422 protein-coding genes, 5 tRNA genes and 5 pseudogenes (2 of these 432 only partly in view) are annotated in these 450,376 nt (G+C 62.1%); 232 read left to right on the forward strand and 200 right to left on the reverse strand.

Translation table 11 applies throughout. The features are described 5' to 3' along the window. From cysI to OEG81_RS04870, 5 genes are all read right to left on the reverse strand, one after another. Positions 1–442, reverse strand: the start of a protein-coding gene (gene cysI / locus OEG81_RS04850) for an assimilatory sulfite reductase (NADPH) hemoprotein subunit (protein ID WP_264131592.1). It extends 1,259 nt beyond the left edge of the window; only the first 442 of its 1,701 coding nucleotides appear in the window; its start codon is at positions 440–442; its stop codon lies beyond the left edge, outside the window. 12 nt (positions 443–454) lie between these two features. Beyond that, entirely contained in the window at positions 455–2,251 is a 1,797-nt protein-coding gene (locus tag OEG81_RS04855; protein ID WP_264131593.1) for an assimilatory sulfite reductase (NADPH) flavoprotein subunit, read from the reverse strand. A gap of 157 nt (positions 2,252–2,408) precedes the next feature. Continuing rightward, on the reverse strand, positions 2,409–3,596 hold the full coding sequence (locus OEG81_RS04860) for a cupin domain-containing protein (RefSeq protein ID WP_264131594.1): 1,188 nt from the start codon (positions 3,594–3,596) through the stop codon (positions 2,409–2,411). Next, positions 3,593–6,214 (reverse strand): DNA mismatch repair protein MutS, encoded by a 2,622-nt coding sequence (mutS, locus tag OEG81_RS04865; protein ID WP_412034110.1) that lies wholly within the window; start codon positions 6,212–6,214, stop codon positions 3,593–3,595. The genes OEG81_RS04860 and mutS overlap by 4 nt, the downstream gene beginning before the upstream one ends. Before the next feature lie 226 nt (positions 6,215–6,440). Next, positions 6,441–7,010, reverse strand: coding sequence for a disulfide bond formation protein B (locus OEG81_RS04870; RefSeq protein WP_264131595.1), 570 nt, complete (start codon positions 7,008–7,010; stop codon positions 6,441–6,443). A 383-nt stretch (positions 7,011–7,393) separates the two neighbouring features. Between OEG81_RS04870 and OEG81_RS04875 the strand changes: the two genes are divergently transcribed. Together OEG81_RS04875 and OEG81_RS04880 are read left to right on the forward strand one after the other, a co-directional pair. Beyond that, complete coding sequence (locus tag OEG81_RS04875) at positions 7,394–7,822, forward strand: DUF2231 domain-containing protein (RefSeq protein ID WP_264131596.1); 429 nt, start codon at positions 7,394–7,396, stop codon at positions 7,820–7,822. Continuing rightward, positions 7,819–9,114, forward strand: coding sequence for a PQQ-dependent sugar dehydrogenase (locus OEG81_RS04880; RefSeq protein WP_264131597.1), 1,296 nt, complete (start codon positions 7,819–7,821; stop codon positions 9,112–9,114). Before OEG81_RS04875 ends, OEG81_RS04880 begins: the two co-directional genes overlap by 4 nt. Before the next feature lie 54 nt (positions 9,115–9,168). On the opposite strand, the gene OEG81_RS04885 is transcribed toward OEG81_RS04880, so the two are convergent. From OEG81_RS04885 to OEG81_RS04910, 6 genes are all read right to left on the reverse strand, one after another. Continuing rightward, positions 9,169–9,915: a YggS family pyridoxal phosphate-dependent enzyme gene (locus tag OEG81_RS04885; RefSeq protein ID WP_264131598.1), complete on the reverse strand. Its 747-nt coding sequence runs from the start codon at positions 9,913–9,915 to the stop codon at positions 9,169–9,171. Further along, positions 9,912–10,898, reverse strand: a complete 987-nt coding sequence (locus OEG81_RS04890) for an LLM class flavin-dependent oxidoreductase (protein WP_264131599.1) — start codon at positions 10,896–10,898, stop codon at positions 9,912–9,914. Before OEG81_RS04890 ends, OEG81_RS04885 begins: the two co-directional genes overlap by 4 nt. A gap of 99 nt (positions 10,899–10,997) precedes the next feature. Then, complete coding sequence (locus OEG81_RS04895; protein ID WP_264131600.1) at positions 10,998–11,756, reverse strand: alpha/beta hydrolase family protein; 759 nt, start codon at positions 11,754–11,756, stop codon at positions 10,998–11,000. After that, positions 11,746–12,876: a DUF3182 family protein gene (locus OEG81_RS04900; RefSeq protein ID WP_264131601.1), complete on the reverse strand. Its 1,131-nt coding sequence runs from the start codon at positions 12,874–12,876 to the stop codon at positions 11,746–11,748. Before OEG81_RS04900 ends, OEG81_RS04895 begins: the two co-directional genes overlap by 11 nt. After that, positions 12,877–13,182, reverse strand: coding sequence for a hypothetical protein (locus OEG81_RS04905; RefSeq protein WP_264131602.1), 306 nt, complete (start codon positions 13,180–13,182; stop codon positions 12,877–12,879). Positions 13,183–13,255: 73 nt separating this feature from the next. Continuing rightward, entirely contained in the window at positions 13,256–13,729 is a 474-nt protein-coding gene (locus OEG81_RS04910; RefSeq protein WP_264131603.1) for a PRC-barrel domain-containing protein, read from the reverse strand. A 152-nt stretch (positions 13,730–13,881) separates the two neighbouring features. Between OEG81_RS04910 and OEG81_RS04915 the strand changes: the two genes are divergently transcribed. The 3 genes from OEG81_RS04915 (at position 13,882) to OEG81_RS04925 (ending at position 15,353) form a co-directional block, all read left to right on the forward strand. After that, complete coding sequence (locus OEG81_RS04915; protein ID WP_264131604.1) at positions 13,882–14,097, forward strand: glycine zipper 2TM domain-containing protein; 216 nt, start codon at positions 13,882–13,884, stop codon at positions 14,095–14,097. A gap of 35 nt (positions 14,098–14,132) precedes the next feature. Next, the gene (locus OEG81_RS04920) at positions 14,133–14,279 is read left to right on the forward strand and encodes a lmo0937 family membrane protein (protein ID WP_264131605.1); all 147 of its coding nucleotides are present in this window, start codon (positions 14,133–14,135) and stop codon (positions 14,277–14,279) included. Between the two features lie 237 nt (positions 14,280–14,516). Continuing rightward, a complete protein-coding gene (locus OEG81_RS04925) occupies positions 14,517–15,353 on the forward strand; it encodes a mechanosensitive ion channel family protein (RefSeq protein ID WP_264131606.1) in 837 nt (278 codons plus the stop codon). A gap of 66 nt (positions 15,354–15,419) precedes the next feature. Here OEG81_RS04925 and OEG81_RS04930 read toward each other — a convergent pair whose 3' ends face one another. Further along, on the reverse strand, positions 15,420–16,187 hold the full coding sequence (locus OEG81_RS04930; RefSeq protein ID WP_264131607.1) for an IclR family transcriptional regulator: 768 nt from the start codon (positions 16,185–16,187) through the stop codon (positions 15,420–15,422). A 149-nt stretch (positions 16,188–16,336) separates the two neighbouring features. On the opposite strand from OEG81_RS04930, the gene OEG81_RS04935 reads away from it, so the two are divergent. From OEG81_RS04935 to OEG81_RS04945, 3 genes are all read left to right on the forward strand, one after another. After that, the gene (locus OEG81_RS04935) at positions 16,337–17,278 is read left to right on the forward strand and encodes a Bug family tripartite tricarboxylate transporter substrate binding protein (RefSeq protein ID WP_264132471.1); all 942 of its coding nucleotides are present in this window, start codon (positions 16,337–16,339) and stop codon (positions 17,276–17,278) included. A gap of 82 nt (positions 17,279–17,360) precedes the next feature. Further along, positions 17,361–18,032, forward strand: coding sequence for a 3-oxoacid CoA-transferase subunit A (locus OEG81_RS04940; protein WP_264131608.1), 672 nt, complete (start codon positions 17,361–17,363; stop codon positions 18,030–18,032). Then, entirely contained in the window at positions 18,029–18,667 is a 639-nt protein-coding gene (locus OEG81_RS04945) for a 3-oxoacid CoA-transferase subunit B (protein WP_317135364.1), read from the forward strand. Before OEG81_RS04940 ends, OEG81_RS04945 begins: the two co-directional genes overlap by 4 nt. 4 nt (positions 18,668–18,671) lie before the next feature. On the opposite strand, the gene OEG81_RS04950 is transcribed toward OEG81_RS04945, so the two are convergent. After that, the gene (locus OEG81_RS04950) at positions 18,672–19,415 is read right to left on the reverse strand and encodes an RNA methyltransferase (RefSeq protein ID WP_264132473.1); all 744 of its coding nucleotides are present in this window, start codon (positions 19,413–19,415) and stop codon (positions 18,672–18,674) included. A gap of 206 nt (positions 19,416–19,621) precedes the next feature. Here OEG81_RS04950 and OEG81_RS04955 point away from each other — a divergent pair, with 206 nt between their 5' ends. The 5 genes from OEG81_RS04955 (at position 19,622) to OEG81_RS04975 (ending at position 25,463) form a co-directional block, all read left to right on the forward strand. Then, positions 19,622–20,413 (forward strand): inositol monophosphatase family protein, encoded by a 792-nt coding sequence (locus tag OEG81_RS04955; RefSeq protein ID WP_264131609.1) that lies wholly within the window; start codon positions 19,622–19,624, stop codon positions 20,411–20,413. A 25-nt stretch (positions 20,414–20,438) separates the two neighbouring features. Continuing rightward, positions 20,439–22,010 (forward strand): TerC family protein, encoded by a 1,572-nt coding sequence (locus OEG81_RS04960; protein WP_264131610.1) that lies wholly within the window; start codon positions 20,439–20,441, stop codon positions 22,008–22,010. Beyond that, the gene (locus OEG81_RS04965; protein WP_264131611.1) at positions 22,007–22,879 is read left to right on the forward strand and encodes an undecaprenyl-diphosphate phosphatase; all 873 of its coding nucleotides are present in this window, start codon (positions 22,007–22,009) and stop codon (positions 22,877–22,879) included. Before OEG81_RS04960 ends, OEG81_RS04965 begins: the two co-directional genes overlap by 4 nt. A gap of 117 nt (positions 22,880–22,996) precedes the next feature. Then, entirely contained in the window at positions 22,997–23,686 is a 690-nt protein-coding gene (locus OEG81_RS04970) for a carbonic anhydrase (protein WP_264131612.1), read from the forward strand. 55 nt (positions 23,687–23,741) lie between these two features. Then, entirely contained in the window at positions 23,742–25,463 is a 1,722-nt protein-coding gene (locus tag OEG81_RS04975; protein ID WP_264131613.1) for a solute carrier family 23 protein, read from the forward strand. On the opposite strand, the gene OEG81_RS04980 is transcribed toward OEG81_RS04975, so the two are convergent. The 3 genes from OEG81_RS04980 to OEG81_RS04990 form a co-directional block, all read right to left on the reverse strand. Next, entirely contained in the window at positions 25,442–26,218 is a 777-nt protein-coding gene (locus OEG81_RS04980; RefSeq protein ID WP_264131614.1) for a UDP-2,3-diacylglucosamine diphosphatase, read from the reverse strand. The two genes, OEG81_RS04975 and OEG81_RS04980, sit on opposite strands and share 22 nt — an antisense overlap. Further along, on the reverse strand, positions 26,211–26,720 hold the full coding sequence (locus tag OEG81_RS04985; RefSeq protein ID WP_264131615.1) for a peptidylprolyl isomerase: 510 nt from the start codon (positions 26,718–26,720) through the stop codon (positions 26,211–26,213). The genes OEG81_RS04980 and OEG81_RS04985 overlap by 8 nt, the downstream gene beginning before the upstream one ends. Before the next feature lie 178 nt (positions 26,721–26,898). Then, positions 26,899–27,609: a tetratricopeptide repeat protein gene (locus tag OEG81_RS04990; RefSeq protein ID WP_264131616.1), complete on the reverse strand. Its 711-nt coding sequence runs from the start codon at positions 27,607–27,609 to the stop codon at positions 26,899–26,901. A 213-nt stretch (positions 27,610–27,822) separates the two neighbouring features. On the opposite strand from OEG81_RS04990, the gene cysS reads away from it, so the two are divergent. From cysS to OEG81_RS05015, 5 genes are all read left to right on the forward strand, one after another. Beyond that, complete coding sequence (gene cysS / locus OEG81_RS04995) at positions 27,823–29,271, forward strand: cysteine--tRNA ligase (protein WP_264131617.1); 1,449 nt, start codon at positions 27,823–27,825, stop codon at positions 29,269–29,271. Between the two features lie 14 nt (positions 29,272–29,285). After that, entirely contained in the window at positions 29,286–29,933 is a 648-nt protein-coding gene (locus tag OEG81_RS05000; protein ID WP_264131618.1) for a DNA-3-methyladenine glycosylase family protein, read from the forward strand. 37 nt (positions 29,934–29,970) lie between these two features. Then, positions 29,971–30,933 (forward strand): acetyl-CoA carboxylase carboxyltransferase subunit alpha, encoded by a 963-nt coding sequence (locus OEG81_RS05005; protein ID WP_264131619.1) that lies wholly within the window; start codon positions 29,971–29,973, stop codon positions 30,931–30,933. 7 nt (positions 30,934–30,940) lie between these two features. Further along, a complete protein-coding gene (tilS, locus tag OEG81_RS05010) occupies positions 30,941–31,975 on the forward strand; it encodes a tRNA lysidine(34) synthetase TilS (RefSeq protein ID WP_412034111.1) in 1,035 nt (344 codons plus the stop codon). 117 nt (positions 31,976–32,092) lie between these two features. Continuing rightward, the gene (locus tag OEG81_RS05015; protein ID WP_264131620.1) at positions 32,093–33,355 is read left to right on the forward strand and encodes an aspartate kinase; all 1,263 of its coding nucleotides are present in this window, start codon (positions 32,093–32,095) and stop codon (positions 33,353–33,355) included. A 42-nt stretch (positions 33,356–33,397) separates the two neighbouring features. Here the strand turns inward: OEG81_RS05015 and OEG81_RS05020 are convergent, their stop codons facing one another. Next, complete coding sequence (locus OEG81_RS05020; RefSeq protein WP_264131621.1) at positions 33,398–34,060, reverse strand: GntR family transcriptional regulator; 663 nt, start codon at positions 34,058–34,060, stop codon at positions 33,398–33,400. Positions 34,061–34,140: 80 nt separating this feature from the next. Between OEG81_RS05020 and OEG81_RS05025 the strand changes: the two genes are divergently transcribed. From OEG81_RS05025 to OEG81_RS05035, 3 genes are all read left to right on the forward strand, one after another. Then, positions 34,141–35,106, forward strand: coding sequence for a Bug family tripartite tricarboxylate transporter substrate binding protein (locus tag OEG81_RS05025; protein WP_264131622.1), 966 nt, complete (start codon positions 34,141–34,143; stop codon positions 35,104–35,106). Positions 35,107–35,180: 74 nt separating this feature from the next. Next, positions 35,181–35,852: an RraA family protein gene (locus OEG81_RS05030; RefSeq protein WP_264131623.1), complete on the forward strand. Its 672-nt coding sequence runs from the start codon at positions 35,181–35,183 to the stop codon at positions 35,850–35,852. 84 nt (positions 35,853–35,936) lie between these two features. Next, positions 35,937–36,029: transfer RNA gene (locus OEG81_RS05035), tRNA-Ser, on the forward strand. Positions 36,030–36,052: 23 nt separating this feature from the next. Here OEG81_RS05035 and OEG81_RS05040 read toward each other — a convergent pair. Then, the gene (locus OEG81_RS05040; protein ID WP_264131624.1) at positions 36,053–36,589 is read right to left on the reverse strand and encodes a tyrosine-type recombinase/integrase; all 537 of its coding nucleotides are present in this window, start codon (positions 36,587–36,589) and stop codon (positions 36,053–36,055) included. On the opposite strand from OEG81_RS05040, the gene OEG81_RS05045 reads away from it, so the two are divergent. The 4 genes from OEG81_RS05045 (at position 36,572) to OEG81_RS05060 (ending at position 42,582) form a co-directional block, all read left to right on the forward strand. Continuing rightward, positions 36,572–37,015 carry a hypothetical protein gene (locus OEG81_RS05045; RefSeq protein ID WP_264131625.1) on the forward strand — a complete coding sequence of 148 codons (444 nt, stop codon included), beginning with the start codon at positions 36,572–36,574 and terminating at the stop codon, positions 37,013–37,015. The genes OEG81_RS05040 and OEG81_RS05045 overlap by 18 nt on opposite strands. A gap of 230 nt (positions 37,016–37,245) precedes the next feature. Beyond that, on the forward strand, positions 37,246–38,892 hold the full coding sequence (locus OEG81_RS18130; protein ID WP_264131626.1) for a site-specific DNA-methyltransferase: 1,647 nt from the start codon (positions 37,246–37,248) through the stop codon (positions 38,890–38,892). After that, positions 38,889–41,369, forward strand: coding sequence for a DEAD/DEAH box helicase (locus tag OEG81_RS05055; protein WP_264131627.1), 2,481 nt, complete (start codon positions 38,889–38,891; stop codon positions 41,367–41,369). Before OEG81_RS18130 ends, OEG81_RS05055 begins: the two co-directional genes overlap by 4 nt. A gap of 289 nt (positions 41,370–41,658) precedes the next feature. Then, the gene (locus OEG81_RS05060; RefSeq protein ID WP_264131628.1) at positions 41,659–42,582 is read left to right on the forward strand and encodes a plasmid replication initiator TrfA; all 924 of its coding nucleotides are present in this window, start codon (positions 41,659–41,661) and stop codon (positions 42,580–42,582) included. A gap of 42 nt (positions 42,583–42,624) precedes the next feature. Here the strand turns inward: OEG81_RS05060 and OEG81_RS05065 are convergent, their stop codons facing one another. After that, positions 42,625–43,158 carry a JAB domain-containing protein gene (locus tag OEG81_RS05065; protein WP_264131629.1) on the reverse strand — a complete coding sequence of 178 codons (534 nt, stop codon included), beginning with the start codon at positions 43,156–43,158 and terminating at the stop codon, positions 42,625–42,627. A 541-nt stretch (positions 43,159–43,699) separates the two neighbouring features. Between OEG81_RS05065 and OEG81_RS05070 the strand changes: the two genes are divergently transcribed. Both OEG81_RS05070 and OEG81_RS05075 read left to right on the forward strand, forming a co-directional pair. Then, positions 43,700–45,802: an ATP-binding protein gene (locus OEG81_RS05070; RefSeq protein WP_264131630.1), complete on the forward strand. Its 2,103-nt coding sequence runs from the start codon at positions 43,700–43,702 to the stop codon at positions 45,800–45,802. Continuing rightward, the gene (locus OEG81_RS05075; RefSeq protein WP_264131631.1) at positions 45,774–46,211 is read left to right on the forward strand and encodes a very short patch repair endonuclease; all 438 of its coding nucleotides are present in this window, start codon (positions 45,774–45,776) and stop codon (positions 46,209–46,211) included. The genes OEG81_RS05070 and OEG81_RS05075 overlap by 29 nt, the downstream gene beginning before the upstream one ends. Here the strand turns inward: OEG81_RS05075 and OEG81_RS05080 are convergent. Continuing rightward, positions 46,208–47,269, reverse strand: a complete 1,062-nt coding sequence (locus tag OEG81_RS05080) for a DNA cytosine methyltransferase (RefSeq protein ID WP_264131632.1) — start codon at positions 47,267–47,269, stop codon at positions 46,208–46,210. The genes OEG81_RS05075 and OEG81_RS05080 overlap by 4 nt on opposite strands. Before the next feature lie 135 nt (positions 47,270–47,404). Beyond that, complete coding sequence (locus tag OEG81_RS05085) at positions 47,405–48,181, reverse strand: DUF3427 domain-containing protein (RefSeq protein WP_264131633.1); 777 nt, start codon at positions 48,179–48,181, stop codon at positions 47,405–47,407. A 724-nt stretch (positions 48,182–48,905) separates the two neighbouring features. Here OEG81_RS05085 and OEG81_RS05090 point away from each other — a divergent pair. The 10 genes from OEG81_RS05090 (at position 48,906) to OEG81_RS05135 (ending at position 60,974) form a co-directional block, all read left to right on the forward strand. Beyond that, on the forward strand, positions 48,906–49,139 hold the full coding sequence (locus tag OEG81_RS05090; RefSeq protein ID WP_264131634.1) for a hypothetical protein: 234 nt from the start codon (positions 48,906–48,908) through the stop codon (positions 49,137–49,139). A 79-nt stretch (positions 49,140–49,218) separates the two neighbouring features. Then, a complete protein-coding gene (locus OEG81_RS05095; RefSeq protein ID WP_264131635.1) occupies positions 49,219–50,166 on the forward strand; it encodes a helix-turn-helix transcriptional regulator in 948 nt (315 codons plus the stop codon). 125 nt (positions 50,167–50,291) lie between these two features. Continuing rightward, positions 50,292–51,014 (forward strand): fumarylacetoacetate hydrolase family protein, encoded by a 723-nt coding sequence (locus OEG81_RS05100; RefSeq protein ID WP_264131636.1) that lies wholly within the window; start codon positions 50,292–50,294, stop codon positions 51,012–51,014. A 68-nt stretch (positions 51,015–51,082) separates the two neighbouring features. Next, positions 51,083–52,078, forward strand: coding sequence for a Bug family tripartite tricarboxylate transporter substrate binding protein (locus tag OEG81_RS05105; RefSeq protein WP_264131637.1), 996 nt, complete (start codon positions 51,083–51,085; stop codon positions 52,076–52,078). 128 nt (positions 52,079–52,206) lie between these two features. Next, complete coding sequence (locus OEG81_RS05110; protein WP_264131638.1) at positions 52,207–52,716, forward strand: sigma-70 family RNA polymerase sigma factor; 510 nt, start codon at positions 52,207–52,209, stop codon at positions 52,714–52,716. After that, positions 52,685–53,707 (forward strand): FecR family protein, encoded by a 1,023-nt coding sequence (locus OEG81_RS05115; protein WP_264131639.1) that lies wholly within the window; start codon positions 52,685–52,687, stop codon positions 53,705–53,707. Before OEG81_RS05110 ends, OEG81_RS05115 begins: the two co-directional genes overlap by 32 nt. A gap of 226 nt (positions 53,708–53,933) precedes the next feature. Continuing rightward, positions 53,934–56,387: a TonB-dependent siderophore receptor gene (locus OEG81_RS05120; RefSeq protein ID WP_264131640.1), complete on the forward strand. Its 2,454-nt coding sequence runs from the start codon at positions 53,934–53,936 to the stop codon at positions 56,385–56,387. A 47-nt stretch (positions 56,388–56,434) separates the two neighbouring features. Continuing rightward, positions 56,435–57,616, forward strand: a complete 1,182-nt coding sequence (locus OEG81_RS05125) for an efflux RND transporter periplasmic adaptor subunit (protein ID WP_264131641.1) — start codon at positions 56,435–56,437, stop codon at positions 57,614–57,616. A 5-nt stretch (positions 57,617–57,621) separates the two neighbouring features. Next, on the forward strand, positions 57,622–59,604 hold the full coding sequence (locus OEG81_RS05130; RefSeq protein WP_264132476.1) for an ABC transporter permease: 1,983 nt from the start codon (positions 57,622–57,624) through the stop codon (positions 59,602–59,604). A gap of 2 nt (positions 59,605–59,606) precedes the next feature. After that, positions 59,607–60,974 (forward strand): efflux transporter outer membrane subunit, encoded by a 1,368-nt coding sequence (locus tag OEG81_RS05135; RefSeq protein ID WP_264131642.1) that lies wholly within the window; start codon positions 59,607–59,609, stop codon positions 60,972–60,974. 26 nt (positions 60,975–61,000) lie between these two features. Here the strand turns inward: OEG81_RS05135 and OEG81_RS05140 are convergent, their stop codons facing one another. Further along, the gene (locus tag OEG81_RS05140; RefSeq protein WP_264131643.1) at positions 61,001–61,723 is read right to left on the reverse strand and encodes an SDR family oxidoreductase; all 723 of its coding nucleotides are present in this window, start codon (positions 61,721–61,723) and stop codon (positions 61,001–61,003) included. A gap of 185 nt (positions 61,724–61,908) precedes the next feature. Here OEG81_RS05140 and OEG81_RS05145 point away from each other — a divergent pair, with 185 nt between their 5' ends. Both OEG81_RS05145 and OEG81_RS05150 read left to right on the forward strand, forming a co-directional pair. Then, positions 61,909–62,883, forward strand: coding sequence for a D-2-hydroxyacid dehydrogenase family protein (locus OEG81_RS05145; RefSeq protein WP_412034129.1), 975 nt, complete (start codon positions 61,909–61,911; stop codon positions 62,881–62,883). 94 nt (positions 62,884–62,977) lie between these two features. Continuing rightward, positions 62,978–63,568, forward strand: a complete 591-nt coding sequence (locus OEG81_RS05150) for a phenylacetic acid degradation protein PaaY (RefSeq protein WP_264131645.1) — start codon at positions 62,978–62,980, stop codon at positions 63,566–63,568. Positions 63,569–63,594: 26 nt separating this feature from the next. Here the strand turns inward: OEG81_RS05150 and OEG81_RS05155 are convergent, their stop codons facing one another. From OEG81_RS05155 to OEG81_RS05175, 5 genes are all read right to left on the reverse strand, one after another. Continuing rightward, positions 63,595–64,536 carry a 3-hydroxyacyl-CoA dehydrogenase family protein gene (locus tag OEG81_RS05155; RefSeq protein ID WP_264131646.1) on the reverse strand — a complete coding sequence of 314 codons (942 nt, stop codon included), beginning with the start codon at positions 64,534–64,536 and terminating at the stop codon, positions 63,595–63,597. After that, positions 64,536–65,678 carry an alpha-hydroxy acid oxidase gene (locus tag OEG81_RS05160; protein WP_264132477.1) on the reverse strand — a complete coding sequence of 381 codons (1,143 nt, stop codon included), beginning with the start codon at positions 65,676–65,678 and terminating at the stop codon, positions 64,536–64,538. The genes OEG81_RS05155 and OEG81_RS05160 overlap by 1 nt, the downstream gene beginning before the upstream one ends. A gap of 148 nt (positions 65,679–65,826) precedes the next feature. Continuing rightward, positions 65,827–66,771 carry a phosphoribosyltransferase gene (locus tag OEG81_RS05165; protein WP_264131647.1) on the reverse strand — a complete coding sequence of 315 codons (945 nt, stop codon included), beginning with the start codon at positions 66,769–66,771 and terminating at the stop codon, positions 65,827–65,829. 196 nt (positions 66,772–66,967) lie between these two features. Beyond that, positions 66,968–67,044 (reverse strand) — tRNA-Arg (locus OEG81_RS05170). 51 nt (positions 67,045–67,095) lie between these two features. Beyond that, the gene (locus OEG81_RS05175; RefSeq protein ID WP_264131648.1) at positions 67,096–67,647 is read right to left on the reverse strand and encodes a DNA-3-methyladenine glycosylase; all 552 of its coding nucleotides are present in this window, start codon (positions 67,645–67,647) and stop codon (positions 67,096–67,098) included. A gap of 236 nt (positions 67,648–67,883) precedes the next feature. Here OEG81_RS05175 and OEG81_RS05180 point away from each other — a divergent pair, with 236 nt between their 5' ends. Beyond that, positions 67,884–68,093, forward strand: a complete 210-nt coding sequence (locus OEG81_RS05180) for a cold-shock protein (RefSeq protein ID WP_013741470.1) — start codon at positions 67,884–67,886, stop codon at positions 68,091–68,093. 13 nt (positions 68,094–68,106) lie between these two features. On the opposite strand, the gene OEG81_RS05185 is transcribed toward OEG81_RS05180, so the two are convergent. Both OEG81_RS05185 and OEG81_RS05190 read right to left on the reverse strand, forming a co-directional pair. Continuing rightward, a complete protein-coding gene (locus OEG81_RS05185) occupies positions 68,107–69,216 on the reverse strand; it encodes an adenosine deaminase (RefSeq protein ID WP_264131649.1) in 1,110 nt (369 codons plus the stop codon). Positions 69,217–69,224: 8 nt separating this feature from the next. Further along, on the reverse strand, positions 69,225–69,908 hold the full coding sequence (locus tag OEG81_RS05190; protein WP_412034112.1) for a GntR family transcriptional regulator: 684 nt from the start codon (positions 69,906–69,908) through the stop codon (positions 69,225–69,227). A 98-nt stretch (positions 69,909–70,006) separates the two neighbouring features. Between OEG81_RS05190 and OEG81_RS05195 the strand changes: the two genes are divergently transcribed. From OEG81_RS05195 to OEG81_RS05225, 7 genes are read left to right on the forward strand one after another with little or no spacing between them, the layout of a single operon-like run. Beyond that, positions 70,007–71,263 carry an ABC transporter substrate-binding protein gene (locus tag OEG81_RS05195; RefSeq protein WP_264131651.1) on the forward strand — a complete coding sequence of 419 codons (1,257 nt, stop codon included), beginning with the start codon at positions 70,007–70,009 and terminating at the stop codon, positions 71,261–71,263. 60 nt (positions 71,264–71,323) lie between these two features. Then, entirely contained in the window at positions 71,324–72,205 is an 882-nt protein-coding gene (locus OEG81_RS05200) for a branched-chain amino acid ABC transporter permease (protein ID WP_264131652.1), read from the forward strand. A gap of 6 nt (positions 72,206–72,211) precedes the next feature. Further along, entirely contained in the window at positions 72,212–74,728 is a 2,517-nt protein-coding gene (locus OEG81_RS05205) for a branched-chain amino acid ABC transporter ATP-binding protein/permease (RefSeq protein WP_317135366.1), read from the forward strand. A 13-nt stretch (positions 74,729–74,741) separates the two neighbouring features. Continuing rightward, entirely contained in the window at positions 74,742–75,524 is a 783-nt protein-coding gene (locus tag OEG81_RS05210) for an SDR family oxidoreductase (protein WP_264131653.1), read from the forward strand. Positions 75,525–75,543: 19 nt separating this feature from the next. After that, the gene (locus OEG81_RS05215; protein WP_264131654.1) at positions 75,544–76,497 is read left to right on the forward strand and encodes a 3-hydroxyacyl-CoA dehydrogenase; all 954 of its coding nucleotides are present in this window, start codon (positions 75,544–75,546) and stop codon (positions 76,495–76,497) included. A gap of 9 nt (positions 76,498–76,506) precedes the next feature. Further along, positions 76,507–77,439 (forward strand): 3-keto-5-aminohexanoate cleavage protein, encoded by a 933-nt coding sequence (locus OEG81_RS05220; RefSeq protein WP_264131655.1) that lies wholly within the window; start codon positions 76,507–76,509, stop codon positions 77,437–77,439. 16 nt (positions 77,440–77,455) lie between these two features. Continuing rightward, positions 77,456–78,211, forward strand: coding sequence for an SDR family NAD(P)-dependent oxidoreductase (locus OEG81_RS05225; RefSeq protein ID WP_264131656.1), 756 nt, complete (start codon positions 77,456–77,458; stop codon positions 78,209–78,211). A 15-nt stretch (positions 78,212–78,226) separates the two neighbouring features. Here the strand turns inward: OEG81_RS05225 and hexR are convergent, their stop codons facing one another. Genes hexR through zwf form a run of 4 tightly spaced genes read right to left on the reverse strand, consistent with a single transcriptional unit; the run spans position 78,227 to position 82,160 of the window. Then, a complete protein-coding gene (gene hexR / locus OEG81_RS05230; RefSeq protein ID WP_264132479.1) occupies positions 78,227–79,060 on the reverse strand; it encodes a transcriptional regulator HexR in 834 nt (277 codons plus the stop codon). 4 nt (positions 79,061–79,064) lie between these two features. Then, complete coding sequence (locus OEG81_RS05235; RefSeq protein ID WP_264131657.1) at positions 79,065–80,045, reverse strand: glucokinase; 981 nt, start codon at positions 80,043–80,045, stop codon at positions 79,065–79,067. Then, positions 80,026–80,703 (reverse strand): 6-phosphogluconolactonase, encoded by a 678-nt coding sequence (gene pgl / locus OEG81_RS05240; RefSeq protein ID WP_264131658.1) that lies wholly within the window; start codon positions 80,701–80,703, stop codon positions 80,026–80,028. The genes OEG81_RS05235 and pgl overlap by 20 nt, the downstream gene beginning before the upstream one ends. Continuing rightward, the gene (gene zwf / locus OEG81_RS05245; RefSeq protein WP_264131659.1) at positions 80,700–82,160 is read right to left on the reverse strand and encodes a glucose-6-phosphate dehydrogenase; all 1,461 of its coding nucleotides are present in this window, start codon (positions 82,158–82,160) and stop codon (positions 80,700–80,702) included. Before zwf ends, pgl begins: the two co-directional genes overlap by 4 nt. A gap of 183 nt (positions 82,161–82,343) precedes the next feature. Here zwf and OEG81_RS05250 point away from each other — a divergent pair, with 183 nt between their 5' ends. The 14 genes from OEG81_RS05250 (at position 82,344) to OEG81_RS05315 (ending at position 96,380) form a co-directional block, all read left to right on the forward strand. After that, positions 82,344–83,381 carry a LacI family DNA-binding transcriptional regulator gene (locus OEG81_RS05250; RefSeq protein ID WP_264131660.1) on the forward strand — a complete coding sequence of 346 codons (1,038 nt, stop codon included), beginning with the start codon at positions 82,344–82,346 and terminating at the stop codon, positions 83,379–83,381. Continuing rightward, complete coding sequence (locus tag OEG81_RS05255) at positions 83,381–84,877, forward strand: sugar ABC transporter ATP-binding protein (protein ID WP_264131661.1); 1,497 nt, start codon at positions 83,381–83,383, stop codon at positions 84,875–84,877. Before OEG81_RS05250 ends, OEG81_RS05255 begins: the two co-directional genes overlap by 1 nt. Then, complete coding sequence (locus OEG81_RS05260; RefSeq protein ID WP_264131662.1) at positions 84,849–85,883, forward strand: ABC transporter permease; 1,035 nt, start codon at positions 84,849–84,851, stop codon at positions 85,881–85,883. Before OEG81_RS05255 ends, OEG81_RS05260 begins: the two co-directional genes overlap by 29 nt. Positions 85,884–85,970: 87 nt before the next feature. After that, complete coding sequence (locus OEG81_RS05265) at positions 85,971–86,894, forward strand: substrate-binding domain-containing protein (protein WP_412034130.1); 924 nt, start codon at positions 85,971–85,973, stop codon at positions 86,892–86,894. An 81-nt stretch (positions 86,895–86,975) separates the two neighbouring features. Beyond that, on the forward strand, positions 86,976–88,034 hold the full coding sequence (locus tag OEG81_RS05270; RefSeq protein ID WP_264131664.1) for a sugar phosphate isomerase/epimerase family protein: 1,059 nt from the start codon (positions 86,976–86,978) through the stop codon (positions 88,032–88,034). Further along, positions 88,031–89,209 carry a Gfo/Idh/MocA family protein gene (locus OEG81_RS05275; RefSeq protein ID WP_412034113.1) on the forward strand — a complete coding sequence of 393 codons (1,179 nt, stop codon included), beginning with the start codon at positions 88,031–88,033 and terminating at the stop codon, positions 89,207–89,209. The genes OEG81_RS05270 and OEG81_RS05275 overlap by 4 nt, the downstream gene beginning before the upstream one ends. 64 nt (positions 89,210–89,273) lie before the next feature. Then, positions 89,274–90,296: a LacI family DNA-binding transcriptional regulator gene (locus tag OEG81_RS05280; RefSeq protein ID WP_264131665.1), complete on the forward strand. Its 1,023-nt coding sequence runs from the start codon at positions 89,274–89,276 to the stop codon at positions 90,294–90,296. Positions 90,297–90,548: 252 nt separating this feature from the next. Next, positions 90,549–91,220: an amino acid ABC transporter permease gene (locus OEG81_RS05285; protein ID WP_264131666.1), complete on the forward strand. Its 672-nt coding sequence runs from the start codon at positions 90,549–90,551 to the stop codon at positions 91,218–91,220. Continuing rightward, the gene (locus OEG81_RS05290) at positions 91,220–91,873 is read left to right on the forward strand and encodes an amino acid ABC transporter permease (protein ID WP_264131667.1); all 654 of its coding nucleotides are present in this window, start codon (positions 91,220–91,222) and stop codon (positions 91,871–91,873) included. Before OEG81_RS05285 ends, OEG81_RS05290 begins: the two co-directional genes overlap by 1 nt. 75 nt (positions 91,874–91,948) lie before the next feature. Further along, the gene (locus OEG81_RS05295) at positions 91,949–92,746 is read left to right on the forward strand and encodes a transporter substrate-binding domain-containing protein (protein ID WP_264132483.1); all 798 of its coding nucleotides are present in this window, start codon (positions 91,949–91,951) and stop codon (positions 92,744–92,746) included. Between the two features lie 17 nt (positions 92,747–92,763). After that, positions 92,764–93,552, forward strand: coding sequence for an amino acid ABC transporter ATP-binding protein (locus OEG81_RS05300; protein WP_317135368.1), 789 nt, complete (start codon positions 92,764–92,766; stop codon positions 93,550–93,552). Between the two features lie 93 nt (positions 93,553–93,645). Continuing rightward, complete coding sequence (locus OEG81_RS05305; RefSeq protein ID WP_264131668.1) at positions 93,646–94,419, forward strand: sugar phosphate isomerase/epimerase family protein; 774 nt, start codon at positions 93,646–93,648, stop codon at positions 94,417–94,419. Next, entirely contained in the window at positions 94,416–95,360 is a 945-nt protein-coding gene (locus OEG81_RS05310) for a sugar kinase (RefSeq protein ID WP_264131669.1), read from the forward strand. The genes OEG81_RS05305 and OEG81_RS05310 overlap by 4 nt, the downstream gene beginning before the upstream one ends. A 42-nt stretch (positions 95,361–95,402) precedes the next feature. Next, a complete protein-coding gene (locus OEG81_RS05315; protein ID WP_264131670.1) occupies positions 95,403–96,380 on the forward strand; it encodes a 2-hydroxyacid dehydrogenase in 978 nt (325 codons plus the stop codon). 39 nt (positions 96,381–96,419) lie between these two features. Here the strand turns inward: OEG81_RS05315 and eda are convergent, their stop codons facing one another. The 3 genes from eda to OEG81_RS05330 form a co-directional block, all read right to left on the reverse strand. Beyond that, complete coding sequence (eda, locus tag OEG81_RS05320) at positions 96,420–97,040, reverse strand: bifunctional 4-hydroxy-2-oxoglutarate aldolase/2-dehydro-3-deoxy-phosphogluconate aldolase (protein ID WP_264131671.1); 621 nt, start codon at positions 97,038–97,040, stop codon at positions 96,420–96,422. Positions 97,041–97,043: 3 nt separating this feature from the next. Continuing rightward, positions 97,044–98,939 carry a phosphogluconate dehydratase gene (gene edd / locus OEG81_RS05325; protein ID WP_264131672.1) on the reverse strand — a complete coding sequence of 632 codons (1,896 nt, stop codon included), beginning with the start codon at positions 98,937–98,939 and terminating at the stop codon, positions 97,044–97,046. Positions 98,940–99,776: 837 nt separating this feature from the next. Continuing rightward, positions 99,777–100,538 carry an IclR family transcriptional regulator gene (locus tag OEG81_RS05330; RefSeq protein ID WP_264131673.1) on the reverse strand — a complete coding sequence of 254 codons (762 nt, stop codon included), beginning with the start codon at positions 100,536–100,538 and terminating at the stop codon, positions 99,777–99,779. Between the two features lie 146 nt (positions 100,539–100,684). Here OEG81_RS05330 and OEG81_RS05335 point away from each other — a divergent pair, with 146 nt between their 5' ends. Genes OEG81_RS05335 through OEG81_RS05345 form a run of 3 tightly spaced genes read left to right on the forward strand, consistent with a single transcriptional unit; the run spans position 100,685 to position 103,637 of the window. Further along, complete coding sequence (locus tag OEG81_RS05335) at positions 100,685–101,707, forward strand: Bug family tripartite tricarboxylate transporter substrate binding protein (RefSeq protein WP_264131674.1); 1,023 nt, start codon at positions 100,685–100,687, stop codon at positions 101,705–101,707. Positions 101,708–101,764: 57 nt separating this feature from the next. Next, positions 101,765–102,928 carry a CaiB/BaiF CoA transferase family protein gene (locus tag OEG81_RS05340; RefSeq protein ID WP_264131675.1) on the forward strand — a complete coding sequence of 388 codons (1,164 nt, stop codon included), beginning with the start codon at positions 101,765–101,767 and terminating at the stop codon, positions 102,926–102,928. Then, positions 102,921–103,637 carry an enoyl-CoA hydratase/isomerase family protein gene (locus tag OEG81_RS05345; protein WP_264131676.1) on the forward strand — a complete coding sequence of 239 codons (717 nt, stop codon included), beginning with the start codon at positions 102,921–102,923 and terminating at the stop codon, positions 103,635–103,637. Before OEG81_RS05340 ends, OEG81_RS05345 begins: the two co-directional genes overlap by 8 nt. A 1,009-nt stretch (positions 103,638–104,646) precedes the next feature. Here OEG81_RS05345 and OEG81_RS05350 read toward each other — a convergent pair. Genes OEG81_RS05350 through msrB form a run of 4 tightly spaced genes read right to left on the reverse strand, consistent with a single transcriptional unit; the run spans position 104,647 to position 106,673 of the window. Further along, positions 104,647–105,423 (reverse strand): peptidylprolyl isomerase, encoded by a 777-nt coding sequence (locus OEG81_RS05350; RefSeq protein ID WP_264131677.1) that lies wholly within the window; start codon positions 105,421–105,423, stop codon positions 104,647–104,649. Positions 105,424–105,432: 9 nt separating this feature from the next. After that, positions 105,433–105,696 (reverse strand): BolA family protein, encoded by a 264-nt coding sequence (locus tag OEG81_RS05355; protein WP_264131678.1) that lies wholly within the window; start codon positions 105,694–105,696, stop codon positions 105,433–105,435. Next, complete coding sequence (locus OEG81_RS05360; RefSeq protein ID WP_264131679.1) at positions 105,696–106,280, reverse strand: septation protein A; 585 nt, start codon at positions 106,278–106,280, stop codon at positions 105,696–105,698. Before OEG81_RS05360 ends, OEG81_RS05355 begins: the two co-directional genes overlap by 1 nt. Then, positions 106,281–106,673, reverse strand: a complete 393-nt coding sequence (msrB, locus tag OEG81_RS05365; RefSeq protein WP_264131680.1) for a peptide-methionine (R)-S-oxide reductase MsrB — start codon at positions 106,671–106,673, stop codon at positions 106,281–106,283. It lies immediately after the preceding gene. A gap of 324 nt (positions 106,674–106,997) precedes the next feature. Between msrB and OEG81_RS05370 the strand changes: the two genes are divergently transcribed. The 4 genes from OEG81_RS05370 (at position 106,998) to OEG81_RS05385 (ending at position 111,960) form a co-directional block, all read left to right on the forward strand. Next, positions 106,998–108,167, forward strand: a complete 1,170-nt coding sequence (locus OEG81_RS05370) for an ABC transporter substrate-binding protein (protein ID WP_264131681.1) — start codon at positions 106,998–107,000, stop codon at positions 108,165–108,167. Between the two features lie 118 nt (positions 108,168–108,285). Next, positions 108,286–109,323: a branched-chain amino acid ABC transporter permease gene (locus OEG81_RS05375; RefSeq protein WP_264131682.1), complete on the forward strand. Its 1,038-nt coding sequence runs from the start codon at positions 108,286–108,288 to the stop codon at positions 109,321–109,323. 4 nt (positions 109,324–109,327) lie between these two features. Continuing rightward, positions 109,328–111,184: an ABC transporter permease subunit gene (locus OEG81_RS05380; RefSeq protein WP_264131683.1), complete on the forward strand. Its 1,857-nt coding sequence runs from the start codon at positions 109,328–109,330 to the stop codon at positions 111,182–111,184. Then, positions 111,181–111,960: an ABC transporter ATP-binding protein gene (locus OEG81_RS05385; RefSeq protein ID WP_264131684.1), complete on the forward strand. Its 780-nt coding sequence runs from the start codon at positions 111,181–111,183 to the stop codon at positions 111,958–111,960. Before OEG81_RS05380 ends, OEG81_RS05385 begins: the two co-directional genes overlap by 4 nt. Before the next feature lie 983 nt (positions 111,961–112,943). Here the strand turns inward: OEG81_RS05385 and OEG81_RS05390 are convergent. From OEG81_RS05390 to fdxA, 9 genes are all read right to left on the reverse strand, one after another. Beyond that, complete coding sequence (locus OEG81_RS05390) at positions 112,944–113,909, reverse strand: branched-chain amino acid ABC transporter permease (RefSeq protein WP_264131685.1); 966 nt, start codon at positions 113,907–113,909, stop codon at positions 112,944–112,946. After that, the gene (locus OEG81_RS05395; RefSeq protein WP_264131686.1) at positions 113,906–114,793 is read right to left on the reverse strand and encodes a branched-chain amino acid ABC transporter permease; all 888 of its coding nucleotides are present in this window, start codon (positions 114,791–114,793) and stop codon (positions 113,906–113,908) included. Before OEG81_RS05395 ends, OEG81_RS05390 begins: the two co-directional genes overlap by 4 nt. Before the next feature lie 91 nt (positions 114,794–114,884). Further along, positions 114,885–116,096 carry an ABC transporter substrate-binding protein gene (locus OEG81_RS05400; protein ID WP_264131687.1) on the reverse strand — a complete coding sequence of 404 codons (1,212 nt, stop codon included), beginning with the start codon at positions 116,094–116,096 and terminating at the stop codon, positions 114,885–114,887. A 56-nt stretch (positions 116,097–116,152) separates the two neighbouring features. Further along, entirely contained in the window at positions 116,153–116,866 is a 714-nt protein-coding gene (locus tag OEG81_RS05405; protein WP_264131688.1) for an ABC transporter ATP-binding protein, read from the reverse strand. Then, positions 116,863–117,636 carry an ABC transporter ATP-binding protein gene (locus OEG81_RS05410; protein ID WP_264130809.1) on the reverse strand — a complete coding sequence of 258 codons (774 nt, stop codon included), beginning with the start codon at positions 117,634–117,636 and terminating at the stop codon, positions 116,863–116,865. The genes OEG81_RS05405 and OEG81_RS05410 overlap by 4 nt, the downstream gene beginning before the upstream one ends. 102 nt (positions 117,637–117,738) lie before the next feature. Further along, on the reverse strand, positions 117,739–118,371 hold the full coding sequence (nth, locus tag OEG81_RS05415) for an endonuclease III (RefSeq protein ID WP_264131689.1): 633 nt from the start codon (positions 118,369–118,371) through the stop codon (positions 117,739–117,741). Next, positions 118,368–118,997 (reverse strand): electron transport complex subunit RsxB, encoded by a 630-nt coding sequence (gene rsxB / locus OEG81_RS05420; RefSeq protein ID WP_412034114.1) that lies wholly within the window; start codon positions 118,995–118,997, stop codon positions 118,368–118,370. Before rsxB ends, nth begins: the two co-directional genes overlap by 4 nt. Before the next feature lie 53 nt (positions 118,998–119,050). Further along, entirely contained in the window at positions 119,051–120,274 is a 1,224-nt protein-coding gene (locus OEG81_RS05425) for a polyhydroxyalkanoate depolymerase (RefSeq protein WP_264131690.1), read from the reverse strand. A 271-nt stretch (positions 120,275–120,545) separates the two neighbouring features. Then, positions 120,546–120,869, reverse strand: coding sequence for a ferredoxin FdxA (gene fdxA, locus OEG81_RS05430; protein ID WP_264131691.1), 324 nt, complete (start codon positions 120,867–120,869; stop codon positions 120,546–120,548). Between the two features lie 173 nt (positions 120,870–121,042). Here fdxA and pncB point away from each other — a divergent pair, with 173 nt between their 5' ends. Both pncB and OEG81_RS05440 read left to right on the forward strand, forming a co-directional pair. Further along, entirely contained in the window at positions 121,043–122,218 is a 1,176-nt protein-coding gene (pncB, locus tag OEG81_RS05435) for a nicotinate phosphoribosyltransferase (RefSeq protein WP_264131692.1), read from the forward strand. Between the two features lie 126 nt (positions 122,219–122,344). Beyond that, complete coding sequence (locus OEG81_RS05440) at positions 122,345–122,698, forward strand: RidA family protein (RefSeq protein WP_264131693.1); 354 nt, start codon at positions 122,345–122,347, stop codon at positions 122,696–122,698. Between the two features lie 19 nt (positions 122,699–122,717). On the opposite strand, the gene OEG81_RS05445 is transcribed toward OEG81_RS05440, so the two are convergent. Beyond that, positions 122,718–123,236 carry a flavodoxin family protein gene (locus OEG81_RS05445; RefSeq protein WP_264131694.1) on the reverse strand — a complete coding sequence of 173 codons (519 nt, stop codon included), beginning with the start codon at positions 123,234–123,236 and terminating at the stop codon, positions 122,718–122,720. A gap of 84 nt (positions 123,237–123,320) precedes the next feature. Here OEG81_RS05445 and OEG81_RS05450 point away from each other — a divergent pair, with 84 nt between their 5' ends. From OEG81_RS05450 to accD, 4 genes are all read left to right on the forward strand, one after another. Further along, positions 123,321–125,612: a RelA/SpoT family protein gene (locus OEG81_RS05450; protein WP_412034131.1), complete on the forward strand. Its 2,292-nt coding sequence runs from the start codon at positions 123,321–123,323 to the stop codon at positions 125,610–125,612. Positions 125,613–125,723: 111 nt separating this feature from the next. Next, positions 125,724–126,923, forward strand: coding sequence for a tryptophan synthase subunit beta (gene trpB, locus OEG81_RS05455; protein ID WP_264131696.1), 1,200 nt, complete (start codon positions 125,724–125,726; stop codon positions 126,921–126,923). A gap of 18 nt (positions 126,924–126,941) precedes the next feature. Further along, positions 126,942–127,790 (forward strand): tryptophan synthase subunit alpha, encoded by an 849-nt coding sequence (gene trpA / locus OEG81_RS05460; RefSeq protein ID WP_264131697.1) that lies wholly within the window; start codon positions 126,942–126,944, stop codon positions 127,788–127,790. A 91-nt stretch (positions 127,791–127,881) separates the two neighbouring features. Beyond that, positions 127,882–128,757, forward strand: a complete 876-nt coding sequence (accD, locus tag OEG81_RS05465; protein WP_264131698.1) for an acetyl-CoA carboxylase, carboxyltransferase subunit beta — start codon at positions 127,882–127,884, stop codon at positions 128,755–128,757. A gap of 1 nt (position 128,758) precedes the next feature. Here accD and OEG81_RS05470 read toward each other — a convergent pair whose 3' ends face one another. Then, the gene (locus OEG81_RS05470; protein WP_264131699.1) at positions 128,759–131,125 is read right to left on the reverse strand and encodes an autotransporter domain-containing protein; all 2,367 of its coding nucleotides are present in this window, start codon (positions 131,123–131,125) and stop codon (positions 128,759–128,761) included. Positions 131,126–131,384: 259 nt separating this feature from the next. Next, on the reverse strand, positions 131,385–134,390 hold the full coding sequence (locus OEG81_RS05475) for an Rne/Rng family ribonuclease (RefSeq protein ID WP_264131700.1): 3,006 nt from the start codon (positions 134,388–134,390) through the stop codon (positions 131,385–131,387). 496 nt (positions 134,391–134,886) lie between these two features. Between OEG81_RS05475 and OEG81_RS05480 the strand changes: the two genes are divergently transcribed. The 4 genes from OEG81_RS05480 (at position 134,887) to OEG81_RS05495 (ending at position 138,216) form a co-directional block, all read left to right on the forward strand. Continuing rightward, positions 134,887–135,840 (forward strand): RluA family pseudouridine synthase, encoded by a 954-nt coding sequence (locus tag OEG81_RS05480; protein ID WP_264131701.1) that lies wholly within the window; start codon positions 134,887–134,889, stop codon positions 135,838–135,840. Continuing rightward, positions 135,837–136,490 (forward strand): HAD-IA family hydrolase, encoded by a 654-nt coding sequence (locus OEG81_RS05485; RefSeq protein WP_264131702.1) that lies wholly within the window; start codon positions 135,837–135,839, stop codon positions 136,488–136,490. The genes OEG81_RS05480 and OEG81_RS05485 overlap by 4 nt, the downstream gene beginning before the upstream one ends. A gap of 135 nt (positions 136,491–136,625) precedes the next feature. Further along, positions 136,626–137,588, forward strand: coding sequence for a protein-methionine-sulfoxide reductase catalytic subunit MsrP (gene msrP / locus OEG81_RS05490; RefSeq protein WP_264131703.1), 963 nt, complete (start codon positions 136,626–136,628; stop codon positions 137,586–137,588). 7 nt (positions 137,589–137,595) lie between these two features. After that, positions 137,596–138,216 (forward strand): sulfite oxidase heme-binding subunit YedZ, encoded by a 621-nt coding sequence (locus OEG81_RS05495; protein ID WP_264131704.1) that lies wholly within the window; start codon positions 137,596–137,598, stop codon positions 138,214–138,216. Between the two features lie 616 nt (positions 138,217–138,832). Here OEG81_RS05495 and OEG81_RS05500 read toward each other — a convergent pair. From OEG81_RS05500 to OEG81_RS05510, 3 genes are all read right to left on the reverse strand, one after another. Continuing rightward, positions 138,833–139,615: an N-acetylmuramoyl-L-alanine amidase gene (locus OEG81_RS05500; RefSeq protein ID WP_412034132.1), complete on the reverse strand. Its 783-nt coding sequence runs from the start codon at positions 139,613–139,615 to the stop codon at positions 138,833–138,835. A 72-nt stretch (positions 139,616–139,687) separates the two neighbouring features. Continuing rightward, positions 139,688–140,374, reverse strand: a complete 687-nt coding sequence (locus tag OEG81_RS05505; RefSeq protein ID WP_264132488.1) for an SAM-dependent methyltransferase — start codon at positions 140,372–140,374, stop codon at positions 139,688–139,690. Between the two features lie 103 nt (positions 140,375–140,477). Beyond that, positions 140,478–141,056 carry a Maf-like protein gene (locus OEG81_RS05510; RefSeq protein WP_264131705.1) on the reverse strand — a complete coding sequence of 193 codons (579 nt, stop codon included), beginning with the start codon at positions 141,054–141,056 and terminating at the stop codon, positions 140,478–140,480. Positions 141,057–141,250: 194 nt separating this feature from the next. On the opposite strand from OEG81_RS05510, the gene OEG81_RS05515 reads away from it, so the two are divergent. The 20 genes from OEG81_RS05515 to rarD all read left to right on the forward strand — a co-directional run bounded on the left by OEG81_RS05515 (position 141,251) and on the right by rarD (position 158,279). Next, positions 141,251–141,787 carry a YceD family protein gene (locus tag OEG81_RS05515; RefSeq protein WP_264131706.1) on the forward strand — a complete coding sequence of 179 codons (537 nt, stop codon included), beginning with the start codon at positions 141,251–141,253 and terminating at the stop codon, positions 141,785–141,787. 61 nt (positions 141,788–141,848) lie between these two features. Next, positions 141,849–142,031: a 50S ribosomal protein L32 gene (rpmF, locus tag OEG81_RS05520; RefSeq protein ID WP_264131707.1), complete on the forward strand. Its 183-nt coding sequence runs from the start codon at positions 141,849–141,851 to the stop codon at positions 142,029–142,031. Between the two features lie 47 nt (positions 142,032–142,078). Beyond that, on the forward strand, positions 142,079–143,161 hold the full coding sequence (plsX, locus tag OEG81_RS05525; RefSeq protein ID WP_264131708.1) for a phosphate acyltransferase PlsX: 1,083 nt from the start codon (positions 142,079–142,081) through the stop codon (positions 143,159–143,161). A 20-nt stretch (positions 143,162–143,181) separates the two neighbouring features. Beyond that, the gene (locus OEG81_RS05530; RefSeq protein WP_264131709.1) at positions 143,182–144,156 is read left to right on the forward strand and encodes a beta-ketoacyl-ACP synthase III; all 975 of its coding nucleotides are present in this window, start codon (positions 143,182–143,184) and stop codon (positions 144,154–144,156) included. Positions 144,157–144,222: 66 nt separating this feature from the next. Continuing rightward, positions 144,223–145,155, forward strand: coding sequence for an ACP S-malonyltransferase (fabD, locus tag OEG81_RS05535; RefSeq protein WP_264131710.1), 933 nt, complete (start codon positions 144,223–144,225; stop codon positions 145,153–145,155). Positions 145,156–145,160: 5 nt separating this feature from the next. Then, the gene (gene fabG / locus OEG81_RS05540; RefSeq protein WP_264131711.1) at positions 145,161–145,904 is read left to right on the forward strand and encodes a 3-oxoacyl-ACP reductase FabG; all 744 of its coding nucleotides are present in this window, start codon (positions 145,161–145,163) and stop codon (positions 145,902–145,904) included. 185 nt (positions 145,905–146,089) lie between these two features. After that, the gene (gene acpP, locus OEG81_RS05545) at positions 146,090–146,329 is read left to right on the forward strand and encodes an acyl carrier protein (RefSeq protein WP_043680887.1); all 240 of its coding nucleotides are present in this window, start codon (positions 146,090–146,092) and stop codon (positions 146,327–146,329) included. A gap of 153 nt (positions 146,330–146,482) precedes the next feature. After that, the gene (gene fabF, locus OEG81_RS05550; protein ID WP_264131712.1) at positions 146,483–147,712 is read left to right on the forward strand and encodes a beta-ketoacyl-ACP synthase II; all 1,230 of its coding nucleotides are present in this window, start codon (positions 146,483–146,485) and stop codon (positions 147,710–147,712) included. A gap of 13 nt (positions 147,713–147,725) precedes the next feature. Beyond that, positions 147,726–148,079, forward strand: a complete 354-nt coding sequence (locus OEG81_RS05555) for a hypothetical protein (RefSeq protein WP_264131713.1) — start codon at positions 147,726–147,728, stop codon at positions 148,077–148,079. Then, complete coding sequence (gene rpoE, locus OEG81_RS05560) at positions 148,076–148,675, forward strand: RNA polymerase sigma factor RpoE (RefSeq protein WP_264131714.1); 600 nt, start codon at positions 148,076–148,078, stop codon at positions 148,673–148,675. The genes OEG81_RS05555 and rpoE overlap by 4 nt, the downstream gene beginning before the upstream one ends. Before the next feature lie 14 nt (positions 148,676–148,689). Next, the gene (locus OEG81_RS05565; protein WP_264131715.1) at positions 148,690–149,193 is read left to right on the forward strand and encodes a sigma-E factor negative regulatory protein; all 504 of its coding nucleotides are present in this window, start codon (positions 148,690–148,692) and stop codon (positions 149,191–149,193) included. Further along, complete coding sequence (locus OEG81_RS05570) at positions 149,193–150,248, forward strand: MucB/RseB C-terminal domain-containing protein (protein WP_264131716.1); 1,056 nt, start codon at positions 149,193–149,195, stop codon at positions 150,246–150,248. The genes OEG81_RS05565 and OEG81_RS05570 overlap by 1 nt, the downstream gene beginning before the upstream one ends. Before the next feature lie 32 nt (positions 150,249–150,280). Continuing rightward, positions 150,281–151,771 (forward strand): Do family serine endopeptidase, encoded by a 1,491-nt coding sequence (locus OEG81_RS05575; protein WP_264132489.1) that lies wholly within the window; start codon positions 150,281–150,283, stop codon positions 151,769–151,771. A gap of 121 nt (positions 151,772–151,892) precedes the next feature. Next, positions 151,893–153,686 (forward strand): translation elongation factor 4, encoded by a 1,794-nt coding sequence (gene lepA / locus OEG81_RS05580; RefSeq protein WP_264131717.1) that lies wholly within the window; start codon positions 151,893–151,895, stop codon positions 153,684–153,686. 27 nt (positions 153,687–153,713) lie between these two features. After that, complete coding sequence (lepB, locus tag OEG81_RS05585) at positions 153,714–154,601, forward strand: signal peptidase I (protein ID WP_264131718.1); 888 nt, start codon at positions 153,714–153,716, stop codon at positions 154,599–154,601. Beyond that, the gene (gene rnc, locus OEG81_RS05590) at positions 154,601–155,359 is read left to right on the forward strand and encodes a ribonuclease III (RefSeq protein ID WP_264131719.1); all 759 of its coding nucleotides are present in this window, start codon (positions 154,601–154,603) and stop codon (positions 155,357–155,359) included. The genes lepB and rnc overlap by 1 nt, the downstream gene beginning before the upstream one ends. Beyond that, positions 155,356–156,243 (forward strand): GTPase Era, encoded by an 888-nt coding sequence (gene era, locus OEG81_RS05595; RefSeq protein WP_264131720.1) that lies wholly within the window; start codon positions 155,356–155,358, stop codon positions 156,241–156,243. The genes rnc and era overlap by 4 nt, the downstream gene beginning before the upstream one ends. Further along, positions 156,236–156,820 carry a DNA repair protein RecO gene (gene recO, locus OEG81_RS05600; protein WP_264131721.1) on the forward strand — a complete coding sequence of 195 codons (585 nt, stop codon included), beginning with the start codon at positions 156,236–156,238 and terminating at the stop codon, positions 156,818–156,820. Before era ends, recO begins: the two co-directional genes overlap by 8 nt. Then, the gene (locus tag OEG81_RS05605; RefSeq protein WP_264131722.1) at positions 156,817–157,398 is read left to right on the forward strand and encodes a PIN domain-containing protein; all 582 of its coding nucleotides are present in this window, start codon (positions 156,817–156,819) and stop codon (positions 157,396–157,398) included. The genes recO and OEG81_RS05605 overlap by 4 nt, the downstream gene beginning before the upstream one ends. After that, the gene (rarD, locus tag OEG81_RS05610; protein WP_317135370.1) at positions 157,386–158,279 is read left to right on the forward strand and encodes an EamA family transporter RarD; all 894 of its coding nucleotides are present in this window, start codon (positions 157,386–157,388) and stop codon (positions 158,277–158,279) included. The genes OEG81_RS05605 and rarD overlap by 13 nt, the downstream gene beginning before the upstream one ends. 167 nt (positions 158,280–158,446) lie before the next feature. Here rarD and OEG81_RS05615 read toward each other — a convergent pair whose 3' ends face one another. The 3 genes from OEG81_RS05615 to OEG81_RS05625 all read right to left on the reverse strand — a co-directional run bounded on the left by OEG81_RS05615 (position 158,447) and on the right by OEG81_RS05625 (position 161,312). After that, positions 158,447–159,154 (reverse strand): Bax inhibitor-1/YccA family protein, encoded by a 708-nt coding sequence (locus tag OEG81_RS05615; RefSeq protein WP_264131723.1) that lies wholly within the window; start codon positions 159,152–159,154, stop codon positions 158,447–158,449. Positions 159,155–159,286: 132 nt separating this feature from the next. Next, positions 159,287–159,739, reverse strand: coding sequence for a DNA polymerase III subunit chi (locus OEG81_RS05620; RefSeq protein ID WP_264131724.1), 453 nt, complete (start codon positions 159,737–159,739; stop codon positions 159,287–159,289). Positions 159,740–159,809: 70 nt separating this feature from the next. Further along, positions 159,810–161,312, reverse strand: coding sequence for a leucyl aminopeptidase (locus tag OEG81_RS05625; RefSeq protein ID WP_264131725.1), 1,503 nt, complete (start codon positions 161,310–161,312; stop codon positions 159,810–159,812). Between the two features lie 55 nt (positions 161,313–161,367). Here OEG81_RS05625 and lptF point away from each other — a divergent pair, with 55 nt between their 5' ends. Together lptF and OEG81_RS05635 are read left to right on the forward strand one after the other, a co-directional pair. Then, entirely contained in the window at positions 161,368–162,492 is a 1,125-nt protein-coding gene (lptF, locus tag OEG81_RS05630; RefSeq protein WP_264131726.1) for an LPS export ABC transporter permease LptF, read from the forward strand. A 406-nt stretch (positions 162,493–162,898) separates the two neighbouring features. Continuing rightward, on the forward strand, positions 162,899–163,846 hold the full coding sequence (locus OEG81_RS05635; RefSeq protein ID WP_264131727.1) for a sensor domain-containing diguanylate cyclase: 948 nt from the start codon (positions 162,899–162,901) through the stop codon (positions 163,844–163,846). A 10-nt stretch (positions 163,847–163,856) separates the two neighbouring features. Here the strand turns inward: OEG81_RS05635 and OEG81_RS18135 are convergent, their stop codons facing one another. The 4 genes from OEG81_RS18135 to OEG81_RS05650 form a co-directional block, all read right to left on the reverse strand. Further along, a complete protein-coding gene (locus OEG81_RS18135; protein WP_412034115.1) occupies positions 163,857–164,318 on the reverse strand; it encodes a DMT family transporter in 462 nt (153 codons plus the stop codon). Positions 164,319–164,320: 2 nt separating this feature from the next. Further along, positions 164,321–165,265: an alpha/beta fold hydrolase gene (locus OEG81_RS05640; protein WP_264131728.1), complete on the reverse strand. Its 945-nt coding sequence runs from the start codon at positions 165,263–165,265 to the stop codon at positions 164,321–164,323. Between the two features lie 48 nt (positions 165,266–165,313). Continuing rightward, entirely contained in the window at positions 165,314–165,946 is a 633-nt protein-coding gene (locus tag OEG81_RS05645) for a TetR/AcrR family transcriptional regulator (protein WP_264131729.1), read from the reverse strand. Positions 165,947–166,010: 64 nt separating this feature from the next. Beyond that, positions 166,011–166,931 carry a LysR family transcriptional regulator gene (locus OEG81_RS05650; RefSeq protein ID WP_264131730.1) on the reverse strand — a complete coding sequence of 307 codons (921 nt, stop codon included), beginning with the start codon at positions 166,929–166,931 and terminating at the stop codon, positions 166,011–166,013. A gap of 234 nt (positions 166,932–167,165) precedes the next feature. On the opposite strand from OEG81_RS05650, the gene OEG81_RS05655 reads away from it, so the two are divergent. The 4 genes from OEG81_RS05655 (at position 167,166) to OEG81_RS05670 (ending at position 171,578) form a co-directional block, all read left to right on the forward strand. Next, on the forward strand, positions 167,166–168,377 hold the full coding sequence (locus tag OEG81_RS05655) for an ABC transporter substrate-binding protein (protein WP_412034116.1): 1,212 nt from the start codon (positions 167,166–167,168) through the stop codon (positions 168,375–168,377). Positions 168,378–168,516: 139 nt separating this feature from the next. Then, positions 168,517–170,010, forward strand: coding sequence for a CoA-acylating methylmalonate-semialdehyde dehydrogenase (locus tag OEG81_RS05660; protein ID WP_264131731.1), 1,494 nt, complete (start codon positions 168,517–168,519; stop codon positions 170,008–170,010). Positions 170,011–170,082: 72 nt separating this feature from the next. Continuing rightward, positions 170,083–171,033 carry a CysB family HTH-type transcriptional regulator gene (locus OEG81_RS05665; protein WP_264131732.1) on the forward strand — a complete coding sequence of 317 codons (951 nt, stop codon included), beginning with the start codon at positions 170,083–170,085 and terminating at the stop codon, positions 171,031–171,033. 125 nt (positions 171,034–171,158) lie between these two features. Next, positions 171,159–171,578, forward strand: a complete 420-nt coding sequence (locus OEG81_RS05670) for a DUF2325 domain-containing protein (RefSeq protein ID WP_264131733.1) — start codon at positions 171,159–171,161, stop codon at positions 171,576–171,578. Between the two features lie 141 nt (positions 171,579–171,719). Here OEG81_RS05670 and OEG81_RS05675 read toward each other — a convergent pair whose 3' ends face one another. Beyond that, positions 171,720–172,295: a C40 family peptidase gene (locus tag OEG81_RS05675; RefSeq protein WP_264131734.1), complete on the reverse strand. Its 576-nt coding sequence runs from the start codon at positions 172,293–172,295 to the stop codon at positions 171,720–171,722. Between the two features lie 365 nt (positions 172,296–172,660). On the opposite strand from OEG81_RS05675, the gene OEG81_RS05680 reads away from it, so the two are divergent. The 4 genes from OEG81_RS05680 (at position 172,661) to OEG81_RS05695 (ending at position 177,607) form a co-directional block, all read left to right on the forward strand. Further along, the gene (locus OEG81_RS05680) at positions 172,661–173,068 is read left to right on the forward strand and encodes a GlcG/HbpS family heme-binding protein (RefSeq protein ID WP_264131735.1); all 408 of its coding nucleotides are present in this window, start codon (positions 172,661–172,663) and stop codon (positions 173,066–173,068) included. Continuing rightward, positions 173,065–174,408, forward strand: a complete 1,344-nt coding sequence (locus tag OEG81_RS05685) for an MFS transporter (protein ID WP_264131736.1) — start codon at positions 173,065–173,067, stop codon at positions 174,406–174,408. Before OEG81_RS05680 ends, OEG81_RS05685 begins: the two co-directional genes overlap by 4 nt. Before the next feature lie 126 nt (positions 174,409–174,534). Further along, positions 174,535–176,514, forward strand: a complete 1,980-nt coding sequence (acs, locus tag OEG81_RS05690; protein ID WP_264131737.1) for an acetate--CoA ligase — start codon at positions 174,535–174,537, stop codon at positions 176,512–176,514. Positions 176,515–176,707: 193 nt separating this feature from the next. Then, on the forward strand, positions 176,708–177,607 hold the full coding sequence (locus OEG81_RS05695) for a DMT family transporter (protein ID WP_412034117.1): 900 nt from the start codon (positions 176,708–176,710) through the stop codon (positions 177,605–177,607). Between the two features lie 28 nt (positions 177,608–177,635). Here OEG81_RS05695 and OEG81_RS05700 read toward each other — a convergent pair whose 3' ends face one another. Beyond that, entirely contained in the window at positions 177,636–179,282 is a 1,647-nt protein-coding gene (locus OEG81_RS05700) for an electron transfer flavoprotein-ubiquinone oxidoreductase (protein ID WP_264131738.1), read from the reverse strand. 181 nt (positions 179,283–179,463) lie between these two features. Between OEG81_RS05700 and OEG81_RS05705 the strand changes: the two genes are divergently transcribed. From OEG81_RS05705 to OEG81_RS05720, 4 genes are all read left to right on the forward strand, one after another. Further along, positions 179,464–179,907, forward strand: coding sequence for an acyl-CoA thioesterase (locus OEG81_RS05705; protein WP_264131739.1), 444 nt, complete (start codon positions 179,464–179,466; stop codon positions 179,905–179,907). A gap of 127 nt (positions 179,908–180,034) precedes the next feature. Beyond that, complete coding sequence (locus tag OEG81_RS05710) at positions 180,035–180,745, forward strand: CoA transferase subunit A (RefSeq protein ID WP_264131740.1); 711 nt, start codon at positions 180,035–180,037, stop codon at positions 180,743–180,745. After that, positions 180,745–181,398, forward strand: a complete 654-nt coding sequence (locus tag OEG81_RS05715; RefSeq protein WP_264131741.1) for a CoA transferase subunit B — start codon at positions 180,745–180,747, stop codon at positions 181,396–181,398. The genes OEG81_RS05710 and OEG81_RS05715 overlap by 1 nt, the downstream gene beginning before the upstream one ends. Positions 181,399–181,585: 187 nt before the next feature. Beyond that, the gene (locus OEG81_RS05720; protein ID WP_264131742.1) at positions 181,586–183,379 is read left to right on the forward strand and encodes an aminopeptidase P family protein; all 1,794 of its coding nucleotides are present in this window, start codon (positions 181,586–181,588) and stop codon (positions 183,377–183,379) included. Between the two features lie 31 nt (positions 183,380–183,410). On the opposite strand, the gene OEG81_RS05725 is transcribed toward OEG81_RS05720, so the two are convergent. Next, the gene (locus OEG81_RS05725) at positions 183,411–184,442 is read right to left on the reverse strand and encodes a LacI family DNA-binding transcriptional regulator (protein ID WP_264131743.1); all 1,032 of its coding nucleotides are present in this window, start codon (positions 184,440–184,442) and stop codon (positions 183,411–183,413) included. Between the two features lie 251 nt (positions 184,443–184,693). Between OEG81_RS05725 and OEG81_RS05730 the strand changes: the two genes are divergently transcribed. The 9 genes from OEG81_RS05730 (at position 184,694) to OEG81_RS05770 (ending at position 192,877) form a co-directional block, all read left to right on the forward strand. Then, positions 184,694–185,596 (forward strand): MBL fold metallo-hydrolase, encoded by a 903-nt coding sequence (locus OEG81_RS05730; RefSeq protein ID WP_264131744.1) that lies wholly within the window; start codon positions 184,694–184,696, stop codon positions 185,594–185,596. A 78-nt stretch (positions 185,597–185,674) separates the two neighbouring features. Continuing rightward, the gene (locus tag OEG81_RS05735; protein ID WP_264131745.1) at positions 185,675–186,457 is read left to right on the forward strand and encodes an SDR family NAD(P)-dependent oxidoreductase; all 783 of its coding nucleotides are present in this window, start codon (positions 185,675–185,677) and stop codon (positions 186,455–186,457) included. Between the two features lie 27 nt (positions 186,458–186,484). Then, positions 186,485–187,495 (forward strand): Bug family tripartite tricarboxylate transporter substrate binding protein, encoded by a 1,011-nt coding sequence (locus tag OEG81_RS05740; protein ID WP_264131746.1) that lies wholly within the window; start codon positions 186,485–186,487, stop codon positions 187,493–187,495. 80 nt (positions 187,496–187,575) lie between these two features. Beyond that, on the forward strand, positions 187,576–188,373 hold the full coding sequence (locus OEG81_RS05745) for an SDR family NAD(P)-dependent oxidoreductase (RefSeq protein ID WP_264131747.1): 798 nt from the start codon (positions 187,576–187,578) through the stop codon (positions 188,371–188,373). A 24-nt stretch (positions 188,374–188,397) separates the two neighbouring features. Next, complete coding sequence (locus OEG81_RS05750) at positions 188,398–189,270, forward strand: branched-chain amino acid ABC transporter permease (protein WP_264131748.1); 873 nt, start codon at positions 188,398–188,400, stop codon at positions 189,268–189,270. A gap of 1 nt (position 189,271) precedes the next feature. Next, positions 189,272–190,201 (forward strand): branched-chain amino acid ABC transporter permease, encoded by a 930-nt coding sequence (locus OEG81_RS05755; RefSeq protein ID WP_264131749.1) that lies wholly within the window; start codon positions 189,272–189,274, stop codon positions 190,199–190,201. Further along, a complete protein-coding gene (locus tag OEG81_RS05760; protein ID WP_264131750.1) occupies positions 190,198–190,968 on the forward strand; it encodes an ABC transporter ATP-binding protein in 771 nt (256 codons plus the stop codon). The genes OEG81_RS05755 and OEG81_RS05760 overlap by 4 nt, the downstream gene beginning before the upstream one ends. Continuing rightward, positions 190,968–191,681 carry an ABC transporter ATP-binding protein gene (locus OEG81_RS05765; RefSeq protein ID WP_264131751.1) on the forward strand — a complete coding sequence of 238 codons (714 nt, stop codon included), beginning with the start codon at positions 190,968–190,970 and terminating at the stop codon, positions 191,679–191,681. The genes OEG81_RS05760 and OEG81_RS05765 overlap by 1 nt, the downstream gene beginning before the upstream one ends. A 35-nt stretch (positions 191,682–191,716) precedes the next feature. Further along, the gene (locus OEG81_RS05770) at positions 191,717–192,877 is read left to right on the forward strand and encodes an ABC transporter substrate-binding protein (protein WP_264131752.1); all 1,161 of its coding nucleotides are present in this window, start codon (positions 191,717–191,719) and stop codon (positions 192,875–192,877) included. A 43-nt stretch (positions 192,878–192,920) separates the two neighbouring features. Here OEG81_RS05770 and OEG81_RS05775 read toward each other — a convergent pair whose 3' ends face one another. Further along, a complete protein-coding gene (locus OEG81_RS05775) occupies positions 192,921–193,790 on the reverse strand; it encodes an alpha/beta hydrolase (protein ID WP_264131753.1) in 870 nt (289 codons plus the stop codon). A gap of 129 nt (positions 193,791–193,919) precedes the next feature. Here OEG81_RS05775 and OEG81_RS05780 point away from each other — a divergent pair, with 129 nt between their 5' ends. Continuing rightward, a complete protein-coding gene (locus OEG81_RS05780; protein ID WP_264131754.1) occupies positions 193,920–195,050 on the forward strand; it encodes a cupin domain-containing protein in 1,131 nt (376 codons plus the stop codon). A gap of 94 nt (positions 195,051–195,144) precedes the next feature. Beyond that, entirely contained in the window at positions 195,145–196,095 is a 951-nt protein-coding gene (locus tag OEG81_RS05785) for a LysR family transcriptional regulator (RefSeq protein WP_264131755.1), read from the forward strand. On the opposite strand, the gene OEG81_RS05790 is transcribed toward OEG81_RS05785, so the two are convergent. The 3 genes from OEG81_RS05790 to OEG81_RS05800 form a co-directional block, all read right to left on the reverse strand. Next, positions 196,068–196,313, reverse strand: a complete 246-nt coding sequence (locus tag OEG81_RS05790; protein ID WP_264131756.1) for a hypothetical protein — start codon at positions 196,311–196,313, stop codon at positions 196,068–196,070. The two genes, OEG81_RS05785 and OEG81_RS05790, sit on opposite strands and share 28 nt — an antisense overlap. A 70-nt stretch (positions 196,314–196,383) precedes the next feature. Then, positions 196,384–196,686 (reverse strand): addiction module antidote protein, encoded by a 303-nt coding sequence (locus tag OEG81_RS05795; protein WP_264131757.1) that lies wholly within the window; start codon positions 196,684–196,686, stop codon positions 196,384–196,386. 12 nt (positions 196,687–196,698) lie between these two features. Beyond that, on the reverse strand, positions 196,699–196,989 hold the full coding sequence (locus OEG81_RS05800) for a type II toxin-antitoxin system RelE/ParE family toxin (RefSeq protein ID WP_264131758.1): 291 nt from the start codon (positions 196,987–196,989) through the stop codon (positions 196,699–196,701). 151 nt (positions 196,990–197,140) lie between these two features. On the opposite strand from OEG81_RS05800, the pseudogene OEG81_RS05805 reads away from it, so the two are divergent. Together OEG81_RS05805 and OEG81_RS05810 are read left to right on the forward strand one after the other, a co-directional pair. Next, a pseudogene (locus OEG81_RS05805) lies at positions 197,141–197,443 on the forward strand (transposase); the annotation flags it as partial. Positions 197,444–197,949: 506 nt separating this feature from the next. Then, the gene (locus OEG81_RS05810) at positions 197,950–198,642 is read left to right on the forward strand and encodes an HAD family hydrolase (RefSeq protein ID WP_264131759.1); all 693 of its coding nucleotides are present in this window, start codon (positions 197,950–197,952) and stop codon (positions 198,640–198,642) included. A 97-nt stretch (positions 198,643–198,739) separates the two neighbouring features. Here OEG81_RS05810 and OEG81_RS05815 read toward each other — a convergent pair whose 3' ends face one another. Then, positions 198,740–199,552, reverse strand: coding sequence for an arylamine N-acetyltransferase family protein (locus OEG81_RS05815; protein WP_264131760.1), 813 nt, complete (start codon positions 199,550–199,552; stop codon positions 198,740–198,742). Between the two features lie 326 nt (positions 199,553–199,878). On the opposite strand from OEG81_RS05815, the gene OEG81_RS05820 reads away from it, so the two are divergent. Together OEG81_RS05820 and kdsA are read left to right on the forward strand one after the other, a co-directional pair. Continuing rightward, a complete protein-coding gene (locus OEG81_RS05820) occupies positions 199,879–201,540 on the forward strand; it encodes a CTP synthase (RefSeq protein ID WP_264131761.1) in 1,662 nt (553 codons plus the stop codon). Between the two features lie 2 nt (positions 201,541–201,542). Beyond that, positions 201,543–202,385: a 3-deoxy-8-phosphooctulonate synthase gene (gene kdsA, locus OEG81_RS05825; RefSeq protein WP_264131762.1), complete on the forward strand. Its 843-nt coding sequence runs from the start codon at positions 201,543–201,545 to the stop codon at positions 202,383–202,385. Between the two features lie 88 nt (positions 202,386–202,473). Here the strand turns inward: kdsA and OEG81_RS05830 are convergent, their stop codons facing one another. The 4 genes from OEG81_RS05830 to OEG81_RS05845 form a co-directional block, all read right to left on the reverse strand. Beyond that, positions 202,474–202,887: a RidA family protein gene (locus OEG81_RS05830; protein WP_264131763.1), complete on the reverse strand. Its 414-nt coding sequence runs from the start codon at positions 202,885–202,887 to the stop codon at positions 202,474–202,476. Positions 202,888–202,939: 52 nt separating this feature from the next. Then, complete coding sequence (locus OEG81_RS05835) at positions 202,940–203,941, reverse strand: Bug family tripartite tricarboxylate transporter substrate binding protein (protein WP_264131764.1); 1,002 nt, start codon at positions 203,939–203,941, stop codon at positions 202,940–202,942. After that, on the reverse strand, positions 203,938–204,816 hold the full coding sequence (locus OEG81_RS05840; protein WP_264131765.1) for an alpha/beta hydrolase: 879 nt from the start codon (positions 204,814–204,816) through the stop codon (positions 203,938–203,940). The genes OEG81_RS05835 and OEG81_RS05840 overlap by 4 nt, the downstream gene beginning before the upstream one ends. 74 nt (positions 204,817–204,890) lie before the next feature. Then, positions 204,891–205,523 carry a transcriptional regulator gene (locus tag OEG81_RS05845; RefSeq protein ID WP_264131766.1) on the reverse strand — a complete coding sequence of 211 codons (633 nt, stop codon included), beginning with the start codon at positions 205,521–205,523 and terminating at the stop codon, positions 204,891–204,893. Positions 205,524–205,679: 156 nt separating this feature from the next. On the opposite strand from OEG81_RS05845, the gene OEG81_RS05850 reads away from it, so the two are divergent. The 5 genes from OEG81_RS05850 to ftsB all read left to right on the forward strand — a co-directional run bounded on the left by OEG81_RS05850 (position 205,680) and on the right by ftsB (position 209,970). Beyond that, positions 205,680–205,964, forward strand: coding sequence for a DUF1330 domain-containing protein (locus OEG81_RS05850; protein ID WP_264131767.1), 285 nt, complete (start codon positions 205,680–205,682; stop codon positions 205,962–205,964). Between the two features lie 162 nt (positions 205,965–206,126). Next, the gene (locus OEG81_RS05855; protein WP_264131768.1) at positions 206,127–207,743 is read left to right on the forward strand and encodes an MDR family MFS transporter; all 1,617 of its coding nucleotides are present in this window, start codon (positions 206,127–206,129) and stop codon (positions 207,741–207,743) included. Next, positions 207,736–208,161 carry a MarR family winged helix-turn-helix transcriptional regulator gene (locus tag OEG81_RS05860; RefSeq protein WP_264131769.1) on the forward strand — a complete coding sequence of 142 codons (426 nt, stop codon included), beginning with the start codon at positions 207,736–207,738 and terminating at the stop codon, positions 208,159–208,161. The genes OEG81_RS05855 and OEG81_RS05860 overlap by 8 nt, the downstream gene beginning before the upstream one ends. Before the next feature lie 153 nt (positions 208,162–208,314). After that, on the forward strand, positions 208,315–209,601 hold the full coding sequence (gene eno, locus OEG81_RS05865; RefSeq protein ID WP_264131770.1) for a phosphopyruvate hydratase: 1,287 nt from the start codon (positions 208,315–208,317) through the stop codon (positions 209,599–209,601). A 42-nt stretch (positions 209,602–209,643) separates the two neighbouring features. Further along, the gene (gene ftsB, locus OEG81_RS05870; RefSeq protein ID WP_264131771.1) at positions 209,644–209,970 is read left to right on the forward strand and encodes a cell division protein FtsB; all 327 of its coding nucleotides are present in this window, start codon (positions 209,644–209,646) and stop codon (positions 209,968–209,970) included. A gap of 45 nt (positions 209,971–210,015) precedes the next feature. Here ftsB and OEG81_RS05875 read toward each other — a convergent pair whose 3' ends face one another. The 14 genes from OEG81_RS05875 to OEG81_RS05940 form a co-directional block, all read right to left on the reverse strand. Then, positions 210,016–211,017, reverse strand: coding sequence for a TadE/TadG family type IV pilus assembly protein (locus OEG81_RS05875; protein ID WP_264131772.1), 1,002 nt, complete (start codon positions 211,015–211,017; stop codon positions 210,016–210,018). Between the two features lie 47 nt (positions 211,018–211,064). Continuing rightward, positions 211,065–211,988: an Hsp33 family molecular chaperone HslO gene (locus OEG81_RS05880; protein ID WP_264131773.1), complete on the reverse strand. Its 924-nt coding sequence runs from the start codon at positions 211,986–211,988 to the stop codon at positions 211,065–211,067. Between the two features lie 59 nt (positions 211,989–212,047). Beyond that, entirely contained in the window at positions 212,048–213,721 is a 1,674-nt protein-coding gene (locus OEG81_RS05885; RefSeq protein WP_264131774.1) for an acyl-CoA synthetase, read from the reverse strand. Between the two features lie 131 nt (positions 213,722–213,852). Beyond that, on the reverse strand, positions 213,853–214,365 hold the full coding sequence (locus OEG81_RS05890) for an RDD family protein (protein ID WP_264131775.1): 513 nt from the start codon (positions 214,363–214,365) through the stop codon (positions 213,853–213,855). A 183-nt stretch (positions 214,366–214,548) separates the two neighbouring features. Next, a complete protein-coding gene (locus OEG81_RS05895; protein ID WP_264131776.1) occupies positions 214,549–214,779 on the reverse strand; it encodes a hypothetical protein in 231 nt (76 codons plus the stop codon). A gap of 82 nt (positions 214,780–214,861) precedes the next feature. After that, a complete protein-coding gene (locus OEG81_RS05900; RefSeq protein ID WP_264131777.1) occupies positions 214,862–216,370 on the reverse strand; it encodes a THUMP domain-containing class I SAM-dependent RNA methyltransferase in 1,509 nt (502 codons plus the stop codon). Positions 216,371–216,381: 11 nt separating this feature from the next. Then, positions 216,382–216,798: a CopD family protein gene (locus OEG81_RS05905; RefSeq protein ID WP_264131778.1), complete on the reverse strand. Its 417-nt coding sequence runs from the start codon at positions 216,796–216,798 to the stop codon at positions 216,382–216,384. 10 nt (positions 216,799–216,808) lie between these two features. After that, positions 216,809–218,107: a glutamate-5-semialdehyde dehydrogenase gene (locus tag OEG81_RS05910; RefSeq protein WP_264131779.1), complete on the reverse strand. Its 1,299-nt coding sequence runs from the start codon at positions 218,105–218,107 to the stop codon at positions 216,809–216,811. Positions 218,108–218,180: 73 nt separating this feature from the next. Further along, entirely contained in the window at positions 218,181–219,245 is a 1,065-nt protein-coding gene (gene holA, locus OEG81_RS05915) for a DNA polymerase III subunit delta (protein WP_264131780.1), read from the reverse strand. Positions 219,246–219,260: 15 nt separating this feature from the next. Further along, positions 219,261–219,917 (reverse strand): LPS assembly lipoprotein LptE, encoded by a 657-nt coding sequence (lptE, locus tag OEG81_RS05920; RefSeq protein WP_264131781.1) that lies wholly within the window; start codon positions 219,915–219,917, stop codon positions 219,261–219,263. 20 nt (positions 219,918–219,937) lie between these two features. Next, positions 219,938–222,595, reverse strand: coding sequence for a leucine--tRNA ligase (gene leuS, locus OEG81_RS05925; protein ID WP_264131782.1), 2,658 nt, complete (start codon positions 222,593–222,595; stop codon positions 219,938–219,940). A gap of 223 nt (positions 222,596–222,818) precedes the next feature. Continuing rightward, positions 222,819–222,986: a 50S ribosomal protein L33 gene (rpmG, locus tag OEG81_RS05930; RefSeq protein ID WP_003810296.1), complete on the reverse strand. Its 168-nt coding sequence runs from the start codon at positions 222,984–222,986 to the stop codon at positions 222,819–222,821. Positions 222,987–223,031: 45 nt separating this feature from the next. Then, positions 223,032–223,268 carry a 50S ribosomal protein L28 gene (gene rpmB / locus OEG81_RS05935; RefSeq protein WP_264131784.1) on the reverse strand — a complete coding sequence of 79 codons (237 nt, stop codon included), beginning with the start codon at positions 223,266–223,268 and terminating at the stop codon, positions 223,032–223,034. A 133-nt stretch (positions 223,269–223,401) separates the two neighbouring features. After that, positions 223,402–224,547, reverse strand: coding sequence for a multidrug effflux MFS transporter (locus OEG81_RS05940; protein WP_264132495.1), 1,146 nt, complete (start codon positions 224,545–224,547; stop codon positions 223,402–223,404). A 163-nt stretch (positions 224,548–224,710) separates the two neighbouring features. Here OEG81_RS05940 and OEG81_RS05945 point away from each other — a divergent pair, with 163 nt between their 5' ends. The 4 genes from OEG81_RS05945 to OEG81_RS05960 all read left to right on the forward strand — a co-directional run bounded on the left by OEG81_RS05945 (position 224,711) and on the right by OEG81_RS05960 (position 229,571). Next, on the forward strand, positions 224,711–226,009 hold the full coding sequence (locus OEG81_RS05945; protein WP_412034118.1) for a class I SAM-dependent methyltransferase: 1,299 nt from the start codon (positions 224,711–224,713) through the stop codon (positions 226,007–226,009). Between the two features lie 453 nt (positions 226,010–226,462). Continuing rightward, positions 226,463–227,413, forward strand: coding sequence for an ABC transporter substrate-binding protein (locus tag OEG81_RS05950; protein ID WP_264132497.1), 951 nt, complete (start codon positions 226,463–226,465; stop codon positions 227,411–227,413). Positions 227,414–227,524: 111 nt separating this feature from the next. Next, complete coding sequence (locus tag OEG81_RS05955; RefSeq protein ID WP_264131786.1) at positions 227,525–228,376, forward strand: ABC transporter permease; 852 nt, start codon at positions 227,525–227,527, stop codon at positions 228,374–228,376. 1 nt (position 228,377) lies between these two features. Continuing rightward, positions 228,378–229,571, forward strand: a complete 1,194-nt coding sequence (locus OEG81_RS05960; protein WP_264131787.1) for a quaternary amine ABC transporter ATP-binding protein — start codon at positions 228,378–228,380, stop codon at positions 229,569–229,571. A gap of 7 nt (positions 229,572–229,578) precedes the next feature. Here OEG81_RS05960 and OEG81_RS05965 read toward each other — a convergent pair whose 3' ends face one another. The 6 genes from OEG81_RS05965 to radC form a co-directional block, all read right to left on the reverse strand. Then, a complete protein-coding gene (locus tag OEG81_RS05965; protein WP_264131789.1) occupies positions 229,579–230,991 on the reverse strand; it encodes an MATE family efflux transporter in 1,413 nt (470 codons plus the stop codon). Then, the gene (locus OEG81_RS05970) at positions 230,988–232,742 is read right to left on the reverse strand and encodes an ArnT family glycosyltransferase (RefSeq protein WP_264131790.1); all 1,755 of its coding nucleotides are present in this window, start codon (positions 232,740–232,742) and stop codon (positions 230,988–230,990) included. The genes OEG81_RS05965 and OEG81_RS05970 overlap by 4 nt, the downstream gene beginning before the upstream one ends. A 92-nt stretch (positions 232,743–232,834) precedes the next feature. Continuing rightward, positions 232,835–233,101 (reverse strand): type B 50S ribosomal protein L31, encoded by a 267-nt coding sequence (locus tag OEG81_RS05975; protein WP_264131791.1) that lies wholly within the window; start codon positions 233,099–233,101, stop codon positions 232,835–232,837. A 116-nt stretch (positions 233,102–233,217) separates the two neighbouring features. Further along, on the reverse strand, positions 233,218–234,075 hold the full coding sequence (gene kynA, locus OEG81_RS05980; protein WP_264131792.1) for a tryptophan 2,3-dioxygenase: 858 nt from the start codon (positions 234,073–234,075) through the stop codon (positions 233,218–233,220). A 12-nt stretch (positions 234,076–234,087) separates the two neighbouring features. Further along, positions 234,088–234,726, reverse strand: coding sequence for an arylformamidase (gene kynB, locus OEG81_RS05985; RefSeq protein ID WP_264131793.1), 639 nt, complete (start codon positions 234,724–234,726; stop codon positions 234,088–234,090). Positions 234,727–234,842: 116 nt separating this feature from the next. Beyond that, positions 234,843–235,520 (reverse strand): RadC family protein, encoded by a 678-nt coding sequence (gene radC, locus OEG81_RS05990; RefSeq protein WP_264131794.1) that lies wholly within the window; start codon positions 235,518–235,520, stop codon positions 234,843–234,845. Between the two features lie 245 nt (positions 235,521–235,765). Here radC and OEG81_RS05995 point away from each other — a divergent pair, with 245 nt between their 5' ends. The 3 genes from OEG81_RS05995 to maiA are packed head-to-tail and all read left to right on the forward strand — an operon-like array spanning position 235,766 to position 237,851. Further along, positions 235,766–236,242: an FKBP-type peptidyl-prolyl cis-trans isomerase gene (locus OEG81_RS05995; protein WP_264131795.1), complete on the forward strand. Its 477-nt coding sequence runs from the start codon at positions 235,766–235,768 to the stop codon at positions 236,240–236,242. Next, positions 236,242–237,210, forward strand: a complete 969-nt coding sequence (gene ispH / locus OEG81_RS06000) for a 4-hydroxy-3-methylbut-2-enyl diphosphate reductase (RefSeq protein WP_264131796.1) — start codon at positions 236,242–236,244, stop codon at positions 237,208–237,210. Before OEG81_RS05995 ends, ispH begins: the two co-directional genes overlap by 1 nt. After that, a complete protein-coding gene (gene maiA / locus OEG81_RS06005; protein ID WP_264131797.1) occupies positions 237,207–237,851 on the forward strand; it encodes a maleylacetoacetate isomerase in 645 nt (214 codons plus the stop codon). Before ispH ends, maiA begins: the two co-directional genes overlap by 4 nt. An 84-nt stretch (positions 237,852–237,935) precedes the next feature. Here maiA and OEG81_RS06010 read toward each other — a convergent pair whose 3' ends face one another. Continuing rightward, complete coding sequence (locus OEG81_RS06010) at positions 237,936–238,535, reverse strand: 2-hydroxychromene-2-carboxylate isomerase (RefSeq protein WP_264131798.1); 600 nt, start codon at positions 238,533–238,535, stop codon at positions 237,936–237,938. 205 nt (positions 238,536–238,740) lie between these two features. Here OEG81_RS06010 and OEG81_RS06015 point away from each other — a divergent pair, with 205 nt between their 5' ends. Beyond that, positions 238,741–240,174 (forward strand): YdgA family protein, encoded by a 1,434-nt coding sequence (locus OEG81_RS06015; RefSeq protein WP_264131799.1) that lies wholly within the window; start codon positions 238,741–238,743, stop codon positions 240,172–240,174. A gap of 292 nt (positions 240,175–240,466) precedes the next feature. Continuing rightward, entirely contained in the window at positions 240,467–242,596 is a 2,130-nt protein-coding gene (locus OEG81_RS06020; RefSeq protein ID WP_317135371.1) for a methyl-accepting chemotaxis protein, read from the forward strand. 32 nt (positions 242,597–242,628) lie between these two features. Here OEG81_RS06020 and OEG81_RS06025 read toward each other — a convergent pair whose 3' ends face one another. The 12 genes from OEG81_RS06025 to OEG81_RS06080 form a co-directional block, all read right to left on the reverse strand. Next, positions 242,629–243,006: a DUF4168 domain-containing protein gene (locus tag OEG81_RS06025; RefSeq protein WP_264131800.1), complete on the reverse strand. Its 378-nt coding sequence runs from the start codon at positions 243,004–243,006 to the stop codon at positions 242,629–242,631. A 252-nt stretch (positions 243,007–243,258) separates the two neighbouring features. Beyond that, complete coding sequence (locus OEG81_RS06030; protein ID WP_264131801.1) at positions 243,259–243,801, reverse strand: hypothetical protein; 543 nt, start codon at positions 243,799–243,801, stop codon at positions 243,259–243,261. A gap of 85 nt (positions 243,802–243,886) precedes the next feature. Then, on the reverse strand, positions 243,887–244,330 hold the full coding sequence (locus OEG81_RS06035) for a YkgJ family cysteine cluster protein (protein WP_264132500.1): 444 nt from the start codon (positions 244,328–244,330) through the stop codon (positions 243,887–243,889). A gap of 200 nt (positions 244,331–244,530) precedes the next feature. Further along, positions 244,531–245,025 carry a hypothetical protein gene (locus tag OEG81_RS06040; RefSeq protein WP_264131802.1) on the reverse strand — a complete coding sequence of 165 codons (495 nt, stop codon included), beginning with the start codon at positions 245,023–245,025 and terminating at the stop codon, positions 244,531–244,533. A gap of 125 nt (positions 245,026–245,150) precedes the next feature. Further along, the gene (gene acnA / locus OEG81_RS06045) at positions 245,151–247,775 is read right to left on the reverse strand and encodes an aconitate hydratase AcnA (protein ID WP_264131803.1); all 2,625 of its coding nucleotides are present in this window, start codon (positions 247,773–247,775) and stop codon (positions 245,151–245,153) included. A gap of 48 nt (positions 247,776–247,823) precedes the next feature. Then, positions 247,824–248,825 carry a Bug family tripartite tricarboxylate transporter substrate binding protein gene (locus OEG81_RS06050; RefSeq protein ID WP_264131804.1) on the reverse strand — a complete coding sequence of 334 codons (1,002 nt, stop codon included), beginning with the start codon at positions 248,823–248,825 and terminating at the stop codon, positions 247,824–247,826. A gap of 49 nt (positions 248,826–248,874) precedes the next feature. Beyond that, positions 248,875–249,792 (reverse strand): SMP-30/gluconolactonase/LRE family protein, encoded by a 918-nt coding sequence (locus OEG81_RS06055; RefSeq protein WP_264131805.1) that lies wholly within the window; start codon positions 249,790–249,792, stop codon positions 248,875–248,877. Positions 249,793–249,851: 59 nt separating this feature from the next. Continuing rightward, the gene (locus tag OEG81_RS06060; protein ID WP_264131806.1) at positions 249,852–250,586 is read right to left on the reverse strand and encodes an ABC transporter substrate-binding protein; all 735 of its coding nucleotides are present in this window, start codon (positions 250,584–250,586) and stop codon (positions 249,852–249,854) included. Between the two features lie 37 nt (positions 250,587–250,623). Further along, a complete protein-coding gene (locus OEG81_RS06065) occupies positions 250,624–251,271 on the reverse strand; it encodes a GntR family transcriptional regulator (protein ID WP_264131807.1) in 648 nt (215 codons plus the stop codon). A gap of 33 nt (positions 251,272–251,304) precedes the next feature. Then, positions 251,305–252,333, reverse strand: coding sequence for an Ldh family oxidoreductase (locus tag OEG81_RS06070; RefSeq protein WP_264131808.1), 1,029 nt, complete (start codon positions 252,331–252,333; stop codon positions 251,305–251,307). 159 nt (positions 252,334–252,492) lie between these two features. Continuing rightward, positions 252,493–253,422, reverse strand: coding sequence for a quinone oxidoreductase family protein (locus OEG81_RS06075; protein ID WP_264132501.1), 930 nt, complete (start codon positions 253,420–253,422; stop codon positions 252,493–252,495). Positions 253,423–253,614: 192 nt separating this feature from the next. Next, positions 253,615–254,064: an Hsp20/alpha crystallin family protein gene (locus OEG81_RS06080; RefSeq protein WP_264131809.1), complete on the reverse strand. Its 450-nt coding sequence runs from the start codon at positions 254,062–254,064 to the stop codon at positions 253,615–253,617. 156 nt (positions 254,065–254,220) lie between these two features. Between OEG81_RS06080 and OEG81_RS06085 the strand changes: the two genes are divergently transcribed. Beyond that, positions 254,221–255,012 (forward strand): alpha/beta fold hydrolase, encoded by a 792-nt coding sequence (locus tag OEG81_RS06085; RefSeq protein WP_264131811.1) that lies wholly within the window; start codon positions 254,221–254,223, stop codon positions 255,010–255,012. A gap of 20 nt (positions 255,013–255,032) precedes the next feature. Here the strand turns inward: OEG81_RS06085 and OEG81_RS06090 are convergent, their stop codons facing one another. Beyond that, on the reverse strand, positions 255,033–255,884 hold the full coding sequence (locus OEG81_RS06090; RefSeq protein WP_264131812.1) for a putative RNA methyltransferase: 852 nt from the start codon (positions 255,882–255,884) through the stop codon (positions 255,033–255,035). Between the two features lie 267 nt (positions 255,885–256,151). Here OEG81_RS06090 and OEG81_RS06095 point away from each other — a divergent pair. Further along, a tRNA-Thr gene (locus OEG81_RS06095) sits at positions 256,152–256,227 on the forward strand. Positions 256,228–256,327: 100 nt separating this feature from the next. Here OEG81_RS06095 and OEG81_RS06100 read toward each other — a convergent pair. Next, complete coding sequence (locus tag OEG81_RS06100; RefSeq protein ID WP_264131813.1) at positions 256,328–256,765, reverse strand: MarR family winged helix-turn-helix transcriptional regulator; 438 nt, start codon at positions 256,763–256,765, stop codon at positions 256,328–256,330. A 74-nt stretch (positions 256,766–256,839) separates the two neighbouring features. Between OEG81_RS06100 and OEG81_RS06105 the strand changes: the two genes are divergently transcribed. The 3 genes from OEG81_RS06105 to OEG81_RS06115 all read left to right on the forward strand — a co-directional run bounded on the left by OEG81_RS06105 (position 256,840) and on the right by OEG81_RS06115 (position 259,632). Further along, positions 256,840–257,631: a siderophore-interacting protein gene (locus OEG81_RS06105; RefSeq protein ID WP_264131814.1), complete on the forward strand. Its 792-nt coding sequence runs from the start codon at positions 256,840–256,842 to the stop codon at positions 257,629–257,631. Positions 257,632–257,773: 142 nt separating this feature from the next. Continuing rightward, positions 257,774–259,204 carry a carotenoid oxygenase family protein gene (locus OEG81_RS06110; RefSeq protein ID WP_264131815.1) on the forward strand — a complete coding sequence of 477 codons (1,431 nt, stop codon included), beginning with the start codon at positions 257,774–257,776 and terminating at the stop codon, positions 259,202–259,204. 53 nt (positions 259,205–259,257) lie between these two features. Further along, the gene (locus OEG81_RS06115) at positions 259,258–259,632 is read left to right on the forward strand and encodes an MAPEG family protein (RefSeq protein ID WP_264131816.1); all 375 of its coding nucleotides are present in this window, start codon (positions 259,258–259,260) and stop codon (positions 259,630–259,632) included. A 34-nt stretch (positions 259,633–259,666) separates the two neighbouring features. Here the strand turns inward: OEG81_RS06115 and OEG81_RS06120 are convergent, their stop codons facing one another. From OEG81_RS06120 to OEG81_RS06150, 7 genes are all read right to left on the reverse strand, one after another. After that, positions 259,667–260,728, reverse strand: a complete 1,062-nt coding sequence (locus OEG81_RS06120) for an AI-2E family transporter (protein ID WP_264131817.1) — start codon at positions 260,726–260,728, stop codon at positions 259,667–259,669. 67 nt (positions 260,729–260,795) lie between these two features. Next, positions 260,796–262,019, reverse strand: coding sequence for an AI-2E family transporter (locus OEG81_RS06125; protein WP_264131819.1), 1,224 nt, complete (start codon positions 262,017–262,019; stop codon positions 260,796–260,798). Positions 262,020–262,181: 162 nt separating this feature from the next. Further along, a complete protein-coding gene (locus OEG81_RS06130; protein ID WP_264131820.1) occupies positions 262,182–262,454 on the reverse strand; it encodes a hypothetical protein in 273 nt (90 codons plus the stop codon). A gap of 80 nt (positions 262,455–262,534) precedes the next feature. Continuing rightward, positions 262,535–263,095, reverse strand: a complete 561-nt coding sequence (locus OEG81_RS06135; protein ID WP_264131822.1) for a DUF2569 domain-containing protein — start codon at positions 263,093–263,095, stop codon at positions 262,535–262,537. Between the two features lie 61 nt (positions 263,096–263,156). Further along, a complete protein-coding gene (locus tag OEG81_RS06140; RefSeq protein WP_264131824.1) occupies positions 263,157–274,109 on the reverse strand; it encodes a type I polyketide synthase in 10,953 nt (3,650 codons plus the stop codon). 16 nt (positions 274,110–274,125) lie between these two features. Then, positions 274,126–276,918 carry an ATP-binding cassette domain-containing protein gene (locus OEG81_RS06145; protein ID WP_264131825.1) on the reverse strand — a complete coding sequence of 931 codons (2,793 nt, stop codon included), beginning with the start codon at positions 276,916–276,918 and terminating at the stop codon, positions 274,126–274,128. A 16-nt stretch (positions 276,919–276,934) separates the two neighbouring features. Further along, entirely contained in the window at positions 276,935–277,726 is a 792-nt protein-coding gene (locus OEG81_RS06150; protein ID WP_264131826.1) for a thioesterase II family protein, read from the reverse strand. 162 nt (positions 277,727–277,888) lie between these two features. Between OEG81_RS06150 and OEG81_RS06155 the strand changes: the two genes are divergently transcribed. The 4 genes from OEG81_RS06155 (at position 277,889) to OEG81_RS06170 (ending at position 289,527) form a co-directional block, all read left to right on the forward strand. Then, a complete protein-coding gene (locus tag OEG81_RS06155; protein WP_264131827.1) occupies positions 277,889–278,740 on the forward strand; it encodes a phytanoyl-CoA dioxygenase family protein in 852 nt (283 codons plus the stop codon). Positions 278,741–278,899: 159 nt separating this feature from the next. Next, positions 278,900–279,226, forward strand: coding sequence for an antibiotic biosynthesis monooxygenase family protein (locus OEG81_RS06160; RefSeq protein ID WP_264131828.1), 327 nt, complete (start codon positions 278,900–278,902; stop codon positions 279,224–279,226). Positions 279,227–279,277: 51 nt separating this feature from the next. Then, complete coding sequence (locus tag OEG81_RS06165; protein WP_264131829.1) at positions 279,278–282,514, forward strand: amino acid adenylation domain-containing protein; 3,237 nt, start codon at positions 279,278–279,280, stop codon at positions 282,512–282,514. After that, complete coding sequence (locus tag OEG81_RS06170; protein WP_264131830.1) at positions 282,511–289,527, forward strand: non-ribosomal peptide synthetase; 7,017 nt, start codon at positions 282,511–282,513, stop codon at positions 289,525–289,527. Before OEG81_RS06165 ends, OEG81_RS06170 begins: the two co-directional genes overlap by 4 nt. Here OEG81_RS06170 and OEG81_RS06175 read toward each other — a convergent pair. The 12 genes from OEG81_RS06175 to OEG81_RS06230 all read right to left on the reverse strand — a co-directional run bounded on the left by OEG81_RS06175 (position 289,491) and on the right by OEG81_RS06230 (position 301,423). Beyond that, complete coding sequence (locus tag OEG81_RS06175) at positions 289,491–290,285, reverse strand: 4'-phosphopantetheinyl transferase family protein (protein WP_264131832.1); 795 nt, start codon at positions 290,283–290,285, stop codon at positions 289,491–289,493. The two genes, OEG81_RS06170 and OEG81_RS06175, sit on opposite strands and share 37 nt — an antisense overlap. A gap of 181 nt (positions 290,286–290,466) precedes the next feature. Then, positions 290,467–290,832 carry a hypothetical protein gene (locus tag OEG81_RS06180; protein WP_264131833.1) on the reverse strand — a complete coding sequence of 122 codons (366 nt, stop codon included), beginning with the start codon at positions 290,830–290,832 and terminating at the stop codon, positions 290,467–290,469. Positions 290,833–291,572: 740 nt separating this feature from the next. Beyond that, a tRNA-Asn gene (locus OEG81_RS06185) sits at positions 291,573–291,648 on the reverse strand. A 97-nt stretch (positions 291,649–291,745) separates the two neighbouring features. Beyond that, positions 291,746–292,288: a ferritin-like domain-containing protein gene (locus OEG81_RS06190; protein ID WP_264131834.1), complete on the reverse strand. Its 543-nt coding sequence runs from the start codon at positions 292,286–292,288 to the stop codon at positions 291,746–291,748. A gap of 168 nt (positions 292,289–292,456) precedes the next feature. Beyond that, on the reverse strand, positions 292,457–294,028 hold the full coding sequence (locus OEG81_RS06195) for a DHA2 family efflux MFS transporter permease subunit (RefSeq protein ID WP_264131835.1): 1,572 nt from the start codon (positions 294,026–294,028) through the stop codon (positions 292,457–292,459). Next, a complete protein-coding gene (locus OEG81_RS06200) occupies positions 294,025–295,206 on the reverse strand; it encodes an HlyD family efflux transporter periplasmic adaptor subunit (protein WP_264131836.1) in 1,182 nt (393 codons plus the stop codon). Before OEG81_RS06200 ends, OEG81_RS06195 begins: the two co-directional genes overlap by 4 nt. Before the next feature lie 14 nt (positions 295,207–295,220). Continuing rightward, the gene (locus OEG81_RS06205; RefSeq protein WP_264131837.1) at positions 295,221–296,621 is read right to left on the reverse strand and encodes an efflux transporter outer membrane subunit; all 1,401 of its coding nucleotides are present in this window, start codon (positions 296,619–296,621) and stop codon (positions 295,221–295,223) included. Between the two features lie 160 nt (positions 296,622–296,781). Beyond that, positions 296,782–297,300, reverse strand: coding sequence for a MarR family winged helix-turn-helix transcriptional regulator (locus tag OEG81_RS06210; RefSeq protein ID WP_264131838.1), 519 nt, complete (start codon positions 297,298–297,300; stop codon positions 296,782–296,784). A gap of 105 nt (positions 297,301–297,405) precedes the next feature. Then, positions 297,406–298,377, reverse strand: a complete 972-nt coding sequence (locus tag OEG81_RS06215) for a tripartite tricarboxylate transporter substrate binding protein (protein ID WP_264131839.1) — start codon at positions 298,375–298,377, stop codon at positions 297,406–297,408. 39 nt (positions 298,378–298,416) lie between these two features. Continuing rightward, positions 298,417–299,400, reverse strand: a complete 984-nt coding sequence (locus OEG81_RS06220) for a quinone oxidoreductase family protein (protein WP_264131840.1) — start codon at positions 299,398–299,400, stop codon at positions 298,417–298,419. Positions 299,401–299,423: 23 nt separating this feature from the next. Further along, on the reverse strand, positions 299,424–300,233 hold the full coding sequence (locus OEG81_RS06225; RefSeq protein ID WP_264131841.1) for an enoyl-CoA hydratase: 810 nt from the start codon (positions 300,231–300,233) through the stop codon (positions 299,424–299,426). Beyond that, positions 300,233–301,423 (reverse strand): CaiB/BaiF CoA transferase family protein, encoded by a 1,191-nt coding sequence (locus OEG81_RS06230; protein ID WP_264131842.1) that lies wholly within the window; start codon positions 301,421–301,423, stop codon positions 300,233–300,235. The genes OEG81_RS06225 and OEG81_RS06230 overlap by 1 nt, the downstream gene beginning before the upstream one ends. Positions 301,424–301,576: 153 nt before the next feature. Here OEG81_RS06230 and OEG81_RS06235 point away from each other — a divergent pair, with 153 nt between their 5' ends. Together OEG81_RS06235 and OEG81_RS06240 are read left to right on the forward strand one after the other, a co-directional pair. After that, the gene (locus OEG81_RS06235; RefSeq protein WP_264131843.1) at positions 301,577–302,251 is read left to right on the forward strand and encodes a GntR family transcriptional regulator; all 675 of its coding nucleotides are present in this window, start codon (positions 301,577–301,579) and stop codon (positions 302,249–302,251) included. Between the two features lie 121 nt (positions 302,252–302,372). Then, the gene (locus OEG81_RS06240) at positions 302,373–303,308 is read left to right on the forward strand and encodes a DMT family transporter (RefSeq protein WP_264131845.1); all 936 of its coding nucleotides are present in this window, start codon (positions 302,373–302,375) and stop codon (positions 303,306–303,308) included. Positions 303,309–303,348: 40 nt separating this feature from the next. Here OEG81_RS06240 and OEG81_RS06245 read toward each other — a convergent pair whose 3' ends face one another. After that, positions 303,349–304,698: a patatin-like phospholipase family protein gene (locus OEG81_RS06245; RefSeq protein WP_264131846.1), complete on the reverse strand. Its 1,350-nt coding sequence runs from the start codon at positions 304,696–304,698 to the stop codon at positions 303,349–303,351. Next, entirely contained in the window at positions 304,695–305,639 is a 945-nt protein-coding gene (locus tag OEG81_RS06250) for a LysR family transcriptional regulator (protein ID WP_264131847.1), read from the reverse strand. Before OEG81_RS06250 ends, OEG81_RS06245 begins: the two co-directional genes overlap by 4 nt. Positions 305,640–305,795: 156 nt before the next feature. On the opposite strand from OEG81_RS06250, the gene OEG81_RS06255 reads away from it, so the two are divergent. Continuing rightward, positions 305,796–306,836 (forward strand): YeiH family protein, encoded by a 1,041-nt coding sequence (locus tag OEG81_RS06255; protein ID WP_264132503.1) that lies wholly within the window; start codon positions 305,796–305,798, stop codon positions 306,834–306,836. A gap of 46 nt (positions 306,837–306,882) precedes the next feature. Here the strand turns inward: OEG81_RS06255 and OEG81_RS06260 are convergent, their stop codons facing one another. From OEG81_RS06260 to OEG81_RS06270, 3 genes are all read right to left on the reverse strand, one after another. Beyond that, entirely contained in the window at positions 306,883–307,257 is a 375-nt protein-coding gene (locus OEG81_RS06260) for a SirB2 family protein (protein ID WP_264131848.1), read from the reverse strand. Positions 307,258–307,327: 70 nt separating this feature from the next. Beyond that, on the reverse strand, positions 307,328–309,136 hold the full coding sequence (locus OEG81_RS06265; RefSeq protein ID WP_264131849.1) for an ABC transporter ATP-binding protein/permease: 1,809 nt from the start codon (positions 309,134–309,136) through the stop codon (positions 307,328–307,330). A 76-nt stretch (positions 309,137–309,212) separates the two neighbouring features. Continuing rightward, on the reverse strand, positions 309,213–310,079 hold the full coding sequence (locus OEG81_RS06270; RefSeq protein ID WP_264131850.1) for an MBL fold metallo-hydrolase: 867 nt from the start codon (positions 310,077–310,079) through the stop codon (positions 309,213–309,215). Positions 310,080–310,212: 133 nt separating this feature from the next. Here OEG81_RS06270 and OEG81_RS06275 point away from each other — a divergent pair, with 133 nt between their 5' ends. Together OEG81_RS06275 and OEG81_RS06280 are read left to right on the forward strand one after the other, a co-directional pair. Next, complete coding sequence (locus OEG81_RS06275) at positions 310,213–310,587, forward strand: tautomerase family protein (RefSeq protein WP_264131852.1); 375 nt, start codon at positions 310,213–310,215, stop codon at positions 310,585–310,587. A gap of 1 nt (position 310,588) precedes the next feature. Beyond that, positions 310,589–311,143: a DUF924 family protein gene (locus tag OEG81_RS06280; protein ID WP_264131853.1), complete on the forward strand. Its 555-nt coding sequence runs from the start codon at positions 310,589–310,591 to the stop codon at positions 311,141–311,143. Between the two features lie 36 nt (positions 311,144–311,179). On the opposite strand, the gene OEG81_RS06285 is transcribed toward OEG81_RS06280, so the two are convergent. Both OEG81_RS06285 and norR read right to left on the reverse strand, forming a co-directional pair. Further along, positions 311,180–311,794: an RcnB family protein gene (locus OEG81_RS06285; RefSeq protein ID WP_264131854.1), complete on the reverse strand. Its 615-nt coding sequence runs from the start codon at positions 311,792–311,794 to the stop codon at positions 311,180–311,182. Positions 311,795–311,906: 112 nt separating this feature from the next. Next, a complete protein-coding gene (gene norR, locus OEG81_RS06290) occupies positions 311,907–313,577 on the reverse strand; it encodes a nitric oxide reductase transcriptional regulator NorR (RefSeq protein WP_264131855.1) in 1,671 nt (556 codons plus the stop codon). Positions 313,578–313,730: 153 nt separating this feature from the next. Between norR and OEG81_RS06295 the strand changes: the two genes are divergently transcribed. Further along, entirely contained in the window at positions 313,731–314,252 is a 522-nt protein-coding gene (locus OEG81_RS06295; RefSeq protein WP_264131856.1) for a hemerythrin domain-containing protein, read from the forward strand. Next, positions 314,245–316,527, forward strand: a complete 2,283-nt coding sequence (locus OEG81_RS06300; RefSeq protein ID WP_264131857.1) for a nitric-oxide reductase large subunit — start codon at positions 314,245–314,247, stop codon at positions 316,525–316,527. Before OEG81_RS06295 ends, OEG81_RS06300 begins: the two co-directional genes overlap by 8 nt. A 50-nt stretch (positions 316,528–316,577) precedes the next feature. Here the strand turns inward: OEG81_RS06300 and cadR are convergent, their stop codons facing one another. After that, positions 316,578–317,009 carry a Cd(II)/Pb(II)-responsive transcriptional regulator gene (gene cadR / locus OEG81_RS06305; RefSeq protein WP_264131858.1) on the reverse strand — a complete coding sequence of 144 codons (432 nt, stop codon included), beginning with the start codon at positions 317,007–317,009 and terminating at the stop codon, positions 316,578–316,580. A gap of 87 nt (positions 317,010–317,096) precedes the next feature. Between cadR and OEG81_RS06310 the strand changes: the two genes are divergently transcribed. Both OEG81_RS06310 and OEG81_RS06315 read left to right on the forward strand, forming a co-directional pair. Next, the gene (locus OEG81_RS06310; RefSeq protein WP_264131859.1) at positions 317,097–319,058 is read left to right on the forward strand and encodes a heavy metal translocating P-type ATPase; all 1,962 of its coding nucleotides are present in this window, start codon (positions 317,097–317,099) and stop codon (positions 319,056–319,058) included. Between the two features lie 48 nt (positions 319,059–319,106). Continuing rightward, positions 319,107–320,744, forward strand: a complete 1,638-nt coding sequence (locus tag OEG81_RS06315) for a SulP family inorganic anion transporter (protein ID WP_264131860.1) — start codon at positions 319,107–319,109, stop codon at positions 320,742–320,744. A 33-nt stretch (positions 320,745–320,777) separates the two neighbouring features. Here the strand turns inward: OEG81_RS06315 and OEG81_RS06320 are convergent, their stop codons facing one another. From OEG81_RS06320 to OEG81_RS06340, 5 genes are all read right to left on the reverse strand, one after another. Next, the gene (locus tag OEG81_RS06320; RefSeq protein ID WP_264131861.1) at positions 320,778–321,356 is read right to left on the reverse strand and encodes a disulfide bond formation protein B; all 579 of its coding nucleotides are present in this window, start codon (positions 321,354–321,356) and stop codon (positions 320,778–320,780) included. A gap of 3 nt (positions 321,357–321,359) precedes the next feature. Then, on the reverse strand, positions 321,360–321,512 hold the full coding sequence (locus OEG81_RS06325) for a DUF5993 family protein (RefSeq protein ID WP_264131862.1): 153 nt from the start codon (positions 321,510–321,512) through the stop codon (positions 321,360–321,362). A gap of 75 nt (positions 321,513–321,587) precedes the next feature. Continuing rightward, positions 321,588–322,304, reverse strand: coding sequence for a lipoyl protein ligase domain-containing protein (locus tag OEG81_RS06330; RefSeq protein WP_264131864.1), 717 nt, complete (start codon positions 322,302–322,304; stop codon positions 321,588–321,590). Next, the gene (locus OEG81_RS06335) at positions 322,297–322,764 is read right to left on the reverse strand and encodes a TM2 domain-containing protein (RefSeq protein WP_264131865.1); all 468 of its coding nucleotides are present in this window, start codon (positions 322,762–322,764) and stop codon (positions 322,297–322,299) included. Before OEG81_RS06335 ends, OEG81_RS06330 begins: the two co-directional genes overlap by 8 nt. Before the next feature lie 37 nt (positions 322,765–322,801). After that, on the reverse strand, positions 322,802–324,010 hold the full coding sequence (locus tag OEG81_RS06340; RefSeq protein ID WP_264131866.1) for a class I SAM-dependent methyltransferase: 1,209 nt from the start codon (positions 324,008–324,010) through the stop codon (positions 322,802–322,804). An 87-nt stretch (positions 324,011–324,097) separates the two neighbouring features. On the opposite strand from OEG81_RS06340, the gene OEG81_RS06345 reads away from it, so the two are divergent. Beyond that, complete coding sequence (locus tag OEG81_RS06345; RefSeq protein WP_264131867.1) at positions 324,098–325,075, forward strand: NADPH:quinone reductase; 978 nt, start codon at positions 324,098–324,100, stop codon at positions 325,073–325,075. Between the two features lie 22 nt (positions 325,076–325,097). Here the strand turns inward: OEG81_RS06345 and OEG81_RS06350 are convergent, their stop codons facing one another. Genes OEG81_RS06350 through OEG81_RS06360 form a run of 3 tightly spaced genes read right to left on the reverse strand, consistent with a single transcriptional unit; the run spans position 325,098 to position 327,951 of the window. Beyond that, positions 325,098–325,595: a DUF2165 family protein gene (locus OEG81_RS06350; protein WP_264131868.1), complete on the reverse strand. Its 498-nt coding sequence runs from the start codon at positions 325,593–325,595 to the stop codon at positions 325,098–325,100. A 32-nt stretch (positions 325,596–325,627) separates the two neighbouring features. Further along, a complete protein-coding gene (glpK, locus tag OEG81_RS06355) occupies positions 325,628–327,121 on the reverse strand; it encodes a glycerol kinase GlpK (RefSeq protein WP_264131869.1) in 1,494 nt (497 codons plus the stop codon). A 53-nt stretch (positions 327,122–327,174) separates the two neighbouring features. After that, a complete protein-coding gene (locus OEG81_RS06360) occupies positions 327,175–327,951 on the reverse strand; it encodes a DeoR/GlpR family DNA-binding transcription regulator (RefSeq protein WP_264131870.1) in 777 nt (258 codons plus the stop codon). Between the two features lie 135 nt (positions 327,952–328,086). Here OEG81_RS06360 and OEG81_RS06365 point away from each other — a divergent pair, with 135 nt between their 5' ends. The 7 genes from OEG81_RS06365 to OEG81_RS06395 all read left to right on the forward strand — a co-directional run bounded on the left by OEG81_RS06365 (position 328,087) and on the right by OEG81_RS06395 (position 335,793). Continuing rightward, on the forward strand, positions 328,087–329,169 hold the full coding sequence (locus tag OEG81_RS06365) for an ABC transporter ATP-binding protein (protein WP_264131871.1): 1,083 nt from the start codon (positions 328,087–328,089) through the stop codon (positions 329,167–329,169). Then, positions 329,169–330,245 carry an ABC transporter ATP-binding protein gene (locus tag OEG81_RS06370; protein WP_264131872.1) on the forward strand — a complete coding sequence of 359 codons (1,077 nt, stop codon included), beginning with the start codon at positions 329,169–329,171 and terminating at the stop codon, positions 330,243–330,245. Before OEG81_RS06365 ends, OEG81_RS06370 begins: the two co-directional genes overlap by 1 nt. Beyond that, positions 330,242–331,135, forward strand: coding sequence for a carbohydrate ABC transporter permease (locus OEG81_RS06375; protein ID WP_264131873.1), 894 nt, complete (start codon positions 330,242–330,244; stop codon positions 331,133–331,135). The genes OEG81_RS06370 and OEG81_RS06375 overlap by 4 nt, the downstream gene beginning before the upstream one ends. Beyond that, complete coding sequence (locus tag OEG81_RS06380; protein WP_264131874.1) at positions 331,128–331,943, forward strand: carbohydrate ABC transporter permease; 816 nt, start codon at positions 331,128–331,130, stop codon at positions 331,941–331,943. Before OEG81_RS06375 ends, OEG81_RS06380 begins: the two co-directional genes overlap by 8 nt. 12 nt (positions 331,944–331,955) lie before the next feature. Then, entirely contained in the window at positions 331,956–332,264 is a 309-nt protein-coding gene (locus OEG81_RS06385) for a DUF2160 domain-containing protein (RefSeq protein WP_264131875.1), read from the forward strand. 86 nt (positions 332,265–332,350) lie between these two features. Continuing rightward, positions 332,351–334,081: an ABC transporter substrate-binding protein gene (locus tag OEG81_RS06390; RefSeq protein ID WP_264131876.1), complete on the forward strand. Its 1,731-nt coding sequence runs from the start codon at positions 332,351–332,353 to the stop codon at positions 334,079–334,081. Between the two features lie 116 nt (positions 334,082–334,197). Then, a complete protein-coding gene (locus OEG81_RS06395; RefSeq protein ID WP_264131877.1) occupies positions 334,198–335,793 on the forward strand; it encodes a glycerol-3-phosphate dehydrogenase/oxidase in 1,596 nt (531 codons plus the stop codon). Positions 335,794–335,877: 84 nt separating this feature from the next. Here the strand turns inward: OEG81_RS06395 and OEG81_RS06400 are convergent, their stop codons facing one another. Then, complete coding sequence (locus tag OEG81_RS06400; protein WP_264131879.1) at positions 335,878–336,354, reverse strand: C40 family peptidase; 477 nt, start codon at positions 336,352–336,354, stop codon at positions 335,878–335,880. A gap of 383 nt (positions 336,355–336,737) precedes the next feature. Between OEG81_RS06400 and flhD the strand changes: the two genes are divergently transcribed. The 15 genes and pseudogenes from flhD to flhF all read left to right on the forward strand — a co-directional run bounded on the left by flhD (position 336,738) and on the right by flhF (position 354,771). After that, entirely contained in the window at positions 336,738–337,061 is a 324-nt protein-coding gene (gene flhD / locus OEG81_RS06405) for a flagellar transcriptional regulator FlhD (protein WP_264131880.1), read from the forward strand. Between the two features lie 29 nt (positions 337,062–337,090). Then, entirely contained in the window at positions 337,091–337,699 is a 609-nt protein-coding gene (flhC, locus tag OEG81_RS06410) for a flagellar transcriptional regulator FlhC (RefSeq protein WP_264131881.1), read from the forward strand. Between the two features lie 167 nt (positions 337,700–337,866). After that, positions 337,867–338,739: a flagellar motor stator protein MotA gene (motA, locus tag OEG81_RS06415; protein WP_264131883.1), complete on the forward strand. Its 873-nt coding sequence runs from the start codon at positions 337,867–337,869 to the stop codon at positions 338,737–338,739. A 9-nt stretch (positions 338,740–338,748) separates the two neighbouring features. Further along, a complete protein-coding gene (motB, locus tag OEG81_RS06420; protein ID WP_264131884.1) occupies positions 338,749–339,711 on the forward strand; it encodes a flagellar motor protein MotB in 963 nt (320 codons plus the stop codon). A gap of 159 nt (positions 339,712–339,870) precedes the next feature. Continuing rightward, positions 339,871–341,983, forward strand: a pseudogene (gene cheA, locus OEG81_RS06425) (chemotaxis protein CheA). A gap of 27 nt (positions 341,984–342,010) precedes the next feature. After that, positions 342,011–342,511, forward strand: a complete 501-nt coding sequence (locus OEG81_RS06430) for a chemotaxis protein CheW (RefSeq protein ID WP_264131885.1) — start codon at positions 342,011–342,013, stop codon at positions 342,509–342,511. Positions 342,512–342,580: 69 nt separating this feature from the next. After that, entirely contained in the window at positions 342,581–344,329 is a 1,749-nt protein-coding gene (locus tag OEG81_RS06435) for a methyl-accepting chemotaxis protein (RefSeq protein ID WP_264131887.1), read from the forward strand. Positions 344,330–344,332: 3 nt separating this feature from the next. Next, a complete protein-coding gene (locus tag OEG81_RS06440) occupies positions 344,333–345,172 on the forward strand; it encodes a CheR family methyltransferase (RefSeq protein ID WP_264131889.1) in 840 nt (279 codons plus the stop codon). A 32-nt stretch (positions 345,173–345,204) separates the two neighbouring features. Beyond that, a complete protein-coding gene (locus OEG81_RS06445) occupies positions 345,205–346,257 on the forward strand; it encodes a protein-glutamate methylesterase/protein-glutamine glutaminase (protein WP_264131890.1) in 1,053 nt (350 codons plus the stop codon). 44 nt (positions 346,258–346,301) lie between these two features. Beyond that, on the forward strand, positions 346,302–346,691 hold the full coding sequence (cheY, locus tag OEG81_RS06450; RefSeq protein ID WP_264131891.1) for a chemotaxis response regulator CheY: 390 nt from the start codon (positions 346,302–346,304) through the stop codon (positions 346,689–346,691). A gap of 9 nt (positions 346,692–346,700) precedes the next feature. Beyond that, on the forward strand, positions 346,701–347,348 hold the full coding sequence (gene cheZ, locus OEG81_RS06455; protein WP_264131892.1) for a protein phosphatase CheZ: 648 nt from the start codon (positions 346,701–346,703) through the stop codon (positions 347,346–347,348). A gap of 173 nt (positions 347,349–347,521) precedes the next feature. Next, entirely contained in the window at positions 347,522–349,048 is a 1,527-nt protein-coding gene (locus tag OEG81_RS06460; protein ID WP_317135373.1) for a methyl-accepting chemotaxis protein, read from the forward strand. 100 nt (positions 349,049–349,148) lie between these two features. After that, the gene (gene flhB / locus OEG81_RS06465; RefSeq protein ID WP_264131894.1) at positions 349,149–350,309 is read left to right on the forward strand and encodes a flagellar biosynthesis protein FlhB; all 1,161 of its coding nucleotides are present in this window, start codon (positions 349,149–349,151) and stop codon (positions 350,307–350,309) included. Next, positions 350,306–352,420 carry a flagellar biosynthesis protein FlhA gene (gene flhA, locus OEG81_RS06470; RefSeq protein WP_264131895.1) on the forward strand — a complete coding sequence of 705 codons (2,115 nt, stop codon included), beginning with the start codon at positions 350,306–350,308 and terminating at the stop codon, positions 352,418–352,420. The genes flhB and flhA overlap by 4 nt, the downstream gene beginning before the upstream one ends. Next, the gene (flhF, locus tag OEG81_RS06475) at positions 352,417–354,771 is read left to right on the forward strand and encodes a flagellar biosynthesis protein FlhF (protein WP_264131896.1); all 2,355 of its coding nucleotides are present in this window, start codon (positions 352,417–352,419) and stop codon (positions 354,769–354,771) included. The genes flhA and flhF overlap by 4 nt, the downstream gene beginning before the upstream one ends. 52 nt (positions 354,772–354,823) lie before the next feature. On the opposite strand, the gene OEG81_RS06480 is transcribed toward flhF, so the two are convergent. The 3 genes from OEG81_RS06480 to flgA form a co-directional block, all read right to left on the reverse strand. Further along, positions 354,824–355,300: a flagella synthesis protein FlgN gene (locus tag OEG81_RS06480; RefSeq protein WP_264131897.1), complete on the reverse strand. Its 477-nt coding sequence runs from the start codon at positions 355,298–355,300 to the stop codon at positions 354,824–354,826. Positions 355,301–355,319: 19 nt separating this feature from the next. After that, positions 355,320–355,607, reverse strand: a complete 288-nt coding sequence (flgM, locus tag OEG81_RS06485) for a flagellar biosynthesis anti-sigma factor FlgM (RefSeq protein ID WP_264131898.1) — start codon at positions 355,605–355,607, stop codon at positions 355,320–355,322. A 121-nt stretch (positions 355,608–355,728) separates the two neighbouring features. Next, complete coding sequence (gene flgA / locus OEG81_RS06490) at positions 355,729–356,433, reverse strand: flagellar basal body P-ring formation chaperone FlgA (protein WP_264131899.1); 705 nt, start codon at positions 356,431–356,433, stop codon at positions 355,729–355,731. A 180-nt stretch (positions 356,434–356,613) separates the two neighbouring features. On the opposite strand from flgA, the gene flgB reads away from it, so the two are divergent. From flgB to OEG81_RS06560, 14 genes are all read left to right on the forward strand, one after another. After that, positions 356,614–357,027 (forward strand): flagellar basal body rod protein FlgB, encoded by a 414-nt coding sequence (gene flgB, locus OEG81_RS06495; protein WP_264131901.1) that lies wholly within the window; start codon positions 356,614–356,616, stop codon positions 357,025–357,027. A gap of 27 nt (positions 357,028–357,054) precedes the next feature. After that, on the forward strand, positions 357,055–357,471 hold the full coding sequence (gene flgC, locus OEG81_RS06500; RefSeq protein ID WP_264131902.1) for a flagellar basal body rod protein FlgC: 417 nt from the start codon (positions 357,055–357,057) through the stop codon (positions 357,469–357,471). 36 nt (positions 357,472–357,507) lie between these two features. After that, positions 357,508–358,194 carry a flagellar hook capping FlgD N-terminal domain-containing protein gene (locus tag OEG81_RS06505; RefSeq protein WP_264131903.1) on the forward strand — a complete coding sequence of 229 codons (687 nt, stop codon included), beginning with the start codon at positions 357,508–357,510 and terminating at the stop codon, positions 358,192–358,194. Between the two features lie 76 nt (positions 358,195–358,270). After that, complete coding sequence (locus OEG81_RS06510; protein WP_264131904.1) at positions 358,271–359,761, forward strand: flagellar hook-basal body complex protein; 1,491 nt, start codon at positions 358,271–358,273, stop codon at positions 359,759–359,761. A gap of 10 nt (positions 359,762–359,771) precedes the next feature. Continuing rightward, on the forward strand, positions 359,772–360,515 hold the full coding sequence (gene flgF / locus OEG81_RS06515; protein ID WP_264131905.1) for a flagellar basal-body rod protein FlgF: 744 nt from the start codon (positions 359,772–359,774) through the stop codon (positions 360,513–360,515). A 47-nt stretch (positions 360,516–360,562) separates the two neighbouring features. Then, on the forward strand, positions 360,563–361,348 hold the full coding sequence (gene flgG, locus OEG81_RS06520) for a flagellar basal-body rod protein FlgG (RefSeq protein ID WP_264131906.1): 786 nt from the start codon (positions 360,563–360,565) through the stop codon (positions 361,346–361,348). A gap of 2 nt (positions 361,349–361,350) precedes the next feature. Continuing rightward, positions 361,351–362,037 carry a flagellar basal body L-ring protein FlgH gene (locus tag OEG81_RS06525; RefSeq protein WP_264131907.1) on the forward strand — a complete coding sequence of 229 codons (687 nt, stop codon included), beginning with the start codon at positions 361,351–361,353 and terminating at the stop codon, positions 362,035–362,037. A 37-nt stretch (positions 362,038–362,074) separates the two neighbouring features. After that, the gene (locus OEG81_RS06530; protein ID WP_264132505.1) at positions 362,075–363,184 is read left to right on the forward strand and encodes a flagellar basal body P-ring protein FlgI; all 1,110 of its coding nucleotides are present in this window, start codon (positions 362,075–362,077) and stop codon (positions 363,182–363,184) included. 9 nt (positions 363,185–363,193) lie between these two features. After that, a complete protein-coding gene (flgJ, locus tag OEG81_RS06535) occupies positions 363,194–364,186 on the forward strand; it encodes a flagellar assembly peptidoglycan hydrolase FlgJ (protein WP_264131908.1) in 993 nt (330 codons plus the stop codon). A 112-nt stretch (positions 364,187–364,298) separates the two neighbouring features. Continuing rightward, positions 364,299–365,945, forward strand: coding sequence for a flagellar hook-associated protein FlgK (gene flgK / locus OEG81_RS06540; RefSeq protein ID WP_264131909.1), 1,647 nt, complete (start codon positions 364,299–364,301; stop codon positions 365,943–365,945). Between the two features lie 55 nt (positions 365,946–366,000). Continuing rightward, positions 366,001–367,551 carry a flagellar hook-associated protein FlgL gene (gene flgL / locus OEG81_RS06545; protein ID WP_264131910.1) on the forward strand — a complete coding sequence of 517 codons (1,551 nt, stop codon included), beginning with the start codon at positions 366,001–366,003 and terminating at the stop codon, positions 367,549–367,551. A 72-nt stretch (positions 367,552–367,623) separates the two neighbouring features. After that, positions 367,624–369,129 carry a methyl-accepting chemotaxis protein gene (locus OEG81_RS06550; RefSeq protein WP_317135374.1) on the forward strand — a complete coding sequence of 502 codons (1,506 nt, stop codon included), beginning with the start codon at positions 367,624–367,626 and terminating at the stop codon, positions 369,127–369,129. A gap of 2 nt (positions 369,130–369,131) precedes the next feature. Then, positions 369,132–369,671 carry a hypothetical protein gene (locus OEG81_RS06555; RefSeq protein WP_264131912.1) on the forward strand — a complete coding sequence of 180 codons (540 nt, stop codon included), beginning with the start codon at positions 369,132–369,134 and terminating at the stop codon, positions 369,669–369,671. A 63-nt stretch (positions 369,672–369,734) separates the two neighbouring features. Continuing rightward, entirely contained in the window at positions 369,735–371,459 is a 1,725-nt protein-coding gene (locus OEG81_RS06560; RefSeq protein WP_264131913.1) for a methyl-accepting chemotaxis protein, read from the forward strand. Positions 371,460–371,579: 120 nt separating this feature from the next. Here the strand turns inward: OEG81_RS06560 and OEG81_RS06565 are convergent, their stop codons facing one another. The 15 genes from OEG81_RS06565 to fliF all read right to left on the reverse strand — a co-directional run bounded on the left by OEG81_RS06565 (position 371,580) and on the right by fliF (position 383,494). Continuing rightward, positions 371,580–371,903 carry a type II toxin-antitoxin system PemK/MazF family toxin gene (locus tag OEG81_RS06565; protein ID WP_264131915.1) on the reverse strand — a complete coding sequence of 108 codons (324 nt, stop codon included), beginning with the start codon at positions 371,901–371,903 and terminating at the stop codon, positions 371,580–371,582. Further along, positions 371,903–372,127, reverse strand: a complete 225-nt coding sequence (locus OEG81_RS06570) for an antitoxin MazE family protein (protein ID WP_264131917.1) — start codon at positions 372,125–372,127, stop codon at positions 371,903–371,905. Before OEG81_RS06570 ends, OEG81_RS06565 begins: the two co-directional genes overlap by 1 nt. A 96-nt stretch (positions 372,128–372,223) precedes the next feature. After that, positions 372,224–373,012: a flagellar biosynthetic protein FliR gene (fliR, locus tag OEG81_RS06575; protein WP_264131918.1), complete on the reverse strand. Its 789-nt coding sequence runs from the start codon at positions 373,010–373,012 to the stop codon at positions 372,224–372,226. Between the two features lie 76 nt (positions 373,013–373,088). Next, positions 373,089–373,358, reverse strand: coding sequence for a flagellar biosynthesis protein FliQ (gene fliQ / locus OEG81_RS06580; RefSeq protein ID WP_264131919.1), 270 nt, complete (start codon positions 373,356–373,358; stop codon positions 373,089–373,091). Between the two features lie 10 nt (positions 373,359–373,368). Then, on the reverse strand, positions 373,369–374,124 hold the full coding sequence (gene fliP / locus OEG81_RS06585; protein WP_264132507.1) for a flagellar type III secretion system pore protein FliP: 756 nt from the start codon (positions 374,122–374,124) through the stop codon (positions 373,369–373,371). A gap of 51 nt (positions 374,125–374,175) precedes the next feature. After that, positions 374,176–374,508 carry a flagellar biosynthetic protein FliO gene (gene fliO, locus OEG81_RS06590; protein WP_264131921.1) on the reverse strand — a complete coding sequence of 111 codons (333 nt, stop codon included), beginning with the start codon at positions 374,506–374,508 and terminating at the stop codon, positions 374,176–374,178. Between the two features lie 7 nt (positions 374,509–374,515). Beyond that, positions 374,516–375,058: a flagellar motor switch protein FliN gene (fliN, locus tag OEG81_RS06595; RefSeq protein ID WP_264131922.1), complete on the reverse strand. Its 543-nt coding sequence runs from the start codon at positions 375,056–375,058 to the stop codon at positions 374,516–374,518. A gap of 10 nt (positions 375,059–375,068) precedes the next feature. Continuing rightward, positions 375,069–376,061 carry a flagellar motor switch protein FliM gene (gene fliM / locus OEG81_RS06600; protein WP_264131923.1) on the reverse strand — a complete coding sequence of 331 codons (993 nt, stop codon included), beginning with the start codon at positions 376,059–376,061 and terminating at the stop codon, positions 375,069–375,071. Then, a complete protein-coding gene (locus OEG81_RS06605) occupies positions 376,062–376,541 on the reverse strand; it encodes a flagellar basal body-associated FliL family protein (RefSeq protein ID WP_264131924.1) in 480 nt (159 codons plus the stop codon). It abuts the gene before it with no gap. A 174-nt stretch (positions 376,542–376,715) separates the two neighbouring features. After that, on the reverse strand, positions 376,716–378,095 hold the full coding sequence (locus OEG81_RS06610; protein WP_264131926.1) for a flagellar hook-length control protein FliK: 1,380 nt from the start codon (positions 378,093–378,095) through the stop codon (positions 376,716–376,718). A gap of 12 nt (positions 378,096–378,107) precedes the next feature. Then, the gene (gene fliJ / locus OEG81_RS06615) at positions 378,108–378,557 is read right to left on the reverse strand and encodes a flagellar export protein FliJ (RefSeq protein ID WP_264131927.1); all 450 of its coding nucleotides are present in this window, start codon (positions 378,555–378,557) and stop codon (positions 378,108–378,110) included. Then, positions 378,550–380,037: a flagellar protein export ATPase FliI gene (fliI, locus tag OEG81_RS06620; RefSeq protein WP_264131929.1), complete on the reverse strand. Its 1,488-nt coding sequence runs from the start codon at positions 380,035–380,037 to the stop codon at positions 378,550–378,552. The genes fliJ and fliI overlap by 8 nt, the downstream gene beginning before the upstream one ends. Further along, positions 380,034–380,729: a flagellar assembly protein FliH gene (fliH, locus tag OEG81_RS06625; protein WP_264131930.1), complete on the reverse strand. Its 696-nt coding sequence runs from the start codon at positions 380,727–380,729 to the stop codon at positions 380,034–380,036. The genes fliI and fliH overlap by 4 nt, the downstream gene beginning before the upstream one ends. A 46-nt stretch (positions 380,730–380,775) precedes the next feature. Beyond that, complete coding sequence (gene fliG / locus OEG81_RS06630) at positions 380,776–381,777, reverse strand: flagellar motor switch protein FliG (RefSeq protein ID WP_264131931.1); 1,002 nt, start codon at positions 381,775–381,777, stop codon at positions 380,776–380,778. Further along, positions 381,764–383,494: a flagellar basal-body MS-ring/collar protein FliF gene (gene fliF / locus OEG81_RS06635; protein ID WP_264131932.1), complete on the reverse strand. Its 1,731-nt coding sequence runs from the start codon at positions 383,492–383,494 to the stop codon at positions 381,764–381,766. The genes fliG and fliF overlap by 14 nt, the downstream gene beginning before the upstream one ends. Positions 383,495–383,828: 334 nt before the next feature. On the opposite strand from fliF, the gene fliE reads away from it, so the two are divergent. Further along, positions 383,829–384,161, forward strand: coding sequence for a flagellar hook-basal body complex protein FliE (fliE, locus tag OEG81_RS06640; RefSeq protein WP_264131933.1), 333 nt, complete (start codon positions 383,829–383,831; stop codon positions 384,159–384,161). 100 nt (positions 384,162–384,261) lie between these two features. Here the strand turns inward: fliE and OEG81_RS06645 are convergent, their stop codons facing one another. The 6 genes from OEG81_RS06645 to OEG81_RS06670 all read right to left on the reverse strand — a co-directional run bounded on the left by OEG81_RS06645 (position 384,262) and on the right by OEG81_RS06670 (position 388,890). After that, complete coding sequence (locus tag OEG81_RS06645; RefSeq protein ID WP_264131934.1) at positions 384,262–384,594, reverse strand: EscU/YscU/HrcU family type III secretion system export apparatus switch protein; 333 nt, start codon at positions 384,592–384,594, stop codon at positions 384,262–384,264. Then, a complete protein-coding gene (locus tag OEG81_RS06650; protein ID WP_264131935.1) occupies positions 384,591–386,075 on the reverse strand; it encodes a flagellar hook-length control protein FliK in 1,485 nt (494 codons plus the stop codon). The genes OEG81_RS06645 and OEG81_RS06650 overlap by 4 nt, the downstream gene beginning before the upstream one ends. After that, a complete protein-coding gene (locus OEG81_RS06655) occupies positions 386,072–386,404 on the reverse strand; it encodes a flagellar protein FliT (RefSeq protein WP_264131936.1) in 333 nt (110 codons plus the stop codon). Before OEG81_RS06655 ends, OEG81_RS06650 begins: the two co-directional genes overlap by 4 nt. Before the next feature lie 121 nt (positions 386,405–386,525). Next, positions 386,526–386,969, reverse strand: a complete 444-nt coding sequence (gene fliS / locus OEG81_RS06660; protein WP_264131937.1) for a flagellar export chaperone FliS — start codon at positions 386,967–386,969, stop codon at positions 386,526–386,528. Continuing rightward, entirely contained in the window at positions 386,966–388,378 is a 1,413-nt protein-coding gene (gene fliD / locus OEG81_RS06665) for a flagellar filament capping protein FliD (RefSeq protein ID WP_264131938.1), read from the reverse strand. The genes fliS and fliD overlap by 4 nt, the downstream gene beginning before the upstream one ends. A 113-nt stretch (positions 388,379–388,491) precedes the next feature. Continuing rightward, positions 388,492–388,890 (reverse strand): flagellar protein FlaG, encoded by a 399-nt coding sequence (locus OEG81_RS06670; protein ID WP_264131939.1) that lies wholly within the window; start codon positions 388,888–388,890, stop codon positions 388,492–388,494. A gap of 196 nt (positions 388,891–389,086) precedes the next feature. Here OEG81_RS06670 and OEG81_RS06675 point away from each other — a divergent pair, with 196 nt between their 5' ends. The 3 genes from OEG81_RS06675 (at position 389,087) to OEG81_RS06685 (ending at position 392,436) form a co-directional block, all read left to right on the forward strand. Beyond that, positions 389,087–389,848, forward strand: coding sequence for an RNA polymerase sigma factor FliA (locus tag OEG81_RS06675; protein WP_264131940.1), 762 nt, complete (start codon positions 389,087–389,089; stop codon positions 389,846–389,848). 179 nt (positions 389,849–390,027) lie between these two features. Continuing rightward, complete coding sequence (locus tag OEG81_RS06680) at positions 390,028–390,438, forward strand: hemerythrin domain-containing protein (protein WP_264131941.1); 411 nt, start codon at positions 390,028–390,030, stop codon at positions 390,436–390,438. 198 nt (positions 390,439–390,636) lie between these two features. Beyond that, the gene (locus OEG81_RS06685; RefSeq protein ID WP_264131942.1) at positions 390,637–392,436 is read left to right on the forward strand and encodes a methyl-accepting chemotaxis protein; all 1,800 of its coding nucleotides are present in this window, start codon (positions 390,637–390,639) and stop codon (positions 392,434–392,436) included. Here OEG81_RS06685 and OEG81_RS06690 read toward each other — a convergent pair. Then, positions 392,433–392,837, reverse strand: coding sequence for a type II toxin-antitoxin system VapC family toxin (locus tag OEG81_RS06690; protein ID WP_264131943.1), 405 nt, complete (start codon positions 392,835–392,837; stop codon positions 392,433–392,435). The genes OEG81_RS06685 and OEG81_RS06690 overlap by 4 nt on opposite strands. Then, the gene (locus tag OEG81_RS06695; protein ID WP_264131944.1) at positions 392,834–393,076 is read right to left on the reverse strand and encodes an AbrB/MazE/SpoVT family DNA-binding domain-containing protein; all 243 of its coding nucleotides are present in this window, start codon (positions 393,074–393,076) and stop codon (positions 392,834–392,836) included. Before OEG81_RS06695 ends, OEG81_RS06690 begins: the two co-directional genes overlap by 4 nt. 208 nt (positions 393,077–393,284) lie before the next feature. Here OEG81_RS06695 and OEG81_RS06700 point away from each other — a divergent pair. Together OEG81_RS06700 and OEG81_RS06705 are read left to right on the forward strand one after the other, a co-directional pair. Next, a pseudogene (locus OEG81_RS06700) lies at positions 393,285–394,610 on the forward strand (UDP-glucose dehydrogenase family protein). 670 nt (positions 394,611–395,280) lie between these two features. Continuing rightward, the gene (locus OEG81_RS06705) at positions 395,281–396,813 is read left to right on the forward strand and encodes a flagellin (RefSeq protein WP_264131945.1); all 1,533 of its coding nucleotides are present in this window, start codon (positions 395,281–395,283) and stop codon (positions 396,811–396,813) included. Positions 396,814–396,964: 151 nt separating this feature from the next. Here the strand turns inward: OEG81_RS06705 and OEG81_RS06710 are convergent, their stop codons facing one another. Continuing rightward, positions 396,965–398,614: a methyltransferase regulatory domain-containing protein gene (locus tag OEG81_RS06710; RefSeq protein WP_264131947.1), complete on the reverse strand. Its 1,650-nt coding sequence runs from the start codon at positions 398,612–398,614 to the stop codon at positions 396,965–396,967. 332 nt (positions 398,615–398,946) lie between these two features. Between OEG81_RS06710 and OEG81_RS06715 the strand changes: the two genes are divergently transcribed. The 3 genes from OEG81_RS06715 to OEG81_RS06725 are packed head-to-tail and all read left to right on the forward strand — an operon-like array spanning position 398,947 to position 404,553. Further along, complete coding sequence (locus tag OEG81_RS06715; RefSeq protein WP_264131948.1) at positions 398,947–402,444, forward strand: bifunctional class I SAM-dependent methyltransferase/glycosyltransferase; 3,498 nt, start codon at positions 398,947–398,949, stop codon at positions 402,442–402,444. Between the two features lie 40 nt (positions 402,445–402,484). Next, positions 402,485–403,369 (forward strand): NAD-dependent epimerase/dehydratase family protein, encoded by an 885-nt coding sequence (locus tag OEG81_RS06720; protein WP_264131949.1) that lies wholly within the window; start codon positions 402,485–402,487, stop codon positions 403,367–403,369. Beyond that, positions 403,366–404,553, forward strand: coding sequence for a class I SAM-dependent methyltransferase (locus OEG81_RS06725; RefSeq protein WP_264131950.1), 1,188 nt, complete (start codon positions 403,366–403,368; stop codon positions 404,551–404,553). The genes OEG81_RS06720 and OEG81_RS06725 overlap by 4 nt, the downstream gene beginning before the upstream one ends. Before the next feature lie 37 nt (positions 404,554–404,590). Here OEG81_RS06725 and OEG81_RS06730 read toward each other — a convergent pair whose 3' ends face one another. From OEG81_RS06730 to rfbF, 4 genes are read right to left on the reverse strand one after another with little or no spacing between them, the layout of a single operon-like run. Next, on the reverse strand, positions 404,591–405,343 hold the full coding sequence (locus tag OEG81_RS06730; RefSeq protein WP_264131951.1) for a cephalosporin hydroxylase family protein: 753 nt from the start codon (positions 405,341–405,343) through the stop codon (positions 404,591–404,593). 44 nt (positions 405,344–405,387) lie between these two features. After that, the gene (locus OEG81_RS06735; protein ID WP_264131952.1) at positions 405,388–405,978 is read right to left on the reverse strand and encodes a dTDP-4-dehydrorhamnose 3,5-epimerase family protein; all 591 of its coding nucleotides are present in this window, start codon (positions 405,976–405,978) and stop codon (positions 405,388–405,390) included. Positions 405,979–406,013: 35 nt separating this feature from the next. After that, positions 406,014–407,078, reverse strand: coding sequence for a CDP-glucose 4,6-dehydratase (gene rfbG / locus OEG81_RS06740; RefSeq protein ID WP_264131953.1), 1,065 nt, complete (start codon positions 407,076–407,078; stop codon positions 406,014–406,016). A 2-nt stretch (positions 407,079–407,080) separates the two neighbouring features. After that, the gene (rfbF, locus tag OEG81_RS06745; RefSeq protein WP_264131954.1) at positions 407,081–407,851 is read right to left on the reverse strand and encodes a glucose-1-phosphate cytidylyltransferase; all 771 of its coding nucleotides are present in this window, start codon (positions 407,849–407,851) and stop codon (positions 407,081–407,083) included. 187 nt (positions 407,852–408,038) lie between these two features. Here rfbF and OEG81_RS18140 point away from each other — a divergent pair. After that, a pseudogene (locus OEG81_RS18140) lies at positions 408,039–408,170 on the forward strand (flagellin); the annotation flags it as partial. A 116-nt stretch (positions 408,171–408,286) separates the two neighbouring features. Here the strand turns inward: OEG81_RS18140 and OEG81_RS06755 are convergent. Next, positions 408,287–408,508 carry a hypothetical protein gene (locus OEG81_RS06755; RefSeq protein ID WP_264131955.1) on the reverse strand — a complete coding sequence of 74 codons (222 nt, stop codon included), beginning with the start codon at positions 408,506–408,508 and terminating at the stop codon, positions 408,287–408,289. A gap of 174 nt (positions 408,509–408,682) precedes the next feature. Here OEG81_RS06755 and OEG81_RS06760 point away from each other — a divergent pair, with 174 nt between their 5' ends. Continuing rightward, positions 408,683–409,045, forward strand: coding sequence for a hypothetical protein (locus OEG81_RS06760; protein ID WP_264130851.1), 363 nt, complete (start codon positions 408,683–408,685; stop codon positions 409,043–409,045). A gap of 1 nt (position 409,046) precedes the next feature. Here the strand turns inward: OEG81_RS06760 and tnpC are convergent, their stop codons facing one another. From tnpC to tnpA, 3 genes are all read right to left on the reverse strand, one after another. Next, entirely contained in the window at positions 409,047–410,639 is a 1,593-nt protein-coding gene (tnpC, locus tag OEG81_RS06765; protein ID WP_264130850.1) for an IS66 family transposase, read from the reverse strand. 91 nt (positions 410,640–410,730) lie between these two features. Beyond that, positions 410,731–411,075 carry an IS66 family insertion sequence element accessory protein TnpB gene (gene tnpB / locus OEG81_RS06770; RefSeq protein ID WP_264130849.1) on the reverse strand — a complete coding sequence of 115 codons (345 nt, stop codon included), beginning with the start codon at positions 411,073–411,075 and terminating at the stop codon, positions 410,731–410,733. Beyond that, complete coding sequence (tnpA, locus tag OEG81_RS06775) at positions 411,072–411,470, reverse strand: IS66-like element accessory protein TnpA (protein WP_264130848.1); 399 nt, start codon at positions 411,468–411,470, stop codon at positions 411,072–411,074. Before tnpA ends, tnpB begins: the two co-directional genes overlap by 4 nt. A gap of 123 nt (positions 411,471–411,593) precedes the next feature. Here tnpA and OEG81_RS06780 point away from each other — a divergent pair. Further along, positions 411,594–411,743 (forward strand): annotated as a pseudogene (locus OEG81_RS06780) (IS3 family transposase); the annotation flags it as partial. A gap of 72 nt (positions 411,744–411,815) precedes the next feature. Here OEG81_RS06780 and OEG81_RS06785 read toward each other — a convergent pair. The 3 genes from OEG81_RS06785 to OEG81_RS06795 are packed head-to-tail and all read right to left on the reverse strand — an operon-like array spanning position 411,816 to position 413,078. Then, a complete protein-coding gene (locus OEG81_RS06785; RefSeq protein WP_264131956.1) occupies positions 411,816–412,262 on the reverse strand; it encodes a hypothetical protein in 447 nt (148 codons plus the stop codon). Beyond that, complete coding sequence (locus OEG81_RS06790; protein ID WP_264131957.1) at positions 412,259–412,741, reverse strand: helix-turn-helix domain-containing protein; 483 nt, start codon at positions 412,739–412,741, stop codon at positions 412,259–412,261. Before OEG81_RS06790 ends, OEG81_RS06785 begins: the two co-directional genes overlap by 4 nt. After that, positions 412,671–413,078 (reverse strand): type II toxin-antitoxin system RelE/ParE family toxin, encoded by a 408-nt coding sequence (locus tag OEG81_RS06795; protein ID WP_264131958.1) that lies wholly within the window; start codon positions 413,076–413,078, stop codon positions 412,671–412,673. Before OEG81_RS06795 ends, OEG81_RS06790 begins: the two co-directional genes overlap by 71 nt. A gap of 219 nt (positions 413,079–413,297) precedes the next feature. On the opposite strand from OEG81_RS06795, the gene OEG81_RS06800 reads away from it, so the two are divergent. The 3 genes from OEG81_RS06800 (at position 413,298) to OEG81_RS06810 (ending at position 417,637) form a co-directional block, all read left to right on the forward strand. Further along, positions 413,298–414,137: an SAM-dependent methyltransferase gene (locus OEG81_RS06800; protein ID WP_264131959.1), complete on the forward strand. Its 840-nt coding sequence runs from the start codon at positions 413,298–413,300 to the stop codon at positions 414,135–414,137. 6 nt (positions 414,138–414,143) lie between these two features. Then, positions 414,144–415,490, forward strand: a complete 1,347-nt coding sequence (locus tag OEG81_RS06805) for an APC family permease (RefSeq protein ID WP_264131960.1) — start codon at positions 414,144–414,146, stop codon at positions 415,488–415,490. A 242-nt stretch (positions 415,491–415,732) separates the two neighbouring features. Continuing rightward, entirely contained in the window at positions 415,733–417,637 is a 1,905-nt protein-coding gene (locus OEG81_RS06810) for a phosphoenolpyruvate carboxykinase (GTP) (RefSeq protein ID WP_264131961.1), read from the forward strand. A gap of 7 nt (positions 417,638–417,644) precedes the next feature. On the opposite strand, the gene OEG81_RS06815 is transcribed toward OEG81_RS06810, so the two are convergent. From OEG81_RS06815 to OEG81_RS06845, 7 genes are all read right to left on the reverse strand, one after another. Further along, positions 417,645–418,055 carry a type II toxin-antitoxin system VapC family toxin gene (locus OEG81_RS06815; protein WP_264131962.1) on the reverse strand — a complete coding sequence of 137 codons (411 nt, stop codon included), beginning with the start codon at positions 418,053–418,055 and terminating at the stop codon, positions 417,645–417,647. After that, positions 418,052–418,321 (reverse strand): hypothetical protein, encoded by a 270-nt coding sequence (locus tag OEG81_RS06820; RefSeq protein ID WP_264131963.1) that lies wholly within the window; start codon positions 418,319–418,321, stop codon positions 418,052–418,054. The genes OEG81_RS06815 and OEG81_RS06820 overlap by 4 nt, the downstream gene beginning before the upstream one ends. Positions 418,322–418,394: 73 nt before the next feature. Next, positions 418,395–420,098 (reverse strand): PAS domain-containing methyl-accepting chemotaxis protein, encoded by a 1,704-nt coding sequence (locus OEG81_RS06825; protein ID WP_264131964.1) that lies wholly within the window; start codon positions 420,096–420,098, stop codon positions 418,395–418,397. 289 nt (positions 420,099–420,387) lie between these two features. Beyond that, positions 420,388–422,283 carry a TRAP transporter large permease gene (locus OEG81_RS06830; protein ID WP_264131965.1) on the reverse strand — a complete coding sequence of 632 codons (1,896 nt, stop codon included), beginning with the start codon at positions 422,281–422,283 and terminating at the stop codon, positions 420,388–420,390. Continuing rightward, positions 422,280–422,909: a TRAP transporter small permease subunit gene (locus OEG81_RS06835; protein ID WP_264131966.1), complete on the reverse strand. Its 630-nt coding sequence runs from the start codon at positions 422,907–422,909 to the stop codon at positions 422,280–422,282. The genes OEG81_RS06830 and OEG81_RS06835 overlap by 4 nt, the downstream gene beginning before the upstream one ends. 125 nt (positions 422,910–423,034) lie before the next feature. Then, on the reverse strand, positions 423,035–424,201 hold the full coding sequence (locus tag OEG81_RS06840) for a TRAP transporter substrate-binding protein (protein WP_264131968.1): 1,167 nt from the start codon (positions 424,199–424,201) through the stop codon (positions 423,035–423,037). A gap of 321 nt (positions 424,202–424,522) precedes the next feature. Next, positions 424,523–424,705, reverse strand: coding sequence for a hypothetical protein (locus OEG81_RS06845; protein ID WP_264131970.1), 183 nt, complete (start codon positions 424,703–424,705; stop codon positions 424,523–424,525). A 167-nt stretch (positions 424,706–424,872) separates the two neighbouring features. Between OEG81_RS06845 and OEG81_RS06850 the strand changes: the two genes are divergently transcribed. Further along, positions 424,873–425,925, forward strand: coding sequence for a mechanosensitive ion channel family protein (locus OEG81_RS06850; protein ID WP_264131971.1), 1,053 nt, complete (start codon positions 424,873–424,875; stop codon positions 425,923–425,925). Here the strand turns inward: OEG81_RS06850 and OEG81_RS06855 are convergent. The 3 genes from OEG81_RS06855 to OEG81_RS06865 form a co-directional block, all read right to left on the reverse strand. Beyond that, the gene (locus OEG81_RS06855) at positions 425,874–426,137 is read right to left on the reverse strand and encodes a DUF3820 family protein (protein ID WP_264131973.1); all 264 of its coding nucleotides are present in this window, start codon (positions 426,135–426,137) and stop codon (positions 425,874–425,876) included. The two genes, OEG81_RS06850 and OEG81_RS06855, sit on opposite strands and share 52 nt — an antisense overlap. Positions 426,138–426,141: 4 nt before the next feature. Continuing rightward, positions 426,142–426,564: a VOC family protein gene (locus tag OEG81_RS06860; RefSeq protein ID WP_264131974.1), complete on the reverse strand. Its 423-nt coding sequence runs from the start codon at positions 426,562–426,564 to the stop codon at positions 426,142–426,144. 75 nt (positions 426,565–426,639) lie between these two features. After that, positions 426,640–427,854: an MFS transporter gene (locus OEG81_RS06865; RefSeq protein ID WP_264131975.1), complete on the reverse strand. Its 1,215-nt coding sequence runs from the start codon at positions 427,852–427,854 to the stop codon at positions 426,640–426,642. A gap of 163 nt (positions 427,855–428,017) precedes the next feature. On the opposite strand from OEG81_RS06865, the gene OEG81_RS06870 reads away from it, so the two are divergent. The 13 genes from OEG81_RS06870 (at position 428,018) to arsH (ending at position 439,349) form a co-directional block, all read left to right on the forward strand. Next, the gene (locus OEG81_RS06870; protein ID WP_264131976.1) at positions 428,018–428,521 is read left to right on the forward strand and encodes an RNA polymerase sigma factor; all 504 of its coding nucleotides are present in this window, start codon (positions 428,018–428,020) and stop codon (positions 428,519–428,521) included. Between the two features lie 82 nt (positions 428,522–428,603). Beyond that, a complete protein-coding gene (locus OEG81_RS06875; RefSeq protein ID WP_264131977.1) occupies positions 428,604–429,599 on the forward strand; it encodes a FecR family protein in 996 nt (331 codons plus the stop codon). A gap of 243 nt (positions 429,600–429,842) precedes the next feature. After that, complete coding sequence (locus OEG81_RS06880; protein WP_264131978.1) at positions 429,843–432,293, forward strand: TonB-dependent receptor; 2,451 nt, start codon at positions 429,843–429,845, stop codon at positions 432,291–432,293. A gap of 268 nt (positions 432,294–432,561) precedes the next feature. After that, positions 432,562–432,855, forward strand: coding sequence for a hypothetical protein (locus tag OEG81_RS06885; RefSeq protein WP_264131979.1), 294 nt, complete (start codon positions 432,562–432,564; stop codon positions 432,853–432,855). Between the two features lie 7 nt (positions 432,856–432,862). Continuing rightward, positions 432,863–434,515: a PepSY-associated TM helix domain-containing protein gene (locus OEG81_RS06890; RefSeq protein ID WP_264131980.1), complete on the forward strand. Its 1,653-nt coding sequence runs from the start codon at positions 432,863–432,865 to the stop codon at positions 434,513–434,515. A 293-nt stretch (positions 434,516–434,808) separates the two neighbouring features. Further along, the gene (locus OEG81_RS06895) at positions 434,809–435,057 is read left to right on the forward strand and encodes a type II toxin-antitoxin system CcdA family antitoxin (protein WP_264131981.1); all 249 of its coding nucleotides are present in this window, start codon (positions 434,809–434,811) and stop codon (positions 435,055–435,057) included. Further along, positions 435,057–435,356, forward strand: a complete 300-nt coding sequence (locus OEG81_RS06900; protein WP_264131982.1) for a CcdB family protein — start codon at positions 435,057–435,059, stop codon at positions 435,354–435,356. The genes OEG81_RS06895 and OEG81_RS06900 overlap by 1 nt, the downstream gene beginning before the upstream one ends. Positions 435,357–435,701: 345 nt before the next feature. Next, entirely contained in the window at positions 435,702–436,028 is a 327-nt protein-coding gene (locus OEG81_RS06905) for an ArsR/SmtB family transcription factor (RefSeq protein ID WP_264131983.1), read from the forward strand. A 22-nt stretch (positions 436,029–436,050) separates the two neighbouring features. Continuing rightward, on the forward strand, positions 436,051–436,524 hold the full coding sequence (locus OEG81_RS06910) for an ArsI/CadI family heavy metal resistance metalloenzyme (protein ID WP_264131984.1): 474 nt from the start codon (positions 436,051–436,053) through the stop codon (positions 436,522–436,524). An 11-nt stretch (positions 436,525–436,535) separates the two neighbouring features. Beyond that, on the forward strand, positions 436,536–437,036 hold the full coding sequence (locus OEG81_RS06915) for an arsenate reductase ArsC (protein WP_264131985.1): 501 nt from the start codon (positions 436,536–436,538) through the stop codon (positions 437,034–437,036). Beyond that, the gene (locus tag OEG81_RS06920) at positions 437,033–437,521 is read left to right on the forward strand and encodes an arsenate reductase ArsC (protein WP_264131986.1); all 489 of its coding nucleotides are present in this window, start codon (positions 437,033–437,035) and stop codon (positions 437,519–437,521) included. The genes OEG81_RS06915 and OEG81_RS06920 overlap by 4 nt, the downstream gene beginning before the upstream one ends. A 5-nt stretch (positions 437,522–437,526) precedes the next feature. Continuing rightward, entirely contained in the window at positions 437,527–438,606 is a 1,080-nt protein-coding gene (gene arsB / locus OEG81_RS06925) for an ACR3 family arsenite efflux transporter (protein WP_017522381.1), read from the forward strand. A gap of 5 nt (positions 438,607–438,611) precedes the next feature. Further along, positions 438,612–439,349 (forward strand): arsenical resistance protein ArsH, encoded by a 738-nt coding sequence (gene arsH, locus OEG81_RS06930; protein WP_264131987.1) that lies wholly within the window; start codon positions 438,612–438,614, stop codon positions 439,347–439,349. Positions 439,350–440,058: 709 nt separating this feature from the next. Here the strand turns inward: arsH and OEG81_RS18145 are convergent. Beyond that, positions 440,059–440,214: a DUF6538 domain-containing protein gene (locus OEG81_RS18145; protein WP_412034119.1), complete on the reverse strand. Its 156-nt coding sequence runs from the start codon at positions 440,212–440,214 to the stop codon at positions 440,059–440,061. Positions 440,215–440,625: 411 nt separating this feature from the next. Between OEG81_RS18145 and OEG81_RS06935 the strand changes: the two genes are divergently transcribed. From OEG81_RS06935 to OEG81_RS06965, 6 genes are all read left to right on the forward strand, one after another. Then, entirely contained in the window at positions 440,626–442,038 is a 1,413-nt protein-coding gene (locus OEG81_RS06935; RefSeq protein ID WP_264131988.1) for a tyrosine-type recombinase/integrase, read from the forward strand. A 98-nt stretch (positions 442,039–442,136) separates the two neighbouring features. After that, the gene (locus OEG81_RS06940; RefSeq protein ID WP_264131990.1) at positions 442,137–443,072 is read left to right on the forward strand and encodes a hypothetical protein; all 936 of its coding nucleotides are present in this window, start codon (positions 442,137–442,139) and stop codon (positions 443,070–443,072) included. Between the two features lie 322 nt (positions 443,073–443,394). Further along, positions 443,395–443,580 (forward strand): hypothetical protein, encoded by a 186-nt coding sequence (locus OEG81_RS06950; RefSeq protein WP_264131992.1) that lies wholly within the window; start codon positions 443,395–443,397, stop codon positions 443,578–443,580. Beyond that, complete coding sequence (locus tag OEG81_RS06955; RefSeq protein WP_264131993.1) at positions 443,580–443,924, forward strand: hypothetical protein; 345 nt, start codon at positions 443,580–443,582, stop codon at positions 443,922–443,924. Before OEG81_RS06950 ends, OEG81_RS06955 begins: the two co-directional genes overlap by 1 nt. A gap of 668 nt (positions 443,925–444,592) precedes the next feature. Next, the gene (locus tag OEG81_RS06960) at positions 444,593–445,072 is read left to right on the forward strand and encodes a hypothetical protein (RefSeq protein WP_264131994.1); all 480 of its coding nucleotides are present in this window, start codon (positions 444,593–444,595) and stop codon (positions 445,070–445,072) included. Between the two features lie 108 nt (positions 445,073–445,180). Beyond that, positions 445,181–445,549, forward strand: coding sequence for a hypothetical protein (locus OEG81_RS06965; RefSeq protein ID WP_264131995.1), 369 nt, complete (start codon positions 445,181–445,183; stop codon positions 445,547–445,549). Positions 445,550–445,711: 162 nt separating this feature from the next. Here OEG81_RS06965 and OEG81_RS06970 read toward each other — a convergent pair whose 3' ends face one another. From OEG81_RS06970 to OEG81_RS06985, 4 genes are all read right to left on the reverse strand, one after another. Then, the gene (locus tag OEG81_RS06970) at positions 445,712–446,083 is read right to left on the reverse strand and encodes a hypothetical protein (RefSeq protein WP_264131997.1); all 372 of its coding nucleotides are present in this window, start codon (positions 446,081–446,083) and stop codon (positions 445,712–445,714) included. A 46-nt stretch (positions 446,084–446,129) separates the two neighbouring features. Further along, positions 446,130–446,885 carry an SIR2 family NAD-dependent protein deacylase gene (locus OEG81_RS06975; RefSeq protein ID WP_317135375.1) on the reverse strand — a complete coding sequence of 252 codons (756 nt, stop codon included), beginning with the start codon at positions 446,883–446,885 and terminating at the stop codon, positions 446,130–446,132. Positions 446,886–447,122: 237 nt separating this feature from the next. Then, positions 447,123–447,479, reverse strand: a complete 357-nt coding sequence (locus OEG81_RS06980; protein WP_264131998.1) for a hypothetical protein — start codon at positions 447,477–447,479, stop codon at positions 447,123–447,125. Positions 447,480–447,499: 20 nt separating this feature from the next. Further along, the gene (locus tag OEG81_RS06985; RefSeq protein WP_264131999.1) at positions 447,500–448,255 is read right to left on the reverse strand and encodes a hypothetical protein; all 756 of its coding nucleotides are present in this window, start codon (positions 448,253–448,255) and stop codon (positions 447,500–447,502) included. Positions 448,256–448,333: 78 nt separating this feature from the next. Here OEG81_RS06985 and OEG81_RS06990 point away from each other — a divergent pair, with 78 nt between their 5' ends. Continuing rightward, the gene (locus tag OEG81_RS06990; RefSeq protein ID WP_264132000.1) at positions 448,334–448,594 is read left to right on the forward strand and encodes a helix-turn-helix domain-containing protein; all 261 of its coding nucleotides are present in this window, start codon (positions 448,334–448,336) and stop codon (positions 448,592–448,594) included. Between the two features lie 191 nt (positions 448,595–448,785). Here the strand turns inward: OEG81_RS06990 and OEG81_RS06995 are convergent. Then, positions 448,786–448,862: transfer RNA gene (locus OEG81_RS06995), tRNA-Met, on the reverse strand. Between the two features lie 303 nt (positions 448,863–449,165). Then, positions 449,166–450,376 carry the 3' portion of an FMN-binding glutamate synthase family protein gene (locus OEG81_RS07000; protein WP_264132001.1) on the reverse strand. Its footprint extends 484 nt past the window's final position, so the window shows 1,211 of its 1,695 coding nt (coding positions 485–1,695); the start codon falls outside the window, past its right edge; the stop codon is at positions 449,166–449,168.

Consider the following 450,376-nt stretch of genomic DNA (forward strand, 5'->3'; position numbering starts at 1 on the left):
CCGAGCTGACCACCTGGCGGTTCACGTCGCCGCAGGCGGCGATGGTGGTGGCCATGGCATGGTGGATGGCCTGCATGGTCGGCTTCAGATCGCGCTTGATGATGCCGTGCCACTGGAAGGTCTGGCGGGTGGTGATGCGCAGGCCGCGTCCGGCATAGTTGCGCGCGATATCGTCGAAGGCCAGCCACTGGGCCGGCGTGACGACGCCGCCGGGCAGGCGCGCCCGTATCATGAAGGCATAGGCCGGTTCCAGCTTCTGCTTGCGCCGCTCGTCGCGGATGTCGCGGTCGTCCTGTTGGTAGCTGCCGTGGAATTTCAGCAGCTTGTTGTCGTCGTCGCTGATCGCGCCCGTGACCGGGTCCGCGAGGCCTTCTTCGATGGTGCCGCGCAGGTGCCGGCTGTCGGCCTTGATCTGCTCCAGATGCGAAAGGGTGTTGCTCATTGCTATCCTGATTTAGTAAACGTCGCGTGCGTATCGGCCTTGCGCGGCCAGTTCGTCCAGCCATGCCTTGGCCTGGGCATCGTCCAGGCCGCCTTCCCGTTGGGCGATCTGCAGCAGCGCCTGGTGAACGTCCCGGGCCATGCGGGTGGCGTCCCCGCACACGTAGACATGGGCGCCGCCCTGGATCCAGCTGTACAGGTCGCCGGCGCGCTCCAGCAGTTTGTCCTGCACATAGACTTTGTGTCTCTGATCGCGCGAGAAGGCCAGATCCAGGCGGTGCAGGTCGCCATCCTGAAGCGCGCGTTGCCATTCGGTCTGATACAGGAAGTCGGAGGAAAAGTGCGGGTTCCCGAAGAACAGCCAGTTGCGGCCGTCCGCGCCGGCGGCGGCGCGCTCCTGGACGAAGGCGCGGAAGGGCGCCACGCCGGTGCCCGGTCCTATCATGATCACATCGCGCGAATTGTCGGCGGGAAGGCGGAAGCGCTGGTTTTCCTCGATGAAGATGGGCAGCTTCTCGCCCTCGGCAAGCCGGGCCAGGAAATTCGATGCCGCCCCCCAGCGGGCCTCGCCCTCGTACTCGTAGGCCACATTGGCCAGGGTAAGGTGTACTTCCTGGTCCACGGCGGATTGGCTGGACGCGATGGAGTACATGCGCGGGGTCAGCGGGCGCAGCGCCTGGACCAGGTTGCGGGCGGCCCATTTCGCGGGGAACTCGTCCAGCAGGTCGAGAAGCTGGCGGCTTTCCAGATAGCCCTTCAATTGATCGATCGATTCGGGCAGCAGCAGGGCCTTGAGCTGTTCGCTGCCTGAAAGCTCCGCATGCGCCGTCAGGAAAGGCCTGGTCAATTGCGTCAGTTCGCGATGCCGGCCCAGCCACTCCTTCAAACTGCGCGAGACTTGATTGATCTCGATGTCTTCGTCGGCGTCCAGGCCCAGACGGGAAATGACCGCATCGACCAGAACCTCGGACTGGGTGGGCCATACGCCCAGGGCATCGCCGGGCTGGTAGCTCAATTGGCTGCCTTCCAGGGATATTTCCAGGTGGCGCACGTCTTTGTCGCTGCCCCGGCCCGTGATGGGCTGGTTCAGCAGCAGCTCGGCCAGGAAGGGCTGCTCGCGGCTTGCCCTGGATGCCTTGGGATGCAGCGGCGTGATGCTGGCTGTGGGTGGCGTGCCTGCCTGCTTCAGGACCTTCTGGGCCTGGGCGATGGCGGCGTCTTGCCAGGGCAGGGCCACGGTTTCGATGTCCAGGTCGGCGGTGCCGACCTCGTGCAGGCGCTCGGCGCCCAGTTCCGCCAGGCGGGCATCCAGGGTTTGCGCGATGCCGCAGAACATGGGATAGCTAGAATCGCCCAGGCCCAGCACGGCGTATTTCAGCTGCGGCAGCTTGGGCGCGCGGCGGCTGGACAGGAATTCGACGAAAGCCAGGGAGTCGTCGGGCGGTTCCCCATCGCCCTGGGTGCTCATGACGATGTACAGCAACTGCTCGTCCTTGAGTTCGCGCGTGGCATAGCGGTCGGCGCGCAGCAGCCGGACGTTCAGGTCCAGGCCGCCCGCCCGCTCGGCCAGCGATTCGGCCACGCGCTTGGCATTGCCGGTCTGGCTTCCGTACACAATGGTCAATTGTTTGGCGGCATTCACGCCGGCCACTGCGGCGACGGGCGGCGGCGCGGCGCGGCCCGCCAGCTTGCCCTGGGCAACGCCGGCAAAGTAGCCGGACAGCCAGCTCAGCGCATTGGATTCCAGGCCGTCAGCCAGTTCGGTGATAAGGGTGTGCTTGGATTCGGGAAGGTAAGACGGGGCCAGCATGGCGTGCTCATGGTAATAAGTTCATCACCATTCTAGGGAGCAAGCCACCGCGCGCGAACGACAAGATTATTATTTCTATATCGCTTATAAGTTTATTCGCACCGGTATTTATATGCTTTTATGCATGTGAGCCCAGCCGTCCGGCAGGCTCGCAGCCTTAACCCGCGCCGTGATGCAGCCAGCCCTCGTGCAGCCATTCGGTCAGCATGTCCCGTTCAGCGCCACTCAGCTTGCGGGCCAGCGCATGGCTGCATGGAAGCTCGCGAGTGTCGGCCAGATGCCGCAGCGCCGCCGTCGCGGGCGTGGCAGCCACTTCGCCGTTGATGAACAACTGCCGTCCGCGGTACATCAGGCGCGTGCAGCGATCCAGCACCAGCCTGCCGCCGGCCGGCATTCCTTCGCCCAGATCGAGGCGCTCATCGCCCGGCTCGAAATAGGCACTGGAGGGCGGCTCGGTCAGCCACTGGCCAAGAAAGCGTTCGGCCAGGGCTTCGTTGAATTTTATTTTCTCCATGGCCTTGACCGAGGCATCGACCAGGGACTGTGGAAGCTCGGCGGGATGGTCTGTGGCCGGCGTGCCGGCATCCTTGTACGTGGCCGACAGCACCGGACCCCGGATGACGGGATTGGCGTAGAGTCCGCCCGTATCGCCCAGGTTGGCCATGATCTGGTCGTTGGCCGCCTCCAGCATGCCGCAAGCCAGCGTGGCCAGCGTCGGCGCGCGAAAGCCTATGGAGATGGTCATGCAATCGCCTTCGGCCACGCCGTCGTGGGCCGCATGCGGCGGCAGATACAGCATGTCGCCGGGTTCCAGCAGGAATTCCTGTTCGGGCCGGAAGTGCTTGAGGATCTTCAAAGGCAAACCGGGCTCCAGGGACAGGTCGTCCTGCAGGCTGATGCGCCAGCGCCGCTTGCCATGGGCCTGCAGCAGGAAGACGTCGTAGCTGTCGAAGTGCGGTCCCACGCCGCCGCCGTCCGTGGCGATACTGATCATGGCGTCATCCAGCCGCGCATCCGAGATGAAGCGGAAGCGGTGCATCAATGCCGCCGTCGCGTCGTCGTGCAGGTCCACGCTTTGCGCCAGCAAGGTCCAGCTCGGCCGGCTGGCCGGCGGCAGGCGGGAAAACGGGCCGTTCTTCATGTTCCAGCCCTGTTCGTCGCGCCAGATCAGGCGCGATTCGACTTCCTCGCGCCTGACCAGCTTGCGGATGTCGGCGATGGACAATGAGGGCTTGAAGCCGGGGATGGCCTGCCGTATGAGCAGGGGCTTGCGCTGCCAGTAATCGCGCATGAACTCCTGTGGGGTCAGTCCGCCCAGAAGCTCCAGTTTCCGATCTATGTTCATAAATGTTCGTTGCGCAGCCGGTACAGGATGTCCAGCGCTTCGCGCGGACTGAGTTGATCGGGGTCGATGGCTTCCAGCGCCGATTTCAGCGTGCTGGCGCCTCCATCGGCGTCATGGCCGCCGGCCTCATCGGCCCCGGCGCCCGCGCTGAACAGGTCCAGCTGCGGCGTGGGCGCGCCCTGCGCCTCCAGGCGCGACAGTTCGCGGCTGGCATGGCGGATGACCGCGGGCGGTATGCCGGCGCGCTGCGCCACTTGTATGCCATAGCTGCGGCTCGCGGGGCCGGACCTGACCTCGTGCAGGAAGACGATGCCCGCCGAGGATTCGGCGGCCGCCAGGTGCACATTGGCCGCGTTCGCCGCCTCGGAAGGCAGGCGGGTGATCTCGAAATAATGGGTGGCGAACAGCGTGAGGGCCTGGTTGTGCGTCAGCAGCCTGTGCGCGATCGACCAGGCCAGCGCCAGTCCGTCATAGGTCGAGGTACCCCGGCCGATCTCATCCATCAGCACCAGGCTTTGCGGCGTGCTGGCCGACAGGATGGCCGCGGCTTCGGTCATTTCCATCATGAAGGTGGAGCGCCCGCCGGCCAGGTCGTCGGCCGCGCCGATGCGGGTAAAGATGCGGTCTATCCGGCCGATGCGCGCCTTGCGCGCCGGCACGAAGCTGCCCATTCTGGCCAGCAGGGCGATCAGCGCGATCTGCCGCATATAGGTGGACTTGCCGCCCATATTGGGGCCCGTGATGAGCAGCATGCGGCACTGAGGACTCAACTCGCAATCGTTGGGCGTGAATTGCTCGATGCTGTGCTCGACCACGGGGTGCCGTCCGGCCTCGATGACGATCTCGCTGCCCTCCGAAAGCTCGGGAGCGGTCCAGTCGTTCGATTGCGCATGTTCCGCCAGCGCGGCCAACGCATCGATCTCGGCCAGTGCCGCGGCGCATTGCGACAGGACGGGGGCATGGGCCGACAGCGCGTCCAGCAGGTTCTCGAACAGCCATTTTTCCCGGCTCAGGCTGCGGTCCTTGGCCGACAGCACCTTGTCTTCCCAAGTCTTGAGTTCCGGCGTGATGTAGCGCTCGGCATTTTTCAGGGTCTGGCGGCGCCGATAATCGGTGGGCACCTTGTCGGCTTGCGCCTTTGACACCTCGATGTAGAAGCCATGCACGCGATTGAACTCCACCCGCAGGGTCGTGATGCCGGTGCGTTCGCGTTCGCGCGCTTCCAGCTCGAGCAGGAATTCGCCGCTGTCGCTTGCCAGCCGGCGCAGTTCGTCCAGTTCGGCATCGTAGCCGGCGGCGATCACGCCGCCCTCGCGCACGAGCAGCGCGGGCTCGGGGTCGATGGCCTTTTGCAGCAGCGCGCCGATTTCGGGGGGGATGGCTATGCTGCGCACGAATGCGGCGAGCCGCGGCTGCGCGCCGAAGGCCGTTTCAAGATGCCCGGCGACGGCGGGCAGCAGGCCCAGCGCCTCGCGCAGGCTGGCCAGCTCGCGCGGGCGTACCGAGCGCAAGGCGATGCGTGTGGCGATGCGCTCCAGATCGGGATAGCGGTCCAGCATCCGGCGCAAGGCATCCAGAGGCGCTTGCGCGTCCAGCGCATCCCGGGCCGGCGGAGCCGTCAGGAAGGCGGCAATGACCTGCTGCCGTTCCAGCGCGGGCGGATTGTCTTGCAGCGGATGGTGCAGCCAGCGCCGCAGCATGCGGCTGCCCATGGGCGTTGCGCAATGGTCCAGCGTGGAAAACAGGGTGGGGCTTTCTTCTCCGCTGATGGTCTCCGTCAGTTCCAGGTTCTTGCGGGTGACCGGATCCAGCACCACATACTCGCCGGCATGATCCGCACGCAGGGTTTGTATATGGGACAGCGCCTGGGCCTGGGTGCGGCTTACGTAGCGCAGGAGGGCGCCGGCGGCGCATAGGGCCACGGGCAGATCCGCCACGCCGAAGCTGGCCAGGGAATCGACGGCGAAATGCCGCTGCAGAACGTCGCGCGCGCCATCGGCCTCGAAGTGCCAGTCGGGGATGGCGCTTACGGCCATTCCGCCATTGGTCTCCAGGCGGGCGCCTTCCGCGCACACCAGTTCGGCCGGGCCTATGCGATGCAGCTCTGTATCCAGCATGCCGGGTGCGCATTCGGACACCCTGAACTCGCCATTGGCCAGATTCATCCAGGCCAGCCCGGTGCGTTCCGCCCGGTTCGCGCGGGCCGTCCAGACGGCGGCGATCATGCGGTCGGCCTTGGTGGGCAGCAGGGCTTCGTCGGTCAGCGTGCCGGGCGTGACGATGCGGACGATCTGGCGCTCGACGGGCCCCTTGCTGGCGGCCGGATCGCCGATCTGCTCGCAGATCGCCACCGATTCGCCCAGCGCCACAAGCCGGGCCAAATAGCCTTCCATGGCATGGAAGGGGACGCCGGCCATGGGAATGGGCGCGCCGTTGGACGTGCCGCGCTTGGTCAGCGTGAGATTGAGCAGGCGCGCTCCGCGCTCGGCGTCGCCATAGAACATTTCATAGAAATCCCCCATGCGGTAGAACAACAGATGCGAGCCAGCCTCGGCCTTGAGGCGCAAATACTGCTGCATCATCGGGGTGTGGTTTTCTACTTTTACACTACTGCTCATTGTTTGCCAGAATTTCGGTAAGTATCTTGATATTTATATGGAAGTTGATGTGTGGGCTGCAAAAAGCGCGCCTCAACGAAGCTGTGCCACAGTCCATTGTGGCATTGTTGACGAGGCTTTGGCACGAATTGCGGCGCATGGCCGGTGCCGCCGCTCAGGCATGGAAGATTGCAGTATAGCGTCGGGCCGGAGGCGATTTGTTTGGGGCTTCAAGCCCCTTTGTTATTCATTTAAGCAGGAAATATTCAGTCTGCCCCCAGCCTCCAAATGGATTCATCCCATGCTGAAGCGCCACCGATGCCAAATTTGCGGCGGCCATCGCAACTACGAGCGCGGCAGCGAACTTTTGAAGTTTGCTTTTTGACTGCTTGATGTCCTGTTCAGGCCACTTGGGACTTGCCAGCGCACACGTGGCCAGACTTCCAACACAATAAAAGATCAGGACGGTAAACGTAATGAATGTCCATGTGTACATGTGCAGGCCGAATATCGCGGAGCCCGTCGGCAGCGCGCCCGGATACGCCGAGATGAACATGAACAGCAGGCTGATCAGCGATCCGATCAGGGCGCTTGCGGCCGAAAGGCAATAGTTCCAGGGGTTGGCGCCAAAGTTCAGATTGAGCAGCAGCCCCACGGAATAAAGCAGAAGGCAGATGCGGATCAAATAGCAAAGCGCGCAAGGCAGCTCGCCCAATGCCAGCTGGAAGAAGAAAGCGCCGGCCAGCATGATGCCGATGCCTGTCAGAACGGTGGCGTCGAACGTACCCAGTCTTGCATAAAGGTGCCCGGCCTTCATCACCAGGCTCCCAGTTGGCGGAGTTCGGGCGCATGGTAGCTGCCGTGATAAAACGCCCAGGCGATGACCAGGACCGCCGCGACCGCCCAGATTCCCCTCGCTCGTTTCGGGCTGCTGAACGTAGCGGCCATGGCAAGCAATGTGGCGAGTATAGGAAATATTCCCGCAAACATATGTATTCTCCAGAACGATTTCGTAGCAATTTAAACGAAATCATAACGGAGAACGCTCCCGATCCATCTTCCACGTCCGCATGTTTACTCCTCTGCGCGTATGGATTCCAGCCATCGATGAACCGCTGCCACGCCCATGGCACGCGGCTTGCTGCCCGGCCAGACCGTTATAAGCACCGTAAGCACCTGATTCACAAGGAGGAAGTCGTAATGGCCGTCATCATCGAACGCAGATATTCCGAAGCGATTTATCCACTCCATGCCTTGCTGCTGGCTGGAACCCTTCCCCTCTTCATTGGCGCGGCGCTTTGCGATGCCGCCTACGCCTCCACCTATCAAATCCAGTGGAACAACTTCGCGTCCTGGCTCATTGCCGGCGGCCTGGTGTTTGCCGGTGTCGCATTGATCTTCGCCATTGTCGACCTGTGCCGCGCCCGTCGCCGCGCGCGAGGCATCGTGCTGTATGCGGCGTTATTGCTGGCCACCTGGGTGCTCGGCTTCCTGAATGCCTTGATGCATGCAAGGGACGCATGGGCCAGCATGCCCGCCGGCCTGGTCTTGTCGGTCATCGTGGCTCTGCTTACCTGCGCGGCAACATGGTTCGGCTTCTGCACACCACGCATCGGAGGAGCGAAATGAAATACACGGGACTGCTTGCAATCTTTACGCTTTCGGCATTATTGACCGCCTGCGGCGGCGATACGGAACCCGCCCAGTACGGGGCCGCGCCCGAGCTTCCGCAGCCGCAGCGCGGCCTGCTGCCCGACATGGTCATCGCCGAGCCCGCCGAATGGGGGGACAAGCGGCCGACGGTGCCGGACGGCTACACCATCAGCGCCATCGCCACCGACTTGAAGATCCCCCGCCAGACCCTGGTGCTGCCCAACGGAGACATCCTGGTGGCCGAGGGCCGGGGCGGCAGCGCGTCCAGCCTGAAGCCCAAGGACGTGATCGCCGGCAAGATCAAGTCACGGGGCACCAGCCCGGTGAAGGGCGGCAATCGGCTGACCCTGCTGCGCGATGCGGACGGCGACGGCGTCTACGAGCTGTCAACGGTTTTCGCCGACAATCTGAACGCGCCTTACGGGCTTGCCTTCGTCGACGGCAAGCTCTATGTGGCCAACCAGGACGCGCTGCTGCGGTTCGATTACCAGGAAGGGCAGACCAAGGCCGAGGGGGCGCCGGAGAAGGTCACGGACCTGCCGTCCGAAATCAATCATCACTGGACCAAGGCGCTGGCCGCCAGCGCGGACGGCCGGACGCTGTACGTGGGCATCGGTTCGAACAGCAACATCACCGAGCGCGGCATGACGGCGGAGGTCGACCGGGCCATGGTCTGGCAGGTGGATGCCGAAAGCGGAATGCATAAGCCTTACGCCACCGGTTTGCGCAACCCCACCGCGCTGGCCATCCAGCCCGGCACGGGCCAGCTTTGGGCGGTCGTGAACGAGCGCGACGAGATCGGCCCGAATTTGGTGCCCGATTACCTGACCGCGGTGCGCGAGGGCGGCTTCTATGGCTGGCCTTACAGTTATTGGGGCCAGAACGTGGATGACCGCGTCCGGCCGCAGAACCCGGAAAAGGTTGCGTCGGCGATCAAGCCCGATTACAGCCTGGGCTCGCACGTGGCGGCGCTGGGCGTTTCTTTTTCAGCCCCCGCGATGGGCGAGAAATTCGCCGACGGCGTCTTCGTTGGCGAGCATGGCAGCTGGAACCGGTCGGATCCCGTTGGCTACAAGGTGGTCTTCGTCCCATTCCAGGGCGGACGCCCGGTCGGCCCCCCGATTGATTTCGTTTCGGGCTTTCGCGACAGCGACGGGACGGTTCGCGGCCGCCCGGTGGGTGTGACCGTGGATCCGCGCGGCGCCCTCATCATTGCCGACGACCTGTCCAACACCATCTGGCGCGTCGCGCCGGCGGCAGGCCAATAGCTACGCCACGCGCCACCTGCGGCCTTGTCATGCCGACATGCCGGCGCCTGATGTTCAGGCGCCGCTTTTTTTCTCCGGCCAGTAATGATCGTCGCCGTAGATGCGGCCCCCGAATATGGCGGTGCCGATGCGCACTTCGGTGGAGCCTTCCTGGATGGCGGTCTCGAAGTCGCCGCTCATGCCCATGGAAAGCCGGGCCAGTTCGATGCCGTCGATGGCTTCGTCCAGCATGCGGTCGCGCAACTGCCGCAGGCTGCGAAAACAGGCGCGCACGGCGTCCTGGTCGGGGGCGTTGATGGCCAGAGTCATCAGGCCGCGCACCCGCAGCGTGGGGGTTTCGCGGGCCAGGCGGCGCAGGAAGTCCGGCAACTGCTCGGGCGGCAGGCCGTACTTGCTGGGTTCCGTGGATGTCTTCACCTGGACGAGGGCGTCGATGGCGCGGCCTTCCTGTTGCAGGCGCTTGTCCAGTGCGATGGCCAGCTCCATGCGATCCAGCGACTGGATTTCGCTTGCCATGCGGGCGACATCCTTGGCCTTGTTGGTTTGCAGATGCCCTATCATGACCCAGTCTATGCCGCAGTCCGCCAGGGGCTCGTACTTGCTGCGGATTTCCTGGGCCTTGTTTTCGCCGAAGCGGCGCGCGCCCGCGGCCACCGCTTCCCGTATGGCGGCTTCGCCAAAGGTTTTGCTGACGGGCAGCAGGGCTACGGAGCCCGGTGTCCGGCCGGCGCCCACGGCGGCCTCGTCAATGCGCCGCAGTATCTGCGCCAGGCGCGCTGCAATGGAATTGTCTTCAGTCATAGCGCATCCCGCAGGCTGGCGGTTATTTCGTAGGAACGCAGGCGCGCCGCGTGGTCGAACATGTTCGAGGTGATCATGAGCTCGTCCGCGCCGGTCTTGTCGATGAAGGCCTTGAGCTGGCGCGCAACGGCGTCGGGCGCGCCGATGGCCGAGCACGACAGGACGTGCTGCAGCAGATCCTGCGCGGCGGGGCCCAACTGCTCCATGTAGTTGCGGACGGGCGGAGGCAGCCGGGAGGGCCGGCCGCTGCGCAGGTTGACGAAGGATTGCTGCCAGGACGTCGCCAGGAACTGCGCTTCGTCGTCGGTGTCCGCCGCGAAGACGTTGAATCCCAGCATGACATAGGGCTTGTCCAGGTGGATGGAAGGCTGGAAGGTGTTGCGGTACAGCTGAATGGCCTGCATCAGTTGCTGGGGCGCGAAGTGCGAGGCGAAGGCATAAGGCAGGCCCAGCGCGGCAGCCAGCTGAGCGCCGAACAGGCTGGAGCCCAGTATCCAGATGGGCACGTTCAACCCTCGGCCGGGGACCGCCTGGACGGTCTGGCGGGGTTCGTCCGACATATAGTCCATCAGCTCGAGGACGTCGCGGGGAAATTCGTCGGCATCCGAGGCCAGGTTGCGCCGCAGGGCGCGCGCGGTGGCCTGATCGGAACCGGGCGCGCGGCCCAGGCCAAGATCGATGCGTCCCGGATACAGCGACTCCAGCGTGCCGAACTGCTCGGCGATGACCAGAGGGGAGTGATTGGGAAGCATGATGCCTCCGGCACCCACGCGTATCGTGGATGTGCCGGCCGCCACATGGGAAATGAGGATGGCCGTCGCGGCGCTGGCGATGCCGGGCATGCCGTGATGTTCGGCCATCCAGTAGCGCCTGTAGCCCCAGCGTTCGCCGTGCTGGGCGATGTCCAGCGTGTGGCGGAAGGACGCGGCGGCGGAGCCGCCTTCGGCGATGGGGGACAGGTCGAGTATGGAAAAAGGAGTCATGCGCGCGATATGAGTGCGGTTCTTGGAAAGCCAAGAGCAGGCACAAGGAATCGGGCCCGCTCCGTGGACGCCGCGGTCAGTGTAGGCGAAACTCGGCTTTCATGAAATGCCCGGCCGGTTCCCGACCCGCGCACCCACCACCATTTCGGTGATCCAGCCGACCAGGATGGAGGTATACGCCTGCTGGCTGGTCTTCTCGCTGAGCGCATGGTCGGCGCCGTCGACCACCCGATGCGTCAGCGAATGCGAATTACGGAATGCCGCGCGGTAGCTCATGATGGTCGCATGGGGAACCAGGTGGTCGTGTTCGGATTCGATGATCAGCACATCGCCGGTGAAGGCGGCGCAGGCGGCCAGCGCGCGGTTTTCTTCCGGTGTGACCGGGGCCCCCCGATATACGGCAAGGTCTTCCCGGTTCAGTTGGCGCTTGGGTATGTCCCATTCGGCGTCGCGGTACAGCGACGGCACGCGCAGCGACAGCCACTTGACCGGCCTCCTGGTTGTCAGGATGGCGGACAGATAGGCGCCGTAGCTGGTGCCGACCACCGCGATCGCATTGGTGTCGATGACCGGATGCTGCGCCAGCGTGTCGTAGGCCGCGATGATGTCCCGCAGGTTCTCTTCGCGGGTCACGGTCCTTTGCCGCTCCGATCCCCGTTCATGGCCCCGCAGGTCGAAGGTCAGGCAGACGCAACCCAGGCCGGCGATGCCGCGGGCGCGATCCAGGTCGCGCTCCTGGCTTCCGCCCCAGCCGTGGACGAACAGTATTCCCGGCACTTTCGATTGCGGCGACAGGAAGGTGCCGGCGATGTGCTCATCGTTGATGACGATCTCGATGGGTTCGCTGCTAGTTCCCATAAGGCGCTATCCTTATGTATTTGCTGATCGGCCCGATCTGGGGATCGATGCCACGGTATATCTCCTTGGCGCCGGATGGCGGCCGCGGGCTTGAGCCGAACAGTTCGATGGTCTGCGCGTGGACGGCGTTCAGCCTGCCGTCGCCGTGGAAGGCCTCGAGCGCCGCGATTTCGGCTCCGCTGGCTCCGCCTATCCTCCAGGACTGCTCCAGCACCCCGCAGCGGGGGGCCTTGCCCCAGCCGATCCCGCTGGCGATGTCATAGTTCCGGCGCGATGCCAGCAGGCCGGGATAGCAGGCCGCGGCGGCTTCGTCATACACGCGGGCCTTGGAGATGGCCAGCCGCCATGGGCGGCTCAGTTCGAGTTCCAGCAACTGGTCGAAGCCGCCGCGGACCACGGTCAGCTCCGATCCTCCGTATACCATTTCGCCCACATTGTCCTGCGTCAGGCATTGGGTGCCGACATAGCTGGCCGTCAGTCCGGCGATGCGCACCTGGCCGACGCTGAAGGTTTCGACCTCGTCCAGATTCTCTTCCAGCACCAGTCCGCACTCCGCGATGCGGCGGTTGTCCATTTGCTCGAACAGCGCCGTCAATTCGTCCAGGGTGGATATCAGCGTCTGGCCGCGTCCGGCGGTCGCCAGCACCGGCTTGATTCGCACGGGACCTTTGCGCAGCAGCCGAATGCCCGCCCTTTGGGCGTCTCCGATGGAAAAGACCGTGATGCCTTCCAGGACGCTTTCATGGACGAGCCGGCTGAATTCATGCGACCAGCCTTCGGGAGCGAAGGCGTCCGGGCCGAGCAGCCCATGCGTGATCGCCTTGGTCGGAACGAAGGTCTGGGGAGCGACCCCGCCGAACAGGTCCTCCTCGCGGTTCACGCCCAGGCGGCGCGCCAGTTCCGTCCCGATGAGTGTATCGGTCGGGATGAGATAGACGGGGTGCTTGTACTCGACGCCCTCGCGGTAGGCGCCGCCGAACGGGGCGCCCAGTATGCCGGCTATGCGTTTGCCCAGCTCGAAGTGCACCACCCGTTCATGTTCGGGCTCCGCCTTGCGCGCCGCATAAATCAGTACGGTTCCTGGGGCCGGAGGACGGGTCATGCCCGCAAGCATAGTCATTCAGGATGCGGGATCTTCGGGCTTTTTGGTGGTGATGGAAACAGGGTCGCTGGCGGGAAAAGTTTCTTCCAGTCCTTCGTCCAGATTCTCTTCTTTCTGGCCGGCTGCCTTCCTGGGCTCCGCGCCTGTGGCATCCGGCGCGTCGGTGTCGGGCTTCTTGGTGGTGATGGAAACAGGATCGCTGGCGGGAAATGTTTCTTCCAGTCCACTGTCCAGGGCTTCTTCATGGCCCGCGGGATTGTCCTGCGAGGTCGGGAAGGGTGTCGGCGGTTCTTCGCCGTTTTTGGTCGTGCCGGAGTTGTTCATCGCAGTGCTCCTTGTGTTGCTCTGAAGGTGAGCCGACGGGGCTCAGGCGTGCTTGCCGGCCCCGTCGCCCGCTTTATTTGGCGACCTCGACCTTCGGCAAGGCTTTCAACTGGTCCTTGGTGTAGCCGGGCAGCACCAGCTTGTCGCCGGTCTGCTGGATTTCATCGAACGGTATGGCCACGCTGCGTTCCCCCATTCCCAGGAATCCGCCAGCGCCGACGATGAAATAGGCCGCCTTCCCGTCGCTGGCCAATACCACGTCGTTGATGTCGCCGATCTTTTCGTCTTTCTCGTTGTAGACCGCATTACCCATGATCTTGTCCTTGACGCTCCAGCCGGTAATGGCTTCGGTCATGTCCGCGCTGGCCGACGTGTCGGCCGCGCCGCCGGACGGTGCGGCGGGAGGCGTCGTGGGCGCTGGGGCGGGGGTACCGGGGGCGCCCGGCGCCGGAGCGTCGCCGCCCTGGGGAGGAGGCGTTTGCGCATAAAGGGCTGTCGAAAATACCAGGGGCAGCGAGCATGCGGCGATGGCGATGGATTTTTTCATAAGTTTCTCCTGATTGAAGACCGACAGGGTCGTTCCGCATTCAGCAAGTGCCGTGCCCCGTACGGCCCCAGGCACATGGGCACGGCGCTTGCTTGTCCGAAGCCAAGCAACAGGGAAGTCCGTTGCCGGTTCAATTTATAAGGAGCGATTCCATGAGAACGATGAAACGATTCGCGGTGGGTGCGGTGACCTTGGCGATAGTGGCGGGTCTGGCCGGATGCGGCGGGATGTCACGGCAAGGCAAGAATACGGCGATAGGCGCGGGTGTCGGAGCAGTGGGGGGAGCCGTCCTGACCGGGGGAAGCACCTTGGGCACCCTGGGCGGCGCAGCGGTCGGCGGCGTCGTCGGCCATGAAGCAAGTAAATAATACAAACACGTCCGCGTGACGAAGAGAGGGCCAATATGCTTTATACGATTGCAGTAATCCTGATTATTTTGTGGCTGCTTGGATTGGTGACGTCCTACACCATAGGCGGCTTTATCCACATACTGATCGTCGTTGCGATCGTCATGGTGCTGGTGCGCCTGATCAGCGGGCGCTCGCCCTGACCGTCGCCGTCCCACACCGAGCGGGACGTCCGTCATCCATTCGTCCGCCGAAGCACGGGGCGGATGGATGATTTTCGCGCTTGTTGTTCAAGCGTTTGATTCTTATCGTTAAATTTGGGTAATCAAGTACTTTTCCCTGGTTTTGTCCACAGCTGGCGTGGATAACTTCCAGTGCTTCATGGCGCTGCGGAAACGCGGGTATCATTCGACTTATCGTCACGCCTCGCGGATTCGGCCATGCTGGAAAAACTCAAGGAAATATCGGCGCTCATGCCGGCCATGGAGTACCTTGCCCTGAACCTGGCTGTCACCTTGATCCTGCTTGTCGTCGGGTGGTCAGCCTCGACCCTGGCGGGCCGCAGCGTCAGAAAGCTGGCTGCCAGGTCGCCCAGGGTCGATCCCACCATCGTTCCCATGGTCTATACCGTGACGGTCTGGGCCATACGCATATTCGTGATCATTGCCGTGCTGGCGCGCTTTGGCGTTCAAACCGCCAGCATCATCGCCATGCTGGGCGCGGCGGGCCTAGCCGTCGGCCTTGCCCTGCAAGGCACGTTGCAGAATATCGCCGCCGGCATCATGCTGCTGGCGCTGCGTCCCTTGCGGGCGGGCGAGGCGATTTCGGTAGTGGGAAAAGGCGATGGCACGGTTGCCGAGGTGGGGCTGTTCCTGACCCATCTGATCCAGGCCGACGGCATACACCTGACCTTGCCCAACAGCCTGGTATGGGGCAGCACCATCATCAATTACAGCCGCAACGCCACACGCCGGCTCGATGTGGAAGTGGCGGTGCGCTATGGCGACGACCTCGAGCTTGCACTGCGCGAACTGGCCCAGTTGGTCGAGTCGCACCAGCACGTGCTGGCCGAACCCGCGCCGCAGGTGCTGGTGACCGGCTACCGGGAAAGTACGACCATCGTGACCATACGGGTATGGACGCCTTCCGCGAACTACTGGGACCTGCGCTTCGACCTGTATCGCAATGCCTTGCAGGTGTTGTCCAGGGCCGGCTTGAAAGTGCCCATTCCCGTCAGCGAAGTCCATGCCAATCCGGTCCAGGCGGCCACCCGCTAGAGGGTTGCCGATGTTTCCACGTGAGTGGCGCAAGCCCGGCGGACCGGCACATCGGGATTACGGCCTTCAGATCTTGCCGGCGATGGTCTTCAGGCCCTCTTGTATCAGGCCGGCGATTTCCTTCTGGCGCGTGGCCGGCATGCGTTCGGTGATGGCAGTGACGCTGATGGCCAGGTAGGGCTGGCCCTTGGCGTCGCACAAGGCGCAGCCGACACCCAGCGCTCCGCGCACCGCGTAGTTGCCCACCACCGAGTAGCCGCGTGTGCGCGTATTCTGGACCAGCTGCCGCATTTCACGCGCGGTCATGCCGCCGTATTGCTCCAGCTGGTTGCTGTTGTGGGCGATGATGTCTTCGACGGTCTGGTCATCCAGCTTGGCCAGCAAGGCCATGCCCCCCGATCCCACGCCCAGCGGCTGGCGCTTTCCGGCAAAGGTCGCCAGGATCTGCACCGGGTAGGGGCCGATCTCCCGCCACAGGCTTACGGATTCATACCCATCCCTGACCACCAGGAAAACGGCGTCGCCCGTCAGGGCGGCCAGTTTCTGCATGACGGGGAAGGCCAGTTCGATGCGTGGATCCTGTTCGATGGCGGTGGCGGCGGCGTGCTGGCTGGCAATGAAACGCTTGGTGCCGGACAGGTTCTTGACGAAGCCCGCCTCGACCAGCGCCGCGAGCAAGCGGTAGACCGTGGGCCGTTGCAGTCCCGTGATACGGGCCAGGCTGCTGACGTTCAGGCCGGACTCGGGGTTTTCCTGGAGGGTGCGCAGGATTTGCAGCCCGCGCCGCAGCGTACGGGGCCCGGAGCCGGCCGTGTCGGTATCGGAAGTGTCCACAGTGTGTACGTGTGTGTTTAAAAAAATCAAAATATGGTCGAGAATTCAAATGCAATTATAGAACTGTCCATAAGACGGACACTTGATAAGGAGGACACTACGTGCCAATTCATACCAAACTAGCAGGCGCCAAGGCGCTGGCCGCAAGCATGCTGATTGCGGGCTCCCTGGGCTTCTCGAGCGCCGCGTCGGCGGCCTATCCCGATCACGCCATCCGCATGGTCGTGGGATTCTCGGCGGGCGGCACCACGGATGTGGTCGCGCGCATCATAGGCAAGGAAATCGGCGATGCGCTGGGCCAGCCCGTGGTCATCGAGAACCGCCCGGGCGCGGGCAGCAACATTGCAACGGAAATGGTGTCGCGCGCCGATCCCGATGGCTACACCCTTTACATGGTCGCCGTCACCAGCGCCATCAACCAGACGCTGTACAAGAACCTGCGCTTCGACCTGGTCAAGGACTTCGCGCCGGTCGCCCTGGCCGTTCGCGTGCCCAATGTACTGGTGGTGAACCCGCAGGTGCCGGTCAAGACCGTGAAGGAGCTGGTCGACTATGCCAAGGCCAACCCAGGCAAGCTCAATTTCGCATCTTCGGGCAGCGGCACGTCCATCCACATGGCGGGCGAGCTGTTCAAGCAAGTGGCCGATATCGATGTCACGCACATTCCCTACAAAGGCAGTTCGCCGGCCATGACCGACCTCATCGGCGGACAGGTGCAATACATGTTCGACAATATGCCTTCGGCATGGCCTCATGTGGAAGCGGGCAAGCTGCGCGCGCTGGCGGTGACGACGGCCGATCGCTCGCAGACCGCGCCCGACCTGCCCACGATGAAAGAATCGGGCTACCCGAATTTCGACGTGTCCTCCTGGTTCGGCGTGATCGCGCCCAAGGGCACGCCTGACGACGTGGTCAAGAAACTCAACACCGTCATACTGGCTGCCCTGGCCAAGCCCGACGTGCAGAAGCGCCTGGCCGATCTGGGTGCGGTGCCGGCCAAGACCTCGCCTGCTGAATTCGGCGATTTCATCAAATCCGAAGTCGAAAGCTGGGCCAAGGTGGTCAAGGCTTCGGGCGCCACCGTCGACTAAGCCGGGCGCGCAATCCACGATGGCCGGCCGCTTAAAGCCGGCCATCTGGCTTTCATGATCGTACTCACAAGCAGGAAAAGGCATGATCTCCAAGATTTTCGATAGCGCCCGCCAGGCTCTGGCCGACGTTCCCGATGGGGCCTCCATCATGGTCGGAGGCTTCGGCCTTGCGGGTCAGCCCCGGGAACTGATCGACGCCCTGCTGGACCAGGGGGCGAGGGATCTCGTCATTGTCAACAACAATGCGGGCAACGGAGATACCGGCCTGGCCGCCCTGTTGGCGGCGGGGCGGGTCAGGAAGATCGTGTGTTCGTTTCCGCGCCAGTCCGATTCCCATGTGTTCGACGCCCTGTATCGCGCCGGGAAGATCGAACTGGAACTCGTGCCGCAAGGCAATCTGGCCGAACGCATCCGCGCGGCGGGCGCGGGCATCGGCGGCTTCTACACACCCACGGGCGCGGGCACGCCCCTGGCCGAAGGCAAAGAACAGCGCGCGATAAACGGGCGCGACTACATCCTTGAATATCCACTGCACGCCGATTACGCCCTCATCAAGGCCCTGCGTGCGGATCGCTGGGGCAATCTGGTTTACCGCAAGACCGCGCGCAACTTCGGACCCATCATGGCCACCGCGTCCCGCATCGCCGTGGTCCAGGTGGACGAGGTGGTGGAGCTGGGGATGCTCGACCCCGAGGCCATCGTCACCCCCGGCCTTTTCGTGCAGCGCGTGGTTGCCCTGGGAGCATCGGAATGAATCGACTGAACCGTGAACAAATGGCGGCGCGCGTTGCGCAGGACATCCCCGAAGGCAGCGTGGTGAATCTGGGCATCGGCCTGCCGACCAAGGTCGCCAACTATCTGCCCGCCGACCGCGAAATCATGCTGCATAGCGAGAACGGCGTCATCGGCATGGGGCCCGCGCCCGAGCCGGGCGCCGAAGATCCCGATCTCATCAACGCGGGCAAGCAGCCGGTCACACTGCTGCCGGGCGGCGCCTATTTCCATCATGCCGATTCCTTTGGCATGATGCGCGGCGGCCATCTGGACATCTGCGTGCTGGGCGCCTTCCAGGTCTCGCGTTTCGGCGACCTGGCCAATTGGCATACCGGCGCGCCCGATGCCATACCCGCGGTGGGCGGCGCCATGGACCTGGCCATAGGCGCCAAGTCCGTCTATGTATTGATGGAGCTGCTGACGCGCGAAGGGCAAAGCAAGCTGGTGGAGCGCTGCACCTATCCGCTGACCGGCGTGGGCTGCGTCACGCGGGTCTATACCGACCTGGCGGTGTTCGACCTGAAGGACGGCAAGGTGATCCTGGTCGACGATGCCTCTGGCTTGGGGCGGGCCGAGCTTTCGCGCCTGGCCGGCCTGCCTGTCGTGGCGGCCTGAGGGCTTAGCGCCTGGCCTTGGCCGCCGTCTTGATCATGGCGGTGCACAGGCCGCGCATCATGTCGACTTCATCGTGGCTCAGGCCGTTGCGCCCGAACATGTGGCGCATGCGCGGCATGAGCTTCTTGGGATGCAGGGGATCCAGAAACCCCACTTCGGTCACCGCCTGCTCCCAATGGGCCATGAAGGCCTGCACTTTCTCGTTGGGCGCCGGCAGGGCGCCCGCTTCGTGCTGGCCGTCGGTGGTGGGCAGCAGCGGCAGGCCGGCCGCTCCGGCCAGCGCATAGCGCAATTCCCAGGCGGCCAGCTGTAGGGCCTGGGCCACGTTCAACGAACTGTATTCGGGGTTGGCCGGAATATGGCAGACGCGCTGGCACAGGGCGATATCGTCGTTGGTAAGCCCCGACCGCTCCGTGCCCAGCACGACGGCGACCAGCCCCGCCGCCTCTTGCAGGTGATCGCGGGTGGCTAGGGCGGCCTGGCGGATATCGCAGGGCGGCGGGCCCAGCACACGGGCGCGGGCGGTCAATGCGAACGCCAGCGTCGTCGGCGCCAGGGCTTGCGCAAGCGTGGGGACGATGCTGACGGCCGCCAGGACGTCGGTGGCGCCGCTGGCCAGCGATTGCGCTTCGGGCAGATCCAGGACGTCGGGAAAGCGCGGCGCGACCAGGCACAGGTCGTGGAAACCCATGGTCTTGATGGCGCGGGCCGCCGCGCCTACGTTTCCCGGATGGCTGGGGTGGACCATAATGAACCGGACGCGGGAAAATGCCCCCGCCGCGCCTTCGGAAGAGCCCCGTGTTTCTGAGGAAAACGCCTGCGTTTCGTGGGAATGCGTCTGAGTCATTTAAAATACATGGTTTATTGTGTTGATGCCGGCCCGCGCCCCTTGCGCACGTGGCCGGGGCCAGGCGAGGCCGGGCTTCAACAGTTTTTGTTCAATTACGGAATTTTATGCACCCGATGCTTAATACCGCCATCAAGGCGGCACGCCGTGCTGGCACCATCATCAATCGTGCCAGCCTCGACCTGGAACGCCTGCAAGTGGCACGCAAAGGGCCTAAAGATTATGTCACGGAAGTGGATCACGCCGCTGAAGAGGCCATTATCGATGTGCTGCGCACCGCCTATCCGGACCACGGCTTCCTGGGCGAGGAATCGGGCGCGCATCCGGCGGCCGGACAGTCAGGCGACGAGCAGGCCGAGTTCCAGTGGATCATCGATCCCCTGGACGGCACCACCAATTTCATTCATGGCCTGCCCATTTACGCCATTTCGATCGCGCTGGCGCAGCGCGGCCAGCTGACGCAGGCCGTGGTTTACGACCCCGCCCGCAATGAACTGTTTACCGCCAGCCGCGGCGGCGGCGCGTTCCTGAACGACCGGCGCGTGCGGGTGTCGGGCCAGACGCGCTATCACGATGCCTTGCTGGGCGCGCACGTGCCGGGCTCCGCGTCCGCCCCTGTGTCGGGCACGCGCTTTGGCGGCCTGCTTTCCGAATGCGCCGCGGCGCGGCGCCTGGGCTCCACCGTGCTCGACCTGGCCTATGTGGCGGCGGGCCGCCTGGACGGTTTCTGCGGCCTGAACCTGAAGCCCTGGGACGTGGCCGCGGGCGGTCTGCTCATACTCGAAGCCGGCGGCCTGATCGCCGATTTCGACGGCGAGCAGGGCTGGATGAAAACCGGCAGCGTGCTGGCTGCAACGCCGAAGATATTCCCGCAAATGCTTGCTTACCTGCAGGATTGACCATCGTCCATAACGGAGCCGCCTGATGGAGTGGATGCTGGACCCTTCCGCATGGGTCGGCCTGCTAACCCTCGTCATTCTCGAGATTGTCCTGGGCATAGACAATCTGATCTTCATCGCCATCCTGGTCGAGAAGCTGCCGCCGGCGCTGCGCGATCGCGCACGCGTGCTGGGCTTGTCGCTGGCCTTGCTGATGCGCCTGGTCCTGCTGTCGGTCATGTCCTGGATGATCAAGCTGACCGCGCCCTTGTTCTCGGTGGGCCCGCTGGAGTTCTCCGGGCGCGACCTCATCCTCATCGTGGGCGGCTTCTTCCTGCTGTTCAAAGGGACGCTGGAACTGCACGAACGGGTGGAAGGCCGCAGCGCGCATGCTTCCGGTTCCCGCATGCATGCCAGCTTCTGGGTCATCGTCACTCAGATCGTCATTCTTGACGCCGTATTCTCGATCGACGCGGTCATCACCGCGGTGGGGATGGTCGATCACCTGGAGATCATGATGATGGCGGTGGCGATCGCCATCGGCCTGATGCTGGTGGCCTCCAAGCCGTTGACCCGCTTCGTGAACGCGCACCCCACCGTCGTCATCCTGTGCCTGGGCTTTTTGCTGACCATCGGCTTTTCCCTGCTGGCCGAAGGTTTCGGCTTTGCGGTGCCCAAGGGCTACCTGTATGCCGCCATCACGTTTTCGGTCCTGATCGAAGTCCTCAACCAGCTTGCGCGCCGCAATATGCGCAAGCTCGATTCACGCCGCCCCTTGCGCGAACGGACCGCCGAGGGCGTGCTGCGCATGCTGGGCAAGCGGCCCATGGCGGGGCCCGAGAAGGAAACCGAGATCGAGGCGCCGGCGCAGGTGTTCGGCGACGAGGAGCGCTACATGGTCAGCGGCGTGCTGACGCTGGCCGACCGCAGCATCCATTCGATCATGACGCCGCGCAACGATATTTCCTGGATCGACCTGGACGACGATGCCGATGCGCTGCGCGAACAGATCGCCAAGGCGCCGCACAGTTTCTTCCCCGTTTGCCGGGGCTCGCTGGACGAGGTGATCGGCATAGGACGGGCCAAGGAGATGATCGCGGACCTGATCACGCATGGCGCCGTGCGCCTGTCGCGCCTGCGCGACCCCATCATCGTGCATGAATCGATAGGCGTGCTGCGCCTGATGGATACGCTCAAGCGTTCGCGCGGCCAGCTGGTGCTGGTAACCGACGAGTTCGGCGCCATAGAGGGCGTGGTGACGCCCATCGACGTGTTCGAGGCCATTGCGGGCGAGTTCCCGGACGAGGACGAAACGCCGGATATCGCGGCCGACGGCGAGAATCGCTGGCGCGCGGACGGGGCGGCCGACCTGCACCACCTGGAACTGCTGCTCAACACCGATGGACTGGTCGACGAGGAAGAAGGGTATTCGACGCTGGCCGGCTATCTGCTGGAGCGCTTCGGCCATCTGCCGCGCCCCGGCGATAGCTGCGAACTTCAACAGGAGCACGCCACCTTCCGGTTTACGGTGCTCCGCCTGGACGGGCGCCGCATTGCGACGGTGCAGGTCGAGCGGCTGTATCATCAGGCCGACGACATCGACAATGAGAAGATATGACTGATAGCTTGTGGTTCATGCTCAAGGCCCTGTTTCTTGGCCTGATCGAAGGTTTCACCGAATTCATCCCCGTGTCCAGCACGGCCCATCTGCTGCTGATAGGCGACTGGATCGATTTTTCATCCGGCAACGACAAGGTATTCGAAGTCGTCATCCAGTTCGGCTCCATCCTGGCGGTCATGTGGATATTCCGGGCGCGCCTGTGGCAGTTGATACGCGGGACGCTGGCCGGAGAACGCAGCGAAGTCCTGTTCCTGCGCAATCTGCTCATTGCCTTCCTGCCCGCGGCGGTCATAGGCGCGATCATGATCAAGCAGATCAAGGCGTTGTTCCATAGCCCGGCGGTATTCGTGTTCACCCTGGTGGTGGGCGGACTGATCATGCTGTGGGTGGAACGCAAGCCCCAGTATGCCAAGCACGCCGACCCAGCGCAGGCGCCCGGACCCGGCGACAGCATGTCCTCGCAGCGGGCCACCGCCCACGCGCTGGAGGAGATCAGCTGGAAGCAGGCGCTGGTGGTGGGATTTGCCCAATGTCTGGCCATGGTGCCCGGGACATCGCGTTCGGGGGCCACGATCATCAGCGGCATGATGGCGGGCATCCAGCGCAAGACCGCCACCGAGTTTTCATTCTTCCTGGCCATGCCCACCATGCTGGCGGCCACGGTCTACGACCTGTACCGCAACAGCGGCGCGCTGGACGACACGCAATTGACGGCCATCGCCGTGGGCTTCGTGGCCGCGTTCGTCAGCGCCCTGGTGGTGGTGCGGGCCGTGCTGCGCTTTGTTTCGCGGCGCACCTACCGGCCCTTTGCCTGGTACCGCATCGCCCTGGGGGCGGTGGTGCTGATCTGGCTGCTGGCGCGCTGACCGGCTGCGGTGCTCATGACGGCTTGTACGGCTGATGATATAAGCATTTGCCGCAAGCTCGCATGACGATATAATTTGCCGCTGGAATTTGTTACTAATTTTATGGGACGAGACGCCATGTCCGCCGATTGCTGTCAGAATAATCTAAGGGATATTTCGCATTTCGAGGCGGCCGTCCTCCGTTTCCGCAGCGAATACTACAAACATTCGCCCGAGCTGATGCATGCGCTGTCCACCAAGGGACAGGCTCCCGCCACCCTGATCATCGCATGCAGCGATTCCCGGGTGGATACGGGGGTGCTGCTGTCCGCCGAACCCGGCGAGTTGTTCACCGTGCGCAATGTGGCCAACCTGGTTCCGCCCTACCAGCAGGGTTCCGGCCTGCACGGAACGGGCGCGGCGATCGAGTATGCGGTGCGCGATCTCAAGGTGGACCACATCATCGTGCTGGGCCACGCGCAGTGCGGCGGCATCAAGGCCATGCTGGCGACGGCCGACGGACATCCGCCCGACCGGGAATTCGTCGGCGAATGGGTGTCGATGGCCATGAACGCCACCGAGCTCTACCTGAACGCCGACAAGCCCGAGGAGCGCCAGAAGGTCTCGCTGGAGCTGCTCAAAGAGAACCCAGGCCTGGCCGAGCGCGCCGCGGTGACCGGCTCGCTGCACAATCTGCTTACCTATCCGTGGATCAAGGAACGTGTCGATCAGGGCACGCTGGCCCTGCACGGCTGGTGGTTCGACCTTGAAACCGGCGACCTCTGGCGAACCGATCCCGGTACGATGCAGCTTTTGCCCGTCATTTGACGTATGGGAAAGCATGGCGCCCATCCTTTCAAAAGCACACAGGGAGGGATGACGCATGCGTAAGCCCGACAACATCGTCTACTGGATCAACGACCGCCTGCCCGTGCCCACGGCGCTGGGCCTGGTGCTGCAGCAAATGGCCTTCCTGGGCGCCTTGCTGGTGGTGCCCAATCTGTTCCTGCACGAAACCGGCTTCCATCTTGCATCCAGCAATTTCCTGGACGTCGCCGCCGCCTCGCTGATCGCCAGCGCCTTCTCGATACTGCTGCAGATACTGAACCGCTGGGGCATAGGATCGGGCTATTACTATCCGCTGCAAGCCACGCCCACGGTATTCGCGGTCATGTTCCTGGCCAGCAGCCACCCGGGCGGCTTGCCCCTGGCCTACGGCATGGTATGCATAGCGGGGCTGACCCAACTGGTCTTCAGCGTCGTCATCGTCCGCCTGCGCAGCATCTTCACCGTCGAGATCGCCGGGCTCATGGTGATGCTGACCGGGGTCAGCATCGGCCAGATAGGCCTGAAGCTGCTGTTCCATTCGCCCGACGGATCGGGCGCATCGAATATCGAACTCAGCGCGGCGGCGTTCACCCTGTTTGTCATGGTGTACTGCCACATCTGGCTGAGATCCCGCCTGCGGCTGTTCGCCGCGCTGTTCGGCCTGCTGGCGGGCAGCGTGCTGGCCGGCGTGCTGGGCCTGATCCAGCCGGAGAGCCTGTCGTATATTTCCGCCGTCCCGTGGCTGCGCATGCCGACGCTTCCGGCCTTCGGCTGGGATTTCGATGCGAGCATGGTGCTGCCTTATATGCTGATCGGGCTGACCTTTTCATTGATATCCGTCGGCACCCAGACGGTGGCCCAGCGCACGGCCGACGTGGACTGGCACAGGCCGGACCTGCGCGCCTATGGCCGCGGATTGCGGGCGGAAGGCCTGACGCACATAGTGGCCTCCTTCATCAATGCGATGCCGCAGTCGGCCAGCGGCGGCGCGGTGGGCCTGGCGGCAAGCTCGGGCTGCGCCAGCCGCTACCTGGGTTACTGGGTGGCGGGCTTTCTGGTCGTCACCGCGTTTTGTTCCAAGTTGATCATCTTGTGGCTGTTGGTGCCCGGACCGGTCATTTCCGCATTGCTGCTGTACCTGGCCGCCTTCCTGTTGATGGCGGGGCTGAAACTGGTGGCCTCGCGCATGCTGGACGACAGGCGCTCCCTGGCCCTGGGCGTGGGCCTGATCGTGGGTGTGTCGCATCGCTACATCGTGGCCGGGCTGGAATATCAACCTTTGGCGGGTTTCATGGACCTGGCGGGCGTGACCAACGGCACGTTGGTGGCCTTGATCCTGACCATGCTGTTCCGCCTGGGCGCTTCGCGCCGTACGCGGCAGGCATTCAAGCTGGATGCCACCACGGCCGACGACCTGAACCGGTTCATGGAGAATCAGGGGCGCCTGTGGGGCGCCAGGCGCGATGCCGTGCAGCGCGCCGAGCAGGCGGTATGGCAGGCCTTCGACCTCCTGGCGCACAGCGGCCGGATCTCTCCCGAGCAGGCCGAACTGGAAGTCACGACGCGTTTCGACGAATACGCCCTGCGGGTCAGGTTTTCGTACAAGGGCGAGGCCTTGCCGGCCCCCCGCGACGCGGCGCCCGGCGCCGACGCCATGATCAACGATCCCGACGCCACGGCGCACATGACCGCTTACCTTTTAAGCCGGCTTGCGCGCCGCGTACAGGTGCGCCAGCGCGGCGATATCGCCGGGCTTCAGCTGGACTTCGACGCCTGATTCAAATGCGGGCCGGCGGCATCGATCGCCAGCCAGCCGCCGCGCGGGTCGCCGCCGTGGTCGTAATCCCAGTCGGGCAGCACATAGCGGCGGCGCTCCCTTCCGTCGACCATCAGGCGATGGACCTGGGGGCGGTGGGTGTGGCCGTGCACCATGATGTCGGCGTCGGCGCCTGAAAATGCCCGCTCGATGGCCGCCGGGCTGACGTCCATGATGCTCATGGGCTTGTGGCGATTGGACGCCATGCTGCGCCGGCGCGCCAGGTCGGCGATGCCGCGCCGGGCGGAGAGGCTCAGGCGCATGAAAAGCCATTGCACCGCGGGACAGCGCACGAGCCGGCGAAAGCGCTGGTAGCCCCGGTCCTCGGTGCAGTATTCGTCGCCATGCGACAGCAGGATCAGGCCGGCGTCAGTGTCCAGGCATACGCTGTCGGGCAATATCTGGGCGCCGACATCCCCGGCCAGCACGCGCCCCATCAGGAAGTCGCGGTTGCCGCGGCCCAGCCACAGCGGTATTTTTTCAGAGACCTGCCTGAATTTTTCCAGCGTTTCGGACAGCCAGGAAGGGGGTTCCGACAGCGCCAGGTCGTCGCCTATCCATGCGTCGAAGATGTCGCCGCATAAAATCAAGGCATCCGCCTTGGCGCATGCCTGATCCAGAAACTGATGGAAAGCGCGGGCGGTGGCTGGCGTATTCGGCCCCAGATGGATGTCCGAGGCGATCCAGACCGTGCCCGCCAGCCGCAGCTTATTCAACGACCGTGGCTTTCTCGATAAGGACATCTTCGGCCGGAACGTCTTGGTGGAAGCCCTTGTTGCCGGTTTTCACCGTTTTGATCTTGTCCACGACCTCGGTGCCCTCGACGACCTTGCCGAACACGGCATAGCCCCAGCCGTTGGGCGTGGGCGAGGTGAAGTTCAGGAAATCGTTGTCGGCCACGTTGATGAAGAACTGGGCCGTGGCGGAATGGGGATCGGCGGTGCGCGCCATGGCCAGGGTGTAGCGATTGTTCTTCAGGCCGTTGTTGGCTTCGTTTTCAATGGGGGCATGGGTCTGCTTCTGCTTCATGCCGGCATCGAAGCCGCCGCCCTGGACCATGAAATTATTGATGACGCGATGGAAAATGGTGCCGTCGTAGAAGCCTTCCTTGACGTAGGTCAGGAAGTTTTCAACGGTCTTGGGCGCTTTTTCGGCATCCAGTTCGATAAGGATGTCGCCCTGGCTGGTTTGCAGTTTGACGCGGGGAGTTGTGCTCATAGATTTACCTTGAGTAGGGGATGGTGAGGCCGCTTGCGCGACACTGCCCAGGCACAGGGCGAGCGACGCGGCGCAAGCAAGGCCGAAAACGCGCAGCGATGGGCCGAGCGGTCGGATAAGTAGTGAAATAAGATGCATGCTGATGTTGCCTGGACGATTGCGAAGTAATGGAATAGGGTTATTTTTTCAGGACTTCCGCGGTCTGCTCGGCCTTGGACCGGGCGCTGCCCACGCCCAGCCGGGCGGCGTTGCGAAAGGATTCCTGTGCAAGCATAAGCTGTACCTGCCCCAGGTTGGCCTTGGCGGTACCGTAGTTCGGATTGGCCGCCAGCGACATCGACAAGGCGTCGCGCGCCATGTCCAGCTTGCCCTGCTTGACGTATTCCGCCGCCAGATTGTTCCAGGGTTCCGGCAGTTCCGGATAGAGCGTGGTCATTTGGCGATAGAGGTCGATGGCCTGGTCATGGCGGCCCAGCGCCGCCAGTGCCCGGCCGTGCAGGAACATCAGCTGGACGTCGGTGCCGATGCCGCCCTGTTGTTCCAGCTGGGCGGTCCGTTTCTGGATGACTTGCAGTGCTTCTTCGTTGCGGCCTTGATCCAGCATCTGGCTGATGCGATCGGTGATCTGCGAAGCCGTCAGGGGGATTTCCGTGTCGACGCCGGGCGTCAGGGCCTCCAGCAGCCTGGCCAGCCCTTTCCAGCCGCCTTCGGCGGGAGGCGGATCATTGAACAGCTTGTCGCCGGTAACGGCCTTGCCTGGATCATTTTCCAGTGACGCGTTAAGATCGACCTGCGGTACGGGGCCGGGCGCCTGCGCCGTGGCGGCCTGGACCGAAAGCCCGCCCAGAACCAGGGCGATCGCGACTGCGGGGCTCAAAATTCGAAACACAGCTTATGCGCCTATATGTAAGGGTTGTGTTGACGGCATGGCAGCGGCATTGAATAAAAAACGGGCCGCGCGGGCCAGCGTCGGTTTTGTCCGCTTGCTATACTTATCGACCGCCATTTTAGCCTTGCTTGCCGGCTCGCGCCGAGTTTACCGCAACCGGGCCTGTACCGATCGGGCCCGTAATCGTATTTACAGACAGACATTTACCTGCACATGCTGCACATTTATAACACCCTTTCACGCGCCAAAGAGCCATTGAAAACCGCAGAACCGGGCAAAGTCGGCATGTATGTATGCGGCATGACGGTCTACGATTTCTGCCATCTGGGCCATGCGCGCATGCTGGTGAGTTTCGACGTGGTGCAGCGCTGGCTGCGCCACAGCGGCTACCAGGTCAGGTATGTGCGCAACATCACCGATATCGACGACAAGATCATACGGCGCGCGGTGGAAAGCGGCCGCAAGATGGGCGAGGTCACGTCCTTTTATATCGACGCGATGCATGCCGATGAGCGCGCGCTGGGCGTGCAGCCTCCCGACGTGGAACCCCGCGCCACGGCCTACGTGGGCGACATGCTCGGCATCATCAAGCGCCTGGAAGACAATGGCCTGGCCTATCAGTCCGAAGACGGCGATGTCAACTACGCCGTGCGCGATTTTCCCGGCTACGGCAAGCTGTCGGGCAAGTCGCTGGACGACTTGCGCGCCGGTGAAAGGGTGGCCGTGGCATCGGCCAAGCGCGACCCGCTGGATTTCGTCCTGTGGAAGGCCGCCAAGGCCGACGAACCGTCCGAATCCAAATGGGAATCGCCCTATGGCCTGGGCCGGCCCGGCTGGCATATCGAATGCTCGGCCATGAGCCATGCGCTGCTGGGCCAGCCGCTGGACATCCACGGGGGCGGTCCGGACCTGAAATTTCCGCACCACGAGAATGAAATCGCCCAGACCGAAGGTGCTTTCGGCGGCACGATGGCCTCGGTCTGGATGCATTGCGGACCGCTCATGGTCGATGCCGACAAGATGTCGAAATCGCTGGGCAACTTTCGCACCATACGTGCCACGATTGCGGCCGACCCGCAATTGCCGGACGACCAGGCCGCGTACGGCGTGAATCCGCGCGAAGCCGAGATGCTGCGTTTTTTCATCGTGCGCAACCATTACCGCAGTCCGCAGAATTACGCGCCGGACAATCTGTTCGATGCGCAGAACGCGCTGGATCGCCTGTACCAGACCTTGCACAATGTGCCGGCCGTGGACGCCGGGATCGACTGGAGCCATCCCGCATCGCAATCGTTCCGCGCGGCCATGGACGACGATTTCAACACGTCCGGCGCCGTTGCGGCCCTGTTCGAACTGGCCGGCGAGGCCAACCGCGACGGGTCCGGCCAGGCCTCGGGCCTGATGCGCGCCCTGGGCGGCATACTGGGCCTGCTGCAATCCGATCCGGCCGCCTACCTGCAATCGCCCACCCGTTATCATCGGGGAGCGGCGGCGGCCGAAACGCTGTCCGGCGAGCGCATCCAGGAATTGATCGGTGAGCGCGCCGCGGCGAAGAAAGATCGCAATTTTGCCGAGGCCGACCGCATTCGCGATGTATTGCAGGCAGCCGGCATCGAACTCGAAGATAAAGCGGGCGGCGTCACCCAATGGCGTCGGGCTTGAGGAAGGGGAGGGTCATGTCAGAAAGCCTAGTCGCAGGGCATGAGAAGCCGGGTTTTTGGGACGAAGCGTCCACCGAGCTCATGGGTCGCGACCGCATCCTTAGAAAGCTGATCCCGCGCCACAAGTCCGAGTGGCTGGCTCCGGCGGCCCCGCCGTTCGTGACCCTGGCGCGCGCCATCGTCGGCCACCAGATATCCGTCAAGGCGGCCGACGCCATGTGGCAGCGCTTTACCGAGGCCTGCGGCCGGGATCCGTCCCCGCGTTGCGTCATCCGGCTGGCCGAAACCGACATTCGCCTGTCCGGCCTGTCCAAGCGCAAGGCCGAATACATCCTCGACCTAGCCACGCATTTTTCCGAAAAAAAGATAAAACCCGCTTCCTGGAGCGCCATGGACGATGAGGCGGTGATCGCCGACTTGTGCGCCATACGCGGCATCGGGCGCTGGACCGCCGAGATGTTTCTTATCTTCAACCTGCAGCGGCCCGACGTCCTTCCGCTGGACGACGCGAGTCTGTTGAAGGCAATTTCGTTACACTACTTTAGCGGTGAGCCCGTTTCGCGTTTCGAGGCACGGGAAGTTGCCCAGGCATGGGCGCCGTGGCGCACGGTGGCGACCTGGTACCTGTGGCGCAGCCTTGATCCCGCCTCGGTGCAGTACTGACCCAACGCGAATGCTCTAATCTGGATACCAAGCCCTTATGCGTAATACCTTCCTGGAATTTGAACAGCCTCTGGCCGAGCTCGAAAACAAGATCGAAGAGCTGCGTTTCGTTCAGACCGATTCAGCCGTCGATATCTCGGAAGAGGTCGGGCGGCTGCAGCAGAAGAACCAGGCGCTTGCCAAAAGCATTTATGCCAAGCTCACGCCGTGGCAGACGGCCCTGGTGGCGCGTCATCCGCAAAGGCCCTATACGCTGGACTACGTGCGTGAAATCTTCACCGACTTCCACGAAATGCACGGCGACCGCATGTATGCCGACGACCTGTCCATCGTGGGCGGGCTGGCGCGCTTCAACGGCACGCCGTGCATGGTCGTCGGCCATCAGAAAGGGCGCGACACCAAAGAGCGCGCCATGCGCAACTTCGGCATGCCCCGTCCCGAGGGCTACCGCAAGGCCCTGCGCCTGATGCGCCTGGCCGAGAAGTTCCAGCTGCCGGTCTTCACCTTCGTCGACACGCCGGGCGCCTACCCGGGCATAGGCGCCGAAGAGCGCGGGCAGTCCGAAGCCATCGGCCACAACCTGTATGCCATGGCCGAGCTCAAGGTGCCCATCATTTCCACCATCATCGGCGAAGGCGGCTCCGGCGGCGCGTTGGCCATCGCGGTGGGCGACGTGGTCATGATGTTGCAGTACTCCACCTATGCCGTCATTTCGCCCGAAGGCTGCGCGTCGATTCTTTGGCGCAGCGCCGACAAGGCATCCACGGCGGCCGAGGCCCTGGCGATCACCGCGCCCCGCCTCAAAGAGCTGGGCCTGATCGACCGCATCGTCAATGAGCCGGTGGGCGGCGCCCATCGCGATCCCGTGGTGATGGCCCGCCAGCTCAGCCGCGCCTTGTCCGACTCCCTGCGCCAGCTGTCGGGCATGTCAACCGACCAGCTTATCGAGCAGCGCCTGCAACGCCTGATGTCCTACGGCCGCTTCCAGGAAGCGCGTTAGGGCAGGCATGCTTAGCGAGGGCTTCTGGCGCAGCTTCGGGTCTGCCGCCATGATCCAGGCGGTCGGCGATGCTCTTGCCGGCTTGCCGGAAAGCCCGGGGCGCATCGCCGTCGGCCTGAGCGGTGGGGCCGATTCCGCCATGCTGGCGGTGCATGCGGCCCTGCATGCCCGGCGCCACGGCATCGAATTGCATTGTTTCCATGTTCATCACGGCCTGCAAGCACCCGCGGACCGCTGGCAGGCGCATGCGCACGATCTTGCGCAAAGCCTGGAGTTGCCATGCCATAGCCTGACGGTGTCGGTCGACCTTGGCGCGGGCAGCGGCATCGAATCCGCCGCGCGCGACGCCCGCTATAAGGCGTTCGGCCAGTTGGCCGCCCTGGCCGGTGTGGAGCATGTGCTGCTGGCCCACCACCGCAACGACCAGGCCGAAACCGTGCTGCTGCGCCTGTTGCGCGGCGCGGGGCCGACCGGCCTGGCCGCCATGGCGCCCGTGGTCCGGCGGGGCGGCCTGATCTATCTGAGGCCCTGGCTGGACATTGAACGGGCCGCCATACTGGAGCAGGCGCGGGCCTTTCAAGAGATCAGCGCTTGGGAGCCCGTGCAAGATCCCACCAATGCCGACGATCAATACACCCGCGCCGCGGTGCGCGAACGCCTGGCGCCCGAGCTGGATCGGCGCTGGCCGGGCTGGCAAGGCGCACTGGCCCGCCATGCCCGGCAGGGCGCCGAGGTCAGGGAAATTCTCGATGACGTGGCCCGGCAGGATTTCGAAGGGCTGGATCCGGGCGCGGACGGAAGGGATTTTTCGCTGGCCGCCTGGCGGCTGTTGTCCCGGCCCAGGCAGGCGCTGGTATTGCGGTATTGGCTGGCGCAATTGGGCCAGCGCATGCCGACCGATGCACGGCTGCAGGATCTCATGCGGCAGATGCGCGGCCTGCATGCCCTGGGGCATGACAGACAGATGCGGGTCAGGCATGGGCAGGCCTTGATACGCTGCGTCAAAGGCCGCGTATTCCTGGATCTGCCGTTCGAGCGCTAAAAACGCCCCTCGCGAAACACGCTAAAATAGTCCGTTTTGCTTGTCCGGCGCGTTTGCGCCGTGCATAAATGGTCCGGCACTCATCCGGATTGGTGTCTCTTTAACGCAGAGTAGAAGATGTCCCTGATAGTTCACAAATATGGCGGCACGTCCATGGGCTCGGTGGAGCGCATCCAGAACGTGGCGCGGCGCGTGGCCAAATGGCATGCGGCCGGCCATCAGGTGGTCGTGGTTCCGTCGGCCATGTCGGGCGAAACCAACCGCCTGCTGGGTCTGGCCAAGGAAATTTCGCCCCAGCCCGATACGCGCGAGCTCGACATGCTGGCCGCAACGGGCGAGCAGGCCAGCAGTTCCTTGCTGGCCATGGCCCTGTTGTCGCAGGGCGTGGCGGCCCGCAGCTACACCGGCTGGCAGGTTCCCGTCCGCACCGACTCGTCCTACACCAAGGCCCGCATTCGTTCCATCGACGACACCCGCATACGCGGCGATCTGGACTCGGGCCGCGTGGTCATCGTGACGGGTTTCCAGGGCATAGACGACGACGGCAACATCACCACGCTGGGCCGTGGCGGCTCGGACACCTCCGCTGTCGCGGTCGCTGCCGCCCTGAAGGCCGACGAATGCCTTATCTTCACCGATGTCGATGGCGTCTACACCACCGATCCCCGGGTCGTGCCTGAAGCGCGCCGCATGAATGTCGTGTCCTTCGAGGAAATGCTGGAAATGGCCTCGCTGGGTTCCAAGGTGTTGCAGATACGCTCGGTGGAATTCGCCGGCAAATACCATGTGCCGGTGCGTGTGCTGTCTTCGCTGACGGACCCCCTGATACCGCTCGAAGAAGAAATGGTTTCGGGCACCCTTATTACTTTCGAGGAAGATCAAAAAATGGAAGCTGCCGTCGTTTCGGGCATCGCCTTCAGCCGTGACGAAGCCAAGGTCACTTTGCTCGCCGTACCCGACACCCCGGGCGTTGCCTATTCGATTCTGGGCCCCGTCGCCGCCGCCAACATCGACGTCGACATGATCCTGCAGAACCAGTCGGTTCAGGGCACGACCGACTTTTCGTTCACCGTCAACCGCAACGACTTCGCCCGCACGCTCGATCTGCTGAAGAACCAGATCGGTCCCGCCGTGGGCGCCGGCGAAATCGTTTCCGACGACAAGGTTTGCAAGGTCTCCATCGTGGGCATAGGCATGCGCAGCCACGTGGGTGTCGCCAGCCTGATGTTCCGCACATTGTCGGAAGAGGGCATCAACATCCAGATGATCAGCACCAGCGAGATCAAGACCTCGGTCATCATCAACGACAAATACATGGAACTGGCCGTGCGCGCCTTGCACAAGGCCTTTGGCCTGGATCAGGAGCAGAGCGCTACTTGAGCAATCCAGGGAGCGGGCGTTTCGGCGCCCGGCTCCGCCGCTTTATTTATTGACCAGCACCAGATCGGCAAATGCCTTCCCTTTGCCGATGATGTGATCGTGCATCGCTTGTGCTGCTGAAGGTCCGTCTCCCGACAGCAATGCCGCCACCAGAGGCTGATGTTCGTCATATGAAACCCGGAGTCTCCCGGGCTGGTCGAAGACATGGCGCCGGAAATTCGATAGCCGCCTCCGCGCATTATTGATTTCCTCATGGATCACGGTGTTGCCGCTACTCACGTAGATCATCTCGTGCAGTGCCAAATTGCGGGCTTCGTACCCTGCGCGGTCGCCGGCCAGCACCAGGGCTTCTGATTCTTGATGAATCCTCGCCAACAAAGCGCGCTGCTCCGCTGTCATGCGCTGGGCTGCAAGCTTGGCCGCGACACTTTCCAATTCTCCCAGGAACTCCAACAGGGCGATCAACTCGTCAGCCGGCGGCTTGTGCACGAAGGTTCCGGCGCGCGGTACGGCAACCGCCAATTTCTGCATAGTCAGCATCAATAGCGCTTCGCGCACGGGCGTGCGTGATACGCCATGCCTGGACGCCAGTTGCTTTTCATCGAGCAGCTGGCCGGGACGCAAAATACCTTTTTCGATGTCTTTCATCAAGAGCTGGCGGATGCGCTCCGGGGTGCTCTGGGTCCCGGCTGTGGGTACGTCCATAATTATTCCAAATAGTTGTTGTGTAATTATGAGAAGCAAATATTATATTACAGCCATCAATAATATCAAGGAGACACCTTATGAGAAGGCTAATAATTGGCATCATTTCAGTAATTACAAGCGGATTGACCTTGGCGCAGACGGGTGATTTTCCCGACAAGCCAGTAAAGATCACCGTTCCTGTCACCCCGGCAGGCATCCTGGACCAAGTCGCGCGTATCGTTTCTCCCACCCTCGGCGACATTCTGGGGCAGAGCGTGGTGGTCGAGAACCGCCCCGGGGCCAGCGGTAATATCGCCGCGACCTATGTGGCCCGGTCCAACCCCGACGGCTATACCCTGCTGGCGGGGTACTCGATGTTCCATGTGGGCAATCCGGTCATGTACAAACGGCTCTCGTGGGATCCGATCAAGGACTTTTCGCCGGTGGCCATGTTGGTGGTGTCGCCCCACCTCGTCGCCGTGAACCCAGGCATGCCGATGCAGTCGCTCGAGGCCTTGGTTGCCTATGCCAAGAAGCATCCGGGTGAACTGAACTACTCTTCACCGGGGGCGGGCTCCGTCCCGCATATAGGGATGGAGCTGTTCAAGCAACGTACCGGTATAGAAGTCACCCATATCGCCTACAAAGGAGCGGGACCGGCGATACAGGACGTCCTGGCCGGCCATGTTCAGATGACGGTTGCGACGCCGCCTTCGCTGGCGAGTTTTGTTGCCGCAGGTACGCTGCGCCCTCTGGCTATCGCCAGCAAGGAACGTATTCCTCTGATGCCGGATGTGCCGACGACTGCCGAAGCCGGTTATCCAGGCTTCGAGCTCGATGCCTGGGTGGCCTTGTTCGCCCCGCAAGGTACGCCCGCGGCGACCATTGCAAAGCTAAGCAGCGCCGTCGAGCAGACCTTGAAGACCGAGGCTGTGCGGACCGCCCTGGTCAATGTCGGAGTCCAGGTGCGCTATATGTCGCCTACGCAACTGGATGAGCAGGTGCGCCGGGACATCGACTACTGGCAGCCCGTCATCCGTGACGCCGGCATTTCCATCGAATGATGGCCGGCGCATCGTTCAGGGTGCGCCGGTTCGCTTTCAAGGAAGCTTCTGTAAATTGAATCTGGAGAACTAGCATGAGTATTGATGAAAATGACGCACAAGTAGCGCGTGCGTCGCGTCTCGACTGCGCAGCCCTTAGCGATGCCCTCGACCGCCTGGCGATAGTCGGCCAGTGCTATAAGATCCGGCCATGCGATCCGGGGTTTCGCATGGCGGGGCGCGCCTACACTGTCCTGTACGAGTCGGCCGACGACAAACAAGGCAATGTCGGCGAGTTCATCGATGACGTAGCGCCCGGCAGCGTTATCGTAATTGACAACCAGGGTCGAGACGATGTGGGCACCTGGGGAAACATCCTGACCGAGATGGCGCATCGCCGCGGCATGGCCGGCACAGTCATTGACGGAAACAATCGGGATGTAGCCTTGTGCCGTGAACTTGGCTATCCCATTTTCAGCCGCGATACATGGATGAGAACCGGAAAAGGCCGTATCCGGTTGAAGGCGCTGCAAGTGCCGGTAACGATAGGCAGTGTCAAGGTATGCCCAGGCGACATCGTACGCGGCGATGCGGACGGTGTGGTTGTGCTGCCGCAAGCGCAAGTGCCGAAACTACTGGACATTGCCGAGGACATCACCCAGAAGGAGTCGCGCCTGCGCGACGACATCCGCAATGGCGTCAGGTTGGACGAGGCGCGGCAACGTTACGATTACCATGAGCTGCAAAGCCCCGATTACGGCAAATGAGCTTGAATACGGAATAGGCATGCTTGGCGGCGCCGAGGGCCTGAAGCGCCTGAAAATATCATGCTAGAATAGCGACCTATTTCCGGAGACGTGGCCGAGAGGTTGAAGGTACTCCCCTGCTAAGGGAGCATACGGCTTATACCCGTATCGAGGGTTCGAATCCCTCCGTCTCCGCCAATATTCAGTGAGATAAGACCCTGTTAATTCAGGGTTTTTTCTTTTTCTCTATTTCTGTACTGCGATTCTACTGCGGAATTGGCAGAAATAGCCCTGTTTATAGCGTCCAGATTGCGGCCCTTGTCTGCTCCTGGTATCCACTTGGCATAGTCCCTCATCATCACCATCAGGCTGTGGCCGTGCTGCTTGGCCACCCACACAGGATCAGCCCCAGCCTGAAGCGATAGCGTCACGCTGGTGTCCCGGCATTCCTTGGGCGGGCGGTAACGCACCTTGGCGGCGGCCAGCGCGGCTGCCCATATCCGGCGCTGCGTCTGCTCGTCGTTCCAGGGCTTTCCAGTCGAAGGGTTGCGAAACACATGACCTCCCGCGAGCTGCGTTCTGGTCCGCTGCCGCTCTATAACCGCAAGCGCCCGCGTATTTAGTTCGACCTCTCGCCCCACGGCGGTTTTCGTGCGCTCCTTATCCTTGGCGAGAACGCGGGATCGGCGAACCATCACCACGCCAGAGCGTAAGTCTACGTCCTGCCAAAGTAACGCGATTTGCTCGCTGGGGCGCATGCCGGCAAAGCAGGCGAACTCGAAGTAATCGTTCAGGGATTTCGAGCTTCAACCGAGCGCGAAATCGCACAAGGGCTTTGGCTAGGCGGTGAAGAGGGCATCGCTGGCAAGCGGCCCGATGTGCTGTTGCGCAGTGGTATGCACGTTTACTGGATCGAGGTAGAGCGATCCCGGAAAAACGCCAAGGACTATAAAGCGCTATTGGTTTGGTTGACCAGGGTATTGCACGACAGCACCCAGATCGGCGGCTCACGACTGTTGAGGTTTGGGCAACAGTGGGAGCGCGTCATTTTCATCTGTACGCGGGCCTTCGAAACGAAGCTACGCAAGGACTTAGAAGCGGTCAGTTGGACTCCAAAGCAAATAAATATGCTTTTATCCTTTAAAAGTGCGCTATACCATTTTGAGGAAACATTGTTTCCCTAATTTGGAGGCAATGGGCGCGGCTCAGGCTGGCACCGCGCAGCACGAAACCTTTCTCATCCTGGCCCGAATTCATTGGCCAAGTTCCTGCGGCACGCGTTGCTGGCCGTCGCTTGTATATAGGTTGGCCAACCCCCGGTTCGAGCATTCTCGGCCCGGGGGTTGGTTTTTCTAATTTAGTGCATGTTCTGGGATAATGGCGCTTCATAGACAACATGAGGGAAAAGGTCGGGATGTCAAAAGAATACGAAAGCCTGCCGCGTGAAGCGCTTATTGAGCTGCTGAAGCGACGCGATAGCCAGACGCCATACGGCTTGGTCTGGGAGCGGCAAGGCATCGCATCCGACAAGAGCCTGAATCGTGATTTCGTGGGGCTGGAACTGGACATTGAGCAGTCGTGCGGCCCTGCTCCTTGGCGCAATCTCATCATCGAGGGCGACAACTACGATGCCCTGCGGAACCTGGTCAGCACACACGCCGGGGAGGTCAAGCTTATTTATATAGACCCTCCGTACAACACGGGGCGCAAGGACTTCGTATACAACGATAGCTACTTCGATTCCGCCAACCGTTATCGGCACTCCACCTGGCTAGAGTTCATGTACCAGCGTTTGCGGCTTGCCAAGGACCTGCTGGCCGAAGACGGCGTCATCTTTGTTTCCATCGACGATAACGAGCTATTCAACCTTGGGCTGTTGATGAACAAGGTTTTTGGTGAGAGCAACTTCATCGCAAACGTGATTTGGCAGAAGGTCTACTCTCCTAAGAACACGGCGGTCCACTTCTCTGATGATCATGAGTATGTGCTGATCTATGCCGCCAATCGCGATAGTTGGCGGCCCAATCCGTTACCACGATCTGCCGAACAGGACAAAGCATATAAGAATCCTGATAAGGACCCACGCGGACCTTGGAAACCTAGTGATCTGACTGCCCGAAACTATTATGGAGAGGGGCGCTACGCCATCACTTGTCCTTCAGGTCGAGTAATCGATGGCCCGCCACCAGGAACCTATTGGCGGGTATCACGCACGAAGTTCGATGAGCTTGATGCCGATAGTCGAATATGGTGGGGGAAAAATGGAAACAACATTCCAGCATTAAAGCGGTTTCTTTCCGAAGTAAAGCAAGGTGTCGTACCTCAAACCTTGTGGACGTACGACGCTGTAGGTCATACGCAAGATGCTAAGAAGCAGCTTAACGAGATTTTGCCCAAGGCCCGCAATGAGGACGTATTTTCAACACCCAAGCCATTGCAGCTTATGGATCGTATCTTGCGCCTGGCGACTAAACCCGGTGATCTTGTTGTGGATTTCTTCGCTGGGTCCGGTACGCTTGCACAGGCAGTCATGCAGCTAAACAAGGAAGATGGTGGTGAGCGCCGTTTCATACTCGTGTCGAGTACGGAAGCCACCGAATCTGATCCCACTATAAACCTATGCCGTGATGTGTGCGCGGCTCGCGTGCGCCGCGCAGCCGAAGGCTACGCATCCGCCAAAGGTGCTCAAGTCGAAGGTTTGGGTGGCGGCTTCGCTTACACGCGCGCCAAACGTATTCCGGCACACCGACTCGAAGAGGGCTTGGATGACGTCTCTGTGTGGTCGTATATCCAGATGAAGCACCATCATCCTTTGACAAAGCTTGGGGCGTCGGTGTCCGTGTCGAGGTGGAATGGGGAAGCGCTTATATATGTGCCCGTCACAACGGCCATGATGAAGGCCGTTTTGCAAGAGGAACTGGAACAGCATCCGCAGGCGATTGTTTATACCTGGACCCCTGCCGCACTGGTGGGTATAGTCAATGAAAATAATCTGAGAGAAGTTCCGATAGATTTAACGCGCGGCTTCCGATTCGGCAAGCTGGAAGGGGCGCAAGCATGAGCCGTATCGACCCGTTGCTGTTTCAAGAGCGACACATAGACGCCATCGTGGCTCGTTTCCAGAACCTGCGCGACAATTACAACCGGCTGACCAATCCGCAAGAGCTGGGTAAGTTGCGTAAGCAGTCGGCAGCGATCATGCTTCAAGCCCCGACAGGTATCGGGAAAACGCTGATCGCGACTGAGGCAGTAGCCCGGTTCTCTGTGCTGGATGATGTCGTATGGTTCTGGTTTGCTCCCTATTCATCACTCATTGACCAGGCGGCGGCCAGCTTGCAACGCCAAGCGCCGCAGCTGAAGATTCTGAACATCGAACATCAACGCACCCCGGACGAATTGGCTTCGGGTGCGCTCTTTGTGATTACTTGGCAGACTGTGGCAACCAAGACGAAGGAGTCGCGCTTGGCACGCAGCACGGGTGATGCAGGCCTGTCGGTGGATGACCTGATCATTCAGGCTCGCGCCCTTGGCTTGAGGGTCGGCGTGGTGGTAGATGAGGCACATCACGGTTTCGTAAAAGCAAAGGAGGCATACCGTTTTTTTTCCGAGGTGTTGGAGCCAGACTACGCCCTGATGATGACCGCGACTCCTAGGGATGAGGATATTGCCGGCTTTGCTGATAAGACCGGCTACCAGGTGGGCGATTCATCGGAATGGGCCACCATCACCCGTTTTGAGGGCTATCAAGCCGGATTGCTAAAGCTTGGTGTGAAGACGGCGCAGTTTCTCACAGGGAACAATGATGACGCGGCTTTGGTGGACTTCGAAGAAGTCGCGATGTCTGAGTGTGCGGCTATGCATCGCCACATCAAGAGCGTACTAGCCGATGCTGGTATTGGTCTTACGCCCTTGATGCTCGTGCAGGTGCCTAATGGTGGCGCAGCGTTGGAAAAGGCGCGTGAGTATTTGACCGGACCACTCAAGTTTCCAGAGTCTGCTGTGAAGGTACACGTCGCAGAAGAGCCGGACCCCAACTTGCAGGCGCTGGCGCAAGACCCGACGGTCGAGGTGCTGGTTTTTAAGATGGCGATTGCGATGGGCTTCGATGCACCGCGTGCCTTTACGCTAGCTGCACTGCGTGGCACCCGAGATGCGAACTTCGGCATCCAGGTGGTTGGCCGCATCATGCGCGTGCATTCGCTGCTGCAACGCCGCCCTGAAACTCCGCAGATGCTGAACTATGGCTATGTGTTCCTGGCCAATAGAGAAGCGCAAGAAGGTCTTGCAGGTGCGGCGACCGTTATCAATAAGCTGCAGGGGCATACGGCAAACGTTACGCCAGAAACGGTCGTCACTTTCACCGTGGACTCGTCGTTTGTGCAGGTCGTGAAAACCGGCCAGACGCCGACCATGTTTCCACTTCGTGATGATGCTACGCCCGCTGCTATGACAACCGCATTCGCTCTTGACGGCACAGCTACGCCCGGTGGGCAAGCGCAACATGGGTTTTCACAGGCCCAGCACTTGTTTCCTGAGCTGGCCAAGGCTGAGCTAGCCCATGGTGCTCAAGATAGGCCAACTAGATTGGTTCAGGCCTTCAGGCTGGATGCAGAAGAGCAATACGACTATCCGCTCACAGTTCAAGCGTTGCCGCCATTGGTGACAGAAGTCCTCCCAGTCCATGCTGATGACTTTGAGGCGCAGTTGGTATCGTTCTTGGATTTCACTAGCATGCTGGCCGATCGTGATCGTAGCCGAACCAAGCTGGTCAAGAGAACCGTAGATATCTTCGAGGCGAATGACACTCCGGACGATGCGGATGTATGGGCAAGGATGTCGGCGGCTAACATCGCCCAGCGAGCTAGACAGATCGCTTTCGAGTATCCCGACGTAGACCGGCGCAGTTTTTTGGCAGGGTTGTTGCAGCGCTTCCGTGATGCGTTGGAAGCCGGGGGCTTTGAGCTACCTGAAACCGATGAAGAGCTGACGCAGCAATTGGAACTGGTGCTAGTTCGAAATCCGAACATGATTCGGCAAGCGCATAAGCGCTGCCGTGCCAGTCAGATTCAGACCCAGACTCGTGTTTTGCCGCCAGTGCATAAATCCAAGTATCGGCTTGAGCCAGCCAAGCGCAACGTGTACGGTGTTTTTCCTGCGGATTTGTCAGCCGAAGAACTGCGCTTTGCTGAAATACTGGACACATCCGCTGATGTGCAATGGTGGCATCGCAATCCAGTACGACAGCCCGAGTCGGTGGCCTTGTACCGCTGGTCTAGTGGTATTGGTTTTTTTCCTGACTTCCTGGTGGCAGTAAAAGAACGCAAGGCCGGAGACGGCGTGGCTCTTGTCGAGTTTAAAGGCCCTCAGTTGCAGCAGTACGACAAGGAGAAGGCTGGTGCCGTGCACATGCATTACGGCCGGGTGTTTATGGTGGGCGGAAGCGGCAAAGACAAGAAGGAATTGCGCTTGTTCCGTTTGGTAGAAGGGGCGTTGGTGGACGATGGCCTCTTTGAAGTAGGGCGGTTGCGGTACGAGTAGCGTTCGGGCTCCGACCAACCTTGGTCCTCCTGGTTGCCAGACCGCGAAGCGGTCAACGATATATGCTTGCCCAAGGATCGGGGGGGCTATGCCCCAATGAATTAATATAATAATGACTGGTTAAAAGAAATGAATTGTCTGGCCGAATCCGTCTGGAAAGTATTTAAATAAGCCATTATCTAAAAAATCAATATCCTTCAGTCCACATTGTCTAGCTATCAGTCCATATGGGCCTTATCCATCAGTCCATTCTGCCTATACTATTGCATCATAACTATGGAGATTGGTTTTGGAAAAGGAATCCAGCTTGCCGATGTGGCCCAAACTAGACTTGCCATACGGGTTGCTGATGAAGGCTGTTCTTGCGCCCAATGCCCTAGTGCGCGGTAGCGTATTCAGCACACTAGAATATGCCGGTGCGGCCGAGCGCCCGGTAATTACAGAACCGTTATTGCTAGCGACGATGAAGCAGTATCGCATTGAACAAACTGCAGGCGTGCGTTTGTCGCAGAGCGACGCCGATGTGTTTTTTTGGTTGCTATCGCGTATTTACCGGCGTGGCGATCCTAGTGGAAGTCCTTCGACCTTCTTTGAGCACAAGGAAGCATTAGCGGAGCTTGGCCGTAAGCGTGGGGGCAAAACAGACCTGCTCCTTGCTGATTCGCTGGACCGTCTTGGCCAGGCAGAATTCACATATGAGCTTCATCGCTCTGACGATGGCGAACACCCCGACGCCGGCGATGAAGAAGTTGAACCTGCCGGGAAACGGCTCCCAAGTATAGCCGGACGAACTCGACTGTTGTCACGTGTAGAGCGATGTGATCGGCTAGATAGCAAATATGATTACCAAGTCACGATTGCGGGCGGTGTGGCAGTCTTCTTTGATCGCAATGACTGGGTAGTTTTGCCAAACACAGAACGGAAGCAGCTTTCAAAGGAGCCGTTGGCACGCGGTCTGTATGCGTTCTATTATTCTCATAGGCATGCGTATGCCATGCGGCCGGAAACCTTGAAAAAGTTAATGGGTCGTGAGTCCATGCAGAACAGCAAGTGGCTACATGCGCTGACAACGGCGCTTGCGAAAGTGAAAACGGCCACAGGCTGGCCGACATGTGAGGTGGCTCAGGTTGGGATATACGCAGGAAAAATAGTAGTGACAAAAGGCGCTCGCCGTAGGCGACGCAAGAAAGTTGGTGCTAGTGTGTCGGTCTAACCTGCTGTAAGCGTAGGCGGGCATTAGCCCGCCGGTCTGTGTTTACAGTTGGCCTTTTTCAGCTAACGAATTAGTGGTTTGTCCGGTCACAATAATGTGGTCCAGCAATCGAACATCAATAAGCGCCAAGGCATGCTTTAAGTGCCGCGTCAAAGCAAGATCAGCCTCGCTAGCTTCGGGTGTGCCGCTTGGATGGTTGTGTGACATGATAATTGCCGCAGCATCCAGGCGTAGCGCGGCTTTGACGATTTCGCGCGGGTACACGCTGGCTTGCGTCAACGTTCCGTGGCTCATCTCCATGTAGCGGATCACCTTAAACTGGCTGTTCAGGTACAGAACGGCGGCAACTTCATGCCCCATCCCCGACAGTTTCGACTGGAAATATCGTTTGACGGTATCCGGGTTCCCCATTGCATCCCGATTACTAATCAGACTTTCGGCAGCGATGCGCGCGGCGGCCAGCACGTGCGAATCGGTCGCGGCACGATATCGGCCTGACGGACTGCGCACATAGAGAGTCTGCCCCGTGTTCATGTTGTCATAGCCCAAAGCTGCGTTCTGGTTGACGTGTTCCATTGTCCTATCCTTCAAAAGCCGGTTGGTTTTCCTGCTGACCGAGGCCGAAGATTCCGAGCCTGATCGTAGGTTTTCGGCGTTCGCAGTAATACGGTTCCTGCGGGGTTGCCGCCGTTGCCGTGAGTTCGTCGCCTTGCCGTGCTGAACTGCTGGCCGAGGCTGATGAATAGGACCGTGGAATATATGGAGGGGACCCGCATAGTGGGGAGGAAGCCGTTTATGCCGCGAAAGCCGAGGCAGCGGACACGGATGGCGGTACAGTCGGCGTTTTTGGGCGGCGCACTCAGGGCAACGGTGGGAGCCTCGTACCGATATGCCTGATTGCGGATGCTGGCTCGCGGCGAGCGTCGCTACCGCCTGAAAGCCGGTCTAGTCGAGGGTGTTCTCATTAAGTGGAAAGACACAAGGAGGCACGATCCGTCGCACCGGTCGTGGGTAATCGCAGACCTTTGCGCAAGAAATGGCAGCAGCTCTGTCCAGACAGCCGTGTTGGCGAACCTAGGTTTAGTTGAGTCTAAATACTTAAGGGAATACCCGCATAATGCCAGCGTTCGTAATGCTGTCATTTGCTTTTAGCGATATATTTCTGGATCTGTCACAAATTGTCGAGGAAGGATTTGGGGTGAGCGCTATAGCAGAAGAATCGCAAAGGACCGAGTTCAAGCTCGAGGTTGATCTGAACGTCCTTAATCACCTGGGGATCGGTCTCTATAGCAGTACTCCGGCAGTTGTGACCGAGATCGTCGCTAATGCGTGGGATGCCGATGCTGAGCGGGTGGACATCACAATCGAGGACGGAAAGATTATCGTCCATGACGATGGTCATGGCATGGGAGCTGCAGAGCTACAAGGTCGCTTCTTGAAAGTCGGCTACGCTCGCCGGGAGCAGCCGGGCGGAGACCGGAGCCCTACTCATAATCGTCCGGTCATGGGACGAAAGGGAATCGGCAAACTGGCAATGTTCTCGCTCGCCAATAGAATTGATCTTTGGTCAAAGAAAGAGGGCAGCCCAGAAGTGGCGGGCGCCGTTCTCGTGGCTGAGCTAAAGGACAAAATCAGTCGGAACGTTGCTTACACTTTAGAACCCGTCATCGAGCAGTACGAATGGAATTCGAGCGGGGGTACAAGAATTGTCTTGTCTGACCTGAACGCCGGTACAGACAAGACTGAGGCATTTCTCCGCCCTCGTATCGCCCGTCGATTTAGCGTCGTGGGTGACCGCTACAAATTTAAGGTCTACATCAACGAGAAGGAAGTCACCACCCGCGACCGCGGGTATCACAGCGATCTTCAGTTCTGGTGGGACCTTGATGATCAGACGCGTACAGACCAATTGCCATTAGCAACATCTTTAGCTAGCAACGAGAAGGGGGGCAAGTGCGTAGCTCGACTCGGTGAGGTGGTGGTTCACGACGACCAGGTCTATCGGCTCCGCGGGTTCATCGCCACAGTCGCGAAACCTAAACAGCTTAAGAAGACCGACGACAACATCAATCAGATATCTCTCTTCGCTAATGGTCGCGTCTTTCAGGAGGACATGCTGAAAGACATAGGCAATGCGAAAATTTTTAACAGCTACTTAGTCGGAGAAATCCACGCTGATTTTCTCGATGCCGACGGGATCGACAGAGCTACTGCTAACCGTGAGGCGGTCAAGATCGGCGATCCACTCGTGTCAGCTGTTAGAAGTTGGCTCAAGGATGCGCTCGGACAAGTTGCTGATCAATGGGATGATTGGCGCCGTCAACAAAATGTCGAAAGCGACGATGAGCAAACCAAGCTCGCATTGGAAACCTGGTACGCCTCACTAGGTGAGCAGCGCGATGTGAAGTTGGCCAAGAAGCTAATCACTCCGATCCTGTCGACAGAACATTCCAATGACGATGCCAAGAACAACGCCATCAAGCGCGACTTGGTGCGAAGTGCAATCGTTGGATTCGAGAAGCTGAGGGCCCGTAAGCAACTTGATCAACTTGAGCATATCCACGACGTTATGTCTGTCGAGTTTCAAAGGATTTTCCACACCATCGGAGACATTGAAGCTAGCCACTACCACGAAATTACACGATCTCGCCTGCAGGTCATCGAGAAGTTCGAAAAGGAGATCGTAGATACCGCCGCTCTAGAGAAAATCGCCCAGAATTACTTGTTCGAGCATCTCTGGCTGCTGGATCCAACATGGGGGCCTGTTGGTGAGAGCAAGGTGATGGAGCAGACCCTTACCAAGGAACTTAAGGCGGTTTCACCTGACTCAGAAACGGGCGCGCGGCTTGACATTGCCTATCGCACATCGACCGGCCGGCACGTCATCGTTGAACTCAAGCGTCCAGGCTTGAAGTCCGTCGATGTAGAGGACCTTATCAAGCAAGGGAAGAAGTATAAGGCGGCTATCACCGAATTCTTGAAGAAACATCCCGATCTTGCGGGATACAATGGAAGATTACCGCCGATTGACGTCTATTTTGTGACTGAAGAGTTACCTAGAACATCGTACGGAGATGCCCTAGATGACCTGCGCAAGCAGGATATGCAGGCATTCACTTACAAGGGTATGATCATGAACGCAAAGCGAGCGTATCAGGAGTACATCGATAAGTCACCTGACGTCTCCAAGATTGAAGATATCATCCGGCACATCACCTGAGTCCGAGGTCGGTTCTGTTGAACGACGGAGCGCCCTCATGCGTTCTGTACGTCAAAAGGATACTGCGCCGGAAATGGTGGTCCGCCGTATCGCTCATGCGATCGGAGCCCGCTACAGGCTTCATCGAAAAGATCTACCAGGCCGCCCGGATCTCGTATTTCCTCGACGAAGCCTGTGTATCTTTGTCCATGGTTGTTTCTGGCACCGCCACCTTGGGTGTGGCCTAGCTAGCACTCCCAAATCTAATATGGAGTTCTGGCAGGAGAAGTTCGTACGCAACGTCGAGCGTGACGCCCGGAAGGAGGGTGAGCTTAGGGCTATGGGGTGGCGGGTGGAAATCATCTGGGAATGCGAGACACGTGACCCCGTGAGGCTAGAAAGGCGCTTATATGCCTTGCTATTCCCTTAATTCGCTTTCTTTTCTGCTTTGTTTACCATCTTAAGGTGATCAGCGATGCTCATCGCGATCACTTCACCCAACCGCACCGGCACTGCATTGCCTATCAGGCGGCCGATCACTGTGAAGTTCGCACGCTCGTTCTTCGGTATGAACTGATACGTCTTAGGAAAGGTCTGGAACAGTGCCGCTTCGCGCAGACTGATAGCCCGGTCCTGCTCGGGGTGGCCGAAGCGACCGTTGCCGAAACCGTAGCATAGCGTGGTCATCGTCGGCGCCACATCTTCCCAACGCATCCGTCCGTAAACTGAGCGAAAGCTCTTCCCTGAATCCCGGCGATGGCATTCCGCTATCAAGTCTTCATCCCAATCTTGCCACGAGCCGCCGGGATTGGACTGACGAATTCGTTTCAGATTTATTTCCGTAAGACTTGCCGAAGCATGTAGTGGATCGTTCGGGTACGTCTCACCTGCTTTGATCTCTGGTAGGTCGCGGATAACGTCCGCGACCGAGATATGTTTCTCGTGTGTCGGTGGAATGAGCGATATTGCTCCTAGCTTCGACGCTAGGAATACCAGACGCCGTCGGCGCTGTGGAATGCCATAGTCCTTGCACTCCACCACCTCGAACCACGTGTGATATCCGTCGAACGCTTCTAGGAACTCGTTGAAAATTGCATGCTTCGGTAATTGTGGTACGTTCTCCATCGTGACCAGATCAGGCTGTACCTTACGAACTAGGTCGCCGAATGAACGTAGCAGCTTCCACTTTGCGTCTTGCGTAGTGTCTTTGCCCTTGGCATAGGTGGAAAAAGGTTGGCACGGCGCGCAACCGGCCAGGAGGCTATAGCTCCCCCGGGGGAAATAACTAGCCAGGTCTTCTGCGGTAAGAGATTCGACGTCGCGATCAAGGAACACTGCACCGCCGTTATTGGCCTCGTAGGCGAAGCGACAAGCGGGGTCGACATCTACGCCGGCTTTGACCTGAATGCCCTTCTTTAGTAGGCCATGCGTCAGTCCGCCAGCTCCGCAAAATAAATCGACACAGGCGACAGGGAGGTTCTGTTCCATCAATCAATAGTTGCCTTTGAGGTTGCAGAAAAAACTGCTGGATCCACGGGTAGGAGGCACGCAGTTTAACCCCGGATTCTAACCTCTTTCCTCAAACAGGAAAGAGATGCTCCCAGTGACCGTGGGATGGGCGTATCACTTCTGGCCGAGAATGAGGGATTTAACGGCGTCGACTGTTAATGGAGGATCGGACCGATGCACCATAGCGTGACAATTTGGACAAAGAGGTATGAGATCAAGTACGGGGTCAAGCACATAGGACTCGCCAATGGAACTTATCTGCCGAAGATGGTGTACATGAATAAAACCTCGTCCAATCTCGCCATAAACGGCATTAAAGTCGAAGTTACAGGCGGCGCACCGACATCCGTGCACTGCGATGCAAAGTTTACGGGCTACAGGATTTCTCTCGTAAGAATTAACAATTACATGTTTGACTGCTCCTTCGATAAGGTTCGCAGGCAAAGTGCTTACAACGTCACTAGGGACTTCTTCGGTCAGCCACCCTTCGCCGCCATGATTCGCATTCCGCAATTGCCACCGTATTTCAACCGGCACATCGTCGGAAACGCTAACTGCACGCCCCAGCCCTGCGTAAGTAAAGCTCGCTTTATTATCTTGTCGCCAAAAAACATGTACCTCTGCATCAGCGTGGCACATTGCATCGATAATGGGCTGGCCTCTTCGGCTACCTGTTTTACCACTCCAAATCAGCTCATTCCCGTCAAAATGATTGCCGTAATCATGTCCTGTTCGACCCGGTGTGCCTACACCACAAAAAATTAGGAAGGCCCCCTGATAGCGGAGATAACCTGTCGCCCACACCCCGCCTTTTGGGGCGCTCTCTAGCCCGAGCACCCTTGCTACATCATTACGACTGTAGTTGCTGCCAACATCAAACTGAAATTTCACGCCTGAGCCTCCTAATTGCTTCCACGGGATACTAACGCAGTGCATGCATTCAATGTCGAGATCAGTGTCACCGGGCCGCCAGCAGTGCTCGCAGAGGATATGTAGGCGCTCGGGAATCAATGCGAGGCCAAATACTCGAACAGCCCGATGCACCAGTAAAATAGTTGTCTTGCTCCCATATTTGGTACAAAATTGCAACTAAGGCTGGGTACAAAGGGGTACTCGGTCGGCCAGCTAAGGGGCTGTTTTTAAACGATTTTTATTTTGACGGCCAGTTTCCCTCCGTCTCCGCCAATATTTGCTCAAGCGAAAGCCCTGTTGATTCAGGGCTTTTTCTTTTTCGCCGTTGCTGTACTGCGGAATCGTTGGGAGCGTCTATATGTTCTTCGATTTGGCAACGGCGTGTGCCGCCCGGATGAAGTCGTCCACGTACCGCGCATTGCGCGACCCCTGCGATCTGCCCAATAGAAGTGATTGCTTACGGCCGGCTCGAATGGCCGTATTGCCACCCGGCCGGCGCCTCGACGAAGTTGGCTTGCAACATCTTCGCCGCGCCATTTCTCTTTTGAAACAAAAAGTGAAATTATATTTCTATATAATTAGGATGTCATAGTCGGCGGAGACTGGACGCAGGGTGCTTTCATCGCCCTTGAAATATCCAAAACAGTTCCCATCATTGTGTGCGGTCAAATTTTCCTTTAACACCTTGTGGCGGAGTATCGCGGTGGACCTGTATCAAGCAAAGGCACTTGGAGTTTATGTCGATGGCCCATTCGAAGGAAGGCAAAGAGTCCATCCCTATCACACTGTTCTGTCCAGGCTGGCCCGCATGGGGATCAACCCGCATGTCAGGCAAATGGGCGAGAGTGAAAGGGCCTATGTGGAGCGGATGAACCGCGATTACTCCGGTATCTTCTCGGATGTTCTTTCAGAAGGGATACTGAACGACGATGGATAGGGGCCGGTGTTAAGATGCCTGTCTCAATCCGGGCGGGCCGCTATCGAGCTTGGGTGGAGAGGCCTTATGGAGGTTTGCGATGCCGCTTGACGCCGCCGATGGCGCCGCTTACGCGCCGAATGCTAAGCCGGGAGCCATGCCGGCCAACTACCGTATGTCCGAACGCGCCTCGCATGCGGATTTCGGGATACGCGACCAGGATACGGCGTTGCCGAATCCAGCCCCGCACCGGCATGAGTATTTCCAGATCCATGCGCAGCTCGAAGGCGCCACGCAGCACTTCCTCGGCGGAGTGAACCGCCCGGTCCGGCCGGGCACCCTATGCTTCATCCTGCCGTACAAAACGCACTTCATTCCCACGGTAGCGGGCAGCCGCTATTACATCCTGAACGCCAGCCAGAAATACCTGTTGCCATCGCTCGACGTGGATATGCTGGACCTGGAGGATGTTCCCGTGGAGCGCGCCCCCGAACTGGCGCCGTTTCTATACCAGGAGCAGATGGATTTCGTGCTGGACGAGGCCAATGCCGCCACGGCGCGCCTATTGTGCGAAGCCATCATGAAGGAAGACCAGCGGCGCGCAATAGGCTCGACCATCATGATCCGCGGCTACCTGCTTCAGCTCATCGCCCTGGTCTGGCAGCAGCATGAACCCGTGTTGGCCGAACTGGCGTCGCAGCGGCGCAGCGGAGCCGCCGGCCGGCGCATCATGACCCGCTTGCTGGCCTATCTGCGCGAGAATATCGACGGTCCGGTCTCCCTTACGGACGCGGCCGCCGCCGTGCACTTGTCGCCCACCTATCTGGCCAGGCTGGTCAGGCGTGAAACGGGGCAGACCTTCATCGAGCTGCTCAATGAGCGCCGGATCGCCCTGGCCAAAGAACTGCTGGTGCACACTGAACTTTCCATCAAGGAAATTGCATTCCGCGCGGGATTTTCCGACCTCGTCTATTTCGGGCGGCGCTTTCGGAAAATCGAGGGATGCAGCCCTACCCAGGCCCGCGCCAGGCTGCGCCTGAGGCTGTAGCGGCCGGGCGGGCCACGAGGCAAGATAGTCCTGTAATTGGGCAATCGGCGCAGCTGTTTGTCTTTTTGACGCGACGCATAATGCATGCGTGGGCGAAGTGGCGCCCGAGCGTTTAAAGGATGGACATGAGCACAGCTGCACCCAATGAGAATGGCCCCGGCTTGCCGGCCCCGGTCATCGAGCGTCCCGAACTGGAAATCGTCGGGCGCTCGGAAGCCTTTCCCGTGCGCCGCATCTATTGCGTTGGCCGGAACTATCTGGAGCACATCCGGGAAATGAAAGAAGGGGACGAGCGCGATCCTCCCTTCTTCTTCCAGAAACCCACCGACGCCTTGGTCGTGGACGGCAAAGTGCCCATGCCTTCCTGCACGTCCGACTTCCAGTATGAACTGGAGCTGGTCGTTGCAATCGGCCGCAGCGGCCAGGATCTGGATCCCGATGAGGCGCTGGGCGCGGTGCTCGGTTATGCGGTCGGGCTGGACATGACGCGGCGCGATCGCCAGCGGGAATCCTTCAAGAAGGGCCTGCCTTGGGAAATCGGCAAGTCCTTCGACCGCTCCGCGCCCTGTGGTCCCGTGCACCCGGTGGAGTCGTTTGGCCATATCCAGGCGGGGCCGCTCGAGCTCAAAGTGAACGGCGCCACGCGACAGCAATCCATCATCGAAAAGATGATCTGGAACGTGCCGGAAATCGTGGCCCAGCTTTCCCGTCAATACCGATTGATGCCCGGCGATCTGATCTTCACGGGTACGCCCGCGGGCGTGGGGGCGGTGGTTCCGGGCGATCGCCTGACGGGAAGCATCGGCCGGCTTGCCGTACTGGAAGTGGAGATTATGCCGCCGCTTTGATATCCGCTGGACCGACCCCCATGGGTACCGTTGCTTAACACTCTCTAATAGATATAAGGAAGGATGACATGAAAGCAGCTCTCAATATGAAGAAGGCCCTTGGCGTCGGAGCCGCCGCGCTGGTGCTGGGCATGGCGGGCACGTCCGCCCACGCCCAGGGGGCCGGCTACCCGGCCAGGCCGATTACCGTTATTGTTCCCTTCGCCGCGGGCGGGGCCACCGACTTGCTGGCCCGCCAGTTGGGCAAGCACCTTTCCACCGCCATGGGGCAGCCATTCGTCATCGAGAACCGTGCGGGAGCGGGAGGAACGGTGGGTGCCCGCATCGCCTCGCGGGCCGAGCCCGACGGCTATACCCTGATCATGGGCACCAACGCGTCGCATGCCATCGCTGCAACGGTGAACAAGCAGCTCTCCTACGATCCCCTCAAGGATTTCCAGGCGATCTCCCTGGTCGCGCATGTGCCGCAAGTCCTGATGGTTCACCCGTCGGTGAAGGTATCCAATGTGGCGGAACTGATCGATTATTCCAAGAAGCATCCCGGCGAACTCAACTTCGGATCCGCCGGCAACGGGACGCCGGGGCACCTGGGCATGGAGCTGTTCAAGATGATGGCGGATGTCGACATGACGCACATCCCGTTCCAGGGCGGCGGCCCCGCCTTGGTTGCGCTGGCGGGCGGCCAGGTTCAATTGATGGCGGACAACGTCAGTTCCGCGCTTCCCCAGATCAAGGGAGGCAAGGTCAATGCGATCGCGGTGACGTCGGCCAAGCGCTCGGGTGCTCTGCCGGATCTGCCGACCATCGCTGAACAGGGGGTTCCGGGATTCGAATCGGGTTCCTGGTTTGCCTTGTTTGCTCCGGCCGGAACGCCCAAGGACATCGTGGCCAGGCTCAACCAAGAAACCGTCAAGGCGCTGAGCGCGCCGGAAGTGCGCGAAACACTGACGACGCAGGGAGCAGAGCCGGGCGGGGGAACGCCTGAGGAGCTGAGCAAGCTGGTGCAGGACGACATCGGGAAGTGGTCCAAGGTCGTACAGCGCATCGGCCTGTCGATGAACTGAGGCTAGACGCAGCAGACACTCGCCGGGGCATGACCCGGCATTTTTCCTGATAGGAATCCGTGATTTGAATAAATGAGAATTATTTGCAACAATGGTGGGATAATATTTTTCCGGCATCACCCTGAAATATGTCTCGCGGCAAGTTTAATAATAAAGGTTGGCTTGTTTTCTACGGCGAACTGATCGGCGTCTGGACCCGCCGCAGCGGTCAGGTTCAGAATGCCGAGGACGCGGCCCACGACGCGGTTCTGGGGATGCTGGAGGGCGATGCCGGCGCCATCTCCGACCCCAGGGCCTACTTGCGGCGCAGCTCGTACAACGGTTTGGTTGACATGCACAGGCGTCGCAAGACGCATAGTGCGATTCCTCTGCATGAGCTCCAGGAAAATGATCATCCCTGCGGAACGGACGAGCCCGAGTCCGCCCTGCGGACTTCTCAATTGGCGGCCGCGCTTATGGAGGCGCTGGACGAACTGCCGGCCAAATGCCAGCAAGTGTATGTATACCACCGGCTGGAAGGGCGGACGCATGCCGAAATTGCCGAGGCAATGGGTTTGTCGCGCAGCATGGTCGAAAAGTATATGATGCGTGCCTTGCACCATATCAATGATCGCCTACAAGAATATGCGCCGTACTGATCACACAGCCTGTGCGCCTGAAACCGCGGATTTGCGCGAGCTTGCGGTTTGGTGGTTCACGCGCATGCACTCGGGCGAGGCGACCGAGGACGACAGACGCGGTTGCGATGCCTGGCGCAAGGCCGATGCCGAGCATGACCGGCTGTATCGCAATATGGAATATTTCTGGAGCGCCGCGCAGGAAGTGCCGAAAGATCGCCTGCGGGCTGTCCTGGACAAAGGCCGGGCGCAGGCGGATGTGAATGCCGCAAGGCGCCGTTATATTGCCTGGGGCGCCGGCGCCGCCTGCACCGCGGGCGTGGTGGCGGCTGTTGCGGGCTTGCAGCTGCAGGGCCGCAGCGGTGTGAATACGATAAGACTGGCAACCAGGCCCGGGGAGCAGCGCGAGGTCGTCTTGCCGGAGGGCTCGGTATTGAACCTCAATACGGCGACGACGGCAGCCGTTCGCTTGTACGCGGATCGCAGGACCGTGGAGCTCTTGGCGGGGGAAATCATGTTCAACGTCGAGCATGACATCCGTCGTCCATTCATTATCGATGCCGGGCATAGCCAGATCACCGTCACAGGCACCAGCTTCAATGTTCGGCGCGACCCGGACCGTGTGCACGTGCTTGTCGAGCATGGCTCGGTGGATGTCCAGGCGGGGCCGTGGTGGCATCGCCACCGCAGGCATTTGAAGCCTGGGCAAAGCGCGAGCATAGACGAATCTTTTGAAATCACGATAGCGGAAAACGTCAACGTCGCCTCCATGGTCGCATGGAGGCGCGGCAAGATCGTATTCGAGAATACGCCACTGAGCCGGGTTGTCGCCGAAATGGGCCGCTATCTGGATTACCCCATCACCTTGAGCGATACCCATCTTGCGGATATCGGCATCAACGGCGTGTTCAGTATCGACGATCCGTCCGCAATGCTGCGGGCCTTGCCGCTGATTGCTCCGGTCAGGATGCTCAAGCGCGGCAATGGCGGTGTGGCGATAGTCGCGCGCTAGCGCCTTTCCACCTTTCTTCAGGACCTTCGATCCGGCTTCTATGGTCGATGCGCTACCTTGCTCTCCTGTTACAAAATGGTTCTCATTTGCATTGAGGTGTTTGCCCCGCTGAAACGTCTTGTATGTGGAAGGAAGGGCTTTTTCTGAAAGATCGATCCATCTACAGATCTTCGTAAAAAGATGGGCGCGGCCGCGCCGGGCATTTCATTGGGGAAGCATCAGCATTGTGGGCAAAGTAGTCGAAACCTCGCGCGTATCGTCGCGCGCACACCCGTTTTTTTTCGGCACGGGCATTTTGGCGTTGTCGGCGGCTTTATCGCTTGGGCTTGCGCCGTCTGCCGCGCATGCGCAGGAAACCGCTGTCCAACTGAGCATTCCGGCCCAGCCTCTGGGCAAGGCCTTGCTGCAATTGGGCCAGCAGACCTCGCTGCAAATTTTCTATAGCCAGAGCGTGGTGGAGGGCCATGTGGCCCCGTCCGTGTCGGGAAGCCTGGCGCCGGAAGAAGCGTTGCGCCGCCTGCTTCAGGGAACCGGAATCGAGTACAGCCGCCAGGGAAACAGCGTCACCTTGTCGCGGACATCCTCGTTGACCGAGCTGGCTCCCGTGCGGGTAAAGGCGGCGGGTCTGTCGGATCCCACGACCGAGGGTACGGGTTCCTATACCAGCGGATCCGCCAATACGGCGACCAAGCTGAATCTATCCCTGCGCGAGACGCCGCAATCGGTCAGCGTGATTACCCGTCAGCGTATGGACGATCAAGGCTTGACGCAATTATCGGATGTGGTTGTCCAGACGCCGGGGCTGACGCTGGATTCCAGCGGCAATGCGGGCTCCGATTCCAGCGTCATTTATTCACGCGGCTTTGAAGTCGACAACTATCAGATAGACGGCGTCGCCCAGTCGTACAGCAACTACAGCAAGATATTCCAGACCAACGATATGGCGCTGTACGACAGGGTGGAGATCGTGCGCGGCGCGACGGGGCTGATGAACGGCGTCGGTTCGCCGGGAGCCACCATCAATCTGGTGCGAAAGCGGCCAACCCGGGAGTTCCAGGCGTCGGTCAGGGCTGAAGCGGGTTCATGGAACCACTACCGCAGCGAGGCCGATATCTCGACGCCGTTCAATGACGATGGTTCTGTGCGCGGCCGGCTGGTTGCAGTGTGGCAGGACAATGATTCATATATCGACAGGCTGGAGGAGCGCAAGAAGATCCTGTATGGCATCGTCGAGGCCGATTTGGGACCGGACACCCTGGCTGCGGCGGGTTTTACGTTCCAGCAGCACGATGCGACAGGCCACGCCAGGTCGGGACGGCCTGCTTTTTATTCGGACGGGTCGCGTGCGCATTGGGATCGTTCGGATTCCGCGGCGGCGGACTGGGCCTATTCCAAGCGGCGCATCCAGTCGCTGTTCGCATCGCTGGAGCACCGGTTCCAGAACGACTGGCTGGTCAAGGGTACGTATACCCGTGCATCGAACGAGTACGATGAAGTGCTGGGGTACGCGGCCGGGGGATATCCCGACAAGCTGACAGGCGCGGGCGCCAACCTTTGGGCAGGCCGGTGGGCAGGCAAACCCGTGCAGGACAACCTGGATGTCTATGCCACCGGACCATTCACCCTGTTCGGGCGCAAGCACGACCTGGTGTTCGGCGCGACAACGACCAGGACCAAGGAAGACACGCCCACCTACAATCTGTGGTGGTTCGATGACTGGAGCAACTCCATACCCAATATCTTCACCTGGGATGGCCGTTATCCGAATCAGCCGCCCAATCCGGCCACCGGGGAAATGCGGATCGACGAGCGTGTGACCAGCGCTTATACGACGCTGCGGTTCCGCCCCACCGACGCGTTATCGCTTATCGTCGGAGGCCGCGTCACCAGTTGGAAAAGCGACAAGAGCACCTTGTCCTATGCCACTGGCAAGACCACGGTGGCCAATCGGTCGGAAAACGACAAGCTGACTCCTTACGCGGGCATCGTCTATGACCTTACCGATAACTGGTCGGCGTATGCGAGCTACACCAATATCTTCAAGCCGCAGACCAGCAAGGACATCAACGGCGACTACCTGGATCCATTGCTGGGCAATAGCTATGAAGTGGGGGCAAAGGGCTCGTTTTTCGACGATAGGCTCAATATCGCCGCTGCAATGTACCGTATACAGCAAGACAACTTCGGCATTGCCATTCCGGGCGCTTTTGCCCCGGACGGTTCGGGCGCCTTCGAAGCGGTTTCGGGCACGCAGACCCGCGGTTTCGAAATCGAGGCATCGGGCGAGCTGGCCAGGAACTGGCAGGCATCGCTTAGTTTTGGGCGCTCGGTCACCCAGGACCGCAATAAGGCAACGATCAATACCGGCGTTCCGCAAAATACCGTGAAGCTGTTCACCAGCTATCGCTTTCCCCAGATCGGCCATGGCCTGACGGTTGGCGCGGGGCTGCGCTGGCAAAGCGAGATCTATAGCGACAACCTGGGTCCGACGGGCAAGGCCCGCTTCACGCAGGATGCCTACACCGTGGTCGATCTTATGGCCCACTACGCCATTACTCGCCAGGTCTCGGCCTATCTCAATGTATACAACGCCTTCGATAAATCGTATTACACCTCGACGGGCACGGCCTATTATGGCGCGCCGCGATCCATAAAGGCCGGCCTCGACATCCGTTTTTAAATGCAAGCGGGAACACAGATCCAGGCTCCGATGCGTGACGTTGAATCATGAGCCATAGGCAGAGACGTGGCGGGTTTCGCTGGCTGGCACTGGTGCTGGCGATGGCGGGTGTTGCCGCTTTGCCTTCATGGTGGGCGAATGGCGCCATCGCCTATGAAACGGTGACCGTGCGGCGGGATGACGTCCAGGCCAGCGTGGCGGCCATAGGCGTCCTGCAGCCGCGGCGCTATGTGGATGTGGGCGCGCAGGTTTCGGGACAGATCAATCGCCTGCACGTGCAAGCGGGCGCGGCGGTCGAGAAGGGGCAATTGCTGGTCGAGATAGATCCCAGCGTCCAGCAGGCGACGGTCGATGCCGGCAGGGCTTCTCTTGCGGGGCTGCGGGCGCAGTTGAAGGATCAGGAAGCCCAGCGGCGCCTGGCGGGGCAGCAGCATGCCCGTCAGAAACGCATGGCCGCCGGCGGCGCCGCACGGCTCGAGGACTTGCAGGCCGCACAGGCCGCCCTCGAGTCGGCCGATGCCCGGATGGATAATTTGCGAGCCCAGATCGCCCATATGCAGGCGACGCTCAAGGCCGATGAGGTTCGCCTGGGCTACACGCGTATTTTCGCTCCCATGGGCGGGACGGTGATATCGGTCGCCGCGCGCGAGGGCCAGACCTTGAACGCGACTTATCAGACACCCAGCATTCTGCGCATCGCTGATCTGTCGGGCATGACGGTATGGACGGACGTCTCGGAAGCGGATGTCGGAAAAGTGAAACCCGGCATGCCGGTCAGTTTTACGACCCTGGGCAGTTACGGAAGCGACGACGCCAGGCAGTGGACGAGCACCGTACGGCAGATACTGCCCGCGCCGCCCCTGCCCGACGGGCAGGGCGAAGCGGGTGCCGCGCCGGCGCCCGCCACCAAGGCGGTTGTCTATACGGTGCTGTTCGACGTCGATAATCCGGATGGCGAGTTAATGCCGCAGATGACTGCGCAGGTTTCATTCAAGGTCGCCAGTGCCGGCAATGTGATTGCGGCGCCGTTGTCGGCGCTCACCCCCGGGGAAGGCGGCTCATATACGGCTCGTGTGGTGGGCGGCGACGGACGAGCCGAGCTGCGGCGATTGCGCCTTGGCGTGCGCAATCGGCATGTCGCGCAAGTGCTTGAAGGCCTGGCGGAAGGGGATAGATTGATTTTGGCTGAAGTCCGCGATGACAAGGGTGTGTCTTGGTTCCAGTGGTGAGCGGCATGCGGCGCGGCCCGGCGCCGCTGATCGAGTTGCGCGGTATTTGCAAGCAGTATGGGGGTGCTGACGGCACGCGCGGCGGCGGCCCCGAGATCCGGGTTCTGCATGACGTCGACCTGACCATAGACGGGGGAGAGTTTGTCGCCATCGTGGGCGCTTCGGGCTCGGGGAAATCGACGCTGATGCATATCCTTGGCTGCCTGGATAAACCGACTTCGGGCAGCTACCTTTATGGCGGGCGGGATGTCGCGGATCTTGGCGCGGATGAGTTGGCATGGCTGCGCCGTCAGGCGTTCGGCTTCGTATTCCAGGGCTATCACTTGATCGCGACGGAGTCGGCGCTCGAAAACGTCGGCGTGCCGGCCATCTACGCGGGTATGCCCGAAGCCGCCCGCATGCAGCGCGCAAGCGCATTGCTGGAGCGCTTGGGCTTGGCCGACAAATTGCACAATAGGCCCAAGCAGCTTTCCGGCGGACAGCAGCAACGGGTTTCGATCGCAAGGGCCTTGATGAACGGCGGGCGCATCCTGCTTGCCGACGAGCCGACCGGAGCGCTGGACAGCCGCAGCGGGGCGGAAGTCATGTCCCTGCTGCGCGAACTGGCCGCGCAGGGGCATACTGTCATCCTCATTACGCATGATCGTGAAATTGCAAGCCAGGCATCGCGCATCATCGAGATACGCGATGGAGCGATTGTGAGCGACAGCGCTGCCGGCTTCAGGAGGGGCCGCGCTTCATCGGACGTTCTCGAGTTCGGCGGGAGCGATGCCGCCCGCGATGCAATGGCCGCGGCCTGGCTCGGCTTGTGCGAGGCCATGCGCACCGCCTGGCGCGGCATGTGCATCCATCGCAGCCGCAGCATCCTGACGCTGCTGGGCGTCGTCATAGGCGTGGCATCGGTGATTGTGATGATGGCCGTCGGAGAAGGCGCGCGCCAGCGCATCGTTGCCCAAATGGGCACCCTGGGCACGACGGTGATGTATATGGGCAGCCGCAGCCCCTCCGGCGGAGGGCCGCAGGGCATATTGACCCTGGAGGACCTGGATGCCATTGCGGAACTTCCCGACATTCGCCGCGTGATGCCGGTGATCGGCGACCCCATTACCGTCCGCTTCGGAAATGCCGGCAGGCTGGTTTATGTTTTTGCCAGCAACAACTCCATGCCCGCGGTGCATCGCTGGGAACTTGCCCTTGGACGCTACTATACCGATGCCGAGGATCGCGGCTTGGCGGCCGTGGCCGTGATGGGCAGCAAGGCGCGGGAGCATTTTTTTCCCGATGGCCGCAACCCTATAGGCAGCCAGTTGCTGATCGGCAATTCACCCTTTGAAATCATCGGCGTGATGACCGAGCGCGGCGCGGAGTCGGGTGCGCAAAGCTATGACGAAATGGTATTCATTCCCTATCAGTCGGGGCGGGCTCGCGTCTATCAGGCCCAGACGCAGCCGGATTATGTCGTGATAGAGGCCGTGTCGCCGGATGTGGTGCTTGCCGCGGAGGCCGCGATGACGGAACTTCTATTGGATCGCCACGGCGGCAGGGACGATTTTTCTGTGTCGAATGCGGCGGCGAAGCTGCAGGCGGAAGCGGAAACGCGAAATGCGATGACGATGATGCTGGGCTTGATCGCCGCCGTTTCGCTGGTCGTGGGCGGCATAGGCGTCATGACCGTAATGCTGATGGCCGTACGCGAGCGCAGGAAGGAAATCGGCATCCGGATCGCCACGGGAGCCCGGCAGCGCGACATCCTCAGGCAGTTCCTGGTCGAGGCGATCCTGCTGACCGTGCTGGGAGGCGGAGCGGGCGTGCTGTCCGGCTTGATTGTTGGGGCGGTATTGATTGCAATGGGCGTGCCCCTGGTGTTTTCGGCGAGCGCGATACTGGGCGCTTTCGGGTGCGCGGTCGCGACCGGATTGCTTTTTGGCTACATGCCGGCCAGGTCCGCGGCACGCCTGGAACCCGTCCTTGCGCTGGCGGGAGACTAGCGATGCGGATCGTGATCGCACTGTGCTTGCTGCCGTTGCTGGCGGCATGTTCTGTCCAGGTCCAACATTCGGAAATGGGTCTTGCGCTGCCCGCCAACTGGACGGTGCCCGGCCAGGCCGCACCTCGCAACGAGACTCTTTCGAATTGGTGGGCCGCTTTCGACGATCCGGAACTGGCGGCTTTGATACGGCAGTCGCGGGAGGGCAGCTTCGACATCGCCGCGGCGGCGGCCAGGGTCGGCCAAGCGCGCGCGCTCGCACGCATGGCGGGCGCGGCGATGCTTCCGCGCGTCGATGCCGATATTTCCGCTTCGTATGGCAAAGAGGAAACGGGCCGCGCGTCGGGCGGCGCTTATTCCGCCGGTGTTTCGGCGGCGTATGAGGTCGATGTATGGGGTGGAAACGCGGCGCAAAGGGATGCTGCCCTGGCCGCGCTCGCCGCGACACAGTATGGAAGGGATGCCGTTGCCATTACCCTGTTTGCGGAAGTGGGGTCCGCTTACTTTCAGACGGCGGCTTTGCGCGAGCGCGTAAAGATCGCGCGGTTGAACCTTGCCAGCGCGGAACGGATCCTTGAACTGCTGCACGTGCGCGCGGCGGCCGGCGCGGCAACTCCTTTGGAGGTGGCTCAGCAGAGCGCATTGACCGAGGCGCAGCGGCAGGCCCTGGCTGAACGGCGCCAGCAGGCCCAAGACAGCCTGACGACTCTTGCCGTATTGCTGGGGCGGCCCCTGCAGAACCTGGTAATCGAGCGTGCGGATCTCGCGGGCCTGTCCGTCCCGGCGATTTCCGCGGGGGTGCCTTCCGAACTGATTGTGCGCAGGGCGGATCTGGCAAAGGCCGAGCGCAGCTTGGCGGCCGCCGATGCCGATGTGGCGGCGGCGCGGGCGGCCATGCTGCCCAGCCTGACGCTTGGCGCCGGCGCCTCGGCGGGTTCGGAGCACTGGCGCCGGATGCTCCATGCGCCGCTTTATACGCTGGTGGCGGGGCTGGCCGCTCCGGTTTTCGATGGCGGGCGGCTGAGCGCGGCGCGCGACCAGGCGTATGCGCGCCGCGAAGAGCTGTTGGCGGATTACCGCGGCGCCATTATCCGGGCCCTGGGAGAAGTTGAAATCGCATTGAATGCCGTGCAGAGCGCGGCCAGCCAGCGCCAGATCCAGGCGAAGGCCTTGCACCATGCCCGCGTGGCCGTGGAACTGGCCGAGTCGCGCTACCGGTGGGGGGCGGAATCCATGCTGGCTGTCCTGGACGTCCAGCGTACGCTGTATGCCGCCCAGGATGAGGCCGTGGAGTTGGCACTGAGGCAGTTGCTGGCGGGGGTCGGGCTATTCAAGGCGCTGGGCGGCGGCTGGGCAGGAGCGGCCCTCTAGCCCGCCCAGCCGCAAAGTCCGCACGGTCAGGCACCACACAAACCCACCGTCATGCCGCCGCATATATACAGCACCTGACCGGTGATGAAGCCGGCCCGGTCATCCATGAAACTGGCGACGCCGTGCGCGACATCTTCGGGCTGGCCCAGCCTTTGGACGGGCACGCTGGCCAGAATCTGGCGGGTCCGCTCGGAGTCGGGCGGATTGGCGTTCATGAACAGCTCGGTGGCGATGGGGCCGGGGCCGATCGCATTGACGGTGATGCCGTGGCGGGCCAGCTCCAGCGCCCAGGTGCGCGTCAGGCCGATCAGGCCGGCCTTGGAGGCCGAGTAGGCGCTGCGCAATTCCTTGCCCAGGGCGGCGCGTGAGCTGATGTTGACGATACGGCCGAAGCCGGCGGATTTCATGGCCGGCAGCAGGCTTTGCGCCAGCAACAGCGGTACTTCCAGGTTCAGGCGTGCGACCTTGCGCAGTGCGTCGATATCCGTTTCTTCCAGTGATGCCGGCTGGACCATTCCGGCATTGTTGACCAGGCGGGTGATGCCGTATCGGGATTGCAGCTCGTTCAATCGGGCCTGTAGCGAGCCGGTGTCGAGCAGGTCAATGGGAATGTGGGTTTCATTCGGAGACAGGGCCGTGGGCGGATTGATGTCCAGGTTGACGGGCAGGAACCCGTCTTGCGACAAACGTTCCACAATGGCTTTGCCTATGCCGTTGCTGCCGCCGGTCACCAATACGTATTGAGTCATTCCGATTTCCTTGCTGTTCTGTATGGCAGCAATTTAATCACAGCGAGGACGCGGCCAGCATGGGGCAGGAGGGCCAGCCTGAAGCCTGGTTTTCGGCCCCGCCGATAGAAATGGACTAAAGTAGTCAAAACGGTCGGCATCACGGCGACCTGACAACGAGGAAAGCGTTCATGAACAGCTCCGGCATGACCATTGCCATTCTTGATGATTATCAGAAGCTTGTCCCGGAGCTCGAGGCGTTCAAAAGCCTCAGGCAGCGCCTGCCCCATGCCGATATCCGCATCATCGACTCCATGCCGCTTGCGGCTGCGGATATCCATCGGCTGGCCGATGTGCAGTACCTGGTGCTGACACGGGAGCGCAGCCGCATTACCGCCGGCCTGCTGGACGAACTGCCTTCGCTTCGGGCCATCGTTCAAACCGGCACGGCGGGGGCGCCGGAGACCTCTCATATAGACCAGGCGGCGTGCGCGGCGCGTGGTATTGCCATCATCGAGGGTGGCGGAAGCGACGGGCATTCGGCGGCGGAGATCACTTGGGCCCTCATTCTGAATGCCAGGCGCAAGGTGCCCGAATACATGGCCAGCATGGCGCGCGGCGAATGGCATAAGACGAATCCGCCGGTCGGCATAGGACAATCGGTGCAAGGCCAGACGCTGGGCATATTGGGCTACGGCCGTATAGGACGCCTGCTTGGGCAGTATGGCCGGGCTTTCGGCATGGAGATTCTGGTATGGGGCCGGGAGCGCACGCAGGCCGCTGCGCGGGAGACGGGCGTGGAGCTGGCGGAAAGCCGCGAGGCTCTTTTCAGGCGCAGCGATGTGCTGACGCTGCATATGCGGATGAACGAGTCGTCGCGCCATTCGGTCAAGCGCAGCGATCTGGCGCTCATGAAACCGACCGCGCTCCTGGTCAACACCAGCCGGCCGGGGCTGATCGAGCCCGGTGCGCTGCGAGACGCCTTGAAGATGGGCAGGCCGGGCGCCGCAGCGCTGGACGTGCATGACGACGAGCCCGTTCTTTCACCTGATGCGCTCTATGGCGGCCTGAACGTTACGGCGACGCCTCATATCGGTTTTGTCGAGAAAAGCAGCTACGAGGTCCTGTTCGGGGCGGCTTTTGAGCGCTTTCTGCAGTTTCTCGAGCAAGACCCGGGATGATCCCGGCTTGGCGTTGATCGCCGGGCTTTCCTGCTGGTACATTGGCTACTGGCCAAGTGGCCGTTACCTGAACAAAAGCCCCGGAGGCCATGCCATGCTGAAAGTCTATGCCATCGATGGGATCACGCCCGTGGTCGATCCGTCGGCTTACGTGCATCCCAGCGCGGTGTTGATAGGCGATGTCATCGTGGGGCCCGGCGCATATGTGGGACCGCTGGCCAGCTTGCGCGGGGACTTCGGGCGCATCGTCATGAAGAAAGGATCCAATGTGCAGGATACCTGCGTCGTTCATGGGGTTATCGAGAACGACACGGTGATCGAGGAGGACGGCCATATCGGGCACGGCGCCGTCCTGCATGGATGCACCATAGGGCGCAATGCGCTGGTCGGGATGAATGCGGTCGTGATGGACCAGGCGGTGATTGGCGAATCCAGCATCGTGGCCGCCATGGCATTCGTGAAAGTCGGTCTGGTGATTCCCCCTCGGCGCCTTGTCGTGGGGGCGCCGGCGCGTGTGCTGCGCGAGCTGGCCGACGACGAAATCGGGCACAAGTCATTTGGCACGCGACAGTATCAGCGCCTGACGGCCCGCTGCCTGCAAAGCATGCGGGAAGTCCAGGCCTTGAGCCATGTGGAGGAAAACCGCCCGAGGCTGACCCGCCGGATGACGGATCCCGACGCCTGATCGGCGGGCCGCGCCTTATCCCGGGTTCAAGGCTGGATCTTGGGCAATTCGCCGGCCAGCAGCTCCAGCCCGGCCCGCAGCATCGCATCGTAGCGCTTGCGTTCGGCCGCGATGCTTTCAGGCGTCCAGGTATAGAAGCCTTCGCCGGCCTTCATGCCGGTTTTTCCCGCATCGGCGCGCTCGGCCAATATGGCGGCGGGCGCAGCGTCATTGCACAGGGTGGGGTACATGCTGCGGGCCGCCGCGCAATGGACATCCAGGCCGCCGTGGTCGCGCTGGAGCACGGGGCCGGCGGCCAGATAGCGGAAGCCGAAACCGAAACGCACGGCGGCATCGATGTCTTCGGGGCTGGCTATGCCTTGCTCGATCAATGCATAGGCTTCGCGCGCCAGGGCGTGCTGCAGGCGGTTGGCCAGGAAGCCTGGAACGTCTTTCCTGACCAGGACCGGAACGCTGCCGCAGCGGCGCATGAAGGCCGCCAGCGATTCGCCCAGGCCCGCCTCGGTATCGGCGCTGAGCACCACTTCGACCAGCGGAACAATGTGCGCGGGCATGAAAAAGTGCAGGCCCAGCATGCGGTTCCGGGTAGGCAGCCCCTGGGCGATATCGCTGATGGGGTAGCTGGAGCTGTTGCTGCACAGGACGGTATCGGGCGTGGACAGCTCCACCAGCCTGCCGAACAGTTTCTGCTTCAGGTCCAGTTGTTCGGGTATGCATTCGATGACCAGCCCTGCGGAGGCCCAGTCCGCCTCGTCGAGCGAGGATACGACGGAGGCGTAGCGGCTGTTTTCGGCGCAATCCAGGTGGGCGAGGCCGGCGTCCATGCGCGCGGCTATCGTCGCATGCCGGGATGCATCGGGCTCGACGATGGTCGTGCGGCACTGGGCGCGCAGCAGGACCACGGCCACGTCGGCGCCCATGGTGCCGCCGCCGACGACGATGGCATGGGTCTTGGAGGGCGGGTTCATCAGTCGAATATCTCCGGATTCAGCAGGATGGAGCGGTCGATGTTATGGATGTCGGTATGGCCGCAGAAGCCCATGGTGATGTCCAGCTCGTTGGCGATCATCTGCAGGCAGCGGTAGACGCCCGCTTCGCCCATGGCGCCCAGCGAATACAGGAAGGAGCGGCCTATCATGGTGCCTTTGGCGCCCAGCGCGATGGCTTTCAGCACGTCCTGGCCGGAGCGTATTCCGCCATCCATCCAGACTTCGATCTCTTTGCCGACGGCATGCGCAATGCGCGGGACGGCCGAGATGGAGGACGGCGCGCCGTCCAGCTGGCGGCCGCCGTGGTTGGACACGATGAGGGCGTCGGCGCCCGACTCCACGGCCAGGCGCGCGTCCTGCTCGTCCATGATGCCTTTGAGGACAAGCTTGCCGCCCCACCTTTCCTTGATCCATTCGATGTCTTTCCAGCTGAGGCGCGGATCGAACTGCTCGGCCGTCCAGGACGACAGCGAGGAAAGGTCGCTTACGCCTTTGGCATGGCCCACGATGTTGCCGAAGCTGCGGCGCTTGGTGTTCAGCATGCTCAGGCACCAGCGCGGCTTGGTGGCCAGGTTGATCAGGTTCGCCAGTGTGGGCCTGGGCGGCGTGGACAGCCCGTTCTTGATGTCTTTGTGGCGCTGACCCAGAACCTGCAGGTCCAGGGTCAGCACCAGCGCCGAGCAGTTGGCCGCCTTGGCGCGGTCGATCAGGCGCTCCATGAAGTCGCGATCGCGCATGACGTACAGCTGGAACCAGAAAGGCTGGCGCGTATGGGCGGCGATGTCTTCGATGGAGCAGATGCTCATGGTGGACAGGGTGAAAGGAATGCCGAACTTCTCGGCCGCCTTGGCGCCCAGGATCTCGCCGTCGGCGTGCTGCATGCCGGTCAGGCCGGTGGGCGCGATGGCCACGGGCATGGCGACGTCGATGCCGATCATGGAGGAGCGGTGCGTGCGCTTTTCGATGTCCACCGCCACGCGCTGGCGAAACTTCAGCCTGTGGAAGTCTTCTTCATTGGCGCGGTAGGTGCCTTCCGTCCAGGAGCCCGAGTCGGCGTAATCGTAGAACATTCTGGGCACGCGCCGCTGCGCCAACTGGCGAAAATCCTCGACGCAGGTCATTTGGGATGGCGTAGACAAGTCTGGCTCCTTTGTTGGTATGGGTTCGCTTGAGCGCACTGCTGCATTTTAATGAAAAGTGCGACGAATTCTTGCCGGCGATTTTCGCATGTATCGCCACCGGCGCGCTTGAAGAGGGAGTATCGCGTTTTCATGCCAGGCGCAGGTGCTCGATGGGGCTGGCATAGACCGCCAGCGCCTGGCCGCCATTCCACCAGATCACCCTGGCGACTCTGGCCAACTGCGCAATATCAAGGGCCTGGATGGGGTCGCTTTCAATGAAATGAGTATGGCAGCGGGAAAGTATGGCTTCAGCCTTGTGCCGGGCGGTTTCCTGCGGCGCATGCCTGCTTTCGTCGCGCATGACCAGCGGACCATGGAATCCATGCCGGTCCAGCCAGGCCCGGGTGCGCTCGCGATCCTGCTCCGGCCGTCCGGTGATGATGGCGACGCCGGCAAGATCCAGCCCTGGCAGGATGTCGGCCGGCAAGAGCAGGTCGCGCTGCGCCAGCGTTTCGTTCAGCGCCTGCGCGTACTGCTGTTCGGGCAGGTCCATCAACAGCACGCCGTCCAGGTCGATGGCCCACGAGGCATACTCGTGCTCGGGCCGGCCGGGATTGTTGCCCGTCTGGTCGAAGGCGGGTGTGATGGAGTTGCGCTCCCATGGAAACCAGGCGCGGAAGCCCGCGGGGATCTTCAGGCCGAAATCGGGCTTGATGCGTGAGTCGGCGTCATAGGCCAGGGTAAACACAGAGAACTCATAGCCCTGCCCGCCCAGGAACTCGACGCAATCGGACAGGGTGGTGCCGCGTCCCGCTATGTCTTCCACCAGCAATATCCTGGCTCCGGCCGGCGGCTGGCTGACGGAGAACCACGAGACCAGGCGATTCTTGCGGGAATACGAAAGCGCGTGCAGGGGCAGGCACAAGTGAGTGGATGCCATGACCGCCGGAACCAGGCCGCCTCGTGCTATGGCGACCACGGCATCGAAACCCATTTCGTGCCATTGCGGCAAAAATCCCGCAACAACCGATTCGACGCGGGCGTAGTCGTAGGGAAAGGCGCTGCGGACTGCAGCCGGAGGCGGGACTTGCATGGCGGGATAGCGTAAACCGGTAAGGCGAGGGAGTCGATACGATTTTACGCCGTCGGGCGACGAAAAGCCTCTGGCGCACATGGCACGGGGGCGGGCACCAAAGAAGGTGGGCACTGTGTGGTGCGCCGAAAAAGAAAAACCGCCTAGGTTGTTGGCCCCTAGGCGGTTCTAACCAGTTGATAACACTGGGTAATTCTGGCGCGGCTGGCAGGATTCGAACCCACGACCCCTTGGTTCGTAGCCAAGTACTCTATCCAACTGAGCTACAGCCGCTGCAAAAGAGGCGTAACTATAACATAGTTTTTTTCGGCTGTCTTGCGGTTGCTACTTCTTCGATACATAGCGGTTGCCTTCGATGTAGAACCGCAAGGGCTTGGCCGCCCATTCTCCGGCATAGTCGACGCCTATCCGGGGGCGGGCCACGATGGTCATGTCTTCTTCTTGAGGGTTCTCGGCAACGAAGAAGTCATCACTGCAAAGGTCATGGCCATAGTGGCTGCGATCCACGCCCATGGCCTTGCACAGGCGTCCGGGGCCATTGGTGTTGTCGGAAAGATTGGCGACGGGCTCCAGGGCGCGCAGCAGCACGGCGGCGCCGGTACCGTCGGCCTCGGTCACGACATTCATGCAATGGTGCATGCCGTAGATAAGATAAATATAGGCGTATCCGGGCGGGCCGAACATGACGCGGGTGCGCGGGGTAAGGCCTTTGGACGTATGGGCCGCCAGGTCGTGGGGGCCCAGGTAGGCTTCGACTTCGACGATCTTGCCGATGCGCTCCGTGCCGCCGCTGCGGTGGACGAGAAGCTTGCCCAGCAAGTCGCGGGCAACGAGCACGGTGTCCCGGTCGTAAAAGTTGCGGGGTAAAGCTTGCATGCTGCGATGTGCTGAAAGTTATAACTTGATACCAAAATGCCACAAATCTAGCATTTTTTCCAGAGTTATGTGTTGACTTCGATTTGGCTTGTCTATAATATTCGACCTAGATTTTCAAGTTCGTTGATGTTAGTACAATCCAGTACCAGTTTACACAGTACTTTTTTGCTCAAATCTCTACACCTTGACAATCTTCTATAGGGGGCATCCGCCCATTTATTTTAGGGATTGCAAAAATGCAAACAGAAACTGGTATTGTTAAGTGGTTCAACAACGAAAAAGGCTTTGGCTTCATCAAGCCTGAGTCGGGCGGCAAGGATTTGTTCGCGCACCACACCGACATCATCGGCACCGGCTTTAAATCGCTCGAAGAAAACCAGCGCGTTTCCTACGTAGCGGCCGAAGGCCAAAAAGGCCCTCAAGCCAAATCGATCCAAGTTATCTAATAACTGGCAAGATTCAAAAAACCCACCTTCGCGGTGGGTTTTTTATTGCCCGGCCTCCAGGCGCCGGGCTGGCCGGGTCGCTCAGGCTTGTGCCAACACATCGTGCAGCCAATGCGGTTTTCTGTTGCTGCGGCAGGAAAGACGCCTGGATGCTGTTGCGGGCCAGGGTGGCGATTTCCTCGCGGTCCAGGTCCAGGGCCTGTGCGCAGGCAATGTAGTTGTCGGCGATATAGCCTCCGAAGTAGGCGGGATCGTCGGAATTGACGGTCACCATCAGGCCCTGCCGCAGCAGCCGGCCCAGATTGTGTTGGCGCAGGTCCGGCACCACGCACAGCTTCAGGTTGGACAGCGGGCACACCGTCAACGGAATGCGGTCGGCATGCAGGCGTTGCATCAGCACGGGGTCTTCTTCGCTGCGCACCCCGTGGTCTATGCGTTCAACACCCAATATGTCCAGGGCGTCGCGCACATAGGCGGCCGGGCCTTCCTCGCCCGCATGCGCCGTCAGCCGAAAACCCAGTTGCTTGCAGCGCGCATAGACGCGAGCGAACTTTGCGGGCGGATTGCCGCGTTCGGCTGAGTCCAGGCCTATGCCTACCCACACGTCCTGGTATTGGTCGCGCAGCGGCAGGGCGGCGTCCAGCGTGGCCTGCGCGTCGCCCTCACTCAGGTGGCGCAGGAAGCTCAGCAGCATGAAGCCGCTCATTCCCAGCTGGCGGCGTGCATCGCGCAAGGCGCGCGCAATGCCGGCGAACACGGTTTCCATGGCGATGCCGCGTTCGGTGTGCGTCTGGGGATCGAACATCAGTTCAGCATGCGCCACGCCGTCATGGTGCGCGCGGCGCAGATAGGCCATGGTCATGTCGTAGAAGTCGCTTTCCTGGATGAGCACGCCGGCGCCTGCATAGTATAGGTCAAGGAAGGATTGCAGATCCGTGAACTGGTAGGCGCGGCGCAAGTCGTCGACGGAGGCGTAGGGCAGGGCGATGCCGTTGCGCTGGGCCAGGCTGAAAATAAGTTCGGGCTCCAGCGTGCCCTCGATATGCAGATGCAATTCCGCCTTGGGAAGGCTGCGGATGAAGCCGCTCAGGGATGATGCGGCTGTGGAGGCTGGGGCGTCCATTGCGTCTCTCATGAAGAAAATTGTTTGGCCAGAATGTGCTTGAATGCGCTTTCTATATCGCTATGCAAGGCTTCCCGCGCAAGCCGCGCATCCCCCCGTTCCAGCGCGGCGATCATGCGGGCGTGGTGTTCCACCGCGATCTTCTTCCGGGTCCGCTCGGATCCCGCCCTCAGGTCGTAATTCAGCACCGGCCCTATTTTAAGCCACAGACTTTCAATCATCTTGACCAGCATCGGCATGCCGGCGGCGGCGTAAACAAGAAAATGCAATTCCTTGTTGAGCAGCACGACGGCCGCCTTGTTCTCGCCCGCGGCCTCCATGGCAAGGGAAAGCTGGTCGTTCAGGCGCCGCAGCGCGGCGATCAGTTCGGGCGGCGAGTGCTGCGCCGCCTGCTCCACGGCGTAGCCTTCTATCTGCAGCCTGATCTGGGTGATTTCCTGGAATTGCCCGGCGCTCATCAACGGCACGCGCACCGATCGGTTGGGGGCGACCTCCAGCGCTTGGTCGGCAACCAGTTGATAGACCGCTTCGCGTACGGGCATGACGCTGACCCCCAGCGCTTCCGCTGTGGAACGCAGGGACAATTGTTCGCCGGGCAGCAATTGCCCGGTAAGCAAAAGCTCCTTGATTTGAAACAAAACGTTTGCGCCCAGTGTTTCGCGACGGGGCGCGGGACTAAGAAGGCTAGACATGTATCGGCGACTAGGGTAATTGCTAGGTGTGATCTGTGATCACAGTTGGCTAGTATAACGATTAATGATCCCACAGTGTAGAACGACAGGAGACAAGCATGACTGACGAGAAGAACTCAGCATCATCCCCCAGGCGCCGGCTGCTGCTGCAAGGATCCGCCGCTTTTGCGGCCGGGCTGGCCGTGCCGGGGTTCGCGCGCGCCCAGGACGGCGGCCCCATCCGCATTGGCCATTTGACGCCGCGCACCGGTTTTCTGGGGCCGATGGGGGAATATGCCGTACTGGGCGCAACGATGGCGGTCGAGGAGGTCAATGCGGCGGGCGGGGTGCTCGGACGCAAGTTCGAGCTGCTCACGGAAGACAGTGTGAACCCGCAAACCGCTTCGACCAAGGCGCAGCGCATGGTCGAGCGCGATAAGGTCGATGCGCTGGTGGGCGAAATCAGCTCCGCCTCGGGCCTGGCCATTGCGCAGGTGGCTGCGCGCGCCAAGACGCTTTTCCTGCAGACGGGCTGCAATTCCGATGAACTGCGCGGCAAGAACTGCAGCCGGTACATGTTCCACCTTGAAGCATGCAACACCATGTATGTGCGCACCATCGGCCAGGCCCTGCTGCGGGATGGCATGGTCAAGGGCAAACGCTGGATGGCCTTTACCGCCGACTATGCATTCGGACACGACTTGTTCAAGCAGACCAAGAAATTCATGGACGAGAACGGCGCGGTCTTTGTGTCCAACGACATGCTGCCCACCGATGCGACCGAGTTCAGCGCGTCCCTGTTGAAGATCAGGCAGCAGAAGCCGGATCTGGTGATGAGCAATCTGGCCGGCAATCAGACCACCAACTTCACCAAGCAGTACAACGAGTTCAACATCGATATTCCGTTCGCCGGCGCCGACATGAACATGACCAGCATCTGGGGCGCGGGCAAGAATGGATTCAGCGGGGTGTGGCCCATAATCTGGACGCACCAGGTGCAGGCTCCGTCGGCCAAGGAATTCGTGGCCCGCTTCCAGAAGCGCTGGAAGAAGTTGCCGGAAAATCAGGCGGTGAACGACTACCTGGCCATCAAGATACTGGCCGAAGCCATGGCCAGGACCAAGTCGGTCGAGGTCGACAAAATCATCGCCTTCCTGGAGGGCGACAACAGCTTCGATGTGCTTCGTGGCCGGCCGGGCTATTTCCGCCCCTGGGATCATCAAATGGTCTATGAAATGTATACCGTCCAGCCCAGCGAGGACAAGAATGCCGGAAAGGACGACTTCATGGTGACCAGCAAGCCGGTTCCCGCGGCGGACCAAAGCCTGGAGGTGCTTGCGCCCACCCAGGAAGAGAATATGTGCAAATTCGCCTGAGTCGATTGATTTCCAGGCGCGGGAGCCATTCCGCGTCTGGCCTATGCCGGGGACTGTGTTTTGCCGACGGAACTGATTTTCATCATTCAGCAGGTGGCCAACGGCCTGCTGCTTGGGTTTTACTATCTCTTGATCGCCCTTGGCCTGTCCATCATTTTCAGCCTGGGCGGCATTGTCAATCTGGCGCACGGCGCCTTCTACGCCATAGGCGCCTACCTCATCGTTTTCCTGAGCGACAGCCTGGGCTATGGACTGGCCTTCGTGGTCTCGCCCGTCGCGGTCGGCGTACTGGGCATGCTGGTGGAGCGTTTTTTCTTCCGCCGGTTCTACAGAGCGGATCCCACACTCAGCCTGTTGTTCACGTTCGCCCTCTCGATGGTCATCGAACAGGCGTTGCGCATGATATTCGGCGCTTCTCCCTTGTCGTTCTCGATTCCCGAGTTCGCCCACGGCCAGGTGATCGTGGGCGACTTCTTCTATCCCGTCTATCGCATAGGCATGCTGTTCGTGGCGATCGCGGCCGTGGTGGGCACCTGGCTGCTGCTCAACCGGACGGCCTTCGGCAAGATCGTGAAAGCCGGCATCAACGACCCCGACATGGTCAGGGCCATGGGCATATCGCTCAATCCGGTGATGACAGCGGTATGCGGACTGGGCATAGGGCTGGCTGGCCTGTCCGGCGTACTGCTCGCGCCGATCACCGGCGTGCAGCCGGCCATGGGGCAGGAAATACTGACGGCGGCCTTCGTGGTGGTGGTCATAGGCGGGCTGGGAAGCTTCTGGGGCGTGGTCGTGGCCGCCATGCTGGTGGGCGTCATACGCGGCCTGACTTCCTATTTCTACCCGCCGGCATCCGAGGCTTCGCTCTATCTACTTATGCTGCTCATCCTGGTGCTGCGCCCACGCGGCTTGCTGGGTGAAAAGTTCGAAAGGCTGGAGTAAGGGCGTATGGCAATGGACGAACTGAAGAAACTCGGCTGGATCGCACTGGGCTTGATCCTGCTGCCGGCCGCCCTCGAGCTGGGCGGGCTGACCTACAGCACGGCGGTGGAATGCATTGTGCTGGCGATGGCGGGGCTGGCGCTGAATATTCTGCTGGGCTATACCGGGCTGGTTTCATTCGGCCACGGCGCCTGGTTCGGCATAGGCGGCTATGCCGTGGGCATCCTGCAGCAGCGCTACTTTGCGGACTCGTCGCTGATCCCGCTGCTGGCTGCGCTGGCGCTGGTGGCCGTGGTGGCGCTGCTCGTCGGCCTGCTGATACTGCGGCGCAGAGGCGTCTATTTCTCGTTGCTGACCCTGGCTTTCGCCGCGCTGTGCTTTGCGGTGGCCTATCGCTGGACGGCGCTGACCGGCGGCGAAAACGGCCTGGGAGGGATAGAGCGCTATGCGGTGCTGGGCCTGAACCTGGACGATTCCCTGAACTTCTACATTTTTGTGGCCGTGATCGCTTTCCTGGTCGCCGCCTTCCTGCTCCGCCTGACGCAGTCGCCTTTTGGCCAGGTGCTGACCGCCATCCGCGAGAACGAGTTGCGCACGCGCTTCATCGGCTTCGACGTGGATTCGTACAAGCTGCTGGCCTTCGTCCTGTCGGCCGCCATTACCGGCCTTGCGGGGGCGCTTGCGGTGTTGAGCCACCGCATCGCATCGGCGGAAAGCATGTCGCTGGCATTCTCGGGCGAGTTGCTGGCCATCGTCCTGATCGGCGGCATGCGCAGCTTCTCCGGGCCCATATTCGGAGCGGTGTTCTACATACTGTTCCGCGAATACCTGTCGATGTACACCGCCGACTGGCTGCTTTACTTCGGCCTGGTCTTCATTTTCTTCATCCTGGTGACGCCCTCCGGCCTGGCGGGCCTGGGAAACCGCCTGTGGCGGCTGGCCGTGCCCGAAAAGGCCACATCGGCCGCCATGGGCAATCGCGTGGCTCCGGCCGATCCCGGCTTCTTCCCATCGTTTCTTGCGGCGGCGGGCGAACGGACCCTGCGCTGCCAGGGGATCAGCAAGAGTTTTGGCGGCATCCAGGCGGTCGACGGAGTCGACCTGGAGGTGGCGGGTAAAGGCGTCCATGCGCTGATCGGTCCGAACGGCGCCGGAAAAACCTCGCTGTTCAATCTCATATCGGGACTGTTCTCCGCCGACCGGGGCAGCCTGCGGCTTGGGCAGGCCAGCCTGGATAGGCTGGCCCCCGAGCAGATATGCGCCAGCGGCCTGGCCCGGTCCTTCCAGATCACCAATCTGTTCAAGGGCCTGACCGTGCGCGAGAACCTCTGCTTGTCGGTGCTCAGCCGCGACCCCCGGCGTTTTTCCTTGCTCAGGAGGCTGGCTGCGCTGGGCGACACTCAATCCCAGACCGATGAACTGGTGAAATACCTGGGCGTGCAGGGCATGGAAGATGCCCTGGCCGAAGACCTGTCCTATGGCGGACAGCGCGTGGTCGATATGGGTCTGGCCTTGGGGTCCGCCCCAGGCATTCTGTTGCTGGACGAGCCCCTGGCCGGCCTCGCGGCCGCCGAGCGCGATCGCATCGGCACGCTGATTCGCAAGCTGGGCGACCGCATCGGCATCTTGCTGGTCGAGCACGACGTCGACCGTGTTTTTTCCATGGCCGACAAGATCACGGTCATGAATCAGGGCGGCGTGCTCCTCGAAGGCGATGCCGCCATGGTGCGCGACGATCCGCAAGTGCGCGAGATCTATATCGGCTCGGGGAGCGAGGCGCTGGCCGCCCGGGTGCAGGACGCCGAGCTTGCCCCCGAGCTGGCTTTGCGCGTGGACGGGCTGGACGCCTTCTATGGAAAGAGCCATATCTTGTCGGATATCTCCTTTGAAGCCCGCAAGGGGGAAGTCGTGGCTGTCCTCGGCAGGAATGGCGCGGGCAAGTCGACCCTGCTGAAGAGCATGCTGGGCCTGGCCAGAATAGGTTCGGGATCCATCCGGATAGCGGGACGGGAGATTGCCTCCCCCGTGCCCGAGGCCATGGCGCGCCTGGGCATTGCCTTCGTTCCACAGGGCCGCCGGCTGTTTACAGGCCTCTCGGTCAAGGACAATCTCATGCTGGGCCGCCTGAAGCGTTCGGGCCGGGACTCCAATGGCTGGACGGACGAGGAAATCTTCAAGGTATTTCCGCGCCTGAAGGAGCGGTACAACGTGGATGCATCGCTGCTGTCGGGCGGAGAACAGCAGATGGTGGCCATCGCCAGAGCCCTGGTCGGGCATGTGGAGGTCCTGTTGCTGGACGAACCCTTCGAAGGCCTGTCGCCGGCCATGACCGAGGAGGTCTTCAATGCCATCCTGGCCCTGAAGACGCGGCTGACTATACTGATCGTCGACCACAATCTGGATCTGGCGCTGGCGCTTTCCGATACCGCCCTGGTGCTGGACAGGGGCAAGGTGGCCCATAGGGGCAGCGCCCGCGAGTTGCTGGTGGACCTGGATTTCCGTAAAGAAAAATTGTGGGTATGAAAAAGGGACGGCTATGTTCGAAGACGTAAGCATGACGGATAGGAAGGTGCTGATCACCGCGGGCGCCAGCGGCCTGGGGCTGGAGATGGCCAGGGTGTTCACCACGGCGGGGTGCGATGTATTCATTTGCGATGTCGATGCGCAGGCCCTGGCCGCGGCCAGGGCCGAACTTCCCCAGGCCCATGCGGCGCTGGCCGACGTATCCGACGAGGCCGGCGTGGCGGAACTGTTCGGCCAGGTTCGGTCGGCCCTGGGCGGGCTGGATGTGCTGATCAACAATGCGGGCATCGCCGGTCCCACCGGCTATGTCGAAACCCTTAGCCGCGCCGACTGGGACAAGACCCTGGCCGTCAATATCACCGGCCAGTTCCTGTGCGCCAGACAGGCTGTTCCGCTGCTCAAGGAGTCGGACGCCGGAGTCATGATCAACATGTCGTCGGCGGCGGGCCATCTGGGTTTTGCCGGCCGCTCGGCGTACGCGGCATCCAAATGGGCGGTGGTGGGCTTTACCAAGACGCTGGCCATCGAACTGGGCCCCTTCGGGGTGCGGGTCAATGCGATTCTGCCGGGGGCGGTGGAAGGTCCGCGCATACGGGCCGTCATTGCCGCCAAGGCACTGGCCATGGGCAAGCCGGTCGACGACCTTGCGCGTGCCTACGAGCAACAGGCATCGCTGGGACGCATGGTGACCGCCCGCGATATCGCCAACATGGCCTTGTTTACAGCCAGTCCGGCAGCCGGCAGCGTCAGCGGCCAGGCCCTGGTCGTGGACGGCCACACACAGTCTCTGATTTAGCGGAACAACAGGAAGGAAGATGAAAATTGCAATCGTAGGCGCGGGCCTGATAGGCCAGGCATGGGCCATCGTCTTTGCGCGGGGGGGCTGCCAGGTCGCGGTATGGGATGGCGACTCGCAGGCTTTGGCGCGCGCGCATGAACTGATCGCCCGCCAGGTGCGCGAACTGGAAAATCAGAAACTATTGAACGACGCGGAAGCTGCGCTGTCGCGCATCCAGGTGTCGGACCAACTGGAGCAGGCCCTGGAGGGCGCGGCGTATGTTCAGGAGAACCTTCCCGAGCGCCTCGATATCAAGAAGGAAATATTCGCCAGGATGGACGGATTGGCGGCGCCCGATGCCATATTGGCAAGCTCCACGTCCAGCATCCCGGCCTCCGCTTTCACCGAAGCGCTGCCCGGCCGGCAGCGTTGCCTGGTTTCGCATCCGGTCAATCCACCCTACCTGATCCCGGTGGTGGAATTGTGCGGCGCGCCCTGGACGGACCGGGACGTCATCGAGCGGGCCAGAAAGATCATGCTGGACGTGCGGCAGAAGCCCGTGATCGTCCACAAGGAATTGGAAGGGTTCGTGCTCAACCGCCTGCAGGGCGCGCTGCTGCGCGAGGCCTTCCGCCTGGTGGAAAGCGGCGCCGTCAGCGCCGAGGATCTGGACGTGACCGTCAAGGACGGCCTGGGTTTGCGATGGTCCTTCATGGGGCCCTTCGAGACCATCGACTTGAATGCCCCCGATGGGGTGCAGGATTACTGCGCGCGCTACGGCGGCATGTTCCAGTCGATTGCCATGGAGCAGACCGGCACCGGACCCTGGTCCGAAAACCTGGTCGAAGCGATAGAGCGGGAGCGGCGCGGCCTGCTGCCCAAAGCGCGACTGCTGGAGCGCCGCCTGTGGCGCGACGAGCGGCTGATGGCCCTGCTCCGGCACAAGCATCAGGCGGATGCCGCCGACCCGGATCAACCCACTGCCAACTGAAGGAAAGCCATGGCCAGCAAGAAGAAAGTCATTATCACCTGCGCGGTGACCGGCGCCATACACACGCCCAGCATGTCGCCCCATTTGCCGGTGACGGCGGACGAAATCGCCGATGCGGCGATTGCGGCGGCCCAGGCGGGCGCCGCCATATTGCATCTGCATGCGCGCGATCCCAAAGACGGCAGGCCCACCCAGGACCCCGATTTCTTCAGGCCCTTTCTTGAAAGGATAAAGGCCGCCACCCCAGCCGTGGTCAACATCACCACGGGCGGCAGCCCGCACATGACGGTCCAGGAACGCATGCGTCCGGCCATGACCTTCAAGCCCGAAGTGGCGTCGCTGAACATGGGTTCGATGAATTTCGGCTTGTTCCCCATGTTGCAGCGCTTCAAGACCTTCGAGCACGATTGGGAAAGAGAGCATCTGGAGAACAGCCGAGACCTGATCTTCAAGAACACCTACAAGGATATCGAGACCATACTGCGCCAGGGGGCGGAGAACGGCACGCGTTTCGAATTCGAATGCTACGACATCAGCCATTTGTACAACCTGGCGCATTTCATGGATCGCGGCCTGGTGCAAAGCCCGCCCTTCATCCAGTCGGTGTTCGGCATCCTGGGCGGCATCGGCCCCGATCCCGAAGACCTGATGCACATGCGGCGCACCGCCGACCGGCTGTTCGGCCAGGATTACCAATGGTCCATACTGGGCGCGGGCCGCAACCAGATACCATTGGCCACCATGGGCGCGGCCATGGGTTCCAATGTGCGCGTCGGCCTGGAAGATTCATTGTGGATCGGGCCGGGCCAGCTGGCTTCGTCCAATGCCGAGCAGGTGAGCCGCATGCGCGTTATCCTGGAGGCGCTCAATCTGGAGGTGGCTACGCCCGACGAGGCGCGGGCCATCCTGCACCTGAAGGGTGCCGACAAGGTGGCGTTCTGATCCAACGGAGGCGGACATGTTCGATTTTTCGGGCCGGGTGGCGCTGATTACCGGTTCCTCGCGCGGAATAGGCTATGCGGCGGCGCAGGCACTGGGGCGAAAGGGCGCCACGGTCATCCTTAACGGCCGGGACGCCGCCACGCTCGAGCAGGCGGCGAAAACCCTATGCGGCCAAGGCGTGGAGGCGCATGCGCTGCCCTTCGATATCGCCGACGTCGGCCAGGCGACCCGGGCCGTGGACGAAGTCCTGGACCGGCTGGGCCGGATCGACATCTTCTTCTCCAATGCCGGCATTCAGCATCGCGAACCGCTGCTGAGCTTTCCGCTGGCCGATTTCGAGCGGGTGCTGTTTGCCAACCTGACCTCGCAATGGGCGCTGGGCCGGCATATTGCGGCGGGCATGGCCAGGCAGGGCTATGGGCGCATTATCTTCACGGGATCGATTACGGCACTGGCCGGCAGGAAGGGCATCACGGCCTATACCGCCGCCAAATCGGCCCTGCATGGCCTGGTCAGGCAGTGGGCGGCCGAACTGGCCGGCGACGGCATTACCGTCAATGCGATTGCTCCGGGCTATATCAAGACCGAGCTTACCCGCAATCTGTGGAATGACGCCGACTTCACCGCCTGGCTGCACGACAGGGTGCCTCAGAAAAAATGGGGTGAGCCCGAAGACATCGCGGCGGCCCTGGTCTTCCTGGCATCGCGCGAGTCCGGCTTCGTCACCGGGCAGACTTTGGTCGTGGACGGCGGCATGACGGCCTGCATGTAGGCCGCCGGGCGCGGCCTAGGTTTCGCGCCGGTCGGCCAGGCTGCGCTTGGTTTTTTCCAGCACGCGGCTGACTTCTTGTCCGCGCCGCAGCGCCACGCCCAGCGCCAGCACGTCGATCAGCGCCAGATGCGCAAGCCTTGAAATCATGGGGCTGTAGATTTCGGTGTCCTCCTGGGTGTCGGCGCGCAGCAGGACGGTGGCCAGGTCGGCAAGAGGTGTGTGGCTGGCCGTGATGGCCACGATGGGGCAGCCGTTCTTGCGCGCCAGCTTTACGGCATCGAGCAATTCGCGCGACCGTCCGGAATGCGAGATGGCCACCAGCACGTCCTTGGCGCCCAGCAGCGATGCGGCCATCAGTTGCACGTGGCTGTCCGAGTACGCAACGGTTGCCAGGTCGAAGCGGAAGAACTTGTGCTGCGCGTCCGCGGCCACGATGCCCGAGTTTCCCACGCCGTAGAATTCGATGCGGCGCGCCCCTATCAGCAAATCGATGGCCCGGTCGATATGGTCGGCGCTGACGTCGTTGCGTATGCGCAGCAAGGCCGAGACCGCGTTGTCCAGCACCTTGGCCGCCAGGACGGCGGTGCCGTCCCGGGCGTTCAGGGACGAGTGTACATAGGGTACGCCGACCATCAGGCTGGCGGCCAGCTTGATCTTGAAGTCGGGCCAGCCCTTGTAGCCCATGGATCGGCAAAAACGGATGACGGTGGGCTCGCTGACCTGCGCCTGGCGGGCCACGTCGCCCAGGGCCGACTTCGCCACGTCCTGCGGCTGGGCAAGGATAAGCTGGCCTACCTTGCGTTCCGCGGCGCTCAGTCCGGTAAGCCGCTTTTCGATGAGCGCCAGCATGGATTCATTCATTCGGGTAGGTGTCCAGATGCGCCGCGGCGCCCAGCAGGGCGGGGTAGGCGCTGTTGATCACGAAAACGGGAATGGCGGCAAGATAAGCCGAAAAACGGCCCTTGTCTTCAAAGCGCGCGCGAAATGGAGAGCCGGGAAAGTAATCGCCCAGCTTGGGAACAATGCCTCCGCCTATGTAGATGCCGCTGCGCGCGCCCAGCGTAAGGGCCAGGTCGCCGGCGGCCGTGCCCAGTATGGCGCAAAAGATGTCCAGCGCTTCCAGGCAGCTTGCGTCGCCCTCCTTCAGCGCCCGCCGGCTGATGTCGGCGGGCGTATGCTCGGGAGCGGCCAGGCCGCGGCTTGCGCACAGGCTGCGGTGTATGAATTGCAGGCCGGAGCCGGAAAGCAGTCTTTCGTTGGAAACATGGCCGAACTCGCGCCTTGCGGCCTGCCACAGCATCCGTTCCCTGTCGTCGGCGGGCGCGAAGCTGACATGCCCGCCCTCGGCGGCAAGGGGGATCCATTTGCCGGTGGGGGCGGGAACCAGCGCGGACACGCCCAGGCCGGTTCCGGGGCCCAGCACCCCCATGGGGCATCCCGGTACGCCGTCGTCGCCGCCCACGCGGGTCAGTTCCTCTTTCGGCAGGTGGGGCAGGGCCAGCGCCAGCGCCGTGAAGTCATTGATCACATGCAAGGTATCCAGTCCCAGGCTGCGGCGCGTCTCTTCTATGGAGAATTCCCACGGAAAGTTGGTCATGCGGATGTGGTCGCCGAGTACCGGGTTGGCGATGCCGATGACGGCATGCCTGACCGTGGGCTTGCCATGGCTGTCCAGATAGTGGCGGATGGCGTCCGGCAGGGTGGGAAAGTCGGCGCTGTTCAGCATGTCGACTTTTTGTATGTCGGCCGCCGAGGTGCAAAGCGCGAAGCGGGCGTGGGTGCCGCCGATGTCGGCGATCAGGTGGCGCTGGTGTTCAGGCGTGCCAGTAGACATCGAAGGGGACTCCTGTTTGAGCGATGACATAGCTTACAGGCATGTCGGGCGTGGCGTGCCGGCTGGCCTGCTCGAAGACGGCGCGCTTCGTCGGCCCCGCCACGGCAAGCATGATGCGCCGCGCGGTTAGAAGGGCGGCCAGCGTCATGCTGATGCGTTCATGGGGCGCGCTGGGCGGCGTGACGTGGATGTAGCGATCCGCGAGGGCGGGATCCAGGGCGCGGCCCAGTTGCGGCGCGCCCGGAAACCAGGAGGCCGTATGGCCGTCCTCGCCCATGCCCAGCAGGGCCAGCGTGATCTCGTCCGCCTGCCGGTTGGCTCGGGCGACGTCATCCCGCATGTCCAGTGCCGGCCCGGCCAGTCCCGTGAAGCGGGCGGCGCTTGCCTGGTTCTTGAGCAGATGCGTCCTGACCAGCGACTCGTTGCTGTCCGGATGATCCGGCGCGACATGGCGCTCGTCGACCAGCGTGATGCGCACATCCTTCCAGGGCAGCGGCGCGACGCTCAGCGCCTCGAACAGAGGCAGGGGCGAGCGGCCGCCCGAAACGGCCAGTCCCGCGCGGCCGGTGGTGGCGATCTCCTGGCGGAGCACGGCCGATATGTCGCGCACCATGGCCCGGACGGCTTCTTCGCTGGAACTGAATTCATGCCATTTCATGTTTCCTCCTGCCAGACCACGCCGGCGCGGGACAGCAGCCCGCTGGATGCGGCCGGACCCCAGCTTCCGGCGGTATACGTCTTGGGTGCGATGGCGTGCCTGCTCCAGCACTCCAGTATGGGCTCCACCCAGCTCCATGCCTGCGCTTGTTCGTCGCAGCGCATGAACAGCGCCAGCCGGCCGCGGATGACGTCCAGCAGCAAGCGTTCATAGGCGTCGGCCCAGCGGGCCTTGAACATGGTGTGGAAATCCAGGTTCAGGTAGGTCGATTGCAGATTCATCGCGTCGCCCGGCTCCTTGGCCATGAAATACAGGCGCACGCTTTCCTTGGGTTGCAGGCGTATCACCAGGCGGTTGGCCGAATGCAGGCCTATGGGCATGGGGAACACGGCATGGGGCACCTTGCGGAAGTTGACCACGATCTCGGCCACGCGTTCCTGCATGCGCTTGCCCGTGCGCAGGAAGAAGGGCACGCCGGCCCAGCGCCAATTGGCCACCTCGGCCTGCAGTGCGACGAAGGTTTCGGTATTGCTGTCCGGATCGACTTTGTGTTCTTCGCGGTAGCCAACGACCGGCATGCCGTTGATGGCGCCGCTGCGGTACTGGCCGCGCACGGTCTTGGCCAGAACGTCTTCGTTGCTGAAGGGCTTGAGCGCTTTCAGGACTTTCAGCTTTTCGTCGCGCACGGCGTCTTCCGACAGGCTGGCGGGCGGCTCCATGGCGACGATGCACAACAGTTGCAGCAGGTGGCTTTGCAGCATGTCGCGCAGCGCGCCGGTGCGGTCGTAGAACTCGCCGCGCTCTTCCACGCCCAGCTCTTCGGCGATGGTGATCTGTATGTTGTCTATCCATTCGCGGCGCCATAGCGGTTCGAACAGCATATTGCCGAAACGTATGGCCATCAGGTTCTGCACCGATTCCTTGCCCAGGTAATGGTCGATGCGGTAGATCTGGTTCTCGGCGAAGTGCCGGCCCACGGCGGCATTGATCGCGTTGGACGATTCCAGGTCGTGGCCCAGGGGTTTCTCCAGCACCACGCGTACATTCGAATGGTTCAGCCCGGCCTGCGCCAGATTCTGGCAGATGGTGATGAACAGATGCGGCGCTGTAGCCAAATAACAAACAGTTACCCGCTCCGGCGCGATGCCCAGGGCATCCGCCAAGCCCGCATAGTCGGCCTCGCGTCCGGCGTCCAGGGTATGGAAGCGCAGGCGATCCTTGAAGCTCGCCCACGAGGCGTCGTCGAAGTCCAGCCCCAGCCGCGGCTTGACGCGCTGTTCCAGGAGTTCCATGTATCCCTCCAGGCCTATGGCTTTGCGGCCCAGCGCGAAAATGCGTCCGTCCCGGTTCAGCGCGCCCGCCTTGTGGGCCTGATAGAGAGAAGGAATGAGCTTGCGCAATGCCAGGTCGCCGGTGCCTCCGAAGAACACGATGTCAAAGGGGGGGGTAGTGGCCATGAACGCATCCTTTTGAATGATGCCGCGACGGTCGCATCCGCAGCGGATATTGCATATGTATGTAATTAAGCTACATGTTCTGTTTCTTGTAAAGCCGGCTCCCCTTTAGGGTAAGCCCTCAATTGAAGCGGGGGCATGCCGGTGAAATAATGTAATCGATTACATTTTCCGATGCTCGCTTTCATGGCCAGGTCTTTCGCCGATTCCTCCGGTGCTTCGGGCGCCGAACGCAGCGTGTCGATCGCGCAGGTCGCCGAGCGGGCCGGCGTCTCGGTTGCCACGGTGTCGCGCGTCCTGAACGGCAAGCAGACTGTCAAGGATGCCACTCGCCTGCGGGTGGCGGAAGCCATTCATGCCATGGGCTATCGCGTCAACCAGATGGCGCGCAGCCTGCGCACCGATGAAAGCCGGCTGCTGCTGGTCATGGTGCCCGACATCGGCAACCCCTTCTATGCGCAGATCGTGCAAGGCATCGACGGTGTCGTGCAGGACAAGGGCTATTCCGTCCTGCTTTGTGAAACGGGCGGCGACGCCAACCGCGAGCGGCGCTATTTCGACCTGCTGGAGTCGCGCCGGGCCGACGGCGCCATTTGCCTGGATCCGGATACCGTGCAGCAGGCGCTCAGCGGCCAGGCCTTGCGCTTTCCATGGGTGGCCTGCTGCGAGTTCGACAGCCAGGTGGCCGTGCCCTATGTGGGCATCGACAATCGGGCGGCGGCCCGCGACGCGGTGGCCTGCCTGATAGGCAAAGGGCACCGCCGCATTGCCTTCGTCAATTCCGATACCCGATTCATGTATGCGCGCGAACGCAGCCTGGGGTATGCCGATGCCCTGGCGCAAGCAGACATCGCCTTCCGGGAAGACTACTGCGTGGGCGTGGAGGGGCTGGATTTCGCGGCCGGCAAGCGTGCCGCTCAGGCCTTGCTGGCCCTGGAACAACGGCCCACCGCCGTCTTCGCGGTTTCCGACACGCTGGCCATCGGCGTCATTCGGGGTTTGCACGAGGCGGGCCTGGCCGTGCCGCGGGACATGGCCGTCATGGGTTTCGACGATATTTCGCTGGCGCAGCAAACCTGCCCCGCGCTCAGCACCGTCGCCCAGCCCATGCGAACCCTGGGCGAACAGGCCGCCTATCTGCTGCTCAAGCAGCTGGACGATCCGCGCTCCCGCATCAGCGGCGTGTTGCTGCCGCACCGGGTGGTGCAAAGGGAGAGCGCCTGATGAGCCTGTCCGTGGAATTCCGCTCCATCAGCAAGGACTTCGGCCCCGTCCGGGTCCTGCACGATGTCGACCTGGCCTTGCCTAGGGGTCGAGTCTACGGCTTGCTGGGCGAAAACGGCGCCGGCAAGTCCACCCTCATGAAGATACTGTGCGGCTACGAGCAGCCCACGGAAGGAGCCTTGCTGATCGATGGGCGCGAGGTTCAGTTCGAGTCCTCAAGGCAGGCCGAGCAGCGGGGCATCGTACTGATCCATCAGGAGATCAACCTGGCCGACGACTTGACCATCGCCCAGAACATCTTCCTGGGCCACGAGAAAAAACGCGGACCTTTCCTGGACAACAAGGCCATGCATGGCCAGGCGGCCGCCTTGCTTGCGCAGGTGGGCTTGCCGGCGGATCCGGACACGCGGGTCGGCAGCCTGATCGTCGCCGAGAAGCAGCTGGTGGAGATCGCCAAGGCCCTGGCCAAGAATGCACGGCTGCTGGTCATGGACGAGCCGACCGCCACCTTGACGCCCGGCGAGACCGAGCGCCTGTTCGCGCTCATCGAGCAGTTCAGGAATGACGGGGTCACCATCATCTATATCTCGCACAAGCTGGACGAGATCGAGCGCATCACCGATCACATCGTCGTCATGCGCGATGGGCGCTACGTGACGCAGGCGCCGACCCCCAGCGTGTCGCGCCGGGAAATGGCCAATCTGATGGTGGGACGCGAGCTGGCGGATCTGTTCCCGCCCAAGGTCATGGCCGACCGCGACGCCGCACCCGCCTTGCGGGTCGAGGGCCTGTCTGTGCCCGGCTGGGCCGAGGACGTCAGCTTCGACGTGCGCCCGGGCGAGATCCTGGGCTTTGCCGGCCTGGTGGGCGCGGGCCGGACGGAATTGTTCGAAGGCATACTGGGCTTGCGGGAACGCAGCGCGGGCCATATCTATCTGCAGGGCGTGGAGCGCAAGCTGCGCAACCCCAGGCAGGCGGCCCGGCACGGCCTGACCTATCTCAGTGAAGACCGCAAGGGCCGGGGCATACTGCTTGCCTTCGGCATGCGGCAGAACGTGACCCTGATGGCGCTGGAGCGCTATGCAAAGCCGTTGCTGGACACCGACCTGGAGCGGCGGGCGCTGGATGCCGCCGTGCGCGATTTCGGCATACGCACCGGCAATGCCGACAACCTGGCGTCGGCGCTGTCGGGTGGCAACCAGCAAAAGCTGGCCTTGGCCAAGGTGCTGCATCCCGATCCCTCCGTCGTGATCCTGGACGAGCCCACGCGCGGCGTGGACGTCGGCGCCAAGCGCGACATCTATTTCCTGATCCAGGGCCTGGCCCGGCAAGGACTGGCGGTCATCGTCATTTCGTCGGAGCTCATGGAACTGATCGGCTTGTGCCATCGCGTGGCGGTGATGCGGGCCGGACATCTGCAAGCCGTGCTGCAGTCTGAACAATTGAATGAGAAGGAGCTGATTGCCCATGCAACCGGAACAGAGCAGCCTGCCTGAAGCCCCCGCCGCGCATGCCGGCGGACGCGCCGGGCGGCATGCCGCGCCTTCATGGCGTGGGCGATTGCACGGACTTGGGCCCGTGGCGGGCCTGGTGCTGTTGTGCATCGCCGGCACACTGCTCAACAGCAGCTTCGCCGACATCGACAACATCATGAATGTACTGACCCGGACGGCCTTCATCGGCATCATCTCGGTCGGCATGTGCTTCGTCATCATCTCGGGCGGCATCGACTTGTCGGTGGGCTCGATGGCGGCGCTGATCGCCGGAAGCATGATATTGGTCATGAACGCGCTGACCGCTTTCGCGCTGGCTCCCATGCTGGTCATTGTGCTGGGCATGCTTTTCGCTTTGGCGCTGGGCGCGCTGCTGGGACTGGCCCATGGCCTGCTCATTACGCGCGGCCGGATCGAGCCCTTCATCGTGACGCTGGGCACACTGGGCATCTTCCGCGCCTACCTGACCTACCTGTCCGACGGTGGGGCCATCACGCTGAACATGGACGTGTCCGACGCCTACAGCCCGGTGTACTACGGCAGCCTGCTGGGCATACCCGTGCCTGTGTGGGTGTTCATCGCCATTGCGCTGCTGGGCGGGCTGGTGCTGAATCGGACGGCGTTCGGGCGCTACGTGCAGGCCATAGGCTCGAACGAGCAGGTGGCGCGCTATGCCGCCGTCAATGTCGACAAGACCAAGACGCTGACCTACGTGCTGCTGGGCATGTGCGTGGGCATCGCGACCGTCCTGTATGTGCCTCGCCTGGGCTCGGCCAGCCCCACCACCGGCTTGTTGTGGGAGCTGGAGGCCATCGCCGCCGTGATCGTGGGCGGGACGGCTTTGAAGGGCGGCGCGGGAACCATGACCGGCACCGTGGTCGGGGCCATCCTGCTGTCCGTCATCGGCAACATCCTCAACCTGACCAGCATCATCAGCGTTTACCTGAACGCGGCGGTGCAGGGTTTCGTCATCATCATCGTGGCTTTCCTGCAGCGCCGGCGCTCCTGATCGCCGTTTCGTCGTGTTTTTTGCATTCAACCCGGAGACAAGAAAATGAATCGTTCGCTACGCAAACTGGCCATCGGCGTTGCCGCCATGGCCGCCATGGGCCTGTCGTCGGGCGCCATGGCGCAAGAGAAGGTCAACCTGGGCGTGTCCATACCCGCCGCCACGCACAGCTTCACGGCAGGCGTCGTGTGGTGGTCCAATCAGGCCAAGGCCGAACTGGAAAAGGCGCACCCAAACCTTAAGGTCACGGTCAAGACATCCAGCGGCGCGCCCGAGCAGGCCAATCAGTTGCAGGACCTGCTTACCGTCAACCGCATCAATGCGCTGGTCATCATGCCCTTCGAGTCGGCCTCGCTGACCCAGCCGGTGGCCCAGCTGAAGAAAAAAGGCGTCTACGTCACCGTGGTCGATCGCGGCCTGACCGACACCAGCGCGCAGGACGCCTATGTGTCCGGGGACAATACCGCATTCGGCCGGCTGGCCGCCGAGTACCTGGTGAAGAAGCTGAACGGCAAAGGCGACATCGTGGCCTTGCGCGGCATTGCCACGACGCTGGACAACGAGCGCATGGATGCCTTCAACGCCGTCATCAAGAAGCACCCGGACATCAAGCTGCTGGATGCCCGCTACGGCAACTGGAACCGCGATGACGCCTTCAAGGTCATGCAGGACTACCTGACCCGCTTCAAGCACATCGACGCGGTGTGGGCCGCCGACGACGACATGGCTTTCGGCGTGCTCAAGGCCATCGAGCAGGCCAAGCGCACTGATATCAAGGAAGTCTTCGGCGGCGCGGGCGCCAAGGGCATGGTCAAGACCATCATCGACGGCAGCAATCCGCTGATACAGGCCGATGTTTCCTACTCGCCCAAGTTCATCTACGACGCCATCAAGCTGACCGCCGAAGCACGCCTGAAGGGTGAGAAACTGCCCGAGACCACGATCATTCCATCGGTCCTGATCACCAAGGAAAACGCCAAGGACTTCTATTTTCCCGACTCTCCGTTCTAAGCGGGCGATATGCCCCGGGCCGCTGCCGCTTCCCGGCGCAGGCCCGGGCGCGCCGGCATTCAACGCCAATCGAGCATGACCATGAAAACCATAAAAGGACCGGGTATTTTCCTGGCGCAATTCGCCGGCGGGCAGCCGCCCTTCGACAGCCTGGAAGGGCTGGCCCGCTGGGCTGCAAGCCTGGGGTATAAAGGCGTGCAGATCCCCACCAGCGATCCAGGCTTGTTCGACCTGCAACAGGCGGCCGAAAGCCAGGCCTATTGCGACGACGTGCGCGGCATGCTGGCCGGCCACGGGCTGGAGGCCACCGAGCTGTCCACGCACTTGCAAGGGCAGTTGCTGGCGGTGCATCCCGCCTACGACACCTTGTTCGACGGCTTCGCGGCGCCCGCCGTGCGCGGCAATCCGGCCGCCCGCACACAATGGGCGAGAGAGCAATTGCTGCTTGCCGCCAAGGCATCGAAACGCATGGAGCTGACGGCGCATGCGACGTTTTCCGGCGCGCTGGCCTGGCCCTATCTGTATCCCTGGCCGCAGCGTCCGGTCGGACTGGTCGAGGAAGCGTTCGCCGAACTGGCGCGGCGCTGGAGGCCGATACTGGATGCCTTCGACGAGGCCGGCGTCGATGTCGGCTACGAGCTGCATCCCGGAGAGGACCTGCACGACGGCCTGAGCTTCGAGCGCTTCCTGGACGCGGTGGGCGGCCATCCGCGCGCCGGCATCCTTTACGACCCCAGTCATTTCGTGCTGCAGCAGCTGGACTACCTGGCGTTCATCGACATCTATCATGAGCGCATAAAATGCTTCCATGTGAAGGACGCCGAATTCCGCCCCAATGGCAGGCAGGGCGTTTACGGCGCGTATGCGGACTGGGCGGATCGGGCAGGGCGCTTCCGCTCGCTGGGCGACGGCCAGGTCGATTTCAAGGCCATCTTTTCCAAGATGGCGCAATACGATTATCCCGGCTGGGCCGTGCTGGAATGGGAATGCTGCCTGAAGCATCCCGAGCAGGGCGCCGCCGAAGGCGCGCCCTTCATCGCCAGCCATATCATCCGCGTGGCCGAGCATGCTTTCGACGATTTCGCGAAGAGCGGCGCATCCAGGGATCAGCTTCGACAGTTATTGGGTATCGTTCAATGAGCGCAGGCGTGCATAGGCGATTGAGGCTGGGCATGGTGGGCGGCGGCCGCGGCGCCTTCATCGGCGCGGTGCACCGCATGGCGGCGCGGCTGGACGATCGCTACGAGCTGGTGGCGGGCGCCCTGTCCAGCGATCCGGAGCGGGCGGCGGCCAGCGCGGCCGATGTCGGCATCGATCCGGCGCGCAGCTACGCCGACTGGCGGGAAATGGCGCAGGCCGAGGGCCGCTTGCGGCGCGAAGGGCGGAAGGGCATCGACGCCGTATCCATCGTGACGCCCAATCATCTGCATGCACCCATCGCGCGGGCGTTCCTGGCCGAGGGCATACACATCATCTGCGACAAGCCGCTGACGGTGTCGCTGGCCGAGGCGCTGGAGCTGCGGGATCTGGCCCGCGATCATTCCGCGCTTTTCGTGTTGACTCACACCTATACCGGCTACCCCATGGTGCGCCATGCGCGCTGGCTGGTGGAGCAAGGCGCCATCGGCGAGTTGCGCCTGCTGCAGGTGGAATATGCGCAGGACTGGTGGGCCGAGGCCTCGGCCATGACCGAAGGAGGCTGGAGGGGCGATCCGGCCATCGCCGGCCCCGCGGGCACGCTGGGCGACGTTGGCATCCACGCCTACCAGCTGGCCAGCTATGTCAGCGGCTGCGAGCCGGATGAAATCGCCGCCGAACTGCATACCTTCGCGCCGGGGCGCCGGCTGGACGACCATGTGCAGGTCATGATGCGCTATGCCAACGGAGCGCGCGGCAGCCTGTGGGCCAGCCAGGTCGCGACCGGCTGCGAGAATGCGCTGACTTTGCGCTTGTACGGCAGCCGCGCCCAATTGCGTTTCGAGCAGGAAGACCCCAACGTCCTGTGGCTGACCCCTCAAGGCGGGAGCGCGCAGCGGATTACCCGCGGCCGCGCGTCCAGTATCGCGGCCGACCAGGCCACGCGCATTCCCCCCGGTCACCCCGAAGGCTATATCGAGGCGTTCGCGCAGCTGTATCGGGACGCGGCCGACCGCATCCTGGCGCTCGAGTCCGGGCGGGCCGATCTGCCGGATTCCGCCGCCTTGCCCGGCATCGCCGACGGCGTGGCTGGCCATCGTTTCATCGCCTCCGTGCTCCAGAGCCATCGCCGCGGCAGCGCCTGGGTCAGGCTGGACGAGGCGCGCGACCCGGACTGAACGGCTTGGCTACAATAGCTGGCCCGCCGCGGCTGGCCAGCCGCCGTTCTTACGACAGGAAACCATGAGCAAAACCCAGGGGCGCAGCACGATCGCCGATGTGGCGCGCCAGGCCGGCGTGTCCAAGGCCACCGTCTCGCGTTTTCTCAATCACCGCGACACCCTGCTTTCGCCCGAGATCGCCGGCAAGGTCGAGGCGGCCGTCAAGCAGCTGGGCTATGTGCCCAGCCCCATGGCGCAAGCCTTGAAGCGCGGCCGTTCGCGCCTGATCGGCCTGGTGGTGGCCGATATCACCAACCCCTATTCGGTGGCGGTGCTGCGCGGGGCGGAGCAGGCCTGCCGCGAAGCGGGCTACCTGGTCATGCTGTTCAATCTGGGCAATGAAAGCGAAAGGGAGAGCGCCGGGATACGCGCGCTTACTTCGTACAAGGTCGAGGGCTTCATCCTGAACACCATGGGCCGCGATGCCGGCGCCGTCCTTGAAACCGCCCGGCAAGGCAAGCCCGTCGTGCTGGTCGACCGCCTGCATGACGGCCTGGACGTCGATTTCGTTTCCCTGGACAACCGGCAGGCCATCAGCCTCAGCGGCGGACATCTGCTGGATGCCGGCTATCGCGACCTGTTGCTGGTGACCGAACCTCTGGGCACGGTCAGTTCGCGTATCGAGCGCGCCCGGGCATTCAAGGCCTTTGTCGCGGAACAGGGTTCCACGGTGTCCGGGCACAGCGTGGAAAGCAGGGCGGAGGCGCCGGAGCTGCTGGACCAGGCATTGCAATCGCTGCGCAAGGGGGCGCAAGCCCGGCCGGCGGTCATCACCAGCAACGCGGTCGTGACGCTGCGCGTGGTCGAGGCCGTTGCCAGGCTGGGCTGGCGATTGGGCAGGGACGTGGGTCTGGTGGGCATCGACGATACACCCTGGGCGCCGTATGTCGGTCCCGGAATCACCACGGTATCGCAACCCACCGGCGAACTGGGACGGCTGGCGGCGCAGTGCCTCATGCAGCGGCTGGCCGGGTCGACGATCGCGGCGCGCAAGATACTCCTGCCCGGCACGCTGATGAGCCGGGGGTCCACGCAGCCCAGTTAGCGGCCTTGAAAGGCGGGGAGGCCGGGGTGCGATCCGGCGGTAAAATTTCCCCCGGGTAAGTCCTGATATAATTCCTGCCTTCATTGGTTAAACTTTGAAACCGGTTTCAGGCGGTAGTTTTTGGTTTTCACATTCCGGATGCATATCCGGAAAGCGGCTGAATGGCGGCAGAGATGCCCCGGTTTAAGTAGGTATTTTCTTGATCGCGCGGTATGCTTTTATCGCCGGTAATGCCCAAGGTTGAAGCACAACGTGAATTATTCCTTTCAATTCGGTCCGGTGTTCGAGGCCTGGCCCCTGCTGCTGCATGGCACGTGGATGACGATCCAGCTGTCCTTCCTGGCCATGTTGTTCGGGCTGCTGGTGGCCATTGTGTGCGCCTGGGGCAAGACGGCCGGCCCCGCGCCCTTGCGCTGGCTGATCAACGCCTACATCGAGATCATCCGCAACACGCCCTTCCTGGTGCAGCTGTTCTTCTTTTTCTTTGCCCTGCCGGCGGTGGGAGTGCGCTGGTCGCCGTACACGGCCGCGCTGGTGGCCATGGTGTTCAACCTGGGCGCCTACGCGACCGAGATCGTGCGCGCCGGCATCGAATCCATCCCGAAGGGGCAGATCGAGGCCGGGCTGGCGCTGAACCTGTCGCGCCTCGAGATCTTCCGCTACGTGATCCTCAAGCCCGCGCTCAAAGCCATCTATCCAGCGCTGACCAGCCAGTTCATTTTGCTGATGCTGGCCTCCAGCGTGGTCTCGGTGATCTCGGCCGACGATCTGACCTCGGTGGCGGCGAACCTTCAGTCCGAGACCTTCCGAAGCTTCGAGATCTACATCGTGATCACGGTGATCTACCTGCTGCTGACGCTGGCCTTCTCCTACCTGTTCCGGCTGGTGTTCCAGTGGGGCCTTAACTATCCGGACCGCCGATAATGCGTACGTTTGGCTATAGCGATTTCTGGTTCATTCTCGAGGCGGCGCAGTGGACGGTGCTGCTTTCGCTGATGGCGTTCGTGGGCGGCGGCATCGTGGGGCTGATCGTGGCGCTTTCGCGCACGTCCGAAAGCGGCCTGGCACGGACCTTGTCCATGGGCTTCATCCAATTGTTTCGCGGCACGCCGCTGCTGCTGCAGCTGTTCCTGGTGTTCTTCGGGGCGCCGGTGATCGGGCTGGAGGTCAATCCGTGGGCGGCGGCGGCGGTGGCGCTGACGCTCAATAGCGGGGCCTTCCTGGGCGAGATCTGGCGCGGTTGCATCGAGGCGATTCCGCGCGGCCAATGGGAGGCGGCCGAGGCGCTGGGACTGTCGTACCGGCACAAGATGCGCGACGTGGTGCTGCCCCAGGCGCTGAAGATCGCGGTGCCGCCCACGGTGGGCTACCTGGTGCAGATCGTGAAGGGCACGTCGCTGGCGGCCATCATCGGCTTTACCGAACTGACCCGTGCCGGGCAGATCATCAACAACGCCACTTTCCAGCCCATGGTGGTGTTCTCGGTGGTTGCCGTCGTCTACTTCCTGCTGTGCTGGCCCCTGTCGCTGCTGGCCGCCTACATGGAACGCCGGCTGGCCATGTCGCTGTCGCGTTGATTAGGGTTCGGGAATCCTTCATTCCCTTTTTTTATCACTGTTTTTATCCGACTTTGGAGACATGATATGTTTGTTATGAAGAAAATGCGCACGCTCATGGGCGCCACCCTGCTGGCTGGTTGCGCCGCGCTGGCGCTTGGCGCACAATCCGCCGCCGCGGAAACCATCGACCAGATCAAGGAAAAGGGCGAGCTCACTATCGGCATGCTCGTCGATTTCCCGCCCTACGGCATCCTGAACACCGAAAACAAGCCCGACGGCTACGATGCCGACGTGGCCAAGCAATTGGCCAAGGACCTGGGCGTGAAGGTGAACATCGTTCCCGTGACCGGCCCCAACCGCATTCCCTATCTGCTGACCAACAAGGTCGACATGCTGGTGGCTTCCCTGGCGATCACGCCCGAGCGCGCCAAGCAGGTCCAGTTCTCCCATCCTTATTCGGCGGCCCAGATCGTGGTGTTCGGCGGCAAGGACGCCAAGATCGCCACGGCGGAAGACCTGGCCGGCAAGCGTATCGGCGTGGCTCGCGCCAGCACCCAGGATATCGCCGTGACCAAGGTCGCGCCCAAGGACGCGAACATCCGCCGCTTCGATGACGATGCCTCGGCCATGCAGGCCCTGCTGTCGGGCCAGGTGGATGCCATCGGCTGCTCGACCACGGTGGCCGCGCAGATCGCCAAGCGTTCGCCGGACCGTTTCGAAAACAAGTTCGTCCTGCTGCAGCAGGAAATGGCGGTGGCCATGCGTCCGGGCGAAGCCAACACGCTCAAGACCATCAACGAGCTGGTCGACAAGAACATCCAGAACGGCGAGTTCAGCAAGCTGTTCCAGAAATGGCTGGGCACCCCCTTGCCCGAGCTGAAGAAATCCTGATTGCATAGCGATTGACCATGACCGACAGACCAAGCACGCCGGCTGTCGATCCGGAGCGTCCCGCCCAGGGCGGGACGATTATCCAGATCGAAGCGCTGAATAAATGGTATGACGCCTTCCACGTCCTCACCGACATCGACCTGACCGTGGCCGCGGGCGAACGCATCGTCATCTGCGGCCCGTCGGGCTCGGGCAAGTCCACGCTGATCCGCTGCATCAACGGCCTGGAAAAGGCCCAGAAAGGCCGCATCGTAGTGGACGGCATCGACCTGACCGCCAAGGCGGGCAACATCGACGCCGTGCGCCAGGAAGTGGGCATGGTGTTCCAGCAATTCAACTTGTTCCCGCACATGACGGTGCTGCAGAACTGCATGCTGGCGCCCATGCGCTCGCGCGGCATCGGCAAGGCCGAGGCCGAGGCGCTGGCCATGAAATACCTGACGCGGGTGCGCATCGGCGATCAGGCGCTCAAGTACCCCAGCCAGTTATCGGGCGGGCAGCAGCAGCGCGTGGCGATTGCGCGGGCGTTGTGCATGACGCCCAAGGTCATGCTGTTCGACGAGCCCACCTCGGCGCTGGACCCGGAAATGGTCAAGGAAGTGCTGGACACCATGATAGGGCTGGCCGACGACGGCATGACCATGCTGTGCGTGACCCACGAAATGGGCTTCGCCCGCAGCGTGGCCAACCGCGTGATCTTCATGGCCGACGGAAAGATTGTGGAGCAGGCCACGCCGGAGCTGTTCTTCAGCAATCCGCGGGAAGAGAAAACCCGCAACTTCCTGGGCCAGATCCTGAATCACTAGTGCGCCGCTCCAGCGACGGCCTTTGCCATCGCGGGCATGTCTTTTATCTTCCCCTCCCGGGGCGGGCCGCGCACGGGCGGCCGAAGCGGAACCATGAATTCGACGCAGCAGATTATCGTGTCTTTATCATCCTTTGGCGCATCCGAAGTGGGGCGCCATGGGCAAGCCTGGTTTGCGCGGCTTTGCCATGCGGCCGGCGCCGACGGCGTGGAAGTGCGCGGCGAACTGCTGCGCGACCCCGACAATGAGTTGCCGGAACTCGCGGCCATCGTGCGCGAGACCGGCCTGGCCTGCTTCTATTCCAGTCCCGACATGCTGTGGGACGCCGATGGACGGTTTTCCGCCACGGCGCTCGAGCTGGGCATCGCGCGCGCCCGCGTGCTGGGCGCGCCTGTCTTGAAAATGTCCATAGGCGGATTCAATGCCGCCTCCGCGGCCGGCCTGGCAGACGTGGATGCACGCTTGCGCCCCCAGGGCCTGCGCCTTCTTATCGAGAACGACCAGACCGAAAGCGCGGGAACCCTGCCGGCCTTGCAGCGCTTCTTCGGCGGCCTGGACGCCGCCGGGCTTTCCCTGGACATGACGTTCGACATGGGCAACTGGCACTGGGTGGGCGAATGCCCGCTGCAGGCCGCGCAGGCGCTTTCGCCCCGTGTCCGGTACGTGCATTGCAAAGGCGTGCAGCGCACCCCGGCGCGCTGGGTCGCCGTGCCCCTGGAGGATTCGGCCGCGCCCTGGCGCGCCGTTTTCCGCGCCATGCCGCGCGGCCTGCCCCGCGCCATCGAATACCCGCTGATCGGCGACGATCTCTTGGCCGTTACGCGCAAGGCCGTACAAAAATTGAGAAGTCTGGAGGACAGCTTGTGAGCAATGCATTGGATGTGGTTACCTTCGGCGAGGCCATGATGATGCTGGTGGCGGATCGGCCGGGGCCGCTCGAAGAGGCGCAGGCTTTCTACAAGCGTACGGCCGGCGCCGAAACCAATGTGGCCATCGGCCTGGCGCGCCTGGGACTGAATGTGGGCTGGGCCAGCCGCCTGGGCGCCGATTCCCCCGGGCGCTATCTGCTGGCCGAGATGCGGCGCGAAGGCATCGATTGTTCGCACGTGTTCTGCGATCCGACGCAGCGCACGGCCATGCAGTTCAAGGGGCGCGTCACCGATGGCAGCGATCCTCCGGTGGAATACCATCGCAAGGGCTCCGCCGCCAGCCAGATGCAGGTGGCCGACATCGACGAGCCCTGGCTGGTGGGCGCGCGGCATCTGCACAGCACCGGCGTGTTCGCCGCCATATCCGACAACTGCTATCAGGTCTCGCGCAAGACCATGAGCCTGATGCGCGCGGCGGGCAAGACCGTGTCGTTCGACCCCAACCTGCGGCCCACCTTGTGGCCGTCGGCCGACGCCATGCGCGAGGGGATCAATGCGCTTGCCTACGGCGCCGACTGGGTGTTTCCGGGGCTCGAGGAAGGCCGCTTGCTGACGGGCCTGCAATCGCCCGAGGACATCGCGCGCCACTATCTCCAGCACGGCGCCAGCCTGGTCGTCGTCAAGCTGGGCGCCGACGGCGCGTACTTCGACAAGGGCGACGAACAGGCTTATGTGCCGGGCTGCCCGGTCGAGAAAGTGATCGACACCGTGGGCGCCGGCGACGGCTTCGCGGTGGGCGTCATCAGCGCCTTGCTGGCCGGCCTGCCGCTGCGGCGGGCGGTCGAGCGGGGCAGCTGGATAGGCGCGCGCGCGGTGCAGGTGCTGGGCGATACCGAGGGCCTGCCGACACGCGAGGAACTGGAGCAGGCCGGCCGCTGAACCTCTGTCCGCGGCGGTATTTCCGTTTACTGGGAGTCCACGATGAATCGAAAGCAGGTATTGGTTTACAGAGCCTTGCCGGATGAGCAACTGGAGCGGGTACGGCGGGAACACGACGTGGTGGTCGCCGACCCGCGCATCGCGGGGCAGGAGCAGGCCTTCCTGGATGCCCTGCCGAATGCGCAGGGTCTGATCGGCTCCAGCTACCCCGTCGATGAGGCTTTGCTGGCGCGCGCGCCGCGGCTGGAAGTCGTCTCCAGCATTTCCGTCGGAGTTGATAAATACCAGCTGGACGCCTTGCATCGGCGCGGCATCGTCCTGTGCCATACGCCGGGCGTGCTGACCGAGACGGTGGCCGACCTGCTTTTCGCCATGATGCTGGCCACCAGCCGCCGCATTCTGGAACTGGGCCGTTATGTGCAGCAAGGCCGCTGGAAGCGCAGCATAGGCCAGGACATGTACGGCTGGGACGTGCATGGCAAGACGCTGGGCATCCTGGGCTATGGCCGGATCGGCCAGGCCCTGGCGCAGCGCGCGGCGCTGGGCTTCAATATGCCGGTGCTCTACCACACGCGCAGACCCGTCGCCAGCGGATTGCCCGAAGGCAAGGCGCGTTCCGCGACGCTGGACGAGGTGCTGCGGCAGTCCGACTTCATCGTCGTGGTCTTGCCCCTGACCGCGCAGACCGAGGGCATGATAGGCGAAAAGGAGTTCGCCTCGATGAAGCCGGGTGCCATACTGATCAACGGCGCGCGCGGCCCCATCGTGCAGGAGACGGCGCTGCTGGATGCCCTGGACCAGGGCCGCCTGCGCGCCGCGGGCCTGGATGTGTTCGACATCGAACCCCTGCCGCAGGATTCTCCGCTGCGGGATCATCCCAAGGTCCTGCCCTTGCCGCATATCGGCTCGGCAACGCATGAAACCCGGCAGGCGATGGCGGTCATGGCCGTCGACAACCTGCTGCTGGCCTTGCGAGGCGAGAAGCCGCTGGCGGCCTACGATACGGCGGGCGCCGCGTAAGCCGCGCCTCGGCCGGCCAGGCCGCCGCGCCTTTTGTATTTACCGGATCGCGCAAGCCTGTTGCGCCAGGCGCGTGATCTCATCCCATTGCCGGCCGGCCACGGCCGCTTCGGGCGTCAGCCACGATCCCCCCACGCACTTCACATTGGACAAGGCCAGGTATTGCCCGGCATTGGCGGCATTGATTCCGCCGGTCGGGCAGAACACGATATCCGGCAGGGGGCCTTGCAGGGCCTTGAGCAGGGCGACACCGCCGACCGCTTCGGCGGGGAACAGCTTCTGCACCTTGAAGCCCTGGTCAGCCGCATACATGGATTCGGAAGCCGTGGCGATGCCCGGCAGGAAGGGGATGCCCGACGTCCGCGCCGCCTGCGCAATCTCGGCGGTCAGGCCGGGGCTGACCCCGAAGCGGGCGCCCGCGGCAATGGCGGCCTCGAGCTGTTTGGCGCTGCGCACCGTGCCGACGCCGACCAGGGCATCGGGCACCGACTGGCTGATCAGCGTGATGGCCTGCAGCGCGGTGTCGGAACGCAAGGTGATCTCCAGGCTGCGCACGCCGCCCGCCACCAGCGCCTGCGCCAGTTCCACGGCCGTGTCGATGTCCTTGATGACGATGACCGGCATGACGGGGCTCTGTTCGAGTAGTTCAAGTGCATTCATTGTTCATTGCTCGCTATAAGACGGTAAGGATTGTGGTTCAGGCATGGCGTGTTGTCCGGCGGCCTCATCCGGGCCGGACCAGTCCGGATGCCCGAAGGTGCCCGCGCCGGCTTCGGCGGCGTCGGCATGCAGGCGGAAGGAGGCGAACAGCTCGCGTCCGAATCCCGCCTGGTGGCCGCTGATGTCGACAGGGGCCGTTGCGCGCCGTGCCCAGTCCGCGGGGGCCAGCACACAGAGCTCGCCCGCGCCGGCGTCCAGCCGCAGCACATCGCCGTCCCGCACATGGGCAAGGGCGCCGCCGGCCAGCGCTTCAGGAGAAACATGGATGGCGGCGGGAACCTTGCCGGAAGCGCCCGACATGCGTCCATCGGTGACCAGGGCAACCTTGAATCCGCGGTCCTGCAAGACGGAAAGCGCCGGGGTCAGCTTGTGCAGTTCGGGCATGCCGTTGGCCTTGGGGCCCTGGTAGCGCACGACGGCGATGAAGTCGCGTTCCAGTTCGCCTCTATTGTATGCCGCCAGAAGCTCGTCCTGGCTGTCGAACACCGCGGCGGGCGCCTGGACCACCCGGTGCTCGGGCTTGACGGCCGATACCTTGATGACGGCGCGGCCCAGATTGCCTTGCAGCAGCTTCAAACCGCCGTCGGGGCTGAAGGGGTTGCTGACCGGCCGTATGACCTGGGTGTCCAGCGGAACGGGGGTGACCGGCCGCCAGGCCAGCCTGCCTTCGTCCAGATAGGGCTCCTGCGTGTAATGCGCCAGGCCGTCGCCGGCCGCGGTTTTCACGTCTTCGTGCAGCAGGCCCGCCTTGAGCAGCTCCGCGATGACCAGGCCGATGCCGCCGGCGGCATGGAAGTGGTTCACGTCCGCGCCGCCGTTGGGATAGACGCGCGCCAGCAAGGGCACGGCCGCCGACAGTTCGGAGAAGTCGTCCCAGTTGACGGCGATGCCCGCGGCCCGCGCAATGGCGACCAGGTGCAGGGTGTGGTTGGTGGATCCGCCTGTGGCCAGCAGTCCGACGATGCCGTTGACGATGGCTTTCTCGCTGATGACTTCGGCCACCGGCGTGAATTCTTCGCCCTGTGAGCTGATCCGCAAGGCACGCTGCGCGGCGGCGCGGGTGAGGGCTTCGCGCAGGGCGGTATTGGGCGGGACGAAGGCGCTGCCGGGCAGGTGCAGGCCCATGATTTCCATGAGCATCTGGTTGGAGTTGGCCGTGCCGTAGAAGGTGCAGGTGCCGGGGCCGTGATAGGACTGGGATTCGGATTCCAGCAGTTCTTGGCGGCCTATCTTGCCCTGGGCATACAGTTGGCGGGTATGGGCCTTGTCGCTGTTGGATATGCCGGTGGCCATAGGGCCGGCGGGTACGAAGATGGCCGGCAGGTGGCCGAAGGAGAGGGCGCCGATCAGCAGGCCGGGAACGATCTTGTCGCACACGCCCAGGAACAGGCCGGCGTCGAACATCTGGTGGCTGAGGGCGACGGCGGTGGCCATGGCGATGACGTCGCGCGAGAACAGGCTGAGCTCCATGCCGGTCTGGCCCTGGGTGACGCCGTCGCACATGGCGGGCACGCCGCCGGCGAACTGGGCGGTGGCGCCGGCGGCGAAGGCGGCCTGCTTGATGAGGGCGGGGTAGGAGGCCAGCGGCTGATGGGCCGAGAGCATGTCGTTGTAGGAGGAGACGATGGCCAGGTTGGGGCGGGCGGCTTCTTTGAGCCGCTGCTTTTCGGCATCGGGCATGGCGGCGAAGGCGTGGGCCAGGTTGGTGCAGCCCAGGTGGCTGCGCTCGATTTTCTTGCCGTAGGCGGCGCGGGAGCGGGCCAGATAGGCGGTCCTGGTTTTGCGGCTGCGGGCGATGATCCGTTCAGTAACGGTGTGGACGACGCTGTTCAATGCCATGGCGGTGGGCCCTCCGGATAAGTGGCTGACTTTTTGTATTGTAGTTTAACTACATATCCTGGGCAATATTGCTATTGGGATGTGTCGTTTTAATGAGCTTTCCTGTTTTGTGGAAAATGCTTTTCCTGTGTTTCTGACTTGGTTATTTGGCTTAATTATTTGGCTTTGTTTATTGTTATAAGGTGATAAGAGGCACTATCAAGGGTTGTATGGGCGAGGAAGATTATGAAGAGGCGGCGTCTATGGTTTGTCGACTAGAATGTGTATTTTATGTAGTTTTGCTATTTTTTTTAGTGGCAAAGGAGCCTTACGATCGCTCATATTCAGCAGTGCTTGGCGTGTTTTGATTTTGGTGCTTCCGTTTTTCTTTTTGGCTTGCTGTCTGTGATGATGGTGCTCGGTTCTTTAGGCTGGTGTTTGTTAAATGCGTGGATGTTTGAGTTCTTGCCCCGGCCCGCCTGCCTGGGCTCCATCCAGGCTAAGCGCATGCGGTCATGGCAAGCCATGACTCCCCGCCCGATTGCACGGCATCGAGGCGTCCGCGAACTCGCGGGTCGGACAGCCACCGGCTGTCCGAAAACGTCCCGCTCGAACAGCGCGTCCTTGCATCCTCGATGCCGCGCAATCGGACGGCGCATGCGAACCGCCTGGCCGGAGTCCAGGCAGGCGGGCCTGATGTGGGTGTCGTTCGTCCGTGATCGGGGTTGTGGCTAAACGGGCTCGTGACTAGGACCAGGGCTGAGGCTGAGGACGTAACTGCGACTGCGGTGGGCAAGGAGCCATATCATTGGGGGGCGGAGGAGAATGGCACGGCCTGCCTGCGGCCGCAAACGCGGTTCAAGGCCAGGGGCTGTTCCGGGGCTGGCCGAATAGTTTTTCGGCAATGAAGCCGGCGCTACGCTTGACCTCTTGCGCAAAGAAATCCAGCCGGTCTGCGCCGAAATGCTGGGCGGATCCGGAGACCCCGATGGCCGCCACCACATTGCCCATCCGGTCAAAAATGGGGGCGGCTACGCCATGCACGTCGGCTCGAAATTCGCCCCGGTTGATGGCGACCCTGGATTGGCGTATTTCTCTCATTTCATCCAGGAATTGTTCTTCGCTTTTTTGAGGCGCAAAATTCTTGGCCATCGACGCTTTATAGAGCTCCTTCAGCTCCGAGTCGCCTTTGAAGGCCAGCATGGCTTTTCCCGTGGCCACCTGGAAAGCGGGCATCCTGCCTCCGATCTGGCTGTAGGCGCGAACGGGGTTGTCGCTGTCTATCTTGTGCAGGTACACGATTTCCATTTCTTCCAGGACGGATAAATGGACGCTTTCCCCGGTCTGCTCCATCAGGCTTTGCATCTCCGCTTCCGCCATGGACCGCAAGGTGGCGTGGCGCAGCATGGCCGACCCCAGTTTCCAGAGCTTGATGGATGCAATGTATTTCGAGGATTCGCTTTGAAATGCATAGTTGGCCTGAATCAGGGTCTGAAGCAATCGATGTGTCTTGCTTTTGCCCAGTTCCAGGGCGGCGGCAATCTCGGTGAGCGACATGGGGCGATCGGCGTAAGCCAGGTAATCCATGACTCTCAAGCCGTCCCGCAGTGTGTTGTTCATGATGCTATTTTCTTATTTCGATTCTGTATTTTAGAATTATTGTTATAAGTTACGGAATCCATAGAATGATGTCTCCAGTTCAATTTCTATCCGGATCACAGAAAAGCGGGCATTTCCCTGTCCGTTCATTATAAAGAGGAGACACCATGATCATCACTACGCACAGGTCCCGCCGGGCAGGCCGCTCCCCATTGGGGCGCGTCACACGGGGCGCCGTTTTCGCCGCGGCCATCGGATGCTTCGCCATGTCGGCGATGTCGACGGCCAGCGCGGAAACATACCCCGACAAGCCGATAAACCTCATCGTCTCGTATCCCGCCGGCGGCAGCGTCGACGTGTCGGCGCGGATCCTGCAGGATCCCTTGTCCAAGGCACTGGGACAGCCGGTGGTGGTGGAGAACAAGGGCGGCGCGGGCGGCACCATAGGCACGGCGATCGTTGCCAAGGCGAAGCCCGACGGCTATACCCTGCTGATCACCTTGTCCTCCCACACCATCAATCCCGCCATCTACACCTCTTTGCCGTTTGATACCGAGAACGATTTCAGCCCGGTCTCGATGGTGGCCTCGGCACCGCAGATCCTGGTGGCCAACCCGAAATTCCCTCCGTCGTCCCTGGCGGAACTGATCGAGTACAGCAAGAAGCATCCCGACGAGGTTCCCTATGGCTCGGCGGGCACCGGTTCGCCCAGCCATATCGCGGGCGAGCTCTTCAAGATGAAGACGGGCCTGAACCTTACGCATATTCCTTACCGGGGCGGCGGGCCGGCCACGATCGACGTATTGGGCGGCACCATACCCTTGCTGTGGGTGTCTCTGCCCTCGGTTACGCAGCACATCAAAAGCGGCCGTTTGAAGGCGCTGGCCGTCTCGACCAAAGACCGCACGCCTGTTCTTCCCGATGTGCCGTCCGTCGCGGAAACCATCAGCGGTTTCAACGTCGATTCCTGGTACGCGATGTTTGCGCCGGCCAACACGCCTGCGCCGATTGTCAATAAAATACAGGCGGCCATTGCGGATGCGGCCAAAGACAAAAAAATACAAGAGGCGTTCCTGGCGCAGGGAGCGGTTGTGGTCGGCGGCACTCCCGCTGAGTTGGACCAGGTCGTGAAGACCGAGGTGCCCATGTGGAAGGCGCTTGCCAAGCAGGCGAACATCAAGATCAATTAACACTACCGGCCGGAAAAGGAAAATCCGGCCATATAGCTGCATAAAGGTACAAACAGCATGTCTAGCAAACCCCTGGCAGGAATAACGGTCCTGGAAGTATGTAATGTCGCGGCAGGCCCGTTTTGCGGAATGCTGCTGGCCGACATGGGAGCCGAAGTAATCAAGATTGAAAACCCGCAGGGCGGCGACACCCTGCGCAGCTGGCCCCCCCTGACCGAGGGCTATAGCGAGAATTTCGCCTCCCTGAACCGGAATAAAAAGTCGGTCACCGCCAATCTGAAAGATCCGGATGACACCGCGTTTGTGCTACAGCTGGTCGGCACGGCCGATGTGTTGATCGAGAACAATCGGCCCGGCGTCATGGACAGGTTGGGCTTGGGCTATGAGGCCCTCAAGAAAATCAACCCCCGGCTGGTCTACTGCTCGCTCTCCGCGTATGGCCAATCGGGTCCGCGATCCCAGGAAGGGGGCTTCGATCTCACCATGCAGGCGATGAGCGGGATCATGAGTGTGACGGGCACGCCCGACGGGCCCCCCGTCAAATGCGGGGTGCCGGTTTCCGACTTCGCCACCGGACTCTATGCCGCCTTCTCCGTGGTGAGCGCCTTGCGCCAGGCTGAAGCCGACGGCGCGGGGATGCACATCGATGTCTCCATGCTGGGCTCGTCTCTTGCCATCGCCGCGCTGCAAACGTCGGAATACTTCGGCAGCGGCAAGAATCCCCTGAAGCTGGGCTCGGCCCATCCCAGAAATGCCCCGTACCAGGTCTTCCGCTGCCGCGACGGCTATTTCGGGATGGCGGCGGGCAACAACGCTTTATGGAGCAACGTTTGCCACGCCATCGGGCGAACCGATCTACTGGGCGACAGCCGGTTTGGGTCGCCTAGCGACCGCGCCAGAAATCAGGGCGACCTTCTGACGATACTCGAAGATATTTTCGCGAGCGATGGCAGTGAGCATTGGCTGGAGGTCTTCAGGACGGCGGGCGTGCCTTGCGCGCCGATCAACAATTATTCCGAAATCCTCGCCGACCCTCAGGTGGAGCACATGGACTGGGTCCAAGAGCTCGAGCTGCCGAACGGACAAATGACGCGCAGCTTCATGTCGCCGATACGCCTGAATGGCCAGACCCAGGGAGCCCGGCTGAGGCCGCCGGCGCTGGGAGAGCACAATGCGGAGCTGAAAGCCGCTTTGGCCGCCCGGGAGCTGCAGGGTGAGTGATATTGAAATCGTCCAACACGACGCAACGGTGTTGCATATAAGGCTGGACCGGCCCGAAAAAAGAAATGCACTTTCATCGGAACTGGTCGAGGAATTGCACGGCGCGCTCGATGTGGCGCAGGAAAGCGCGGTGAAGCTCATTGTTCTGGAGGGCAATGGCAAGAATTTTTCAGCCGGCTTCGACTTCACGGGCATCGACGATGAGCCATTGGCTCAGATTTGCTGGCGCTTCGTCCGCATCCAGCAATTATTGCAACGGCTGGGAACGTCGCGCGTGCTGACTGTCGCCCTGGCCCATGGCCGAAACTTCGGTGCAGGCGCGGACCTGTTCGCCGCATGCAACTGGCGGGTATGCGCGCCGGATGCGACATTCCGCATGCCGGGCCTGAAGTTCGGCCTGGTGCTGGGCAGTACGCGGCTTGCCGATCTGGTCGGGGCGCAAAACGCCGCCCAGGTTCTGGACGGCTCGGAAACGTTCGATGCGGCCCAGGCTTACGAGATGGGGTTCGCTACGCGGATTTCAGAAAAATCCGATTGGCCGGATGTGCTGAAGGCGGCATCGGAAGTATCGGAAAACCTGAGCCCCGTGGCGCGCGGCCTGTTGTACGAGGCGCTGTCGGAGCACGACTACGATAGGGATATGGCTTTGCTGATCCGTTCGCTGTCGGTGCCGGGGCTGAAGGAGCGGATACAGGGGTATCTGGCCTAGCTGGTTTTCCTTGTTTGGTTTCGAGAAGATTTTGCTTCTTGCTTCCTGCTCGGTGGCTGCTTTGTCTTGGTGTGCGGGTTGTCTCGGGGTTGTCTGGTTCTTAAGCCGGCCCGTGTGCCTGGGCGCCAGCCAGGCTAGCGCATGCGGTCATGGCAAGCCATGACTCCCCGCTCGATTGCACGGAATCGAGGCGTCCGCGAACTCGCGGGTCGGACAGCCACCGGCTGTCCGAAAACGTCCCGCTCGAACAACGCGTCCTTGCATCCTCGATTCCGCACAATCGAGCGGCGCATGCGAACCGCCTGTCCGTCGCCCAGGCACACGGACCTGATGATGAGTATTAGTCAACCGCAGATCTCGAGATCTGGCTTTTAGTGGTGATGGTTGGCGATAACTGTGCCTTCCTCCATGTGGGCGCACGATATGTGAAGTCCCGCGAGCATGTGCTGGGGCTGGAGTCATGATGCATAGGCCAACAGTCAAGTAGCCAAGCACCCTTGGTAGTCAACGGTTCAATGTACGCAAGTGGATGGTCCCTGCCGCACAATTCGGAAGCCCGATATCCCGATTGACTACGATGCAGCCGCAGGTGGGCGGGTGTGGCGCGGGCAAGGCCTTCGGCAAGCGCCGCATGCTGACGAAGGGAAGCCGGGGGTGGTCGGCGGCCGCTGTCTGACCGGAGCGTAGCGGAGGGAGTTCGGCCGCCGCCCGGCTGGACGAGGCAGATGCGGGAAGTCGTGTCGCGTAGCGGCACGACCGCTGGACGGGCCGGACCGCGCCACACCCGCCCACCTGCGGCGTCTCGACAGCACAGATTCCAACGGTCCAAAATCCCGCGTCTCGACAGCACAATATCCCTCGGAACGCAGTATCCAGACAAGCGCAGAGCCCGGCCGCCGAAAGCGCAACCTATTCCGACAGCACGAAAAAACAGCGCGACAGAAGCAAAACGCCTCTGCGCGCCGCCGCGAGACAGGCAGGTGGAGCGCAGCTCCACCCACTCATCCCTTTACTTGATTTTGGCGTCCTTGATCAGCTTCTGCTGGAACTCGGCCAGCTGCTGCTGCCGCATCATCTCTTCGATCTGCGGCTTCACTTCGGCCAGTTCCGGGAACTTCACATCGCGCGTATCTTCAACCTGGATGATGTGCCAGCCGAATTGCGTCTGCACCGGCTTGTCCGTCATTTCGCCTTTCTTCAGCTTCTGCACCGCTTCCGCGAACTCCGGCACATAATTGGTGGCCGGACCCCAGCCCAGTTCGCCGCCGTTCTTGCCGCTGCCCGGATCCAGGGAATCCTTCTTGGCGGCCGCTTCGAACGTGACCTTCTTGGCCTTGATCGATGCCGTCAGGTCTTCAGCCGCCTTCTGGTCCTTCACCAGGATATGGCGCAGCTTGTATTCCTGCTTGCCGGCCTGCTCCTTCTTGATCTCGTCGTACTCGGCCTGTATCTTCGCGTCGGTGACGGGATTCTTCTTCAGGTGGTCGGCCATCAGCGCGCGCACCAGGATGCCCTGGCGTGCGAGTTCGATTTCCTGCTTGACGTCGGCCTGCTTGTCGATGCCCGCTTTTTCCGCGGCTTGCACCGCAACCAGCCGGTTGACCATTTCCTGCTTGACCTGGGTGCGCAGCTCGGGCGTGTCCTGTGCGCCTTGCTTGATCAGCAGGGCCACGAACTGATCCAGTTTTTCCTGGGAAATGGCCTGGCCGTTCACGGTGGCGACAGTCTGCGCGTAGACCGGCAGGGCAATTGCGCAGGCGGCGGCGAATACAGCGATTCGTTTCATGTAATTCCTTTAAGAGTTGATTTTGGCAACGATGGCCAAGGCATGAATGGGGTAAGGCATCAGGTCGTGGACGCGATCATACACAAGCCTATGGCGCGCCAGGGTGGACAGCCCTTCGAATTGTTCAGTCCAGATATGCAGGCGGAAGTGGCTGGCGCCGCCCTTGCTGCCGGCGTGCCCAGCATGCAGATGCGATTCGTCGATGATTTCAAGGTAGGTTGGGGCCAGCGGTGCCAGGCGCTCTTCCAGCAGTTTCATTCGATCTGTAGACATCAGGATCGATCCTTTGGTTCCCCGGCTCCTGTGGCGGCCTGGGGCTGTTCTTCCTTCATGTGCCTGCCCAGCCATATCGACTGTCCGATCACGAACAGCAGCAGCAGGGCCATGAGGCCGAATACCTTGAAATTGACCCATTGCGACTCGGTGAACGCGCCCGAGAACGCCACATACAGGTTCAGCGCGCCCGACAGCGCGAAAAAGGCCGCCCAGCTGTAGTTGAGCTTGTCCCAGATGGCGGCGGGCATGTCCACCTTGGCGCCCATGAGCTTTTGCATCAGGTTGCGGCCGAAAAACAGCTTGCCGCCCACCAGTATCGCGGCGAACAGCCAGTACAGCACTGTGGGCTTCCATTTGATGAAAGCGTCGTTATGGAAAAACAGGGTGGCGCCGCCGAAGACGACGATCACGGTCAGGTTGATCCAGTGCGTGGCCTCGATGGCCTTGCCCGTGGCCTTGAGCCAGATGAACTGGCCCACGCCCGCGGCGATGGCCACGGCCGTTGCGGTGAAAATGTCGGAAAACCTGAAGGCCAGGAAAAACAGAATCAGGGGAAACAGGTCGAACAGGAATTTCTTCATTTAGGCGGGCTCGAACTTCAGCGAAACGGAGTTGATGCAATAGCGCAGGCCGGTGGGAGGAGGGCCGTCGGGGAATACATGGCCCAGATGCGAGTCGCAGATATTGCACAGCACCTCGGTGCGCACCATGCCCAGCGAGGTGTCGGTCTCCTCGCGGACATTGGCAGGGTCGAGCGGCTCGAAATAGCTGGGCCAGCCGCAGCCGGCGTCGAACTTGGTGTCGGAGGCGAACAGCGGCGTGCCGCAGCCGACGCAGCGATAAATGCCGTGCTCCCGGGTGTCCCAGTAGCGGCCGGTGAACGGACGTTCGGTGCCTTTCCGGCGCGCAACGGCGTACTCCTCGGGCGTCAGTTCCGCACGCCATTGGGCGTCGGTCTTTTCAATTTTGTCCATATCTGTACCTATAGAAAAACAGGCGGGCTTTACCTGCCATGTTAATCGACTTTGCGCGGGGCAAGTGGTTCCCCTGGTCTTTTGAAATCTATTTTTTGACCTGTCTATGCAGGGAATCCCCTAAAAGACTTTGTATCCGTTTTTGTCGATAATTTCCAATCACCCGTCATAATCGCTAGAACCTTAAACTATCGCAGCCAAAAACGACTGTTTTTTGCCGGTCAAAAGTGATACGTTTATTTGGATAACGGGCTGGTTTTTGTATAACGTTAGATTCGCCACTTCCCGGGACGGCGAATGTCATGTCTACCATGGAGACAAGCAATGAATATTAATCAGTCAATTCGACTTTCGGTGCTGGCCGGCGCGATCGCCCTGTCCATGCCCTTGATGGCTTCGGCCCAGATCAAGGTCGGCATCACGGTCGCCAGCACCGGGCCTGCCGCTTCGCTGGGCATTCCCGAGCGCAATACCGTTGCCTTGCTGCCCACCGAGGTTGCCGGTCAGAAAATCGAATACATCGTTCTGGACGACGGCACCGACACCACGGTTGCCGTCAAGAACATGCGCAAGCTGATTACCGACGACAATGTCGACGTTGTGGTCGGAACCTCGGTGACTCCCGGTTCGCTGGCCATGGTCGACGTGGCGGGCGAAACCAAGACGCCCATGATCAGCGTAGCCGCCAACGCCAAGATCGTCGAGCCCGTCGAAGGCGCCCGCCAATGGGTCTTCAAGACGCCCCAGAACGACCAGTTGATGGCCGGCGCGCTGGCCGACGCCATGGAGAAGCAGGGCGTCAAGACCCTGGGCTTCATCGGCTACACCGATGCTTACGGCGAAGGCTGGCTCAACGTGATGACCGAGGCCGCCAAAGCCAAAGGCATCAAGATGGTCGCGGTCGAGCGCTATGGCCGCACCGATACCAGCGTAACGGGCCAGACCCTGAAGCTGGTGGCCGCCAAGCCCGACGGCATCCTGGTGGCCGGTTCCGGCACGCCGGTGGCCCTGCCTCAACGCGAACTCAAAAGCCGCGGCTACAAGGGCATCATGTACCAGACCCACGGCGCCGCCAACAACGACGTATTGCGCGTCTGCGGCAAAGACTGCAACGACATGATCCTGCCTGCCGGTCCGCTGCTGGTGGCCGACCAGTTGCCCGACAGCAACCCGGTCAAGAAAAGCGCACTCGAGTACAAAACCAAGTACGAAGCCAAGTACGGCGAAGGCACCATCAATACGTTCGGCGGCCATATGTGGGATGCCGGCCTGCTGATTTCCACGGCCATTCCCCATGCCCTGAAAACGGGCGCCAAGCCGGGCACAGCCGAGTTCCGCAAGGCCATGCGCGACGCCATCGAGCAGATCAAGGACCTGCCGGCTTCGCAAGGGGTGTTTTCCATGTCCGCCACGGATCACGCAGGCTTCGACAAGCGCGCACGCGTCATCGTCAAGGTGGTCGACGGCAAATGGACGTACCAGCCTGACCTGTAACACCGGAGCCGCATGCCGGCGCCACGCTTTCACGGCGCGGCCCGGGCATGCGCTTCACATCGATTCGTTGTAGGGGCGCAAGGCGTTTCTTGCGCCCCGACTTCTTGGTTTTCCGGAAATGGATACGACAATAGTACTCATACTGCTGCAGGATGGCGTCATGAACGGCGCCATTTATGCGCTGTTGGGCCTGGCGCTTGTGCTGGTGTTCGTGGTGACCCGCGTCATCTTCATACCGCAAGGCGAATTCGTCGCCTTTGGCGCACTGACGCTGGCCTTCATGGTGAATGGGCGCATCCCGGGAACCGTCAACCTGCTGCTCATCGTGGGCGCCTTGGTCTTCGCGGTCGAGCTCCTGGCCGCTCTGCGCAGCAGCAACTGGAACGGCATGGCCAAGACCTTCTCATGGTCTTTGCTGCTGCCGTTGGTGCTTTATCTGCTTGCCCCCTATATCGTCAGCAAGGACACCTCGCTGTGGATCAATGTCCTGTTTTCCATGGCCCTGGTCGTGCCGCTGGGACCCATGCTTTACCGCCTGGTGTACCAGCCGGTGGCCGAGGCCAGCGTGCTGGTGCTGCTCATCATTTCGGTGGCGGTGCATTTCGCGCTTACCGGGCTGGCCCTGGTCTTCTTCGGCGCCGAAGGCTGGCGCACGCCGCCCTTCATGGAAGGCGAAGTGCAAATGGGCGTGGTCAGCTGGTCGGCGCAAACCTTTTTCGTGCTGGGCACCTGCGCCTTGCTCATATTGGGCCTTTGGATATTCTTCGGCAAAACGCTGTATGGCCGCGCCTTGCGCGCCACGGCCGTCAACCGCCGCGGCGCGCGCCTGGTCGGCATCAGCACCAATATGTCGGGCAGCCTGACCTTCACCCTGGCCGCCGCCATCGGCGCCTTGTCGGGCATGCTGATCGCGCCCGTGACCACCATTTATTACGACACCGGCTTTCTGATCGGCCTGAAGGGCTTTGTGGCCGCCATCTTCGGCGGGCTCATCAGCTACCCCGTGGCGGCCGGCGGAGCCATCTTCGTGGGCGTACTTGAAGCATTTTCGTCGTTCTGGGCCAGCGCCTACAAAGAGGTCATTGTGTTCACGCTGATCATCCCCGTGCTGCTTTGGCGTTCCTTCGGCGCGCATCATGCCGACGATGAGGAGTAAGCAGATGAATCGTTTATTGCTCGCCGTTGTCGTGCTGGCGCTGGCCGCGCTTCCCCTGATTCCGGCCACGCCCGAATTCTGGATTACGCATCTCAATTACATCGGGCTGGCAAGCCTGGTCGTGCTGGGGCTGGTCCTGCTGACCGGCATAGGCGGCCTGACGTCCTTCGGGCAGGCCGCGTTCGTCGGCATAGGGGCCTACACCACCGCCTGGCTGACCACGGCCGTGGGCTGGTCGCCCTGGGTGGCGCTGCTGATCGGCCTCATGCTGACCTTCCTGGTCGCCTATGTGCTGGGCGCCATCACGCTGCGGCTGTCCGGCCATTACCTGCCGCTGGGCACCATAGCCTGGTGCCTGTCGCTGTATTACCTGTTCGGCAATCTTGAATTCCTGGGCCAGTATGACGGCATCGCCGGCATCGCGCCCATCGAATTCTTCGGTTTCTCGTTGGGCAAGGGCCGCCATATCTATTACCTGATCTGGGTCTTCGTCCTGCTGTCCATGCTGGCAACGCGCAACCTGCTGGATTCCCGCCCCGGCCGCGCCATACGCGCCCTGAAAAGCGGCGGCGGCATGGCCGAATCCTTCGGCATCGACATGGCCCGCTACAAAGTCATCATCTTTGTGTACGCGGCCTTGCTGGCCTGCGTTTCGGGATGGCTTTACGCGCACATGCAGCGCGCCGTCAGTCCCAGCCCTTTCGGCCTGAACTATGGCATCGAATATCTGTTCATGGCGGTGGTGGGCGGCGCGGGCAGCGTGTGGGGCGCCGTGCTGGGTTCGGGGCTGATCCTGACCCTGAAGGACCAGCTGCAGAACGTCCTGCCCAAAATCCTCGACACCAGCTCCAACTTCGAGCTCATCGTATTCGGCGTCCTGATGATACTGGTGCTGCAATACGCGCGCGACGGCATCTGGCCCATCCTGTCCTCGTGGTGGCTGGCGCTGACCGGCAAGTCCGAACGCCGGCGCATTGCGCCTCCGCCCCAGGCCCCCGACCTGCTGCAGCGGCCCAGGCCCGCCAAAGGCTCGCTGGTGCTTGAGGTCGACTCGATACGCAAGGAGTTCGGCGGCCTGGTTGCCGTGAACGACATCAGCTTCTCGCTCAAGGCCGGCGAAATCATGGGCCTGATCGGCCCCAACGGCGCCGGCAAAAGCACCACCTTCAATCTCATCACCGGCGTGCTGCCCGCCACAAGGGGCAAGGTCCGCTTCCTGGGCGAAAGGCTGGATGTCCTGCCGTCGCGCGAAATCGCCCGCCTGGGTGTGGGGCGCACCTTCCAGCATGTGCAGCTGCTGCCCACCATGACCGTGCTCGAGAACGTGGCCCTGGGCGCGCACCTGCGCAACAAGGTCGGCGTCCTGTCCGCCGCCCTGCGCACCGAACGGCGCGACGAGGCCGAGCTGCTGCACGAGGCCGCCAAGCAATTGCAGCGCGTCGGACTGGGCGATTACCTGTACGAACAGGCCGGCAACCTGGCCCTGGGCCAGCAGCGCATACTTGAAATCGCGCGCGCCCTGGCCGCCGACCCCGTCCTGCTGCTGCTGGACGAGCCTGCGGCGGGCTTGCGCTACAAAGAAAAGCAGGAACTGGCCGGTGTCCTGGATCAGCTCCGCCAGGAAGGCATGAGCATCCTGCTGGTCGAGCACGATATGGATTTTGTGATGAATCTTACCGATCACCTGGTCGTGATGGACTTCGGCACCAAGCTGGCCGAAGGCCTGCCCGCCGACATCCAGCGCAACCCCGCCGTGCTGGAAGCCTACCTGGGCGGCATCGACGACGACTTCAATTTCGACGACCCGCCGGGCGCCGCCCACGGCGCTCCTGCGGCATCCGGAGCGGGAGGCATGGCATGAGCAGCGGCAACAAACCCAAGCACCCCATCCTGCAGGTCACCGACCTGTCCGCCCGCTACGGCAAGGTCAACGCGGTCGTCGGCGCCAACATCTCCGTCACCCGCGGCAGCATTGTCACCGTCATCGGCGGCAACGGGGCGGGCAAGTCCACCTTGCTCAATTCCATCATGGGATCCCTGCCCGCCACCGGCAACTGCTCCGGGTCCGTGCAGTACCTGGGCTCTGAAATCGGTTCGTGGCAGGTCGAACGCCGCGTGTCCGACGGCATCTCGCTGGTGCCCGAAAGGCGCGAACTGTTCGGCAGCATGTCCGTCGAAGACAATCTGCTGCTGGGCGGCTTCCGCCTGTACCGCGCCGGCAAGCACGGCTGGAAGGAAACCATCAACGAGGTCTACGACCTGTTCCCGCGATTGCGCGAACGCAAGGCGCAGCAGGCCGGTACCCTGTCGGGCGGCGAACGCCAGATGTTGGCCGTCGGCCGCGCACTGATGGCACAACCCCAGCTGCTGATGCTCGATGAGCCCAGCCTGGGCCTGGCTCCTCGCATCGTCCGCGAAATCTTCCAGATCATCGCCCGCCTGCGCAGCACCGGCGTGGCCATACTGCTTGTCGAACAAAACGCCCGCGCCGCCTTGCAGGTGGCCGATTACGGCTATGTGCTGGAAACGGGCGAAGTCGTCCTTGAAGGGAAGGCCAAGGAACTCAGCGGCAATCCGCGCGTTATTGAAAGCTATCTGGGTTTGGGGAACGCCAAGAAAGAAGCCGCTGGCGCTTGACAGGGCATTTCCCTGAGCAACTCTGGAACGCCGGCCGGTTCCACTATGAATCCGCCGGCGCATTGCCATGCTAATTTTGGGTCAACACCCTTCGTTCTGCGTGTTGCTAGAGTCCAGGGCACATGCATTGCAAAGGTATGCGTCGGACTTGCATCACGCAGTTCAGCAAGGCACGGCTGGCAGGCCTGGGGCCGTGCTCCCATCGCTTCGGCCCCTGCGGGGCTACCCTTGTCCTTGCTTCGCGGCGGGAGCCGGGCGTGAACTCGCCGGATATCAGCCGCCTGTGGGCTGATATCCGGCTCAGACAGCACGCCCTCTTACGCTCCCACCGCGAAGCAAGGCCTGCGGCTTGCTCAAAGGTCGCCCGGCCCCAGGCCCGCCAGCCGTGCCAGCGCAAGGAATCAGAAAGCCCCCAAACGCTGCGGTGCCGCAAGCATGGGAGGGCACGCTTTAATCGGATTTGGTGGAAGCGCATGATTCAAGTCGCCGCGCCCATTCCTGCATATCATACTGATGCGAATAGGCTCCCCAACCTTCGCCATGGATGCTCGCGACTCATGGACCTTGAAGGCGTGGCGGGTAAGCCGGGGGCGGGCGACCTTTGAGCAAGCCGCGGCCATTGCTTCAAGGCGGGGGCGTAAGAGGGCGTGCTGTCTGAGTGAGTTTTCAGCCCACAGGCGGCTGAAAACTCACGAGTTCACGCCCGGCCTCCGCTTTGAAGCAATGGCAAGGGTAGCCCCGCAGGGGCCGCAGCGATGGGAGCACGGTCCCGGCTTACCCGCTACGCCGTTTAAGAAACCAGGAAGCCCAGCGCAAGAACCAGAGACAACCGACCTACGAGCCGCGCCGCTTAAGGAAAACTGGAACGTCAGCTTGAGAATAACAAGAGGCCAAAAAAAACCAATCCAGGAAGCATCCCGAACAGAAAAAAGGGCGCCCATTTAAAAACAGGCGCCCTTGATCATGGCTAATGGAAACGCAGTTCAGGCCTTCTTGTACCGATGGACCAGTTCCCCGATAATCCCGCGCCGGAACGCCATCACGCAGATGATGAAGATCAGCCCGATCACGATCGTCACCGACTCGCCCAGCACCTGGAACCATTGCACCCCCGTGGACTGGCTGAGGAAGCGCCCGAATTCGCCCACCTTGTTCTCCAGCATCACCACGATGAACGCGCCCAGCACCGGCCCGGTGAACGTGCCCAGGCCGCCGATCAGCGTCATCAGGATCACCATCCCCGACATCTGCCAGGTCGCGTCCGACAAGGTCGCCGACACGAACACCAGCGCCTTGGTCGCGCCGGCCAGCCCGGCCAGCGCCGCCGAGATCACGAAGGCCAGCAGCTTGAAGTTGTCCACGTTGTAGCCCAGCGAGATCGTGCGCGGCTCGTTCTCGCGCAGCGCCTTGAGCACCTGCCCGAAGGGCGAATTGACCGTGCGCCAGCACACCGCGTAGCCGAACACGAAGATCGCCATCACCACGTAGTACAGGTTGATGTCCTGCGACAGGTCCAGCCCCAGCAGCGTGCCGCGCGGGATGCCCTGCAGCCCGTCCTCGCCATGCGTGAACGGCGCCTGCAAAAAGAAGAAGAACACCATCTGCGCCATGGCCAGCGTGATCATCGCAAAGTAGATGCCGCTGCGCCGGATGGCCAGCGCCCCCATGACCAGGCCCATCAGCGCGGCCACCGCCGTGCCAAAGAGCAGCCCCAGCGCCGTGGACCAGCCCCACACCGCCATCGCGTGCCCGGCCGCGTACGCCGCCCCGCCCAGAAAGGCCGCATGCCCGAAGGACAGCAGCCCCGTGTAGCCCAGCAGCAGGTTGAACGCGCAGGCGAACAGCGCGTAGCACATGACCTTCATCACGAAGATCGGATAGGCGCCCAGCGCCGGCAGCAGCGCCAGCACGAGCACCGCCACAAGAGAGCCGATGACTTGACGGTTCATTTTTCCTTCCCAAACAGACCGGCCGGACGCAGCAGCAGCACGATGACCATAATGATGAAGACCACGGTGTTGGACGCCTCGGGCCAGAACACCTTGGTCAGCCCCTCGATCACCCCCAGGCCCAGGCCCGTGACGATCGAGCCCATGATCGAGCCCATGCCCCCGATCACCACCACCGCGAACACCACGATGATCAGGTTCGAGCCCATCAGCGGCGAGACCTGCATGATGGGCGCGGCCAGCACCCCGGCAAAGCCGGCCAGCGCCACGCCGAACCCGTAGGTCAGGGTCACCACCAGCGGCACATTGACCCCGAAGGCCTCGACCAGCTTGGGGTTCTCGGTGCCCGCGCGCAGCAGCGCGCCCAGGCGGGTCTTCTCGATGACGAACCAGGTGGCCAGGCACACCAGGATGGAGGCCACCACCACCCAGGCCCGGTAGATGGGCAGGTACATGAAGCCCAGGTTCACCCCGCCCTTCAGAAGCTCGGGCGTGGGGTAGGGCTGGCCCGAGACGCCGTACAGGCTGCGAAACAGCCCCTCGATGAGCAGGGTCAGCCCGAAGGTGAGCAGCAGCCCGTACAAGTGATCCAGCTTGTACAGGTGGCGGATCAGCGCGCGCTCGGTCAGGATGCCGAAGGCGCCCACCACGATGGGGGCGATGATCAGCATCAGCCAGTAGTTCAGGCCCAGGTACTGCAGGCCCATCCAGGCGATGAAGGCGCCCAGCATGTACAGCGCGCCGTGCGCGAAGTTGATGATGTTCAGCAGTCCGAATATGACCGCCAGGCCCAGTGAAAGCACAGCATAAAACGAGCCGTTCACCAGGCCCAGCAGCAGTTGCCCGAGCAGCGCCTGGATGGGTATGCCGAAGAGTGCAGTCATAACGATAAGAGATCCGTGACGGGGCTAGGGACAGCCCCGGTTGAAACAAGAGGCCCTCCGCTGTGGCGGAGGCGCCTCTTGAAAGTGCATTTTATTTTTTTATGAACTTGCAGGTGGATTCAGCCAACGATGCGTAGACTTGATCGCCCGGCAGCTTCTTGACCACCTTGTAGTAATCCCAGGGACGCTTGGATTCGGAGGGTTTCTTGACTTCCATCAGGTACATGTCGTTCACGACGCGGCCGTCTTCGCGCACCACGGCGTTATGTGCGAAGAAGTCGTTGACCTTGTTGGACTTCATCCATTTCATGACGGTGTCGGCATCGTCGGTGCCGGTTTCCTTGACGGCCTTCAGATAGTAGGATGCCGCGGAATAATCGCCCGCCTGCAGGAAGGACGGCATGCGGTTCATCTTCTTGAAGAAGCGTTCGCCCCATTTGCGCGATTCCTCGTCCTGGTCCCAGTACCAGGCCGAAGTCAGGTTCATGCCCTGGGTGGCGTCCAGGCCCAGCGCGTGGATGTCGTTGATGAACACCAGCAGGCCGGCCAGCTTCATGGTCTCGGTGACGCCGAATTCCTTGGCGGATTTGACCGAGCTGATGAAGTCGCCGCCCGCATTGGCCAGGCCCAGGATCTTGGCGCCCGATGACTGGGCCTGCACAAGGAAGGATGAGAAGTCGGCCGTGCCCAGCGGAACCTTCACGTCGCCCACGACGGTGCCGCCGGCTTTCTTGACGACTTCGCTGGTGTCGCGCTCGAGCGAATGGCCGAAGGCATAGTCGGCCGTCAGGAAGAACCAGGACTTGCCGCCTTCGTCCACGATGGCCGAACCCGTTCCGCGAGCCAGCGCGATGGTGTCGTAGGCATAGTGGATGGTGTAGGGAGAGCACTGCGAATTGGTCAGGTTGGACGAGCCCGGGCCGATGGCGATGAAGGGTTTTTTCTTTTCTTGCGCCACGGCCGCCATGGCCAGCGCCGTAGCCGAGTTGGTGCCGCCGAGAAGCATGTCGATCTTGTTTTCGTCGAACCAGGCGCGGGCGCGAGACGAGGCGATGTCGGCCTTGTTCTGGTGGTCGGCGATCATGAATTCGATCTTCTTGCCGTTGATCTGGCCGCCCGCGTCTTCGATGGCCATGCGTACGGCCTCGCCGCCGCCGGCGCCGTCGATGTCGGAATAGACGCTGGACATGTCGGTGATCATGCCGATGCGGATGACGTCGTCGGATATGCCTGCGGCCTGGCCCGGGATGGCAAAGCCTAGGCCCGCCAGAGCGAACGCGACCGATAGGGTACGCAATTTCATGAGGTGAGTCTCCTTGTTGTTGTACCGGTTATGCCGGCGGATAGAGGGGTATGAGGTTACACGCCCAGCAGCGTGTTCAGGGTGTCTTGCTTGGCGGCCAGCTCGGCCGCGGCGAACTGCTCGACGATCTGGCCATGCTCCATCACGTAGAACCGATCGGCCAGCGGCGCGGCAAAGTGAAAGTTCTGCTCGACCATCACGATGGTGTAGCCCTTGGCCTTGAGCGCCGTGATCATGCGGCCCAGCGCCTGTACGATCACCGGGGCCAGCCCCTCGGAGATCTCATCGAGCAGCAGCAGGTTCGCCCCGGTGCGCAGGATGCGCGCCACCGCCAGCATCTGCTGCTCGCCCCCCGACAGGCGCGTGCCCGGCGAGTGCCGGCGCTCGTGCAGGTTCGGAAACATGTCGTAGATCTCGGCCAGCGACATCCCCCCGCCCAGCGTCTCGCCCACCACCGGCGGCAGCAGCAGGTTCTCTTCGCAGGACAGCCCGGCAAAGATGCCCCGCTCCTCGGGGCAGTAGCCGATTCCCAGGTGCGCGATCCGGTACGTGGGCAGCCCGATCGACTCGGTCCCCTGGATTCGGATCGAGCCCTTGCGCGTGCCGGTCAGCCCCAGGATCGCGCGCAGCGTGGTCGTGCGCCCCGAGCCGTTGCGCCCGAGCAGCGTGACCACCTCGCCCTTGGCCACATTCAGGTTCACCCCGTGCAAGACGTGCGATTCGCCGTACCAGGCGTGCACATCGCTCAGTTCCAATGCGGTCGCGCTCATGCGTGGGCTCCTTCCAGTTCGCCGCTGGTCGTGCCCATGTAGGCCTGCATGACCTCGGCGTTGCGTGAGACGGCCTGGTAGTCGCCCTCGGCCAGAACCGCGCCGCGGGCCAGCACGGTGATCGTGTCGGCAATCTGCGAGACCACGTTCATGTTGTGCTCGACCATCAGGATGGTGCGCCCGGCGCTGACCTTCTTGATCAGCGCCGTGACCCGGCTCACGTCCTCGTGGCCCATGCCTTGCGTGGGCTCATCGAGCAGCATCAGCTCGGGCTCCATGGCCAGCGTCGTGGCGATCTCCAGCGCCCGCTTGCGCCCGTAGGGCAGGTTCACCGTGAGTTCGCCCGCGAACTCGGCCAGGTCCACCTGTTCGAGCAGCCCGTAGGCCGCCTGGTCCAGGTGCGCCAGCGCCGTGTCGCTGCGCCAGAAGTGGTAGGACTGGCCCGTGGCCCGCTGCAGCCCGATGCGCACGTTCTCGAGCACCGTCAGTTGCGGGAACACCGCCGAGATCTGGAACGAGCGGATGATGCCGCGCCGCGCGATCTGCGCCGGCTTCTCGTGCGTGATCTCGTGGCCCGAAAAGTGGATCGAGCCCGAGGTGGGCGTCAGGAACTTGGTCAGCAGGTTGAAGCACGTGGTCTTGCCCGCCCCGTTCGGCCCGATCAGCGCATGGATGCTGCCGCGCCGGACCTGCAGGTTCACGTCGCTCACCGCCACGAACCCGCGGAACTCTTTGAAGAGGTGTCTGGTTTCCAGGATGTAGTCGCTCATACCCAGCAATGATGGTTTTGGTATTGTTCAGGATTGAACAAAAGTATGAGAGCAAGCCTTTTAAAACACTATGCGGGTTTTACATAGGTGTCTGGAAAACCCCTAAACCGTCTTGTCCTTGTATTCGCACAGGTCCGCAATCCCGCAGCGCGGGCATTTCGGCTTGCGCGCCACGCATATATAGCGGCCGTGGAGTATCAGCCAATGATGCGCATCCAGCATGAATGTCTTCGGGATGACTTTTTCAAGCTTACGTTCGACTTCGAGCACGGTCTTTCCCGGTGCGATCCGCGTTCGGTTCGCGACCCGGAAAATATGCGTGTCGACGGCGATGGTGGCATGGCCGAATGCCGTGTTCAACACGACATTGGCGGTCTTGCGTCCCACACCCGGCAAGGCCTCCAGCGCCGCGCGATCATCGGGCACCTGGCCCTGATGCCGGTCGATCAGCATTTGGCAGGTCATGATGACGTTGCGCGCCTTGGTCTTGTACAGGCCTATGGTTTTTATGTAGTCGGCCAGCCTGGCCTCGCCCAGGGCCAGCAGGCCTTCGGGCGTGCCGTGTTCCGGAAAGAATTTGCGCGTGGCCAGGTTCACCGAACGGTCGGTGGCCTGCGCCGACAGGATGACGGCGATCAGCAACTGGAAGGTGCTGGCGTATTCCAGTTCCGTGGTGGGGCTGGGATTGGCGGCTTGCAGCCGCTGGAATATTTCGGTGCGTTTTGCGGCGTTCATGATTGCTGGCGTCGCGCGCGTGCGCGGGCGAGAGCCTGGGCAATGGCTTGTTGGCGGAGGGCGGGATCGCTGCCGGCCTGCGTGGCGATGGGCGCCTTGTTGGCCAATGTCCGGGCGGCGAGCGCCGACGATTCGCTGTGCAGGCGGTCCAGCCGGTGCTGGCGCCGGCGGTGATGGCCGCGGGCCGCGTCGGCGCGCTCCGGTGTCCAGTCGGACTGGGCCGGGACCATGCTGATGCAGTCGACCGGGCAGGGCGCCACGCACAGATCGCAGCCGGTGCAGCGGTCGGCAATGACAGTATGCATGAGCTTGTTCGCGCCCACGATGGCGTCGACGGGACAGGCCTGTATGCACAGCGTACAGCCTATGCAGTGGGCTTCATCGACCACCGCCGCCATCAAGGGGCCGTGGCGGCCGCAGTCCTCGTCCAGCGGCAGCTCGGGCAAATCCAGCAGCCTTGCCAGTGCCTGTATGCCTTGCGATCCGCCGGGCGGGCAGCGGTTGATGGCCTCGTGATCCTCGGCGATGGCCTGAGCATAGGGACGGCAGCCTTCATAACCGCATTTGGTGCATTGGGTCTGGGGCAGGACCGCATCGATGCGGTCGACGAGCGATGAAGAAGACATAGAAAAAAAAGGGGCTGCAAGAGCCCCCGATTTCAGATCGCGAGCCGGCGCCCTTACGCGGCGTGGCGTATGAACTGGGCTATTTTAGGACAAATCGTTTCGCGCCAGCGCCGGCCCGAGAATATGCCGTAGTGGCCGCAGTTGGGCGCCATATAGTGCTGCTTGCGGTTCTTTGCGATGCCGGAACACAGATCGTGCGCCGCTTGCGTCTGTCCCTGGCCCGAGATGTCGTCGAGCTCGCCTTCGATGGTCAGCAGGGCAACGTTGCGGATGGCCGACGGATCGACTGTCTGGCCGTCGATTTTCCAGGTGCCGCGCGGCAGGCGGTGTTCCTGGAACACCGTCTTGATGGTGTCCAGGTAGAACTCCGCCGGCATGTCCAGCACGGCGTTGTACTCGTCATAGAAGCGCCGATGCGCTTCCGCGTCGTCGTTGTCGCCCTTGAGCAGGTCCATGTAGAAATCGTAGTGCGAACGCAGGTGGCGGTCGGGATTCATGGCCATGAAACCGGCATGCTGCAGGAAGCCGGGGTAGACCAGCCTGCCGGCGCCCGGGTAGCGCACGGGCACCCGATGGATCAGGTTCGATTCAAACCACGAGTAGGGCTTGGTCGTTGCCAGGCGATTGACCTGGGTGGGCGATTTGCGCGTGTCGATGGGGCCGCCCATCATGGTCATGCTGCGCGGCAGACAGGGCTCGCCGTTGGCGGCCATGAGCGAAATGGCCGCCAGCACCGGCACGGTGGGCTGGCAGACGGAAATGACGTGGACGTCGGGCCCCAGGAAGCGGATGAACTCCTGGACGTAGCGTACGTAGTCATCCAGATGGAAGGGCCCTTCGCCGGCGGGCACCATGCGGGCATCCAGCCAATCGGTGACGTAGACTTCGTGGCTGGGCAGCAGGGCGCGGACGGTATCGCGCAGCAAGGTGGCATGATGGCCCGAAAGAGGGGCAACCAGCAGGACGCGCGGATCATCCCGCTTTGCCTGGTTCAGGCGCTGGAAATGGATCAGTTGGCAGAAGGGTTTCTTCAGCACCGGCTGTTCCTCAATGGCCACCTGCTTGCCGTCGATGGCGGTGTGCGCAAGCATCCATTGGGGTTTTTCGTAATCCTTGCCGAGGCGGTGCACCAGTTCGTAGGTGGCGGCGATCTGCCGCGAAACGGGCGTGTAGGCGAAAGGGCTGTAAGGATGCGAAAAAAGCTGCGAGCCCGTATCGGTGAACGCCGCCAGGGGCGTCAGGAAAGACCGTTGAAGCTCGTGCAGGTCGTACAGCATGTATGTCAGCCCCTTGAAAAGGATGTTCTTGTTGGCGGAGCGTAAATCCGTAAGTAAATGTGCCCAACCACATAAGCTTAATCACAAATCAATGGGCTTGACCAGTTCTTTCCCCGCGGCGTCCGCCGGGCGGCGGACGCCGCCGCAGGAAGAAGGCCTGACGGTGGGGGCCGCGATATGTTGGGGTTTTGCAACAGGACGGGGCTTCGTGCCCGCCTCGTACCCGTGTGCGGTTTGCCTGGCTTGTGCAGTCGTCAGGCAAGCCGCGCCATCAGCGTTCCAGATGCTGGAGCTTGTCGGGCAGCCCGTTCCAGTCGTCGGCGTCGGGCAGCGGTTTTTTGGATCGGTTGATCATGCCGAATTCAGGTGAGAGTTCGGCATTCAGGGCGATGAACTGGACCTGGTCCTGGGGAACGTCTTCCTCGGCGAAAATGGCATTGGCCGGGCACTCGGGCACGCAAACCGCGCAATCAATGCATTCGTCCGGATCGATGACCAGGAAGTTCGCTCCCTCGCGGAAGCAATCCACCGGGCAGACATCGACACAATCGGTGAATTTGCATTTAATACAGTTTTCGGTGACCACATGAGTCATTTGAAGGCTCCTACATCAGACGCCCAGATTTTAACCAATAAATAAAGGCAGGCCCGGATAGGCCTGCAAGCGACACTGGTTTTGGGCCGCCGCAGGGCCGCCGCCCGGTATATAGTGCCGTCATGGCGTCCGGCGCCTGTGCTATGGTAGATAAAACCCCTTTCCGACCCGCGATGATAATCACTTCGTTACTCGATACCGATCTGTACAAGTTCAGCATGATGCAGGTGGTGCTGCATCACTTTCCCGCAGCCCAGGTGGAATACCGCTATAAATGCCGTACGCCCAACATCAACCTGGCCGCCTATCTGGACGAGATCCGCCAGGAAGTCCACGAGCTGTGCCAACTGCGGTTTACCGACGAAGAGCTGGACTACCTGCGCAGCCTGCGCTTCATCAAAAGCGATTTCGTCGATTTCCTGGGCCTGTTCCACATGCCTGAAAAGTGCATCAAGGTGTCCAAGGGAGCGGCGCCGGGCGAGATCGACATCACCGTCAAGGGGCCATGGCTGCACACCATTCTGTTCGAGATACCGGTGCTGGCCATCGTCAACGAAGTGTATTTCCGCAATGTGTGCAAGGAGCCCGGCTGGGAAGAGGGCAGGAAGCGCCTGCAGAAGAAAATGCTGCTGGTCACCGACGATCCCGACCTGGCGGACTTCCGGGTTGCCGAGTACGGCACGCGCCGGCGTTTCTCCAAGGTCTGGCACGAAGAGGTGCTGGTCACCATGAAAGCCCAGATGGGCGTGCACTTTGCGGGCACCAGCAATGTCAAGCTGGCCATGAAGCACGGCGTGACGCCCTTGGGCACCATGGGACACGAATACCTGCAGGCCTGCCAGGCGCTGGGCCCGCGCCTGCGCGATTCGCAGGTCTATGCGCTAGAGGTCTGGGCCAAGGAGTATCGCGGCGACCTGGGCATCGCCCTGTCCGACGTCTACGGCATGGACGCCTTCCTGCGCGATTTCGACATGTACTTCTGCAAGCTGTTCGATGGCGCGCGCCACGACTCGGGCGATCCTTTCATATGGGGGGAGCGCCTGCTGGCCCATTATGCGGCCAACCGCAGCGACCCGCGCACCAAGACCCTGGTCTTTTCCGACGCGCTGACCATCCCGCGCGCGATCGAGCTGGCCAAGCGTTTTGCCGGACGCTGCAAGGTTTCCTTCGGCATAGGCACCAACCTGACCAATGACCTGGGCCACGAGCCCTTGCAGATCGTCATGAAGATGGTCCGCTGCAATGGGCAGCCGGTCGCCAAGGTATCCGATGCGCCCGAAAAGACCATGTGCGACGATCCGGCCTATCTGGCCTACCTGCGCCAGGTGTTCCAGCTGCCCCCGGCCTGATACTTGCTGATGCGCCCGATCGGGGCATCCCTCCACGCAAAGCACGCGCTCCCACGAGGATCACGCTGCTTTTCAGGCTTGAACCGTAATGTTTTGATGTGATTTTTCTTATTTGGGAGCGCTTAAATGAGTGAAGTGGAACGGGTAAACGTGGAAAAGCGTTTGTCGGATATGGCTATTTTCAATGGCGTGGCGTATCTGGCGGGGCAGGTTCCCGACGACAGCAAGCAGGACATCCAGGGGCAGACCGCCCAAGTGCTGGCGACCATAGACCGCCTGCTTGCCACGGCCGGTACCGACAAGTCGCGCATTCTGATGGCCCAGATATTCGTTGCCAACATGAAGGAATTCGATGGCATGAACAAGGCCTGGGACGCCTGGGTCGCGCCGGGCAATGCGCCGCCCCGGGCCACAGTCGAAGCGCGGCTGGCCAACCCGGACTACAAGGTCGAGATCGTGGTGACCGCCGCGCTGCCTTAGGCGCGGCAGGCTTATGGCCTCATAGCAGCAGGGCGGCCAGCGTGCCCCCCAATGTTGCACAATCCTCCAGCCGGTCTTGGGGCACGATCTTGGGTGCCAGGATTTCCTGCGGCGTCTGTGCGCGGGTGTTCACGATAAGCGTGGGCGCAATCTGACGAAGCCGCCAGCCCGTGCAGATCCTTTCCGCCTGGCGGGCCGCGGCGCTGCCGTCGGAGCCGGCCGCGATCATGAGCGCATAAGGCCGGCCATTCAGGCGGTCGAGCACGGAATAGTAATTGCGGTCGAAGAACTCCTTCATGGCCCCGCTGAGCGCCGCCAGGTTCTCGGGCGCGCAGAACAGGTAGCCGTCGGCGTCCAGCATGTCGGCGGCCTGCGTGTCGCAAGCCTCTTTCATTACGATATCGAGCGGGCCGTCCGCCCGCAGTTCGTCGGCCACGGATCGGGCTCCGCGGCTTGCCGCCTGAGCCATCTGCCTGGCCGCGCCGGTACGGGAATGCCATACCAGCAGCAGGGTTTTCTTCCTTGATGAATCGACCATGGTTTTATGCGCCAACGCGTCCCGGACACGTTAGTATAGAGGCGCTGGAACTTACGACATTTTCGCCGCCGTCGCCTCATGACCATCCCTACGACAGATCAGCCGGATATCCATGCCCCGCCTTTCGATGAGGGCTGGCTGGCTCGCGCCGGCGAAGGCCTGGACGAGGCCGGCCGGCATCTGTTGACCCTGGCCGCCCAATGGGTGCGTGGGCCGCTGCTGGGGCTCGAGGCCACGACGGGCGAGCCGCTGGATGGGCATAGCGCGGCGGTGGCCTGCATACTGGCGGAACTGGGCACCGATGCCGAAACACGCGCCAGCGCCTTGCTGGCGGTCTTGCCGGGCGAGCATCCGGCAAGCGGCGCCGGAGCGCGGCAGGATCCGCTGCGCAAGGCATTCGGCACCGAGGTCGTATCGCTGGTGCAGGGTACGCGGGCGCTTCTGCGCCTGGGGCACCTGGCCGGCCAGGCCAGCGACAGCGCCGCCACGGGCACGGATCAGAAGGAAATGCAGCGCAAGATGCTGCTCGCCATGGCCGCCGACCTGCGCATCGTCGTCATGCGCCTGGCCTCGCGCCTGCAGTCGCTGCGCTGGTACGCCAGCTCAAAAAACCCTTGCCCCGCCGGCTTCGCACGGGAAACCATGGAGCTGTATACGCCGCTGGCCAACCGCCTGGGCATATGGCAGATCAAATGGGAGATGGAAGACCTGGCATTCCGGTTCCTGGAGCCCGATACCTACAAGGCCATCGCCCGCCGGCTCGAAGAGAAACGGGTCGAACGCGAAGCGTTCATCGTGGCCGTCGTCGGACAGTTGCAGGATGCGCTGCGCGACGCCCGCATACCCGCCGAGGTCACCGGCCGGCCCAAGCATATATTCAGCATCTGGAACAAGATGCGCATCAAGCAGCTGGAATTCAGCCAGTTGTTCGACCTGCGCGCCCTGCGCGTCATCGTGGACGACGAGCGCGCCTGCTATGCCGCCCTGGCCCTGGCGCATTCGCTGTGGACGCCCGTTTCGGACGAATTCGACGATTACATCTCGCGCCCCAAGCCCAATGGCTACCGGTCCTTGCATACCGTGGTGGCCGACGGCCAGGGCCGTACCTTCGAGATCCAGATACGCACACGGGACATGCATCAGTTCGCCGAATACGGCATGGCGGCGCATTGGCGCTACAAGGAAGCCGGACCCAGGGGCGGAGAGGTTGCGGCGGCGGGCGGCTATGACCAGAAAATAGCCTGGATGCGCCAACTGCTGGCCTGGGACAAGGACACAGGCGCGACCGCCGGCAAGGATGGTGACGGCGCTCCGCAAGACAGGGCCGCCGGCGGGGGCCGCGCGCCCGCACCCGCGGGCGAATCCGGCGAGCGCATCTACGTCATGACGCCGCAAGCCCGGGTCATCGAACTGCCGGCCGGCGCCACGCCCGTCGATTTCGCCTATTACCTGCACACCGACCTGGGCCATCGCTGCCGCGGGGCCCGCGTCGACGGGCAGATGGTTCCGCTGCTGACTCGCCTGGCCACCGGACAGACGGTCGAGATCATCGCCGCCAAATCCGGCGGGCCGTCGCGCGACTGGCTCAATCCCCAATTGGGCTTCCTGGCCAGCCCCCGGTCGCGCGCCAAGGTGCGCGCCTGGTTCAATGCCATCGAATTGCAGCAAAGGATTTCCCAGGGCCAGGCCATGGTCGAGAAAGAGCTGCAACGGCTGGGCAAGACCGCCATCAATCTGGAGCAGATGGCGCAGCAATTGGATTTCGCCCGCGCCGACGACCTGTACGTGGCGGTCGCCAAGGAAGAATTCAGCCTGCGCCAGATCGATTATCTGCTGGGCGCGGGCAAGGGCAGGGCCGCCGAGACGCCCGATAAGGCCGACGCGGCGCCCGAGGCCAGGGTGTATGCCAGCGGCGTGGGCAGCGTGGCCAAGACCGGCAAAAGCGGGGTGCTGGTGGTCGGCGTCGATTCGCTGATGACCCAGCTGGCGCGGTGCTGCCGCCCGGCGCCGCCCGACGACATCATGGGCTTCGTCACGCGGGGCCGGGGCGTCTCCATCCACCGCCGCGACTGTCCGTCGTATGCCGCGCTGGCGGGCCGCCATCCCGAGCGGCTCATCGATGTGGACTGGGGCGATACGGGCGATGCGCTCTATCCCATCGACATCAGCATCCACGCCCAGGAACGCCCCAGCCTGCTGCGCGACCTGTCGGAGGTCTTCGCCAAGCTGCGCCTGAATGTGATCAGCGTCAATACGCATAGCCGCCGTTCGCTGGCCCACATGGTCTTTACGATAGAGGTCAAGAGCGGCGAGCAGATAGGGCGCGCCCTGGCGGCCCTGAACGAGCTGGCCGGTGTAAGCGCGAGCCGGCACTGAGCCGTGTCGCTGCCGTGTCCCCGCCGCACTGCTAAAATGCAGGATTACCTGTTTATCGGCCCTGTGCAAGAGGGCTGCGGCAAGGACCTTGCCTAACCAGAGAGTAATGCCTTGAAATCCTATACCCTGCCCGACCCCGATGGGCATTTCGGCCAGTATGGCGGTTCCTTCGTTGCCGAGACACTGGTCCATGCACTGGACGAGTTGCGGGCCGCTTACGATAAATACCGCGACGATGCCGATTTTCTTGCCGAGTTCGCCTACGAGCTCAAGCATTTCGTGGGACGGCCCAGCCCGGTCTACCACGCGCGGCGCTGGTCCGAAAAGCTGGGGGGCGCGCAAATCTGGTTCAAGCGCGAAGACCTGAACCACACCGGCGCGCATAAGGTCAACAACTGCATAGGCCAGATACTGCTGGCGCGCCGCATGGGCAAGCCGCGCATCATTGCCGAGACCGGGGCCGGGCAGCACGGCGTGGCCACGGCCACCGTCGCCGCGCGCTACGGCCTGGAATGCGTGGTCTACATGGGCAGCGAGGATGTCCGCCGCCAGGCCTCGAACGTCTATCGCATGAAATTGCTGGGCGCCACGGTGGTGCCGGTCGATTCGGGCTCGCGCACCCTCAAGGATGCGCTGAACGAGGCCATGCGCGACTGGGTCACCAATGTGGAGAACACCTTCTACATCATCGGCACCGTCGCCGGGCCGCATCCCTACCCCATGATGGTGCGCGACTTCCAGACTGTCATCGGCAAGGAATGCCTGGAACAGATGCCCGCCGACGCGGGCCGCCAGCCCGACTACATCGTGGCCTCGGTGGGCGGCGGGTCGAACGCCATGGGTATTTTCCACCCCTACATCGACAACGAAAGCGTGCAGTTGATCGGCGTGGAAGCCGCGGGCGATGGCCTGGAAACAGGCCGGCACGCGGCCTCGCTGAATGCCGGCATAGCCGGCGTCCTGCACGGCAACCGTACCTACGTCATGCAGGATGAACACGGCCAGGTCCAGGAAACCCATTCCATCTCCGCCGGGCTGGACTACCCCGGCGTGGGACCCGAGCATGCCTGGCTGAAGGACTCCGGCCGGGCGCATTACGCGGTCATCGACGACAAGGAAGCCCTGGCGGCCTTTCATGATTGCTGCCGCACCGAGGGCATCATGCCTGCGCTGGAATCCTCGCACGCCATCGCACAGGCGGTCAAAATGGCGCCCACGCTGCCCAAGGACAAGATCATTCTGGTGAATTTGTCGGGGCGCGGCGACAAGGACATGCATACGGTTGCCGATTTCAGCGGCATCAGCCTGTAAGACACTGGATTACACATAATGAATGCTTCGAACGAACGGCTTGCCGCCACGTTTGCCAGGATGAACGGCCGCACCGCGCTCGTTCCCTACATCACCGCCGGCGATCCTTCGCGGGCCGCCACCCCCGAATTGATGCATGCGCTGGTCCAGGCCGGCGCCGACGTCATCGAGCTGGGCGTGCCTTTTTCCGATCCCATGGCCGACGGCCCGGTGATCCAGCGCGCGGCCGAGCGCGCCATAAGCCGGGGCGTGGGACTGCCGCAGGTGCTGGAGATCGTGGCCGAGTTCAGGCAGCGCGACCAGGCCACACCGGTGGTGCTGATGGGGTATGCCAACCCCGTCGAACGCATGGGCCAGGCGGCGTTCGTCGAGCGGGCCGGCCAGGCCGGCGTCGACGGCGTGCTGGTGGTGGATTATCCTCCCGAGGAAATCGTCGATTTCGCGGCCCGCCTTGGCCAGGCGCGGATCGATCCCATCTTCCTGCTTGCCCCCACGTCGACCGAGGAGCGCATCAAGAAAGTCGCGCAGGTGGCGCGGGGCTACGTTTATTATGTATCGCTCAAGGGCGTCACGGGCGCGGGTCATATCGATACCGCGGATGTGGCCGAGCGCCTGGCCCGGATCCGGCGCCATGTATCGGTGCCCGTGGGCGTGGGCTTCGGCATCCGGGATGCCGACAGCGCAAAGCGCCTGGCGGGCTGCGCGGACGCCGTGGTCATCGGCAGCAAGCTGATCGAGACCATGGAGGCGGCGGTGGAGCAGGCGCGTGGGCAGGGCATGGACGAGCCGGGTGCCGATGCCCTGGCCATCGAAGCGGCCGCCCGCTGGCTGGGCGGCATCCGCCAAGCCTTGCCCGATGCGGGCTGATTCATCGATCAACGGGCTGGGCGCCGCGATGCGCACGCCGACGGAAAAAAGAACACTGCCCGGTTTCAAGCGGGCATTCAAGGAATAAGACATGAGCTGGTTCGAGAAAATTCTGCCTCCGCGCATCAATCGCAGCAACGACGGCGCGCGGCGCGTCCCCGAGGGCATATGGGTCAAGTGTCCGGCCTGCGAGTCGGTGCTCTACAAGGAAGACCTGAAAGCCACGCTCAATGTCTGCCCAAAATGCAGCCATCACATGCGCATAGGCGCCCGGGAGCGCATCGAGGCGCTGCTCGATCCGGAAGGCCGCGTCGAAATCGGCCAGCATACGCGTCCCATGGACCCGCTGAAGTTCAAGGACAGCCGCAAGTATCCCGAGCGTGTCGCCGAGGCCACCAAGCAGACCGGCGAAAGCGAAGCCATGGTGGTCATGAGCGGCAGCATACAGGCCGTGCCGGTGGTGCTGGCCTGCTTCGAATTCGCATTCATGGGCGGTTCCATGGGATCGGTGGTGGGCGAACGCTTTGCGCGCGGCGCGCAGGAAGCCATCAAGAACCGGACGCCCTTCATTTCCGTTGCCGCGTCGGGCGGCGCGCGCATGCAGGAGAGCCTGTTGTCCCTGATGCAGATGGCCAAGACCAATGCCATGCTGACCCGTCTTTCGGCGGCGGGGCTGCCTTACATCAGCATACTCACCGACCCCACCATGGGCGGCGTCTCGGCCAGCTTCGCCTTCATGGGCGACGTAGTCATCGCCGAGCCCAAGGCGCTGATCGGCTTCGCCGGTCCGCGGGTCATCGAACAGACCGTGCGCGAAAAACTGCCCGAGGGCTTCCAGCGTTCTGAATTCCTGCTAGAGAAGGGCGCCATCGACATGGTGGTGGACCGCCGCGAGATGCGCGGCGAACTGGCCCACCTGCTGGCCTTGCTGACGCGCCAGCCCGCCGACGTGGTCGCCAAGGCTTGATCTAGAACGCCCAGTTCAGGTTGAGCTTGCCGCTGTGCTCGGTGGCGCCGCGCCCGAATTCCCCCGCGTAGGATAGGGACAGCAGGGCGCGGCGGCCCACTTGCAGTCCCAATCCCAGCCCCACCAGGGCCGCATCGCGCGCGATTGGCGTGCCGTTCACGGTAAAGCGGCTGCCTTCGCTGAAGGCCATGGTCGATTGCGGCTTGACGTCGCCCGCGGCATGGCGCCATGCCAGGCTGGCATCCACACGGGCCTGGGCGCGCCCCAGTTCAAGAGGAATATTCCCGCGTACGCCCAGCGTGGCGCTGCCCACGGTGTTGCGCGACCTGTCGCTGCGCAGGGCGGCCCAGCCGCCCGATTCGGAAAACGCCGGAGTGCGCAGCTGCGAACCCGTCAGATTGACGAAGGGTTCGACGGTGGCCGGCCCCCATGGGACGGCATAGCCCAGTTCGGCGAACAACTGCGCCGCGGTCGCCGCATAATCGGCCTGGAGCGTTTGCTGCCCGCTTTCCAGCGCGATCCGCCGGGTGCTGCGGACCCCATGCCGCGTATAGGCGGCGCCCAGCAGCAGATTGATCTTGCCGTGCTCCACGGCCATGCTTTTGCCGGCGTAAAGCGCAATGCTGGCGCTGTCCACCCTGGCGCTGGAATTGCGTTCATCCACCTTGCTGCGGCTATGCATATAGCCCAGGGCGGCGCCCAGGCGCCAGCCGCCGGCGATGGGCGTATCGCCGCCGACGAATACGCCATGGCTGGTTGCGGTGGAAGATGCCGTTTCATCGCCGCCGCTCAGGCGCTGGCGGCTGGCCACCACATCGGCCCACAGGGGCAGGGCGGCCGATTGCGGCATGGCGGCGCGGGGGATGCTGGTTCCCGCCGAGGCCATGGGCGCGCCCGGCACCATGCCGGCATCGAGGTTGTTGCGCAGGTAGGCGAAGGGCAGCTTGCTGATGTACTGGCTGGTGTTGAACAGCATGGCCGGCGTGGCGGCATGGATCTCGCCGGAAAGCGCATTGAAGAAGCCGGGCGCCTGGCCCTTGCGCTGGAGCAGCGCCGCCTGATAGACCGGATTCTCCGCAGGTATGCTTTCTATGGCATTGGCCACATTGCGCTGGTTCCCGGTGTAGGCGGCATCGGCAAAGCGCGTGCTGTTGCGCTGGATGTCGAGGAAAACTGTGTCGTGGCCGCTGGGGTCTTCATCGTAGTACAGCGAGGCGTCCAGGAAGGCGTAGGGGAAGTCGATGCCGTCGAAGCGACCGTTGATGCTGTCGGCCGCCCCCAGGATGGAGTAGCGTTGAGAAGCGGAGTGAGAGCCGGTGCCGGACAGGACGGGAACCACCGTTCCATCAAGGTAGGCGTCACCGACGACGAATACGGAAGCGGACGTTCCACTACTTGGGTCGACGTCGATTTTTAAGAAGGAACCGGGCTCGAACTCCAGTTTGCAGCATACGGTAAAGACGTCGATGGAGTTGTCGGGGGCCAGAGTGCCGCCTGATTTCACGAGCGTGGGAGGAACTTCGCCGATTCCACCCAGGGTGCCGCCGCTGTGGACGGTGAGTGAGCTCGAATCAAGATCGCCATTCACGATCAGGCTGCCGCCATAGACGTTGGTGGAGCCGTCGATAAAATGGGATTTATTGAGTACCGTGGTGCCTGCCCATTGATTCATGGCCTCCATGTTGAAAGTCATGTCTACATCTGTGTCGAACACATAATTGCTGCCGGTGTGATTGAAATTAATGGTGCCGCCCGGTGAACCGCCGAAGCCGCTTATGTCCGCCGCAGAGAGCTTCCCCGGGGCGACAGGCGCCGAACCCGGCGCGGCGCCTATGTTCAAGACGCCAAACTCGCCCATTTCGAATGTTCCCGTCGCGACGACCCGCGCGTTGTCCGCGATAGTCAGCGTGCCGAGGGCAGCGCTGCCCAGGATGGTGGTAGAGCTTACCGTCAATAGGGAATTCTGGCCGGTAACCAGAACGTGGTTGCTGCCGGATGCGCCACCGACTATCAGAGAGTCAGTTTCGAAGGTGCCTCCATTCCTGATTATCAATGAGTTAACGCCGCTAGCGCCGCCCCCGCCGGGGTCGCCCAGTGCGGTCACGTATGCCTTCCATTTCGTACCCGATCCGCTTATCGTGACTGAGCTGTTCAGGCTGGTATCGGCCGCAATACTAAAAGCCAGGCCAGCGTCGGCGGAGCCGCTTTGCAGTAAAAGGCCGCCATTCTCTACAAGGACGGAATCGAAACTGCTGCCGGGCTCGACGACACAGGTGTCAGGACCGGTCTTGATGTAGGCGCCGTCTCTGGACGCGCAAGGCTCGGCCAACGCGCCGCCATGCAGCATGGCAGCGATCAGAATTACCAATGACCTGACTGCTAGCGCCGACCGTGCCAAGCCTGTTCCCACGCAAGTGTGCTTGACGACCATCCGTGTTCCCCGAAAGCAAGACTATCTTATAAATATGTAAATAAATATAACATTAGAATTATTTAGATACAATGAGGAAAAAGAGTACAAGGGCAAAAGAACAAGTGCAAATAAAAAGGCCCTGCCACATCATGCGGCGGGGCCTTCGATTTGAACAGGTCAGGCCTGCGGATAAGCGCAGGCCATTCCCTTCGGCTTAGTGGGTTTCCACCTGTTGCAGCGGCTCGCTGGCGACGGTCGCCGCCGGCTTGCGGGCACGGCCGAGGCGGACCGGCGCGGCGCTGATTTCCGGAGCGGCGTGCCGGGTTTCGATCAGTTCCATGCCCGCATCGGCCAGCATGGTGCTCAACGGCGCCGCCGCAGTGCTTGCCTTGGAGCCGCTTTGGGCGGCGCCGTTGGCGAGAAGGGCCGGATCTTCGCTGGCTACGGTTTCCTCTTGCTGAGTCTGTCCGGAAACCGCCGTCGGCACAAGAGGCGCCTCGGTGGGTTGCTCGGCCGGGGAAGGCTCCGCGGCAGCGGCCACTTCTTCCACCAGGGCCGGCTCTTGCAGGGCCGGCGCGGCGTCAGCGGGTTGGCTGGATGCCGGCTGGGCGTCTTCGTCGGCCGTGGCCGGCGTTGCCGCTGCGACATCGGATGCCTGGCTGGCGCTTTCGGCATCATCGGCCGTCTCGGCGGCTTCCTGCGGCATGAGCTGGGCCTCGGCGACCGGCTCGGCCTGGGCGGGCGCTGCCTCGGCCTGTGCCGACGACTGGGGCGCCGCAGCCGCGGCTTCCAGCATGTCGCCCTGGCTTGTGGCGATGGCGGGCAGGACCTCGGGATTGAACGCGGGCGTTTCGTGCGATACGAAAGGCTGGTTTTCCTCGTTGTCGTCGCTGTCGTTCTCGCCGGCCGATGCGCTGGCGCTGTCGCTGCTGCCTTCGGAGCTGCGGCGGCCGCGGCGGCTGCGACGGCGGCGGCGCTTGCGTTCGGGGTCGAACTGATCGCCTTCGGCCGTGGTTTCGCTGGTCAGTTCGGTTTCGGTTACGGCATTCTCGGGCAGGGTTTGCTCGGCAAGCGCCTGCACGGTCTCGGCGGCGGCCGCAGCGGCTGCTGCCGGCAGGACGCTGCTGTCCTGCTCGATGCTTTCGACCTGGGCTTCATCGCGGCGGTTGCGGCCCCGTCCACGGCGGTTGCGGCCGCTGCGGCCGGTATTGCCGTTTTCACCGGACTCGGCTTGGGCCGAGCCATTGGCGGGGGGCGCGGCGGCCGGGCGCGATTGGCCAGCCTGGGCGCCGTCCTGGGAAGGCGACTGGCGGCGCGGTTTGGGCGCCGCCGTGGCCTGCGCTTCGTCGGAACGGCCTTCGGCGGTATCGTGGCGGCGGTCGCCCCGGCGATGGCGGTTGCGGTCGCCGTGGCCGCGTTCGCGGCGCTCGTTGTGGCGTCCGCCGCTCTTGCGGTGGCCCTGGGCGGGCTTGCCTGCGGTTTCAGCGGCGGGCTCGGCGGCTTTGGCCGCCGTACCGGCGCCCGTCAACCAGTTGATGAGCTTCCGGAACAGGCCGGTGCTTTCCGTGGCAGGACGAGCGGCGGGCGCGGGCGCCGGCGCGGAGATCGGGGCCGGTTGCGAGGGCGTGATGCCCTTGACCAGCGCTTCCGGACGCGTCTTGGCTTCCTGGGCCTTGTTGGGCGACCAGGTCACCGCGGCCTCGGGCTGGGTGACCAGTTCGAAGCTGGTCTTGATTTCTTCCAGGCGCGGATCATCGTGGCGCAGGCGCTCGATATGGTGATGCGGCGTTTCCAGGTTCTTGTTGGGGATGAGGATCAGATTGACCTTCAGGCGCGATTCGATCTTGGTGATGTCGGCACGCTTTTCATTGAGCAGGAAGGTGGCCACGTCGACCGGCACTTGCGCATGCAGCGAGGCCGTGCCTTCTTTCATGGCTTCTTCCTGAAGCAGGCGCAGCACGTGCAGGGCGCTGGATTCGGCATCGCGGACCACGCCGGTGCCGTTGCAGCGCGGGCAGGTGATGTGCGAGCCTTCGTTCAGGGCGGGGCGCAGGCGCTGGCGCGACAGCTCCATGAGGCCGAAACGCGAGATCTTGCCCATCTGTACGCGGGCCCGGTCGAAATGCAGGGCGTCGCGCAGGCGCTGTTCGACGGCGCGCTGGTTCTTGCCTTCTTCCATGTCGATGAAGTCGATCACGATCAGGCCGCCCAGGTCGCGCAGGCGCAATTGGCGGGCCACTTCATCGGCCGCTTCCAGGTTGGTGCGCATGGCGGTTTCTTCGATGTCGGAACCGCGCGTGGAGCGCGCCGAGTTCACGTCGATGGCCACCAGTGCTTCGGTGTGGTCGATGACGACCGAGCCACCGGAGGGCAGCTGCACCGTGCGCGAATAAGCCGTTTCGATCTGGTGTTCGATCTGGAAGCGTGAGAACAGCGGAATGTCGTCGCGGTACATCTTGACGCGCTGGACGCTGTCGGGCATGACCACGCTCATGAAGGCGGTGGCCTGCTCGTGGATGTCGTCGGTATCGATGAGGATTTCACCGATTTCCGGGGAGTAGTAGTCGCGTATGGCGCGTATGACCAGGCTGGATTCCAGGTAGATCAGGATGGGCGCCGCGTTCTCGCGGGCGGCTCCGTCGATGGCGGTCCAGAGTTGCAGCAGATAGCACAGATCCCATTGCAGCTCTTCGACGCTGCGGCCGATGCCGGCCGTGCGCGCGATGATGCTCATGCCGGCCGGAACGTCCAGCTGATCCATGGTTTCGCGCAGTTCCTGGCGGTCTTCGCCTTCGACACGGCGCGAAACGCCGCCGCCGCGCGGGTTGTTGGGCATCAGGACCAGATAGCGGCCAGCCAGCGAAATGAAGGTGGTCAGGGCCGCGCCCTTGTTGCCGCGCTCTTCCTTTTCGACCTGGATGATCAGCTCCTGGCCTTCGGCCAGGGCATCCTGGATGCGCGCCGTGCGTACATCGACGCCTTCCTTGAAGTAACTGCGGGCGACTTCCTTGAAAGGCAGGAAGCCGTGGCGGTCTTCGCCGTAGCTGACGAAGCAGGCTTCGAGGCCGGGTTCGATGCGGGTGATTACGCCTTTGTAGATATTGCCTTTGCGCTGTTCGCGGCCGGCAGTTTCAATGTCGAGGTCAATGAGTTTTTGACCGTCGACAATGGCAACGCGTAGTTCTTCTTGATGCGTTGCGTTGAACAACATCCGTTTCATGAGGTGATTCTCCGTAGTCATGGCGCACCGTTTATCGGCGCACGACCGCGGGTCATTCGGTGTGAGGCGCTAAATCTGCATGGGGGGCGCGGCTGACGGCGTCAGGCGGTGCCCACCTTGTGTCGGGAAGGCACGGCGAACCTGTAGGAACGCAGTTCAGTCAGCAGGGAGGTCAGGTTCACTATAGTGGTTGACAAAAGATTGCTGGGAACGGCAGACGCATTATTGAGTTAGCGGCTGGTGCATTAAACGATGACATACTTTGCAAAAGATTCAGCGTCGCACGCGATTGGCAATCGACAGGTAAATAGCGGGCTATTCGCCACACCACTATTTTCCGGATCGGGCTTGCCCCGGCGACCTAATGACCCAGAAGCTGAAACCCAGGCAGTACAATATGGCCTTTATTCGTCCAACGGAGACGCACCCTTGCATCTCTACGTTCGGCGGTTTTTCAGCTTCTATAGGCTGACGCGATTATATGCCGCTTTTCCCTATGCGCAAAACAGTTATTGCCAATAACCCTGCTCCCAGTGTGCGTTTTATCGAAATCGACGCCGAACACGCGGGCCAGCGCATCGACAATTTCCTGTTGCGTTTATGCAAGGGCGTGCCCAAGAGCCATTTGTACAAGGCCATACGCAACGGCGAGGTGCGGGTCAACAAGGGGCGGATCGCCGCCGATTACCGCCTCGAGCAGGGCGATACGCTGCGGGTGCCGCCCCTGCGGCTGCCCCGGCCCGACGAGGCGCGCAAGGCGCCGCCCGCCGTATTTCCCGTCGTCTTCGAGGACGACGCCATGGTCGTCGTCAACAAGCCCGCCGGCCTGGCGGTGCATGGCGGCAGCGGGGTGTCTTTCGGCGTCATCGAGCAATTGCGCGCCGCGCACCCCGATGCGCCCCTCCTGGAACTGGCCCATAGGCTGGACCGTGAAACCTCCGGGCTGCTGATCGTCGCCAAGAAGCGCAAGGCCTTGCTGGGCCTGCACGACATGATGCGCGAAGGCGCCGGGCGCAAGCATTACCAGGCCCTGGTGGTGGGCGACTGGGTGAACGACAAGCAGCACCTGCGCCAGCCTTTGCTGAAATGGCTGACCGCCTCGGGCGAGCGGCGCGTAAAGGTGGACCCGTCCGGCAAGGCGGCGCACACCATCATCACCCTGCAAAAGCGCTATGGACGCTACAGCCTGCTGGGCGCCGAGCTGCGCACCGGCCGCACCCACCAGATCCGGGTGCATCTGGCCGCCAGCGGCCATCCCATCGTGGGCGACGAAAAATACGGGCCGGACGAGGTGCGCGCGCATTTCGCCCGTCTGGGCCTGAACCGCATGTTCCTGCATGCCTGCCGCCTGGAAATCCCACACCCCCTGACGGGGGAACCGCTGGTCCTGACGGCGGATCTGCCCCCGGCCTGCCTGAATATTCTTGATTACCTGGAGCAAAATTCGTGAAACGCTATTCGGCCGTGGTCTTCGACTGGGACGGCACCGTGATGGATTCGACGCATTCCATCGTGGCGGCCATACAGGGCGCCTGCGCCGATCTCGGCTTGCCGGTGCCGCCGGCCCAAGAGGCGGCCTGGGTCATCGGCCTGTCGCTGGAAAGCGCCTTGTATCGCTGCGTCCCCACGCTCACGGCCGACCAGATGCCCGATTTCGTCGACCGCTATCGCGTCCACTTTCTCAGACGCGATCCGGAGATCAAGCTTTTCGACGGCATCACCGACCTGCTCGCCACGCTGCAGTCCCGCCAGGTCCGCCTGGGCGTGGCCACCGGCAAAAGCAGGGTCGGCCTGGACAGGGTGCTGACAGCGAAGCAACTGCATGGGCATTTCCATGTAACACGCTGCGCCGACGAGTCCTTCAGCAAGCCCCATCCGGCCATGCTGCTGGAAATCATGGAGATGCTGGACATCCCGGCGGAACAGATCCTGATGGTGGGGGACACCTCGCACGACATACAAATGGCGGCCGCGGCGGGCGTGGACAGCATGGCCGTCACCTACGGCGCGCACGATACGGCGACCCTGCTGCAGGCCGAGCCCACCGTCATGGTGTCCAGCGTGGGCGAAATGCAGTCCTGGCTGCTGGACCGCGTCTGACCGGCGCCATCCGGCCGGCCGTCCCCGGGACAATCGCCATAAATCAGCGGTGCCGGGAAGAGGGGGGCCGTACAACCGGAACTTTTTGCCGCCTTGCCGCGTCATATCCGGAAACGCCTCCAGGAACGGATCGCCATGCCCAAGAACGCAATTCCGCCCATCGCGGCTTCCGACATCACCCCCGAGCCCGTGTGGCTGTCGCGGCGCAACTGGCTGCGGCAGGCCGGCCTTGGCGCTCTCGCCCTGGGCAGCGGCGGCCTGCTTTCGTTGGATGCCGAAGCATCCCAGGCGGTGCAAAAGCTTTCGGCCGCGCCCAATCCCGAATACTGGCTCAGCGCCAAGCAGACTTCTGAAAAAGACGTCAGTTCGTACAATAATTTCTATGAGTTCGGCACCGGCAAGACCGATCCCCTGGACTATGCCGGCAAAATGCAGACGCGGCCCTGGACCGTCAGCATCGAGGGCGAAGTGGCCCGGCCGCGCACATTCGACATCGACGACCTGCTGAAGCTGGCCCCCATCGAAGAGCGCGTCTACCGCCTGCGCTGCGTCGAGGCCTGGTCCATGGTCATCCCCTGGAACGGCTATTCCCTGGCGACGCTGCTGCGGCAGGTCGAGCCCACCAGCAAGGCGAAATATGTGGAATTCATCTCGGCGGTGCAGCCGGCCAACATGCCCGGCCTTAATGACCGCATCATCGACTGGCCCTATACCGAGGGCCTGCGCATCGATGAAGCCATGCATCCGCTGACCATGCTGGTGTTCGGCGTGTACGGCAAGATCCTGCCCAATCAGAACGGCGCGCCCATGCGGGTGGCCATCCCCTGGAAATACGGCTTCAAGTCGGGCAAGTCCATCGTCAAGATCCGGCTGGTCGAAAACATGCCCGTCACCAGCTGGGCCAAGATCGCGCCCAACGAATATGGCTTCTACGCCAACGTCAACCCCGACGTCCCGCATCCGCGCTGGAGCCAGGCAACGGAACGCCGCATCGGCGATGGCTTCTTCGCCCCGCGCGTGGAAACCCTGCCTTTCAACGGCTATGGCGAGCAGGTCGCGTCTTTGTACGCCGGCCTGGATCTTCGAAAAAACTATTAGGGTGCCCATGCTGAAAGACGGGCCGCGCTGGACGGCGAAGCAGGTCGGTAGGGCCAAGCCCCTGGTCTTCCTGCTGGCCCTGTACCCCCTTTTTCGCTGGGTGTGGCTGGGATTCAGCGGCGGGCTTGGGGCGAATCCGCCCGAATTCCTGATCCGGTCTTCCGGCATCTGGGCGCTGGTGGCGCTGGGGCTCACCCTGGCCATCACGCCCTTGCGCCGCATCGTCGACCAACCCGCCCTGGTGCGCCTGCGCCGCATGCTGGGCCTGTTCGCCTTCTTCTACACCTGCCTGCACCTGCTGGGCTGGGCTTTCTGGGAAAGGGGCTGGTCGCTGTCCTCGATGTGGGACGACGTCGTGCAGCGTACATTCATCACGGTGGGCATGGTGGCCTTCCTTCCCATGCTGGCGCTGGCCTTGACTTCAACGCGCGGCTGGATTCATCGCCTGGGCCGCAATTGGCAGCGACTGCATCGCAGCGTCTATGCGATTGCCGCCTTGTCGGTGTGGCATTTCTGGCTGGTCCGCGCGGGCAAGAACGACTTTTTCGAGCCCTATGTGTATGGTGCGTTGCTGGCCGTGCTGTTGCTGATACGCGTGGCCTTCTATGCCAGGCGGAGTCGTAGCTGACCTCCTTCGGGCTCTTGCCGCGCCGTCAAGCTGAAGCCGGCACGCGGCGGCTAGCCTATTTTCGGTTCAGGTGTTTACAGGCTTTATGGCCTGTGAGTGTGTGGCCATGGTTGTGAGTGTGTGACGTCCGCTTGTTAAACCGGCGCAGCCGGTGGGCAGGGGCCGGGCTCCGATCGCTGCGCCCCTTCGGGGTCCCCTTGCAGCCGCTTTGCGCCGGGGGCCGGGCGCGAACTCGCCGGCAATCAGCCGCCTGTGGGCTGATTGCCGGCTCAAACATGCGCGCCCTCTTACGCCCCCGGCGCAAAGCAGCTGCGGCGGCTTGCTCAAACGTCACCCGTCCCCTGCCCACCGGCTGCGCCTTGGCAGCATGACTGGCGACGGACTACGGCGGGATGATGGACACTGGTGGGGCGCCGAACCGGCCACGAGGAGCAAGGCCGGCTCCCGCCACCCGGCACGCGTCAGAGAATACCCTGGACGAACCTTGCCCAGTTCCACAACCCTGCACGAACCTTGCCCGGCTCTACAAAATATCGCAGCAGCAGAACCAACAAGCACGTAAGCACCTGAACTGAAAATGCTCTAGCCAGGCCGTCGCGCCGCGGCCTCCGTTCCATCAAGGCAATGCCTTCAGTATGGCCAGCGTCTCGGCGTCCGGATTGCCGTCGTAGAGCGCTGGACGGTAGTGCATCTGGAAGGCGGCGATCACGTTCCGGGTGGCCTTGTCCAGCGTCCCGCTGTAGGGGACGTCGTAGCCCGTGCGGCGCAATTCCTTCTGCACCCAGGCCACGTCGGGCAGGCCCTTCCATTGGAATTCTTCCCGGTAGGCCCGCATCAGGGTTTCGTCGTACCAGCGCCCCAGGCCCTGCCGGGCCAGTTCCCGCCAGGGAAACAGCGGGCCCGGATCTATCTTGCGTTGCGGGGCAATGTCGCTGTGGCCGACGATATTGGGCGCCTTGATCTGGTGGCGGGCGACGATGTCTTTCAGCAGCAAGGCCAGGACGCGCATCTGCTCCGGCTTGTAGGGTTCCCACTCGTCGCCCTGCCTGCCCTGGTTGACGATCTCGATTCCGATGGAGCCGCTGTTCATGTCGGTGCGCCCATACCACTGGCTGACGCCCGCGTGCCAGGCGCGGCGGCTTTCGTCGACCAGTTGATAGACATGGGGCCGGGGCTCGTCGGTGATCAGGTAATGGCTGCTGACATTGCGCTGGGACAGTATCTTCAGCGATGCTTCATTGCCGGCCGAGGTGTAGTGCAGCACCACGAACTCCACCCGGCTGTTCTGGCTCTGCGCCTGTATGCTGCGATCGATATCCAGCCGTCCGGGCCGGGTGGACGAACAGGCGGCCAGGGCAGCCAGCGCCAGGCAGGCCGCCAGTCGCGCCGCGTGCCGCAGCACCCGGCCGGCGCCCGCCGAGCGTCCGTGGCGGGCGAACATGGACGTGGTCATTGGATGATCCTTCCGTATTCAGTTCCGGCGCCCGGCCAGGAACAGGAAGATGGTGGGCTTGCGCGCCAGATCGGGCGCCGCCGCCTTCTTCCATTGGGCAATGCTGCACGTGCGTATCCATTCGTCGCCGGTCGTCAGCGAGCGGGCGACGCAAAGCCGTGTCGTATCGTTCAGCGCCTGTTTCAGGGTCTGGAACATGGCTTCGTTGCGATAAGGGGTTTCGATCAGGATCTGGGTCTGGTCCTGCTTGCGCGAAATGCTTTCCCAGGCCTTCAGTTGCCTGGCGCGTTCGGAGGGGTCCACGGGCGCATAGCCATGGAAGGCGAAGCGCTGGCCGTCCAGCCCGCTGGCCATCAGGCTGAGCAAGATGGACGACGGGCCCACCCAGGGCGCGACGCGTATGCCCATGGCATGGGCCAGGGCCACGACGCGGGCGCCGGGGTCGGCCACGGCGGGGCAGCCCGCTTCGGACACCAGGCCTATTTCGCCGCCTGCCAGCAAGGGCTGGAGCCAGGCCTTCATTTGCTGGGCATCCACTTTGCCGTCCAGTGTGTGGATGGTGATGTCCTGCAGCGGTCCGGCCGTGCCGACCAGCTTCAGGAAGGCGCGGGCCGTCTTGGCGTTCTCGGCGATATAGGTGGTCAGGCGTCCGGCAAGCTCCTGGACGGCCTGCGGAAGCCAGGCGGAGGGCGATGCCTCGCCCATGCCCACGGGTATCAAATGCAATGTTCCAACTGTTTTCACATGTACTCCGGATTCTCTTTGCCTTGCGGCATATGTGCCCCGCGCCGCCGCGCAGGCATGCCCGCTACGCCTGCGCCAGGGGGTCGATGCCGAATGCGCGCAGCATGCGGGCAAGGGCGATGAGCGGCAGGCCGATGATGGCGGTGGGATCGTCGCTGCGCATGCTGTCCATCAGGGCGATGCCCAGGCCTTCGGCCTTGGCGCTGCCGGCCGTGTCGTAGGGCTGCTCGCGGTGCAGATAGCGGGTGATCTCCTCGTCGGTCAGCGTGCGGAAACGGCAAAACGTAATGATATCGTCGGTCAGGTAGCGGCGTCCGTCGCTGACGCACAGGGCGCTGTGGAACTCCACCGTCCGGCCGCTGAGCTGCAAAAGCTGTTGCCGGGCGCGTTCGAACGAGCCTGGCTTGCCGATGGGCGAGCCGTCGACGGTCGCCACCTGGTCGGAGCCGATGACCACCGCCCCGGGCTGCGCCTGGACAACGGCCTGGGCCTTGGCCATGGACAGGCGCAGGGCCAGCTGCGCCGGGGTTTCGCCATGCATGGGGCTTTCGTCGATGTCGGGCGATATGGCCGTAAAGGGAACGCACAGGCGTTCAAGCATTTCCTTGCGATAGCGCGAGCTTGAGGCTAGGATGAGACGCATAAGGGGTTTTTGGGTCGGTTTGGTTTGACTGTAAATGACTGAACACGTTATTATCTAATGTTTTCTTTGTGCACGAAAGGCGCCTTGCATGGCCTTAACCTCGTAAGGGTGCGGCAGCGTGGCGCAGCAGTGTGCGGATGCAAGCGGGTGCTTGGCAAAGAAAGGCACCTGGCGGGACGAATCTGGGACGAATCGTGGAAAAGCAAGCTTCGGGCGGGTACGAGCCCTATATCGACACGTTCGAGCTTACACGTCTTGGCCAAGAGGTTTCCGGCCAGGCGCCTATTGCCCGGTTCGGGCGCCTTATCGGCGACTTGCCCGGGCAAGAGGACACCGTGGTGTCCTGGTCGTTGCGGGGCATGCAGGATGCGCGGGACCGGCATTTTTTGCAGGTTCACATAAAGGCGGCGCCCACGCTGGAATGCCAGCGCTGCCTGAAGCCTTTCCAGTGGCCGGTCGATTCCACCAATCGCCTGCAGGTGGTGAAGTCCCAGGCCGCCCTGGAGGCCGAGGACGTCCTGGACGCCGAATCCGACGATATCATTGAACGTATCGTTGGTTCCAGGCGCCTCGATGTCCTGGAGCTGATCGAGGATGAGCTCATCCTGGGTCTGCCCTATGTGCCCATGCACGAAGTTTGTCCGACGCCGGAGCCTCTTTCCCAGGAGCCCGACGCCGAAACAGCCAGGCCTTCGCCGTTCGCGGCTTTGAGCCAGCTTAAGAAAGATTGATTTAACGCATTTAACTTGCGGGACTATCGCTTACAATAGCGACCCGTTTTCAGGAGTCATCATGGCCGTTCAGCAAAACAAAAAGAGCCCGTCTAAACGCGGTATGCATCGTTCGCACGATTTCATTTCCGCGCCTCCCACGGCTGTAGAACCCACGACCGGTGAATTGCACCTGCGTCACCACATCAGCCCCAACGGCGTCTACCGCGGCCGCAAGGTACTCAAGTCCAAGAACGACGAGTAAGTCGGGCTTTTGCGATCTCGCTATAAACGCCATAGATTGCGCGCTTAATGCCGACAACTGAGATTCGGATTGCCATCGATTGCATGGGCGGTGATGTCGGCTTGCCGGTTACCGTCCCCGCCGCCTGTCAATTCGCCAAGCAGAATGCCGACACGCGTTTCCTGCTTGCGGGCGACGCGGACGCGATCGAGGCCCGCCTGCGCTCCCTGGGCGACCTGGGGCGCGACTGGTACGAAATCCTGCCTGCCTCCGAGGTCGTCACCATGGACGACCCCGTCGAGGTCGCATTGCGGCGCAAGAAAGATTCATCGATGCGCGTTGCCGTGCAGGCCGTCAAGGACGGCCGCGCCGATGCCTGCATTTCCGCGGGCAACACCGGCGCCTGGATGGCGATTTCACGCTACATCCTGAAAACGCTGGACGGCATCGACCGGCCCGCCATCGCCACGTCCATTCCGAACCAGAAGGGCGGGGCGACCACCATGCTGGACCTGGGCGCCAACGTCGATTGCTCGGCCGAGCATCTGCTGCAGTTCGCCATCATGGGGTCGGCGCTGGCCTCCGCGGTCGACCGCCGCCAGCAGCCCACCATCGGCCTGCTCAACATCGGCGAAGAAGTCATCAAGGGCAACGAGGTCGTCAAGCAGGCGGCCGAGCTTCTGCGCACCAGCGGCCTGAACTTCTACGGCAACGTCGAGGGCGACGACATCTGCAAAGGCACGGTCGACGTCATCGTCTGCGACGGCTTCGTCGGCAATGTGGTGCTCAAGTCCATCGAAGGGGTGGCGAAAATGGTCGCCACCATGATGCGGGCCGAATTCAAGCGCGATGCCTTGTCCATGGCGGCGGGAGTGCTGGCCACGCCGGTGCTGAACCGCCTGCGCGACCGGGTCGACAACCGCCGCTACAATGGCGCGGCACTGCTGGGTTTGCGGGGCATCGTCATCAAAAGCCACGGCTCGGCCGACGCCTACGCCTTTGGCTATGCGCTGCAAAGGGCGCGTGAAGCGGTGCATAATGGTCTGCTTGATGGTACAACCAACGCCATCGATCATCTTCGCCAGAGTTTGCAGGCCGCAGCGGCGCAATCGGCGAAGCTCTCCAACGATTTATCTGATCCTGCGCGCTAGCCGGGTATCTGGAAGCTACTATGCCTTATGCCAAGATAATAGGGTCGGGCGGATACTTGCCTCCCCGTATCGTGTCCAACGACGATCTTGCCGCCGACCTTGCCACGCGCCAGATCGAGACCTCCGATTCCTGGATCGTCGAGCGCACGGGCATACGGCAGCGCCATCTGGCCGACACCGGCACCACCACCAGCCAGCTGGCGGCGCGGGCGGCGCAGATCGCCCTGGACGATGCCGGCGTCGAAGCCGGCGAGATCGACCTGATCATCGTCGCCACCTCCACGCCCGATTTCGTCTTTCCCAGCACGGCTTGCCTGGTGCAGGCCAAGCTTGGCGCCAAGGGCGGGGCGGCGTTCGACGTGCAGGCGGTATGCAGCGGCTTCGTCTACGCTCTGGCCACCGCTGACGCCTTCATCCGCGCCGGGCGCGCGAAGACCGCGCTGGTCATCGGCGCCGAGGTGTTTTCCAGCATTCTCGACTGGAACGATCGCAGCACCTGCGTGCTGTTCGGCGACGGCGCCGGCGCCGTCGTCCTGAAGGCGTCCGACGAGCCCGGCATCATGGCCGCGCAATTGAATGCCGACGGCAGCCAGATGAAGATACTTTGCGCCGCGGGCAATGTGGCGCACGGCGAAGTGGTGGGCGATCCCTTCCTGCGCATGGACGGCCAGGCTGTATTCAAGCTGGCGGTCACCTCGCTCACCAAGTCGGCCATCGATGTCTGCGAGCAGGCCGAAGTAAAGCTGGAAGACATCGATTGGCTGGTGCCGCACCAGGCCAATGTGCGCATCATCAATTTCCTGGGCCGGCGCCTGGGTATCCCGGACGAGAAGGTCGTCGTCACGGTCGACCGGCATGCCAATACCTCCGCCGCCAGCGTGCCGCTGGCATTCGACGTGGCTCGCCGCGACGGCCGCATCAAGGCCGGGGACTCCGTCCTGATGCAGGGCGTCGGCGGCGGCTTCACATGGGGTTCCGTGCTGGTGAAAATGTAAACACGCCACGGTTTGCGCCGCGCGCGGACCTTGCGGATTTGTTTCCCATCTACTTGTATCTGCTTTATGAAAATAGCTTTCGTCTTTCCCGGACAGGGATCGCAATCCATCGGCATGCTCGATGCCTGGGCGGGCAATGCCGCGGTCAATGAAGTGGTCGGCCGCGCATCGGCCGCGTTGGGGCAGGATCTGGCCGCGCTCGTTTCGGGCGGCCCCGCCGACGACCTGAATCTCACGACCAATACCCAGCCCGTCATGCTGACGGCGGGCGTGGCGGTCTACCGCGCCTGGCTCGATGCGGGCGGACGTCCGCCGGCGCTGGTCGCGGGCCATAGCCTGGGCGAGTACTCGGCCCTGGCGGCCGTCGGCGCGCTGTCGCTGGAGGATGCCGTGCGCCTGGTGCGCGTTCGCGCCGACGCCATGCAGGCCGCCGTGCCGGTCGGCGCGGGCGGCATGGCCGCCGTGCTGGGCCTGGACGACGATGTCGTCCGGGACGTATGCGCCAGGGCGGCGCAGGGCCAAGTCGTGGAAGCGGTCAATTTCAATGCCCCCGCGCAAGTCGTCATTGCCGGGCACAAGGCGGCGGTCGAGCGCGCCTGCGAACTGGCCAAGGCCGAGGGCGCCAAGCGCGCCCTGGTGCTGCCGGTGTCCGCGCCCTTTCATTCCAGCCTGCTCAAGCCCGCCGCCCAGGTGCTGGAAGGCGCGCTGGCCGGCATCGAACTGGTCTCGCCGCAAGTGCCCCTGATCAACAACGTCGACGTCCAGGCGCCGTCGGAGCCGGCCGCCATCAAGGACGCGCTGGTGCGCCAGGCCTGGCACCCCGTGCGCTGGGTCGAAACGCTGCACGCCATGAAAGAGCAGGGCGTCACGCACGTGGTCGAATGCGGTCCGGGCAAAGTGCTGGCGGGCCTGACCAAACGCATAGACCGCGATCTGGTCGGGTTGGCCATTACCGATCCGGCATCCCTGCACGCTGCATTAGAGACTCTACAAGGATAAAGACAATGCAAGACAAACCACTGGCGGGCAGGATTGCCCTGGTAACGGGCGCCACGCGCGGCATCGGCAAGGCCATTGCGCTTGAACTGGCGGCGCAGGGCGCCACGGTGGTCGGCACGGCCACCTCCGAGTCCGGCGCGCAGGCGATCTCCGAAATGCTGGCCGCAAGCGGCGGGCGGGGCGTTGCGCTGGACGTGAACGACGCCCAGGCCTGCGACGACCTGGTGGCGGAACTGGGCAAGCAGGACGGCGGACCCCATATATTGGTCAACAATGCCGGCATCACGCGCGACAACCTGGCCATGCGCATGAAGGACGAGGACTGGGATACGGTCATCGCCACCAATCTGTCCTCGGTGTTCCGCCTGTCGCGCGCCGTGACGCGCAACATGATGAAAGCCCGCTGGGGCCGCATCATCAATATCACGTCGGTGGTCGGCTCCAGCGGCAACCCGGGCCAGGCCAACTACGCCGCCGCGAAGGCCGGCGTGGCCGGCATGGCGAGGGCGCTGGCGCGCGAACTGGGCAGCCGCAACATCACGGTCAATTGCGTCGCGCCCGGCTTCATCGAAACCGACATGACGCGCGCGCTGAACGAATCGCAGACCGCCGCCATCCTCTCGCAGATACCGCTGGGCCGGCTGGGCGCGGCAGCCGAGATCGCGTCGGCCGTGGCCTTCCTGGCCGGGCCGCAGGCCGGCTACATCACCGGCACCACGCTGCACGTGAACGGTGGAATGTATATGTAATAAGCGGACAGGCCCCTCTCGTAGGGTAAAATCTGTCCAATCCAGAGGTGTTCCGCACAGAGACTTGCGCCCATCAGGCAAAATGCGCTCATTGCCGGTAATGCCGTTTTTTTTGTCATAGCCAGCACCATTCGCTATTTCGTTTGGCTATAATTCGCGGGAATTTTCCCTACTTGGAGATCTGCATGGAAAGCATCGAACAGCGCGTCAAGAAGATCGTCGCTGAACAACTTGGCGTCAACGAAGCCGAGATCAAAAACGAATCTTCCTTCCTTGACGACCTCGGTGCCGATTCGCTCGATATGGTCGAGCTCGTGATGGCACTGGAAGATGAATTCGAAACCGAAATTCCGGACGAAGAGGCCGAAAAGATCACGACGGTTCAGCAAGCTGTTGACTACATCACATCGCACAGCAAGCAGTAATTTCAATTTTTCGGGTGCGGGCCCGGCATCAAGCGCTCCCACCCCAAGGCGGTTTATAGGTATAGGCTCGCCGCCCTGCCAAATTCATTCCGGGGTTTGGCGTCGGGGCGCGTCTATTCGCTTTAAGCCGCTTTTTTATTTTAGGAGTCATCCGTGAAACGACGTGTCGTCATTACCGGCCTGGGTATTGTTTCGCCAGTCGGCAACGATATTGACAGCGCCTGGGACAATATCGTTAATGGACGCTCCGGCATCGGACGCATCACGCGGTTCGATCCATCGGCGTTCAATGCCCAGATAGCGGGTGAAGTCAAAGGCTTCGATGTCACGCAGTACATGTCGGCCAAGGAAGCCAAGCAAATGGATACCTTCATCCATTACGGCGTGGCGGCCGGCGTCCAGGCATGGCGCGACAGCGGCCTGGCGGCCACCGAGGAAAATGCGGATCGCATCGGCACCATCATCGGCTCCGGCATCGGCGGGTTGCCCCGCATCGAAGAAACACAAGTCGAATACCTGGAACGCGGCCCCCGCCGCATTTCGCCGTTTTTCGTCCCGGCTTCCCTGATCAACCTGATCTCCGGCCAGCTGTCCATCATGCTCGGCCTGAAAGGGCCCAGCTATGCCGTGGTTTCGGCCTGCACGACGGGGCTGCACTCCATCGGCGACGCAGCCCGGCTTATCGAATACGGTGATGCCGACGTCATGGTCGCCGGCGGCGCCGAGTCCACCGTGTCGCCCCTGGGCATAGGCGGCTTTGCCGCCATGCGCGCGCTGTCCACGCGCAACGACGATCCGGAAACGGCTTCCCGCCCCTGGGATCGCGACCGCGATGGCTTCGTCCTGGGCGAGGGCGCCGGCGCCCTGGTGCTCGAAGAATACGAGCATGCCCGCAAGCGCGGCGCGCGCATCTACGGCGAATTCGCCGGCTATGGCATGAGCTCCGACGCCCATCACATTACCTCGCCCGACCGCGACGGCCCCCGGCGCGGCGTGATCAACGCCCTGCGCAACGGCGGCGTCAATCCCGACGAGGTCGACTACGTGAATGCGCACGGCACTTCCACGCCCCTGGGCGACAAGAACGAATCCGAAGCGCTCAAGCTGGCCTTCGGCGACCACGCCAGGAAACTGGTCGTCAATTCCACCAAGTCCATGACCGGCCACCTTCTGGGCGCCGCCGGCGGGATCGAAGCGGTATTCACGGCCCTTGCCGTCTATCACCAGATATCTCCGCCCACCATCAATATTTTCAATCAGGACCCTGAGTGCGATCTGGATTATTGCGCCAATGAAGCGCGCAAGATGAAGATCGACGTCGCCCTGTCGAATTCATTCGGCTTCGGCGGTACCAATGGGTCCATGATCGTGCGGAGGGTGTAGGCTGGGGCGGCCCATGACACCCATCAGGCAATGGCCCATCCGGCATCGACTATGGCGGGTGGGCTTGTCGGGGGGCGTGTCAGGCGCCGGCTTGCCCGCCACCGATACGCTGTCGCTCGATAGCAGCGGCGCCTGGCAATTGGCGTCGCGCGGAGCGGGCCGGCCCCTGCGGCTTTGCCACGTCTGGCAGGCTTTCGCCTGGATCACCCTGCGTTTGCGCGACGGCGCGGCGCCGGCGGCCGCGCCGGTGCAGCTGACTGTCTGGAAATTCGGCCTGCCGCCGCAGGCCTGGCGCGAACTTTGCGTCTGTGTGGCCCGGCAGGCCGCCATGCCGGAACGCGGCGGCTCCAAAAAGGAAAACCCATGAGCGAACGCGAGGTCGATGCCGAGCTGGTGGCTCGGGTGCAACGCGGAGACAAGCGCGCCTTCGATCTGCTGGTCCTGAAGTACCAGCGCAAGATCATGCGCCTGCTGTCCCGGATGATCCGCGATCCGGCCGAAATCGAGGACGTCGCCCAGGAAGCTTTCATCAAGGCCTATCGGGCCCTGCCCCAGTTCCGGGGCGAGAGCGCCTTCTACACCTGGCTCTACCGCATCGCCATCAATACCGCCCGCAACTGGCAAGTGGCCAGCGGACGCCGTCCGAGCACGCTAAATGCAATTGAAACCGAAGACGGTGAAACTTTTAGCCAGATCGACAACCTAACAGACATCAGCACCCCGGAATCGGCCCTGGCCAGCCGACAGATCGTCGAAACGGTCAATGCGGCCATCCAGGCCTTGCCGGAAGACTTACGCACCGCCATCGTATTGCGGGAAATTGAAGGTATGAGCTACGAAGACATCGCCCAGAGCATGGCCTGCCCCATAGGCACGGTCCGTTCACGGATTTTCCGCGCACGCGAGGCCATCGCGGCGCAATTGCGTCCGGTCCTGGGCAGCGATCCCGAGCGCCGCTGGTAAGGAGCCCACATACAATGCAAGCCGATCATCAAGCCAGGCACGACGCCGACCAGGAACAGGCTTCCTGGGAAGCCTCCGTCTCCACATGGATAGACGGGGAAGGCGACATCCGCCCGGAAGAACTCGATACGCCGTATGGCCGGCAGGTCTGGGATACCTATCACCTTATCGGCGATGTCCTGCGCAACCAGGACCTGGCCATCAAGCCGTCCGACTTCTTCTACGCCCGGGTTTCCAAGGCCATCGATGCCGAGCCGCACATCGTGGCGCCGCGCATGATGCGCCGTCAGGGGCCCGTGCGCGTCGGCCTGTCCGGCCTGGCGGTCGCCGCGGCGGTGGCATCGGTGGTGTGGGTGGCCCTGCCTTATATATCGGGCCCCGGCTCGACGCAGCCGGCCGCCACGCAGGTGCTGGCCAGCGCCGGCGACGACGCGGGGCTGCGCGACTACCTGGATGCGCACCGCGAGATCGCCGGCGTCAATCCGGTGCGCCAGGCTTCATTCGAGGTATCCCGCTGATGGCCATGGATTTCAGCGGCATCCCGGCCGCGCGGCTGCGGCGCCATGCCCGGCGTGCGCAGGCGGCGTGGGCCTGCCAGGCCATGCTGCTTGCGGCCGCTTGCGCGCTGGCCCAGCCGGCCTGGTCGGCCGAAGCGTCCAAGGCCGCGCCCGATCCGGTGCTGGCCACATTGCAAAAAATCCAGGACGCCGCGCGCAAGCTGGACTATTCCGGCGTATACACCTACCAGCAGGGCGGGGTCATGCTGTCCTCGCGCATCGTCCACCTGGTTGATGGCACAGGCGAGCGCGAACGCATCGAAATGCTCGATGGCGCGCCGCGCGAATTCCTGAGGCACAATGAAACCACGCAATGCCTGGTGCCCGAAAAGAAGGTCGTCATCGTCGAACGCCGGCGCGGCGACCGCTTTCCGGCCCTGATCCTGGGCGAAGGCAAGGGTATCCCGGAAAACTATCACTACATGCAGCGCGCGGGCACTAGCCGCATCGCCGGGCGTGAATGCTCGGTCATCGAGCTCACGCCCAAAGACAGCCATCGCTATGGCTACCGCCTGTGCGCCGACATCGAGACCAGCCTGCTGCTCAAGGCCCAGACCTTGAGCCAGCATGGCGGCGTCATCGATCAAATATCCTTCAGCAGCCTGCAGATCGGCGACAAGGTGCCGTCGGGCCAGTTGGCATCCAGCTGGAATACCAAGGGCTGGCAGGTCTTTGAAACCGCCATGACCCCGGTCGATCTGGCCAAGGGCGGCTGGCGGATACCGTTTCCACCCGGCTACCAGCCCGTCACGCAGGTCTCCCGGCCCATGAAGCGCGGCAAGCAGGTCAAGCAGCTGGTCATCACCGACGGCCTGGCGGCGATCTCGGTGTTCATCGAGCCCTATGACACGGACGGCGATACGGCGCTTGCCAACGGCGCGGTCAGCACCGGTGCGATGAACATCTTCCGCACACGCATCGGCGACCACTGGCTGACGGCCCTGGGCGAGGTCCCCGCCGAAACCGTGCGCGATATCGCAGAACGCACCGAGTACGTACCCCTGGCCGGGCGCTGATCCCTTTCAATCATCAACCTAGGAGTTCCATGATGCTTTCTGCTTATCTAGGAAATGGCAAGGTAAAACGCTTGATTGCCTGCGCGTCGGCCAGCTTGCTGGTCGCCTGCGCGGCCATCGGCGGAGTCGGCAACGCGCAGACCGCGTCCGCCCCCACATTGTCGGTACCCGATTTCACCCAGGTGGTCGCCAAGACCGAAGGATCGGTCGTCAATATCCGCACCACCGAAGCCGTGCCCATGCGCAACCCCGCCATGGGTCCGAACAGCAACGATCCCTACGAGATGTTCCGCTGGTTCTTCGGGCCCGATTTCATGCCTCCGGGCGCGCCCGGCCCGCGCCAGCGCAACACCCCGCCGGCGCCCGAACAGGAGCGCACGGTGCCCCGAGGCGTCGGTTCCGGCTTCATAATTTCCGAAGACGGCTACATCCTGACCAATAATCACGTGGTCGCCAAGTCCAACGGCATCTTCGTCACGCTGACCTCGGGCAAGGAATACAAGGCCAAGATCATAGGCACCGATCCGCGCACCGACGTGGCGCTCATCAAGATCGACGCCGAAGGCCTGGTGCCGCTGCCCATCGGCGACTCGACCAAGCTCAAGAAAGGGCAGTGGGTGCTGGCCATCGGCTCGCCTTTCGGGCTGGATTCCACGGTCACTTCGGGCATCGTCAGCGCCATCAATCGCGATACCGGCGACTACCTGCCCTTCATCCAGACCGATGTGGCGGTCAATCCCGGCAACTCGGGCGGCCCGCTGATCGACCTGGCCGGCCAGGTCGTGGGGGTCAATTCGCAGATCATTTCTCAGAGCGGCGGCTTCATGGGCATTTCCCTGGCCATCCCCATCGATGAGGTCATGCGCGTCGTGGAGCAGCTCAAAGAGCACGGCAAGGTCACGCGCGGCCGCATCGGCGTGCAGATCGGCCCCGTTTCCGACGACGTTGCCAAAGCCATCGGCCTGGAAGGCGCCAAGGGCGCCATGGTCAGCAACGTCGAGCAGGGCGGTCCGGCGGCGCAAGCCGGCGTGCGCCCAGGTGACGTCATCGTCAAGTTCGAGGGCAAGGACATCAGCCACATGACCGACCTGCCGCGCATCGTTGGCGCCACCAAGCCGGGCAAGCGGGTCGACATGGAAGTCTGGCGCAAGGGCAAGACGCACACCCTGCATGTCAAGGTCGGCGAGATGCCCGACGCCGACAGCGAAGGAGAAACCGCCAAGCCGGCCGAACCGAAGGCCGCGCCGGCCGACATCCTGGGGCTGAAGGTCACCGAAGTGGATGATGCGGCGCGCGGCAAGCTCGACATCAAGGGCGGCGTACAGGTAGTGCAGGCCGATGGCCCCGCCGCCGCCGCCGGCCTGGCCGCGGGCGACGTCATCGTCACCATCAACGACGTCGACATCACCGGGCCCCAGCAGTACGCCAAAGTGGTGTCCGGGCTGGACAAGTCCCGTGCCGCCGCCTTGCTGGTGGTGCGCGGCGATCAATCTCAGTGGATAACCGTTACGCCCGGAAAATAATCCTCAGAAACAGCTAAAATGGCGTAAAGCAAGAAGGGAGCGCCCTCTGGCGCTCCCTTTTTCATGTTTTCCCCCAATTTACCCGCTCATTTCCTGTCAATGGGCTTCTTTTCGCAGGTTTATGGATCACATCCGCAACTTCTCCATCATTGCCCACATCGACCATGGCAAGTCCACGCTGGCCGATCGCCTGATTCATCGTTGCGGAGGGTTGGCCGATCGTGAAATGTCCACGCAAGTTCTTGATTCCATGGATATCGAGCGCGAAAGAGGCATCACCATCAAGGCCCAGACGGCCGCGCTCAGCTACAAGGCCAAAGACGGCAAGACCTATGCCCTGAACCTGATCGACACGCCCGGGCACGTCGACTTCTCGTACGAGGTCAGCCGCTCGCTGTCGGCCTGCGAAGGCGCGCTGCTGGTCGTGGACGCCTCGCAGGGCGTCGAGGCCCAGACGGTCGCCAACTGCTATACCGCCATCGAGCTGGGCGTCGAGGTGCTGCCCGTCCTGAACAAGATGGATCTGCCCTCGGCCGATCCGGAAGGGGCGCGCCAGGAAGTCGAGGACGTGATCGGCATCGACGCCTCGGACGCCATCCTGTGCAGCGCCAAGACGGGCCTGGGCATCGACGACATCCTGGAAACCATCGTGGCCAAGGTGCCCGCTCCGGTGGGCGATCCCGCCAAGCCGCTACAGGCCTTGATCATCGATTCGTGGTTCGACAACTACGTGGGCGTGGTCATGCTGGTGCGCATCGTAAACGGCGTGCTCAAGCCCAAGGACAAGATCCTGCTGATGGCCACCGGCTACACCCATCTGTGCGAGCAGATAGGCGTGTTCACCCCCAAGTCCGTGGCTCGTTCGGAGCTCTCGGCCGGCGAAGTGGGTTTCGTCATCGCCGGCATCAAGGAGCTCGAGCACGCCAAGGTGGGCGATACCATTACGCTCGCCGGCAAGCCGGCCGAATCGGCCCTGCCTGGCTTCAAAGAGGTCAAGCCGCAGGTGTTCGCGGGGCTGTATCCGGTGGAAAGCAGCGAATACGACCAGCTGCGCGATTCGCTCGAAAAGCTGAAGCTGAATGATTCCTCGCTGATGTTCGAACCCGAGGTCTCGCAAGCGCTGGGCTTCGGCTTTCGCTGCGGCTTCCTGGGCCTGCTGCACATGGAAATCGTGCAGGAGCGCCTGGAGCGCGAGTTCGACATGGACATCATCACCACGGCGCCGTCGGTGGTGTACGAGGTCGAGCAGCGCGACGGCTCGGTGGCCATGATAGAAAGCCCCTCGCGCATGCCCGAGGTCGGCAACATCACCGAAATACGCGAGCCCATCGTCACGGTAACCCTGTTCATGCCGCAGGAATACGTCGGGCCGGTCATGTCCCTGTGCATGGTCAAGCGCGGCGTGCAACTGAACATGACCTATCACGGGCGCCAGGTGCATCTCATGTACGAGATGCCGCTGGCCGAGATCGTCCTGGACTTCTTCGACAAGCTGAAGTCGGTTTCGCGCGGCTACGCCTCCATGGACTACGAGTTCAAGGAATACCGCGCGGCCGACGTGGTGCGTGTCGACCTGCTGATCAACGGCGACCGAGTCGATGCGCTGTCCATGATCGTCCACCGCTCCAACGCCCGCTACCGCGGGCGCGAGGTGGTGTCCAAGATGCGCGGCCTGATTCCCCGCCAGATGTTCGACATCGCCATACAGGCGGCCATAGGCGCCGAGGTCGTCGCCCGCGAGAACGTCAAGGCCTTGCGCAAGAACGTCCTGGCCAAGTGCTATGGGGGCGATATCTCGCGCAAGAAGAAGCTGCTTGAAAAGCAGAAGGCCGGCAAGAAGCGCATGAAGCAGGTCGGCAACGTGGAAATTCCTCAAGAGGCCTTCCTGGCCATCTTGCAGGTCGAGGATAAATAACTTGAATAACAACAAGGTGTGCCGGGTATGAGCTGGGATTTCGCCCTTATCTTATTTTTGCTGCTGGTCCTGACGGGCGTCGTCTGGTGTCTCGATTTCTTCTATTTGCGCGCCAGGCGCCGGGCCAATGGCGTCGCGGCCATGGCGGCCGCCGAACCGGCGGTTGCGGGCCTGACCGCGGCCGAGGCGCTGCGGGTGCGCCAGGAGGCCTACGACAATGCCAACCGGGCGCCGTGGTGGGTCGAGTACTGCGTCAGCTTCTTTCCCGTCATCCTGTTCGTGTTCGCCCTGCGCTCCTTCGTGGTCGAGCCCTTCCGCATTCCGTCGGGCTCCATGCTGCCCACCTTGCAGAACGGCGACCTGATCCTGGTCAACAAATTCCAGTACGGCATACGCCTGCCCGTCATCGACAAGAAGATCATCGACATCGGCTCGCCGCGCCGGGGCGACGTCATGGTCTTCCGTTATCCGGTGGACCCGGACGTCGACTACATCAAGCGGGTGGTGGGCCTGCCGGGCGACGTCGTGCAATACCAGAACAAGGTGCTGACCATCAACGGCCAGCCGATCGCCCACGAGCGCGATGGCGATTACTTCGAGCCGGACCGCTCCGCCTATGTGGGGCGCTATGCCGAACAGCTGGGGCCGGTCAAGCACGACATCCTGCTGAACAAGCAGGCGGCGCAGGACTACATGGCCATTTCCGATTATCCCTTCCGCCAGAACTGCGAATACCTGGGCAACGGCGTGCGCTGCACCGTGCCGCCGGGCCATTATTTCATGATGGGCGACAATCGCGACAACAGCCTGGACAGCCGCTATTGGGGCTTCGTGCCCGACGAATACATCGTCGGCCGGGCCTTCTTCATCTGGATGAACTTCAGCTCGCCCAGCCGCATAGGCGGGTTCCGCTAATGGCCGGCCTGGCTTCCTTGCAGGCGGCGCTGGGCCATCAGTTCAATGATGCGTCCCTGCTGGAACAAGCGCTGACGCATCGCAGCCATAGCGCGCATCACAACGAGCGCCTGGAATTCCTGGGCGACTCGGTCCTCAATTTCGTGGTGGCCGCCTTGCTGTTCAAGCGGTTCGCCAAGATCGACGAGGGCGATCTGTCGCGCCTGCGCGCCAACCTGGTCAAGCAGGCATCGCTGGCCGACATCGCCACCCGGCTGTCCCTGTCGCAGTATCTGCGCCTGGGCGAAGGGGAGCTGAAAAGCGGCGGATTCCGCCGTCCGTCCATCCTGGCCGACGCGCTTGAAGCGCTGTTCGGCGCCGTCTTCCTGGACGGGGGCTTCGAGGCGGCCCAGAAAGTCATCGCCCAGCAGTACGAGCCGGTGCTGGTCAACGTCGATCCCAAGACGCTGGGCAAGGATCCGAAAACGCTGCTGCAGGAACTCCTGCAGGCGCGCAAGCTGGATCTGCCCCTGTATACGGTCGTAGCCACGCACGGCGCGGCGCACAACCAGATGTTCGAAGTCGAGTGCCAGATTCCCAAGCTCGACATCAAGGTGGCGGCGGCCGGCTCCAGCCGGCGCGCGGCCGAACAGTCGGCGGCCGAGCAGGCGATTGCGGCCATAGGCGCGCTGGTTCCGGCCAAGGGCTCGCGCTCGGGCCGAGCCCGCAAGTCGACCCAGCTTTCACTGCCTGTCGCGGTCTCCCAGGAGAACAAATGACAAACCCCTTCCGTTGCGGCTTTGTCGCCATCGTCGGCCGCCCCAATGTGGGCAAGTCCACCCTGGCCAATGCGCTGATAGGCAGCAAGATATCCATTGTTTCGCGCAAGGCCCAGACCACGCGGCACCGCATACATGGCGTGCTGACGCGCGAGCACGAGCAATTCGTCTTCGTCGATACGCCTGGGTTCCAGACCCGCCATGGCGGAGCCATGAACCGCATGATGAATCGCGTGGTCACCCAGGCGCTGGCCGACGTCGACGTGGTGGTCCATGTGGTCGAGGCGGGCAAGTGGTCGGCGGGCGACGCGCAATTGCTGCCGCTGCTGCCGAAATCCGGCAACACCATATTGGTGGTGAACAAGGTCGATGCCTTGAAAAGCAAGAACGACATGTTCGCCTACGTCAGCAAGATCATGGCGCAGTTTCCCTATTCGGCGGTGGTGCCGGTCAGCGCCCTGCGCGGCGTGCAGCTGGACAACCTGCTGGCCGAGATCAGCGCGCGCCTGCCCGAAGGCGAGCCCATGTTCGAGGAAGACACCCTGACCGACCGGCCCATGCGCTTTATCGTGGCCGAGCTCATACGCGAGAAGATATTCCGCCTGGTCGGCGACGAACTGCCTTATGGCTGCACGGTGGTCATCGAGCAATGGGAAGAAAACGATGAAGGCGCCCGGGTGGCGGCCTGCGTGGTGGTCGAGCGCGAAACGCACCGGCCCATCCTGCTGGGCGCGGGCGGCGCGCACATGAAGCGCATCGCGTCCGAGGCTCGCCAGGACATGGTCAAGCTGCTGGACAAGCCGGTGTTCCTGGACGTCTACATCAAGGTGCGCAAGGGCTGGTCCGACCGCGAGAGTGCCTTGCGCGAACTGGGATATGAGTAAGCGGGCGCAACGCGTTCAGGATGCCGCGGGTTATTTGCTGCATGCCGCCCCATGGCGGGAAACCTCGCTCATCGTCCAGGTGTTTACACGGGATCACGGCGTCGTGGCGCTGGTGGCCAAGGGGGCCAAGCGGCCGTATTCAGTCCTGCGCCCGGTGCTGTCCGCGTTCCAGCCCCTGGTCCTGTCCTGGAGCGGGGCGGGCGAAGTCAAGACCCTGACGCGGGCCGAGTCCGCGGGCATACGGCCGCTGAGCGGCCGTTCCTACATGTCGGCCTGGTACATGAACGAATTGTTGCTGCGCCTGCTGCCGCGCGAAGATCCCCACGACGTCCTGTACGATGCCTACGACGCGGCCCTGCGGCAGCTGGCCAGCCAGCAGCCCGCCGCCAGCGCCTTGAGGCGCTTCGAATGGGTGCTGCTGAACGAGACCGGCTACGGACTGGGCGACGATCCACCCGACTTCGACGATCCGCGGCAGGAGCCTGGGCTGCGCGCATCGCTGCGCGACCGCCTGAACGAATTGCTGGGCCGGCCCCTGCTGACCCGCAAGGTCTTGATGGAGCTGCAGCGATATTGAACGTTTTGCCTGAAACCATCGTGCTGGATACCTGCGTCCTGATCTCCAATGTCTTGCGCCGGGCATTGCTGCACCTGGCCGCCCAAGGCTGTTTTGAATTGGCATGGAGCCCGGTCATTGGCGACGAATGGCGGCGCAATGCGGCGCGTCTGTGGGGTGTTTCCGCCGATGATGTTCAGGAACAATGGGATGCCTTGCAACTGGCCTTCCCGCTGGCGGACCAGGGCGATGTCACCGAATTCAAATCGGGCCTGAAGCGCAGCGACCCCAAGGACTGGCACGTGGTCGCGGCCGGCCGGGCGGTGTTGGCGCGGCGGCCGCAGGGCGGCGTCGCCATCGTTACACGCAACATCAGGGACTTCAATCGATCCGAACTGCGCGGCCTTGGGCTGGAGCTGCTGGACCCAGATCAATTGCTGCTTTGCTGCTGGCAGGATCACCCCGGCATGATGTCGGACCTGCTTCGCAAGCTGCCCGATTATGCCCTGGCCCCGGGCCGGGATGCGGAGACGGTAGAGGCCATACTCCGGCGCGAACGTCTTTTTAGGTTGAACAGGCTTTGTCTATGTCCAGCATGAAGCGGGGCGTGGCCCTGTCGGTATTTTCGTCCTGCCTTTTCGCCGCCATTTATTACTACGCGACGATACTGCATCCGCTCAGCGGCGAGGAGATCTTCGCCTGGCGGGTGGTGCTGGCTTTGCCGGCTCTGGCGCTGCTGATTTCCCGCGCCCGGGGCTGGGAGGAAGTCAGGACCATCCATGGAAGATTGCGCAGCGAAGTACGCCTGGGCGCGCTGCTGCTGGTCAGCGCCGCGCTGATCGGCGTGCAACTGTGGCTGTTCGTTTGGGCGCCGCTGCATGGGAAGGCTTTGGACGTCTCCATGGGGTATTTCCTGTTGCCGCTGGTCATGGTGGTGGTGGGACGCGTTGCCTATAAGGAAAGACTCACCCGCATCCAGACTGTGGCGGTCCTGGTGGCGGCGTTGGGCGTCGCGCATGAATTGTTCCGGGTCAATTCGTTTTCGTGGGCGACGGCGCTGGTGATGTTCGGCTATCCGCCTTATTTCATGCTGCGCCGCGCCCTGAAAATAGGCCCGCTTAGCACCTTGTGGTTCGATATGCTACTGATCGCGCCGGCCGCCGTGTTCATCCTGTACAGCCAGGATATCAGCGTGCTGGTCCAGTTTACCCAGGCGCCCAGACTATTGGGGCTGGTGCCTGTGCTGGGCCTGATCAGTTCGGCTGCCCTGATACTCTATATGTCGGCCAGCCGCATGCTGCCACTGGGCCTGTTCGGGTTGCTGGGCTATGTGGAACCCGTCTTGCTGTTCTGGGTGGCCTACCTGTTCCTGGACGAGGGCATAGATCCGTCCGCCTGGCTGACCTATATACCGATCTGGTTCGCCGTTGCCTTGATGGCGGCGGAAGGTGCGCGCAAGTGGCAGCGGGAAGGCCGCTGACCCTTGCAACGACACGCTGTCTACCGCGAGAGAGGACGGGGACGGAAGCCGCTTCTACAAAAAGACCCCCGATGCAAAAAACCCGGACTTGGCGCCAAAGCCTGATCCGGGTTTTTGCTTGCTGCGATCTGCGTTTCGGGCGGCGGGGGCCGCCGAAAACACAAGGATTATTCGCGGTCGCCGCCGAAGATGCCCAGCAGCATCAGCAGGTTGGCGAAAATGTTGTAGACGTCCAGGTAGATGGCCAGGGTGGCGGTGACGTAGTTGGTTTCGCCGCCATTGATGACGCGTTGCAGGTCGACCAGCAGCAAGGCCGAGAAGATGGCGATGGCCATGACCGAAATGGTCAGCATGAGCGCGGGCAGCTGCAGGAAGATATTGGCCAGCGATGCGACGATGAGAATGACGACACCGATGAACAGGAATTTGTGCATGGTGGAAAAGTCGCGCTTGCTGGTCGTGGCCACGCTGGCCATGGCGCCGAACACCACGGCTGTGCCGCCGAAGGCCATCATGATGAGCTGCGACCCGTTGGCCAGCCCCATGACGTGGCCCAGCAGACGCGACAGCATGATGCCCATGAAGAAGGTGAAGGCCAGCAGCAGGGCGACGCCCACCGAGCTGTTCTTGTTGCGTTCGATCATGTACATAAGGCCGAATGCGCCCACCAGGAAGACGATGGCGCTGGTGCCGGGGCTGCTGCCCATGACCTGGTTGATGCCGGTATTCAGGCCGACCAGCGCGCCCAGCACGGTGGGTATCAGCGAAAGGGCCAGCAGCCAATAAGTATTGCGCATGACGCGGTTGCGTACCGTCAGCGATGATGCGGAGGCGTAGCCGTTGGCGTCTGCGAGAGGTTGACGGAAGTCGCTCATGTTCTATCCTTTGGTTCTTGAAGCAATTGGACAGGCCTGCGCGGCCCAGGTTCCATAATCGTAGTGCCAGAGTAACTTACAAATACCTGAATATGCAAGCCAAACGGGCGCTTATGCGGGTTTCTTCCGACATTATGCGCCTGTATCTTTTGGCGAGACGTCGTGCGCATGCAGGTCGTGGCCGGCTTGCTGGTATTCGCGCCAACGCTGGCGCGCGGCGTTTTTGTCGTCTTCGTGGCCCGAGACGATTTCCAGTATGCGCTCGAAGCGCTCCGCCCCCGGCGGACATTGCAGGTCCAGGTTGATCAGCCAGGGCGGCGGTCCGGGTTCACGATTGGGCGCGGGCACGGGCGAGGTGTCGGTGAGCAGCACCAGGGTCTGCGCGGCCAGGGGGTCGTCGGCCTGGACATGGGGCACGAAGGCCTCGGGATCGAAACCCCACAGAAGGCGATCGAAGCGGGCCAGTCTTTGCTTGTCCTGGGTATAGACCAGCAGGGGGCGGCCCGCCAGATAGTGCTTGCGCACCACTTCGCATGCCATGCGCAGGCGGTCTGTGGCACCGAATGCGAAATCCACCCGGCTCATCGGGCGGCTTCGAGGCCCGCCTGGGCCGGCCCCGCCTGTGCTGCATGTTTCATGGCCTTGAGCACCGGAGTCAGGCCTGGCCAAGAAGATATTGCACCAGCAGGGGGACAGGCCGTCCGGAAGCGCCCTTGTCCTTGCCGCTGCGCCATGCCGTGCCGGCGATGTCCAGGTGGGCCCACGGATAGGCAGCCGTAAACCGTGACAGGAAGCAGGCGGCGGTTACGGCGCCGGCCGGAGGGCCTCCGATATTGGCGATGTCGGCAAAGTTGGAGCGCAGCTGTTCCTGGTAGGCGTCGTTCAGCGGCATGCGCCAGGCGGTGTCGTTGGCCTCGCGGCCGGCCCGCAAGAGGCTGTCGGCCAGTGCGTCGTCCTTGCTGAACAGCCCGGTGTTGACGTGGCCCAGGGCGACGACGCAGGCGCCGGTCAGGGTGGCGATGTCGATGACAGCCGCCGGCTTGAAGCGCTCGGCGTAGGTCAGGGCGTCGCAAAGCACCAGACGGCCCTCGGCATCGGTGTTGAGGATCTCGATGGTTTGCCCCGACATGCTCGTCACGACGTCGCCCGGCTTGTTGGCGCGGCCGCTGGGCAGGTTCTCGCAAGCGGGGATCAGGCCGATGACGTCGCGGTCCAGTTCCAGTTCGGCCACGGCACGCAAGGTGCCCAGCACGCTGGCGGCGCCGCACATGTCGTACTTCATTTCATCCATGTTGGCGGCGGGCTTGAGCGAAATGCCGCCGGCGTCGAAGGTGATGCCCTTGCCGATCAGGACGATGGGGGCCTTGCGGTTCTTCGCGGATGCCTTGCCGCCGGCGGCGGCGTGCTTGAGGACGATGAAGGCGGGCGCTTCGTACGAACCGCGCGCCACGGACAGGAAGGAACCCATTTTCAGGGCTTCGATCTGCTTGCGATCCAGGACTTCGGCCTTCAGGCTCTTGAATTCCTTGGCAAGCTTTTTCGCGGTGCCGCCAAGATAGGTGGGCGTGCACACATTGGGAGGCAGGTCGCCCAGCAGGCGGGTCAGATTCATGCCGTTGGCAATGGCCCGGCCTTCACGCAGGCCGTTCTGCGCCTCGGTGGCCTGGGTGCGTGCGATCCACACCGTGATCTTCCTGAGCTTGGGGGCGTCGTCCTGCTTCTTGCTCAGGGTGGCGCTGTAGCGGTAGGTGGCGCGCCCGGCGGCAACCGCGGCGGCCCGTGCGCGGGCTCGCAGGCTGGCGTCGGTGCATTCGATGGCGGCCAGGGCGGACACGCCTTCGGCCAGGTTCGCATTGACGCAGTAGTTGGCAAAGGCGAGTTCGCCGGCGGCGTGGGCGGCGGCGTTGTAGCTGTCTTGTTTGCCCAGGCCGATTAAAATGATGCGCGTGGCGGATACGCCGGGCAGCTTTCTTAAAACCAGATGGGTGTTGGGCTTGCCCTTGAATTCGGTTTTCAGTGCTTCGCGCAGGGCGCCGTCGCTGGCGCGGTCGATCACGTCGGCGGCCGGGCTCAGCATGCCGTCGGCGAAAACGCCTACAGCCAGGGCCGGCGTCTTGATTTGATGCAAGGAAGCAGTGGTCTGTGTGCTAAATTCCATTCGAGTTTCCCGAAAGTGTCCATAAGATGCTTACGATTATCCCGCATATTCTCTCATGTCACTATTCAAGCGTTCCGTAGTATCTGAAATCTCCAGTCACGCGGGCGTCGTGTTCTCGACCCTGCTGGTCGTCTGGCTGAGTGTCCTGCTGGTTCGCCTGCTGGGCGAGGCCGCCAACGGAACCATAGGCGCCGACGTTGTCTTCGGCCTGGCTACTTTTTCCAGCATCACCGCCTTGCCGGTGATCCTGGCCGTGTCTCTGTTCATCGCGGTGCTGACGACGGTCACGCGCAATTTCCGCGAGTCGGAAATGGTGGTGTGGTTTGCCAGCGGCCTGTCTCTGAAGGACTGGGTGGGTCCGGTGCTGCGCTGTGCGGTGCCGGTGGCGGTGGTGATCGCGATACTGACATTGATGGCTTCGCCTTGGGCCTACCGGCAGATCAGCGAGTACAGGCAGCGCTATGAGCAGCGATCCGATTTGTCCAAGGTGACGGCGGGGCAGTTCATCGAAACGGAAGACGGCGCCAGGGTGTTTTTTGCCGAGGAGCCGAATCAGCCGGGCGAGGAGATGGGCAATGTGGTCGCCAGGGTAATCGATCCGGAATGGCTCAGCGTGATCACGGCCGAAAGCGCGCGCATACAGAACGAGAAAAACGGGGATCGCTTCCTGGTGCTCAGCCAGGGGCATCGCTATGACTTGAAACCGGGGAAGCCGGATTTCCGCATGATCGATTTCGAGCGCTATGGTTTCAGGCTGGAAAGCAAGGCCAGTGCGAGTTCCATCGACGCGGTCCGGCAGATGGCGGAAAGCGAAATGAAGGCACGCCCGACGGCGCAGCTTTTCATGGACGATAACAATGACGCGCGTTCGCAGATCATGTGGCGGATGGCTTTGCCTCTGGCGGCGCTGAACCTGGCTCTGCTGGCGATTCCCTTGGGGGCGGTGAACCCGCGGCTGGGGCGGTCTGGGGATTTCCTGATCGCGGGGCTGGTCGGCCTGCTGTATATGAACCTGATCAATCTGTCGCGAGGCTGGATAGGGAAGGGGCAGCTGAGTTTCGGCGTGGGGGTCTGGCTGATTCATGCGCTGTTTACGGCGCTGATGATGTATATGATGTGGCGGAAGTTAAGGGTGAAGGCGCCTAAGGAGCCTAAGGGGCGACCTGCTGCGGCAACTTGAGTCGATCAACTCTGATTTTGCCGTCGTCGATTTCTGTTGCTGTGTAGGCACATGTCATTTTGTGCCGAGCTATTTTTTCGTTTTTGGAGTGCTGCTGTTTATAGGCAGTCGTCAGTTAGCTTTCTTAACCGGCGAGGCGGGCAGGCAGAGGCTGGGCTCCCATCGCTGCGGCCCTTCGGGCTTCCCTTGTCCCGGCTTTCCAGCGGGGGACGTGCGCGAACTCACAAATGGTCAGTCCCCCGGACTGACCATTTGCTCAGACAGCGCGCACTCTTACGCCCCCGCTTCCAAGCCAGGCCGGCGGCTTGCTCAAAGGTCCCCCAGCCTCTGCCTGCCCGCCACGCCTTGAAATTCATCGGCTTTAAGCTAAAGTGGCTTGTTAATCAGGATCGAGGAAGGATTGGGTATGTCCGATGTCAGCAAGCTTTTTGATGACAGCGCAGTGTACAGAACCTTGCTGGAATCGACCAAGGCGATTCCTTGGAAGATCGATTGGGCCACGATGAAATTCGCCTATATCGGCCCTCAGATTGAGGCGTTGCTGGGCTGGAGCCGTGAGAGCTGGGTGAGCGTGGAGGACTGGGCCATGCGCATGCATCCCGAGGACCGTGAATATGTGGTGAATTTCTGCGTCGCCCAATCCCAAGCCGGCATAGACCATGAGGCGGACTACCGAGCGCTGACCAAGGACAACGGCTATGTATGGATTCGCGACGTTGTGCACGTGGTGCGCAATGACAGAGGCGAGGCCGAAGCGCTGATCGGCTTCATGTTTGACATCACCGAGCGCAAGAAGACCGAGCAGGAGTTGCTGAGCTTGCAAAAAGAATTGGAGGCCCTGTCCTTCAAGGATGGTTTGACGAACATTGCCAACCGGCGTCGCTTTGATAGCAGTTTCGAATTGGAGTGGGAGCGTGCGCGCAGCGAACGCCAGCCATTGTCTATGTTGTTGTTCGACGTCGATTTTTTCAAGCAGTACAACGATTTGTATGGCCACGCTCAGGGTGACCAGTGCTTGGTGGATATCGCCCAGACGCTGAGTTTGGCACTAGATGGCCCTCGCGATCTTGTTGCGCGCTACGGCGGGGAAGAGTTTGTCGTGCTGCTGCCTGAAGCCGATGCCGAGGTGGCCCGGAAAGTCGCTGAACGCTGCCAGCGATTGCTCCAGATGAAGTCTATCGTGCATGCACTGTCGCCGCATGGCAGGCGCGTTACTGTCAGCATAGGTGCGGGCACAGTGGTGCCAGATGAGCAGGCCGAGCCTGCTGCCTTCATCAAAGCCGTAGATCAGCAGCTATATGCGGCCAAGAACAACGGGCGGCACCGCATTGAGCATGTGCAGTTGAAGGCCTAAGCGTACTAGTTCACAGTTGAGACCCTTGCGGGCAGAGACTCATTAGCACTGCACCGGCAAGAAGCAAACCCGCTGCCGCCGTCCTCTGAAAGCTGAAGGGTTGTACCGCCATCTCAAACCAGCCAAGGCGATCCAATGCCATAGCGGCGGTCACCTGACCTGCCATGACTAACGCAATCATGTTGGCAGCGCCTATACGCGGAGCGACGGCAGTGGTTGCAGACAGCACGACAGCCCCGCACAGCCCTCCGGTCCAGGCCCACCAAGGCAGACCGGTCATTTGCGATGGTCTTGGCCATGTTCTGCCGGACGCGAGTGCGGCGCATGCGAGTATGGCCGCCACCAGCAATGCAGAGAGAGCTGCCGCCCAGAGGGGGCCTCCTATTGCGCGTCCTAAACGAGCATTGACGAGCGCCTGCAAGGGAAGCATTGCTCCGGCAGTCACAGCAAGAAGAAAGAAGAACCAAGACATCGCTATTTCCTTGGCTGCTTGCCGAAAAAATCCACCAGCAGTTCAGATACATGATTCGAAGCCTCTTCTGGAAGGAAGTGTCCGGCGTTCAAGATTACGTCGCCCTGCACATCGTCCGCCAAAGACTGCAATGCATCCACGATACGATCCCCGACTCCTCGCTCTGCTCCAACAGCCAGCACTGGAATGTCGAGCCGCTTCTCAGCGCGAAGGCGGTTTGCGAGAACCCCTGCGGGTGAAAGCGCCGACTGGTAGTAGCCGGTCACCGCTCGCAATGCCCCGGGAGCCGCTAGCTGACGCGCATAGATCGCGATATCTTCGGCTGTAATTGTCCAGGGTTGAAGCGCTTTCGCGCGAAACAGCCAGGTTAGAAAAACCTCTTCGCGCCCAGCTATTAGCAGCCGAGGAAGCTCATCGAGTTGGTTGAAAGAAAAATGCCAACTGCGCAGGTTTGCCTCCTCGGCGGGCAGATCACTGCGCGCTGCTGAAAGTCCTGGTATTAGAGCGTCGAACATTGCGACGCGACGAATGTCGGAGCGCCAGTCAGCGGCCCATGCATAGGCGATCCAGCTGCCTACGTCGTGTCCCACGACATCGATTGGCCCGTTCTCGAACAGCCCGATCTTCGCTGCAAAATGGTGCAGTTCGGTGGAGACTGTGGCCATATCGTAACTACCCGCTGGCGCGTCGCTTTCCCCCATCCCCCGAGGATCGACTGCAATGACCCTATAACCGGCATCAGCCAATTGCGGCATCACGTAGCGCCATGCATACCAGCTCTGTGGCCAGCCCGGAATCAGCAGAACGGGAGGGCCTTCGCCTCCCTCCACGTAATGAAGGTTAACGTCACCAACCCTAACGCTCGCATGGCGAAATCGTTGCCAGAAATCCGTACGCATCATGAAATCCGCACCGACATGCTCGGGTTGTTTTGAATGAATACTCATAACTGCTCCCTAAAATGGAATTGATCGTTTCCTAATTAATGAAATTTTTTAGAGCAAGCGCATTAACTCGGCAACCATTCCCAGCATAGTGCTGGTGTCTGATCCTGTTTTCCCGAGTATCCGCATACCTTGTTGAAGTGCCAGGAGGAGCTTCGCCATGCTGGCGGCATTGACCTCCGTACGAATGGAACCGTCCATCTGACCTTCTTCAAGGAGGCGCAGGAGCTGCTCTTCTTGCCTAGTCTGCTGTGCAGCGATCAAATCGGAAATTTCTTTGTCGGCCAGAGATAGTTCGACGGCACTCTCAATAACCAAGCATCCAGTGCGGCCAGCGACTTCACTACTCAGTAGTGCATACTGAGTGAGTAAAACCTCGATTTTTTTCTTGCCGGAAAGCTCGCTTGCCAAGCAAGCAGCAATCGCCTCGCTGCGCTGTGTCATGTAGCGGTCAAGCGCTGCCAGAAAGAGCCCCCGCTTATCTCCCCATGCTTTGTAGATGCTGCCGGACGTCAAGCCCAGGCATGCATTCAGGTCCGAGATAGAGGTGCCGTGGTACCCATACTCGCTAAAGCGAGTGATTGCTTTGTCCAGGGCTGCATTCGTATCGAACTCGCGAGGCCGGCCAGGGCCGACAGGAATTTCCGTTTTTTGATTCATGAGATTATTATAGGAAACAATCATTTCCTAATCAAGCGGGAGCAAATAACTAAGCATCCTTCTGCCGAACCAGCCACGAGCACTGAATTCAGGGCAGGTATTGCAAGCTGTTCGCTTCGCCGCGCAGCAACGGAGTATTCAACTGCACCGACTTTTTCAGGAAATCCCACAGCGCCATCACTCGATTGGAATGGCGCAGGTCTTCGTGGCAGTGCATCCAGAAACTGCGGGTTACGACGATTTCATCCTCAAGCACGGCTTGCAGGCGCGGGTCCTGGGCGGCCATGAAGCAGGGCAGGATGGTCAGCGACTGGCCTTGCAGGGCGGCGTGGTATTGGGCGATGACGCTGGTGCTTTTGAAGATGACTCGGTCGGTGGCCACGATGTCGTCCAGGTAGCGCAGCCGGTCGCTGAACAGCAGCTCTTCCACATAGCCGATGAAGCTGTGCTTGTCCAGGTCCGACAGGCTGCGTATGGGCGCGGAGCGGGCCAGGTAGTCGGTGCTGCCGTATAGCTTCAGCGAGTAGTCCAGCAGCTTGGTGCAAAGGTAGGGGCCGCGTTGGGGGCGCTCCAGGGAGATGGCGATGTCGGCTTCGCGCTTGGACAGGCTGATGAAACGCGGGACGGGCATGATGTCCAGGGTGATGGCCGGATAGCGCCGCTGGAAGTCCACCATCAGGGGCGTCAGCACATAATTGCCGAAACCCTCGGTGGAGCCGACGCGCAAGTGGCCGGACAAGGTCTGGGATTGCCCCAGGATGTCTTCGCGGGCATTGATCAGCGTGCCTTCCATCTGCTCGGCATAGGTGAAGAAGCGCAGGCCGTCTTCGGTCAGGGTGAAGCCCGTGGCTTTCGACTTGTCGAACAGCAGGGTGCCAAGCTCGCGTTCCAGGGCATGGATGCGGCGCGAGACGGTGCTGTGCTGGACGCCCAGGCGCAGGGCGGCCGCGCTGACGCGCTGGGTGCGCGCCACCTCAAGGAAATACCGCAGGCCATCCCAGTCGAGCATAGGGTTTTGTTGTGCATTTTTTAGCAATGAATGTGCAAATATTGTCGTGGAAATAAGTTTTTTACACAACTACACTGCAAAAGTGGATGGGAGCGCGGGCGTTGGAAATGTTCCGCCGGCCTTGCCGCTGCCGACCGCGCTTCGGTGTGCTGTTGGCTCGAGTTCGCACTCATAGCCGGGTTGCTCAGGCGGCACACTCCATGCACTAAAACTATAAAGACCGGAGACTAACCAATGAAGAAATTCACGCTTACCCTGGTGGCCAGCCTATGCATGGGCATGGCCGCCGGCGCCGCCGCCAAGGCGCCTCCTGTAAAGATCGGCATTTTGACCGACATGTCGGGTACCTATGCCTCCATGGGCGGACCCGGTTCGGTGGCGGCGGCCAAGCTCGCCATTGCGGACTGCCTGGCCGCTGAATGCAAGGGCATGGACATCCAGCTGGTGTCGGCCGACAACCAGAACAAGGCCGATGTGGGCGCCGCCAAGGCGCGCGAGTGGTTCGACCGCGATGGCGTCAGCGCCATCGCCGACCTGACGAACTCCGCCGTGGCGCTGGCGGTGCAGGGCATCGCCAAGGAAAAGAACAAGGTCGTGATGTTTTCGGGGCCCGCCACGACGGACCTGACCAACAAGAGCTGCTCGCCGGTGGGCTTCCACTGGATGTTCGACGTCTATTCCCAGTCCATCGGCGGCGTGCGGGCCATGGTCAACAAGGGCGGCAAGTCGTGGTTCTTCATTACCGTCGACTACGCCTTCGGCCATTCCCTGCAGAAGGGTTCCGAAGACATGGTCAAGCAATTGGGTGGGACGGTGGTGGGCTCGGTGCTGCATCCCTTGAACGTTCCCGATTTCGCTTCCTACCTGCTGCAGGCGCAAAGCTCCAAGGCGCAGGTGGTGGCGCTGGCCAATGGCGGGGCCGATGTGGTGAACGCCATCAAGCAGGCGCGCGAATTCGGCATCGTGGCGGGCGGCCAGCGGCTGGCTTCGCTGCTGATTTTCCTGTCCGACCTGCGCGCGCTGGGGCTGGAGAACGCGCAGGGCCTGACCTATGTCGACGGCTTCTATTGGGACTTCGACGACGGCACGCGCGCCTGGTCCGATCGCTTCGCCAAGGCATTCAATGGCCTGAAGCCGACCATGACGCAGGCCGGGGTGTACTCCAGCGTGCTGCATTACCTGAAGGCCGTCGCGGCAACGCAGTCCACCGACGGCCAGGTGGTGGCCGACAAGATGCGCGAGATCCCCATCAAGGATCCCATTATGCATAACGCTTCCATCCGCCCCGATGGCCGCGTGATACACGATATGTATCTGTACGAGGTCAAGACCCCGGCCGAATCCAAGGGCGAGTGGGACTTGTCCAAGCTGGTGGCGACCATACCGGCGGCCGAGGCATTCCAGCCCTTGTCCGAATCGACTTGCCCGCTGGTCAAGAAAGGCTGAACATGGCCCCGGGACCGCAACTTGCGCGTGCTTGCTGGCGGCGCGGGTGGGTCCCGGACCGGGAATGAAGAATCCCGGGCGGATGTGCCCGGCTTGTTTTATTTGCAATACGCATCATGAATGCGCCAAGGAGACCTGAATGAGTGCCGTACCCCGTATCCCGCTGCTGATCGGCGGCGAACTTGTGCAATCCAAGACCACCGAGTGGCGGGATGTCATCAATCCCGCCACGCAGGAAGTGGTTGCGCAGGTGCCTTTTGCCACCAAAGAGGAACTGGATCTGGCGGTAGCCAATTCCAAGGAGGCTTTCCGCAAGTGGCGCAGCACCAGCCAGGCCACGCGCACCCGCGTCATGCTGAACCTGCAGAAGCTGGTGCGCGACAATACCGCCGCCCTGGCGAAATCGATTTCGCTGGAACACGGCAAGACCCTGCCCGACGCCGAGGGTGAAGTGGGGCGCGGCCTGGAGGTGATCGAGCACGCCTGCGCCATGGCGTCCCTGCAGCTGGGCGAATATGCCGAGAACGCCGCCACGGGCATCGATGTCTATACCCTGATACAGCCCCTGGGCGTATGCGCCGGCATCACGGCCTTCAATTTCCCCATCATGCTGCCATGTTTCATGTTTCCCATGGCCATCTCGGCGGGCAATACCTTCATTCTGAAGCCCTCCGAACAGGATCCCAGTTCTTCGCTGATGCTGGCCCAGCTTGCGCTGGAAGCCGGCTTGCCGCCGGGCGTCCTGAATGTGGTGCATGGCGGCCCCGATATCGCCAATGGCCTGTGCGACCACCCCGACGTCAAGGCGATCTCATTCATCGGGTCGACGCATGTGGGCACGGCTATCTACCGCCGCGCTTCGGAGGCCGGCAAGCGCTGCCAGGCCATGATGGGCGCCAAGAACCACTGCGTCATCCTGCCGGACGCCGATCGCGAAGTGGCCCTGAACCAGCTGGTCGGCGCGGCATTCGGCGCCGCCGGCCAGCGCTGCATGGCCACCTCGGTGGCTGTCCTGGTGGGCGAGGCCCGCGACTGGCTGCCCGATTTCATCGAGCGTGCCAAGAAGCTCAAGGTCAGCATAGGCTCCGATCGCGACGCCGACCTGGGGCCCCTGGTGTCGCCCAATGCCAAGAAGCGGGTCGAAGGCCTGATCCAGCAGGGTGTGGATGAAGGCGCGGAACTGGTGCTGGACGGCCGCAAGCTGAACGTACAGGGTTACGAAAAGGGCAATTTCGTCGGGCCCACCGTGTTCAAGGGCGTCAAGGCCGACATGGCCATCTACCGCGAGGAGATCTTCGGTCCCGTGCTGTGCGTGGTGGGCGTCGATACCCTGGAGGAAGCGGTGGAGTTCATCAATGCCAATCCCAACGGCAACGGCGTGGCGGTCTTCACCCAGGACGGTGGCGCGGCGCGTTACTTCCAGAGCAACATCGACGTGGGGCAGATCGGCATCAACATTCCCATTCCCGTGCCCGTCGCCTGGTTCAGCTTCACCGGATCGCGGGCGTCCAAGCTGGGCGACCTGGGGCCCAACGGCAAGCAGGCCGTGCATTTCTGGACGCAGACCAAGACGGTCACCGCGCGCTGGTCCGCTCATGCATCGGGGGTCAACACCACCATTTCCATGAAGTAAGCTTATAACTAGAAAGAATATATTTTAATTTCTTTATTACATATAATAGCCCTTCCTATAGGGCTATTTTTTATGAATCTCCAGCAATTCCGCTTTGTCCGCGAAACGATACGGCGCAATTTCAATCTGACCGACGCGGCTCGCACGCTTTACACCTCGCAGCCGGGCGTGTCCAAGGCCATCATCGAGTTCGAGGATGAGCTGGGGGTCAAGATCTTCGAGCGGCACGGCAAGCGCATAAAGGGGCTGACCAAGCCGGGACACGTCGTGGCTCAGGTCATCGACCGCATCATGCGCGAAGTCGACAATCTGAAGAAGGTCAGCGATGAATTCGCCCGGCGCGACGAAGGCGGGCTGACCATCGCCTGCACGCACGCCCAGGCCCGCTACATATTGCCCAAGGTCATACCGGCCTTCCGTGAACGCTTTCCCAAGGTCCGGGTTTCGCTGGCCGAGGGGAACCCGCCGCATCTGGCGAAAATGGTCCTGCATGAGCAGGCCGACGTGGCCATAGCGACCGAAACCCTGGCGCTGACGCCGGGTTTGGCCGCCATGCCGGTGTATTCCTGGGAGCACACCATTGTCGTGCGGCCCGACCACCCTTTGGCGGAGCTGACCTCCAGCGCGGCCAAGGCGATCTCCCTGAAGCAGCTGGCCCAATACCCCATCGTGACCTACGACCATGCATTTTCGGGGCGCGGCGCCATCGATGAAGTCTTCGCCGCGGCGAATATCGCCCCCGACATCGTCCTGGAAGCCATCGATGCCGACGTCATCAAGACTTATGTGGATGTGGGCCTGGGCATCGGCATCATCGCGGGCATGGCTTTCGACCCGCGGCGCGACAAGGGCCTGGTGGGCTTGCCGGCCGGCCACCTGTTCGGAACCCATGTCACGCGGGTAGCGGTCAAATCCGGCGTATTCCTGCGCGATTACGTCTATGTGCTGCTGGAAATGCTGGCGCCGGAACTGACGCGCGACGTGGTCCAGGAAGCCATCGACAGAAGCCCGAAACTCGACTGAGCGGCGGAGCGGCCGATACGATCGGTCGACGGGCAAATCGCGGCAGCTTCATTTCGAGTTTCTGTTGACAATGATAATAAGAATGATTATCGTTACGGAACATTCTTTCATGTTCTGGAGCCGCCATGTCTCAACTCGTCAGCGCTGTGGTCGTAGGGGCCGATCGACTGGGGAATATTCCCGACCTGCTCAAAGGCCATAACATCGCCATCCGCCACCATATCAGCGGCCGCGATCCCTCTCATCAGAAAAAGACCTTGCAACTGCCTTCGGGCACCGAATTGCTGATACTGCTTACCGATTTTCTGGGCCACAATGTCATGAAGACGTTCCGGACAGCGGCGCAGAAGGCGGGGATACGGGTGCTGGCCTGCCGGCGTTCGGTATGCAGCATGAAGCAGGCCCTGAACCAATGCGGTTACTGTGAGGCATGCTCCAGCCCAAAGAGCGCTGCGCAGCAGCCTATGAAGATGGTGGCGCAGCATGTGGCGACCGGCGGCGGAGGGCGTTCGCCGGGCCAGGGCGGCCGTGTCAGGCCCAGATAGCCGGGCTGTGCTTCACGCTTGATCGGGAAGGCCGTGCCGCGCACGAGTTGCGGGGCATGCGGCCGGCCGCCGGAAGGGCGGTGTAAAAGGGGATCGGGGCGGGTGCGGGTGGGCTTCGGCGGGCCGCTGCGCCCGCCTTCTTCAGTTGGTCGAGAGGGTATCCGTTGCCTTGTTGGCGGCCAGCCGGCGGGCGCCGTTATAGCGCTTCTTCCAGTAGGCGATGTCCATGTCTTCGATACGCACGACGGCGCCTTTGCGAGGAGCATGGACGAATTTGCGGTCGCCCAGGTAGATGCCTACATGCGAGAAGCGACGGCCGCGCGTATTGAAGAACACCAGGTCGCCGCGCTTGAGTTCGTCGCGCTTGACCGAGATGCCTTCCCGGGCGATTTCAGCCGAACGGCGCGGCAGCTTGAGCCCCAGTGATTTCTCGGCGGCATAGATGACCAGTCCGCTGCAGTCGAAACCGGTGTTGGGCGCCTCGCCGCCATAACGATACTTGATGCCCAGCACGCTGAGCGCGGTGCTGGCCAGAGCCCTGGTGGTTTTTGGCGGAGTGGAATAGGCCTGCTCCTGATTGGAGAGATAGGCCCCCAGCGGATCGGACTGGATGTGGGACAGATAATTGTCGCGTGCAATCCGGCTGGGATTGGTCTCGGCAAGCTGCTTGTTGGCGTTGGTGGCGCATCCGGCCAGGACCAATGTTGCGGCAAGCACTACTGATTTTACGCCGCGCGATACGATCGATGAACTTATGTACGGGACGTGGCGGAATAGTCGTTGCGGCGGCATGATTATCTGGTTTTCGTTCGCACAAGGCCGCCTTGCTGGATGTTCGATTTTGTATAAAAACGAATCAAAATCGATGGCATCTGACAGCAAACAACAGCTAAAAACGGCGGGTCGCATGCAAACTGAACGTGAGCAATCCGGGGAGTTTAACGGTTCATGTCATTCGCGTAAAGGAGTTTTACCGAAAAATCGGGCTTTACTCCATGGGCCGTGCGGGCTAGTCTATAGTCCGGAACGGAGGCCGGCCTTCCTATTTTTTGTCATTAATTGATTCATTTCCAGGGAAACCCATGAAAACCAAGCCTGTATTGAGCCTTGCCGATGTACAAACGATTTTGTCCGCGGCCGAGAAGCATGCCGTGGAGCATAAGTGGCCGGTAACGATTTCCGTGGTCGACGATGGCGGCCATCTGCTGGGCTTGCAGCGCCTGGACGGCGCCGCGCCGATCTCGGCGCAGATTTCCCCGGCCAAGGCGCGCACCGCCGCCCTGGGCCGCCGCGAATCCCGCATCTATGAGGAAACCATCAACCAGGGGCGCACGTCCTTCCTGTCCGCGCCCGGCCTGGAAGGCATGCTGGAAGGCGGCGTGCCGGTCATCGTCGATGGCCAGGTCGTGGGCGCCGTGGGCGTGTCGGGTGTGAAATCCACGGAAGACGTCGAAGTGGCCCGTGCCGGGATCGCCGCCCTGAAACCATGACGCAGCGCCCGGCACCGTTATCGGATGCCGGGGCGGAGCCAGCGGCGCGGGCCGGCGGCTCCCTCCTGAATCCCGGGATAGGCAAGCGCGAAGTCTGGGCCTGGGCCATGTACGACTTTGCCAACTCCGGCTATACCACCGTGGTGCTGACCACGGTTTTCAGCGCTTATTTCGTGGGCGTGGTGGCGGCGCAGAAGACATGGGGCACGCTGGCGTTCACTGCCGCCCTGTCTTTTTCCTATCTCATGATCATGCTGACCATGCCTACGCTGGGCGCGCGGGCCGACGCCAGGGCGGGAAAGCGGCGGCTGCTGTTCACCAGCACCGTGGGCTGCGTCCTGGCCACCGTACTGCTGGCATTCACCGGCCCGGGCGACATCGCCTGGGGGCTTTTCGCCATTGCGCTGTCCAATTACTGCTATTGCGTGGGCGAGTCCATCGTGGCGGCCTTCCTGCCCGAGATCGCCCGGCCCGAAGCATTGGGCCGCGTATCGGGGTGGGGCTGGAGCTTCGGCTACTTCGGCGGCATGCTTACGCTGGGCCTGTCGCTGGCGCTGGTGTCCTGGGCCAGCGGACAGGGCCAGGCCGCAAGCCAGTATGTGCCTTACGTCATGGTGCTGACGGCGGCCATCTTCGCCATTGCCGCCGTTCCTTCCTTCCTGTTCCTGCGCGAGCGCACGCCGGCCAGCCACCGGCCCGCGCAGGGCATGCTGGCCCGCCTGCTGGCCGCGTGGCATGAAACCCGGCGGGACTTCGTCGATTTCCGGCTTCTGCTGATGTGCGGCGCCTGCTATCAGGCGGGCATTGCCGTGGTCATCACCCTGTCGGCCGTCTATGCGACCGAAGCCATGGGCTTTACCATGGCCCAGACCATGCTGCTGGTCTTCACGGTAAATATCGCCGCTGCCGCCGGCGCCTTCCTGTTCGGCTATGCGCAGGATCGCATTGGCCACAAGCTGGCGCTTTCCATCACCCTGGTGGGATGGATCGTCATGATAGGGCTGGCCTACGCGGCGGTGCAGGCATGGGTGTTCTGGCTTGCCGCCATGGTGGCCGGCCTGTGCATGGGCACCAGCCAGAGCGCCGGCCGGGCCATGGTGGGGGCGCTGGCGCCCCCGGGACGCTTGGCGGAATTCTATTCCCTATGGACCTTCGCCACGCAATTGGCGGCCGTGGTGGGGCCTTTGTGCTATGGCCTGGTCACCTGGCTGACCGGCGGCAACCACCGGCTGGCCCTGCTTTGCACCGGCCTGTTCTTCGTGGCCGGCCTGGCCGTGCTCGCCCGCCTGGATTTTGCGCGCGGTTCGCGGGCGCGCGATACTAATATCCTGTCCGCATGAACGACGTCCGGCAATTGTGACAATTTTTGATTGATCTTGCCTGGATTTGTCAGCATGCAGTAAGGCTCACCGGCTACGGTGGGCGGATAACTCGAACAACACACTTTAAAAAAGGAGCCTGCAGCAATGTCGAATGAAATCGAATCGGTACTGATAGAGAACCGGGTTTTCCCCCCTTTCCAGAACCTGGTCGAAGGGGCCGCCATATCGGGCATGGAGGGCTACAAGGCCCTGTGCGCCGAAGCCGAAAAGTCGCCCGATGCCTTCTGGTCGCGCCTGGCGCGCGAAAACCTGACCTGGAGCAAGCCTTTTTCCAAGGTGCTCGACGAATCGGAAGCGCCGTTTTATCGTTGGTTTGGCGATGGCGAGCTGAATGTTTCAGCCAATTGCCTGGACAAGCACCTGGACACCCCAACCGCCAATAAAACTGCGCTTATCTTCGAGTCGGACGACGGCAAGGTCAGCAAAGTCACCTACAAAGAACTGCACGCCCGCGTTTGCGAGTTCGCCAACGGCATCAAGGCGCTGGGGCACAAGACCGGCGAACGCGCCATCATCTACATGCCCATGTCGATCGAGGCCGTGGTTGCCATGCAGGCCTGCGCCCGCCTGGGCATCATCCATTCCGTGGTGTTCGGCGGCTTTTCCTCCAAGAGCCTGCACGAGCGCACCGTCGACGTGGGCGCCACGCTGGTCATCACCGCCGACGAGCAGGTGCGCGGCGGCAAGGCCATACCGCTCAAGAGCGCGGTCGACGAAGCCCTGGCCATGGGCGGCTGCGAGGCCGTCAGCCACGTCATCGTGTACAAGCGCACGGGCGGCAAGGTGCAATGGAACGAAGGGCGCGATCTGTGGATGCACGACGTTTGCGCCAACCAGCCCAAAGCCTGCGAACCCGTCGCCGTCAATGCCGAGCATCCCCTGTTCATTCTGTACACCTCGGGTTCGACCGGCAAGCCCAAGGGCGTGCAGCACGCTTCGGCGGGCTTCCTGCTGTGGTCGCTGCTGACCGTCAAATGGACCTTCGACGCCAAGGACAGCGATGTCTTCTGGTGCACGGCCGATGTGGGCTGGGTCACCGGCCACACCTATATCACTTACGGGCCCCTGGCCGCCGGCCTGACTCAGGTCGTCTTCGAAGGCGTGCCCACCTACCCGCACGTGGGGCGCTTCTGGGACATGATCCAGCGCCACAAGGTGACCGTGTTCTATACGGCACCCACCGCCATCCGTTCGCTGACCAAGGCGGCCGAGGCGGCGCCGGAATACCATCCCCGCGAATACGATTTAAGCAGCCTGCGCATCATCGGCTCGGTGGGCGAGCCCATCAACCCGGAAGCCTGGATGTGGTACTACACCAATGTCGGGCGCGAGCGCTGCCCGGTGCTGGATACTTGGTGGCAGACCGAGACCGGTGCCCATATGATTACGCCTCTGCCCGGCGTGACCCCGCTGAAGCCCGGGTCCTGCACCTTGCCGCTGCCCGGCATTGCGGCTGCGGTGGTCGACGAGGCCGGCGAAGAAGTGGGGCATGGCAAGGGCGGCTTCCTGGTCGTCAAGCGTCCATGGCCGGCCATGATACGCACCATCTGGAACGACCCCGAGCGTTTCAAGAAAAGCTATTTCCCGCCTGAACTCAAAGGCTATTACCTGGCGGGCGACGGTGCCCAGCGCGACAGCGACGATTATTTCTGGATCATGGGCCGCATCGACGACGTGCTGAACGTTTCGGGCCATCGCCTGGGCACCATGGAAGTCGAGTCGGCGCTGGTGGCCCACGAGCTGGTTGCCGAAGCGGCGGTGGTGGGGCGGCCCGACGCGACCACCGGCGAGGCCGTGGTGGCCTTCGTGGTGCTCAAGCGTTCGCTGCCCGAAGGCAGCGAGGCCGACACGATAGCCAAGCAGTTGCGCGACTGGGTGGCCAAGGAAATCGGCCCCATCGCCAAGCCCAAGGACATCCGTTTCGGCGAGAACCTGCCCAAGACCCGTTCCGGCAAGATCATGCGGCGCCTGCTGCGCGTGGTGGCCAAGGGCGAGCCGGTCACCCAGGACGTGTCCACGCTGGAAAACCCCGCCATTCTCGACCAGCTGTCCCAGGCGCACTAGCAATCGTGCCTCCCGGCTTGCTCCTGGTAAATTGCCGGACAAGCCGGGGTGATGTATTGTGTTGGCCCAGCGTCTCGTCGGGTGTGTCGATCACGCGGACGGACCGGCGGGGCGCTGATGACCCGGATCAAAATCAGGCTTCGGCCTGATTTTTCTTTTCCCGAACCGAACCTTCCGAATTGCGGAGCATATATTGAAACCGAGCCAGTCCGACCGGGGCGCCCTGATGCTGATGGCCCTGACCGTCACCCTATGGGGATTCAGCTGGATCATCATGAAGCATCTGTCCAGCTTCATCGGGCCCTTCGACTTGGTCATGGCGCGTTACGCCATTGCCTTTCTCGTTCTGTTCGTCGCATTGGTGGCGACGCGGCAATCGCTGAAATTCCCGCCATTCTGGCTGACCCTGGGCATCGCCGTCTTCCAGACCACGGCCTTCCAGTGCCTGTGCCAGCTTGCGCTGGTGAGCGGCGGCGCCGGGCACGTCGTCATGCTGGCGTACACCATGCCTTTCTGGGTCGTGCTGTTTGCCTGGGCGCTGCTGGGCGACCGGCCCACGCGCCGCCATATGTGGGCCTTCGCGCTGGCGGCCCTGGGCCTGCTGGCCATCATCGCGCCCTGGAAGGGGCTGGGTTCGATGACGGGTTCGCTGCTGGCCTTGATGGGGGGCGCATGCTGGGGCCTGGGCACGGTGCTGTCGAAAATGATGTTCCAGCGCCATACGCCCAATGTGCTGAACCTGACGGCCTGGCAGATGCTGCTGGGCGCCGTGCTGACCTGGCCGGTGGCGCAGGCCTTTCCCCAGCAGGAAATCGTCTGGGAGCCCGTCTTGTTCTGGGGCATGGCCTATATGGCCGTCATTGCCTCGGGCTTGGGCTGGTGGCTGTGGCTGTCGGTGGTGCGCCGGGTCAGCGCGACGGTGGCGGGCATGTCCAGCCTGGGCGTCCCGGTGCTGACCGTCATCCTGGCCTGGCTGCTGTTGTCGGAGCAGCCGACCGCGCTGGAACTGGCCGGCGTGGCCCTCATCATGGCGGGCCTGGTGGCCGTGAACCTGCCCGGCCCCAGGCGCCGCGCGCCGGCTTCCCGGCGCTGACGCTTGGCCAAGCCCGGCCGGAGCGGGCCTACATGCCGTTGTAGACCGGCCCTTCGCCGCCTTGCGGGGCCACCCACACGATATTCTGCGTGGGGTCCTTGATGTCGCAGGTCTTGCAATGCACGCAGTTCTGCGCATTGATCTGCAGGCGGTCCTCGCCCGTGTCCGTCTTCACGAATTCATACACCCCGGCCGGACAGTAGCGCGCTTCCGGGCCGCCGTACTTGGCCAGGTTGACCGACACCGGAATCGACGCATCCTTCAGCGTCAGGTGCACGGGCTCGTTTTCGTCGTGATTGGTATTGGAGATGAAGACGGAGCTCAAGCGGTCGAAGGTGATCTTGCCGTCCGGCTTGGGGTAGTCGATGCGGGCGCATTCCGCCGCCGGCTGCAGACAGGCGTGGTCGGGCTTGCTGTGATGCAGGGTCCAGGGCATTTTCCCCTTGAGCAGCCATTGCTCCACTCCCGTCATGAGGGTGGCGACGGTGCGCCCTTTCTTGAACCACTGCTTGAAATTGCGGGCCTTGTTCAGCTCGGCGTGCAGCCAGGAGTTCTCGAACGCGGTCGGGTAGGCCGTCAATTCGTCGTGGCGACGGTCGGCCACGATGGCGTCGAAGGCGGCTTCGGCGGCCAGCGCGCCCGTCTTGATGGCCGAATGGCTGCCCTTGATGCGCGACGCGTTCAGCACGCCGGCCTCGCAGCCCACCATGACGCCGCCTGGGAAGCACATTTTAGGCAGCGACAGCAGGCCGCCCGCCGTCAGCGAGCGGGCGCCGTAGGCGATACGCTTGCCGCCTTCGAAAGTGGGGCGGATGGCGGGGTGGGTCTTGTAGCGCTGGAATTCCTCGAAGGGCGAGAGCCAGGGGTTGGCATAGTCCAGTCCGACCACCAGTCCGACCACCACGATGTTGTTGGACAGATGGTAAAGAAAGGAGCCGCCGTAGGTATCGGCATCGAGCGGCCATCCGGCGGTATGCACCACCAGGCCGGGCTGGGATTGCGACGGGTCGACTTCCCACATCTCTTTGATGCCGATGCCGTAGCTTTGCGGATCGCGTCCTGCATCGAGCTGGTAGCGCTCGATAAGCTGGCGGCCCAGCTGGCCGCGCGAACCCTCGGCAAAGACGGTGTAGCGAGCGTGCAGTTCCATGCCGGGTTGGTAATGATCGGTGTGCGTGCCGTCGCGGGCTACGCCCATATCGCCGGTGGCCACGCCCTTGACGGCGCCGCTGTCGGTGTAGAGGATCTCGGCGGCGGCAAAGCCGGGGAACAGGTCCACGCCCAGGGCTTCGGCCTGTTCGCCCATCCAGCGCACCACATTGCCCAGCTGGACGATATAGTTGCCGTGGTTCTGGAAGCATTCGGGCAGCAGCCAGCCGGGCGTGGCGCGCGCGCCCTTCTCGGTCAGGAACAGGAACTTGTCCTCGGTGACCGCGGTCTCCAGCGGCGCGCCTTTCTCTTTCCAGTCGGGAATGAGCTCGGTCAGGGCGCGAGGGTCCATGACCGCGCCCGACAGGATGTGCGCGCCCACTTCGGCACCTTTTTCAAGCACGCAGACGCTGATTTCCTGCTCGCGCTGGGCGGCCAGTTGCTTGAGCCGGATGGCGGCGGCGAGTCCGGCCGGCCCCGCGCCGACCACGACCACGTCGTATTCCATTGATTCACGTTCAGCCATGTATGAGATCTCCCGTATATCTTGTCTGGTGCTGCGTGCGGCCCCGCGGGCGCTCGACTCCATTGTCCGGGCTAATTGTATTGCAGTCTTGGGCAGCCGGGCGGCCGGGCGTGTGATGTTCGGCGCCACCGCCACGTTATACTGATTGCTGCGATGCATTTAGCAAAAGGGGCGCAGGCCGATGCAAGATGTCGAATCGATTTCCGTGCCGCCGGTGGGCGGTGTTTTTCATTGGACCATGCCGGTGCGCTGGGGCGACCTGGATGCCCTGAATCACGTCAACAACACGGTGTATTTCCGCTACCTCGAAGAGGCCAGGGTCCAGCTGTTCGCCCAGGCGGGCATTACACTTCCATCGAACAGGGTAACGGTGCTTGCCCATGTTTCCTGCGATTTCCTGAAACCCATCCTGTATCCCGCAACCGTCATCGTCAGCCAGGTGCTTACCCGCGTGGGCCGCTCCAGCATGGAAATGGACATTCTCATCGAATGCGAGGGCGAGCCGGGCGTCATCTATGCCAGGGGCCGCCAGGTCATGGTCGGGGCCGACGCTGAAACAGGCAGGTCCTCGCCGTGGACGCCTCAGGAGCTGTCGCGTTTTGCCGCCTTGCTTGCGCCGCAATGAAGGATGAGGGCGGCGTCCGCTTTATGATTGATTTTTCGTTCTTTGCTTTTTTCGCTTCATCACTTACGGCACATGCTCCTTGCGGGTTTGCTGCCATCGCATGAAATATTGAATAAGGATAGGAGTAATGGATAAAGTCTATGCAAGCGCCGCAGAAGCGCTGAAAGGCGTCGTCGCCGACGGCCAGACCATTGCGGTCGGCGGCTTCGGCCTTTGCGGCATCCCCGAGGCGCTGATCGCCGCCCTGCGCGATTCGGGCGTGCAGGGCCTGACCTGCGTCAGCAACAACGCGGGCGTCGACGGCTTCGGCCTGGGGCAGCTGCTGTCCACCCGCCAGATCAAGAAGATGATTGCCTCGTATGTGGGCGAGAACAAGGAATTCGAGCGCCAGTTCCTGGCGGGCGAACTGGAGCTTGAATTCACGCCGCAAGGTACGCTGGCCGAGAAGCTGCGCGCCGGCGGAGCGGGCATTCCCGCCTTCTTCACTCGCACCGGCGTGGGCACCATCGTGGCCGAAGGCAAGGAAATCCGCGAATTCGACGGCGAGAAATACGTCATGGAACGCTCCATCGTTCCCGACGTCTCCCTGATCAAGGCCTACAAGGCCGACCGCAGCGGCAACCTGCAGTTCCGCAAGACCGCCCGCAACTTCAATCCCAATGTGGCCATGGCGGGCAAGATCACCATCGTCGAGGTCGAGGAAATCGTCGACACCGGCGCCTTCGATCCCGACCACGTTCATTTGCCCGGCATCTACGTGCACCGCATCGTGCTGAACGCCAGCCCGGAAAAACGCATAGAACAACGCACTGTCCGCAACGCGCAAGGAGCAAAATAATGGCCTGGAACCGTGACGAAATGGCGGCGCGCGCCGCACGTGAACTGCAAGACGGCTTTTATGTGAACCTGGGCATCGGCCTGCCCACCATGGTGGCCAACCACGTGCCCAAGGGCGTCGAGGTCTGGCTGCAGTCCGAGAACGGCCTGCTGGGCATCGGCCCCTTCCCGACCGAAGATGAAATCGACGCCGACCTGATCAACGCCGGCAAGCAGACCATCACCACGCTGCCGGGCTCCTCCATCTTCGCCTCGGCCGACTCCTTCGCCATGATACGCGGCGGCAAGATCAACCTGGCCATCCTGGGCGCCATGCAGGTGTCCGAGAAGGGCGACCTGGCCAACTGGATGATCCCGGGCAAGATGATCAAGGGCATGGGCGGCGCCATGGACCTGGTGGCCGGCGTCGGCAAGGTCGTCGTGCTGATGGAGCACGTGGCCCGCAAGAAGGACGGCACCGAAGACCTGAAGCTGCTGAAGGAATGCAGCCTGCCGCTGACCGGCGTGGGTGTCGTGGATCTCATCATCACCGATCTGGGCGTCATGGAAGTGGGCGACTTGGGCCTGAAGCTGATCGAGCTGGCGCCTGGCGTCACCGTCGATGAAATCCAGGCCAAGACCGGCGCCACGCTGGATGTGTCGGCCGTTGCCTGATTTTGACTATGTGCAGGAAGATGGCCTGAGCGATCCCGCATGGCGGGGCTGCTAGGCCATTTTTATATGGAATCTATCGGCGCCTGTATCCGGAGCGTGGGCGGCAGGAATGTTCTGGCTTTGTTGCTTGAACTGTCTGCGCCGTTTCTGCACCTTTTGACCCAGGTGTTTATTTGAAGGAATTGCCGTGAACCCGTCCGTCTTTGTCCAACGCATCCAGGCCTTGCGCGCCGCCATGCGCGAGCGCACGCTGGACGCCTGCGTGGCCCTGTCTTCCGACCCGCATCTGTCGGAATACCTGCCCGAGCATTGGCAGGCGCGGCAATGGCTTAGCGGATTCGGCGGCTCGGCCGGTACCCTGGTCGTCACCGCCGACTTCGCGGGGCTATGGACCGACAGCCGCTATTGGGAGCAGGCCGACAGCGACCTGGCCGGCACCGGCATACAGACCATGCGCGCCGGCGCGCCCGACGTGCCCGGACCCGCCCAATGGCTGGCAGACCACTTGGCAAAGGGTGCCTGCGTCAACATCGACGGCCAGGTGCTGGCCGTGCAGGCGCATCGGCAGTGGCAGACGGTATTGTCGGAAAAGGGCATCAGCCTAGTCATCGACGCGGACGTCATCGCCGATATCTGGGAAGGGCGGCCCGCGCTTCCGCAAGGGACTGTGTCCGAACACCTGCCGCCGTTTGCCTGCCGCAGCAGGGCGGAGAACCTGGCGGCCGTGCGCGCCGCCATGGATGAGCACAAAGCCGTCTGGCACTGGCTGTCCTCATTAGATGACATTGCCTGGCTGTTCAACCTGCGCGGCAACGACGTTTCCTACAACCCCGTGTTTCTTGCGCATGCCCTGATAGGCCAGGACAGCGCGCGCCTGTTCGTTGCGCCCGGCAAGATCTCCGCTGAACTGTGCGAGGCCTTGGCGGAAGACGGCGTAAGCGTCGAATCCTATGACGAGGCCGCCGGCGCGCTGGCCTGCCTGCCGGAAGGGCAGGGCCTGCTGATCGACCCGGCCCGCACGACCGTGGGCACCCTGGCGGCTGCCGCCTTCGCCGACAAGATCGAAGCCATCAACCCATCGCAACTGCTGAAGTCGCGCAAGAATGCCGCCGAAGCCGACAACGTGCGCCGCAGCATGGAGCAGGACGGCGCCGCCCTGTGCGAATTCTTCGCCTGGTTCGAGGCGGCGCAAGGCAATGAACGCATCACCGAAATCACTGTGGATGAGGAAATCACCGCCGCCCGCGCGCGGCGCCCCAATTTCATCACGCCCAGCTTCGGCACCATCGCCGCCTACAACGCCAACGGCGCCATGCCGCATTACCACGCCACCGAAGAATCGCACGCCGTCATCGAAGGCGACGGACTGCTGCTGATCGATTCAGGCGGCCAGTACCTGGGCGGCACCACCGACATCACCCGCGTCGTGCCCGTGGGCACACCCAGCGCCGAACAGAAGCGCGACTACACCGCCGTGCTGAAAGGCATGATCGCTTTGTCGCAGGCCGTATTCCCGCGCGGCACCATGTCGCCCTTGCTGGATACCATTGCCCGCATGCCCATCTGGCAGACGGGGTCTGATTACGGTCATGGAACCGGACATGGTGTGGGCTACTTCATGAACGTGCATGAAGGACCGCAATCGATTGCGTATCGGGCGGTCGTCAATCCGAACATGGCGATGGAGCCCGGGATGATTACGTCGAACGAGCCGGGTTTGTATCGGCCTGGGCGATGGGGCATACGTATTGAGAATCTGGTCCTGGCTGTGCCGGCGGTGGAGACAGAGTTCGGGGAGTTCCTGAAGTTTGAGACTTTGACTTTGTGCCCTATTGATACGCGGTGTATTGAGCTGTCGCTGATGACGGAAGGGGAGAGGGCCTGGCTGAATGCGTATCACGGACAGGTGAGAAGCAGGCTGCTGCCGCTGGTGGAAGGGCAGGCGAAGGAGTGGTTACTGGAGAGGACGGGGGCGGTTTAGCCTCAAGCTAAATGGGCCCCGCCGTGAGCGCTCATGAGCTTGCGGGGGCGGCACAAGACCCGCGCAGAATGATATCCATGGGAACTTCGACCATACGGATAGGCGTGCGATTGCTGGCATCTTCGCGCAAACGCTCGATCATGATCTGCGCCGCCAGGCGCCCACATTTGGCGATGTCCCAACGCAAGGCGGTGATGGGCGGCTTGTTCAGCCGCACGAGTTCCGTGTCTCCAATCCCGACTATGGAAAGGCCGCTGGGTATGGAGAGCCCCAGCAGATCGGAGGCGGCGATGACGCCGGCGAGCACTCCGGTACCCAGGCAAATGATTGCGGTGGGGCGATGAGGCGAGCGCAGCATGGCCTTCGCTTCTTCAAAAGCTCGTTCGCCGCCCGTGGCGTCAAGCATTCTGACCAGCGATGCTTCGTAAGGTATATTGGCCTCTTCCAACGCCTTGACATAGCCGGCCAGACGCTCACGACCGGGTCTTGCGACGTTAGGCGGAGTCATCAACCCGATGCGGCGATGGCCCAGAGAAACAAGGTACTGTGTGACCTGGTAGGCGCCTGTTCTGTGTTCAGGCCCGACAGCATCACCGATATCTCCGACTTCCCTATCATGGAAAACCAGCGGCAACTTCAACGACCTGAGTATCCCCATGGTTTGCTCGTCGGTCTCATCCGAAATCGCTGCGATAATTCCGTCTACTCGTCCGCGGCTGAATAGATCAAGCAGCGCGCAATCCCGTTGAGCCCGGTTGCGCGAATTAGCCACCAGCAAGAAGTATCCCTGGCTTTCGAGTTCCTCTTGCACGTTGCTTAGAAAAATACCGTGCAGCGGGTTGGACATGTCGGAGACGATGGCTCCGATAGTGTGGGTCTGTTTGGTTTTCAAACTGCGAGCCAGCGCATTGGGTGAATAATTGAGCTGGCGGGCAGCTTCTTCCACCCGCCGACGCAAGTCCTCGGATACCCAGTTCTTTCCGGAGAGGGCGCGCGATACGCTACCCGGCGACACGCCCGATAAACGTGCAACATCCGCGATTGACGATTTCTTCTGTACCACTGTTTACTCTCCCGACGCTTCTCGGCGTGATCTGCAAATACCTGTACATACCCTGAGGGGCTGAACGAGCACGCATAGGATAGCGTGTAGTATTAACTAAAAACGATTGCAGTTTGCACATAAATATTGGTATTTTCCCCTATATGTGAATACTAAAATCGATTTTAGTATTCACATCTCTCTTCGCAGATAAACCGAATTAATGTCTGCGGGTTCCCCCGGCCTATCCAACGCGTAAACGCATTCGAGACATGAAGACCATCACCCTTGGCAATATCAATATCGACCAGTTGGTTGAGTTCGACACCATTTTTCTAGACTCCCAGTGGATGTATCACAACGTAGAGAACGAGATGTTGCTACGTGCTCAAAAGGAACTCGGTCCCAAGTTTGTGCAGCCTGACACGCTCAAGCTGGGCCTAAGCTTCCATAGCTTCCTGATTCGCACTCGCGGAAAAAATATCCTGGTGGACACCTGCAACGGCAACCACAAGCACAGAGGAGAGCGTATGCAATGGCAACACATGCTCGACTCTCCCAACTACATGAACAACCTGGCTAAGTTTGGATTGCGGCCGGAAGACATCGACATCGTGCTTTGCACTCACCTGCATACCGACCATATTGGCTGGAATACGCGTTTGCTGGACGGGCGCTGGGTGCCTACGTTTCCAAATGCCAAATACATCATGGCACGCCAGGAGTTCGATCATTTCAACCGCTTGCACGCGGCCAAGCCGGATTACCCGGTGGGCCACGGCTCATTTGCGGACAGCGTGCTGCCCATTGTCGAGGCTGGACAAGCCGAGTTTGTCGACATGAATTACCTGGTGGAAGGCAACCTGGACGATGGGGTGTGGCTGGAGCCGGCGCCTGGGCACACTCCAGGTCACGTAACGGTCCATGTGAAGGGTGGCGGGGTAGAGGCCATCATGACGGGCGACATGATTCATCATCCCATCGTCTTTCTGGAACCCACGCTGGAAACCAAGCACGATTTTGATAAAGAGCAGAACAACCAGACGCGTAAACGTGTGCTGGAACGCCTTGCGGACACACAGGATCTGTTGCTGACCGCGCACTTTATCTCGCCCACGGCCGGCCGTGTATGTTCCTGCGCGTCAGGATTCAACTTCAAGTTTCTGGACAAGTAAACAGAACGCCACAACCCTTCGAGGTGCTGACGGCTAAGAATAGCCCGATGTGCAACACGCCGGACAAATGGAATTTTTATGAGCAGTGTTGAACAACTTCCCGATATGCGGCTGGTCAAAGATCAGGTCGCCATGATTACCGGCGCTTCACGGGAGCGCGGAATCGGCTTGGCCGTGGCAAAGCTTTTTGCGCAGCATGGCGCCAAAGTAGTGATTCTGGATCTTGACGAGAAGGATGCCCGCGCCGCTGCGGCAGGGCTCGGCGAGGACCATATGGGTGTCGGCTGCGACGTCAGTCAGGCAGAATCCTGCAAGCGGGCGGTGGATGCGGTGATCGAGCGATACGGCGCGGTGGATGTGCTTGTCAACAATGCCGGCGTGACACAGCGCCGCGGCGTGATGGATGTTACGCCAGAGGATTACGACTTGGTGACCAACGTGGTGCTGCGCGGAACCTTACTCATATCCCAGGCGGTTATCCCGCACATGAAGGCGCGCGGCCGGGGCAACATCATCTGCGTCAGTTCGCTTTCCGCCCTGCAGGGCGGCGGTGTGTTTGGCGGTTCGCATTACTGCGCCGCGAAGTCGGGCGTATTGGGGCTTGCACGGGCTATGGCACGCGAACTGGGTCCGGAAAACATCCGTGTCAACGCGATTGCTCCGGGTCTCATTCTTACGGATTTTTCTCGCGGAGCGAATCCCGATTCCGCCAAGCACGAAATGGCGAAAAACTTTCCTTTGCGACGCGTGGGAGCACCGGCGGACATTGCAGGAGCTTGCCTGTACTTGGCAAGCGACCTTTCCGCCTTCGTGACCGGCATCACGCTTGACGTAAACGGCGGGGCATTCATTCGCCCCTGACGAAACACATTCGAGGAGACAGTTTCTATGAAGACACTCAATTTACTTTCGTGCAAAGCGGTGTGGGCGAAGGCGCTTACTGCGAACGCGTTGGTACTTTCCTGCACCTTGGCACCTTCAGCGGCACAGGCGTCGACCGATTTTCCATCCAAGCCAGTGAAAATCGTTGTTGGATTTTCAGCAGGCGGGACCACTGATGTGTTGGCCAGGCTCCTGGCCAACGAAATGCCCAAGACACTGAACCAGCCCGTTATCGTGGAGAACAGATCGGGCGCATCGGGAACGATCGCCGCCGACTTCGTGGCCAGGGCTCCGGCAGATGGCTATACGCTTATGCTGACCACGACGAGCGTGCAAGGGATCACGCCGGCGCTATACAAGAACTTGCCTTACGACCCGTACAAGGCGTTTGCGCCGATCAGCCAGGTAAGCCAGTCCGTGATGGTGCTGCTGGCCAACGACAAGCTTCCTGTCAAATCGGTCGGTGATCTGGTCAAGTTGGCCAAGGAGAAGCCGGGGGGCTTGACCTACGCTTCCGCGGGCACCGGCAGCACGGCGCATATCGTAGCTGAGTACTTCTTCAAGAAGAAGGGGATGGACCTGCTTCACGTGCCGTACCGCGGGGGTTCGGCAGGTGTTGTCGGGGTAATGGGCGGCGAAGTCGATGTGATATTCGACAACATTGCCTCCACTCGCACCCTGATTGATGGCGGCCGCATCAAGGCGCTTGCCGTAACGTCCAGGGACCGGTCATCGTCATTGCCGAATGTGCCGACCTTTGTGGAATCGGGTACGCCCGACTTCACCATATATTCCTGGGGCGGCATCGTTGCCCCGGCGGGAACGCCGCCCGAAGTCATCAAGATACTGAACGAAGCCGTGAACAAAGCGGTGCAGTCGAAGACAGTTCGTGAAGCTTTGCTGAGCGGCGACACAGAACCGAAGTCCGGCACCCCCGAGGAATTTGCACACTTTATTGCCGAAGAGCAAAAGAAGTGGGCCGAAGCGGTGTCTCTGACAGGCATTACCGTGGATTGAATGGCTCAAGCCCCCATGATTCCTGAACCTTCCTGCGTCGATGCGGGAAACAACGAATGATCAATGTAGGAGAACACGCCATGGCGTCACCGCGACTGTTGAACAAGATTGCCATTGTCATAGGTGGAGGGTCGTCGAACCCCGATGGCGGCCCCAGCAATGGGCAAGCGGCTGCCATCACCTTTGCCCGCCAAGGTGCCACCGTCATTGTGGCCGATAGGGTCATCGAGGCGGCGCAGCAGACTGTCGAGGAAATCGAGAAAGAGGGTGGCCGGGCCTTCGCCAGGCTGGCGGATGTCACGAATGCGGATCATCTGGCCTCTTTGATGTCCTGGACGGAAGATCAGTTCGGGCGCATTGATGTACTGCATAACAATGTCGGCATCGAGGCGATCGGCGATGTTGTCGATACCACTGAAGAGGCATGGGATCTGGTTCACGATGTGAACCTGAAAGGCGCTTTCCTGGCCTGCAAGTTTGCGGTTCCCATCATGCGCAAGCAGGGCGGCGGATCCATCATCAACATTTCCTCCACCGCCAGCCTACGCTGGTCGACCGGACGCTTTCTCGCCTACAACTCGTCGAAGGCGGCACTCAATCATATGTCCCGCATCATGGCGCGCCAGCATGCCGCCGATAAGGTTCGTGTCAACGTGGTTATTCCGGGAATGATAGACACCCCGCATATACGCACTTTGTACAAAGACATGTCGCCGGATGAGTTGCGAGCCAAACTTGCCGAGCGCGATAAGACCTGCCCGATGGGACGTCAAGGTTCGTGCTGGGATGTAGCCAACGCGGCCCTGTTCTTTGCATCCGACGAGTCCTCGTATGTCACGGGCGCGCTGCTGCCTGTGGATGGCGGGCTATCCATCTAATCCATGCCTTGAGGCTCATTCAATATGATGACTCTTTCTCTGATCATCTCAGGTCTGGCGGTGGGTAGCATCTATGCCTTGATCGGCTTGTCGCTGGTCATCATCAGCAAGGCAACCGACGTGGTCAACTTCGCCCAAGGCGAGATGGCCATGTTCGGCGGGTTCTTGTCTCTGACGCTTTTGCAGTACACGGGCATGCCCTTGTGGTTGGTGGTTCTGCTGTCATTTCCTATGGGTTTTGCTTTGGGCGCAATCGTGCAGTTGGTCGCCATCAAGCCTGTTTCCAATGCTTCACCGTTCAGTGTGCTGATCACGACACTGGGCCTGTTTTTCATGTTCAACAGCGCGGCAGGCATTCTGTGGGGTTACGACCCTCATCCTTTTCCATCGCTGTTCCCCACCAGTCCCATCGACTTCATGGGAATCAACGTGGCTCCTGCAAGCTTCGGGATCATCGGCATCACGCTGGGCGTAATGGTGGCTCTTTATCTGTTCTTCGAAAAAACGCGTTATGGAACCGCGATGCGCGCGGCCAGCATGAACAAGCGGGCCGCCCGCATGATGGGTATCCGTGTCGCAGGCGTGGCGACGGTCTCCTGGGGCCTGGCGGCAGGCTTGTCGGTGATCTCCGCGGTACTCATTGCTCCGCTCGTTTTTCTTGATCAGCAGATGATGGTTTCCATCATTCTGAAAGCGTTCGCGGGTGCGATTCTGGGTGGCTTTTCAAGCCTGCCTGCTGCCGTGGTGGGCTGTATGTTGCTTGGCGTGCTTGAAACGCTGTTCGGCGCCCATGTCTCGACCACCATGAAGGACAGCTTTGCGTTTGTGGTCATCATCGCAGTGCTTCTCTTACGTCCTCACGGCCTGTTTGTCGCCATGCAAAGAAGGAAGGTCTGACATGACGAAAACTATCCAACACATTTCGATTCTCGCCGCGGCGCTCATACTGCCTTTCTTTGTCGGGCCTTATGGCCACTTCGTGCTGTGCATGGCGGCGGTATATGCCATGATCTCCCTCAGCTTGAATGTACTGCTGGGCATGGGAGGTCTTATCTCGATCGGCCACGCTGGCTTCTGGGCGGTGGGCGCCTACAGTTCGGCCATTCTGGTTGATAAGCTCGGCATTCCCTTTTTGCTGGCCGTCGTTCTTGCAGCCATAATCAGCGCCGCCATCGGCTTGCTGGTGGCGCTTCCTGCATTGCGGGTGCGCGGCCATTACCTTGCGATTGCCACCTTGGGTTTCTCGCTCGTGCTTGTTCACATTCTGTATGAATGGGATTCGCTGACAGGTGGCCGCCAGGGCATGTTCGTTCAACGTCCCAGCGTGTTTGGCTACGAGCTTTCCACCGATTTCCAGGCTTATTACCTGCTGATTGCCTTGTTCTGCTTGATGGGTTGGCTTGTAAAGAATTTTCGGAGGTCTCTGGGAGGCCTGGCGCAGAACTCGGTTCGGCAGTCCGAATTGGCTGGTCAATGCTGCGGTGTGAATCTGACCTCCTCCACCTTCTTCGTATTTGCATTCAGCGCCGCGATCACGGGTATTTCGGGGGCCGTCTACGGCTCGGTCCTGGGGCAGCTCAGCACGGATAGCTTCACGCTCGTTGTATCGCTCAGCTTCCTGACCATGGCCGTTGTCGGGGGCATGAGATCCTTCTACGGCGCAGTACTCGGTGGTCTGTTCCTGGCCTACGCGCCGGAGCTGCTTCGTGCCTTCGAAGAGTGGCAAATGTTCCTGTATGGGGCGCTGCTGATCCTGTTCATGCATTTCCTGCCGGACGGCCTTGTGTCGCTGCCGGCGCGCATAAAAGGCCTGAGGGGGAAGAAATGAGCAAGGCGCTGGAAGTTAACGGCCTTTCCGTATCGTTCGGTGGCCTGCGTGCAGTAGACGACCTGAGCTTTGACGTCGCTTCAGGCACCGTCTGTGGCTTGATCGGCCCCAACGGAGCAGGCAAGACAACGGTGCTTAATTGCCTGACCCGTATAACGCAACCGTCCGGCGGGCGCGTGAGCGCCTTGGGCGTCGATATCCTGAGCTTGCCCATCCACTCGCTGATCGGATTGGGAGTCATGCGGACATTCCAGAACCTGGAGCTCTTTGGAGAGCTGACCACGCTGGATAACGTCGCCATGGGTTGTGCGCATCTGTTCCGTACTGGTTACCTCAGCGAGATCTTCGGCCTGCCTCGGGCTCGGAAAGCGCGCCAGCACGCCTATGCGCAGGCCGAAGAAGTCATCGACAGGCTGGGGCTGCGCGATATCCGGGACCAGGCTGTGTCCGAGTTGCCGTTTGGCACGCAGAAGAACGTCGAACTGGCGAGAGCGCTGTGTTCCAAGCCAAAAATAATGATGATGGATGAGCCTGCAGCGGGACTTAATGGAATCGAGTCCGCCGAACTTGGAAAACGTATTCGGACAATGGCCAAGGAGTACGGCATTACCGTCCTGCTTGTCGAGCATGACATGCCCTTGGTGATGTCCGCCTGCGACAAGATAGTCGTGGTCGTGCAGGGTAAGAAGGTGGCTGAAGGCACGCCGGAGGAGGTTCGCCGGAATCCCAAGGTCATTGAAGCCTATCTCGGCCAGGAGGCGCGGTAATGCTATTGCAAATTAAAGACCTCGAAGTGCGCTATGGCGGCATATGTGCGGTGAACCAGGTCAGTCTGCAAGTCGAGAAGGGATCCGTACTGGCCATTCTGGGCGCCAATGGTGCGGGAAAGTCTTCTTTGCTGGATGCCGTCATGGGAGTCAGCCAGGGAAAAGCGCGTGGAAGCATCCTGTTCAACGGCAAGGAAATCCTAGGCCAGCATGCGGATGCCATTGTTCGACGCGGTGTCTCCATGTCGCCGGAGGGGCGGCAACTGTTCAGTGGGCTGACCGTGGACGAGAACCTCAGGATGGGAGGATTCCTGCGCCGCGACCTTGATCAGTTGCAGCGCGACCGTGAAGATATTCTCACGCTTTTCCCAAGGCTGCGAGAGCGCCTGAAACAGCTGGCCGGCACCTTGTCCGGTGGCGAGCAGCAGATGGTGGCGGTTGGGCGTGCGCTAATGTCCGCCCCCGACCTGTTGTTGATGGATGAGCCCACACTGGGGCTGGCACCCATTTTTATCGATGAAATCATGGAGTTGATCTCCAAGATCCGTGATCGCGGCATCACCGTGATTGTGGTTGAGCAGAATGCGAGCAAGGCCCTTGCACGCGCGGATTACGCCCACGTAATGGAAAAGGGGCGGATCGTTCTTTCGGGCAATGCCAGGGAAATGGCGCAGCGTGATGACATCGCGTCCGCCTACCTTGGAACAAAGTAAATGCGACCGGAGCGTCGTCTCATGGAGGAGATTTTATGAAGTTGACACGTAAATGGGTCGTTGCTGGCCTGACATCGCTGCTGATGGGAACATCCGCCTTTGCCGCGGATCCCGGGGTAAGCAAGAGTGAAATCCATATCGGATCCTTTCTGCCATTGCAAGGCGGTTTGTCGGCCGGTGCAAATCAGTATAAGGATGGCCTCGATGCCTATTTGAAATGGGTAAACAAGAACGGCGGCGTCAACGGCCGCAAGATTCGCATTTCGTTTGAGAACGACAACTACAACCCGCAGCAGGCCGTGTCGGCCGCCAAGAAACTTGTTGACCGTGACGGCGTTTTTGCGATTGTCGGCACGCTTGGCACTACCAACAACCTGGCCGCTATTCCGTATCTTGCCTCGCGTGGCGTCCCTCTTATCGGTCCCTTGGGCAGCCATCCCAGCATCAACACGCCTACCGAGCGGATCGTGTTCCCAATTTCCCCGCTGGGTACGGCGCACGGCCGATCATTGACGGAATTTGCGCAGAAGGACCTGGGCGCTAAAACGGTTGCGGTGTTTTACCAGGATGATCAGTACGGCAAGGAACTGATGCAGGGCGTGGAAAAATATGCCCGCGAGAACGGCATGGAAGTGGTGGGCCGGGCATCGTACGTGCCGTCGGACGTCGACTTCAGCGCTCAGGTGATGTCGCTGCGCGCGACGAATCCCGATGTGGTCTTTATGGCCGTGGTTCCCAAGCCCGGTGCGCTGTTCCTGCGTGAAGCGCAAAAGATCGGTTGGGATTCAAAGTTCCTGGCCCCGCACCTGATGGCCGATGACATCAGCCTGAAGCTGGGGGGTGACGCGCTTGAAGGTCTCTATGTAAACCTCTATGCGGCGCACCGATCCATGGATACACAGGTTGTGAAGGATGCAGTGGCCGCCATGGAAGAGTTTGCTCCCAAGACAGCACCGGATTACTGGGCTTTCATGGGTATGTCGGGTGCGCATCTATTCGTCGAGGCGCTTAAACGCATCGATGGCGAACCGACACGTGAAAAGCTGATGGACGCGCTTGAAACGCTGGGCGACTATGACTCGGGTGTGATTCCGCCCGTCATGTACACCGCCAAAGGTCACGCCGGCCCAACCAAGTTCGGCTTTGCCCAGGTCCAGAAGGGGCAGATCAAGGTGCTGAAGCACTGGGCCGACTAAGCCAGGCCATATCGGGCCGGGTTATATGTTCCCGGTCCGATTATCAAGCAGGCGTAGCGCTGGTCAGTCGCGTCACCAGGAAGTGGGTCGCATCGTCGAGCCGCTCACCCTGAAGCTCGATATGAGGGCCAGGGTATGCAACCAGACGCTTGTCGAGCGAGCCAATTTCATCAAAGAGCTCCGCAGTGCCGGTACGGTCGAAGAACTCGTCGTCCCATTGTTGGGTGAACCACACCTTGCAACGAATACGCCGGGCGTGATCGATGAGATGATCGCTGGCGGGGTAGGTCGTGCTCCAAAGGCCGATCACCGCCGCTTGGATTCGAGGATCATCCGCAAGCAATGGAATGCCGTACGCCGTTCCCATGGAGACCCCGATATAGCCCACTGGAAGTCCCTGAAAATTTTTGTCTTCCAGCAAGGTGTCGAGGGCGGCTGAAAAATCCTTCGCTATTTCCGTATGGCCTATACCCGCACGCCAGGCGTGACGGAAGCTTTGCTTGGCCACTGCCGGATCCAGGTTGCCGTCGTCCCGTCTGTCGCCATGAACTGGGCCATCAATGGCAAGGACGGCAATGCCTTTTGGCCGCAGTGCCTCGACTATGGCGAGGATGGCTGGAGAAGCCTTGTGACCGCTGCCGCCATGACAGGCAAGCACGACGGCTTTGCAACCGCCTTCCGGTTCCCATAGCAGGGTGGGTATAACGGTGCCGTCGCGGCTAACGTCAAGTGTTCTAGAGTTGTGTTCCATTCGATATGACATATTGAAATTCTGTGTGGGAAGCAGATAGACAAAATTGAGTGTAGGCCAGGATAGCACCGGGATTCGGCAATCTTCATAGGCCTCGGACGATGCCGGTATCGCGCGGCGGCTATGGCAGAGCGAGGCAGCGATCTTTATCATCGAAAGCATGCCGTGGCCTGGAGCCCCTGGCATTAGATTGCCGCAAATTCGCCGTTGGCCCGTCGCGGCTTATACACCTGATTGAAAACAAGTTAACCGAGAGACTCCCGTATGACACAAGCGAAACCCATTCCCAGCATGAGCGCGGAAGCCATGCAGTCGTATACATCGTTTGCGCCGAACTACAGGGCGCCTGGCGACGCGGCGGCGATGGTACACCAGGATGCGGTACTGGCATTCTGGAACATGAAGCTGATACCGATGCTCAGCAATGCGTCGACGGGCGGCCGTTTTTCCGGGGCGGCGCTTGCCTGCCCCGTGCGTTCCTGCATAGGCATGGCCGAGCTTGCCGGCGCGGCAGTAAGCAATCCCTATCGCAATCCCGATGCCATCGAAAATATAGTCTGTATCGAGGGCTCGATTGCCGTGGAATTCGGCGACGGCTACGGCGAACATATCGAACTTGAGCGTTTCGACATGCTGTCGCTGCCGGCCAATGTGCGGCACCGGTTTCGCAATCTGGGCGGCGTGACCGCGAAGTTCATTCTTGCCCTCAATGCAGGACCCGATAGCGCCTATCCTGCGGTTTTCGATGCGGCTTCGGTGTCTGGCCAGGCCTCTGAACGTGCATTGTCGGCGTTGAGCATCACTGCGGACAACGACACAGGCGCCACGGTAAATGTCGCAGACCTAGAGTCCCGCCTTACGCGATTCAAGAAGCTCGTTCCTTATAAAAAGGGACTCAGCAAATCAATCGGCATCCCCCCTGAGGCCACCGAGATGCTGTCCGCAGGTTCGGTATTTCCGTTGATAGTGCCTGAAGGCCACGTCGGCCGTTCACAAACTGCTCCGATGTTTGGCTATGGCGGCCTCTATATCTCCATCGCCGAGTGCCTGGCAGGTGACGACGGCCCTCCACCCCACGCGCATTCGGATACGCAAGAGAACTTCTTTGTCCTGGATGGCAGTTGGGACATCACGACTGGCTTTGACAATGAGTATTCCGTTTCAGCCAAGCCCGGCGACCTGTTTGCGATTCCCCCTCATGTGATGCGTGCCTTTCAAAACACATCGTCCGACAAAGCCCGCCTGCTGGTATTGATACAAGGGCCGGAGCGCATGAACGACCATGTCTCTTACAGCGCGTCGCTGGGTAAGGTCGTGGAAGAGCGGTTTGGCACGGACACCATAGAAGCCTACAAGAAGATCAAGATGTCATTCGATGCCGAAGAGCGCTTGAAGGCGGCGGTGCAGGCCGCCGGAGGCTGACGTTGTACAGACGAGCGTTTGCCTGTCTGGTGCAGGCGCTTGAAAGCTGGGTGGGGTGCTAAGATCTGGAGATTCTTGACTGACGTCTATTTGCATGGCTCTTAATCTGCGCACCAGCCTTCAACTGTTGGCTTACCTTGATGTATTGATTACGGAAAAGCAAGTCACCCGTGCCGCCGAGAAAATGGGAATAGGGCAGCCGGCGATGTCGGGGGCCCTGACGCGTCTGCGAGAGCTATTCAACGATCCGATTCTGGTCAAGACCAGCCTTGGAATGGAGCCCACCGCCCGCGCCGTGGAACTGAACAAGCGGGTCAATGAAGCCCTTCGTCTGATCGAAGAAGCTGTTTCCCCGGAAGGCAGTTTTGACCCCGCGGCGGCCAGCATGACCTTCAAGGTCATGGCTTCGGAAGGCGTTGCGCAGCTTTTCCTGCCCGCCATCATGAAGACAGTGCGCGAACAGGCGCCGGAAGTCCGGTTTGGGGTGGCGGCGGGTGATATCCGCCACATGCACGATGTCTTGCGGGATGGCGAGTACGACCTTGTGCTGGGTTATGTGCGGCATCCCCCACTGAATCTCTACCGGCTGCTGGTGTATCCGCAACGGCTGGTTTGCATAGCGGCCAGTGACAATCCCAAGATCGGAAGCAAGTTTTTGCTCGATGATTTCGTCGCATTGCCACATGTCGTATGGGGTATGAGCCCGGTTCCGTTTCCCACCATCGAAGTGCTTGTCGATGAGATTCTTGCGCAACGGGACTTGTCTCGTAATGTAGTTTTGCGCGTGCCGAATGTGTCGATGTCCGCTACAGTGGTGGCGGCCACGGATATGATTGCCGTTGTGCCGGAACGAGTGGCCATGGAGGCCGCGGAAAGTGATGGCTTACGGATATTGCCGCTTCCGTTTCCAGTCGACAGCATCGACATCAGCATGTACTGGCACGAGCGCTGCCATCGGGACCCGGCGCATATATGGTTGCGTAACGTTATTCGTAGGGCGGGCGAGGCGCTGCGTAGTCAGACGAATACATCTTCGATGCGCTGAGCATCCAGTACCTGTATGGCCCAGCGATTCAGGGTGGCCTCATCCGCTTCGGCCAGGCGGACTTGTGCCCAATCGGGAGTGGCGCCGAATTTTCGGGTGAGTTGTGCGGCTAGGATTTTGATGCTGGCTTCCCCCCTGCCTTCTTCCCGTCCGATTTGGATACCTTGCTCGCGTTCGCGCTTTAATCGCACGCGTTCGACACTAGTGACATAGGTCATTTGCGTTTCCTCTTCAAGTTGACTGATGGCCTGTTCGAAAGTCTCTGCCCTAGTCGATTTTCAGTGGAGGTCAAGCGTGAGTAGCGGCTTCAGGGTGCAGCTTGATACCGAGCGCGTGCATGACCTTCAGGATGGTGCCGAAGCTCGGGTTGCCCTCGCCGGACAGTGCCTTGTAAAGGCTTTCGCGCCCCAGACCCGTATCCTTTGCAAGTTGCGTCATGCCTTTGGCTCGGGCAATGTCGCCGAGAGCCGCCGCGATGAAGGCGGCATCGTCACCCGCTTCATCCATGCAGGCTTGCAGGTACATCACCATATCTTCCTCGGTCTTGAGGTATTCGATGATATCCCACTTGCGTAGTTTGATGGTTCCCATGACGTACTCGCTTTACAGTTGTTGCACCAGATTCAGTGCAGTCTTGATGTCCTGACTCTGCGTGGATTTATCGCCACCGGCGAGCAAGATCACAATTTCCAGGCCACGCTGTACAAAATACACGCGGTAGCCCGGCCCGTAGTGAATTCGCATCTCCGAGACGCCTTCGCCCACAGGCTCACAGTCGCCGAAGTTGCCAAACTCAGCGCGGCGTATCCTTGCTTGGATTCGCTTCTGAGCCATCCTATCGCGTAACCCGACGAACCAATCATCGAACGTATCGGTGGTGTGGATCGTTTTCATCAGCTCAATTGTATAAAATGGGATACATTAAATCAAGGAAGGTTGATGGCCAGGGTGGAGGGCGCCCAGGTTGAACACGAGGTTAGGACTTTGGCTTGCGTGAGCCTATCCGTAATTTTGTGGGTGAGGCATATCATAGGGGTTAAAAACCATGGATATGCCAATGAAGAAGAAGCGTACCGTTGCCGCTCAGGCGGCCGCTCGTGGGCCGTTGCCTGATCTGCCCAAGGAACTGCTCGATGAGCTGGTCAAAGGTCCGATGACGCCCAATGAAGTCCAGGATTTGATGCTGGCGTTCAACAAGGCGATCATCGAACGGGCCATGGGTGCGGAGATGAACATGCATCTGGGCTATAGGCCCGGTGAAGCCAAGCCACCTGAGCAAGCCAATGAGCGCAACGGAGCCAGCGGCAAGACGATCATTACGGATCGCGGGCCCGTGCGTGTGGATTTGGCTATATCGGTGCTCCACCGAGCTCCTTTGTCAATGTCTTCTGACGATACGTAGGGCGTAATTTCTTGGATCACGGAGGGCAGCCAGTCTCGAAATACCAAAGCTACTTTGTGGCTCTTTTGGCCAGACCAACTCAAAAATACCTTCATCCTCGCTTTCCCTTTTTGTTAATTAACGGATGCCGTAATGTAGAGCCAATATTTAGCGACGACGGTGGAAGATGGCATGCGAGGTGCTTAAAAGTTGCTTGTAATCTTGCTTTGAAGTCGAATTTATTTGCCACAAACGCGCCAGGCTCTCTGGTATGGCAGACCCTAAATCCAGTAGGCTTTTGGTCGTTTTTAGTTACAAACAGTATAGCCTGAGTGATAGTTAACTGCCCCATCCGTTGAATGGCAGCTCTGAAGCCCTCTTCCGGATGGCTGCTCTGACTCGCATGCCGACATAGATGCTAGACTTCTTTCGGCCACTACCCATACTGCGCCGCAGCGTTCTAAACTATCAACATGACAGACTTCCCATTCGACGCAGTCCTCTTCGACTGCGACGGTGTCCTCGTAGACTCCGAACCCATCACCAATCGCGTCCTGACCCAAATGCTCAACGAGCTGAGCTGGCCCATCACCCTTGAAGAGTGCATGCGCATCTTCACCGGCAAAGCTGTCAGGGATGAATCCTCTTTGATCGAAGCCCGTACCGGGTTCCGCATCGACGACAACTGGACCAAGCAATTCCGTCAGCGCCGCAACGAAGCACTGGACCGGGATCTGGTCGAGATTCCCGGCGCACCTGAAGTCGTGCGCGCCTTACATGAGATATTGGATGGCCGCATTGCCGTTGCCTCGGGCGCCGATATAAAGAAAGTCGAGCTGCAGCTGACCAAAGTGGGCATTGCCGATTGCTTCACAGGCCGGGTCTTCAGCGGCCAGGACTTGCCGCGCAGCAAGCCGTTTCCCGACGTCTACCTGACCGCCGCCCAAGCCTTGGGTGTGGCGCCGTCTCGCTGCGCCGTGGTAGAAGACACCGTTACGGGCGCGACCGCCGGCGTCGCGGCGGGGGCGACTGTATTCGGCTATAGCCCCGACGCCTCGGGCCATAGCGGCGCGGAAGCGCTGCGCGCTGTGGGTGTGGCACAAGTCTTTACTAACATGGCCGACCTACCCAAGCTGCTGGCCGAATGGTCGCCAGCCGTCGTCTAGGCAAAGCTGTCCTGAAGGAACTGGCGGCGGCGTAGGCCCGCCGCCGGCTGTTGCCGACGCACGCATTACCAGCTATAGCAATCAATAGGGCAGGGCGCTACGCGGCCAGCATCGTTGCAAGCCTGTCATTCAAATTGGGTATCCCCGATGTCGATATCCGGAACTCATCCTCCAGCACGTGGATAATTTCCGTCACCGAATCAAGCACCTTCTTTTCGACCCGGCCATCCAGGTGATAGAACGAATGCTGCCTGTTGAGCAAAGCATGTCGGCCGTTCGGCGCGGGGAGGGCCGCAATCAGGTTATTGACGAAATGGGAGCTTGGATGAGTCGATGTATACCAGTTGAACACTTCGTAATCCGGCGGGTACTGATGCACCAGATCGAAGATATACAGATCCTGCCATTCGTCCCTGGTCTTGGTTTGCAGGCAGTAGGCGTCATCCCTGGCTAGCAGGCGATACGGCCCATGCGGGGTGTCCTGGACGATGTCTGTCGCGAAACGAATGGGAGCCGTCAGGGTCAGGCCGCCGAATCCGGTATCGGCAATGAACGTTTCGCCTTCCACATCGACAAGCAGCAGCATATGGCTGCGTGGGGTAAGGACGCCGTCCTCGGCGTTCAGGCGGACACGCGCGGCAAGTCCCTCCACGGTGAATCCCATTTCCCGCAATACATGCTGGAATACGGAATTGTGCTCATAGCAGTAGCCTCCGCGCTTTTGCCTTGTGAACTTGTCCATCAATGCATCGATGTCCAGGCTGACCGGCGTGCCGGTAAAGGGGGACAGGGCTTCGAAGGGGATGGCCTGGGTATGCTTGACGTGTAGTTCGTGCAATGCCTGCCAGGTCGCTTCGCGTTGTCCCTGGTATTGGATATGTTCCAGGTAGGCGGAAATATCAGTATCCATTCGTATGCTCTCACTAATTGAAAACCTTCTATAACCAGTGTAAAACCTCAAGTCAGCTTTAGATCAAGGGTTGCGGAATGCGCGCAGGCCCGTAGGGCCAACAGCCCCATCAAATTGTGCGCATAAATTGCGAAAGCCCAAATGGACAAGACTTGAGCACCTATAGGCCGGCTTCTAGTCGCAGGCTTCGCCGGCCGGTGTCGATCAGCAACACCGCCCAAACCAAAACAAGAATATTCCCTCCCGCCCGCCAACAAGCCGGCTCGTCCCGGCTATAATCCAAATTTCCTGCTCCTGCCCGGTAGCCCCGGGCATGTATATTTACAATGACCAAATACGTATTTGTAACGGGAGGCGTCGTTTCCTCCCTGGGCAAGGGCATTGCCGCTGCTTCGCTTGCCGCCATCCTTGAATCCCGAGGGCTGCGCGTCACCCTCCTGAAGCTCGATCCCTACATCAACGTCGACCCGGGCACCATGAGCCCCTTCCAGCATGGGGAAGTCTTCGTGACCGAAGACGGGGCCGAGACGGATCTGGATCTTGGCCATTACGAGCGCTTCATTTCCACGCGCATGCGCAAGGTCAACAACTTCACGACGGGGCAGATCTATGAATCGGTGCTGCGCAAGGAGCGCCGCGGCGATTACTTGGGCAAGACCGTGCAGGTCATTCCCCACATCACCAACGAAATTCAGGATTTCGTGGCGCGCGGCGCCAAGTCTGCCTGGAACGGCGAAACCGATGTGGCCATCGTCGAGATCGGCGGCACGGTGGGCGATATCGAGTCGCTGCCTTTCCTGGAAGCGGCCCGGCAAATGAGCCTGCGCCTGGGGCGCAACAATGCGGCTTTCGTGCACCTGACGCTGGTGCCCTTCATTGCCTCGGCGGGCGAGCTCAAGACCAAGCCTACGCAGCATTCGGTCCAGAAGCTACGCGAAATCGGCATCTATCCGAACGCCTTGCTGTGCCGTGCCGACCGTCCGATTCCGGACGAGGAGCGGGCCAAGATTTCCCTGTTCTCGAATGTGCCGCTGGATGCCGTCATTTCCGTGTGGGATGCGGACTCCATCTACAAGATTCCGGCCATGCTGCACAAGCAGGGCCTGGACAATCTGGTGTGCGATGCGCTGGCCCTGACGCCGCCGCCAGCCGACCTGACCGTATGGGATCGCCTGGTGGATGCCATCGAGAATCCCCAGCACCAGGTGCGCATCGGCATGGTGGGCAAGTATGTCGACCTGACCGAGTCGTACAAATCGCTTAGCGAAGCCTTGGTGCATGCGGGCATACACACCAATTCGAAGGTGTCGATCGAATATCTGGATTCCGAGCAGATCGAGGCTGAAGGCACCGATTGCCTGAAGGGCCTGGATGCCATCCTGGTGCCGGGCGGCTTCGGCAAGCGCGGCACGGAAGGCAAGATAGCGGCCATCCGCTATGCGCGCGAAAACGGCGTGCCTTATCTGGGCATTTGCCTGGGCATGCAGCTTGCGGTGGTGGAATTTGCCCGCCACGTGGCCGGCCTGGGCGGCGCCAACAGCACGGAATTCGACCCGTCCGCGCCGCATCCGGTGGTTGCGCTGATCACCGAGTGGCAGGACCGCGAAGGCAAGATCGAGAAGCGCGACCATACGTCGGACCTGGGCGGGACGATGCGAAAGGGCGCGCAGCGCTGCCCCGTCAAGCCGGACACGCGCGCCAGCAAGATCTACGGCAATGAGGTGAACGAGCGCCACCGCCACCGCTACGAGGTGAACAACGTGTACGTGTCGCGCCTGGAAGATGCCGGCCTGGTGATCAGCGCGCGCACGCCCACTGAGAACCTGCCCGAGATCATGGAGCTGCCCGAGCACCCCTGGTTCATGGGCGTGCAATTCCACCCCGAGTTCACGTCCACGCCGCGCGACGGACACCCTCTGTTCTCCAGCTACATACGCGCCGCCATCGATTACCAGGCAACGCGCAAGGACGCCACGAGTAAGGAATAGCCATGCAATTATGCGGATTCGAAGCCGGCCTGACCCAGCCTTTTTTCCTGATCGCGGGGCCTTGCGTCATCGAGTCGCGCCAGATGGCCTTCGATACGGCGGGCATCCTGAAGGAAATGACCGGCAAGCTGGGCATCCCCTTCATCTATAAAAGCTCGTTCGACAAGGCCAACCGCAGTTCCGACAAGTCCTATCGCGGCCCGGGCCAGGATGAGGGCTTGCAGATACTGGCCGACGTCCGCGCACAGTTGAATGTGCCCGTGCTGACCGACGTGCATACGACCGAGCAGGTCGCCGAGGTGGCGGCCGTGGTCGACGTCTTGCAGACGCCGGCTTTCCTGTGCCGTCAGACCGACTTCATTCATGCCTGCGCGGCCACGCTGAAGCCCGTCAATATCAAGAAGGGCCAGTTCCTGGCGCCTCACGACATGGCGCAGGTGGTGGCCAAGGCGCGGGCGGCGGCCATCGCTGCCGGTGGCGACGGGCACAACATCATGGTGTGCGAGCGCGGCGCGTCTTTCGGTTACAACAACCTGGTTTCGGACATGCGTTCGCTGGCCATCATGCGGGAAACCAATTGCCCGGTGGTGTTCGACGCCACGCATTCGGTGCAGTTGCCGGGCGGGCAGGGCAGCAGCTCGGGCGGTCAACGGGAATTCGTTCCCATCTTGGCGCGCGCCGCCGTTGCGGTGGGTATTGCCGGCCTGTTCATGGAAACCCATCCCAATCCCGATCAGGCCCTGTCCGACGGCCCCAATGCCGTGCCGCTGCAACAGATGGCGGCATTGCTGGAGTCGCTGCTGGCCCTCGATCGCGTGGTCAAGGCGAAGCCGGAAGCGCTGTAGCGCTTCCGCGCGTTTCTTTATCATTGGAAAGACAGGCAGCCCGCAAGGGGCTGCCCGGCACAGGCCGACACGGGTGCCGGCCAGGCCGCTATTTTTCTGTAGCGGCCAGCGCCACCGCCTCCACTTCCAATTCCAGATCGTAATGCAGCGCCGCAACGCCCGCGATGATGCGGGCCGGCCGGTGTTCGCCCAGCCACTGGGCATAGTATTGATTGAAGCGGGGCCAGTTCCCCATATCGGTCAGGTAGATGCGAACCTGGACCAGGTCCTGGGGGGTCAGCCCGACCGCGTGCAGGCAGGCTTGCAGATTGGCCAGTACCTGCTGCGCCTGGGCTTCGAAGGGCTGGCCCGTCATGGGCTTGCCGGCCGCATCCATGGGAAGTTGGCCCGAAATGTGAGCCAGTCCCGCGGCGGTGCAAACATGTGAGTAGTGGCCCCCGGGGGCGGGGATGGCCGTGCTGTTGACGGTGTGGATGCGGCGGTTGTCGGTGCTGTGATTCATGTAACTCTTGAGTGAAGGATGAGGGCCGGGATCGCCGGCCCTCAAACAAAGGCTAGTCCAGGCTGATTCCCGAGCTTTTTATCACACCATCGAAAAGGTTGTAATTTGCATCGATCATGGACGTGAAGTCCTGCGCCGTTCCGGGCAGGGGTTCGATGCCCATGCCGTTCAGGCGTTTTACCGTGTCTTCGTCGGCCAGCACCGCATTCAGCTCCGCATTGAGCTTGTCGACGACGGCCTGCGGGGTCCTGGGCGGGGCCATCAGGCCCACCCACGAACTGACGTTGAAGTCGGCGACGCCGTTTTCCTGGAAGGTTTCGACCTTGGGATAGAAGGGCGAACGCTTGGCGGTGGGCACGGCAATGGCCTTCAACTGACCCATGTTGATGTAGCCCTGCACTGAAGCGGCGGAAACGAAGGCCAGCGGAATGTGGCCGGCCACCACGTCGTTGACGGCCGGTGCGCCGCCCTTGTAGGGCACATGGACCAGCTTGGCGCCGGTCTTTTGCGTCAGGAGTTCGCCCGCGATGTGCACGATGCTGGCCGTGCCCGAGGTGCCGTAGGACAGGCCTTCGGGCGTTTTCCTGGACAGTTCGATGACTTCCTTCAGGGTGTTCGCCTGCACGCTGGGGTGGGCCACCAGAATGATGGTGGAGTTGCCTATGTTGCCGACCGGCGTCAGGTTTTTGGTGGGATGGAAGCTGCCCATGCTTTTCATGACATGCGGATTGATGACCAGGCTGCCGTCCAGCGCCAGCATCAGCGTGTAGCCATCGGGCGCGGCATTCATGACGGCGTTGGTGCCGATATTGCCGGAGGCGCCGGGCCGGTTCTCGGCAACCACCTGGGCACCCAGTCGCTTGGACAGGTTCTCGGCGATGATGCGGCCGCTGGTGTCGGTGACGCCGCCGGGCGCGAATGGAATGATCAGGCGTATGCTCTTGCCCGGCTGGGGAAATGCGTCATTCGCGCTGGCGGGGTTCAGGAAGGCCGCGCCCATCAGAGCGGTGGCGAACACCTTGGCGGCAAGAAGTCGTACTGGGCTGTTTCTCATTTTTGATAGACACCGTTGGTTGTGGGGAAATCAGTGGGGCGCAACGCCATGCCGGCGGCAAGCCGGCTGAGCCAGCCGCAGGGCGACTCGAAATGGGTCATGATGGAATAGTGATCGTCGTCGAGCAGTTCGCCGTACAGGCAATCGTGCCCTTGCCGCTTGCACAGCTGCGCGAAATCGCGGCTTTGCGCCACCCAGGCCGGCGGTTCGGCCGAGCCGGCCACCATGGCCAGGCGGCGGGAGCCTTGGGGCGGATGCCGCAGCGGGCTCAGCCCGTCGACCGCTTCCGGGCGCAAGCGTATCTGCTCGTTCACGGAGATGTGCAGCACCGGCTCCAGTTCGTAGATGCCGCTGATCAGCAGCGCGGCGTCGGGCCCGTCCCGATAGGCGGAATCGGACAGCGCGGCCGCAATCAGGTGGGCGCCGGCCGAGTGCCCGGATGCGGTCAGGTTCGCCGCCTGGCAGGAGAAGGCGCCAGCGTTGGCGCGTATCCAGGAGAAGCCGCGCCTGACCTGCTCGACGATGTCGCCCACCTCGACGTCCGGGCAGAGGTCGTAGTTCATGACGATGGTCGAGATCCCGTGAGGCGCCAGCGCATCGGCCACGAAACTGTAGTCCGATTTGTCGCGGGCGCGCCAATAGCCGCCGTGCAGGAAGACATGAAGTGGCGCGTTCGGGTCGGCCACGGGAAAGATGTCCAGCGTGGCAAGCCGGGATTCCCCGTAAGGCACGTCCAGGCGGCAGGCCTTGCGCTGCGACCACCGCTCGCGCGTGGCCCGGCTCAGTGCCGAGGCCCGCTCGGCGTAGCGTTCGACTTCCGCCGCGGCTATCGAGACCCGCGGATTGAATTGCTGTTCGATGTCTGTTCGTGTCATGGCGCTAAGGGCTAGGTTGGTTGGCAAGAGAGGGAAGCAGTGGCTGGAAGGGGCGCGTTGCTCGGGTCCAGTGTTTATTTGGCGTCGCCGTAGACGGTTGCCCGCGAGACGCCCAGATGCTGGGCGACCACGGCGGCGGCATTCCTGATCTCCAGAAAACCCTCTTCCTTGAGCGTGCGGACCAGGACTTTCCTGTCCTTCTTGCTCAGGGCGCGCGGCGTGGTCGCCAGCGAGGCCGAGAATTCGTCGATCTTGGCGCGCAGCATGGCGGCATTGCCGGGATCCAGGGTGTCCCGGGCCCCCGTCTGGGTGGTGGAGACGAATTTTTCAAGGAAGACGGAAAGGCTCTGGAACATGCTGATGTCGATGTTCAGGCAAAGCGCCGCCACATAGCGCCCGTTGGCATCCTTGATGCCGATGGACGAGCTCTTGGCCTGCCTGCCGTCCGAGAACTGATTCGGATAGCCGGCCAGGACTTGCGGGTATTCGTCGTCGAGAATGCGGGCCAGGCCCAATTCGGTCGCGGGATCGCCGACCTGGCGGCCTGAAAGATTGTTCTTGATGCAGGCGATGGCGTGCTTGGGATCGGTCAGGTCGTGCACGACCACTTCGCAGAACGGTTCGAAGGTGGCGCCTATGCCCTCTGCGATTTTTTCCAGCTGGCTGAGCAGATGGGCCTGTGCGGCGGTGTCTTGAATCTTATCCATTTGTACAGATTATCTAAATTTGTACTAATCGTCAATTGATTCCGGGCTGGCTAGTGAAAACCCTGAAGACGCCCGGCCTGGCAAGGCCGGGGCAGCGGATTCTTTCTTGTATAGTGACTCTTTACCGCCTTCGCACCATACAGAAAGAGTCTTGCCATGACTGCCTACGTGATCGCCAATGTCTTTGTGACCCATCCCGAGAAATACGAGGAGTACCGCCGCTTTTCCACGCTGGCCATGCGTGCGCACGATGTGAAGGTGCTGGTGCGGGGCGGGAAGACGGAAACGTTGGAGGGGCGCGACCCGGGGCGGACGGTGGTATTGCAGTTTCCCAATATGGCGGCCGCGCGTGCCTTCTACAACTCGGCGCAATACCGCCGCGCCCGCAACGCCCGCGAACGCGCGGCCGTCATGAATATGTACATCGTTGAAGGCGCTTGAGGCTTCGATGTCGGTGCAATCTTCCTTGGACGCGCGGCTGAATGCGCGTTGCTCCTCGCCTCGAAACGGATAGCCCGTTTTGCGCGCCCTTGATTGACGCGAAAGCGAAACGCTTGCTAAAATCATTGACTTATCAATGATTGATCTATCCAAGGCTTGAGCATGGCAGCCACTTCCGCCCCATCTTCCACCGAAACCGGCCGCGTATTGTCAGTGCGCCAGTCGCTGCTGGCCATGCTGGGACTGTGCTTCGTCACCATGATGGTCGCCGTCGACCAGACGGTCGTGGGAACGGCGTTGCCCACCATCGTGGCCGAGCTCAACGGCTTCGAACTCTATGCCTGGGTGGCCACGGCCTATCTGCTGACCTCGGTCATCACCATTCCCATCTTCGGCCGCCTGGGCGACTACTACGGCCGCAAGCCCTTCGTCGTGGCATCCATCGTCGTCTTCATGCTGGCGTCGGCTTTATGCGGCATGGCCGACACCATGCTGCAACTGGCGCTGGCGCGCGCCTTGCAGGGCATAGGCGGGGGCATGCTGATCGGCACGGCGTTCGCCTGTGTGCCGGACCTGTTTCCGGATTCGCACGTGCGCCTGCGCTGGCAGGTGCTGCTGAGCGCGGCGTTCGGCATCGCCAATGCCTTCGGCCCCTCGCTGGGCGGCTTCCTGACCCAATACACCGGCTGGCGCTCGGTGTTCTTCGTGAACCTGCCCATAGGCATCATCAGCCTGTATTTCGTCTGGCGCTTCTTGCCTCATATACGGCAGGTGCAGTCGAAGGATATCCGCCTGGACTGGCAGGGGGCCCTGCTCATCGCCCTGGGCCTGGGCAGCCTGCAATTGTTCGTTGAGCTCCTGCCGGCGCACGGAGCCAGCCTGTCCATGGTCCTGCTGGGCATGTCGTCCCTGATCGTGTTCGCCGCGCTGCTGTACTGGGAGAGGCGGTGCCCGCAGCCCTTGCTGCCCCTGGACATGTTCCGCAACAAGAGCCTGGCCACGCTGTTCTGCCTCTCGCTGCTTGTGGGTTTCATCATGTTTGCCCTGCTGTTCTACATACCGCTGCTGCTGCAGGGCGGATTCGGCATGACGCCGCAGCAGGTGGGCCTGCTGATCACGCCCCTGGTGGTATGCATCACGCTGGGCAGCGTCACCAACGCGCGCATCATTGTCCGGCTGTCCAGACCTAACCATATGCTTTACGCCGGCTTCATCCTGCTGATCCTGGCCTGCGCGGGCATGACCCTGATGCAGCAGTCCACGCCCAAGCCGCTGGTCGTCGGCTATATGATCCTGGCCGGCCTGGGCCTGGGCTTCGTCATGCCCAACCTGACCGTATTCGCCCAGGAAACGGCGGGGCGTTCGCTGCTGGGAATTTCCACCGCCATGCTGCAATCGGTGCGCATGATAGGCGGCATGCTGGGCACCACCATCGTCGGCACCCTGGTCACGAACTACTATGTGGGCGGTGTGCGCGAGGCGGTGCCGCAAGGCGGGGGCACATCATGGCTGGGCATGCTGGAGGATCCGCAGGTGCTGGTCAACCATTCCATACAAAGCGACTTCATGGCCCATCTGCAGCGCCAGGGCCTGTTGGGAGACTCCTTCATCGAACTGGCGCGCGCGGCGCTGGTGTCTGCCGTGCATCACGGCCTGGCGACGGCCTTGCTGGTGGCGGTGATCGCGCTGGCATGGGTCTATCGCCTGCCGCTGGTCCGCCTGACGCGCACGGCGGGAGCCGCCCGCGCGACTGGGCGGGAGGACGCATCCCATGGCTGACATTCCGCAGTTGCAGGCCATACAGCAGTTGGGCCGCACCTATCGAGCTCTCATGTCGGCGTTTGAAGCCGATATCGGGCACTCCATGCCCCGGTGGCGCATATTGCTGGCCTTGCACCGCTCCGGAGAGTGCTCGCAGAAGCAGCTTGCGCGCGAACTGCCCATGGACCCGGCGGCGCTGACACGCCAGATAAAGGCCATAGAAGGCATGGGGTGGATAGAGCGCCATGCCGATCCGGCCGACAACCGCCTGACCAATGTCGCGCTCACGGCCAGCGGTCGCGAGATTGTCCAGGCCACGCTGCCCCGTCGCACGGCCTTCATCGAGAACGTGTTCGAGGACCTCTCCGCCGCGCAGCTGGACCAGTTGAGCGATCTGCTGCATACCCTCGAAGAGCGCCTGCGGCGGGGACCATAAAATTTCCCATCATTTAAACTTGATGTAACCCGCCCGCGCGCGGCCCCGGGGTACAATCGGGCGTTTGCGCTTGTTCCAACCGGATTCAGCTCTCGCAAGCGCCTTGGCCAGCCCTTTCAGCGTAACCTTATATTCAAGCAGGACAGTCAAATCATGAGTGCAATCGTAGATATCATTGGTCGTGAAATTCTCGACTCACGCGGCAATCCCACCGTCGAATGCGACGTTTTGCTGGAATCGGGCGCAATGGGGCGCGCCGCCGTGCCCTCGGGCGCCTCCACCGGTTCGCGGGAAGCCATCGAGCTGCGCGACGGCGACGAAAAACGCTATCTGGGCAAAGGCGTGCTGCGCGCCGTCGAGAATCTGAACACCGAAATATCCGAAGCGCTCATGGGCCTGGACGCCCAGGAACAGACCTTCGTCGATCGCAGCCTGATCGACCTGGACGGAACCGAATCCAAAAGCCGTTTGGGCGCGAACGCGATGCTGGCGGCCAGCATGGCCGTGGCGCGCGCGGCGGCCGACGACTCCGGCCTGTCGCTGTACCGCTATTTCGGCGGTAGCGGCCCCATGCAGATGCCGGTGCCCATGATGAACGTCATCAACGGCGGCGCACACGCCAACAATACGCTGGACTTGCAGGAATTCATGATCCTGCCTATAGGCGCCACCAGCTTCCGTGAATCGCTGCGCATGGGCGCCGAAGTCTTCCATGCGCTGAAGAAACTGATCAACAAGCAGGGCATGTCCACCGCCGTGGGCGACGAGGGCGGTTTCGCGCCCAATGTGGCCAACCACGAGGCCGCCATCCAGCTGATACTGCAAGCCATTTCCGAAGCCGGCTACGAGGCGGGCTCGCAGATCGCGCTGGGCCTGGATTGCGCCAGTTCCGAGTTCTACCGCGACGGCAAATACCATCTGGCCGGCGAAGGCGGCGTTTCCCTGACGTCCCAGGATTTTTCCAATCTGCTGGCCACCTGGTGCGATAAATACCCCATCATTTCCATCGAAGACGGCATGGCCGAGAACGACTGGGAGGGCTGGAAGCTGCTGTCCGATCAACTGGGCAAGCGTGTTCAGCTGGTGGGCGACGATCTGTTCGTCACCAACACCAAGATCCTCAAGCAGGGCATAGACCAGGGGATCGCCAATTCCATTCTCATCAAGATCAACCAGATCGGCACCCTGACCGAAACCTTCGCCGCCATCGAGATGGCCAAGCGCGCCGGCTACACGGCCGTCATCTCGCATCGTTCGGGCGAAACCGAAGACTCCACCATCGCCGACATCGCGGTGGCCACGAACGCCATGCAGATCAAGACCGGTTCGCTGTCGCGCTCCGACCGCATGGCCAAGTACAACCAATTGCTCCGCATCGAAGAAGAGCTGGCCGAAGTGGCTTCCTATCCCGGCCGCGACGCTTTCTACAACCTGCGCTAATCGGCAGCCCGGCCAAGGCCGGGCTGTTTTTTCGACCGATACATGCGACTCCTGTTCATTATCCTGGCATTGCTGACCGTCATTACCCAATATCCCTTGTGGTGGGGGAAGGGCGGTTGGCTGCGCGTCCAGGAACTGCAAAGAAAAGTCGCCAGCCAGCAGGAAACCAACGATGCCTTGCTGGCGCGCAACAATGCCCTGCAGGCCGAGGTTCAGGACCTGAAGTCGGGCAAGGCCGCCATCGAGGAACGCGCCCGAGCCGAACTGGGCATGATCAAGCAGGGCGAGGTCTATGTGCAGATACTGGCGCCTCACGAGCGCGAGCCGCAGATGAAGACTCCTGCCGTACCGCAACGAAAAGGCAATTAGCTCAGCGCGCCGCACAGCGCGCCGCACAGCGCGGCCCGGGTCCGTTCAAGCGGGCGCGCAGCACAGCACGACCCCACAGGCTGGATCGTCCGGCGAGACGGCCAGATGTTCGCTGCCCGGCGGAGGGTCGGTGGCGGCGGGCCAGGGCGTCGGGTCGCCGGCCTGCGCGGTGCCGCCCGGGTCGGGAGGCGCTGGAGCGGGGTTCGGCGGACTGGAGTCGGCATGAGAGGCGGGGCTTTCCGGCACGCCGCATTGGCTGCCGATGCAGCCGGGCCATGCGGATGATGGCCCGGGTGCTGTGCTTGGCCCCCTGACGATTTTCCCACCCGCGGGCAAAGGCCACTCGACCGGATGCGATTGCATGCCCAGCGCCATTTCGCGTACCAGCGGCAGATAGCCGTGCGCCAGCGCATGCTGCCGGTATGACCCGTTTTCCTGGCCCAGCAGGCGGATCAGGCGCTTGATTCCGGGCAACACGGGTTCATGCAGATAGCTGAGCCGCAGCACCAGGGTGTTTGCCTGGAAGATCGATGCGCCAGATGCTGGACCCAGGCCCCCCGCCCAACCCTGTTCGCGCCGTTTCTGGTTCTGCTCGTGCTGGTAATCATTATTGATGGCCGCCAGCGCGCCTTTGCCCGGCGCCGATGCGGTGGCATCGGCGAAGTCGCGAAAGGCCTCGGGTGTGGGAGAAAGGACTTCGATCTGCCATGGCGCCCGTCCGGTCAGCGCGGTCCGGCGATGCAGGGCGTTCTGCAATTTTTGCCGGCTGGCCTGGCGGGAAGGCCCCGGAAACATCGGCAGCAGGGCCTGTTCGAAGGCCTGTATCATGACGTCGGGATGGGCATGGCCGACGATGCCCGCGCGGCCGGCCTCGAGCAGCGCCAGGCTGGCCGCCTGCCGTGCAAAGAGCCAGGCGGCGATGTCGACGCTGCCCAGGCCCAGCAGCAGTATGGGCAGCGCCACGGCGGAGAATTCAATCAGGCTGGCGCCGGACTGACGGGGCTGGCCATCGCCGTGGGCTGGTAGAAGAGCGCGCTTGGGGGACATGGACGCAATGTATCCATGTCCCGGCGGGGCGTCGATTGTGGCTAGTGTTAATGGACGGAATCGTCCTCGTCGTACGAGGTTCCCAGGTTGTCGACGAACAGGCCGGCGCAATCGACGGCATCGAAGCGATAGGGCTTGCCGCAGAAATTGCAGACAATGTCGACATGCTCGTGTTCGCTCAGGATGTCCTCGATTTCCTGGCGTCCCAGCCCGCGCAGCATGCCGGCGACGCGCTCGCGCGTGCAGGGGCAATGCCAGCGGACTTCTTGCGCTTCAAGGGCTATCAGGTTCTCTTCCCAGAACAGGCGATGGATCAGGGTGTCGGTGTCCAGCTCAAGCAATTCATCGCGCTTGAGCGTGGCGGCAAGATGGCCCACCCTTTCCCAGGTTTCGTCGGGCGAGTGCCCGGTGGAGGCTTGCGTTCCGCCCTGGCTGGGCAGGCGCTGCAGCAGCAGGCCGGCCGCAAGGGTCGAATCGGCCGCCAGCCACAGCCGCGTATCCAGCTGTTCGGAATTGCGCATATACGATTCGAGCACTTGCGCCACCGATTCGCCCTCCAGCGGGACGACGCCCTGGTAGGGCTGCATGCCGGTGGTCTCGCGGCCGGGGTCCAGCACCACGATGAAGCGCCCGTTGCCGCCGGCGTTCAGCAAGGTCTGCAGCGTGCCGTCGGCCGGCACTTCGTGGCCCTCGCGCAGGCTGACCGTGGCGCGTACCGAGAGGTCGGTGTTGCACTCCACCACGATCAGGGCAACGGGCCCGTCGCCCTGCAGTTGCAGGACCAGCGAACCATCGAATTTGATGTTGGAGGCCAGCAATATGGACGCGGCGAGCAGTTCGCCCAGAAGGCGCTGGACGCAGTCGGGATAGGATTGGTGGGCAAGGCCGGTTTGCCAGGCTTCGGACAGCCCGACTGCCTGGATCCGCGCGCTGTGATCGGGCAGCAGGTACTTCTTGAATTGGTCTTTCATAGGCTGATTTTAGCCCATATCGCCCTGCCGCCATGGGGCCGGACGGTTGCGGAGCCAGGCTATTTGCCCGACTTTTCGGCCGCGGCGATGCGCTGCTGTTCGCGCGCGCGCAGGACGTGACGGCGGATCTTGCCCGTGCTGGTCAGCGGCAGGCGGTCGACGAACTCCACTTCGCGAGGCATCTGGTAGGGGGCGAGGCGCTGCCTGACGTATTCCTGCAGCTCGGCCTGCAAGGCGTCGCTGTCATGCTGGCGAACCTCGGGCTTCAGGACGACATAGGCCTTGACCAGGGCGCCCCGGGTGCCGTCCGGCTTGGGTACCACGGCCGCATTGGCGACCGCCGCATGGCGCAGCAGGCAATCTTCGATCTCGCCCGGTCCGATGCGGTAGCCCGAACTTTTGAATACGTCGTCGCTGCGGCCCGCGTACCAGTAATAGCCGTCCTTGTCGACGGAGGCCAGGTCGCCCGTCAGGCACCAGTCCCCCAGGAACTTGGCCTGGGTGGCGGCATCGTTGCGCCAGTAGCCAAGAAACAGGACGGGATCGGGATGGCCGTGGATGTCGTAGCGGTTCAGGGCGATCTCGCCCACGGTGTCCACGGGGCAGGGCTTGCCTTGCGCATCGACCACGGCGACCTGATGGCCCGGGTAGGGCTTGCCTATGCTGCCGGGCTTGGCCATCCATTTGCGGTGGCTGTTGCCCACCAGGTAATTCATTTCGGTCTGCCCGAACATTTCGTTGGGCGTGACGCCCAGCGCCTGCTGGGACCACTCGAAGGCGACCTGGCCCACGCTTTCGCCGGCGGCCATCATGGCCCGCAGCGCCAGCTGATAGTGTTCGCGCGGCTGCGGCACTTCCTGCATCATCAGCTTGAGCGCGGTGGGAAACAGAAAGGTATTGGTGACCTGGTAGCGCTCCATGATTTCGAAGGCGCGGGCCGGCGAGAACCGTCCCAGCGTGCCCACGATGGCATGCCCGAAATACAGGGTGGGCAGCAGCGCATCCATCAGGCCGCCTGTCCAGGTCCAGTCGGCGGGGCTCCAGAAGATGTCGCCCTTTTGCGGAAACCAGTTTTGCGAGGCCACGAAGCCGGGCAGGTTGCCGATGAGCGCGCTATGGGGCAGCAGCGCGCCTTTGGGGGCTCCGGTGGTTCCCGAGGTGTACAGCAGCAATGCCGGGCTGCCGGATTTGGTGGGCACTGGCCGGAATTCCGCGGCCTGGCGCGCCAGCAGCGAGCGCCAGGGAATGGTGGCTTCGTGCGGGAAGTCGACCCCGATGATCTGCGTGAGCGCGGGGCATTGCGATTGGGCGCGCAGCAATTCGGGCCCCGTCGAGGCATCGACCACGGCCACGCGCGCCTCGGCGTCTTTCAGGCGCACCGCCAGGCTGTCGGCGCCGAACAGCGGGGAAAGCGGCAGGGCGATGGCGCCCACGCTGAAGGCCGCCATGTATGCGGCCACGGTTTCGGGGCGTTGCCCCATGACGACGGCGACGCGATCCCCCGGCATGACGCCCATCTTGATCAGGCCGCCCGCCAGCTGGTTGGTGGCCTCGGCCAGCCGCGAATAGGTCCAGACCTCGCGCTGCCCAAGCTCGTTTTCGTGGAAAATGGCGATGCGCCGGCCTTCGACGGGGTTTTCCGCCCAGCGGTGGACGCACGCTTGCGCGATGTTGAATTGAGAAGGGACAAACCACTGGTAAGACGGGTACAGCTCCGAGTATTGGTCGTTCATTGTCTTTTGGATTCAACAGGGCGTGACTAGGGCGCAAGCTCCTTTTACCCCGAAGCATGAACGACAAGCCGGTTCTGTGCAATCCCTACGTTTCAGAAAGCGAATGACATTAGGGTTTCCACTGTGAAATGCTATGGCTTTTGAACATCCACCAGACGGGTGCCCAGCAGGCGGTCATGCAGGAACTGGCCGTCCCTGTCGAACCAGGTCCAGATGAACAGGGTGAAGGGCGCGAAGACGATGAACAGGTCGGTGGAGCTGTAGCCCGTGGCGCGCGAGGCCGCCAGCACCAGCAAGGCGGCCAGCAATGGTATGGGCCAGAGCAGCAGGTAGCGCAAGAACAGCCTGCCCGCCGAAGGGCCGGCGCCGTCTCCATCCACCAGCCGGATATTCCAGGTTTTCATGGGCAGTGTCTGGCCGCGCTTGCGCCAGCACATGATGAAATACACGCCGATGGCGATGAACAGGACGGCCTGCCGGCCATGCCTGAGCATCAGTGCATTCCGGCTTTGCGTGAGCGTGTCGAACAGATAGCCGGCCAGGAAGACCACGCCGAAAAGCAGCACGCCCTCGTACATCATGCAGGCGAAGCGTCGCCAGCGGCTGGGCGTCGACGGAAGGGATAAGGCGGGGATTTGGTGCATTGCGGTAAGAGCCGGTGGAAACGATGGCCGCTATTATCCCGCATTACGGACGGGCCATGTAAAACGCCCCAAAACAAAAACACCCCAAAATACTGGAATTCCAGCTTCTTGGGGTGCGTTGCGGCAAGCCTGTGCAGCCTGGCGCGGCTTTTGCCGCGCTTGCAGGCGCAGCGGCGGCGCGACTTAGCCGGCGGAGTGAACCGGGGCGGCGGCTTGCGGCTGGGGCTTGGCGCCCTGGGTCGCGGCAGACAGCTTGGCGAACAATTTCTTGAGTGCGGCGCCCGGCTTGAAGCGATACTGCTCTTCAATAGCGCGCATCATCAATTGACGTTCGAGTTCGTCGGTTAAACGGGTGTCTTTGCCTATGTTGATCATAGCTTGGCCTCTTTGCATGAAATTGAACGTTTCGTTCAAGGGTTAACCCTATTATAGGGGTTAACCCTAGGAAAAGGCAAGCCATAATGTTGCAACGCAGCGTGATGTGGCGCCAGTGCGACTATTTTTCCTTCCGGTAGCCCGCTTCGACCATTTCGAAGCTGAACAGGCGGCAGTCCAGGCCGCCATTGTGCAAGGGATAGCGGCGCAAGGGCTTCAGGCGCAGTTGGCGGGGCAGGTCCAGGTCGCTGGAGATGATGTTGACATGCCAGCCGCTGTAGTGCTGCTTCAGGTTTCGCGCCCAGTCGCTCCACAGGCCCGCGTCGTCGCCGGGCAGGCGTTCCCCGTAGGGCGGATTGGTGACCAGCCATCCCCTATCGGCCGGCGGCGCCACCTTGGCGGCATCGCCGGTTTCAAAGCGGATGGAATCGGGCGTCAGCCAGGCGCGCTCCAGATTGGCCCGGGCGGCGTCGATGGCGCGAGAATCCAGGTCGTAGCCCACGATGGGGCTTTCCAACTGAGTGGCAATGTGCGAGCGCGCCTCGTCCTTGATGTCGCGCCAGTGGCGCGCATCGTGATCGCGCAGCCTTTCGAAGCCGAAAGGCCGCCAGATGCCGGCCGGAACGCCCAGCGCGATCCAGGCGGCTTCGATCAGTATGGTGCCGCTGCCGCAGAAGGGGTCCAGCAAGGCTTGCGAAGGATCCCAGCCCGATAGCGCCAGCAGGCCGGCCGCCAGGTTCTCGCGCAGGGGCGCCTCGCCTTTCTCGAGGCGCCAGCCGCGCTTGAAGAGCGATTCGCCGGACGTGTCCAGGTAAAGCGTCGCGCTGTCCTCGTCCAGGAAAAGATGAACGCGCGCATCGGGCCTGACCGTATCGATGCTGGGCCGTTCGCCTTCACGATCGCGAAGGCGGTCGCAAATGCCGTCCTTGGCGCGCAGGTTGCAGTATTGCAGGCTTTGCATGGGGCTTCGTATGGCCGACGTGTCGACCCGCAGGGTTTGTTCGGCGCCGAACCAGCGCTCCCAGGGCGTGTCTTGCGCCAATTCCAGTATGTCGTCTTCGTGGCGGACGGGGCCATGGGCGACCTGGACCAGTATGCGTGTGGCCAGCCGGGAATACAGATTGGCGCGCAACACGCCCGTCCACTCGGCATGGAAGCGGCAGCCCGCTCGCGCGGGTTGCGCGTCGTCGAATCCCAGCGCCTGCATCTCGGCGGCCAGGGCTTCTTCCAGTCCCTGCGGGCAGGGCGCGAATATGGGAAACACTTCGGCCTTGGCGGCCTGCCTGGGCCGGCGCGTGCCGACGCGCTGGATGGTGGGCGCGCGCCTATCGGCGTCTTGCAAAGGCGGATCCATGGGGGGCCGTGCCTGCGTCGGCGCGGCCGCGTCGCCGCGGGCCGGGCTGCCGCGCCGCGCTGGCGCTTCGGTTCGCTTGCTGGCGGCCGGCGTTTTTGCCGCCGGTGCCGTGGCGCGCAGCGGGCGCTGCTTCTCGCGTTCCCGTTCCAGCTGCTCCACCTGGCGTGCGCGGGCGCCGCTGCGTTTGCGGCGCTCGCCGCCGGCCGCGGCGTCCGCCGCCGGGCTGGCGGTTTTTTTCTTCAGTGTGAGTGTTTTGCCGGGTTTGTCGTCGGTCATGGTTCAGTAATTTAAAAGGGGCGTACGACGACCAATGCGACGACGACCAGCAGCAAAAGTACCGGAATCTCGTTGAACCAGCGGTAGAACCGGTGGCTGCGCATGTTGGCGCCGCGCTCGAATGTTTTCAGCATGCGCCCACAGCACACGTGGTAGGCGATCAGCAGGACGACGGCGGTCAGCTTGGCATGCATCCAGCCTTGCCCCATGCCCAGGCCGTAGCCGATGAACAGCCATAAGCCGAACGCCACCGCCAGCACCGCCAGCGGCGTCATGAAGCGGTACAGGCGGCGCGCCATGCCCAGAAGCCAGGCTTGCACGGACGGATCTTCGGCCTGCGCCAGGTTCACGTAGATGCGCGGCAGGTAGAACAGGCCGGCGAACCACGAGGTGACGAACAGGATATGGAATGTCTTTATCCAGAGCATGGCTGCCTGTCTAGCCTCGCAGCTGGCCGTCGCCGGTCAGCACCCACTTCAGGGTGGTCAGGCCGTCCAGCCCGACCGGACCGCGGGCGTGCAGGCGGTTGGTAGAAATGCCGATTTCGGCGCCCAGGCCGTATTCGAAGCCGTCGGCGAAACAGGTGGGCAGGTTGACGTAGACCGAACTGGAATCGACCTCGTGCTGGAAGCGGTCGGCCGCATGCAGGTCTTCGGTGACGATGGATTCCGTGTGTTCAGAGCTGTAGCGCGCGATGTGGTCCATGGCCTGGTCCAGGCTGTCGACGACGCGGATGGCCAGTATGGGCGCCAGAAATTCGGTAAGCCAGTCTTCCTCGGTCGCCGCCGCGGCTTGCGGCAGCAGGGCGCGTGTGCGCTCGCAGCCGCGCAGTTCCACGCCCTTGCCGGACAAGGTCTGGCCCAGGCGCGGCAGGATGCGCGATGCGATGTCCGCATGGACCAGCAGGGTCTCCATGGCGCCGCATATGCCGTAGCGATAGGTTTTTGCGTTCACGGCGATATCGTGCGCTTTGTCCAGGTCGGCGGCCGCATCGATATAGAGGTGGCAGTTGCCGTCCAGGTGCTTGAGCAAAGGGACTTTGGCATCGGCCGCCAGCCGGGCGATGAGCCCCTTGCCGCCGCGCGGCACGATGACGTCGATGTAATCGGTAAGCGTGATCAATTGGCCGACGGCGGCGCGGTCGGTGGTGCCCACGACCTGCACCGCATCGGAGGGCAGGCCGGCATCGGCCAGCCCCTGGCCGATGATGGCGCCCAGCGCCACGTTGGAATGCAGGGCCTCGCTGCCCCCGCGCAGTATGGTCGCGTTGCCGGACTTCAGGCAAAGCGCGGCGGCGTCTATGGTGACGTTGGGCCGGGATTCGTAAATGATGCCGATGACGCCCAGCGGCACGCGCATCTGCGCCACCCGCATGCCGTTGGGCCGGATGGTGGTGGCGCCCAGGCTGCCGATGGGGTCGGGCATGTCGGCGATCTGCAGCAGGCCGGCGGCCATGGTCTCGATGGCTTTGTCCGACAGTTTCAGGCGGTCGAGCAGGGCTGGGGCCAGTTGGTTTTTCTCGGCGGCGGCCAGGTCACGGGCATTCTCGGCCTGCAAGGCCGCCTTGTCCTGTTGCAGGCGCGCGGCCATGGCGCGCAGCGCCTGCGCCTTGGCCTTTCCCGGAGCATTGCGCATCAGGCGGGCCGCCTGGCGGGCCTGGCGGCCAAGTATGCTCATGTCGGTAATGACGGCGTCGGTGCTGTCGGCGGCGAAAGAGGTATCGGTATGCTGTGTCATGGCTGTGTGTGTTTGCGTGCTTTTGGGGATTATCCCAGTATTTTGGATGCCTGGCATGGCATCCGGCGCGATGTCACCGCGGCTGGGCCTGTCGGGCGACGGCTACGCGCAAGGCCAGCCGCCCCAGTTCTTCCCAGGGGTCGTCCAGGCGGCCGGCCACTTTCAGCCCCTTGATCAGGCGATCGATGTCGTGCGCATGCTGGACGGCGGCTGGCCAGGCCCGCTGCGGCACTCTGGCCAAGGCCTGGCGCAGCAACTGCTCGCGCGATCCAAAGACTCGCTGGCGGCGCAGCTCTGCCTGGAAGTCCTGGCCCGACGCCTGGGCGGCCGCCAGCCGCGCCAACACGCGGACCTCTTCGCCTATGGCCCAGAGAACCAGGGGCAGGGCCTCGCCTTCGGCCCTAAGGCCGGCCAGCATGGCCAGCGCCTTGCCGGCGTGGCCGGCCAGCATGGCGTCGCGCAGGCCGAACACATCGTAGCGGGCCACATTCAATACGGCCCGTTCGACATCCTGCGCGCTGATCTTCCCGGGCGGATACAGCAGCGCCAGCTTCTGCACTTCCTGGAAGGCGGCCAGCAGATTGCCTTCCACCTTGTCGGCCATCCAGTCCAGCGTCGCGGCGTCCAGTTGCTGATCCTGGCGGGCCAGGCGCTGCGCGATCCAGCGCGGCAGCGCGGCGCGCTCGATGCCGGCGACTTCGATGGAGGTGGCCGCGTCGAACAGTGCCGCCGCCCACTTGGCATTGCGCGTGGCCTTGTCCAGGCGGGGCAGGTTGACCAGCACCAATGTGTCGGACAGGGCGCCGCCATCCACCATGGCGGCAAGCTTCTGCAGGGTTTCACCGCCCGTCTTGCCGGGCTTGCCGGTGGGTATGGACAGGTCGACGAGGCGCCGGTCGCCGAACAGCGACACGTTCTGCGTGGCGCCGATCACGGCGGACCAGTCGCTGCGCGCATCCAGCACCAGGCTGACGCGTTCGCGGTAGCCGGCCTGCGTTGCCGCCGCCCGGATGGCGTCGCTGGCCTCGATGACGAGCAGCGGCTCGTCGCCCGATACGGCATACAGCGTATCCAGGCTGGGCGGGGGCGTCTTTTTCAGCTGGTTTAAAAGACTGTCTGCGTCGAGGCGGCGTCCCATGGCCTGGTCTAGGCCTTAGAACGAGCCGGCATCCGGCACGATGCGAGGCGCGCCCCAAGGCGATGGCGCTTGAGGGGCCGGCGCGGCGGGCAGGTTGCCCATGGGGTTCTCGGCCACAGGCTGCGATTCGGCGTTGGCGAACGCGTGGGCGACGTCGGGCGAAGACAGCCTGCGCACCACGCGGTCGATGAGGGATTGCTGCATTTCCTTGAAGACGATGCCGATTTCCCCTTGCTTGGCCTGGACGACCGTGTCGTCGTAGGGGATTTGGCGTGTCGACCGCAAGATGGTCGGCGGCAGGATCACGTGCCCTTTGTCGTCGGTAAGCTGGAACACGAATTCCAGGTTCAGCTCGTATTCTTCGACGCGCCCCTGGGCGTCCAGCGACAGTTCCCGCAATGACTGCGTGTTGGCCAGCTGGGTGAGCCGGGCCTGCGCCTGGGCGGGGTCGGAGACGAAGCGCGTGGCGGGCGAACTGGCGACGATGGCCCGCCGCATGCCCGAGCCGAATTCGGAGTTCTCTTCGATATTGGTGTAGATCGTGTTGAACGGCAGCGGCGACACCCCTTTCAGGTGGAAGCCGCAAGCCGCCAGGAACAGGCAGAGCGCCATGCAGGCCAGCCCCCGCAAGTAACGCTGCGAGGCCGGGGCGAGGGGCTGGGACGTGAGCATAGGGCTGTGCATGCCTGATTCTATCCGACGATGTTGACGAGTTTACCCGGGACGACGATGACCCGTTTGGCCGGCCGGCCCTCCAGGTAGCGGTCGGCGGCTTCGTGTCCGAGCGCCGCCTGTTCGATGTCGTCCTTGCCGGCTCCGTTGGCGACCTTGATGGAGCCGCGCAGCTTGCCGTTGATCTGCAGCATCAGCTCGATTTCGTCGGCGATCAGCGCGGCTTCGTCGACCACGGGCCAGGGCGCGTCCAGCAGATCGCCGTAGGCCTGGTCGTAGCCCAGGTCCCGCCACAGCTGCCAGGTGATGTGCGGGACGACCGGATACAGCACGCGCAGCAGGATGGACAGGGTCTCGGCCAGCGCGCGGCGGGCCACGGCCGTATCGGGCAGGGCGGCGGATTCGAGCGCATTGAGCATCTTCATGCTCGTGGACACCACGGTGTTGTACCGGATGCGCTGGTAATCGTAATCGGCGACCTTGAGCAGGGTGTGGATCTCCCGGCGCAGCGTTTTCGAAGCCTCGTCGGCGCCGGTCCAGTCGGCGTCGCCGGCGTTGCCGTCGCGGATGTCCGTCTGTCTGGCGTGGCAGAAGGACCAGAGCCGGCGCAGGTAGCGGTTGGCGCCCTCGACGCCCGAGTCCGACCATTCCAGGGTCTGTTCGGGCGGGCTGGCGAACATCACGAAAAGGCGGGCCGTGTCGGCGCCCATGGAATCGATCAGCGATTGCGGATCGACCCCGTTGTTCTTGGATTTCGACATGGTGCCTATGCCGCCGTACTGCACAGCCGAGCCGTCGGAAATCCGCTTGGCGCCGATGATGGCGCCTTTGGCGTCATGGATGTTCTCCACTTCCTCGGGCCAGAAGTATTCGACGCCGCCGTTCTCGTTCTTGCGCGAATAGATATGGTTCAGCACCATGCCCTGGCACAGCAGGCGGGTGAAGGGTTCGTCGAACTTGACCAGGCCCAGGTCGCGCATGACGCGGGTCCAGAAGCGCGCGTACAGCAAGTGCAGCACGGCGTGCTCGATGCCGCCGATGTACTGGTCCATCGGCATCCAGTAATCGTTGCGCTCGTCGACCATGGCCGTATCGTTGCCGGGCGAGGTATAGCGCATGAAGTACCAGGACGAGTCCACGAAGGTATCCATGGTGTCGGTTTCGCGCCGGGCCGCCCCGCCGCACTTGGGGCAATGGCAGGACAGGAAGCCTTCGTGCTTGGCCAGGGGGTTGCCGCTGCCGTCGGGAATCAGGTCGTCGGGCAGCACGACGGGCAGGTCCTGCTCGGGGACGGGCACGGGACCGCAGTCGGGGCAATGAATGATGGGAATGGGCGTGCCCCAGTAGCGCTGGCGCGAGATGCCCCAGTCGCGCAGGCGCCAGGTGGTCTGCTTTTCGCCCAGGCCTTTCTGGGCCAGATCGGCGGCGACCGCGCCCACGGCTTGCGCCTGCGCAAGGCCGTCGTACTTGCCGGAGTGGATGCAATGGCCCTGCTGCTTGTCGCCGTACCAGTCCTGCCACTGTTCGGTGGAATAGGTCTTGCCTTCGACGGCGACCACCTGCCGGATGGGCAGGGCGTATTTCCTGGCGAAGGCGAAGTCGCGCTCGTCGTGGGCCGGCACGCCCATGACGGCGCCATCGCCATAGCTCATGAGCACATAGTTGCCCACCCATACCTGAACGGGCTGGCCGGTAAGGGGATGGGTGACCGACAGGCCGGTGGGCATGCCTTCTTTCTCGCGCGTGGCCATCTCGGCTTCGGTGGTACCGCCCTGCTTGCACGACTCGATGAAGGCGGCCAATTCCGGATTCCTGCCCGCGGCATGCGCGGCCAAGGGATGTTCGGGCGCCACCGCGCAGAAGGTGACGCCCATGATGGTGTCGGCGCGCGTCGTGAAGACATACATGCGGCCGTCCTGTATCAGCCGGCCCGCGTCGTCCTTGATGTCATGCGTGAAGGCGAAGCGCACGCCTTCGCTCTTGCCTATCCAGTTTTCCTGCATCAGACGCACGCGCTCGGGCCAGCCGGGCAGGCCGTTCTGCACTTGGTCGATGAGCTCTTCCGCGTAGTCGGTGATGCGCAGGTAGTAGCCCGGTATCTCGCGTTTTTCGACCAGCGCGCCGGATCGCCAGCCCCGGCCGTCGATGACCTGCTCGTTGGCCAGCACGGTCTGGTCGACGGGATCCCAGTTCACGACCTGGGTCTTGCGGTAGGCGATGCCTTTTTCCAGCATCTTCAGGAACAGCCACTGGTTCCATTTGTAGTACTTGGGATCACAGGCGCACATCTCGCGCGACCAGTCTATGGCCAGCCCCATCGCCTGCATCTGTTTCTTCATGTAGGCGATGTTGTCGTAGGTCCATTTGGCGGGCGGCACCTGCGACTTGATGGCGGCGTTTTCAGCCGGCATGCCGAAGGCGTCCCAGCCCATGGGCATCAGCACGTTATAGCCGCGCATGCGCAACTGGCGCGCCATCATGTCGTTGATGGTGTAGTTGCGCACATGCCCCATGTGCAGCTTGCCGCTGGGGTAGGGCAGCATCGAACATGCATAGAACTTGGGCTTGGGCGAACCGTCGGCGGCCTTGGCGTTTTCGGTGACACGGTAGGCGTCGCGCGACTCCCAGTTCTGGTGAGAGGCTTTTTCGACGTCGTTGGGGCTGTAGCGTTCCTGCATGGGATCCGGGAAATTGGTGAGTGGTTGCGCAAACCATGCATTATAGGATGCTTCGCCCAACCATGATCTGCGGCCGGAGCGCCTTGCGCGGCCGGCCGGCCCCAAGATGAAAAAACCCCGCCGGGGCGGGGTTTGCAAGGAATCCGGATGGCTCTGCGTCAGCGGCAGGAACCGGCTGGGGCGAGCCGGTGAATACAGCGCGCGAGTGCCATCGGCAAGCTCATTACTTGAGCTTGGTTTCCTTGTAGTCAACGTGCTTGCGAGCAACGGGATCGAACTTCTTGATCAGCATTTTCTCGGGCATGTTGCGCTTGTTCTTGGTGGTCGTGTAGAAATGACCGGTGCCGGCTGTGGATTCGAGCTTGATTTTCTCGCGGATACCTTTTGCCATGTTGAGCTCCTGAAGGTTAGATCGCTAGCGTTTCAGCCGGCTTGATTAAGCCGCTTCGCCGCGGGCGCGCAGTTCGGCCAGTACGGACTCGATGCCGTTCTTGTCGATGGTGCGCAGCGCATTGGTCGAAACGCGCAGGCGAACCCAGCGGTTCTCGCTTTCAACCCAAAAACGGCGCGATTGCAAGTTAGGCAAAAAACGACGCTTGGTCTTGTTGTTTGCGTGCGAAACATTGTTGCCCACCATTGGGCCTTTTCCGGTAACTTGGCATACGCGTGCCATGGTAATACCCCTTGAGAATTTGCCTGATGCGGGTGCCTGCCTGTATGGGTACCTATAAGGTACAAGCATAAGGTAAAAGGCGCCTGCATCCATCTGTAAAGCCTAGCATTCTAATACGAAAGTGCTTGTTATATCAAGCCGACCGTAGCGCGATGCGTCCAAATAGCCACGAAAGGCCGGCGCAAAGCGCCAGCAGGCCGGTCAGGGGCAGGGGCGTGTCCGACTGCCAGGCGCTGACGGCCAGCCCGGCGCCGGCTCCGCACAGCATCTGCAGAGTGCCCATCATCGCCGAGGCGACCCCCAGCCGATTGCCCTGTTCCCGCAGGGCCAGCGCGGCGGCGTTCGGATTGACGAAGCCCTGGCTGGCCATGAAGCCGGCCAGGCAGATCATGAGCAGCGGCAGCGTGATGGCGCCGGCCAGCGTCAGGATCAGCCCCAGCAGCGTCATGGCCACCAGGGTGATCTGGGCCACCCGCAACAGCCCTTCGGGCGTGTGCCGGTTGAGCAGGCGCGCGCTGACTTGCGAGGCGCCGATGAGCGAGGCGGCGTTGATGGCGAACAGAAGCCCGAAATACCCGGGATCGACCTGGAAGATTTCGATGAAGACGCGCGGCGATCCGGAAATGTAGGCGAACATGCCCGCCGAGCCGAAGCCGCCGGCCAAGGTGTAGCACATGAAGCGCCGGTGGCGCAGCAGGGCCAGGTAGTTCCGGGCGATGATGAGGGGCCCCAGCGGAATGACTTTCTCGGGGTTCAGCGTTTCGCGCATGGTCAGGATCACCGCCGCCAGCAGCAGGCCCGCGCAGAGGGCCATGATGGCGAAGATTCCGCGCCAGCTGCCGAAAGCCAGCACCTGGCCACCCAGGATGGGCGCCAGTATGGGCGTCACGCCCATGACCAGGATGAGCAGGGACAGCGCCTTGGAGGCGTCCCGGGTATCGAAGTTGTCGCGTATGACGGCGCGCGGGATGACGATGCCGGCCGCGCCGCCGAAAGCCTGGGCGATGCGCCAGAAGGTCAGGTGTTCGATGTCGCCGGTCAGGCTGCAGGCGATCGAGGCGGACAGGAAAATGACCAGGCCGAGGATCAACGGAGGCTTGCGGCCGTAGCGGTCCGCGAGCGGACCGTAGAAGATCTGTGCCAGGGCCAGGCCGAACAGGTAGCTGGCCAGCGTGCGCTCCACATGCCCCTGCGTGGTGCCCAGGCCATGGACGATGGCCGGAAACGCCGGCAGGTACATGTCGATGGCCAGCGGCCCCAGGGCGGTGAGCAGACCCATCAGGATCAGCCAGCGCGGTATGACGGTCAGGGAGCTTTGGGCTGGGTGCTGCATCAAGAGAAGGGGCGCGCGATCCGGTCTGGTTGAGACGCTGGATGCGCCGGGCTGGTATCGATTGCCATCTTAGCATGCCTGAATGGGGTGAATTCCCTTCCGGGGGAATATGTGGCACTATTTTCACCACGCTATTTCACAAGAGGAGTCGGCCTTGAGTTCGGTCTTGTCTGCTGTTGAAACGAAGTTGGCATCTTTGCCCCTGCCCGTCCAGATTATTTTGCCCGATGGCCAGAAGGTGGGCGCGCCCGATGCGGAAATCCGCCTCACCGTCAAGGACCGCTCCACGCTGGCGCACCTTGCGACCGGGCAGGTGGGCGTGCTGGGCGAGGATTACGTCGAAGGCAAATTCGACATCGACGGGTCCATGCGCGATCTCATGCGGCTGGCGGCGGCGATATTGCCGGGCTCGCCCATCGAGGCGGCCCGTGTGGGCCGGCTGACCGAGCTCATACGGCGCCTGGTGTCGGTATGGCGCCATTCGGTCGATCGCGATGCGCGCCAGATCCAGTTCCATTACGATCTGTCCGACGATTTCTATGCCTTGTGGCTGGATCCGCGCCGGGTCTACTCCTGCGCCTATTTCCAGCGGCCCGACATGAGCGTGGCGCAGGCCCAGGAAGCCAAGCTCGACCACATTTGCCGCAAGCTCAGGCTGGCTCCGGGCGAACGCTTCCTGGACGTGGGCGCGGGCTGGGGCGGTCTGCTGCTGTGGGCGGCCGAGAATTACGGCGTCGACGCCACCGGCATCACGCTGTCCAAGAACCAGCATGCGCATGTAAACCGCCTTATCCAGGAAAAGGGCCTGGAAGGCCGGGTACGAATGGAACTGCTCGATTACCGCAAGCTGGACGAAAGCCGCCCCTACGACAAGATCGCTTCGGTGGGCATGTTCGAACACGTGGGCCGCGCGCAGCTGGAAAGCTATTTCTCCAAGCTCAGGCGCCTGGTTCGTCCGGGAGGGCTGGTCATGAACCACGGCATCACCGCCGGCGGGGTGGACAATGCAGAACTGGGTGCGGGCATGGGCGAGTTCATCGAGAAATACATTTTTCCGGGCGGCGAGCTCACCCACATCAGCCACGTGCTCGAAAGCCTGACCCAGGGCGGGCTCGAAGACCTGGATATCGAAAACCTGCGCCCGCACTATGCCCGTACCCTGTGGGCCTGGAGCGACGCCCTGGAGGCCTGCCTGCCCGAGGCGCGCAAGACGCTGCCGGGTGAGCAGGGCGAGCGTTCGCTGCGGGCCTACCGCATGTACCTGGCCGGTTGCGCCATGGGCTTCGAGCATGGCTGGATAGCGCTGCACCAGGTGCTGGCGCAGCCGCGCGGCCCCGGCCGCCACGACGAGCTGGACCATCCCGCCGACCTCGCCTACCCCTGGCGGCGGGACTACATCTATCAATGATCATGTAGCGGAAATGCGCGGCTGCCCGCGCGTTTCCAGCCTGCTTCCGGTGTCGCCGGACGGGGGTGCCGGGGTGGGCGAAAGCCGGTGTTTTCGCGCCCTAGGGATTACTACCGGTTTACATCTGGCTTCAATTTCTTTTAAACTGCTGCAAACTTCATAGTTTTTTCAATCTGGCGTATGGTGGGTCTTTACGGCCCCATAACCTGTCAACGAGTACCCGTACTCATCACGCTAGTGTCGGTATGTATCGGCGGCCTTCCGTCTTCCGCACACCCCCTTAGCCTTGGCGCGCCCTGCTGTGTATTGGCGCGTCCACGTTACTTAAGGAGGCAAACAGCCATGTCTTTCAATGTGAACCCTTCACATCGCGCGTTCCCGTCGAACGCTACGCCGCGCTTCTCGCGGCTCGCCCTAGGCCTGGGCCTGGCGGCCATTCTCGGCTTTTATGCCATGGGCGGCGCCGCCCATGCCGCCGAAGCCCCTCAATGCGAAATCGACCGTCCCGTCAAGTTCGGCGGCATGAACTGGGAATCCAACCTGGTCCTGGTCGAGGTCGAGCGCTTCATTGCCGAAAAGGCCTATGGGTGCAAATCCGAAGTCCTGCCCACCGAAACCCTGCCGGCGCTGGCCGCCCTTGAACGGGGCGACCTGGACGTCAACACCGAAATCTGGCTGAACAGCGTGGCCGAACCCTGGGCCAAGGCCGAGGCCACCGGCAAGGTCAAGCGCATCGGCGACATCTACATGGGCGGCGAGGCCTGGTTCATACCGCGCTATACGGCCGAGCGTCTGCCCGAGCTGAAAAAAGCCGCCGACCTGCCCAAGTTCAAGGATGAGTTCAAGGATCCCGAAGAGCCCACCAAGGGCCGCTTCTACGGTTGTCCGGCGGGCTGGGGTTGCGAGGTGGTCAGCGGCAATCTGTTCAAGGCCCTGGGCCTGGGCGACACCTTCACCCTGTTCTCCCCCGGTACCGGCGCCACCCAGAAGGCGGCCCTGACCGCTGCCTACAAGCGCAAGGAAAACATTGTTTTCTACTACTGGTACCCGACCCCTCTGGTGGGTTCCATGGATCTGGTCAAGCTGGAGCTGCCGGCCTATGACAAGGCCAAGCACGCCTGCCTGACCGATCCCAATTGCGCCAAGCCCGAGCCCAGCGCCTATCCTGAAAACCCGGTCTTCACCGCGGTAAGCACCCGGTTCACCCAGGATGCGCCCAAGCTGACCGAGTTCCTGTCCAAGGTGTCGGTGCCCCTGCCGGTCATGGACAAGGCCATGGCCTACATGGAAGAGAACGAGGCCGAGCCCGTCGACGTGGCCAAGTGGTTTCTCCAGAATCAGGGCGAGGTCTGGAGCAAATGGCTGCCCGCCGATGCCGCGGAGCGCGTAAAAACCGCTCTTTAACACTCGTGAGCCCAGCCCCCGCAGGGGGCGGCCGGCCGCGCGCCGGCGCCATTCCAGGCGGCAGGCCCCCTTGCGGGCCGCCGCCTTCGCGAGTTTTACGGAGTTGATTTTATGTTTCCCGAATTCATTTCCCCGCGCGCATTGCGGGCGCCCATCGACGATTTCGTCGGCAATATCGTTTCCAACTATTCCGAGCTGCTGCGCGCCCTGACGCAGCCTTTGCTGGATGTGCTGATCTGGATGGATCAGGTCGTGCGCTACTCGCCGTGGTGGACGGTCGTGCTGGCCGTGATGGCGCTGGCCTGGTTCGCCAGCCGCCGCGCGGGCTTTGCGCTAATCATCGGCGCCATGCTGTGCCTGATCGGCTTCATCGGCCTGTGGGATGCGGCCATGCAGACCCTGTCCCTGATGATCGTGGCCGTCGTCATATCGGTGGCAATCGGCATTCCCATGGGCATTCTGATGGCCAGCTTCAAGTGGCTGCGCGCCGTCATGCTTCCCATCCTGGACGTCATGCAGACCATGCCCAGCTTCGTGTACCTGATTCCCGTCGTGATGCTGTTCAACCTGGGCAAGATTGCGGCCATCATTGCCACCATCATCTATGCCGTGCCGCCCGTCATACGCCTGACCGACCTGGGCATACGGCTGGTCGATTCCGAGGTGCTGGAAGCCTCGCGCGCCTTCGGGGCCAATCGGTTCAAGCAATTGTTCGGCGTGCAGCTGCCGCTGGCCATGCCCAACATCATGGCCGGCATCAACCAGACCACGATGATGGCCCTGGCCATGGTGGTGATCGCCTCGATGATAGGCGTGCGCGGCCTGGGCTACGAGGTCCTGCAGGGCATCAACCGCTTGCAGGTGGGCCGTGGCGTGCTGGCCGGCCTGGGCATCGTCATCATCGCCATTGTTTTCGACCGGATTACGCAGCAGTTCGGGCAACGCCAGCGCAAGGGGGCCTGACATGAGCAAGATCGAAGTACGAAACATCTTCAAGATATTCGGCCCGCGCCCCGAGCGCTGGCTGGAAGCGGCGCAGGGCGGAATCAGCAAGGAAGAGCTGCTGGCCGAGAGCGGCCACACGCTGGGCCTGCGCGACATCAGCCTGTCCATCGAAGAGGGCAGCATCTATGTGATCATGGGCTTGTCGGGCTCGGGCAAGTCCACCCTGATACGCCATTTCAATCGCCTGATCGAGCCCAGCGCGGGCCAGATACTGGTCGACGGCGTGGACGTGGTCACGCTGGGCAAGTCCGCGCTCGAGAAATTCCGGCAGCAGAAAATGAGCATGGTGTTCCAGCGCTTCGGCCTGTTTCCCCATCGCAGCGTCATCGAGAATGCGGCCTATGGCCTGAAAGTGCAGGGCATGGCCAAGAAAGAGCGGCGCGAGAAAGCGCGGCACTGGCTGGAGCAGGTAGGCCTGGCCGGCTTCGAAAACCAGTATCCGCACCAGTTGTCGGGCGGCATGCAGCAGCGGGTGGGCCTGGCCCGCGCGCTGGCCACCGATGCCGAGATCTTGCTCATGGACGAGGCCTTCTCGGCCCTGGATCCCCTGATACGCCGTGAAATGCAGGATCAGTTGCTGCAGTTGCAGGCGCAGTTGAACAAGACCATCGTGTTCATCACCCACGACCTGGACGAGGCGCTGCGCCTGGGCAACCGGATCGCCATTCTGAAGGATGGCGAACTGGTGCAGGAAGGCACACCCGAGGACATTCTGCTGGCGCCCGCCGACGATTACGTCCAGGCCTTCCTGCAGGACGTCAATCGCGGCAAGGTGCTCAATGCCGCCCATGCCTGCAACGAACCCTCGCTGACCCTGACCATGCGCTCGCGCCCCGCGCACGCCGTGGAACGCATGGCGTCCATGGACTACCAGTACACGGTGGTGCTGGACGGCAAGCGGCTGGCTGGCACCCTCAGCCGGACGGCGGCCGAGCAGGCGGTGCGCGAGGGCGCCCGCGACGTGGCGCGCTATGTCGAGGATATGGCGTCGGTGCCGGCCACGGCGGGCCTGGACGAAGTCCTTGGGCGCATGCTGCGCAGCACCGAGCCCTTGGCCGTGACCGGCGACAACGACGAGTTTCTTGGAATGCTGTCGCGCAGCAAGGTCGTGGAACTGGTGACGCCCACCATCGAAGCGGGCGACGCGGCCTAGGACGCTGCTAGGCGTTCAGCAGGCGCGCATGCGCCCTGACCACATGCCCGTACCAGGCAAACAGCAGGGCGGCGGACAGGCCGAGTCCGGCCAGGGCCATCAGCCACATGGTTCCGGCGCCGGCGGGGGCGCCCGGCGCGATGGCCTCGACGACCGGGCGCAGGGCGCCGGCCGCCGGGCCGAAACCCAGCCACCACCCGCCGATCAGGCCCAGGCCCGTCAGGGCCACCACTTGCAGGATGAGCGGCACGACGGCGACTTTATAGGCTCGCAGCAAGTACGAGCCTATGCATTGCATGGCGTCGCATAGATGGAACCACGGCAGTATCTGCAGCAGAGCGGCCGCCACGGCGGCCACCTGCAGGTCGTCGGTGTAGGCGCCCAGTATCGGCGCGCGGCCCAGGACCAGCAGGACGGCGGTCACCGCCGCGCCGATGGCGACGATGCCCATGCCGGCCGCGCCCGTGGCACGGGCTTTCGCGGCATCGCGGGCGCCGATGGCCTGCGCCGTGAGCGAGGCCGTGGCAATCCCCACCGCCATGGGCATCATGTAGCTCAGGGCCGCCAGGTTGGCCATGATCTGGTGTCCGCCCGTCACGTACATGCCTTCGCGAGCCACCAGCAGGGCCATGAAACTGAAGGCGCAGATCTCGATCAGGTAGGAGCCGCCCATGGGCAGGCCCAGCCGCAGCAATTCCTTCTGGCTGGCCCAGTCGGGCCGGCCCAGGCGCGGCCTGAAGCGCAGGTAGTAGGGGTCGTGATAGATGGCCCACAGCCCGGCGGCGAAGGTCATCCATCCGACCAGGGCGGTCGACAGGCCCGCGCCCACCGCGCCCATGGCCGGCATGCCCAGCTTGCCGAACATGAACACCCAATTGAAGAAGAACTTGAACGCCACGCTGCCCAGGTTGATGACCATGACGGTCTTGGGGCGCGAAACCGCCGTGCCCAGGGCATAGATCGTGCGGAACACCAGGGTGGCCGGCAGCGCTAGGATCAAGGCCCGCAGATACCAGGTGATGCTGTCGCGCACGGCCGGTTCGACGTCGCCCGACAGCGACAGCCAGGTATCGGGAAAGAGCATGGCGGCGCCGCCGGCCAGCGACAGGCCCAGCGCCAGCCATACCCCCTGGCCCCAGGCCCGGCCCACTTCCAGATAGCGCTGGCCGCCGTAATGCTGCGCAATGATGGGAATCAGCGCGTGGACCACGCCCATCAGGCCCACGAACACGGTGATGTAGATGGAGGCGGCCAGCGCCATGGCTTGCAGGTCGGCGGCGCTGGCGTGGCCCGCCATGGCGGTGTCCAGCACGCCGAATATCAGGCTGGCCCAGGAACTGACCAGCACCGGCCAGGCCTGGCGCAGGATTTCCTTGACGTAGTGGACGGGCTTGTGAGTTTGGATGCTGTGGGTGTTCACGGACGGCCAATGCGCAGGAGACGGAACATTTCATGGCGATCCGCACCGCGTTTGCCCACCCACAATACCGTTGCTTCGTCGGAATAGGCCGCTGTGCCGTCTTCGACGCTTTGCGGCGAGGTTTGCTGCACGACCAGGGAGCAGGACGAATCGTAGTTGAAGTCGATGCCGTTGAAGACCAGGAAGGAAGCGCGCTGTCCGGTGCCTACGCCCTGGGCGCGCACGCATTCGCCGGGCCGTGCCAGGGTGCTCAGGGCCGTGGCAAGCTGGGCCGAAACGCTGCGGTAGCTGCGCACGTAGTCCAGCGCGGGCATCCATAGGGTGACCAGCAGCAGCCAGGTGACGATCAGGCCGCCCGCGGACAGCACCGTGCCGCGCCACAGGCCCGCGGGCTTGGTGTGCAGCCGCCAGCGCACCAGCGCCAGCCATGCCAGCGTGCCCAGGACGGCCACCAGCACGGCGGGCCAGGAAATATAGACGTCGTAGCCGCGGGTCTGGCGGGCGATGTTGTGCGCAATCTGCCGCGGCCAGCCGGTTTGCAGGGCGATCCAGCCCAGCCAGACGGTGGCGGTCGTCAATGAAAAACACATCACCGCGAACCAGTCCAGGGAATTCACCACTCCCCGGCGCAGCGTGGGCAGGGAGAAGGCGGCCAGGACGGCGGCCGGCAGGGCAAGCAGGCTGTATTCGGGTTCGAAGGCGTCGACCTGGAACAGCATGGCGGCCAGCGGCCACGCCGCGAACATCAGCGGTATCCACATGTGCGGCGCCGTCAGCCATGAGCGCCAGCGCCATAGCGCCAGCAAGGCGAAAGGCCAGGTCGGCCACAGGAACCAGGGCAGGTCGCGCAGGGTGCTCAGGACTTCCTGATAGCGCGGCCAGCCAAAGGCGCTGGTATTCCATAGCACCCAGTTGTGCATCCAGTATTCGCCCAGGTTGCGGGCGGGTATCCACCACAGCAGCGTCAGGGCCGCGCAGATCGCGGCGGCCATGGCCAGCCATTTCTTCCGGTGCCACAGGGCGCTGCGCGGCGTGAAGACGAAGATCACGGCCAGCATGATGGGCAGCGCGCCTATCCAGCCACGCGCCAGGAAGGCGGCGGCCAGCGCCAGGCCCAGGGTGATGGAACCCGAGGCGGGATGGTCCAGCATGCGTGCGACCGAGTAATAGGCCAGGGCCTGGAAGGCGATGAGCGCCGGCACCTCGGAGGTTTCGTGCATGCGCCACACGATGCCCACGGTGGCCACGATCAGCAGCAGGGCGGCGTCGGCGATCATGCGGCCGTAGTCCCGCACCGTGGGTTCGCCGCCGAAGGGCAGGGCCAGGGGCTGCGGCTCGGGACGGCGGCCCAGCAGGTAGGTGCCGTACCATATGGAGCTGGTCAGCAGGCCGAACCACAGGAAATTGGGCAGGCGCGACGCAATGATGGCGGCGTCCAGCGGTGTGGTGAACAACTCGAAGAAGGGCGAGAACGCCCAGATGCAGAAGGCCCCCACCCACATGGTCAGCGGGCCGTCCTGCGCATGGGCGAGCGCGCCGATCTGGGGCAGCAGCCAGGTGTGGCCGCCGTCGTTCAGGGCCGTCATCATGGTGGCCAGGCCCACCACGTCGTCGGTTTTCCAGGGATCCCTGAAGAACAGTCCAGCCAGAATGTAGATCACGCCAACCACCAGCAGGAAAAGCCGGGGCAGCTTCACGGTCGCCGTGGCGGTCAGACGGGCTGGAGTGGAAAGGGAGTTGCTGGGTGACACAAGTGGCGCGCTTAGGGTGAGGATGAGCGTATCTTAAATTAAAAAGGCAGCCATGAGGCTGCCTTGCATACGCGGGGCTGAAGCCCGAAAGCTTACGAAGCCTTGCGCGTGGTGCCGGTGGTGCGGGCGAAACGGGCGCGGAATTTTTCGACGCGGCCGGTTTCAACGATGCGCGTTTGCGCGCCGGTGTAGAACGGGTGCGATTCCGAGGTTACGTCGCACTTGAACAAGGGGTAGGTTTTACCGTCGAGTTCAATGGTTTCGCGGCTGTTGAGCGTGGAACGCGAAACGAACTTCGTGCCCGTCTGTTGATCCAGAAACACCACTTCGCGGTATTCGGGGTGGATGCCTTCTTTCATGATCGAGATTCCTGTTTTTTCCAATAAAATCGGGTCGCCAGCTAGGCGTGTGCGGCTGCCTGCCATGCCGCCAACCACTAGCCACGTATCCAAGGTAACTAGCCATTCTAGCGTATTTATAAGTCGGTGCGCAACTTCCAAAGCTCTGGAAACAGCACCACATCCAGCATTTTACGCAGGTAGGACACGCCCGACGTGCCGCCCGTGCCGCGCTTGAAGCCGATGATGCGCTCCACGGTGGTGACGTGGCGGAATCGCCACAGGCGGAAGGCGTCTTCCAGGTCGGTCAGCTTTTCGCCCAGTTGATACAGGTCCCAGTGCTGCTCGGGATGGCGGTAGACGGTCAGCCAGGCCTGCTCCACGTCGGGGCTGGCCGAATAGGCCTGCGTCCAGTCGCGGTCGAGATACTCGGCCGGAATGGCCAGGCCCTGGCGATGCAGGGCGCGCAGGGCTTCGTCGTACAGCGACGGCGCTTCGTAGGCCTGCCGCACCTGCGCCAGCAGATCGGCCCGGTGCGCATGCGGCCGCAGCATGGCGGCATTCTTGTTGCCCAGCGCGAACTCGATCTGCCGGTACTGGTAGCTTTGGAAGCCGCTGGATTGGGCCAGGTAGGGCCGCAGGGCGGAGTATTCCGGCGGCGTCATGGTGGCCAGGACGTCCCAGGCGTGCACCAGCTGTTCCATGATCTTGCTGACCCGGGCCAGCATCTTGAAGCAGGGCTGCAGGCGATCGGCGGCCAGGTTCTGCCTGGCGGCGCGCAATTCATGCAGCATGAGCTTCATCCAGAGCTCGCTGGTCTGGTGCTGGATGATGAACAGCATTTCATTGTGCTCGGGCGACAAGGGATGCTGCGCGCTGAGCAGGGCGTCCAGGTGCAGATAGTCGCCGTAGCTCATGTCACGGGAAAAATCGAGTTGGGCTTTCTCTTCCTGGACGATGGTATGGCCATCAGGTTCGTGGTGAGGTTTGCTCATGTCTTGGACGACTCAATACGTTGCCGGCAGGCGGCGCAGGACGGCCCGCACGGGGCTGGCGTCGGCGTCGGCCAGCGCCAGGGGAAGGGCGATAAGCTCGTAGTCGCCGGCGGCGACCTGGTCCAGGACCAGGTTTTCGAGCACGCGGATATCGTGTTTCAGTATGGTTTGATGGCTATCCAGTGTCTTGCTGTTGGCCGGGTCGATGCTGGGGGTGTCCAGTCCGATGAGCAGGACGCCGCGCCGGGCAAGGAATTCGATGGCCTCGGGGGCGAAGGCGGCGAAGTCGTCGCTCCAGGCGGTGACGTTGGCCTGTGCGCACGTGCGTACCAGTATGCGCGGCGGGGCTTGATCCAGGAAGGGCAGCAGGTCTTCGGCGGCGATCAGGGCCCGCCCGTGCAGCACGTGGATGACGCGGCAGGGCCCCAGGAAGGGCTCCAGCCCAAGCTGGCCGATGGCGGCCCCCCGGTTGCTGTAATGCAAAGGGGCGTCGGCGTGGGCGCCGACATGCGGCGACAGCGTGATCTGGCTGACGTTGACCGGACAGTGCGGGCCGATGGTGGCGTTCCATTTCCGGCTGTACGGCGTGTCTCCGGGAAAGACCGGGGATTGCGCCGAAACCGGCGGCGAGATATCCCATAGCTGTTGCATGATGATGAACCTGATTCGGCGCTGCGCCTGGGGGCGGCACGCGGCCTTGGCTGGAATTTAATTGAAGCTTATACGATTTATTTTTTTCATGTCAGTGATTTTTTCGGTTCGAGGGATCAGACTTGCCCCCGCTCGGCCAGCGACACGGCGCCCGACCGCGTAACGATAAGATGATCCAGCAGGCGGATGTCCACCAGCGCCAAGGCATGCTTCAGGTGGCGGGTAAGCGCCAGGTCGGCTTCGCTGGGCTCGGCAATACCCGAGGGATGATTGTGGGCCAGAATGAGTGCCGCGGCGTGGTGCTTGAGGCCCGCCTTGATGACTTCCCTTGGGTACACCGAAGCCTGCGTCAGGGTGCCGCGCGAGATTTCCTCGGCGGTGATCAGGCGGAACTGGCTGTCCAGATACAACGCCATGCAATGTTCCACTTGCAGATGGCCCAGCGTGGCGGTGCAGTAATGCTTGACCCGTTGCGGCTGGTCCAGCGCCTGGCCGGCCTTCAGGTCTTCTTCCAGGGCGCGGCGGTTCAGTTCGTTGATGGCGAGAAGCTCGCAGGTCTTGGCCATGCCCAGGCCGGGCAGGGCCAGCAGGGTTTGGGCGTCGGCCGAAAGCAGGGCGCGCAGCCCGCCGAACCGTTCCATCAGGCTGCGCCCCAGGCTGACGGCGTCGCGGCCCTTGATGCCGGTGCGCAGGATGATGGCCAGCAGTTCAGGCGAGGTCAATACCTGCGCGCCATGGGCCAGCAGGCGTTCGCGAGGACGCTCGGACTGGAGGTCGGTGGAATGACGGGTCATGAAAGGCCTGGAAAGACATAGGAAATTGCCTCTAGCGTGACAGGTTTTAGTGCGCTCTCTCGATTGAAATCGGCCTTTTGTCCGTCTGGACTTTTACGGATGGCCGGGATGTCCCGGAAACCGAAAAGCGGCTGGATGTGGCCCGGCGGGCGTCCATGCATCCGCAACGCTTGCCGCGCCGCGGATGCGCGCCGCGCAAGAGGCTAAAATGGTGGCATAGCAACAGTCCTCTACGGTGACAGATTTTGACCTCTACTTCCGATCCTGTGAATGCCTTTGTCCGCCCCGATTCCTACCTGACCCTGCATTACCGCATCGAGCTCAGGTCCGGTCCCGCGGCGGGATCCGTGTTCGCCAACACCTTCGACGGCCGGCCGGCCACCCTGCAAATGGGCGCCGGCCAGTGGGCGCCCGGCATGGAGGAAGGCCTGCTGGGACGCGAGGAAGGCATGCGCTTTTCCTTCGATCTGCCCGCCGCGGGCGCTTATGGCGACCGCAATCCGGATCTGCTGCAATGGGTGTCGCGCGGCATGCTGGCCGAGCATGCCGACCCCGACCACCAATTCGAGCCGGGCGACATGGTGGAGTTCACCGCGCCCAACGGGGGGCGCTACTCGGGCGTCCTGAAGCAGTTCGGCGACGACGCCGTCCTCTTCGATTTCAACCACCCCCTGGCGGGGGCGGACCTGCACATCGAAGTTTCCTTGTTGGGGGTCTTGTAATGTCGGAACACAGTCCGGAGAGCGGCATGGAAGTCGTTCTGGCGCAGCCCAGGGGCTTCTGCGCCGGCGTCGACCGCGCCATCGACATCGTCGAGCGGGCGCTGGAACTGCATGGCGCACCCATCTATGTGCGGCATGAAATCGTCCATAACCGCTATGTGGTCCAGGACCTGAAGCAAAAGGGCGCGATATTCATCGACGAGCTGCACGAGGCGCCTGCGGGCGCCATCGTGGTGTTTTCGGCGCATGGCGTTGCCAAGGCCGTGCGGGCGGAGGCCGAGGAAATGGGCCTGAAGGTGTTCGACGCCACCTGCCCGCTGGTGACCAAGGTGCACATCGAAGTGGCGCGCATGCGTGCGGCGGGGCGCGAGATCATCATGATAGGCCACCGCGGCCACCCCGAGGTCGAAGGCACGCTGGGCCAGGCCGACGCCGGCATGTATCTGGTTGAAACGCCCGAAGACGTCGCCGCCCTGCAGGTGCGCGACCCCGACAACCTGGCCTTCGTCACCCAGACGACCCTGTCGGTCGACGATGCGGCGGTGGTTGCCCAGGCGCTGCGCACGCGGTTTCCTTCCATCATCGAGCCCAAGAAAAGCGATATCTGCTACGCCACGCAAAATCGCCAGGATGCCGTCAAGATCATGGCTCCGGAATGCGACCTGGTCCTGGTCGTGGGCAGCCCGAACAGCTCGAACTCCAACCGTTTGCGCGAAGTGGCCGAGCGCAAGGGCGCGGCGGCCTATCTGATCGACACGCCCGACATGATCGATCCCGCCTGGCTGGCCCGGGCCAGGCGCGTCGGCGTCACCGCGGGCGCATCGGCGCCCGACGTCCTGGTGCATCAGGTGATCGCCCGCCTTAAGGAATTGGGCGCCATTTCCGTGCGCACGCTGGACGGCACGCCCGAGAACGTCTCCTTCCCCCTGCCCAAAGAGCTATCCCGAAAAATCAAGGACACGCCATGAAGCTGTACAGCTACTTCCGCAGTTCCGCCGCCTACCGCGTACGCATAGCCCTGAACCTGAAGGGCCTGGCCTACGAGACGGTGCCCGTGCATTTGCTGAAGGACGGCGGGCAGCAGTTGTCCGATAGCTATCGTTCGCTGAATCCCACTGCCCTCGTGCCCACGCTGGTCGACGGAGACCTGGCGGTGGGCCAGTCCATGGCCATCCTGGAATACCTGGAGGAAACCCATCCGGCACCGACCTTGCTGCCCGCCGACGCCAAGGGACGGGCCCGCGTGCGTGCCATCGCGCAAACCATTGCCTGCGATATCCATCCCTTGAACAACCTGCGCGTGCTCAAGTACCTGAAGCACGAGATGGGTGTGGGCGAAGAAGCCAAGAACGAATGGTACAGGCATTGGATTGCGCAAGGCCTGTCGGCGCTGGAGGCGATGCTGGCCGCCAGCCCCGAAACCGGCCGCTATTGCCATGGCGATCAGCCCACCTTCGCAGACCTGTGCCTGGTGCCCCAATTGTTCAATGCGCGCCGCTTCGGCTGCGACGAAAGCGCCTACCCGACTATCGTGCGCATCGACGCGGAATGCGCCGGCCTTGCCGCATTCCAGCAGGCCGCTCCGGCGAATCAGCCCGACAGCGAATAGCAGCCTGGCGGCGGGCCCTGAAGGGGCCGTAGGCTTCGGAGCCGGACATGCGGGTCAAGCGGCCGGCCTGCCCCTGCCGCGTTCTCAGGCTTGGCTGCGCAGCCACCTGCGGATGTGGTCGAATCGGTCGAAGCCCCAGAAGGGCTCGCCGTCGACGAAGATGAATGGCGAACCGAATACGCCGCGCTCCATGGCCCCGGCCACCGATTCTTTCAGCAGGTCCTTGATTTCTTCCTGGGCGATGCCCTTGGCCAGGTCGGACGCATCGATGCCTTGCTCCGCCGCCAGATCCAGCACCGTCCCGGCCTCGCCGATGTTCCGTCCTTCCGAAAAATACGCGCGATACAGCCGCTTGATGAAATCGGCCGCCTTTTCGGGCGCCTTGCGCTGCACGTACAGGACGGCGCGCGCGGCCGCCACCGTGCCGATGGGGAAGGCCCTGGGCTGCGAATAAGGAATGCCGAACAGCTTTGCGCTACGCTCGAAGTCATGCAGCGCGTATTTCCCTTTCAGGGGGATCTCGACCAGCGGCGCGGAACTCATCGCCTTGAACATGGGGCCCAGCAATATGGGATGCCAGTCGACCTGGCGATCGAACTCGGCGGCCAGGGCCTCGATTTGCGTGCTGGCCAGATAGCCGTAAGGCGAGGAAAAATCAAAATAGAATTGGAAATTCGCGCTCATGGGTGATTTGGTTCTTGTCGGTTTAGCCAAGGGTCGGACTGCGTTTTGTATGGTAGGCAGGTTTCGTCCGGCATGCAATGCAAAGGCCGTTTCGCCGCCGCGCTTTCATGTTTAAATGGCTGGAGTGCCGTTCGATTGATTCGCATTTGAATGCGTGAACCCATCGGGCGGCGCACCGGATCGGCTTTCAGCATACAAGGTAAAAATGAAGAAAAGTACAGGGGTGATCGGCGTTGTGGTGGTCCTGGGCGCCGCCTATCTGGGCGCCACATGGTACGTGGGAAAAGAAGCTCGGAAAACCATCGAAGAGGCCGTGGCGCAAGCCAATACACGCCTGGCCAGGTATCTGGGGCCGGACGCCGACGGAGTGAAAATCGGCATCGCCGACTACCAGCGCCGTTTTTTCTCTTCCGATGTCGTTTACACCGTTTCCTTGAAGGATCCCGACGGCAAGCCGGTCGATCTTGCGCTGCATGATCATCTGCAGCATGGCCCCTTCCCGCTTGGCGCCTTGCAAGAGGGCCATCTGGCGCCGCTGCTGGCTTATAGTCGGGCCCGGCTTGCCGCCACGCCCGCCACACAGGCCTGGATCGACAGCCAGAAGGGCGGTTCGCCCCTGACGGTGGATACGCGCGTCGGCTTTGGCGGCAGCGGCCATTCGGTTTGGACCTTCTCGCCCACGGAACTCATCGAGGACGGCGATACGCTCAATTTCAGCGGCGGTACGGTGGACATCGATTTCAGCAAGAATTTCAACAGCGGCTCGGCCGCGGGGCAATTCGATGCCTTCTCGCTGGCCAATGCGCAAACCGGCGAAAGCCTGCACATCAAGAACATCCGCCTGGACAGTAAGACCGATGTCGCGGACGGAAACAAAATGCATGTGCAAAGCAGCGCCACGGTCGACACCCTGACCATGGACAAAGCCGGGGACGAGGCGGTGGCGATCGAAAAGCTGACCGTCAAGCTGGACAACGTGCAGGCCGGCGACATGCTGGATGGCTCGCTGCATTACGATTTCGGCCGCGTCGCCGTGGGGCCTGTCGATCTGGGCAGCCTGTCGCTGGGCGTCAGGGCCAATCGCCTGGATCTGGCGGCGCTGGCCGCCCTGGCCAAGGAATACGATGCCATCCAGGCCAGGCATGGCGGGCAGGGCGATCAGGATCTCATGCTTAGCGACGAGGAAGAGCAGGCGCTGCGCGAAAAACTGATGGCCGTACTGGCCAGCGATCCTTCGGTTGCCATCGAGCAACTGCTCTGGAAAAACGACGACGGGCAAAGCAAGGCCAGCCTGCAGGTCGACTTTACCCGTCCGGCCGATGCCGGCCAGGGCGATGCCGATGTGCTGCTTGCCCAGGCGCTGAAGCAGGTCCGGCTGGATTTCAGCCTGGCCAAGCCCATGTTCATCCGGGTCTTCGGACAGGCCCAGGCCGATCCGCAGCAGCGCTTGCAGATGGAAATGATGGGGGCCATGATTTACGACCAGTACATGGCGCGTCTGCGCGACGCCGGCCTGGTCCAGGTCGATGGCGACACCACGGCCGCCTCCGTCCTGTACGAAAACGACAGCGTCACCGTCAACGGACAAGCCATGTCGGCGGCGGAGTTCATGCAGCGCGTCCTGAGCGTGGCCATGTAAGCATCTTGCTCAAGAGCCGGCATCCGCCGTTCAACGGCCCCGAAGACTGAATCTGCCTCCAGGGTTCCGGGGCCGTTTTTGCATCCGCGCCGCCTGCGCGTCTATACGTAAACACCAATACACAATTCCTTGAAATATGCATAATGTAAGTCAATGCATCTTTTCGGGTCTGCGTGTATCGCTGCAGCATTCGCGGCTTTCGGGAAACCACCTAAGCCGCAGCCCGTAAAGATCCGTCGTGCCAAGACGTTAAACCGATCATAAGAAGCATAGGCTACATAAAAAAGGGGCCATGATGGAGACAACAACACGCGTTCGTTCCGAAGGCGCGTCGACGGGCGGTGGGTGGCTTGCGCGGCGTTCCCTGGCAATCAAGCTGTTTCTGGCCACGTCGGCCGTAACCGTCATCGTCATGGCCGCCATCGCGGCCGTCATGGCCTGGCAAAGCCGCAATACGGCTGTCGAAACCGTAGAGCGCGAAATGACCTCCGCCCTGCATGGCGTGCACCAATCCCTGCAACTGGTCTTCGCCAGCGCCAGCGACCGGGGCCGGCAGCTGATACCCGTCCTGCAGCGCGAACTGGGCGGCATCCCGGTGCTGGACGGCAACACGACCGACACCGACGAAGGCGGGGCCGTGCCGCTGCTGGTGGTCGAGGACCACATCGTCAACGGCGACGTCGACACCTTGATGCGCATCAACGAAAACACCGGCGCCGATCCCGCCGTCATCGTGCGGTCCGGCGATAAATGGGTGCGCGCGGCGACCTTGTTGCGCGATGCGCAGGGTAATGTGCGGCTGGGCAGCGCGATCGAGCCCAACGACCTGCTGGCCAGGACCCTGGACGGCGGCCAGCCCTATAGCGGCGTGGTCCAGCGCAATGGGAAATGGTATGCCATGAGCATCCAGCCGCTCAAGGACGAGTCCGGCACCGTCTACGGCGGCTTTTCCGTGCGTGTCGACGTCGACGAGCAGGTCGGCAATCTGCTGGACTGGATATCCAAGGTCAGGGTGGCCGACCATGGCGTTCTGGGCGTGCTGCGACGCAGCGCCGACGGCAAGGACTGGGTTCGGGTCGCGGGCGCCAACGGCAAGGCCGGCGCTCCGCTCAGCACCGAAATGCCGGCGGCCGACGTCGCCGCCCTGGAAGCCCTGTACAAGAACGACAGCGGCTTCGCCCAGGTCGAGCTGGGCGACGGACAGGCGGCCGGCTCTCGATTCGTGGCCTGGGATACGGTCCCGGGTTGGGACTGGCTGATGTACGGCATGGGCGATCGTGGCGAGTTCCTGATGCAAAGTCACATCTATCTGGCGTACCAGATGGGGCTGATGCTGATCGGAACCTTGCTGATCTCCTTGCTGGTGGGCTGGCTGGCGGCCAGGACCCTGCGCCCCGTCCGGCAGGTCATCGATGGCATGGAAAAGCTCGGCCAGGGCGACCTGACCGTCCGCATTCCGCAGGTGCCGCCGCACAGCAAGAACGAAGTCCATGTGCTGTTCAACAACGTCCGGCGAACGCAGCAGTCTCTGTCGCGCACCATCGCCGCCGTGCGTGCCGGCGTCGATGAAATCAATATCGGTTCCACCGAGATCGCCGCCGGCAACACCGACCTGTCCAGCCGCACCGAAGAGCAGGCGGCGTCGCTGCAGCAAACCGCCGCCAGCATGGAAGAACTGGCCGCAACGGTCAAGCAGAATACCGAGCACGCGCGTCAGGCCAACACGCTGGCCACCAACGCGTCGGCGGTCGCCCAGCGCGGCGAACAAGCCGTTACCGACGTGGTGCACACCATGCAGCGCATTTCGGGCAGTTCCGGCAAGATCGGCGAGATCGTCGGCGTGATCGACAGCATCGCTTTCCAGACCAACATCCTGGCCTTGAATGCCGCCGTCGAGGCGGCGCGGGCCGGCGAACAGGGACGCGGCTTCGCCGTGGTGGCGTCCGAAGTGCGCTCGCTGGCGCAGCGCAGCGCTGAAGCAGCCAAGGAAATCAAGAAGCTTATCGAAGCATCGATCTCCGAGGTGGCCGACGGCGCCAGGCAGGTGGAAGGCGCGGGCGACACCATGCAGGAATTGCTTGCCTCGGTGCAGCGCGTGACCGAAATCATGAAAGAAATCTCGGCCGCCTCCGAAGAGCAGTCCACCGGCATCGACCAGGTCAATCTGGCTGTGGCGCAAATGGACGAGGTCACCCAGCAGAACGCCGCGCTGGTCGAACAGGCCGCCGCCGCGGCGGGCTCACTGCAGGATCAGGCCCGGCAACTGGCCGACGCGGTGTCGGTCTTCAAGATACCCGACAATCCCGGCGTCGTGCTCGACATGCAAGAGGCCGGGCGGAACACGCTGGCTACTCCGCCTGAGTCCCAGCCCGAATCGCCCGCGGCCGATATGCTTCAGGGGCCGACCTTGCGCCTGGCCTGATTTCCAGGGCCCGAGGCGCGGGCCCGGGCGCTCTATTCGACCATTTTCTGAACGCGCTGCACCAGCTTGGGATCCTGTTGCAGCGCCTGGTTGATGCCGTTGAACTGATCGACGGTCATGCCTTCGTCATGCACGGCCTTGACCATTTTCCCGTCGGCCTCTTCAAATACTTTCTTCTTTTCTGCCTCGCCCTGCGTGGCCTGCAGCTTGGGCGTGTATTCCTGGGAAATCATCGCGACCTTCTGCGAGGCGCTGACGAAGCGTTCCAGCTGCGCATCGGAATAGTCGGGGGTCGGCACGGTCATGGGCGCATTGGGGCCCGGCGCGGGGGTCTGTTGCTGTTGCGCCATGGCGGCTCCGCTTAGCGCAAGCAATCCTGCTGAAATGGCGATGGTGATGCGTTTATGCATGCGATCTCCTTCAATCTACGGTCTGTGAGTTTTCATCATGACAACAACTGAGGGGATTTCAAGCATATCCTGTGGAAAGACATCTCCAGGGGAAACCTGTCGTTACCGGAGCCTGGGTATTCGCTGACCAAACGTCGGAATTCGGCGTATTTATTACGTTTCAGCAACATGCGCGGGAGTTGTGCGCAGGCTTATTCACAGTCTGTGTGGATAAGCCGGGGGCGCTTTGCGGCCGCCCCCGGGAGCGCAGGGTCAGAAGTTCTGCTTGATGATGGCTTCGAATGCGTTTTCCGCCGACATTCCGTTGCGCATCAGGTCGCTGATCTGCTGCGAGTAGCGGGTGATGCCTTCGGGAAGGTATTCGCGATTGGCCTTGAAGTAGGCGTACTTGTCGCGTTCGACTTCATCCACCGCGGCGGCGGCCGCCGCCGGCGCGCTGCGGGAGGCGCCGCCGCTGGCGCCGGACCGCCGGACAACGGTCGATGCCCGGCTGCCTGCCGGCTTCTTGCCGCCGCCGTTCATCGCCGTCCGTATCGCTTCCAGCGAAAACTCGGACGTCAATTGCTCGCCCACATTGCCATCCTCGTTCAGGCGCAGCAAGAGATGCTTGGAATCGAATCCCATCTTGCGGTTCGACGTGCTGATGACCTGATAATTGGGGCGGGCTGATTTGTTCGGCTGCTCGAACTGCACCCGGTCTCCGTAGGCTTCCATCTTGCCCAGGACTTCCTTCAGGAACTCCGGCGCGAGCGAGTCCAGCTCGCCGTTCCAGCGTTTACTTCGTTTAGTGCTCAAAATGCATTACTTCCAAAAATGTTGTCTGAATCCGGCCAAGCGATTTGAAAACGGAATGGCCGGAATCCGGAATTGTACGCGCGCGCTATGCCGCCACGTCGCCGCGGCGGGGTGGCGTGTTGGTGGGGTTCTGGTCGCCGTCGTCGTCCGAGCGATGCGGCAGGGGCGGCAGGCCTATGGCCTTGCGCAGCCGTTGGCAATCCGGATTGGGCGAGCCGTCTTCCATCCAGGCGGGGAACTCGCGGCAGGGCGATGGGCGCTGTTCGTAGATGGCGCAGTGGATGCCTTCCTGGCCCAGTTCCCCGCGCAGCGCAATGCAGCGTTGCCCGCCGTATTCGGTGCCCTTCATGCAGCCGCGCAGCGGGCTGACCTGGCTGACCAGTTCGGGCGGCACGGTGCCGCCGCTCTCGCCGGCGATTTCGCCGCAATAGAAGGAAACGCGAAAGTGCGCGCAGCAGGCGCCACAGCTGAGACAGGGGTTGGACGCGGCGCCATCGTTGGCCGCTCCTTGCCGCCGCAAGGCCTTCACTGAGGGAAGAGGGTGTGCCTGGACGCCGGAAGCGGCGGTGATGGTCGTTCCGGCCAGACTGAACCGGGCATCGCCGATGCCGGAAACAGGTGCGCGCGCAGGGCCTTTGCGCTTATCGGTCATGATGGGACGGTGTACGAGTGCAAGCGTGATGGATTCACGCATCATGCAGATCGTGACTATACTGGAATTTCGGGAAATCAGCCGCGCAGCATGGCAAGCAGCGTAGCCCTGTATTCGCGGAACAACACCATGTAGCCGTCCATTCCCGGCACAAGGCTCTTGAGCAGATCCAATATGGATTCCAGTATGGTATCGACCTGATCCGTCATGTTGATGACGCGCGGCCAGTATGCACCTTCGTCGCCCGGCGATTGTTCAAGCTGCGCCAGCGTGCGCAGCTTCAGGTATTGGGGTTGCCCCGTCAGGCCCGCCCGTCGCAGGGCGTCGGGATCGGCTTCATCCACCGCTCGATGCAATTGCTCGAAGCGCCCCTGGACATACTCCTGGAAAACGCCCAGTGCATCCCCGCGCAACTCGGCGAATATCGGGGGCGGGATGTCCGGACGAGGCTGATCCAGCCGCAGCTCGTTATTCAGCAAATCATGCAGGAAGCGCCGCGCCGCCTTCAGGAAGTCGTGAAGCTGGGCGGCGTCGGGGGCCTCATTGGTGGCTATCTCCGTGAAATAGGGCATCGCTATTCCTTATCGTTATGGTGCGATGCCATCGTAGGCCGGGCGCAAGCGGCTGGGTATCAGCCGCTTGCCGGTATGCGAATGGTGGAGATCACGTGTCTGCCCATGGGCGGGCAACTGAGGCGCTAGGCGGCGCCTTTGACGGAGCGGTCCAGTATCATCGGCATGACGCCTCCGATGCGCAGGAAGTCCCGTTCCAGCATGGTTTCAACGGCGGCGGTCGCAGCGATGGTTTCGGTCCGGCCATCGACCCGGCGCAGCAGGACTTGGACAGCGCAGCGCGGCGCAAGGGTTTCCGGGTCCAGGTCCAGCTCCACCGTATCGCCGGGCATCAGGCGCAGCGACCCTTCCGACAGCGAGTGAGGCAGCCTGATCGGGACGACGCCCATGCCGATGAGGTTGGAGCGATGTATGCGTTCGAAGCTCAGCGCCAGCACGGCGCGTACTCCAAGCAGGCGCAAGACCTTGGCGGCCCAGTCGCGCGAAGACCCCGTGCCGTAGCGTTCTCCGGCAATCAACACCGTGGACTGGCCGGCCTGCCGGTAAAGGTCGGCAACCTCGTGCAGCGGCCGCATCTGGCCGCTTGGACTGTGCAGCGTATGGCCCACCGGACATGATGGACACAGCAGGTTCTTCAGAGCGCGGCTATGGAAGGCGCCGCGCAGCATGACTTTCCAGTTGCCCCGGCGCGCCGCGAAGACATTCAGGTCACGGCGGTCTTCGCCCCGGTCCGCCAGATAGTCGGCCACGAAGCTGTTTGACGGTATGGCGCTGGCGGGCGAAATATGATCGGTGGTCACGTCGTCGCCCACGATCATCAAAGGGTAGGCCGTATAGCGCCCCAGGAGGCTTTGATCGCGCATGGCGGCAAAGGGAGGCGGCTGCAGGTAGTTCGAGTCCTCGTTCCAGGGAAAAAGCACGCCTTGCGGCGCTTCCAGGTGATCCCACAAGGGATTGTGCGAGGCGTGCCGGAATGCGGATGCGTAATCCGCGGGATCCTGGGAAAGCCGCAGCGCGTCGGACACCTCTTGTTCGGAAGGCCATATGTCCTTCAGGTGGATTTCCCGCCCGTCATCGGTGACCTGCACGGCTTGCTCGCGCAGGTCGACCCTGGCGTCGCCGTGCAGCGCGAAGGCCACGACCAGCGCGGGGGACATCAGGAAGCCCAGGTCCAGGTCCGGATGGACGCGCCCCGGGAAGTTGCGGTTGCCCGACAGGATGGCGACGGGCCTGGCCTGGTTCAGTTCCATGGCCTGCTGCACCGCCGGAAGCAGTTGTCCCGAGTTTCCGATGCAGGTGGTACAGCCATAGCCGACGATGTCGAAGCCCAGCGCATGCAGGTCGGGCAACAGGCCGGCCCGCTCCAGATACCGGGCGGCGGCCGGCGATCCCGGCGCCAGCGATGTCTTGACCCAGCCGGGCACCTTCAGGCCTTGCTGGCGCGCTTTTCGCGCCAGCAGGCCGGCGGCGATCAGCAGGCGGGGATCCGAGGTGTTGGTGCAGCTGGTGATGGCCGCCAGTCCCACGGGATATCTGGGCAGGCCCGGTGCCGCGTCGGGGGCGAACTCGTGTTCGATTTCGTCCAGCGCCCGGGCGGTCCCGGAGTAATCGCGGCGATCCTGCGGGCGCCGGGGGCCCGCGACGGAAATGCCGATATCCCCCAGGTCGATTTCTATGGCCTGCGTACATCGGGGCCGGCGCTCGGGATCGAACCACAAGCCCATTTGCCTGACATAGCTTTCCACCTGCCGGATGTGCGTTTCGCTTCGGCCGGTCATGCGCAGGTAATCCAGCGTATTCCCGTCGACGGCGAAATAGCCTGTGGTCGCGCCGTACTCGGGCGCCATGTTGGCGATCACGGCGCGGTCGCCGGCGCTCAGGGTGGAGACGCCCGGGCCATGGAACTCGACGAATTCGCCCGCCACGCCCAGCTGGCGCAAGCGCTCGGTGACCGTCAGGGCGATGTCGGTGGCTTGCGTCACCTCGTTCCGGGTGCCGACCAGGCGCACGCCGATGACGTCGGGAATGCGCAGCATGGTGGGCATGCCGAACATCACGGTCTGTGCTTCCAGGCCGCCCACGCCCCAGCCCAGCACGCCGATGCCGTTGATCATGGGGGTGTGGCTGTCGGTGCCCAGCAGCATGTCGGGGAAGATCCATGCATCGCCGTCCTTTTGCTGCGTGGCCACCACGGTGGCCAACTGCTCCAGGTTGATGGTATGCATGATGCCGGTGCCGGGCGGATTGATATGGACCGTGGGCAGGGCCGACGACGCCCAGCGCAGGAAGCGGTAGCGTTCCGCATTGCGCCGGATCTCGTGCTCCATGTTCCGCTCCACCGCATCGGCTTGGCCGAAGGCCTCGACCGCCAGCGAGTGGTCGATGGATACGTCCACCGGCAGGGAGGGCGTAAGCACGGAGGGGTCGGCGCCTTCGCGCGCCAGGTAATCGCGCATGGCCGCGATATCGACCAGCGCCGGCGTGCTGGTCGTATCGTGCATCAGCACCCGGTTCGGCAGGAAGGGCACCTCGGCGGTGCTGCGGCCCTGATCCAGCCAGCCCAGTATCGCGGCCGCCGCCTGCTCGCGCTCCTCGCCCCGCGTGGTGCGCAACACGTTTTCGAGCAGCAGCAGGAGGACGGTCGGCAGGCGCGCGAGCGAGGCCTGGTCGATGCTGCCGAAGTCGACCGCCCTGTAGGCGTTCCCTTCAATGTCGAGCTGCTGCTGATAACGGGCGGGTGTGGTGTGCATGATGATGGTATGGCGGCGTGTATGGGTGGACCTGGAGCGCTGCGGCGCTTACTCGATCTTGATGCCGGCGTCCTTGATGATCCGGCCGAAGAGTTCAGACTGTTCGCTGCGGAAGGTGCCGAACTCGGCGGGGGTCATGGGCGCCGGCTGCGCACCCTGGTTTTCCAGCGTCTTGATGACCTCGGGGTCGTTCAATGCTTTCACCGTGGCCGCATTGAGCGTGTCGATGATCGCGTCGGACGTGCCGCCGGTGGTGAAGAGGCCGAACCAGTTCACCAGCACGAAATCCTTCAGGCCCGGAACGCTGCTGATGGGCGGAACATCGGGAAACGCGCTCATGGGCTTGTCCGATGAAACGCCCACGGCCTTGACCTTGCCGGCCTGTATGAAGGGCAGCAGGGCGGCGCCGCTGGCGAACGTGGCGCTGACCTGCCCGCCCGCGACATCGGCCACGGCCTGGGCCGATCCCTTGTAGGGCACGTGCAGAATCTCGGTGCCGGCCAGCTTGTTGAACAGTTCGCCCGAAATGTTCTGGATGTTGCCCATGCCGCTGGACGAGTAGGACATGTCGCGGCTGTTCTTCTTGGCGTAGTCGACGAACTCCGCCAGGTTATCGACCGGGAGCTTGTTGTTGATCGCCAGTATGTTCGGGATCTTGGCGACCAGGGATACCGGCGCCAGGTCGGTGGCCGGGTCGTAGGACATCTTCTTGTACAGGTGCGGATTGATGGCCACCTCGCCGGAGCTGGCCAGCAGCAGCGTCAGTCCGTTGGGCTTGGCGCTGGCCACGTAGCCGGCGCCTATCATGCCGCTGGCGCCGGGCTTGTTCTCGACGACGACCGATTGCTTCAGTTCGACCGCCAGGCTCTTGGCCAGGATGCGTCCGACCACGTCCACGCCGCCGCCGGCCGGAAAGGGCACGATCAGCGTGACGGGGCCGTCCGGATAGGCGCCGGACTGGGCGGGCGCCAGGCCGGGGGCGGCGGCGAGGATGCAGCCGGCCATGGCGGCTGCGAGGAGTTTGCGTTTGGCGAAATCTGTGTGTTTCATGGTTGGTTTCCCGAAATCGTTGCGATTCGATGTTGGATAGAATGTGGGGTCAGCTGAGCGCGTAGGTTTTCCTGCCCGGAACGTCCAGGTCGACGGCGAGTATCGACGCGGTTTCCGAGTCGGTGATGAACAGGGTCTTGTTGTCTTTTCCGCCGAAGGCGCAATTGCTGGTCAGAATGCCCTTGGGCGAACGGATGCGCAGGAGGGGTTCGCCCAGGCGGCTGAACTTCCAGACGCTTCCCATGCCCATGTGGCAGACCAGCAGGTTGTCGTCCTCGTCCAGCGCCAGTCCGTCCGGCCCAGCCAGCCCGCCCGACATCTGGATGAAGGTGCCCGATTTCGACACATTGCCGTCGGGGAAGAAGCGCACGCGCCAGATGGCGTTGGCCCGAGTGACGGCCAGCAGCAGGTCTGTCTCGGCGGCGTTGAAGGTCAGGCCGTTGGGGCTGGGAATGTTGTTCAGCAGGCAGTCCAGCTTGCCGCCGGCGCTCAGCCGGAACAGCCGCCCATTGGGTGACTGCAAGCCGCTCTGGCCCTGGTCGGTGAAATACAGGTCGCCGTTCGATGTGAAATGAAGGTCGTTGACGCCCCGGAAACGCTCGAACATGGGACGCGTGAAGTAAGGCTCGATGCGGCCGTTGTGGGGATCGAGCACCATGATGCCATGACGGTAGTCGGCGATGAAGATGCGGCCGTCCCGGTGGATCTTCAGGCCGTTGGGTTCGCCGTCGTATTGCACGACTTGGTGGAATTCGCCTTGCGGATTTATGCGGAATATCCGCCCATAGGCCACGTCGACGCAGTAAAGATTCCCTTCCCTGTCGAACGAGGGGCCTTCAAAGAAGGCCGGCAACTGGCGGCCTTTGTGCTGCTGTTGCAGCCAGTAGGATTGCCGCGCGTCGCCTTCGAGCTCCTTGGGCAAAGTGGCGAAGACGCGCGCGGTGGTTTCGGGAGGGGCGGCAAACATGGCTATTACCTCGGCTGGGTTTGTGTGGTTCGGGTGTCTGGGGTGAGGGCGCGAGTACGTCAGTCGGCGGCGGGAGCCACCGTGGCCTCGCCCTGGCCGCTGTCCTGCAGCGCTTGCGCCACGAAGCCGCTGGCTTTCATCTCTTCGATGAAGGATTGCAGGTAGGCATGCGCCGCCTTGTTCCTGACGGGCGTGGCCATGGCCTGCCGGATGGCGGTGAAGTAGCCGGGCAGCACCTTCAGTCCGGGATGCTGCCGAGCCGCGGCTTCCAGCGGTTGCCGCACGCCGGCGGCGGCGTCCAGCCCCTGCTCCAGGAACAGGTCCACCGCGCCCGCCGAGGTGGCGGCCCGTTCGATGGCGGCATGCTTGAGCTCGCGGCTTAGGAACAGGTCGTAGGCCGCGCCTTTGCCGACCGCGATGCGCAGGCCATCGGCGTCGACATCGTCCAGCGTACTCAGGCCGCTGTCTTCCTTGACCAGGTAGGTGCCTTCGATGATGACGTAGGGCGACGTGAACATGACCTCTTCGGCTCTCAGGGGATCGATGGCCAGGAAGCCGATATCCCAGATGTCGTCCTTGGCGGCATCGACCACTTTGCCCGCCGCGGGGAAGGCGACGATTTCCAGTTCGGCGTCCAGGCGCTGGGCCAGGGCCTTGGCCAGGGCAACCGATACGCCCTGGGGCTGGCCGGCGGCGTTCTTCTGGGCCAGTACCGGATTGCCGTAATTGATGGCCGCCCGCAGTTTGCCGGTGGACAGCAGTGCCTTGCGGGCGTCGGATGGATTCGTGCTCATGGGGAAGTTCCTGGTTGAATGGTGGATGTTGGTTTCTTCAGCCGCCCGCGGGGGCGGACCGCTGCTGCTTCAGGCGTGCCAGCAAGGCCTGCCTGATGTGGCTGCGCGCCTCTTGTTCGGCGCGGTCCGCATCGCGTGCCGCGATGGCGTCGAACAGCGTCATGTGTTCCTGGTAGGCCAGGGCGGGCCGGCCGGTATGCGCCAGCGTGCTCTGGCCCAGCAGGGCGGTGGAATCGATCAGGTTGTTGATGGCCTTGATCAGGAACTGGTTATGCGAGGCGGCATAAATGGCCTGATGAAAGTCGTAATTCGATTTGATCGGGTCCGCGCCGTTCCTGCTGTCGTCCAGTATGGCGCGCATATTGTCGATTTCGATGTCGTCGGCGTGCTTGGCCGCAAAGCGCGCCGCCCCGCCCTCAAGTATTTCGCGCAGGGAATACAGCTGCGTGATGGACTGCTGGTCCAGCGTCGTGATGAGCAGGCCCTTGCGCGGCTGGTGAGTGAGCAGGCCTTCGTCCTCGAGGCGCTTGAGCGCCTCGCGCACGGGGGTCCGGCTCATGCCCAGGCGCTCGGAAAGCTCGACTTCGCGCAGCCTGTCGTCCGGGCCGAATTCGCCCGAGACGATGCGTTGCTTCAGTTCGATATAGGCCTGGGCGGCCTGCGAGTTACTTTTCTTGATAGGCATGGGGCGCGTCGCTTGCGGATTGAAACACCACGATTATCGGGCCGCTCGCTCGAGCAGGTGCTCCATGGACGCCTTCTCGACTTCGACGCCGCTGGTTTGCGCCAGCCGGTACTTGTCCAGCTCCAGCTCGCCGGGCACGATGACGGGCATGGCGGGGTCGGCGGCCGGCGTATCGTGCAGGATGCCGCGGAAGTCCTCCATCCTTTCCCGGAGCCAGTCGGCGCCGCCCAGGCGCGCCGTGTCGATCAGCAGGAAGAAGTGGCCCAGGTCCTGAGGCGCTTCGGGGTTGTCGACCCAGGACTGGATGCGGGTCAGGTAGGACGCGCCCGACAGCAGGCCGGCCAGCAGGTCGACGACCAGGGCCAGCCCATAGCCCTTGTGGCCGCCGATGGCCATCAGAAAGCCGCTCAATGCCGCCTTGGGGTCGGTCGTGGGACGGCCTTCCTTGTCGGTCGCCCATGTGGAGGGGATGGCGGCGCCCTGCTGCAGCGCCTGCCGGATCTTGGCCCGGGCCACCACGCTTAGCGCCATGTCCAGCAGGAAGGGATCGCCGCCGGGGTTGGGAATGCCGAAGCCCAGCGGGCTGTTGCCCAGCCGCGCCTCGCGACCGCCCCATGGCGCAATGGTGGTCGTGGCGTTGCTGCAGATGAACGAGGCATAGCCTTGCTGGGCCGCCAGGAAGGCGTAGGGGGAAATCGGCCCGAAATGATTGCTGCCGCGCGCAAACACCACGCCCACGCCGGTCTGTTGAGCCAATGCCATCGCTTCTTTCAGGGCTGTTTGGCCGACCAGGGGACCGATGCCGTTGTCCCCGTCGAGCTTGCTGATGGCGAGGGCCGACTTTTCAATCTTCATTTCCGCCGATGCCTTGATGCCGCCCAAATCCAGGCGCTCGCCGTACGACTCCACGCGGCTGACCCCGTGGGTATGCAAGCCGAACATATCGGCCAGCACCAGGATTTCGGCGGTACTGCGGGCATCCGGCTCGCTGAGCCCATAGGTTTGCAGGGCTTTGACCGTGATCTCGGTCAGGCGGCTTTGTTCTACTCGTTCCAGCGTCATCAGTGGCTCTTCTTTCAAGTTGAAAATAGGTATGTGGAATCCGTATTTTTGTTTTGTGTGTATATGAATTCTTTTGTATACATAAACGAGTGAAATTATGCCCCGGATTTTTCCCGAATTCAAGTTCCTCTCGAAATCCGGGAAAACAGGGGCGGGAAATCAGGGGGTTAGAACGATGGCGCCGCTGGTCCGGCGCGCCTGGGCGGCTTCATGGGCCTGCACCACGTCATCGAGGCGATAGCGGGCGCCGATGCTGGCCAGCACGGTGCCTGAAGACATCGCGTCGAACAGCACCTTGGCATTCGCCCGAAACGTCGCCGGATCGGCGTTATGGGGAAAGACCGACGGGCGGGTCAGAAAGAGGCAGCCTTTCTTGTTGAGCAGTTCAGGAGAGATTTCGGGCGCAGGTCCGGACGCCGCGCCATACAAAACGACCAGGCCGAAAGGCGCCGCGCAATCGAGCGAATGCAGGAAGGTGTGGCGGCCCACCGAGTCGTAGACGACGCGCGCCTTGCGGCCGCCCGTTTCGGCCAGCAGCGTTGCGGGCCAGCCGGGCAAGCTGTAGTCGATGGCGATGTCGCAGCCGGCCTCGCGCGCCAGCCGGCACTTATCCGCAGAGCCGGCCGTTCCGACGACGAAGGCGCCCAGATGCTTGGCCCAGCGGCACAGTATCTGGCCGACCCCGCCGGCGGCCGCGTGCACCAGCACCATGTCGCCAGGCTGAACGCGATGGGTCTTGTGCAGCAGATATTGAGCCGTCATACCCTTGAAAAGCACGGCCGCCGCATCCTCGCATGAGATATCGTCCGGCAAGGCAAGCAGCTTGTCAGCCGGCACATTGCGCAGGCTGGCGTACGCGCCCACGCCGGCGTTCATATAGGCTACGCGATCGCCCGCCTTGAAATTGGATACGCCCGGGCCGGTCGCCACGACCACGCCGGCGGCCTCATGGCCGAGACCGGTCGGCAGAGGCAGCGGGTAGACGCCCTGGCGTTGATAGATATCGATGTAGTTGAAGCCGATGGCTTCCTGGCGGACTTGAACCTGACCGGCTTGCGGCGCGGGCAGTTCCTCTTCGACCACCTGCATGACCGACTCGGGTCCGAAGGACTGGATTTTCACTACTTTGGCTTTGGACAATGTCTGCGCTCCGTTGTTGTTATCAAAAAGAAAGGCCGATGCTTCTGACGGCATCGGCCAACTTTACCGCTTTTTACCGGGAGCACAGAGATAGACAAGTCAGGAACCGGCCCGCGCCAGTGCCCTGGCGCGGGGTTTCGATCAGGCTATTTCCAGCACTTTAGCGCCTTTCTCTCCCGATTTTTTTGGCAGCGTCAGTTCCAGTACACCGTCCTGATACCGAGCGCTGGCCTGGGCATCGTCTATGTCCTGCGCCAGCACGAAGCTGCGCGATTGCACGCCGTAATAGCGTTCGCTGTGCAGGACGGTTTCACCGTCTTTTTGCTCGCTTTCCTTTCGCGTCTCGACGCGGATCGAGACCGTGTTTCCGTCCAGCGTGACCTTTACATCTTCCTTCCGAGCTCCGGGCACTTCGGCTTTCACGCTGTAAGCCTGCTCGCTTTCGGAAACGTCCAGGTTTATGCGTGGAGCCGCCTGCTCGCCCAGCGGGCCGCTCAGGCGGAAATTCTTGAACATCTCGTCAAAGTCGCGGAATGCGTCGAAACGGGAAAGTTCGCCGAATGGATTGAAGCGCATCAGATTGTTTGCCATTTTCAACCTCGCTATAAGATGGTTTACCTTCGACATACACAGGGCGCCGGCGTGGTTCCGGGGAACGCGGCCTGGCCCGGCCGGGCGGAAAAGACAACCCACCCTTTGGTGTGATATATAAGATCGGCCGGAAAAATTTCAAGAGGGGAAACCAATATGGCAACGGTCGACGTGGCAGGCGCGCGAGTCGCCTATCGGGTGGATGGGGAAGGGCCTACGATGGTCCTTGTACACGGAACCGGCGCGGATGCCGTGACCAACTGGGAACATCTGGTGGGGCAGTTTGCCGAGCGATGGACGGTCGTCCGTCCTGATTATTCCGGCTCGGGCCAAACGCGGGACGGCGATGGCGCCCTGACCCTTCCCATGCTGGCCGAACAAGTCCGGGCGGCGGCCAATGCGGGCGGGAAGGCGCCTTTCGACCTGGTGGGGTATTCGCTGGGGGCCTGCATTGCCGCATACATCGCGGCCGAGCATCCCGAACAAGTGCGGTCGGTGGTCTTGCTGGCCGGCCTGGCCGGCGGTGGGGATAGCCGCCTGAAGCTTCAATTTGAATTGTGGCGCGATCTTATCCGCACGGATCGCCGGGCGCTTGCGCGTATGGTGCTTCTGACGGGCTTCAGTCCCGATTTCCTGGCCGGCTGGAGCCAGCGGCAAGTCGACGAAACCCTGGAAATGATCATGGCCACCAATTGGTGGGAAGGCATGCTGCGCCAGGTCGAACTGGATTTGACGCTGGACATGAGCCCCTACGTGGGGCGCATCACGGCCCCCACCCTGGTCATAGGCTGCACGCACGATCACATGGTGCCGCCGTCGCATGCCCGAGCGCTGGCCGCCGCCGTGCCCGGCGCGCGCTACGCCGAAATGCCCACCGGGCACCTGGCGCCGCTGGAGCGGCCCGATGAATTCGTCGGTCTGGTGAAGGAGTTTCTGGCGTCGCGCTAGCGGCGCCGGGTGACAGATGTTTATAGGCTGGTGGGCTTCAGCCTGAACCTTGCCAGGCGTACATCCACGGTGATCGAGAGGCGGGTCAATGCTTTCGCTTTGGCCACGTCCTCGGCTTTCGCCCGGTACAGGTGCGGCGTCATGGCGAGCAGGTCGGAGATCTGCTCCATGCTCGACAGCGGCACGGAGTAATTCAGCATGTCCGACTCCATGCGCTCGAAGCCGGGCGGCTCGGACACGGTGTTCTTGCGTTCCGCCTTGATTGCAGGGTAGATGATCTCTCGCAGTTCGTGCAGATGGCGGCTGCCCGCATCCACCTGCAAGAGCTGTCCGCCTGGCTTGAGCACCCGGGCGAATTCCGCATAGACGGGAAAGCCGAACATGCAAAGTATCCAGTCCAGGCTGCCGGACCGTATGGGCAGGTTGGCATTGCTGCCCACCAGCCATGTCATCTGCTTGTCTTGCCGGGCCGCGGACTGGACGGCCCACTTCGAGATGTCCAGCCCGACCAGGGCCAGCGTCATGTCCGGTCCGGCGCTCGCCGTCAGGCGGCGCAGATAGTGTCCCTCGCCGCATCCGGCGTCCAGGCAGGCCATGTTTGCGCCGACAGGCGCGCCGGCCAGAACCATCCGGTTCGTGGCCTGGGCTATCGGGTCGTACGCCCCCGAACCCAGGAAGCGCCGACGCGACGCCACCATTTCCTTGCTGTCGCCCGGATCGCGCGAACGCTTCCTTTGCACGGGAAGCAGATGGGTGTAGCCCTGGCTGGAAATATCGAAACTGTGTCCCGACCCGCATTGCCAGGCATTTCCGCTACGGTGCAGCGCCGCCCCGTCGAGCGGGCAGGCCAAGGCTTGGAACGGGACGATCATGGGGGCGCAATGTTCGGGAAGACGGGGAGGTGAGGTGAGCCAGTGTACTGAAGATTGCGGCGCGGCGCCTTTTCAACGATGGGCGGCATGCCATGCTGGCGGGAATTTCAGTGACCGGGCATGCTGCGGCGGCGTCCATGCCGACGCTGGAGGAGATCGAGCTTGCCTTGGCAAGGCAGGATCGATGGTGTTGCGGTAAAAACATGTATAATAGCGGGCTTGGCAGCTAGCCGGCCTCTTGCTGTTTTTTTGGCCGTTTTGCTCCGTGCCGATGTAGCTCAGTTGGTAGAGCAGCTCATTCGTAATGAGAAGGTCGAGGGTTCGACTCCTTTCATCGGCACCACTGGAATCAAACGACTTGGCCCGCTCGCATGAGCGGGCCAAGTCGTTTTTACGGGCGGCGGGCATGCGGTCCGTCGGTTCGCTGCCCGCCAGCCTGGCCTTCATCGAGCCGCGGCGCTGCTCCTGGCGTCCTGCAACAAGGCCAGCAATTGGGCTTGCGAAGAAGAAGGGCAGTCCTTCAGCAACTGGGTGGCGACCTGATCCTGCAAGCTGCGCAGCTGCGTGAAAAGCCGCTGGCCGCGTGCGCTTAGGTGCAGGCAGCGCACGCGCTTGTCGCTTTCGCTGGCGCTGCGCTTCAGCCAGCCCTTTTCCTGCAAATGAGCTAGCAGGCGCGCCATCTGCGCTTTGTCGGTATGGCTGTGCTCCACCAGGTCTTTTTGCGTGATCCCCGGGTGGCGTCCCGTGCGCATCAATATGCGCATCTCATTGAACGTCAGCTCTGGATGCGCGGCTTCCAGGGACCTACGCATGCGCTCGCGAAAAAGGGACAGCAATTCATGAACGCAGTCGAATACGTCGACCGATAGGGATGGTTTCATACTGAATAGACTATTGTTGACTAAATCAACTTATTGGTTAATAATTTGTTGATTTTATCAACTTATAGGGAAATATGCCTACCATCGACTCCGCTCCCGTCTTGCAGCGCATACGCCATCCTTTCCGTGCACGCCACGTGCAATTGCTGGCACGCGAATCCATCAGCCCCGGTTTTCTTCGTCTGACTCTGGGCGGCGCGGAGCTGGATGGTTTTATAAGCGCCGGCTTTGATGATCACATCAAGCTCATCCTGCCCCAGGCCGGCCTGGAAAAGCCGCGCCTGCCCGTCATGATCGACGGCCGTCCGCATATCGAGGGCGAGCGTCCCACCATGCGCGACTACACCCCCCTGCGCCATGACGCGGCGCGCAACACGCTGGCGATGGACTTTGCCCTGCATGGGACGGGACCGGCCGCCGAGTGGGCGCGGGGAGCGCCCATAGGTCAATGGGTGGGCCTTGCCGGCCCGCGCGGCAGCATGCTGGTCCCCGTCGATTTGCAATGGCATTGGCTGTTGGGCGATGAAACGGCCATGCCGGCGATCGAGCGTCGCCTGGCGGAGCTGCCCCCAGGCACGCAGGCCGTGGTTCGGGTGCAGCTTGCCGACGGGGCGGATCGGCGCGCATGGCGCAGCGCCGCCAATCTGGATTTGCAATGGGTGGAATCGCTGGCCCCGTCGGTTCAGTCGCTGGACATCCCACAGGGTTCCGGATTCATCTGGGCGGCCGGTGAACACCGCGCCATGGCCCAACTGCGCAAGCAGGTGCTTTCCAAGCCCGGCGCCGATCCCAGGCACATGCGCATCGCCTCGTACTGGAAGCAGGGAGAGGTGGGGCACCACGAGGAACTCGGTTCCGCCGATTGAGCCGGCGCACGGCTGTCTATTGACGTCCGGGCCAGTATGCCTGCGCACAGGGTAGGTGGTTCGGAGCATGCCGGGCCGCCGCGGCGCGTTTATAATCGTCATCTACCTCGCACGTCTTTGCCCGATCCAAAGAGGCCTCCCGATGCAGACTGCAGCCACGGCAACCATAGGTTCGCTGGCCGGCCTGGCCAGTTCCATGATGCAGGAGTACGACTATTTTCCTGAGGTGCGGGGCCGGATCCCTTTGGAACTCGAAGGGACCCTGTATCGCAACGGCCCTGGCCGCTTCGAGCTGGGCGGGGTGCGCAAGCGCCACCTGCTGGACGGCGACGGCATGATACAGGCTTTCGATTTTGCCCAGGGCCGCGTCCGGTACCGCAATCGTTTCGTCCGGACCCGCAAGTACCAGGCCGAACAGGGCGCCGGCCGCTTTGTCATGCCGACATGGACCACCCGGGCTCCGGGGGGCATGGTTCGCAATGTAGGCAACAAGATACGATCTCAGGCAGGCGTGACCGTGACGCTCAAGAATGGCTGCCTGTACGCCTTCGACGAGGTCGGCCTGCCTTACGGGCTGGATCCGGACACCCTGGAGACCTGGGGCGAGCGGCAAGTGGGGCCGGACGACATCCATATCGACTACAAGGCGCATACCAAGACGGATGGGCGAAACGGCCATTGGCTGCTCTTGGGCGTGGAGCACGGGCCCAGGACCTGGCTGGACCTGGTGGTACGCGACGGAAAGGGCAGGCAGCTTGGCCATCAGCGCGTGGCCTCGCCCCGGCCCTCGTACATCCATGACTGGTTTTTTACAGAGCGCCATGTGGTGATCCTGCTTCATCCGGTGGAGCTGTCCCTGCCGCGCTTCCTGTCGGGGCTGGCCAGTTTCACCGACAGCCTGCAATGGCGGCCGAAAAAGGGAAATATGGTGGCGGTCCTGGACCGCGCGGGAGCCGGATCGCCGGTATTCCTGGAAACCGACGCCTGCTTCATGTGGCATAGCCTGAATGCCTTCGACCTGGGCGACTCCATCGTCGCCGATTTCGTGGGCTACGACGCACCCGACCACTTCCTGGGCGAGAAGGCCGCTTTTCGCATGATCATGGACGGCAAGCCGGGCTTGCAGCAGAACAAGGGCATGCTGCGCCGCTACATCATCAATGTGCCCGGCAAGTGCCTGGCGCAAGATTCGCTGAGCGAGGAGAATCACGAGTTCCCCATGGTGGATCCCGATGTCGCGGGCCACCGCCATCGCTTCGGACACTACACCACGGCGCCCGGCGCCACGGTATTCCACCATGGATTGGCCCGCGTTGACATGAACAGCGGGCGGCGCGAGGCGGTCTTCGTGGGCGATGCGGCCCACCTGGGCGAGCCCGTATTCGTGCGCGACCCGTCGTCGGCGGCCGAGCAGGGATGGCTGCTTACCCTGGGGCTGGATGCCTTGACGGCGACGTCCTTCCTGGCCGTCTTCCGGTCCGACCGCCTATCCGACGGCCCGCTTGCGCGCGTGTTGCTGACGCACTCCACGCCGCTCAGCTTTCATGGCTATTGGCATGACCGGCATGCTTGAACCCGCGGATGCGATTGCCTTTTAGTCTTCACATGGATGGACAAGGAGAATACATGACCCTCGTCGCTTGGCTCTTGTTGGTGGCGGCCCTTCTTCCCCTTCTTGCCTCCGCGGCGTCCAAGGCGGGCGGCAAGGCTTATGACAACGACAATCCACGTGCCTGGCTTGCGCGCCAGGAAGGTTGGCGGGCCAGGGCCAATGCGGCTCAGGTGAATCTGTTCGAAGGCCTGCCTTTCTTTTTCGCGGCCGTCCTGTTTGCGCTGTACCGGCAGGCGGACCCGCAATGGGTGGCGGGCCTGATGGCGGCCTGGATCGCTCTGCGGCTTATCTACCTGGGTGTCTACATCGCGGGCTACGGCTCGCTGCGCACGCTGATATGGGCGTTGGCGCTCGTGCTGAATATGGCCATGCTGTTTGCGGGCGGCTAGGGCCTTGGGCGGGCTCCAGCCCGCCGGGCCGGGTTCATTCCTCTTGGTTCATGCGTATGGCCGAGGGGAAAAGGTCCCAGCAGGCAATGAACAAGGCGGCGAACAGCGGCCCGATCACAAAGCCGTTCAGGCCGAAGACCGCCAGCCCGCCCAGGGTGGAAATCAGGATCACATAGTCGGGAATCTTGGTGTCCTTGCCCACCAGAAGAGGGCGCAAGAGGTTGTCCACCAGCCCGATGACCAGCACGCCGAAAAGGGTCAGCACGACGCCCTGCCAGATGGCGCCGGTCACCAGGAAGTAGACCGCGACCGGCACCCAGATCAGCGCCGCGCCCACCGCCGGCAGCAAGGACAGGAAGGCCATCAGTACGCCCCATAACAGGGCGCCCTGTATCCCCAGGAACCAGAACATAAGCCCGCCCAGGGCTCCCTGCGTGGCCGCCACCACGATATTGCCCTTGACGGTCGCCCGGACGACAGTGGTGAACTTGCGGAACAAATGCTGCTGGTGCTCGTCGCTGAGCGGAATCAATTGCTTGCTCTGGCGGGCCAGCTGGGCGCCGTCGCGCAGCAGGAAAAACAACAGGTAGAGCATGATGCCCAGGCCGATCAGGAACTCGAAGGTATTCTGGCCCACGTTGACGGCCTGCGTTGCCAGGAACTTGCTGCCCTGCAAGGCGCCCGCCGACAGCTTCTCGCGCAGGCTGAAGATGTCGCCCACGCCGAATCGGGTCAGCACTTCGTGCACCGAGGGGGGCAGGACGCTCATGATCTGCTCGAAGTAATCGCCCAGATTCAGTTCGCCGGTATTGAGGCGCTTGTAGATGGCCGCGCCCTCCTGCAGCAGGGACCCGGTAATCAGTATCAGTGGAATGATGACCATCAATATGATGATCATCAGCGTCGTCAAGGCGGCCAGGTTGGGCCTGCCGCGCAGCCTGGCCAGCAAGCGCCGGTGCAGGGGCGCGAATACGACGGCCAATATGGTGCCCCAGAAAATGGCGCCGTAATAGGGCAGCAGCACCCATATGAAGGCCACGGTGACCACGGCCAGAAGCAGCAGGAATGTGCGGAAATAAAGGTTCGAATGGTTCATCCGGTATCCATGGGTGCGTCGGATTGCGTGGAAAAATATCGTCGGGCAATTCTATGCGAAACGTGGCCTATTCGCTCAACAGTTCCGCAACGGGCTGCAGCCCCTCGATGTGCTGCGAAACGACCTTGACCAGGACAATGGTGGGAACGCACAACAGCATTCCCCAGACGCCCCAAAGCCAGGCGCCGAACAGCAGAGCCACGAAGACCGCCATGGCGTTCATCTTGGCGATCCGGCCGGTCATCCAGGTGGCGACCAGCATGCCGACGAAGGTGGCGATGGCCAGTGTGGTGCCGGCCGCCAGCAACATGGTCGAAAACGATTCGAATTGCAGGAAGGCGGCGCAGCCTATGGCCACCGAGGCCAGCAGCGAGCCGAAGTAGGGGATGACGTGCAGCAGCGCGGCGGCGACGGCCCAGGCGCCGGGGTTGTCCAAGCCTATCCAGTGCAGCGCCGCCCACGTCGCCAGGCCCAGCAGCGTATTGGTCACCAGCAGCATAAGCATGTATTTCTGAATCGAGGTATTTATGTCGTCCAGAATCTGCACGGTGATTTTCTTGTTCGACAGCGAGGGGCCGGTCAGCCGCACCAGCTTGCGCTTGAAGGTGTCGCCCGACAACAGGGCGAAGAACACCAGGAAAAGCACCATGGTCATCTGCCCCACGAAAGCGGCGGCGCTGAGCGAGCCGGCCCACAACCAGTCATTCAGATTGAAGTCGGCCTGCTTGAGGACCACGGCCGGGGGCGGCGCCACCGTGTGCTCCAGATTCGCATCCGCATCGTCTTTGCTGGGCGCGGCGGCCTCTTTCAAGGTATTGGCGGCGCTGCGCAGTTTTTCCAGTGTGCTCGATTCGCCGCTGTTCATGCGCTTGAAGGCGCTGGTCAGCTTGTACGTGGCGATCGGCAGCTCGTCCATGATGGATTGCGCTTCGTTGTATACCGATGTTGCCACCAATGCGCTGGATCCGAACAAGGCCAGCATGATGACGCTGGTCGCCACCACGCGCGGCAGCCGGATCCGTTCCAGCCAACTGACCAGGGGATTCAAACTGAAGGAAATCAGTATTCCCAGGATGAGAGGAATGAAGAACTCCTTTGCCCATTGCAGGGCAAAGATGAAGGCAATGGCCGCCAGCGTGGTCAGCGCCAGCCCGCCGGCCGCCACTTTGGGCTTTGATGCCGTGTTATCCAGGGCTGGATGTGCGGCGATGCCGAAGGATCCGCCCGAGGCGGCCCCGCGGCTCGTCGTCAGAAGCTGCGACTTCGTCTCTTTAGATTCCACCCTATCCATCGCGATCTCCGGCTATGAGTATTGTTGGTTGTGCCGCCTTTGGCTTTGCCGGAGGCGCAATGGCCTACCGGTGCAAGTGGGCATACAAACAATACGCTGCCTCGCGACTTTGCTCAATCCAACTTGTAACGCAAGGTAGCGCCGTAGTGAGGCTGGGCCGGCTTATTTCAGTTGTATCTGGTATTTAAACCGAAAGAACCCGCCAGCCATTGCGCCCAGTTCTTCATCGCCAAGTTCATGGCCTTCGGCTTGCGCAGTGGTGAGTTGCTCAAGGATTTCATCGCGCGTGATGGCGATAGTATGGCGCTGCGCCGCCGCGGCAAGCAGGTCGGCCGCCGCTTCGATGCTTGAAACCATGGCCAGCTGTTCGCGCAATGCTTCGTCTTGGGCAAGCAGTTGCTGAAGGGCCTGGACTGCCTTGATGGTGCTTGTCATGAAAGCCTCCTTGATGATGCTTGCAGTGTAGGCGCGCGCAGGTTGGGACGCCATGGCTCTTATGTGCCATCGCAGGCGTGTCAGCGCCTGCCCGCCTTCGGCAGGTAGGTGGTCCGGACACGTCGGGACGTCAGGAAATACCAGGTCAGCACCGTGGCGAACAGCATGGTGGCGGCCAGCGCCGAGTAGTCGTGTTCCACGATATAGTCGCCGAAATACGACTCCGCCAGCAGCAGCTCCAGCCCGGCCGATACGGGGCCGGCAATCCAGAGCGCCGCAATCGCCGCCTTGACCGTCCGGGCCGACCGGCTTGCCGCAAGCACGATGACGCACAAGGCCAGCAACAGGGCTTCGAACCAGGCCATGGCTTGCGCGTAGCCGATGTATTCGAGGTAGTCCGGATCGTCCAGCGCCGACGGTATCAGCAGCGCTATCTGGGCTTTTACGCGATAGAACTCGCCCAGCTCCTGTGCCGCCCAGAAGATAAGGAAAGCCGACAGAATGACAAGCCATCCGCCATATCCTGTGGGATCGGGACGCAGGCTGTTCAAACTCTTTTTATCGACGGCTCTGGCTGTCCAGGCGCCCAGGCAGGCCACAAGAATAAAAACGATGAAATGCCAGACACTCCATGTTCCCATGTTACGTTCCTTACAAAGTCAGGGCGCAATGGTAATCGAAATCCCGGGTGGTCAGTGCGGCTCATGGATCGCCCAGCTCGCCCATCAGTCGGTCCAATTCATCCTGCGAGAAATCCATGGCTGTAAAGTCCGATGGCGTATAGACCGCCGCCGACGATGATTCGCACGTTTGCAGCATCGACATGAACCGATTTTCCAGGCGGGCGAGCAGCGCCGTGATGGTCTCCGGCGCATGGCGGGCGCCGTAACGGCAGGAAATCACCAGGCTGCCTTCTTCCAGCCATCCATCGAAGGCCAGCACGTGGCGGCGGCCGGCATGCGGATCGCGCTCCTGGCCGGCGCCCAGGCGCAGCAGGGCAAGCCGGCCGGCTCCGAACTGTTTCAGTTCGCCCACGAAATTGAACGACACGGCCGGCTCAGCCCGCAATGCGGGATCGCCGCCATAGCGCAATAGGCCGTAGCCCATGCCATCGTCCGGGATCTGGCGCAGCGTCTCTTTGGCGGCGACCAGCCAGCCCTCTTCGTCATGAGCCATCGCGCAGGGAAGCACCACGGGGTAACGCGTGGTGAACCATCCCACCGTGCGTGACAGGTCGATGGACGCGTCCAGGGGCTGGCGGCCATGGCCTTCCAGTTCGACGGCCAGCGTTCCGCCCGCCCAGTCGACCAGGCATCGGCCCAGCCCCGCCAGGACCGCTTCATGCGCACGCAGTCCGAAGACCGACGCCATGCCCGTGAAGTAGCGGGATGCCGTGTCCGCCTCGATGCGCAGGCGCGCTTCCCGCACATCGCCTTCCAGGTCGGCGGCCCGCGCGTGGTCCATGGGCAGCGCCATGGCGTCATTGGCCTGTGCGGCCACGCGCCGCCAGTAAGGCAGCGTGCCGGCCATGGCCTCGCGCTGCCGCGCCAGCGACTGCGCCCACCATGACCACGACGTGGAAGCCGCCGCGATGGCCTGGGTTCCCTTGGACAAGCCCGTTGCCAGGTCATCGGCCAAAATGCCCCAGGACACCATGTCGGTCAGGCCGTGGTGGGCGGCGATCACGATTCGGGTATCCGACAGGCCCGCCCGGATCGCGCCCGCCGCAATGATGCGCCCGGCCGCAATGTCCAGTTGGTCCATCAACTGGTCCGCCAACAGGTCCTCCATTGCCTGAAGGGCCTCTTGCGTCATGCCGGCGCCGGCTTCGGCGATGATGACGTTTGGCGCATCAGCCCGACCTGTCTGCTGGGTTTGCTCTTCCGCCGCGGCGTTCCATCGCGTACGCAGCGCATCGTGGCGCTCGACCATGGCCAGCAGCGTTTCCCGCAGCGCCGCTGCGCCCACGTCCATCGAGGTCTGGAATACGGCGGTCAGGCACCAGCGATTCCGGTCCGCCATCGGCGTTTCAAGAAACCATTGCTGAATCGGCGTGAGGGCTACCGGGTGAGCCAGTGGGGCCAGGCCGGCTGCCGCCGCCTGTACCGGAACGGCAAGCTGCGCCAGCGCGCGCACGGTCGGCGCCTGGAATACCTGGGCGGGCGTCAGGGCCAAGCCCGCGGCCCTGGCGCGGCCGACGATCTGTATGGCCATGATGGAGTCGCCGCCCAAGGCGAAGAAGTCGTCATCCAGTGCAATGTCGGGACGCTGCAGGACGTCGCACCATAGGCCTCGCAGTATGTCCGCCGCCGCGCCGCCTGTGCTTGCTTGCTGGTTTTCGTGCGTGTCGGCCGGCGGTGCCGGGGCGGGATCCGAGGCGGCGCGCAGCAAAGCCTGCCGGTCCACTTTGCCGTTGACGGTCAGCGGCAGGGCCGGCAACATCAGCACGCGCGCAGGCACCATGGCCTTGGGTACGCGCTGCGTCAGCCAGGCAAGGACGTCGTCCTTGCCGATGTCGCCGGCAACGGCGGCGACAAGGCTGGGTTCGCGCCCCGCGGCCTGATCGACCAGCACCGCGGCGTCGCGCACGCCGGGGCATGTCCGGATCGTTTCCGCCAGCCCCGCCGGTTCGATGCGGTGGCCGCGGATCTTCACCATGTCGCCCTGGCGGCCAAGGAATGCGATGGCTCCGTCGGGATGGCGGCGTCCAATGTCGCCGGTGCGATAGCTGCGCCGCCCGTCCCGGGCAAGCGTGAAAGGCCCTGCGCCGGCGTCGCCATGGGTATAGCCGGCGGCCACCGCGGGACCGCTGATGACGATCTCGCCCTCGTCGCCGTCCTCCAGCACGCTGCCGTCGCTACCCAGGATGCGCACCTCATAGCCGGCCAGCGGCGGCCCCACCGGCACCATTGGACTGTCTTCCATACGCAAGGCGGCCGTCGCCTCGGTCATGCACGCGCCTATCGTGGTTTCGGTCGGGCCGTAGTGGTTGTAGACGCGGCAGCCCGCGCCCAGCGCGCGGATGCGATCCACCAATCCCCATGCCAGCGCATCGCCTCCCAGTATCAAGGCATGGCGCGGCAGCAGGGCGGCCGCTTGCGGCGCATCCAGCAGCGCCGCAAGGTGGGACGGGACGATCTTCAGGGCATCCACCGGCGTTTCCGTCAGCCATTGCTGCAGGGCCGCCGGATCGCGGGCCGAGTCGGCATCGACCGCATGCAGCAGGCCGCCCGTCCACAAGGCGCCCAGGACGGAGGTATAGCCCAGGTCCGCCGCGAACGAGGTGACGATGGCGAACGACATGGGCGCCGTCGCGCCCAGCCGGGCCAGCAGCGCCGTGACATAAGTGTGCACGGCTTCATGCGATATAAGCACGCCCTTGGGGCGTCCCGTGGAACCGGAGGTGTACAGGATATAGGCGATGTCGCCGCCGGCCACGGCCTGGCATGGCGATGGAGTTGCCGCCGTATCCCTTTCGAGCGGTTCACGTGGCGCGCGCGACCACGGCACGATGGGAGTACCCGCCGGCGCGCGTCCGGTACCCGGTTCCGCGATCAACACGCGGGCCGCGCTGTCTTGCAGGATGGCTGCATGATGTTCATCGGGATGCTCGTCATCCAGCGGCACAAAGGCGGCGCCCAGGCGCATGATGGCCAGTATCGCCACCACGGGACCCAGCCCGCGCTCCAGCCGGAAGGCGACGCGGTCGCCGGCCTGTACCCCGGCCTTGGCCAGTTGCGCGGCCAGGCCGGCGGCATAGGCATCCAGCGACCGGTAATCGACCGTGCCGCGGCGGTCCCGTACAGCCGGCGCGTCGGGAGTGCGCGCGGCATGCTCCGCTACCCGCGCCGCCAGGCATGGGTAGCCGCCTTGGGCATCGGCGACGTCGAGGGCGCCGTGGACGACCCGATCCGTAGCGCCGCCGCCTGGATCGCTTCCGGCCAGCTCATCCAGGATGGCCACATAGCTGTCCAGCCATCCCTGCACCCGGTCGGCATCGAACAGGTCGCGGTTGTAATGCGCGTCGATGCGCAGGCCGTCGGCGTCGATCTGCATGTTCCAGTTCAGATCCCAGCGCACGGCCTGATGCGTATTGGCCTCTACCTGGGTAGTCAGGCCGGCAAAGTGCGGAGCGGCATCCGTACGATCCAGATTGAACGATACGCAGGCCAGTGGCGGGCGGGCTGGATCGCGCCGCAGCTTCAGGTCTTTCAGCAGGCGGGAATAAGGATAGTCGCGGTGAGCCATGGCGCCGGCGACGGCGCGCTGGGTCGCGCGGATCAGGCCGTCGTGGCTGGCGGAGGCGCCGGCATCCATGCGCACGGGGAGCACGCTTACGCAATAGCCCATCAGCGTTGACGCGGGCAGCTCGGGCTGGCCGGCGGAGAAGATGGCGACCGCCATCTCGTCCTGTCCGCTCAGGCGGGACAGGAGCCGGCCGTAGGCGGCCAGGCAAACGGAAAACAAAGAGCTGCCGGTCTGCCGGCCGCGGGCTTGCAGCCGTTCCAGCAGTTCAGGCGGCAAGCGGTCTCGGCTTGCGCAAGCGCCCGAAAAGGTCTGCAAGGCTGGACGCGGCCGGTCGGTGGGCAGTTGCAAAGGCGCCGGCACCGTCGCATACATATCCTGCCAATACGCGGCCAGTTCGGGCAGCATCGCATGCTTGCGGCAGTGATCGATGTAACGGCGATAGGGCACGGGGATGTCCAGCGCCGCCGGGCGCTTTTCGATCCGGGCGCTGTAGAGTTCCGCCAGCTCCAGCGCCATCAGCTGCATGGACCATCCATCGGTGATCAGGTGCGGCATCACGATCAGCAGGCGATGAGCATCCGGCGATTTGCGGACGATGCGCGCCACCACCAGCGGCCCGCGCTCCAGGTCCAGCGGTGCCAGAGCCATCCGGTCCAGCCAGTCCTGTTCGGCGCCGTCGCGTGCCGGGTCTGAATCCATGACCTTGACATCAGGCGCCAGAACGGGATGTATCAATTGGCTTTCCCCGTCTTCCGGAAAGGTCGTGCGCAGGGCCTCGTGCCGGTCGACCACCTCGCCCAGGGCGGCCTGCAGGGCGGCCACGTCCAGCGGCCCGTTCAGGTCGAACACCAGCGACTGGTTGTATGCCGCCGACGTCTCGGGGCTGAAGGACGCCAGCAGGCGCAGCGCCTGCTGGCCCGGGGTCGTCGGCAGGCGCTCGGGCTCCGAGGATCGGGTGGCCGGCGCAGGTGCAGGAGTGCGCGGGGCCAGCATGCCTGCCGCCCGCATGGCGCGCACCGCGGCTTGCACCGCCGCCGCGATGCGGTCCAGATCCTGATCGGTATGCGCGGTGGACAGAAAGCAGGTGCGTCCTTCCCACACATAGACGCCGTTCTGGATCAGGTGGTTGTAGAACAGATCGCTGGCGCCCACATAGCGGTACAGCGATGAAAAATGATGCACCGATATGGAGGTTTCCTCGGCTTGCAATACGGCATTCAATCGTGCCGCGAAGGATTCCGTACGCTGGTTCAGCGAGGTTTGCAGGCTGGGCCCGGCCTCCTCCAGATGGGCCAGCACGGCTTGCGCCGCAACCATTGCCAAGGGGTTCTTGTTGAACGTGCCGGCAAAGAAGCTGCGGTCCTCACGCGGCAATTCCTTGCCGTCGAAGGACCAGGCGCCGCCGTCCAGGGCGTCCAGGTAGGCGGCGTCGCCCGCCACCACGCCTATGGGCAGGCCGCCGCCGACGATCTTGCCGTAGGTGACCAGGTCGGCGCGCACGTCGGCCCAGGCTTGCGCCCCGCCTTGCGCCACGCGAAAGCCCAGCAGCACTTCGTCGAAGATCAATGCCGTGCCGGACTTGCGGGTCAGTTCGCGCACTTGCTGCAGGAAGGCGCGCGGCTGGCGATCCGGCCGCCGGCCCTGCACCGGTTCGACGATGACCGCGGCCAGTGTCGATGCCTCGCGTGCGAGTATTTCCAGCGCGGCGGCTTCGTCGCCGTAGTCCAGCACCAGCACGTCGCCCACCATGCCCGGCGGCGTGCCGCTGGCCAGTGCGACCGTGGTTCCGTTTGCGCCGGCCTGGGCCAGCGTCCCGTCGAAGTGGCCGTGATACGAGCCCGAGAACATGGCGATGCGCTGCCGTCCCGTGGTGTGGCGCGCCAGGCGCAGGGCGGTCATGACCGCCTCCGTTCCGCTATTGCAGAATGCGGCGCGGGCGTTGCCCGTCATCCGGCAGAGCCGCTCGGCCACTTCGCCGGCCAGATGCGCCTGCGGCCCGATGAACAGGCCGCGTTCGGTCAGATGACGGTTGATCGCCTCGGTCAGGAAGGCGGGGCTGTGTCCGAAAAGCTGCACGCCGAAGCCCATGGCGCTGTCGACATATTCATTGCCATCCACATCGATCAGCCGGCTGCCCCGGGCGCTTGCGCCGACGATGGGGTAGAGCATGGAGCGGGTTTCATTCCGAAAGCCCGCGACAGCCCGGCTGTCGGCCAGGTAGGGGCCGTACTTGCGCCGCTGGTCTTGCGAGGCGCGGCTGCGCCCGACGTAGGCGCGGGCAAAGGCGGCCAGCGCTTCGGGATCGCCTATGTTCTGCGGCGGCGCCGCGACTGCGGGTTGCGGCGCATGCGCGATCGCAGCGGCCGGCGCTGCCGTGGGAATTTCAGGTGCAGGCGCGGGGCTCGATTCGGTCAAGGCCTGCAAGATATAGGCGATCAGCCGGCCTGGACTGCCCAGGTTCTCGAACAGCGCCCGCCGGGGTATGGCGATGGACCAACGCCGTTCCAGCGTCGCCACGGCTTCGGTAAGCGCCAATGAATCGACGCCCAGTTCAAGGAAGCCGCGTTCCGATTGGGCGTCCGAGGGCGCCAGTTGAAGGGATCGAACCAGGACATCGGCAATCTGTTGCCGGTGATCGATCGGAGCGCCATCAACCGCGCTCGTTGCGATATCGGGCGGGGAAGCGGCGTCGCCGCGTTCTTCCCGCAAGGGCACGGTTGCCGTCGGCATCGTGGCGCCGGCCTGCGGCAAGGGTATCCAGTGCCGCTGGCCCGCAAAGGGATACCCCGGCGCGCTCACCCGCTTGGCGGAGGCATAGACCTCGTCCCAGCGGATGTCCGCGCCGGCAACGAACAGGTGGGCCAGGACATTGCCCAGAGTCTGTCCGGCCGGACGATTGCGCCTTAGCGTCGGAACGATGACGGGCGGCTCCTCCGCGAAGTCGGCCGTGCGCGACGCCGCGCCCATCAGGGCGGGCGAGGCGCCCACTTCAATCAGCACCCGTGCGCCGCTGGCCGCGAGCGTCGACATGCCTTGCGCGAAGCGCACCGGTTCGCGTATGTGGCGCACCCAGTAATCCTCGGTGTCGAAGGGAGCGTCCAGCTGGCCCGTCAGGTTGGAGACCAGCGCCGTGCGGGGCGGGGAGAGCGCGGCTCCGGCCATGGCGGCGGCAAAGGGTTTCAGCGCCGCATCCATGAGCCGGGAATGGAAGGCATGCGCGGTGCGCAGCGGCTGGCAGCCTATGCCGTGGGCCTCCAGGCCCGCGCCCAGGGCATCGATGTCCGCCGCCGCCCCGGACACCACGAACTCGTCCGGCGCGTTGACGGCGGCGATGTCGACCTGCTTCAGCAGATGGCGCGCGGCGTCCGGCACGGCATCCGGCGACACGAACACCGCCGCCATGCGGCCGCCGCCCGCGCCGGCCCCCATCAGCGTGCCGCGCTGCACGACCAGGCGCAAGGCCTGGTCCAGCGTGAATACGCCGGCACGGCAGGCAGCCACCCATTCGCCCAGGCTGTGTCCTATCGATATCTGGGGCGTGATTCCCCAGGCCGCCAATCTGTCGGCCAGGGCATAGCCCAGGATGAACAGCGCAGGCTGGGCGAGCCGGGTGTCGGCCAGGTCGCTGTCCGGATCGTCGCCGAACATCGCCGCGGCCACCGAGCATCCCAGCAGAGGGTCGACAATCGCGGCGCAGTCGTCGACCATGCGGCGGAATGCCGCATCGCCGCCGTACAGGTCCTTGCCCATGCCGGCCCACTGGCTGCCCTGCCCGGTATAAAGAAAGCCAAGCCTGGGCGGATCGGCGGGCGCGAGGCCGCGGGCGCCGACCAGCGGAGTGTCGCCGGCGGCGACCGCGCGCAAGCCCGCGATGGCCTCGTCAATATCCTGCGCCACAACGGCCGCGCGCAACGGGAATCGGCCACGGCCCACCGCCAGGCTGGCCGCCAGCCCGCGCAGGTCGGCACGGCCGTCTTCCAGCCAGGTGGCCAGTGTCCCCGCCAACCTGTCCAGGCCTTGGGCGTCGGGCGCCGACAGGGGAAGGACGATGGGACCGTGGTGCTGGATGGCAATGGGAGGCGTACCGGCCGCTTCAAGTATCAGGTGCGCATTGGTGCCGCTGAATCCGAAGCTGCTGACGGCGGCGCGAGCCGGATGGCACGGCGGCCAGGGACGCGGCGCATCGATCACCTGCACCGGCAGGCGGTCCCATGCAATGCGGGGGTTCGGATTCCGTTGATGCAAGGTCGGCGCAAGCCGGCCGGATTCCAGCATGAGGACGGCCTTGATCATGCCGGCTATGCCGGCGGCGGCTTCCAGGTGGCCGATGTTGGTCTTGACGGAACCGATCAGCAAAGGCGCATCGCGGCCGTCGCCGTAGACGTCGGCGAGCGCCTGCACCTCGATGGGATCGCCCAGCGGCGTGCCTGTGCCGTGGCACTCCACCACGTGCACGTCCGGCGCCTGCAGGCCTGCGTCGCGCAAGGCCTTGCGGATCAGCGCGGCCTGCGCCGATGCATTGGGCGCGGTCAGCGAGCTGGCCCTGCCGTCGTGATTGACGGCCGCGCCCCGGATGACCGCGCGTATGCGGTCGCCATCGCGCAGGGCGTCGGCAAGCCGCTTCAATACGACGATACCACCGCCTTCGCCGCGCACATAACCGTCGGCTGCGGCATCGAAAGTGCGGCAGGCATGGCCGGGACTCAACATGCCGGCCGCGGCGAAGCCTTGCGTAAGGATATCGTTGATCAGCAGGTTCACGCCGCCGGCAAGCGCCATGTCGCACTCGCCCTGACGCAGGCTTCGGCTGGCGGCGTGAACGGCCACCAGAGATGAGGAGCAGGCGGTATCCAGCACCAGCGCCGGCCCGTTCACGTCCAGCAAGTGGGCCAGCCGGCCCGCGGCCGTGCTGGCCGAGTTGCCCGTGGCGGCCAGCGGCGAATAGGATGCCCCCGGCCCCTGGAAGCGCAGGCCGTAATCGTGCGTGCTGATGCCCAGGAACACTCCGGTGGCCGACGGCCGGCGCGGCCGGTCCGCCGCGCCGGCATCTTCAAGCGCGTGCCAGGCCACTTCCAGCAAGAGGCGGTGCTGGGGGTCCATATGGCTGGCCTCGCTGTCGCGTATGCCGAAGAAGGCGGCGTCGAAACGGTCGATGTCGTCGATATAGCCGCCCGGCCCCAGGCCGGCGCCTTCGGGCCTGCCGGCGGGCGGCTGTCCGATGGCGTCCTGGCCGGAGTCCAGCAAGCGCCAGTAGGCTTGCGCATCGGGCGCGCCGGGAAACCGGCAAGCCAGGCCGACGACCGCAATGGAATCGTCGGGCAGGGGCGCGGTATTGCTCACAGCCTGGCTTTGATCGGCACTGGCGGCGGCCCGGATGCCGTCGGACGCAAAATGGGCGGTCAGCCGCGCCAGCGTGGGATAGTCGTACGCGACGGTCTCCGGCACCGGCACGCCCAGGCGTTCTCCCAGCGCGAAGGCCAATTCCGTGGAGGCCAGGGAGTCCAGCCCCAGTTCGGCAAAACCGCAGTCCGCGGGCAGGCTGTCGGGGGCAAGGCCCAATCGATCCGCCAGCCACTGCGTCAGCCAGGCGCGCATGCTGCGGCCGTCCATTTCTTTGCCGGCCCCAGCCTCGGACGGCGCCCCTTCGATCCGGCTGGGCGACTGCGCTTCCCATTGTGCAATCACGGGCAGCTCGCCCGCCAGGTAAGCGCGCTTGTTGGCCATGCGCTGTATCTTGCCGCTGGACGTGCGCAGCACGGTGCCCGGCGGCACCAGCACGATGCGCGACAGGGAAATTTCCAGCTGTTGCCAGACGGCCTGTACCATGGCGTCGAAAACGGGGCCTGTCGCTTCGCCGCGCCGCGAGCGTTCCATTTCCTGGACCAGCACGACCTGCTCGCGGCCAATGCCGGAGCCGTCGGCTTCAAGATGGAAAGCCGCGCCGTTGTCGCGCCGCAGCGCATCGTGCGACCGCTGCGCCACCCACTCGATGTCTTGCGGGTAAAAATTGGCGCCGGCCAGGATGATCACGTCCTTGATGCGGCCGGTGATGAACAGTTCCCCGTCCACCACGGCCCCCAGATCGCCCGTGCGCAAAAAGCCGCCGGCATGCGGCTCGCCGTCGATTCTTGCACCGAATGCGGCGGCGGATTCTTCGGGCCGCCGCCAGTAGCCTGTTGCAATGGTGGGTCCGCCCACCCAGACTTCGCCGATATGGCCGGGCGGGCAGCGCCGCAGCGTTTCCGGATCGACGATGGCGATGGGAATATCCGGCAGGGGCCGGCCGCTGCCCGGCATGACCCGTGCTGCCGGCGCGTCCGGGTCGCTGGGCAGCATGCGGCCGGCGGACAGCGCTTCGCCGTCGAAATGCCGCAGGACCGGCAGGTCGCCGACGGGGTTTCCGGTCACGGCCAGGGTGCTTTCCGCCAGGCCATAGGCCGGCGCGAACGTGGCGGGCCTGAATCCATACGGCGCGAACTCGCTGACGAACTGATCCATGACCGCCGGGTTGATGGGTTCAGCGGCGTTCATGGTCATGACCATGCTGCCAAGGTCCAGGCCGGCGCGGTCCTGCGGCGCGATGCGCCGGCTGCACAGATCGTAGGCGAAGCTGGGGGCCGCCGAATGCGTGCCGCGAAATTGCGACATGGCCTGCAACCAGATCAGGGGCTTCTGCAGAAAGGTGTTGGGTGCCATCTGGACCGAACCGCAACCCGAGTACAAGGGCTGAAGCAGGCCGAAGATCAGCCCGAGGTCATGAAAGGCGGGCAGCCAGCTGATCATGACGGACTGCTCGGCTATGCCCCACACCTCGCCCATGCGCTGCAGGTCGTGCAGCAGGTTCCCGTGGCTGACCCGGACCCCCTTGGGCATGGCCGTCGAGCCCGAGGTGTACTGCAGGAAGGCAGTATCGTCCGCCAGTATGGAGGCGGGCTGAAGGTCGGGCTGGTCGGGCAGCCCGTCCACGGCCACCCAGGACAGGGCGGCCAAGCGCGCGTTGGACCCGCGCCATTCGTCCGTGGCGCTCAGCAGCCCCTCGCTGGTCAGTGCGACGCGGGCGCCGGAGTCGGTGGTTACGGCCACCAGTCGTTCGATCAGGCGATTGCGCCGCGGCGGATTGATGGGCGTTGCCAGGCGGCCGCTCCATAGGCAGGCCATAAATGCGGCAAGGAAGTCGGGACCGGCATGGAACACCAGTAGCACCGGCTCGCCAGGTTGGGTGTCGCGCATGAGCCGGGCCGCGATGGCGCGGGCGCGCGACGCCAGGTCGGGGGCGCTCCAACGGCATTGGGGCCGGCCCTGGCTGTCGAGAAAGGTGAACCACCAGCCGTCGCCCCGGCTGCGTGCCCTCCGATCCAGGATGTGGGGAAGCAGCAGGGTGGTGTCTTGCGGGGCGGCGGAATTCATTGCGGTCTCCTGGCGATCAATCGACGGCTTCCATATCGACCTCCCGGTCGCCCATCCGCCGTTTCAGCATTTCTTCCAGCTTGGCGTCCAGGCGCCTGTCCAGCGTGGCGGCGATGGCTTTTTCGAGGTCGGATTGCTGGTCGCTGCTGCGGGTCAGGTCGGCCACGCGGGCCAGGTCGTTCCGGCTGAGCGACAGAAGCAGGCAGGGCAGCCGCGTGCGGCACGTGGTCGGATGCGGTATGCCTTCCAGCAGCGCAAATTCGCCAAGGAAGTCACCGACCTCGAGCACTTCCATGGTCAGGGACGAGCCATCCTTCAGCAGCACTGTGCTTTCCACGCTGCCGCGCGCGATGATGTAGAAGCGGCCTTCGGTCGTGCCTTCGATGGCCAGCACGGTGCCCGCCTCGACCTCCTCCACCCGCAACATGCCGCGGATGCGTTCCAGCTCCTGCTCCTCCGCGGTGGCGAATATGGGAATCTTGCGCAGGCGGTCGACCGAGATGCCGACATCGCGGCCCGCATTGACAATGGCGATGTCGGATTGCTTCTCCCACATCCCGGCGTACACGCCCTGCCTGGCCAGCAATTCGGCATGGGCGCCGGTTTCGACCAGCCGGCCATCCTTGAAGACGCAGATCATGTCCATGTCGGGGCAGGAGTTCAGGCGGTGCGTGACGGAGAACAGCATGCGGTCCGCGCTGATGCGTCCCAGGGTTTCGTTGATGGCCGCCTCGGCCTCGGCGTCCAGGGCCGACGTGGCTTCGTCCAGCAGCAGTATTTGCGGGTTGCGCAGCAGGGCGCGGGCAATGACGATGCGCTGGCGCTGGCCGCCGGAGAGCAGTTTGCCGCCTTCGCCCACATTGGTGTCGTAGCCTTGCGGCAAGCCGACGATGAAGTCATGGATCTCGGCCGACCTTGCCGCCTGCTCGACCTCGGCATCGCTGGCATCCATGCGTCCGATGCGGATGTTGTACCGGATCGATGCCTCGAACAGCGTGGTGTCCTGATTGACCACGGCCATCATCGACCGCAGGCGGTGGTTGTCCACTTGGCGGATATCGGTGTCGTTGAGCAGGATGCTGCCGCTCATGGCGTCATAATTGCGCGACATCAAATTGATGATGGTGCTCTTGCCCGAGCCCGAGGGCCCCACCAGCGCAATGCGCCGCGGCGCGGGCGATTCCAGCGTGACGTCTTTCAGGTTAAGGCGGTCGCCGTTATAGCTGAACGACACATTGCGGAAGGCGATCCGCGACAGCGGCGGCTCCAGTGCGGCGACGCCGCGGCTGTCCGGCTCATCGTCGGGATGGTCCAGCAGTTCGTCGATGCGCTGCCAACTGCCTATGGCCTGGATGGCGGACGGCAGCAAGGCGGCGATGCCGCCCGCCGCGCCGCCGAATGCCAGCAGCAGGCCGATATAGGCCACGACGACGCCGCCCGACACCGTGCCGTTCAGGGACAGCACCGCGCCCAGGCCGATGATGCCCAGCTGCGCGGCGCTGATGGCGAACACGGTTGCGCGCCCCGTCAGTTCGCCCAGCAGGTATTGGCGGTAGCTGGCGTCGTAGATGGTTTTACTGCGTTCGTCGAACTGGCTGCGGCGATGCCGGGCCAGGTCGAGCGTGCGTATCACGGGCAGCAGCTGCACGGTTTCCTTGATGAAGCCCACGACCTTGCCGTCTTCCACCTTGCGGGCATACGAGGCCTGCACTGCCAGGCGCCCGACCAGCCGGGGCGCCGTCAGGGCGATGGCCAGCATGGTGATGGTAGCCAGAGCCATCCGCCAATCGAGCATGATGGCGGTGATCAGCGACCCCATCATCAGAAAGGCCTTGGAGATGATGCCCGGGATGGCCCGGACGATGCCGTTCTCGACGATGAAGATGTCGTTGTTGAAAATGGACACGATGTCGCCGCTTTCAAAGCGGCCCAGAGACCGCGACGACAGGCCCAGCAGTTTGTCGAAAGTGCGCTGGCGCACGTCCTTCAGGGTGCGGGGCCCCAGCGTGGATACGCTGAAGTCGATGGCCAGCCCGGCCGATGCGGTGACCAGGAAGCCGCCGATGAGATAGGCCAGCGTGCGCCAGATGACGTCGGCATTCTGCGGCGTGATGCCGTCGTCGAACAACTGGTTCAGCCAGATCGGCATCAGCATGGCGTAGGCGGTCTGAATCAACACCCCGATGCCCAGCGTGATGCAGAAGAAACGATGGGGGCGCAGCTGCCGGGCCGTCCAGGCCAGGAAGGGGCCGGCGCCTTTGGCGGGCTGCTCGTCGGCCAGCGACTCTTCCCATTGCAGCTCCAGCATGGCTTGCGACTTGCCGGTGGACGCATGGCACACATCATCCATGGATGCCTCGGTAGCCAGGGCGCGTCCGAACTTGGCCAGGCCCTGGGCGCCATGGGTGTCGAGCAGGAAACGTACGAAGGCGCCCGCCCTGACGGCATCGCGTCCGGTGCCGGTGCCGGAGGACAGGCGGCTGTACAGCCCGTCCAGATCGCCCGCTTCGGCCACGCCGATGTTGCCCGCGCCATCGGCGCTTCTTGTGGCGTGGCGCAGGACGCCGGTTCCGATGAAGGCCAGCGCGCCGGCTGGAATGTCGAGCCGCTCGGCCAGGATGCGCTCGACCAGCAATCGCTGGGCGTCGGCCCCCGGGGGACGGGAACCCGCCAGGGCGGTGGCGATGCCGGCGCCGCGCTCGGGGGCGGGCAGGCCAAGCGCCTGGCATGTCTGTAGTTCCAGTTCCTGGAGCTTATGGGTGTGCGGCCTGAACCAGCGATGAATAATGGCCTTCAGTCGTGATTGCACACTAACCTCTTCTTTTTCAGTTGCTGTTCATGGGAGCCACGTCCTGGGCGGCGTGGGCGGACAAGGTGGCGGCCCGCATCAGGATGCGGGCAAGATCGGCGCTGTGGGTAGCCCAGAAAAAATGCCCGCCATCGCAGGGAATCAATCGGGTGGAGGCGGATGTGACCTTTTGCCAGGCCTGAAGCTCTTCGGAAGAAACCGATGGATCGCTGCGCAATCGCAGGACGTCGATGGGTACGTCCAGGGCGTCGGGGGCGTATCGATAGGTGTCGCAGGCTTCGAGGTCGGCGCGCAGGGCATGCTCCAGGCCGGAAACGGCCCAGTCGTCCGCATCGCCGCCGGCCATGCCGAAGCGGGCCGCCAGTTCGGCGCTCAGTTGCCGGGCGGGGAGACGGTACAAGGGGGTATCGGCGGCAGGCATGCAGGGCGACCGGAAGCCCGACACTACCAGGCGGGCCGGCCGGATGCCGTCTCGGGCTAGACGTTTGGCGGTTTCGAATGCCAGCAGGGCGCCATAGCTGTTGCCGACCAGGATCAAAGCTTGGGCTTCGTCGATGCGAAGAGGCGGGATATGGGAAAGAAGGGCGTTTGCGATGCCATCGGCGGCGGCGGTGGCCCGCCGGGGCGGGCCGCCGCCCCTGTCGGACGGCTGGCGCGGCAAATGGACCGCCATGATTCCAACGTTGTCGGGCAAGGCGGCCGCCACCCGCCCGGCCGACAAGGACGAGCCGCCCGCATGCGGGAAAAACAGGAAGGTGGGCTGGCCCGACGCGGCGGCCCGCAAGCTGACGACCCAATGCAATGGCATGGATTCTGTCGCTGGCGAGGTACCGGCCGTAGTGTCCATATCAGGAAGCCTTCCGCTAACATGCTGTTGCTGTGGCAGTCGATGATTGTATCAGCTATTGTATCTAAACATGACTTATGTATAGTTGCTTTACCGGACCTACACACTAACAGGCGACGCAACATGACAGCAAGCACTCTATTTCCGCCCGACGCGGCCGCAGCCTACGAACGCGATGGCGCCATCTGCCTGCGCGGCGCCTTCAGCGCCGATTGGGTGGAACTGGCCTGCCAGGGCATCGAGCGCAACATCGCTCAGCCCAGCCCCTTGTTCCGCAACCTGGGCACGCCGGACGGGGGCTTTCTGTCGGACATGTGGGGGCGCCGGTATATTCCGGAATTCGAACGCTTTTGCATGGAGTCGCCGGCCGCGGCCATTGCCGCGCAGGCGCTGCGGTCCAATCCGGTGCGGCTGGTGCAGGACACCTGGTTCAACAAGCTGCCCGGCGCTTCGGCGCGCACGCCCTGGCATCACGACACCGCGGTTGCGGGGCCGTTCTGTTCGATCTGGGTGGCGCTGGATCCCACGCCCAGGAATGCCTCGCTGGAGTTCGTCGCGGGGTCGCACCGATGGGGCGGAACCTTGATGCCGCGATCCTATTTTTCCGGGGACGGCGACGCGGCCGAGCGCTTCTATACGGAATTCCATGGCGATGCCGGCCGCGAGGAGTCCGGCTTCGGACAGGTGCCCGACATCGAGGCGGACCGCGGCGCCTACGACATCATCGGCTGGCAACTGGAACCCGGCGATTGCGTGCTCTTCGACGCCCGCACGCTCCATGGCGCTCCCGGCAACCATCTTGAACGGCCGCTACGCCGTTTTGTCACCCGCTGGATCACCGAGGAGTCCGTGCTGTCGCCGCACGGCAGGGATGTCATCGGCGCTTTGGCGGCGGCGGGCCTGCACGCCGACCTGGAGGTCGGAAAGCCGATACGCGGGCCACTGTTTCCTGTCATCACCGTGACACCTAGATAGTCGAGAATCCTGTAACAGCCCAGTATCATACGTAGCAATTGTTGACGATTGTTACCGTCGCGGTATACAGTTCGCCATTCGACGGTTTGATTTCAAGGGGCCGGACTCGTCACATCTTGTTTGCAGTTCAATGTAGTTCAACCTCAGGAGACTGACATTATGGCTGGTATGTTCCTAACAATTACTCGCGCAAACATCAAGGCTGGCAGCGAACAAGAAGCACGCTCACTGCTCGAAAAATCGCTGCTGCCCAACGACGGCTCCAAGCCGGGCGACCACATTCCGGGCCTTATCGGTTTTGGTTTGATGCGCTCCAAGAAGGATCCCTCCATGTACGGCCTGGCAACGGTCTGGAAAGACGAAGCCTCCCTGGACGCGCTGTCCTCCAACCCGAATGCGAAAACGGGCGGCCACTGGGTGGAGAAGTTCATGAAGTTCACCCAGGGCGACGTCAAGGGCGAAGGCTTCTACATCGAAAGCCTGTAAGGCGCTTTCATCAAAGGGGAGGTTCCAGACTGGTTTCTCCCCAACTTTTTCGTGCAAGCCAATCCCGCTGCCGTACTGCGGCCCATCGAAGACGCCTACCCGCTTACCCGGATGCAGCAGGCGTTGCTCATGCGCTGCCTGGCCTATCCCGATCAGCCGTTGTACATGGGGCAATGGTGGGCCGTGCTGGAAGGCGCGCTCGATGCCGCCGCCCTGGCCGCGGCCTGGCAACAGGTTGTGGATCGCCACACCGCCTTGCGCAGCGGCTTTCATTGGGATCTCAAAGACCATCCGTTCCAGGTGGTGCACCGTCAGGCCGCACTTGCCGTCGACCAGCTCGACTGGACTTCGTGCGCCGACTGGCGGCTCCGCCTGGACGACTACCTGGCCCAGGACCGGGCGCGCCCCTTCGACATCCGCAAGCCCCCCCTCATGCGGGTGGCATTGCTGCGCCTGGCGGCGGACCGCCATGTGCTGGTGTGGACGCGCCATCATCTGACGGTGGACGGCTGGTCGCTGGGCATCATCCTTGACGAGGTGTTTGCGCTGTATCGGTCGGGCACGGCCGGAACCGCGCTTTCCCTTGCGCCGGCGCCGGCGTACCGCCGCTATGTCGACTGGGAGAAATCCCGCGATCCCGCCGCCGCCATCGAGTACTGGCGAGATGTGCTGGCCTCAATGCCGGAAAGCGGCGGCGCCGGCTCCGTATCCAGTGCGGATGCGGCCAGCCCCGTCATTCGTGCCCACCGGATCCACCTGCCCGCAGCGCTGGCGAACCGGCTCGAGGATTTCGCCCGGACCGCTCACGTCACGGTCAATACCTTGGTGCAGGCGGCATGGGCTCTGGTGCAGGCCCGCCTGCAAGACAGCGCCACAGTCATTTTCGGCGCGGTCGAGGCGCTGCGTCCGTCCGGGGCGGAGAGCGGCCAGCTGGCCGGGCTGGTCGGCATCCAGATACAGATCCAGCCCGTCGTTGCACAGGTGGACGAGCGTCCCTTGGGCGACTGGCTGCGGGCTTTGCAAAAGCAGGCGGCATCCGCGCGCGACGCCGGCTCCATCGGCATGGACGACCTGCGCGCCTTGCTGGACATGGCGCCCGATGTCCTGCCCTTCGACAGCCTGGTGGGGTTCCAGAACTACCCGCTGGACGAAGAGGGCGCTCTGGCCGGCACCGGGCTGGCCTTGGCCGAGACGGGCGACGTCACCTTGCCCGACATGCCGCTGAACCTGATGGTGGAGCGCCATGACGGCGGCCTGGCCGTGCATCTGATGGTGGACGAACGCCATGTCGCGGCCGCCGACGCCGCGCTGCGGATGGACATGCTGGCCCATACCCTGGGTATGCTGCCGGGATCGGCCGATCTTGCCGTCGATCGCATCGACGCGGTGCCGCCGGCCATCGCAAAGGCGCTGCTGGACTGCAGCGTGGGCGCCCCTCAAACGCGGTCCGCCGATACTACGGTCATCGAAGACATCCTGGCTCACGCCATGGGACAGCCCGATGCGCCGGCCCTGGTGCATGGCGTTGAATCCCTTACTTATGCAGCCCTGCTGGGTACCGCCGCGCGGATTGCGCTGCGGCTGCGGGCCGCCGGCATAGAACGCGGCCATCGTGTGGCCATCCATCTGGAACGCAGTCCCCTGGGGATAGCCGCCCTCCTTGGAACCCTGATGTCCGGTGCCGCCTACGTGCCGCTGGACGTGAATTCACCGGCCGAGCGCAAGCGCTACATCGCATCCCAGGCCGAGGCGGCTGCCGTGATCGGCATCGGAGAGCCCGGCTTCGCCGGCCCGGCGCTGGTCGACGTGGAAGACCTTGCCGATTTTTCCGCAGCGGATGCCGGAACGGCCTTGCGGGAAGCCGCGGCGGCCGGCATGCCGCAAGGCCAGGACGAAGCCTACGTCATCTTCACATCGGGTTCGACCGGGCGTCCCAAGGGCGTGTCCGTCACCCATGGCAATCTGGCCTATCACGTCGCCGCCCGGATGGCTGCCTATCCCGACAGGCCCAATCGCCGCCTGCTGCTGACATTTCCATTGATCTTCGATGGTTCGGTCACGGGCATCTTCGGCACGCTCGCCATCGGCGGCACGCTGGTGTTGCCGCGCGCCATCGAAGCCAACGATCCGGATCGCCTGGCTGCGCTGATACGCAGCGCGGCCGTAAGCCAGACCATCATGATCCCGTCGCAATGGAGCCTGGTCCTGTCCGCCGGTGAAGCGGCCGATTTTGCGACGCTGCAGCTGGCCGTCGTGGCCGGCGAGGCGTGTCCGCCCGATCTGGTTGAACGCCATTGCGCCAAGCTGCGCCACCTTGTGCTGGCCAATGAATACGGCCCCACCGAGACCACGGTCTGGGCCACCTGGGAGTCCTGCCGGCCTGGCGGCGCCGGCGTTCCCGTGCCGATAGGGCGTCCGATTCCCGGTACGCGGACGTATGTGGTCGATAGCCGAAATCGCCTGTGTCCGGCGGGCGTGCCGGGCGAGCTCTGGATAGCCGGACCAGGCGTTGCACAAGGCTATGTGGGCCAGGCCGCGCTGACTAGCGAGCGCTTCGTACTCAATCCTTTTCACGACGATCCGGGCTATGACCGTGCCTACCGCAGCGGCGATCGCGTCGTCCTCGGGCACGACGGCAAGCTGCGCTTTCAGGGGCGCGCGGACGAGCAGGTCAAGATCAGCGGCTACCGTATCGAGCTGGCCGAAATCGAAGCCCGGATGCGCGACATGGCCGGCGTGGAAGAGGCCGTTGTGCTGGCCTTGCGCCAGGGCGGCCAGACGGCGCAGCTGATTGCGCATGCGGCGGGCGCGCACGTGCCCGGCAGCGAGGCGGTGCTGCAGCATCTGCAAGGCGTGCTGCCCGCCTACATGGTGCCGCAGCACATTGTGCTCCATGAGAAATTGCCGCGCACATCCGCCGGCAAGGTGGACAGGCTGAAGCTGCCTGAGCCCCAGCGCCTGCAAGGCGCATCCGCGCCGCCTCAGGGCAAGACGGAGTGCGACGTCGCCATGATATGGCAAGCCGTGCTCGGCTGCGCTGCCATAGGCCGGCACGATAATTTCTTCGCCATCGGAGGCCGGTCGCTCGATGCCATGCAGATGGTTTCCCGCCTGCGCCGCGACCTGAAACTGGCCGTCGAGCTGATCGACTTGTTCGAAGCGCCCGTGTTGTCCGACTTTGCCCAACGGCTGTCGGGCCGCGAAGCAGGCCAGGAGCCCGGCCTGCGCAAGCGTACGCGCACCCGTGTAGACCTGTCCGGCGGGGTGCCGTCGGGCGCCGCGCAATGAGCAGCGGGTATATTGCTTCGGCAAGCTTTGCGCAGCAACAGCTGCGTTACCAGGGCATGTTGCAGGAGGGAGGGTCCGAGTATGCCGTCCCCCTCGTCATTTCCATAGAAGGCCAGCCCGATCCCGATGCCCTGCATCGCGCGTTCGACGCCCTGATCGAGCGCCACGACGTATTGCGCGCCGCGCTGCCGCTTGTGGACGGCGTTCCGGTGCAGGCCATTGCCGATGACAGGCGTATCGAGCTTGTGCGTCTTGGCAAGATCATTCGCGACCCGGATGCCTGGCGACAGGAAGTCACTGGCGCGACCGGGGCCATGCTGGCCCAGCCCTTCGATATGGACAAGGGCCCCTTGCTGCGTGCGGCGCTGCTTCAGCCCGCCCACGGCTCGTATGGGGATTGCCCGATGGCCATGGTCATCGTCCTGCACCACGCCATCGCCGATGGCGGATCGCTGCCCATCATGCTGGACGACCTGGTGGCCGCCTACGACGCGGCGCGGCGAAATGCGCCGCCCAGCTGGGATGAACTGGCCTTGCAGTATCCGGACTACGCCGACTGGGAGCAGGATCGCTTTGGTGCGCCGGACGCGCCGGCCCTGGCCGACGCGTTGAGCTACTGGCGCGGCGCGCTGGATCAGGTTCCCGCCATGCTGGATCTGCCCCTGGATCACCGCCGCGGGAAAGGCGGATCGCAGGCGGGGGCGGCCGCAAGGCTGGTGCTGCCGCGTGAAAAGGCGAAGGCGCTGGAAGACCTGGCGCGGCAACGCGGAACCACGCCTTTTCTTGCCTTCCTGGCGGTTTTCTTTACCGTCCTGCATCGCTGGAGCGGCCTGGAAGACCTGGTGGTGACCGTGCCGGTGTCGAAACGGACGCGCCCGGAATTGTCGCAACTGGTGGGCATGCTGGTCGATACCGTGCCGCTGCGCATGGCCTGTACTCCCGATCTAAGCTTCGCTCAGCTGCTGGATGCGCTGCGGCAGGCGTTCCAGGACGGATTGCGGCACCGCGATGCGCCGTTTCAGCGTATTGTCCAGGCATTGGGCATCGAACGGCGGTCCGGTGTGCCGCCGCTGATGCAAGTCCTGTTCGGAACGCTGGAAGCCGGCTCGTTGCCGCGGCGGGCGGCGGACGACACACGGTTCGGCATCATCGACGACCAGGCCGACCAGGCTGCCAAGGCGGATCTCTCTTTCGTCTACCGGGCGGACGGCGACCAGCTGGAATTATGGTGCCGTTACGATCCGTCGATATTCGAGGCCGGGACCATAGAACGGCTTCTGGACTGGTTCGGCACCGTCATGGCCGGCGCCGCCAAGGCGCCGGACCAGCCTCTGGGCGAACTGCCCCTGATCGACCCGGATGCAGGCCGCGCGCTGATCGCCCGTTACAACGGCCACCGGCAGGCGTATCCGCGTGACGCTTCCATCTCCGGCTTGTTCAACGAGGTAGCGCGCGCCTTTCCGGACCACGTTGCCATCGACGACCGTGGCCAGCGCATGAGCTATGGCGCGCTGGCCGGGCAATCCGCCCGCCTGGCCAGCGCGCTGGCGTCGGCCGGCGTCGGCCAGGGCGATGCCGTCATGCTGGTTCTTCCCATGTCGGCGCGGTTCATTGCGCTGATGCTGGCCGTGCTGCGGCTGGGCGCCATTTATGTGCCGCTGGATCCCGCCCATCCAGCAGCCCATCGCGCGCGGCTCGCGTCGTCCATCGGCGCGCGCGCGGTGATCGTGGACAATGGCGATGCCGGCAAGGAGCTTTCCCGCGATACCTTCAGTGCAACGGCGTTGTTCGAGTCCGCGGCCGTACTGGCACCCCTGGAAGAGATCGAGGTGGCCGCGGGCGCCGCGGCCTATGTGATGTTCACCTCGGGGTCGACCGGCGAACCCAAGGGCGTGGCTGTACCGCAGCGCGCCATCGTTCGCCTGGTGCGCGACACCAACTATGCGCAATTCGGGCCCGCCACCCGCGCCGCCGTCTATTCCAACCCTTCCTTCGATGCGTCCACCCTGGAGCTCTGGGCGCCGCTGCTCAATGGCGGCACGGCTGTGATCGTCGACAAGGAATCCGTACTCGATTGCGGGCGGCTGAGACAGTTGCTGGAGCACAATCGCATCAATGTCTTTTGGGTGACCGCCGGCCTGTTCCAGGAACTGGCCGGGATCGACCCCGGCGTCTTTGCGGGCGATCGCCTGGTCATGACGGGCGGTGACGCCGTCAACGGCGATGCGGCGCGCGCCGTGCTGGCCGCCAGCGCCGGCACCGGATTGCGCCTGCTGAACGGTTACGGGCCCACTGAAAACACCACTTTCAGCACCTTCTACGATCTGTCCAAGCTGGATCAGGACAGCCTGGACGTTCCCATCGGATCCCCCATCGCCAACAGCACGGTCTACATACTGGATCGCCGCGGGCAGCCGCTGCCGCCCGGCGTCATCGGCGAGATCTATGTCGGAGGCGACGGCGTGGCCATCGGGTATGCGGGCGATCCGCAGCGCACGGCGGCCGTTTTCCTGCCCGATCCCTACGACGACCGGCCCGGGGCGCGCATGTACCGCAGCGGCGACCATGGCCGCTGGCGTTCCGATGGCACCGTGCTTTTTGCCGGACGCGACGACGACCAGATCAAGCTGCGCGGCTTTCGCATCGAGCTGGCGGAGGTGGCCGCGGCCCTGGGACGGCATCCCGGCCTTCGTGCCGTCCATGTGGCGGCGCCCCGGCACAAGGGCGACCGCCAACTGGTCGCCTATGTCGTTCCCCTTGCGGCGCCGCCCGCCACGGCCGACCTGCGCCGGTTTCTGGAAAACCTGCTGCCGGCCCACATGCTGCCTCATGCCTATGTCGTACTGGATGCCTTGCCGCTGAACGCCAATGGCAAAGTGGACCGCAAGGCGCTGCCTCCCGTTCAGGACCAGCACCTGGACGGAGCGGCCGAACGGGTGCCGCCGCGCAGCGAGGAAGAGGGCATATTGCACGGCATCTGGACCACGCTCCTGGGACTGGAGGGCGTGGGCATCGACGACAATTTCTTTCATGTCGGCGGGGACTCCATCACCGCGATACGCATGGCGGCGCGGGCGACGGCCGCCGGGCTTCCTCTTGCTCCCACCGACGTGTTCCAGTTGCAGACCATCCGGCAACTGGCCGAGGCGGCGGCGGGCGCCAGGGCCCGTGCGCGGCGCATTGCCAGCGAACAGATTTTCGATGCCGAACTTGTTCCGGCTTCGCCTCATGGCGGCACCGGCCGGGCGTTCCTGCTGGCCAGCCTGCGCCTGGAGCGTCCCATAACGGTGTTGGAGCTGGCACTGGCCATGCAGCGCCTGGCCGAACGGCATGAAGCGCTGCGCCTGCGATGGGTGCGGGACGGCGAGGCCCAGCGTGTGGAAATCATGGCCTACACCGCGCGCCTGCCCATACGCACGGTGGAAGTCCCGGGGATGTCCGACACGCAGTTGCGGGATTGGGTGGATAGTCACGCGGAACGCCTGGGCCGGGGACTGCAGCCCGAGAACGGCGTCATGGTGGCCTCCACCCTCGTCGACCGCCGGCGCGGCGGGGGAGATGTGGTCGTGCTGGCCTTGCACCGGGCCATTGCCGACGAAAGGACGGCATCGATCTTGCTCGGGGATCTCGACGATGCCTTGATGGCGGTCGCGATGCCCGCAGCGCCGGTGGAACATACGGGCGGCCTGGGGGCCTGGCTGGACTGGTTGCGGGCGCATGCCGATGCGCAGGCGGCCGGCCCCGGCCTGGTCGCGCTGGAGGCCGCCGCGCAAGACACGGGCGCCGGACTACCGGCTGCCGGCCAGGCGAGCGACCGGGACGCGATGGCGGCCCATTGCCTCCTTGATTCCGCCGCCACAGAGGCCCTGCTCGATCTTGCCGCAAAACAGCTGATGACCTCTCCGCTGGACCTGCTGTGCACCGCGCTTGCCGAAGCGGCGGCGGCAGCTTGCCAGGGAAATACCCTGCTGATCGAAGTCGTCGATACGGAACGCCGGCCACCCCGGGGCGCTCCGGACACCAGCGCCCTGGCCGGCAATCTGGAATGCGTGCTGCCTGTCGCCGTCCCTGTCGGACCCATGGCCATCGAGGCCCGCTTGCGGGCCGTCAAGGCGGCCAGACAGGCCGTCGAGCCGGCGGGGCCGGTGTTCCGCGTGCTGGCCCATACCTTCGATCTTCCCGCTGCCGGCGTCGGGCTGGCCTGGTCTTCCGCGCAGTGCGCGAACACACGGACGGTACTGCATTCACCGCCCGCCTTTGGGCCTTCGGTGCGCGGCATCTTGCTGGCCAGCCTGCATGGAGGACGGCTTCGCCTGGCCTGGGCCGGGCAGGAACCGGCCGGCGGCGCAAGCGATCTGCTGCGGCGCATGGCCGCCATTCTGGAAAACGTCGCCCTGGCCGGCGGGCAGGGCGCGGGTCCCCTCTACACACCGGCCGATTTTCCGCTGGCCGAGCTCGGCGAAGGCGAACTGAAAACCCTGTTGGCCGGGACCCGCGATGTCCAGGACATCTACCCCCTGTCGCCCATGCAGGAGGCGATGCTGGTGCATACCTTGGCGGCGGGCAAGTCGGAGATCAACTTCGAGCAAAGCTGCATGCGCATACGCGGCGCGCTGGACCTCGATGCCCTGGCCCATGCCTGGCAAACCGTTCTCGACCGCCATGACGTGCTGCGCACGGCCTTCCACTGGCGGGGATTGGCGCGTCCCATGCAGGTCGTGCACCGCCGCGCCGATCTGCCGCTGGAGCTCCATAGCTGGCCCTGCTTCGATCCAGTGCGCCTGGATGAATTCCTGGCGGCGGATCGCGAGCGCGGTTTCGACCTGTCCTCGGCGCCTTTGCTGAGGCTGCACGCCATACAGACCGCCCATGACGAACTGTACCTGGTATCCAGCTTTCATCATCTGCTGGTCGATGGCTGGTGCATGGGGCGGCTGGAGCGCGAGGTGCGGGCTTCCTACGAAAGCTTCCGCAGCGGACGGCCGGCCCTGCTGGATCAGCCCGCCGCGTACAAAAGCTATATAGATTGGCTGTCGCGCAACGACAGCAGCGCAAGCCGCCGTTTTTTTGCCGATATGCTGCGCGATCTGCCGCTGCGCCGCCGCTTGCGCGCGCCTGCACGTACGGCCGCGAGCGGCTACGCCACGGCCCGGCTGACCTTGCCCAGGCCGGCCACGCGCGCCCTGGTGGCATTCACTCGCCGGCGCGGATTGACGCTGGCGGCCGCCATGCATTTCGCCTGGGCCGTGTGGCTGGCAGGCCGCCTGGACTGCCGGGATGTGGTCTTTGGCACAACGGTCAGCGGACGGCCCGCTGGGGTGGCCGGGGTGGAAAGCATCGTCGGCCTGTTCATCAACAACCTGCCTGTCCGGCTTCGCCTGGATGAGCACGCGACAGTGGGCGACGGCCTTGCGCAACTGCATGGATTGCTGGGGCAACTGCAGCAGCATGCCTATTTGTCGCCCGCCGGGATTGCCGAAGCGGTCAGCGCCCCCGCGGGCGCCGGAGCCCTGTTCGATACCCTGGTCGTCGTCGAGAACCTGGCGTCCGGAACCAGCGCCTGGGCGGGCGCCGAAGGGCTGACGGTGGAGACGGTGCAGTCGCGCCTGAAGACGGCGTATGACCTGACCTTTATCGCCGTTCCGGGCGACGCCATGGTGCTGTCGCTGGTGCAGCCCATCGATGATCGTGAGCCCGAAGACGCCCAGGCCGCTCTGGAGGCTCTTGCCGCCATCCTGACCGCGCTGCCGGATGCCGCGGACGAGCCCCTGGCGGCGCTGCCGCGCCCCGTCCCCGTGCCGCATGTGGACGTGGCAGCAAGGTCCGCCACAGGCGGCCTGCGCTTGTCGACGCGTCCGCGCAGCACGCTGGAGGCGCGTATCGCCGCCATCGTGGCCGGCCTCGCTCCCGGCCAGCCGGAAACCGATTCGGCCATGGGCGCTTGCGGGCTGGACACGGATTTCTGGCAGCTGGGGCTGACCTCGCTGGAGCTGACCCAGCTTGCCTTGAGGCTGGCCGAGGCGCTGGACAGGCCGGTGCCCATTGCTCTGCTGCTGGAGCATCGGACCATCGCCTCCCTGGCGGCGGCCATACAGGAAGGGCAGAGCTGGTCGCCGATCGTGGTGATGAGCGACCCGCGGGCGCGGGAAGGCGGGCAGGAACCCTTCATCTGTGTACACCCCATCGCCGGGGATGTCAGCGTCTTCCTGGATCTGGCGCGCGCCATGCCGCCGCGGATTCCATTCTGGGCGCTCCAGGCGCCGGGGCTCGAAGAAGGACAGGCGCCGCTGCCCACCGTTCAGGCGCTGGCCGAGGCCAATCTGCAGGCCCTTGCCGCGCGCGGCAAGCCGGCGCCCCGATGGATAGGCGGCTATTCGTTCGGCGGCATGGTCGCCTTCGAGATGGCGCGCCAGTTGGCGGCGCAGGGGCGCATGCCGGAGCGTATCGTCATTCTGGATACACCCGCTCCCTCGCCGCGGGCCTCCATCCTGAATGTCGACCCCGACCGTGCCCAGGCCGAGTGGCTGCTGCGAATGGTCGATGTGCGGGCGCGTTTTCAAGGCAGGCAGACGCCGCTGGAGTTGAACGAACTGCTGGCCTTGCCCGCCGAGCGGCGTTTCGATCTGGCGTTGGCGCGTTCGCATGCGGCCGGGCTGCTGCCGCCCGCGGCCACGGCATCCTGGCTGCGGCGTGCCCATCATTGCAGTCTTGTGCAGTATGAGGCCTACCTTGCCTACCTGCCTGTCTCGTCCAGTTGCCGGGATCTGCCATTGGCGATAGTCAGGGCGGCCCAACCCCGCGCGAGCGACCTGGGTGACGATGAAAACGCCCAATTGGCGCTGCCTGCCATGGGATGGCAGGCCTATACGGACATCGCCATCGCCGTGCGCCATGTCGATGGCGACCACGTCAGCATGCTCGGCCAGGACACCGCCGCTCAGGTGGCTCAGGCCATCGACGGTCTATTGCGGGAAGATCAGTCCTTGCAGCGCAAGGCCAGGGCGGCGGAGTAGCCGGCCGGCGCAGGCAGCGCAAACACATTGCAGCGGCCAAACCCGCCGGTGTGAATCATTGCGCCGTCGCCGTTCGGCTCCTGGGCCGCCAGGCCTGTTTCAAGCGTCTTGAAATCCAGTTGCAAGCCTTGCCCCACGGCCTTGGACACTGCTTCCTTGGCCGTCCAGGCATAAAAGAAAGCCCTGGACCGCATTCCATCGTCCAGGCGCTCCCAGCGCTGCGCCTCCAATGGAGACAGAATCTGCGCCGCCAGGCCGGCCAGGTCGCTTGTGTGGCGCATATGCTCGATATCCACGCCGACTTCCGCTCCCTGCGAGATGGCGATCAAGGCATAGTCGCTCGAATGGGCCACATTGAAGTGCGTATCGCTGCTGCCGCCCGCCAGGGTGGGCTTGCGGAACCGGCCATAGTCGAAATGGATATCGCCGGGACTCTTGCCCAGATGTTCGCCGAGCACAAGCCGCAGCAATGCCCGGACCTGTATGAAGACATCGCGCGCGGGCTGAACCAGAAATGAGCCGGCCCGTTGCCGTTCCTGAGGCGACAGCAATGCAAGGCAAGCCGCCAGGGTTTCGGGATCGTCGGTCATGCGCCACTGCCGGACGTGGCAAGGGCCGGGCCGGCCTGGACGGTCCGCCGTATCGAGCCCGGCCTGGCCATCGGCCAGCACGATACGCAATGCGTGTATGGCTGGCGGGCCGGTGACGGACGTCTTGCCATCGAGTGCCGCGGTACTCTGACTCTTACTTCCGCACATAGCTCTTCTTTCCGCTATCCGAATACCCGCTTCGTATGCGTTATGCAATGAGGCTCCCATGAGGCGGCGTACGTCCGTCTCGTCCATGGTTTAAATTTGTTACTTGTGAGCTAGTTTAAGCGGATTCGCGTTCGCATTGAACAACTATCTTGATGGGGATCCGCATGGGGAAGCGGGAAGCTCAGGGCCTGCCTTCGGGCGAACCGCCGGCCTGGGCTTCGGGTGAGGGCGCTGTTTGTTCCAGCCCAAATCGGCTTGGCCCCTCATGGCAGTTGATCGTGGAACTCAGGTTGGAAATGATCGTGTTCCAGGTCAAGGTGCTCAGGAAGGGATGCCACTCGGGCGGGGCCACAAAACGCAGCTTGCCGCCGACCCGCCAAACCGCTGCCACTGGAGCATGTAAGCCGGCTTTGGCTGCGGACACCTGCAATTTATCCAGCGCCGCTCTGCGTTGCCAGGCAGGCCGTCCTTCGAAGCTGCAGTCCAGAGGCACGACAATTATTTCCCGTCCCCGATGATTGAATATCGCCAATCTGGTTTTGTACATACCGGCCTCCTTCTTCGAGGCGCTATAGCTGGTTGTTTAAAGCTACTCCGGTAGTTTTACCTAAGCAATCAACAATATCTCCTACGCTATTCGTCCTAGCCGCTCTTCTCGAAGTGATATTCTTGGCGCTCGAAACTGGGTTTGACCCCGTGCCTGCGGGTTGTTCGCTGGATATAAATTCGCAGGTGATGCAGGAGCGTTGAAATACGCAGGATGCCGCAGGGACAAGCAAAAGAAAACCCGCCGGGGCGGGTCGTGTCGACTCGAGAAGATGCTTAGTATGGCAGGCTCGGGAATCTTTCCTTCATCTGCAGAACGACTCGCTTGTGCAGGCGGGCAATGGACCGTTTGCGCGCCTCGTCATCTGCCCGCGAGGGTGGGTTTGGCGGTGCATTCATGCCATTGCTTGCGCCCCATTGCTGTGCTGAGGTCTGTAGGAGTAGGGTATTCATATATTCTCTCTTTGCGCCACCTTTGGTGCCGTGCGTATTGTTATGTCACATCACCCAGAGTACGCTACATAGCCACGATTACCTAGCTATCGATTGAAAGTAGGTGAGACAGCCTGCCGGGACGGTTGGGGACAAATTTCTGACGCACCTGGTGCCGAATTGCTGCTGACGTCCGCCGCGTCAGGGTCATTGAATATGCGACAGCGCACATATTCCGGCACATATAGCTAAAAACACATATAGCTAAAAAGTAAGGGCCTACATTTTCATGTAAGCCCTTGATATTCTTGGCTCCCCGAACTGGGTTCGAACCAGTGACCTGCGGATTAACAGTCCGTCGCTCTACCGACTGAGCTATCGGGGAATTAAAGAAGCGAAACTATAGCATATATTTTCGCTGCCTCGCAAGCCGGCCGCCGCACAGCCTACGCCGTGCGGTGTCGACGCAACTGAGAATGGCCTCAGTCCAGCAAATCCTTCATGTCGTCGGCATGCTCTTCTTCCACCGCCATGATGTCGATCAGCAGGTGCTTGGTAGTGGGGTCGGAGTCGCCGATGCGCTCTATCATCTGCCGGTACGATTCGATGGCGACGCGCTCCGCGATCAGGTTGGCGCGTATCATGCCCTTGATGTCGGTGCACTCGTCATATTCGGCGTGGCTGCGCTGTGAGATCGTGGACGGATTGAAATCCGGTTCGCCGTTCAACTGGACGATGCGCTCGGCGATGCGGCCGGCGTGGTCCTCCTCTTCCTGGGCGTGTTGCAGGAATTCGGCCTTGATGGGTTCGTTGACCAGGCCCGTGGCGGTGTAATAGTGGCGCTTATAGCGCAGCGCACAGACCAGTTCGGTGGCCAGCGCCGCATTGAGCATTTCAATGATTTCCTGGCGGTTTCCCTGGTATCCGGGCGGCACCGCGCCGTCGTCCAGCTTGCGCGCGGCTTCGCGTATGGCGGCGACGTCGATGGGTTGTTTGCTTGCTGTATTGGTCGATGCTGAGTTCATGGTTATCCTTGTCTTGTATTGACGAAAAGGCAGGCAAGGGCGCCTTTGCAGGCGCCCGCCATAGCTCAGGGGATCAGCAAGTTCCGTGCCGGGCGGGCGGTGCCAGGCGGCAGCTTGTCTTTCGGCCGCGCAGCCGCCCTGGGTCGCGGCGGCTGCGTGGCGCGATGTTCAGTGCGCGCCGGCTCCCGCGCCGCCGGCCGATCTGTTCGAGGACGGCTTGGCCATCCAGACGAGCCCGATAAGCAGCAGGAACAAAATGGCCGAGGCATAGAAGATGTCGGTGGCCGACATGGTGAATGCCTGCTGGTTGATCATGTTGTTGATCACGGTTGCGGATTGTTCATGGCTGAAGCCCCTTTGCTGCATGCCGTTCATGATCGCGTCGAAGGCGGGTTCGCCGGGGCGGGCGGCCTCGGTCAATTGCGCGTGATGCAGGCTGGCCCGGTTCTCCCACAGGGTCGTGGTGATGGAGGTGCCGAAGGCGCCGAACACCAGCCGGACGAAATTCGACAGTCCGGCGGCGGCGGGGATGCGATGCGGATCCAACCCGGCCAGGGTAAGGGTGGTCAGCGGAATGAAGAATGTCGCCATGGCCGCGCCTTGTATGAAGGTGGGCAGCATGATGGTGTACAGGTCGGCCTGCGTGTTGAAGTCGGCCCGCATGTAGCTGATCAGCGCGAAAACCAGGAAGGCGAAGGTGGCGATCATGCGCGGATCGTGCCTGGACAGCATTTTTCCCACCATGGGCGACATGATGATGGCCAGGATGCCGACCGGCGCCGAGGCGATGCCGGCATAGGTGGCCGTATAGCCCAGAGTGCTTTGCATCCACAAGGGCAGCAGCACCACCGTGCCGAAGAAGAGCCCGTAGCCCACCGAAATGGTGATCACGCCCGAGGTGAAGTTGCGGAACTTGAACAGCGTCAGGTCGATGACGGGGTGCTTGGCCGTCAGTTCCCAGATGATGAAGAACACGAAGGCGACGACCGCAAGCACGGCCATGACGGTAATGGCGCTGCTGGCGAACCAGTCCAGTTCCTTGCCCTTGTCCAGCATGAGCTGCAGCGCGCCGACCCACAGCACCAGCAGACCAAGCCCCACGGTGTCTATGGGCAGCTTGGCGCGCGGCGATTCCCGGTGCTTGTACAACTGCCACGATGCCCAGCCCGCCAGCAGGCCGACGGGAACATTGATGTAGAAGATCCATGGCCAGCTGTAGTTGTCGGAGATCCATCCCCCCAGCAGCGGCCCGGCAACCGGCCCCACCAGGATGGTCATGGACCACAGCGCCAGCGCCATGCCCGCCTTGTCCTTCGGGTAAGTGCCCAGCATCAGCGACTGCGACAAGGGGATCATGGGGCCGGCCACCGCGCCTTGCAACACGCGGAAGGCCACCAGCGATTCCAGCGACCAGGAAAATCCGCAAAGCCAGGACGAAATGACGAACAGCAGCACGGACAGAACGAACAGGCGCACCTGGCCGAAGCGCTGGGTCAGCCAGCCCGTCAGGGGAACGGTAATGGCGTTGGCCACCGCGAACGAGGTGATCACCCAGGTGCCTTGCGTGGCGCTGACGCCCAGGTCGCCGGCGATGGTCGGTATGGAAACGTTGGCGATCGAGGAGTCCAGCACGTTCATGAAGACGGCCGAGGACAAGGCTATCGTGCCGAAGAGCCGGGCCCGTCCTTCCAGCGGCGGGTAGGCTGCGGCCGGCGCCGCTTTAGTGTCCGTAGAACTCATGAATCCAGGTTTTCCTTGATGATACGCGCGATCAGTGCATCGGCTTTCCCGCTGTCATCGGTGAATACGGCCGTCTTGAAGCCCGTATTGCCGACGGTGGCTGCGCCTTCCTCCGGCTCCGACAGATCCACTTCCACCTGCATGGAAAGGCCCACGCGCAGGGGGTGCGAGGCCAGTTCCTTTGGATCCAGCGCAATCCTGACGGGCACCCGCTGGACCACCTTGATCCAATTGCCGCTGGCATTCTGCGCGGGCAGAAGGGCGAACGCGCTGCCGGTGCCGGCGGCCAGCCCCTGGATTTTTCCGTGGTAGGTGATGTCGCTGCCATACAGGTCGGCGGTCAGCGTCGCGTTCTGGCCCGGTTTCATGTGCCGCAGCTGGCCTTCCTTGAAGTTGGCTTCGACCCAGACCTGGTCCAGCGGAACGAGAGTCATGAGCGGTGTGCCGGGCGCCACATGCTGGCCCACCTGGGCCGAGCGTTGCGCGACCAGACCGTCCACCGGCGCGGGCAGGCGCGTGCGGCTGTCGGCCAGCCATGCCTTGCGCAACTGATCGGCCGCCTGCATGACGTCGGGATGGGCGGCGACGGTGGTGCCGGCTGTCAGCGCCTGATTGGTTTGCAGCTTGGCCTGCGAGGCGGCCAGCGCGGCCTGCGCCTGGGCCAGGCCCGATTGCGCGGCCTTGACCGCCGTTTGCGCGTGCAGGATTTCTTCGCCGCTGACGCCGCCGGAGTGCGCCAGCGTCTGCCGCCGCTTCAGGTCGCTTTGCGCCTTGGCCAGATCGACCTGCGCGCGCTCGATGTCGGCCCGGCGCACGGCCACGTCGGCCTCCAGCGCGTCGTTCTGGACGAAGATGGTGCGCGTGTGGCGCACGGCCTGGGCCAGGGCGGCTTCGGCCTGGGCCAGCGCAATGCGCGCGTCGCTGGGATCCAGCTCGATCAGCAGGGCGCCCTTGCCGACGGTTTGCGTATTGTCCGCGCCTATGCCGATGACGGTGCCGGGAATCTGCGAAGTGACCTGGACCAGGTTGCCGTGCACATACGCATCGTCGGTGGATTCATAATTCGAGGCATAGATGGCCCACCAGATCGCGTAAGCGATGCCTATGGCGATGAAGACAAGCGCGGCGAGAATCATCAGGGGCTTGCGCCGGGATGCCGATTGGGTTGGGGTGCTCATGGGGGTCTCGTGTATCAGTGTGTGGTGGTTTCGGTCTTGTAGCCGCCGCCCAGGGCGGTGGCCAGTTGCGCGTCCAGCTTGTAGGCCTGGGCGAGCATGTCGGTATTCAGGATGGCTTGTTTCTGCACTTCGTTCTGCGCCAGCAGCACCTGCACGAAGTTGCCCAGGCCGGACTTGTAGCGTTTCACGGCAATGTCGTAGGCCGAGGTGATCGCCCGCAGGCTGGCGGCCTGGTCGACAATCTGTTGCCGCAGTGCGCGTATGGCCGTCGTGGCGTCGGCCACTTCGCGCACGGCCGTCAGCAGCGTCTGGTTGTAGTCGGCGATGGCCAGCTCGCGTTCGGCGCGCTTGCTGTCCAGTCGGGCGTTCAGTGCGCCGCCATGGAAAATGGGCAGGCTGATGGCCGGGCCGACCCCGTAGGTCTGGCTGCCCGATTGCAGCAGGTTGGACAGGCCCAGCGACATGAATCCGGCAAAGGCCGACAGGTTGATGTTGGGAAAGAACTCCGCCTTGGCGGCGGATATTTCGCTGGCGCTGGCTTGCACGCGCAGCCGCGCGGCAACGATGTCCGGACGGCGGCCCAGCAGTTCCACGGGCAGTTGATCCGGCAACCCGGCCGGCCCGTGGGACAGCGCGGTTTCCTGTATGCGCTTGCCGCGTTCGGGGCCGGCGCCGGCCAGCGCGGCGATCTGGTTGCGCAGCAGATCGGCGTTGGTGGCCGCCTGGCTGAGCTGGACGCGCGCCGCCGAGACCGCCGAGTCCGCCTGGTTGGCCTCCACTTCGGTGTCCAGGCCCGCCGCCACCCGCTGTCGGGTGATGGCCAGAACGTCCTCCTGCTGCTTCACGATCAGGGCGATGACGCGATGCTGCGCCAGCGCGTTTTGCAGATTGAAATAGCTTTGGACCATGGCGCCGACCAGGGCGTTGCGGGCCACCTGGACGTCGGCCGCGCTGGCCTCGCGCTGGGAAACGGCGGCGGCGTAATGGGCGCGATTCCTGCCCCACAGGTCCAGGTCGAAATCCAGGTTCAGGCGCAGGCTGTTGTCCGTCTGCATGGAGCCGCCGTAGGGCGGCGGATAGATGTAGTTTTCCGAGAAGCGTTCGCGCAGCATGGTGTAGTTGGTATTGAGCTGCGGCAACTGGACCGCGCGCGCGCCGCCGACGGCGGCGTTGGCCATGTCCAGGCGGGCGCGCGCCGCCGCCAGCGAGGGGCTGCCGGCAAGGGCCTCGGCAAGCAGGCGGTCGAGCTGAGGATCGTCGTAGCGCCGCCACCATTCCTCGGTGGGCCAGGCCATGTCATGTTCTTGCAGGCCCAGTTGCGCGCCTTGCAAGGGCGCCGAGCCAGGCTCGCCCGGAGGGATCGCGGCGCAGCCCGACAAGGCAACGACCAGCAGGAGGGAAAAAAGTGATTTCATGTTTTTCTACGGATGGAAGGCGCTTGCGGCCTTGCTTACAAAAAGCTGAATTTATCTGACTAGTTGGTAACTGCCTAGGCAATTATATGGCGAAAATAATGAGCGACAAAAGAAAAAAATGCGTGACGATGCCGAAGGGCGGGCGGGGCCGGGGGAGCCCCTAATGCCCTTTGGTACAGGGCAGATCGGCGCCGGGCAGGCCGTTGGCCAGCATGCGATGCAGAAGGTCGATCAGGGATTCCACCTCGGCCTTGCTGAAGCCTTGCAAGTGGGCGTTCAGTGTGGCGGCGATCGCCGGCATGATCTGCTCAGCCACTTCGGTGCCCGCTTCGCTGAGTTCTATCCGGACCACGCGGCGGTCGTCGGGACAGCGATGCCGGGTGACGAAGCCCTTGGCTTCCAGCCGGTCCAGCGTGCGGGTCATGGCGCCGGTGTCCACATGCGCGCTGCGCGCCAGTTCGGCCGGCGTGTTGATGTCCATGTACCGTATCATGACCAGCGGGCGCCATTGCATGGCGGTAAGCCCCAGCGGCGATACGTGCTGGTCGATCATGCGGTTGAGCGAGCTTTGCACCTGCTTGACCAGAATGCCGATGTTGCTGTCCTTGCTGGACAGCAGCAGGGCGGCCGAATAGAAGGTTTGCTTGCGGCGGCTGGCGGATGTTGCGGGCTTGCTCATGCAGCGATTTTAACGCTTATTTAGTTGCCTAGGCAAGTACTGTTTGATCACCTTTCATCCGGACCGCGGATTGTGGCCCCGCAGTCCGGGTGGCCGCCGCTGAAATCAATTGACCACGATGTTCGCATCCTTGGCCAGCTTGACCCAGAATTTCTCGTCCTGGTCCAGAAACGTGCCGAAGGCCTCGGGCGAACTCGACAATGACGGCTCGGTGCCTTCGCGCGCCAATACGGATTTGACATTGGCCTGGTTCATGGCGAACACAGCGGCGTCGTAGAGCTTCTTTACGACCGCATCGGGCGTGTTCCGGGGTACGAAGATCCCGTACCAGAACTCCAGGTTGTAATCCGGAAGGCCGGCTTCCTTCATGCCCGGCAGCTTGGGCACCAGGGCCGATTTTTCGCGGGTGCTGACGGCGATGGCGCGCAGTTTTCCGCTGTCCACCTGGGCGAGCACCGAAGGAGCGGTGCCGAAGCTCAGGTCCGTGTCGCCGGCCATGACGGACTGGATGGCGGGAGCACCGCCGCGGTATGGGATGTGCGTCATCTTTGTTCCCGTCAGCAGCGTGAACAGCGCGGCGCCCAAGTGCGGCGCCGAACCGTTGCCCGAGGTGGCATAGTTCAGCACGCCCGGCTTTTCCTTGGCTTCCTTGATGAGATCCGCGACGGATTTGATGCTGGTCTTGGTGCTGACGGCCAGCACGAGGGGCGAAGTCGTGATTTTCGTTACCGCTTTCAAGTCTTTCGCGGTGTAGGACAGCTTGGGGTTCAGGGCGGGGTTGATGGAGATGCTGCTGGGGCTGGCGATCAGCACGGTGTAGCCGTCGGGCGGAGCCTTGACCACATAGTCGGCGGCGATGCTGGATCCCGCGCCGGGCTTGTTCTCGACCACCACCGTCTGCCCCAGGGCCTTGCCGAAGGCTTCGCTCATGGAGCGGGCGACGGTGTCGGCGGCCCCGCCCGGCGCAAATCCGATGACCAGGCGTATGGGGCGGTTTGGGTAGTCGGCCTGCTGCGCGCCGGCCTGGGCGGCCATGGCCCCCAAGCCGCATGCAAGAACGAAATGTATTATTTTCATGCTGTTGTCTCCTCGGTATTTATAGGTTTTGCGTGGTGGTCAGCTTGCGGGCATGCGCAACACGATCTTGCCTGCATGGCGGCCCGCCTCCATGCAGGCCTTGGCCTCGGCCAGGTCGTCGAAGTCGAACTCCTTGTCCACTTGCGGCTTTATCGTGCCGGCGTTTACGTGCGGCAGCACCTCGGCCACGAAGCGGGGAATGGCGGACGCGCGTTGCTCTTTCGTGCGCAGCTTGTTCGATACGCCGAAGATGGCCAGCCGCTTGGCGTGCAGCGCTTGCAGATCCAGGTCGGCGTGCAGCACGCCGTCCACGTAGCCGACGAAGGCCAGCCGCCCCTCGAAGGCCGCGGCGCGGACGTTCTCCGCAAAGACGCTGCCGCCCACCGCATTGACGATGAGGTCGGCGCCGTGCTGTTCGGTGGCTTCCATGACCCGGCCGGCAAAGTCCGCACTGCGGGTATGCAGGCCGACGTCCAGGCCCAAGGGCTGGAGCATCTCGAGTTTTTCGGCTGAGCCCGACGTTCCTATGACCCTGGCTCCCAGGGCTTTGCCCAGCTGCAGCGAGGCCACGCCCACACCCGACGAGACGCCGTTGATCAGCAGCCATTCGCCGGCCTTCAGCCGGCCCTGCACGACCAGCATGTCGAAGGCGACCAGGAAGGTCAGGGGCAGGCAGGCGGCCTCTTCCCACGACAGGCTGTCGGGTTTGGGCATGGCCTCGATGGCCTCCATCAGGCCGTATTCCGAGAAGGCGCCCGGGCAGCGTCCCATGACCTTGTCCCCGACCCGGAAATTGCTGACGTCTTTCCCAACGCCGACGATTTCGCCGGCGCCTTCACCGCCTATCTGCTTCCAGCTTCCGGCCTTGCCGTGCAGGCCGTGGCCCAGCACGAACTCGCCGCGGTTCAGGCCCGCGGCATGCATGCGGACCAGCAGTTGCTGAGGGCCCGGTTCCGGCATCGGACTGTCGCGGCACTCCAGCAAGGTGTCGGTGTCGGTCATTTGCATCCAATAGCTTTTCATTTTTCCTCCGTGAGCGGCGCGGCCTATCGGCCGATGAACACCGGTTTGCGTTTTTGCATGAAAGCGGTTCTTCCCTCTGCGTAGTCCAGGCTGTCGAAGCAGGCGCGGATGAGCGCCGTGCAGCGGTCCTTGTCCACATTGGGGGCGGACTTCAGGATTTCGGCCATGATGGCCTTGCCCGCGGCGATGGTGATCGGCGCGTTGTCGGCCATGGCGCGGGTATATTCGGCAAGCAGGGCCGGCAATCCTTCCACTGCGGCGATCCGTGTGACCAGGCCCAGCGACCTGGCTTCCGCGGCGTCGATCCGGCGGGCCGTGAAGAAGAGATCCTTGGCCGCGCCCGGTCCGATCAGGTCGACCAGGTTTTTCATGGCGGAATAGCGGTAGCCCAGCCCAAGGCGCGCGGCGGGAATGGAGAAGACCGAGTTGTCCGACGCGATGCGGATGTCGCAGGCAATGGCCACATTGACGCCGCCGCCTATGCAATACCCGCTGATGCAGGCGAGCGTGGGCTTGGGGAAGTCCTGGATCGCCGTGAGCGAAGTCTCGGCCATGGCTTCGTAGCGGGTTACGGCCTCGCGCGCGGCGCGCATGTCTTCGAACTGTGAAATATCGGCGCCGGATACGAAGGCCTTGTCTCCCGCTCCGGAAAAAACGACCAGGCGCACCCGGTCGTCGGCCCCGGCGCGCTCGAGCAGAGGCACGACGGCCTCCCACATGTCCACCGAAAGCGCGTTATGCCGCGCGGGGTTGTTGAACTGGATGTGCAAGGTGGTTTCATCCAGCCAGGCCAGGACGCGTTCCGTGGTCGATGAGTATTCGGGGTGCTGCATCAATAGACTCCATGGGATTTCATTCGGGCCAGGTCCTCGTCGCCATAGCCCAGGGTTTTCAGGATTTCCTCGGTGTGTTCGCCACGCCGCGGCGCGGATCGTACGATGGTACTGGGAGTGCGCGTAAGCTGCACGGGCTGGCCCACCATGCGCTGCTTGCCCAGCCGCTCCGACATGACCTCCTTGACGATGTTCAGGTGATGGATCTGCGGGTCGTCGAATACTTCGCGCAGGTCGTTGATCAGGCCGCAGGCGACACCGCCTTCGTTCAGCCTGGCGATCCAGTAGCTTCTGTCCTGCGCGGCCAGGCGCCGGTTGATCTCGGCATTGAGCGAATCACGGTTGACCGAGCGCGAGGGCTTGTCGTGGTAGCGTTCGTCGGTCACCCATTCGGGCGCGCCCAGAATGTCGCAGAAGCGTTCCCAGATCTTGGAGCCGAACACGGCGATGTTCATATAGCCGTCGCGGGCCTTGTAGACGCCGGTGGGGATGCTGGTGGGGTGGTAATTCCCGGCGGGCGTGGCGACCTCGCCGTCGATCAGGTATCGGGAGGTCTGGAAGTCCATCATGTAGACCAGGGATTCCAGCAAGGAGGTATGCAGCCATTGGCCTTTGCCGGACGATTCGCGTTCAAGCAAAGCGACCAGGATGCCTTGCGCGGCGAAAATCCCCGCGCACAGGTCGGCGATGGGAATGCCGACCCGCAAGGGGCCCTGGTCGGGCAGGCCGGTCACCGACATCAGGCCCGAGGTGCCTTGCGCAATCTGGTCGAAGCCCGGGCGATTTGCATAGGGACCGGTCTGCCCGAAGCCTGAGATGCTGGCATAGACCAGACCGGGATGATCCACCGACAGCGTTTCGTAATCGATGCCCAGACGGTACTTGACGTCGGGCCGGAAGTTCTCGACCACCACGTCCGCCGTGCCGATCAGCCGTTTGAGCGTGGCAATGCCTTCGGGCTCCTTCAGGTTGAGCGTGATGGATCGCTTGTTGCGGTGGGTGTATTGGTAGTCGGATCCGTCCTGTCCGCCCAGCGTGTCGTCGCCGCGCATATGCTCGGGCATCTGCACCTGGATGACGTCGGCGCCCCAGTCGGCCAGTTGCCGGCAGGCGGTGGGGCCGGCCCGCACCTGGGTCAGATCGATGACGCGAAAGCGTTTCAACGCCTCGGAAGCGGCTAGATGGACCACGATATCTCCTCCTTGATTGATGAGGCAATTATTTATTTTTCGCTCTTAAGTGTCAACACTTTAATATATTGGTCGACAATATTTCGAGAATTGTTCCCGGTTTCCGGATCCGGCCCCGGTTATCGCCCGGCACTTTTAAGGTAAGATTGCGCCATGGTTTCCACTCCTTCTCCCGCGCGCTCCGCCATACTTTCCCAGACCGTAGCAAGCGAACTCAAGCGTCTCATCTATTCGGGCGAGTTCCAGCCGGGCGAGCGCCTCAACGAAGCGGCGCTGGCCAGCCGAATGGGCACCAGCCGGGGCCCCATCCGCGAAGCCATGAAGGTGCTTGCGGGCCTGGGCCTGGTGACGCCGGTGCCGAACAAAGGCGTGTTCGTCAGGCAGCTTTCCGTGCGCGACATGATCGAGGTCTACGAATTGCGCGCGCTGGTGTTCGCCTATGCGGCCGAGCGTGCCTGCGAGCATTTTTCGCCCCAGCATGCCGTCCAGTTCGAGCACCTGCTGAGCCAGATGGACGAAGCCTGGCGGGCGAACGACGGAACCCGTTATTACGAACTGAACCTGGACTTCCACGAGCTGATTCTCGAACTCTCGGGCAATCGGCGGGCCATGCAGGCCTACGACGACTACGTCAAGGAGCTGCACCTGTTCCGGCGCAAGTACTTCAACGTCGACGCCAACATGCGCCGCTCCAACGCCGAGCACCGGAAAATCTACCAGGCGATCTCTTCGGGCAATCCGGCCAAGGCCTGGGCCGCCGCCCAGCGCCACGTCCTCGATGGCCGCTCCAGGCTGCTTCTGACCATGGAAGCGCCATTGACGGCCTGAAGCCGGGGGCCCTTGCCGAAGCGGCGCTCCGGCCTTTGGCAAACTCGTGCAAAATAGCGTCTTGGACGCCGAGGGCGCCATGCGTTTTCCGCCTTCTCCTTCTCTATCTCATCCTGCCGATATGACCACGTTGCCTGGCGCTTCAACCACCGCAAGAACACAAGAATTCTGGATGGGGTTTCTGCTGGCGGGGCTGGGCGCGGTGCTGTTCTCGGCCAAGGCCATCGTGGTGAAGTTCACCTATCGCTATGGCGTCGACGCCCTGACGGTCATCGGCTTCCGGATGATGCTTGCCTTGCCGTTCTTCGCCGCGATCGGCTGGTTCCAGGCACGCAAGGCGCGCCAGGGCAAGCTTGCCCGGCTGACGTCCAAAGAGCGCCTGCAGATCGTCTTTTTGGGATTCATCGGTTATTACCTGTCCAGTTTTCTGGATTTTTTGGGATTGCAATACATTTCGGCCGGCCTCGAGCGGCTGATCCTGTTCATGTCTCCCACTTTCGTCCTGCTGATCTCGGCTTTCTTCCTGAAGCGCCCCATCGCACGCGGGCAGTGGGTGGCCCTGGGCCTGTCCTACCTGGGAGTGATGTTCGTCTTCCTGCAAGACCTGTCGTTCAGCGGCAGCCATGTCATGCTGGGTTCGGCCTTCGTGCTCGGCTCGGCGCTGTCGTATTCCTTCTACCTGATCGGTTCCGGCGAACTGATCAAGCGTGTCGGCGCGACGCGCCTGGTGGCGTATGCGATGTCGGTGTCGGCGGTGATCAGCATGATCCATTTTTTCGGCGTGCTTGGGCTGGAAGGCCTGAAGCAGCCCTGGCCGGTTTATGAATTGTCGCTGGTGCATGCCTTGGTCAACACCGTTGCGCCAACCTTCATGATCATGTGGTCGGTGGCGCGCATCGGCGCACCCATGACATCGCAATTGGGTTTGCTGGGCCCCGTGTCCGTGCTGTTCCTGGCCGGATGGCTGCTGGACGAGCCCATCACCGTGCTGCAGCTGGTCGGCACGGCCTTTGCCCTGGCCGGGGCCGTCGTCCTGGGCCGCCGGCGTCCGGCCTAGCGCGGCCCGTCCGCCGCCAAGGCAAGCGGCCGTAAGCCGGCTAGCTGGCGCCGCTGGCCTTGCCGGCGGCCTTTTCCATCAATTGTTCGATTTCCTCGCGATGAATGTCATGCGTGACGAAGCCCGACGCGTTTTCGGGCATGGCCAGGCGCTCCGGCTCGGCCAGCGTGCGGCGTATGTCTTCCAGGCCGCAGGCCCAGTGCTCGCGCATGGTCGCCAGCCCGAACTGGAAGTCCTTGTAGTGCCGTTCGTAGGGCCTGTTGCGGTATATGAGATGGATGACGTTGTAGCGCTTGCTGCAAGCCAGGTCCTGCGCCATGCGGCAATAGGGATCGCTTGCGCGGATATCGGCCGGTATGTCCTCCAGCAGGTGCTGCAGTATGTGGCGCAGGTATTGCGTCCAGCGCAATTGCTCTGTGATCAGGCGGGTGCGGCTGGAGTAGCGGATGTCCTTCATCCGGTCCGACACTTCGCTCATGTTGACCGGTACCTGTCCGCGCGCGCTCCATAGATCCACCTGGAATACCAGGGTGTCGCGCAAGGGCCGCGATTCCAGCACCTGCGTGAGCGGCGTATTCGATACCAACCCGCCGTCCCAGTAGTGTTCGCCGTCGATCTCGACGGCGGCGAAGGCCGGCGGCAAGGCGCCCGAGGCCATGAAGTGTTCCGCGCGCAAGGCCATTCTGGTGTTGTCGAAATACACGAAATTGCCGTTGCGCACATTGACCGCGCCCACCGACACCTGCTGCCGGGCGGAATTGATCAGGTCGAAATCGCACAACCGTTCCAACGTCGCCTTGAGCGCGCTGGTGTCATAGTAGCTGGCGGTGTCGGGGCTGCCGGGCATGATGGACGAGGGCGGGGGGAGGCGCGGCTGGAAGAAGCCTTGCTGGCCGTTCATCAGGGCGCTGCCGGCGTGCAGGGCGCCCATGGCCTGGCGCATGGTGTCGTTCATATTGAAGAACGACTGATCGAGGAAGGGCGGGATGCCCGGGCCTCCGTTCGGCTGGCAGATGGTTTCCCAGAATTCGAGCAGGCGCGGCACGCGCATCCCGGGCGGATTTCCAGCGATGATGGCGGTGTTCAAGGCACCGATCGAGATGCCCGAGAGGCAGCTCAGCTCTATGCCCGCTTCATGCAGGCCCTGGAAGACGCCGGCCTGGTAGGCGCCCAGCGCGCCGCCGCCCTGCAATACCAGCGCCACGGTCTCGTAAGGCGGAAGGCCGGGCGTGGTGTTGACCGGAAGGTCGGCGTTTTCCAGCGCGGCCTCTTCGGTGCTGGCCCGCGTCGGAAGGCGGTGGGTATTGGCGGGCTTGCGTGCGGCCCGCGCAGCGAGGGTTCTGCCAGGGCTGCGCCCGGCGCCAGGGAAGAGTTCGAGCTGTCGACTCATGCTTGACCGCCTTTGGTGGGATGCTGCGTGCCGATGCCGTTCACCATACCACTTTCGGGATCGTCGGACAGGCTGGCGACGAAGGCGTCGATCAGGGCGCCTCGGTAGCGGGATTTGTGCAGCACCAGGGACAGCCGCCTGCGCAGGTTCAGGAAAGGAGTATCCAGGATGCGCAGCCGGCCCGTGGCCACCGGATCGCTTGCCGCCGCGCGGGGCAGGCAGGCGATGCCCAGGCCGGCGATCACCGCCTGCTTGATGGCCTCGACCTGGCCCAGTTCCAGCACGATCTTGCCGGCGGGCAGGGCGCTGAGCGCTTGTTCGGCCTGCACCCGCATGGCCGACCCCCGCTCGCGCAGTATCCATTTGGCATCCTTGAAATGCCTGGCCTTCAGCTCGCTCATTTGCGCCAGCGGGTGCGAGGGCGCCGCGCAGATCACCAGGGCGTCGTCGCGCCAGGGCAGGATTTCCAGTTGCGGGTGGTTGACCGGGCCTTCCACGCAGCCGATGTCGATGCGGTGCGCCAACAGGCCGGCGGCGATGGTGTCGGTGTTTTCGACACTGACGTGCAGCGACACGGCGGGATGCCGCTCCACGAAGGGGCCCAGCAAATCGCCCACCAGATAATTGCCTATGGTGTTGCTGGCCCCCACCCGCAATTCCCCGGTCAGGGCCAAAGGCTGCTCGCCGCTCTGGCGCAGCATTTCGTGCAATCTTTCGATGATCTCCTGGGCCATGGGCAAAAGCTCTTTGCCCCGCGGGCTCAGGTGCAGCCGGCCTCGCTCGCGGTCGAACAACTGCGCATTCAGCTGCCGCTCCAGCTCCGACAGCGCCATGCTGACGGCCGGCTGGGTGACGAACAGGCGTTCCGCCGCCGCGCGCACCGTACCCGACGCGGCGATGGCAACAAAGACTTCGATCTGGCGTACACTGATGGGGATCATCAATAAATTTTATACAACAATTAAGGAATAGTGAATTTGCTTATGCGTTTGTCATATTTAAAATAACTTCACGTTATTATCAAATGCGAATTCATCATGGTTGGCCCTCTCCGCGCTTCGGCATCCCTGGCTCCCGCCGCCCACACGGCTTCGGCCATGCAGGCAAGGCCACTGGCCCAAGCGCAAGGGCGCGACGATACGGCCCCTCAGGCTCCATCGCCTCTTTACGGTCTGGTTCTGGCCGTGGTCGTGGGTGTATTCGCCATGATATTGGGGCGCTGGGCGCCCATTATCGGCGGACCGGTTTTCGGCATTGTGCTGGGCATCGCCATACGCAATACCGTGGGGATCGGGCCGGTATTCAGGCCCGGCCTGCAATTCGCCTCCAGGCAGGTGCTGCAATGGTCCATCATCGCCCTGGGCTTCGGGCTGAGCATCCAGCAGGTGGCACAGACCGGCCTGGAGTCCCTATGGGTCACGCTGGTCACCATCGCCGTGGCGTTCGGCACGGCGGCCCTGCTGGGCAAATGGCTGGGCATACCCGCCCGGCTCAAGACCCTGATCGGCGTGGGCACGGCCATCTGCGGTGGCTCGGCCATTGCCGCGGTAACGCCCATCATCAAGCCCGAAGACCATGAAACCGCTTTCGCGATTTCCACTATCTTCATTTTCAATATCGTGGCGGTACTGGCCTTTCCCTTGCTGGGCCACTGGCTGTCCATGTCTGACGCAGGCTTCGGCATGTGGGCGGGTACCGCCATCAACGATACCTCGTCCGTGGTGGCGGCGGGCTACAGCTACAGCACGGCGGCGGGCGACTATGCCACCATCGTCAAGCTGACGCGGGCGACCCTGATCATCCCCATCTGCCTGGCGCTGGCCCTTGTCGTGGCCTGGCGCGAAAAGAAGCAGGGCGCGGCCGGCTTCAGCCTGGCGCGGATCTTTCCCTGGTTCATCTTGTGGTTTCTGGTCGCCTCGGCCTTGCGTTCCACGGGCTTGATTCCGGATCAACTGAACGCAAGCATCCATTTCCTGGCGCAGTTCCTGATCGTCGTGGCCCTGACGGCCATCGGCCTGTCGTCCGATTTGCGCCGCATGGCGGTCGCCGGGCTGCGGCCCATCGCATTGGGCCTGGGGGTGTGGATGGCGGTCGCGCTCAGCAGCCTGGCGGTGCAGCGCATGCTGGGGGCCTGGTAGGCCTCGTTCGTCCTCCGCGGCCGTCCAGCCGCGGGAAGGCGGGCGATCAGGCCAGCCAGGACATGGGGTTGTGCCGGATGGCCACGCCCACGATATAAAAGAAAATTGCGATGGCGATCAGAGCGGCGACACCGCGCGATGCCGGTGTCTTGCCGCGCTTGATGGCGACGGTACCCACGCCGATATACAGGATCAGGGCGACGATCTTGGCCAGTATCCATGGCTGCTCGGGCCCGATCATGGCGGCCAGGATCACGCCACAGACCAGCAGCACCGTATCGATGACGTGCGGCGCGATCTTGACGAATCGGCGTTGCAGCATTCCCGAGCCCGATACCGACCAGTACGCACGGATCATGAAGAAAACGATGCTCAGGCCGGCGGCCGTCATGTGCAGGTGCTTGATAAAAAAGTAATTCATCCTAGTGCTCGTAAGTGTGTGCGCTGGCAGTGTAGCCCAGCGGGCGCGATAGGCGGCCGGCCATATCGTATCAGCTGGCTGGCTTCGGCGTGTCCGCCAGTTCCCAGGCCCCCGTGCCGTCCCCCTTCAGGATCAGCTGGCGTCCGTGATGCGCGTACAAAGTGCTGCGATGGCCCACGCTCAGAAGCACGGTGTCCGGCAATTGCCGGCGCACCAGGCGGTACATGGCGTCTTCCAGGCCTTCGTCCATGGCCGAGGTGGCTTCATCCAGGAATGCGGCGCGGGGCGCGGCCAGCAGCAGCCGTCCGAAAGCCAGCCGCTGCTGTTCGCCCAGCGACAGGATGCGGCCCCAGTCGTCGACCTGGTCCAGGCGCGCGACCAGGTGGCCCAGCTGGATCATGGCAAGAATGTCCTCGACGCGTTCGTCGCGGGTGGAGGTCTGCGCCGGCCGGGGGTAGTACAGGGCGTCGCGCAGGCTGCCCTGGGGCAGATAGGGCTTCTGCGACAGGAACAGGGATTCCCCCTCGGGGCGGACGATGGCGCCCCGGCAATAGGGCCACAAGCCCGCCACGGCGCGCAGCAGCGTGGTCTTGCCCGAGCCCGAAGGCCCGCGTATCAGCAGCGATTCGCCCGGGCCGGCGGTCAGATCCAGGCTGTTCAGCAGGGTCGCCCCGTCCGGCGTCGTCACGGTCAACCCGCGCACGGCGAGTTCCCGCCCTTGTTCGCGCAGGTCCGGTTCGGGCAGGGCGCCGGCGTCCGCGATGGCCTTGGTAAAGCCGCTAAGGCGATTCAGCGTGGCACGATAGGTGGCGAAGCTGTCGTAGGCATTGCGGAAGAACGACAGGTTGTCCTGCAGACGGCCGAAAGCCTGTGCCGTCTGCATCAGGTCGCCCAGGCTGATCTGCTTGGAGAAAAAACGCTGCGCCTGGATGATGAAGGGAAAGACCACCGCCGTCTGGGTAACGGTGAAGTTGAAGCCCAGGAACTTGAGCGTCCTGTAAACGATGGCCCACGCGTTGCCGATGACATTGGCGAAGCGGCCGCGCAGCAGAGCGCCTTCCACCCTCTCGCCGGCATAGAAAGCGATGCTTTCGGAATATTCGCGCAGCCGCACCAGCGCATAGCGGTAGTCCGCATTGAAGCGCTCATTCAGGAAGTTCAGCAGAATCAGCGGCCTGCCGATCCTGATGGCGAACACCGTGGCGATGAGCACATAGGCGAACACCAGGAACACCATGGCGCGCGGCACGTCCAGGCCGAACACGGCCAGCGGGCCGGACAGATTCCACAAGATCAGGGTGAAGGCAAAGGTGGAGACCAGCGCGTTCACGACACCCATCGACAGCGACAGCGACATTTCCACGAAGGTGGCGACATCCTGCTGTATGCGCTGATCGGGGTTGTCGACAGGCGTGTCCAGGTACTGGCTGCGATAGTAGGATTGCCGGTCCAGCCATTGCCCCAGCAGCTTTTCGTTCAGCCAAACGCGCCATCGTATGGTGAATGCCTGCTGCACGTAGAAGTCGATCAGCGAACGGACGATATGAGTGGCGGCCAGTATGGCGAACAGCAGCATGGCCGTCCAGAAGCCCGCTTCATCGAGCTTTTGCAGCGCGCTGTACATGGTGTTGTACCAGGACGAGAACAGGACTTCCAGGCGCACGCCGCACAAGGTCAGGAAGAGGATGAGCGCCAGCGCCGCCAGCGGCCGCCAATTGCGGCGGGGCGAGAAATACTCCGCCGCCAATGCCCAGAATTGCCGGCCCCACACGGTGAATCTGGTCAGGCCCCATATGATGGCCGCGGCCAGCGCCACGGTAATCGCATAGGCCTGGACCAGCCATATGCCGCTGTCCATCAATGCATTGTTCCAGTCCATTCACACTCCCACACGCAGCGAGTCAAAAAGTTACAAAGACCGCATTGTGTGCGAAATGTTCCGGAAGCGCCAATGCTCAGAGCCGGTTCATGGGAATCTTCAGGTAATGCACCCCGTTGTCCTCGGGCGGGGGCGGCTCGCCGCCGCGGATGTTGAACTGGATGGCGGGCAGGATCAGCACAGGCATGTCCAGGGTCTTGTCGCGGGCCGTGCGCATGGCCACGAATTCATCTTCGCCGACGCCGTCATGGACATGAATGTTGTGCCGGCGCTGCTGCGCCACCGTGCTCACGCATTGCCGCGAGCGGGTCTCGGGCGGATAGTCGTGGCAAAGGTATAGCGCCGTGTCCTCCTCCATGCCCAGTATGCGCTGGATGGAGCGGTAGAGCGCATGCGCGTCGCCACCGGGAAAATCGCAGCGCGCCGTGCCCACGTCGGGCATGAACAGGGTGTCGCCGACGAATACGCCCAAACCCTCGATGCGGTAGGCCAGGTCGGCGGGCGTATGGCCCGGCACATGCAGGGCCGTCGCCCGCATCGGGCCGATCTGGAAGGTTTCGCCGTCGCGGAACAGATGGTCGAACTGCCTGCCGTCGGGGATGAAGCCGTCCTTCAGGTTGAAGATGTCCTTGAAGACGGCCTGCACGGTTCTGATGTGCTCGCCGATGGCGATGCGCCCGCCCAGCCTGGCCTTCAGGTGGGCCGCCGCAGACAGGTGGTCGGCATGCGCATGGGTCTCCAGTATCCATTGCACCGCCAGTCCTTCGCGGCGCACGAAATCGATGATTTCGTCGGCTGAATCCGTAGCCGTGCGGCCGGATTTTGGATCGTAATTCAGGACGGCGTCGATGACGGCGCAGGTCCGATCGCCCTCTTGATGAAGCACGTGGGAGTACGTCGAGGTTTGATCGTCGAAAAAAGACTGGACGCGGGGGCGGGGCATGCGGACTCCTGGATTGGGGCGGGCGGATGCGGTGCGCACAATGGATGTTAACAAGGGATGGCGGCTTGCGCTTGTGCGGGGCGCCGTCATGCAGCGATAATCGACGCTTGTCTTCCCACCTTCAAGAGGCCATATGCCCTACGTCACCATATCGATCACACCGGGATTCTCGGCGGCTCAAAAGAAGCAGCTCATGCAGCGGACCAGCGACGCCGTGGTGCAAAGCATAGGCGCGCCCGTGGCCAGCATCCGGATCCTGCTGCACGAATTGCAGGAGGGCTGCTATCTGAATGCGGGCCAGTTCGATACGCAGGGGCTGATGTTCCTGGTGGAGTTCATCGCGGGGCGTACCGTCGAGCAAAAGGCGGCGCTGATCGCGGCGCTCAGCCGCGCGGGGTCCGAGACCACGGGCATCCCTGAAAGCGAGGTGCGCGCACGACTCATCGATTTTCCCAAGCACGACATGGGAATGGCGGGCGGCGTCAGCGCCGCGGCGCAGGGGCGCTAGCATGGCGGAACGGGCGGTTTATGGCGAAGCCGATGCCCTGATCGACTTCTGGAACCAGGCCGGACCCGCCGCCTGGTTCACCAAGAATCCCGATTTCGATGCGGCTCTTCGCCGGCGGTTCAGCGATGCGCATTTCGCGGCGGCGCGGCGCGATCTCGATCATTGGCTGGACGACGCGGCGGCCGGCCTGGCCCTCGTGCTCTTGCTCGATCAATTCCCGCGCAATGCCTTTCGCGGCACGGCGCACATGTATGCCACCGATGGCCTGGCCCGCCATTGCGCGCGGCGGGCGATCGCGGCCGGGCATCTGGAACAGGCCGGCGAACCCCTGGCGCTTTTCCTTTGCGTGCCTTTCATTCATTCCGAAGACATCGAAGACCAGCGCTACGGGCTCGAGCTGTATCGCCGGCACAGCCCATCGAATATCCGCTTTGCGCAAGAGCATCACGACATCATCGCCCGGTTCGGACGCTTTCCGCATCGCAATCCGGAGTTGGGGCGCATCAGCACCCCTGAAGAACTCCGTTTTCTGTCCGAGGGCGGCTTCGCGGGCTAGGAGCATGCTGGCGCACTCGCGCAAGCCGCCGGCTTCCTACATGCTGGCCAGGTCGGCCACGGCATCGACGACCAGGCCCGTGCCGACGGCGATCATCAGGATATCGCTGGCGACCCGTACATAGCGATAGCCGGAAGGCGGCAAGCCGATGCGGGCCACGACGCCGGGGGGAAGGTCGTAGAAGACAATGTCGCGGTCCAGCGGATAGCCTATTTGCCATTTCTTGGCCTGCCCCGGCGGCATGCAGCCGTTGTGCTTCTTGGCCAGTCCCGGCGGGCATCGGCCGGCGCGGAACTCGTTGCCGTAGTATTCACGCAAATAGCTTCGTTGCTGGTCATTGAAGTGGATGTCGATCGAGATCGAGCCACCGCGATCGCCATGGTATGCATGATCGTGGCGTGTCCCGGCATCCCGGCGGTCCGCCTGGCCCGGGCGATCCGCCCTGTCGGGCGCTTTGCCGGACGGGCGCTCCGTCTTCCTTTCAGCCTGGCTTTGTTTGCCATGGGTGTTGCCGTTGCCTTTGCCCTGGCTCTGGCCTTTGCCCTGGCCGCCGCCGGGCCCGGCATGGGCGGGCTTGTCCGCCAGCGCGGGCTGGATGGATAACAGGGCGACGACGATCGCCGCGACAAGATGCCGTTTTTGCAGTGCCATGATTCGTCCTTTATTGCGCTTCCCGAGCATTGCGGGCGCCGCCAAGGAGTGTAGGAAGTTTCCTCAAGACCGACCACTGAAAATAGTTTAGGGAAGGTATCCGTTGTTACATTTATGCGGACGGCTTCAGGCCCAGCTTCCTGGCAAGCTTGTGCAGATTGCTGGGATCTATCCGCAAGGTCCGCGCGGCTTGGGTCCAGTTGTAACGGGCGGCTTGCAGCGCCTCTTGCACCGCGCGCCGCTGGCATTCGTCCAGCGCTTCGCGCAGGGGCAGCAGCCTGGCCGGGGCGCTGGGCGCCGAAGAGGGACCTGGCGTCGCCGATGCTGCGCCCGATCCGTAGAAGGGCTCGACGGCATAGAGATCGTCATCCGCGTCCCGCCCGCCGGCGGCTTCCGCGGCCGCTTCGGCGGAGGCATCCGGAGGGAGCCGCGCGGCGTGCATCTCTTCCAGCGGCTGGGCGCCGGGCCCGGCGATGTCCACGTCCAGGACATCGGGGCTCAAGGTCAGGATCTGGTCGCGCGCGGCGCCCCGGCTGAGCGCCTTGATCGCCGCCCGGCTGATGACGTGTTCCAGCTCCCGCACGTTGCCAGGCCAGCCATAGCTCATCAGGGCGCGCTCGGCGGCGTATGACAGGCGCAGGCCGCGCAGCCCCAGGCGGGCGCGGCTGAGTTCAAGGAAGTGGCCGGCCAGCAGCAGGACGTCGCGGCCGCGTTCGCGCAGCGGCGGAATGGGCACCGGATACACCGACAGGCGGTGGTAAAGGTCGGCGCGAAAAGTGCCGGCCAGGGTGTTTTCCTTGAGCTGCCGGTTGGTGGCGGCGATGATGCGGACATCGGTCTTGATGACGGCGTCGGTCCCCAGGCGCTGGATTTCCCCGTTTTGCAGGGCGCGCAGCAGCTTGGCCTGGACCGACAGGGGCAGCTCGCCCACTTCGTCCAGGAACAGGGTGCCGCCTTGGGCTGCTTCGAAGCGCCCCGCGCGGTCGCTGCTTGCGCCGGAGAAGGCGCCCTTGACGTGGCCGAACAGCTCGCTTTCGGCCAGCGACTCGGGCAGGGCCGCGCAATTGACCTGCACCATGGGTTTGCCGCTGCGTCGCGAATGGCGATGCAGCCGCCGCGCGAAGAGTTCTTTGCCGACGCCGGTTTCTCCCAGCAGCAGGACGGGCAGATCGGAATCGGCCACCACATTCAATTCATGCAGCAGCTGGGAAATGGCGGCGCTTTCGCCCAGGATCTCGTTCTCGTCGACGATCTGCATGGAGCCGCCCGCCGTGCTGCCCAGCTGGCGCAGATTGCGGTTTTCTTTTTCCAGGGCGGTGATGCGTATGGCCGCTTCCAGCATCAGGCCGTAGCGCTGCAGCTCGGCTTGGCCCGCCGCGTCGAAGGTTCCGGTGGCCAGGGCATCCAGCGTCAGGGCGCCCCACAGGCGTCCTTCTATGTACAGGCTCATGCCCAGGCAGTCGTGCACGGGCAGCGGCAGGCCTTTCTTGTCGTCCAGCAGACCGTCATAGGGGTCGGCCAGCACGCTGTCGGGCTCGAACCAGGTCGGCTCGCGCCGCGACAGGATGGTGGCAAAGCGCGGGTGCTGGGCGACCACGAAGCGCCGGCCCATGGCTTCGTGGGCCAGTCCCGCCGCCGCCACCAGCCGCAGGCTGTCGCCGTCCAGGCGCAGCAGGCCGACCGCATCGCACTCGAAGCGTTCCCGCAGCGTATGCACCGCGCGCTGCAGCCGCACGGCATCGGGCAAGTCGGTGATCAAGTCGGCAAGAATAAGCTGATCCATGGGGCGATTATACCCAATAAGGGTTTTTAACACCCTATCGAATAGGGTTTTTATTACCTCTTTGCGGAATAAGCCTTGATAAACAAGAAGTAAAAAATTGGCATCGATATTGCTTTAGCCAGTGCGAAGTCAATTGCACAAGGATGAAGCAGTATGGACACTACACAAGCCACCCCGGGGACGGACGCCGACTGGCGACAGAGGCCCGTCGGCGAACTGGTGGACTACATCGTGGCGAATTTCCATGAACGCCACAGAGAGCAACTGCCCGAGCTGATCCGGCTTTCGCGCCGGGTGGAGCACGCGCATGCCGACAGACCCGACTGCCCGGCGGGGCTGGCCGACGCCCTGGAGAACCTTCAGCAGGAGCTGGAAAGCCACATGATGAAGGAGGAGCAGGTGCTCTTTCCCATGCTGCGGCGGGGGATGAACGGACCGGCCCGCGCCCCGGTGTCGGTGATGCGCTACGAACACGGGCAGCATTTAGATTCGCTGGGTTTGATTAATCTCATGACGCGCAACCTGACACTGCCGGAAAATGCCTGCGGCACCTGGCGCAGCCTGTATGGCGCCCTGGGTGAATTCAAGAATGACCTTACACGGCACATCCATCTCGAGAACGATGTGCTGTTTCTAAATGCCTCGAGTGCAGCGGAAGGAGCTCATCATGGGTGAGTACAAGAAGTTATGGTGGTTGTTATTGGCCGTCCTGGCCTTGACATTCGGTATCCTGGGATGGAGCGGCGTCGAAGTCTATCGGCAAGTGCCGCCCATCCCTGAAAAAGTCGTCACCGTGTCGGGCGCGACGCTGATGACCAAGCAAGACATTCTCAATGGCCAGACCGCCTGGCAAAGCACGGGCGGCATGCAAGTGGGTTCCATCTGGGGCCACGGCGCCTATCAGGCGCCCGACTGGAGCTCCGACTGGCTGCACCGCGAGTTGACCGCCTGGCTGGATCTGGCTGCGCAGGAGACGGCCGGTGTGCCATTCGCGCAGCTGGATGCCGATCGGCAGATCGTTCTGAAGAACCAGCTCAAAACGGAATATCGCCGCAATACGCTGGACGCGGACACCGGCGTGGTCACCGTGTCCGAGCGGCGCGCGCAAGCCATGGCGCAAACCGCCGAGTACTACAAGAAGCTCTACGGCGCCGACCCCGAGCTGCGCACAACGCGTTCCAACTTCGCCATGAAGGAAGATACGCTGCCCAGCGCGCAGCGCCGCCAGGACCTGACCAATTTCTATTTCTGGACGGCCTGGGCGGCCTCGACGGAGCGGCCCAACAGCCATGTGACCTACACCAACAACTGGCCGCATGAGCCGCTGGTGGACAACAAGCCCTCGACGGCCAATGTCATGTGGTCCATCGCCAGCGTGATCTTCCTGATCGCCGGCATTGCCTTCCTGGTATGGGGCTGGGCCTTCCTGCATCGCGAAGAGCCCGAGCCCGCGGCGCCCAAGTCCGACCCGCTGACGCTGGGCGCCTTGACGCCTTCGCAAAGGGCGCTGGGCAAGTACCTGTTCCTGGTGGTGGCCCTGTTCGTCGCCCAGGTCCTGCTGGGCGGCTTTACCGCGCATTACACGGTCGAAGGGCAGACCTTCTACGGCATCGACGTGTCGCAGTGGTTCCCGTATTCGCTGACACGCACCTGGCACTTGCAGACGGCCCTGTTCTGGATTGCCACGGGCTTCCTGGCGGCCGGCCTTTTCCTGGCGCCCGTCATCAATGGCGGCAAGGATCCCAAATACCAGAAACTGGGCGTGGACGTCCTGTTCTGGGCGCTGGTCGTGCTGGTGGTCGGTTCCTACATCGGCAACTTCCTGGCCATCAAGCACATCATGCCCGAGCACCTGAACTTCTGGCTGGGCCATCAGGGCTACGAATACCTCGAGCTTGGCCGGGTATGGCAGATCGTGAAGTTCCTGGGCCTGGCCTTCTGGCTGCTGTTGATGCTGCGCGGCATGCTGCCCGCCTTCAAGAAGGGCGGCGACAAGAACCTGCTGGCCTTGCTGGCGGCCTCGACCATCGCCATCGGCCTGTTCTACGGCACCGGCCTGTTCTACGGCGAACGGACTCACATCACCATCATGGAGTACTGGCGCTGGTGGGTGGTCCACCTTTGGGTGGAAGGCTTCTTCGAGGTGTTCGCGACCACCGCCCTGGCTTTCATCTTCTCCACCATGGGCCTGGTATCCAGGCGCGGCGCGACGGCGGCCAGCCTGGCTTCGGCGTCGCTGTTCATGCTGGGCGGCGTGCCCGGCACCCTGCATCACATGTATTTTTCGGGAACCACCACGCCGGTCATGGCCATCGGCGCAAGCTTCAGCGCGCTGGAAGTCGTGCCCCTGATCGTGCTGGGCTACGAGGCCTGGGAAAACTGGCGCCTGAAAGAGCGGGCAGCCTGGATGCAGGCCGTGAAGTGGCCGCTGATGTGCTTCGTGGCCGTGGCCTTCTGGAACATGCTGGGCGCGGGCGTCTTCGGCTTCATGGTGAACCCGCCCATCTCGCTGTACTACATCCAGGGCTTGAACACCACCCCGGTGCATGCCCATGCGGCCCTGTTCGGCGTATACGGATTCCTGGCCATCGGCTTCACCCTGCTGGTCCTGCGCTACGTCGTTCCGGGCTTCTCCTTCAACGACAAGGTCATGCGCACCGGCTTCTGGGGCCTTAACGCCGGCCTGGTGCTGATGATCGCCACCAGCCTGCTGCCCATCGGCATCATGCAGTTCCATGCCAGCGTGACGGAAGGCATGTGGTATGCGCGCAGCGAGGAATTCATGCAGCAACCCCTGTTGCAGACCCTGCGCTGGGTGCGCACTTTCGGCGACATCGTGTTCATCGTGGGCGCGCTGGCCATCTTCTGGCAGGTTGTGCTGGGCCTGACGCAATCCAGGAAGCAGGCGGCCGAGTGGGTGGACTACCCGGCGGCGGCTCCGGCTGAATAAAGGCTGGTATCCGCGGCAGCGGCAAAGCGCAGCGCAAGCTGCGCTTTTTTTTACCCCAGATGCGAGCCGGGCGGGCGTTTTTCCAGGGTGGGCATCGATGCCAGGCCATGGATGATGCCGCAATGCTCGATGGATTGCGCGCTGGCGCATTGCCGGCGCAAGGCCTTCAGTTGGCCGCGCAGGCGCTGCAGTTCCGCGATCCGCAGGTCCACGTGGCCGATATGCTCGTCCAGCAACTCGTTGACCGGCTCGCAATCGCCCTGTGGCCGATCGACGAAGGCCAGGAGGCTGCGGATTTCGTCATGGGTCATGTCCAGCGTCCGGCAATTGCGTATGAAGCGCAAGCGTTCGACGTGGTCTTTGCCGTAGTGCCGGTAATTGCCATTGCTGCGCTGCGGCTCGGGCAGCAGCCCCTCCTTTTCGTAGTAGCGTATGGTTTCGGTGCCGCAGTTGGCTGCTTTGGCCAGTTCGCCTATTCGCATTTCGGGATTTCCTGAATAAAGGTTGACCTTATAGTTACTTTAAGGTGTTTACTGTCCGCATGCAATAAGCAAGACTAAGGAAACACCATGCCATCACATCATCACTCCGACGGGCCGGCTGGCGGCGATTTGTCCTTTTCCTGCTGCTCGGATCACGGCCATGGCGATCAGGGCGCCCAGGCGCGCGCATCGGGGGGCTCCAGGATGCCTTCCTGGCTGCCGCTGGCCGCCGGCGGCGCGGCGGCGTTGTCCGCCGAAGGCCTGGGATGGTTCAACGGGCCAGAATGGGCCGCCATGGCCTTGGCCCTGGTGGCCATTCTGCTGAGCGGACTGGACACCTATCGAAGCGGGATCGCCTCCATCGCGAAAGGCGATCTCAACATCAACGCGCTGATGAGCATTGCCGTGACCGGCGCGGTGGTGCTGGGGCATTGGCCGGAGGCCGCCATGGTCATGGTGCTGTTCGCCATTGCCGAACACATCGAGGCGCGTTCGCTGGAGCATGCGCGGCATGCCGTCGACCGGCTCATGCAGGTCGCCCCGGCGACGGTATGGGCCAGGGACGCGGAAGGAAGCTGGGCCGGCAAGGCGGCTTCGGACGTGATTCCGGGCGACCTGCTGCGTGTCCGCCCCGGCGAGCGCATCGGCCTGGACGGCCTGGTCGAGCGGGGCAGTTCCGCCGTGAACCAGGCGCCGATCACCGGCGAGAGCATGCCCGTGAAGAAGTCGCCGGGCGACACCTTGTATGCGGGCAGCGTGAACGGCATGGCTGAACTCGAATACCGCGCGACGGCGCGCTTCGACCAGACCATGCTGGCCCGCATCATCCATGCCGTGCGGCAGGCGCAGGGCAGCAAGGCGCCCATTCAGCGCTTCGTCGACCGCTTCGCGCGCATCTATACGCCCATCGTCTGCCTGATCGCCTTGCTCATTGCCGTCGTTCCGCCCCTGCTCACGCAGGGAACGTGGTCCGAGTGGGGCTACAGGGCGCTGGTGCTGCTGGTCATCGCATGCCCATGCGCGCTGGTGATCTCCACGCCCGTGGCCATCGTCAGCGGCCTGGCGGCCGCCGCGCGCCACGGCATCCTGGTCAAGGGCGGCGTCTATCTGGAGCAGGGGCGCAAGCTGGCCTGGCTGGCATTGGATAAAACCGGAACCCTGACCCACGGCCAACCCAGGCTGGTCGATACCGTGGTCCTCGCCGCACGCCTGGATGCGCCGCGGGCCCATCAACTGGCCGCCAGCCTGGCCAGCCGGTCGGATCATCCCGCGTCTCAGGCGCTGGCCAAAAGCTGGCGCGGCGATCTTCTGCCGGTCGATGGCTTTCGCGCCGTGCCGGGTTCGGGCGTGCATGCGACGGTCGACGGGGTGGATTATTTTCTGGGCAGCTACCGGTCCGCCGCCGACGGTAAGCCGGGCGATGCCGATGCGGTGGCGCGCGTGGAATCGCTGCAGCAACAGGGCCATACCGTGGTGGCGCTTGCAGACGCGAAAAAAGTACTGGCCGTGTTCGCGGTCTCCGACTCCTTGAAGCCATCCAGCCGCGAAGCGATACAGGAACTGCACGAACTGGGCGTTCGCACCGCCATGCTCTCCGGCGACAGCACGCAGGCCGCCCGGCACATCGCCCGCGCGGCGGGAATCGATGCCGTGCATGCGGAGCTTCTGCCCGAGGGCAAGCAGGAACTCGTCCGGCAGTATGCGCGCCGCGGCGCGATGGGCATGGCGGGCGACGGCATCAACGATGCTCCTGCCCTCGCACAGGCCGACATCGGCTTCGCCATGGGCGCGATGGGAACCGACACGGCCATTGAAACCGCCGACGTGGCGCTCATGGACGACGACCTGCGCAAGATTCCGCGCTTCATACGCCTGTCGCGGGCCACGCATGGCGTGCTGGTCCAGAACATCTGCCTTGCCCTGGGCATCAAGCTGGCGTTTCTGGGCCTGACCGTGGCGGGGCTGGGAACCATGTGGATGGCGGTGTTCGCCGACGTGGGCGCCAGCCTGCTCGTCGTGGCCAACAGCCTGCGCCTGTTGCGCCGCTAGCAGGTCGTATAATCAGCGGCTCATTCATCGGGTTTGAGTAGGGTCAGAATGCTTGCTCTCGTCGAGGCGAAACGCGCCGGCCTGCTAGGGCGCCAACATTGGCTATCCAACATCGTTGCCGGCCTGATCGTGGGCGTTGTCGCCTTGCCCCTGGCCATGGCTTTCGCCATCGCCTCAGGCGTCAAGCCCGAGCAGGGCCTGTACACCGCCATCGTGGCCGGCATCGCCGTGTCGCTGCTGGGCGGAAGCCGGGTGCAGATCGCCGGACCCACAGGCGCCTTCATCGTCATCCTGGCGGGCATCGTCGCCCAGCACGGTGTCGACGGCTTGCAGATCGCCACCCTGATGGCCGGCGTCATCCTGCTGTTGTTCGGCGTGGCGCGCATGGGCGCGGTCATCCGTTTCATCCCCGCGCCCGTCATCATCGGATTCACCGCGGGCATAGGCGTCATCATCTGGGTGGGGCAGTGGAAAGACTTCTTCGGCTTGCCGGCGGTCACGGGCGACCATTTCCACCAGAAGCTCTGGTCGCTGCTTCAGGTCCTGCCCCAGTTCGACCCGACCACCACGGCGCTGGCGGTCCTTTCGCTGCTGCTGGTCATATTCACTCCACGCATCCCGCGCATGAGCCGCGTGCCGGGTCCGCTGGCCGCCCTGATCGTCGTCACCGGCATACAGGCCGTCTTCAATTTCGACAGCGTGGCGACCATAGGCAGCACCTTCGGCGAGATCCCGCGCGGCCTGCCTACCCTGACCTGGCCCGAAATCACCCTGACCCGCTGCGTCGAGCTTATCGGCCCGGCCTTCGCCATCGCCATGCTGGGCGCCATCGAATCCCTGCTGTCCGCGGTCGTGGCCGACGGCATGGCGGGCACCCGCCATAACTCCAATCAGGAATTGGTGGGGCAGGGCGTGGCCAATATCCTGGCGCCGCTTTTTGGCGGCATCGCGGCCACCGGCGCCATCGCGCGCACCGCCACCAATATCCGCAACGGCGGCAACAGCCCGATCGCCGGGGTGGTGCATGCCCTGTTCCTGGTTCTCGTGCTGCTTTTTCTGGCGCCCCTGGCGGCCAGCATTCCGTTGGCCACCCTGGCCGCGATCCTGTTCATGGTGGCCTGGAACATGAGCGAAATCCGCCACGTGGTGAAGATGGTCCGGCGGGCGCCGCGCGCCGATGTGATCATCCTTCTGGTCACGTTCAGCCTGACGGTGTTTGCCGACCTGGTCGTTGCCGTGAACATCGGCGTGGTGCTGGCCATGCTGCACTTCCTGCGCCGCATGGCCGAAAGCGTGGTGGTGCGCCGGCAGGATCCGGACGGGCTGCAAAAAGAGCTTGGTCGCGACGGCCAGGACGCGCTGCCCTCCGACGTGCTGGTTTATGCCATAGAAGGCCCGTTCTTCTTTGCCGCGGTCGATGCCTTCCAGCGTGTGCTGGGCGATACGCGCGCCGATCCCAGGGCGCTCGTCATTCGCCTGGTGCATGTGCCCTTCATCGATGCAACCGGCTTGCAGGTGCTGGAACAGGCCGTGCTCGACCTTCAGGCGCGCGGCGTCAGGGTGATCCTGGCCGAGGCGAATGCGAGGGTGCACGGCAAGCTGCGCAAAATGGGCTTGATCGAAAAGCTGGGTCCCGGAGGGCTGGCGCAAACCCTGCCCGAGGCGCTTGCCGCCGCGGATGCTTGAAGGGGCATACGGCCGGCGCCGCCTGCCCTCAGTTTACGAACCGAGCGACAGCCACAGGTAGGCGACAGGGTCGTCCGCGCAGGGGCCGAAGCCGCATTCCAGCAGTGTCGAGACCATATTGGCCAGCACCAGCAGGAAAAACAGCCACATGACCGCGCCGGCCGTGCGGCTGCAGCGGCGCGGATTGGCGTGATCGGCGCTGCGCCGGTCCAGCATCAGCATGAAGCCGCAATACACCAGGAAAGCCACGAAGAGCAGCAGCGCCCAGGTATAGAAATGCAGGCCCAGGAAAGGCGAGCCGTAGCCGGCGTCCCCGGGTGCGATATGCAGCAGGACCTGGCGGCCCGAAGCGAATGCGCCGGCCAGGGCCGAAATGATGACCATGCCGTAGTGCAAAGGCGATGGCCCGAAGCGTATGTTCAGCAGCAGGCCGACCCCGACCATTACGAAGGCCAGGCGCTGCAGCAGGCACAAGGGGCAAGGCAGCTCGTTGAACGCAATCTGCCAGACGAAGGCCATGAGCAGGACGGCGCAGACTCCGGCCAGCGCCAATGTATTGATTGCGCGCGAGTAGCGGAAGGCGTCGTTGTCGTAGAAATAGTTGCTTGCCATGGTCTAAAGCGAAAAGCCCAGCGGATCGGTCATGTGAACCTGGCACCAGGCCGCGAAAATAAGCAAAGTAATGAACCACAGCGAAAGGCACATGCGGCGCTGCCCGCGTATGCCGAACCAGACTGTCAGCATGCCGGTGAGAAATGGCAGCATCATGATCATGAGAATACGTCCCGGTACCAGTGTTTACACTTGTAACCGATGTTAGCACAGGGGTCGGGGGCCTTGCCGTCAAATAGCGGCGATTTTTCGAGCCAGCGATTGTTTTAGGCTTTCCGTCAGTGAACGCGTATCCATCTCCGCGGCGCAAAGTTCGGACAGCGAGACCGCGCTGCCCGGGACATAGCGCCTGCCGCTGCCTATCGCCTGTTCGAAGCCGTTGGCGCGCAGCGTGACCGCGGCGATGTCGACGCTGGCCAGTATCAGCGCATGGACCAGTACGATCTGGCGATGGTCCTGCGCCGGATCCGCGCGATGGCGGCGCCAAAGCTGCGCGGTGCCGGCGATCTTCCGCGCCCGGCCGCCGACGCCCACCGCCAGGTTGTAGCGCCCATCGCAAAAAGACCCTTCCACCGCCTGCGCGTGCGCGGCCACGCCGTGTTCTTCGAGCGCCCGGCTGACGATGCGGCAGATCAGCAGATAGGCCTGGTCGGAATGGTCCAGCGGCTTGCCCTGCACCGCATAGGCCAGGCTCAGGTTGACGATGCCCGGCCCTTGGGGGACGATGCCGCCGCCCGATTGCCGCACGGCGATCGGCCAGCCTTGTTCGGCAAAATCACTGCAAGCCTGGCTGAAAAGGGAAAAGCGCTGATAGGTGCGCGGCACCACCAGGCCCTGTTCCGCTTCCCAGATGCAGGCATGAGGGCCCCGCTCGGCCGCGAGCGCGATCAGCGATTCGTCATGGCGGGCGTGGCGGGCTTCGCCGTCGGCCGGCAGAAGCCTAAACACGAGCCTGCTCGAACTCGTCGTCGCTCATGAATATATAGCGTATGGCGTCGATGAAGCCGAGCACGACGGCCAGTGGCGTAAAGACATAGAAAATGATCAGGAAGACGATGCCCCCGCCTATCTGGCCCTGATAGAAGCGGTGGGCGCCCAGCCAGCCCAGGAAGATCGCCAGCACGATGGCGATCTTGCGGTGGCTGTGCGGCTTTTTCAGTTCATCGCCCTTGTTCTTGATGATCCACAAGGTAATGGGCACCGTCAGCAGCAGGGCGATCAGCACCTTGGCCGTATGCCGGCTTAGATAGCCCTTGACGGCGTAATAGACGTCCGAAAAATTGTGGATGACCAGGCCGGTCAGGTGGGACAGCCAGGCAAAGGCTTCGCGGGCGATGGCTTCGCCGAAAATCAGCGCAAGCAGGATGACGACGAATACCGCGATGGCCAGAATGATTTTCTGCAGCATGATGAGTCAGATTCCAGGACAGAGGTATGCGCCTAGTTTAATAAGGATGGGCCGCAACATTGTCAACAAATGCTATTTGTCTGCCGCCAGCCGCCAGCCGCCATAAGGCCGTCGTTTCGGCGCTCCGTGCCGCGTGCAAGGGGTCCGATGCGTCCATGGCCTTGGGGTGGCGGGGCCGGGTTTCCAGCTTGTCGATCACGCGCAGGCCCGCGGCCGCGATCGCGCGGGGCAGGAAATCGGGGCTGCGCAGGCCCAGGTGTTCGGCCAGGTCCGACATGATCAGCCAGCCCTCGCCGACCGGTTCCAGATGGCTGGCCAATCCGTCCAGGTAGCCCAGCAGCATGCGGCTGCCGGGATCGTAGATGGCATGCTCGATGGGGGTGGTGGGTCGCGCGGGCAGCCATGGCGGATTGCAGACGATCAGGGGGCTGCGGCCTTCGGGAAACAGATCCGCCTTTTGCGTCTGGACGATGTGCGAAAAACCAAGAAGGTCCATGTTTTCGCGGGCGCAGGCCAGCGCGCGCTCGTCCATGTCGGTGGCGATGATGCGGCGCACGCCTCGCTGTGCCAGCATGGCGGCGATCACGCCGCTGCCCGTGCCAATGTCGAAGGCCAGCTCGGTCGTGGGCAGCGGGGCTTGCGCCAGCAGGTCAAGGTACTCTCCCCGGTTTGGGGAGTACACGCCGTAGTGCACATGTATGGGCTGCGCCAGGCCAGGAACCGCCACGCCTTTCTTGCGCCATTCGTATGCGCCAATAATGCCTTGCAGCGACCGCAACGAAAGCACGAAGGGTTCCCCTGGCATGGCCAGCGCCGCCAGGCAGGCTTCACGTACGTCGGGCGCGCGGCGCAGGGCGATCCCGGCGTCCGCGTCCAGCTCTATCAGCAGGCGGTTCAGCAAGTCCGTGCGTTGCGATTGCCGCAAGCGGTGCCGATTGAAGGCATCCAGCGGGGACGCCGCGTGGTCCTGGCCATGTTTCTTTTTTCCGCCGTCCTGTTTCTTATCGATCCGGCGTGCCAATGCCTGTAAAAGCTGTCGGGCATTCTGGAAGTCGCCGCGCCAAAGCAGGGATGTGCCTTGGCTGACAAGGCGGTAAGCGGCATCGGCGCTCAGGGTGTCGCCGCTGGTCATGACCCGCTTCGGAGGCGAAGTATTATTCTCCGCGCACCATCGAGCCTGTCGCGACTGCTCGTTTTCCACCCACGTGATATAGAGCGGCTCGGTTGGATGGTTCGTGGCGTGCATGGAATAGGCGAAGGTGGGGATGACGCTATTGTAGGCCCATGCGCGCTTTGCGCTTATTATGGATGCTGTCGATTCAAGGAGCTCGTTATGCGTGCAGCGTGGTATTCAACGAACGGTGAGGCTTGCGATGTATTGCAGATGGGCGACCTGCCCACTCCCGAACCACGCTCTGGCCAGGTTCGGGTAAGACTGAAGGTCTCCGGCGTAAATCCCTCGGACGTGAAGGCGCGGCGCGGCAGGCCTGTTGAGTCGGGGGTGATCGTGCCCCATAGCGATGGGGCGGGGCTTATCGACAAGATCGGCGAAGGCGTCTCGCCGGACCGGCTGGGCGAGCGCGTATGGATCTGGAACGGCCAGTGGCGTCGCTCTATGGGCACTGCCGCCGAGTATATTGTTTTGCCTCAAGGCCAGGCCGTTCCATTGCCGGACACGACGGATTTTCAGGCTGGAGCCTGCCTGGGAATTCCGGCGCTGACCGCCATGCATGCGCTTGAGCTGGCCGGCGACATCGACGGCAAAACAATATTAGTGATCGGGGCCGCGTCTTCCGTGGGCTATTACGCGGCTCAGCTTGCCTTGATGAAAGGTGCGCGTGTAATCGGAACCGTGGGCTCTCCTGAAAAAGCCGCTGTTCTGCAAGGTATAGGCGTGACCGAGACCATCAATTATAAAAAGGAAGCGCTCGCGGAACACGTCAAGCACATGACGAACGCTCGCGGGGCAGATATTGTCATCGATATGGATTTTTCATCGACGCGGCGATTGGTACGTGAAGGCGCCGTGGCCCCTCATGGCACCATCGTCACCTACGGATCCAACAACATGGAAGAGATCGCGATTCCTTTCCGCGATTGGCTGTACCAGTCGATCACGTTGCGCTTTTTCCTGGTCTATGATTTGTTGGCGAACGAAAGGCATTTTGCTATTGAACGACTCAACCAACTATTGGCCCAAGGCAAGTTGCGCCATCGCATCGGTCCGTCTTTCGCGTTGGACGATATCGCCAAGGCTCACCAGGCGGTCGAGGCTGGTGCAAACGGGAATGTAGTGGTAATGATTCCTTAGCCTCGTCGGGTTTTCGGGCGCGCTATTCATTGAGCTCGCCGTCTTTCTGCGCCAGGTAGATCAGCACCAGCATAAGGGTGCAAAGAAAGCGGAAGGCGCTGGGGATGCCATTCCAGGTTTCCGACATCCACATGCCGAACCATTCGCCGCCTATCGACATGAAGCCGACCTGCCAGGTCAGGAAGCCGAGCGTCAGGCCGGCGATGGCCATGTTCTTGCTGCGGTGAAAAGCGCGAGCGTCCGCTTTGCGGGCCCGGAACAGCGCGATCGCGCCCAGCCAGCAAAGCAGGGCGGTGGCGCTTTCCAGGAGAATGATGGCGAGGTAGGCCGCATGCTGGAGCCAGGGGGGCTGGATGGCGCGGTAGTGGATGGCCGAATCCGGGAAGATGGTGTCCATGGCCAGCACGTGCTGCACGAAAGGCAGGTTGGCGCCGTAGTCGGTGATGTTGCCGAAGGCCGTCAGGCTGGCGAACAAGGCCATGGCCGCCACGCATGCTGTTTTGGATAGACGCTGGATCATGGGCGGTTCTTCCTTTCCGGTGCCGGCACGCCTCAGTCCGTGCAGGCCTGCCGCACGGCGTGCTCCCACCCTTCCATCAGTGCGCGCGCATCGCCGCTGGCCAGCTGCGGCATGAATCGGCGCTCGACCTGCCACAGCGCCGACAGTTCGGTCTGGTCCCTGTAGATTCCGCTGGTCAGGCCGGCCAGATAGGCCGCGCCCAATGCGGTGGTTTCCACCATGGTGGGCCGAACCACCGGGATGCCCAGCAAGTCCGCCTGGAACTGCATCAGCAAATCATTCACGCAGGCTCCGCCGTCCACGCGCAGTTCCGCCAGCGGCTTGGCGCCGGCGGCCACCGCGTCCCGGCTCATCGCCTGCAGCAGCGCGGCGCTCTGGTAGGCGATGCTGTCCAGCGCCGCCCGGGCGATGTGCGCCATCGTGCTGCCACGGGTCAGCCCGGTGATGGTTCCACGCGCGTCGGGCTTCCAGTAAGGGGCGCCCAGGCCTGTAAAGGCGGGCACCAGCATGACGCCGCCGGCGTCCGGAACGCTTTGCGCCAGCGCTTCGATTTCACTGCTTTTCCTGAACGCGTTCAAGCCGTCGCGCATCCATTGCACCACGGCGCCGGCCACGAACACGCTGCCTTCCATGGCGTACTCGGTCTGGACGCCGGTTTGCGCCGCGCTGGTGGTCACCAGGCCGTTTTGCGATATCTGGAACTTGGTGCCCGTATGCATCAGCATGAAGCAGCCCGTCCCGTAGGTGTTCTTGGCCATGCCTTCGGTGAAGCAGGCCTGGCCGAACAGGGCGCTTTGCTGGTCGCCCGCCACGCCGCAGATCGGAATCGCCCGGCCCAGCAGGTCGGGCAGCACGGCGCCGAACTCCGCGCTGGACGGCAGCACGGACGGCATCATCGCGGGATTGACGTCCAGCATCTGCATCAGCTCGGCATCCCATTCATTGCTGTGAACGTTGAACAGCATGGTGCGCGAGGCGTTGCTGACGTCGGTGACGTGCTTCTGGCCGCCCGTCAGTTGCCAGATCAGCCAGCTGTCCACCGTGCCGAAAGCCAGCTCGCCCTTTGCGGCCTGTTCCCGCGCCTGCGGGACCCGGTCCAGGATCCATTTGAGCTTGGTGGCCGAAAAATAGGCATCGATGCGCAGGCCGGTCTTGTCCTGGATGATGCTTTCCAGCCCCTTGGCCCGCAGTTCCGCGCAAGTGGGCTCCGCGCGGCGGTCCTGCCAGACGATGGCGTTGTGGATGGGCTTGCCCGTCTTGCGGTTCCAGACCACCGTGGTCTCGCGCTGATTGGTGATGCCTATGGCGTGGATGTCGGCGGCCGTCAGGCCGGCCTTGGCGATGGCTTCGCGCGCGGTTGAAAGCTGGGTCTGCCAGATCTCGACGGGGTCGTGCTCGACCCAGCCCGATTCGGGGTAGATCTGCGTGATCTCCTTCTGGGCCAGCGCGACGATGTTTCCGTCCCGGTCGAAAACGATGCTGCGGGTGCTGGAGGTACCTTGGTCGAGGGCAAGTATATAAGTCATGGCTTCGGTCGGGATGATGAGCTGGCTTGCAGTGTAAGGGCAGGCCCGGCGGCCTACAAGGCTTCCGGGGCGGCCACGTCGCATTGCACCTGGGCGTGCGACAACAGGTCGGGAAACGGGTCGGGCGGCGGGGCGTCGGTGAACAGACGGTCGATCTGGTTCAACTGAGCCACGCGCACCATGGCGGGACGATTGAATTTGCTGACGTCGGTGGCCAGCCAGACCTCGCGGGCGTGGGAAATGATGGCCTGCGACACCTTGACTTCGCGGTAGTCGTAATCGCGCAGCGAACCGTCGGACTCGATGCCCGAGATGCCGATCAGGGCGATGTCGACCTTGAACTGCCGGATGAAGTCGACCGTGGCCTCGCCCACGATGCCGTGGTCGCGCGGGCGCACCACGCCGCCCGCGACGATGACTTCGCAATTCGGGTTGCGGCTGAGGATGGCCGCCACATTGATGTTGTTCGTGATGACGCGCAAACCCGTATGGTGCAGCAGCGCCTTGGCGATGGCTTCGGTGGTGGTGCCGATATTGATCAGCAGGGAGCAGTCGTTGGGCACGGCCCGCGCCACCGCCTGTGCGATGCGCCGCTTGCCTTCGGCGTGCAGGTTTTCGCGCTGGTGGTGGGCGATGTTCTCGATGGTGGAGTTTGGCATGCGCGCGCCGCCGTGAAAGCGCGCCAGCAGGCCGGCCTCGGACAGTCGCTGCACGTCGCGCCGCACCGTCTGCACCGTGACGTCGAGATGATTGGCCAGTTCGTCCACGGTGCTGGAATTGCGTGCGTGCACATGCTGCAGAAGCTTCAGCTGGCGTGGGTTCGGGTTCATGTTCTTGATTGAAGATGTGACAAAAAGGAATTTACATCGAAAGGAAAAGAACTGATCTAAGGGTTTTCAACTAGGGAATTCTTATACAAAACGAACAATAATGCGCAGAATAGAACAAAATCAGCGAGACACACCATGCAGTTGAGGCTGGAGAGCATCGGCAAGAAGGTGGGCAGCGAGGACTGGCTCTATGACATGAGCCTGAGTCCGCAGCCGGGCGCGGTAACGGTATTGCTGGGCGCCACCCGCGCCGGCAAGACCAGTCTCATGCGCATTATGGCCGGCCTGGATGCGCCCAGTACGGGCAAGGTGCTGGTCGATGGGCTTGACGTCACGGGGCAGTCGGTGCGCCGGCGCGATGTCGCCATGGTGTATCAGCAATTCATCAATTATCCTTCGCTGACCGTGGCGCAGAATATCGCCTCGCCCATGAAGCTGCGGGGTGAAAAAAACATAGACCAGCGGGTGCGCGCGCTGGCCGATAAGCTGCATATCGGCATGTTCCTGGATCGCCTGCCGGCCGAGTTGTCGGGCGGCCAGCAACAGCGCGTCGCCCTGGCCCGGGCGCTGGCCAAGAACGCCTCGCTGATGCTGCTGGACGAGCCTCTGGTCAATCTGGACTACAAGCTGCGCGAAGAACTGCGCGAAGAGCTCGCCCAGGTATTCAGCACCAGCGATGCCACGGTCGTCTACGCCACCACCGAGCCGGGCGAAGCCCTGCTGCTGGGTGGCTACACCGCGGTGCTCGACCGCGGCGAACTCTTACAGTACGGCCCCACGGCCCAGGTTTTCCAGCAGCCGCGTTCCTTGCGGGTGGCCCGCGCGTTCAGCGACCCGCCCATGAACTTTTTCCAGGCCTTCCGTGTGCCCGGCGGCGTGCAGTTGCCCAGGTCCGCCCTGTTGCCGCTGGCGCTGCCCGACGCGGCAAGCGGCTCGGCCGAAAACGTGACGGTCGGCCTGCGCGCCAGCGCGCTGCGGTTGCGGGAACGCGAGGGCGACTTGTCCCTGCATGGCAAGGTGCTGCTGGCCGAGATATCCGGTTCGGACACCTTCGTGCATTTGAGCAGCGATATCGGGGACCTCGTGGCCCAGGTGCCCGCGGTGCACCATTTCACGCTGGGCGCCGCGCAGACCTTGTATTTCGCGCCCTCGGCCGCATTCGTCTTCGATGCGGCCGGCGATCTTTTGCTGGCGCCCGCCGGCGCAAGGAGTTCATAGTGGCCCGCATCGACCTGGACCTGGCGCACGCGTACAAGGCCAAGCCTCAAAGCGAAGAGGACTATGCGCTGCTGCCCCTGAAGCTGAGCTTCGAGGATGGCGGCGCCTATGCGCTGCTGGGGCCTTCGGGCTGCGGCAAGACCACGATGCTGAATATTATTTCGGGCTTGCTCACGCCGTCGCAGGGCGCCGTGTTTTTCGATGGCGTCGACAAAACGGCGGCCACGCCGCAAGAGCGCAATATCGCCCAGGTATTCCAGTTTCCCGTCATCTACGACACCATGACGGTCGGCGAGAACCTGGCCTTTCCCCTGCGCAACCGCAAAGTGCCGCCCGCGCGGATCAAGGAGCGCGTGGGGCAGATTGCGGAAATGCTGGAAATGAGCCACCAGCTCGACCAGCGCGCCGCCGGCCTGTCGGCCGATGCGAAGCAGAAAATTTCATTGGGCAGGGGGCTGGTGCGCGACGATGTCTCCGCCGTCCTGTTCGACGAACCGCTCACGGTCATCGATCCGCACCTGAAATGGCAACTGCGCCGCAAGCTCAAGCAGATCCACCACGAGCTCAAGCTCACGCTCATCTACGTCACGCACGACCAGGTCGAGGCGCTGACCTTCGCCGAGCGCATCCTGGTCATGTCGCGCGGCCGCGTCGTACAAGAGGGCACGCCCGAAGAGCTGTTCGAGCGCCCCGCCCACACCTTCGTCGGGCATTTCATCGGTTCGCCGGGCATGAACCTGCTGCCCCTGTCCGCTTCGGGCGGCCGCGTGCTGCTTGGAGAACAAGAGGTGCAGGCCCCGCCCGGGCTGCGGATTCCCGAAGGCGAACTCACCCTGGGCATACGTCCTGAATACACCCATGTGGCCGACCCCGGCCAGCCGGGCGTCGTGCTCGCCCAGGTCGAGAAAGTTCAGGACATCGGCACAGGCCAGTTGCTTACCGCGCGCGTGGGGCCGCATGCGGTGCGCGCCCGCGTGGGACTGGAACAGGCGCTGCCCGCCGCCGGCGGCGCCGTCGGGCTCGCCCTGCTGGGGCGGCATTCCTGCCTGTACAAGAACGAGGAGCTCATCGCATGAGTCAATACGTGAAGCCGGTCAATCAGAAGGCCTGGTGGCTGATTTTGCCCGTATGCATATGCGTGGCGTTTTCGGCGGTGATTCCCTTGATGACCGTGGTCAATTATTCGGTGCAGGACGTCATCTCGCCGACGCGCGCGGTGTTCGTGGGAACCGAGTGGTTCACCGCCGTCATGCGCGACGAGGAATTGCATTCGGCCTTGCTGCGCCAGCTGCTGTTCTCGCTGTCCGTCCTGGCCATCGAGATTCCCCTGGGTGTGCTGCTGGCCCTGTCCATGCCGTCCACCGGCTGGAAATCGTCGGCGGTCCTGGTGATGGTGGCGCTTTCCCTGCTGATTCCCTGGAACGTGGTGGGCACCATCTGGCAGATATTCGGGCGCACCGATATCGGGCTCATGGGCCGCGCCCTGTATATGCTGGACATCGACTACAGCTACGCCAGCAATCCCACCCAGGCCTGGCTGACGGTGCTGCTGATGGATGTGTGGCACTGGACGCCGCTGGTGGCCCTGCTGGCATTCGCGGGCTTGCGCTCCATTCCCGATGCGTATTACCAGGCCGCCAGCATCGACGGCGCCAGCCGGCTTGCGGTGTTCCGCTACATCCAGCTGCCCAAGATGCGCGGGGTGCTGATGATCGCCGTGCTCTTGCGCTTCATGGACAGCTTCATGATCTATACCGAGCCCTTCGTCCTGACGGGCGGCGGGCCGGGCGATGCCACGACCTTCCTCAGCCAGTATCTGACGCAAAAAGCGGTGGGTCAGTTCGACCTGGGGCCGGCGGCCGCGTTCTCCCTGATCTATTTCCTGATCATCCTGCTGTTCTGCTTCATCCTGTACAACTGGATGCTGCGCGTGGGCACCCAGGACAAGGGGGCGGGCCATGAATAGGAAAAAGCCTTTCCGGGTGCGGACCCTGTTCCTGATCCTGTACCTGCTCTTCGCGATGCTGCCCATCTACTGGATGGTCAACATGAGCTTCAAGACCAATTCGGGCATCCTGTCCAGCTTTGCGCTGCTGCCCAGGGAATTCACCTGGGACAACTATATAACCATCTTCACCGACCGGTCCTGGTACAGCGGCTACATCAACAGCCTGATCTACGTGGCCTTGAACACGGTGATTTCGCTCACGGTGGCCCTGCCGGCGGCCTATGCGTTCTCGCGCTACCAGTTCCTGGGCGACAAGCACGTGTTCTTCTGGTTGCTGACCAACCGCATGACGCCGCCCGCCGTGTTCCTGCTGCCTTTCTTCCAGCTGTATTCCACCTTGGGCCTGATGGACACCTACTGGGCCGTTGCGCTGGCCCACCTGGTGTTCAACGTGCCGTTGGCGGTGTGGATACTGGAAGGCTTCATGAGCGGCGTCCCGCGTGAAATCGACGAGACCGCCTACATCGACGGCTACAGCTTTCCGCGCTTCTTCCTGACCATCTTCCTGCCTCTCATCAAGTCGGGCGTGGGCGTCGCCGCCTTCTTCTGCTTCATGTTCAGCTGGGTCGAGCTGCTGCTGGCGCGCACGCTGACCAGCGTGAACGCCAAGCCCATCGTCGCCACGATGACGCGCACGGTATCGGCATCCGGCATGGACTGGGCCACGCTGGCCGCGGCCGGAACGCTGACCATCATTCCGGGCGCCATCGTCATCTGGTTCGTGCGCCACTACATTGCAAAGGGATTTGCAATGGGCCGCGTGTAAAGGAGATCCGCCATGTTCGACTGGATGGTATGGACTTTGCCCACCGCCGTATTCTTCATTTGCATAGGACTGATGCTGGCGGCCATGACATTCTGGGAGATCAGGTCGCCCACGTCCCTGCGCAAGGGCTTTCTGCCTATCGCGACCACGCGCGGCGACCGCCTGTTCATCGGCCTGCTGGTGGCGGCCTACATCAACCTGGGCTTCCTGGGCGTGGCGGGCGGCGTGGCCGGCTGGCTGGAGATGGAACAAGAGCCCAGCATCTGGATAAGTTTCGTCGTATCCATGCTGGTCCTGGCGCTGATCATGCGCAAGGGTTAGGTGCTTGATGCCGCGTGATTTGACCTTTCCCCGGATCAACGCGGCAGGACGGAAAAACGGGGACGTGTTCTACCGAGGAGACCATCATGTTATTTCGTCGTACTGCACTGGCGTTTGCCATAACGTGCGCATTGTCGGCCCAGGCGTTCGCCGGCGAGGCCGAAGCCCAGAAATGGATAGACAACGAATTCCAGCCATCCACCCTCAGCAAGGACCAGCAGCTGGCTGAAATGAAATGGTTCATCGATGCCGCCAACAAGCTCAAGGAACAGGGCGTGAACGAAGTATCGGTGGTGTCCGAAACCATCACCACCCACGAGTACGAAGCCAAGACACTGGCCAAGGCCTTTGCCGAGATCACCGGCATCACGGTGCATCACGACCTCATCCAGGAAGGCGACGTGGTCGAGAAGCTGCAAACTTCGATGCAGTCGGGCCGGTCCATCTATGACGGCTGGATTTCCGATTCCGACCTGATCGGCACCCATTACCGCTATGGCGAGATGCTGTCCCTGACCGATTACATGAATGGCGACGGCAAGCAATGGACCAGCCCCACGCTCGACATCAAGGACTTCATCGGCACCTCCTTCACCACGGCGCCCGACGGCAAGCTGTACCAGTTGCCCGACCAGCAGTTCGCCAACCTGTACTGGTTCCGCGCCGACCTGTTCTCGCGCCAAGACCTCAAGGACAAGTTCAAGGCCAAGTACGGCTACGAGCTGGGCGTTCCCGTGAACTGGACGGCCTACGAAGACATCGCCAACTTCTTCACCAACGACGTCAAGACCGTGGACGGCAAGCCCATCTACGGCCACATGGACTATGGCAAGAAGGATCCTTCGCTGGGATGGCGATTCACCGATGCGTGGCTGTCCATGGCGGGCACCGCCGACAAGGGCACGCCCAACGGCATGCCGGTGGACGAATGGGGCATACGGGTCGCCGACGATAAATGCACACCGGTCGGCGCCTCGGTTTCGCGCGGCGGCGCCACCAATTCGCCGGCCGCGGTCTACGCCCTGACCAAATACATAGACTGGATGAAAAAATACGCGCCCAAGGAAGCGCAGGGCATGACGTTCAGCGAATCGGGCCCGGTTCCCGCGCAAGGGCACATTGCACAGCAGATCTTCTGGTACACGGCCTTCACCGCCGACATGACCAAGAAAGGCCTGCCCGTGGTCAACGACGACGGCACGCCCAAGTGGCGCATGGCGCCGGCCCCGCACGGCCCCTACTGGAAGGACGGCATGCAGAACGGCTACCAGGACGTCGGCTCATGGAGCTTCTTCAAGAACCACGATCCCAAGAAAGTGGCGGCGGCCTGGCTGTATGCGCAGTTCGTCACGTCCAAGACCGCCTCGCTCAAGAAGTCCATCGTGGGCCTGACCTTCATCCGCGATAGCGACATACACAGCGATTACTTCACCAAGAACGCCGACAAGTACGGCGGCCTGATCGAGTTCTATCGCAGCCCCGCCCGCGTGGCCTGGACGCCGACCGGCACCAATGTGCCCGACTACCCCAAGCTGGCTCAGTTGTGGTGGAAGAACGTCGCCACGGCGATCACCGCCGAGAAGACGCCCCAGCAGGCCATGGACAACCTGGCGACCGAGATGGACGCCGTCATGGCACGGCTGGAACGCGCCGGCATGAGCCATTGCGCGCCCAAGCTCAATCCCAAGAGCGATCCGTCCAAATGGCTCAGCGACAAGGAGGCGCCCTGGAAGAAGCTGGCCGACGAAAGCCCCAAGGGCGAGACCGTGGCCTACGATGCACTGCTGAATGCCTGGAAGGAGGGCCGGGTGCGTTAAGCCCGGCCTAGGGCGAACGAAGGCCGTGTGCGCGAATCCCGGCACACGGCCTTTCCACTTCCGCCGGGTCCGGTGTTCTACACTTACGCTGCTTCAAATTTTCAGGCTGTTTTTCTATGACATCACTTGTATCTCCCCAGGCGACCGACCGCGCGCGGCTTTTCAGCACCCTGGCCGGCCTGGGCCAGGTGGACCTGGCCATCATCGGCGGCGGCGCGACAGGCCTGGGGGTGGCGCTGGATGCCGCGCTGCGGGGCCTGTCGGTGGTCCTGCTGGAGTCCCACGACTTCGCCAAGGGCACATCTTCGCGCGCGACCAAGCTGGTCCATGGCGGGGTCCGCTATCTGGCGCAGGGCAATATCGCTCTGGTACGCGAAGCCTTGCACGAGCGCTCGACGCTGCTCAACAATGCCTCTCATCTGGCGCGGCCGCTGCCTTTCGTCATGCCCGGCTACAAATGCTGGGAAACGCCCTTCTATGGCACAGGCCTGAAGATCTATGACGCCCTGGCCGGAAAGGCAGGCCTGGGCTCCACCGAATTTCTCAACCCGCGCCAGACGCAGGGCTGCATTCCGGGCGTCAGGACGCAGGGCCTGAAGGGCGGCGTCAAATATTGGGACGGCCAGTTCGACGATGCCAGGCTGGCGCTCGCCCTGGCGCGTACCGCCGCCGCCCAGGGCGCCTTGCTGATCAACTACTGTCCGGTCACACAGCTGCTCCATGAACAGGGCAGGGTGGCCGGCCTGCAATGCCGGGATGCCGAAACCGGCGACATCCACACCTTGCGGGCCCGCTGCGTCATCAACGCGGGCGGCGTCTGGGTCGACGATATCCGCCGCATGGACGGCTCGGCCACCGGCCGAGACACCCAGCCCATGGTCGCGCCCAGCCAGGGCGTGCATCTGGTGGTGGACAGCGAATTCTTTCCCGGCGACCATGCGCTGCTGGTGCCCAAGACCCAGGACGGCAGGGTGTTGTTTGCGGTGCCCTGGCTGGGCAAGGTCATCCTGGGCACCACCGATACGCCGCGCCACGACCTGTCCCGCGAACCGCTGGCCTTCGCCGAAGAGGTCGAATTCATTCTGGGCGAGGCGGCCAAATACCTGTCCCGCCCACCATCGCGCTCCGACGTCAAGAGCATCTGGGTTGGTTTGCGCCCTCTGGTGCGGCCGCCCGAAAACGAGGGCGGCAACACCAAGAAGATCAGCCGCGAGCACACCGTGCTGGTCAGCCCCAGCGGCCTGGTGACGGTCACCGGCGGAAAATGGACGACCTACAGGGCGATGGCCGAAGACGTGCTGGACAAGTGCATGGAGAGCGCCTTGCTCGAACGCCTGCCGCCCTCGGAGACCGCCGATTTCAAGCTGGTGGGCGCGCCCGCTCCCGGCCAGGGCCGCAAGAGCCTGGCCGGCGCTCCCGGGCTGGACGCCTACGGCACCGAGGCCGAGTGGCTTGCGCAACTGCCGGGCGCCGACGTCGAGCTGGCCCCGGGCCTGACCATTGCCATGCTGCGTTTTGCCGCAAGCAGCGAATATGCCCGCAGCGTGGAAGACGTGCTGGCCCGCCGTTCGCGCCTGTTGTTCCTGGACGCGCGGCTGGCCCAGGACGTGGCGCCGGCGGTGGCGGACATTCTGCGCGAGGAAACCGGCGTGGATCCCCGCTTGGATGAATTCCTGGAGCTTGCCGCGCAATACCAGCGGCTGCCCGGGTAGCCGGCCCATAGCCTGGAAGTCATGGCGGCGGCCAAGCCGCCGCCGGCCCGCGGATCCGGGCGGAGCGCGTGCGCCTGTCGAAACTCAGGAACCGAACAGCGTGCGCGCCGATTCGAACCGCCGGGCGAAATAGGGATTGTTCAAGGAGTCCACGCGCACCTGTCCGCCCGTGGAGGGTGCGTTCACGAATTGCGCATTGCCTATATATATACCCATATGGGAAAAAGGGCGATTCAGGGTGTTGAAGAACACGAAGTCGCCCGCTTTCAACTGGCTTCTTGGAACGGGCCGGGCCAGCTCCGCTATCCGGGCCGTGTTGTGGGGCAGGGGCTGGCCGGCCGCCCGGCCGAATACATAGGCCACCAGGCCGCTGCAGTCGAATCCGGTGTCAGGGTTCGAGCCGCCGTAGCGGTAGCGCGATTGCAGCAGGCCCATGGCGGTCAACACCACTTCGCTGCGCTGGCCCGGCGCCAGGACGATGGCCGCGGCGGGGCGGGCCGATGAGTAAGCGTCCGGCCCCCGGCTCGCGCAGCCGGCCAGCAGGAGTAATCCGGCTGTCATTAGCAGCAAGCATGATGAGCGTCTTCTGATCATTGCTATCGACATAAGAAAAGCTGAGCCTTTGGATACAAAGCAGGCCGGGCGTTGTTTTTTTACAGGGTAATGTAACTTTTGGCTGATATTTTCCGGAATATTGTGTAACTACGACAGCGCTGTCATGTAATTTTCTTTAAATATTTGATACTATGCCTATGTCATTTATACAGAATTTGCATGGTTGTAAGCAGTTCAATGGCTTTTTGTAAATTATCAGCCCAGCTGATCGGGCATTTGCTGTAGATACATTAATCGGATTTTGTTAATTCATTAACATTTATTAACTTCTGACAAATATCCGCGATTTCTACCGCGAGATTGTTTCGGTTTTCAATAAGGAGGGCACAATGCCCGTCACCGATAATTCGTTATTGAGCGACATTCAAGAAGTCAATCTGTCCTACTTGATGCTTGCACAGCGCATGCTGCGTGAAAACTACGCGGCCGGCATGTTCCGCCTGGGCTTCGATTCCGATGTCGCGGATATCGTCATGCGCCTGTCGCCCGCCCAACTGGTCAAGCTGGCCGGTTCCAGTTCCCTGATCTGCAAATTCCGCCTGAACGATTACGACCTTCTGTCTTCCCTGACCCAGGACGTGCTGGGCGGGGTGCTTCAACAGGCCCATTCCACCATACTGCTGTCCCAGCAGGTCAGCGAGCAGTCCGTTTAAACGGATTGCCGCCTTCGATAACACGCATTATGGCAACAAAAAGCGTCGCCAGGGAAGCGGAAGAAATCCTTCTGGCCACCGAAATGATCCAGCTGGGCGCCCGCCTGCAGGTATTGCAGGCCGAGACCAGCCTTAGCTATGATCGCCTTGCCCGCTTGTACCGGGAGGTCAAGGGCTGCTCGCCGCCCAAGGGCATGCTGCCTTTTTCGGTCGACTGGTTCATGACCTGGCTGCCCAACATCCACTCCAGCGTATTTTATAGCGTGTACCAGTACATGGATGCGCATACGCCGGCCAAGAAGGCGCGAGCCCTGGTCGAAGCCTACAAGCTCTATCTCGAGCAGGCCTCCACCGGCAGGGCGGCCGATGCCGGCGAAGAGCCCGTGCTCAGTTTTACGCGCGCCTGGATGCTGGTCCGGTTTTTCGACAGCAATATGGTTCAGCTGTCGCATTGCACGCGCTGCAAGGGCGGTTTTGTGGCCCACGCCCACGATCCGCAGAACGATTTCGTCTGCGCCATCTGCCGGCCGCCGCCCAGGGCCGGCAAGACCCGCAGCAAGGTCTCCGCGGCGAATCCCGTCGAAGTGCTGCGTTCGGCCCGCAAGGCCGCCGGCAAGGTCAGTCCAGTCTCGGGTTGATGCTGTGACGGCCCCGTTCCATGAACGATCGATCCGCCCCGGAAGTTCCGAGGCGGTTTTTTTTGCCCAGAGCGGGGATTTAGGCTCAAAAACACCCTTTGAAAGGCGCTTTTGCCGTCGCCAAAAAAAGGGATCATATGCAACATGTGTTTACTGAAGGCGTATCCGTGTTTATTTTCGTTGGGTTCCTGATCGTTTTCTTCTCGGTATTCGGCAGCTATGTCGGCTTGGGCGGGCATCTGGGCGCCTTGTACCAGCCGTTCGAATTCGTTCTGATCGCCGGAGCCGCGCTGGGCGCCTACATCGCTTCGAGCAGCGGAAAATCCATCAAGCTGCTGTTCGAGTCGCTGCCCCTGGTGGTCCGCAAGAGCCCTTACAGCAAAGAGCTGTACATGGAACTGATGGCGTTGTTGTATGTGCTGCTGAACAAGGCGCGCCGCGACGGCCTGATGTCCATCGAATCGGATATCGAAGAGCCCGAAACCAGCCCCATCTTCACCGAATACCCCCGCATCCTGCGCGACGAGAAACTGATGGAGTTCATCACCGACTACCTGCGCCTGATGGTCAGCGGCAACATGAGCTCCTACGAGATCGAGACCCTGATGGATCAGGAGATCGAGGCGCATCACCAGGAACGCAACGTCCCCGCCAACTCGTTGCACGCCGTGGCCGACGCCTTGCCCGCCTTCGGGATCGTGGCCGCCGTGCTGGGCGTGATCAAGGCCCTGGCCTCGGTGGACCAGCCGCCGGCCATCCTGGCCGACCTCATTTCCAAAGCCATGGTCGGTACCTTCCTGGGAGTATTGCTGGCCTACGGCTTCGTCGCGCCGCTGGCCGCCTCGATCGAGCGCCGTTCGGTCGCGTCTTCCAAGGTCCTGGAATGCATCAAGGTCACTTTGCTGGCCAGCATGAACGGCTACCCGCCGCAATTGGCGGTGGAATTCGGCCGCAAGGTCCTGTATTCCTACGTCAGGCCGTCGTTCATGGAACTGGAAGACCATGTCCGGCAAACGCGCGCGCCCGCCCGCAAGGCGTAACGAGCCGTCATGAAGAAATCCCAGCCGCGGATCGTCATCCGGCGCAAGCGCAATGTTGCGGAATCCAAACACAACTCCAGCTGGAAGATCGCCTACGCCGACTTCATGACGGCCATGATGGCCTTCTTCCTGGTCATGTGGCTGCTTTCCCTGGTTCCGCAGAAAGACCTGCAGGCCATCGCCGAGTACTTTCGCATGCCGCTCATGACCGCCGTCACCGGCGGCCCCAAGAACGAAAGCGGCAGTAGCGTGATCCCCGCCGGAGCGTCCAGCGTCATTCCCAATCCCAGCCCCATTCCTTCGCGGGGCGACGTCCATACCGAAGGCGACCTGCGCGACGTGCAGCGCCTGGAAAGCCTGAAGACCGAGCTCGAAGACCTGATCAAGACCGATCCCGTGCTTCAGCAGTTCAGTCCCCAGCTGCTGCTGGACATGACGCCGGACGGCCTGCGGGTCCAGATCATCGACAAGCAGAACCGTCCCATGTTCGCCACCGGCAGCGCCCTGGTCCAGTCCTATATGCGGGACATCCTGCGCCAGCTGGGTCCGGTCTTCAACAAGCTGCCCAACAGCATCAGCATCGCGGGCCACACCGATTCCATCCAGTACGCCACCGGCGAGCGCGAGTACAGCAACTGGGAGCTGTCCGCCGACCGGGCCAATGCGGCCCGCAAGGAATTGGTGGCCGGCGGCATGGACGAGCCTAAGATCAAGCGCATACTGGGCCTGGCCGCGTCGGTCAGCCTGATTAAAGATAATCCGGCCGCAGCCGTTAATCGACGTATCAGTATTGTTGTGCTGAACAGCCGTGCCGAGCGCCGCATCGACGAGCAGAATGCTTCCGCAGCCTCGGCCGCCACGCTGAAGGATCTGTTGGAGCCTGCGCCCGCGCCGGTACCCGGGGGCGCCGTGCCGGGCCTGCCCGACTTGCTGGAACTGCCCGTCAAGCCGCTGTCGCCGGTCGGACAATAAACAGCTTTGCCCCCGGCCGGGGCAAGGCTGGCGATTTCGTGGCTGGCGGATTCACGGCATGGACGCGGCGGGCTGGCATTGTTGCCGGTAACAAATCATAATTAGGCGGGCCCGATAGGGAAGGCGAATGACAGAGCTCTACAGTAAAAGGAAGCAATCATGAGTGCGGGCGTTGACCTGAGCCAGTTTTTCGAAACGTTTTTTGACGAGGCCGACGAGCTGTTGGCCGATATGGAGCAGCTTCTGCTCGGACTGGATCTGGATAATCCCGACACCGACCAGCTCAATGCCATCTTCCGGGCGGCCCATTCCATCAAGGGGGGGGCCGGCACGTTCGGCTGTTTTGGACATCTCGCCGAAACCACCCACCTGCTGGAAAATCTGCTGGACAACATCCGCAGGGGCGAGATGCCGTTGCGCAAAGACATGATCGATTTATTCTTGGAAACCAAAGATGTGTTGACAGAGCAAGTGGCGGCGTACCGAAACTCCCAGGATCCCGACGTGCAGGCCTACGAACGGATCTGCGCCCAATTGCGCGAACTGGCGCTCGAACAACAGGGCCAGCCGGCCGCGCCCGCAGCGGCGGCGCCCGTGCCGCAAGCCCCCGTCCCGGCCCCCGTGGCCGCGCCCGAGCCTGTCGCCGCGGCCGCCCCTGCGCCCGCAGCCGTGGCCGCAACGCCCGCGCCGGCGGACGCCGGCCTGCCCCTGCGCGTGCGGGTGGTGCGTCTGGGCGCCAAAGACATGGAGGCCCTGGCGGCCGAGATGGCGCTGCTGGGCGACGTCCTGCACCAGGAAAAGACGGCGGACACGCTGTCCATCTGGCTGAACACCACGGCCAGCTCGGGCGACCTCGAAGCGGTGTGCGGATTCATCGTCAACGATGACCAGGTCGACATTGCGCGCGAAGCCGCGCCCTTGGCGGCGCCGGCCTCGCCGGCCGCCCAGCCAGAGCCCTCCGCTCCGCAAGCCGCCGCCCCGGCGGCGCCCGTTGCCGAGAATCCCGCTCCCGCGCCCAGCCCCGAGCCCGCGCCGGCCGCCAGCCCGTCCGCGAAGCAACCGTCCTCCAGGCCTGAAAAGGCGCCCGCCTCGGGATCCTCCAGCAGCACCATACGCGTCGGCGTCGAGAAGGTCGACCAGATCATCAACCTGGTCGGCGAACTGGTCATCACGCAGGCCATGCTGGTGCAGACCGCATCCACCCTGGATCCGGTCGTGCACGATCGCCTGCTCAACGGCATCGAGCAGCTGGAGCGCAATGCGCGCGACCTCCAGGAAGCCGTCATGTCCATACGCATGATGCCCATGGACTATGTATTCAGCCGCTTCCCGCGCGTGGTTCGCGAAAGCGCCGTCAAGCTGGGCAAGCAGATCAAGCTCACCACCTACGGCCAGGCCACCGAGCTGGACAAGAGCCTTATCGAACGCATCATCGATCCCCTGACGCATCTGGTGCGCAACAGTATCGACCATGGCATCGAATCGCCCGAAGTGCGGGTGGCGTCGGGCAAAAGCCCCGAGGGCAACATGGTTCTGTCCGCCCAGCATCACGGCGGCCAGATCGTCATCGAAGTCTCCGACGACGGCGCCGGCCTGAGCCGCGAGCGCATCCTGAAGAAGGCGCTGTCGCAAGGCATGGCGGTCACCGAGAACACGCCCGACGAGGAGCTCTGGCAGCTTATTTTCGCGCCGGGCTTTTCCACGGCGGAAAAGGTCACCGACATCTCCGGCCGGGGTGTGGGCATGGACGTGGTCCGGCGCAACATCCAGGGCATGGGCGGACACATACAATTGTCTTTCCCGTCCGGGCAGGGCGACCACCCGCATCGTGCTGCCCCTGACGCTGGCCATCCTGGATGGCATGTCGGTCAAGGTGGGCGAGGAAACCTTCATCCTGCCGCTCAGCCACGTCACCGAATCCATGCAGCCCTCGGCCGACCAGATACGCAGCATTTCCGAGTCCGAACACGTGCTGCACGTGCGCGGCGAATACCTTCCCATGGTGGCCCTGCACAATGTCTTTTCGGTCGAAGGGGCGGAAACCGACATCACGCGGGCGATAGCGGTCGTTCTGCAAGCCGAGGACGTGCGCTTCGCCCTGCTGGTCGACCATCTGATCGGGCAGCACCAGGTTGTCGTGAAGAACCTGGAATCCAATTATCGAAAAATACCGGGTGTATCCGCCGCCACCATCCTGGGTGATGGCAGCGTAGCGCTGATTGTCGACGTATTCGCGCTGATGCGTGTTACCCGCGACAAAACGACGATATAACGCCTCTTTAAAGTTTCGGAGAAAGCAATGTTCAACAAATTCGAATCCAATGCCCAGCAGGTCGACACCACGGGCCAGGAGTTCCTGGTATTCACGCTTGCGGCGCAAGAGTACGGAATCGACATCCTGAAGGTTCAGGAAATCCGCGGCTACGACAGCCAGAGCGTTACCCGGATCGCCAATGTGCCCTCGTTCGTCAAGGGCGTTACCAATCTGCGGGGCATCATCGTTCCCATCGTCGACATGCGCATCAAGTTCAATCTCGAGCGCGTCGAATACGATCACCAGACCGTGGTCGTCATCCTGAACCTGCAAACGCGCGTGGTCGGCGTGGTGGTCGACGGCGTGTCCGACGTCCTCATGCTGCAGCAGTCGCAGATCAGCGCGGCGCCTCAGTTCGGCACGGCCTTCTCCACCGAATACCTCACCGGCATCGGCACGCTGGGCGAGCGCATGCTGATCCTGGTCGACATCGAGAAGCTCATGACCAGCGAAGAGATGGCGCTGGTCGAAAACGCCGTTGCTTGATAGCGCTGGACGCTTCCGGATGGCGTTCGCCGGAGGCGGTGGAATTCCTATTTGAAGGTATGTAGCGGGATGCGCAAGATTTCCCTGTTCTCCGATATGAAGATACGCAGCAGCCTCATCCTGGTGCTGGTGTTCTTTCTGCTGATGCTCATTGCCGGCGCCGCCCTGGGCGTCCTGTCCCTGCGCGCCAACAACCAGGCCTTGAACAACATCGTCCTGAATCAACGCCTGGGCGCCAACCTCAGCACGGCCATCGACGGCTACAAGAACGTGCAGACCATACTGGGACGGGCCGTTGCCAGCTTCATCGTCAATAGCGACCAGCAAAGCTATGCCATCGCCAGCGAATGGGGCGTCCAAGGCGGCGCCGACGCTTCCGCCCTCAGCGACGAATCGCGCGGGCTTATCGACGCGGCGCGCAAGGAATACGACCAGTCGATGTCGCGGTTCAAGGCGTTCCAGGAACTCGCGCAAAACGTTCCCGACCCCGAAAACCGCTACCGCCGCGTGATCGAGGGCTATGCCACGCTGATGGAAGGCGGCGTCATGCCTTTGTTCAGCCTGATTTCTTCGGGCAACATCCGCGATTACCACAGCTTCCTGGGCAGCACCACCCTATTCCTGGAAGAAGACCTCTACAGCTCGCTGGGCGGCCTGCAATCCTTCCAGCAGCGCCTGATCGACCGCACTTACCAGACCGAGGCCGACCATTACCAATTGGTGATCATGCTGGTGTCCGGCGCCATGCTGGCCTGCGTGCTCATCGCTTTCCTTTCCTACGTTTTCCTGGGACGCGTGGTCTTGCGCCCCTTGCGGCTGGCCGGCACGCATTTCGACCGGATTGCCGGGGGCGACCTGACGCAGCGCGTGGAGGTTCGTTCGCGCAACGAGATCGGCGTGCTGTACGAGGCCTTGCGGCGGATGCAGGAAAGCCTGACGCGCACGGTGAGCACGGTGCGCCAGGGCGTGGAGGAGATCACGCTGGGTTCGCGCGAGATCTTCATGGGCAACACGGATCTGAGCAGCCGCACCGAGCAGCAGGCGGCGTCCTTGCAAGAGACGGCGGCGAGCATGGAGCAGTTGGCCAGCACGGTGCGCCAGAACACGGACAACGCGACGCAGGCCGACACGCTGGCCAAGAGCGCCTCGGACGTGGCCGCGCGCGGAGGCCAGGCGGTCTCGGCGGTGGTGGACACGATGGGCGAGATTTCCACCAGCTCGGGCAAGATGGTCGAGATCGTGGGGGTGATCGACGGGATCGCGTTCCAGACGAACATCCTGGCGCTGAACGCGGCGGTGGAAGCGGCGCGCGCGGGCGAGCAGGGCAAGGGCTTTGCGGTGGTGGCGGGCGAGGTGCGCTCGCTGGCGCAGCGCAGCGCGCAGGCGGCCAAGGAGATCAAGGTGCTGATCGAGGAGTCGCAGCTGAAGGTGCAGGCCGGTGCCAAGCAGGCGGGCCAGGCGGGCGAGATCATGCAGGAGGTGGTCGGCTCGGTGCAAGGGGTCACGACCATCATGGGCGAGATCTCCTCGGCCTCGCACGAGCAGTCCGACGGGATCGAGCAGGTGAACCAGGCGGTCACGCAGATGGACAGCGTGGTGCAGCAGAACGCGGCGCTGGTCGAAGAGGCGGCGGCCGCGGCCGGCTCGCTGCAGGACCAGGCCACGCGTCTGGCCGAAGCCGTGGCGGTGTTCAAGATCAATGCCAACGAAGTCATCGATGTGGCCGCCGCGCGGCTGCATCATTCCAAGCCGGAAGACGCGTCCAGTACGGGACGGCTGAACCTGGCGCAACCTGCCGGAGTTCTAACCAGCTCCTAGATCATGTCATCCATAGCACAGTCGATCTTCACCATGCCTGCCTTACCCGAGGTCGGGCATAACGATTTTGAGCGGGCGGCGCGCATACTGCGCGCTCGCGCCGGCATCGTGCTGGGGGGACACAAGCAGGAAATGGCCGAGCGTACCCTGGCCATGCGGGCAAAAAGCCTGGGCATGGCCAATGTCAAGGAATACCTCGATCACCTGGAACTGAACAGCCAGTCGCCGCAGTGGGAAGCGTTCATCAACGCCTTCACCATCAATCACACCGCCTTCTTCCGCGAGCAGCATCACTTCGCCATCCTGGCCAAGTTCGCCAAAACGCGCAAGAAGCCGTTTTCCCTGTGGTGCTGCGCCAGTTCCACCGGCGAAGAGCCTTATTCCATCGCCATGACGCTGCGCGAATCCTGCCCCGCGCCCGACAGCGGCGTGTCCATCCTGGCGACCGACATCGATACCCATGCCGTCCAGAAAGCGCAGGAAGGCGTGTACACCATGGAAAGGGCCAGCCCCATTCCCGAGGACTACCTGCGGAAATATTTTCAGCGCGGCACGGGCCGGCGCACGGGCATGGTGCGCGTCAAGCCCGTCCTGCGCGACATGATCGACTTCGACACCCTGAACCTGCTTTCGCCCAATTGGCCCATTACCCAGAAGCTGGATGTCATTTTTTGTCGCAACACCATGATTTATTTCGATAAGGCCACGCAGACCCGCATTCTGGAGCGTTTCGCGGCCATATTGAAGCCAGGCGGCCTGTTGTTTGCCGGCCATTCCGAAAACTTCACGTACCTGACCAAATCGTTCCGCCTGCAAGGGCAGACCGTGTACGTAACAACGTAGCGGCTGACGCTCGTTTTTTTAAAGCGTAAAGAATGAAGAAGATTCGTGTCCTGTGTGTCGATGACTCCGCTCTGGTCCGCGGGTTGATGACGGAGATCATCAATAGCCATCCCGATATGGAAGTGGTCGCGGCCGCGCCCGATCCCCTGATCGCCCGCGAATTGATCAAGCAGCATAATCCCGACGTCCTGACGCTGGATGTGGAAATGCCGCGCATGGACGGCCTGGACTTCCTCGAGCGCCTGATGCGGCTGCGGCCCATGCCGGTGGTCATGGTGTCGTCGCTGACCGAGCGCAATTCCGAAGTGACCTTGCGCGCCCTCGAGCTGGGTGCGGTCGATTTCGTCACCAAGCCCAAGCTGGGCCTGCGCGACGGCCTGATGGAATACGGCGAACTGATCGCCGACAAGATACGCGCGGCCGCCAATTCCCGGCCGCGCCAGGCCCAGCAGCCGGGCGCCGCTCCCCGGGCCAGGCTGACCCAGCCTTTTTCCACCACCGAAAAACTGGTGCTGATCGGCGCTTCCACGGGCGGAACCGAAGCCATACGCCAGGTGCTCGAACCCTTGCCGGCCAACAGTCCCGCCATCATGATCACGCAGCACATGCCGGCCGGCTTCACCCGTTCCTTCGTGCAGCGCCTGGACAACCTGTGCGCGGTCCAGGTCCACGAAGCGGAAGACGGCCAGCGCGTGCTGCCGGGCCATGTCTATCTGGCGCCCGGCGGGCTCGCCCACATGAAGCTGGCCCGCTCGGGGGCCAATTATGTAGTCAAGCTGGAATACAGCGATCCGGTCAACCGGCATCGCCCTTCGGTTGATGTATTGTTTCACTCCGCCGCCCAGGTCGCCGGGAAGAACGCCGTGGGCGTCATCCTGACCGGCATGGGCAAGGACGGGGCGCAGGGCTTGTTGGCCATGAAACAGGCCGGCGCCACGACCTTTGCGCAAGACGAAGCCAGTTGTGTTGTATTTGGGATGCCGCGCGAAGCCTTGCACATCGGGGCAACGGAGAACGCGGTACCGTTATCGGAAATGAGCGAGCGCATTTTGGCCAGCGCCGGCTCTTATGGCCACCGGGTCTGATTTTCTTGCCGGCCCGGCGGCTTTATTATTTTGGAGAGTGTTAAGTGGTACAGAAAACCATGAAAATCCTGGTCGTCGATGATTTTCCGACCATGCGTCGCATCATCAAGAACCTGCTCAAGGACCTGGGGTTCGAGAACGTCGATGAAGCGGAAGACGGCGCCATGGGTTTGGAAAAACTGCGCAACGGCAATTTCGAGTTCGTCGTGTCCGACTGGAACATGCCGAATATGGACGGGCTGACCATGCTGCAGAACATCCGGGCCGATGCCTCGCTGGCCAAGCTGCCCGTGCTGATGGTGACCGCCGAAGCCAAGAAGGAAAACATCATCGCCGCCGCCCAGGCCGGTGCGAACGGCTATGTGGTCAAGCCTTTTACAGCGGCCACTCTTGAAGAGAAGCTGAATAAAATCTTCGAAAAACTCGAGTCTTAAGGGGCAAGCATGGACACCGCAGACAATCCCACGGCTCGGGCGATAGGCGGCGAGCCGCCGGTCGATTTGATTCATCGTATTGCCTCGCTGACGCGCATGCTGCGCGAAAGCATGCGCGAACTCGGCCTGGATCAGGCCATCAAGGATGCCGCGCATGCCATTCCCGATGCGCGCGACCGCCTGCATTACGTCGCCCGCATGACCGAACAGGCGGCCAACCGGGTCTTGAACGCCGCCGAGCAGACCCAGCCCCTGCAGGACAGCATGCAGCGCGATGCCAAGGCGCTGGATGCGCGCTGGCAAGCCTGGTTCGACCATCCGGTCGAGCTGGCCGATGCGCGCGAACTGGTGGACGATACCCGGGCGCTGCTGAAATCTGTTCCAGAAAAAACCGCCGCCTCGCAGAACCACCTGCTTGAAATCATCATGGCTCAGGATTTCCAGGATCTGACCGGCCAGGTCATCATGAAGATGCTGGGCGTGGTGTCGGCCATCGAAACCGAGCTGGTGCAGGTGCTGGTCGACAACGTCCCCCAGGAATTGCGCGAAGAAACCAAATCGCTCATGAACGGCCCCGCGGTCAACCCGCAAGGCAAGGTCGATGTCGTCACCAGCCAGGACCAGGTCGACGATCTGCTCTCCAGCCTGGGCTTCTGATAAACGACTAGATACATTTTCTTGCTATTTTGATACAGTGGAGGCAAGCAGAGTCAAACAGACAAGGGCGGAGCAATAAGGGGGCCGCCCCGCAATACTGCTAATTTGCAAAAAAATTGGGGCGGCCCGCAAAGGCCGCCCCGATCAACATAAAAGCAAGTCAGGAGACACGCATGAAACAGACGACCAAACGCATGGTGGGCGTATCGCGTTTGCTTAAACGCCTGAGCAAGGGGCAGGCCACGCTGTCCGATCGTGCCTGGACGTTCAGCCCCTTGGCCTGGCCTTTATCCCGTTTCCTGTCGGCTCTGCGCGATCGCTTCGTCACGATGCGCCAGGCCAGTATCGACATTTCCCTGAACACGGCGCGCCTGCTGGCTCAAACGGTGGCCTGTCGCGACATGGCGCGCGAGCAGGCGGCCGAGTCCCAGGGCCTGGCCACGCGCGGCGCCCAGATCGCCGCGATGTCCGAGCAAACCTCGGCGTCGGTCGGCGAGATCGCCTCCACCTTTCACGACCAGATGGACGTCGCCCGCCAGACCCTGGGCCAGCTCAACGAATTGCACCAGCGCGTCAGCCGCGTGACCACGCAGATGGAAGTCTTCTCCGGCGTGGTGTCGCAGCTCAGCGAGCGCGCCCAGTCGGTGGGCGATACCAGCCGGCTGATCAAGGATATTGCGCTCCAGACGCATTTGCTGGCCCTGAATGCCGGGGTCGAGGCGGCGCGCGCCGGCGAGGCCGGCAAGGGCTTCGCCGTGGTCGCCAGCGAAGTGGGCAAGCTGGCCGAGCGGGTCAATGCGGCCACCGGCGAAATCGTCCAGCATGCCGGCGAAATCCTTGAACTGGTCGCCAGCACGCGCGAGAAAACCGATCACATCCATCTGGACATGACTTCTTCGGGCAAGGTCGTGACCCAGTTCACCGCCAATTTCGACCAGTTCGTCAAAGACTTCGAGCATATGGACATCCAGATGAACGAAGTCGTGCACACCGTCGGGCAGGTGGCTTCGACCAATCAGGAAATGAACCACGCCATCGAACGGATCGCCATGCTCAGTTCCCAGGTCCAGAACCGCATGGTCACCATGAACGATCAGGTGGTCGCCGTGCGCGACAAGTCCGAGCGCCTCCAGGAAATGCTGGCGGCGCTGCGCACCGGCAACACGCCGTTCGACGCCCTGGCCGCCATGCTCGATTCGCTGCAATCGGCGTGCAAGACCGTGCTGCTGCAGGCCAGGAACCAGGGCGCGGATATCTTCGACCAGCAGTACCAGCGCATACCCGGCAGCAACCCGCCGCGCTACCATACCCGCTACGACAGCTCCGTCGACCAGCCGCTGACCCAGGTCCTGGACTACATGCTGGACCAGCTTCCGGGCGGCTTCTATACCCTGCTCATCGACAAGAACGGCTATTGCCCCACCCACAACACGCGTTATTCGCGCCAACCCACCGGCGACCTGGACCACGACACCCGCCACGTGCGCAACAAGCGCATATTCGACGACCCGGTCAGCCTGGGCGCCGCGGAGAACTCGGCGGGCGTGCTGTGCCAGACGTATATGCGCGATACCGGCGAGATTGTTACCGATCTGTCCATTCCACTGGATATCGATGACAGCCGCTGGGGGGCGGTGCGCATAGGGGTCGATTACTCGCGTTTCGAAGAACTGGCCTCCCAGGCCCAGCGGCCGAATTAAGCGCATTTATCGTGTTTGCTTGGCCATTCGTTGAACACGGGGGCGACTAGAATACACGTGGAATAATCCACCCCGGTCAACCCCCCCGTTTTAAGCAAGCATGGCAGAGGACAGCGACCTCGAAAAAACCGAACCCGCCTCGCCCCGGCGCCTGGAAAAGGCGCGCGAGGAGGGGCAGGTTGTGCGTTCGCGCGAGCTGAACACGTTTTTGCTGCTGGCGGCCGGCGTGGCGACCTTGTGGTTCGGCGGCGCCAATATGTACCAAAGCCTGACCGGCATCCTGCGCTCGGGCTTGTGGTTCGACCTTAGGGTCGCCAGCGACACGCAGGTGATGCTGGCCGTGGCGGCCAATTCGGCCTTCCAGGCCCTGCTGGCCCTGCTGCCCCTGTTCGGCCTGCTGGTGGTGGTGGCTGTGCTGGCGTCGGTGTTGCTGGGCGGCTTTCTTTTTTCCACCAAGGCGCTGGAGCCCAAGTTCGAGCGGATGAATCCGCTCAAGGGTGTGGCCCGGATGTTCTCGGCCCAGACCCTGGTGGAATTGCTCAAGACGCTGGCCAAGGCGGCCGTCATCGGCACCGTCGCCGTGCTGGTGATTTCGCATTACCGGGATCAGATGATCTCGCTGATGCACACCACGCCCACCGAAGCCCTGACCTCGGGCATCGGCCTGGTGGCCCTGTGTTGCGCCCTGATCGTGGCGGCCTTGTTTCTTATCGTGGTGATCGACGCTCCATGGCAGATATTCAGCCACTTCAAGAAAATGCGCATGTCGCGTGAGGATGTCAGGCAGGAGCACAAGGAAAGCGAAGGCGACCCGCACGTCAAGGGCCGCATTCGCCAGCAGCAGCGCGCCATGGCGCGGCGGCGGATGATGTCCGAGGTGCCCAACGCCGATGTCATCGTCACGAACCCGACGCACTACGCCGTTGCCCTGGCTTACAAGGAAGGGCAGGGCGGCGCGCCCAAGGTGGTTGCCAAAGGGTCGGGCCTGGTGGCGGCGCGCATACGCGAAATCGGCGCCGAGCATAAAGTGCCCATGCTCAGCGCGCCGCCCCTGGCGCGGGCATTGCACCACAATGTCGAACTGGGCCACGAGATTCCGGCCGAGCTGTATTCGGCCGTCGCCGAAGTGCTGGCCTGGGTGTTCCAGCTGCGCAGCTGGACGATGGGAATGGGCGCGGAACCGCGGCAGCCATCCAGTCTGCCGGTTCCGCCCGGGCTTGATCCCATGGAAAAGAATAGGGTTGCGACAAGCGCATCATGAACAGTTTTATAGCTTTACTCAAAGACAACGGCTCGGCCCATGCCCGCCTCCTGGCGGGGCCGATACTGATCCTCATGGTCCTGGCCATGATGATCCTGCCTTTGCCGCCGTTCATCCTGGATCTGCTGTTCACCTTCAATATCTCGCTGTCGGTGATGATATTGCTGGTGGCCATGTTCACCAAGAAGCCCCTGGATTTTGCGGCTTTCCCGGCTGTGCTGCTGTTCGCCACCTTGCTGCGCCTGGCGCTGAACGTGGCCTCGACCCGTGTGGTGCTGCTGCATGGCCACAAGGGGCCCGACGCCGCCGGCCAAGTCATCGAGGCCTTCGGCCACTTCCTGGTGGGCGGCAATTTCGCGGTCGGCATCGTGGTGTTCGTCATCCTGGTGATCATTAACTTCGTCGTCATTACGAAGGGTGCCGGGCGTATCGCCGAGGTCGGCGCCCGCTTCACCCTGGATGCCATGCCCGGCAAGCAGATGGCCATCGACGCCGACCTGAACGCCGGCCTGGTGGGCGAGGACGAGGCGCGCCGCCGCCGGACCGAAGTCGCCCAGGAAGCCGAGTTCTACGGCTCCATGGACGGCGCCAGCAAGTTCGTGCGCGGCGATGCCGTGGCCGGCCTGCTCATCATGGTCATCAACATCATAGGCGGCCTGATCATCGGGGTGGGCCAGCATGACCTGGCCTTCTCCGAAGCGGGCCGCGTCTACACCCTGCTGACCATCGGCGACGGCCTGGTCGCGCAGATCCCGGCTCTGGTGATCTCGACCGCTGCCGGCGTGGTGGTGTCGCGCGTGGCCACCGACCAGGACGTGGGCCAGCAGATGGTCGGCCAGTTGTTCGCCAACCCCAATGTGCTGTTCATCACGGCCGGCATCATGGCGGCCATGGGCCTGATTCCCAACATGCCGCACGTGGCCTTCCTGCTGCTGGCCGCCACCCTGGCGGGCGGCGGATGGCTGATGCTCAAGCGCCAGCAGGCGGAGCAGGCGCAACGCGCTGAAGAACCCATCAAGGCGCAGGCCGCCGTCGAGGCCGCCGCCGCCGAAGCCAGTTGGGACGACGTGGCTTTGCTCGATCCGCTGGGCCTGGAGGTGGGCTATCGCCTGATTTCGCTGGTCGACCATGCACAAAGCGGCGAACTGCTGCACCGCATCCGCAGCCTGCGCAAGAAGTTCGCCCAGGATGTCGGCTTCCTGCCGCCGGTCGTGCACATACGCGACAACCTGGAGCTCAAGCCCAACGACTACCGGATTTTGCTTTCGGGCGTGGAAGTCGGGCATGGCACCGCCACGCCGGGCCAGTGGCTGGCCATCGACCCGGGCGGCGTCACCATGAAGCTGCCGGGCACGGCCACCACCGACCCGGCTTTCGGGCTGCCCGCCGTATGGATAGACGTGTCGCTGCGCGAGCAGGCCCAGATTGCCGGCTACACAGTGGTGGATGCCGGCACCGTCATCGCCACCCACCTGAACCACCTGATGCATCGCTACGGCGCGCAACTGTTGGGCCGCCAGGAAGTGCAGCAATTGCTCGACCACATCGGACGCGAGGCGCCCAAGCTGGTGGAAGACCTGGTGCCCAAGACGGTCAGCCTTACGCTTCTGCAGAAGATACTGCGCGGGTTGCTGGACGAGGAAGTGCCCATACGCGATGTGCGCAGCATCATCGAAACGCTGGCCGAGCATGCGCCGCGCCTGGCCGCCCTCAATCCGGCGGGCGCGGGCCCCGATCCCGGCGAACTGCTGGCCTTGATCCGGGTGGCACTGGGCAGGGCAATCACCCAGCAATGGTTTCCCGGCGACGCGGAGTTGCGCGTCATCGGCCTGGATGCCCGCCTGGAACGCGTCCTGACCCAGGCGCTGACCACCAGCGGCGCGCTGGAGCCCGGCCTGGCCGAGAACGTGCTGGCCGAAGCCGAACGCGCCATACAGACCCAGGAGGCCAATGGCGACGCCACGGTGCTGGTCGTGCCGTCCGTGCTGCGCCCCTCCTTGTCGCGCTTCCTGCGCCACCACTTTCCGCAGCTGGGCGTGCTGTCCAGCGTTGAAATCCCCGATGAGCGCATTCTGAGGATTACGTCGGTGATCGGCGGGAGCGCGCCGTGAACATAAGCCGTTTCTTTGGCAGCACGAATCGCGAGGCCTTGCGCCAGGTGCGCCTGGCATTGGGCCCGGACGCGCTGATCGTCTCCAATCGCCGCATCAACGGCGGAGTCGAGATCCTGGCGACCGATCCGACCTCGGTGCCGCCCGATGGCCCGGCGACGGCGCCGTCCCAGCCCATTCCGGCTGCGCCGCCCCGCATGGCCCCGCCGCCGCGCCCTGCGGCGCCGGATGCGCGCGTCGAAGTCATGAGCGCCATCGGTGAAATGCGCGGCGCCTTGGAAAGCCGCATCGACGAGCTGATGTGGGGCAATCAATTGCGCCGCGTGCCGCAGGCGGCCCTGTTGTTCCAGGCCATGCTGGGCTTCGGCTTCAGCACCGCGCTGCTGCGCGCCATGCTCAAGCGGCTGCCCGAGCACTTGTCGTCCAAGGCGGCTTTCCAGTGGGCGCGCAACGAACTGGCCACCCACCTGCCTGTCCTGGATAGCGAAGACGCGTTGTGGACACGGGGCCAGGCGCTGGCCCTGGTGGGGCCCACCGGCGTGGGCAAGACCACCACCATCGCCAAGCTGGCCGCGCGCTGCGTACGTCGATCGGGACCGGGCAGCCTGGTGCTGCTGACCACGGATACCTACCGCATCGGCGCGCACGAGCAACTGAAGATATACGGGCAGATGCTGCGCGTACCGGTGCATGTGGTGCAAGACGTGCAGGAACTGCGCCGCATCGTGCAGGGAATAAGCGCGGAACAGACCATACTGATCGACAATGTGGGAATCAGCCAGCGCGACCGCTATATTTCCGAACAGGCGGCCATGCTGGCCGGCGCGGGCCGGCCGGTCAACCGGCTGCTGGTCCTGAATGCGTCCAGCCACGGCGACACCCTGGACGAAGTCGCGCGGACCTATGCGGGCGACGGTGGTTCTCCGCCCATAGGCTGCATCATCACGAAAATTGACGAGGCCAGCCGCTTGGGCGCCGCCCTGGATACGGCCATACGCTACCAGTTGCCCATACATTATGTGTCGAACGGACAGAAGGTGCCCGAGAACCTGATATTGCCCAATGCGGCCGATCTGGTCGATCAGGCACTGGCGCACAATCAGCAGGCCAGCGCGCTGTATGCGCCGACCGAAGCGGACTTCGCCGCGCTCATGTCGCTGACCAAAGTGCCGGAAGACACCACGCAGGCGGCCGCTGCCGAGAGCCGGCGCAAGCGCCTGCTGCCCGGCCTGCTGTCCATGGCCGGCGGCGCGGGTTCCGGCCTCACCATGGACGATCTGCACGCCGCTTGCGGCTATATCGACGAGCGGGCCTCGGTGTCCGAAGCCTACGATTTATGGCGCAGCTATACCAATGCCAAGCCGGACGCCACGCCGCTGGAAAGCTACGTCCGCCATATGGTCCGGGTGGCCCAGAATGAGCTTGCCGACAACGGCCGCCGCCTGTTGGCCGTGCATGAGCAAACGGCCATCGCCACACAGTCCGGAGGCCGCGGCCGCTTGCGCGCCGCCTTGCTGGTCGACGATGGCGGCCAGGCCTTGTCCAGCCCCATGCAGCAACTCAGCTTCGCCGACGGCTGGCTGTCGTCCTGCGGCGGGGCGGCGCAGCATGCGCCCGGCGCCAACGACGCCCTGCATCATCAGATCGAATGGCTGGCGAACCATCATGGGCAACTTCCCCTGGTCCATCTCTTCGACGGCGCCAGCCAGGCCCTGCTAAGGCGCATCGATGGCTTGGGCGTCGATTGGCTGGCCCAATGCACCGCCACGACCCGCATCGAGTTCGATTCCTGCGCGACCACGGCCGGCGCCCTGGCCAAGACCCTGGCCCACGCCCCGCTGGATGCGGCGCGGCTGCCCGGCCTGAGCGAACTGGAGGGCTTTGCCGCCGCCGATGTCGTCCTGTGGGCGGCAAGCGAGAAGGTCCGCTTGACTGCACGCGGGCAGGCGGCCCAGGATGTCCAGATGGTTTCATTGCGCATCCTGAAGCGCGCCGACGGCGCCGTCGTCAAGACCTTGTTCGGCCTCGCCTGCATAAAGGGACTGGCGGCCGAATCCGAATGGCTGGCGCGCGCCCTGCTGATCCGCTCCGAAGCCCGGCAAGGCATGCGCTACGCCGCGCGCTGCTGGCAGAACCTGGCTCCGCGCAGCGAAGCCGGATCCTTGCAGAAGAAGGCATTGACGGCTGTTCAGTCCGGCCTGGCCGCCTGGCAGCTGAAGCAGGACGCGCAAGCGGCCGTCGCGCGCGCCGTGGCCGCCAGCCTGGCCGGCGGCAAGCCCGGCTTGCCCGCCAGCCTGGCCGCCACGGGCCTGTTCAAGCTGTTTGCATTGAAGGAAATGGTCGGGCCCTGATCCAGAGGCTACGGTTATAGGCTTCCACCGGTGAGCCGAACAGAGCGGTCGCTTAACCCGCCTTGATATTCCGGGTCTGCCCTTTGGCGCCGGCATGGGTACGGCCGCTGGCATCGTACAGATTTCCCGCGCCCGCAAGCATGCGCAGGGTTTCCAGCGCCTGCTGGTTGTGCGCCATGAAAGTGTCGATGATGATGCCGTTGGAAGCGTTCAGCTCGTTGGCCTGGCGGGCCTTGTCGTAAAGCTGTCGACAGGCGGCTTGCAGCGCGGGGTGCCCTTGGGCGACGCTGTCCAGGCCGGCCTTGTCGGCGCTGTAGCCCAGCTGTGTCAGCAAAGCCTGCCGGCGCTCGGAAAGCTTGGCCAGTTCTTCGGCATAATTGTTTTTCAGGGCCGTGCTTTCGGCCAGTGCCTGCTCGCCGCCGCCCTCGGTCAGGGCCAGGGTTTCAGCTTCGAGCACCTTGATGAAGTCCTGGACGAGTTCGGTTTCCTGATGCAGGCTGGCATGGAGTTGGGCAAGCGTGTCGTTCATGAATGCGGGTAGGGCAAAATTACTTCAGCAAATCGCGTACGCTGGCCAGCAGGCCGTCGGCGATGCGGCTGGGATCGATCTTCAATTGGCCCGAGGCGATGGCGTCGCGGATTTCCTGGACGCGGGCGACGTTGACGTCGTTATCGCCGCTTTGCAGACTGGACAGATGGCGCGCGGCGGCGCTCAGGTCGACTTTGCCGCTGCTGGATGCACCCGTTGAAGTCACGCTGGCACCGGTCACATCGGTCCGGTTGCCGGCGAGAGGGCTGGCGGCAGGGCCTTTCAATGAGGGTGTGGTGATCTTCAAGGTGTTCTCCGGAAACTGGCGACTAGTTTACTTTGTTTGCTGTGTTCTTTTACGGCCAATAAAGGCCAAACTTTAGCCTTCCATCGGCTTTTTACGTAATCTTACGTCGCCGGCCCACTTGTTACATGATGACCTGGACCGTGTTGGCATTGACCACCGTGCCATTCACGATCTGTCCGGAACTGGACCGCACCTGGATTTGCGCGCCGGGGGCGCCGCTTTGCAGCGCCTGGCCTTCGCCGGTGGCGACGAATCCGGTGCCCCGGGCTTCGGTGCGCACCGTCTGCCCGCGTTGTATGGAATTGGGATCGCGCAGGGCGCGCGACTTGATGGGGCTGCCCGCCGAAATGCGTTGCGATGCAATATAGCCCACCGCCTGGCTGGGGTCGAAGACCACGCCGCCAGCCATGCGGAGGATGTCGCCTTCCCGCGCGCTCATGTCGTCCAGGCTGATGACGTCGCCCGACTGGATGTTGCGGTTGGCGACATAGTAGTAACCCTGAATGCTCAGGTCGGCCTGCACATAGCTGGTCCAGGGCTCGGGCGCCATGCAGCGCACGCCGACGGTCATGCGGGTGCGCAGCCTCTGCCCGCTGGGCAGGAAGGGCTGCAAATGGTCGCAGGCCGCCTGGCCGGCAATGCGCGGCGCGTCCACATTGATATGGGCCGCCCCCGGGTAGCTGCTGGCCTGCGCCAGCAGAAAGCGTTCGACTTCCTCCGCGACCAGCGCCGCATCTTGCGTCGAGGAAGGAGGGGGAGGCGCTGCGGCCGCGGCGCCGGTCCAGGCGCCCGCCGCAAGGGCGAAAAGGGCAAAGAACTTGAGCATGACGCCATTCTATAGAAGGCGCCTCGCACGCATTCTTGGAATTGGCTGTCAATTAGTGGCTTATTTCATACTTTACGAAAGAGGGCGCCACTTTACTATGCTGGTGTATGGGCGGCAGTAGGCCGTCATTCCAGTTTTCAAGCCTCGCGGACGGCGGGGCACTCATCTTGCAGGTGGCAAATGATCGATCGGATCGGTGACGATTTGGGCTTTTACCAGAAGGCTATCGGCCTGCGCCAGCAGCGGCAGGAAGTGCTGGCGGCCAACATTGCCAATGCCGACACACCCAACTACAAGGCGCGCGACTTCGATTTTAGCTCGGCGCTGGAACAGGCCATGGGCGTCGGGGGCAGCATGCGCCTGCCCGACACCCAGCTTGCGCTGACCTCGGCGCGCCACATCCCGGCCAAGGCCGTGGCGCCCGACCCCGCGGAGCTGTTGTACCGCCAGCCCTTGCAGCCCAGCATGGACGGCAATACGGTCGATATGGACGTCGAGCGCGTGCAATTCGCCGACAACACCATGCGCTATCAAACCGACCTCAGCATTATTTCAGCCCGCATCAAGGGCATCATGGCGGCCCTGCAGCAGTAAGCGCGGGCGGCATAGACAGGATAGACGATGTCTTCATTGAGTATCTTCCAGATTGCAGGCTCGGCGCTTACCGCGCAGTCCCAGCGCATGAACGTCACGGCCAGCAACCTGGCGAACGCCGACAGCGTGGCGGGGCCCGACGGACAGCCCTACAAGGCCAGGCAGGTGGTGTTCCAGATGGCCCCGGCGCCCGGCCAGGCGTATTCGCAGTCGGTGGGCGGCGTGCGCGTGGCCTCCGTGGTGGAAAGCGCCGCGCCGCCGCGCATGCAGTACGACCCCAAGAATCCGCTGGCCAATGCCGACGGCTACGTCGTCATGCCCAATGTGGACGTGGTGGCTGAAACCGTGAACATGATCTCCGCATCGCGTTCCTACCAGGCCAATGTGGAAGTCATCAACACGGTAAAAAACCTGATGACCCGCACCCTTTCCATAGGCCAGTAGGCCTTTTGCCGCAAGCACACTTAAACGGAGCAAGGCGTGGCCTCAGTCAATAACGTCGACAACACATCCAACGCAGCCGCCATGGCGGCCGCCAATGCCAGCACCAACAGCCTGATGGGCGATACCCAGGACCGCTTCCTGACCCTGCTGGTGACCCAGCTGCAGAATCAGGACCCGCTCAACCCCATGGACAACGCGCAGGTCACTTCGCAGATCGCCCAGCTGTCCACGGTCAACGGCATCAATCAGCTGAACAATACCCTGCTGGCGCTGTCGGGCCAGATGGATGTTTCACAGTCCATGCAAGCGGCCGCGCTGATCGGCAAGGAAGTGCTGGTGCCCGGGACCAAGGTGTCGCTGGGCGGCGAGCCCGGCGCCAAGGTGGCAACCCCCTTCGGCGTGGATCTTATTTCGCCCGCCACCAAAATCACGGTCACCATCATGGACGGCTCGGGCAAGGCGGTACGCCAGATCGAGTTGGAGCCCCAGTCCGCCGGCATCATCCCGGTGGAATGGGACGGCAAGGCCGACGGCGGGGCGGAGATGCCCGACGGCGGCTACACCATCAAGGTGTCGGCGGTCGACGCGGAAGGCCAGGAAGTGGCGGCCGGGCCCCTGACCTACGGCAAGGTGGCCAGCGTGGCGTATTCGTCCAACGGGCTCCAGCTGGATCTGGGCCTGGCGGGCAAGGTGTCCCTGCTGGACATCCGGAGAATCATGTAGTTTTGCGGCAAGCTTCGCGGTAGCGCTGCGGCGCGCCGCATCACTTACACACAGTCAAAAGTAAACGAGGTTAATCATGGGTTTCGGACAAGGTTTAAGCGGACTGAACGCCGCATCGCAGACACTGGACGTCATCGGCAACAACATCGCCAACTCCGGCACGGTCGGCTTCAAGGCCTCGACCGCCACCTTCGCCGACGTCTACGCCAGCTCGCGCGTGGGCCTGGGCACGCAAGTGGCCAGCATCAACCAGCGCTTCACCATCGGCACGGTGTCCAGCACGGGCAACCAGTTCGACATGGCCATCGACGGCGCCAAGGGTTTGTTCCGGGTCCTGGACCCCAATGGCAGCGTGCTTTATACGCGCAACGGCCAGTTCTTTCCGAACAAGGAAGGCTATATCGTGAATGCGCAGGGCCATCGCCTGACGGGCTATGCTGAAGGCAGCACGAATATCATCCCGATTCGTGTGCCCACTGGCAATATTGCGCCTCTTGCCACCACGACCATCGGAACCAAAGTAAATCTGGATGCGAATGAAAAGCCCGCGGGTATTGTTACGCCGGAAGTTGTTGGAGTAGTTGGACTTGCAACCACCTCTGGCGGTGCGGAGACGCTGTATTATTATCGTGATAATGGTGGCACACTTGAATGGTATGACAGCGCAACGAGCACGACTCCGCTGACTGCGGGAGATCCGGGGTATCCAGATGATGTTACCTATTACACTGGCGCAGGTACTACTACTGCTGTAATCATGGCTGGAGGGCAACCAGCTGCTCCTGGATTTCCGCTAGATGGCGCTAGTGACGTCGCTTACGCAGCCGAAATCATCACTCCCATTCCTTTCGATCCAGCCAACGCAGACAGCTATACCCACCAATTGCCGCTGAATGTTTACGATTCCCTGGGTAATTCGCATCAGGTGACTCAGTACTTTGTGAAGCGTCCGGTTACCGGTACGGGCAGTGAATGGGGTGTGTATTATCGGATGGAGGGCCAGCCCCTGACATCGCCAGCGGATGGAGCGACCACACTGACATTCGATTCAGGTGGCCGCCTGACGTCGCCTGCCACGCCAGTAGCTTTATCGGTGTTGAATCCCAGTTCCACGTCGCCGGCCGAGCCTTTAGCCATGACGGTCAATTACGCCAATTCTACCCAGTTTGGCGGTGATTTCGCCTACAGTTTCGACGTCAGCGGTTACCCCACCGGCGAATACGCCAGCATGTCGATTGCCGCCGATGGATCCATCGTTGCCAGCTATACCAATGGCGAAACCCAGAATATGGGCGCCCTAGTTCTGGCCGACTTCGCCAATCTTCAGGGCCTGCAGCCCGTGGGCGGCAACGCCTGGGCGGAAACCTCGGAATCGGGCCAGCCCATCCTGGGCCGCCCCGGCAGCAACAGCATGGCGCTCATCAAGGGCCAGGCCGTCGAGGAATCGAACGTCGACATGAGTAAAGAACTGGTCAACATGATCATCGCGCAGCGCACCTACCAGGCCAACGCGCAGACCATCAAGACCCAGGATCAGGTTCTGCAAACCCTGATCAACATGCGCTAAGCAGGCATAAATGGACCGCATCATCTACACCGCCGCGGGCGGAGCCGCCCGGGTGCTGGAGCAGCAGGCCGTCATCAGCAACAACATGGCCAACGTCAGCACCACGGGTTTCCGCGAGCAGCTGGCCATCTACCGCTCCGTTCCCGTCGTGGGCCACCCCGGCATGCCCACCCGCGTGTCCACGGTCACCTCCACCCCCGGCAGCAATATGCAGCAAGGCACCATGGTCGAAACCGGCCATGCCCTGGACGCGGCCATTACCGGCGACGGCTGGTTCAGCGTGCAGACCCCGCAGGGCGAGGCCTACACCCGCTCCGGCGAGTTCGCGGTCAATACGCAAGGCCTGCTGGTTACGCAGCAAGGCTTTCCGGTGATGTCGGCCGATGGCGCGCCGGTTGAAATCCCCGAGCGGGGCGCGGTCACCTTTTCCGGAGACGGGCAGATTTCGGCCCTGGGCGCGGGCGACAACCCCAATGACATCCAGCTGATCGGGCAGTTGAAGCTGGTGAATCCGCCGGCGGCCCAGATGGTGCGCGGCGACGACGGCCTGTTCCGTGTCGCCGGCGGCCAGGCCGCGCAGGCCGATCCGCAAGTGCGCATGATTGCGGGCTTCGTGGAGAAGAGCAACGTCAATCCCGCCGAAGCCATGGTGGGCATGATCGCCAATGCGCGCCGCTTCGAAATGCAGATGAAGGTCATACAGGACGCCAGCGCCAATGCGGAGCGGGCCAATTCCATACTGTCCACCAATTAACGCTTGTGTGTAATGGTGCGGGCCGGCCCGCGCCGCAAGGAAGATAAATGATACGTTCCCTCTGGATCGCCAAAACCGGCCTGGAATCGCAACAGACCAATATGGATGTGATTTCCAACAACCTGGCCAACGTCAACACCAGCGCCTTCAAACGCAGCCGCGCGGTGTTCGAGGACCTGATGTACCAGACCATACGCCAGCCGGGCGCCCAGGTCGGCGCCGCCAATCAGCTGCCCTCGGGCTTGCAGATCGGCACCGGCGTGCGTACGGTCGCCACCGAGCGCATCCATACCCAGGGCAATGTGAAGGAAACCGGCAACCCCATGGATGTCGCCATCCAGGGCAATGGTTTCCTGCAAGTCGAAATGCCTGATGGTACCTTTGCCTACACGCGCGACGGCAACCTGCAAAAAGACCAAAATGGCCAATTGGTGACGGCCGGCGGCTATCCTATCCAGCCGCCCATCAATATTCCCGACAATGCGCTGACCATCACCATCGCACGCGACGGCACGGTGTCGGTGACCCAGCCGGGCGCCGCGGGCGTCAACGTGCAGATCGGCCAGTTGCAACTGAGCACCTTCGTCAATACCACGGGTCTGCAAAGTGCTGGCGAGAATCTGTATGTGGAAACCGACGCATCGGGACCGGCCAACTTCGCCCAGCCCGGCCTGGACGGCGCCGGCCTGCTGCTGCAGCAGTACACCGAAACGTCCAACGTGAATGTGGCCGAGGAACTGGTCAACATGATCACCACCCAGCGCGCCTATGAAATGAACAGCAAGGCCATCCAGACCTCGGACCAGATGCTGGCGCGCCTGACTCAACTGTAATAATGCTTAAACGTCTTAGCCGCATTCTGTTTTGCCTGACCGTCGCCGCTTTGTCGAGCTGCGCCCTGGTGCCGCCCGAGCCTGTGGTGACGGGGCCCCTGACCGCGCCTCCGCCGCTGCCGGCCTTGCCCAGCGCGCAGGCCAACGGCGCCATCTATCAGCCCACCGCCTACGGCAACTATCCCTTGTTCGAGGATCGGCGGCCGCGTAACGTGGGCGACATCGTCACGGTCGTCATCCAGGAGAAGACCAACGCGGCCAAGAACGTGCAGACCACCACGGACCGCAGCGGCAGCGCCGGCATGGACGTCACGCTGGCGCCGGCCATCCTGCCCACCGACCTGGGCGCCAAGCAGAATTTCGGCATAAGCGGCAACAACGCATCCGAAGGCAAGGGTTCGACCCGCGCCGACAATACCTTCCAGGGCACCCTGACGACGACCGTCATCGGCGTGCTGCCCAATGGCAATCTGCAGATCGCCGGCGACAAGCAGATTGCCATCAACCGGGGCAGCGAGCACATCCGCTTCTCGGGCGTGGTCGATCCGCGTTCGATTACCGGCTCGAACACAGTGTCGTCCACCCAGGTGGCGGACGCCCGCATTGAATTCCGCAGCAAGGGCACCATGGACGAGGTACAGACCATGGGCTGGCTGCAACGCTTTTTCTTGAATATTTCCCCGTTCTGACAGGGTGCCGGCTTTGATTTCATACTTCTTCGACAAGCTGGGCCGTTATGCAAGCGCGTTGGCGCTGGGCGCGCTGTGCAGCGCGCTCGCGGGCCCGGTCCAGGCCGAACGCATCAAGGACCTGGCTTCCATCCAGGGCGTGCGCGCCAACCAACTGATCGGCTATGGCCTGGTCGTGGGCCTGGACGGCAGCGGCGACCAGGTGCGCCAGACTCCGTTTACCCAGCAAAGCCTGACCAATATGCTGTCGCAACTGGGCGTGACCGTGCCGCAAGGCACCAATATGCAGGTCAAAAACGTGGCCGCCGTCATGGTGACCGCCAAGCTGCCGGCTTTTGCGCAGCCCGGGCAAACCATGGACGTGGTCGTGTCCTCCATGGGCAACGCCAAGAGCCTGCGTGGCGGCACCTTGCTGATGACGCCGCTCAAGGGCGCGAACGGCCAGGTCTACGCCATCGCCCAGGGCAACCTGCTGGTGGGCGGGGCCGGGGCGCAGGCCGGGGGCTCCAGCGTCCAGGTCAACCAGCTTAACGGCGGCATCATTTCCAACGGCGCCATCGTCGAGCGCAGCGTGCCGACCATCTACGCACGAGACGGCATCATCAACCTGGAACTGAACAACACCGATTTCGGCACCGCCCAGAGCATGGTGGCGGCCCTGAATCGCCAGTTCGGCCAGCGCACCGCCATCGCGCTGGACGGCCGCGTCATCCAGGTGCGCGGCCCCATCGATCCCACCGCCCAGACGGCTTTCCTGTCGCAGGTGGAGAATCTGCAGATCAAGCTGCCGCCGGCGCGGGCCAAGGTCGTCGTCAATGCGCGCACCGGTTCGGTCGTCATGAACCGCACGGTCACCATCGACGAGGCCGCCATTGCCTACGGCAACCTGTCCGTGGTCATCAGCCGCAATTCCCAGGTCAGCCAGCCCGACACGCCGTTCGGCGGCGGACAGACCGTGGTCACCGACAGCACCGATATCGAACTGCGTTCCGACACCGGCAGCCTGCAGCGGGTCACCACCAGCGCCAACCTGGCCGACGTGGTCAAGGCCCTGAATGCGCTGGGCGCGACGCCGCAGGATCTGCTGTCCATATTGCAGAATCTGAAGAGCGCCGGCGCCTTGCGCGCCGACCTGGAAATCATATAGGGCACGTATATGGCGTTCGTACAGTACATTCCCCGCCCCAGCCACGGCAGCGCCGCCTCTTCGCTGGATTTCAGCAGCTTGAACAGCCTGAAGCGGGGCGTGCGCGACGGCGCCGGCGGATCGCCGGAGGCCCAGAAAGAGGTCATGCAGCAGTTCGAGGCCTTGTTCATCCAGCAGATGCTCAAGCAGGCCAGGCAGGTTTCGGTGGCGCCGGGCGCTTTCGACAGCCAGCAGACGCGGCTGGCCCAGAGCATGAGCGACGAGCAGATGGCCTTGCAATTGGCCGATCCGGGCATAGGCCTGGCGCAGGCCCTGCTGGATCAGATCCAGTCGGTGCAGGGCTCGGTGGCCGGCAAGCCCGGCGGCGGATCGACGCCGCCCGAGCTGGCCGGTTCGCGCCTGCCCGGCCTGACTTCGCGGATAGGCGACGGCCGGCGCAACGACGCCTCGTCCATCGGTGATCTGATCAACCTGCTGACCCGCAATCCGCTGACCGAAAAAATCTATTCGGCCATCAAGGGCGCTCCGGACCATATACAGAATTTCGTTTCCAAGATGTCCGGCGCCGCGCGCCTGGCCGCCAACCAGAGCGGCGTGCCTGAAAAACTGATACTCAGCCAGGCGGCGCTGGAGTCGGGCTGGGGCAGGCGCGAGATCATGCGGCCCGACGGCTCGACCAGTTACAACCTCTTCGGCATCAAGGCCACTTCGGGATGGAAGGGCGATGTGGTTCATGTCACGACCACCGAGTACGAAAACGGCGTGGCCAGGAAAGTGACCCAGCCGTTCCGGGCCTACGGCTCGTATGCGGAGTCTTTCGCCGATTATGCGCGCCTGATCGGCACAAATGAGCGCTATAGCGATGTCCTGGAAGCCAATTCGGCTGAAGACGCTGCGCGCAAGATACAGAGGGCCGGCTATGCCACCGACCCCGCCTACGCCGAGAAGCTGATCTCCATCATGTCTTATTTCGATTCGGGGTCGATCAAGCGCGCAAGCTAGGGCCGGCGGGCCTGCCGGGACTAAACATTTTGGGCCGGCAGCCGTTAATACAGTGCATAGTCTTTAAATACAGGTGGATGCCTTGTCCGCCTGACTGAAAGCGGAATCGTTCATGAATTTAGCCAACCTGGGTCTTACTGGATTAACGGCAGCGCAAAATCGTTTGCAAACCGCCGGCCACAACATCAACAATGCGGCCACCGAAGGCTACAACCGTCAGTCGGTGCTGGTCCAGACGGCGGGCGCTTCCGCCACCAGCGCGGGCTATATCGGCCGCGGCGTGCAGGCGGTCACTGTCCAGCGCGCCTACGACGGCTTCCTGTTCCGCCAGTTGGTCAATGCGCAGACCACGGGGGCGTCCATCGCCACCTACGGCGCCGAGATCACCCAGATCAACAACCTGTTCGCCGACCGTACTGTGGGCATCACGCCGGCGCTGCAAAAATTCTTCGACGGCATCCAGGCCGTGGCGTCCGCGCCCGCCGACAGCGCCGCGCGCCAGGAGCTGCTGGGCCGCGCCAGCAGCCTGGTGGGCCAGATCAACGACAGCAACGCCTTTCTGGACAGCCAGCGCAGCAACATCAATACCCAGCTGACGACGGTCGTCACCCAGATCAACAGCTACGCCGAGCGCATCCGCGACCTGAATACGCAAATCACCACGGCGCGCGCCACCGCTTCGCAGCACGAACCCAACGACCTGCTGGACCAGCGCGATCAACTGGTGTCCGAGCTCAGCCAACTGGTGGGCGTCAAGGTCATCGAGCAAGACGGCAGTTTCAACCTGACCGTGGGCAATGGCCAGCTTCTGCTGGGCGGCGACACCGTGTTCCCGCTGCATGCCCAGCCTTCGGCCGACGATCCCGCGCGCACCGTGGTGGCCTACTCGGCGCCCGGCCCCAACGGCACGACGCTCAAGGTCGAGCTGGATGAGGACCGCATCAAGGGCGGCACGCTGGGCGGGCTGATCGCCTACCGCCGAGACGCCCTGGATACCGTGCAGAACAGCCTGGGCCGCCTGGCCGTGGGCCTGGCCACGGCCGTCAATGAGTTGCACAAGCAAGGCGAAGACCTGAACGGCGTGGGCGGCAGCGATTTCTTCAATCTGGGCAAGGTGCAACCCATACCCGGTTCGCGTAACCAGGGCGCCGCGATACTGAATGTCGAATTGACCGATGCCAACCAGTTGACCGGGCAGGACTACCGCGTGGAGCGGACGGCAACGGGTTATACCGTGACCAGCGTGCCTAACGGCACAGTGACTGCGCTGACGGGCGACACGGGCGTTGTGGACGGCATCACCTTTGATTTCAGCGGCAGCGGCGCGCCCGCCGTGGGTGATTCCTGGCTGGTGCAGCCTACCCGTGCGGCGGCAGCGAATCTGTCGCTGGCCATCAACGACCCCGCCAAGATCGCCGCCTCGGCGCCGGGCACCGGCACGGCCAACGGCGACAACGCCCTGGCGCTGGCCGAGTTGCAAACCAAGAAGCTTCTGGGCAACGGCGCCATGAGCCTGAACGAGGCATTCTCGCAGATCGTTAACAAGGTGGGTGTGCTGACCCAGCAGAACGCCACCGAAGCCAAGGCGCAAGCCACGCTGATCCAGCAGAACTACGCGGCGCAGCAGGCCGTGTCGGGTGTGAACCTCAACGAAGAGTACGTCAACCTGGACCGCTATCAAGAGCAGTTCCGGGCGGCGTCGCGCCTGATCGACGTCAGTTCCACCTTGTTCGATACCTTGCTGGGATTGCGCAATTAATTTCAACCGGCCTTGTTTTTGACCGTTTAGCAGCTAATTTTTCGGGATTTCCACCATGCGTATTAGTTCCACTTTGTTCTTCCAGACGGGACTGAATTCCATCAACGCGCAGCAGTCCGACCTGATGCATCTGTATCAGCAGATCGGCAGCGGCCAGCGCATGGTGACGCCCGCCGACGATCCCCTGGCGGCGGCGCAAGCCATCAACATCAGCCAGTCGCAGTCCTTGAACAAGCGCTTTGCCGACAACCGCGATGTCGCCAAGAGCAATCTGGGCATCGAGGAAAACACACTGAATTCGGTGACCACGCTGCTGCAGGACATCAAGACGCGCCTGATCGAAGCCGGCAACGGCACCATGGCCGACGCCGACCGCGCCACGCTCAGCAATGTGCTGGCCAGTGCGCGCACCAGCCTCCTGGGCCTGGCCAACGCCACCGACGGCAGCGGGCAGTATCTGTTCTCGGGCTCCAGGGGCAATACCGCGGCCTTCCAGGAAGTGGGCGGCAAGGTCGTCTACATGGGCGACCAGAACCAGCGTAACATCCAGGCCGACCAGACGCGGCGCATAGCGGGCAGCGACGTTGGTTCGGATGTTTTCAATCGCGCCGCGCCTGGAACCAGTGTTTATTTGTCCACAGCCGGCACTCCCAGCACGCCCAATGCCGGCACCGGCTTGATCAGCAAACCGTCCATTACCGATCCGGCGGGCGCCGGTATTGGGCAGACCTATACCATTACCTTCACATCCGATACCGACTACACGGTGGATGTGTCGGATTCGGCCGGCAATGCGGTCTATAGCTATACGGGTACGGGTTATGTGGCTGGAAGCACCAAGTCCATCGCCTTGCAGGGCGGGGTGCAGGTGGAGTTTTCCGGTCAGCCTGCGGTGGGCGACACCTTCACGGTCGAGCCAGCCAGCGCGCCGGCATATACGGCGACGCCGGGTGTGGCTCTTAATCCCAGCGTGGCTGTCGGCACACCACGCGTTTCCGACCCCACATTGGCGGATCCCAGGAACGAATTCACCGTCCGTTTCACTTCGGCCACCACCTATGAGGTGGATATGACCGATGCCGACGGCAACGTCACGCCCAACATTAGCAACGGTACTTACGATCCTCTGACATCCAACACGCTGGAGCTGTCCAACGGCATGCAGTTGCAAGTATCGGGTACCGTCAATGTCGGCGATGAAATCGAGGTCAAGGCTACAACTGCAGGCACCAACACCAACCTGAACATTTTCGACACGCTGGACAGCATCATCGCCGCGCTGGAAAACCCCATGCAGGGCGACGAGTTCGCCACGGCGGCTTTCCAGAATACCCTGGCCACCGCCATACAGCGCATCGACGTCAACTACAACAATGTGCTGACGGTGCGCGCTTCGGTGGGCGCCCGCATGAACGAACTGGAAGCACTGGATGCCAACGGCGCCCAGCGCAGCCTGGGCTACAGCTCGCAGCTGTCGAAAATGGAAGACCTGGATTACTACACCGCCACGACGCAATTGCAGCTGCGTTCCTCGGCGCTGGAAGCGGCTTCGCTGGCTTTCCGGAAGATTCAGTCGCTCAGCCTGTTCAACATGGGTTCGAACTAGCAGGGCGCATTCCCGGGGCGGAGACACCCCGGAGCAGATTCCCGTTGTTTTGGTGTGAAGTGAGAATAATAGATGAGCCTCAAGCAATTGCAACTTAAAGCCACGCTTTCCATCGTTGTGATTTTCCTGTCGGTGTTGACTCTGGTCGCCGTGGGCGTGGGTTGGAACAGCCAGTCGGCGGCGCTTGCGCTGCTGGCCGGCGGCGGTGTCGGCGCCGGCGCCCTGCAATCGCTGGAGCAGCACTTCACCTGGAGCCATTATTTTTTCGTGGCCCTGGCCGTACTGGCTGTCTTGCTGGCTTTGCTGGCCTATGTCGTCCTGTCGCGCACGGTTCTGCGCCCTCTCAAGCAAGTGGGCATGCATTTCGAGCATATTGCGGCCGGTGACCTGACCCAGCGCATCGAGGTCGAATCCGAGAATGAAATCGGCACACTGTACCTGTCGCTCAAGCGCATGCAGGACAGCCTGGGCCGCATGGTCGGCACCGTGCGGCTGGGCATGGAGCAGATCCACTCCGGCTCGCAGCAGATCGTTGCCGGCAACACCGACCTGAGCGGGCGCACCGAGCAGCAGGCCGCCGCCTTGCAGCAGACCGCCGCCAGCATGGAAGAGCTGGCCAGCACCGTCAAGCAGAACGCCGATAACGCCCGCCAGGCCAATCAACTGGCCGTCACGGCGTCTGAGGTGGCGCAGCGCGGCGGGCAGGCGGTGGGCGAGGTCATTTCCACCATGGAAGGCATTTCGGCCAGCTCCCGCAAGATTTCCGACATCGTCGGCGTGATCGACAGCATTGCCTTCCAGACCAACATCCTGGCGCTGAACGCGGCGGTGGAAGCGGCGCGCGCCGGCGAGCAGGGCAAGGGCTTTGCGGTGGTGGCGTCCGAAGTGCGCGCCCTGGCGCAACGCAGCGCCCAGGCGGCCAAGGAAATCAAGGGCCTGATCGAAGACTCGGTCAAGAAGGTGTCCGAAGGCTCGGCCCAGGTGGGACGGGCGGGCGACACCATGCAGGAAATCGTCACCTCGGTGGCGCGTGTCACCGACATCATGGGCGAGATCTCCGCCGCCACCACCGAACAGTCCTCGGGCATAGATCAGATCAATCGCGCCGTAGCGCAAATGGACCTGGTCACCCAGCAGAACGCGGTGCTGGTCGAGGAGGCCGCATCGTCGGCCGCCAGCCTGCGCGAACAGGTATCCAGCGTCAGCGGCGCGGTGTCGGCGTTCAAGACCACGGGCAGGGAAGTGATCGACGTCTCCGCCAAGCAGATCGCCGCGGCGCCCAAGCAGCGTCCCGCCGTGCCCAACGCGCCGTCGGCGGCCGGCAAGCCCCAGCCCGGCCCGGCGGCCGCTCTGGTGGGCCATGGCGGCGCGGCGCCCGCCCGGCGCAACGCGGAAGCGGACATCCGCGTGCCGACAGATGGCAAGCAAGCCGCCGGCGCCAGGCCCGCAGCGGCCGCCAAGCCGGCTGCCGCCACCCGGCCGGCCGCGCCGGCGGCGCCCGCCCAGCCTTCCTATGTCATGAAATCCGGTTCCGCCGCGCGCCAGCCCGCCAGCGACGACGATTGGGTCGAGTTCTGATCATGTTTACGCCTGGCCCGATACGCCGTTTTTTTTCAGCCGTGCTGTTGGCTTTCGCCGCGGCGGCGGGCCTGAGTGCGTGCAGCACGACGGGCAATAATTTCGATTCGTCCGCCATACCCTTGCTGGTGGAAGGCCAGACCACCATGGGTGAAGCCAGCGCGCTGCTGCATGCCGAACCGGTCAATGTGTATCGGCAGCAGGACGGCTCCGCGCTGGCCATATGGTCGCACAAGCTGACGCTGGCCACCGACGCCGTCTATTTCAACCAGGAGCTCTGGCTGGCCTTCGGGCCGGACGGCCGCTTCCGGCATATCGCCAAGAGCGTGAACATTCCGCGCGCTTACGAGTACGGTGAACAAAATCAGACCGTTCCCTACGACACGCGGGTGCGCCAGGCGCCGGCCGCGACCGGAGCGGTGAATCCAGAATATTCGGCAGTGGCTGTTTCTGCCGAAAGCAGCCAACCCGCTGCCCCTTCCGACGCATCGCTATCCGGCGTCATACCTAAGCCCGCGCATACTTACCCGGTATTGCACTAGAGACCTAAACAACAGCAATTTCTGCTTGTGCGCATGCACCCATAACGCTATTCAGGTTCAATTATGTCCAATTCGATGCAGTCTCCCGTCACTGAAAAGAAAAGCAAGGCACGCGGCAAGCGCGGCTTCCGTTTTGGCGATGCCAAGGTCAGCTCCATCCTGATGCTGGTTCTGGCCACCTTCATGATTCTCATCGTGGCGGTGGGCGGCCTGGGCGCCTGGTTCCTGCAGAACAACCTGGATCAGGTCAATGCCATGCAGAGGCAGAACAAGCTGGCGCAACACGTGTATGAACTGGGCAGCGACATGCTCAGCGCGCGCGTCTCGCTGCTGGTGGCCGCACGCTACCAGCAAGAGGCGGCCGCCAACGACGACCCCAAGTTGCGCGAAGCCGGCAAGGCGATGCTGCTGGCGGCGCACGGCAAGCTTGAAGAAGTCCAGAAGGGCTATGACGAATTCCGCAAGGACACGCCCGACACGGCCGACGGCCGCCGCCTGGCGACCCGCATCGTCAGCTCCTACCGTCCCTATCTGGACGACGGCATCGACCCCATGGTGCAGGCGCTGGAAAGCGAGGACTACACCACCTTCTACTTCGTGAACAACGAATTCGGCATCGCCCGCAGCGAGGCCTTCGACGAGTCCATCCAGGCCTTCGTGACGCACGTCGACCGGGTCCAGGCCGGCTTCTACGATGACGCCGTGGCCAGCTTCCGCCAGGCGCTCATCGCCATCGGCGTCGCGGTCATCATCGGTTTCGTGCTGATGATCGTCATGCGCATCGTTTTCGGCCGCGTCGTGGTCAGGCCGCTGATCGAGGCCGGCACGCACTTCGACCGGATTGCCGGGGGCGACCTGACGCAGCGCGTGGAGGTTCGTTCGCGCAACGAGATCGGCGTGCTGTACGAGGCCTTGCGGCGGATGCAGGAAAGCCTGACGCGCACGGTGAGCACGGTGCGCCAGGGCGTGGAGGAGATCACGCTGGGTTCGCGCGAGATCTTCATGGGCAACACGGATCTGAGCAGCCGCACCGAGCAGCAGGCGGCGTCCTTGCAAGAGACGGCGGCGAGCATGGAGCAGTTGGCCAGCACGGTGCGCCAGAACACGGACAACGCGACGCAGGCCGACACGCTGGCCAAGAGCGCCTCGGACGTGGCCGCGCGCGGAGGCCAGGCGGTCTCGGCGGTGGTGGACACGATGGGCGAGATCTCCACCAGCTCGGGCAAGATGGTCGAGATCGTGGGGGTGATCGACGGGATCGCGTTCCAGACGAACATCCTGGCGCTGAACGCGGCGGTGGAAGCGGCGCGCGCGGGCGAGCAGGGCAAGGGCTTTGCGGTGGTGGCGGGCGAGGTGCGCTCGCTGGCGCAGCGCAGCGCGCAGGCGGCCAAGGAGATCAAGGTGCTGATCGAGGAGTCGCAGCTGAAGGTGCAGGCCGGTGCCAAGCAGGCGGGCCAGGCGGGCGAGATCATGCAGGAGGTGGTCGGCTCGGTGCAAGGGGTCACGACCATCATGGGCGAGATCTCCTCGGCCTCGCATGAGCAGTCCGACGGAATCGAGCAGGTGAACCAGGCGGTCACGCAGATGGACAGCGTGGTGCAGCAGAACGCGGCGCTGGTCGAAGAGGCGGCGGCCGCGGCCGGCTCGCTGCAGGACCAGGCCACGCGTCTGGCCGAAGCCGTGGCGGTGTTCAAGATCAATGCCAACGAAGTCATCGACATGCAGGCCAAGGCGGTGGAAGTCTCCGCTCCCAAAGCCTACAACGCGCTGGAAAGCTCTTATTCCTGATCGCTTCGGGCAGTCGGTAAGAAGGCGCCGCAATAACATTGCGGCGCCTTTTTTGTCTTGATGCTTGTTGAGATGAAAAGTGCGATGTCCGGCACGTTCAGATTTTGCTTCTATCTGGCCTCATTTGGCGATTCCAAGGAAAATCGCCAATGCACGATCGATCTCCACCATTGTATTTTCCGCTATACGACCAAATGCTGGAGCGGCTTTATCCCGCCTTATTGTCATCACCTTATCCACCATGACTTGTGAGGGAGCTTGCAAGCGATTTTCGTCGTCAGGGTATACCGTGATGCGAAACAAAGGAGCCTCGATAAGGGTACTTGTGATTAAAAGGACGGTTAATGTAGGGTGGGTCGCAAAATGGTTGGTCTGGATAATCAAAGCAGGACGAGACTTGCCAAAATCTCCTTGAACGGAGATTGTTACCAGGTCGCCCCGCATTACTCTTTCCAGCCTTCGATATCGCTAAGGGCCTCGTCCAGCAGTGTCGATGTCTCGGTGTCCATTGCATCGGCTTGTGCAGCGAGCATGGATTGACGGTGACACTCTTTGCCGAAATTGGGCTGCTGGGTATCGGGCACCCAGATTTGTATGGGGCGCAGCCCCGCCATGCGGAGCGATTGGCGGTACTTGCGAACCCTGTCGTTGACATGTGACGCTGTCATGTTTGAGCTCATGGAAACGTTACATGAAACATTGTACAGCATATGCAAAATACCAGGCCTCAGTATCAGCTGGCTGCGTGCAAGGAGCTTGCCTCGTCAGCTTCCAGCCAGTGCCTGTGCCAGGCGCGCCATGGTGCTGTAGCCGCGCTCGAAGAAGCGGGCCAGGAAGGGCGCCGATTGCGGCAGCACGACGGCCAGCAGCACCAGGCCGGTCGTCAGGCTGATGGGGAAGCCCACGGCGAATACCGACAATTGCTGGGCCGTGCGGTTCAGGATGCCCAGGGAAAGGTTGATGGTCAGCAGCACGATGATCAGCGGCAGGGCCAGCAGCATGCCGGACACCATCAGCTCCGAACTCCATTCGAACAGCACGCCCCAACCGTTCGGGTCGAGCGAGCCCACTTGTATGGGCAGGACATCGAAGCTGCGGATGATGCCGCCCAGCATCATCAAATGGCCGTTCAGCGCCAGGAACAGCAGCATGGCCACGATGTTCATGATGCGCGACAGCACCGCCGTGTTGGCGCCCGTGGCAGGGTCGAAGAAGGAAGCGAAAGACAGCCCCATCTGAAGGCCGATGAACTCTCCGGCGGTCTGCACGGCGGCAAACACAATGCGCATGACCAGACCCAGCGCCATGCCGATAAGCACTTGCTGCAAGCCTATCCACAGCCCCGCGAAAGACGCGGTGGGCAATTGCGGCATGGGATCCAGGGCGGGGGCGATCGCCATGGTCAGCAGGATGGAGAATCCCACCTTGACCCGTAGCGGTATGGCCGAATCGCTCAGAAGCGGGGCCGTGCCCACCAGCGCCAGGATGCGGAAGAAAGGCCACAGAAAGGCATTCATCCAGGCATACAGCTGATCGATGTCGACCGCGATCATAGGACGGGCGGCGTGCCGGTTCCGCATGGCGCCGACGGGCGCCGACGCCGGCCGGGCCGATCGAGCGTACAGCGCATCAGGACACCAGGCCGGGAATCTGCGAAAACAGCGTCTGCATGTAGTCCACCATGGTGGTGATCAGCCAAGGGCCCAGCAGGACCAGCGCCGCCCCGACCGCCAGGAGCTTGGGGATGAACGACAAGGTCATTTCGTTGATCTGCGTGGCCGCCTGGAAGATGCTGATGAACAGGCCGACCACCAGTGTCACCAGCAGCAGGGGGCCCGCCATGGTCAGCGCCACCTTCATGGCAAGGTAGGTCATGGACATGACGGTTTCGGAATTCATGCGCCTCCCTTTACTGATAGAAGCTGCGGGCCAGCGAACCCAGCAGCAGATGCCAGCCGTCCGCCAGCACGAACAGCATGAGCTTGAACGGCAGCGAGATGGTGACCGGGGGCACCATCATCATGCCCAGGGCCATCAGCACACTGGCGACGACCAGATCGATGATCAGGAAGGGGATGAAGATCGTGAAGCCGATCTGGAAGGCCGTCTTCAGTTCGCTGGTCACGAAGGCCGGCACAAGCACCCGCAGCGGGACCTGATCGGGACTTTGTATCTCGGGCACATTGGCCATGTTGGCGAACATGGTCAGGTCGGTTTCGCGGGTCTGGTGCAGCATGAAGGTATGCAGCGGCTTTATGCCGCGGTCCAGCGCTTCCTCGAACGAGATCACACCCGTGCTGAGCGGCTGGTAGGCGGTGTCGTAGATCTGGTCGAACACCGGCGACATGGCAAAGAAGGTCAGGAACAGCGACAGGCCGATCAGCACCGAATTGGGCGGCGAAGCGCCGGTGCCCATGGCGTTGCGCAGCAGGCCCAGCACGATGATGATGCGCGTGAAGCCCGTCATCATCATCAGCATGGCCGGCAGGAAGGACATCATGGTCAGCAGGACCAGTGTCTGGATGCTCAGCGACCAGGTCTGGCTGCCGTTCTGATTGGTCGTCGACGTAATGGCCGGCAGCGTGGCTTGCGCCAGCGAACTGGACGGAAACCAGAGCAGCGCCAGCAGCAGGCCCAGCAGGGCGGCCAGGGGCAGGGCCGGCATGCGGCGGCCGCGCGGCAGCGCGATGGCGGAATGAATGGCGGGGAACGGCACCTAGCGGCCTCTCAGGACTTTGCCCAGGGCCGACGCAAAGGTGGGTGGTTCGGGGCGTTCCGGCGATGCGGCGCCGGTGGATTCGGAAGGAGGCAGGGTATGAAGCAGGGATATCTGGCCGGCGGTCACGCCCAGCACCAGCCGGGCATCTTCGACTTCGACCAGGGTGACGTAGGCGCGTGCGCCCAGGCTTTGGGTGCCAAGCACCTTCAGGTGCTGTGCGCCGGCGCCGCGCAGCCAACCGGCCCGGCGCGTCATCCAGGCACAGGCCAGGATCAGCGCAACGATGAAAACCAGGCTTATGACCAGGCGCAGGACGGCGGCTTCGGACATGCTTGCACTAGCGGCGGCTGTTCAGGCGGCTCAGGCGATCGGAGGGCGTGATGATGTCGGTGACGCGTATGCCGTACTTTTCGTCGACCACGACGACTTCGCCCTGGGCGATCAGGTAGCCATTCACGAAGATGTCCATCGGTTCGCCGGCCAGGCCGTCCAGCTCCACGACCGAACCCTGGCCAAGCTGAAGAATGTTCTTGATGGTCAGGCGCGTGCGGCCCAGCTCGACCGACAGTTGCACGGGTATGTCCATGATCATGTCGATGTCGCTATTGCCCTGTACGTCATCGCCGGTCAAAGGCTGGAATACGTTCAGGGCCGGGCTCGCCGCGGGCGCGCTCGGAGCCGGCGCCGCGGGCTTGGGCGCCGAGGCGGTCTGCTCGGCCAGGGCGCTGGCCCAGTCGTCGGCCTCTTGCGCCAGGCCGTCGGCCTGGGTCGTCTGCTTGGTCTGGGCCGCCTGCTGCTCGGAAAGCGCGGCCGCCCAATCGAGATCCGCGCTTTCAGGCGCTGCGTTCTCTTTCGCGGAATCGTTGTTGGGATCAGTCATTTCGGTGTGCTCAAGTGAGGTCGGTTTCAGAGTTCGCCAGAATTTTCTTTACGCGCAGGGCATATCGGCCGTTGAAGGTGCCGTAGCCGCATTCCAATACCGGAACGCCGCCCACGTGCGCGGTGATGGTGGGATGGACTTCGATCGGCAGGACATCGTTCACCTGCAGCTTCATGAGTTCGGCGATACTGGTCTGTATCTGTGAGAATTCAGCCACCAGTTCCACGTCGGCGCTGCGCACCTGGCGCGAAAGCTGGCTCATCCAGCGCTGGTCTATGGCTTCGACGCTGGCTTCCTGCAGCGGCCGGGTCAGCAGGTCGCGAACGGGTTCGATCATGGAGTAGGGCAGGCAGATGTTCAGGTTGCCGCCCGAGGCGCCCAGCTCGATGTTGAAGGATGAAACCACCACGATCTCGTTGCCGCTGGTGATGCTGGCGAACTTGGTGTGCATCTCGGAACGGATGTATTCGAACTCCACCGGATGCACCTGTTCCCAGGCGCCGCCATAGCTTTCAAGCGTCAGGTTCAGCAGGCGCCGGATGATCCGCTGCTCGGTCGTGGTGAAGTCGCGCCCTTCCACCCGGGTGTTGTAGCGGCCGTGGCCGCCGAACATGCTGTCGATGACCAGGAACACCAGGTTGGGATCGAAGGTGAACAGCGCCGCGCCGCGCAAAGGCTTCATGGCAACCATATTCAGGTTGCTGGGCACCGGCAGGTTCCGTTCGAAATCGGAGTATTTCTGTATGCGGATGGTGCCGACGGTAATGTCGGCGTTGCGCCGCATGAAGGTCAGCAAGACCGAGCGCAGGCGCCGGGCGAAGCGCTCGTTGATGAGCTCCAGCGTCTGCATCCGATGGCGCACCACGCGATCGGGCGAGCTCAGGTCGTAGGGCCGTACTCCGCTTAAGTCTTGGGCCGCGCCGGATTTCTCGCTGCTTTCGCCGGTTACGCCGGCCAGTAGCGCATCGACTTCGTCTTGCGAGAGAAGGCTTTGGTAGGACATTTATTGAATCACGAAAGCAGTGAACAGGACGCCGTTGATGAGCGGGCCGCGAGGTTGGGGCAGGTAGGGCGCCTCCAGATCCTTGGTCAGGGCCTGCACCAGGGCGGTCCTGCCCTCGGCGGTCTGGACGTAGTCGGGCTTTTGCTCGGACAGCTTGCGCAGGATGCGGTCGCGCACCTCGGGCATGTAGTTCACGATCATGCGCCGCGAGTCCTCGTCGGCCACGCGAATGGTGATGGCGACGTAAAGGATGCGGTTGCCCGTATCGCCGCGCAAGGTCACGGTGAAGGGTTCCAGCGGCGTGAAGATGGGCGTGGGCAGGGGCGCGGGCTTCTCCGGCGTGGCCTCGGCGTCGACCGTGTTTCCACCAATCTTGTCATACAGGAACAGGGTGGTTCCGACGCTGGCGACGACGATAAGGACGATCGCCAATATCGATTTGATTAATTTGGCGAATGCGCTGGGCTCGTTTTTGGCCATGACCGGTCGACGTGGGGTGGTGGAGGAAGTTGCCATCGTAGTAGTTCGCGTGCGCGTGGACACCCGCGATTTTTCAAGTTATCACATTGTGGCGCAAGCGCGTGAACGCGATCATGCCGAATAAGGGATCGAAAGCTTGGTAGCTCCGGGGTTTGATGCAATACGCCACGGCCATCAGGCGAAGGTGTCGACCAGCGCATCGGGAGCGCGGCTGCGCACGGCGGGCGACGAAATGCCGCCGCTGTCCAGGCCTGCGACTTGGCCGCCGCCGGAGGCATCGCGCCGGCTGCCGCCGAACGTTTCATTGAAAGCCTGCTGCGGCTGCCCCTGATCGCTGACGCTGGTCTGTCCCAGGGATATGCCGGCCTGCGCCAGGGATTGCTGCAATTGCGACATGGCGTTTTCCACGGCTTGCCGCACGCCGGCATGAGGCGAGACGAACACCGCGTGGGCGACGTTGTCGCTGATGTTGATCGTGATGCGCAGGGGGCCCAGCTCGGGCGGATCAAGGCGAAGCTCGGCCGTGTGCGGCATGTTGTGGCCGCCTTGGGCAATGGACACGAACTGGCGCCCGAATTCCGCGGGCCACTGTGGGCTTTGCAGGGGCGCGCCGATGGCCGGATGCGCCGCTGGCAAGCCATTGCTGGCCAGTGGCGCTGAGCCGTTGGGCGTGGCGATTCCCAGGGCGGACTGGCCCGCGGCCAGGGAGCTGACAGGCATGGCGGCCGGGTCGGCGGTGCCCGCGGCCATGCCGGCATCGGGTGTGATGGCGACGGCCGGGCCGGCCATGAATGTCGAAATTTCGGGCAGGGCGAGCTTGGCCTGGCCGTCGGGCGAAGCCTGGGCCCGGGCCTGCATGGCCAGCACGGCCTGGCGGGCGCCTGCCAGGCTGGCCGCCTTGTTGGCGCCCAGCAGCGTTTGATGCGGCGCCGCCACCGCGGTGGGCGGGACGGGCGCAAGGCTGATGGCCGGCGCGGAGGTCTTGCCCGCGATATCCGGAATGGACTGCCCGGCCGGGACGGCCTGCCGCAGGGCGGCGGCCGATGCATCGGCGCCCGCCTTGCTTGACGCCAGCGCGGCGGCCAGAGAGGACTTGCCGGCCGGCGCCTTGTCCTGGCCTGGAATCAGGCGATCCTGGGCTGCTGCGAGCCGCGCGTCGATGGGCTGGGCCGCTGGTTTCCCCGCCGCCGCAAGGGAGGACTGCTGCACGGCGGCCGCTTCGCCGGCGATCGTCAGTGCGATCTGCGGCAGGGTCAGGCCCTGTTCGCCGGCGGCTTGGGCCAGGGCGGCGTCATCGTCTTCCTTGGCCGGGGCGCCGGTGTTCTTGCCGGGGGCGGCGTGGTCGTTCTTGCCTGTCGCGGCACGGCCCTCGGCGGCGGAGCCTTGGCCCTTCTCGGCGGCCGCCGCGGCGCGCGCAGGCTCGGCGCCTTGCTGGCGCGTCAGGACCGCGGAAAAAGGGATGGCGCTTTCAGGCTCGGATCCGCCGCTGCCCTGTGCGCGGCCGGCGTTGCCGGGGGCAACGGGCGAGACAGCGGAAATCGTAGGTGTATTCATGGTTCAGCCTGATCAGTGTGGTTGGCGCGCCCGGCGGTACATGGTGGCCGAAATTTCGTCGCTGGCAAGCTGCTCGGACCGGTTTTCGCGGGCCAGTTGCTGCCTGGCCTCCCGCGCCTGCAAGGCCTCGAAGGAGCTCAGGCGCCGCTTTTCAGCGTGCCAGCGCTGGCGCCCGCTTTCGAGCTTGCCGTCAATATGCGCTACGACCTTATTTTGCTGCGAAATGGCCTCGTCCAAAGTAGCGATAAACTGCCTAAAATTATGGTAGTTCGACGATGACAGGCCGGTTTCGGTTGCTTTTTGCAGCCGCTCGGCATAATCCTGGCGATACACCAGCAGGGTGGACAGCTGGGTTTCCGCATTATTGCGTTCGCTCATCAGCAGTTGCAGCTGTTTGCCGGCCTGGTCGGCGCCTTCCTTGGCCAGATCGATCAGGACGGGCAATGAAGAATGCTTAGCCATGGTTCATTCCTTGATACGGCGCTTCCGGGGCGGACTGGTTCCTGCCCAGCAGCGTGGCTAGTTCGCCGGCTGCCGACGGGTAGTCGATACGCGTTTCAATGCCTTGCTGAAGGTAAGCCTCGAGCCAGGGATATTTTTCAATGGCTTCGTCGATCTGGGGATCGTTTCCGGGCGTATAAGCGCCCACGGCAATCAGGTCGTGATTGCGCTGGTAGCGCGACAGCATCTTCTTGAACTGATGCACCAGCGTGAATTGCTCCTTGGGAACGACGGCCGCCATCACGCGCGATATCGATGCCTCGATATCGATGGCGGGGTAGTGCCCCGACTCGGCCAGCCTGCGCGATAGCACGACGTGGCCGTCCAGAATGGCCCGTGCCGAATCGGCGATGGGATCCTGCTGGTCGTCCCCTTCGGTCAGCACGGTGTAGAACGCGGTGATCGAGCCGGCCGGCCGGTTGCCCACCGGGGCGCCGTTTCCGGCGCGCTCGACCAGGGCCGGCAGCTTGGCGAACACAGAGGGCGGGTAGCCCTTGGTGGCCGGCGGTTCGCCGATGGCCAGGGCGATCTCGCGCTGGGCCATGGCGTAGCGGGTCAGCGAATCCATGATCAGCAATACATGCTTGCCCTGATCGCGGAAGTGCTCCGCCAGCTTGGTTGCATAGACGGCGCCCTGCAGGCGCAGCAACGGCGACACGTCGGCCGGGGCCGCCACCACGACCGAGCGCTTCAGGCCCTCGGGCCCCAGGTTCAACTCGATGAATTCCTTGACTTCGCGGCCCCGTTCGCCGATGAGTCCGACCACGATCACATCGGCCTTGGTGTAGCGCGCCATCATGCCCAGCAGCACGCTCTTGCCGACGCCGGAACCCGCGAACAGGCCCATGCGCTGGCCCCGGCCGACGGTAAGCAGGCCGTTGATGGCGCGCACGCCCACGTCCAGCACGGTGTCGATGGGCGCGCGAGCCAGGGGATTGATCACCTGTGCGCCCAGTGAAGCCGAGTTGACGTTGCCAAGCGGACCCAGGTCGTCCAACGGCCGGCCGGCGCCATCCAGCACCCTGCCCAGCAGGGCGTCGCCCACCGGTAAGTGCCGGGACAGCACGAGAGGAGGGCCGATGTCGTCGCCGGCGCGCAAGGGCAGCGGCACCTGGCTTTGTATGGAGGGCTCGAGCGGGACGACGCGCGCGCCCGGAGGCAGGCCCGAGATATCGCTTTGCGGCATCAGGTACAGGGTGTGCCCGTGAAAGCCGACGACTTCCGCATCGGCCCAGTGATCCTGGCCCGGCGCTATTTCGATTTTGCATGCCGCGCCCACGGCCAGGCGCAGGCCGGTGGCTTCCAGCACCAGGCCGGTGGCGCGGTTGACCCGGCCGCTGACGTGCCACGATTCGGTGGCCGAAACACGCCTTGCCCCCGCTTCCAGCTGGGCTTGCCAGCGCGCCGTGGGCGTAGGAAGCAGGTCGGCGGTCTGGCTCATTGCGCGTCTCCCGCCGGGGCGGCCTTGTGGCCCAGCGCCGAGGTCACCCGCAGCCACCTCGTTTGCAGCGTCGCATCGATGCTGCCCAGGGCGGTTTCGGCTATGCATCCGCCCCGCGCGATCGACGCGTCCGGCGCCAGGCGCCACTTGCTTGCACCCGGATCCGCCTGAAGGTAGGCCTGGACCAGTTCCAGATCGGCCGGGTTGACGCGCAGCGTCAGCATGGCTTCCCTGCCGATATCCAATTGGGTGACATCGCGCACGACATCCAGGATTTTCTCGGGCTGCGCGTCCAGCGTGCTGCGCAAGACCTGTTCAGCGATCTTGATGGCCAGCGAAATCAAGGCCTGGCCCATCTCGGCCTCGATCGAGGCGATGGAGGCGGCGCATTCCTGGGCCAGGGCATGAAGCTGGGCGGTTTCCTGCTGCGCCTGCTCCCGTCCGGACGCGTGCCCGGCGGCAAACCCGGCTTCGTAGCCCTGCTGGTGGCCGGCCTTGTAGCCCTCGTCGGTGCCGGCCTCCAGGCCCTGAGTGTGTCCGGCGGCATAGCCTTCGGCCTGTCCGCTGGCCAGCGCGGCGTCATGCAGGCGCTGGATTTCCTTTCTGAGCAGTTCCGGATCCGGCATGGCCGGCGCGGGGGCGGGGGCATTCTTGACGGGCGCGGCGGCGGGGGGGGCATCGAATGATGCCATCTCCCAGCGTTTCCATGCTTCGGATACGCGAAGAGGGGCCGGCCTCTCAGACATACTCGTCGTTCCCCAGGCCGCCCAGGCTGAATTGTCCGGCTTCTGCCAGCTTGCGGGCTATCTGCAGAATATTCTTCTGTTCTTCCTCGACCTTGGACATGCGCACCGGACCTTGCGCTTCCAGATCGTCGCGCAGCATTTCGGCCGCCCGGTTCGACATGTTCTTGAAGAATTTCTCGCGCAGCTCTTCCGGGGCGCCCTTCATGGCGATGGTCAGCGAAGCGGTGTCGACTTCCTTCAGAATCAGCTGGATGGCGGTGTCTTCGATGTCGGCCAGGTTCTCGAAGACGAACATCTCGTCCACAATGCGCTGCGCCAGATCGGCATCGAGTTCGCGCAGGCTGGCCACCACGGCCTCTTCCTCGGTCGAACTCATGAAGTTCAGTATTTCGGCGGCGGTGCGCACACCGCCCATCTTGCTGCGCTTGGCGCCCTGGCCGGAAAGCATGCCGTTGAGCACATCGGTCAGTTCATGCAGCGCAGCCGGCTGCACGCCGCCGAAGGTGGCGATGCGCAGCATGACGTCATTGCGCAGGCGCTCGTTGAGCAGGGCCAGCACGGCCGATGCGCGGTCGCGTTCCAGGTGGACCAGGATGGTGGCGATGATCTGAGGATGCTCGTCGGCGATCAGTTCGGCCACGCTGTTGGCGTCCAGCCAGTTCAGCGCGTCGATGCCGTTGCCGCCTTCGCCGCCTTCCAGGATGTCCTCGATCAGGCCCGCGGCGCGGTCGGTGCCCAGCGCCTTGGTCAGCACGGAGCGTATGTATTCGTCCGAACCCAGGGTAACGGCCATGAACTGGTCGGCTTCCTGGCGGAATTCCTCGAGCACCCCGTCCACGTCGTTGCGGGTGATCTGCTTGAGGTTGGCCATGGCGCCGCCGATCTGCTGGACTTCGCGGGCGGACAGGTATTTGAAGACCTCCGCCGCGGCGTCCTCGCCCAGGGACATGACCAGGATCGCGCAGCGATCCAGTTCGGAATCAACGATTGCCATCTTTCTTTTCCATCCAGGAACGCAATACCATCGCCACAGCGCGGGGGTCCTTGTCGGCCATCTTGCGCGCCGTGCTCAGGTTCTCTTCGTAGCGATTCATTTCCGAAGCCAGGCGCTCGGCGGCGGCCATCTGCTCGCGGTTCTTTTCCACTTCCAGGGCTTCGGCCTTGCGCCTTTCCTTGGCGGCTTCGGAGTCGGCCATGAAGGGCTTGACCACGGCTCGCCACAATATATAGATGACCAGCGCGATCAACAGGTATTGAATCAGCTGCATTGCGTAATCCAGATACACGGGGTTTTGCCAGATGGGCGGCTGGGCCTCGCCGGCATCGCTGAACTGGCTGTTCACCACGCTCAGCGTGTCGCCGCGCTCGGCGGAATAGCCCATGGCCTGCTTGACCAGCTCATTCAGTTTATCAAGCTCGGCCTGGGGCAGGGGTTCGAGTTCGCCTTCGTTGTTGCGGTAGTTCACCACCACGGCGACCGACAGGCGGCGCAGGGTGCCCAGCGGATCCTTTACGTGGCTGATGGTGCGGTCGACCTCGTAGTTGATGGTCGCATCGTTGCGGGAGTTGCCCGTGCCCTGAAGAAGGTTGTTGCCGCCGGCCAGCGTGGTCGTGGTGTTCTGCCCCGGAGCGCCGGCCGCCACATTGCCCGCCGCCGGGTTGGCGGCATTCGGGTTCGCCGCATTGGGCGCGTTGGGGTTGGCGGCGTTCTGGTTCTGGCCGGGAGCCGGCGGCGTCACGATGGGCGCCGTCGGGTTCAGCGGAGGCTGGTTGGTCAGCGCGCCGGGCACGCCCTCGGGCGGCAGTACGTTGTGCTGCACCGATGAACTGGTCTGCTCGCTACGGACGGCCGCTTCGCCGGGCTTCTGGTTGGGCCGGTAGACCTCCGAGGTTTGCTCGCGCTGGGCGAAATCCACGTCGGCGCTGACCTGGGCGCGCACATTGCCCGAACCCACCAGCGGATTGAGCAAAGTCAGGATGCGCTGGACCGTGCGCTGCTCGATGTCGTTGACCAGGTTGCGGCGGCTGCCGTCGACGCCGGCCTCGCCCGTGGGCGCGGTCAGCAGGCGGCCGTTCTGGTCGACCACCGATACTTTGTCGGCCGTAAGATGCGGAACGCTGGAAGAGACCAGCCACGTGATGGCCGCCACCTGCGCATCGCTCAGGCTGCGCCCGGGGTACAGCGTCAGCAGGACCGAGGCGGTGGGCGGCTGGCGATCACGCACGAACAGCGACTCGCGCGGTATGGCCAGGTGCACGCGGGCGCCTTGCACGGCATGCAGGGCCTGGATGGAACTGACCAGTTCGCCCTCCAGGGCGCGCTGGTAGTTGATCTGCTCGGTGAACTGGCTGGCGCCGAAGCGCGTCTGGTCCATCAGCTCGAACCCGGCTTCCCCGCTGCGTGGCAGGCCTTGCTGGGCCAACTGCAGGCGCGCCTCGTGAACCTTGTCCGCCGGAACCAGTATGGCATTGCCCGTGTCGGCCAGCTTGTAGGGCACGTTCATCTGGGTCAGCGCGGCCACGATGGCGCCGCCGTCCCGGTCTTCCAGGTTGGAGAACAGAACCTTGTAGTCGGGTGTGCGCGCCCAAAGCAGCAGCACGACCACGACGGCCACAGCCGCCGCCGCGGCGCCAAGCAGTGCCGGTTTGGGCCAAGTCTTGATTTTTTCCAATGCCGGGAAACGTTCCAACAACTGCGCCGCCTGGCTCATTGACGGCCTCTGTCGCTGTGGTGGTTCTGGCGTAAGAAGAACGTCAAGCAGTGGGTTGGCAAGGTGTACATGCGGCGAGACAAAGGTAAGAGAGCCTGAATTATTGCGCGTAAAGCAAAACCCTCAAGCGTCGAAAAACACGTGTTTTGGGTGTCATTTAGCTCTTATGGGATCGAGGGGCGAGAAGCCCGGATGGGACTATAGCCTTTGGGCGTGTGCGGGGTATCAGGTGAAAAGAAGGGTGAATTGACGCTTGATGAGTCGCTTGGCCGCCGCCCATATTGAGTACATTAGGCAAGCGGCGATTTTCGCCCGTCAGAATTCATTTATTGCCATGGCCATACAAAATCTTTCCGCTATCGAAAACATGCTGGCGCAAATGCGCGCCGTGGCGCAGGCCGCCTCGTCCACGGCCTCGCCGTCGAAAAGCCTTGCCGCCAGCAATGGCGGCTTCGCGGCGGAGCTGGCACGCTCCCTGGATCGCGTGTCGACCTTGCAGAACGATTCAGCCGCTCAGGCCCGCGCCTTCCAGATGGGCGCGCCCGACATCTCGCTGAACAACGTGATGATAGACATGCAGAAGGCCAGCATTGCCTTCCAGGCGACGGTCCAGGTGCGCAACCGCCTGGTGGCCGCGTATCAGGAAATCGCCAGCATGCCTGTATAAGGCATTGCCGCCGCATGCTTGCGCCATGCCGCTTTCGAGCGGCATTTTCTTTGGATGGCGCCATGTTGCGCGGGCGGTGGAAATTTGCGGTTTTGCGGCCCTAAGGCTGCGTGGGTGGGGGGCTGTTCAACAGGTCCTCCCGCTTTGGGCTATCGGCGCCGCCCTCCAGCGAATACAGCCAGGCCAGCAGTTCGGCAATGGCCAGGTACAGTTGAGGAGGGATGTGGGCATCCAGGTTCACCTGCATCAGCAGGCCGACCAGTTCGGGTGATTCATGAACATACAGGCCGTTGTCCTTGGCCGTGCGGATGATGTTCTCGGCCAGCGTGCCATAGCCTTTGGCGACCACCCGGGGTGCGCTGTCGCTCTTGTCGTAGGCGATGGCGACCGCGCTGGGGCGGCCGTCGTCCAGCGGGCGCGGGCCGGTCTTCATGGGGTGCCTCCGCCGGGTTCGTTGGTTTCACCGCCTGGCGCGCCGCCCGTTTGCGTTTCGCCCTTGAAGGCCGGGTCCATCCCGGCTTCCTCACCGGCATCCACGCCCGGGATGGGCGCAAGGCCCGGCTTCGTCTCTTCGCTGGCGATGGAAAGCTGGCTCAGTTGCAGGCCCTGGGCGGAATAGCGTCCGCGCAAGGCCTCGGTATGCTTGCCCAGCAGCCCCGCTGAATCCGGCGCCACCAGATGCATGACCAGTTGCTGGCCGGCCAGCGTCAGTTGCGCCCGCACCTGGCCCAGTGCGGGCAGGTGGATGTTGATGCGTGTGGCCCAGTGCTCGGTTTGCGGCGACGCATCGCCGTCTTGCGCATGGCGTCGACCTATCTCCCATTCCATAGGCGCGTCGGGCCAGGCTTCTCCCCGCCAAGCGAAGGTCTGGTTGGCCAGGACTTCCAGTTGCTGGCGCACCAGCAGATGGGTCTGCGGGTCCATGCCGCTGGCCAGCAGGGCGGAGGCGTGATGGGTGCTTGCCTGCGCCGCCGCGCCGCCGGGCTGGCCGGCGCCGGCATCGCCCGCTCGGACTGCAGCTGCGTTTGGCGTGGCGTTTTCCGCGGCGCGCGCGCCGGCCTGTTCGCCGGCTGCGGTGGGTGCGGACGCGGGAGCCTGAGCATTTGACGGCGCGCGCCCGGCCTGGGCCTGCGGTTCCAGCATCAGCTGGGCCAGGCTCTGCTTGCCGAACGCCAGGTTGGCCAGGTGCGATTCATAGAACATGCCGCTGGTCTGCAGCGCCTGGGCCAGCGCCTGCGCCAGCTGAGCCGGAGCAACAGCTGCCTGGAGCGCTGTACCGGCGGCGCCTGCCGCAGCCGCGCCGGCCGAACCCGGGCCGGCGGCGGTGCCGCTGGCCGCCGCGTTCGCGGCGGCGGATCCGGCGCCCGTCGATGCCGGCGTGGCGGCCGCATGTGTGGGAAGGCCCGCTCCGCGCGCACCGGCTTGTCCGGTATCGCCCACGGCGGCTTGGCCTTGCCCCGTCGTTTGCCCCCGCGCATCGACCGGATTGAACCGGGCATGCAGCAAAGGCTGCTTGCCCTGTACGGCGGCGGCCTGCTCCGGATAGTTGGCCAGCAGCGCCAATATGGTTCGCGCCGCTTGCCCCAGGGTGGTGGGTGCCGAGGGCGTGGTGGCTGTATTGGTCAGGTTGCCGCTGAGCAGCAGGGCGGCGGTCCGGGCGTCCAGCCGGGCCTTGTCCACAGCGCCCCGGCCCTGCTGCTCGGCCTGGGCTGTGGCGCGATCGACGATTTCGCGAGGATGGCGCTGGGTTTCGGTGCGAGCCGCGTCGGCGCGTTCCGGGTTGGCCGCCTGGGTGACGGCATCGGGACGGGCGCCCGTGACCAGATTGGCTTGTTGCGACAGGGTGGTGCCTAATGCAGCATCGAGGCGCTGCACCAGCAGCGTACCCAGTGCCGAAGGGCCGCCTACGCTCATTGCTTAATCAGGGGCGCGCAATAGGCCTGCAATACGGTGTGCTGGCGCTTCATATTGCCCAGCAGCATGCCCAGGCGATTCAATTCGGGCGCGGCAAGCAGGCGGATGTTGGCGTCGTCGTCCAGGATGCGCGTGAGCAGATCACGGCGGGCCAGGCGGTCTTCGTCGCTGAGCTGATTCAGGCTGCGCAGGGATTCCACCGCAGCCTGGTATTGTTCGCCCAATACGATGACTTCGTCCCAGTGGTTGGCGCGCGCTTCGCTAAGCATGCGGCTGGATATTCCCGCAATGACTTCGTACTGGCGCAGGATGGATGACGATTTGCTCATAATAAAGTCGCTGGTCTGTGCGGCGGGCATCAAGATAGTAGGATAATGCTTCTTGCCGGAAAAGGTTGGCAAGTGATTGAATTTAATGAAAAATAATGTTTCTGTGTACCGACCGGACGTACTAGGCCGTTTGGCCGGCGGTCAGTTCGTTGCGGACCGGATCCACGGCCTCGCGCCAGGCGCTGCCGATGTCGACAAGAAGGCGCTCGGCCAGATTCAACGCTTCGGCGTCGGCATTCAGGTTGGCCAGCAGCAGATTGCGGATGATCAGTTCGTAGGTGGCCACCAGGTTCCTGGCCAGTTCCCCGCCCGCTTCCTGATCGACGCTGGCCTTCAGGCCCGAGTCCACGATATCGATGGCCTTTGAAATCGCAATGCCGCGGCCTTCGATGTTGTTGTCCTGCATGTGCAGCCTGGCTTTCAGGATGGCTGCGCGCGCCCCATCGAACAACAGGGTGATCAGGTGCTCGGGGCTGGCGCTAAGAACCTGCGTCTCCAGGCCTATGTTGGCATAGGCCTGGATGGAGTGCTGCCGCCTGAGTCCGCGCGCGGGGGAGTAGGTCATTTCTCTTTGCCTATATTGGCCAGCATCGACAACTGCTGGGTCAGGTAGCTGCTGACGGAATTCATTTGCGCCATCATGCTATCCAGTTGTGTAAATTGCTTACGGTAGGTCTCCATCTTGGCGTCGATGCGGTCCGAGGTGCTGTTGTACTGCTTTTCCAGATCTTTAAGGGTATTGGTGATGCTGTCAGTGGCCGAACTGATAATGCCCCCGCTTTTTACAAAGGCATCCGCAACCGAACTCATTTTGGCGCTGATGCCATTCTCGCCGGCGAATAGTTTCTGCACATCGGACATATGGTCCTTAAGTGCCGCCGCCAGTTTGTCATTGTCGACTTTCAGCACTCCGTCGCTGGGATTGGTGGAGATGCCCATTTGCGACATGGTTTTAAATGCACCAGACGATGCCGCCGCGTTCAATGCGTCGCGGATCTGGCTTTGAACTTGGCGCGCCAGGCTGTCGCCCGTCAAGGCGCTGCCTTTTTGAGCATCTACATCATAAGATGTCAGGGTCTTGATGATGCCTTGCAGGTTATTGTAGGCAGTTACGAAAGTGTTTACGGCCTTGCTGGTAACGGAATCGTCAGCGGTTAGAGACAGTACGCTGGGCTTGCCCGCTTCGTTTTCCTTGGTTAGCGTCAGCGTAACGCCTTCGATGGCGTCTTCAATGGTATTGCTTTGGCTTTCCACCGGTATGTCGTTGATCAGCAGCGTGGCGTTCTGGGCCGCCTTTTCGGTAAAGTTCGACCCTGGATTTGCGCTGTCGTAGCCAATCAGGCCTTCCACCCGGCTGATGTCGGTGCCCGCGCTGGTGTCGCTTGCCGCAACCGTAATGGATTGCACGGCGGCTTCTTCACCGGTTTTCTTGGCGGTCAATAGCAGGCGATGCGGCGTGCCCGAGCCATCGTTGACGATGGTGGCGGCAACGCCCAGGCTGGAATCGCCGTTGATGGCTTTCACGATGCCTTCCAGGCTGGTCTGGTCTTGAGCTACGGTAACCGTCTTGGTATCGCCACCTATAGTGAAGGCGATATCGACACCACCATCCGCCAATTTTTCCTTGCGGTCGGCCATGCCTGAACTGCTGGTCAGGGTTTGCGACGAGGCCAGTTGCGTGACTTCAATACTGTATTGGCCCGCAATGGCCTTGCTGGTAGCGGTGGCGGTGAATGCGTCACCGTTCACACTGGTCTTAAGCGCACCGAAAGTTTCGGTTTTGCCCAGAGCGGCAGCCGCAGTCTTCAGAGCTTCGATCGAGCTTTTTATGGTTCCGTAGGCTGACAGTCGACTTTGTACTGTGGTAGCCCGGGTCTGGATAAGGGCTAGCGCCTGGTTTTCGCTGGTGCGCAATTGGTCCAGCAATTCGTCCAGAGGAAGACCCGCGCCGACGCCGATAGATGAAATAGCCATTTGAAACTCTCCCGATTGGGGTATTGTCCTGCAAAATCGCCCGCCCCAATGGGGACGAAAGCGGGTATTAGTATCGGCTGTTTAGGCGTTTACCCTAAACACGTAATTTTGTATCAAACCTTGGTGTCCACACTGCGGCCCTGAAGCTGCACGATCATCTTGGCAACCCGAATCACAGCATCCGTGGGAACAGTGCGCAATACATCGCCGGTCTCGGTGTCGATGATGGACACCACCACCCGCTGCGCTTCAGGGTCCACATCGAAACGCATGCCGGTGGACCAGGCCTTCATGTTGTTGTTGACCATATCCAGCGCCTTTGCCAGCGGGTCCATGCCTTCGGGCAGCTCTTCAGCTTCGCGTTGCGTGCTGGTGGAACTGCCGCTGTTCAGGGTTTCGCTGGACTTTGTAACCGTTACGGCCGGTTCAGGCAGCGATACGGGCCGCTCGAAATCGGTGGAAGGGGTGCCAAAGGGCATGGCGGTGACACCAGATGCAATAGGATTGACCATTGAATTGCTCCGAAAGTAATTTTTTGTCTGGCGTGAGCGCCTTATAGGCGTTCTTAACGGCAGAATACAAAAAAACTTTAATTCGGCGAATAGGCAAGCAAATGTCGCGCTGATCAATCCACCGCCATCAAAGGCTTCGAGCCACAATAAGCAGCCCTCTTATATATGTTACGACCGTCTGTTTTGTCAATGCCGCATGCCTAGTTCCGAAGATATCCTTATCGGACAACACGCTCCGCTGGTTCGCCGCCTGGCTTTGCAATTGATCGCCAAGTTGCCCGCCAGCGTGGAGCTGGACGACCTTATGCAGGCCGGCATGATGGGTTTGCTGGATGCCGTTCGGCGCTACCAGCAGACCGCCGACGCGCAGTTTGAAACCTATGCCATAACCCGCATACGCGGCGCCATGCTGGACGAACTGCGCAGCCAGGACTGGCTGCCCCGCAGTGTGCGAACCAAGACCAAGAATATCGAACAGGCCGTGCACGCTCTTGGTCATCGCCTGATGCGTGCGCCCACCGAGACGGAAATCGCCGAAGAAATGGGGATGATGCTGCCGGAATACCAGCAATTGTTGGAGGAAGCCCGGGGCGTCCAGATTATCCACTATGAAGACCTGGCGCGCCATAACGACGATATGCAGCGTGCGCCGGAGCCCAGCCAGGACGTTGACAGCCCGCCCGCTCACTGGGCCAACCCGCTGGGGCAGCTGGTTTCCAAGGGCCTGCGCGGCGCGCTGGTCGCCGCTATAAAAAGCCTGCCCGAACGCGAGCAACTGCTGCTATCCCTGCAATTTGAACAAGACCTCAATCAAAAGGAAATCGGGGCGGTCATGGGTATAACCGAGGGCAGGGTGTCGCAATTGCGATCCCAAGCCGTGGCCCGGATACGCGCCGCCTTGGCGCACGCCGACTGGAACGAGAGCCCCGGCGAGGCGGAATTCCAGGCCTTGCTTTGATGGCGTTGCGCCGCGCTTAGTCGCTTTCTGAACGATCGCTTTTACACAGGCTGTTCAATCCGCCGCCATACGTTCAACCGCCATACGTTCGAGGGCAGGACTAATGGAGAAACAATTTGTGTTTTTTATAAGATGTATTTAATATGTATCTTATTGCTTTTCTCAACAGGAATCCGGCCATGGAAATCGACCGTTTCAAACATCAGCACGTGGAAATCCTGCAAGGCATCGCCAATTTGCGTAAATTCGCCCATGCGGGAATCAAGGAAAACGCCTATGAAATTGTCCATCAGCTGGGTGCATTGACCTCGGTGGTGAGCCTTCATCTGGCGATCGAAGACCGCATTCTGTATCCCACCCTGCAAAAAGGCGGCGATCAGCGCCTGGCGGACATGAGCCGCAGCTATCAGGAAGAAATGCAAGGCATCGCCAACGCCTATATTGTCTTCGCCCGGAAATGGGGCAAAGTGGCCGCCGTGGCCGAAAAGGCGGAGCAATTCCGCCAGGAAGCCAATACCGTGCTGAAAACGCTGCATACCCGCATGCAGAAAGAAAATACCGAGTTCTATCCAGCCATCGAGGCTTCCTAAGCTGAATTCGACATCCGGGTGCGGAGCCCGCATCGTCAGCCTATTGCCTGACCAATTCAGAGAGCTAGGGTTATTACTGATTCAAAGCAGTGCTTTGACAGAGGCTTTGGCTCTAGTTCGCGCCTTTGCTCACGCCACGCTTCTCTATAATCCTAGGGTTTACCCTTAAAATTTTGTGCATAAGAATCCGGAGAAAACATGAAGCGGCTTGCTCGCCTTACGGTCCAGACCAAATTGATCGGAGGCTTCCTGATCGTTGCGGCGGTGGCCGCCATTATCGGCCTCGTAGGCTTGTATTCCACCAGCCAGGTCAACGCCAAAGCGGCGCAGATGTATGAAACCGAGATCAGGGGCTTGCGCCATGCCGCCGACACACGCGGCAACATCATCGGCGCTGGCGGTGCGGTGCGCAGCGCACTGCTGGCAAGCAGCGAACAAGAGCGTGGCGAAAACATGAAGCGCCTGCAGCAGCGGTTCTCGAACGCCTACAAAAGCCTGGGGGAACTGGATGCGCTTTTCGTTACCGAGAGCGGCAAGGCAGCCGTGGCGACCGCCCGGGCCAGCATCGAGGCTTTTGAAGGCGCTGCCATCATGGCCATCGCCCAGCGCGGCGAGGTTTCCGCCGAAGAGGGCAGGCAGTTGGGCGACAAGGCCCTGGCCATGGCCGGCAATGCCGAGGCCGACCTGCACAAGCTGGTCGAGGAAAAGCAGGCGAACGCGCAAAGGCTGGATAATGAAATTGGCGATGTCTACTCGGCGGCCAAGCTGGCTTCCATTGCCCTGACCATAGGGGGCGTCTTGTTGGCGGTGCTGCTGGGCTGGCTTATCACCCGTGTCCTGACCCGGCAGCTGGGCGGCGAGCCCGCCGACGTCGCCAGGGTGGCTGCCTCGATAGCGCAGGGCAACCTGACCAACCATATCGATGTCTCCCACGCCGACGAAGGCAGCGTCATCCATGCCGTCAACGTCATGCAGGAGTCCTTGCGCAGAGTGGTGCATTCCGTGCGCGCCAGCAGCGACAGCATCGCCACCGGATCCAGCCAGATTGCGGCCGGAAATACGGATCTTTCGCAGCGGACCGAAGAACAGGCCGCGAACCTGACCGAAACGGCGGCCGCCATGGAAGAGCTTTCCAGCACGGTCAAGAGCAATGCCGACGTGGCCCAGCAGGCCGCGCATCTGGCCGGTTCGGCCAGCGATGCCGCCGCCAAGGGCGGCCAGGTGGTCAACGATGTCGTGGTGACCATGGGCGAAATCAACGACTCGTCCCGGAAAATCGTGGATATCATCGGCGTGATCGACAGTATCGCCTTCCAGACGAACATCCTGGCGCTGAATGCCGCGGTGGAAGCGGCCCGCGCCGGCGAGCAGGGCCGCGGCTTTGCCGTCGTGGCCAGCGAAGTGCGCACCCTGGCGCAGAAAAGCGCCGCCGCCGCCAAGGACATCAAGACCTTGATCGACGAAAGCGTCGCCAAAGCGGAAGCGGGCAGCCAGATGGTGGATGCGGCGGGCTCGGCCATGACGGGCATCGTCACCCAGGTCCAGCACGTGACCGACCTGATCAACGAGATCAGCGCCGCGACCAAGGAACAGACTTCGGGCATCGCACAGATCAACGACGCTGTGCTGCAGCTTAGCGATGTAACCCAGCAGAATGCGGCCCTGGTCGAGCAGTCCGCCTCGGCATCGACCAGCTTGAACGAGCAGGCCAAGGCGCTGGTGGATGTGGTGGGTGTGTTTCAGGTGGGGCAGAAGCAGGATGCGAATGCCAAGCAGGTGGCGGCGATAGATCCCGCAAGATCGTTAGGCAGGGCTGCGGGGACTGGCGCTGGAATGCCTGCGCGGCGGCCGGCCACGACAGCGATTCCGCAGACCAGGACACAGCCGGCCGGACAGGTTCCGTCCATGCCTGGAAGCTCGGCTTCAACACCATCCAGGCAGGCCCTGACCATGGGCAAAGCCGAGCCAGTGCGCGAAGAAGAGTGGGAAGAGTTTTAAAGTCGCGGTGTGATCAACGAGAGTGTTGGGAAATAGCGGCGGTACCGCCCGGTATCGCGGGTAAGCAAGGGAATGTCCAGCACGGCGGCGTGGGCGCCGATGAAAAAATCTGGCAAGACGCTGTCTTTAGTGCCTGCTTGGCTTCGATATTGACGAAACGCCTTGCCGGCCAAAAAAAGAGCACTTGTGGGTACGCGGTGAAACAGCAAGGCCATATGCGCAATCGCATTGTCAAGCGCCTCGATGTGTTCATAGCCAATAGACCATTCTGCGTACACCACATCGTTGATCAATAACGGGCCGCGTAGACTGGCCGATTCCAATTGTTGGATTGACCAATCCGCCCATACCGGATCGTCCGTCACGATGTCCAGCAAGACGTTGGTGTCGACCAGGATCATGGCTTTTCTTGCTGTGGCCGCGTCAGAGCCATGATCTGGTCTGTCGTCATGCCGCCTTTAGCCGAACCCCTAAGCTGACTGTAGCGGCTTTGAGGTTCGGCTAAAGACGTTTCACGTTGAAGATACACGCGGCCATCGTTGGCGACCTCAAAACCTATTTCGGTACCGGGTTGCAATCCAAGCAGGTCACGCACGGCTTTGGGGATGGTGACTTGCCCTTTGCTGGTCAGTGCTGTCATATTAGCTCTCCTGGTAATACTTTTATTTTATCAGGTATTACTTTTCTGGGGAGGACTGTGCGGTGTCTAGTCATAATTGAATCACCAGCGCTCGCCAAGGAAAACCGCTAGGTCAACAAACTGTCATAGGCAACTGCCATCATGTAGCTTATTCAGCAAGTTGCCGGATGCGTCGCGCAAGTGACGCATCCGGGCGTCACTAGAAGCCATGAAAGTTACTGTGTTTGGCATTGGTTATGTCGGCTTGACCCAAGGCGCCGTGCTTGCCGAAGTCGGCCACGATGTGGTCTGCGTGGATATCGACGCCGACAAGGTCGAGCTGCTGAAACAGGGCCGCATCCCCATCTATGAGCGGGACTGGCCCATCTGGTCAAAGACAACCACGCTGCGGGTAGGCTGAATTTCACTACGGATGCCGCTGCGGGCGTCACGCACGGCGAAGTGCAGTTCATAGCTGTAGGCACCCCACGATGAGGACGGTTCGGCCGATTTGCGATATGTGTTGGAGGTGGCGCAAACCATTGCCCTGCACATGGAGCGCCGCCAGATCGTCATTGACAAATCCACCGTGCCGGTGGGAACGGCCGACAAGGTTGCCGTTCGCATGGCCCAGATGCTGGGCCAGCGCGGCCGAGCCGACCTGGATTTCGATGTGGTATCCAATCCCGAATTCCTTAAAGAGGGCTCCGCAGTCGGGGATTGCGTGCGGCCGGACCGCATAATCGTGGGCACCGACAGCAAGATTGCGGAAGAGATCATTCGCGAACTCTACGCACCCTTCAACCGAAACCACGAAAAAATGATCGTGATGGACGTGCGCAGCGCGGAGCTGACCAAATACGCGGCCAACTGCATGCTGGCCACCAAAATTAGTTTCATGAACGAAATGGCCAATTTGGCCGAGAAACTGGGCGCCGACATTGAGATGGTGCGCCTGGGTATCGGATCCGACCCCCGTATCGGATATGACTTCATCTATGCCGGCGCCGGTTATGGCGGCTCGTGCTTTCCCAAAGACATACAGGCGCTGATACGCGCTGCCGAGGGCATAGCGTTCGATCCAAAGATACTCAAGGCGGTCGAGCAGCGCAATGACGAGCAGAAAACCGTTTTGTTCAACAAAATCCATCGGCATTTCAATGGCGAACTGCACGGCAAGACCATAGCCCTATGGGGGTTAAGCTTCAAACCCAATACCAACGACATGCGCGAAGCGCCCAGCCGGGTGCTGATGGAAGCCCTGTGGGAAGCCGGCGCCAACGTGCAGGCCTACGATCCCGAGGCCATGGATGAGGCCCAGCGGCTGTACGGAACACGGGAGGAGCTAAGCTTGTGCGGCACGAAGGAAGCCGCCCTGAAAGGGGCGGATGCGCTGGCGATCATGACGGACTGGCAGGCATTCAAGGCGCCGGATTTCGATCACATCAAGAAGTGGCTGAAACAGCCCGTGATATTCGACGGCCGGAATCTGTACGACCCTATGCGGATGGAGCGGCGCGGTGTTGCTTATTACTCGATAGGGCGGGGGCTATAGACTGCGACATATTTCCCTGGAAGGGGATAAAACTTGCTCAACCGCCTTGCCCACACAAATACGGATACTCCCCAATCAGTGCCTGGAAAAATGCTTTACCAGACGTCCGTCCGATATCAATGCTTTGATTTGTCTGAATGGATTTTGTCTGGGAAATAAAAGACATAGCCGGCAACAGCCATGAAGGCAGCAAACAGGCCACCGGTAGCCAGAATAAATGCAGTGCATTGTTGTTAGTCCTTATCAATACGTCTGTGGCCTGCTCAGCAGGCAGGGCTGGCTTATATGGGCGATGCCAAGTCGCATTTGAAACTGTCCGCCGTATATGGGCGGAACGTATAGGTCAACTCAGAACCTGATTGCGCGACGCCTTGCGCGAAGGCAAGGTGTCAGCCGCTGACGGCCAGCCGATTCAAGAAGTCCTTGTAGTTGGCGTTAAATAGAGCGGTGGGAAGCGGTTCAGGGCCAGCAAGCCAGCAGTTTGTAACAAGCAAGAAATTTCCGTAGCCAACCCTAAACCTCTTCGAGCCCTTGCCGTAAACCAGCATGTACAGGAAATACATGGGCCTGCCCAACACCCCGGTGAAGGGCCAGGATTCCACCCGAAGGGGCTTTCCTGGTTAACCGGCAGTAACAAGCCGCTGCCTTTTCTCTACAGGAGCATTCCAAAATGTCCGTAATCAACACCAACTACTTGGCTCTGGTTTCGCAGAATAACCTGACCAAGTCGCAGAACGCCCTGGGCTCCGCCATCGAGCGTCTGTCCTCCGGCCTGCGCATCAACAGCGCCAAAGACGACGCTGCCGGCCAAGCCATCGCCAACCGCTTCACGGCCAACATCAAGGGTCTGACCCAGGCTTCGCGCAACGCCAACGATGGTATCTCGATCGCTCAGACGACCGAAGGCGCGCTGAACGAAATCAACAATAACCTGCAGCGCATCCGCGAACTGTCGGTGCAGGCCGCCACCGGCTCGAACTCCCCAAGCGACCTGAAGTCGATTCAGGACGAAGTCCAGCAGCGTCTGGAGGAAATCGACCGCGTATCGAAGCAAACGCAATTCAACAGCGTGCAAGTGTTGGCCAAGGACAATACCCTGACCATTCAGGTTGGCGCACACGACAGCGAAACCATCAGCATCAACCTGAAGGCAATCACTTCGGATACGCTGGGCCTGGGCAAGCTGGATCTGCAGAACCAGGTGGTCAGCAAGGATGATCTGGGTGAAAGTAACTTCACCACGGTCACAACGGCCAAGGGTGCTGTTGACGCTAAGTGGACAGCATTCACCCCCACCACTACGGGTGCTGCGACCTACACGCTGGAAGTCGGTACGGACAACAAGCTGTATGCCACGGATGGTACGACTGCCTACAACGCTACTTATGACGCGGATGACGACAAGATCATACTTGGCACGACTGTCGCTACGAACTCTTATACAGAGGCAGCAGGTGCCACTGAATTTGACAACGGCGCCGGCGGCGTGGTTTCCTTGGCTGATGTGGATGCTAGCAAGATTGATACAACGCCTCCTGGTGTTGAGGATGTTTATCAGGTCAACCAGTCTACTGGTGCTACCACGTATTATGTCAAGGGCGACGATGGTAATTACTATGATGCCACGCTTGACGCTGACACCGGCGACCTTGAAATTGACCTTGCCACTGGCTCTACGGTTGCCCCGTCGGGCGCATCCGCCGGTGTAACGGTCAGCGCCGAGCAAGTGCTGACGCAACTGGCGCAGCCTGGCGTCGACGTTGATCTCAGCGATCTGGACCTGGGTGGCGGCACGAATTCGCTCGTTCAGCACAAGAACGGCAATTACTACGTCCAGAACGTCAATGACGGCGTGACAACGTACTACGCAGCTTCCGCTCCGGATGCAACGACGGGCAAGGTGACTGTAGGCGCTGATGCTGAAGTCGTGATTGATCCCTTGAGTGCAATCGATACCGCCCTGGCGCAAGTTGACTCCCTGCGCTCCGAACTGGGTGCGATTCAGAACCGCTTCCAATCGACGATCGCCAACCTGGCCAATACGGTCAACAACCTGTCCGCAGCCCGCTCGCGCATCGAAGACGCCGACTACGCCGTCGAAGTCTCCAACATGACGCGCGCGCAGATCCTGCAGCAGGCCGGCACCTCGGTTCTGGCGCAAGCCAACCAGGTTCCGCAAACCGTCCTGTCGCTGCTGCGTTAATTCGTAACATGATGGGAACGACTCCAGCCGGTTCGGACTTCCGTTGAACGGTATCTGAAACAGTTGGAGTAACAGGCGGACATGATTGTCCTCCTGGAAAAAAAACAGCCCCATTGGCAGAAATGCCAATGGGGCTGTTTGACGTTTTACTCTATTGCAGCAGACCTTGTCGTTGCAGCAGGTCCAGCAATCGCCCAATGATACGGTCGGCAACGGTATCCAGATTGCGTTGGCCCTTCAAGAATTTTCCGCTGATGTCAGGTACTGTGCCACGCGCCAGGGCGTCACGTAGCAGAGCGGCCAACTGTTTGCGGCTATTATTGCCATTGATATGGCGCAGAGCAAAGACCTCGGCATCCTTCAGCCGTAGGTTGATATTGTCGTGCCACAGATTGAAATTGCCGATTCCAAAGGTGGTGTTCCGTCTTTGCTGGAATATATATTCAAAGCCCGGAATCAGGGCAGGCGCGGTTGAGGTTGGAACCATTGCTTTATCGTAAGGCGATGGCTCCAGCGTGAAACGCAGATTGTTCAGGCGAAACAGATGCTGCAGGACATCCAGTACGGTTTTTTGTGCCGCAGCCGCATCGCTGTGCACAGGTTGCAGCGCCTGCTTGACGCGCTCTGCTAAGGTGACTATGTCCAGGCTCATTGGCCAGGCTGCGGACAATGCGCCCATTACGGCAATCATGTTGGTGTCATTCGTGTACAGGTATTGGTTTTTATTGTTGCGGAATGCCCGTTTGTCTTGCGGGCCATTGGGCTCCGGCTTGCTCTCTGCAAAGTGGCCGGCCCAACGCAAATCGGCCAGACGGCTCATGTCTGGATCGGTCGGGATTTGTTCGGCGCGTGCCTTGTGCGTTATCAGGCTCTTGCGAAAGTTGCGGCCAACAGCAAAATCAAGGTATTGGTGTCGAAGTTCGCGAGGCTGGCCCATGGCTACCAGGCTATGGTGCAACTGCACATTCTGGCCATAGCTGACAGCCATGTCCATATAGGGATCTGAATCCCCTACATGGGTCAAGCCGTATTGATCCGCCTGATTGATGAATTCCAGAAGGTAGCAGGGGTTGTTGAATATTTCCAGATATTCATGAGCGATGTAATAGTCGGAGTGGTTGCGCAGTTGCGCAACTGCGTTCCGCAATGATGGTGCCAGCGGATTGTTGCTGGATATGCCCTCGGACAGCAGATTCAAGACCGTCTTTGCGCTGGCGAGCTTGTCCTCATCGGACTGTGCGCTGTGGCTGTGCAGCAGCATGGCATCACGAACGATATCGCCCGCTTTCCATCCGGGGTAGGTGTTGTAGCTGACGTATCCCATGCCGATGGGAGAAAGATTCTGACTCAGGATGCGCAATATGGCTTCGCGGACTTCCGGCGGCACCCAGCTAAATACGCCATGCGCAATAATGTAGTCAAACTGGCCGAACTCGGGAGAGATGTCGGTAAGACTCATGGCATGCAGGTGCAGGTTGCTTAGCCCCAGCGCTTTGACGGTCAACTGACCTTGTGCGATCTGAACGGAAGACAAATCAACACCCACGACATGGGCGTTCGGGTAGGCTGTTGCGAAAGGCAGAAGATTCCCGCCGCCCGCGCACCCCAGTTCCAACACGCGCGCGGTTTCCAGGGGTACGGAATCAAGCCCCCAGAGGTGCGCCGCCGTTCGCAAGTGGCCTGGCGAGGTGAACGGGAAGGCGTTCGAGGTATAGATCTGATTGTCGTAGGTTTCGGTGATTGCCTGATTCGCCTGTTGAACGGCAGCATCAGGACTGATGGGGGTAGAGGGGGTGGTCAACTGGGTCTCCTGGGGCGGGCAGGGTGGTCTGCATGATGCGCGGGGGGCAAAAGAGACGGTCCTGCCGGGGTTTAAGGATACCGTTTTTTTTGCTTTTAAATACAGGGAACAGGGGGTGTTTGTCGTTCAAAATTCATGCTTGAACTGATGGGGGAATTGGGGGCTTGACGCGCCCTGGCTGAGTTAAACTAGGGGGCGCAGGGTTGGGTTTCGTAGCTTTGGCATGATTCCGTCACTGCATATGGCGTGGCATGTGTTCATGCATGAAATGGCAGGCCTTCGATTGCCAAAAATAATTTACTCCTGCAGTTTCATCATTAATGTGAATCACCATGCAGAACAAGCCTATCTTTATTTGTCCCGGGTCTGGATCAAAAACAGATCACTATTCACATTTGCTTCCAGTGTCTCCGGTCTGGATGCTGCCTCGCCTTAGGGCGGCCGCGTATCTCTATGGAATGCCAACGACATTGCCAGATACTGCGCGCATCCTGGATATCGGTTGCGGAAAAGGAGATCTGGTGTTGCTGCTTGCGCAGCACTATCCCAAGGCAGAGGTGGTGGGCTTGTGCAATACACGCAAAGATTGGGAGCAGGCGTCGGCATGCTGGCAGTTTGGAAGACCGGAAAATGCGCGTTTTCTTTTATTGGAGCAGCAAGGCGCCCTGAATGAAATCGGAAGTTTCGATTATATATTCTTGCGCAATCAATATGGTTTTTTGGATGGCACGGGACGGCAGGCAATTCTAGGTTTCATTCATTCTCTGCTGAATCCAGAAGGACTGGCGTGCGTGGATTATCCGGTATATCCGGGCGCAAAAGCCTTTGAAATCATTCGCGATAGCGTGTTGATGAATCTGCCGGATGGGCCGGAAGAGCAGATGGTCGGGGCTGCGCAGGCCAGTCTTTCCATGTTCACCGAAGGTGGCGCCGATCATGCGGGGGCCCTCGCCTTGCAGCAGGAGGCGGTATCGTTCCAGCAAGGCTTGAAAGAGTTTGGGCTCAAGACGGTTCTGAGCGTTGAGGAATCCCCTTGTTACCTGGTGGAGTTTTCCGGATCGGTCTCCGAGTCCGGGCTGGCGTGTGTTGGCGATGCGGAGCCTCGAAAGGATCTGGGTCAGGCCTATGGCCAGAATGTAGCATTGGTGAACAAGACGCTGACATTGGGGCGGCCAGAACTGATGCGCATGCAGTTTCTGGATTTTTCCACCAACCGGAGACGACGCCATGCTTTGCTTGCGCATAGTGATCGGGCGCATGGCCTGCCACTGTCTCCGCGCCTGGATCGCTTAAGGGATTTGCACTGGGCCAGCCCTTTTCAGCGGCAGGGAAATGGCGAATCCTCGGACGGCAGAGTCGTTTATATCAGTGTCAGCGGCCAGATGCTGCAGGCGATTCGACCTATGATGGTCGCATTGCTGGATATTCTGTCGAATCAGTGGCCTGCGTCATTGTCGTTCGAGGAAATCCTGACAGATCCAGCCATTCACGCCGCCAGGCTGGATAAATCAAAAGAGTCACCAGAGGATGAGCTGCTGCATTGTCTGCAGCAGTGTTTCCTGCAGGACATGCTGCATTTTTCCTATGGAAGTGCACCCTACGATCATGTGGATGGACAGGGATTCAATTTACTGCCAAATTTCATTCAGGCCGTTCGCGCCAATGAAGACAGATTTCCTGCCGGTGGGCAGAACCCCCTAAGGATAGAACACTATAATTTATTCGGCAGCAGGATCTATTCGCAATGGACAGAGGCCGGGTGGGATTCGGTTCGGTTGCTCATGGCTCGGGGCCTGGAAATGCAACCCAACCTTCATCACGATGATGGAACGTCCCAAAAGCCGTTCCCGATTCGTCTGCTGCAGCATTTGGAAGGCCTGGGTGCGCTACAGGTTGATGCCGAAATGCGCCATCAATGGCTGAAGCATATGCTGGAACTGACAACGTATCAGGGCCGCTACTGGGTTCCGTTCTTGACATCCGTCCTGGTGCGGGGGCGTATGCCGGGCAGCGCAGAGGGGAATCTTGATTGGGAGCCGCGTTTCAGTCAGGGGGCGGCCTTGCCGCCGCAGGCTGTTTCTGCCGTGGGCCGCGTAAAAGACCTGCTGGCCAAGAATAATTATGGGCAAGCGCAGCAACAGACGGAAAATTTGTTATCGCGCTATCCCGACCTGTTGTCGCTGAAATATGCTTTGGTCAAGACGCTGCTGCATTACGGCAAGGTCAAGGAAGCCGTGCCCCACTTGCCCGGCATGCTGGAAGAAGCAGGAAAAAACAATGTTGACGTCTGGCTTCTGACGACGCACGTATTGTTTGCCCTGGAGCATTATCCTGGCGCCCTGATGGCTGCACATCGCGTCAGCGCAATGCAGCCAGGCAATTTGGAAGCCATCCGAATGATAGCCAGCGCCTTCATGAAGATGTTCCGGCACGTGGAGGGGGTTCGGTATTATCGCCGTTTGCTTGAATATGCGCCGGACTTGATTGCATCGCATACCAACCTGTCCTATGCCTTGTGTGAATTTGGATCGCCGGACGAGGCAGTGGATGTCATGCTACCTTGTTTTGAAAAACACCCAGAGGATTTTAGGATTTACTTCAATCTTTTGTATTCGGTAAATTATTCTGTTGACAGAAGTGCGGAAGAAATATTTGCTTTTTATAAAAAATTTGACCAAGCTGCATTGCTTGCATATCGTTCTTCCTGGAAGCCCCATAAAAACAGAAAACGCTGGAATCGAAAACTGAAGGTTGCCTATGTGTCGGGCGACTTCTGGGCGCACGCGGTTGTGAGGTTTGTGGAGCTTTTGTTTCGGAATCATGACCGTTCCGCGTTCGAGTTTACTGCTTATGCAAATCATATAAAAGAAGATCATGTAACCGAGCGTCTGAAGGGATATTTTGACCGATGGGTTTCAGTGATCGGCATGAGCGATGCCGAAATGGCTGATCGCATCCGCAGCGATGAAATCGATATACTGGTTGATCTTTCAGGGCATACCGGAAACAATCGTTTGCCTGTTTTTGCACGGAAGCCTGCGCCAGTTTCTGTAAGCTGGCTTGGTTTTGTTTATACGACAGGCCTTTCGGCCATTGATTATTTTCTGACCGATGGTGATATGGCGCCTCAAGGCTCGGATCATCTGTTTTCTGAAAAACCGTGGCGTTTGCCCGGCAGTAACTATGTGTTCGATTTTGCTTTTAATGCGGTAGGCGAAGTCAATGATCTGCCGGCGCTGTCAAGTGGTTTCGTGACATTTGGAAGCCTCACCCGTTCTATTCGAGTCAACCGCAATGTGATAAAAACCTGGGCCAGGATCTTGCATTCCGTGCCGAACTCACGCCTTCTGCTTAATAGCTCTAGCTATGCAAGCGAAGAATGCAGAAATATTCTAAGGCAGAGTTTTTCTCAGCATGGCATAGATCCCGAGCGCTTGCTGCTTGGCTACACTAGTCCCCCCTGGGACCTTTTCCGCACAGTGGATATTGCGTTAGATTGCTTTCCCCACAATTCAGGCACGACATTGTTTGATGGGCTTGGCTTGGGTATTCCCTACATCACCCTGGCTGGCCGTCCCAGCGTGGGTCGGCTTGGCGCCTCTATTCTTCGCGGGCTTGGGAGGCCGGAATGGATCGCTCATAGCGAAGATGAGTACGTGGACAAGGCAGTGGCACTTGCCAGCGATTTGCCCGCCCTGGCCCAGATTCGCGCAGGCATGCGCGATGAGATCGAGCGCAGTGAACTGGCAGACGGTGCTGCGTTTTCGCGTAAGGTGGAAAATGCTTATCGGGAAATGTTCCGGCTATGGTGCGAGCAAGGCGAGCAATGAACCGATATTTTGAGTCTGGTGATATGCGCGGTGTGGACGGATGAAAGTCTTGCTGACAGGGGCAAGTGGCTTTGTGGGGCGCTATGTGCTGGAGCAACTGGCGCGCGAAGGTATTGAGACGGTTGTTGTGGGTCGCCGCCCCCCGCTTGTTTCAACACAATTCATTCAACAGGATTTCCTGGAACTAGCGGATTTTTCCGCTGTGGTCGATCGGGCCCGAGCAACACATTTGTTGCATCTGGCCTGGTATGCCGAGCACGGGAAGTTCTGGGCATCGCCCCTGAATTATCGCTGGGTTGATGCTACGGTCAGGCTGGTTGAAGCGTTTTGTGAAGTGGGCGGACAGCATGTCATTGTGGCAGGATCAGGTACGGAATACGACTGGTCTTGCGGCTATATGCAGGAAGACGTCACAGCCTTGCGGCCTGGCACGGTGTATGGTGTGGCGAAGGATGCCGCTAGGTGTCTAACCAGGGCGGTTTGCGGGCAGCATGAGGTAAGGCATGTCTGGGGAAGAGTATTCTTTCCCTACGGTGAGGGGGAATCGTCACTACGCCTGATTCCTTCGCTGATAGACGTATTCCTGGGGCGACGCCCCGCGTTTGGGGTAAACGCGGCAGCATACCGGGATTTCATGCATGTCAACGATGTTGCAGAAGGCTTCATGACCTTGCTCCGTTCCGAGGCGGCTGGGGTATTCAATATCTGTTCAGGGCAACCTGCGCTCATAGCAGATCTGGTGAAGCATATTGCAGCTCGGTGTGATACCGACGCACAACAGGTACTGGCTTTGGCGACTGAACGCCCCGGCGACCCGGCAATGGTTGTCGGAGACAATCGCCGCCTTATCAGCTTAGGTTGGAAACAGAAAACCTCTTTGGAACAAGGGTTGGCGAACTACATTGAGCAGGTACAGCAGCGATGATGAGCAAATGTGCGGTATGTTCAGGAAACGATATTGTTTCTTTTCTGAAGCGTGAGCGTGTTCCTGTACACCAACATCTGGTGTCAAAGGACAGGGCTTCTGCACAAAGTATGGATCGTGCACAACTGGACATGGCTGTGTGCCGATCCTGCGGTTTTGTATTCAACCGCTTGTTTGATTTCTCCAAGCTATCCTACGACGAGAGCTACGACAACACACAATCGTGTTCCGCGCATTTCAATACATATCTGGATAGCCTGGTGGCGTATCTGGTCGAACAGAAGAATGTGCGCAATTGTACGATTGTGGAAGTGGGCTGCGGGAAAGGTATTTTCCTTAGAAAACTGGTGGAATACCCCGGCGCCAATAATCGTGGAATAGGATTTGATCCAAGCTATGTCGGCCTGGAATCTGAAATAGACGGGCGGCTGGTTTTTCATCGAAAGTTCTATGATGGGTCCAGCGCAGACTTGGAAGCCGATGTTGTCATTTGCCGTCATGTGATCGAGCACGTGCCGGAACCTTTATTACTGCTGCGCACCGTGCGAGCTGCTCTTGAAGGCTCACCAAATGCCAGAGTGTATTTTGAAACGCCTTGTGTAGACTGGATTTTGCAAAACAAGGTGGTATGGGATTTTTTCTACGAACATTGCTCCCTGTTTACGGCTTATTCCTTGGCTGTGGCGTTTTCAGAGTCAGGGTTTGCTGTTCAAGATGTTCATCATGTGTTTGATGAACAGTACCTCTGGTTGGAAGCCAGGCCTGGGCGCGCTGCGATAGGAAACGAGAGGGTCGATAACGACGGTGCAGTGGAAAATACTGTCAGGTCGTCTCTGGCCTACGGTGAGCAGGAAGAGGCAAACCGCCTGAAATGGCTGGCGTATCTGTCAGAACTGAAGGCAGAAGGGGCGCTTGCCCTGTGGGGGGCTGGTGCAAAGGGCGTTACCTTTGCAAATCTGGTTGACCCGGAGGCTACCTTGATCGATTGCGTGGTGGATCTGAATCCGAACAAGCAATCGGGCTTTCTTCCGGGGACGGGGCATCCAGTGGTGTCGCCGCTTGAATTGCTTACACGCAATGTAAAAAATGCAGTCCTTATGAATCCGAATTATCGTCAGGAAAATTTGACGCTTCTGGAAGAGTCGGGAATTGCGGTCAAGCTGGTTGAACTGGCGGGTGTGTAGTGAAAGAGTGCCGCCAGCCAAAGCATACAGCGGTTGTTTATTTTACTCGTAGCAGGAAGCCATCCGGTGCAGCCGTAACAAGAATCTGCTCTTGAATTGTTTGATCAATTTCGAATTCCGGGTGGCTACCCAGCCATTCATGCACCGCAGTCTTCGGGTTGTCGCCTTTCTTCCAGGGGCGGTCTGACCACATGCTTTCATCGGGGTAATCTTCAACGACGGTATCGAAAACAATACAATAACTTCCCACGCTGACAAGGCTCGCGTAGGCATTCAACTCTGCAAGGACGTGGTCGTGGGCGTGGTTGGAGTCCAGCATGACGAGCACTTTTTTTCCTGCTGCCATATCATGAACTTTTTTCACGATATCGGCGTCTACGCTGGAACCTTCAATCAGGGAAATACGGTGCGCCATGGGGTGGGTTTCAATAGCCGCCCGATTATGTGGGCGAATATCAATGTCGATTCCTACGACATGGCCGTGCCCCAGAAGCTGGAGCATGGATGCTGAGAAGATGATAGAGCCACCGTGTGCGACGCCTGTTTCAATGATGAGATCAGGTTTGACTGCCCAGATAATTTCCTGAAGCGCCAGGGTGTCGGTGGGAAGCTGAATAATCGGGCGCCCCAGCCAGGAGGCGTTGTACATGTACTTGCGTTCTATTATTTTGTCCCGCCATGCGATCGACAGGGCTTTGAGTTCAGCATCTTGCCCGTATTTGATAATGCGTTCGCGTTTTTCAACCTGATAGTCGGTTGCGGCGTCTGGGGTGGTGTTGAGATAGCGCATAATATGTCCAGGGTGATGAGTCTTTGCGAGGTTGGGGCAGGCTATTACAGTTCAGAACGTTCGCCGATAGCGCCAAGCCCATGAAAGCGTGAGGTATCCATAAAGGGGCGCTGCTGGTCGCGTTGCGAAATTTCGCCAACGGGAAGTGGCCAGTCGATTGCAATGGCGGGGTCAAGGGGGTTGACACCGTCTTCATCGGTAGCGCTGTAAGCGGTAGATACCAGATAAAGAATCTGGGCGTTGGCTTCCAGTGTCTGGAAACCATGAGCGACGCCTGGAGGGACGACCAGACTGTTCTGAAGTTCTGCAGATAACATCAGCCCATGCCATTGCAGATAGGTGGGTGAGCCGGCGCGAAGATCTATCGCAACGTCGAAGATGCTGCCTTGCAAGCAGGATACGATCTTGGTTTCGGCGTGCGGAGCATATTGAAAATGCATGCCCCGGATGGTGCCACGCTGTTTTGACATGGAATGGTTGATCTGCACAGGCAGAGGCAAGCCCAGGGCCGAAAACTCTTCCTGGCAATAGAACCGGGAGAAAAACCCTCGGTCGTCCTGAATGGGTTTGCGCTTGAGGTGCAATAACCCTGATATTGGGCTGGCTTGTAGCTCGAATCTATTGGTGTTTTTCACAATGGTTGCGCAGCAGCGGCAAGAAAAATTAAAAATCAGCAGTGAGTGGAATAAGCTTCCAGATCTGCCAGGCACAAGTCATAGGCATTTTGCCCTTCGTTTTGCCCGCGATACCAGAGCAGAGTGCGGGAAACAACTTCTTCAAGTGCCCATTTAGGCGTTACCCCAAGTGTCTGTCTGGCGAAAGCGGTTTCCAGAGCCAGCCAGCTTGCTTCGTGCCTGGTGTCATTGGCTGGAGTATCCCATTGAGTGCTGCCCGAACCATAGGCTGCGCGGGCCATGTTGATAATTTTCCGCACACTGGCTGCTTCGTGGGGTAAAGGGCCAAAATTGTAGGCAGTTGGGGGGGCTGAACCTTGCCAGAGGTGTTGTGCTAGACTCAGATACCCTTGGAGAGGTTCAAGTACATGCTGCCAGGGGCGTATGGATTCGGGTTGGCGGATTTGCAATGGTGTATTGCCTTGCCAGGCGCGAATGGCATCGGGAATTAAGCGGTCGGCAGACCAATCGCCGCCACCTATGACATTGCCTGCTCGAGCACTGGCAACAGACACGCCTTGGCTTGATAAAAAAGCCCGTCGATAGCTGTCTATAATGATTTCGCTGGCAGCTTTGCTTGCGCTGTAAGGGTCGTGACCACCCAGGGCATCTGTTTCCCGATAGGGATAGATGTTTTCTTTCGGCTGATAAACTTTATCGGTAGTGACCATGACGGCAACCCGCACGGTTCCCAGATCACGCAAGGCATTCAGAACATGGGCGGTTCCCATGACATTGCTGCCATACGTGCCCAGAGGGTCGGCATAGCTTGCTCTGACCAAAGCCTGTGCCGCTAGGTGGAAGACGATTTCCGGCGCTGACTGGCGGATCAAGGCGGCTAGCGGTTCCGCCTGACGGATATTGCAATAATGGCTTTCTATTCGAGTACCAAGATTCGTCAGCTCAAACAGGCTGGGCGTGCTGTTTGGCGGCAGGGCGACGCCTGTAACGTGGGCGCCAAGGTGATTCAACCAGAGTGCCAGCCAACTGCCTTTGAAACCGGTGTGCCCGGTGAGCAGAACCCGTTTTCCTTTCCAGAATGCTGGGGAGGGAAGGTGCATGGTTACCATATTTTCCAAGGAGCTTTGTCTTCTTGCCAGAGAGATTCGAGCAGGTTCTTTTCTCGCAGAGTGTCCATGGCCTGCCAGAAGCCCGTGTGTTCGAATGCCTGCAGTTCGCCATCATGAGCTAAACCGGTAAGAGGTTCGAGTTCCCAACTTGTGCTGTCGTCAGAAATGCGGGCCAGCGTCTCTGGAGACAGGATAAAAAAGCCACCGTTGATCCAGCCGCCTTCGCCTTTTGGTTTCTCTGTGAAGCCTTCTACTGAATGACCATTTCGCCTCAGCGCACCATAACGCCCGGGAGGAAGAACGGCTGTGATAGTAGCCTGTTTACCATGTGAGCGGTGGAATTCGATGCTTGCAGTGATATCTACATCCGACAAGCCGTCGCCATAGGTGAAGCAGAAGGCGTCTTCGTCCTGCACGTATTCCTGTACACGCTTCAAGCGGCCGCCAGTCATGGTGTTTTCGCCGGTGTCCACCAAGGTGACGCGCCAGGGTTCTGCCTTGCGGCGGTGAACTTCCATCTGGTTGTTGGCCATGTCAAAGGTTACGTCGGACATGTGCAGGAAGTAGTTGGCGAAGTATTCTTTGATGACATAGCCTTTGTAACCGCAGCAGATGACGAAATCATTGATGCCGTGGGCAGAATACAGCTTCATGATATGCCACAACATGGGCCGGCCGCCGATCTCAATCATGGGTTTGGGGCGTAGGTGAGTTTCTTCAGATATCCGGGTGCCCAGGCCCCCGGCAAGGATGACGGTTTTCATGGTGTCTTCTTGGGTTGATTGTGCGGGGATCTAAGCGCGGCCTATTCAGGGGGCACGGGCGTGCTTACATCTCGTTTCGGATAGTCTAGTGGAAAAAGTTTGTCTGGGATTGAAAGAATAGACCGTAGAATAATGGGTACTTGATAGGAACGATTTTTCGTAGATATCGCCATCCGCAGCCCGCTAGCGTATTGAAGACACCGACTATGCCGTCGAGGTCTCCAACATGGCCCGCTCGTAAATCCTGCAACAGGCGGGCACTCCGGTTCTGGCGCAAGCCAACCAGGTTCCGCAGACTATGCTGTCGCTGCTGCGTTAATTCGTAGCAATAGTAGCGCGTCTCTGGGTATTTGATAGGGATGTGGCTTACACTGGAAACCGTCATCTTGGGCAACCGTGGTGGCGGTTTTCAATATTTGACACACTTACGGGGTACTAATCATGAACGCGAGCGACCATCGTCGGGTCATAGTCGAATTTGATGCGCTCGTGCAGGAAGTAGCTGTCACGATACGGCGATTTGAAGCCGCTGGCATGACGGCCCTCATGAAAGACGACTATGTGGCCTTGCATACCCTGGAACACCGCATTATGGAAATGCGTCTTGTCCATGCCGACGCCATAAATCCGCAACAAGAACAGGTGTGAGGGAAGCATGCGTTTGGGCTCCAGGCCGGCTACGCTGCCCGACGGTAATGCTCCCGAAAAAGGAATAGTCTTAAAGATAGAATTTTCGTAATGCTCCGGCCTGTACCGTCTTGACCGCGCGGGCTCAACAATCCATTCACAATTAAAATCGGCCTTCACCTCTTACCGACATTTAGGCCTGATATGGATCATGAGACCATCAATCGCAATTTAATTATCATTTTGCCCAAGCAACCGGCGTTAGACTGGATCATAAGCGTTGATCCGCAACCGATTCAAGGACTGACGCTGGAGGAATTGCGCCAGGAGCAAGAGGTCTATTTGTTAGCAGGTGGAACGGTCAACACCCCAGAGCAAGCCGAACAGTGGGCGTTGCAGCGCTTTAGCAATCTGTTCGCTACGTTTTTGCACGGTTGGTTTACTGACGATTCGCTATGGCCTAAGCGCCGAACCCGTAAAATGTTCAAGGAATGGTTTGAGGTGCAATACCACTCGACGATTTGGGATTTGTCGACAGACCCTCTTGAACACGAGTCGTGGGACTGATCTATTGCGTTGAGGCGCTGGGCAGGTTCACATTCCAGGGCAACAATTCGTCGACTTGATTGACCGGATGGTCAGCAATCACGGTCAAGACATGACGCAGATACGCCTGGGGATTGATGTCGTTTAACTTGGCTGTGCCAAGTAGGCTGTACATGGTGGCGGCGCGTTCACCGCCCGCGTCGGATCCCAGGAACAGGTAGTTTTTCCTGCCCAGGGCTACCCCGCGCAGCGCCCGCTCGGCGGTGTTGTTATCAATCTCGATGCGGCCATCGTCCAGATAACGCACCAGTGCCTGCCACTGGTTCATGGCATAAGTGATGGCGTCAGCCGTATTCGATTTGCGTGAGAGGGTCGCCAACTGCTCGCGCAACCAGTCATGCAGCGCGAAGACGATGGGTTTGGCGTGTTCCTGGCGAGCCCTTCGCCGTACGTCCGCTGGGCTACCGCGGATGCTGGACTCAATCTTGTAGAGTGCGGCGATCCGATCAAGCACGTGCGTCGTAATGGGCGTGGCACTTTTAACGTGGATGTCGTAGAACTTACGTCGGGCGTGCGCCCAGCATCCGGCCTCTAGCACACGGCCTGTTTCATAAATCTTGTCGTATCCGGCAAACGCATCGGCCTGTAGGATACCGATATAATCCTTCAGGTGCGTTTGCGGGTGGATGCCGCGCCGATCAGGCGAGTAACGTATCCACATGGCCGGCGCCGTCGTGTCGCCACTGGGACGATCATCGCGGGCATAGACCCACAGGCGCGCCTGACGTGTCTTACCGGTTCCCGGCGCAAGTACGTTGATCGGCGTATCGTCAGTATGCAGTTTGTCGGCACTAAAGATGTGGCGCCGTAGCGCCTCCAGTAAGGGGCGCAGCAATTGGTGCACCCCACCGACCCAGTCACCGACAGTGCTCTCACTTAAACTCACGTTCTCGCGCTCGTAGATCTGGCACTGGCGATATAGCGGCTGATGGTCCAGATATTTGCTGACCATGACATGGCTCAGTAGCCCCGGCCCCGCGAAGCTGCGGACAAGGGGGCGGCTGGGCGCGGGCGCTTGCGCCATCCGCTCGCAACAGCTGCACGCCAGGCGTGGGCGCACATGGCGAATGATTCTAAAGCTGGCCGGCACGTGCTCCAGCACGTTGCTCACGTCCTCGCCCAAGCGTGTCCACGCGCCGCCGCAATCGGGGCAGGCTGGCTCGCTCGGAAGATGTTCGTGCACGTCGCACGGCAAGTGCTCGGGTAATGGCCGACGCTGCGGGGCCGGGCGCGAGGCAGGTGCCTGGGCCGATTCGACCCTTTGCGCGCGTTCGCCCTGGTTGATGTGCAACTCTTCGAGCTCAAGCTGCAATTGATCGATCTGCGCACTGAGCTTCTCGGACTTCTGGCCGAACAGCGCGCGCCGTAGTTTATCGAGCAACAGGGTCAGACGAGCAATTTCTTGCTTATCGCCCTGCTTATCCTGACGCAGGGCTTCGCGCTCTTCCTGCCACGCCGCGCGCTCTTGCTCGAAGGCATCGATCTGGGCAGATTTGGCCGACAGCAACGCCTTCAGGGCATCGATATTGTCGGGCAGTTGGGCGCGGTTGAACATGGCCGTTATTATACTAAATAACGACTATTTTCTCTATGAATAAAAGGCTGAAAGACCAATAAAAATGCGGCTCTCAAGCGTTTTATTAACGCTAGGCCTGAGTCGGTTTATGCGTGCGAGCGGGCCGACGCCAGTCGATCCCCTCGAGCAGCATCGATAGCTGCGCGGAGGTCAGATGCACGGCCCCTGATTCGGCGCTGGGCCACACGAAATGACCGTGTTCCAAGCGCTTTGCCAGCAGACACATGCCGTCGCCACTCCACCACAGCACCTTGATGCGATCGCCCTTGCGCCCACGAAAGACAAATACGTGGCCGCTGAAGGGGTCTTCAAGCAGCGTGGCCTGGACCGTTGTCGCCAGGCCATCGAAGCCACGACGCATATCGGTCGCACCGGCTGCCAGCCAGACCCGGGTTCCTGCCGGTAAGCCGATCATTCTCGTAGCGCCTGAATGAGGCAGCGTAACGTAGACAAGTCCGCTGCGCCATGGATCACGACACGCGCGGCTGGGAAGATCAGTTCGACGCCAGAGATCGCCGGCCTATCTTGCCCGTCAATTATCTTGGCCGGTTGGCGCGGTGCGGATACCGGTGGCGCCGCTATCTGCACCGGCAGCAGCAACGGCCCTTGGCTAATTGGCCCGAAGTCGCCACGCCGATACTGCCAGCGCCAATTGTGCAATTGGTTGGCATTGATGCCGTGCGCCAGCGCAACCCGTGCAATGGACGCACCACCCGCCATCGATTCCTGCACCACCTGACGTTTGTATCCGACCGGATAGCGGCGCCGAGGGCTCGCAGAAGAACTCATTACCGAAAGAGAATCGCTCATTGAAATACGTGTACATCTGAAAAAATACATGGACACGTATCTTGATGAGATTTAACCGAGACTTCTAGACGGTACAGGGCGGGCCGTTACGAATTTTCTAACAGAGTATTTTAGAAATTTTGCATGAAGGCCTCATGCTTTACCGGTAGCGAGATAATTGCCATCCCCAGGCAGTCTGAAGCAGCCGGCGCCAAAGCTTTGCCGAGAGCAAGCTACGAGCAGCGCTACGTTTATAAATGGCGCGCCAAGTACGGTGGCATGGATGCTGGCCTGCCATCTCAGGAGCCTATCCGGAATTTTGTGGGTGAGGCATATTATGCGAGGTAACCCGTTCAGCTTGTTACTTCACAGAGGATGTGTGTTTTTATTCATCCGTCTTATATGCAGAGGAGGGCCTTCAATTGTGTCCTCCCCAATGTGCGCGAATGTCCGTAAGCTGTCATGGTTGGATAACGAAATGTCCTTTAGCTCGATAACGAAGGACATGATCACGCGCTCGGCTTTCTCACCGTCATGTTCTCGACTTAGGTCTTCAATCATTTTTGATGGAAGGCCGAGTCTGCGAAGACTTTTATTGTTTCCCAACTGTACAGAAACGGCGACTGAGGGTAGATCTAGGTCAGTAAAGGATGCAGCCATGACGACAGCCTGCACAGCGATTCGAGAAACGGTGCCCACGCCTTCAGGAATCGCAATCTCTCCCGGGTATATACCCATTAGTGAAGCCCTGCCGTCAGCCTCACGACGAACATCATCGCAATACTGAGCAAAAAACTGAACTGTGGACTTCATTTTTTTGTGGCCGCCTTTGTGTGTTCAAAAGAGTTGATTATCTCTTGAGTACTCACGCCCAGGGCTTGGGAAAGCTTGTGTATCGTTGACAAAGTAGGGTCTGTTTCCCCTTTCTCCAGGCGAGCAATAGCTGGCTGCTGTGTGTTCATCATGCTGGCCAATTGAGCTTGCGAAAGCCCGGCTTGCAGGCGAAGCTTTGCCAACGAGAATTCGGAATCATGCGATAGGGCATCTGCGATGCGCTGACGGGCGCGTGCCAAAGCGGCCCGCTTTGCCGGATCGCGCTCGAGTCGGCTTCGTCGGGTGTTCTGCTTGCTGGAATTTTCAACGTATGCTGATACAAACGAATCATCCATAGAGACGGGCATGATTAACGATGCATCAAGAACAACATAACCGCAGCTCTCGTCAATAGCGAGGTATGCCGAGGTTCTCGTATGCATTGCAGATACGTTGAATGAGAGGGTGGTCGCTTTCATAGTTAATTTCCCGAGCCATTATCGCTAAGATGTGATAAATGTCCTTTTGAGGATGATGTCCATAAAGAACCCGGTAACCAATGGCGGGGCCATCCTCCGGCGTAATCTTCAGAAAATATATAGTGTATTTATTGCGCCATAATTCTTGAAATCTTTTAACCTCAAAGGAAGGTTTTCGGTTAAGGTGGGAGCCCTCAATGCAAAGGCTCTCCAGAAGTTTGGGTGAGTCTTCTAGCTGTTCAATAACTGCGTCTATCAATGCTGCGCTGTCAGCATCGGCTTCGTAAAGCGCATCAAGCTCATCTTCCGCTTCTTTTTCGAATTCTAAGATAGGCATTATATAACGTCTATGTTATGAAAGACGGACTCTCCTGTCAAATTAATACAGAGTGTATCAAAACGGAGTGGAGGGAGCCAGGAGACTCATATAGCTCACTGTTGCGCATGCTATCAATTCGGTCATTGAGCAAAATATTCAGCTTATAGTAAGATTTTATTCAGCTTCATGTAAATTACCGAAATCCAATTAGCAGCATCCCAACACAGGGAGTCGATCATGAGCAACTTTGGCGGAAGGCTGCTGTATCGCAGCCCGATACTGGGGGTTCGATCCATCATGCTGATGTTGGCCTTGTCCTTTACAGGTACGGCGGCTGCACAGACGCCGCTCAATCTGGATGTGCCTTTTGTGCCCACGCGTACGGAGGTGGTGTCCCGCATGCTGGACATGGCGCAAGTGGGGCCGTCCGACTTTCTGATCGACCTGGGTTCGGGCGATGGCCGGATTCCGGTGGCGGCCGTGCGGGACTTCGGCGCCAAGGGGGCTTTCGGGGTGGATATCGACCCCGATCGCGTGGACGAGGCGCGTGCCAGCGCCCAGCAAGAGGGCGTGGCGGACAAGGTGCGCTTCGAAGTCCAGGATCTGTTTAAGACGGATTTATCCGGTGCATCGGTGATCAGCATGTATTTGCTGCCGGATGTGAACCTGAAACTGCGTTCGGCCATTCTGGGCCTGGCGCCCGGCACCCGGATCGTATCCCATGATTTCGACATGGATGACTGGGAAAGCGACGCCCATGCCGATGTGGGTCGAAGCCGGGTCTATTTTTGGGTGGTGCCCGCCAGGGTGGATGGAAAGTGGCGGGTAAGCGGTCCCGACGGCGAGATGACGCTGGACATTGCCCAGTCTTTTCAGAAATTCGACGGCCGCGCAATGCGGGATGGTCGAGACATGGGGCCGGTAAGCGGACGGCTGCGCGGCTCGGATCTGCGCTTTGATGTCGGCGAAGGCGCTGATGCCAGGCGGTATGCGGGCCGTGTTCAGGGGGATGCGATGGTGGCGGTGGCGGCCGCCGAGCCCGGGTTCACCCAGGGCTGGCGCGCCAGGCGCCAGTAGGCGGCCATGAAATCCGTCTTGCCCCATGCGGCGGCCGGCGGGCTGTCGGTCCTGGATGCCGTGGCCATGCTGGTGGGCGTGGTGGTGGGCATCGGCATCTTCGGGTTTCCGCCGCTGGTGGCGCAGCAGGCCCAGACGCCCGCTATCTATTTGGCGCTTTGGCTGGCCGGCGGGTTGATCATGCTGGTGGGCGCGCTGTGCTATGCCGAACTGGGCAGCACGTATCCGGACTCGGGCGGTGAATACCATTTTCTTGTACGGGCATGGGGCCTGCCGGTGGGAATGCTGTTCGCCTGGGCGCGGGGCACGGTCATACAAACGGGCTCGATCGCGGCAGTCGCGTTCATCTATGGTGATTATGCGCAGATCCTGATGCCGCTGGGGTCTTACGGCCCGGCGCTGCATGGGGCGATGGCGGTCATTGTCCTGACGGCGCTGAATGTGCTGGGCACCTTGCAATCCAAGCGGGTCCAGTTGCTGCTGGCGGGCGCCACGATTGCAGCCTTGCTGCTCACCAGTCTTGCGGGCCTTATGCTGGCCGCCGATTCACCGCTTATGCCGGTGACGTCGTCTTCCGCGCCCGTCGGCAATCCGGCCGGCGCCCTGGGCCTGGGCCTGGGCATGGTGTTCGTGCTGCTGACTTACGGGGGCTGGAACGAAGCGGCGTATCTATCGGGAGAACTGCGCAATCCGGGGCGCAACATGAGCCGCGTGTTGTTGATCGGGACGCTGGTGGTGACCGCCGTCTACCTGGTGGTGAATGCGGCTTACCTGCGGATCTTCGGACTGGAGGGGCTGCGGGGCACGCAGGCGGTGGGTGCGGACTTGATGCGCCTGGTCGCCGGGCCGTGGGCGGCCGTGCTGCTTAGCTTGCTGGTGTGCTGCACCGCGCTGGGTACGATCAATGGCAGTATCTTCACGGGCGCTCGGGTGTACTGCGCACTGGGCCGCGACGTTCGGGCGTTGCGCGGCCTGGGCGCATGGAGCGATCGTGGAAAGACGCTCGCGCGGGCGCTTTTGCTGCAGGCGGCCATTACGCTGGCGCTGATTCTGTTCGGCGTGCTCAGCCAGGGCGGCATCCAGGCCATGGTGGCCTATACCGCGCCGGTATTCTGGCTATTCATGTTTTTGACCGCATGCGCGGTGATAGTGCTGCGCCGGCGGGACAGGGAAGGGGCCAGGCCTTTCCGGGTGCCCTTGTATCCGCTGACGCCCCTGGTATTCGCCTTTACCTGCCTGGCCCTGTGCTGGTCCAGCATACAGTATGCGGGCGCCGGGGCGCTGCTGGGGCTGCTGGTTCTTGCCGCAGGCCTTCCGCTGGTATGGCTGCAACGGCGGCTGGAACGGGCCTAGGTATTCGCCGGGCGCCGCCGGAAATCATCATTGTTCCGGCGCTGGGAATTTGGCGCCGCGAAGTAGGCTGCGCGTTGGATAGACACCTCTTGAAGCTTCATGGTGCAATCTTCTTACATCTGCGCGTTATTATCGCGTGAAAGTGGCGTTTGATTGGCTGGCGCGCTGTCTGCGTGACCGCCGCAGGCGCATGATGCTCGATGCCGAACATCCAGAAGATTTCGAACCAAGAGGAAGACAGCATGGATAAGCTATATAGTGAGCGCGCTCAAGCGGCGGCCGCCGAGGATGGATCCACGCAGCAGCAACACGCCGGCGGGGCGTTGGCCGATACGCCGCCCGCCCATGTCAGGCATCAAGGGCTGATCAAGTGGGTGCGCCAGATCGCCCGCCATACGCAGCCCGACCGCATCGTCTGGTGTGACGGTTCGCAGGAAGAGTACGACCGGATGTGCGCGCAGCTGGTGGCCAATGGCACCATGCGCCGGCTCGATGCCAAGAAGCGTCCCAATTCTTATCTGGCCTGGTCCGACCCGTCCGACGTCGCCCGGGTGGAAGACCGCACGTTTATTTGCTCCGAGCGCGAGGAGGACGCGGGCCCGACCAACAACTGGATGGCGCCGGAGAAGATGCGTCAGACGCTGGACGGCCTGTTTGCGGGGTGCATGCGCGGGCGCACGTTGTATGTGGTTCCTTTTTCCATGGGGCCATTGGGCTCGCCCATATCGCACTTGGGCATCGAGCTGACCGACAGCCCCTACGTGGTTGCGAACATGCGCATCATGACGCGCATGGGCAAGAAGGTGTACGACCTGCTCGGCGACAAGGGCGATTTCGTGCCCTGCGTGCATTCCGTGGGCAAGCCGCTGGCGTCGGGCGAGGCTGATGTTCCTTGGCCTTGCAACGACACCAAGTACATCGTGCATTTTCCCGAAAGCCGGGAAATATGGAGTTTCGGTTCCGGCTACGGGGGCAACGCCTTGCTGGGCAAGAAGTGCTTCGCCTTGCGGATTGCCTCGACCATGGGGCGGGACGAGGGCTGGCTGGCGGAACACATGCTTATCCTGGGCGTGCAGTCGCCCGAGGGCCGCAAGTACCACATCGGCGCGGCATTCCCTTCGGCATGCGGCAAGACCAATTTCGCCATGGTGATTCCTCCCGCCCAGTTCGATGGATGGAAGGTTACGACGGTGGGCGACGACATCGCCTGGATCAAGCCCGGGCCCGACGGCCGCCTTCGGGCCATCAACCCCGAGGCGGGCTACTTCGGCGTGGCGCCCGGCACCAGCGAGAAGACGAACTACAACGCCATGGCGACGCTGCGGGAAAACGTCATCTTCACCAATGTCGCCCTGACGGACGATGGCGATGTGTGGTGGGAGGGCATGAGCTCTGAAGCACCGGCGCACCTGACCGATTGGCAGGGCCGGGACTGGACTCCCGAGATCGCCCGGGAAACCGGACGCAAGGCGGCTCATCCGAATGCGCGCTTTACCGCTCCGGCTTCCCAGTGCCCGTCCATCGACCCGGAGTGGGAGAATCCTGAAGGAGTGGTGATGGACGCCTTCCTGTTCGGCGGCCGGCGATCCGATACCGTCCCGCTGGTGACCGAGGCACGCAACTGGGCCGAGGGCGTTTACATGGCGGCCACCATGGGTTCGGAGACCACGGCGGCGGCAGCCGGCAAGCAGGGGGTGGTGCGGCGCGACCCTTTCGCCATGCTGCCGTTTTGCGGTTACAACATGGGCGATTATTTCGCGCATTGGCTCAGCCTGGGATCCGGCCTGGAACGCCTGGGCGTGACGCCCCCACGCATCTATTGCGTGAACTGGTTCCGCAAGGACGCCGACGGCAAGTTCATCTGGCCTGGCTTTGCCGACAATGTGCGGGTGCTCAAATGGATTATCGGCCGGCTGGAAGGCGGCGCCCAGGGCGAGGAGGGCTTCTTCGGCATCTCGCCGCAGTTTCAGGACATGGACTGGGCCGGCCTGCCGCTGGACGATGCGCAATTCGAGCAACTGATGATTTGCGATGCCGAAGCCTGGCGCAGGGAGCTGGAACTGCACGACGAGCTGTTCGCCCGCATGGAGGGCACGCTGCCCGAAGCGCTGCGCCGGGTCCGGCATGAGTGGGCGCAGGCGCTGTAGATGATGGTTACGTGACCATGGCGACATTCAGTCCGTGGACGCGTTCAAATGCCGGGTCGCCTGTCAGTAGCAGGTGATCCGCGCCCAATTGCAGGCAACTGGCCGCCTGCAGGGCATCCGGCGTGCGAAGCCCGTGGCGCACTCGAATTGCGGCAGCCAGTTCCACGACTTGGCGGTTCAACTCGACCCATACGATATCCTGGCGAGCGAAGAATGCATCGTACCGGGCCAATACATCGAGATCATTGCTCTTCATTGGTCCGACACGGCATTCCGGCCAGGACAGCCGGCTGATGGCCGCTTGGGCATCTGGGTGAGCTTGCGATAGTGCGGCAAGCTGACCGCGCACCCGTGCCGCGAACGGCTCTTTGCCTTCAATCAGATAGATCAGGGTGCAGGCATCGAAGAACGCAATCACCAGTCGCGCTCTTCAGCCAGCTTGGCATCGATCTCGGCCTTTTCGCGTGAGCCCGCAGACGGCTGCGTCAACAACCACTGCAACGCGGTCATTTCAGAGCCGGCTTGTGGCTGTTCGCCAACAAGGCGCTGGTATTCCTCTTCGGACAACACAACGGCGGCTGACTTGTTGCGCTTGATGATATGGACTGGACCTCGACGCAAGCCTTCATCGATCGCGGCCATGCCGCGGCGCTTGATCTCGGCGACCGTCACCGTATTATGCATATAAGGCCTCCAAATCAGTACTGAATCTATATAAATGATATCAATTTCAGTACTGAGGGGCAATCCTTCCGCTTCAATTTCCGGAATAGGCCAGGGCGGGCTTGCCATGCCGTCCAGGATCGCGGCCGACCCCGCTTTGAGGCAACGCGGGTTCGGCTGCCGGCCTTCCCGTTTGAGCGGCAGCGACGGAGCCAACCTGCTTCCCCGTATTCAGTACTTCTATCGCCTGCCGCAGGCCGCCGGCTTCGCCGGTCAGTGCCCGTACGGTGTTGCCCAGGTCCTGGACCAGGGCGGCGTTTTGATGGGTGACGCCGTCCATCTGGGCGATGGCCTGGTTGATCTGTTCCAGGCCGCTGGACTGTTCCACCGATGCGGTGGAGATCTCGCCCATGATGTCGGTGACGCGCCGCACGGAGTCGACGATCTCCTGCATGGTCTGGCCGGCGCGGGCGGCGTGTTCGGAACCGACCGCCATGCGGTCGACCGATTCATCGATCAGCGTCTTGATTTCCTTGGCGGCCTGCGAGCTCTTCTGGGCCAGGCTGCGCACTTCGCCCGCGACCACGGCAAAACCGCGGCCGGCCTCGCCGGCGCGGGCCGACTCCACGGCGGCGTTGAGGGCCAGGATGTTGGTCTGAAAGGCGATCTCTTCTATCAAGGAGACGATGTCGCCGATCTTGCGCGAGCTGTCGTGTATGCCCTGCATGGTATTGACGACGTCGCCCACCACGGCGCCGCCGCGTTGCGCGATCTGCATGCTGTCGTCGGCCAGCTGGCTGGCCAGATGGGCGTTGTCGGCGTTCTGCTTGACGGTTACGGTCAGCTCTTCCATGCTGGCGGCGGTTTCCTGCAGGGATGCGGCCTGGTCTTCGGTGCGGGCGGACAGGTTGGTGTTGCTGGCATCCAGGATCTGGGCCATGCGAGCGGTGGCGTAGGCGCCGGCATGCACGTCGTTGGCGATGCCCAGCAGGCTCTTGCGCATCATGTCCAGATAGAAATACAGGTTGCCGACCTCGCCTTGCTGGCGGGTGTCGATGTCGATAAGCAGATTGCCGGACGCGACCTGGCGGGCGATTTTTGCGGCGCCGTCCAGCGGCTGAATGACGCTCTGGGCAATGCGCCAGCCATAGGCCAGGCTGGCCGCGGTGGCGGCGCCGATGCCGGCCAGCGTCCATGCCTGGTAGGGGGCGGAAACGCCGCCGGTCAAGGCCAGCCAGGTGGCGGCGGCGATGGTGGCCGTGGACAGCACCGCCATGCGGAACATGCCGGCCTTCAGGGTTCGGGCGAAAGGCAGGGCGGCGACGTCGAAAATCCGCCGCCATCCGGTGCGCACGCGCTGGCCGTGCCTGACGGTGTAGCCGCCGGCCCGGCCCGCGTTGATGTCGTCATAGAATTCCTGGGCGGCATCGATCTGCTCCTGGGTGGGCTGGATCCGGACCGAGGCGTACCCGCTGACTTCGCCATGCTCGTAAATGGGCACCGCGTTGGCCAGCACCCAATAGAAGCCGCCGTCCTTGCGCCGGTTCTTGACCAGACCCAGCCAGGGCTTGCGCGCATGCAGGGTATCCCATAGATCCTGGAACGCCGCGGGCGGCATGTCGGGGTGGCGGATCAGGTTATGCGGCTTGCCGATAAGCTCTTCGCGGGTATAGCCGCTGATTTCGATGAATGCCGGGTTGGCATAGGTGATTCGGCCTTTCTTGTCGGTTTTGGAGATCAGGTACTGGTCAGGCCGGAGCTTGGTTTCGACGTTGTTGACGGGAAGATTGACGCGCATGGAATGGAAGTAGGTAGTCTCAAGGGGCCGGCGCCGGGGGCGCAGGCTGCGGGTTCTTGTTGTGAAAATGGGGAATAAGGGCGATGTTAGGATGGTTCTGGGGACACCGTCTTGATGTAGATCATGTTTGCGACTGTTGGCAAGCATTTGTATTTGTTGTTGATTATAACCATGTCAATAAAATGGTTATTGCTACCGCAAGTTTATATTTTTGCGCTACAAAAAAACCGGCTCCTTGCGGAGCCGGCTTGCTGCGTGGGACCCTGGCGGCCCTCTTGTTATTTACGGATCAGTAAAGCACCCTGGGCAGCCACAGGCCGATTTCCGGGAACACATACAGCATCACGATGGCGATGATCTGTATTCCCATGAAGGGCAGCATCCCCGCGAAGATCTGGTTCAGGGTGACATGCGGCGGCGCGACCCCCTTCAGGTAGAACGCGGACATGGCGACCGGCGGCGACAGGAAGGCCGTTTGCAGGTTCAGGGCCACCAGCAGGCCGAAGAACAGCGGATCGATCTGGTAGTGCGCCAGCAGGGGCAGGAAGATGGGCATGAAGATCACGATGATCTCGGTCCATTCCAGCGGCCAGCCCAGCAGGAAGATGACGATCTGCGCCAGGATCATGAACTGCACCGGGGTCAGGTCCATGCCCAGCACCCAGCTGTTGATGATCTCCTGGCCGCCCAGCAGCGCGAAGGCGGCCGAGAAGATGCTGGAGCCCACGAACAGCCAGCACACCATGGCGCTGGTCTTGGCCGCCAGGTACACCGATTCCTTCAGCATCTCCATGTTCAGTCGCCGGTAGGCCAGCGCCAGCAGCAGGCCGCCGAACGAGCCCATGGCCGCCGCTTCCGACGGTGTGGCCAGGCCGAACACGATGCTGCCCAGCACCGCAAGGATCATGATGGCCAGCGGGAAGAAGGAGCTGAGCAGCATCTTGAAGACTTCAAGGCGCGCAAAGGTGAAGATGGCGTAGAAGATAATCAGCAGGACCGTGCCCACGGCCAGGGTGATCCAGAAGCTTGTAGGGGCGGGAACCGAATCGGCCGCCGCGTCGGCTTCCGCGCCCGCCGCATCGCCGGTGTCGGCTGCGGATTCAACCGCCTCCGCGCCCGCCGGTTCGGCCAGTCCGGCCGAGCCTTCCGGTTCTTGCAGGCCGCCGCTGTCAAGGCTGTTGTCGAACTCGGCCGCAAAGCCCATTTCGACCAGGCCGCTTTCCTGGGCGGGAGCGGGCTTGGTGACGATCTCGTAGCTGAGCAGCATGGCGGCGGCAAATACCAGGGCGGGCAGCAGCGCGATGACCAGGTGGTTGAACAAGGTGCGCATGGGCACGTTGGCGTTGCGCTTGCCTTTCATGGCGCCGATCAGGCCGGGGAGCACCCGGTTGCTGACGGTTTCCTTGATGGTCTGGGCGAACTCGGGCAGCGTGACGCGGCGTTCTTCCTCGGTCAGCGGAGGCGCCGACTTGGGGCTGACTTTTGCCACGATCATGATGTACGCGACGTACAGCAGGGCCAGCATGATGCCGGGAAAGAAGGCCCCCGCATACAGCTTGACTACCGACACGCCGGCTACCGCGCCGTACACGATGAGCAGCACTGATGGCGGGATCATGATGCCCAGGCAACCGCCCGCGGTGATGGCGCCGGCGGTCAGCCGTATGCTGTAGCCCGCCTTGAGCATGGCCGGCAGGGCCAGCAGGCCCATCAGCGTGACCACGGCGCCTACGATGCCCGTGGCCGTGGCGAAAACGGCGCAGGTAATGACGGTGGCCACGGCCAGCGAGCCCGGCACGCGGGCCATGGCCAGGTGCATGCTCTTGAACAGTTTTTCAATGAGGTTGGCGCGCTCGACCAGATAGCCCATGAAAATGAACAGCGGCACGGCGATCAGCACGTCGTTGGTCATGACCGCATAGGTGCGCAGCACCATCAGGTCCAGCGTTTGTTCGATGGCGACCTGCGGCCCCATGCCGCGGTAGGCCAGGTAGGTGAACATGACGCCCATGCCCATCAGGGTGAAGGCCGTCGGAAACCCCAGCATGATGGTCACGACGATCAGGCCCAGCATCAGCAGGCCCAGGTGGCCGTTGGTAATGTCCGCCGGCGATGGCATGAGCACTATCAGGGCGATGACGACGGCCGCTAATATAGAGAGGCCGAACCATATCTCTTTTCTCATGGTTGCTTCCCTTTTTCCTGGTCGATGACGATAGAGTCAAGCGCGTTGATTTCGTTGGTATCCACATGCACCATGTCTTTGAGTTTGTCCACGTCGACTTCTTCGACGTCTTTGTCGCGCTTGGGCCAGTCGCCTTGTTTGAGGCACTGGATGCAGTAGACGATTTCGACAAAGCCCTGGAACAGCAGGGTGACGCCGGCCAGGGGAATGATGAACTTGAAGGGATAGATGGGCGGGCCGTCGGCGGTAATGGTGGAGTGTTCATTGATCATGTACGACTCCAGGGCATAGTTGTAGCCGGCCCAGGCCAGCGCCACGACGCCGGGTATGAAGAACAGGATGTACAGGGTCAGGTCCAGGCCGGCCTGCAGGCGGGGCGGGAAGAAGCCGTACAGAACGTCGCCGCGCACGTGTCCGTTCTTGGACAGGGTGTAGGCGCCGGCCATCATGAACAATGCGCCGTACATCATGTTCATGGCGTCGAAGGCCCATGAGTGCGGATCGCCCAGCGCGTAGCGCGAAAACACTTCGTAAGTCACGAACAGCGTCAATGCCAGGACAAACCAGCCAAAAAGCTGCCCTATCCAGGTATTGACCCGGTCTATTGTTTGCAAAAATTTTTGCATGGTTGATTCACCTTGCTGGGGAAGAAGCAGCGGAACCGCGCGCAAGGCGCTGCGGCTCCGGGGCAGCCGATTTAAAAAACACTACCCGTACAGCTGGGTAGTGTTCTGTGCAGCAGCGCTACGGCTTAGCTTTTCTTCTTGGCGGCTGGCTTTTTGCCGAAATAGTGGTTGTAAGCCATGCGCCGGTTGTTGTTGGTGTCCATGTCCCAGGACACCGCGCGCGCTGCAAAGGCGCGCTGCGACTGTTCGATTTCCTTGAAGAGCGGATTGGTTTCACCCTTCTTGGCGACGATGTCGTCCCAGACGGTAAGCTGCTCTTGCAGGATGGCGTCGGGCGTCTTGTAGAACTTGACGCCGTCTTCCTTTTGCAGCTTGATGTAGTCCTGCGAGTAGCGGTCGACCGCCTTCCAGGACATGTCGGCCGACGCGGCCTCCACGGCGTTGGCGATGATGGCTTTCATCTTCTCGGGCAAGGCCTTGTATTTGTCCCGGTTGAAGATGATCTCGAAGGTTTCGGACGATTGGTGGAAGCTTTGCAGCATGCACACCTTGGACACGTCGGGGAAGCCCAGCAGGCGATCCGATGTGGCGTTGTTGAACTCGGCGCCGTCCAGCAGGCCGCGGTCCAGGGCCGGGACGATTTCGCCGCCGGGCAGGGCGTTGACCGCCGCGCCCATGGCCGTGAACAGGTCGATGGCCAGGCCGTTGGTGCGGAACTTCAGGCCTTTCAGGTCGGCCGTCTTGGTGACGGGTTTCTTGAACCAGCCAAAGGCCTGCGTGGGCATGGGGCCGCTGAGGAAGGACTCCACGTTGCCGCCGATGTCGTTGTACAGCTTGACCAGAAGCTCTTTGCCGCCGCCGTATTTGTGCCAGGCCAGAACCATGTTGGCGTCCATGCCGAAGGCCGGGCCGGACGAATACAGCGCCAGGGCGTTCTGCTTGCCGTAGTTGTAGCCCAGCACGCCGTGGCCGCCGTCCAGAGTGCCCTTGGACACGGCGTCGAGCAGGGCGAATGCGGGCACGACCGCGCCGGCCGGCAAGACTTCGATCTTGAGCTCGCCGCCGGTCATGTCGTTGATCTTCTTGGCGAAATCCAGAGCGTATTCGTGGAAGATGTCGACCGTCGGCCAGGTGCTCTGGAAGCGGAAATTGATGGGGGTTTGCGCACTGACGATGGCGGGGAAGCCCATGCCGACGGCGGCCACCGTACCGGCGGCGGCGCCGCCTAGGAACTGGCGACGCGACGACTTGGCGGGGGCGAGGCTGCTATCCGATTTAGCACTGCTTTTCATTTCTGTGTCTCCTGGCTTATATGACTACGTATCGTTGGTTGCAACAAGGTACAAACTATCAACTGCCGTCGCTTTTATAGGCTATCCGAATAGGCGAGTCAACAATTTGTAAGCTGGTCGATTTTTAGTGCCAGGAAGATTTCTCGGTTCTTGATTTCTCCTGAAAGCCAGTGTTCATAAGGGTTTCAAAAGAAGCTTCAAGCTTCGATATTTGCGTCAGCCAGAATTTTTTCTGGCCAGCTGGCAGGGTTATCACGTAGAAATTCGGTGTTTCCACTAAGCCCCGGATTGTGGCTGTGCGCCACATCCGGTAGGGGGCTTTCAGGGGCGGCGCGCGCCCTGCCCGCGGTTGCGCTGGCTGTTCTGATCCTGGCCGGTGCCGATCTGGCTGGTATGGCCGTCTTTCTTGCTTCGATTCTGTTGGTCGCGATGGCTGCGCTGCTCCTCGCGAAGGCGGTCGTCTTTTTGCAGGCTTTCGGAAGGTTGATCAGGTCGGTTCGTCATGGCGATTTCCTTGCATGTTGAAATGGACGGGCTGCGGCGGCAGCCCGCATGGCGGTGCAGCAATCGGCGTTCCCGGTTTCCGGGGCATGGAATTTGCTGCCGCTTCTGGGCTTGTACCCGATGAAAGGAGCGGACCGATGCGCGAGTGGTGGCTGGAAACCAGAATCTTGTCTATTCCCATTTGGAACTGGCTGTCGGCCTGCGTGGTGGCCGCGCTGGTTCTGATGGCTTTGCTGCTGATCAGGCAATGGGTGCGGCGGCGCGCCGGACAGGACGCCGAGCACAAGCGCCGGGTATTCACCCGCATGTTTTTCCAGATCGCGGCCAGCACCAGTTCCTTCGCCCTGCTTGTCCTGTCCATCCTGATCGGCGTGAAATTCCTGGACATGCCCCCGGCCTGGCGGGCCGGCATGTCGCAACTGTGGTTCGTGGCTGTGGTGCTGCAAGTGGCCCTGTGGCTGAATGGGGCCATTACATTCGGCCTGGCGCGGTATCTGGAGCGCCGCGCCGACCTGAACGCCGTCGCAATGAGTATAGTGGGGTTTGCGGCCCGGGCCGTGCTGTGGGTGGTGGCCGTGCTGGCGGTTCTGGACAACCTGGGGGTCAACATCACGGCCTTCATCGCCAGTCTGGGCATAGGCGGCGTGGCCGTCGCGCTGGCGGCGCAAGTGGTGCTAAGCGATCTGTTCGCTTCGGTGTCGATAGGGCTGGACAAGCCTTTCGAGCCGGGCGACTTCATCGTGGTGGGCGGCATCGCCGGCAGCATCGAACACGTTGGGCTGAAGACAACGCGCATCCGCAGCCTGGGCGGCGAGCAGATCGTGTGCTCCAACACCGAACTGCTCAAGCAGACCATACAGAACTACAAGCGCATGGACCTGCGCCGTGTGGCTTTCCGCTTCAGCGTGGCCTATGGCGCGGATGCGGGGCAGGCGGAGGAAATAGCCCACGCCGTCAAGGCCTTGATCCAGGCCCAGGACGGCACGCGTTTCGACCGGGCGCATCTGCTTCAGTTCACCGAGCGGGGGCTGGAATATGAGGTGGTCTATTATGTGCTGAGCGCCGACTACAACCGGTATATGGATATTCAGCAAACGATCAATCTGGGCATCATGCGCGAAGTGGCGGACCGCGGACTGACTTTCGGGCGTAGCGAAATGAAGGTCTATCAAGCGCCTGTCGCCGAGGGCGGCGCGGAACCCGCGGGCGGAGCCGGATAGCGCCGCGTCCTGAGCGGCGTCAGCAGGGCGGTCAACCCGTTGTGATCCAGTTCGTGCATCAATGCAAGAAGGCGGCCGACCTCGCCCTTGGGAAAGCCTTCCCGGGCGAACCAGTTCAGGTAGTGGCCGGGAAGGTCGGCGATGAGGCGTCCCTTGTATTTGCCGTAAGGCATGCGCTGCGTAATCAGCCGCTCCAGGTCTTCCGGGTTCATGGTTCTACTCTTCAGGCAGCAATTCGGGATTCCAGACAACTTCCCACAGGTGGCCGTCCGGATCCTGGAAATAACCGGCATAGCCGCCCCAGAACGTTTCTTGGGCAGGCTTGACGATGACGGCGCCGGCGGCTTGTGCCTGGTCCATGACATCGTCCACTTCATTCCGGGTGGCCACGTTGTGTCCCAGCGAAAGCTCCGTGGCGCTTGGCTTGTCCGCTGAAAGCCCCGAGTCGTGCGCCAGGCTTTTGCGCGGCCAGACGGCCAGCTTCAGCCCCGGCTGAAGATCGAAGAAGGCGACGGCTCCATGCTCGAATTGCTGGCCCATGATGCCCTCGGTGGGCAGGTGCAGCCCGTCGCGATAGAAGCGCAGCGACCGTTCAAGGTCGTCGACGCCCAGGGTAATCACGGTTATGCGTGGCTTCATGAGTGCTCCGTGTTTATGGGTTTCGCTGCTCTTGAAGTGCGGCGCTGCGTATATGCCGGCGACCCTGGACCCTGATTACGCCGCCTGCCTGTCGCGCGGCAGGAACACGAGCACGAGCAGGGTGCAGGCGCCCACGAAGCCGAAGGCATAATCATAGCGGCCGCTGAATGCCACGAAGGCCGCGAAGGCGGTCGGCACCAGCATATTCATCAGGTTGACCAGAATGCTGGAGCCCGCCGAGGTTTCGGAGATCAGGTCGGGCGGTGAGCGGCGCGCCACTTCGGCGATCTGCACGCCGTTCCAGCTTGCCGCCGAGCAACCCGCCACGAACGCCAGCACCACGATCGTCCACAAAGGCCATTCGGGCTTGCTCAACCCCAGCAGTATCGTCGTGGCTGCCGACAGGATCGCCACGATGGACAGCGTTGCGGTGGCTGACCGCAAGCGGTCGGAAAGCCATCCCCACGCGATGCGGCCCAGCACGCCGCCGGCCTGCATGACGGCGAACACCACGCCGGCCATGCCCAGCGAGAATCCCAGCCTGTCGATCAGATAGATGACGGTGAAGGTGAACCAGCAGCTTTGAGATACGGCGAACAGGCTGCCGACGATGGACATCTTCATCAGGCCGCGATTGCTCATCAGTGATTGCAGGGGCACCTGAAGGGTGTGCAGCGTTTGACGGCCGGGCATGGTGAAATGCCAGCCCCCCTCGTCGTCGGTCTGGTCCAGACCCTGGCTCATGCGCCATGTCAGGATGGTGGGCAAGGCAACCAGGATGGCGCAGGCAAACAGCGCGACCCGCCATCCGGCCACGACGATCATGGCCGGAATGACCAGCCCCGCAATGACGCCGCCAAGCGGGACACCGGCTTGCTTGATGGAAAAGACCAGGTTGCGTTTCCCGGGCGGCGAATAGCGCTGCAGGACTTCGCTGCCCGCCGGGTTGGCGGTGCCGCCGCTCAATCCCATCACGAAGCAGGCGGCCAGGGCGATGCCGACGCATGGACTCAGGAACAGAGCCATGCTGGCCGCCCCGATCAACAGGCAAATCTGCAAAGTGCGCATGCCCCCCACCTGTTTCATCAGGGCCGAGCCCCCGATCAATATGGCGAGTCCGCCCAGCGAGTTGCTCGCCGTCAGGTAGCCGATGGAACTGCCGCTCCAGCCGAACTCCTCGGACATCGCGGGGGCAATGATGGGAATGAACCGTGACAGGAAGGATGTAGTGGTTTGTAGTATGAAGATGGCTGCTATGGGTACCAGCCAGGCAGGCGCTGCCTTGATCATTGGGCTTCTCTTGTTTTTGCTAGGGTGCTGCGGATGAGGTATACGTAGTTTCCCTATTGTATGCGCGTGTCACGGCGCTGCGGCGTTGTGCAGTTCTGGCATGTAAATGAGAATCATTGTTAATATACGGGATTCAACATGCTGACTTTCTTCCACATTTGCCATGTCCCGTCCATCTGCGCCCAAGAAAGGCTGGCTCGCTTACTACAGCGGGCTGGTCGGGTCGTGGGCAAAAGGGCATGTCAATATGCAGGATGCGGAGGATGCCGTGCAGGATGCTGCAGAACGGATGCTGGGCGTGGACATGCTTGGCATCCGCGACACGCGTGCTTATTTGCATCGGAGCGCGGCCAATGGCCTGGTCAGCCGCTACCGCCGAGAACAGGCTTTTCCAACCGTTCCCTTGAATGAGTTGACTGAGGATGCCCATCCCGTCGTTGAAGATGTCGAATCGACCGCCTATGTCGCTCAGTTGTCGCGGGCCTTGGCCGACTCGCTGGAGGAACTGCCGCTGGTTTGCCAGCAGATATTCGCCTGGCATCGAATCGAGAATTGGACAGTGCCGGAGATTGCCCGGCATATGGGCTTGTCGATCAGTACTGTGGAAAAGCACCTGACGAAGACGATGAGGCATTTGCACCAACAGTTACAAAGATTCTCCTCGTAAACTTACGGGGTTTGCTATTGCCAAGCGTCTTTCATATGAAAGGGTAGCTGAAAATCCACGTTCATCGGCCTCAGCGTCCATTATGACCACGAACAAGCAGAAACCTCCCGACGACCCACATGATGCAGCCGCTCATTGGTTTACCCGTGAACACGGTGGTCTGATGACGCCCGATGAGCGCCGCATGTTCGAAGCGTGGCGCCAGGCGGACGTCCGGCATGAGCAGGCCTATCAGGAAATGATGCGGGTGTGGAGCATGGCAAAGGCCACGCCCGATGCCGTTTTCGAGAATATCCTGGATCGCCGCCCTGGGTGGACTTCCGTCATGGCGTCTCGCCGTCGCGTGCTTGGGGTGGGTGCCGGCGCCGCCTGTTGCGCCGCCGCGGCGGCGGTGCTGATGGGGCCCGAGCGGTGGCTGCACGCTCCCGAGTTCTCCGAGCGCTATCTTACCCGGCGCGGTGAACGCCGCAGGGTCGATCTGCCCGACGGCTCGATGCTGACGCTCAATACCGACAGTGTTGCCCAGGTACGGTTTTACCGATCCGAACGGCACGTCCGGCTGGAGCAGGGGGAAGTGTTCTTCGCGGTGGCGTCGGCACTCGACCGCCCCTTTATGGTCGATGCCGGGCTAGCTGCCGTAACGGTCACGGGCACTGCTTTCAACGTCCGGCGTGATCCAGACCATCAGGTGTCGGTCGTGGTCGAGTCCGGTTCGGTGGAAGTGGCGGGGGGCAGGTGGTGGAATCGGGACGTGCGCCGGTTGACCGCCCGCCAAGCCGTACAGGTTGACCGCTCGGCGGTGGCATCCGAGGTGTTCCCAGCCGATGTCAACGTCGCGATGGCATGGCGGCAAGGCAAGGTGGTATTTGACGCTACGTCGTTGGAAGCCATCGTGGCCGAGATCAACCGCTACCGGACTCGGCCCATTCAACTGCAAAGCGCCTCTTTGCGGCAACTGCGCGTGGCGGGCGTATTCAGCACGGACGACCCCGACGCTTTCCTCGATGTCCTGCCGTCGCTCGCGCCTGTCACTGTGCTGCGGCTGCCTGATGGGCGGACTATGATCACGCCAAGATAAAGAATTTTTACTTTCCCCGATCTAGTATAACTGTTTGATTAAAAATGAGATTTTATCTCTTTCTTTCTGTTCAGAAATATATTGTTTCTAAATAGGGGTGAAAATCTTTACGGGGTTCCCCTCTCTCAATCCTCTTTACTAATGAAGAGCCTGGTTTCATCGAGTGATGGGGACAGGCTGTAACGAACCTTTGGCCAAAGGGTTTGGCGCGCATGCGCTGTTTTCATTATTAAGAGAATATCGGTGGAACCTCATATCACGACACACGCATTGGCTGCGGTCCGCAGCAAGCGGCTCGGCTTTAGCCTGAATGCCCTCGCTATTTCGTTCGCACTCATCCTTGGCTTATTGCCCGATGCGGCCCATGCGCAAAGCACGGTCTCGGCACAGGTCAATATCGCGGCGCAATCGCTGAACTCGGCTTTGCTTCAGTTGGGACAGCAGACAGATATCCAGATCTACTACTTGCCGGAAACCGTGGCCAACCTGAGAGCGCCTGCCGTATCGGGCACCTTGACGGCGGAGCAGGCTCTGGCGCGATTGCTGCGGGGAACGAATATTGATGTGCGCTGGAAGGGAAATACAGTTTCGCTTTCAGCGCCAGCGGCCACTACGGAATTGGAGCCGGTGGTAGTAACCGGCTCTCGAGATTTGCCACCGGCTTATGCCGGCGGGCAGGTCGCGCGGGCCGGCCGGCTAGGCATGCTTGGCAATAAAGACGTCATGGATACGCCATTCAGCCAGACCAGCTACACGAACAAGACGATCCAGGATCAGCAAGCGCAGACCATTCAGGATGTTCTGTCGAATGATCCGTCCATCGTGACGAAACAAAACAGCGCGAGCGATGAGGACGGCTCGATCAATATCCGGGGCTTTCCGACGACCTTCGCATCCGGTGCCGGCAGTCTGAACGGATTGACGGGCATGGCGCCGTTGCGTGCGCCGGACATGGATTACATCGAGCGCGTCGAGGTGCTCAAGGGGCCGAACGCCTTGCTGAACGGCATGGCGGCATCCGGGGCCAGCGGCCCCGGCGGTTCGTACAACCTCGTCACCAAACAGGCCGACGACGAGCCGCTCACCGAATTGACCACGCGATATGACTCCCGCTCGCAGCTTGGCGCTCATTTGGATGTCGGCCGCCGCTTCGGTGCGGAGAACCGGTTCGGAATTCGCTTCAACGGGGCGTACCGCAAGGGCGATACGCCGGTGGATCCGATCTCCGCGGAAGTGGGGTCGGCGGCGATCAATCTGGACTATCGCGGCGAGCGTGTCCGGATATCCGCTGATGTCGCGCATCAGTCGAACGACGCCAATCCCCAGGTGATACAGCAGCTTGCTGTGACCAATCTCGGCTTCGTTCCGCAGGCCCCCGACGCCGGAACCAGCCTCAATCCCGCATGGAGCAAACAACACAGTAGATTGACGCTGGGCATGGTGCAGGGCGAAGTTGACGTGACCGACAATATCACGGCCTATGCCGCCATCGGCAAACAGAAGCTGGATTTCTTTCTCATCGGCCCCAGCCAGCCGACGCTGCGCGATACGAGCGGAACGTATGGGTGGAATAGCGCCGAATATTCGAGATATGCCTATGATGTGTTGTCCATGCAGGGTGGATTGAGGGCCAAGGCGACGACCGGACCGGTGGATCATGCCCTCAGCCTCAATCTGTCGCAGTCCCGGATGGAGACGGGGTCGGCTGAAACGCAAATCCCATATACCGGCACCACGAATCTTTACAATCCGGTATTCGGGTCCGCCCCGTTCCTTGCTGATCCCGGCGATCCGAGCACATCCAGTAAAAGCCGCGTTTCCAGCACAGCCATCGCCGACACCTTGTCGATCCTTGACGAGCGAATCCAGTTCACCGCAGGCATCCGCTACCAGGAAGTGCAAGGCACAAATTTCGACATGGCGACCGGTGCCGAAACCTCTAATTACGATAGCGACGCATGGACACCGGCCCTAGGCTTGATCGTCAAGCCTAGGGAGAACGTCTCACTCTATGCCAACTATATAGAAAATCTGCAGCGGGGAGCCATCGTTGGTCCATCGTATTCGAATTCCGGCGAGGTATTTTCACCTTATGTCAGCAAGCAATATGAAACTGGCGTCAAGGTCGATTGGGGTACGGTGACGACGACGCTGGCGGCGTTCCAGATCGCCCAGCCCAACACGATCTCCATCGACGGTCCGGCCGGCGGCCTGCCGGCGCTGGCGCTCGACGGCGAGGTGCGCAATCGCGGAATCGAGCTGAGCGCCTACGGCGAGATCACGCCCGGCGTTCGCTTGATGGGGGGCGTCACCTTGCTGGATTCCCGCCAGACCAAGACCAAGGATGGTCTCTATGACGGCCACCGTGAAGCGGGCGCTCCGGCCGTTCGCGCTGTGCTGGGCGGCGAATGGGATACGCCGTTCATGCAGGGCCTGACGCTGACCGGCCGCATCATCTATTCCGGAGATCAGGTGGTCAGCAGCAACAACGAGCATCTGAAGCTTCCTGCATGGACGACTGTCGATCTGGGCGCGCGGTATGTCCTCGATTCGCCTTGGAACAAGCAGCCGGTCACGCTCCGCTTCAACGTCGATAATGTGTTCGGCAAGAACTATTGGTCGGGGACGAACAACCGGTATATCCAGCTTGGCTCGCCGCGCACCTTTCGTCTTTCGGCGACATTCGCCTTCTAAGCCATGATCGTAATTCTTGCGCTGACGCTGGTCATTCTCGGTTGTGCGTGCCTTTACCTCGCCAGCCCCAATCAAAAATGGCGTTCTCGGCCTTTCCCGCGAGCGCCGCTTCGGGGTGCCGGTAGCCTGCTGCTGGCGGCCGGCCTTGCCGCATGGATCGCGGCATTGCGGCCCTTGTCCGGCTTCTTCGTAACCTTGCATGTCGCGATGGTATGCCTGTTCGCCTTTCCCTACCTCGCCGTGCTTCGCGGCATCTGGAGAACCCGGCATGGCTGAAAGAATCCGTCCCGACTGGTGGGGAAAGGCCAGTGCCGGCGCAATCCTCGGGCTAGGCCTGGCTCTCGCGCTAATCGGGCTTTACGCTTATCTGGGGCCTGGCGGCATCAATGCGCCGGGCGGGCGCTACTCGCTGATGCGCTATCTGGAAGCATTGGTCTGGATCGTGGTCTTCGGCTTCTGTTTCCTGTTTCGCAGCGGTCGTGCGGCCTGGGCGTGGCTAGCTGCGGCGAACCTGATTGCCTTCGCGGCGTTGTTTGCTTGCCGCTTCTATTTCTTCGTGTGAGGGCAGCATGATCCGCGCCGACATCATCAAGATCTACAAGACCGTCCATACATGGACGGGTATCACCTGTGGCTTCGCGCTGTTCATCGCCTTCTATGCGGGCGCGCTCACCATGTTCAAGGAGCCGATCGCGCGCTGGGCGTCGCCGCCTGCCGTGGGTGTGGCGGCGGTTCCTTTGGACGATGCGCCCCGCCTCCTTGAATTAGTCGCCGCCGAGCATCCTGAAGCACGGGAGCACGGCATCATGCTGCATCTGCGCGGATACGAGAACGAGCCTGCGAGGGTGACGTGGGAAGAGGATGCGCCGCATCAAGCAGGCCGGCCGCACGAGCACGTTCATTGGTGGGCGACGCTGAAACACGATGGCACGCTGCTGGCCAGGGAGGAGGAGCCGTCCGAACTGGCGGAGTTCATCAACGAAATCCATATGCGCGTCGGGATTGCCAGACCATGGGGGGCATATCTCATGGGAGCGGTTTCGCTGCTCTACGGTGTGGCGCTGATCGCCGGCGTGATCGTGCTGCTGCCGTCGCTCGTCAAGGATTTTTTCGCGCTGCGTGTCGGCAAGAATCTCAAGCGCATGTGGCTGGACGCCCACAATGTCGTCGGAATCACAGCACTGCCATTTCATATTGCGATGGCGATAACCGCGACCGCATTGAGCTTGAGCGGCCCGCTCTGGTCTGCGCAAGAAAGCGTGATCTTCGGCGGCAAGCAGGAGATCCTGAATGAGCTCGATAACGAGCCATTCAGGCCGCCAAAGCCGACCGGCGAGGCGGGTGCAATGATGGCCCCCGCACAATTGCTTCAACAGCTAAAAGTGCAGGTGCCCGATTTCGAACCGAAGATCATGATCTTCAAGAACTTTGGAGACAAGGCCGCTTCGGTGAGGGTGCCCGGCTCCGAGCGTGGCTATGTCGGTGACTACCATCTTGGAGGCGTCATGCTCAGCGCCGTAACCGGCGAGTTGCTCAAAGACCGCACACGCCCATCCCGTCAGGATCCGGGTCGTCGAGCGTCAGAGACGTTTTACGGTCTGCACGCGGGGCAGTATGAAGGGGCAACGGTTACCTGGGCATATTTCTTCCTGGGTTTTTCCGGCGCGTGGCTGTTTTATAGCGGCAATCTGCTTTGGATCGAGACACGCCGCAAGAAGGCGCACCAGAGCGGCGAGGCCGGGCAGCCGCGCTCGACGCGCCTTTTGGGCAGTGCAACGGTGGGCGTTTGCCTCGGCTGCGTGGCGGGCCTTTCGCTCACCATCGTTGCGGCGAAGTGGCTGCATGGCCGCGTCGACAATCTCAATCAGTGGCATGAGTACATCTATTACGTCGCCTTCCTCGTCTCGGTCGCCTGGGCCTTCGCCTTGGGTGCGGCGCGCTCGGCCGTGCATCTGCTGTGGTTGTCCGCCGCCGCGACGATGGCGATCCCGCTGACCACACTGGCTGCGCTGCTGTTCCCGGCGCTCGGCATGTGGGCGCACGGCAGCACCGCGACCATCGGCGTTGATATAGTCGCCTTCATCGCTGCGCTCTGCTTCGCATGGATGGCGGTCGCTACCGCCCGCCGGATCAGGAAAGGCCCTGCCGATAGCATCTGGTCCATTCGAAAGGCCGACACGGCCACGCCGCTGCGTGAGCCCGCGGCGGTCTTGGCCGAATAACTGTATGCGGGAGTAGGGGTAAAAGATAAGGCTTTACAGGAAATCCCTGCAAGCCTTATCAATTTTGGTGGTGTATCCCTAATGATGGGATTTGCGCAGTATTTTAAAAATAATTATTATTTTCAACTAGTTACAGTCTATTTGCTGGCAGTGCAGCAGCAGGATATACCAGTCTCCGGGCGAAAACGATCACGAAGTTGTTGGGTAGAAACATCCTCGTTGTTCGACCAATATGCACATATAATGTGTTGTAAAGGGTGCGCATGTCTACGCTATTGAACAGGGAGAGTGTCATGTTGACCATCAACCGTCCCCGCAGTGCACTCAGGCGTGCCACGAATGTGTCATTGCCTGAGGACCTTCTTTCCGAGGCAAAGGCCTTGCAAATTAATATCTCGCAGGCCGCTGAAGCTGGTGTTGTCCAGGCCATCGCACGCACGCGCAGCGAGCGCTGGCTTACCGAGAATCAGGAAGCCATTGAGAGCTCCAACGCTTTTGTCGAAAAACACGGCCTTCCACTGGCAAAGTACCGGATGTTCTGATGAGCCGCTACGACGTTTACGCGAACCCGTCAGGCCATGGGTATCTTCTTGATGTCCAGGCGGACATCCTGCAGCCGCTAAATACAAGGGCTGTTGTGCCGCTGGTGCCCTTAAGTGAAGCGCCCAAGCCGGCGAAGACACTTAACCCTGTTTTCGACATACATGATGAGCTGCACGCGATGGTGACGCAATATATCGCTGCAGTTCCGGTCAGCGAGCTACAGAACCCGGTATGCAGCCTCCGACAGCGGCACGACGATATTGTGGGTGCCATTGACTTTTTGTTTCATGGATTCTAGCCGGCAGGAGTCACAACTCCCGACTGCTGGCGCTTCAGAAGAATATGGTGAGCGTGCGGAAGGCTAATGGTCCTGGGGGCTGGCTAAAATGGAGAGAGGGCCAAGAGCCCAAAAAAAGCTGCCCCGAACCTTGCGGTGTCGGGGCAGCTTGTATTCTTTGGTGGCGCATCCCTGATTGTCTCGAGTTGCGCCAAAAAAACAATAAAATAGCCATTAATCAAAGACTTACAAGCTGCTTGACTGGCATTGTATCAGTTCTTTGTAGCAGTGGAGATAAGCGCGGCCACCGCCTTCAACGGGTCGAAGTTGCTTGACGCGATTCCACTATTCCAATATGATGGAACTATGGAATCTAAAGACGTCGTTCAGGCTCTCGCCGCCCTAGCACATCCCTTACGCCTCGAAGTTTTCCGGGCGCTTGTCGTCGCCGGAGGCGAAGGCCTTACGCCCGGTGTCATCCAGGAAAGGTTGGACGTGCCGCCTGCGACCTTGTCCTTTCACCTCAAGGATTTGACCAACGCCGGTTTGGTGTCGCAGGAACGGGCTAGCCGTAACCTCATCTACCGGGCGCAGTACGAGAACATGAATCAGCTGCTGACTTATCTCACCGAAAACTGTTGCCAGGGTGTGCCGTGCACGGCTGACGCTGACAGCGCCACATTCAAGTGCTGACCTTTCCCAGGAGTACACCGCCATGCGATTCCATGTACATTTGCACGTCAATAACTTAGAGGTGAACATCGCCTTCTATTCAAAGCTCTTTGCCGCCAAGCCAATTCGCATCGAGGCGGACTACGCTAAGTGGATGCTTGAGGACCCACGTGTCAATTTCGCTATCTCGACGCGAGGCAATGCAACGGGCGTTGACCATTTGGGGCTCCAGGCCGATGGGCCTGAAGAATTGGCAATGCTCAAAGGTCGTGCGCATGATGCCGATATGGTGCTTCTCGACCAGGGCGAGACGAACTGCTGCTACGCCCGGAGTGCAAAACACTGGGTCACCGACCCCCAAGGCGTTGCCTGGGAGCATTTTCATACGCTGAAGAACATTCCTGTATTCGGGCAGAACTCGGAGCGTGGTGCTTCGTGCGAGAAAGTTTGCTGCGCTGCATCCAACCCAGGGAACTCGGCCAGTCCGTCCACGCAAGATACCCCAACCTGTTGTTAAAGGACGCCGCTATGGCCGATAAGATTTACAACGCGCTATTTCTCTGTAGTCGAAATTCAGCACGCTCCATCCTGGCCGAAGGCCTTTTGAACGAACATGGGCATGGTCGGTTCAAGGCGTATTCGGCTGGAAGTGACCCTTCCGATGAGGTCCATCCGCTCGCGCTCGAGACGCTACAGTCGCTAAGAATGCCGACGGCCGGATTTCGCAGCAAGAGCTGGAACGAGTTTGCAAAACCCGATGCCCCTCAGATGGACTTCATTCTCACGGTCTGCGACAAAGCGGCCGGAGAAGTCTGCCCAGTATGGCCTGGACAACCGATAACCGCACACTGGGGTGTAGCTGACCCAGTTGCCTTTGAAGGGGATGACGCAGCGAAGCTGCACCAGTTCCGTGCAGCGGCGGTCACCCTTACACGTCGTATTGAGCTTCTTCTGTCGTTGCCTTTGCATCGACTAGATGCGCTTGCCATTAAGCGTGAAATCACAGATATCGGATTGGCTGACCAATGACCGTGAACGTTCTTATTCTTTGTACCCACAACTCGGCACGCAGCGTACTGGCCGAGGGCATGCTCAACCACTGGGCAAGAGTGCTCGGTAAAGACGTACGCGCCTACAGCGCGGGCAGCACACCGAGTGGGCGAATCAATCCCCACGCTTTAACAGCGTTGCAGGCCGCTGGAATAAGTACCGAAGGCTATCGGAGTAAGAGCTGGGATGAGTTTACGGGTGCCTCGGCGCCCGAAATGCACGTGGTAATTACCGTGTGCGACAGCGCGGCTGCCGAGCAGTGTCCATATTGGCCCGGCAAACCGGTAAAAGTTCATTGGGGATATCCGGACCCCTCAAACGCACCGGAGGAGCAAAAGGCCAATGCCTTTGAGCTTACACGTCAGGCGCTCGGCTATCGCATGCTGCAACTACTCTCCTACCCACTGAACGAGCTTGATAGTTCCGAATTGCAAGTCATCCTTACGCGTATTTCCAAGACCTAGTTCTTATGACCGCTTCTACATTAGCCGCCGAAACGTCGGCCAAGCCCGCTATTTCCTTTTTTGAGCGATACCTTACTGTCTGGGTGGCCGCTTGCATCGTGATAGGGATTGGGCTGGGCCAGTTGCTGCCCGGGTTCTTTCACGATGTGGCTAACCTGGAAGTCGCAAAGGTGAATATCCCGGTGGGGGTGCTCATCTGGGTCATGATTATTCCGATGCTCTTGAAAATCGACTTCGGAGCCCTGAATCAAGTCACATCGCATTGGCGTGGTATTGGCGTCACGCTCTTCATCAACTGGGCGGTCAAGCCGTTCTCGATGGCGTTACTTGGGTGGATTTTTATTCGCCACATATTTGCGCCGTACCTGCCAGCCGAACAATTGGACAGCTATGTGGCTGGGCTCATCCTGCTTGCGGCCGCGCCGTGCACAGCCATGGTCTTTGTATGGAGTCAACTCTGCAAAGGTGACCCATACTTCACGCTTTCTCAGGTGGCGCTGAATGACGCCATTATGGTCGTCGCCTTCGCACCGGTGGTCGCGTTGTTGTTGGGGCTGTCGTCGATTACGGTCCCATGGGACACGTTGCTGGTCTCAGTTGGTCTATACATCGTGGTTCCGGTCATCATTGCTCAAGTTTGGCGCAAGAGGTTGCTACTTCGCGGTGCCGGACACTTCCAGGCCGTTACCTCGAAGCTGGGACCATTGTCCATTGGCGCCTTGTTGCTGACGCTGGTTTTGCTTTTCGCCTTCCAAGGAGAGGCTATCCTTGAGCAGCCGCTAGTTATTGCACTGCTTGCAGTGCCCATCTTTATACAGGTGGTGCTCAACTCCGGCTTGGCTTATGTGCTCAATCGAAAGCTGGGCGTCAAACACTGTGTCGCCGGTCCATCCGCCCTCATTGGAGCGAGCAATTTCTTCGAGCTCGCCGTGGCGACAGCGATTAGTCTTTTCGGCTTCCAGTCTGGCGCTGCACTGGCGACGGTAGTCGGCGTACTCATTGAAGTCCCGTTGATGCTCGCCGTGGTCGCCATCGTTAACCGTACACAATCTTGGTATGAAGCAGGGCAAACCGCTGCTCAGTAAATCGCATGACCGATATCACTTATCTTCAGAACCCCACAGAATTCCCTGCGCTTGATGAGGCGCTCTTCGAAGTCCCTTCGGTGGCAAGGCTCGCCACTCACGAACGGTCTCGGCACAAACCGCGCTTTCTAATGCTTTATGGCTCGGTTCGGCAGCGCTCATACAGTCGACTGTTGACGTTCGAGGCCGCTCGCCTCCTTGAGGCGATGGGCGGCGAGGTCAAAGTATTTAATCCCAGCGGCTTGCCGCTACCCGATGACGCGCCGGATACTCATCCTAGAGTCAAGGAACTGCGCGAGCTGGTGCAGTGGGCCGAAGGGATGGTTTGGACGTCTCCCGAGCGCCATGGTGCGATGACCGGCATCATGAAAGCACAGATTGATTGGATTCCGTTGGCGCTGGGAGCCGTCCGCCCGACACAGGGTAAGACATTGGCGGTCATGCAGGTGTCGGGAGGGTCACAGTCCTTCAACGCCGTGAACCAGATGCGTGTGCTTGGGCGCTGGATGCGGATGGTGACCATCCCCAATCAATCGTCCGTCGCGAAGGCGTTTATGGAGTTCGACGAAGAAGGTCGCATGAAGCCATCCAGTTATTACGACCGGGTCGTCGATGTGATGGAGGAGCTCGTTAAGTTCACACTGCTCACGCGCGACGCCAGCTCGTACCTTGTAGACCGTTATAGCGAACGCAAGGAGAGTGCCAAGGAGCTCTCCAAGCGCGTGAATCAGCGGTCCATATGAGGCTGCTCATCCGCATATGAGCCCGGTTCGCGGGAGACGCATTTACAAACGTTGCGGGGCCGAAGGCTTGCTGTACATCGCGGAGCTCATGGAGTATGAAACGCTCGGAGTCTGTGCTTCGAAGCTGCAAGAGTTAAAGCGCAAATTGCCTCCGTCAATGCGGAGGAAATCGCAGGACAGCGACGCCCGGGTTGAGCCCCGAAGGGGTGGCGACGGCGTACAGCCGTGGCCAGTGCTGGTCGCCCACGACCAGTACCGTGGGGGGGCCAAAATGAAATGTAGTGAGCGAACGCGAACGAAAGGCCGCCCCAGCGGCCGCTTTCATTTTGGGGGCGAAGCCCCCGTTCCCCTGGAGCAAAGCGCCAGGGGCTCATGCGCTTAAAGTGAGCCGGCGGCGGATGCCGCAGCGAACGGTCGCGAGGACGGATGTCCGGGCGATTCAAGCGTATGAGCCCATGGGGCGAACCACCCCACACGGGGGTGGTTTGAACCAGGGGAACGGCCACGTTAGGAAAGCAGCCCTAGCTGCTTAGTTCGCGGCCTGGCGTCCAGCCAGGTAAGAGCGAACGGTCCGCTTTCACTGTTAACCCGCTCGTTAATTTGCCTGTAAGAACCCTCTTTAACAGGGAGGCCTACAGGGGGACGCAGCTTGCGAGACCGATTATGTACTGTTAATTGGAGCAATTGACAGCTGGTACCTGAACTAACATCAACGGGGTCCCGCTTCGCGCTTATCCGACGTTTCCAAGGAGAGAAAAATCTCCCGGCGGCCGAGCTGCGGACGGAGGCGCAGGGGAACACCCCTGCGAAACCAAAGATTGGAGGATTGAGGCCCAGTGGTGAGGTACGGAACGGACTGTGACATAGATTTCCTTGCGCCAAGTTTCGCTACCGCCGACACATGCTTTGTATCAGCGCTTTGTAGCAGCTTGTCTGTCTAATCACTTCCGCTAAATTTAAAATTTAGCGTCAGTTTAGATTAGGAAAACCTAGATAAATCAATGTGCTATACAATCCAGGGACAAAAAAACTGCCCCGAAACTTGAAGTCTCGAGGCAGCTTGTATTCCTGGTGGCGCATCCCTGATTCGAACAGGGGACCTGCGGATTATGATTCTGCAAAATATTATATTTCATTGCATTTTTCAGTGTTGATAAAAAGACTAAGAACAAGCAAATAAGCGCTTTACACAATGTTTACATGAATCCGAAGGTTGATTAATGTTGAGCTCTATTCCATAATAGTGTTTACATAGTGCTTACATGGGATGCTGGGCATGGCAAAGGTGAAATTAACGGCAGGACGTATCCAGGCGTTTACATGCCCGCCAGACAAGCGCCAAGCGTTTCTATGGGATGCTGACGTTAATGGGCTAGCTGTACGTGCTACCGCTGGCGCAAAGGCGTATATCTACCAAGGTCGTCTAAAGGGCAAAAGCTTGCGTATGACCATTGGCGATGTGAGCGTATGGAGCTTGGAAGAATACCGGCACCCGAAAACTGGTGAGGTGATTACGCCGGGAGCGCGGCCCGAAGCCCGCCGCCTGCAAGCCATTATCGACCAAGGCCGCGACCCGCGAGAGGTGAAAGCCGAGCTTACCGTCGCCGATGTTGCCAAGCGTACAAAGGCTAAGCAGGAAGAAGCGCCCGCCCTGGATGCCTGGAACGTCTATATTGCAGCCCGAGCTCCAAAATGGAGCGAACGCCACAAGGCCGACCACGAGAACATGGCCCGCGACGGGGGCGAGAAAATCACCCGAGGACGCCGTAAAGGGATGCCCGAGAAGAAAGAGCCAGGCATACTGCGCCCCCTGCTGGACTTACCACTAAGCCAAATTACCCGCGATGCGGTGGCCGACTGGCTGGAACAAGAAGCACCAAAACGCCCAACCCGCACCCGGCTAGCCTTGTCTTTATTGGCGACCTTTATCAACTGGTGTAGCGACCGCCCGGAATACCGTGAGCAGGTAAACGCCGATGCTTGTGTGCGCCTGAAAAGGGAATTACCCAAAGCCCAGGCAAAAGATGATTGCTTGCAGCGTGAACAGTTGGCGCTATGGTTCGAGCATGTGCGCAAGATAGGCAGCCCGGTTATTTCCGCCTACCTGCAAACCGCGCTACTGACTGGCGCACGCCGTGAGGAAATCGCCGCCCTACGATGGGAGGATGTAGATTTTCAATGGGACAGCCTTCAGATTGCCGATAAGGTAGAGCGGGAAACAGGCCGCGTCATTCCGCTGACGCCTTACGTTAAATCTCTGCTGCTGGAGCTTCGACGCGTCAATAACACGCCCACCGTTCGCCAGTTGCGTAGCAAGGAAGCCGAGGACAAGCCCTGGACGCCTTCGCCGTGGGTATTCTCAAGCCCCACCGCCGAGGCTGGATACATTGCCGAGCCGCGTATAGCCCACAACAAGGCTATCCAGGCCGCTGGATTGCCACACCTCACCATCCATGGCCTACGCCGTTCCTTCGGCACCCTGGCGGAATGGGTGGAGTGTCCGGCTGGCGTGGTGGCACAGATTCAAGGCCACAAGCCGAGCGCCATTGCCGAAAAGCACTACCGTCGTCGCCCCCTGGATTTGCTGCGCATGTGGCACACCAAGATTGAAGGCTGGATATTGAAGCAGGCCGGTATTGAGCAGCCAACGGAACAGGCGCAACCGCTGAAGGCAATCAACGCCGCCTGACCACATACGCCAGCGTCTAGCCCGACGGGGTAAAAAGCCGGAAACCTTCACCGGCCTGACGCTGGCACCTTATTTTTGAAGGCGCATTGAAGGATGCAATGAAGAAAATCGGGTACAGCGATTTCATACGGATATGCCAAATCGAGTGTGTCGATACGTGGTGTGATTGGCTGTCGCTTCGGAAGGATGGCGTATATATCAAAAAGCCTGATGATGGCGTCGAGCTTACGCCGGACGAACGCGCCGTTCTGACGGAGCATCCCACGGGCAACCTAAACGAACCCGCTTTATCGTTTCCGTGTGATATTTCGACGCTCATGGCTTTCCTAGAAAGTCAGGAAATAGGTGTGGATATTGACGATGCGTATCTACGAGCCGTCGGGTACCAAGATAATGATGCTTTTAGCGTAGGAGGCGCTATCAGTGTCAGTGTTGGAGACAGTGATGTACTGCTGAATGTCGAGGCAATCCTTAATCGCATTGCTGATGCACGGTATCCGCCTACATTGAATACCGACGTTGACCTGAATACGCTGGAACTGCAAAAACAAGCTCACATGATGCACCTGAGTGGCGATATTCGCGATGCGTTCAGAACAGGCTGTTTAACCGCTCGAGGCCGCGACGGACTCAAGTACAGCGCCCCACCCCTGGGTGAGACTTTCGACGACGTTTATGTGTCGCGCCTGGAATTTGAAGGTTTTAGTGAAAATGAGTGGTTGGTGAGGATTGTTGATGCGACGCCCGAAAATCAAGCCGCACCAAAGTCGAAGACAAGCCATAAGCTGCGGAATCGCGTTCGTCTTTTGGATGCCGAGGTACAGACAGCAAAAGGCCGCGCCTTGAATGCTGGCGATGCAAATAGCGTATGGGCGGAGCTGACGAAGATGGCTGAAAAGCAAGAGGGCTTGCTTATTGGGCATTCTTCCGACGGACTGCAATATAAGGGAAAGACGCATCAAGATACCGGCACGCCTGATGTATTTACGTTGAAGGCGCTACGCGACAGAATGAGACGCGCTAAGAAGCGATAAAGCGCGGTATGGCGCGATAGCACGCGCGCATATCGGGAGAACATCGTATGAGATAAAGAATCCGTATCACCACAAATAAACAGAGGTGATACACGATGGATACTATCCAACAGCCGCACACCACCGCTTCACAATTCCCCCCGCTGGAAGCGGTAACCAGCCCGGCAGTACCAACCCCCCAGGCCGCCCACTATCTGAACCGCCAGCCGCAGACCCTCCGCGTGTGGGCTTGCTGCGAGAATGGCCCAATTCGCCCCCTGCGTATCAATGGCCGACTTGCATGGCGCGTGTCCGATATTAAAGCTGTGATGGGGGTGTAAGTATGAGACCCGAAACCATCGTTACCTATCAGGACCCGGATGGCCCGCGCATCGTGTTTGATGCCGACCAATTGATGGTGACAGCCAGAGACGCTGATGGCACAACCGTACATATTGAAATCGGGCGGCTTGGAATGCTTGAGCTTGGGCGCGCCGTGATTCGCATTGGTCAACCGGAGGGCAAATAATGAAAAACGCCCCCGACCGCAAAGCAATCGAGAGCGCCAAAGACCAAGGCCATTCTAACACTCGCAACAATTTTAAAGGTACCGACAATCCCCGGCACCTTCGCACCCTGCAAGCCTTGTTGAAACGTCCCCTACCGCGTGAAACGCTGGATAAGGTAGCGGGGTGCTCCAATGGCCCCGACCTTGTTGCAGAGCTTCGCCGCCGTGGCCTGAAAGTGCCCTGCGAACGTATCCGTTTCATTGACCGCGACGGCAAGCTGTGTAGCCCAGGCGTTTACAAGCTGCTGTCCACCGACCGCACCCTGATTTACCGTTGGCTTGCACAAGGCCGGAGGGTGGCGTAATGAGCGCCATGCAAGTCGTGGTTTTTTGGCTAGTCGTCGCGTGCCGTTGGTTATTTAGCAAGGGAGCGCGATGAATGGCAACGAAATCACGCTTCAAACCGAACCGGCGAGACGCGGGCATATTCATTCAGGTTCCGCTGTCCGTACTAGATTCCGAGGCTTACCTGACGCTTACGGCCCATGAGGCAATGCTGTTATGGGATATCGCCAGTCAGTATCGCGGCATGAATAACGGTCGGTTGTTGGCAGGATGGAAGTACATGCATGAGGCCCGCAGATGGAAGTCCCGCGACACACTGGACAGGGCAAGGGCGGCGCTACTGGAACGAGGGCTGATATTTCGTACCCGCCAAGGCCGAATGCCGAATCTATCAAGCTGGTACGCCTGCACTTGGTGGCCTCTGGACCACTGCCCAGAGATGGACGTTGGCTCGCAATCACTACCGCGAGGGCAATACAACCGCTGGAGGTCCGAGTAGAAATTGATTTCATGTGCACGGCAGCCGTGCCTAGAGCACCCATATAAGCACGGTAGCCGTGTATAGGGAATCGTCATGAGCACGGCAACCGTGTCTATGGAGACCGCTTTTACCCCATCCCTATACACGGTGGCCGTGCACTATCTAGATAAGCCATCTGTATAGGCACGAATCGAAAGGACAGGCAACATGAACGCCCAACTACCAGAACTGAAAATTAAGCGGATCGAGGATGAATTCGGTAAAGGGCCGATTTTTCTGGAACAGGACACATCCGGGGGATTCGACCATGTGCCATCCTGTGATGAGCAGGCTCAAGCCGGCTTTTTGTCGGGCATACCGGCGATGCTTATAGGGCAGTCTAAGCGTGAGCGTCACGCTGAACGGACATCCGAATGGGTAAGCAATAGTCAGTCTTGCTGCGCCGTTGCCACGGATTTAAAGAAAGCGAGGGCTCATAAGGTGACGAACCCCGACCCTGCCAATCCTAAAACCACGGTATCTGTATCGCTTACCAACCTACAAGGAATTGAAGATGAAACGACCTGCTCGTTTGCTGAAGGGGCTTGTTCGACTCCTGACCTTTGGCCACTACCGACGAAACATGAATGCATGGACAGACTTGGTGCTGGCGCAGTCCATCCTCCAGCCATTGACCTACGAGTCTAGTCGTTTTGATGATGACAGGCGAGACCGATATATAGCCGAGGCGGCGTACTACATCGACAGTGCAATGCGCAAACTCTATGGCGAAATGTACACAGGTGGAAGATGAGCATGACAAACAATAACGCTCAACGGTTGGCAGCGTACCGGAAGCGACTTGAAGAGGGTGGCTTCAAACGCGTTAGTGCCTACGTGTCGCTTGACCTGGTTGCGTACCTTCAAAGCCAGAACGCGCCGGGCGAATGCATTGGCCGCACACTGGAACGGCTACTTCTGGGTAGCGCAAAGGAACGCCCTCGATACTATTCTGATGAAGAAATGGTGCGCAAAGAAGCGCGGCGGCGTGAGAGGGTCACGCAACGTGCTCAAGTGAGGAAAGCAATCCGAGTCGAGCAACGAGCACTTCGTCGCGCCGAATGGGAACGGCTCAGGCAGGAAGCAATGGAGCGCATTGGCTTGTTGAGAAAACCTGAGACTTGAGGGTTGTGCTCATGCGTGCGGGATGGTGGAAGTAGGACGTGGCAATCCCGATTGTCCAAATGCTAGCTTTTGTTAACATGCTGGCTTCACAGGCCGGCGGATTTCCAGGCGCTGCCGTGAACAAAAGAGCACTGGGCGAGTTGCGTTAATTGCACGGTGCGCTTACCTCAGGCCGACCTTTTTCAGGTACTCGTCCAGATAGTCCCCCGTCAGGTCGTACAAGCTCATTGGCTCGGCCGGTTCGTCTTCGGTCGCTTCCAGCGGCATAGCTTCGATTGCTTGCGACAGGGCCACTTCCTCGGCCGTCTTGCGAACCATTTCTGCATGTTGCACGCGTTTCATGGGGTCGTTTATGCCCATCAGATTGTCTGGTATCTGGTCGGTTACCGTGCTGATCGAGTCCATCGCTTCACCGGTCAAGCTGTCCAAATATGTCGCCAATTGCCGCTGGCATTTCATTTCTTTGTACGCGGTCGGTGCGCGGTCTTCGAGCGCCAGTTCCAGCGTCCGCCACATTTGCTGGTAGTTCATCATTTTGATCCTGCCGTGGTTAATATGTGCTCGTTGGGACAGGCATCATTTATGCCGTCAACAGAGCGTTTATTTCTTGCAGAGCCTGCATACCATCCATCGCGAGGCTGACGTGGCCAGGATGGCCGTGAATTTCAGGTTCTCGTGGATTAATGCGTATAACTGGCGCCCGGTGGTTAAAGGAAACCGCGTGCGTGAAGTCGCGGGTAGTGGGAATCGCTGTACCGGCACCAATCTCGATCACGAGCAGCCGCTCGGCATCCAGCAGCCAGTGCTCAAGCCTTCTTTGCTGCATACGGACGCGCTGCTCCTGCCATTCATCGTCGCCAAACATGTAAATGTTCGGACGTGCTAAGCCACCGCAGTGTGGGCAACGTGGCGGCTCGTTCAGCAACCGGCAGTTTTCTTCGTCCACATCCGGTGTGAAATCATCGGTGGACCAGATGTCGGTTGTACATGCGTCCAGGCATTGAAGGTAGTGAATTGAGCCGTGGCACTCAGTGATCAGGCTGGCATCGAAACTTGCCTTTTGGAAGTGCCCATCAACATTGCTGGTAAAAGCCATGTAGCCGCACGGACTGTTTTTACCCCATTTCCTAAGTATGTCGTAGCCTGCATGTGGTGCTGTTTGGCGATACAGGTTGAGCCGGTGGCCGTAAAAACCCCATGCAACTTTAGGCTGCTGCCGGAACGCACGGGGTGATGCAATCGATATGAAATCGAGGCTGCTGCGTTCAAGCGCCGGGTAGGCACGCCAGAAACCTTGATTTCCGCGAAAGTCTGGTAGGCCAGAATCAATACCCATACCGGCTCCTGTAACGACCAATATCATTTCTGCCGTGTCTACGAGTTGAGCCGCTTTCTCAACGCTTTGGTATGGTGTGGCTGTGTACTTATCCATTGCGACGACTCTATTTTTACGGGTTTTCTGCAAATATGGTGCGCACGAAAATTGCATAGAACTGATTATGTTCTTTGGGCCAATATGAGCGTTACGAATGCAGTTCCCTGTCCCCACTTCCAAATTGAAATGCTAACTGAGCTAGAAAGATCCAACCCCAGCAATACTAGAAGAATAGGGAAGATCAGAAAAATCGAGATGATTCCTGCGCTCACAATGTGAAAAATCCCAATCTAAAAAACCATCTAACTGTTCCGGCCTCTCGCCCGTTTTTTTACGCTTAATCCAGGAAGCCCACAAGGAAATAAAATGACGCCAGGCGATGAAAGACAATACCAGCCCGGCGATATAAGTGAGTATGCTTGGATCTGGGCCGTAGCTGTCGTATTCAAGATCAATGTTGTCATACGCACCATATCGGTCAGCTTGAGTGGCAGTGGAGAAGGCAGCTAGTAATGCAATCGCTATACCACGATGTGATTTTGAAGGCTTTGGCATATCTATTGGTCTGTCCACGCTTAGGGTTTCACGTCGGGCCATCCCTGCGCACAGTAATCGGTGATGAAGTCGACGAAATTTTCAGTTGGTACTTCGGGTGCTGAATATCGCGTGTTTGTTGACCAAAGCAGGTAGGCAGCACTTTGGTGGCTGATCTTGTTGTTCTTCGATGTGGTGAGCATGAGATTAAGGGCATCTTCTTTAGGAACACCATCGCGCATTAACTTGTCGATTGAGCCTGCCAGCTTACGATGTGATGAACACGACAACTCGACGTATTTCTGTTCATCGATAATCCCTTTGGGCTTGTCGCCATTGTTGGCATAACTAACAGGTGAAGTTGACGCCTGTTCTTCGGTTGGTGGTTTGTCTGTCCAGCCAAGCTTGATCATGCAGCCTTTCATAATTGCATCCTGCGCTCGTCGAGCACGTATGGAAGCGCCAAGTGCCGCGCCTTGCGCAACCCCTGATGAGAATGCTGACCCTGGGCTGGGTGTGACATAGCCCGAGTAGTTACTGGTCCGAAAACCGCCTTGGCCGTATGAACTGATCGTACCGGTAATGTTGTAGCTTTGTTGGGCGGGGGCGTAGACGCGAGCATCTGGCATTGGCGCAGCGCCGTGGGCTACCTGTGTGCAATAACCTTCATCGACTGCTTTTTGGTTAGCTATCAGTTCTGCATCGCCGGCAGAGTAATTGTGGTTGTACCACTGAGTGTTGGCACACCCGACAAGTATTCCGGCCAGGGATGCGCATACTGCCATTCTTTTTATCATGTCAGCGTCCATTGAGATTTAAAAACAGTAGAGTTACATACTGTAGTATATAAAGCAGTAGTGCGCCACTCTACGCGCATGAGCACAAATACAGTTTCTAACCCCGCGACAGCACGTACCAGAATCGCAGTAAACCTAAAACGCCTGCGTACCGAGCGGGGGTTGAGTCAGGAACGTATGGCTGAGTTGGCCGACTTTCACCGAACGTATGTGTCTCAGCTTGAGCGCTGCGTTACCAACATAAGTATTGACGGCCTAGAACGCATTGCCCACGCCTTAGGTGTTGATGTCGTTGAGCTGCTGGTGGCCCAGTCAGATGAGGGGCAGACGGACGAGTAACGCCAGGTTATAAGGTAAGGTGCTATGCGGAGAATGCTTGAAGCGCATGGCGTGGCGGCGACAGTGGGGAAGAGCCATATTTTTATTGGCTCGTAGTCCTGCATTTCACAAAACTGTTTACAAAGTGCTTACATGAAACCAGAAAGCAAAAACGCCAACCCCGGGGGATTGGCGTAAGTGCTTGATATCTCTGGTGGCGCATCCCTGATTCGAACAGGGGACCTGCGGATTATGATTCCGTCGCTCTAACCGGCTGAGCTAATGCGCCAAAGTCCGACACTTTAGCATACTTTTTTTGATTTGTGTAGCAGCGAAAAGAACCGGCTGGCGGCGAAAAATGGGCTGATACGTTCGGAGGCGGAGCGATCGATACGGCTAGCTCGATTATGCGTGCGTAGGGCGGGGAAAAATCAAAGGCCCCGCCTTTTGGCGGGGCCTTACTGCCGGTATGGCAGTGAACACCACACTGAAGGTAGTGTCGGATTAACTACCGGAGAGGGTAGCTAGACTGCCGTCTGGCAGCGATTCCACAATAAATCCGATACACGGCAATTGCAAGTACGGGAAAACACTAGGTCGGAATGCTGTGGGCCTTATGGGTCTGGCTGGCGTCTTCGGGCAGCGGGCTGTTGGTGTTGCCCGACAGCGCCGCGCTAAGGCTGTATAGGGGGGCGAAGGACTCCGCCTGGGCCATGGGCCAGCCGGTCCGGAATATGGTCAGCCGGAACTTGCCTTCCAGCAGTTCGCCTTTTTCCAGGTCGGGAAACAGGGCGGACAGCACCCGTACTTCGCCGTTGGAAATACGCTTGGCGATATGGTGCGGGCGCAGTTCGTCGGGATGCCGCAGGCCGGCCGCACCCAACAGCTCGGCCAGGGCCTTCAGGGTATTTCCATGGAAGCTGGCGACCCGCAGCGACTTGTCGCTCACCACCAGCGCGGCCTGGCGTTTGGGGTCCTGGGTGGTGACTCCGGTGGGGCATTTGCCCGTGTGACAGGCCTGCGCCTGTATGCAGCCGATGGCGAACATGAAGCCGCGTGCGCTGTTGCACCAGTCCGCGCCCAGTGCCATGACCCGCGCCATGTCGAAGGCGCTGATGATCTTGCCCGAAGCGCCCAGCTTGATCTGGTCGCGCAGGCCGATGCCGACCAGCGTGTTATGGACCAGGCGCAATGCTTCGCGCAGCGGTGTGCCCACGTGGTCGACGAATTCGATCGGCGCCGCGCCGGTGCCGCCTTCTGCGCCGTCGACCACGATGAAGTCGGGCGTGATGCCGGTCTTGAGCATGGCCTTGGCGATGGCGAACCATTCCCAGGGGTGGCCGATGCAAAGCTTGAATCCGACCGGCTTGCCGCCCGACAGCGTACGCAGGCGGGCGATGAAGTGCATGAGTTCGATGGGAGTGGTGAAGGCGCTGTGCTTCGAGGGTGAATTGCAGTCCTGCCATACGGGCACGCCTCGCGCCTCGGCGATCTCGGGGGTGACTTTGGGACCGGGCAGTATGCCGCCGTGGCCGGGCTTGGCGCCTTGCGACAGCTTGATCTCTATCATCTTGATGCTGTCCTGGCGGGCGCGGGCGGCAAAGATATCCTCGGAGAAGTTTCCTTTTTCATCGCCGCAGCCGAAATAGCCCGATCCGATGTTCCAGATCAGGTCGCCCTGATGCTCCAGGTGGTAGCGGCTGACGCCGCCTTCGCCGGTGTCGTGGGCGAAGTTGCCCAGCGCCGCGCCCTTGTTCAGCGCCAGCACGGCGTTGGCCGACAGGGCGCCGAAGCTCATGGCGG

Origin of the sequence: Pollutimonas sp. M17 (assembly GCF_025836975.1) — a bacterium.
Classification (GTDB): Bacteria; Pseudomonadota; Gammaproteobacteria; order Burkholderiales; family Burkholderiaceae_B.

Excerpts from the sequence above, each read along its gene's own strand:
- flhB (WP_264131894.1), top strand. The coding sequence starts at position 349,149 with ATGGCAGAGGACAGCGACCTCGAAAAAACCGAACCCGCCTCGCCCCGG.
- OEG81_RS06695 (WP_264131944.1), bottom strand. The coding sequence starts at position 393,076 with ATGACAGCACTGACCAGCAAAGGGCAAGTCACCATCCCCAAAGCCGTG.
- OEG81_RS18130 (WP_264131626.1), top strand. The coding sequence starts at position 37,246 with ATGTCAAAAGAATACGAAAGCCTGCCGCGTGAAGCGCTTATTGAGCTG.
- fliM (WP_264131923.1), bottom strand. The coding sequence starts at position 376,061 with ATGTCCTACCAAAGCCTTCTCTCGCAAGACGAAGTCGATGCGCTACTG.
- OEG81_RS06795 (WP_264131958.1), bottom strand. The coding sequence starts at position 413,078 with ATGCCTATCTTAGAATTCGAAAAAGAAGCGGAAGATGAGCTTGATGCG.
- OEG81_RS06010 (WP_264131798.1), bottom strand. The coding sequence starts at position 238,535 with ATGAGCGCGAATTTCCAATTCTATTTTGATTTTTCCTCGCCTTACGGC.
- fabG (WP_264131711.1), top strand. The coding sequence starts at position 145,161 with ATGCAAGACAAACCACTGGCGGGCAGGATTGCCCTGGTAACGGGCGCC.
- OEG81_RS05890 (WP_264131775.1), bottom strand. The coding sequence starts at position 214,365 with ATGCACCAAATCCCCGCCTTATCCCTTCCGTCGACGCCCAGCCGCTGG.
- trpA (WP_264131697.1), top strand. The coding sequence starts at position 126,942 with ATGAATGCTTCGAACGAACGGCTTGCCGCCACGTTTGCCAGGATGAAC.
- OEG81_RS06435 (WP_264131887.1), top strand. The coding sequence starts at position 342,581 with ATGCGCAAGATTTCCCTGTTCTCCGATATGAAGATACGCAGCAGCCTC.
- accD (WP_264131698.1), top strand. The coding sequence starts at position 127,882 with ATGAGCTGGTTCGAGAAAATTCTGCCTCCGCGCATCAATCGCAGCAAC.
- OEG81_RS06570 (WP_264131917.1), bottom strand. The coding sequence starts at position 372,127 with ATGACAGCGTCACATGTCAACGACAGGGTTCGCAAGTACCGCCAATCG.
- OEG81_RS06170 (WP_264131830.1), top strand. The coding sequence starts at position 282,511 with ATGAGCAGCGGGTATATTGCTTCGGCAAGCTTTGCGCAGCAACAGCTG.
- OEG81_RS06060 (WP_264131806.1), bottom strand. The coding sequence starts at position 250,586 with ATGAGCACGAATCCATCCGACGCCCGCAAGGCACTGCTGTCCACCGGC.
- OEG81_RS06055 (WP_264131805.1), bottom strand. The coding sequence starts at position 249,792 with ATGTTTGCCGCCCCTCCCGAAACCACCGCGCGCGTCTTCGCCACTTTG.
- OEG81_RS04935 (WP_264132471.1), top strand. The coding sequence starts at position 16,337 with ATGCTGATTGCGGGCTCCCTGGGCTTCTCGAGCGCCGCGTCGGCGGCC.
- OEG81_RS06480 (WP_264131897.1), bottom strand. The coding sequence starts at position 355,300 with ATGAACGACACGCTTGCCCAACTCCATGCCAGCCTGCATCAGGAAACC.
- OEG81_RS06050 (WP_264131804.1), bottom strand. The coding sequence starts at position 248,825 with ATGAAACACACAGATTTCGCCAAACGCAAACTCCTCGCAGCCGCCATG.
- OEG81_RS06300 (WP_264131857.1), top strand. The coding sequence starts at position 314,245 with ATGGGTGAGTACAAGAAGTTATGGTGGTTGTTATTGGCCGTCCTGGCC.
- OEG81_RS04895 (WP_264131600.1), bottom strand. The coding sequence starts at position 11,756 with ATGGGAACTAGCAGCGAACCCATCGAGATCGTCATCAACGATGAGCAC.
- fliI (WP_264131929.1), bottom strand. The coding sequence starts at position 380,037 with ATGAGCCAGACCGCCGACCTGCTTCCTACGCCCACGGCGCGCTGGCAA.
- OEG81_RS06985 (WP_264131999.1), bottom strand. The coding sequence starts at position 448,255 with ATGATAAAAAGAATGGCAGTATGCGCATCCCTGGCCGGAATACTTGTC.
- OEG81_RS06240 (WP_264131845.1), top strand. The coding sequence starts at position 302,373 with ATGACCACGTTGCCTGGCGCTTCAACCACCGCAAGAACACAAGAATTC.
- OEG81_RS05405 (WP_264131688.1), bottom strand. The coding sequence starts at position 116,866 with ATGAGCGCGACCGCATTGGAACTGAGCGATGTGCACGCCTGGTACGGC.
- ispH (WP_264131796.1), top strand. The coding sequence starts at position 236,242 with ATGTCGGAACACAGTCCGGAGAGCGGCATGGAAGTCGTTCTGGCGCAG.
- OEG81_RS05900 (WP_264131777.1), bottom strand. The coding sequence starts at position 216,370 with ATGACCGACGACAAACCCGGCAAAACACTCACACTGAAGAAAAAAACC.
- OEG81_RS05835 (WP_264131764.1), bottom strand. The coding sequence starts at position 203,941 with ATGAGAAACAGCCCAGTACGACTTCTTGCCGCCAAGGTGTTCGCCACC.
- OEG81_RS05185 (WP_264131649.1), bottom strand. The coding sequence starts at position 69,216 with ATGGACGCCCCAGCCTCCACAGCCGCATCATCCCTGAGCGGCTTCATC.
- OEG81_RS06160 (WP_264131828.1), top strand. The coding sequence starts at position 278,900 with ATGGCTGGTATGTTCCTAACAATTACTCGCGCAAACATCAAGGCTGGC.
- OEG81_RS06970 (WP_264131997.1), bottom strand. The coding sequence starts at position 446,083 with ATGATGAACTACCAGCAAATGTGGCGGACGCTGGAACTGGCGCTCGAA.
- OEG81_RS06105 (WP_264131814.1), top strand. The coding sequence starts at position 256,840 with ATGCCTACCATCGACTCCGCTCCCGTCTTGCAGCGCATACGCCATCCT.
- OEG81_RS05355 (WP_264131678.1), bottom strand. The coding sequence starts at position 105,696 with ATGTCTACAGATCGAATGAAACTGCTGGAAGAGCGCCTGGCACCGCTG.
- OEG81_RS05020 (WP_264131621.1), bottom strand. The coding sequence starts at position 34,060 with ATGGACGTACCCACAGCCGGGACCCAGAGCACCCCGGAGCGCATCCGC.
- OEG81_RS05000 (WP_264131618.1), top strand. The coding sequence starts at position 29,286 with ATGTCAGAAAGCCTAGTCGCAGGGCATGAGAAGCCGGGTTTTTGGGAC.
- acpP (WP_043680887.1), top strand. The coding sequence starts at position 146,090 with ATGGAAAGCATCGAACAGCGCGTCAAGAAGATCGTCGCTGAACAACTT.
- OEG81_RS05710 (WP_264131740.1), top strand. The coding sequence starts at position 180,035 with ATGGATAAAGTCTATGCAAGCGCCGCAGAAGCGCTGAAAGGCGTCGTC.
- rfbF (WP_264131954.1), bottom strand. The coding sequence starts at position 407,851 with ATGAAAACCGTCATCCTTGCCGGGGGCCTGGGCACCCGGATATCTGAA.
- OEG81_RS06980 (WP_264131998.1), bottom strand. The coding sequence starts at position 447,479 with ATGCCAAAGCCTTCAAAATCACATCGTGGTATAGCGATTGCATTACTA.
- OEG81_RS06805 (WP_264131960.1), top strand. The coding sequence starts at position 414,144 with ATGAAATCCGTCTTGCCCCATGCGGCGGCCGGCGGGCTGTCGGTCCTG.
- OEG81_RS06075 (WP_264132501.1), bottom strand. The coding sequence starts at position 253,422 with ATGCAGGTGGTCGAAGAGGAACTGCCCGCGCCGCAAGCCGGTCAGGTT.
- OEG81_RS06080 (WP_264131809.1), bottom strand. The coding sequence starts at position 254,064 with ATGGCAAACAATCTGATGCGCTTCAATCCATTCGGCGAACTTTCCCGT.
- OEG81_RS04870 (WP_264131595.1), bottom strand. The coding sequence starts at position 7,010 with ATGAAGGCCGGGCACCTTTATGCAAGACTGGGTACGTTCGACGCCACC.
- OEG81_RS05780 (WP_264131754.1), top strand. The coding sequence starts at position 193,920 with ATGAGCGCGGAAGCCATGCAGTCGTATACATCGTTTGCGCCGAACTAC.
- OEG81_RS05760 (WP_264131750.1), top strand. The coding sequence starts at position 190,198 with ATGAGCAAGGCGCTGGAAGTTAACGGCCTTTCCGTATCGTTCGGTGGC.
- tilS (WP_412034111.1), top strand. The coding sequence starts at position 30,941 with ATGCTTAGCGAGGGCTTCTGGCGCAGCTTCGGGTCTGCCGCCATGATC.
- rpoE (WP_264131714.1), top strand. The coding sequence starts at position 148,076 with ATGAGCGAACGCGAGGTCGATGCCGAGCTGGTGGCTCGGGTGCAACGC.
- OEG81_RS04955 (WP_264131609.1), top strand. The coding sequence starts at position 19,622 with ATGCACCCGATGCTTAATACCGCCATCAAGGCGGCACGCCGTGCTGGC.
- OEG81_RS06845 (WP_264131970.1), bottom strand. The coding sequence starts at position 424,705 with ATGACGAACCGACCTGATCAACCTTCCGAAAGCCTGCAAAAAGACGAC.
- OEG81_RS05910 (WP_264131779.1), bottom strand. The coding sequence starts at position 218,107 with ATGACACAGCATACCGATACCTCTTTCGCCGCCGACAGCACCGACGCC.
- OEG81_RS04945 (WP_317135364.1), top strand. The coding sequence starts at position 18,029 with ATGAATCGACTGAACCGTGAACAAATGGCGGCGCGCGTTGCGCAGGAC.
- OEG81_RS05680 (WP_264131735.1), top strand. The coding sequence starts at position 172,661 with ATGAAAACCAAGCCTGTATTGAGCCTTGCCGATGTACAAACGATTTTG.
- OEG81_RS05735 (WP_264131745.1), top strand. The coding sequence starts at position 185,675 with ATGAGCAGTGTTGAACAACTTCCCGATATGCGGCTGGTCAAAGATCAG.
- flhD (WP_264131880.1), top strand. The coding sequence starts at position 336,738 with ATGCCCGTCACCGATAATTCGTTATTGAGCGACATTCAAGAAGTCAAT.
- OEG81_RS06065 (WP_264131807.1), bottom strand. The coding sequence starts at position 251,271 with ATGCCTATCAAGAAAAGTAACTCGCAGGCCGCCCAGGCCTATATCGAA.
- zwf (WP_264131659.1), bottom strand. The coding sequence starts at position 82,160 with ATGGCCACTACCCCCCCCTTTGACATCGTGTTCTTCGGAGGCACCGGC.
- flhA (WP_264131895.1), top strand. The coding sequence starts at position 350,306 with ATGAACAGTTTTATAGCTTTACTCAAAGACAACGGCTCGGCCCATGCC.
- OEG81_RS06860 (WP_264131974.1), bottom strand. The coding sequence starts at position 426,564 with ATGAAGCCACGCATAACCGTGATTACCCTGGGCGTCGACGACCTTGAA.
- hexR (WP_264132479.1), bottom strand. The coding sequence starts at position 79,060 with ATGCTGGCGCTCATCGAAAAGCGGCTTACCGGACTGAGCGCCGCGGAA.
- OEG81_RS05775 (WP_264131753.1), bottom strand. The coding sequence starts at position 193,790 with ATGCTTTCGATGATAAAGATCGCTGCCTCGCTCTGCCATAGCCGCCGC.
- OEG81_RS04875 (WP_264131596.1), top strand. The coding sequence starts at position 7,394 with ATGGCCGTCATCATCGAACGCAGATATTCCGAAGCGATTTATCCACTC.
- OEG81_RS06960 (WP_264131994.1), top strand. The coding sequence starts at position 444,593 with ATGAACGCCCAACTACCAGAACTGAAAATTAAGCGGATCGAGGATGAA.
- OEG81_RS06155 (WP_264131827.1), top strand. The coding sequence starts at position 277,889 with ATGACAGCAAGCACTCTATTTCCGCCCGACGCGGCCGCAGCCTACGAA.
- OEG81_RS05260 (WP_264131662.1), top strand. The coding sequence starts at position 84,849 with ATGCAACCGGAACAGAGCAGCCTGCCTGAAGCCCCCGCCGCGCATGCC.
- OEG81_RS05025 (WP_264131622.1), top strand. The coding sequence starts at position 34,141 with ATGAGAAGGCTAATAATTGGCATCATTTCAGTAATTACAAGCGGATTG.
- OEG81_RS06400 (WP_264131879.1), bottom strand. The coding sequence starts at position 336,354 with ATGACAGCCGGATTACTCCTGCTGGCCGGCTGCGCGAGCCGGGGGCCG.
- OEG81_RS06650 (WP_264131935.1), bottom strand. The coding sequence starts at position 386,075 with ATGAGCGTAGGCGGCCCTTCGGCACTGGGTACGCTGCTGGTGCAGCGC.
- OEG81_RS06220 (WP_264131840.1), bottom strand. The coding sequence starts at position 299,400 with ATGAAAAGCTATTGGATGCAAATGACCGACACCGACACCTTGCTGGAG.
- OEG81_RS05195 (WP_264131651.1), top strand. The coding sequence starts at position 70,007 with ATGACTGACGAGAAGAACTCAGCATCATCCCCCAGGCGCCGGCTGCTG.
- OEG81_RS05770 (WP_264131752.1), top strand. The coding sequence starts at position 191,717 with ATGAAGTTGACACGTAAATGGGTCGTTGCTGGCCTGACATCGCTGCTG.
- OEG81_RS06175 (WP_264131832.1), bottom strand. The coding sequence starts at position 290,285 with ATGTGCGGAAGTAAGAGTCAGAGTACCGCGGCACTCGATGGCAAGACG.
- OEG81_RS06110 (WP_264131815.1), top strand. The coding sequence starts at position 257,774 with ATGCAGACTGCAGCCACGGCAACCATAGGTTCGCTGGCCGGCCTGGCC.
- OEG81_RS05165 (WP_264131647.1), bottom strand. The coding sequence starts at position 66,771 with ATGCAAGTCCCGCCTCCGGCTGCAGTCCGCAGCGCCTTTCCCTACGAC.
- OEG81_RS05040 (WP_264131624.1), bottom strand. The coding sequence starts at position 36,589 with ATGCGCCCCAGCGAGCAAATCGCGTTACTTTGGCAGGACGTAGACTTA.
- OEG81_RS05300 (WP_317135368.1), top strand. The coding sequence starts at position 92,764 with ATGACCGACAGACCAAGCACGCCGGCTGTCGATCCGGAGCGTCCCGCC.
- OEG81_RS06875 (WP_264131977.1), top strand. The coding sequence starts at position 428,604 with ATGACCACGAACAAGCAGAAACCTCCCGACGACCCACATGATGCAGCC.
- OEG81_RS06560 (WP_264131913.1), top strand. The coding sequence starts at position 369,735 with ATGTCCAATTCGATGCAGTCTCCCGTCACTGAAAAGAAAAGCAAGGCA.
- OEG81_RS05790 (WP_264131756.1), bottom strand. The coding sequence starts at position 196,313 with ATGACCTATGTCACTAGTGTCGAACGCGTGCGATTAAAGCGCGAACGC.
- fliF (WP_264131932.1), bottom strand. The coding sequence starts at position 383,494 with ATGAGCCAGGCGGCGCAGTTGTTGGAACGTTTCCCGGCATTGGAAAAA.
- OEG81_RS06070 (WP_264131808.1), bottom strand. The coding sequence starts at position 252,333 with ATGACGCTGGAACGAGTAGAACAAAGCCGCCTGACCGAGATCACGGTC.
- OEG81_RS06675 (WP_264131940.1), top strand. The coding sequence starts at position 389,087 with ATGCCTAGTTCCGAAGATATCCTTATCGGACAACACGCTCCGCTGGTT.
- OEG81_RS06680 (WP_264131941.1), top strand. The coding sequence starts at position 390,028 with ATGGAAATCGACCGTTTCAAACATCAGCACGTGGAAATCCTGCAAGGC.
- OEG81_RS05095 (WP_264131635.1), top strand. The coding sequence starts at position 49,219 with ATGCCGCTTGACGCCGCCGATGGCGCCGCTTACGCGCCGAATGCTAAG.
- OEG81_RS05155 (WP_264131646.1), bottom strand. The coding sequence starts at position 64,536 with ATGAACCCGCCCTCCAAGACCCATGCCATCGTCGTCGGCGGCGGCACC.
- OEG81_RS06940 (WP_264131990.1), top strand. The coding sequence starts at position 442,137 with ATGAAGAAAATCGGGTACAGCGATTTCATACGGATATGCCAAATCGAG.
- OEG81_RS05960 (WP_264131787.1), top strand. The coding sequence starts at position 228,378 with ATGAGCAAGATCGAAGTACGAAACATCTTCAAGATATTCGGCCCGCGC.
- rfbG (WP_264131953.1), bottom strand. The coding sequence starts at position 407,078 with ATGCACCTTCCCTCCCCAGCATTCTGGAAAGGAAAACGGGTTCTGCTC.
- OEG81_RS05305 (WP_264131668.1), top strand. The coding sequence starts at position 93,646 with ATGAATTCGACGCAGCAGATTATCGTGTCTTTATCATCCTTTGGCGCA.
- OEG81_RS04960 (WP_264131610.1), top strand. The coding sequence starts at position 20,439 with ATGGAGTGGATGCTGGACCCTTCCGCATGGGTCGGCCTGCTAACCCTC.
- flgJ (WP_264131908.1), top strand. The coding sequence starts at position 363,194 with ATGGCGTTCGTACAGTACATTCCCCGCCCCAGCCACGGCAGCGCCGCC.
- OEG81_RS06900 (WP_264131982.1), top strand. The coding sequence starts at position 435,057 with ATGAGCCGCTACGACGTTTACGCGAACCCGTCAGGCCATGGGTATCTT.
- fliO (WP_264131921.1), bottom strand. The coding sequence starts at position 374,508 with ATGTCCGAAGCCGCCGTCCTGCGCCTGGTCATAAGCCTGGTTTTCATC.
- OEG81_RS05390 (WP_264131685.1), bottom strand. The coding sequence starts at position 113,909 with ATGAACCGTCAAGTCATCGGCTCTCTTGTGGCGGTGCTCGTGCTGGCG.
- OEG81_RS05625 (WP_264131725.1), bottom strand. The coding sequence starts at position 161,312 with ATGGAATTTAGCACACAGACCACTGCTTCCTTGCATCAAATCAAGACG.
- OEG81_RS06205 (WP_264131837.1), bottom strand. The coding sequence starts at position 296,621 with ATGAAATCACTTTTTTCCCTCCTGCTGGTCGTTGCCTTGTCGGGCTGC.
- OEG81_RS06445 (WP_264131890.1), top strand. The coding sequence starts at position 345,205 with ATGAAGAAGATTCGTGTCCTGTGTGTCGATGACTCCGCTCTGGTCCGC.
- OEG81_RS06040 (WP_264131802.1), bottom strand. The coding sequence starts at position 245,025 with ATGCCCTATTTCACGGAGATAGCCACCAATGAGGCCCCCGACGCCGCC.
- OEG81_RS06190 (WP_264131834.1), bottom strand. The coding sequence starts at position 292,288 with ATGAACTCAGCATCGACCAATACAGCAAGCAAACAACCCATCGACGTC.
- OEG81_RS06130 (WP_264131820.1), bottom strand. The coding sequence starts at position 262,454 with ATGACAAGCACCATCAAGGCAGTCCAGGCCCTTCAGCAACTGCTTGCC.
- OEG81_RS06785 (WP_264131956.1), bottom strand. The coding sequence starts at position 412,262 with ATGAAGTCCACAGTTCAGTTTTTTGCTCAGTATTGCGATGATGTTCGT.
- OEG81_RS06915 (WP_264131985.1), top strand. The coding sequence starts at position 436,536 with ATGGCCGATAAGATTTACAACGCGCTATTTCTCTGTAGTCGAAATTCA.
- OEG81_RS06810 (WP_264131961.1), top strand. The coding sequence starts at position 415,733 with ATGGATAAGCTATATAGTGAGCGCGCTCAAGCGGCGGCCGCCGAGGAT.
- flgL (WP_264131910.1), top strand. The coding sequence starts at position 366,001 with ATGCGTATTAGTTCCACTTTGTTCTTCCAGACGGGACTGAATTCCATC.
- OEG81_RS05795 (WP_264131757.1), bottom strand. The coding sequence starts at position 196,686 with ATGGGAACCATCAAACTACGCAAGTGGGATATCATCGAATACCTCAAG.
- holA (WP_264131780.1), bottom strand. The coding sequence starts at position 219,245 with ATGGGACGCCGCCTCGACGCAGACAGTCTTTTAAACCAGCTGAAAAAG.
- OEG81_RS06835 (WP_264131966.1), bottom strand. The coding sequence starts at position 422,909 with ATGCAAAAATTTTTGCAAACAATAGACCGGGTCAATACCTGGATAGGG.
- OEG81_RS04890 (WP_264131599.1), bottom strand. The coding sequence starts at position 10,898 with ATGACTCCTTTTTCCATACTCGACCTGTCCCCCATCGCCGAAGGCGGC.
- OEG81_RS05555 (WP_264131713.1), top strand. The coding sequence starts at position 147,726 with ATGACACCCATCAGGCAATGGCCCATCCGGCATCGACTATGGCGGGTG.
- lptE (WP_264131781.1), bottom strand. The coding sequence starts at position 219,917 with ATGCTCACGTCCCAGCCCCTCGCCCCGGCCTCGCAGCGTTACTTGCGG.
- OEG81_RS05755 (WP_264131749.1), top strand. The coding sequence starts at position 189,272 with ATGACGAAAACTATCCAACACATTTCGATTCTCGCCGCGGCGCTCATA.
- ftsB (WP_264131771.1), top strand. The coding sequence starts at position 209,644 with ATGCGACTCCTGTTCATTATCCTGGCATTGCTGACCGTCATTACCCAA.
- OEG81_RS06605 (WP_264131924.1), bottom strand. The coding sequence starts at position 376,541 with ATGGCCAAAAACGAGCCCAGCGCATTCGCCAAATTAATCAAATCGATA.
- OEG81_RS06720 (WP_264131949.1), top strand. The coding sequence starts at position 402,485 with ATGAAAGTCTTGCTGACAGGGGCAAGTGGCTTTGTGGGGCGCTATGTG.
- OEG81_RS06975 (WP_317135375.1), bottom strand. The coding sequence starts at position 446,885 with ATGGGTATTGATTCTGGCCTACCAGACTTTCGCGGAAATCAAGGTTTC.
- msrB (WP_264131680.1), bottom strand. The coding sequence starts at position 106,673 with ATGGACAAAATTGAAAAGACCGACGCCCAATGGCGTGCGGAACTGACG.
- OEG81_RS06820 (WP_264131963.1), bottom strand. The coding sequence starts at position 418,321 with ATGCATAATACGGTGACGGTCGCCGAGATCAAGCGCCGCGGCATGGCC.
- OEG81_RS04855 (WP_264131593.1), bottom strand. The coding sequence starts at position 2,251 with ATGCTGGCCCCGTCTTACCTTCCCGAATCCAAGCACACCCTTATCACC.
- OEG81_RS05650 (WP_264131730.1), bottom strand. The coding sequence starts at position 166,931 with ATGCTCGACTGGGATGGCCTGCGGTATTTCCTTGAGGTGGCGCGCACC.
- OEG81_RS05905 (WP_264131778.1), bottom strand. The coding sequence starts at position 216,798 with ATGCTCTGGATAAAGACATTCCATATCCTGTTCGTCACCTCGTGGTTC.
- OEG81_RS05115 (WP_264131639.1), top strand. The coding sequence starts at position 52,685 with ATGATCGCCTACAAGAATATGCGCCGTACTGATCACACAGCCTGTGCG.
- OEG81_RS05945 (WP_412034118.1), top strand. The coding sequence starts at position 224,711 with ATGTGGCACTATTTTCACCACGCTATTTCACAAGAGGAGTCGGCCTTG.
- OEG81_RS06460 (WP_317135373.1), top strand. The coding sequence starts at position 347,522 with ATGAAACAGACGACCAAACGCATGGTGGGCGTATCGCGTTTGCTTAAA.
- OEG81_RS05745 (WP_264131747.1), top strand. The coding sequence starts at position 187,576 with ATGGCGTCACCGCGACTGTTGAACAAGATTGCCATTGTCATAGGTGGA.
- OEG81_RS05685 (WP_264131736.1), top strand. The coding sequence starts at position 173,065 with ATGACGCAGCGCCCGGCACCGTTATCGGATGCCGGGGCGGAGCCAGCG.
- OEG81_RS05140 (WP_264131643.1), bottom strand. The coding sequence starts at position 61,723 with ATGACTCAATACGTATTGGTGACCGGCGGCAGCAACGGCATAGGCAAA.
- OEG81_RS05190 (WP_412034112.1), bottom strand. The coding sequence starts at position 69,908 with ATGTCTAGCCTTCTTAGTCCCGCGCCCCGTCGCGAAACACTGGGCGCA.
- lepA (WP_264131717.1), top strand. The coding sequence starts at position 151,893 with ATGGATCACATCCGCAACTTCTCCATCATTGCCCACATCGACCATGGC.
- rsxB (WP_412034114.1), bottom strand. The coding sequence starts at position 118,997 with ATGTCTTCTTCATCGCTCGTCGACCGCATCGATGCGGTCCTGCCCCAG.
- tnpB (WP_264130849.1), bottom strand. The coding sequence starts at position 411,075 with ATGATCGGCTTACCGGCAGGAACCCGGGTCTGGCTGGCAGCCGGTGCG.
- OEG81_RS04950 (WP_264132473.1), bottom strand. The coding sequence starts at position 19,415 with ATGGTCCACCCCAGCCATCCGGGAAACGTAGGCGCGGCGGCCCGCGCC.
- flgB (WP_264131901.1), top strand. The coding sequence starts at position 356,614 with ATGATCGATCGGATCGGTGACGATTTGGGCTTTTACCAGAAGGCTATC.
- OEG81_RS04985 (WP_264131615.1), bottom strand. The coding sequence starts at position 26,720 with ATGAGCACAACTCCCCGCGTCAAACTGCAAACCAGCCAGGGCGACATC.
- OEG81_RS06200 (WP_264131836.1), bottom strand. The coding sequence starts at position 295,206 with ATGAGCACCCCAACCCAATCGGCATCCCGGCGCAAGCCCCTGATGATT.
- arsB (WP_017522381.1), top strand. The coding sequence starts at position 437,527 with ATGACCGCTTCTACATTAGCCGCCGAAACGTCGGCCAAGCCCGCTATT.
- OEG81_RS05495 (WP_264131704.1), top strand. The coding sequence starts at position 137,596 with ATGCTGAAAGACGGGCCGCGCTGGACGGCGAAGCAGGTCGGTAGGGCC.
- flgF (WP_264131905.1), top strand. The coding sequence starts at position 359,772 with ATGGACCGCATCATCTACACCGCCGCGGGCGGAGCCGCCCGGGTGCTG.
- OEG81_RS05705 (WP_264131739.1), top strand. The coding sequence starts at position 179,464 with ATGCAAGATGTCGAATCGATTTCCGTGCCGCCGGTGGGCGGTGTTTTT.
- OEG81_RS05665 (WP_264131732.1), top strand. The coding sequence starts at position 170,083 with ATGAATCTCCAGCAATTCCGCTTTGTCCGCGAAACGATACGGCGCAAT.
- OEG81_RS05510 (WP_264131705.1), bottom strand. The coding sequence starts at position 141,056 with ATGCGTCTCATCCTAGCCTCAAGCTCGCGCTATCGCAAGGAAATGCTT.
- OEG81_RS05295 (WP_264132483.1), top strand. The coding sequence starts at position 91,949 with ATGAAGAAAATGCGCACGCTCATGGGCGCCACCCTGCTGGCTGGTTGC.
- lptF (WP_264131726.1), top strand. The coding sequence starts at position 161,368 with ATGTCACTATTCAAGCGTTCCGTAGTATCTGAAATCTCCAGTCACGCG.
- maiA (WP_264131797.1), top strand. The coding sequence starts at position 237,207 with ATGAAGCTGTACAGCTACTTCCGCAGTTCCGCCGCCTACCGCGTACGC.
- OEG81_RS05575 (WP_264132489.1), top strand. The coding sequence starts at position 150,281 with ATGCTTTCTGCTTATCTAGGAAATGGCAAGGTAAAACGCTTGATTGCC.
- rnc (WP_264131719.1), top strand. The coding sequence starts at position 154,601 with ATGGCCGGCCTGGCTTCCTTGCAGGCGGCGCTGGGCCATCAGTTCAAT.
- OEG81_RS05145 (WP_412034129.1), top strand. The coding sequence starts at position 61,909 with ATGACCATTGCCATTCTTGATGATTATCAGAAGCTTGTCCCGGAGCTC.
- radC (WP_264131794.1), bottom strand. The coding sequence starts at position 235,520 with ATGACCCGTCATTCCACCGACCTCCAGTCCGAGCGTCCTCGCGAACGC.
- OEG81_RS05615 (WP_264131723.1), bottom strand. The coding sequence starts at position 159,154 with ATGAGCGACTTCCGTCAACCTCTCGCAGACGCCAACGGCTACGCCTCC.
- OEG81_RS05175 (WP_264131648.1), bottom strand. The coding sequence starts at position 67,647 with ATGCAAGCTTTACCCCGCAACTTTTACGACCGGGACACCGTGCTCGTT.
- OEG81_RS05055 (WP_264131627.1), top strand. The coding sequence starts at position 38,889 with ATGAGCCGTATCGACCCGTTGCTGTTTCAAGAGCGACACATAGACGCC.
- OEG81_RS05375 (WP_264131682.1), top strand. The coding sequence starts at position 108,286 with ATGGATACGACAATAGTACTCATACTGCTGCAGGATGGCGTCATGAAC.
- fliQ (WP_264131919.1), bottom strand. The coding sequence starts at position 373,358 with ATGAATTCCGAAACCGTCATGTCCATGACCTACCTTGCCATGAAGGTG.
- OEG81_RS05860 (WP_264131769.1), top strand. The coding sequence starts at position 207,736 with ATGGCTGACATTCCGCAGTTGCAGGCCATACAGCAGTTGGGCCGCACC.
- OEG81_RS06335 (WP_264131865.1), bottom strand. The coding sequence starts at position 322,764 with ATGCTGCAGAAAATCATTCTGGCCATCGCGGTATTCGTCGTCATCCTG.
- OEG81_RS05845 (WP_264131766.1), bottom strand. The coding sequence starts at position 205,523 with ATGGATAAGATTCAAGACACCGCCGCACAGGCCCATCTGCTCAGCCAG.
- OEG81_RS06280 (WP_264131853.1), top strand. The coding sequence starts at position 310,589 with ATGGCGGAACGGGCGGTTTATGGCGAAGCCGATGCCCTGATCGACTTC.
- OEG81_RS05785 (WP_264131755.1), top strand. The coding sequence starts at position 195,145 with ATGGCTCTTAATCTGCGCACCAGCCTTCAACTGTTGGCTTACCTTGAT.
- OEG81_RS05065 (WP_264131629.1), bottom strand. The coding sequence starts at position 43,158 with ATGGAACACGTCAACCAGAACGCAGCTTTGGGCTATGACAACATGAAC.
- OEG81_RS06870 (WP_264131976.1), top strand. The coding sequence starts at position 428,018 with ATGTCCCGTCCATCTGCGCCCAAGAAAGGCTGGCTCGCTTACTACAGC.
- OEG81_RS06295 (WP_264131856.1), top strand. The coding sequence starts at position 313,731 with ATGGACACTACACAAGCCACCCCGGGGACGGACGCCGACTGGCGACAG.
- OEG81_RS06715 (WP_264131948.1), top strand. The coding sequence starts at position 398,947 with ATGCAGAACAAGCCTATCTTTATTTGTCCCGGGTCTGGATCAAAAACA.
- OEG81_RS04920 (WP_264131605.1), top strand. The coding sequence starts at position 14,133 with ATGCTTTATACGATTGCAGTAATCCTGATTATTTTGTGGCTGCTTGGA.
- fdxA (WP_264131691.1), bottom strand. The coding sequence starts at position 120,869 with ATGACTCATGTGGTCACCGAAAACTGTATTAAATGCAAATTCACCGAT.
- OEG81_RS06375 (WP_264131873.1), top strand. The coding sequence starts at position 330,242 with ATGAGTCAATACGTGAAGCCGGTCAATCAGAAGGCCTGGTGGCTGATT.
- OEG81_RS05350 (WP_264131677.1), bottom strand. The coding sequence starts at position 105,423 with ATGAAACGAATCGCTGTATTCGCCGCCGCCTGCGCAATTGCCCTGCCG.
- OEG81_RS05730 (WP_264131744.1), top strand. The coding sequence starts at position 184,694 with ATGAAGACCATCACCCTTGGCAATATCAATATCGACCAGTTGGTTGAG.
- flgC (WP_264131902.1), top strand. The coding sequence starts at position 357,055 with ATGTCTTCATTGAGTATCTTCCAGATTGCAGGCTCGGCGCTTACCGCG.
- OEG81_RS05290 (WP_264131667.1), top strand. The coding sequence starts at position 91,220 with ATGCGTACGTTTGGCTATAGCGATTTCTGGTTCATTCTCGAGGCGGCG.
- cheZ (WP_264131892.1), top strand. The coding sequence starts at position 346,701 with ATGGACACCGCAGACAATCCCACGGCTCGGGCGATAGGCGGCGAGCCG.
- OEG81_RS06140 (WP_264131824.1), bottom strand. The coding sequence starts at position 274,109 with ATGAATTCCGCCGCCCCGCAAGACACCACCCTGCTGCTTCCCCACATC.
- flgG (WP_264131906.1), top strand. The coding sequence starts at position 360,563 with ATGATACGTTCCCTCTGGATCGCCAAAACCGGCCTGGAATCGCAACAG.
- lepB (WP_264131718.1), top strand. The coding sequence starts at position 153,714 with ATGAGCTGGGATTTCGCCCTTATCTTATTTTTGCTGCTGGTCCTGACG.
- nth (WP_264131689.1), bottom strand. The coding sequence starts at position 118,371 with ATGAACGCCGCAAAACGCACCGAAATATTCCAGCGGCTGCAAGCCGCC.
- glpK (WP_264131869.1), bottom strand. The coding sequence starts at position 327,121 with ATGACTTATATACTTGCCCTCGACCAAGGTACCTCCAGCACCCGCAGC.
- OEG81_RS06950 (WP_264131992.1), top strand. The coding sequence starts at position 443,395 with ATGAGACCCGAAACCATCGTTACCTATCAGGACCCGGATGGCCCGCGC.
- arsH (WP_264131987.1), top strand. The coding sequence starts at position 438,612 with ATGACCGATATCACTTATCTTCAGAACCCCACAGAATTCCCTGCGCTT.
- OEG81_RS05215 (WP_264131654.1), top strand. The coding sequence starts at position 75,544 with ATGAAAATTGCAATCGTAGGCGCGGGCCTGATAGGCCAGGCATGGGCC.
- OEG81_RS06555 (WP_264131912.1), top strand. The coding sequence starts at position 369,132 with ATGTTTACGCCTGGCCCGATACGCCGTTTTTTTTCAGCCGTGCTGTTG.
- OEG81_RS04975 (WP_264131613.1), top strand. The coding sequence starts at position 23,742 with ATGCGTAAGCCCGACAACATCGTCTACTGGATCAACGACCGCCTGCCC.
- OEG81_RS05505 (WP_264132488.1), bottom strand. The coding sequence starts at position 140,374 with ATGGGCGAGGCATCGCCCTCCGCCTGGCTTCCGCAGGCCGTCCAGGAG.
- rpmG (WP_003810296.1), bottom strand. The coding sequence starts at position 222,986 with ATGGCAAAAGGTATCCGCGAGAAAATCAAGCTCGAATCCACAGCCGGC.
- OEG81_RS06025 (WP_264131800.1), bottom strand. The coding sequence starts at position 243,006 with ATGCATAAACGCATCACCATCGCCATTTCAGCAGGATTGCTTGCGCTA.
- fliN (WP_264131922.1), bottom strand. The coding sequence starts at position 375,058 with ATGACTGATCCCAACAACGATTCCGCGAAAGAGAACGCAGCGCCTGAA.
- OEG81_RS06260 (WP_264131848.1), bottom strand. The coding sequence starts at position 307,257 with ATGAATTACTTTTTTATCAAGCACCTGCACATGACGGCCGCCGGCCTG.
- OEG81_RS06725 (WP_264131950.1), top strand. The coding sequence starts at position 403,366 with ATGATGAGCAAATGTGCGGTATGTTCAGGAAACGATATTGTTTCTTTT.
- OEG81_RS05810 (WP_264131759.1), top strand. The coding sequence starts at position 197,950 with ATGACAGACTTCCCATTCGACGCAGTCCTCTTCGACTGCGACGGTGTC.
- OEG81_RS05670 (WP_264131733.1), top strand. The coding sequence starts at position 171,159 with ATGTCTCAACTCGTCAGCGCTGTGGTCGTAGGGGCCGATCGACTGGGG.
- eda (WP_264131671.1), bottom strand. The coding sequence starts at position 97,040 with ATGAATGCACTTGAACTACTCGAACAGAGCCCCGTCATGCCGGTCATC.
- OEG81_RS06920 (WP_264131986.1), top strand. The coding sequence starts at position 437,033 with ATGACCGTGAACGTTCTTATTCTTTGTACCCACAACTCGGCACGCAGC.
- OEG81_RS06610 (WP_264131926.1), bottom strand. The coding sequence starts at position 378,095 with ATGAATACACCTACGATTTCCGCTGTCTCGCCCGTTGCCCCCGGCAAC.
- OEG81_RS06440 (WP_264131889.1), top strand. The coding sequence starts at position 344,333 with ATGTCATCCATAGCACAGTCGATCTTCACCATGCCTGCCTTACCCGAG.
- OEG81_RS06115 (WP_264131816.1), top strand. The coding sequence starts at position 259,258 with ATGACCCTCGTCGCTTGGCTCTTGTTGGTGGCGGCCCTTCTTCCCCTT.
- fliD (WP_264131938.1), bottom strand. The coding sequence starts at position 388,378 with ATGGCTATTTCATCTATCGGCGTCGGCGCGGGTCTTCCTCTGGACGAA.
- OEG81_RS05160 (WP_264132477.1), bottom strand. The coding sequence starts at position 65,678 with ATGACCTGCGTCGAGGATTTTCGCCAGTTGGCGCAGCGGCGCGTGCCC.
- OEG81_RS06180 (WP_264131833.1), bottom strand. The coding sequence starts at position 290,832 with ATGTACAAAACCAGATTGGCGATATTCAATCATCGGGGACGGGAAATA.
- OEG81_RS06730 (WP_264131951.1), bottom strand. The coding sequence starts at position 405,343 with ATGCGCTATCTCAACACCACCCCAGACGCCGCAACCGACTATCAGGTT.
- OEG81_RS05330 (WP_264131673.1), bottom strand. The coding sequence starts at position 100,538 with ATGAACAACACACTGCGGGACGGCTTGAGAGTCATGGATTACCTGGCT.
- OEG81_RS05125 (WP_264131641.1), top strand. The coding sequence starts at position 56,435 with ATGAGCCATAGGCAGAGACGTGGCGGGTTTCGCTGGCTGGCACTGGTG.
- OEG81_RS05635 (WP_264131727.1), top strand. The coding sequence starts at position 162,899 with ATGTCCGATGTCAGCAAGCTTTTTGATGACAGCGCAGTGTACAGAACC.
- OEG81_RS06990 (WP_264132000.1), top strand. The coding sequence starts at position 448,334 with ATGAGCACAAATACAGTTTCTAACCCCGCGACAGCACGTACCAGAATC.
- OEG81_RS04925 (WP_264131606.1), top strand. The coding sequence starts at position 14,517 with ATGCTGGAAAAACTCAAGGAAATATCGGCGCTCATGCCGGCCATGGAG.
- OEG81_RS06895 (WP_264131981.1), top strand. The coding sequence starts at position 434,809 with ATGTTGACCATCAACCGTCCCCGCAGTGCACTCAGGCGTGCCACGAAT.
- OEG81_RS05340 (WP_264131675.1), top strand. The coding sequence starts at position 101,765 with ATGTCTAGCAAACCCCTGGCAGGAATAACGGTCCTGGAAGTATGTAAT.
- OEG81_RS05565 (WP_264131715.1), top strand. The coding sequence starts at position 148,690 with ATGCAAGCCGATCATCAAGCCAGGCACGACGCCGACCAGGAACAGGCT.
- fliH (WP_264131930.1), bottom strand. The coding sequence starts at position 380,729 with ATGGCATCATTCGATGCCCCCCCCGCCGCCGCGCCCGTCAAGAATGCC.
- OEG81_RS04970 (WP_264131612.1), top strand. The coding sequence starts at position 22,997 with ATGTCCGCCGATTGCTGTCAGAATAATCTAAGGGATATTTCGCATTTC.
- flgA (WP_264131899.1), bottom strand. The coding sequence starts at position 356,433 with ATGCTCAAGTTCTTTGCCCTTTTCGCCCTTGCGGCGGGCGCCTGGACC.
- OEG81_RS06705 (WP_264131945.1), top strand. The coding sequence starts at position 395,281 with ATGTCCGTAATCAACACCAACTACTTGGCTCTGGTTTCGCAGAATAAC.
- OEG81_RS06550 (WP_317135374.1), top strand. The coding sequence starts at position 367,624 with ATGAGCCTCAAGCAATTGCAACTTAAAGCCACGCTTTCCATCGTTGTG.
- OEG81_RS05400 (WP_264131687.1), bottom strand. The coding sequence starts at position 116,096 with ATGAAATTGCGTACCCTATCGGTCGCGTTCGCTCTGGCGGGCCTAGGC.
- msrP (WP_264131703.1), top strand. The coding sequence starts at position 136,626 with ATGCCCAAGAACGCAATTCCGCCCATCGCGGCTTCCGACATCACCCCC.
- pncB (WP_264131692.1), top strand. The coding sequence starts at position 121,043 with ATGATAATCACTTCGTTACTCGATACCGATCTGTACAAGTTCAGCATG.
- eno (WP_264131770.1), top strand. The coding sequence starts at position 208,315 with ATGAGTGCAATCGTAGATATCATTGGTCGTGAAATTCTCGACTCACGC.
- OEG81_RS05315 (WP_264131670.1), top strand. The coding sequence starts at position 95,403 with ATGAATCGAAAGCAGGTATTGGTTTACAGAGCCTTGCCGGATGAGCAA.
- era (WP_264131720.1), top strand. The coding sequence starts at position 155,356 with ATGACAAACCCCTTCCGTTGCGGCTTTGTCGCCATCGTCGGCCGCCCC.
- OEG81_RS05150 (WP_264131645.1), top strand. The coding sequence starts at position 62,978 with ATGCTGAAAGTCTATGCCATCGATGGGATCACGCCCGTGGTCGATCCG.
- OEG81_RS05700 (WP_264131738.1), bottom strand. The coding sequence starts at position 179,282 with ATGGCTGAACGTGAATCAATGGAATACGACGTGGTCGTGGTCGGCGCG.
- OEG81_RS05275 (WP_412034113.1), top strand. The coding sequence starts at position 88,031 with ATGAGCGCAGGCGTGCATAGGCGATTGAGGCTGGGCATGGTGGGCGGC.
- OEG81_RS06350 (WP_264131868.1), bottom strand. The coding sequence starts at position 325,595 with ATGATCCAGCGTCTATCCAAAACAGCATGCGTGGCGGCCATGGCCTTG.
- OEG81_RS05640 (WP_264131728.1), bottom strand. The coding sequence starts at position 165,265 with ATGAGTATTCATTCAAAACAACCCGAGCATGTCGGTGCGGATTTCATG.
- OEG81_RS05265 (WP_412034130.1), top strand. The coding sequence starts at position 85,971 with ATGGCCGCCATGGGCCTGTCGTCGGGCGCCATGGCGCAAGAGAAGGTC.
- OEG81_RS05380 (WP_264131683.1), top strand. The coding sequence starts at position 109,328 with ATGAATCGTTTATTGCTCGCCGTTGTCGTGCTGGCGCTGGCCGCGCTT.
- OEG81_RS06090 (WP_264131812.1), bottom strand. The coding sequence starts at position 255,884 with ATGATCGTCCCGTTCCAAGCCTTGGCCTGCCCGCTCGACGGGGCGGCG.
- OEG81_RS06275 (WP_264131852.1), top strand. The coding sequence starts at position 310,213 with ATGCCCTACGTCACCATATCGATCACACCGGGATTCTCGGCGGCTCAA.
- OEG81_RS05255 (WP_264131661.1), top strand. The coding sequence starts at position 83,381 with ATGAGCCTGTCCGTGGAATTCCGCTCCATCAGCAAGGACTTCGGCCCC.
- OEG81_RS04940 (WP_264131608.1), top strand. The coding sequence starts at position 17,361 with ATGATCTCCAAGATTTTCGATAGCGCCCGCCAGGCTCTGGCCGACGTT.
- OEG81_RS06830 (WP_264131965.1), bottom strand. The coding sequence starts at position 422,283 with ATGAGAAAAGAGATATGGTTCGGCCTCTCTATATTAGCGGCCGTCGTC.
- kynA (WP_264131792.1), bottom strand. The coding sequence starts at position 234,075 with ATGAGCAAACCTCACCACGAACCTGATGGCCATACCATCGTCCAGGAA.
- OEG81_RS04900 (WP_264131601.1), bottom strand. The coding sequence starts at position 12,876 with ATGACTATGCTTGCGGGCATGACCCGTCCTCCGGCCCCAGGAACCGTA.
- OEG81_RS05855 (WP_264131768.1), top strand. The coding sequence starts at position 206,127 with ATGGCAGCCACTTCCGCCCCATCTTCCACCGAAACCGGCCGCGTATTG.
- OEG81_RS06800 (WP_264131959.1), top strand. The coding sequence starts at position 413,298 with ATGAGCAACTTTGGCGGAAGGCTGCTGTATCGCAGCCCGATACTGGGG.
- OEG81_RS05480 (WP_264131701.1), top strand. The coding sequence starts at position 134,887 with ATGCGCAAAACAGTTATTGCCAATAACCCTGCTCCCAGTGTGCGTTTT.
- OEG81_RS06245 (WP_264131846.1), bottom strand. The coding sequence starts at position 304,698 with ATGAGTCGACAGCTCGAACTCTTCCCTGGCGCCGGGCGCAGCCCTGGC.
- OEG81_RS06125 (WP_264131819.1), bottom strand. The coding sequence starts at position 262,019 with ATGGATAGGGTGGAATCTAAAGAGACGAAGTCGCAGCTTCTGACGACG.
- OEG81_RS05130 (WP_264132476.1), top strand. The coding sequence starts at position 57,622 with ATGCGGCGCGGCCCGGCGCCGCTGATCGAGTTGCGCGGTATTTGCAAG.
- OEG81_RS06135 (WP_264131822.1), bottom strand. The coding sequence starts at position 263,095 with ATGGGAACATGGAGTGTCTGGCATTTCATCGTTTTTATTCTTGTGGCC.
- flhC (WP_264131881.1), top strand. The coding sequence starts at position 337,091 with ATGGCAACAAAAAGCGTCGCCAGGGAAGCGGAAGAAATCCTTCTGGCC.
- OEG81_RS06965 (WP_264131995.1), top strand. The coding sequence starts at position 445,181 with ATGACAAACAATAACGCTCAACGGTTGGCAGCGTACCGGAAGCGACTT.
- cadR (WP_264131858.1), bottom strand. The coding sequence starts at position 317,009 with ATGCGAATAGGCGAACTGGCCAAAGCAGCCAACTGCGGCACCGAAACC.
- OEG81_RS05005 (WP_264131619.1), top strand. The coding sequence starts at position 29,971 with ATGCGTAATACCTTCCTGGAATTTGAACAGCCTCTGGCCGAGCTCGAA.
- OEG81_RS05210 (WP_264131653.1), top strand. The coding sequence starts at position 74,742 with ATGTTCGAAGACGTAAGCATGACGGATAGGAAGGTGCTGATCACCGCG.
- OEG81_RS05205 (WP_317135366.1), top strand. The coding sequence starts at position 72,212 with ATGGCAATGGACGAACTGAAGAAACTCGGCTGGATCGCACTGGGCTTG.
- OEG81_RS05975 (WP_264131791.1), bottom strand. The coding sequence starts at position 233,101 with ATGAAAGAAGGCATCCACCCCGAATACCGCGAAGTGGTGTTTCTGGAT.
- OEG81_RS06670 (WP_264131939.1), bottom strand. The coding sequence starts at position 388,890 with ATGGTCAATCCTATTGCATCTGGTGTCACCGCCATGCCCTTTGGCACC.
- tnpA (WP_264130848.1), bottom strand. The coding sequence starts at position 411,470 with ATGAGCGATTCTCTTTCGGTAATGAGTTCTTCTGCGAGCCCTCGGCGC.
- OEG81_RS06385 (WP_264131875.1), top strand. The coding sequence starts at position 331,956 with ATGTTCGACTGGATGGTATGGACTTTGCCCACCGCCGTATTCTTCATT.
- leuS (WP_264131782.1), bottom strand. The coding sequence starts at position 222,595 with ATGCAGGAACGCTACAGCCCCAACGACGTCGAAAAAGCCTCTCACCAG.
- OEG81_RS06250 (WP_264131847.1), bottom strand. The coding sequence starts at position 305,639 with ATGATCCCCATCAGTGTACGCCAGATCGAAGTCTTTGTTGCCATCGCC.
- OEG81_RS05280 (WP_264131665.1), top strand. The coding sequence starts at position 89,274 with ATGAGCAAAACCCAGGGGCGCAGCACGATCGCCGATGTGGCGCGCCAG.
- OEG81_RS05105 (WP_264131637.1), top strand. The coding sequence starts at position 51,083 with ATGAAAGCAGCTCTCAATATGAAGAAGGCCCTTGGCGTCGGAGCCGCC.
- OEG81_RS05955 (WP_264131786.1), top strand. The coding sequence starts at position 227,525 with ATGTTTCCCGAATTCATTTCCCCGCGCGCATTGCGGGCGCCCATCGAC.
- OEG81_RS06215 (WP_264131839.1), bottom strand. The coding sequence starts at position 298,377 with ATGAAAATAATACATTTCGTTCTTGCATGCGGCTTGGGGGCCATGGCC.
- OEG81_RS05570 (WP_264131716.1), top strand. The coding sequence starts at position 149,193 with ATGGCCATGGATTTCAGCGGCATCCCGGCCGCGCGGCTGCGGCGCCAT.
- OEG81_RS06020 (WP_317135371.1), top strand. The coding sequence starts at position 240,467 with ATGATGGAGACAACAACACGCGTTCGTTCCGAAGGCGCGTCGACGGGC.
- OEG81_RS05100 (WP_264131636.1), top strand. The coding sequence starts at position 50,292 with ATGAGCACAGCTGCACCCAATGAGAATGGCCCCGGCTTGCCGGCCCCG.
- edd (WP_264131672.1), bottom strand. The coding sequence starts at position 98,939 with ATGGCATTGAACAGCGTCGTCCACACCGTTACTGAACGGATCATCGCC.
- OEG81_RS05410 (WP_264130809.1), bottom strand. The coding sequence starts at position 117,636 with ATGAGCGACTACATCCTGGAAACCAGACACCTCTTCAAAGAGTTCCGC.
- kynB (WP_264131793.1), bottom strand. The coding sequence starts at position 234,726 with ATGCAACAGCTATGGGATATCTCGCCGCCGGTTTCGGCGCAATCCCCG.
- OEG81_RS05875 (WP_264131772.1), bottom strand. The coding sequence starts at position 211,017 with ATGTCCCCCAAGCGCGCTCTTCTACCAGCCCACGGCGATGGCCAGCCC.
- OEG81_RS05180 (WP_013741470.1), top strand. The coding sequence starts at position 67,884 with ATGCAAACAGAAACTGGTATTGTTAAGTGGTTCAACAACGAAAAAGGC.
- OEG81_RS04860 (WP_264131594.1), bottom strand. The coding sequence starts at position 3,596 with ATGAACATAGATCGGAAACTGGAGCTTCTGGGCGGACTGACCCCACAG.
- OEG81_RS06310 (WP_264131859.1), top strand. The coding sequence starts at position 317,097 with ATGCCATCACATCATCACTCCGACGGGCCGGCTGGCGGCGATTTGTCC.
- OEG81_RS05110 (WP_264131638.1), top strand. The coding sequence starts at position 52,207 with ATGTCTCGCGGCAAGTTTAATAATAAAGGTTGGCTTGTTTTCTACGGC.
- recO (WP_264131721.1), top strand. The coding sequence starts at position 156,236 with ATGAGTAAGCGGGCGCAACGCGTTCAGGATGCCGCGGGTTATTTGCTG.
- OEG81_RS05530 (WP_264131709.1), top strand. The coding sequence starts at position 143,182 with ATGCCTTATGCCAAGATAATAGGGTCGGGCGGATACTTGCCTCCCCGT.
- OEG81_RS06690 (WP_264131943.1), bottom strand. The coding sequence starts at position 392,837 with ATGATCCTGGTCGACACCAACGTCTTGCTGGACATCGTGACGGACGAT.
- OEG81_RS06340 (WP_264131866.1), bottom strand. The coding sequence starts at position 324,010 with ATGCACGCCACGAACCATCCAACCGAGCCGCTCTATATCACGTGGGTG.
- OEG81_RS06210 (WP_264131838.1), bottom strand. The coding sequence starts at position 297,300 with ATGAGCAAGCCCGCAACATCCGCCAGCCGCCGCAAGCAAACCTTCTAT.
- OEG81_RS05475 (WP_264131700.1), bottom strand. The coding sequence starts at position 134,390 with ATGAAACGGATGTTGTTCAACGCAACGCATCAAGAAGAACTACGCGTT.
- OEG81_RS05440 (WP_264131693.1), top strand. The coding sequence starts at position 122,345 with ATGAGTGAAGTGGAACGGGTAAACGTGGAAAAGCGTTTGTCGGATATG.
- OEG81_RS05750 (WP_264131748.1), top strand. The coding sequence starts at position 188,398 with ATGATGACTCTTTCTCTGATCATCTCAGGTCTGGCGGTGGGTAGCATC.
- OEG81_RS05940 (WP_264132495.1), bottom strand. The coding sequence starts at position 224,547 with ATGGGTCTGCTCACCGCCCTGGGGCCGCTGGCCATCGACATGTACCTG.
- OEG81_RS05335 (WP_264131674.1), top strand. The coding sequence starts at position 100,685 with ATGATCATCACTACGCACAGGTCCCGCCGGGCAGGCCGCTCCCCATTG.
- fliJ (WP_264131927.1), bottom strand. The coding sequence starts at position 378,557 with ATGGCTAAGCATTCTTCATTGCCCGTCCTGATCGATCTGGCCAAGGAA.
- fliP (WP_264132507.1), bottom strand. The coding sequence starts at position 374,124 with ATGCCGGCCCTGCCCCTGGCCGCCCTGCTGGGCCTGCTGCTGGCGCTG.
- fabD (WP_264131710.1), top strand. The coding sequence starts at position 144,223 with ATGAAAATAGCTTTCGTCTTTCCCGGACAGGGATCGCAATCCATCGGC.
- OEG81_RS05620 (WP_264131724.1), bottom strand. The coding sequence starts at position 159,739 with ATGAGCCGGGTGGATTTCGCATTCGGTGCCACAGACCGCCTGCGCATG.
- OEG81_RS06430 (WP_264131885.1), top strand. The coding sequence starts at position 342,011 with ATGTTCAACAAATTCGAATCCAATGCCCAGCAGGTCGACACCACGGGC.
- OEG81_RS05885 (WP_264131774.1), bottom strand. The coding sequence starts at position 213,721 with ATGAACGACCAATACTCGGAGCTGTACCCGTCTTACCAGTGGTTTGTC.
- OEG81_RS05660 (WP_264131731.1), top strand. The coding sequence starts at position 168,517 with ATGAGTGCCGTACCCCGTATCCCGCTGCTGATCGGCGGCGAACTTGTG.
- OEG81_RS06120 (WP_264131817.1), bottom strand. The coding sequence starts at position 260,728 with ATGAACCATTCGAACCTTTATTTCCGCACATTCCTGCTGCTTCTGGCC.
- OEG81_RS06265 (WP_264131849.1), bottom strand. The coding sequence starts at position 309,136 with ATGGACTGGAACAATGCATTGATGGACAGCGGCATATGGCTGGTCCAG.
- OEG81_RS05715 (WP_264131741.1), top strand. The coding sequence starts at position 180,745 with ATGGCCTGGAACCGTGACGAAATGGCGGCGCGCGCCGCACGTGAACTG.
- OEG81_RS05445 (WP_264131694.1), bottom strand. The coding sequence starts at position 123,236 with ATGGTCGATTCATCAAGGAAGAAAACCCTGCTGCTGGTATGGCATTCC.
- OEG81_RS06325 (WP_264131862.1), bottom strand. The coding sequence starts at position 321,512 with ATGATGCTGCCATTTCTCACCGGCATGCTGACAGTCTGGTTCGGCATA.
- OEG81_RS06840 (WP_264131968.1), bottom strand. The coding sequence starts at position 424,201 with ATGAAAAGCAGTGCTAAATCGGATAGCAGCCTCGCCCCCGCCAAGTCG.
- fliR (WP_264131918.1), bottom strand. The coding sequence starts at position 373,012 with ATGATCGCGGTCGACATCGATCAGCTGTATGCCTGGATGAATGCCTTT.
- OEG81_RS06760 (WP_264130851.1), top strand. The coding sequence starts at position 408,683 with ATGGATCATGAGACCATCAATCGCAATTTAATTATCATTTTGCCCAAG.
- OEG81_RS06910 (WP_264131984.1), top strand. The coding sequence starts at position 436,051 with ATGCGATTCCATGTACATTTGCACGTCAATAACTTAGAGGTGAACATC.
- OEG81_RS06380 (WP_264131874.1), top strand. The coding sequence starts at position 331,128 with ATGAATAGGAAAAAGCCTTTCCGGGTGCGGACCCTGTTCCTGATCCTG.
- pgl (WP_264131658.1), bottom strand. The coding sequence starts at position 80,703 with ATGAAATGGCATGAATTCAGTTCCAGCGAAGAAGCCGTCCGGGCCATG.
- OEG81_RS06285 (WP_264131854.1), bottom strand. The coding sequence starts at position 311,794 with ATGGCACTGCAAAAACGGCATCTTGTCGCGGCGATCGTCGTCGCCCTG.
- OEG81_RS06645 (WP_264131934.1), bottom strand. The coding sequence starts at position 384,594 with ATGAAGACCGGCCCGCGCCCGCTGGACGACGGCCGCCCCAGCGCGGTC.
- OEG81_RS05360 (WP_264131679.1), bottom strand. The coding sequence starts at position 106,280 with ATGAAGAAATTCCTGTTCGACCTGTTTCCCCTGATTCTGTTTTTCCTG.
- OEG81_RS06510 (WP_264131904.1), top strand. The coding sequence starts at position 358,271 with ATGGGTTTCGGACAAGGTTTAAGCGGACTGAACGCCGCATCGCAGACA.
- OEG81_RS06655 (WP_264131936.1), bottom strand. The coding sequence starts at position 386,404 with ATGAGCAAATCGTCATCCATCCTGCGCCAGTACGAAGTCATTGCGGGA.
- OEG81_RS05250 (WP_264131660.1), top strand. The coding sequence starts at position 82,344 with ATGGCCAGGTCTTTCGCCGATTCCTCCGGTGCTTCGGGCGCCGAACGC.
- OEG81_RS06390 (WP_264131876.1), top strand. The coding sequence starts at position 332,351 with ATGTTATTTCGTCGTACTGCACTGGCGTTTGCCATAACGTGCGCATTG.
- OEG81_RS06395 (WP_264131877.1), top strand. The coding sequence starts at position 334,198 with ATGACATCACTTGTATCTCCCCAGGCGACCGACCGCGCGCGGCTTTTC.
- OEG81_RS04965 (WP_264131611.1), top strand. The coding sequence starts at position 22,007 with ATGACTGATAGCTTGTGGTTCATGCTCAAGGCCCTGTTTCTTGGCCTG.
- OEG81_RS06150 (WP_264131826.1), bottom strand. The coding sequence starts at position 277,726 with ATGCCATTGCATTGGGTCGTCAGCTTGCGGGCCGCCGCGTCGGGCCAG.
- OEG81_RS06865 (WP_264131975.1), bottom strand. The coding sequence starts at position 427,854 with ATGATCAAGGCAGCGCCTGCCTGGCTGGTACCCATAGCAGCCATCTTC.
- OEG81_RS06195 (WP_264131835.1), bottom strand. The coding sequence starts at position 294,028 with ATGAGTTCTACGGACACTAAAGCGGCGCCGGCCGCAGCCTACCCGCCG.
- OEG81_RS05225 (WP_264131656.1), top strand. The coding sequence starts at position 77,456 with ATGTTCGATTTTTCGGGCCGGGTGGCGCTGATTACCGGTTCCTCGCGC.
- OEG81_RS06255 (WP_264132503.1), top strand. The coding sequence starts at position 305,796 with ATGCAGGCAAGGCCACTGGCCCAAGCGCAAGGGCGCGACGATACGGCC.
- OEG81_RS06270 (WP_264131850.1), bottom strand. The coding sequence starts at position 310,079 with ATGCCCCGCCCCCGCGTCCAGTCTTTTTTCGACGATCAAACCTCGACG.
- acnA (WP_264131803.1), bottom strand. The coding sequence starts at position 247,775 with ATGCACACCACACCCGCCCGTTATCAGCAGCAGCTCGACATTGAAGGG.
- rarD (WP_317135370.1), top strand. The coding sequence starts at position 157,386 with ATGTCCAGCATGAAGCGGGGCGTGGCCCTGTCGGTATTTTCGTCCTGC.
- OEG81_RS05765 (WP_264131751.1), top strand. The coding sequence starts at position 190,968 with ATGCTATTGCAAATTAAAGACCTCGAAGTGCGCTATGGCGGCATATGT.
- OEG81_RS05030 (WP_264131623.1), top strand. The coding sequence starts at position 35,181 with ATGAGTATTGATGAAAATGACGCACAAGTAGCGCGTGCGTCGCGTCTC.
- OEG81_RS06825 (WP_264131964.1), bottom strand. The coding sequence starts at position 420,098 with ATGCGCGTCAATCTTCCCGTCAACAACGTCGAAACCAAGCTCCGGCCT.
- OEG81_RS05840 (WP_264131765.1), bottom strand. The coding sequence starts at position 204,816 with ATGACACGAACAGACATCGAACAGCAATTCAATCCGCGGGTCTCGATA.
- OEG81_RS05645 (WP_264131729.1), bottom strand. The coding sequence starts at position 165,946 with ATGATTGTTTCCTATAATAATCTCATGAATCAAAAAACGGAAATTCCT.
- OEG81_RS05395 (WP_264131686.1), bottom strand. The coding sequence starts at position 114,793 with ATGACTGCACTCTTCGGCATACCCATCCAGGCGCTGCTCGGGCAACTG.
- OEG81_RS05135 (WP_264131642.1), top strand. The coding sequence starts at position 59,607 with ATGCGGATCGTGATCGCACTGTGCTTGCTGCCGTTGCTGGCGGCATGT.
- OEG81_RS06100 (WP_264131813.1), bottom strand. The coding sequence starts at position 256,765 with ATGAAACCATCCCTATCGGTCGACGTATTCGACTGCGTTCATGAATTG.
- OEG81_RS04880 (WP_264131597.1), top strand. The coding sequence starts at position 7,819 with ATGAAATACACGGGACTGCTTGCAATCTTTACGCTTTCGGCATTATTG.
- OEG81_RS18145 (WP_412034119.1), bottom strand. The coding sequence starts at position 440,214 with ATGTCACAGTCCGTTCCGTACCTCACCACTGGGCCTCAATCCTCCAAT.
- OEG81_RS05425 (WP_264131690.1), bottom strand. The coding sequence starts at position 120,274 with ATGCTGTACGACCTGCACGAGCTTCAACGGTCTTTCCTGACGCCCCTG.
- OEG81_RS06885 (WP_264131979.1), top strand. The coding sequence starts at position 432,562 with ATGGCTGAAAGAATCCGTCCCGACTGGTGGGGAAAGGCCAGTGCCGGC.
- OEG81_RS06525 (WP_264131907.1), top strand. The coding sequence starts at position 361,351 with ATGCTTAAACGTCTTAGCCGCATTCTGTTTTGCCTGACCGTCGCCGCT.
- OEG81_RS06235 (WP_264131843.1), top strand. The coding sequence starts at position 301,577 with ATGGTTTCCACTCCTTCTCCCGCGCGCTCCGCCATACTTTCCCAGACC.
- OEG81_RS06225 (WP_264131841.1), bottom strand. The coding sequence starts at position 300,233 with ATGCAGCACCCCGAATACTCATCGACCACGGAACGCGTCCTGGCCTGG.
- OEG81_RS06565 (WP_264131915.1), bottom strand. The coding sequence starts at position 371,903 with ATGCGGGGCGACCTGGTAACAATCTCCGTTCAAGGAGATTTTGGCAAG.
- OEG81_RS05850 (WP_264131767.1), top strand. The coding sequence starts at position 205,680 with ATGACTGCCTACGTGATCGCCAATGTCTTTGTGACCCATCCCGAGAAA.
- OEG81_RS05820 (WP_264131761.1), top strand. The coding sequence starts at position 199,879 with ATGACCAAATACGTATTTGTAACGGGAGGCGTCGTTTCCTCCCTGGGC.
- OEG81_RS06345 (WP_264131867.1), top strand. The coding sequence starts at position 324,098 with ATGCGTGCAGCGTGGTATTCAACGAACGGTGAGGCTTGCGATGTATTG.
- OEG81_RS18135 (WP_412034115.1), bottom strand. The coding sequence starts at position 164,318 with ATGTCTTGGTTCTTCTTTCTTCTTGCTGTGACTGCCGGAGCAATGCTT.
- OEG81_RS05015 (WP_264131620.1), top strand. The coding sequence starts at position 32,093 with ATGTCCCTGATAGTTCACAAATATGGCGGCACGTCCATGGGCTCGGTG.
- OEG81_RS06365 (WP_264131871.1), top strand. The coding sequence starts at position 328,087 with ATGCAGTTGAGGCTGGAGAGCATCGGCAAGAAGGTGGGCAGCGAGGAC.
- cysS (WP_264131617.1), top strand. The coding sequence starts at position 27,823 with ATGCTGCACATTTATAACACCCTTTCACGCGCCAAAGAGCCATTGAAA.
- OEG81_RS06905 (WP_264131983.1), top strand. The coding sequence starts at position 435,702 with ATGGAATCTAAAGACGTCGTTCAGGCTCTCGCCGCCCTAGCACATCCC.
- OEG81_RS05740 (WP_264131746.1), top strand. The coding sequence starts at position 186,485 with ATGAAGACACTCAATTTACTTTCGTGCAAAGCGGTGTGGGCGAAGGCG.
- fliG (WP_264131931.1), bottom strand. The coding sequence starts at position 381,777 with ATGGCAATCGTTGATTCCGAACTGGATCGCTGCGCGATCCTGGTCATG.
- OEG81_RS06790 (WP_264131957.1), bottom strand. The coding sequence starts at position 412,741 with ATGAAAGCGACCACCCTCTCATTCAACGTATCTGCAATGCATACGAGA.
- OEG81_RS06755 (WP_264131955.1), bottom strand. The coding sequence starts at position 408,508 with ATGCTTCCCTCACACCTGTTCTTGTTGCGGATTTATGGCGTCGGCATG.
- kdsA (WP_264131762.1), top strand. The coding sequence starts at position 201,543 with ATGCAATTATGCGGATTCGAAGCCGGCCTGACCCAGCCTTTTTTCCTG.
- motB (WP_264131884.1), top strand. The coding sequence starts at position 338,749 with ATGAAGAAATCCCAGCCGCGGATCGTCATCCGGCGCAAGCGCAATGTT.
- OEG81_RS04905 (WP_264131602.1), bottom strand. The coding sequence starts at position 13,182 with ATGAACAACTCCGGCACGACCAAAAACGGCGAAGAACCGCCGACACCC.
- OEG81_RS05655 (WP_412034116.1), top strand. The coding sequence starts at position 167,166 with ATGAAGAAATTCACGCTTACCCTGGTGGCCAGCCTATGCATGGGCATG.
- flgK (WP_264131909.1), top strand. The coding sequence starts at position 364,299 with ATGAATTTAGCCAACCTGGGTCTTACTGGATTAACGGCAGCGCAAAAT.
- OEG81_RS05220 (WP_264131655.1), top strand. The coding sequence starts at position 76,507 with ATGGCCAGCAAGAAGAAAGTCATTATCACCTGCGCGGTGACCGGCGCC.
- OEG81_RS04910 (WP_264131603.1), bottom strand. The coding sequence starts at position 13,729 with ATGAAAAAATCCATCGCCATCGCCGCATGCTCGCTGCCCCTGGTATTT.
- OEG81_RS06320 (WP_264131861.1), bottom strand. The coding sequence starts at position 321,356 with ATGGCAAGCAACTATTTCTACGACAACGACGCCTTCCGCTACTCGCGC.
- tnpC (WP_264130850.1), bottom strand. The coding sequence starts at position 410,639 with ATGTTCAACCGCGCCCAACTGCCCGACAATATCGATGCCCTGAAGGCG.
- OEG81_RS06935 (WP_264131988.1), top strand. The coding sequence starts at position 440,626 with ATGGCAAAGGTGAAATTAACGGCAGGACGTATCCAGGCGTTTACATGC.
- OEG81_RS05880 (WP_264131773.1), bottom strand. The coding sequence starts at position 211,988 with ATGAAAGACCAATTCAAGAAGTACCTGCTGCCCGATCACAGCGCGCGG.
- OEG81_RS05370 (WP_264131681.1), top strand. The coding sequence starts at position 106,998 with ATGAATATTAATCAGTCAATTCGACTTTCGGTGCTGGCCGGCGCGATC.
- OEG81_RS05830 (WP_264131763.1), bottom strand. The coding sequence starts at position 202,887 with ATGAATCACAGCACCGACAACCGCCGCATCCACACCGTCAACAGCACG.
- OEG81_RS05950 (WP_264132497.1), top strand. The coding sequence starts at position 226,463 with ATGGGCGGCGCCGCCCATGCCGCCGAAGCCCCTCAATGCGAAATCGAC.
- OEG81_RS05070 (WP_264131630.1), top strand. The coding sequence starts at position 43,700 with ATGCCAGCGTTCGTAATGCTGTCATTTGCTTTTAGCGATATATTTCTG.
- norR (WP_264131855.1), bottom strand. The coding sequence starts at position 313,577 with ATGGATCAGCTTATTCTTGCCGACTTGATCACCGACTTGCCCGATGCC.
- rpmB (WP_264131784.1), bottom strand. The coding sequence starts at position 223,268 with ATGGCACGCGTATGCCAAGTTACCGGAAAAGGCCCAATGGTGGGCAAC.
- OEG81_RS05800 (WP_264131758.1), bottom strand. The coding sequence starts at position 196,989 with ATGAAAACGATCCACACCACCGATACGTTCGATGATTGGTTCGTCGGG.
- OEG81_RS06955 (WP_264131993.1), top strand. The coding sequence starts at position 443,580 with ATGAAAAACGCCCCCGACCGCAAAGCAATCGAGAGCGCCAAAGACCAA.
- OEG81_RS05815 (WP_264131760.1), bottom strand. The coding sequence starts at position 199,552 with ATGGATACTGATATTTCCGCCTACCTGGAACATATCCAATACCAGGGA.
- OEG81_RS06085 (WP_264131811.1), top strand. The coding sequence starts at position 254,221 with ATGGCAACGGTCGACGTGGCAGGCGCGCGAGTCGCCTATCGGGTGGAT.
- OEG81_RS06015 (WP_264131799.1), top strand. The coding sequence starts at position 238,741 with ATGAAGAAAAGTACAGGGGTGATCGGCGTTGTGGTGGTCCTGGGCGCC.
- acs (WP_264131737.1), top strand. The coding sequence starts at position 174,535 with ATGTCGAATGAAATCGAATCGGTACTGATAGAGAACCGGGTTTTCCCC.
- OEG81_RS05235 (WP_264131657.1), bottom strand. The coding sequence starts at position 80,045 with ATGTCTACTGGCACGCCTGAACACCAGCGCCACCTGATCGCCGACATC.
- OEG81_RS06855 (WP_264131973.1), bottom strand. The coding sequence starts at position 426,137 with ATGAACCCGGAAGACCTGGAGCGGCTGATTACGCAGCGCATGCCTTAC.
- OEG81_RS06685 (WP_264131942.1), top strand. The coding sequence starts at position 390,637 with ATGAAGCGGCTTGCTCGCCTTACGGTCCAGACCAAATTGATCGGAGGC.
- plsX (WP_264131708.1), top strand. The coding sequence starts at position 142,079 with ATGCCGACAACTGAGATTCGGATTGCCATCGATTGCATGGGCGGTGAT.
- OEG81_RS05080 (WP_264131632.1), bottom strand. The coding sequence starts at position 47,269 with ATGGAACAGAACCTCCCTGTCGCCTGTGTCGATTTATTTTGCGGAGCT.
- fliS (WP_264131937.1), bottom strand. The coding sequence starts at position 386,969 with ATGACCTACTCCCCCGCGCGCGGACTCAGGCGGCAGCACTCCATCCAG.
- mutS (WP_412034110.1), bottom strand. The coding sequence starts at position 6,214 with ATGAGCAGTAGTGTAAAAGTAGAAAACCACACCCCGATGATGCAGCAG.
- rpmF (WP_264131707.1), top strand. The coding sequence starts at position 141,849 with ATGGCCGTTCAGCAAAACAAAAAGAGCCCGTCTAAACGCGGTATGCAT.
- OEG81_RS06890 (WP_264131980.1), top strand. The coding sequence starts at position 432,863 with ATGATCCGCGCCGACATCATCAAGATCTACAAGACCGTCCATACATGG.
- OEG81_RS06315 (WP_264131860.1), top strand. The coding sequence starts at position 319,107 with ATGCTTGCTCTCGTCGAGGCGAAACGCGCCGGCCTGCTAGGGCGCCAA.
- OEG81_RS04885 (WP_264131598.1), bottom strand. The coding sequence starts at position 9,915 with ATGACTGAAGACAATTCCATTGCAGCGCGCCTGGCGCAGATACTGCGG.
- OEG81_RS06360 (WP_264131870.1), bottom strand. The coding sequence starts at position 327,951 with ATGAACCCGAACCCACGCCAGCTGAAGCTTCTGCAGCATGTGCACGCA.
- OEG81_RS05385 (WP_264131684.1), top strand. The coding sequence starts at position 111,181 with ATGAGCAGCGGCAACAAACCCAAGCACCCCATCCTGCAGGTCACCGAC.
- OEG81_RS05270 (WP_264131664.1), top strand. The coding sequence starts at position 86,976 with ATGAAAACCATAAAAGGACCGGGTATTTTCCTGGCGCAATTCGCCGGC.
- fliE (WP_264131933.1), top strand. The coding sequence starts at position 383,829 with ATGGCCATACAAAATCTTTCCGCTATCGAAAACATGCTGGCGCAAATG.
- OEG81_RS04915 (WP_264131604.1), top strand. The coding sequence starts at position 13,882 with ATGAGAACGATGAAACGATTCGCGGTGGGTGCGGTGACCTTGGCGATA.